This window comes from Streptomyces durocortorensis (assembly GCF_031760065.1).
Taxonomy (GTDB): domain Bacteria; phylum Actinomycetota; class Actinomycetes; order Streptomycetales; family Streptomycetaceae; genus Streptomyces.
In genome coordinates, this window is record NZ_CP134500.1 from 5,787,525 (window position 1) to 6,248,897 (window position 461,373).

The following is a 461,373-nucleotide window of genomic DNA, read 5'->3' on the forward strand; positions in this document are numbered from 1 at the left end:
GGCGGGATCGTACTCGGCCAGTTGCTTCGTGTAGAGCTCGTCGTACTGCTTGTCGCAGATGAAGTTGTCGGTCGCCGCCGACTGCTTCGCCTTGGACGGCAGCGCGGCACAGGTGTGGATCGACAGGACGAAGTCGGGGTCGGGGTTGACGGACCAGCCGTCGAACGCCAGGTCGTATTCCCCCGCGTACCAGGGGTCGGAAACGTTGTCGAGGCAGTCGACCTTCAGTCCGATGCCCTGCTCGCCCCACCACTCCTGGAGGTACTTGCCGATCGCCTTGTCGTTGGGGTCGGTGGCGTGGCACAGGATGCGGAAGTCGAGCGGCCTGCCGTCCTTGCCGACGCGTTTGCCCTGGCCGTTCTTCTCGTACCCGGCCTCGTCGAGGAGGGTGGCCGCCCTCTGCGGGTCGTAGGCGAGCTTCTGGCCGTCCGCGGGCTTCCAGAAGTAGTCGCCGAAGCGCGGCGGGATGTAGCCCTCGCCCTCGACGGCGTGGCCTTGGAAGACCTTGTCGATGATGGTCTTGCGGTCGACCGACATGAACAGCGCGTGCCGCACCTTCTGGTCCAGCAGCGCCGGGTGCCCGTCACCGAATCTCGTACCGTCCTTCGTACGGGCTCCGGGGTTGACGGCGAGCGCGAAGAAGCGGCGGCCCGGGGCGTCGTTCACCTTGATGTCCGGGGCGGTCTCCAGTGAGGCGGACTGGGCGGGAGTGAGGCTGGGGCTGCCCGCGACGAAGGACACCTCGCCCTTGCGCAGGGCGGCCACGGCCGCGTCCTGGTCCTTGTAGTAACGGAAGACCAGCTCGTCGAACTTGGGGGAGCCGCGCCAGAAGTCCTTGTTGGCCTTGAGCTTCACATAGCTGTCGACCTTGTAGTCCGTCAGGATGAACGGACCGTTCCCCACGACGGGGAAGTTCTTGTCGTTGTTGAACTTCGAGAAGTCGCCGACCTTCTCCCAGATGTGCTTCGGGACGATCGGGACGTCGAGCGCGGCCATCGTGGCCTGCGGCTCCTTCAGCTTGATGACCAGCTTGTCCTTGCCGGTCGCGGTCACCTTCTCGAAGTTGCCGACGAAGCTGCCGTTGGAGGTGGCCGCACCCTCGTCGGTCATCATCTTGTTGAACGTCCAGGCCGCGTCCTCGGCGGTGGCCTGCTGCCCGTCGGACCACTTCGAGTCCGAGCGGATCGTGTACGTCCACGTCAGCTTGTCCGCGGAGGGCTCCCACTCGGTGGCCAGGCCCGGGATCGCCTTGTTGTCCTTGGGGTCGTAGTTGGTGAGGTAGTCGTACATGAGCCGGTGGATGCTCGTGCTGACCAGCCGCTGCGCGAGGAACGGGCTGAGCGAGTCGACGCTCTGCGCGACGGCGACGGTGAGTGTCGTCTTCCCGTCGTCGGCACGGGCCTCGGAGGGCGCGGGCGCGAGCGGGTTTCCCGGTACGACGGAGCCGGCGGCGAGCGCCAGGGCGACCGCGCCCGAGCCCGCCAGGAGGCGCAGGTGTCGGCGTGGCCGAAAGGAGCGGGCGGGAACTCTTGTGACCATGGACGGGGACCTCGCGTCATCACTCGCTGGGAGAAGGCGGGCAGATCTCTGGTTCGCCAGTTGGTGAAGCGAGGTCTATCAGCGCTGTCGGGCCTCGTCAACGGTGTGTCAAACCGTGTGTGGGCTGCGGGAATAGCACAAGGGCCCGCACCGCGTGAGCGGTGCGGGCCCTCATTGGTCTCAACCTTTTGGCCCCTACTGCTGAGGTGCCTGCGGCGGCTGCGGCGGCGACTGCTGCCACCCGGCCGGCGGCACTTGACCCTGAAGATCGGGCTGGCCTGCCGGGTTGGCCTGCCCGCCCTGCTGCTCCGGCTGCCCCGGCTGCGGCGCACCGCCCCCGGGCGCACCCGGCAGGTCCGGCGGGGGCGGCGACTGCTGCCACCCGTTCTGCGGTCCGCCCGGTGCGGGCTGCGAGGGGTAGGGCCCCTGCGGCGCGCCCGGCTGACCGGCCGCCTGGTATCCCCCGTACGGGGGCTGTCCGCCGTAGGGCTGCTGGGGGTGGGGCTGCTGTCCCGGCTGGGGCTGCGGCTGCCCGGAGTACTGCTGCGGGTGCGGCCGGCCGGGACCGGGCTGCTGAGGTGCGTACGGCTGCTGACCGGGGGCGAACTGACCGGGCATCGGCTGACCGGGAACCTGGCCGGGGCCATGCTGTCCGGGAGCCTGGCCCGGAGCTTGCTGGCCCGTTCCGGGCTGTGCGGGCAGGCCGTGCTGCGAGGGCTGTGCGGGCTGTCCCGGCTGGGGCTGGCCGGGCATGGGCTGACCCGGTGCCGGGTAGCCCTGCTGGCCGGGCATCGGCGGTGCGTACTGCGGCGGCGGGTTCTGGCCGTCCGCCGTCCACAGCCCCTGCTGCTGCTGGGCCCGCGCGAAGTCCTCGGCCACCAGCGCCGAGAGGTGGAAGTACGCCTCACGGGTCTTGGGCCGCATCATGTCGAGGTCGACCTCGGCGCCCGCCGCCAGGTGCTCGTCGAACGGCACGACGACGACGCCCCGGCAGCGCGTCTCGAAGTGCTGCACGATGTCGTCGACCTTGATCATCTTTCCGGTCTCGCGGACCCCCGAGATGACGGTGAGCGAACGCTGCACCAGGTCCGCGTACCCGTGCGCCGAGAGCCAGTCCAGCGTGGTGGAGGCGCTGGACGCGCCGTCGACCGAGGGGGTCGAGATGATGATCAGCTGGTCGGCGAGGTCCAGCACCCCGCGCATCGCGCTGTAGAGGAGCCCGGTGCCCGAGTCGGTGAGGATGACCGGGTACTGCTTGCCGAGCACCTCGATCGCGCGCCGGTAGTCCTCGTCGTTGAACGTCGTGGAGACCGCCGGGTCCACGTCGTTGGCGATGATCTCCAGACCGGAGGGCGCCTGCGAGGTGAACCGGCGGATGTCCATGTACGAGTTGAGGTACGGGATCGCCTGGACCAGGTCGCGGATGGTCGCCCCGGTCTCGCGGCGCACCCGCCGTCCCAGCGTGCCCGCGTCCGGGTTGGCGTCGATGGCGAGGATCTTGTCCTGCCGCTCGGTGGCCAGCGTCGAGCCCAGCGCGGTGGTCGTGGTGGTCTTGCCGACGCCGCCCTTGAGGCTGATGACGGCGATCCGGTAGCAGGACAGAACCGGGGTACGGATCAGATCCAGCTTGCGCTGCCGCTCGGCCTCCTCCTTCTTCCCGCCCAGCCTGAACCGGGAGGTGGCGGAGGGGTTACGGCTGCTCTTGGCCTTCTGCTTGCCCCGCACCAGCCGGTCGGAGGAGAGCTCGACGGCCGCGGTGTACCCGAGCGGGGCACCCGGCACCGAACGCTCACGCTGGTCGTGCGCGACCGGGGTGGGCCAGGCCCCGCCCGTACGGGGGTCGACGGCCCCGGGCTGCTGCTGGGCCGGGAGGTGGGGCGGCTGGGGCTGCCCCGGGTGCGGCTGCTGATACGGCTCCGGCTGCTGCGGGCCGGTGGGGGCCGCGGGCGGATTCGGTGCGGCCTGGGCGGGGACGGGGGGCTGGGCCTGGGCCGGTCCTTGACCTGGTCCCGGTCCCTGTGCCGGGAAGGGTGCGTGCGGGGGCTGGGGTGCCTGGCCGGGCTGAGACTGAGGCTGCGGTTGGGGGAAGCCGTAGCCGCCCTGGGCTCCCTGGGGCGGGAAGCCGTAACCGCCCGGTCCCTGAGCGGCCTGAGGGTGGGCCTGCGGCGGCAGAGGCTGGGGGGCCTGAGGTGCCTGAGGTGCTTGGGCCGCCTGTGGGAAGCCGTAGCCGCCGGGCACCTCGTTCGTCGGCGCGGGTGCGGGCCACTGCGCCGCGGGCTGCGGGGCGGAGGGCGCCGGGGCGGCGGGCTGGAAGGCGGGCGGCAGCGGCGGCAGCGCGCCGCCCTGCGCGGGCGGTGACCACGGCACCGGCGCGGCGGAGGGCTGCGGGGCGTCCGCGCTGGGAACAGGAGCGTCCTGCGGCACGGAGTCCTGCGGGACAGCGTCCTGGGGGGCGGCGTCCGCCGCGGCGGCGGGTGCGTCGTCGGAATCCGAGGCATCCGGGGCGACAGAGGCGTCCGTCGAGCCCGTCTCCGGGTCCGTACGCGAGAGAGCCGCGGAGCCCGTGTCCGTACCGGAGGCAGAGACATGGGAGTCCGTGCCGGAGACAGAGGCTTCGGAGTCCGTACCGGAGACAGAGGCAGAGTCCCCGGCACCGGCCTTCGCCCCGGTCTCGACTGCGTCGGCGGCATCGGCGTCGGTCTCGGCGTCGGTCTTCGCCTTCGCCCCGGCCCCGCCCTCGGCGGCGGCCTTGGCGTCGCGCTCCGCGATCTCCCGCCTGAGCGCCGCCGACGAGAACCGCATCGTCGCGCCGCTCTCCACGTCACCGCCACCGAACGTACCGGGATCGCCGGGATCGCCGGACTCCTCGGCCGAGGCGGCCGGACCCACGGAGCTCGCCTGCGCGGGGGGCGTCTCCGGTGCTACGGGGGCAGCCGGGGCGGCGGGCTCGACGGGGGCCGGGGGCGCGGCCGCCCAGTTGGGGTCGAAGCCGCCGTGGGGAGGCAGGCCGGGCGCCGACACGGGTGCCCCGTTCGGCGGCGGAGGCGGCGCCAGGTGCGATCCCGCTCCCCCCGACGAGTCCCCCGCCGCGTTCTGCGTGTACCAGGCGGGAGGGGTGTAGTCGATGGTGAACTCACCCGTCATCTCGGCGGGATCCGCGTCGGACGACTCGTCGACGGGCGTGTTCCATCCGCCGCGGATCTCGTCCCGATCGCCGTTCACTTTGCCTCCTGATGTGGTCGAGCACCCTTGTGCCGTGGTGGGTGGGGGCGACCGTTCCCGATGTCCGGTCCGCCCGGCTCTCCCCCTTGCGACGCGCATCACCTGCTCGCAGGTTCTCTGCCGCGCCCCCACCCACCCTAATCGCCATCGGGGGAACTCAGGCAGGGCGTATCGCACGTCAAAGGCCGCCCCGAAGACCAGGTGTCGCTTCTCGGCTGAACCAAGTGCGACAGGAGGAGTGTCGGCGAGGCGGTCAATTCAGTTCATGTGCGGACATCGTCCGTCCGTTGTGTGTCCGTTGTGTGCCCGTATGAAGGGGGGCGCGTTACGGCAGCCCGTTGCGGCGGCCCGTGCGGCGCCCCCTTCGTGGGCGTCGTGCGCCTACGGTGCGCCTACGTGAGGTCGAACTCACCGTCGCGCGCACCCAGGACGAACGCCGTCCACTCCGCCTCCGTGTACCGCAGAACGGTGTCCGGGTCCAGGGAGGAGCGCATGGCGACCGCACCGCCCGGCAGATGCGCGATCTCGACCCGCTCCTCGGCGTCCTCGGTGCCGGGTGCGCTGAGCCACTTCACATCCGAGATGTCGAGAGCGTAGAGCTCGTCCTTTTCCTGCTGAGTGCCCATGACGACGTCCCTTCGGTCGAACGGTTTCCTTGCGTGATCCATGGTCCCTGGCGAGAGGAGCGTCCGTGGCCCGAACGGGCCAGGAATCAGTCCATCCGGCGAGCGTTGCCCAGCAGACCCGTCTCGGCGTCCGTACCGCTCGTCATCACCCAGTGGCGCTCGCGGCCCGCCACCCAGAGCGTGACGCCGTCCGCGAGGGTGGGGAGCGCCTCGTACTCGGCCCGCGCGAGCCCCAGGATCCGGCCGATCTGCTCGGCCTCGGCGGGCGACACCCGCTGGATGCCCACCAAGGCCGACGCACGCATCAACCGCGGTGCGACGGGGCTCAGATAGGGGAGCAGGGTCAGCACGGACTGCCAGGGCGAGGACACCACCCGGCCGCGCGGTGGCCGCATGCCGCAGTCCCGCACCACGACCACCGGGCTGCCCACGGTCGCGCCCGTCGGCGGAACGCGGCCCACGTCGTACAGGGACACGCACTCCAGCCCGGCGCCCGCCGCCTGGGCGAGCGTCGTCCAGGCCTGGACCCGCCCGGTCTCGACCGCCACCCGCGCACCGGTGCCCGCCGCGCGCAACGCCAGCACCTGCGCGGTCCACAGGCCGCCGATCAGCGTGACGTCGTACGGAACGGGGCGGTGGAAGCCGATCAGCTGCGGGCGCCCGTCCGCGTCGTTGCCGATGATCACGCCGTCGTCACCGACCGGCAGGGACAGCGCGCCGAGGTGGTCGGCGGCCACGGTGTGGCCCGCATGGCGGGGGCCGCGCAGCCCGCGCCGGGGCTCGGTCCTTCTGCTCACTGCGCGCCTCCCAGCGGGAGCGTGGCCAGGGCGCCCGGCAGCTGCTCGCGGTCCAGCCGTGCCAGGCCCACCTTGGCGTGCCGGGCGGCCTGCTCCAAAGTCCTTCGCACGCTCACCAGTTCCGTGTCCGAACCACCGGTGACCCGCACATGACCGGCCACGCTCGTCGAGCCCTGCCGCGCCCCGCGCCGCACGGTCAGACTGAACGTCGTCGCGTAGGCGGGCACCGAGGTCAGCAGCGCGACCAGCTGCGGCAGCGGCGTCGCACCACGGCCCAGCTCGGGCCAGCGGTCCACCGCGTACGTGGTGTGCCACCGGTCGTCGCACCGCCAGACCCGAGAGGTCTCCGTCGTACGGCGCTGCGGCGCGGCGTCAGGCCGGCCCGCCCGGCCCGACAGGATGGGGTTGGCGCATGCGGAGGTGGCCACGGCGGAGTTCAGCTCGTCCTGGTCGAGTACCGCGGCCCGGAAGCCGGCGCCCGTGATCCGGCTCGCCACATGGTCCGCGACCCGCACCAGACAGCGCTGCGCGCCGTCCATCCCGCCGCCGCGCGCCTCGATCGCCTCGCGGCACAGCTCCGGATCCAGCTTCACCGCCACCCACGTCAGGCGCAGAGCGGGCGCACCGGTCTGGTCCTGAAGCGGCGCGTACGAGAGCCGGGCCACCGACTGCCGCGGCAGATGCGGGGCCGGTGCGCACCGCACCTGCTGCACCAACTGGGCGGACTCCAGGACGATGTCGTCCACCTGGAGCGCGTCGCCCAGCAGCGACAGCGGGAGCGACCGTGCGCCGAACGCGGGCCGGAGCGACTCGCCGCTCGCCTGCACGCGCACCACGGCGGTCAGGAACGTACCGTCACCGAGCATGCCCACCGTCCGGTGGGCGCGGTCCACATGGACCTGCGGGCCGAATCCGGGAACGTTCTCCGCCACCGGGGCGAGCATCGGCTCCCCGTCCGAGGGCGGCGCGGCGGCGGCCCGCCGCCGGGCCCGGAGCGCGAGAGCGGTCGACAGCCAGTCCTGGAGCGCGCGGCCCCGACGGCGTACCACCGCGAGGGCGAACAGCAGACAGACAAGCACGAGAGCGGGCACCAGCCACGCCCCGCCGAGCGCCGCGCCCACGGCGGCCACCCCGAGAGCCGCCTCGATGATGACCAGCTGCCGCAGCACGGGACGTACCCGGCCGGTCCGCGAGATCGAGCGGAGCGTCGTCGCGGCGGGCGCGTTCTGCGCGGGGGCGGCGGAGGGCGGGGCGGCGGGCGTCGGGGAGGGTTCGTTGCGGCGTTGCCTCCGGGAACTGCCGGAGGCTCTACGGCTGGCTCGCCCGGCACGCTCGCGCGTAGCTGCACCCATTGCCGCGTTGCCCCCCTCGTGTCCGTATTCACCGTTTTCTGCACGGGTGTTGATCGGGTCGTCACCCTACCTGAGCACTGGCGGCGGAGCTCCAGCAGGCATAGTAGGGCCCGGTACGGCATCGGGGGCCGACGGCGCGTGTGGGACCCTGGTCGATCACTGGGGAGAAGAGGCAGCGGACACATGGCATCACGGCGGGATGAGCTCAACGCCTACACCTTCGCGAAGCGGAGGTTGATCGCACAGTTCCTGCAACCCAACCCGACCGGTTCCGAGGAAGGCGCCCCGAAGCCGCTGCGCGCGGTGCTGCCCGGAGCCATCATCGCCGTCGTGATTCTCGCCGCCTTCGGCGCCTGGGGCATGTTCAAGCCGGTGGCCCCCCAGAAGTGGGACACCCCCAAGGAACACGTCATCATCGCCAGCAAGTCCACCACCCGGTATGTGGTGTTGACGACCGACGGCAAGAAGCAGCTGCACCCCGTACTGAACATGGCCTCCGCCAAGCTTCTCCTCGCCCCGGACAAGGGCACGGTCATCAACGTCGACGAGTCGGTCCTGGACAGCGGCGAGATCCCGCACGGTGCGACCCTCGGCATCCCGTACGCCCCCGACCGGCTGCCCGACTCCAAGGTGGCGGGCGCGGCCAAGCGCTGGGCGGTCTGCGAACGGCCCGGTGAGGGCGGCCGGGCCATCCAGAAGGCGGCCTTCATCTTCGCCGAGCGCGAGGAGAACAAGACCGAGGGGAAGAACCGCCTGCGTGGTGGTGAACTGATGTACGTCGAGGGACCGGACCGGACCCGCTACATCGTGGACGCCGAGGGCAAGGCCTACCCCGTCAAGAAGGACGAACTGCTCCTGCGCACCCTGGTCGGCCAGAACGCCAAGCCCCAGCGGGTCTCGGCCTCCTGGCTGGCAACGCTCCACACCGGCGACCCGATCACCTTCCCGACCGTGGACGGACGGCCGGGCGACCCCGCCGACGCCCCCGGGAGCCTGGGCACGCGGACGAACCGGGTCGGCATGGTCCTGGCCGCCACGGCGGGAACCAGGACCCAGCAGTACGTCGTCCTGCCGGGCAGGGTCGCGCCGGTCTCGGACTTCACCGCCAAGCTCCTGCTCAGCAGCCGCCAACTGGTCTCCCTCAAGCAGGCGGGCAACGCGCAGCCGGTGAGCGCCGCCGAGCTCGAACCGGGCGCCCCGTTCGGCCAGGGCAAGGACTGGCCGGTCAGCGAGCCCGAACCCGTCAACTCCCCGAACGTCAAGAAGGGCAGCCGTAACACGGTGTGCAACGTTCTGCGCGGAGTCGACGCGGACAACGGCGCCACCACGCTCAGCACCTGGGTGGGTACGAGCTTCCCCGCGACGCTCCCCACCGGTTCCAGCAGCGCCTACGTCACCCCCGGATCGGGCGAGTTCTTCCGGCAGTTCAAGGGGTCGACGACGGACGCTGGTTTCCTGTTCCTGGTCACCGACACCGGGCTGCGCTACGCGATGCAGTCCAACAGCGACAGCGGCCAGGACGCCTCCGGCATCGGTGAACCCAGCTCGAAGGAGGAGCGGGAGGAGCAGCAGGCGGAGGCTCAGAGGGCCCAGAACCGGCTCGGCTACAAGGACGTCGACCCGACCCCTGTACCGGCGGCCTGGTCCGAACTCCTGCCGACCGGACCCCGCCTCTCCACCGGCGCCGCCAGCCAGCCGCAGGGTTCGTGAGGAGGGGCACGGACATGGAGACGCACCTCGTACACACGGAGACGCCTGCCGTGCTCCAGGAGACGCCTGCCGTGCCCGAGGAGACGCACCCCGCGAGGAGGGAGACGCTTCCCGCGCCAAGGGAGACGTTCCCCGCCCGCCGCATCCTGACAGCCGTGGCGGCCGCAGCGGTCCTCCTCGTCACCCTGCCGGTGGTTCCGGCGGCCGCGGCCGACACGACCCGGTGCACCTTCCCCTCGAAGAAGTACCCGGGCCGCCCCTGGGCGCTGCAACGCGTCCTGCTGGACGAGCTGTGGAAGCAGTCCACCGGCAAGGGCGTTCGCGTCGCGGTCATCGACACCGGCGTCGACGTCAAGAACGAACAGCTCAAGCCCGCCGTGGACATCCGGGCGGGCCGCAACTTCCTACCGAAGAACCTCAAGGACGAGGACGGCAGGAAGATCGAACGCGGCAAGGAGAACGGCACCACGGACAGGGTCGGCCACGGCACCAAGGTCGCCGGCATCATCGCCGCGCGCCAGGTGAAGGGCACGGGCTTCACCGGCCTGGCCCCCGACGCGGTCATCATCCCGCTCCAGCAGAACGACGCCGAGGGCAACGGCACGACCAAGACCCTTGCCGACGCCATCCGCTATGCCACCGGGACGGCGAAGGCGGACATCATCAACATCTCGCAGGACACCGCCGACGCCGTGAAGCCGTCGGAAGACCTGAGGCAGGCGGTGAACGCCGCCCTCGCCCAGGACATCGTGGTCGTCGCCTCGGCGGGCAACGACGGACTCGGCGGCAAGGTGAAGGAGACCTACCCGGCGTCCTTCGACGGTGTTCTCGCCGTGGCCTCCTCGGACCGGAACAACGAACGGGCACCCTTCTCCCAGTCCGGCGAATTCGTGGGCGTCGCCGCGCCCGGCGTGGACATGGTCTCCACGGTCCCCGGCGGCGGACACTGCGCCGACCACGGCACCAGCTTCTCCGCCCCCTACGTCGCCGGAGTCGCCGCGTTGATCAGGGCGAAGCACCCCGACTGGACGCAGAAGCAGATCGTCGCGCAGATCCAGCAGACGGCGGAACGCTCGGTCGCGGGCCACGACCGGCTGGTCGGCTGGGGTGTGGTCGACCCGGTTCGCGCGCTGACCGAGGACGACAAGCCGATCGACCGCCCGGTGGCACACGAGGGCATGAGCAAGGGCAAAGCCCCCACACCCGCCGAACTCCACCTGGGCGAAACGGCCGACGAACGAAACGCGCGTCTGGCGACGTACGTGGTGGTCGGCGGAGGCGTCCTGGTCGCCGCCATCGCGGGGGCGGCTGTGGCGGTACGCGACAGGCGGCGACGCATGATGCGCCTTCCGGCCAACACGTAGTGACGGGACGGGGGGAAGGCGCCGCCATGACACAAGTCACGTGGCCCCCAACTCGATTGGCGCTGTCCTACGCAGTGACTACAGTTGTCGGGATGAGATCAGACCGGATCACGCAAGTGCGATAGCAACGCGGGGCCATCTGAGCAAACGGGGATGCGGAACGGGGAGGACGGCATTGTGACCGATCCAGGTGGCGGTGGCGGAACGGGTGACCTCAGGCGCGGAGTGGGCGCGCTGGAGAAGTTCAAGAAGCGCGTCGACGCCCTGCTGGCGGACTTCGAGGGTTCCGCGGCCAGCAAGTCGAAGGTGGCCGACCAGAAGGTGACACGCGCCTCCCTGAGCGGCCAGAACGCCCGCTTCGCCGAGGCGGACGGCCTCTACACCCAGTACAACCGGGTCCACTCCTCCCTCGTCTCGCTCTCCAAGTCGCTCGGCGACCAGATCGAGTACCTGAGCCTGGGCGTACACGCGGCGGCCGTGGGCTTCGACAACGTCGAGGACGACATCAGGCGGCGCTTCTACGAGATCCAGGCGCGTATGGACCAGGAGCGCGAGAAGGCCGCCAAGCCGGAACCGACACCGACCAACAACGACAAGCAGTCGGACGCCGGGTGGGCAGCGGAATGAGCGACAAGAAGCAGCAGAACCTGACGCCTGCGGAGCAGCAGAAGCAGGACGAGGGACGCGTCCAGGCCCAACTGACCGTCACGGACATGTCCGAGACGGCCGGCCGGATCATGGAGTCCTTCGGCTTCGGCAACCCCCGCAGCGGAGGCCGTACCTCCTTCGAGGGACACGAGCTCAACGCCATGATCGACCTGGTGGAGAACTCCAACCCGGAACACCTGGAGAGCGCGGGCGAGGCCCTCTGGAAGGCCAGGGACGCCATCCGGGGCGCGGCGAAGGAACTGGGCGACCACATCGACGCGGTCGACTGGCAGGGCGAGTCCGGCGACGCCTTCCGCAAATGGGGCAAGGGCCTGGTCGCCCACGCCACCAGGCTGAGCGACTTCGCGGAAGCCGCCGGCACCCAGATCACCGTCGCAGGCACCGGCCTGGCCTCCGTCCGCAGCGCCATGCCCCCGCGCGACGGCCGCCTGGTACGCAAGCGTCCGGACGACATCGAGTTCCCGGCTCGCATCGAGGGCAACCCGGAGTACGAGGCTGCGCTCAAGGTGGAGAAGAACCGCCAGGAGGCGATCAACCAGGTCAACCGGCTGGCGTCGTACTACTCGGTCTCTGAGGAGGTGCTGGCGGGGCAGGAGCCGCCGCGGTTCGAGGAGACGCTCAAGGTCGCCATGCCGAGGCCTGACGCGGGCAGGGGCCCCAGCCCCTCTCCTGAGCCATCGCCCCAGCGCACCGAGATCTCAGGCAGCAGCACGGCACCTACCGCTTCGGGGCGTGCCGTCCCGGGAGAAGCTGAAGCCGTGGCCGCTGGAGATCGCCGCACTCCGGTCGGAGCCGTCGGGTCTGCGTCTGTGCCTGAGAAGAGCATTTCGACAGAGATCAACAGTGTCGTAACCCCGCCAGCCCCGACGACCATTACTAGTGTGGCACCAACGCCCATGCCTACGAGTACGGCAGGGCCGGTCGGAGGGCCAACGCCGCCTCCAATGACAGCCTTCGCGAGTCCTGTTCAGGCGAGCTCGCCACGGCCGACTGGGCCCCCAGGCATACCGCGTTCTGCCAGCCAGCCGGGCCCAGGCAAGGCCCAGGCCATCGGAGGAGTTCCTACCGCGAACGGCCCGGCTGGTAGTGCGGTTGGTCGCCCTGGGCCCATGGGAGGTGCGGCTGGGCACCCGGGGGTGGCCGGTGGCCGACCGACAGGCGGTCCGGGCGGCACGTCCGCGGTTGGCGCTCCTCGCACCGTAAGCGGCAACGGCATCGTGGGCGGAACCCCCCAACGAGCTACGTCTGGGCAGGTGCCCGGAGCTGCTGCGGCTCGAGGAGTGTCGCGCGGAACGGTGATCGGTGCTCCAGGAGCGCCTCAAGGTAGGGCCGGTGTATCCGGTGGGCGAGCCGTTCCTGCCACAGGTGCCAATGGAGTCGTCGGTGCTCCCCGCAACGCTTCAGGGCCCGGCGCGAACGCCAAGGGCTTCACGACCGGTGGCGCAGGGCTCGTCCGTGGTCCGGCGGGCGGGCGGAACTCCAGCCGGGACAACGAGGAGGACAAGGGCTCGTCCCGTCCTGGCTACCTCACAGAAGACGAAGAAACATGGAACGTCGGTCGGCGCGGAGCAGTGCCGCCGGTGGTCGAGCAGTAGTCCCCCAGGGAAGGTTCGGAAGTCGGGATGACAGCAGGAACGGGCCGGGCCCGGTTGCGTGTGCGCGGCGCACTGGCTCTCGCTGCCTCGTTGAGTGTGGTCCTCGTCGGTACGGCACAGCCTGCCGCAGCTGCGGATGTGCAGTCGAAGCAGTGGTACCTCGGTGCGATGCAGGCTGAGGAAATGTGGAAGGTCACGACAGGTGAAGGCATTAAAGTCGCTGTCATTGACACAGGTGTGAACTCGTCCACCCCGTCGCTACAAGGACAAGTTCTCGCGGGGGTCGATGCCACTGGTGCTCCGGGGGACGAGACTGACGACTACAACGGGCACGGCACGACCATGGCTGAGTTGATCGCTGGCACGGGGAAGGGCGGCGGTCTGAAGGGCCTTGCCCCAGGAGCCCGGATCGTTCCCATGAGGGTCTCGGACACCGATTTCAGGAACAAGCACTCGTCCACTGTGTATAGCTCTGCCGATGCCATCCGTGCCGCCGCAGACAGTGACGCGAAGATCATCAGCATGTCGTTCGGCAGTGAGTTCCCCATGGAGCGCGAGCGTGCGGCCGTTGAATACGCTGGCAGCAAGGGGAAGCTGTTCTTTGCTGCTGTGGGCAACGAGGCGAAAAGGGGAAAGAAGGAGGACTACCCTGCTGCATACCCTGAGGTTGTAGGCGTTGCCTCGGCGGACCGCGCAGGCAAGGTTGCTGAGTACTCTCAATATGGTGCCACCGTGGACATCGCCTCCCCCGGCAACGACATCCCGCGCTGGTGCGACAACTCCTTCCAGCGCTACTGCGACGGCGACGGCGGCACCAGCGCAGCCACCGCCATCGCCTCCGCCTCCGCAGCCCTCGTCTGGTCCGCCAACCCCGACTGGACCGCCAACCAAGTGCTCAACGTCCTCTTCGACACCGCCAGCCGGGACTGGAAGAAGGGCGAGCGCAGCAAGTACCTCGGTCACGGTCTGATCCGCCCCTCGATGAACATCCTCAAGGGCAAGGGTGACCCCGGCGCCCCGGACATCAGCCCGCTCACCAAGAAGAAGACGACCGGCCCTGCCGACTCGTCCGCGCCCGGTGATTCGTCCGCGCCCGACGCCTCCGCCACACCGCAGCCCGCCAAGAACGACGGCAAGAGCGATGAGCAGGTCGCAGCGGCGGAGGAGACCAAGTCCTCCGGCTCCTCGGGCGGCGAAAGCCAGTTGGGCCTGATCATCGGCGTGTCAGCAGGGGCGGCCGTGCTCGCAGGTGTTGCCTACGCCGTGATGCGCAGGCGTCGCGCCGCCTGACCGTACGTTCCGCGTGCCCCCGGTCGGCCAACCCCGCCGGGACCGTACAGAACCAACCGAAAAGGAAAGAGAATCATGGCGGATCAGAAGATCTCCGATGCCACACTCCTGAAGCTGGAGGGCGACCTCACCCTGAAGTTCAACTCGGTGAAGGGGCAGCTCAAGCAGCTCCACGGGACCATCGACAGCCTCGAAGGCAAGTGGAAGGGCATCGGGGCCAACCAGTTCAACGCCAAGCAGGAACAGATCAACCAGCGCATGGTCAGCCTGGCCAAGCAGCTTCTCCGGTTCCAGGAGGCCATCAAGGCCGCACGTACGATCTCGGGCAACACCGAGGACGAGATTCGACAGGCCCTCCAGGGCGTGGACGTCGTCGATGGCTACTCCAGCAAGGAGACCGAAAGGGCGTCCAGCCTGAACAGCTTCTGACCCTCACTTCTCAAACGACTACAGCGGAGGACCACATGGCGAACAACAACGACGGTACGACGGTTGTCACTTATGCGAGCCTGGATCTCGCGGCCGGTGAGATCGAGCGGCAGAGCAAGCAGCTCGCCCAGGACCTGGACGAGATCAAGACCATGGTCGCGTCGGTCTCGGAGCTGTGGGAGGGCGAGGCGAAGGAGGCGTACCGCTTGTCCCAGGTGAAGTGGAACGAGGACGCGGGGTTCATCCGGGACAACCTCAAGGACATCGCGCAGAAGGTCCGTGAGGCGGCCCCTCTGTACCGCAGCGGCGACAAGCGCTCCGCAGCGAACTTCTGATCTCTGGCAGAGGTCAACGAACAGCACATACACACGTCAGGGTGGGCACGCGCGGGAGGTGCCCACCCTGACGTGTGTCGTGTAAGCGGATGCGGACGCAGGTACGGAAGCGCAACGGGTACGCAAGCGGATGCGGATGCAGGTACGGAGACGGAAGGGCAAACAGGTACGGAGACGGAAGGGCAAACAGGTACGGAGACGGAAGGGCAAACAGGCACGGAGACGGAGAGGTAAACAGGTACCGAAGCGCAAACAGGTTCGGAAACGGGGAAGCGCACCAACCCCTGCCGCCCTGCCGCTCCGCCGCGCCGCCGCCCTCGCCCTACCTCTCCCCGCCGACAAGCCCCGTCTGCACCAACGGGTTCCCCCGCCGCCGCGTCACGAAGATGCCCCGGCCCGTAGGCATCGGCCGCGCCCGTACGTTGCCGATGATGTCGCCCTCGTTCGGGTCGCCCGACAGCACCACGCCCTGCGCGCCCAGCTCGATCATGCGCTGGAGGAAGGGCTCGTACAGCGCGCGGCTCGCGCCCGCCGTGCTGCGGGCGATGATGAAGCGGACACCCACATCGCGGGCGAACGGCAGCATCTCCGTGATCGGCGCCAGTGGGTTGCCGCTCGACGTGGAGACCAGGTCGAAGTCGTCGATCACGACGTACACCTTGGGGCCCTGCCACCAGCTCTGGTCACGCAGTTCCTGTGCCGTGACATCGGCGGAGGGCGTGCGGCGCTTCATCAGGTCGTGCAGGGCCACCATGTGATGGTCCATGTTGTTGGACATCGGGATGTACTCCGCCAGGTGCGAGGGCGGGGTCACATCCAGCAGCGAACGCCGGTTGTCGATGACGAAGAGCTTGCAGGAGTCCCCGTCGTAGCGCTCGGTCAGCTGCTTGATGATCAACCGCAGCAGGTTGGACTTGCCGGACTCGCTCTCGCCGAACGCCAGGAAGAACGGGTCCTGCTCGAAGTTGAGGAAGACCGGCTCCAGGTTGTTCTCGTCGATGCCGAACGCGATGCCCCGCTCCGGAACCGCGTACCCCGCCGGAAGCTCGCTCGCCGGGAGCGAACGGGGCAGCAGACGCACCGCAGGTGCGGGCGCCGCCGTCCAGTGCCGGGTGACCTCCAGGTTCATCGCCGCGGTGGCCTCGGAGAGGTCGCTGTCGGAGTTGATGCCGTCGATCCGCGGTACCGCCGCCATGAAGTGCAGCTTCTCCGGGGTCAGGCCGCGGCCCGGTACCCCGGCGGGTACGTTCGCCGCCACCTTGCGGTCCAGTTCGGAGTCCATCACATCGCCGAGCCGCAGCTCCAGGCGGTTCATGAGGTGGTCCTTGAGGCTGGCCCGGACCTCCATGGAACGCGACGCCGTGACGATCAGGTGGATGCCGTAGCCGAGTCCGCGGGCCGCGATGTCGGTGGCCGCCGTCTCCAGCCCCTCGTAGTCCGTCCGGAAGCTGCCCCACCCGTCGATGACCAGGAAGACATCACCCCACGGCTGGTCGGTCACCGAGATCTCACCGCGCGCCCGCATCCGGCGGAAGGTGGCGATGGAGTCGATCCCGGCGCTGCGGAAGTACTCCTCGCGTCGCGCCATGATGCCGTACACCTCGGCGACCGTACGGCGCACCCGCTCGGGGTCCAGGCGGGACGCGACGCCGCCGACATGCGGCAGACCCGCGATAGAGGACATACCGCCACCACCGAAGTCGAGTCCGTAGAACTGGACTTCCTCCGGGGTGTGGGTCAGGGCGAAACCGGCGATGAGTGTCCGCAGCAGCGTCGACTTGCCGGACTGCGGCCCTCCGGTGATCTGCATGTGACCGGCGGCGCCGGAGAAGTCCCGGTAGAGGGTGTCGCGCCGCTGCTCGAACGGCTTGTCGATCACCCCCAGGGGGACGACCAGCCGGCCCGAGCCCTCGAAACCGGGCTGCGTCAGCCCCCGGCCCCGCACCGGAGAGAGCCCCGGCAGCAGCTCGTCCAGCGACGGCGGATTGTCCAGCGGCGGCAGCCACACCTGATGGGCCGAGGCACCGCGCCCCTCCAGCCGGCGCACGATCACATCGAGCACCGTGTCCGCCAGCGCGTCGTCCTCCGCCGCACGCTGCTCCGGTACGCCACCGGGCTGCGGCACGGGCTGAACGTACTGAACCGGCACCGGGGCGGCCGTGAACGGAACGGGCCTGCGGTCCACCGGAAGCGGAGCACCCGGCGTAGCGGCCCGGTTGGCGCCCGAGCGGTACACCCCGGAGACGTACGCGGCCTTGAACCGGACCATCTCCTCCGTACCGAACTTCAGCAGCCCGGAGCCGGGAACATTCGGAAGGTGGTACGCGTCGGGCACGCCCAGCGCCGCCCGGGACTCGGCGGCCGAGAAGGTCCGCAGGCCGACCCGGTAGGAGAGATACGTTTCCAGACCGCGCAGCCGCCCCTCTTCCAGGCGCTGCGAGGCCAGCAGCAGATGTACACCCAGGGAACGGCCGATACGGCCGATCTGGACGAACATCTCGATGAAGTCGGGCTTGGCGGTGAGGAGTTCGCTGAACTCGTCGATGACCAGAACGAGCGAGGGGATCGGCTGCAACGGCGCACCCGCCGCGCGTGCCTTCTCGTAGTCGTGGATGTTGGCGTAGTTGCCCGCGTCGCGCAGCATCTCCTGGCGCCGGTTGAGCTCACCGCGGATGGAGTCACCCATACGGTCGACCAGGGTCAGGTCGTCCGCGAGGTTGGTGATCACGGCCGCGACGTGGGGCATCTGCGCCATACCGGCGAAGGTGGCACCACCCTTGAAGTCGGCGAGGACGAAGTTGAGCGTCTCCGACGTATGGGTGACGGCGAGGCCGAGCACGAGCGTGCGCAGCAGCTCGGACTTGCCGGAGCCGGTGGCGCCCACGCAGAGGCCGTGCGGGCCCATGCCTTCCTGCGCCGCCTCCTTCAGGTCCAGCATCACCGGGGCGCCGCCCTCGCCCACGCCGATCGGCACCCGCAGCCGTTCGGCCTGGGAGCGCGGGCGCCAGGTCCGGCCGACGTCGATGGAGGCCGCGTCCCCCAGGTTCAGCAGATCGGTGAACTCCAGGTTGGCCAGCAGGGGCTCGTCGTCGTCCCCGCCCGTCGCCATGTGCAGCGGGGCCAGCTGCCGGGCCAGCGCCTCGGCGGCCTCGTAACTCAGCAGGTCGGGAACCCCGTCGTAGACCAGCCCCTGCCCCGACTCCAGCTGCAACGACTTCGGCTGCACCACGATGGACAGGCCCCCGCGGGCCCCGGTGACCTCGCCCGGTACGACCTCGATGACCGTCACACCCTGAAGGCCCTCGGCCGAGGCGAGCACCGACATGGGCGGCACCGACTCCCCGTCCAGGACCACCACGATGTGCGGCTGGTCCACGAGCGGCTGCCCGCCGGGCTGGAAGCGGGGCCTGCCCTCCAGCCGGCCCGCCAACAGCTCCTCCAGGGCCAGGGAACTCGTCGTGATGAGCCGCCGGCTCCCGGCGCCGTCCCCCGGCCCGGAGGCCTGCGCGTGCGGGAGCCACTTCGCCCACTCCCACTGCGGTGCCGCCTCCGCGCCCGTCGCGACCGCGATCACCAGGTCCTCGGGGGAGTGCAGGGAGGCCAGCCCGCCGACCACGGCACGCGCCGCCGAGCGCGCCGAATCCGCGTGACCGCTGATCGTCAGGTGGTAGAACGCCCGCAACGAGACGGCCATCGGCAGGCCGTCCACCGTGGAGTGTGTCGCCAGGAACTGCTGCATCGCACCGGCGGCCAGCGGTTCCAGCTCGTCGACGGGCGCCGTCTCGGGGGCGATGAGCGGCGTGGCCAGTTCCTGACCGCCCAGACCGATACGCACCTGCGCGAAGTCCGCGTCACCGGCCCGCCGTTCCCACACCCGGCTGCCCTCGGCCACGAGCGCCCACAGCTGCTCGGGAGAGGGGTGGAGGTAGAACTGCGCGTCGCGCTGCTTGCGCGCGGTCTTGAGCACGGTGCGCCTGGTCTGCGTCAGGTACTTCAGATAGTCGCGGCGCAGATCGGCGAGCTGCCCCTGGGTGCCCCGCCTGTACCGTACGAGCATCGCGATGGCCATGGCGACCGTCGAGGCGATCATGATCATGCCCATGATGCGCATGATCGGGTTCGGCGTCATGAAGAAGAAGACGACCGAACCGCCCATGCCCAGCATCGGCAGGAGCTGCATCAGAGCGCCCTCCTGCTGGCCTCGGGGGAGCTCCGGCGGAGGTTGCAACTGCACCTGTTCGACCGGCACTTCGGTGGGCAGGGCCCGCGGTGGGCGCTTGACGACGATCTGGCTCACAGCTCACCAATTCCCTTGCCGGACGGAAGTGTTCCTATCGGCGCCCCCGTGGCGACGGGCCCCATCCGCGGGATGGATCCTACTGGCGTGGCGAGCACCCCATGGCGGTAGGGTGTCGCGGTGCGTGTACGCATCCGCTAACTGTCGCGTGAACACGGTCATTCGGGACCGACGGAAGCGCGCGCGGCAGCAGGCTGGGGCACGCGCGGGCGCGGCAGAAGCCAAGGCAGCAGAAGAAGCGCGGCAGAAGCAGCAGGAACAAGCAGGGGGAGCAGCAGGTGACGATGACGGCCCAAGCGGCAGCCACCGGACCCGGTGGGCAGAGTCACGGGACGCCGTCCGGCGGCGGAACCGGATTCTGCCGGGTCACGGTCGTCGCACCGGACAGCCGTGTCGACGTGGCCCTGCCCGAGGACATCCCCGTAGCCGATCTGTACCCCGAGATCCTCCGGCTGTCCGGACAGAGCCCCGCCCCCGGTGCCCCGGTCGGCTACCACCTGGTGCGCCGCGACGGCACCGTCCTCGACAGCGCCCGTACGCTGGCGGGCCACCGCATCCTCGACGGCGAGCTGCTCTCGATGCGGCCGTTCTCCGAGTCGCTGCCCCCCGCGGTCTTCGACGACGTCTCCGACGCCGTCGCCACCGCCGTGGCCAAGGACCGCACGCTCTGGGGCGACGCGCTCATGCGCGGAGCCGGCCTCTTCGGCGGCTCCGTCCTGCTCGCCCTGCTCGGCTTCGTGCTGTGGACTGCCGACCCGCGCCACGACATGCACGGTCTGCCGGGCATCCTCGCGGCGGTCGTCGCCCTGCTCCTCCTCGCCTTCGCCTGCGTCCGCGCCCGGGTGTACGACGACCGGGGCTCGGCCATCGCGCTGGGCACCGGTGCCCTGGTGAACGCTGCGGTGGCCGGCTCCGGTCTGCTGCCCCTGAGCAGCGGGCAGGGCGTCGGGCGGCTGCAGTTCCTGCTCGGCTGCGCCGCGGTCCTGGTGGTCGCCGTGATCCTGATGATCGTCGCGCCCGGCGGCGACGCTCCGTTCGTCGCGTTCGTCTTCGCGAGCACCATCGGCCTCCTGGTGACGTTCACCGCGATCCTGACCGGCATCGAGCCGATCGAGGCCGCCGCCGTGTGCTCCCCGCTCGCTGTGGGCGTCCTGGCCTTCCTGCCCGGGCTCTCGACCCGCTTCGCCCGCCTCCCCATCGGATTCGAGCCGCCCCGCACCACGGTCGGCGACTACGGGACGTCCGAACCGGCGCCCCAGGGCCCGGTGGACGCCGAGCGCATCGCCGCCCAGGCGCGGCGCGGCCACGAACTGCTCCTCGGCCTGGTCGGCGGATGCGCGCTGGTCGCCGTGGCGGCCGCCGCGGTGCTGGGATTCTCGGACAACGTCTGGGGCCAGCTGCTCGCCCTGGCCACGGGTGTCGCCATGCTGATGCGCGCCCACCTCTTCCGCTACACGGCCCAGGTCGGCTGCGCGCTCGCGGCGGGCCTCGGCGCCCTTGTCCTCCTCGGCCTAGGGCTGTCCCTCAACCCGCCCACCGCCCTGATGCAGGACGCGCTGAAGGGGGACGGTGCCGCCCTGGACATCCGTACGGTGTGGCTCGCCGCCGCCGTCGCGGGCGTCGCCGCCCTGATCACCGCCATCGGCCTGATCGTGCCGCGCAAGGGAGTGACCCCCTTCTGGGGCCGCTTCCTGGAGATCGCCGAGGCGGTCGTTCTGCTGACCCTGCTCCCGCTCTGCCTCGCAGTCTTCGACGTCTACCACTCGATCCGGGCCCTCACCAGCTGATCAGCGGCGGGGCGTGACCCGAACGGCTGGTACTCTGACCAGTGGCCGTTTGTGTACGCGTCCTCGGATCATCCTGGGGACTGCGCTCATCGGACCTTCGCCTCCGAGTCACGGAAGCTCCCCTGAGATCAAGACCAGGGGCACTCGTGGGCGCTTCGAACATCAAGAGGAGTACGCGTGCCGCTCGACGCCGCTACGAAGAAGCAGATCATGTCCGAGTTCGCCCAGAAGGAGGGTGACACCGGATCCCCCGAGGTCCAGGTCGCCATGCTCTCCCGCCGGATCTCGGACCTGACGGAGCACCTCAAGACGCACAAGCACGACCACCACTCCCGTCGTGGTCTGCTGATCCTGGTCGGCCAGCGTCGCCGCCTCCTGCAGTACCTGGCCAAGAAGGACATCCAGCGCTTCCGTGCGCTGGTCGACCGCCTCGGCATCCGCCGCGGTGCGGCCGGCGGCGCCAAGTAAGGACGCTGTGGAGAGGGAGCGGTTCCCGCGGTTCAGGGGACCGCTCCCTTTGCCGTACGTGCACGACCGGTGTCAAGCTCAGTAACCTGGGCGTACGACACCAGAGCAAGTAGGGAGAGGCGCAGCGACGCCGCCGCCGGTCCTCGGTAGTGGCCCCCGGGAAAACGCCCGGGAGCTTCGATCGAAGACCGGCCCGCATCCACGGTGCGCTTCTCCCGCACCGTCCTCCGCCACACGGGCGGCAGGACGAAAGACGACGAGTATGGAGAAATCACTAGTGGAGAACGAGACCCACTACGCCGAGGCCGTTATCGACAACGGAACCTTCGGCACCCGCACCATCCGCTTCGAGACGGGCCGCCTGGCCAAGCAGGCCGCAGGCTCCGCCGTCGCGTACCTGGACGACGACACCATGGTGCTGTCGGCCACCACCGCTTCCAAGCGGCCCAAGGACAACCTCGACTTCTTCCCCCTCACTGTGGACGTCGAGGAGCGGCAGTACGCGGCCGGAAAGATCCCCGGATCCTTCTTCCGCCGCGAGGGCCGCCCCTCCGAGGACGCGATCCTCACCTGCCGTCTGATCGACCGGCCGCTGCGCCCCTCCTTCAAGAAGGGCCTGCGCAACGAGATCCAGATCGTCGAGACGATCATGGCGCTCAACCCCGACCACCTCTACGACGTGGTCGCGATCAACGCCGCCTCCTGCTCCACGCAGCTCGCGGGCCTGCCCTTCTCCGGCCCGATCGGCGCCACCCGCGTCGCCCTGATCAAGGGCCAGTGGGTCGCGTTCCCGACGCACACCGAGCTTGAGGACGCCGTCTTCGACATGGTCGTCGCCGGTCGCGTCCTGGAGGACGGCGACGTCGCGATCATGATGGTCGAGGCCGAGGCCACCGAGAAGACCATCCAGCTCGTCAAGGACGGCGCCGAGGCTCCCACCGAGGAGATCGTCGCCGCCGGTCTGGACGCCGCGAAGCCCTTCATCAAGGCGCTCTGCAAGGCCCAGTCCGACCTGGCCTCCAAGGCCGCCAAGCCGGTCGGCGAGTTCCCGGTCTTCCTGGACTACCAGGACGACGTCTTCGAGGCGCTCGCCACCGCCGTCACCTCCGAGCTGGCCCAGGCGCTCACCATCGCGGGCAAGCAGGAGCGCGAGGCCGAGCTGGACCGCGTCAAGGAGATCGCCGCGGAGAAGCTGCTCCCGGCCTTCGAGGGCCGCGAGAAGGAGATCTCCGCCGCGTACCGCGCGCTGACCAAGAAGCTGGTCCGCGAGCGCGTCATCAAGGACAAGGTCCGCATCGACGGCCGTGGCGTCACGGACATCCGTACGCTCGCCGCCGAGGTCGAGGCCATCCCGCGCGTGCACGGCTCGGCGCTGTTCGAGCGTGGCGAGACCCAGATCCTGGGCGTCACCACCCTCAACATGCTCCGGATGGAGCAGCAGCTGGACACCCTTTCTCCGGTGACCCGCAAGCGCTACATGCACAACTACAACTTCCCGCCGTACTCCGTCGGCGAGACCGGCCGCGTGGGCTCGCCCAAGCGCCGCGAGATCGGCCACGGAGCGCTCGCCGAGCGCGCCATCGTGCCGGTCCTCCCGACGCGCGAGGAGTTCCCCTACGCGATCCGCCAGGTCTCCGAGGCGCTGGGCTCCAACGGCTCGACGTCCATGGGCTCGGTCTGCGCCTCCACCATGTCGCTGCTGAACGCCGGTGTGCCCCTCAAGGCCGCCGTCGCCGGTATCGCCATGGGCCTGATCTCGCAGGAGATCGACGGCAAGACCCACTACGTCGCCCTCACCGACATCCTCGGTGCGGAGGACGCCTTCGGCGACATGGACTTCAAGGTCGCCGGTACGAAGCAGTTCGTGACCGCGCTCCAGCTCGACACCAAGCTCGACGGCATCCCCGCCTCGGTCCTGGCAGCCGCGCTGAAGCAGGCCCGTGACGCGCGTCTGCACATCCTGGACGTCATGAACGAGGCCATCGACGTCCCGGACGAGATGTCCCCGAACGCCCCCCGGATCATCACCGTCAAGATCCCGGTGGACAAGATCGGTGAGGTCATCGGCCCCAAGGGCAAGATGATCAACCAGATCCAGGAGGACACCGGCGCCGACATCACGATCGAGGACGACGGCACCATCTACATCGGTGCCCAGCAGGGTTCGCAGGCCGAGGCCGCCCGCGCCACGATCAACGCGATCGCCAACCCGACCATGCCGGAGGTCGGCGAGCGCTACCTGGGCACGGTCGTCAAGACGACCACCTTCGGTGCGTTCGTCTCGCTCATGCCGGGCAAGGACGGTCTGCTGCACATCTCGCAGATCCGCAAGCTCGCCGGCGGCAAGCGCGTGGAGAACGTCGAGGACGTGCTCGGCGTCGGCGCCAAGGTCCAGGTCGAGATCGCCGAGATCGACTCCCGCGGCAAGCTCTCCCTCATCCCGGTCGTCGAGGGCGAAGAGGCCGACGAGAAGAAGGACGACACCGACAAGTGACGTCCCGTAGTTCCGCGACGACGGCCCGTGCCTCCTTCGAGGCGCGGGCCGTCGCCCGTACCCAAACGCTTCTCAAGGGCAAGGACGGCATCGGCACCGTCCGCCGCACCGTCCTCCCCGGCGGTCTGCGGATCGTCACCGAGACCCTGCCCTCCGTCCGGTCCGCCACCTTCGGCATCTGGGCCAACGTCGGATCACGCGACGAGACGCCCACCCTGAACGGCGCGACCCACTACCTCGAACACCTCCTCTTCAAGGGCACCGCCAAGCGCACCGCCCTCGACATCTCCTCGGCGATCGACGCGGTCGGCGGCGAGATGAACGCCTTCACGGCGAAGGAGTACACCTGTTACTACGCGCGGGTCCTGGACACCGATCTGCCGCTGGCCATCGACGTCGTCTGCGACATGCTGACCGGCTCGCTGATCGCCCCCGAGGACGTCGACGCCGAGCGCGGCGTCATCCTCGAAGAGATCGCGATGACCGAGGACGACCCGGGCGACTGCGTGCACGACCTGTTCGCGCACACCATGCTCGGCGACACCCCCCTCGGCCGCCCGGTCCTCGGCACCGTCGACACGATCAACGCGCTCAGCCGCGGCCAGATCGCCCGCTTCTACAAGAAGCACTACGACCCCACGCACCTGGTCGTCGCCGCCGCCGGCAACGTCGACCACGCCACGGTCGTACGCCAGGTCCGCCGCGCCTTCGAGCGCGCCGGGGCCCTCTCCCGTACCGATGCCGTCCCGATGGCGCCCCGCGAGGGCTCCCGCACCCTGCGCACCGCGGGCAAGGTGGAGCTGCTGAACCGCAAGACCGAGCAGGCCCACGTGGTCCTCGGGATGCCCGGCCTCGCCCGCACCGACGACCGTCGCTGGGCACTCGGCGTCCTCAACACCGCCCTCGGCGGCGGTATGAGCTCGCGACTCTTCCAGGAGGTCCGGGAGAAGCGCGGCCTGGCCTACAGCGTGTACTCGTACACCTCGGGCTTCGCCGACTGCGGCCTCTTCGGCGTCTACGCGGGGTGCCGGCCCAGCCAGGTCCACGACGTCCTGAAGATCTGCCGCGACGAACTGGACCGGGTCGCCACCCACGGCCTGGACGACGACGAGATCGCCCGCGCCATCGGCCAGCTCTCCGGCTCCACCGTCCTCGGCCTGGAGGACACCGGCGCGCTGATGAACCGTATCGGCAAGAGCGAGCTGTGCTGGGGCGAGCAGATGTCCGTCGACGACATGCTCGCGCGCATCGCGGAGGTCACCCCCGACGACGTACGGGAGGTGGCGGGCGAGCTCCTCACCCGGCGCCCCTCGCTCTCGGTCATCGGCCCGCTCAAGGACAAGCAGGCGGACCGCCTCCACGAAGCGGTCTCCTAACCCCTTAAGGAAGACAAGATGAGCAAGCTGCGCGTAGCCGTTCTCGGTGCTCGGGGCCGCATCGGCGCCGAGGCCGTACGGGCCGTCGAGGCCGCCGACGATCTGGAGCTGGTGGCGGCCCTGGGCCGGGGCGACAAGCTGGAGACCCTCACCGACGCGGGCGCCCAGGTCGCCGTCGAGCTGACCACCCCCGCATCGGTGATGGACAACCTCGACTTCTGCGTCCGGCACGGTGTCCACGCCGTCGTCGGCACCACGGGCTGGACCGACGAACGGCTCGCGCAGCTGACCACCTGGCTGGAGAAATCCCCGGGGACGGGCGTCCTGATCGCCCCGAACTTCTCCATCGGCGCGGTCCTGACCATGAAGTTCGCGGAGCAGGCCGCCCGCTACTTCGAGTCCGTCGAGGTCGTCGAACTGCACCACCCGAACAAGGTCGACGCCCCCTCCGGCACCGCCACCCGCACCGCCCAGCTCATCGCGGCGGCCCGCGCCAAGGCGGGCAGCGCCCCCCAGCCGGACGCCACCACGACCGCCCTGGACGGCGCCCGCGGCGCGGACGTCGACGGCGTCCCGGTCCACGCGATCCGACTCCGCGGACTGCTCGCCCACCAGGAAGTGCTCCTCGGCGGCGAGGGCGAGACCCTCACCATCCGCCACGACTCCCTCCACCACAGCAGCTTCATGCCGGGCATCCTGCTCGGCGCCCGCCGCGTGGTGACCACTCCCGGCCTCACGTTCGGCCTGGAACACTTCCTCGACCTGAACTGACTGAGCCCACCATGCGCGCAAAGATCACCTACATCGCCACGGCAGCCGTCCTGGTCTTCTACTTCTTCCTGGTCGGCAGCCGTGGCCTGATGCTCATCCGGCACGGCACGCTGCTCACGATCACGTTCGGCGTCGCCGTCCTGATCCTGCCGGTGATCGGCGTCTGGTTCCTCTGGAAGAACACCCAGTTCGTCCGCCGGGCCAACGCGCTCGCCGCCGAACTGGAAGCGGAGGGCGGCCTCCCGGTCGACGACCTGGCCCGTACCCCGTCCGGCCGCATCGACCGGGACGCCGCAGACGCGGTCTTCACCAAGCGCCGCGAGGAGACCGAGGACGCCCCGGACGACTGGCGCGCCTGGTTCCGGCTGGCGGTCGCCTACCAGGACGCGAGGGACACCCCCAGGGCCCGCAAGGCCATGCAGCGGGCCATCGCGCTCCGCGCCTCCAGCCAGGCCGCCCCCTCAAGCCCGCCCGCGGTCTCCAGCCCGTCCGGCGACTGAGGAGATCTTCCAGCCGTACGCAGGTGAGCCCGGGACCCGCATGGGCCCCGGGCTCACCCGTACAACCGATGGTTCACGCGAGCCGATACTCATCCGCCCAAGCCTCGACCGCGTCGGTCGCCCGCTCGAACGCCTCCTCGCGCCCGAGGAAGTCCGCGTTGTGATCGGTGACCAGCGGCGGCAGCGCCTCACCGTTCTGCCGGACCACGACGAGCGCCTGACCCTGGACCGTACGGGGAAGGCCCATCCACTTCACGGGCTGCTGGACCGTACGCACCGTCGACGTGCCGCTCCACGCCACCGTGGAGGTCCGGAAGAACCCGACGCGCCGGACACCGTGACGGCTGACCCACGCGCCGACACGCAGCAGACGCAGCGCGGCGGCGATCACCGCACCGGCCAGCGCCAGACAGACGGCGGCTCCCGAAAGCGCTCCGGCCGCACCGGTGATCAGGGCCGCGAGCAGCACGAACGAGGCCAGCAGCAGGAGGGTGGCCGCCGCCGCGACCCGCCAGGGGCCGGGGCGGTAGGGCCGACGCCAACTGTCGTGGTCGTCGAACGGCAGCGCAACGTCCTCCGCGCTCGCGTCGAATGCGCGGTCGGCCGTCAGAAAGGGCAGGGGCACGACTCATCCTCACTCACAAGCACGCTCGATTGCTGTGCCCGGTGAGGCTACCGAGGGTGCCACCGGCCCGACCACCCCAGGGGGGCCGTACGAGTCAGCGGCCCTGGGACGCCTCGGACTGCTTGCCGTGGGCCGGGGCCTGGCCGGAGTCGAGCGCCGGGAGCCCCAGCAGCAGTGACCCCACGAGACCGGCGACCACGGTCAGCCCGATGAGGGACCGCCCCAGCAGCTCGGGAACGGTGGCGCGGGGGGCGGGCGGAGGAGTGACATTGCTGCGGAACCGGTCGGCCTCGGCGACGAACGAGAACGGGACGGATTCACGCCGGCGGAACATGAGGAAGCTCTCCTTGCTCTGAGTGACGGGTGCTGCTATTGAGTCAGACGTACGACGGGCCGAATCGGTGCCCGAATCGCCGTACTTGTTGGGGGAACTCCACGAACGGCTGCCCGAGGCGGCCGGATGCATGCCCCGGCGCACCCGGCCCACGGAGCCCCGTAAAGTGGTCGCCGCCCGAGCGACGCCGTCGGGCCTCCCGCACCGCCCCTGGAAGGACCCCTGTCGGTGACCGACACCCCCGAACCCGCAAAGCCCCACTTCCGCAGCGATGTCACCGTCGAGCTGGTGAAGAGCGACGCGCACGACGCGGACGTGCTGTTCGCCGCCCGGGTCTCCACCGCAGGTGAGCAGTCGCTGGAAGAGGTCACCAAGGATCCCGAGCGCTCCAAGGGGCTCATCAACTACCTCATGCGGGACCGGCACGGCAGCCCGTTCGAGCACAACTCGATGACCTTCTTCATCAGCGCCCCGATCTTCGTCTTCCGCGAGTTCATGCGGCACCGCGTCGGCTGGTCCTACAACGAGGAATCGGGCCGCTACAGGGAGCTGGATCCGGTCTTCTACGTCCCCGGAACCTCCCGCAAGCTGGTCCAGCAGGGCCGCCCGGGCAAGTACGAGTTCGTCGAGGGCACCCAGGGGCAGTACGACCTCACCACCCGCACCATGGAGGAGACCTACCGGGCCTCCTACGAGGCGTACCAGAAGATGCTGGCGGAGGGCGTGGCCCGTGAGGTCGCCCGCGCGGTGCTCCCGGTCGGCCTCTTCTCCTCGATGTACGCCACGTGCAACGCGCGCTCGCTGATGCACTTCCTCGGCCTGCGCACCCAGCACGAGCTGGCGAAGGTCCCGTCCTTCCCGCAGCGCGAGATCGAGATGGTCGGCGAACAGATGGAAGCCCACTGGGAGCAGCTCATGCCGCTCACTCATGCGGCCTTCAACAAAAATGGACGCGTCGCCCCATAGGCGGTGTCCGTATTGCGGCGTTTCGAGAAGTTCATCTAGGCTGATCAAACGGACCCGGCACTGCTTGAACCCCCGAGCAGGCAGTGCCGGGCTCCTCTTCCCCGTCCCCCCGAGGGGACCCCGCGCGCTGAGCAGCGAGTAGCGTGTTACCCATGGCTCCGATCTCCACTCCGCAGACCCCCTTCGGGCGGGTCCTCACCGCTATGGTCACGCCCTTCACGGCGGACGGCGCTCTCGATCTCGACGGCGCCCAGCGGCTCGCCGCCCACCTGGTGGACGCAGGCAATGACGGCCTGATCATCAACGGCACCACCGGTGAGTCCCCGACCACCAGTGATGCGGAGAAGGACCAGCTCGTACGGGCGGTGCTCGAAGCCGTCGGCGACCGAGCCCACGTCGTCGCGGGCATCGGGACCAACGACACCCGCCACAGCGTCGAGCTCGCCCGGACGGCCGAGCGCACCGGCGCCCACGGCCTCCTCGCGGTCACGCCGTACTACAACAAGCCCCCGCAGGAGGGCCTGCTGCGGCACTTCACGGCCATCGCCGACTCCACCGGCCTGCCCGTGATGCTGTACGACATCCCCGGTCGCAGCGGCGTTCCGATCGACACGGAGACCCTCGTACGGCTGGCCGAGCACCCCCGGATCGTCGCGAACAAGGACGCCAAGGGCGACCTGGGCCGCGCCAGCTGGGCCATCGCCGAGTCCGGGCTCGCCTGGTACTCGGGCGACGACATGCTCAACCTGCCGCTCCTCTCGGTCGGCGCCGTCGGCTTCGTCTCCGTGGTCGGCCACGTGGTCACCCCGGACCTGCGGGCCCTGATCGAGGCCCACCTGAGCGGCGACGTCCAGAAGGCCACCGAGATCCACCAGAAGCTGCTCCCGGTCTTCACGGGAATGTTCCGCACCCAGGGCGTGATCACCACGAAGGCGGCCCTCACCCTTCAGGGCCTCCCGGCGGGCCCCCTGCGCCTGCCCCTCGTCGAACTCACCGCCCAGGAGACAGCCCAGCTCAAGATCGATCTCGCCGCCGGCGGGGTACAGCTGTAACCAAGGACTTCACAACTGAACAGCCGAACAGGCGAGGCGACTCGCCCGAGCACCACCCAAGACAACAGCAAGTGCACGAATGACATGCGCGCCACGTGCCTCAGCGGTACGTGGCGTGCGTGGTAAGGAGAGTCTTTTGAGTCATCCGCACCCTGAACTCGGTACGCCGCCGAAGCTCCCGAAGGGCGCGCTGCGGGTCACCCCGCTCGGCGGCCTGGGCGAGATCGGCCGCAATATGACGGTCTTCGAGTACGGCGGCCGCCTGCTCATCGTCGACTGCGGCGTGCTCTTCCCCGAGGAGGAGCAGCCGGGCATCGACCTGATCCTCCCGGACTTCACCACGATCCGGGACCGCCTGGACGACATCGAGGGCATCGTCCTCACGCACGGCCACGAGGACCACATCGGCGGCGTCCCCTACCTGCTGCGCCTCAAGCCGGACATCCCCCTCATCGGCTCCAAGCTCACCCTCGCGCTGATCGAGGCGAAGCTCCAGGAGCACCGCATCCGCCCCTACACCCTTGAGGTGCAGGAGGGGCAGCGCGAGCGCATCGGCGCCTTCGACTGCGAGTTCATCGCGGTCAACCACTCCATCCCGGACGCCCTGGCCGTCGCCATCCGCACCCCCGCGGGCCTGGCCGTCGCCACCGGTGACTTCAAGATGGACCAGCTCCCGCTGGACGGCCGCCTCACCGACCTGCACGCGTTCGCACGGCTCAGCGAGGAGGGCATCGACCTCCTCCTCTCCGACTCCACGAACGCCGAGGTCCCCGGCTTCGTGCCGCCGGAGCGGGACATCTCCAATGTCCTGCGCACGGTCTTCGCGAACGCCCAGAAGCGCATCATCGTGGCGAGCTTCGCCAGCCATGTGCACCGCATCCAGCAGATCCTGGACGCCGCCCACGAGTACGGCCGCAGGGTCGCCTTCGTCGGCCGCTCGATGGTCCGCAACATGGGCATCGCCCGCGACCTCGGCTACCTCAAGGTCCCCGGGGGCCTGGTCGTCGACGTCAAGACCCTCGACGACCTTCCGGACGACGAGGTCGTGCTGGTCTGCACGGGCTCGCAGGGCGAGCCGATGGCGGCCCTCTCCCGGATGGCCAACCGGGATCACCAGATCCGGATCGTCCCCGGCGACACGGTGATCCTGGCGTCGTCCCTGATCCCCGGCAACGAGAACGCGGTGTACCGCGTGATCAACGGCCTGACCCGCTGGGGCGCCAACGTCGTCCACAAGGGCAATGCCAAGGTCCACGTCTCGGGCCACGCCTCGGCCGGCGAGCTGCTGTACTTCTACAACATCTGCAAGCCGAAGAACCTGATGCCGGTCCACGGCGAATGGCGCCACCTGCGGGCCAACGCCGAACTGGGTGCCCTCACGGGCGTTCCCAAGGACCACATCGTCATCGCCGAGGACGGCGTGGTCGTCGACCTCATCGACGGCAAGGCCAAGATCGTCGGCAAGGTCCAGGCCGGTTACGTCTACGTCGACGGCCTCTCCGTCGGCGATGTCACCGAGACCTCCCTCAAGGACCGCCGCATCCTCGGCGACGAGGGCATCATCTCGGTCTTCATCGTCGTCGACAGCTCCTCCGGCAAGCTCGTGGGCGGTCCCCACATCCAGGCCCGGGGCTCCGGCATCGACGACGGCGCCTTCGGCGCGGTCACCCCGAAGATCCAGGAAGCCCTGGACAAGTCGGCCCAGGACGGCGTCATGGAGCCCCACCAGCTCCAGCAGATGGTCCGCCGAGTCGTCGGCAAGTGGGTGTCCGACACCTACCGTCGACGCCCGATGATCCTTCCGGTCGTCGTCGAGGTCTGACCCCTTCACGCCGCCCGACCTGGAGCGGGGCCCTCGATTTGCATCGGGGTGCCCCGCTCCAGTACGTTTACGTCTCCGCCTGAACGGGAAACGCCGCGCGCACTTGTGCGCCCGGGACACCCGAACGGGGCGGGAATTTCGACTCAGAATCTCTGATAAAGTCGGATCCGCCGAAAGGCAAAGGCCCTCCACAGGCCACCGGAAATCGAATTCGGACCGGAAACGGAACGAAAAAGAGTCTGGTAAAGTTGGAACCGCCGGAAAGGGAAAACGCGAAAGCGAAGAACCTCGAAAGCACCCCGCTTCGACCGGGAATCGGACACGAAAGAGTCTGATAGAGTCGGAAACGCAAGAACGAAGGGAAGCGCCCGGAGGGCCCCGGTGAAACGGGACCGAAGGAAGCGTCCGTTCCTTGAGAACTCAACAGCGTGCCAAAAGTCAACGCCAGATATGTTGATACCCCGGCCTGCACCTGGTGCAGGTTGGAGGTTCCTTTGAAAGTCCTACGGTCGCCATGTGCGGCGGTAGGCAACAACACAGCGAGGACGCTGTGAACAACGGGTCTTATTCCGACCGGTTGTTCCGCTCTCGTGTGTGTGCACCCGATTACGGGTAAACATTCACGGAGAGTTTGATCCTGGCTCAGGACGAACGCTGGCGGCGTGCTTAACACATGCAAGTCGAACGATGAAGCCTTTCGGGGTGGATTAGTGGCGAACGGGTGAGTAACACGTGGGCAATCTGCCCTTCACTCTGGGACAAGCCCTGGAAACGGGGTCTAATACCGGATAACACTCTGTCCCGCATGGGACGGGGTTAAAAGCTCCGGCGGTGAAGGATGAGCCCGCGGCCTATCAGCTTGTTGGTGGGGTAATGGCCTACCAAGGCGACGACGGGTAGCCGGCCTGAGAGGGCGACCGGCCACACTGGGACTGAGACACGGCCCAGACTCCTACGGGAGGCAGCAGTGGGGAATATTGCACAATGGGCGAAAGCCTGATGCAGCGACGCCGCGTGAGGGATGACGGCCTTCGGGTTGTAAACCTCTTTCAGCAGGGAAGAAGCGAAAGTGACGGTACCTGCAGAAGAAGCGCCGGCTAACTACGTGCCAGCAGCCGCGGTAATACGTAGGGCGCAAGCGTTGTCCGGAATTATTGGGCGTAAAGAGCTCGTAGGCGGCTTGTCACGTCGGATGTGAAAGCCCGGGGCTTAACCCCGGGTCTGCATTCGATACGGGCTAGCTAGAGTGTGGTAGGGGAGATCGGAATTCCTGGTGTAGCGGTGAAATGCGCAGATATCAGGAGGAACACCGGTGGCGAAGGCGGATCTCTGGGCCATTACTGACGCTGAGGAGCGAAAGCGTGGGGAGCGAACAGGATTAGATACCCTGGTAGTCCACGCCGTAAACGTTGGGAACTAGGTGTTGGCGACATTCCACGTCGTCGGTGCCGCAGCTAACGCATTAAGTTCCCCGCCTGGGGAGTACGGCCGCAAGGCTAAAACTCAAAGGAATTGACGGGGGCCCGCACAAGCAGCGGAGCATGTGGCTTAATTCGACGCAACGCGAAGAACCTTACCAAGGCTTGACATATACCGGAAAGCATCAGAGATGGTGCCCCCCTTGTGGTCGGTATACAGGTGGTGCATGGCTGTCGTCAGCTCGTGTCGTGAGATGTTGGGTTAAGTCCCGCAACGAGCGCAACCCTTGTTCTGTGTTGCCAGCATGCCCTTCGGGGTGATGGGGACTCACAGGAGACTGCCGGGGTCAACTCGGAGGAAGGTGGGGACGACGTCAAGTCATCATGCCCCTTATGTCTTGGGCTGCACACGTGCTACAATGGCCGGTACAATGAGCTGCGATGCCGTGAGGCGGAGCGAATCTCAAAAAGCCGGTCTCAGTTCGGATTGGGGTCTGCAACTCGACCCCATGAAGTCGGAGTTGCTAGTAATCGCAGATCAGCATTGCTGCGGTGAATACGTTCCCGGGCCTTGTACACACCGCCCGTCACGTCACGAAAGTCGGTAACACCCGAAGCCGGTGGCCCAACCCCTTGTGGGAGGGAGCTGTCGAAGGTGGGACTGGCGATTGGGACGAAGTCGTAACAAGGTAGCCGTACCGGAAGGTGCGGCTGGATCACCTCCTTTCTAAGGAGCACTTCTTACCAGGCTTCGGTTTGGTCAGAGGCCAGTACACCGGCGAGTGTTCGGTGCTGGTTGCTCATGGGTGGAACGTTGACTATTCGGCACGATTGGTTGGTCACTGTTAGTACTGCTCTTCGGGGCGTGGAACGTGGTGGTGGATCGGTCGGGTCGGGCACGTTGTTGGGTATCTGAGGGTATGGCCGTTTGGCTGTCCTTCGATCCGGCCCCAGTGAACTCGTCCCTTCGGGGGTGGGGTGGTGGGTGGCTGGTCGTTGTTTGAGAACTGCACAGTGGACGCGAGCATCTGTGGCCAAGTTTTTAAGGGCGCACGGTGGATGCCTTGGCACCAGGAACCGATGAAGGACGTGGGAGGCCACGATAGTCCCCGGGGAGCTGTCAACCAAGCTTTGATCCGGGGGTTTCCGAATGGGGAAACCCGGCAGTCGTCATGGGCTGTCACCCGCTGCTGAACACATAGGCAGTGTGGAGGGAACGAGGGAAGTGAAACATCTCAGTACCCTCAGGAAGAGAAAACAACCGTGATTCCGGGAGTAGTGGCGAGCGAAACTGGATGAGGCCAAACCGTATGCGTGTGATACCCGGCAGGGGTTGCGCATGCGGGGTTGTGGGAGTTCTCTTGATCAATCTGCCGGTTGGTCGGCGAGTCAGAAACCGTTGGTGTAGGCGAAGGACATGCGAAAGGTCCGGCGTAGAGGGTAAGACCCCCGTAGCTGAAACATCAACGGCTCGTTTGAGAACCACCCAAGTAGCACGGGGCCCGAGAAATCCCGTGTGAATCTGGCGGGACCACCCGCTAAGCCTAAATATTCCTGGTGACCGATAGCGGATAGTACCGTGAGGGAATGGTGAAAAGTACCGCGGGAGCGGAGTGAAATAGTACCTGAAACCGTGTGCCTACAAGCCGTGGGAGCGTCGCTGGTATGTGCTTGCACATGCAGTCGTGACTGCGTGCCTTTTGAAGAATGAGCCTGCGAGTTAGCGGTGTGTAGCGAGGTTAACCCGTGTGGGGAAGCCGTAGCGAAAGCGAGTCCGAATAGGGCGTTTGAGTTGCACGCTCTAGACCCGAAGCGGAGTGATCTAGCCATGGGCAGGTTGAAGCGGAGGTAAGACTTCGTGGAGGACCGAACCCACCAGGGTTGAAAACCTGGGGGATGACCTGTGGTTAGGGGTGAAAGGCCAATCAAACTCCGTGATAGCTGGTTCTCCCCGAAATGCATTTAGGTGCAGCGTCGTGTGTTTCTTGCCGGAGGTAGAGCACTGGATAGGCGATGGGCCCTACCGGGTTACTGACCTTAGCCAAACTCCGAATGCCGGTAAGTGAGAGCGCGGCAGTGAGACTGTGGGGATAAGCTCCATGGTCGAGAGGAAACAGCCCAGAGCATCGACTAAGGCCCCTAAGCGTACGCTAAGTGGGAAAGGATGTGGAGTCGCAGAGACAACCAGGAGGTTGGCTTAGAAGCAGCCACCCTTGAAAGAGTGCGTAATAGCTCACTGGTCAAGTGATTCCGCGCCGACAATGTAGCGGGGCTCAAGCGTACCGCCGAAGTCGTGTCATTCACACATATAGGGCCAACGCCTGTGTGGATGGGTAGGGGAGCGTCGTGTGCCGGGTGAAGCAGCCGCGGAAGCGAGTTGTGGACGGTTCACGAGTGAGAATGCAGGCATGAGTAGCGATACACACGTGAGAAACGTGTGCGCCGATTGACTAAGGGTTCCTGGGTCAAGCTGATCTGCCCAGGGTAAGTCGGGACCTAAGGCGAGGCCGACAGGCGTAGTCGATGGACAACCGGTTGATATTCCGGTACCCGCTTTGAAACGCCCAGTACTGAATCAGGCGATGCTAAGTCCGTGAAGCCGGCCCGATCTCTTCGGAGTTGAGGGTAGTGGTGGAGCCGATGAACCAGACTTGTAGTAGGTAAGCGATGGGGTGACGCAGGAAGGTAGTCCAGCCCGGGCGGTGGTTGTCCCGGGGTAAGGGTGTAGCCCGTGTGGTAGGTAAATCCGTCACACATTAAGGGTGAGACCTGATGCCGAGCCGATTGTGGTGAAGTGGATGATCCTATGCTGTCGAGAAAAGCCTCTAGCGAGTTTCATGGCGGCCCGTACCCTAAACCGACTCAGGTGGTCAGGTAGAGAATACCGAGGCGTTCGGGTGAACTATGGTTAAGGAACTCGGCAAAATGCCCCCGTAACTTCGGGAGAAGGGGGGCCATCACTGGTGATCCGATTTACTCGGTGAGCTGGGGTGGCCGCAGAGACCAGCGAGAAGCGACTGTTTACTAAAAACACAGGTCCGTGCGAAGCCGTAAGGCGATGTATACGGACTGACGCCTGCCCGGTGCTGGAACGTTAAGGGGACCGGTTAGCTGACTTTCGGGTTGGCGAAGCTGAGAACTTAAGCGCCAGTAAACGGCGGTGGTAACTATAACCATCCTAAGGTAGCGAAATTCCTTGTCGGGTAAGTTCCGACCTGCACGAATGGCGTAACGACTTCTCGACTGTCTCAACCATAGGCCCGGTGAAATTGCACTACGAGTAAAGATGCTCGTTTCGCGCAGCAGGACGGAAAGACCCCGGGACCTTTACTACAGTTTGATATTGGTGTTCGGTTCGGCTTGTGTAGGATAGGTGGGAGACTTTGAAGCGGCCACGCCAGTGGTTGTGGAGTCGTCGTTGAAATACCACTCTGGTCGTGCTGGATGTCTAACCTGGGTCCGTGATCCGGATCAGGGACAGTGTCTGATGGGTAGTTTAACTGGGGCGGTTGCCTCCTAAAGAGTAACGGAGGCGCCCAAAGGTTCCCTCAGCCTGGTTGGCAATCAGGTGTTGAGTGTAAGTGCACAAGGGAGCTTGACTGTGAGACCGACGGGTCGAGCAGGGACGAAAGTCGGGACTAGTGATCCGGCAGTGGCTTGTGGAAGCGCTGTCGCTCAACGGATAAAAGGTACCCCGGGGATAACAGGCTGATCTTCCCCAAGAGTCCATATCGACGGGATGGTTTGGCACCTCGATGTCGGCTCGTCGCATCCTGGGGCTGGAGTCGGTCCCAAGGGTTGGGCTGTTCGCCCATTAAAGCGGTACGCGAGCTGGGTTTAGAACGTCGTGAGACAGTTCGGTCCCTATCCGCTGTGCGCGTAGGAATATTGAGAAGGGCTGTCCCTAGTACGAGAGGACCGGGACGGACGAACCTCTGGTGTGCCAGTTGTCCTGCCAAGGGCATGGCTGGTTGGCTACGTTCGGAAAGGATAACCGCTGAAAGCATCTAAGCGGGAAGCCTGCTTCGAGATGAGTATTCCCACCCTCTTGAGGGGTTAAGGCTCCCAGTAGACGACTGGGTTGATAGGCCAGATGTGGAAGCCCGGTAACGGGTGGAGCTGACTGGTACTAATAGGCCGAGGGCTTGTCCTCAGTTGCTCGCGTCCACTGTGTTAGTTCTGAAATAACGAACGGCCGTGTTGTTGTCCGGTGTTGGTTAATTTCATAGTGTTTCGGTGGTCATTGCGTTAGGGAAACGCCCGGTTACATTCCGAACCCGGAAGCTAAGCCTTTCAGCGCCGATGGTACTGCAGGGGGGACCCTGTGGGAGAGTAGGACGCCGCCGAACAATTTTTCCGGGAAAGCCCCGTACCGCAAGGTACGGGGCTTTCCTGCATTTCGAGGCAAGTTTCCGGGATGCGTTCCAAAACAGTCCTGCAGCCGCTGACGGCCGCAGTCCGTGGGACTCTGGTGGGCCTCTGCCCGGCGCGATTGTGTGAATCCCCGGATCCCGTGTATGGTTTACCTCGTTGCCGCAGCGCAACGAGGCCCCAATAGCTCAGTCGGTAGAGCGTCTCCATGGTAAGGAGAAGGTCTGCGGTTCGATTCCGCATTGGGGCTCAGAGAAGAACGAAAGGCCCCCGCCGTATGGCGGGGGCCTTTCGCGTTGACGGGCAGACGCTGCCGGTCAGATGTGGGGCGGCTCCGGGACGCGCATCGCGAGGATCGCCATGTCGTCCGAGGCGGGTTCGGCCGCGAAGCGTTCCACGGCCCTGAGGATGCGTGCGGCGACCGCGCCGGCCGTCAGGCCCGTACAGGTCGACAGGACGTCCGCGAGGCCGTCGTCGCCCAGCATGCGGGCTCCCTCGCGGCGTTCGGTGACGCCGTCCGTGACGCAGAGGAGGACGTCGCCCGGGTTGAGGGTTACCTCCTGCTCGTACAGGTCGAGGTCCTCGATGACGCCGAGCAGCGGCTGCGGTTCGGCGGCTGCCTCCACGGATCCGTCCTGGCGCAGGCGCAGCGGCAGTGGGTGGCCGGCGCAGACGACCTTCAGGAGGGCGCTGCCGTCCTCCTGGGGCCACAGCTCGCCGTACAGGAGGGTGAGGAAGCGGCTGCGGGCGCCCTCGTCGAGGATCGCCGCGTTGAGGCGCTCCAGGACCGCCGGGCCGCCGAAGCCCTCGCGGGCGAGCAGGCGCAGGGCGTGGCGGGCCAGGCCGGTGACCGCGGCGGCCTCGGGGCCCGTACCGCAGACGTCGCCGACGGCGAAGCCGTACGCGCCGTCACGGATGGGGAAGACGTCGTAGAAGTCTCCGCCGACCTCGTTGCCCTCGCCCGCCGCGCGGTAGATGACCTCGATCTCGACGTTCGGGACGTCGGGGAGTCCCGGGGGCAGCAGGCTGCGCTGGAGGGACTGGCTGATCGCCGTGCGCTCCGAGTACAGGCGGGCGTTGTCCAGGGCCAGGGCGGCCCGTCGGGACAGGTCCTCGGCCAGTTCCAGGATCTCCTGGCGGAAGTGGTCGTCCGAGGGCTTCCCGAGCGTCAGCATGCCGATCACGCGGTTGCGGGCGACCAGCGGGAGCACCACCGTCTCGCCGCCGACGGCCTGGGCCGTGGCGAGCGTGGTGCGGGTGGCCGTGCTCATGCTCAGGGGCGCGTCGTGTCGCAGGCTGCGGGTCGACGTGGACAGCGCCGCGCGGTGGCCCGCCTCCGAGGGGGCGGCCCAGATGCGAGCGCCGGGGGTGGGGACCGGGTCCGGCGGGGCGATCTTGGAGAGGAGGGCCTTGAGGCCGTCGATGAGGTCCTCGTCCTCGTGGAGCACGTACGAGAGGTACGGGTCGGAGGACTGGTCGGCGATCGTGTAGACGGCGCACCAGGTGGCGAGGGTCGGGACCGTCATCTGGGCCATGAGGGCCAGCGTCTGGTCCCGGTCGAGAGTCCCGGCCAGCAGGTCGGAGGCCTCGACGAGGAAGGACAGGGAGCCGCGGCGCAGGCGTTCCAGCTCGCCGAGGCGGGCGGACTCCACGGCGAGCGCGATGCGGTCGGCGGCGAACTGGAGGCGCAGGGCCTCCTCGTTGGAATAGCGGCCCGGGCCCTCCGCCGCGACGCCGAGGGAGCCGGTGAGGCGGCCCTCGACCTTCAGCGGGACCGTGACGACCGAGCGCATCCCGGTGTCGGTGAGGAGCGGGACGGCGCCGGGTACGGCGGTCAGGTCCTCGTGGACGGCCGGCATCCGGGCGGAGCCGTAGCGGCCCGCTCCGGCTTCCACGGGGACGCGGGCGAAGCGCTGGCGGGCCGAGGGGAGACCCGTCGTAGCGCGGACCTCCAGCTCCGTCTCGTCGTCGGTGGCGAGCAGGAGGAAGGCCGCGTCGGCGTCGAGCATGTCGCGGGCCCGCTCGACGGTGCGCTGGAGGAGGCCGTCCAGGTCGTCGGGGGCGGGGGAGCCGATGAAGACCTCGAAGGGGTCCGCGGTGCGGTTCTCGGAGGCGTCGGAGACCGGGGCGCGGGCCGGGGACTGGAGCACGGCGCGCTCGTCGTCGCGGACGAGGAGACAGACCGTGGAGGGTTCGCCGTCGGTGTCGCGGACGCGCAGGTGGGAGGCGTAGACGGCGATGTTCCGGCCATCGGCGCCGCGGATTCCGTAGCTGCCCTCCCAGCGGGAGAGCTGGAGGGCGTCGGCGATGCCGGTGTTGGTGCCGGGGGTGTGTGGCCAGGCCACGAAGTCGGTGAACTGCTTGCCGGTGACCTGCTCCGCGCTGTGTCCGAAGACATACGCCGCGTCGTCGTTCCACGCCGTGATGGAGCCGGTGCTGTCGATCTGGACGACGGCGACCCGGACGCGCTGGTCGGTGACGGGAAGGAGCGAGGTGGGCAGGACCGGTCCCGCGGAGCGGATGCCCACCGGGCGGTCGGGCAGGTCCAGCTGGAACCAGACATGTTTGCGTGTGGGCGAGTACTCGACGCCCCAGCGCGCGGCCAGGGCGGCGCAGAGGAGCAGCCCGCGGCCGTTCTCACGGTCGGGGCTGCCGAAGTCGAGGCCGTTGCTCTGGAGCGGGACCTCGCGTTCCGGATAGTGGTCGGAGACCTCGACCCGTACGCCGTCCTCGGTGCGCAGGCACAGCACGTCGGCCGCTGTCCCCGCGTGCACGACGGCGTTGGTGACGAGCTCGCTGGTGAGGACGACGGCGTCGTCGACGACATCGTTGTAGCCCCACCCCTGGAGGGTGTCCCGGACGAAGGCGCGGGCGGTCGCGACGGAGCGCCCGACCGGTTCGAAGGTGGCGGCCGCGCGCGCGGTGATCACAGCACTCCCCATATGGTGTCTCGTCGCTTCCCCGAGTCCTGTGCCCGTTTCTCGCCGCTTCGATTCGCTTGCCAGGCTAGACGTTCGTTCAGGGTGCCGGGTACACGAGGGCCGAGATCGGGACAGGTCGGTCCGTGGCGGTGCGCGGGCGCACAAGTATGGACTTCCGATGGAAGGGATGCGGGGCGACCGGGGGAGGTTGCTCGCCGACCGGTTCCAGCCTGGTACGTTGCAACGATTTGACGTCTGCCCGGTCACCCGTTGACGGTGTGCTGTGGCGGTGAGCCAAAGTGGAACTGGGCAAGCTATCCGGATAGGCCCGAGCGAAACGGTCAACCCCTGCGGGAGGGACACGGTGGAGTCTGGCGTGGCGGCGCGGGGTTCGAAGACGCGTACTAAAGGCGGACAGTCCGTGAAAAAGCAGCGCAATGGCACCGTCGAGGTCGACGCGGCAGCTCTGAACAGACTGCTCGCGGGACTTGCGGCGATGCGCGACGGAAATTTCCGCAGGCGGCTGACCGTCTCCGGCGACGGTGTGATGACGGAGATCGCGGCGGTCTTCAACGAGGTCGCCGACCGGAATCTGCATCTGACCGGTGAGCTGGCGCGCGTACGGCGGGTGGTCGGGCGTGAGGGGAAGCTCACGGAGCGGCTGGAGACGGGGGCCTGTGAGGGTTCCTGGGCGGCCGCGATCGATGCCTCCAACGAGCTCGTGGACGATCTCGCGCGACCGGTGTCCGAGGTGGGCCGGGTGCTGTCGGCGGTCGCCGACGGTGATCTGGAGCAGCGGATGGAGCTGCGGTCGCACACTACGGACGAGACGGTGCGCCCGCTGCGCGGCGAGTTCCTGAAGGTCGCCCGTACGGTCAACAACCTCGTCGACCAGCTGTCGGTCTTCACCGAGCAGGTGACCCGGGTCGCCGTCGAGGTGGGCACCGAGGGCAAGCTCGGCGGGCAGGCCCAGGTGCGGGGGATGTCCGGGTCGTGGAAGGACCTCACGGACTCCGTCAACACCATGGCGTACCGGCTGACCGCGCAGGTGCGCGACATCGCGCTGGTCACGACCGCGGTGGCCAAGGGTGATCTGTCGCGGAAGGTCACCGTCCATGTGGCCGGTGAGATGCTCCAGCTGAAGAACACCGTCAATACGATGGTCGACCAGCTGTCCTCGTTCTCTTCCGAGGTGACGCGCGTCGCCCGTGAGGTGGGTACGGAGGGCGAGCTCGGCGGTCAGGCGACCGTGCCGGGTGTGGCCGGGGTGTGGAAGGACCTCACCGACTCCGTCAACACGATGGCGGGCAACCTCACCTCCCAGGTGCGCGGTATCGCGGAGGTGACGACGGCGGTCGCCAGTGGTGACCTGACGCAGAAGGTCACGGTGAGCGCGCGGGGCGAGGTCGCCCAGCTCGCCGAGACGATCAACCAGATGACCGAGACGCTGCGCACCTTCGCGGACGAAGTGACGCGTGTGGCGAGCGAGGTCGGTGGTGAGGGGCTGCTCGGCGGTCAGGCGCAGGTGCCGGGCGCCGCGGGGACGTGGAAGGACCTCACCGACTCGGTGAACACGGTCTTCCGGAACCTGACGACGCAGGTGCGTGACATCGCGCAGGTGACGACGGCGGTGGCCAGCGGCGACATGTCGCAGAAGGTCACGGTCGATGTGGCCGGGGAGATGCTGGAGCTGAAGAACACCGTCAACACGATGGTGGACCAGCTCCAGGCCTTCGGCTCCGAGGTGACGCGGGTGGCCCGTGAGGTCGGCGTCGAGGGCCGGCTCGGCGGCCAGGCCGAGGTGCCGGGCGCCGCGGGGACGTGGAAGGACCTCACCGACTCGGTGAACACCGCCTTCCGCAACCTGACCGGTCAGGTCCGGGACATCGCGCAGGTGACGACTGCGGTCGCCAACGGTGACCTGTCGCAGAAGGTCACCGTGGATGTGGCCGGGGAGATGCTGGAGCTGAAGAACACCGTCAATACGATGGTGGCGCAGCTGTCCAACTTCGCCGACCAGGTGACGCGGATGGCCCGGGACGTGGGTACGGAAGGCCGCCTCGGCGGTCAGGCACGTGTGGACGGCGTCTCGGGGACGTGGAAGGAGCTCACGGACTCCGTCAACTTCATGGCCGGGAACCTCACCTCCCAGGTGCGGCAGATCGCCCAGGTGACGACTGCGGTGGCGCGGGGTGACCTGTCGCAGAAGATCGACGTGGACGCCCGGGGCGAGATCCTGGAGCTGAAGAACACGATCAACACGATGGTCGACCAGCTTTCCGCCTTCGCCGACCAGGTGACGCGGGTCGCCCGTGAGGTGGGGACGGACGGGCGGCTGGGCGGTCAGGCGCAGGTACCCGGCGTGGCCGGAGTGTGGCGAGATCTGACCGATTCGGTGAACGGTATGGCGGGGAACCTGACCGCTCAGGTCCGTAACATCGCGCAGGTTGCCACGGCGGTGGCGCGGGGTGACCTGTCGCAGAAGATCGACGTGGACGCCCGGGGCGAGATCCTGGAGCTGAAGAACACCCTCAATACGATGGTGGACCAGCTGTCCAACTTCGCGGAGCAGGTGACGCGGGTCGCCCGCGAGGTGGGTACGGAGGGCATCCTCGGCGGTCAGGCCGAGGTGCAGGGTGTGTCCGGTACGTGGAAGGACCTCACCCAGTCCGTCAACGGCATGGCGAACAACCTGACCCTCCAGGTCCGCAATATCGCCGAGGTCACCACCGCGGTCGCCAAGGGCGATCTCTCCAAGAAGATCACCGTCGACGCCAAGGGCGAGATCCTCGAACTCGTCACGACCGTCAACACGATGGTCGACCAGCTGCTGAACTTCGCGGACGAGGTCTCGCGTGTGGCGCGTGAGGTGGGTACCGAGGGCATTCTCGGCGGTCAGGCGCGGGTCCGCGGCGCGACCGGCATCTGGAAGGACCTCAGCGAGAACGTCAACCTGATGGCCAACAACCTGACCAGCCAGGTACGTAACATCTCGCGGGTCTCCTCCGCGGTCGCCAACGGCGATCTGACGAAGAAGGTCACCGTGGAGGCGCGCGGCGAGGTCGCGGAGCTGGCCGACACGGTCAACACCATGGTGACGACGCTGTCCTCGTTCGCTGACGAGGTCACGCGCGTGGCCCGTGAGGTGGGTACGGAAGGTGAGCTGGGCGGCCAGGCCCGGGTGCCGGGAGTCTCCGGTACGTGGAAGGACCTCACCGAGTCGGTGAACTCGATGGCCTCCAACCTGACCGGGCAGGTGCGGCAGATCGCGACGGTCACGACGGCCATCGCCAAGGGCGATCTGACCAAGAAGATCGACATCGACGCGCGCGGTGAGATCCAGGAGCTGAAGAACACCATCAACACGATGGTCGACCAGTTGTCCTCGTTCGCCGAGCAGGTGACCCGGGTCGCCCGCGAGGTGGGCACCGAGGGGCAGCTGGGCGGCCAGGCGCGGGTGCGGGACGTGGACGGCACCTGGCGCGATCTCACCGAGTCGGTGAACGAGATGGCCGGGAACCTGACCCGACAGGTGCGCGCCATCGCGGCCGTCGCCACCGCGGTGACCCGCGGCGATCTGAATCTGAAGATCGACGTGGACGCGGCGGGCGAGATCCAGGTCCTCCAGGACAACATCAACACGATGATCGCGAACCTCCGCGACACCACCCTCGCCAACAAGGAACAGGACTGGCTGAAGGGCAACCTGGCCCGGATCTCCGGTCTGATGCAGGGCCGCCGCGATCTGGACGACGTGGCCTCGCTGATCATGAGCGAGCTGACGCCGGTCGTCTCCGCCCAGCACGGCGCGTTCTTCCTGGCGATGGCGCCCGACTCCGACGAGGTGGGGCCGGACAACGACGACGACGGTTCGTACGAGCTGCGGATGCGGGGGAGTTACGGCTACTCCGCCGGTTCGATGCCGACCTCGTTCCGGCCCGGTGAGACGCTCATCGGGACGGCGGCCGAGGAGAAGCGGACGATCCAGGTCGACAATGTTCCGCCGGGCTATCTGAAGATCTCCTCCGGTCTCGGCGAGGCACCGCCCGCGCATGTGATCGTGCTGCCGGTGCTCTTCGAGGGCAAGGTGCTCGGGGTGATCGAGCTGGCGTCGTTCCAGCCGTTCACGCACATCCAGCGGGACTTCCTCAACCAGCTCGCCGAGATGATCGCGACGAGCGTCAACACGATCAGCGTCAACACCAAGACCGAGAAGCTGCTGGAGCAGTCGCAGGAGCTGACCGAGCAACTGCGCGACCGTTCGCAGGAGCTGGAGAACCGGCAGAAGGCCCTCCAGGCGTCCAACGCCGAGCTGGAGGAGAAGGCCGAGCTGCTGGCCCAGCAGAACCGCGACATCGAGGTGAAGAACACCGAGATCGAGGAGGCGCGGCAGGTCCTGGAGGAGCGCGCCGAGCAGCTCGCGGTCTCGATGCGCTACAAGTCGGAGTTCCTGGCGAACATGTCGCACGAGCTGCGTACGCCGCTCAACTCGCTGCTGATCCTGGCCAAGCTGCTCGCGGACAACGCCGAGAGCAATCTCTCGCCGAAGCAGGTGGAGTTCGCCGAGACGATCCATGGGGCCGGTTCCGACCTGCTCCAGCTGATCAACGACATCCTGGACCTGTCCAAGGTCGAGGCGGGCAAGATGGACGTCAGCCCGACCCGGATCGCGCTGGTCCAGCTGGTCGACTACGTGGAGGCGACCTTCCGCCCGCTCACCGCGGAGAAGGGGCTCGACTTCTCCGTACGGGTGTCGCCGGAACTTCCCGCGACACTGCACACCGACGAGCAGCGCCTGCTCCAGGTGCTGCGCAACCTGCTGTCCAATGCGGTGAAGTTCACCGACAGCGGGGCGGTGGAGCTGGTGATCCGGCCGGCCGGCGCCGATGTTCCGAACTCCATCCGGGAACATCTGCTGGAGGCGGGTTCGCTGCGGGACGCGGACGCCGATCTGATCGCCTTCTCGGTCACCGACACCGGGATCGGGATCGCGTCCAGCAAGATGCTGGTGATCTTCGAGGCGTTCAAGCAGGCGGACGGTACGACGAGCCGCAAGTACGGCGGTACGGGCCTCGGGCTCTCCATCAGCCGGGAGATCGCGCGGCTGCTCGGCGGCGAGATCCACGCGGCGAGCGAGCCGGGCCGGGGCTCGACCTTCACGCTCTACCTGCCGCTGCACCGCGCCGAACTGCCGCCCCAGGGCTACCCGCAGGTGGGTTCGGGTTCGGCCGAGGTGCTGGGCGGCACGGTCGAGAGCGGACAGTCCTCGGCCCCGCTCGGCGATCCGGCCAACTCCGCGGGACTGTTCCGGCGCCGGCGCAAGGCGCTCGGGGACGCGGCCCGCAGGTCCGCGCTGCCGTCCGGCCGGACGGCAGCCGAGAGCGCACCGGCCCAGGACGAATGGGCGCAGGGGAGCCAGGGGCAGGCCGCTGCGGAGGAGCCGGAGCCCCGGCGGACGTTCCGCTTCCGTGGCGAGAAGGTGCTCATCGTCGACGACGACATTCGTAACGTCTTCGCGCTGACGAGCGTGCTGGAGCAGCACGGACTGGCGGTGCTGTACGCGGAGAACGGGCGCGAGGGCATCGAAGTCCTGGAGCAGCACGACGATGTGACGGTTGTGCTGATGGACATCATGATGCCCGAGATGGACGGTTACGCGACGACGACCGCGATCCGCCGGATGCCGCAGTTCGCCGGACTGCCGATCGTCGCGCTCACGGCGAAGGCGATGAAGGGCGACCGGGAGAAGGCGATCGATTGCGGAGCTTCCGACTATGTGACGAAGCCGGTCGATCCTGATCATCTGCTCGCGGTGATGGAGCAGTGGATGCGCGGAGAGTGATCGAATATTGAACGAGTTGACGTGAGTTGTTGACCGACTGTGCTCGAACGGGTGTGAACGCGCTGGATTCGGGGAACCTTCTGGTCTCCCAACGCGTTTGAGGTATGTGCACAGTGACATCGCGGTGACAGGGTGTGGTGACGGGCGGGGTGCGGCTACCATGACCGGCACAAGGACGGACGGCGCAAGGGAGTCGTCCCCTGGGGCGGCACCCGGTGCATTTCCGGGGCGAGGAGGACGGGCCATGGTGCAGAAGGCCAAGATCCTCCTGGTCGATGACCGGCCGGAGAATCTGCTGGCGCTGGAGGCCATCCTCTCTGCGCTCGATCAGACACTGGTCCGGGCATCGTCAGGGGAGGAGGCGCTGAAGGCGCTGCTCACGGACGACTTCGCGGTCATTCTGCTGGACGTCCAGATGCCGGGCATGGACGGTTTCGAGACCGCCGCGCACATCAAGCGGCGGGAGCGGACCCGGGACATCCCGATCATCTTCCTCACCGCCATCAACCACGGCCCGCACCACACCTTCCGGGGCTACGCGGCCGGTGCGGTGGACTACATCTCCAAGCCGTTCGACCCCTGGGTGCTCCGCGCCAAGGTCTCGGTCTTCGTCGAGCTGTACATGAAGAACTGCAAGCTCCGTGAGCAGGCCGCGCTGCTGCGCCTCCAGTTGGAGGGCGACGGCCACGCGGGCGGCGAGCACGAGAAGGAACCCGCTGGTCTGCTGGCCGAGCTGTCCGCACGGCTCGCGGCGGTCGAGGAGCAGGCCGAAGCGCTCTCCAAGCAGCTCGACGACGAATCCGCGGACGCCGCGGCGGTCGCCACGGCCGCCCATCTCGAACGCAAGCTGACCGGCCTGCGCCGCGCGCTCGACGCGCTGGAGCCGGGCACGGGCGGCAGTACGGGCGTGCTGCCCGCCCAGGGCTGACATCCTCCACCCCTCCGCCATGAGGCGTCGTCAGTTTCCGGCTGCCGGAAGGCGACACAGTCGGGTGAACCAGTAGGCGAACGTGTTCACGGGCGACGACAGCGGTAACCTCGGCATCATGGCCTCACGTACGTCCGGCAAGGGTTCCCAGGGCACGGCGGGCACCGCGAAGCGGGTCGGCCGTACCCCGGGCCCGGCGAAGAAAGCCGCGCCCGCCAAGAAGACCGCGCCGAAGAAGTCGGCGGCCCCCGGGAAGAAGGCCCCCGCGAAGAAGGCGGCGGCCAAGAAGCCCGCGCCCAAGCCCGCACCCTCACCCACCGGTGGCCTCTACCGCCTGGTGCGGGCCGTCTGGCTCGGGGCGGCGCACGGTGTCGGTGCGGTGTTCCGTTCGATAGGGCGCGGGGCGAAGGGACTTGACCCGGCCCACCGCAAGGACGGGCTCGCGCTGCTGCTCCTCGGCCTGGCGCTGATCGTCGCCGCGGGCACCTGGTCCCACCTCCAGGGGCCGGTCGGCGATCTGGTCGAGATGCTCGTCACCGGGGCCTTCGGCCGGCTCGATCTGCTCGCGCCGATACTGCTGGGTGCGATGGCCGTACGGCTGATCCTCTATCCGGAGCGCCCGGAGGCCAACGGTCGCATCGTCATCGGCCTGTCCGCCCTGGTCCTCGGCGTCCTCGGACAGGTCCACATCGCCTGCGGTTCGCCGGGCCGGGACGCGGGCACCGAGGCGATGCAGGACGCGGGCGGCCTGGTGGGCTGGGCCGTGTCCAAACCGCTGATCTTCATGATGGGTGAGGTGCTCGCCGTACCGTTGCTGGTGCTGCTGACCGTCTTCGGGCTGCTCGTCGTCACCGCCACCCCGGTCAACGCCATCCCGCAGCGGCTGCGTCAGCTCGGTGTCCGCCTCGGCATCGTGGAGGCCCCGCCCGAGCCCGGTGACGTGTACGGCGACGACGACGAGCGCTACGACGAGCAGTGGCGCGAGGCGCTGCCCGGGCGGTCGCGGCGGGGTTCCTCGCGCCGCCCGGACGTGGAGCTGGTCCACGACCACGACCAGGCCGAGGCGGAAGCGCTCACCAAGCGCCGCAGGCCCCGGCGGCCCGCGGTGCAGCCCGCGATGAACCGGCCCATGGACGCGGTGGACGTCGCGGCCGCCGCGGCCGCCGCGCTCGACGGAGCCGTCCTGAACGGCATGCCGCCCTCGCCGATCGTCGCCGACCTCACCCAGGGCGTCTCGGTGGACCGGGAGCGCACCGGTACACCCGTGCCCGGGGCCCGGGAGGCCGAGCGGGACGGCGGCGGCGCGGGGAAGGCGGGCGCGGGCTCCGGCCGCGCGGCCGGACGTTCCGGGGGAGAGGCGGCCGACCGTTCCGGCGGTGGAGGCGGCGCCTTCGGAGGCGTACCGGATCTGACGAAGCCCGCCCCGGAGCGCCCCGAGGGACTGCCCGCCCGCGCCGAGCAGCTCCAGCTGTCCGGTGACATCACCTACTCCCTGCCCTCGCTCGACCTGCTGGAGCGCGGCGGCCCCGGCAAGACCCGCAGCGCGGCCAACGACGCAGTTGTGGCCTCGCTGACCAACGTGTTCACGGAGTTCAAGGTCGACGCCGTGGTCACCGGCTTCACCCGGGGCCCGACGGTCACCCGTTACGAGATCGAGCTCGGCCCCGCCGTGAAGGTCGAGAAGATCACGGCGCTGGCCAAGAACATCGCGTACGCCGTGGCGAGCCCGGACGTGCGGATCATCTCGCCGATCCCGGGGAAGTCCGCCGTCGGCATCGAGATCCCGAACTCGGACCGAGAGATGGTCAACCTCGGTGATGTGCTGCGCCTCGCGGACGCGGCCGAGGACGACCACCCGATGCTCGTGGCGCTCGGCAAGAACGTCGAGGGCGGCTACGAGATGGCCAACCTCGCCAAGATGCCGCACGTCCTGGTCGCCGGTGCCACCGGCTCCGGCAAGTCCTCCTGCATCAACTGCCTGATCACCTCGATCATGGTGCGGGCCACCCCGGACGACGTGCGGATGGTCCTCGTCGACCCCAAACGCGTCGAGCTCACCGCGTACGAGGGCATCCCGCACCTGATCACGCCGATCATCACCAACCCGAAGAAGGCCGCCGAAGCGCTCCAGTGGGTCGTACGGGAGATGGACCTGCGCTACGACGACCTCGCCAACTTCGGCTACCGGCACATCGACGACTTCAACCACGCCGTGCGCAACGGCAAGTGCAAGGCGCCCGAGGGCAGCGAGCGGGAGCTGTCGCCGTACCCGTATCTGCTGGTGATCGTCGACGAGCTGGCCGACCTGATGATGGTCGCCCCGCGCGACGTCGAGGACTCCATCGTCCGCATCACCCAGCTCGCCCGCGCCGCCGGAATCCACCTGGTGCTCGCCACTCAGCGACCCTCGGTCGACGTCGTGACCGGCCTGATCAAGGCCAACGTGCCCTCCCGGCTCGCCTTCGCCACCTCCTCGCTCGCCGACAGCCGGGTCATCCTCGATCAGCCCGGCGCCGAGAAGCTCATCGGCAAGGGCGACGGTCTTTTCCTGCCGATGGGAGCCAACAAGCCCACCCGTATGCAGGGCGCCTTCGTGACCGAGCACGAGGTCGCGGCCGTCGTCCAGCACTGCAAGGACCAGATGGCCCCGGTCTTCCGGGACGACGTCGTGGTCGGCACGAAGCAGAAGAAGGAGATCGACGAGGACATCGGCGACGACCTGGACCTGCTCTGCCAGGCCGCCGAGCTGGTCGTCTCCACCCAGTTCGGGTCGACCTCGATGCTCCAGCGCAAGCTGCGGGTCGGCTTCGCGAAGGCGGGCCGGCTGATGGACCTGATGGAGTCCCGCAACATCGTCGGACCCAGCGAGGGATCAAAGGCCCGCGACGTCCTCGTGAAACCCGAGGAACTCGACGGGGTGTTGGCCGTCATTCGGGGGGAATCCGCTCCCTGAAGGGTGAATCCACCCGTAAAGGTTTCGTGGGCAACCGTTTCGTGCGGTCGTACGTCCAGTTGAAGGGAGGGACGGAACCATGCTCCTCCGCTTGGCTCCGCCCGTCTCCGCCCTGTCCGACCTCCCACCCCGTTCGGCCCACTACAGGTTGCCCAGTCCTCGATCGGGGCTGTTGCTCCGTCCCCGCTCCGCCCCGGGAGCCGGAGGCGGGGCCGTCCGGCGAACCCGATGGCTTACAAAGTCGTCCTCCCGGTTGCCCCTCCCTTTCGTACCCCCTCTAGACTGAACATCCAGCAGGTGGCTCACGCTCGAAAGGCGCCCCCGTGTCCATCGGCAACTCCCCCGAAGACGACCGGCCTTCGATCGGTCGTGCCCTCCAGCAGGCTCGTATCACCGCAGGTCTGACGGTCGAGGAAGTCAGCAGCTCCACCCGGGTGCGCATCCCCATCGTGCACGCGATCGAGCAGGACGACTTCTCCCGCTGCGGCGGCGACGTCTACACCCGCGGCCACATCCGCACGCTCGCGCGCGCCGTCGGCCTCGATCCGGAACCGCTGGTCGAGGAGTACGACGCCGATCACGGCGGCCGTCCCGCACCGACCCCGGCGGCACCGCTGTTCGAAGCGGAACGCATCCGTTCCGAACCCCGGCGGCCCAACTGGACCGCCGCCATGGTCGCGGCCATCGTCGCCGTGATCGGGTTCGTCGGCTTCACGCTCTTCAGCGGCGAGGAGAAGCCCTCGAACACCGCCCAGGTCGCGGAGGGCTCGAAGCCCGACAAGACCGCGGCCAAGCCCACCGCCACCAAGCCCTCCGACCCCAAGCCCGTGCCTTCCGAGAGCGCCATCGCCGCAGCCCCCCGGGACAAGGTGACGGTCAAGCTCAGTGCGGACCGGGACAAGAGCTGGATCTCCGCCAAGGACCACAACGGCCGGCTGCTCTTCGACGGGCTACTGCTCCAGGGCGAGTCCAAGACCTTCCAGGACAAGGAGCGCATCGACCTCGTTCTCGGCAACGCCGGGGCGATCGACCTCTTCGTCAACGGCAAGCAGGTCCAGGACCGCTTCGGTCCGGGCACGGTCGAGCGGCTGTCCTACACCAAGGGCGACCCCGAGGCCGGCTGATCCGCTGCCCCTCGACGCGCTACCCCTCCGACGGGCGTCCGGCCTCGCGCCGGGCGTCCGTCGGCGTTCCCGGCCGAAAACCTGTTACTCCCCGTAGCAGGAAGCGCCGGCCGGGAGGGGGGCAGGCAACCCTGCACGGCAGGGGCGCCGCCGGGACAAAGTAGTCTTGAGTCCATGCCCGAACGCCGTACCGTCGCCCTTGTCACTCTTGGCTGCGCCCGTAACGAGGTGGACTCGGAGGAGCTTGCAGGCCGCTTGGCAGCGGACGGCTGGGACCTCGTCGAGGATGCCTCCGACGCGGATGTCGCAGTCGTCAACACCTGTGGGTTCGTCGAAGCCGCCAAGAAGGACTCCGTCGACGCCCTGCTCGAAGCCAACGATCTCAAGGACCATGGCCGCACCCAGGCCGTCGTCGCCGTCGGCTGCATGGCCGAGCGCTACGGCAAGGACCTCGCCGAGGCCCTGCCGGAGGCGGACGGCGTCCTCGGATTTGACGACTACGCCGACATCTCCGACCGGCTCCAGACCATCCTCAACGGCGGCATCCACGCCTCGCACACCCCGCGCGACCGCCGCAAGCTGCTGCCGATCAGCCCCGCCGAGCGGCAGGACGCCGCTGTGGCGCTGCCCGGCCACGCCCAGGAGACGCCCGCCCCCGCCCCCGAGGACCTTCCCGAAGGCGTCGCCCCGGTCTCCGGACCGCGGGCACCGCTGCGCCGCAGACTCGGCACCAGCCCCGTCGCCTCGGTGAAGCTCGCCTCCGGCTGCGACCGCCGCTGCTCCTTCTGCGCCATCCCCTCCTTCCGCGGATCGTTCATCTCGCGGCGCCCCTCGGACGTGCTCCAGGAGACCCGCTGGCTGGCCGAGCAGGGCGTCAAGGAGGTCATGCTCGTCTCCGAGAACAACACCTCCTACGGCAAGGACCTCGGCGACATCCGGCTGCTGGAGACCCTGCTGCCGGAGCTGGCCGACGTGGACGGCATCGAGCGCATCCGGGTCAGCTACCTCCAGCCCGCCGAGATGCGCCCCGGGCTCATCGACGTCCTCACCTCGACGCCGAAGGTCGCCCCGTACTTCGACCTCTCTTTCCAGCACTCCGCCCCGGGTGTGCTGCGCGCGATGCGCCGCTTCGGCGACACCGACCGCTTCCTGGAGCTCCTGGACACCATCCGGAGCAAGGCACCCCAGGCCGGCGCCCGCTCCAACTTCATCGTCGGCTTCCCCGGCGAGACCGAGGCGGACCTCGCCGAGCTGGAACGCTTCCTCACCGGCGCCCGCCTCGACGCGATCGGCGTCTTCGGCTACTCCGACGAGGAGGGCACCGAGGCGGTCGGCTACGAGAACAAGCTCGACGCCGACGTCATCGCGGAGCGCCTCGCCCACATCTCCCAGCTGGCCGAGGAGCTGACCTCGCAGCGGGCGGAGGAGCGCATCGGGGAGACCCTCCAGGTGCTGGTGGAGTCCGTCGAGTCGGAGGAGGACGGCGAGGTCGCCATCGGGCGCGCGGCCCATCAGGCCCCCGAAACGGATGGCCAGGTGGTCTTCACCACACGCGAGGGGCTCGTGCCGGGCCGTATGGTCGAGGCAAAGGCAGTGGGCACCGAGGGAGTCGACCTGGTGGCCGAACACCACGAGCTTGCGGAGGCAGCCAGATGACCGGAGTCCCGGCATCCGCGGCAGGCGGCTCCGGCGCGAGGCCGGTCCGCGGCGGCAAGCTGGGCACTGCGGCCGTCAACCAGGCCAGCCTGTGGAACATCGCCAACATCCTGACCATGGTGCGGCTGCTGCTCGTGCCCGGATTCGTCCTGCTGCTGTTCCACAACGGCGGATACGACCCGGTCTGGCGCTCCTTCGCCTGGGCGGCCTTCGCCATCGCGATGATCACCGACCTGTTCGACGGGCATCTGGCACGGACGTACAACCTTGTCACGGACTTCGGGAAGATCGCCGACCCGATCGCCGACAAAGCGATCATGGGTGCGGCGCTGGTCTCGCTGTCCGTCCTGGGTGATCTGCCCTGGTGGATCACCGGGGTCATCATCGCCCGTGAGCTGGGCATCACGCTGATGCGGTTCTGGGTCATCCGGCATGCGGTGATCCCGGCCAGCAGAGGCGGCAAGCTGAAGACCCTCGCGCAGGGAACGGCGGCCGGGATGTACGTCCTGGTCCTCACGGGACCGCTGGCGACCTTGCGCTTCTGGGTGATGATGGTCGCCGTCGTGCTGACGGTCGTCACCGGACTCGACTACGTACGCCAGGCCGTCGGCCTGCGCCGCAAGGGCCTCGCCGCCGAGCGTGCCGCCGCAGCCGAGCGGGCGCAGCAGACGACGGAGGCGCTGGAAGCGGCCGGGATGGCCGGTGCGGCCTCCGGGGCAAGTGCGACGGATGTGCGGGGAGCACGGGGAGCACGGGGAGCACGGGGAGCACGGGGAGCACACGGAGCCGAGGCGCGGGACGCCGCGGAGGCCGAACGGTGACAGCCGCGGCCCAGGTGCTGCGCCTGCTCGCGGAACACGGACGGACCCTCGCCGTCGCCGAATCGCTGACGGGCGGCCTGGTGGCCGCCGAGCTCACGGCCGTACCCGGTGCTTCGCGGTCTTTCCGGGGATCGGTGACGGCGTACGCCACCGGCCTCAAGCGGGAGGTGCTGGGGGTCGACGGGGGCCTTCTGGCGGAGCGCGGAGCCGTTGACCCCGAGGTCGCACGGCAGATGGCGGCCGGGGTCCGCCGTGTTCTCGGCGCGGACTGGGGGATCTCCACCACGGGCGTCGCGGGTCCGGAACCACAGGACGGACAGCCGGTCGGCACGGTCTACGTTGCCGTGGCGGGACCCTCCGGCATCGAGAAAGTGAGCGCTCTGCGGTTGAATGGTGAGAGGGCGGATATCCGTAGAGAGAGTGTGCGAAGCGTCCTCGAACTGCTCGCGAGCGAACTCGGTGAGAATGCGCGGGCACAGGATACGGAACAGAACGGGGGGAATTGATGTTTGCAGCCCTGAGTGAACACGACATCGCTCCCCGCACGGCCGCAGCACAAGGCGGTACGGTAGGGCGTGAAGGATGCGGCTACGCGGTCCGAGGAGGGAGCCACCGATGATTCTGCTCCGTCGCCTGCTGGGTGACGTGCTGCGTCGGCAGCGCCAGCGCCAAGGCCGTACTCTGCGCGAAGTCTCCTCGTCCGCCCGGGTCTCGCTCGGTTATCTCTCCGAGGTGGAGCGGGGGCAGAAGGAGGCATCCTCCGAGCTGCTCTCCGCGATTTGCGACGCGCTTGACGTACGGATGTCCGAGCTCATGCGTGAGGTGAGCGATGAGCTCTCGCTCGCTGAGCTGGCCGAGTCGGCAGCTGCCAGTGATCCGGTCCCAGTACCGGTTCGTCCCATGCTCAATTCCGTCTCCGTGTCGTCGGTCGCAGGTGTGCCGTCGGGACGGGTGACCATCAAGGCGCCCGCGGAAGCGGTGGACGTCGTCGCCGCCTGATCCACGCGGCACTCGCACGACCGGAGTCCCGGTCGGCCCCTATCGGGGTCGGCCGGGACTTCTGCGTTTCGGGGGTGTGGGGGCGTGTGAGCTCTCCATCAGTGGGCACACGGAGGACAAGGCCCGAATGACCGCTTTGTTTCTTTTGTGCCATCGTGGGTGATGCACCGAGGCGATCGGTCGAGACGGGTCAGTGAAGAGGCTGACGGATGGGAGAAGTGCACATGTCTGTGGTCAAGAGCACGTTGTCCGAGGGTGGTCTCAAGGTCGTGGGCACGGCGCTGCAAGGCGCCTTGGTAGACCTCGTGGACCTCTCCCTGGTGGCCAAACAGGTCCACTGGAACGTGGTCGGTCCGCGTTTCCGCTCTGTCCACCTTCAGCTGGACGACGTCGTCGTCACGGCCAGGCAGCACTCCGACACGGTCGCCGAGCGTGCCTCGGCGGTCGGGGTCAACCCGGACGGGCGCTCGGGCACGGTCGCCAAGGAGACCGCCATCGCGTCCGTGCCCGAGGGCTGGATCAAGGACACCGACGCCGTACGCATCCTGGTGGAGGCGCTGGGTGTGGTCATCGGCAGGATGCGGGAGCGCATCGAAGCGACCGACGAGCCGGACCCGGTCACCCAGGACCTGCTGATCGCGCTGACGGCAGACCTCGAAAAGCACGCGTGGATGTTCCAGGCGGAAAGCGCCTGACGGTGAACGTCCGGCACGAAGACCGAGCCGATCCGGGGGGGCGACCCGGGAGGGAAGGCCGACCCGGCAGGGAAGGTCGATCCGGGGGGAAGGTCGATCCGAGTGGAAAGCCGATCCGAGTGGAAGGGAGCGACATCGTGAGTGGTGACAGCGCCATGGACAAGCTCAAGGGCAAGGGCAAGGAAGTCGTCGGCAAGCTGACCGGCGACCGCCGCAAGGAGGCCGAGGGCAAGACCGATCAGGTCAAGGGCCGGGCCAAGGAAGCGATGGACGAGGCCGGTGACCGGGCGGAGGGTGTCAAGGACTCCCTGCGCCGGGACGACGAAGGCTAGGTCCGGGCGGCGAAGGTGCGCCGGACGGCGAAGGCTGTTCGGGCGGCGGAGGTTGGGTCCGCGAGCGCCTTGTGCTGTGGGCGCTCACGTGACCGGCCTTCTAGGGCTGTCGTACCCCCGCCGTTTCGGCGGGGGTACTCCTGTGTGGGTGGTCCTTCGGTCGGACGTTCTGGATGCACCGGCGCCCGGGCCAGGGGAAACTGCCGGAAAGGACGTCGGCCGCGGGAGGCGCCATGGGACGGCGGTGGGTGCCGGCGGTGGCCCTCGGCGGGCTGTGGTGGTGGGCAATCCTGCGGGTGGTTCTGCGTCCCGAGCAGGCGGGGCTGGTGGAGGGCGCGGTGGCGGCGGGCGGCTGGGGGCTGAGCCTGTTGCCGGTCCATGTGGCGTCGGTCGTCTCCGTGGACCGGGCCGGGGGGCGGGAGGGCGCCGGGCCCGCGGGCGGCCGGGCGCGGTCTGCGCGGCCTGGCGGAGCGCTGACCGGGGTCCTCGCCAGGGCCTTTACCAGGGCATGGCGACGCCGCCGTTCGGGCGGAGGATCTGACCGGTCATGAAGGCCGAGGCGTCCGAAGCCAGGTGAAGCACGGTGTGAGCGACGTCCTCGGGCTCCCCGACCCGGCCCAGCGGGGAGATCCGGGTCATCGCGGCCTCCGCCCGGCGCTGTCCGTCGGCATCGTGCCGGTCGGTCATCGGTGTACGGATCCAGCCGGGCGCGACTGCGTTCACCCGTATGGCGTGTGGGCCCAGCTCGGTGGCAAGGGTCTTGGTCAGCTGCACCACGGCTGCCTTGGCCGCGCTGTAGCAGAGCAGGCCCGGACTCGCGGAATCCACGGCGCCGGACGCCATCGTGATCAGCGAACCGGGGGCGGAGCGGGCCGTCATGGAGTGTGCCACCTCCTGGCAGGCGTACAGCACTCCCTTGAAGTTGACCGCCAGCACCCGGTCCAGGTCCTCGTCCGTCGTCTCCAGCACGCTGCTGGTGTGCATGATCCCGGCCACCGCGACCAGGATGTCGAGGTGCCCTGCCGCTGCGACGGCCGCGCGGACCTGATCGCGGTCGGTGATATCGAGGGGGTGGGTGCGGGCGCTGCCCCCTGCGCCGGTGACCAGGTCGTACGTCCGGCGCAGACCGGTCTCGTCGCGGTCCGCGCAGTGCACCACGGCTCCGGCCTCCGCGAGCAGCAGGGCGCTCGCCCGGCCGATGCCGCTCGCCGCACCGGTGACGAACGCGGAGCGGCCCGTGAGGTCGTACGCGGAGAGAGACAGAGGCATGACGGGACCGTACGGCTGAATCTGACGACCCGTCAATGAGCTGGGTGGCCGTGGTGGCCGTGGTGGCCAGGGAGGCCGGGGTGGCCAGGGCGGTGAGGGCGGTGAGGGTGGTCAGGGCGGTGAGGGTGGTCAGGGGGTTGGGCCCGATTGGCAGGCCGGGCACCAGAAGGTGGGGCGGTCGTCCTGGTCGGCCACGCGGATCGGGGTGCCGCAGCGCAGGCAGGGGCGCTGGGCCCGGCCGTAGACGTACAGCCGCTCCTGTACGCGGACGGGCGGCAGCGGACGCCGCTCGTCCGCGGTGGAGGGCGGGCTCGGTGCAGTGCGGAGCTCGGCGGTGATCGTGGTCGTGCGGGTGGGACGGGCGCGGTTGGCGTGCAGGAGCCGCTCGGCCAGCGTGATCAGCCGGGCCAGGGTGCCGTCCGGGAGGGCGTTCACCGGGAGCCAGGGAGTGACGCGGGCCAGGAAGCACAGCTCGCATTTGTAGACGTTGCCGATGCCCGCGAGATTGCGCTGATCCAGCAGCGCCTCCCCGACGGGGCGATCCGGTGCGGCCAGCAGCCGGTCCAGGGCGGGCCCGGGGTCCCAGTCGGGGCCCAGCAGATCCGGTCCCAGATGGCCCACGGCCCTGCTCTCCTCGCTGGTACGCAGCAGTTCGAGGATGGGGAGCCGATAGCCGACGGCTGTGTGCTCGGTGTTGGCGAGAATCGCACGGATCTGGTGCCCGGGGCCGCCCCGCCAGCGTTCTCCCGGTGCGTACACCCGCCATGCCCCGTCCATCCGGAGGTGGCTGTGCAGGGTGAGCCCGCCCTCGATGCGAGCCAGCAGATGCTTGCCGCGTGCGGTGACGCCCAGCACGCCACGGCCGGTGAGGTCGGCGGTGGCGAACCGGGGGACACGCAGGTCGGACCGGGTCAGTACTCGTCCCGCCAGCGCTGCGTGCAGACGCGCGGCGGTCTGGAGGACGGTGTCTCCTTCGGGCATGCCTCCATGATGGGTGCGCCGGACCGCTCGTGCGCCGGACCGTTCGTGCGCCGGGTCACGCCTGCGCCGGGTCACGCCTGGGCCGGATCGTCCATGCGTCGGACAGCCCATGCGTTGGATCGCTCGCGCGCTGGGCCGGTTGTGCGTTGGGTTGTTCGCGCGCTGCGCCGGTTGTGCGCTCGACCGCTCGCGCGCTGGACTGTTCGTGCGTCGGATCGCTTGTGCGTCGACCCGCGCCCGACCTGCGGCTGAGCACGGTCACGTCCCGGCGGCCGCGGGTCAGGCGCGCAGGCGCAGGCCTCTCGGGGTGGCGAGGAAACCGGCCGCCTCAAGGGTCCGGCCCAGCGGGGAGGTGAGGGAGGAGACGCCGTTAGTGCGCTCCACCGTGACGGTGCCCAGTGCTCCGGCGCGAGCTGAGGCAGCCAGCGCCTCCGCTGCCGCTCGCAGTGCGGGAGCGTCGGGGTCGGAGGGCCAGGCCAGGAGGGTCTTGCCGCCGCGTTCCATGTAGAGCGTGAGCTCGCCGTCGACGAGGACCACCAGCGCCCCCGCCTTGCGGCCCGGCTTGTGCCCCGCGCCATCCGGGGACTCCGGCCACGGCAGGGCTGCGCCATAGGCGTTGGCCGGGTCGGCGGCGGCGAGCACCAGGGCCTGGGGCGTGGCACCTGGGTCCCGGCGGTCGCGGGCCGTGGACGCCGCCCGCAGCCGGTCCACCGCCCCGTCCATCGCGAACTGGGCGGCCCCCAGCCCCTCCACCACATAGCCGCGCCGCGCCTGACCGCTGTCCTCGAAGGCGGCCAGGACGCGGTACGTCGCGGAGAAGCCGCCCTCCACCCCTTCGGCCTGCACCGCGCCCCGGGTCACCACACCGTGCCGGTCGAGGAGCGTGCGGGCCAGGGCGTGGGCGCGGTGGGTCGGTTCCGGTTCGGCCGGGGGCAGCAGGGACCAGCGGCCGGAGACCGTCGGGGGGCCGGTGCGGGAGGCGGGGCGGGCGGCGGCGGTGAGCGAGCCGTAGCGCCCGCGCGGGACGCTGCGCCGGGAGCGGTGGGCGGTGGAGCCCGCCGTCCGGCCGGAGCCCAGGAGCGAGCGCAGCGGGGCGAGGGTGTCGTTGGTGAGCCGCCCGGACCAGGCCAGCTCCCACAGGGCGTCGGCCAGCTGCTGGTCCGTGCAGTCCGGGTGGGTGGTGGCCCGGATCTGGTCGGCGATCTGGCGGAGGAACAGGCCGTACCCACCGGACAGCGTGGTGAGCACGGACTCGTGCAGCGCCGAGAGCTCCAGCGGGTGCGGCGCGGGCAGCAGCAGCGGTGCACTGTCGGCGAGATAGAGGGAGACCCAGCCGTCCTTGCCGGGCAGCGCCCCGGCACCGGCCCAGACGACTTCGCCGGTGGTTGTCAGCTCGTCGAGCATCGCAGGGGTGTAGCCCATGACCCGGCTCGGCAGGATCAGCTTCTCCAGCGCCGACGCGGGCACGGGCGCGCCCTGGAGCTGTTCGATCGCGCGGGCCAGCCCGTCGATGCCCCGCAGGCTGTTGGAGCCGAAGTGCTGCCACTGCGGGAGGAAGGAGGCGAGGGCGGCGGGCGGCACGGGCTCCAGCTCTTGGCGCAGCGCGGCCAACGAACGGCGGCGGAGGCGGCGCAGCACGGTGGCGTCGCACCACTCCTGGCCGATGCCCGCCGGATGGAACTCGCCCTGGACGGTCCTGCCGGACGCCGCGAGCCGTTGCAGCGCGCCGTCCGTGACGGCGGTGCCGAGCCCGAAGCGCTCTGCGGCCCGGGCGGCGGTGAACGGGCCGTGCTTCCGGGCGAAGCGGGCGAGGAGGTCGCCGAGCGGGTCCTTCACCGGTTCGGTGAACGCCTCGGGCACTCCGACGGGCAGCGCGGTGCCCAGGGCGTCGCGCAGCCGCCCCGCGTCCTCGATCGCCGCCCAGTGGTCGGCCCCGGCGATCCGGACCTGGATGGCCCGGCGGGCCGTTGCCAGCTGTGGCGCCCAGGCACGCTCGGCGCCCCGCTCGGCCAGCTCGGCGTCGGTGAGCGGGCCGAGCACCCGCAGCAGGTCCGCGACCCCCTCCACGTCCTTGACCCGCCGGTCGTCGGTGAGCCACTGGAGCTCCCGCTCCAGCTCGGTGAGAACTTCGGGGTCGAGCAGTTCGCGCAGCTCCGCCTGGCCCAGCAGCTCGGCGAGGAGATGGGAGTCCAAGGAGAGCGCGGCCGCCCGCCGCTCGGCGAGCGGTGAGTCGCCCTCGTACAGGAACTGGGCGACGTAACCGAAGAGGAGCGAGCGGGCGAACGGTGAGGGCTCCTGGGTGGTCACCTCGACCAGCCGGACCCGGCGTGCCTCCAGGTCACCCATCAGTTCCGTGAGCCCGGGGACGTCGAACACGTCCTGGAGGCATTCGCGGACGGCTTCCAGGACGATCGGGAACGAGCCGAACTCGGAGGCGACCTGGAGCAGCTGGGAGGCACGTTGGCGCTGTTGCCAGAGCGGGGTGCGCTTGCCGGGGGAGCGCCGGGGCAGCAGCAGGGCGCGCGCCGCACACTCGCGGAACCGGGCGGCGAACAGCGCGGAACCGCCCACCTGGTCGGTCACGATCTGCTGGACCTCGCCCTGATCGAAGACGACGTCTGCGGCCGCGACCGGCGGCTGGTCGCTGTCGTACGCCAGGGCCCCCGGCGGTGGGGCGTCACTTCCCACGTCCGAGGCGGGCGGCGTGTCGAAGTCGAGCAGGTCGAGGCCCATCAGGTCGGCGTCCGGCAGGCGCAGGACGATCCCGTCGTCGGCATGCATGACCTGGGCGTCCATTCCGTACCGCTCACCGAGGCGGGCGGAGAGGGCAAGCGCCCACGGGGCGTGCACCTGGGCGCCGAACGGGGAGTGCACGACGACCCGCCAGTCGCCCAGCTCGTCCCGGAACCGCTCGACCAGGATGGTCCGGTCGTCCGGGACGTGTCCGCAGGCCCGGCGCTGCTCGTCCAGATAGGCCACGATGTTGTCCGCGGCCCAGGCGTCGAGCCCGGCGGCCAGCAGCCGCAGCCGGGCGTCCTCCTCGGACAGACCGCCGATCTCGCGGAGGAAGGCGCCCAGAGCCCGGCCGAGCTCCAGCGGGCGGCCCAGCTGGTCGCCCTTCCAGAACGGCAGCCGCCCCGGAACGCCCGGGGCGGGCGAGACGAGGACCCGGTCCCGGGTGATGTCCTCGATCCGCCAGGACGTCGTGCCCAGGGTGAAGACGTCACCCACCCGGGACTCGTAGACCATCTCCTCGTCCAGCTCGCCCACTCGGCCGCCGCCCTTCTTCGGGTCGGCGCCCGCCAGGAAGACCCCGAAGAGCCCGCGGTCCGGAATGGTGCCGCCGGAGGTGACGGCGAGCCGCTGCGCGCCGGGGCGGCCCGTGACCGTACCGGCGACCCGGTCCCACACCACCCGGGGGCGCAGCTCCGCGAAGGCGTCGGAGGGATAGCGTCCCGCGAGCATGTCGAGCACGGAGGTGAACGCCGATTCGGGGAGCGAGGCGAACGGGGCGGCCCGCCGGACCAGGGCCAGCAGATCGTCGGCCTGCCAGCTGTCCAGGGCCACCATGGCGACCAGCTGCTGGGCCAGGACGTCCAGCGGATTGGACGGGATGCGCAGCGCCTCGATGGCCCCCTCGCGCATCCGCTCGGTGACCACGGCGGCCTGCACCAGGTCGCCTCGGTACTTCGGGAAGACCACACCGGTGGAGACCGCGCCCACCTGGTGCCCCGCCCGGCCCACGCGCTGGAGACCGGAGGCGACGGAGGGCGGGGACTCGACCTGGACCACCAGGTCGACCGCGCCCATGTCGATGCCCAGCTCCAGGCTGGAGGTGGCCACCACGGCGGGCAGTCGGCCCGCCTTCAGGTCCTCCTCGACCTGGGAGCGCTGCTCCTTGGAGACGGAGCCGTGGTGCGCGCGGGCCAGCAGCGCGGGCGCGCCCTTGCCCGCCCCGGACTGGGCCATGATCTCCGCCGGGGCGGGCGCCTCCGGCAGAGAGGGGGCGGGGGCGTCGGGGTCGAAGGCGGTGCCGGTGGCCCGCTCGTACGCGATCTCGTTCAGCCGGTTGCACAGCCGCTCCGCCAGCCGTCGTGAGTTGGCGAAGACGATGGTGGAGCGGTGCGCCTGCACCAGGTCGGCGATGCGCTCCTCGACATGCGGCCAGATCGAGGGCTTCTCCGCCTGCCCCGCGTCGCCGTCGGTGGCGGGGGAGCCGCCCAGCTCGCCCAGATCCTCGACCGGCACGACCACCGACAGATCGAACTCCTTGGTGGACGGAGGCTGGACGATCTCCACCTTGCGCTGCGGCGAGATGAAGCGGGCCACCTCGTCGACCGGCCGGACCGTCGCGGACAGGCCGACGCGCCGGGCGGGGCGGGGCAGCAGCTCGTCCAGGCGCTCCAGGGACAGAGCGAGATGGGCGCCGCGCTTCGTCCCTGCGACCGCGTGCACCTCGTCGAGGATCACCGTCTCGACGCCGGCCAGCGCATCCCGGGCGGAGGACGTCAGCATCAGGAACAGCGACTCGGGCGTGGTGATCAGGATGTCCGGCGGCCTGGTCACCATCGAGCGCCGCTCGGCGGGCGGGGTGTCGCCGGACCGAATCCCCACCCGGACCTCCGGCTCGGGGAGGCCGAGGCGCACCGACTCCTGCCGGATGCCCGTCAGCGGGGAGCGGAGATTGCGTTCGACGTCGACCGCGAGCGCTTTGAGCGGGGACACGTACAGCACACGGCAGCGCTTCTTCGCCTCGGCGGGCGGTGGACCGGAGGCCAGCCGGTCCAGCGAGGCGAGAAACGCGGCCAGCGTCTTGCCGGAACCGGTCGGCGCGACAACCAGCACATCGCTGCCCTCGCCGATGGCCCGCCAAGCGCCCTCCTGCGCGGCGGTGGGCGCGCTGAAGGCCCCGGCGAACCAGCTGCGGGTCGCGGGCGAGAACGAATCGAGAGCGGAGCCGGTCATGTCCCCCATCGTGCACCCCGCCACTGACAACGGGCCGGTGAACCGCTGCCCCGACGCCCGCTCGGCTCCTGCCGCACGCCCGGGACCTGCGAGAATGGCTGACATGGCGGGAGCGGACGGTACGGAGGAATGGGCGAGGCACTGGCAGTACGCCGAGCTGCCCGACCTTGATCTGCTGCGTGCCCGGTACGTCCGCCACACCTTCCCCCGGCACAGTCACGAGGGGTACGTGTTCGGAGCGGTCACGCGCGGGGTGGAGGACGTGGGGTTGCCGGGCGGCACGGTCCACGCGGTGCCCGGCACCGTCGTCATGATCAACCCGGAGGTTCCGCACACCGCCCGTTCCGGATCGCCCGAGGGCTGGGTGTACGCCACGCTCTATCCCTCGGCCCGGGTCGTCAACGACATCGCGGCCGAGGTGACGTCCCTGCGCGGCACAGTCGGTTTCGCCGAGACTCGTGCAACCGACCCCCATGCCTCCCGGCTGATCGGCGAGGTGCACCGGGCCGCCGAGGAGGGCAACGCGCTGGCCGCCGACAGTCTGCTGCGGGTCCTGGTCGTCCGGCTCCTCAGTCGGCACGGCAGCCCGCTGCCCCGTCCGACTGCGCACGCCGGGGGCGCGCGTGACGCCGCGCGTGCCCGTGCCGTGCTGGAAGAACGCATGGCCGCTCCGCCCACGCTGGAGGCGCTCGCGGCCGAGCTGGGCACCGGCACGTTCGCGCTGCTGAGGGCCTTCAAGAAGGAATTCGGGATGCCGCCGCACACCTGGCTCACCGACGCCCGGGTGCGCAGGGCCCGCCGCCTCCTGGACACGGGCGTCGCCCCCGCCGAGGCCGCGACAGCCGTCGGCTTCACCGATCAGCCGCACCTCAACCGGCACTTCACCCGGATCGTGGGGGTGCCGCCCGGCGCGTACCGGCGGGAGCGTGCAAGAACGTACAAGACCGGGCCTCGCCAGTCCCCGTAGCGTGCCGGGCGTGGCAGAACAGACAGCACCCCCAGAGTGCACCGGCGCGACCGGTGCCATAGCCGCCGAACCACCCGGCCCGACGCCCGACGTCCTGGCGGCCGGGTACGGCACGGCTCACCGGCCCGATGAGGCCGACGTCCAGGCCGACAAGCCCGACGCGGCCGTCGTCCGGGACGCGCTCGGCGTCGGTATCGCCGTCGGGCTCTCCGGCTTCGCCTTCGGAGTCACCGCCGCCGGGTCCGGGCTCAGCCTGCTCCAGACCTGCGCGCTGAGCCTCCTCGTCTTCACCGGCGCCTCGCAGTTCGCCCTGGTCGGCGCACTCGCCGCGGGCGGCAACCCCTATACGGCCGCGGCCGGCGCGTTCTTCCTCGGTGTCCGGAACGCCTTCTACGGCCTGCGGCTCTCGCAACTGCTCGCGTTTCCCCGCGCGGTGCGGCCCTTCGCCGCCCACTGGGTGATCGACGAGACGACCGCGGTCACCCTGCCACAGCCCACCCGGCGTGCCGCGCGCATCGGCTTCACGGTCACCGGGCTCACCCTGTACGTCCTGTGGAACCTCACCACGCTGATCGGAGCACTCGGGGCGGGCGCCCTGGGCGACACGGGCGCCTGGGGGCTGGACGCGGCGAGTCCCGCGGTGTTCCTCGCGCTGCTCGCGCCGATGCTCAGGAGCGCCGTCGAACGCGTCACGGCGGGGTTGGCCGTCGTCCTGGCGCTCGGCCTGCTGCCGGTCCTGCCCGCGGGCGTTCCGGTGCTCCTGTCCGCACTCGCCGCTCCCGTCGTCCTCTTCCTCATGGGGCGCGGCAAGTGGCCGACGCCCACGACGAACGGCACCGACGCCACCGGAGAACGCCGATGACCATCTGGATCGCCATCGGACTGACCACCGTCGGCTGCTACGTCGCCAAACTCCTCGGGCTGCTGGTGCCCGCAGGCGCCCTGGAGCGGCCGCTCGTCCAGCGGATGGCCGCACTGCTCCCGGTGGCGCTGCTGGCCGGGCTCACAGCGCAGCAGACCTTCGGGACCGGCGAGGAGCTGGCCCTCGACGCCCGGGCCGCCGGGCTCGCCGCCGCCGCCCTCGCCCTGGTGCTGCGCGCTCACTTCCTGGTCGTCGTCGCCTCCGCCGTGGTCGTGACGGCCGTCGTACGCGCGCTGGGCTGAGGGCTCAGCCGAGCCCGCGGCCGTACGCGCGGAGTGTGTCCAACGCCCTGAGTGTCACCAGGGGGCGTCCTTCCAGCGCGGTTCCCGGCGCCCACTGCCGCCAGTTCACGGGCCAGCCGCCGTCGTCCTGCTGCTGGGCGGACAGATGGTCGAGCGAGCGTCCCAGTTCCGCGTCCGTGAACCAGCGGCGAGCCAGCGATCCGGGCGTACGGGCGTAGTCGTGCGGGAAGTGGAGCTCCCCCGGTGCGTAGCCCGCCGCCACCGGATACTCGGCCCGGCGCCCCGGATCGAGCACCGCGAGCCGCTGTTCGCGCACCAGCCGACCGAGCCGGTCGGCCGCCACCTCGGCGCGGGCCCGGTCCGGGGCGCCGTCCAGAAAGGCGACCGCCGCCTCGATCTCGTAGGGGTGGGACTGTTCCAGGGCATCGACTGCGCTCCAGCAGAAATCCGTCGCCCGGAACAGCCAGGCGTGCCACACCTGATTGCGGTGCAGCAGCCCGACGACCGGACCGGTCGCCAACAGCTCCGCCGGCGGATCGTCGACGATAGGGATGAACGGTGCCGCGGGATACCCCCGCTGTGAAGGGAGCAGCGCGGGTAACGCCCCCTCTTTGGTGGACACCTCGGTCAGATAGCGGCAGATTCGCTCCACCCGCGGTCCATTGCAGCGGTCGATCGAGTCAAGAACGCTCAGGGCGTGGGCGGTGTGCAGGGGCTGGCTGACCGGACCACGCAGGTCGGGCTCCAGCGCGTGACCGTAACCGCCGTCCTCGTTCAGATAGGCGGTCAGGGCCGTTTCGACGGCGTCGGGATCTCCGCCCAGAAAACCATGGGCGAACCTCCGCTGTTCGAGGACGCGCGCCGTCAGCCAGATGAACTGCTCGGCGCGGGCGAGGGGGTCTGATCCGGTTCCAGCCATGGAGCGACCGTAGAACGGAAAGAGGGCCCGGCACATGCCACGCGGACGGGCTGCACTCTCAGGAGCGCGATACTGATGTCATGCGGTTGACGATTTTCTGGGAGCGGATGGCGGACCACTTCGGTGCGGCGTACTCGGACTCCTTCGCCCGTGACCATGTGATGGCCGAGCTCGGCGGCCGTACGGTGCATCAGGCCCTGAACGCCGGCTGGGACGCCAAGGACGTCTGGCGCGGAGTCTGCGCCGCCATGGACGTGCCCGCGGACAAACGCTGACCTCCAAGCGCTGACCTCCGGAATGGGGCGAGGCCGGCGCTGACTCCGGAATCGGGGCAGGGAGTTCCGCTGTCAGTGGCGTAGGCGAGACTTGTCCCGTGTCAGCGACAGACGAGACCGTCCCGACCCAGCAGCCCGCCCCGCCGTCCGTCCCGCCGGCCGCGCCACCCGCGCCGCCGTCCGGCGCGGCCCGCATGCCCGGCTGGCTGCCGCGCGCGATGGTCCTGGCCCTCGCGCTGTACGCCTGTTTCCAGCTCGGCAGCTGGGCGTTCGACCAGCTCATCGGGTTGCTGACGAACGTGCTGATCGCCTTCTTCCTCGCACTCGCCATCGAGCCCGCGGTGGGCCGGATGTCGGCGCGCGGCATACGGCGCGGACTGGCCACGTTCCTGGTCTTCCTCGGCCTGCTGATCTTCGGCATCGGGTTCGTCGTGCTGCTGGGGTCGATGCTCGCGGGCCAGATCCTCGACATGGTCGACGACTTCCCCAAGTACATCGACTCGGTGATCAACTGGGTCAACCAGACCTTCCGCACGGAGCTCTCCCGGGTCGAGGTCCAGGACAGCCTGCTGCACTCCGACTGGCTCCAGAAGTACGTCCAGAACAGCGCCACCGGTGTCCTGGACGTCTCCACCACGGTCCTAGGCGGGCTGTTCCGGCTGCTGACGATCTTCCTGTTCTCCTTCTACTTCGCGGCCGACGGCCCCCGGCTGCGTCGCGCCCTGTGCTCCGTACTGCCGCCCGCCCGGCAGACCGAAGTCCTGCGCGCCTGGGAGATCGCGGTCGACAAGACCGGCGGCTACATCTACTCCCGCGGCCTGATGGCGCTCATCTCCGGCGTCGCGCACTACATCCTGCTGGTGATCCTCGGAGTGCCCTACGCCCCTGCGCTCGCGGTCTGGGTCGGCCTCGTCTCGCAGTTCATCCCCACCATCGGCACCTATCTGGCGGGCGCCCTGCCGATGCTGATCGCCTTCACCGTCGACCCCTGGTACGCGGTGTGGGTGCTCGGGTTCGTCGTCGTGTACCAGCAGTTCGAGAACTATGTCCTCCAGCCGAAGCTGACCGCGAAGACCGTCGACATCCACCCCGCGGTCGCCTTCGGCTCGGTCATCGCCGGGACGGCCCTGCTGGGCGCGATCGGCGCGCTGATCGCCATTCCCGCCGTCGCCACGCTCCAGGCGTTCCTCGGCGCCTATGTGAAGCGGTACGACGTCACCGACGACCCCAGGATGCACGACGGCCCCCGCTCCCGGAGCGGGGCGCCGGTCCTCACCCGGATACGCCGGACGCTCGGAGGCCCCGGGCGGGCGGGCGGCTGAGACCGGCCCGCAGCCACAAGCAGTTCCATCCGGCTCGGGTGCCGTTGACCAGGAAGCCCGAGGCTTCGCCGCGCAGCGCCCCAACGACGTAGCCGTCCATGTCGAAGGTGGTCAGGGCGGCCCCCCGGGCCGCTGAAGGAGCGGGTCGGAGGTTATGCGGCGGGTGGACTCCAGGCCGTCGGCCCCGGGAATACGGATGTCCATCAGGGCGATACGAATCAACGCATGCCCGACTCCGACTCCGAACGACACGGATCAGCGGTATCCCGTCACATCGGCCGGCAGGCCCGGGTCCTGGACCTCGGTCAGATACCGCCAGGCATCGGGGCGGCTGCCGTCCACGTCGGTGAAGCCGTACACCTGGGCGAGATGGCCGCTGGAGAGCGACTTCCCGTTCCAGCGCGCCCTGTCGGCGTGGCGGGCGAGGGCGACCACCGCGCGGCCGACGTACGCGGGGGATTCGGAGATCGCGAAGTGGGGTGAGTGCGCGATCGCGTCGCGCCAGGTGGCCTCGGTCACTCCGTGGGCCTGGAGCATCGCCTCGGACCGGAGCCAGCCCGGGGTGAGCGCCACGGCGGTCGCCCTGTGCGGTGCGAGTTCATGGGCGAGGGCGAAGGCCATCCGGTTCACCGCGGCCTTGGCCAGGTCGTAGAAGAACGAGACGCGGTAGCGGGACGCGTTGTACTCCTGCGTGCCGTCGGTCATCTCGACGACCAGGCCTCCCGGTGTCTCGATCAGCAGCGGCAGCGCGAAGTGACTGGTGATGGCGTGGGTGTCGACGGCCAGCCGCAGGGTGTGCAGCCCGGTGTCGAGCGAGGACTCCCAGACCGTTTTGTTCCACTCGATCTCGGCCCCCCAGATGTCGTTGACCAGGATGTGCAGGGCTCCCTGCTCGCTCGCGATACGAGCCACGAGCGCGCTGACCCGGTCGGGGTCCAGGTGGTCGACCTGGACGGGGATGCCACGGCCGCCCGCCGCGTCGACCAGGGCAGCGGTCTCCTCGATCGTCTCGGGCCGGTCCATCTCGGAGCGCTTGGAACCGCTCGTACGGCCGGTGACGTACGCGGTCGCACCGGCGGCACCGAGCTGGACGGCGATTCCCCGGCCGGCCCCGCGGGTGCCTCCCGCGACGAGTGCCACACGGCCGGACAGGTCGGACAGGTCGGACAGGTCGGATGGGACGGACGAGCCGGGTAGGTCGGATGGGCCGGGCAGGTCGGACTCGGCCACAGGCCCAGGGCCGGGTGTTCCGCGTTCCGCACTCACTCCCATACCGGACGAATATAGGGTGAATCCATCAGGAGCGCAGACTCGGCCGTGGCTGATGGCGTTGTCCACAGGTCCCGCGTGGTGCGCTTGACATGGAAATCGAACATCCATTCTGATGGGATTTCCGGCCGGGTTTCCCGGGCTCGACCGTGGAGTTGTCCACAGGCCGGGAGGACGTCGAGGCCCATTGTCAGTGGCAGGGGTTAGCGTCTTTGACGTGAAGCGATCGACTCAAGCAAATCGGGTGGAACCCATGGCAGGAACCGACCGCGAGAAGGCGTTGGACGCCGCACTCGCACAGATTGAACGACAGTTCGGCAAGGGCGCGGTGATGCGCCTCGGCGAGCGTCCCAACGAGCCCATCGAGGTCATCCCCACGGGATCGACCGCCCTCGACGTCGCCCTCGGCGTCGGCGGCCTGCCACGCGGCCGCGTGGTGGAGGTGTACGGACCGGAGTCCTCCGGTAAGACGACGCTGACGCTGCACGCCGTGGCGAACGCGCAGAAGCTCGGCGGCTCGGTGGCGTTCATCGACGCCGAGCACGCGCTTGACCCGGAGTACGCGAAGAAGCTCGGCGTCGACATCGACAGCCTCATCCTGTCCCAGCCGGACAACGGTGAGCAGGCGCTGGAGATCGTCGACATGCTGGTGCGCTCCGGTGCCCTGGACCTGATCGTCATCGACTCCGTCGCGGCCCTGGTGCCCCGTGCGGAGATCGAGGGCGAGATGGGCGACTCGCACGTGGGTCTCCAGGCCCGGCTGATGAGCCAGGCCCTCCGTAAGATCACCAGCGCGCTCAACCAGTCGAAGACCACCGCGATCTTCATCAACCAGCTCCGCGAGAAGATCGGCGTGATGTTCGGCTCCCCGGAGACCACCACCGGTGGCCGGGCGCTGAAGTTCTACGCCTCGGTGCGCCTCGACATCCGCCGGATCGAGACGCTCAAGGACGGCACCGACGCCGTCGGTAACCGCACCCGCGTCAAGGTGGTCAAGAACAAGGTCGCTCCGCCGTTCAAGCAGGCCGAGTTCGACATCCTCTACGGCCAGGGCATCAGCCGCGAGGGCGGTCTGATCGACATGGGCGTGGAGCACGGCTTCGTCCGCAAGGCCGGCGCCTGGTACACGTACGAGGGCGACCAGCTGGGCCAGGGCAAGGAGAACGCCCGCAACTTCCTCAAGGACAACCCCGACCTCGCCAACGAGATCGAGAAGAAGATCCTGGAGAAGCTGGGTGTCGGCGTCCGCCCGGACGCCGCGTCGGGCGAGTCCGCCGCGGCCACGGCTGCGGCCCCGGCGGCCGAAGGGGCGGCGAAGCCGGCGACCGCTGCGGCGGCCAAGGCCAAGCCCGCCAAGACCGCGGCGGCCAAGAGCTAGGCCGTGACACGTCGTACGGAGTGGCCGGACAGCCCCGCCGAGCCCGGTGCCGGGTCCGGATTCGGCGACGGGGCCACCGATGCGTTCGCCTCCGGGCCGGGGTCCGGTGCCGAGGGGCGCTCCGGGCGCCGCTCGCGCGGTGGTGCGGACGCGGACGGCGGGTTCACTGAAGGGGCGGGCCGCCGTGCCCGCTCCGGCAGAAGCAGCGGCTCCCCTTCCTCGTCGAGGGCCGAGAAGGGGGAGCCGCGTGACCCGGTCGAGCAGGCGCGCAATATCTGCCTGCGGCTGCTGACCGGCACGCCCAGAACGCGCAAGCAGCTCGCGGACGCCCTGCGCAAGCGGGAGATCCCGGACGAGGCCGCTGAAGAAGTCCTCGCGCGCTTCGAGGACGTGGGGCTGATCGACGATGCGGCGTTCGCCGGGGCGTGGGTGGAGTCCCGGCACCACGGCCGGGGGCTCGCCCGCCGCGCCCTCGTCCGCGAGCTGCGGACTAAGGGCGTGGACTCCGCCGTGATCGACGAGGCGGTCGGACAGCTCGACGCGGACCAGGAGGAGGAAACGGCACGCGAGCTCGTGGCCCGCAAGCTCCGCTCCACGCGGGGTCTGGACCGCGACAAGCGGCTGCGCCGACTGGCGGGGATGCTCGCACGCAAGGGATACGGGGAGGGCATGGCCCTGCGCGTGGTGCGTCAGGCGCTGGAGGAGGAGGGCGAGGACACGGAGGGCTTGGACGAGCCCTTCTGAGGCCGACGAGGGGACCCGCCTTACAGGGCGCGAGGGGACGGGGGGAGACGAGCACTACGGGGGAGGGGCGGCAGAGCAGGGGAGTCGTGCTCAACGGGGGCGCCGAGCCCTAAGGGACAGAACGGGGACAGAACGGGGGGCCCGAGCCCTACGGGGAATGGGATCAGGGAAACGGGGAGCCGAGCCTCATGAGGGAGGAACGGGGGAGCCGAGCCATAGGGGGAGCGGGGGAGCAAGGCAGTGAGGGAGTAAGGCGTGGCACGGGGCTTGTTTGTGTCAGTGTCCGGCCAGGGCCGCGCGGCGGATCGTGGTGTCGAGCAGGGCCAGGGCGTCGGCGGCGGTGCGGCCGGGGTGGCGGTTCCAGGGGCCGATCAGGCCGGGCCATCCCTGCGAGCGCAGCTCGGTGATCAGCCAGGCGCCCGCCCGGTTCACCGTGTCTAGGGAGCCATAGCCGAGGCGGTGCGCGGAGACCATGGCACCGCAGACGCAGCGTGCGCCACGGGCGTTCCGCAGCCGGTACGGGGTGTTCTGCCAGCCCCATTCGGCCAGGATCTGCCGGGCGTAGCCCAGGTGGGTCGAGGGGCGCAGGTCACCCTGGCCGACCCGCCGCCAGACGTGGAGGCGGTCGGGCAGCATCGCACCAAGTCGCCCCGGTAGCGGACGCTCGTGCGGGGGCGCAGCTGGCAGCGCCCGCAAGGAGTCGTCGATGAGCCGGTCCACGGGGACGGAGAGCAGGATCCGCCAGTCGGCGGGGCGCGGGGGCGCGGGCCGCGTCGGCCTGGCCGGGGGGAGCGCAGGCTCCGGGGCGGTGTGCTCCCAACCCGTGACGATCCGCTGCCACGCCTGGGAGTCGTGCAGCCGGGCGGCCTGGTCGTCGAGCTGGTCGGGGGTGAGGACAGCGGTCGCCATGAGTGCGTCATCTCCGTACATTTCGGTCCTCTATGTGAGGCGAATGTCGGTCACGCACGGCGATTGCTCTACTGGAACGTGGCGTTCGGGTGTGGGGCACCCGGGGCCGCAGGCCTCGGGGTCCAGGGTCGAGGGAGGAACGGACGCCGCCAGGGCGGTGACCGTCAGGGCAGTGACCGTGCCTCCCTGGGCTCCGTCAGGCCTCGGGCGGTGGTGAGGTGACCGGGAGGCCGGCGGCGCGCCAGGCCTGGAAGCCGCCGATCAGGTCGGTGGCCCGGTGCAGCCCCAGCTGCCGCAGTGAGGCAACCGCGAGGCTCGACGCGTACCCCTCGTTGCAGAGCAGCACGATCTGGAGGTCGTGGCCGACGGCCTCGGCGGCGCGGTGGCTGCCCCGGGGGTCGAGCCGCCACTCCAGCTCGTTGCGTTCGACGACGAGCGCACTCGGGACCAGTCCGTCCCGGTCGCGGAGCGCCGCGTACCGGATGTCCACCAGGAGGGCCCCGGCCTCGGCGGCCGCGGCGGCCTCGTGCGGGCCGATCCGGTCGTACCCGGCCCTGACCCGCTCCAGCAGTTCGTCGATGCCTACGGTGGTCGGTTCGTCGATGCCCACGGTGGCCGAAGCGTTCGTGTCCGGTGTGTTTCCGGTCCGGTTCTCGCTCACTGCCAGTCCTCCGGGCTCTCGGTCTGCTCCAGGCGGAGCACCGCGCCGGTGCGGCTGAACCGGCGAATGCGCGGCAGCGGCGGGTAGTAGGCGTGAACTGAGACGGCGTGCAGGGTGTCGGACTCGTTGAGCACCTCGTGGACGTGGTGCTTCCCGAAGGCCCTGCCTTGGCCGGCCTCCAGTTCCCTCGTCCGGTCCACCCCGTCGGTCAGTTCCAGGGTCTTCCAGCCGTCGGTGGGCAGCCGCACGGCCAGCGAGTGTTCCTTGAGCGCGCCCGCCGCGGTGGTGAACGCGCCGACCGAATCGGCGTGATCGTGCCAGCCCGTGCCGGTTCCCGGGGGCCAGCCGATCAGCCAGGCCTCGCTGCCGCCCGGTCCGTCGAGCCGGATCCAGGTGCGGCCTTCCGGATCGAGCGGGAGTGAGGCGATGAGCGCCGAGTCCTCGGCACTGCGGCGGGCGAAGTCCAGCAGCTCTGCGACCGTGGGACCGGCGGAAGAGCCCGGGCCGAAGTCACTTACAGGGGCTGGGGCAACAGCGGCAGGAGTGGCGGGAGAAGGTACGGAAGCAGCCGTCGGCACGGCGGGGTGAGGGGAAGACACGAGGACCGTCCTGAGAGTTCGCGCGCGAGCCCGGCCGTGCGGAAGCGGCACGGACCGGCAGAGGAAGGCGATTCAGCAGGACGGGCGACACACGCAGCCCGCGTAACGGACGAGGTCCATATGGACCCTCCGCCACAGGCGCACATCGGTGTCGGTCATGATCTGGAGTACACCATGTGCACCCGTGACGGTCAATTGATCCCGGCGGTCCCGTCGGCGTGGACCCGGGCCCGGGCCTGGGACCGCTGCTCGTGTCCCGCAGCATCGTCGTCCAGGCCCCCCTCCGGCTCGTCCGCCTTCTCGACCTTCTCCACCTCGACCTTCTCCGCCTCCGCTTTCTTTGCCTGCTCCGCTCTCTCCGGGCCCTCGGGTCCCTTCGGTTCCGCGCCCCCCTCCGTACCGTGGCCCGCACCGCCCAGCGCGGCCCGGGCCGCGGCGAACAGTTCCGCGGGCCTTACGCCGCCGAAGGCCGCTACCAGGTGCCCGTCCGGCCTGATCAGGAGGACGGTGTGCGCCGAGGCTCCCGGGTAGTTCTCGGTGACCAGCAGCTCCGCCGTGACGGGCAGCGCCGCCACGGCGTCCGTGAGGCGCGGCATGACGCCCGCGGTCTGCCAGTGCCGCCGGTCCCACACCCCCGTCCCGGGAGCGACCAGGACGACCAGCGGATGCCCCTGCCCGAGCCGCTCGCGCAGGCGCACCGTCGTCCCGTCCGGCGCCGTCACCCGTACATCGGCGACCGGTGCACCGGGGGGCGTACCGACGGCTGTGTGCGCCTCGGCGCGTGGAGGTGAAAGGGGGGAGTGTGAGTACGAGGGGGGCGCCCCCAGGGCTCCGCGGCCCAGATGGCCGTCGGCGAGCAGGGTGTCGTGGCCGCGTGCGGCTCCAGGGACCAGGGTCCGCAGGCCGCCCCCGCCGCGCAGTATCGGCAGGGACTGGTCGGCGGCGCGCAGCCGGGCGGCCACCGCTGCCCGGCGCTCGGACTGGTAGCTGTCGAGCAACTGCTCGGCAGGGCCGTGGTGCCAGGCGTGGGCCAGCTTCCAGGCCAGGTTCTCGGCGTCCCGGAGGCCTTCGTCCAGGCCCTGGGTGCCCAGGGCGCCCAGCAGATGTGCCGCGTCCCCCGCAAGGAAGGCGCGCTGTCGCCGCCAGCGGCGGGCGAGCCGGTGGTGAAGGGTGTGGACACCGGTGTCCAGCAGCTCGTACGCCGGGGTCTCGCCGCACCAGCCCGCCAGGGTGTCCCGGATGCGGGTGATCAGGGCTTCGGGGGTGACCAGTTCGCCGCGTGGCGGCAGCAGCCAGTCCAACCGCCAGACGCCGTCCGGCAGCGGCCGGGCGGTGACCTCGGCGCCGCCGGTGCGCCAGGGGGGCTGCCGGTGCAGGACGGCCTCGCCGGGCCAGGGCAGTTCGGCCCGAAGCGCGGCGACGGCGTGCCGCTCCACCGCCGTACGGCCCGGAAACCGGATGTCCAGCAGCTTGCGCACGGTCGACCGGGCGCCGTCGCAGCCGACCACGTAACTCCCGCGCCACCAGGTCGAACCGGGCTCCCTGGTGTGCACCGTGACGCCGTGCGCGTCCTGCTCCAGGGTGTCGATCCGGCTCAGCGGCATCAGCTGGACCAGCGGCGCCGCGCCGACCGCTGCCCGCAGCGCGGTGCCCAGAGCGTGCTGCGGAACATGGAGCGGGGCGGGCAGGAGCGCGGGGCGAGGCAGGCCGTCCTCGCCCTCCGGGCCCTCACCCAGAGGCACTTCCCGGACCAGCTGCTTCCGGCGCATCGAGCGCCACCCGGCCCAGCGCAGCCCGGCCCGGTCCAGATCCCGGCAGCCGAGACGGCCCATCAGATCGGCGGTGTCCTCCCGCAGCACGACCGTGCGGGCGAGCCGGGTCTCCTCGGTGCCGGGGCCCTCGTCGAGGACGACCGAGGGGACCCCCTGGGCGGCGAGGGTCAGCGACAGCGTCAGACCGACCGGTCCGGCGCCGACGACGATCACCGGGTCCACAGCGCGTACCCCCCGGTCCGCACAGGCATGCTGACGGGCCGTACGGTCATGCTGACGTTTCGCACGGCCATGCGGAACGTGGCAGGGGAAGCCGGGTGCGTGATCACAGAACGTATGCAACCCACTGGTGGTGCTTGCGTCAAGTGACCGAGGCAGCGACGCGTGCGCCGCTGCCTCGAATGCTCCCGCCGGGACGGCCCGGTGGGGATCAGCTCTTCGTCACATCGGTCCCGTCGGCACCGTCGGCCCCGGTGCCCGCGCCCCCTGCGCCCCCCGGGTTCGCCGCCGGGATGTCGTCCACCGTGGAGATGCCGTCGGTCTGGACGCCGGGCGCCACCTTGATGCCGGTCTTGGCGCGACGGCCGCGCTTCTCGATCCAGGTCGCCAGTGCCGAGAGCACCAGACACATCGCGATGTAGATGGTGCCGATGACGACGATCGTCGAGACGTACGGGTACTGGCCGTTCACCTGCGTGTTGGAGGCGATCAGACGCGCGGTCTGGAGCAGTTCCGGGTACAGGATGATGAAGCCGAGCGAGGTGTCCTTGAGGGTCACCACGAGCTGGCTGATGATCGTCGGCAGCATGGACCGGATGGCCTGCGGCATCAGGACGGTCACCATGACCTGCGTCTTGCTCATGCCGAGCGCGTACGCGGCCTCGCTCTGGCCCCTGGGCACCGAGTTGATTCCGGCGCGCAGGACCTCGGCCTGGACACAGCCGTTGTAGACGGACAGGCCCGCCGCCAGTGCCCACATCGAGTGGTCGGTGAGGAAGCCGACCCAGATGGCGTAGATGGTGATCAGGAGGGGGAGCGAGCGGAACAGCTCGATGAAGGTCGTCGCCGCCCAGCGGATCGGCTGGTGGTCGGAGAGCCGGCCCACCGCGAGCAGCACACCGAGGACCAGCGAGCCGACCGCGGCCAGCCCGAACGCCTTCAGTGTGGCGAGCACCGCGTCGGCGATGTTCTGCCGGATGCCCGAGTAGTTGAAGATGTCCCACATCTCGGGGGCCAGGTGGCCCTTGTCCGCCAGCCGCAGCACGCTCACGAGGATCAGGGCCGCGATGGCGAGGGTGCCGACGACGGCGTAGATCCGGTTGCGGACGCGGGCCTTGGGGCCCGGGGCGTCGTAGAGAACGCTGGCGCTCATCGGGCGACCTCCATGCGACGCTCCAGCAGCCGGAAGAGGCCGCTGATGGTAAACGTGACGACCAGATAACCGAGGGCCACCCAGATGAAGACGGGGATGATGTCGTATCCCTTGTCACTCATCAGCTTCTGCCAGCCGAACAGCTCGGCGTTGCTGAAGGCCCCGGCGATCGCGGAGTTCTTGGTGAGCGCGATGAAGATGCTGCTCAGCGGCGGGATCACGGTCCGGGTCGCCTGGGGGAGCACCACGATTCGCAGTGTCTGGGCGAACGTCATGCCGATCGAGCGAGCCGCCTCGGCCTGGCCCAGCGGCACGGTGTTGATGCCGGAGCGGACCGCCTCGCAGACGAACGAGGAGGTGTAGAAGCCGAGCGCCAGCGAGCCGAGAACGAACGGGCTCATCCCCGGGAAGAGGATCTCCGGCACGACGAAGAAGAAGATCAGGAAGAGCAGCGTCAGCGGGGTGTTGCGCATCAGCGTGACCCACGCGGTGCCGAAGTACCGCAGCGGCGGGACCGGCGATACGCGGAATCCGGCGATGGCCACACCGAGGACCAGGGCGATAACCGAGCTGACGGCGGTGATCGACACGGTTCCTATGAAGCCGTCGCGGAACGCTGGGAAATTGTCGAGCAGTACGTTCATGAGGTCTCCGCGTCGGCGGTCATCGGCATCGGGGGCAGGGGAAGGGGCGCCCCGCACGCCCGCCGTGCCCGAGGGAGCTCGGGCAGCGGTGGGGTACGGGACGCCTTGGTCACACGCGAGGCGTCGGTGACGAGATGTCAGCCGCCGGGCGGCCGACGGGTGTCAGCGGCCGGGCGGCCGACGGGTGTCAGTAGCGCTCGATGGCCGGCGGGTCGGTGTACTCCGCGCCGGACAGGCCCAGCGTGCCCTCGTAGATCTTCTTGTACGTGCCGTCCTTGACGCGATCCTCCAGCGACTTGCTGATGGCCTCGCGCAGCACCTTGTCGTCCTTGTCCAGGCCGACGCCGTAGGGCTCGTCGGTGAACGGCTCGCCGACGACCTCAAGCTTGCCGGAGTTGGCGGCGGCGTAACCCTTGAGGATCGAGTCGTCCGTGGTGACGGCGTCGACCTGCTTGGTCAGCAGCTGCTGCACGCAGTCGGAGTACTTGGCCAGCTCGACGACGCTCGCGCCGTACTCGGGCTTCTTGATCTCCTGGAGCGGCGTGGAGCCGACGATAGAGCAGACCTTCTTGCCCTTGACCGAATCCTTGCCCTTGATCGAGTCGTCGCCCTTGCGGACCAGGAGGTCCGCGCCGGCCTTGTAGTAGGGACCGGCGAACCCGACCTGCTTCTTGCGCTCGTCGTTGATCGTGTAGGTGCCGACGTAGTAGTCGACCTGGCCCTTGGAGATGGCCGTCTCACGGACGCCGGAGTCGACGGTCTTCCACTCGATCTGCTTCTCCGTGAAGCCGAGGTCCGCCGCGACCATCTTGGCGATCTCGATGTCGAAGCCGGAGCGCTCCTTGGTCGACTGGTCCTCGAAACCGAGGAAGGGCTGGTCGGCCTTGGCGCCGATGATCAGCTTCCCGCGCTGCTTCGCCTTCTTGAAGACCGGCGAGTCCAGGTCGACGTCCTTGGCCGCGGTGTACGTGGGCAGCGCGGGGGCCTCGGAGGAACCGGGCTTCGTGCCGCCCGGTTTGTCACCGGCGGAGCCCTCCTTGCCGCCGCACGCGGTCGCGGTCAGGGCGAGTACGGCGATGGCCGCGACGGCGGCCGACTTGCGGAGCTTCATGTGAACAGTCCTTAGGTCATGGGTCGTTGTCGTCGGGCGTTCAGGCGCCAAGTCGTCAGGCATTCGATCGCCCAGTGCTCGGGCGTCGGGCGTTCGGCCGTCAGTGGTGAAGGATCTTCGACAGGAAGTCCTTGGCCCGGTCGCTGCGAGGATTGCTGAAGAACTGCTCGGGCGTGGCCTCTTCGACGATCTTCCCGTCGGCCATGAACACGACGCGGTTGGCGGCGGAGCGGGCGAATCCCATCTCGTGCGTGACGACGATCATCGTCATGCCGTCCCGGGCCAGCTGCTGCATGACTTCGAGGACCTCGTTGATCATCTCCGGGTCGAGAGCCGAAGTGGGCTCGTCGAAGAGCATGACCTTCGGGTCCATCGCCAACGCCCGCGCGATCGCGACGCGTTGCTGCTGGCCACCGGAGAGCTGCGCCGGGTACTTGTCGGCCTGCACACCGACGCCCACCCGGTCGAGCAGGGTCCGGGCCTTCTCCTCCGCGGCCTTCTTGTCGGCCTTGCGGACCTTGACCTGACCCAGCATCACGTTCTCCAGCACCGTCTTGTGTGCGAAGAGATTGAACGACTGGAAGACCATGCCCACGTCGGCGCGCAGCCGGGCCAGCTCCTTGCCCTCCTGGGGCAGGGGCTTGCCGTCGATCGAGATCGCGCCCGAATCGATCGTCTCCAAGCGGTTGATCGTGCGGCACAGCGTGGACTTGCCGGACCCGGAAGGTCCGATGACGACCACGACCTCGCCACGGGCGATGGTCAGGTCGATGTCCTGGAGCACATGCAGCGCGCCGAAGTGCTTGTTGACGTTGCTCAGTACGACCAGGTCGTTCGCCGCGGGCGCGGCACCCTCGGCGGCCTTGGTCACTGAAACTCCGCTCATCGGCTTCTTGCTCCGTCCTCCTCGGTTGCCAAGGACCCTAGTGACGCAGTGCGACCAGCGTCATTACATCTGAGCGGAAATTGAGCATAACGATCCGGCCGCAACCGGACACTCCGTGTGAACGGGACGTCACGCGCCGCCCCGAGGCGTACCGGGTGCATAACGGAAACCGTGCTGTAACCGACAGGCTCTTGACTGGCGTGCCGGTCATCAGCGTGGATGCCTGGAGCGGGAGATATGCGAGAGATATGTGAAACGCCGCTGAACGGGGAGCCTCGCCGGGGATCTTGTGGATGAAGCACGCGTTAATGTCGGGCTTCATCCGGTGACGCCCTGCAACGGTTGACGCCATGTGACGGTGGAAGCGGTCACGCGAACGACCCCGAGGAGCCGGACGGCCCGGGAGGACGGAGAGGAGGGTCATGAGACTGCTGCTCGTCGAGGACGACGACCACGTCGCGGCGGCCCTGTCCGCCGTGCTCGCGCGGCACGGGTTCAAGGTCGTGCACGCCCGTAACGGCGAGGAGGCCCTGCGCGCGCTACTGCCCGCCGAGAAGGAGCCCTTCGGGGTGATCCTCCTCGACCTCGGCCTGCCCGATCAGGACGGCTACGAGGTGTGCGGGAAGATCCGCAAGCGCACCGCGACCCCCGTGATCATGGTGACCGCCCGCGCTGACGTGCGCTCGCGCATCCACGGACTCAACCTCGGCGCCGACGACTACGTAGTCAAGCCCTACGACACCGGCGAGCTGCTCGCCCGTATCCACGCGGTCGCCCGGCGCACCACCAGTGGCGAGGACACCGCGCCGACCCCCGCGGCCGCCCTGCGCCTCGGTCCGGTCGCCATCGAGCTGTCCACCCGGCGGGTCAGCGTCGACGGTGCCGAAGTCCAGCTCACCCGCAAGGAGTTCGACCTGCTGGCCCTCCTCGCCCAGCGCCCCGGTGTCGTCTTCCGACGCGAGCAGATCATCAGCGAGGTGTGGCGCACCAGCTGGGAGGGGACCGGGCGCACGCTGGAGGTCCACGTCGCCTCCCTGCGCTCCAAGCTGCGGCTGCCCGCCCTGATCGAGACCGTGCGGGGCGTCGGCTACCGGCTCGTCGCCCCGTCCGCGTAACGGGCGGGTACGTCCCCGGTGCGCGCCCGTCTCCTTCCGCTGCTCATCATCCTGATGGCGGCCATCCTGATCACCCTGGGCCTCCCGCTCGCGGTGAGCGTGGCCGCCGCCGAACAGCAGCGCCTCGTGATCGACCGGATCGACGACACCGCGCGCTTCGCCGCCCTGGCACAGTCCATCACCGACACCTCCCCGGACAGCGAGGAGCGCCGCCGAACCCTCCAGACCGACCTGGAGGTCTACACCTCGGTCTACGACATCCGGGCGGGCGTCTTCTTCCGGGACCACCGGCCCCTGGCGAAGGCCCCCAGCTTCTGGACCCTGCCCGTCGCGGGGGAGGGGCGCACGGCCTTCAAAGAAGCGCTCCTCGGGCGCCGCTCGCACGACCCCCCGCAGGTCTGGCCCTGGCACGACGGCCGGGTCGTCGTCGCCTCGCCCGTCGTGCGCGACGGGGACGTGGTCGCCGTCGTCGTGATCGACTCGCCCACCGGCGAGATGCGGTCCAGGATTCTGCGGACCTGGCTGTTCATCGGCCTCGGCGAGGCCCTGGCCCTGCTGGTGGCGATCGGCGCGGCCGTCCGGCTCACCGGCTGGGTGCTGCTGCCGGTACGGACCCTGGACGCGGCCACCCACGACATCGCCGGCGGCCGGATGCGCTCCCGGGTCGCCGCCTCGGCCGGACCGCCGGAGCTCAGGCGCCTGGCGCGCTCGTTCAACGAGATGGCCGACAACGTCGAGGACGTGCTGGAACAGCAGCGCGCCTTCGTCGCCGACGCCTCCCACCAGCTGCGCAACCCGCTCGCCGCCCTGCTCCTGCGCATCGAGCTCCTCGCCCTGGAACTGCCCGAGGGCAACGAGGAGATCGCCGCCGTGCGCACCGAGGGCAAGCGGCTGGCCCGGGTCCTGGACGACCTCCTGGACCTCGCGCTGGCCGAGCACGCCGAGGCGGACCTCCAGCTCATCGACATCGTCCCGCTCACCGCCGAGCGCGTCGCCTCCTGGCGCCCGATGGCGGAGCGGAAGGGCGTGGGCCTCACCCTGGACGGCGCCCCGGCGGCCACCGCGTGGGCCGACCCCATCGCGCTCTCCAGCGCCCTGGACGCGGTGATCGACAACGCCCTGAAGTTCACTCCCGCCGGACAGGTCGTACGGGTCACGGTCGCCGCTACAGCCGCCGCGACGACCGTCGTGGTAGCTGACCGGGGCCCCGGCCTCACCGAGGCGGAGCTGGAGCGCGTCGGGGACCGCTTCTGGCGCAGCACCCGCCACCAGAACGTCAGCGGATCGGGCCTGGGCCTCTCCATCTCCCGGGTGCTGCTCGCGGCGGGCGGCGGCTCGATCGCGTACGAACACCACGAACCGCACGGGCTGCGGGTGCGGGTCTCGGTGCCCCGCAATCCGGCGCAGGGGTGAGGGGCGCCCGCCACGGGAGGGCAAGCCCACCGCTTCACGGCCGTGGAGTTCTGCGCCCCTACGGCTTCACCGACCGGTAGTAGTCCTTGGCCCCCTCGTGCACATCCAGCGGATCCGTGTAGATCGCCGTCCGCAGATCCACCAGCTGCGCCGCGTGGACCTCACGGCCGATCCGGTCCCGGCTGTTGATCACGGTCCGGGTGAAGGCCTCGGTCAGCGCCGAATCCGTGCGGTCGGTCGTGACGAGCAGATTGGAGACGGCGACCGTGGGCACCGCCTGGCCCTGCTGGGCCAGCGGATAGGCGTCGGCGGGCATCATCGCCGACCGGTAGAAGCGGGTGGGACCGTTCGCCGCCTGCAACTTCGCGACCAGGGCTGCCTCCAGCGGCACCAGCCGGATGTCGAAGCGCTGCGACAGCTCCTGCACCGCGGCGGTCGGCAGCCCGCCCGACCAGAAGAAGGCGTCCAACTGCCCTTGGATCAGCCGGATCGGCATGGTGTCGATGCCCACCGGCACCGGGGTGATGTCCTCGGACGGGTCGAGGCCCGCCGCCGTCAGCAGCCGGTCCGCGATCAGCCGGACCCCGGAGCCCTGCTGGCCGACGGCCACCTGCTTGCCCCGCAGATCGGCGACCGTGCGGACGTCGGAGTCACGGGGGACGATCAGCTGGACGTAGTCGTCGTACAGCCGGACGCAGCCGCGCAGCCGCTGGGCCCCGGGCCTGCCGTCCCGCAGATAGGTGGCCACGGCGTCGGCGGTGGCGATGGTGAAGTCGGCCTCGCCCGTCGCGACCCGGGCGAGGTTCTGCTGCGAGCCCTCGCTGGTCCGCAGCCGTATCGACACCTCGGGCATGTCCTTGGCGAGTGCCCCTTCGAGCCGCTCCCCGTACCGCTGGTAGACGCCGCTGGGCACTCCTGTGGAGAAGGTGAGCGACCCGCTCGGGTCCCCCTCCCGCTGGGGCAGCAGCCACCACGCGAGCAGCCCGAGCACGACCGCGAGGACGGCGCTCGTCTGCGTGGTGCGCCGGAGGCCGAATCGGGACCGAGCGTGGGACATGCGCGCGATCCTGCCAGCTCACCCGCCCCGCTGGCCAGGCCTCCCGGCGAGGCCCGGACCACAGCGGCCGGGAAGGGACGGCCCTGTCCGGCGACCGCCTACCCTTGTCCCATGAGCAGCGGCAACCGGAGCGAAGCAGTGGACGTCCAGAAGAGCTACGAGGTGCGCACCTACGGGTGCCAGATGAACGTCCACGACTCCGAACGGCTGTCGGGTCTCCTGGAGGACGCCGGTTACGTCCGGGCCCCCGAGGGCGCCGACGGCGATGCGGATGTCGTCGTCTTCAACACCTGCGCGGTGCGGGAGAACGCCGACAACAAGCTCTACGGCAACCTCGGCCGCCTCGCCCCCATGAAGACCAAGCGCCCCGGGATGCAGATCGCCGTCGGCGGCTGCCTCGCGCAGAAGGACCGCGACACCATCGTCAAGCGGGCCCCCTGGGTGGACGTCGTCTTCGGCACCCACAACATCGGCAAGCTGCCGGTCCTCCTGGAGCGCGCCCGTATCCAGGAGGAGGCGCAGATCGAGATCGCCGAATCCCTGGAGGCCTTCCCCTCCACACTCCCCACCCGTCGCGAGTCCGCCTACGCCGCGTGGGTCTCCATCTCCGTCGGCTGCAACAACACCTGCACCTTCTGTATCGTCCCGGCGCTGCGCGGCAAGGAGAAGGACCGCCGCACCGGCGACATCCTGGCCGAGATCGAGGCCCTGGTCGCCGAGGGCGTCTCCGAGATCACCCTCCTCGGCCAGAACGTCAACGCGTACGGCTCCGACATCGGCGACCGCGAGGCCTTCTCCAAGCTGCTGCGGGCCTGCGGGAGGATCGAGGGCCTGGAGCGCGTCCGCTTCACCTCACCGCACCCGCGCGACTTCACCGACGACGTCATCGCCGCCATGGCCGAGACGCCGAACGTGATGCCGCAGCTGCACATGCCGATGCAGTCCGGCTCCGACCGCGTCCTGAAGGCGATGCGCCGCTCCTACCGTCAGGAGCGCTTCCTCGGGATCATCGAGAAGGTGCGCGCCGCGATGCCGGACGCCGCCATCTCCACCGACATCATCGTGGGCTTCCCCGGTGAGACCGAGGAGGACTTCGAGCAGACGATGCACGCGGTCCGCGAGGCCCGTTTCGCCAACGCGTTCACCTTCCAGTACTCCAAGCGCCCCGGGACGCCCGCCGCCGACATGGACGGCCAGATCCCCAAGGAGGTCGTGCAGGAGCGGTACATGCGCCTGTCCGCCCTCCAGGAGCAGATCTCCTGGGACGAGAACAAGAAGCAGGTCGGCCGCACCCTGGACGTCATGGTCGCCGAGGGCGAGGGCCGCAAGGACGGCGCCACACAGCGCCTCTCCGGCCGTGCCCCCGACAATCGCCTGGTCCACTTCACCCAGCCCGACCAGGATGTGCGCCCCGGCGACGTGGTGACCGTCGAGATCACCTACGCCGCCCCGCACCACCTGCTCGCCGAGGGCACGCCGCTCGCGGTACGGGCCACCCGCGCGGGCGACGCCTGGGAGAAGCGCACCGCGGCCGCCGCGGCCAAGCCCGCCGGCGTCATGCTCGGCCTCCCCGGCATCGGCGCCCCGGCCCCGCTCCCGGCCGCCGAGGCCCCGGCCTGCGGCGTCGGCTGATCCGTACAGAGGCGACGGGGGCGCCCTGAGCCGTCACCCCGGCCAGTACGCTGACCGGCATGCTTGTCGCCGCCGCCGTGTGCCCCTGTCCGCCGCTCCTGGTGCCCGAGGTGGCCGCCGGTGCCGCACCCGAGCTCGACGCCGCGCGTGACGCGTGCCTCGACGCCCTCGGGGTGCTCGCCGCCGCCCGCCCGGATCTGCTCGTCGTCGTCGGGCCGGGCGACGAGCGGGCCGCCGGGGCCTACCCGGCCGGTGCGCGGGGCTCCTTCCGGGGCGTGGGCGTGGACCTCGACGTGACCCTGGGCGACGGGCCGGGGTACGACGCCCCGGCGGGCCGGCCGCTGCCGCAGTCCCTCTCGGTGGGCGCGTGGCTGCTGGGCCGGGCCCACTGGACGGGCGCCCCCGTCGAAGGGCTCGTCGTGGGAACGCGCAGCAGCGCCGGGGAGTGCGCGGAGACCGGAGGCGCACTGGCCCGGCGCGCGGAGCGCGTCGCGCTCCTGGTGATGGGGGACGGCAGCGCCTGCCGCACGCTCAAGGCGCCCGGCTACCTCGACGAGAGGGCCGCCGGGTTCGACGCCCGGGCCACCGAAGCCCTCGGCTCGGCGGACCTCGACGCCCTCGCGGCCCTCGACGCGACGCTCGGTCACGAACTCCAGGTGGCGGGCCGCGCCCCCTGGCAGCTGCTCGGCGGTGCCGCACGGGGTGCCGGGCTCGCCGGACGGCTGCTGTACGAGGACGCCCCGTACGGCGTGGGCTACGCCGTCGCCGCTTGGTCCTGAACGCACCGGTCCTGAACGCACCGGTTCCGAACGCGCCGGTTCCGACCGCACCGGTCCCGAACGCACCGGCGGCGGGCGCGGAGCACTCGGCTCCGCGCCCGCCGCCGGGCCATGACCACCGCGTCAGGAAGCGGGCGGCGGCGGAGGGGGCGTACCGCCGTCCTTCTGACCCAGCTTGTCCACGGCTTCCTTGGCCTTCCGCGTACCCGAATCGATCTTGTCGCTGTACTTGCCCTTGGTCTTCTGGTCGACCGTGCGCGCGGCCTTCTCCAGGCCCTGCTCGATCTTGCCCCCGTGCTGCTGCGCCAGGTCGCCGACCTTTTCCTTGGCCGGTCCCAGCTTGGCCTTCAGGTTGTCCAGGAACCCCATTGGGTCACCTTCCGTGCAGTGAGGACTGTCCGTGGGAGCGTTCTCCCGCCCCCATTGTCCGTCACCTGTCCGTTTCTGCCGACCCCACGCGTTCGGTGGCCCCGGAAATTCACGCCCGCGAAATGCGCGCCCCGGAAATTTGGGACACTGTCCCGGTGATCCTTCCCGCCCCCGCCCCCCGCGTCATCACCGTCGTCGGCCCCACCGCTGCCGGAAAATCGGATCTGGGGGTCTATCTCGCCCAGCGGCTCGACGGCGAGGTGATCAACGCCGACTCCATGCAGCTCTACCGGGGGATGGACATCGGCACCGCGAAGCTGACGCTCCCCGAACGTGACGGCGTGCCGCACCGGCTGCTCGACATCTGGGACGTCACCGAGGCCGCCAGCGTCGCCGAGTACCAGCGGCTGGCCCGGCGGGAGATCGACCGGCTTCTCGCCGAAGGCCGTACGCCCATCCTGGTCGGCGGCTCCGGGCTGTACGTGAAGGGCGCCATCGACGCCCTGGAGTTCCCCGGTACGGACCCCGAGGTGCGCGCCCGCCTGGAAGCGGAACTGGCCGAGCGCGGCTCCGGCGCCCTGCACACCCGGCTCGCCGCGGCCGACCCGGATGCCGCCCGGTCCATCCTGGCGAGCAACGGCCGCCGTATCGTCCGCGCCCTCGAAGTCATCGAGATCACCGGCAAGCCCTTCACCGCCAACCTCCCCGGCGACCGGCCCGTCTACGACGCCGTGCAGATCGGCGTCGACGTGGACCGCCCCGAGCTCGACGAACGCATCGCCGTGCGCGTCGACCGGATGTGGGAGTCGGGGCTCGTGGACGAGGTGCGGGCCCTGGAAGCGGCCGGACTGCGCGAGGGCCTCACCGCCTCACGGGCTCTCGGCTACCAGCAGATCCTGGCGGCGCTCGCGGGGGAGTGCACCGAGGACGAGGCGCGGGCCGAGACCGTGCGCGCAACCAAGCGCTTCGCGCGCCGTCAGGACTCCTGGTTCCGCCGTGACCCGCGCGTCGTGTGGCTCGGCGGTGGACACCGTGACCGGGGGGAACTCCCGCACCGTGCCCTGACGTTGGTCGAACGAGCGGTCACAGCCTGATCACGTGATGGCATCGGGAAGCCCCGCCCGTCAATTCGGCACCCGTGATCGTGCCATCATCGAGCATCGATCCACCAGTGGAGTCCGAGTTGGGAGGGCGCGTGGCGATGGAGGCCGGCCCTCGCGACACGGAACAGCGCGACACAGAGCACGACGCACCGCCGCCGCGGGAGACCGCGGGGCTGAGCCCCGACGGGCCCGACGAGCAGGACGTGACCCCCGAGGTCGAGGTCGAGCTCCGGCCCGCCCGTCGGCTGCGGATCTGGCAGCTCGCGCCCATCGTCATGCTGGCCGCCGTCGGCTCGCTGATGTTCGCCTTCCCCCTCGCCTTCGAGTTCGGCGACGGCGGTGCCGTGGTCGCCATGCTGGGCCTCCTGATCAGCTGCTGCGCCGCGGGCTGGGGCATGATGGCCGCCCGCCGCGTCGGCCACACCTGGCCGGGTCTGCCCTCCCGGAGTTCGGGTGACCGCCCCGACTGGCGGGTGATCGCCCTGTACGTCGTGACGGGCGCCGCACTCGTGGCTCTCGCCGTCTGGCGCGTCGCCCGACTGCGCTGACGGCCGTACGTCCACGTGCGGGCGCTCGCGCGGCGGAGGTCCGGGGCCGGTCGGGCGGACTGTCGGCGCCGCCTCGTACAGTTGACCTGTGAGCACCTCGCAGATCGCCTTTCTCAAGGGTCACGGCACCGAGAACGACTTCGTGATCGTCCCCGACCCGGACAACGCCGTCGCGCTGCCCGCTTCCCTCGTCGCACGGCTCTGCGACCGCCGGGCCGGCATCGGCGGCGACGGCCTGCTGCACGTCGTGCGGTCCGCCGCGCACCCCGAGGCGCGGGACATGGCGGACGCGGCCGAGTGGTTCATGGACTACCGCAACGCGGACGGCTCGGTCGCCGAGATGTGCGGCAACGGGGTGCGCGTCTTCGCCCACTACCTCCAGCGTGCGGGCCTCGTCGAGGAGGGCGACCTCACCGTCGCCACCAGGGGAGGCCCCAAGCGGGTGCACCTCGCGAAGAATGGTGACGTCACGGTCTCCATGGGGCGCGCCCTGCTGCCCGAGGCGGGCGTCACGGTCAGCGTCGGCGGCCGCAGCTGGCCCGCCCGCAACGTCAACATGGGCAACCCGCACGCGGTCGCCTTCGTCGATGACCTGGACCACGCGGGCGACCTGCTCAGCGCCCCGCCCTTCAGCCCCGAGGGGGTCTACCCCGAAGGCGTCAACGTCGAGTTCGTCGTCGACCGGGGCCCGCGCCACGTCGGCATGCGCGTCCACGAGCGGGGCTCGGGCGAGACCCGCTCCTGCGGCACCGGTGCCTGCGCGGTCGCCGTCGCCACCGCCCGCCGGGACGGCACCGACCCCGCCGAGACCGGCCTCCCCGTGACGTACACGGTGGATCTCCCCGGCGGCACCCTGGTCATCACCGAGCACCCCGACGGCGGAATCGACATGACGGGCCCCGCGGTGATCGTCGCCGAAGGCGTCATCGACCCGGCCTGGCTCGACGACGCCGCGCGGTAGCAGCCGGAGTCGCTTCGCTCGAAACGGTGATCGGTCAGAGCTTCGCTCGAATGGGTGATCCGTTTCACGCTGGGCGAGAGCTGGACTGCGCCACGTGGTGGGCTCGATAGCATCAAGCACCGGCCCCGAGGCGCATCCAGCCCTCGCCCCGCCGGTCGACGTCGGAGGTGCCCCCCATGAGTGCAGAGGCCGCCGATCCGGGCGCTCCCCTTCGCAGGCGGAGCCGCCCCCGGATCGACCTGCGCAGACTGGGCCGGGTGGCACTGCGCGGCCCGGTCTCCCGCGACCGGCTGCCCGACGCCATCGGCCATGTCGCCGAGGCGCACCGCGCCCACCACCCCGACGCCGACCTCACCATCCTGCGCCGGGCCTACGTCCTCGCGGAGTCCTCGCACCGCGGCCAGATGCGCAAGAGCGGCGAGCCGTACATCACGCACCCGCTGGCCGTCACCCTGATCCTGGCCGAGCTGGGTGCCGAGACCACCACGCTGACCGCCTCCCTTCTCCACGACACGGTCGAGGACACAGAGGTGACGCTCGATCAGGTAAGGGAGCAGTTCGGCGAAGAGGTCTGCTATCTCGTCGACGGAGTCACCAAGCTGGAGAAGGTCGACTACGGCGCCGCCGCTGAACCCGAGACCTTCCGCAAAATGCTCGTCGCCACCGGCAACGACGTCCGGGTCATGTCGATCAAGCTCGCCGACCGGCTGCACAACATGCGCACCCTCGGCGTGATGCGCCCCGAGAAGCAGGCCCGGATCGCCAAGGTCACCCGGGACGTCCTCATTCCGCTCGCCGAACGGCTCGGCGTGCAGGCGCTCAAGACCGAGCTGGAGGACCTGGTCTTCGCCATCCTGAACCCCGAGGAGTACGAGAGGACCCGCGCCCTCATCGCCACCGCGACGCGCGCCGACGCTCCCCTGGAAACCATCGCCGACAACGTACGGCACACCCTGCGGGACGCGGGCATCAGCGCCGAAGTCCTCATCAGGCCACGCCACTTCGTCTCCGTGCACCGGGTGCGCAGGAAACGCGGCGAACTGCTCGGCACCGACTTCGGCCGACTGCTGGTGCTCGTCACCGAGGACGCCGACTGCTACGCCGTCCTCGGCGAACTGCACACTTGCTTCACTCCGGTGATCTCCGAGTTCAAGGACTTCATCGCCGCCCCCAAGTTCAACCTGTACCAGTCGCTGCACACAGCGGTCGTCGGCCCCGGGGGAGCCGTCGCCGAAGTCCTCATCCGTACGCACCGGATGCACAAGGTGGCCGAGGCAGGCGTCGTCGCCCTCGGCAATCCGTACGTCCAGGACGGCACCGCCCCCGCCCAGCCGGCCGAGCCGTCCGACGAGCGCGCCGACCCGACCAGGCCCGGCTGGCTCTCCCGGCTGCTGGACTGGCAGGAGTCCGCCACCGACCCCGACACCTTCTGGACCACCCTGCGCGACGACCTCGCCCAGGACCGCGAGATCACCGTCTTCCGCACCGACGGCGGCACCCTCGGGCTGCCCGCCGGGGCCAGCTGCGTCGACGCGGCCTACGCACAGCACGGCGACCGGGCCCACGCCTGTATCGGAGCCCGGGTCAACGGCCGCCTCGCCACCCTCAGCACCGTCCTCAGCGACGGCGACACCGTGCAGCTGCTGCTCGCCCAGGACACCGCCTCGGGCCCCTCGCCCGACTGGCTCGACCACGTCCGCACCCCCGCCGCCCGGATCGCGATCACCGGCTGGCTCACCGACCACCCCGACGAGGCGAAGCCCGACCCGGAGACCGTGGACGCGAGTGGCCCCGGCCCGGGCCGCCTCGGGCCCGGCCCCGGCTCGGCAGGCCCAGGCCCCACGCCCGGCGAGCCCGCCGCCCCCGACCGGGAACGCGGCGCTTCCGAAGAACGCGGCGCTCCCGGACGCGCCGCCCCCCAGACCGCCACCGCCCCGGCCCGCACCCGCTCCGGACCGCGCAGCGCCGACGTCGTCGTCGACGGCCCGGACGCCCCCGTGCGCCTGGCCGGATGCTGTACACCGGTGCCCCCCGACGAGCTGACCGGCTTCGTCGTCCGCGGCGGCGCGGTCACCGTGCACCGCCGGGAGTGCTCCGCCGTGGCCGCGATGCAGGAGATCGGCCGCGCCCCGGTCGCGGCCCGCTGGGCGGACGGAGAACACCGAGGGTCCACCGCGGGCTGCCGGGTCACGCTCGTCGCCGAGTCCTTCGGCCGCCCCCGGCTCCTCGCCGACCTCACCGAGGCCATCGCCACCGCTGAGGCGGCGATCGTCTCCGCCACCGTGGAGCCCCCCAGCGAACAGCGCGTCCGCCACACGTACACCCTCCAGCTCCCCGACGCCGCGGGACTCCCCGCCCTGATGCGCGCCATGCGCGAGGTGGCCGGGGTCTACGACGTCAGCCGCGCCCAGCACCCGGCCCCGGCGGGCTGAGCCGCCACGGACGCCGCGTCCTCGTTCGGGTGGTGCGGCGCGCGGCTCCCCGGCCCGGCGGCCGCGCGCTGATAGCGGTAGTCCATGCCGCTCCTCTCCCGCCGTCTGCGGGCCGCCCTGCTGGCGACCGCCTCGGCCACCCTCGTCGCCGCCGCACTGCCCGCCCCCGAGCCCCTGGGCATCGGTGACCGGCTCTTCCCCGAGCTGGGCAACCCCGGCTACGACGTCCTCGCGTACGACATCGCCCTCACGTACCACGGCAGCAACACGAAGCCGCTGGACGCCGTCACCAAGATCAGCGCCCGCACCACCGCCCCGCTGGACCGGATCAACCTCGACTTCGCCCGGGGCACCGTCCTGGGCGTCGAGGTCAACGGGCGGTCCGTCGACTTCGGCAGCAAGAACGAGGACCTCGTCCTCCAGGCGCCCCGCCGCCTCCCCGCGGGCGCCCCGCTGAACATCACCGTCCGCCACACCAGCGACCCGGCCGGAGCCGCGGACGACGGCGGGTGGGTCCGTACCGCAGACGGACTCGCCATGGCCAACCAGGCCGACGCCGCCCACCGGGTCTTCCCGGGCAACGACCACCCCTCGGACAAGGCGTACTTCACCTTCCGGATCACCGCTCCCCGCAAACTGACGGCGGTCGCGGCCGGTCTGCCCACCGGAAGGACCCGGCACGGCTCCACGACCACCTGGACCTACCGCACCGAACACCCCATGGCCACCGAACTGGCCCAGGTCTCCATCGGCAGCTCCGCGGTCCTGCACCGCACCGGACCGCACGGACTGCCGGTGCGCGACGTCGTCCCGGCCGCCGACCGCAAGCGGCTGGAACCCTGGCTCGCGAAGACCCCGGCCCAGCTGGAGTGGATGGAGGAGCAGGTCGGCCGCTACCCCTTCGAGACGTACGGGGTGCTCGTCGCCGACAGCCCCATCGGCTTCGCCCTGGAGACCCAGACGCTGTCCCTGTTCGGGAGGTCCTTCTTCACCGAGCCCGCCTACCCCGAGTGGTACGTCGACTCCGTGATGATCCACGAGCTGGCCCACCAGTGGTTCGGCAACAGCGTCTCGCCCGCGACCTGGTCCGACCTGTGGCTCAACGAGGGACATGCCAGCTGGTACGAGGCCCGGTACGCCGAGGAGCACGGCGGCGGAACCCTGGAGCGGCGGATGCGTGAGGCGTACAAGCTGTCCGACGGCTGGCGGGCGGACGGCGGCCCTCCGGCGCATCCGGACGGCCCGGCCCCGGGCCAGAAGCTCAGCCTGTTCCGCCCGGTCATGTACGACGGCAGCGCCCTGGTGCTCTACGCCCTCCACCAGGAGATCGGCGTGGCCGCCTTCGACCGCCTGGAGCGCACCTGGGTCCGGGTGCACCGGGACTCCACGGCCACCACCGCGGACTTCACCCGGCTCGCCTCCGGCATCGCGGGCCGGGACCTGACCGCCTTCTTCGACGGCTGGCTGTACGGGAAGACGACGCCGCCGATGCCCGGGCACCCCGACTGGACCAGTGCGAAACCCGCGTGACGGGCGCGCCGGGGCCGTGCCACTATCGACGCGTCGGCGCGGCGGACCGCACCGGGATTCCCGGGAGGGAATCATCCGGGGAGATCACACGTTGTGACTGACGTAATGACTTCTATCGACGTAAGGATCCAATGACCTCCTCTTCTTCCCTTCCCCAGGACGCGCGGAACGCGCAGAGCGCCACGGAGAACACCACCGAGAGCCTCACCGAAAGCCTTCGGGCCGACGCCCTGATGGAAGAGGACGTCGCCTGGAGCCAGGAGATCGACGGAGCACGGGACGGCGATCAGCTGGACCGTTCCGAGCGTGCCGCCCTGCGGCGCGTGGCCGGCCTCTCCACCGAGCTTGAGGACGTCACCGAGGTCGAGTACCGCCAGCTGCGCCTGGAGCGTGTCGTGCTGGTCGGTGTCTGGACCTCGGGGACGGTGCACGACGCGGAGATCTCCCTCGCGGAGCTCGCCGCACTCGCCGAGACGGCGGGCGCGCAGGTGCTGGACGCGGTGTACCAGCGGCGCGACAAGCCGGACCCGGCCACCTACATCGGTTCGGGCAAGGCGCTGGAGCTGCGTGACATCGTGCTCGAATCCGGTGCCGACACCGTCGTCTGCGACGGTGAGCTCAGCCCCGGCCAGCTGATCCATCTGGAAGACGTCGTCAAGGTGAAGGTGGTCGACCGGACCGCGCTCATCCTCGACATCTTCGCCCAGCACGCCAAGTCCCGAGAGGGCAAGGCGCAGGTCTCCCTGGCCCAGATGCAGTACATGCTGCCGCGGCTGCGCGGCTGGGGCCAGTCGCTCTCCCGTCAGATGGGTGGCGGCGGTTCCAGCGGCGGTGGCGGCATGGCCACCCGTGGCCCCGGTGAGACCAAGATCGAGACGGACCGGCGGCGGATCCGCGAGAAGATGGCGAAGATGCGCCGGGAGATCGCGGAGATGAAGACGGGCCGCGAGATCAAGCGCCAGGAGCGCAAGCGCAACAAGGTGCCCTCGGTCGCCATCGCCGGATACACCAACGCGGGCAAGTCCTCGCTGCTCAACCGTCTGACCGGGGCCGGTGTCCTGGTGGAGAACGCCCTGTTCGCCACCCTGGACCCGACCGTCCGCCGGGCCGAGACGCCGAGCGGCCGTATCTACACCCTCGCCGACACCGTCGGGTTCGTCCGGCATCTGCCGCACCACCTCGTCGAGGCGTTCCGCTCCACCATGGAGGAGGTCGGCGAGTCCGATCTCATCCTGCATGTGGTGGACGGCTCCCACCCGGTGCCGGAGGAGCAGCTCGCCGCGGTGCGCGAGGTGATCCGGGACGTCGGCGCGGTGGACGTACGCGAGATCGTCGTGATCAACAAGGCGGACGCGGCTGACCCCCTGGTCCTCCAGCGGCTGCTGCGCAACGAGAAGTACGCGATCGCGGTCTCGGCCAGGACCGGCGCCGGGATCGACGAGCTGCTCGCGCTCATCGACGCCGAGCTGCCCCGCCCGTCCGTCGAGATCGAGGTGCTCGTGCCGTACATCCAGGGGGCTCTGGTCTCCCGGGTGCACGCCGAGGGCGAGGTGCTCTTCGAGGAGCACACCGCCGAGGGCACCCTGCTCAAGGCCCAGGTCCACGAGGAGCTGGCCGCCGAGCTCGGGACCTTCGTCCCCGCCGCGCACTGACCCGCGCGGGACCCCGCGAATCCGAAGGCCCGGCCCCCGGACTCTCCAGAGAGTCCGGGGGCCGGGCCTTCGGCGTACGGCAGCGGGCCTACCGCTACCGACCGGCGAACTTGTCGCTCATCATCCCGAAGGTCCGCCGGGCGTCCTCACCGAGGCGCGGTCCGGCCAGCCAGCCCGAAGTGACCGGTCCGATCGAGGTGTTGGAGACCAGCATCGACTTCCCGTCCGGTCCCGCGACGAACCAGCCGCCGCCGGAGGAGCCGCCGGTCATCGTGCAGCCGATCCGGTACATCGTCGGGGTCCCGGCGCCGAGGGAGAGCCGGCCGGGACGGTCGACGCACCGGTGCATCAGCAGACCGTCGTACGGGGCGCCGGCCGGGTAGCCCCAGGCGCCCATTCCGCTGATCTGCTGGATCTCGGGGGCGTCGAAGGAGACCGGCAGCGCGTTGCCGACCGTCTCCTCCAGGGACTTCGTGCCCTTCTCCGGCTTCACGTGCAGGATCGCGTAGTCGTACGGTGCGCCCGCGCCGCCCGTCGGGCCGCCGCCGGAGATCCACTCGCCGGAGGACGCGGCCCAGTCGGCCCAGTAGGTGCCGTAGGGGGCGACCTCGTGCGGCTGCGCGGTGCGCAGCTGGGCCGCCGACTTGCCCTGGTCGTTGTACGAGGGCACGAAGACGATGTTGCGGTACCAGCCGCCGCCGGCACCCGCGTGCACACAGTGTCCGGCCGTCCACACGAGGTTCGACCGGCCGGGGTTCTTCGGGTCCTTCACGACCGTGCCCGAGCACACCATCGAGCCCTTGGGCGAGTCGAAGAAGACCTTGCCGACCGGAGCGGCGTGCCGGTGGTAGGGCAGCTTCTCGGGCTTGGCGGGCACCGGCGCGGGCACCGGGTCGCTGGCGTTCTGGCCCGCGGAGAGGTCACCGGCCGCCATCGTCCTGGCCGGATCCTCGGCCGAGGCCATCCGGTCCGGCTTCCACAGGCCGTCGATGACCGGGTTGACGAAGTCCTCGGCCTTTCGGAGCCAGGTGTCCTTGTCCCAGTTCTTCCACTCCCCGTTCTTCCACTTCTCCGGGTCCACCCCGTGCTTCTCCAGGGCCTCACCCAGGTCTCCGGGAAGACCCCCGGTGGAACCCTGCTCCCCGGACCCCTCGGTGGCCGAGGGCTTGGCCGCTGCGGCCCCGTCCTCGTCCGGGCCGCAGGCTGTCGCCGTCAGCGCGAGTGCCGCGACGAGGCCGGTGGCGGCCAGCAGCGGACGTATCGATCGCATGGAAGAAATCCCCCTGAACGCGTTGTGGGCTCGGAATACGTGATGCGTGGGTAGTCGGGAATGCCCGCGCTTCTGGCATGCCCGCGTCATGATCGTACGTGGCGGCCGGTGCGGAACCGGACACCGGGACGGAGCGGCCCCCGGTCGGCAACTGCCGTGCCGGGGGCCGTCGAACGTGCCCCGCGGAGGGGTCGGGCCGCTACTGGCCCGCGTACTTCTGGCTGACCGCGCGGTAGACGCCCTCGGCCTCCTCGCCGAGCCGCGGTCCGGCCAGCCAGCCCGCGGTGACCGGTCCGATCGAGGTGTTCGAGACCAGGGCGGGCTTGCCGTCCTGGCCCGCAGCGACCCAGCCGCCGCCGGAGGAGCCGCCGGTCATCGTGCAGCCGATGCGGTACATGGTCGGCTGGTCCTTGCGGAGCGCCAGACGGCCCGGCTCGTCCTTGCACTGGAGCAGCTTCTGACCGTCGTACGGGGGCGCGGCCGGGTAGCCGGTCGCCGTCATGTCCGCGATCTCCGGCACGGCGGGAGCGTTGAACTCGACCGGCAGCGCCGAACCGACCGTCTCCTCCAGCGACTTGCCCGAAGCGCCCTTCTCCGGCGTCACGTGCAGCACCGCGAAGTCGTACGGCGCACCCTGCCCGCCGACCGCCGCGCCCTGCGAGATCCACTGCTCGGAGGTCTGGGCCCAGTCGCCCCACCACACGCCGTAAGGAGCGATCTTCTCCTTGGGGGCGGTCTCCAACTCCTTGAGCGACAGGCCGTCGTTGTTGTACGCCGGGACGAAGGCGATGTTGCGGTACCAGCCGCCCTTCTTGCCCGCGTGCACACAGTGCCCGGCGGTCCACACCATGTTGGACTTGCCGGGGTTCGCCGGGTCCTTCACGACCGTCGCGGAACAGACCATCGAGCCCTGCGGGCCGTCGAACAGCAGCTTCCCGGACTCCGGGGCGCTGTCGTGGTACGGCGTGGCGACACCGGCGGCCTGGATCGGGGCGGGCGTCGGGTCCGTCACGCCCTCGTCGCCGGAGATGTCGTTGTCGACCGGGTTCTCCGGGGGCTTGTCGGCCTCCCGCATCCGGTCCGGGTCCCAGAGGCCCTCGATGATCGGGTTGACGAAGTCCTTGGCCTCACGCAGCCACTTGTCCTTGTCCCAGTTCTTCCACTCGCCGTCCCGCCACTTGTCCGGGTCGATCCCGTGCTCCTTGAGCCGGTTCTTCAGATCGTCCGGAAGGGTGACCTTGCCATCGGACGACTGGTCCGCCGAGGCACTGGGCGTGGAGCCCGCGTTGTCCTCCTCCGGACCGCAGGCGGTGGCGGTGAGCGCGAGGACGGCCGCGACGGCCGTCGCGGCGAACACACCGGAAGGCCTGCGCCGTGCGCGCCTCCCGGGGCGTGCGGTTTCGGTCGGGCGAATGGGTCGCATCTGGTGATCCCCCTGGGACTTCGTCACTCGGTACTCGGTGTTGCATTACGGACACTTCGGGCGCCGGAGCAGGTGCTCCGCGCCGCTGTGCGGCCCCCACTATGCCGGTGCCGATGGTGACGGTGCGCGGCAGGTCCACGGTTCCGCCGCCGCGAGGATGTTCCGATTTACCCGTGATCCATCGTGTTCGGCGTCGTTGGTACGTACGGGGGACACCAGGACAGCGTTCACCCGCTCAGTCCGTCCGCGCGAAATCGTACCGACGTGCAACGCAACCGTTACCACAGGAGGATCAAGAGCCGTGTCCGTGACCGAACCCGCTCCGGTGGCACCGCCTCCCGCACACGAGGGCATCCTGCGCCGCCAGTCGCTGCGTGAGTCGGCGGCCCGCACCTACGCGCGGTCCCTGCCGATCGTCCCCGTGCGGGCCCGCGGGCTCACGATCGAGGGCGCGGACGGGCGGCGCTATCTGGACTGCCTCTCCGGCGCGGGCACCCTGGCCCTCGGGCACAACCACCCCGTCGTACTCGAAGCCATCAGGAAGGTCCTCGACTCCGGCGCACCCCTGCACGTCCTCGACCTCGCCACCCCGGTCAAGGACGCCTTCACCACCGAGCTCTTCGCCACCCTGCCCCGGCAGTTCGCCGACAACGCCCGCATCCAGTTCTGCGGCCCCGCCGGTACGGACGCCGTCGAGGCCGCGCTCAAGCTGGTCCGTTCCGCGACCGGGCGCAGCGGCCTGCTGGCCTTCACCGGTGCGTACCACGGCATGACCGCCGGGGCGCTGGAGGCCTCCGGCGGTGCGAGTGACGTCCGGGTGACCCGGCTGCCCTTCCCGCAGGACTACCGCTGCCCCTTCGGCACCGGTGGCGAGGGCGGGGCGGCCCTCGCCGCCCGCTGGACCGAACACCTGCTGGACGACCGCAAGGGCGGTGTGCCCACCCCGGCCGGCATGATCGTGGAGCCGGTCCAGGGCGAGGGCGGCGTCAACCCCGCCCCCGACGCCTGGCTGCGCAGCATGCGCAGGATCACCGCGGACCGGTCCATTCCGCTCGTCGTGGACGAGGTGCAGACGGGCGTCGGCAGGACCGGCGCCTTCTGGGCCGTCGAGCACAGCGGCATCGTCCCGGACGTCATGGTCCTCTCCAAGGCGATCGGCGGCTCCCTCCCGCTCGCCGTGATCGTCTACCGCGCTGAGCTGGACCTTTGGCAGCCGGGCGCGCACGCGGGTACGTTTCGGGGCAACCAGCTCGCCATGGCGGCGGGCGCGGCCACGCTCGCGTACGTCAGGGAGAACCAACTGGCGGACCGCGCAGCGGTTCTGGGGGCCCGGATGCTCGCCCGCCTGACGGAGTTGCGGGCCCACCATCCGGCGATCGGTGACGTACGGGGGCGTGGACTGATGATCGGCCTGGAGCTGGTGGATCCCGAGAGCGCGCCCCTGCCCGCCGAGGCCGGCGACCCCGACCCGGCACCGCCTCCGGACCCGGCCCTCGCCCTCGCCGTCCAGCAGGAATGCCTGCGCCGCGGCCTCATCGTCGAACTGGGCGGCCGGCACGGTGCCGTGGTCCGCCTCCTGCCTCCCCTCACCCTCACCGACGAACAGGCGAGTGCCGTCGTCGACCGTCTCGCCGACGCGCTGGCGGCCGCAGAACGTTTGCCGCACCGTCGGGCCACCGCCGGGTCGATCATCTGATCCCGGAATCCTCACAAGGAAGAGCGCCGTGAACCCCACCCCCGCGCCCGAGGCCGACGGCCCCGGTACCCCCCAGCACCGAGGGCAGGACGGACCGGCCGCCCCCGGCACGGTCGAGGCGACGACCGTGCCCCGACAGAAAGCCGCCCACCACCCGAACCCCCCTTCATGCGGGCCGGGTCCGGGACCGGAGGCGCCGGAGGACCAGGGCCTGGGGCCCGACCCCCTCTATCACCCGGACCCGCGGCGGGCGGCCGACACGGCGGGCACCGAGAGCCTTCTGCGGTGCTGGACCCGGGAGACGGGCCTGCCCCGTCCCGACGGCGGCACCCTGCGTGTGGTTTTCCCGGCCAGCGGCACCGCGCTCCTCGTCCCCGTGCACTACTGGTCCGCCACCGGCGCCCACCGCTTCGGCGCTCCCGCGCTGGAGAACGCCCCCGCCGGAGCCCCGCCCGCCGACGCCGTCACCGTCGCCGCCCTCATCGCCCGCGAGAGCGGCGAGAGCGGGGCGGGCGACCTGGTCGGCCGGGTCGCCGACTCCGTACGCCACACCGCGGGCTTCATCGAGCAGCGGCGGCGCAGCCCGGCCGACCCCGCCGAGGCCGACCTCTTCCTCACCGCCGAACAGTCGCTGCTGCTGGGCCACCCCCTTCACCCGACCCCCAAGAGCCGCGAAGGCCTCTCCGAAACGGAGTCCCGCCGCTATTCACCGGAGCTCCACGGCTCTTTCCCGCTCCACTGGTTCGCCGTCGACCGGTCGCTGACCGCCACCGACTCCGCTTGGGACGAGGGCGGCCCGGCCACCGCCGAGGAGCTGCTCGCCCCGCACGCCGAAGGCCTCCGCCCGCCCCCCGGCACCGTCGCCGTCCCCGTACACCCCTGGCAGGCCGCCGACCTGCTCCACCGGCCCCAGCTCCGGGCCCTCGTGGAGAGCGGCCTGTTGCACGACCTCGGCCCGCACGGCGAGCACTGGCACCCCACCTCCTCCATCCGTACCGTGCACCGGCCCGGCGCGCGGGTGATGCTCAAGCTCTCCCTCGGCGTCCGCATCACCAACTCCCGCCGCGAGAACCTCCGCAAGGAGCTGCACCGGGGCGTCGAGGTCCACCGCCTCCTGTCGACCGGCCTCGCCGAGCGCTGGCAGCGGGAACACCCCGGCTTCGACATCGTCCGCGACCCCGCCTGGCTCGCCGTCGACGACCCCGAGGGAGCCCCCGTCCCCGGGCTCGACGTGATGCTCCGTCACAACCCCTTCGGCCCGGGCGACGACGCTGCCTGCATCGCCGGGCTCACCGCCCAGCGCCCCCGGCCCGGGCAGCCGGGCATGCGCTCCCGGCTCGCCGAGGTCGTCGACCACCTGGCCACCCGCACCGGCCGCGCCACCCACGAGGTCTCGGCCGATTGGTTCGGGCGCTACCTGGACCACGTGGTCCGCCCGGTCCTCTGGCTCGACGCCCACGCGGGCATCGCGCTCGAAGCCCACCAGCAGAACACCCTGGTCCTCCTCGACCCGGACGGCCGGCCCGTCGGCGGACGCTACCGCGACAACCAGGGCTACTACTTCCGCGACTCCCGCCGCGCCGAGCTGGAACAGCGGCTGCCCGGCATCGGCACGGTCAGCGACACGTTCGTCTCCGACCCGGTCACCGACGAGCGCTTCGCCTACTACCTCGGCATCAACAACGTCCTCGGCCTGATCGGGGCGTTCGGAGCCCAGCGGCTGGCCGACGAACAGGAACTCCTCACCGTCCTCCGCCAATTCCTCACCGAGACCGCGGAACTGGGCTCGCCGCTGCCCGCGTATCTCCTGGAGAACCGCCAACTGCGCTGCAAGGCCAATCTGCTGACCCGGCTGCACGGCCTCGACGAGCTGGTCGGACCGGTCGACACCCAGTCCGTCTATGTCACCATCGCCAACCCGCTGTACAGCTGAGCACCCGCACCAGAGAGACTCCGACCGCACCCGCACCGGAGAAACTCACCGACCGCACCCGGTCCAGAGAGGAGAGCGCCACCGTGCCTCCCGCCGACGCGTCCGCGGAACCCGACGCCGTATTACCGGAGCACCAGGGCCCGGCCGAACGGTACGGGAGCGGGAGCGCCGGAGTCGAGGACACCCTCGACCTCAAGCTCACCGAGGAGCTCCTCGCCCTGATCGCCGACGAAGAGGAACCCGGCGAGGGGCAGCGCGAGGGGCGGCGCGAGGACCAGGGCGGGAAGTCGGCCACGGAGGCCCGGGGGGCATGCGCGGCCCGGCCCGGCAGCGTCCGTGAGCTGCTGGGCGACCCCGTGACCTGGCCGCCCGCGACCACGGAGGCGGGCGGGTTCCGCCTTCTGCCCGTCCGGCTGGAGCGCGATCTCACCGTCCTCACCCGGTGGATGAACGACCCCGCCGTGGCCGCCTTCTGGGAGCTGGCCGGGCCCGCATCCGTCACCGCCGGCCACCTGAGGACCCAGCTCGAAGGGGACGGCCGCAGCATCCCCTGCCTCGGCCTGCTCGACGGAACGCCCATGAGCTACTGGGAGATCTACCGCGCCGACCTCGACCCGCTGGCCCGCCACTACCCGGCCCGCCCCCATGACACCGGAGTCCACCTCCTCATCGGGGGCGTGAAGAACCGTGGCCGGGGAATGGGCACCACTCTGCTCCGCGCCGTCGCCGACCTTGTCCTGGACAACCTTCCGCAGTGCGGACGGGTCGTCGCCGAGCCGGACCTGCGCAACACCCCGTCCGTATCCGCGTTCCTCAGCGCCGGCTTCCGCTTCTCCGCCGAAGTGGATCTCCCCGACAAACGCGCCGCCCTGATGATCCGCGACCGTATGCACCGAGCCCAGCTGTGACCAACTCGCCGCACCATCCACACCGCTCGAACCTCATAGGTTCCATCCGGAGGAGTCCCCGTGCCGACATATCCCGCGAGCCATGATTCAGCCGAGACCCCGCAGCTGTTCAGCCCTCCGGAGCTGAACCGGGAGATCTGGGACCGGGCCGCAGCGCGGCTGCTCGCCAAGATGCTCGGCGAGTTCGCCTACGAGAAGATCATCGAGCCCGTCCGCCAGCCCGGCCCCGGCGGACTGCACCGGCTGACCCTCGACGACGGGGGAGTACTCCACTTCACGGCCCGCCGCGGCGTCTACGGCAGCTGGCGCGTCGACCCCGACTCGATCGCGGAGACCCGGCGGCCCGTCGAGGAGACCCGTCGGCCCCCGGACGCCCAGGCGGACTCGCCGGCTCATGCGTCTGCCGACGCCCTCGCCGACGCGCACCCCAACGGCACGCCCACGACCGCCCCCGCCAACGGCGCGCCCGCCCCCGGTGGCCCCGACGCACAGTCCAACGGCCGGCCCACCGCCGGTCACGCGGACACCCACTCCAACGGTTCGTCCGCCGCGACGCGCCCGTTCCGCGACCCGCTGCGCTTCCTCACCCGGGCCCGCGGCCTCCTCGGACTCGACGGCGCGACCCTCGGCCACCTCATCCGCGAGCTGACCCTCACCCTCACCGCCGACGCCCGCCTCGACCACACCGCGCTCACCGCGGACCGGCTCGCGGCCCTGGACTACGCGGATCTGGAAGGCCATCAGACCGGCCACCCCTGGCTGGTGGCCAGCAAGGGGCGGCTCGGCTTCTCGGCCGCCGACGCGGCCCGCTACACCCCCGAGACCCGCGTCCCGCTCCGGCTGCCGTGGATCGCGGTCAGCACCCGCATCGCGCAGTACCGGGGCGTCGGCCGCCTCACCGTCCCCGGCCGCTTGTACGCCGAAGAGCTCGACCCGGCAGTCCGGGAGACCTTCGCCGAGATACTGCGGGCCCGGGGCCTCGACCCCGAGGGCTACTTCTACCTCCCCGTACACCCCTGGCAGTGGGACGAATGGATCGTTCCGCTCTTCGCCCCGGCCATCGCCGACGGCGACATCGTGGCGCTGCGCACCGACGGCGACGAACGGCTCCCGCAGCAGTCGATCCGCACGTTCGCCAACGTGGCACGACCGGAGCGGCACACGGTGAAGCTGCCGCTCTCCATCCTCAACACCCTGGTCTGGCGCGGTCTGCCGACCGAACGCACCGTCGCCGCCCCCGCCGTCACGGACTGGGTGCAGGGCCTGTGCGAGGGCGACCCCTTCCTCCGTGACACCTGCCGGGTGATCCTCCTCGGCGAAGTCGCCTCCGTGACCGTCGAACATCCGCTGTACGACCACCTTCCCGAAGCGCCCTACCAGTACAAGGAAGTCCTCGGCGCGATCTGGCGGGAGCCCCTGCCGCCGCGCCTCGCCCCGGGTGAACGGGCCCGGACGCTCGCCTCTCTCCTGCATACGGACCCGGGGGGCCGCGCGTTCACCGCGGAGCTGGTCGAGCGCTCCGGACTGTCCCCGGACACCTGGCTCAAGCGGCTCTTCGCCGCCCTGCTGCCGCCCCTGCTGCACTTCCTGTACCGCTACGGCACCGTCTTCTCCCCGCACGGCGAGAACGCCATCGTCGTCTTCGACGAGAACGACGTGCCCGTACGCCTCGCGATCAAGGACTTCGTCGACGACGTCAACATCAGCGCCCACCCGCTGCCGGAGCACGCCACGATGCCCGAGGAGGTGCGCGCCGTCCTCCTCACCGAGGAGCCGTCCTTCCTCACCCAGTTCATCCACTCCGGCCTCTTCGTCGGTGTCTTCCGCTATCTCTCCCCCCTGTGCGAGGAGCAGCTCGGCGTCTCCGAGGACGAGTTCTGGTCACTCGTCCGGGCGGAGATCGTGCGCCACCACGCCCGCTTCCCGGAGCTCAAGGAGCGGTTCGAGCTGTTCGACATGCTCACCCCGGAGATCGAGCGCCTCTGTCTGAACCGCAACCGTCTGCATGTGGACGGCTACCGTGACCGGGCCAGCCGCCCGCACGCGGCCATTCACGGCACGGTGCCGAACCCCCTGCACCCCTCCGCACGCGTCCGGGAGTGATCGCCGTTGTCAGTGGTGCGCCGTAGGGTGGTCGGGCTATGACGAAGCCATCCCTCCCCGAACTCCTGCACGCCGCCGTCACCGCCGTCGGCGGTACGGAAAGGCCCGGCCAGGCCACCATGGCCCAGGCCGTCGCCGAGGCCGTGGACGACCAGTCCCACCTCCTCGTCCAGGCCGGCACCGGTACGGGCAAGTCGCTCGGCTATCTGGTGCCGGCCCTGGCGCACGGGGAGCGGGTCGTGGTGGCCACGGCCACCCTCGCCCTCCAGCGGCAGCTCGTGGAGCGGGACCTTCCGCGTACGGTCGACGCGCTGCACCCGCTGCTGCGCAGGCGCCCCCAGTTCGCCATGCTCAAGGGCCGGTCGAACTACCTCTGCCTGCACCGGCTCCACGAAGGGGTCCCGCAGGACGAGGAGGAGGGGCTCTTCGACCAGTTCGAGGCGGCCGCGCCCTCCAGCAAGCTGGGGCAGGACCTGCTGCGACTGCGGGACTGGTCGGACGAGACGGAGACGGGCGACCGGGACGACCTGACCCCCGGAGTCTCGGACCGGGCCTGGGCACAGATCTCGGTCTCCTCGCGCGAGTGCCTGGGCGCGACGAAATGCGCGTACGGAGCGGAGTGCTTCGCCGAGGCTGCCCGCGAGCGCGCCAAGCTCGCGGACGTGGTCGTCACCAACCACGCGCTGCTCGCCATCGACGCCATCGAGGGCGCACCGGTCCTGCCGTCGCACGAGGTGCTGATCGTCGACGAGGCCCATGAGCTGGTCTCCCGGGTCACCGGCGTGGCCACCGGCGAGCTCACCCCCGCCCAGGTCAACCGGGCGGTCCGCCGGGCGGCGAAGCTGGTCAACGAGAAGGCGGCCGACGCCCTCCAGACGGCCGCCGAAGGCTTCGAGCGGGTGATGGAGCTGGCCCTCCCGGGGCGGCTTGAGGAGGTGCCCGAGGACCTCGGTTACGCACTGATGGCGCTGCGGGACGCGGCGCGTACGGTGATCTCCGCGATCGGCGCCACCCGGGACAAGTCGGTCGAGGACGAGAACGCCGTCCGCAAGCAGGCGCTGGCCTCGGTCGAGTCCATCCACGGCGTCGCCGAGCGCATCACCCAGGGATCTGAGTACGACGTCGTCTGGTACGAGCAGCACGACCGGTTCGGGGCCTCCGTGCGGGTGGCTCCGCTCTCCGTCTCCGGACTGCTGCGCGAGAAGCTCTTCGCCGAGCGCTCCGTGGTGCTCACCTCGGCCACGCTGAAGCTCGGGGGTGACTTCAACGGGGTGGGCGCGTCCCTGGGCCTGGCCCCCGAGGGCACGGCGGGCGAGGACGTACCGCAGTGGAAGGGGCTGGACGTCGGCTCCCCGTTCGACTACCCGAAGCAGGGCATCCTGTATGTGGCCCGGCATCTGAACACCCCGGGGCGCGAGGGTTCCCGTACGGACATGCTGGACGAGCTCGCCGAGCTGGTGGAGGCGGCGGGCGGCCGCACCCTCGGGCTCTTCTCCTCGATGCGGGGGGCCAAGGCGGCAGCCGAGGAGCTGCGCGGACGGCTGGACAAGCCGATCCTGCTCCAGGGCGAGGAGACGCTCGGCGAGCTGATCAAGAACTTCGCGGCCGACCCCGAGACCTGCCTCTTCGGCACCCTGTCGCTCTGGCAGGGCGTTGACGTCCCGGGGCCGAGCTGTCAGCTGGTGGTCATGGACCGGATTCCGTTCCCCCGGCCGGACGACCCGCTGATGAGCGCCCGGCAGAAGGCGGTCGAGGAGGCGGGCGGCAACGGCTTCATGGCGGTGGCGGCGACGCACGCGGCCCTGCTGATGGCCCAGGGCGCGGGCCGACTGGTCCGGGCGACGGGCGACAAGGGAGTCGTGGCCGTGCTCGACCCCCGGATCGCCAACGCGCGGTACGGCAGCTATCTGCGCGCCTCACTGCCGGACTTCTGGTACACCACGGACCGTAATCAGGCGCGCCGCTCACTGGCCGCCATCGACGCCAAGGCCAAGGCGGAGGGCGCGTAGCCCCACCTGCCACCGGGCGGGGAGACGGCACGGCAAAGCCCCGGAACCGACGTCATGATCGACGTCCTAAGAAGGAACCCCGGGGCGGATGCCGTGACCGATGCGCTGTACAGGCGCCCGGGCTTCAGACGCGGCGCAGCACCGCCACCACCTTGCCGAGGATGGTCGCCTCGTCGCCGGGGATCGGCTGGTACGCGGCGTTGTGCGGGAGGAGCCAGACATGCCCGTCCTCCCGGCGGAAGCGCTTGACCGTCGCCTCGCCGTCGAGCATCGCGGCGACGATGTCCCCGTTCTCCGCGACGGGCTGGCGGCGCACGGTGACCCAGTCGCCGTCACAGATCGCGGCCTCGATCATCGAGTCACCGACGACCTTCAGGACGAACAGCTCCCCGTCGCCGACGAGCTGGCGGGGGAGCGGGAAGACGTCCTCGACGGACTCCTCCGCGAGGATCGGCCCACCGGCGGCGATCCTGCCCACCAGCGGCACGTAGGAAGCGGCGGGCTTGCCCGTGGTGTCGGTGGGCTGGGTGCTGGGCTGGTCCGAACCGCGCACCTCGTAGGCGCGGGGGCGGTGCGGGTCGCGGCGCAGGAAACCCTTGCGCTCCAGGGCCATCAGCTGATGGGCGACGGACGAGGTGCTGGAGAGGCCCACCGCCTGACCGATCTCCCGCATCGACGGCGGGTAGCCCCGGCGCTGCACGGAGTCGCGGATGACCTCGATGACGCGCCGCTGGCGGTCCGTGAGCCCCGAGCTGTCCGCCCGGATGCCTGGCGGCCTCCCGGGCAAGGAACGTCCGGGGCGCGCGGGCTCGGGCCCGTCCGTGTTCGTGACTGAGTCATTCATGGCATGCACCGGCTCAAGTCGGCTCTGGGAGCGGTGGTCCCGGGCGGTGATGGTGGCACTGTCTGCGGTGGTGGTCACGTCGGCCCCTCTCGAATGTTCTCCCTAGCTGGACAACGGTAGTAGCTTTCGAAAGGTTGCGCCAAACACACGTTCGAGTGAAAAACGAATAAAGGGCTGCCGCAGTGCTCCCCGCAGGTGTATGAGCAACCAGGCAATGGGGTGTGCGGGCCCGCGGCGGGGCGGCGTGCCGCTGTCGCGCCCAGTCTTTCATCCGCGAGCCCGAGCCGGGGGGCCCGGCGGCTCGGGCGGCCCCGCTTTTCCCGTACCCTCTTCCCTGGCCCGCGCTCCCCCCGGTCGCCGATCGGGGCGCGACACGCGATGGGGTCGAAAACGCGACCCAACCCTAGATCTAGTGGTTGGATTGTCTCGGCCGCCCAGAAGTTGTGGTCTTGGTTCATCCGGGCCGTGGTCATCGCCTATGCTGGGGACTGCCTCCAGGAGCCCGTGAGAAGGGCTTCGAAGAGGCTATTCAGTCGTGCTGTGAAGGAGGGTTGGGAGCCATGCACTGCCCCTTCTGCAGGCACCCCGACAGCCGGGTCGTCGACAGTCGCACCACCGATGACGGGACGTCGATCCGTCGCCGCCGGCAGTGCCCCGACTGCTCCCGCCGCTTCACCACGGTGGAGACCTGCTCGCTGATGGTGGTCAAACGCAGCGGCGTGACCGAACCCTTCAGCCGTACCAAGGTCATCTCCGGCGTCCGCAAGGCATGCCAGGGGCGGCCCGTCACGGAGGACGCCCTCGCCAAGCTCGGCCAGCGGGTCGAGGAGGCGGTGCGCGCCACCGGCAGCGCCGAGCTGACCACCCATGACGTGGGTCTGGCCATACTCGGCCCCCTGCAGGAACTCGACCTCGTCGCGTACCTGCGCTTCGCGTCCGTGTACCGGGCGTTCGATTCCCTGGAAGACTTCGAGGCCGCCATCGTGGAGCTGCGCGCGCAGCGGCCTCCCGCGGAGGACTGCGGAAGCGGCGAGACCCTTGAGGTCCCCGCGCCCGCCATCGCCGCCGACTGAGCGGCACCCGCCCGGACCGCCCGTGCCCGCGACATCTCCGCGGACCGGCGGCGGGGCGACATGAGATTTGCATCCGGAGGCCGCGTACGGCGTTCGGAGCATCGGACACACACTGTGCCTGGGAAGATCCGGGCACTTCAGGGCGTTTTTGCCCACATATGGGAGGCGGCATGACAGAGACGGCGAGCGGCCCGGCACGAGGTTCCCGCACCAAGGGCGCCAAGGCGAGCAAGGGTCTGCGTATCGAGCGCATCCACACCACCCCCGGCGTGCACCCGTACGACGAGGTGGCGTGGGAGCGCCGTGACGTCGTCATGACCAACTGGCGCGACGGCTCGATCAACTTCGAGCAGCGTGGCGTCGAGTTCCCCGACTTCTGGTCGGTGAACGCGGTCAACATCGTCACCAGCAAGTACTTCCGCGGGGCCGTCGGCACGGCGCAGCGCGAGACCGGCCTCAAGCAGCTGATCGACCGGATCGTGAAGACGTACCGGAAGGCCGGCGAGGACAACAGCTACTTCGCCTCCCCCGCGGACGCCGAGATCTTCGAGCACGAGCTGGCCTACGCCCTCCTGCACCAGGTCTTCAGCTTCAATTCCCCGGTCTGGTTCAACGTCGGCACGCCCCAGCCGCAGCAGGTCTCCGCCTGCTTCATCCTGGCCGTCGACGACTCCATGGAGTCGATCCTCGACTGGTACAAGGAAGAGGGCATGATCTTCAAGGGCGGCTCCGGCGCCGGCCTGAACCTCTCGCGTATCCGCTCTTCCAAGGAGCTCCTCTCCTCCGGCGGCAACGCCTCGGGACCGGTCTCCTTCATGCGCGGCGCCGACGCGTCCGCCGGAACGATCAAGTCCGGCGGCGCCACGCGCCGTGCGGCCAAGATGGTCATCCTCGACGTCGACCACCCCGACATCGAGGCCTTCATCGAGACCAAGGTGAAGGAGGAGGAGAAGATCCGCGCCCTTCGCGACGCGGGCTTCGACATGGACCTGGGCGGCGACGACATCACGTCCGTCCAGTACCAGAACGCCAACAACTCCGTCCGGGTGAACGACGAGTTCATGAAGGCCGTCGAGACGGGCGGCAAGTTCGGGCTCCGCTCCCGGATGACCGGCGACGTCATCGAAGAGGTCGAGGCCAAGTCGCTCTTCCGCAAGATGGCCGAGGCCGCCTGGGCCTGCGCCGACCCCGGCATCCAGTACGACGACACCATCAACGCCTGGCACACCTGCCCGGAGTCCGGCCGGATCAACGGCTCGAACCCGTGCAGCGAGTACATGCACCTGGACAACACCTCGTGCAACCTCGCCTCGCTGAACCTGATGAAGTTCCTCAAGGACGACGGTCTGGGCAACCAGTCCTTCGAGTCCGAGCGCTTCGCCAAGGTCGTCGAGCTGGTCATCACCGCGATGGACATCTCGATCTGCTTCGCGGACTTCCCGACGCAGAAGATCGGCGAGAACACCCGCGCCTACCGTCAGCTGGGCATCGGCTACGCCAACCTCGGCGCCCTCCTGATGGCGACCGGCCACGCGTACGACAGCGACGGCGGCCGCGCCCTGGCCGGTGCCATCACCTCGCTGATGACCGGCACCTCCTACCGGCGCTCCGCCGAACTCGCCGCGGTCGTCGGCCCGTACGACGGCTACGCCCGCAACGCCGAGCCGCACCAGCGCGTCATGAAGCAGCACGCCGACGCCAACGCCAAGGCCGTCCACGTCGACGACCTGGACTCCCCGGTCTGGGCCGCCGCGACGGAGGCCTGGCAGGACGTGATCCGGCTCGGCGCGAAGAACGGCTTCCGCAACGCGCAGGCCTCGGTCATCGCCCCCACCGGCACCATCGGTCTCGCGATGTCCTGCGACACCACCGGCCTGGAGCCCGACCTCGCCCTGGTCAAGTTCAAGAAGCTGGTCGGCGGCGGGTCGATGCAGATCGTCAACGGCACCGTGCCGCAGGCGCTGCGCCGTCTCGGCTACCAGCCGGAGCAGATCGAGGCGATCGTCGCCCACATCGCCGAGAACGGCAATGTGGTCGACGCCCCCGGCCTGAAGACCGAGCACTACGAGGTCTTCGACTGCGCGATGGGCGAGCGCTCCATCTCCGCGATGGGCCACGTCCGGATGATGGCGGCCATTCAGCCGTGGATCTCCGGCGCCCTCTCCAAGACGGTCAACCTGCCCGAGACGGCCACCGTCGAGGACGTCGAAGAGGTCTACTTCGAGGCGTGGAAGATGGGCGTCAAGGCGCTCGCGATCTACCGCGACAACTGCAAGGTCGGCCAGCCCCTCTCCGCCAAGACCAAGGACAAGGAGAAGGAAGAGGTCACTGCGAAGGCCGAGGAGACCATCCGTACGGCGGTCGAGAAGGTCGTCGAGTACCGCCCGGTCCGCAAGCGCCTCCCCAAGGGCCGCCCCGGCATCACCACCTCCTTCACGGTGGGCGGCGCCGAGGGGTACATGACCGCCAACTCCTACCCGGACGACGGTCTCGGTGAGGTGTTCCTGAAGATGTCCAAGCAGGGATCGACCCTCGCGGGCATGATGGACGCCTTCTCCATCGCCGTCTCGGTCGGCCTGCAGTACGGTGTCCCGCTGGAGACGTACGTCTCGAAGTTCACCAACATGCGCTTCGAGCCGGCCGGCATGACGGACGACCCGGACGTGCGGATGGCGCAGTCGATCGTCGACTACATCTTCCGCCGCCTGGCGCTCGACTTCCTGCCCTTCGAGACCCGCTCGGCCCTCGGCATCCACTCCGCCGAGGAGCGCCAGCGCCACCTGGACACCGGTTCCTACGAGCCGTCCTACGAGGCCGACGGCCTGGACTCCGAGAGCCTGGCCCAGTCGGCCCCGGTGCAGTCCGAACCGCTGAAGGCGGTGGCGGCTCCCCGCGAGTCCGCCGAGAAGCCCGCCCCGGCGACGGCGCACACCTCGGCCGAACTGGTCGAGATGCAGCTCGGCATCAGCGCGGACGCTCCGCTCTGCTTCTCCTGCGGTACGAAGATGCAGCGCGCCGGCTCCTGCTACATCTGCGAGGGCTGCGGCTCGACGAGCGGGTGCAGCTGACACCCGGCGAGTGTTCTCAGTGAGGGAGGGGCGTCGGCCCGGTGCCGACGCCCCTCCCTCATCGCTCTGTCACCCCACCGCCTGCCGCGAGGGATCAGGCTCGTCCGCGGGTGATGTCGGTCAGCGCCTCGGCGTAGTGGCCGAGGCCATGGCGGGCGATGGCGCGGAGGTCCTCGGCACCGACGTCTCCGGTGAGATGGTCGCCGCGGCACAGGAGCTGGGGGACCGCGATCTGCTGGGGGCGCGATACGAGGTCGGTGATGTGGCCGAACTGCGACCCCTCGGGCGGCGCTTCGACGGAGCGGCGGCGGCCCATCATCACGGCCTCCTCACCTCCTCAACTACGCGCAGGACATCCGCGCCATGGAGCGGATGTGCCGCAACGTTCAACCGGAGCCTGAAGCCCGGCGGCGAGTTCTTCGTGCTCGCCATGGCGCCAGTTTTCCGCTTCGACGGACCTTCGCCGCGCCGGTAGGGCTTGCTCGCCGAACGGGCCGGTAGGAGGCCGTGATCCGGACCAGGTGTCCGGATCGCGGCGCTCCTGGACCCGCCGATCAGCTTCGTCAGCACGTGCCCGCGCCGCGAGGTCCACGAGACGTGCCTGCGGGCGGTCAGGATCAGTGAGCTGAGCTGAGCTGAGGTGCCCTGGAGGTGTCGGAAGCCGGCGGGCGTGAGTTCGGCGCGGACTTCTGGGCGGACTTCCACGCCGACCCGCCCCTGGAGATGCTGCGCTGCCGTGTCTGAGGGGGACGCTGGGGGAGGCCGACACGGGGGTCGGCCTCCCTTTGGCGGTCAGGCCTCCGCGGACCGGCTGCCCATCACCGCGGCGAACGCGTCGGGGGCGCCGTCGAATCCGCGTACGGACGGGCGGAACACCCACGGTCCCGAGCCGTCACGGACGAACTCGCCGACGACTGCCGCGGTCGCCCAGAGGACGCCCGAGAAGTCGTTCTCGACAAGCTTTGTGTAGCCCTCAAGGATCTCCACCGCCGTGTTCGCGATGTCGCCGAAGGTCTTGTGTCCATCGCGCTGTTGGATGGCGACCCCGACCACCACCCGTGTATAGGTGTCCGCCAGCCGGTTCAGCTCGATGGTCATGACCTCGTCGAAGCCGAAGCCCTGCCCTGTCCTGCTGTCGCGGTTCAGCGTGATGGTGCCGTCAGGCGAGCGGCTGTCGAAGTGCACCAGGTACGCGGGGCTGCCGTACGGTTCCCGCGCCACGTAGGTCGCGGCGATGATGTCGAGGTCGTTGGCGGCTTCCCCGTGGGCGCTCGGGTCCCACTTGACCCGTACTTCCACCTTCTCGATGTCCTTGTTCGGAGTGCTCAACGGACTTCCCTCCCGGCGGACGGCCTCTGGACCGTTCTTGTCACCGATACGCGCTACCCGAATCACCTGATCATGTACGGAACCGGCCCCGGAGCCAACTACGGCGGTGGCGGACGACTGATTCGGGCCATGTGCGGTCCTCCGCCGCTCTGTGCGGCCCTGCGCTGTTCCGTGCCTCAGTGCGGAATCCGGATCGGCGGCCGCTGCCGGACCTCGTCACGGAAAGCCTCGATCGCACTGCTGACCTGACGCATCAGGTACGTGTGCTCGATCCGGTCCAGATACAGACACCGCTCGGCCAGCCCGTCGAGTTCGAAGGCGAAGTACAGGGCCATCAGCGGATTGACGAAGAGCTCGCTCCCCTTGGTGCGCGAGGTGAACTGCGCATCCCCGAACTCCCCCCGTACGGCTGCCGCTATGGAACCGTTGACGATGCTGGGACGCGCGGACGTGTGGTGCTGGGCGTGGACGACCGCGTCGAGGAAGAGCGCGCCCTCCCGCGTCGTACGGGGAACGGAGAACGCCCCCAGATAGGCGCCCGCGCGCTCAAGAGCGGCGATGTTCTCCAGGACCAGGCCGTGGCTCACACCGTGGTAGGCGTCGACCCCGAAACCGATGGAGACGACGAGACGTTCGGGCCCCTCGATCCCGGCGAGCGCCGCCACGGAGGCGAGATCCTCCTCCGGGGTGCCGAGCCCCGCCTCGTCCCCGCGCATCAGGATGTCCGTGCCACCGTCCACGAGGACCACCGCGTCGATGTCGTACCGCTCGATCAGTGCCCGGTACGCGGCGCGCAGCGGCTGGACCCCGACCTGGGCCAGCGCGTGCACCGTGCTCGGGTAGTCGTGCAGCGCGAGCCACTGGGCGAGGGTGCGCTCGGGGAAATAGGGCTGGTGGGGAGCGGTGCCGGGGGTGATCTCGGCCAGGTCGGGTGCCACCCAGGCGTCCGGCGGGAGGCCTTCGATCGCGCTGAAGGTGAGGTTGGCGAGCTGGACCTCCTTGCCCAGGTGGAGCAGGGAGAGCGCCAACGGCAGCCCGGCGTAGATGTCGAAGCCCCCGCCGGCCCCCGCCACGAGGATGCTCCGGGCGGACTCCAGCCGACTGAACAGGGGGTGGGCGTGCAACATAGTCATGACGATCATTGTGTTCGGGGCGCCTTGCGGAACGACCGGTTCGGGTGCACTCCCCGGGAGCGTGACCCGCGCCACGCTCCGCCCCGTACGATGGCGCGGTGCTGGTGAAGTGGATTCGCTGCTCCGTGGTGGACCGTCATGGTTTCGAGCGGGGGCAGCGGAAGTGGGCGGGGCTGCTCGGCGAGCCGGGGTTCAGGGGGCAGAGCGGCGGCTGGAGCCGAACACGCCCCGATGTCGCCCATGTCTTCGCGTTCTGGGAGAACCGGGTCTTCTACGACTCCTTCATGGCCCGCGGGCACGACCGGCTGGCCGCCGGGCAGTCGGGCATGTTCCGGGACATGCAGGTCACGCTGTTCGAGCGCCGCTTCGATGTGAAGACGGGATTCGAGCCCCACTTCGACGAGGCGGACGTCGCCCGGGTCGCGCACAGCCGGGTGCACGAGGACCGTGCCGAACACTTCGCGCTGATGCAGAAACAGGTATGGAATCCGGCGATGGCCGGATCGCCCGGGATGCTGCGCGGCGTCTTCGGCGAGGCCCCCGGCAACGAGTTCCTGGTGCTGTCCCTGTGGAAGTCGAGCGCCGAGCGCGGGAAGTACCGCGCCGACGGTGCGGAGCGTCTGGCGGCCCGCGCGCAGACCGACACGGACGTGGCCGCCCTGACGGGAGACGTGGTGGAGCTTGAACCGTCCTGGACGGTCTGACCGCTGGGCCCGAATCGCTGAACCTGGTCTTCGAGCCCGACCTGACCGCCTGATCCGCCTGATCCGCCCGATCCGCTTGACCCGACCTGACCCGACCCGCCTGTCCTGGCCACCGGACTTGATCACCGCACCTGATCTAGGGTCGGTGCATGGCACGACCGCAGCGCATTGTCCTCGTCCGGCACGGCGAGTCCGAGGGCAACGCCGACGACACGGTGTACGAGCGGGAGCCCGACCACGCGCTCCGGCTCACCGCCACGGGCCTGCGGCAGGCCCGGGAGGCCGGGGAGCGGCTGCGTGAGCAGTTCGGCGACGAACGGGTCAGCGCCTACATCTCGCCCTACCGGCGCACCCACGAGACGTTCCGGTCCTTCGGCCTCGACCCCGCACGGGTCCGCGTCCGTGAGGAGCCCCGGCTGCGCGAACAGGACTGGGGCAACTGGCAGGACCGCGACGACGTGCGGCTCCAGAAGGCCTACCGGGACGCCTACGGGCACTTCTTCTACCGCTTCGCCCAGGGCGAGTCCGGTGCCGACGTCTACGACCGGGTCGGAGCCTTCCTGGAGAGCCTGCATCGGAGCTTCGAGGAGTCGGACCACCCGGAGAACGTCCTCCTGGTCACCCACGGGCTGACGATGCGGCTGTTCTGTATGCGCTGGTTCCACTGGTCGGTCGCGGAGTTCGAATCGCTGTCCAACCCGGGCAACGGCGAGACGAGGACCCTGCTCCTCGGCGCGAACGGGCGCTACACCCTCGACCGGCCGTTCCAGCGCTGGCGCACCCCTGAGCCGTACGGCATCACCGGTTAGAGTGGCAGGGCGATGACCGCTGATTATGCTTCCGAGCGGCGCTTCGAACGCGCCCTGGCCAGCCTGCGTGGGCTGTCCGTGGGAGACGCCCTGGGCTCCCAGTTCTTCGTCCCGGCCAACTATCCCCTGCTGAAACAGCGGGTGCTGCCGCCCGGGCCCTGGCAGTGGACCGACGACACCGAGATGGCCTGCTCGGTCCTGGCCGTGCTCGCCTCGCACGGCCGTATCGACCAGGACGCCCTCGCCCGCTCCTTCGCCGAGCACCACGACTTCGACCGGGGCTACGGCCCCGCCGTCAACCGGCTGCTCAGGCTCGTCCGGGAGGGCGGGGACTGGCGGGAGCTGTCCTCGGCGCTGTTCAAGGGCCAGGGCTCCTGGGGCAACGGCTCGGCCATGCGCATCGCCCCGCTCGGCGCCTGGTACGCGGACGACCCGGAGCAGGCCACGCACCAGGCCGAGATCTCCTCGTACACCACGCACCAGCACCGCGAGGCCGTCGTCGGCGCGATGGCCGTCGCGGCCGCCGCCTCGCTCGCCGCCGCCCCGGGCGGACCGCCCACCCCCGAGGACCTGCTGGACGGTGTCATCGCGCTCGTCCCCCGCAGCGCTGTCGGCGCGGGGCTGCGCCGGGCCCGCGACATGCTGGACTACCGGGACGCGGGGACGGTCGCCGCGGTCCTCGGCAACGGCCGCCGCACCAGCGCCCACGACACCGTTCCGTTCGCGATCTGGTCGGCCGCCAGGAGCCTGGGGAACTACCAGGAGGCGTTCTGGGTGACGGCCCAGGCGGGCGGGGACGTGGACACGACCTGCGCCATCGTCGGTGGTGTCGTCGCCTCGGGTACGACCGGAGCTCCGCCTGCCGACTGGCTCGCGGAGACGGAGGAACCGCCGGGCTGGCTGCCCCCGTCCCTGCGCTGATCGCCAGCCGATCGCGCACTGATCGCGCGCTGGCCGCCCGTGAACTGTCACGGTCCTGCCACAGCATCACTCTGCGTGTCGGCGAACGTGGGTTCGGGACTACTCTTTCGGCCACGCCGCCCCTGGTTGATCTTGACGGGCGCGCGCCGAATGAGACGCCGGGACGGGCGCAGGGCCTGAGGGCCGTGCCCGAGACCGGTGGGGGAGGGGTTCCATGTCCGATCAGCCGTCCGATCAGCCGTCCGAGGCATCCAATCCGCCGGAGAAGTCCCGGGTGGCCGCTGATCAGCCGGTCGCCGCATCTGGCACGGAGGAGCCCGAGGCGCAGAGCCGACCGTCGGCACAACCGGGCAGGCCTGCCGTTCCGCCCGCCAATCCCTGGGCGCACGGCGCGGGGGCGCCCGGTGCCGGGACCGCCGGGGTGACGGCCCGGCTCCGGCCCGCCGCACCGCCGCCGATCCTCCCCGCGGTTCTCTGGGCGGTCCTGGCCACCGCGGTCCTCAGCGCGCTCCTCCTGGGCGACGGCCTCGGGCTGAACCTCCTGATCGTGGCGGTGCCCGCCGCGCTGGCCGCCTACTTCGCCGCGCGCGCGGCAGGCCGTCGACTGCGGCCCTGGACCGCGACCTGGGCCGTCGGGGGCCTTGCGCTGCTCGCGGTGCCGGCGCTCCGGGACGCCGGCTGGCCGACCTTCCTCGCCGTGGTGTCGGCCTTCGCTCTCGGCTCGCTCGCGCTGCACGGCGGCCGGAGCTGGCCGGGCGTACTGATCGGCTCCCTGGGCCTGGCCGACTCGGTCGTCCCCGGTGCCCGCTGGGGCTGGCGGGGCGTACGGGAACGGGTCGGCGGTTCCCCGGTGCGCTGGGGCACCGTCCTGCGTACCGCGGCGGTGGCACTTGTGCTGCTGATCGTGTTCGGAACCCTCTTCGCGAGCGCGGACGCCGCCTTCGCCGATCTGCTGGGCAGCCTCGTACCCGACGTCTCGCTCGGCGACGGGCCGTGGCGTGGCTTCCTGCTCGTCCTCGGACTGGCCGGCGCGCTGGCGGCCGCCCACACCGCCGCGGCCCCGGTGCGCTGGGACGGGATCACCGTACGGCCCGGAAAGCCCCGGGGGCGGGCGGAGTGGGCCCTTCCGCTGATCGTGCTCAACCTGCTCTTCGCCGCGTTCATCACCCTTCAGCTCGTCGTTCTCTTCGGCGGATACGACGAGGTCCGGGAGGTGACCGGGCTCAGCCACGCGGAGTACGCCCGCCAGGGCTTCTGGCAGCTGCTCTGGGCCACCCTGCTCACGCTCCTCGTGATCGCCCTGGCGCTGCGCTGGGCACCCCGCGGCGGCCGCGGGGACCGCACCCTGGTGCGCGCCGTCCTCGGCAGCCTCTGCGTGCTCACCCTCGTCGTGGTCGCCTCCGCGCTGCGCCGCATGGACCTGTACGTGGCGGAGTACGGCCTGACCCGGCTCCGGATCTCCGTGGCCGCGATGGAACTCTGGCTCGGCGTGGTGCTGCTCCTGATCCTGGCGGCCGGGGTCTTCGGCGCACGATTCCTGCCGCGGGCCATCGCGGTCAGCGCGGCGGCCGGGGTCCTGGCCTTCGGTCTGATCTCGCCGGACGGAGTGATCGCCGAGCAGAACGTCCAGCGCTTCGGCGACCGCGGCACGATCGACATCGACTACGTCAAGGACCTGTCCGCCGACGCCGTACCGGCCCTGGACCGGCTGCCCGAACCGCAGCGCTCCTGCGCGCTGCGGATCATCCAGAGCGACATCCGCTCCGCCGACTCCCCCTGGTACGCCACCAGCTGGGGAGAGAGGCAGGCCGAGGAGATCCTGAAGAAGCGCCCGGCGACCTCGGAGGGCCGCGACTGCTACGTCCTCGGCGGTGACGGCGTCCGCGACGGCTACGACCCGGACGACGACGGCTACGACCCGGACGACGACGGCTACGACCCGTACTGATCCCCCAGGTGAACGAGCCTTCGATGGCTGATTCGCAGTGTGCACGGTGCCCCGGGGTGTTGCTGCCGGGGCACTCGGCGTACGCTGGCTGGCGCCATGCCGTACGAACCACCCACGCACACCGTCGAGCGCTCGCTTCGCGCTACCACCGGTGCCAGGACCGTCGCCGGTGTCGATGAGGTCGGACGCGGTGCGTGGGCCGGACCCGTCACCGTGTGCGCGGCGGTCACCGGCCTGCGTCGACCGCCCGAAGGCCTCACCGATTCCAAGCTGTTGACCCCCCGGCGGCGTGCCGAACTCGCGCCCGTGCTGGAGAGCTGGGCAACCGCCCACGCGCTCGGCGAGGCCTCGCCGCAGGAGATCGACGACCTCGGGATGACCGCCGCGCTCCGGCTCGCCGCCGTGCGGGCCCTGGAGGGACTGCCGGTACGGCCCGACGCGGTGATCCTCGACGGCAAGCACGACTACCTGGGTGCCCCCTGGAAGGTCCGCACCGTGATCAAGGGCGACCAGTCCTGCATCGCCGTCGCGGCCGCCTCGGTGATCGCCAAGGTGCACCGGGACCGGATGATGGCCGAACTGGGCGGCGGTTCCGAGGACTACACCGACTTCGCCTTCGGTGCCAACGCGGGGTATCCCTCGCCGGTGCACCGGGCCGCGCTGGAGGAGCGGGGGCCCACGCCCCATCACCGCCTCTCCTGGTCGTATCTGGACGCGCTGCCCCGGTGGCAGCACTTGAAGAAGGTCCGTTTTTCCGCCGAGGCGGCCGCACTCGAAAGCGGGGGCCAGCTCGGCTTCGAATTCTGATCGCGCGCACGCGCCCCTCTTCCCGACGCCGACGACATCGGCGTCCGACACACAGACCACCGTCATGCCTCTGATCTCCGAGGAGCCTCAGATTCCCGAGAGCGCCCAGGGTCCCCGCGTCACTCCGGCCGCCGGCCGCACCGCGCCGACCCCCCGTCCCGTACCCGGTCCGCGTTCCGCGGCCACACCGCGTCCCGGCCGCCCCGGCCCCGGCCCCGCGCGCCCCGCGCCCCCGGCACAGCGCGCACACCCCGCCCCCGCGGCTCCGGCCGCTCCGGCGCCGAACCACCCGAAGCCGGCGGAGAATCGTTCCGCACCGCAGCTACAGCTGATCCCGGCCCCGGCCGCGGGCGCCCTCGACGCCGCCGAGGAAGCGGTCGACCTGCTGCTGGAGTCCGGCCGGGCACCGGGCGACATCCTGGTGCTCACCACCGGCGAACTCCACCCGTGGGCCGCCCACGAGCTGTCCTTCGGCGAAGCCGCCTACTGGGCCCAGCACGACGCGGGCGACGACGTCTTCTTCGCTGACGCCGCCGCCGTGGGCCGCGCTGCCTCCCGGCCCGTGGTCGTCGTCGCGGTCAACGGCGACGCCGACGAGTCGGTGGCCCGTGCCCTGCCCGTCGCGCGTGACCGGGCCGCCGCCCTGCTGATCGTCTGCGGCGACCCGCAGACGATCAACTCCGCGCTGGGCGCCGGGGTCTGAGCCGTACCGCCCGGTTTCTCCGGCTTCCTCTGCGGGCAGCCGGAGAAACCGGGCGGAGTGCGGTCGGCCGGCTCCCGGTCAGCGAGCGGCGGTGCGCCGCAGCACCTCCACCGCTCCGCCACCCGTCCGCGACGGAGCCTGCCGGGTCTCGGCGACGGCGTCGGCCAGCAAGGACGGCTCGGACAGCGAACTGGGCCGCCGCCCGCCCCTGCCCTCCCCGAGCACCTGCCAGCCCCCACGCGTCAGCGTGATGTAGGCCCCGCACCGGAGCCCGTGCAGGGTGCAGGCGTCCCGGAGGCCCCACATCCACGCGCCGTCCTCCTCCGTCCACCGTTCGTCGCCCTCGCGGCAGTACAGAAGGACGGCCGTACGCACCGGGGTGCGGCGGCGCAGATCGTGCGGGACGACCCGTCGGAGTTGGGCCAGCAGGGCGTTGCGGAACTCCCAGCCGTCCGCGGCCACCGTCGCCCGGCGAGCGAACGAGGCGCTGGCGGTGAGCCGTTCCTCGTGGTCGAGGACCGCGACCACCGCGGTGGCCGGGGTGGGCCGGTGCCGGGAGTGCAGGCCGCTGACGACCTCCCGGGGACTGCGGAGCAGAGGAATGCCCGCCGAGGCCCACTCGGCCGGCTCCAGCATGCGGGCAAGGCGGTTGACGGAGTCCGCGGCAACCGAGGACGCCGCTGTCGAAGTGGCTGCGGACGGGGCGAATCCGAAGGTCACGGTCCTCCCTTCGCTACGCGCCCATGGTGCGGGCAGGGTCGAGTGAGGGCGCGCCGCGACACAGCCCTTCCGGGCCCGATAAGGAACTGTGCGGGGGCGACTCCAATTCTTCCTGGCCTACCGGCAGGCGGCAACGAGCAATTGCTGTGACTGACGGGAATCGGCCGGAATGACACTGATATCCCTGCTATCCCTGCCCAGGCGCGCCCCCGATGACTCCACCTGTCACCCCTGAACCGCGAGGACCAGCGGAAACACCCATCGGTGCGCAGGGCCGCGGATTGTGCCGTTGTCAGTGCCGTGAGGTTGCATGGGGGTATGAGCAACCAGGAGCTGCGTGCCGAGGCCGACGCCATCCTCGCTGAGCTGGTCGGCGACCAGGGAGGTTCGGCGCGCCTGCGCGAGGACCAGTGGCAGGCGGTGGCGGCGCTGGTCGAGGAGCGCCGACGGGCGCTGGTGGTGCAGCGCACCGGCTGGGGCAAGTCCGCGGTGTACTTCGTCGCCACCGCCCTGCTGCGCCGTCGCGGCTCCGGCCCCACGGTGATCATTTCGCCGCTGCTGGCCCTGATGCGCAATCAGGTCGAGTCGGCGGCGCGGGCCGGAATCCGGGCGCGCACCATCAACTCGGCCAATCCGGAGGAGTGGGAGACCATCTACGGGGAGGTCGAGCGCGGCGAGACCGATGTTCTCCTCGTCAGCCCGGAACGCCTCAATTCCGTCGACTTCCGTGACCAGGTGCTTCCCCGGCTCGCGGCCACCACCGGTCTGCTGGTGGTCGACGAGGCGCACTGCATCTCCGACTGGGGCCATGACTTCCGCCCCGACTACCGCCGACTGCGGGCGATGCTGGCCGAGCTGCCCGCGGGCGTCCCGGTGCTGGCCACCACCGCGACCGCCAACGCGCGGGTCACCGCGGACGTGGCCGAGCAGCTGGGGACCGGTGCCGGTGAGGCCCTGGTGCTGCGCGGTGCGCTGGAGCGGGAGAGCCTGCGGCTCGGTGTCGTGCGGCTGCCGGATGCCGCGCACCGCCTGGCCTGGCTCGCCGAGCACCTGGGCGAGCTGCCGGGCTCGGGGATCATCTACACCCTCACCGTCGCCGCGGCCGAGGAGGCCACCGCCTTCCTCCGGCAGCGCGGCTTCCCAGTGGCCTCGTACACCGGGAAGACGGAGAACGCCGACCGGCTCCAGGCCGAGGTCGACCTCCAGGAGAACCGGGTCAAGGCGCTCGTCGCGACCTCGGCCCTGGGCATGGGCTACGACAAGCCCGACCTGGGGTTCGTGGTGCACCTCGGTTCGCCGTCCTCGCCGATCGCCTACTACCAGCAGGTGGGGCGCGCGGGTCGCGGAGTGGCCCACGCCGATGTCCTGCTGCTGCCGGGCAAGGAGGACGAGGCCATCTGGCGCTATTTCGCGGATACCGCCTTCCCGCCCGAGACCCAGGTTCGCCAGACCCTCGCGGCCCTCGCCGACGCGGGCCGGCCGCTGTCCGTACCCGCCCTGGAAGCGGCGGTGGAGCTCCGGCGCACCCGGCTGGAGACCATGCTCAAGGTCCTCGACGTGGACGGGGCGGTCAAAAGGGTCAAGGGCGGCTGGACCGCCACCGGTGAGCCATGGGTCTACGACTCCGAGCGGTACGCCTGGGTGGCGCGCCAGCGGGCGGCCGAGCAGCAGGCCATGCGCGATTACGTGAGCACGTCGCAGTGCCGCATGGAGTTCCTGCGGCAGCAACTGGACGACGAAGGCGCCGCCCCGTGCGGCCGCTGCGACACCTGCGCGGGCGCCTGGGCCGACTCCGCCGTATCGCCCGAGGCGTTGACGGGAGCGGCCAAGGAGCTGGACCGCCCCGGTATCGAGATCGAGCCGCGCCGCATGTGGCCGACGGGAATGTCCGCACTGGGCATCGACCTCAAGGGACGCATTCCGGCCAAGGAGCAGTCTTCCACCGGGCGTGCCCTGGGGCGGCTCTCGGACATCGGCTGGGGCAACCGCCTGCGCCCCCTGCTGGCCGACAACGCCCCCGACAGCCCGGTCCCCGACGATGTCCTCCAGGCCGCGGTGGCCGTCCTCGCCGACTGGGCGCGTTCACCGGGCGGCTGGGCGTCCCAGGCTCCGGAGGCCTCCGCCCGTCCGGTGGGAGTCGTCGCCGTTCCGTCGCTGTCCCGCCCGCAGCTGGTCGGCTCCCTCGCCGAGGGGATCGCGTCCGTCGGGCGTCTCCCCTTCCTGGGCACCCTGGCGTACACGGGGCCGGACGGCGCGCACACGGCCCGCCGCAGCAATTCCGCCCAACGCCTCAGGGCGCTCTCCGGCGCCTTCGCGGTCCCCGAGGAGCTGGCCGCCGCCCTGGCCCGTACGCCCGGCCCCGTCCTGCTCGTGGACGACTGCACCGACTCCGGCTGGACCCTCGCGGTCGCCGCCCGGCTGCTCCGGCGGGCGGGCGGCGACCAGGTGCTTCCCCTGGTTCTCGCCACGGCGGGCTGAGAAGGGCCCGCCCCGGGGCCCGTCGCCGCTCGGACGCCGAGGGCGCGGGCGTACCGGGACAGGCCGACGGGATCGGGCTCGGGCATCGAGCGCATGACGCGTACTGACGGCGCCTGAGTCCGACATGAAGTGCCCTTTCCGAGACGCCGTCGCGCGCGTGTGGGCCACCGCTCCAGCAGCGGTGGAGACCGACTGGACGACCGCAGCCCCGGCCCGTCGGCGGCTCGCCGGGAACCGCTCGCCCGGGGAAAAGCTCCCCGTGGAACAGCTCGCTCGCCGGGGAACAGCTCTCCATGGAACCCGATGGCCCGACAGACCGCGAACGGCCGGGCCAGGCTGTGGATAACGTTATCCACAGGGGTTTTCGGATGTGGCGGAGCGCGGGATCGTCGAGCCATGAACAAGCACCACGAATCCACCGGCCCGGCCGACGAACAGCAGATCACCTTGCGCGGCCCCGCCGAACTCGCCGACGCCCTGCCGTATCTGATGGGCTTCTACCCCAACGACAGCGTTGTGATGGTGGCATTGCACGGCGGCCGCGGCCGGTTCGGCGGCCGTCTGCGGCTCGGCATTCCGCAGACGCCAGGCGAATGGGGGCCGGTCGCCGATCAGCTCGCGGAGTGCCTGATCTCGGGGAGCGAGCGCCGCGAAGGACGGCCCGACGCGATCGTGATCTTCCTCTGCCAGGACTCGCCGGACGGCTCGGGCGGACAACCGACCATGGAGCGCCTCAGGCCGTTCGCGCAGCGCCTGCGCACGGCGTGCGGAGCCCTGGACGTGCCTGTGCTCGAAGCGCTCTGCATCTCCGACGGCCGTTACTGGTCCTACTGCTGCCCCGACCCCCGGTGCTGCCCCGAACAGGGAAAACCCCTGGCCATGCCCGGTACGACGGTGATGGCCGCGGCCGCCACCTACGCGGGAGTCCACGTCCGGGGCACGCTGCGTGACATGGAAGCAAGGCTCCGGCCCTGGCAGGCCCCGGCAGCGGTATCCGCCCAGGAAAGGGCGCTGGACGAGGCAGGGCCGTCGCTGATGATCAGGATGCTCGACGAGCAGGCCAAGCAAGCGGTCGCGGCAGAGACCCTTGAACGGGCCCGCACACTCATGGCCCGCATCGAAGGGGCGCAGCCCGCGCCTCCGGCCCTCTCGGACGCCGGCGACGACCAGCTGATCGCCCCCGACGAGGCCGCCGCCGTCATCCTGGGGCTCCAGGACCGGGAGACCCGGGACAAGGCCGCCGCCTGGATGGAAGGACCAACAGCGCATGCGGCGCTGCGCCTCTGGCGGACACTGGCCCGGCGCTGCGTCGGGTCGTACCGGGAGCACGCCGCCGCCCCACTCACCCTGGCGGGCTGGGTGTCCTGGTCCACGGGCGACGAGCCGGGTGCGCGGGTCGCGCTGGCCATGGCTCTGCGCGCCGACCCCGGCTACACCTTCGCCCATCTGCTCCACCGGGCCTGCAACGAAGGCATCGACCCGGAGGCCATCCGCCGCTGCCTGCGCGAAGCACGCGACGAGGAGGCGGACTCCGGCCCTGGGACAACTGGAACTACCGGGACCACCGGAATGTCGGCCGACACCGCCGCCGGTCAGGCCACCGCCCTCCGTATCCGCCGGGCCCGCACGCTGCCGAACGGGGGACGGCGGCGAGGCGGAGTGCCCAGGCCCCCGGACGCCGGGCGGAGGGCACCGCTCCCCGCCACGACACGGCCCGGGCCGCCTGGGGCCAGGCGGCGCACACGAGAGGCCCGGAGGTACGGCCGACGCGGCACCAGGACACGCCGATGACGAGCATGCCGACGAGCGCGCCGATGACGAGCATGCCGGTGACGGGTACGCAGTTGACGGGCGTGACCCCGGGGCCTGCGGAGCCGTTCACGGTGGTGTCGGAGTCGTACGGCCCGTGGCACCGCGGATGCGGCGGCTGCCCGGAGTGCAGAGAAGGCACGGAAGACCCCCATGGCCCTCACCGTCCCGCCCCGGGACCCCACGCCAGCCCCCACCGAAACGCCCACCCCGCCGAACGTCCCATCGCTCGTACCTCCGCCTGCCCCCGGCGGACCGCCGCCACCCGCCGCCGCCCGTCCCCGCCCCAGCCCCCGCTCCGGCGAACTGCCGCCCGTGCACCAGGCGATCATCTGCGTGGCCCTGCCCTGCATGGCGGTCTCCGCGCACCACGGACAGCTCACCGGCCAGGGCCTGGAAGGCTTCTACCGGTCGGGCCGACGGCTCCTCTCGCAGTGCCGGCTTCGCGTGGGAGGCCGCGAACCGCTGCCGGTGCAGGGTCGGTTGGAGAGTTCGGAGCGTGCCTATTTCCTGGGCGCCGTCCGTACTTCCCAGGACACGGGCCCCGACCCGGAGATCACAGTGGAGCGTCGGCGCCATGCCGAAGGCACCGAAAGGATCACCCTGCGCAGTGCGGCGCTCCGACCGGTCCGCCTCGTCGTGGAGGTCTCCCTGGCGACGGACCTGGCAGACCTCGCCGCCGTCGCGGCGGGACACGGCGGGCCGGAGCGCGCCGCAGGGGTGCACGGTTCGGGACTGCGGTGGACCGCACCGGGCGGAGCCGGATCGGCGGTCACCGCGGACCCGCCGCCCCAGGACGTTCTGGGTCATGCGGGCCTGCTGCGCTGGAACGTGGAGCTCATGCCCGGCGCCACGTACCGGATCGAGCTGACCGTCCGCCCGGAGCACCGCGGGCGGATCATGAGCAGGCCGCTCATGAGGCCCGGGGCCCGGCTCTTTTCCGACGCACGGGCCGAGGCGGACGACCCGAGGGCGGAGCCGCTGGTCCGGGCGGGTCTGGGCGACCTGAGGGCGCTGCTCACGGCAGACGAGCGCGGGGCCGGCGGACCGGTCCTGGCCGCGGGGGTCCCCTGGCGCTGCACCCCGTCACCGGCCGAGTCGCTGTGGGCCGCGCGGATGGCGCTGCCGCTCGGTACGGGGCTCGCGGCATCCACCCTGCGCATGCTGGCGAGCAGGCAACTGAAGGGGCCTGGCCACGACTTCGGGCGCATTCCCGGCCCGCTGCGGGACACCGGGCCCGTGCTGCCGCCCAGTTGCACCGGGACCGAGGCCACGCTCGGATACCCGGCGGTGCTGGCCGAGGCCCGCCGCTGGGGACTGCCGGAGACCGAGGTGGCCGACCTGCTGCCGACGGCTGAGCGGTGCCTCCAGTGGCTGCGGGAGGCCGCGTCAGAGGACGGGTTCGTGCCCGACGGCGGGCCCGCTGGTTATCGCCGGGCGGACACCCAGGCGCATGCGCACCGGGCGGCGCTGCTCGGCGCGGATCTGCTCGACGGATGCGGCCGCGGCGGCGGTGACGCGTGGCGGGAGTGGGCGGCCGGGCTGCGGGCCCGGTTCCGGGACCGGTTCTGGGTCGACGACCGGTCGGGCGGCTGCCCAGCGGCCGCCCGGACCGGAGCCGGACAGCCCGTCCGGTATCTCGGGAGCAGCGCGGCCCACCTGCTCGACACGGGACTGCTGGGCGGGGGACGGCTTGCCCAGGGCTTGCTGGACGGCGGCTCGGCGGACCGGCTGGCCAGACTCCTGTCCGGGCCCGACCTGGATTCGGGCTGGGGCCTGCGCACACTGGGCTCCGGGGAGCGGGGGCACAACCCCTTCGGCCACCGTTCCGGAGCCGTGCGGGTGCACGAGACCGCGGTCGCCTGCGCCGGTCTCGCGGCCACCGGACACGAACAGGCGGCCGCCGCCCTGCTGAAGGGCGTACTCGGGGCCGCGGAGGCCTTCGACTACCGGCTGCCGGAAATGTTCGCGGGGGAGCAACGGCGTACGGGCAGCCTCCCCGCGCCGCATCCGGCGGCCTGCCGCCCGGCCGCGCTCTCGGCCGCCGCCGGCATCCACCTGGTCGCGGCCCTCGCCGGAATCCGCCCCGACGCCCCGTCCGCCACCGTCCGCCTGCACCCCCTGCGCAGCGCCCCGCTCGGCGCGGTCCAGCTCTCCGGACTGAGAGTCGGCGGAGAGCCCTTCTCGGTCCGGATCAGCAGACTGGGTCTCGGCATGATCGAGGAAGCCGGCGCGGGACTCCGGCTGGGGGGATGAGGACGGGCAACTGGGACTTGGGAGGAGGGGGGAGGAGGGGGAGGGGGGAAGGGGAGGCCCCCCCGGCCCGGCCCGGCCCGATCCCTCCAGCCCGGCGGATTTCCTGATCGCGAGGACGCTGAAGGGAGTGTTTATCGTCAGGCAGACGACTATGATCACGGCATGCCGCCCTACGACCCGTCGACCTTCCCGCCCTTCGCTGTCACCGTCGACCTGGTCGTGCTCACGGTGCGCCGTCACGCGCTCTGTGCGCTGGTCGTGCGGCGCGGAGAGGCTCCGTTCCAGGGCCGATGGGCGCTGCCCGGCGGTTTCGTCAGGGCGGACGAGGATCTGGGCTCCGCGGCGGCGCGTGAACTCGTCGAGGAAACCGGCCTTTCCGCGCACGATCCGGCGAAGCCGTCCCTCGGCAACGGCGCTCACCTGGAACAGCTGGCGACCTATGGCGATCCGGCGCGCGACCCCCGGATGAGGGTGGTCAGCGTCGCGCACCTGGCCCTCGCGCCGGATCTGCCCGCGCCCCGGGCGGGCGGCGACGCCAACAGCGCGCGCTGGGCGCCGGTGGAGGATCTGCTGCACCCCGGCGCCGGGCGGGAGGGCGAGCAGGCCGCGCCGCTGGCCTTCGACCACGCGCAGATCCTGGCCGACGGCGTGGAGCGAGCCCGCTCCAAGATCGAATACTCCTCGCTGGCCACGGCGTTCTGCCCGCCGGAGTTCACGGTCGGCGAGCTGCGCCGGGTGTACGAGGCGGTGTGGGGCGTCGTCCTCGATCCCCGTAACTTCCATCGCAAGGTCACCGGCACCCCTGGTTTCCTGGTGCCGTCCGGCGGGACGACCACACGTCAGGGCGGCCGCCCCGCGCAGCTGTTCCGGGCCGGGGCCGCCACGGTGCTCAATCCGCCGATGCTGCGGCCAGAGGTCTGAGCCTCCGTACTCCGGGCGAAGCCGCTGTGATGGCCATGCGGAACGCCCGTCGGCCCATCCCTGCACCAAAAGTCGGAAATGTCGCGTTATGTTGCTGCGGTACCCACCTGCCGCCGAGCGGTCTCACCTTCCGCGAGAGACGCGAGAGAAGCGATGCTCCAGGCCATCGGACTCACCAGCACCCCCCGTCGCGGCGCTCCGCCCGCCGTCAACGATCTGACCTTCGAGGCCCCGCCCGGCCGCGTCACGGCCCTGCTGGGTGCCACGGGTTCAGGCAAGACCGCGGCCCTGCGCCTGATGCTCGAACTCGACGCCGGGCGGGGAGTCGCCTACTTCCGGGGTCGGCCGCTGCACCGCATCGCGCACCCGGCGCGCGAAGTGGGCGTGCTCCTCGGTGACGTACCGGGCCATCCCTCGCGGACGGCACGCGGGCAGCTCCGGATGCTCTGCGCGGCCGCGGGCGTGCCCGCCACCCGGGCCGACGAGGTGCTCGAAGCCGTCGGCCTCGCAGGGCTCGGCGACCAGCGTCTGGGCACCCTCTCGGTCGGCATGGACCGCAGGCTCGGGCTCGCCTGCGCCCTGCTCGGGGACCCGCACACCCTGGTCCTCGACGAACCCGCCGACGGGCTCTCGCCGCGCGAGAACAGTTGGCTGTACGGGCTGCTGCGCGCCCACGCGGCCCAGGGAGGAACGGTTCTGTACGCCAGCGGCGACCCCAAGGAGGCGGCCCGCACCGCCGACCACGTCGTCACCATCGACGCGGGGCGCCTCGTCGCGGACCAAGGCGTCGCCGACTTCGCCCGCACCCGACTCCGCCCCCGGGTCGTCGTCCGCACCCCGCATGCGGCCCGGCTGGCCGCCGTGGTCGGGAGGGAGGCGCGGGCCGCTCAGCGCTCCGTCGAGGTTGTCGAGGAGGCGAGTGGGCGGCTGGCGGTGTACGGCAGCAACTGCGCGGAGATCGGCGACATCGCGTACCGGCACAGTGTTCCGCTACACCAGCTCGCCGATGAGGTCGGCGACGCGGGAACCGCCGCCCCGCCGGAAGTGGAGCGCGTTGCCCAGCCGACTCGCGGCGCCCACGGTGGACGGCCGACTCCCGGCTCCCATGGTGCACAGCTGACTCCCGGCTCCAGCGGAGCGCGGCCGGCTCCCGGCTCCGACGGGGCACAGCAAGCCCCCGCCGCCCCCGCCGCCCACGGTGTGCGCCGGGCCCTCGCCGTCCACGGGCCACGCCGGGCCTCGGACGTAGCCCTGTCCGAGCTGCCGCCCCCGATTCGCGTACGCCCCGCGCGCGGCCCGCTGCGCCCGCTCCGGTACGAACTGCGCCGCTCCCTCGGCGTCAGGACAACCGCCGCGATCATGGTGGCCGTTCTGCTGACGTCCGCCGCCGTGTCCGTCCTGCTCGCCCGCACGGACGGCACCGCGCTGCCGCGCCTGCTCGCCGCCTGGCCCGAACTGCTGCCGCTGCCTCCCGCTGCGCTGGGCGCGGGCCTGCTCGGGGCGCTGTCGTTCGGTGACGAGTTCCGCTACCCCGCGCTCGCCGCCGGTCGCGGCACCGTGCCCCGGAGGCTCGGGCTGCTGCTGGCGAAACTCCTCGTGACCGCGAGCTTCGCGCTCCTGCTCGCGGGCCTCGCTGTGGGGTGCGACGCGCAGGCCCTGCGGCTCGTGTACGGACCGGAGTTGATCAAGATTCCGGAGAACTCCCTCGCGCTCGGTGCGAGTTGGGCCGGTCTTGCCGTCGGCTGTGCCTGGGCTGGGCTGCTGGCCGCCGGGGTCTTCCGGGTGGCCGGGGCTGGAATCGCCGCCGTGCTGGCTGTTCCGGTGCTGGTCGTTCCGCTGGTTCAGAAGGTCTTCGAAGCGCCGTCCGCGAGGTCGGTCGCCGGGCTTCCGGGGCGGCTGCGGGAGCTGGCCTGGTGGCAGCTGCCGCAGGAGGCCGACCGCTGGGTCCTCGCCGTCGCACAGGTCGTGGCTCAGCCCGTGGGGGCCGCGCTCGCCCTGTCGTTGTCCGTCCTGATCTGTGCGTATCTGTTCACCGGCCTTCGAGGAAAGGTGCGTTGGTGATCGCCGCCGTCCCGCGCCGGGAGCGGGGCCGCGAAGCCCCCTGAGAAATGGCCGATTTGTAGGTATATGGCGTCAATTGTGTAGCCAGCGCCGATCACCCTTTCGTGTGCTTTTCAGCAAAGACCTCAAGGGGCGGGCGAGCCGGGCCGACAAAGGATGCGTGAGTACCCTTGCGCACACCATGATGACCGCCGCCCGCTCCGCCGACTCCGGCCTGGCCGGTCCGGGCGAACTCGACCGCTATCCCTATACGGAGGCGCCGGCCGGCGAGCGAGCTGTTTCCCGGCCCTGGGGCGGTTCCGATTCCGAGCTGGGACGGGCGAGCCGACGGGGGGCTGCCAGCCGGGGGCGCGGTCTCCACGGCCAACTCGTCCAGCAGCTGGGCCAGATGATCGTTTCCGGTGACCTCGGCGCGGACCGCCCCCTCGTGCCGGAGGAGATCGGTCAGCGGTTCGAGGTCTCCCGCACCGTCGTACGCGAGTCCCTGCGCGTGCTCGAAGCCAAGGGGCTGGTCAGCGCGCGCCCCAACGTGGGCACGAGGGTCCGCCCGGTCAGCGACTGGAATCTGCTGGACCCCGACATCATCGAATGGCGGGCCTTCGGCCCCCAGCGAGACGATCAGCGCCGCGAGCTGGCCGAGCTCCGCTGGACCATCGAACCGCTCGCCGCCCGCCTCGCGGCCGGGCACGGCCGGGACGACATCCAGCAGCGCCTCGGCGACATGGTGGAGATCATGGGGCACGCGATGGGGCAGGGGGACGCGATCACCTTCTCCCGCGCCGACGCGGAGTTCCACTCCCTGCTCATCCAGGCCGCGGGCAACCGGATGCTCGAACACCTCTCCGGCATCGTCTCGGCCGCCCTGCATGTCTCCGGTGGTCCGGTCACCGGCTGTGACCGCCCCGGTGAGTCCTCCCTCGCCCACCACGCGCGGATCACCGACGCCCTGGCCTCCGGTGACGCCGCGGCCGCCGAGTCGGCCATGAGGCAGCTGCTCGTCGTCCACCCCGACGTCGAGCGTGTGGTGCCCGCGCCGCGCGAGCACTGACCGAAGCACGGCCGGGGCGCCGGGGCCCTGTGTCGCCGGACCGCACGGGTCCGGCGGCACAATTGTGGGGAGATGTCATCCCTGGGTCGGTTGGTCGCGAATGAGGTGTGACTCGGGCCACGCGGATTGGGCGTAACACTCCTCGAAGCAGCGCGATGACTTAAGAGGTGACCGCCGCGGAAGGAATACAGCAGGCCCTGAGGGCGCTGTGCAGTTCTGAGGCCAAACCCGCGCCGTCGGCGACATCCCCAGTCGACGGTCGTCGGTTCCAGCCCTCTCCAGGGCGGGGCCGGAAGCCGTTTCCATCGTTCCGAGAGGTTGTTCGTGTCGGCCAGCACATCCCGTACGCTCCCGCCGGAGATCGCCGAGTCCGAGTCTGTGATGGCGCTCATCGAGCGGGGAAAGGCTGATGGGCAGATCGCCGGCGATGACGTGCGTCGGGCCTTCGAGGCTGACCAGATTCCGCCAACCCAGTGGAAGAACGTTCTGCGCAGCCTCAACCAGATCCTCGAGGAAGAGGGTGTGACGCTGATGGTCAGTGCCGCGGAGTCGCCGAAGCGCGCCCGCAAGAGCGTCGCAGCGAAGAGCCCGGTCAAGCGCACCGCCACCAAGACCGTCGCGGCGAAGACCGCCGTGACCAGGACCGTCGCGGCCACCGCCGCGCCGACGGCCGAGAGCGCGGGCGCGGTGGCCGATGACGCCGTCGCGGCCGCTCCGGCCAAGAAGACCGCCGCCAAGAAGACGGCTGCAAAGAAGACCGCCGCGAAGAAGACGGTGGCCAAGAAGACAGCGGCGAAGAAGTCCGGCAAGCAGGACGACGAGCTCCTCGACGGCGACGAGGCTGTCGAGGAAGTCAAGGCCGGCAAGGGCGAGGAAGAGGAGGGCGAGGGCGAGAACAAGGGCTTCGTCCTCTCCGACGACGACGATGACGACGCACCTGCCCAGCAGGTCGCCGTCGCCGGCGCCACCGCCGACCCGGTCAAGGACTACCTGAAGCAGATCGGCAAGGTTCCCCTCCTCAACGCCGAGCAGGAGGTCGAGCTCGCCAAGCGCATCGAGGCCGGTCTCTTCGCCGAGGACAAGCTGGCGAACGCCGACAAGCTCGCGCCGAAGCTCAAGCGCGAGCTGGAGATCATCGCCGAGGACGGCCGCCGCGCCAAGAACCACCTCCTGGAGGCCAACCTCCGTCTGGTGGTCTCCCTGGCCAAGCGTTACACCGGTCGCGGCATGCTCTTCCTGGACCTGATCCAGGAGGGCAACCTCGGTCTGATCCGCGCGGTGGAGAAGTTCGACTACACCAAGGGCTACAAGTTCTCCACGTACGCCACCTGGTGGATCCGTCAGGCGATCACCCGCGCCATGGCCGACCAGGCCCGCACCATCCGTATCCCGGTGCACATGGTCGAGGTCATCAACAAGCTCGCGCGTGTGCAGCGCCAGATGCTCCAGGACCTGGGCCGTGAGCCCACCCCGGAGGAGCTGGCCAAGGAGCTCGACATGACCCCCGAGAAGGTCATCGAGGTCCAGAAATACGGCCGCGAGCCGATCTCGCTGCACACCCCGCTCGGCGAGGACGGCGACAGCGAGTTCGGTGACCTGATCGAGGACTCCGAGGCCGTCGTCCCGGCGGACGCGGTCAGCTTCACGCTCCTCCAGGAGCAGCTGCACTCGGTGCTCGACACGCTCTCCGAGCGTGAGGCCGGCGTGGTCTCGATGCGCTTCGGACTCACCGACGGTCAGCCCAAGACGCTGGACGAGATCGGCAAGGTCTACGGCGTGACGCGCGAGCGCATCCGTCAGATCGAGTCGAAGACGATGTCGAAGCTTCGACACCCGTCGCGCTCGCAGGTTCTGCGCGACTACCTCGACTAGGAGTCGCGAGTACCTCGGTCGAGCGCGAGGACGGCCGAGCGCGAGAACGACCGGCCGAGGGCCCGGAACCCCCCCCAGGGGATCCGGGCCCTCCGGCGTGTCCTCGGGTGCGGACAGCGGGAGCCTGGATCACGCTGGGTGGATTGTCTTTCACCTCAGCGTCAGGAGCCTCCATGCCCCGTTCCGTAGTCCGTGCCCTGACCGGGGTGCTGGCCCTGGCCGCTGCGACGGCCGTGCTGCCGCTCGCCTCCCCTGCCCCGGCAGTCGCGGACAGCATCATCGTCGGCGGGCAGCCCACACCCGTGGCGGACAGCCCCTGGGTGGTGGCCCTGTCGAGCCGTGACAGGTTCGGGGGAGCGAGGTCCGGCCAGTTCTGCGGCGGGGTCGCCGTGGCGCCCACGAAGATCCTGACGGTCGCCCACTGTCTGGGTGACGAGGCGCTCGGCGGACCGGCGAACCGGGTGAAGGACCTGCTGGTCATCTCGGGGCGCGCGCGGCTGAGCGATTCCGGCGGCCTGGAGACCCCGGTCCGGGACATCTGGGTGAATCCGGCGTACGACCCCGGCTCCAACGCCGGCGACCTCGCGGTGCTGACCCTGGCCCGGGCGCTGCCCAGGAGCAGCGTCATCCCGATGGCGCGGGCCGGGGACGCCGCCTACCGGGCCGGGACGGCCGCGGACGTCTACGGGTGGGGTGACACGACGGGCAGCGGCACCTACTCCTCCGTACTGCGCTCCGCGCGGGTCCATGTCCTGTCTGACCGCGACTGCGCGCGCGCCTACCCGGGCGGCAAGGAGGGTACGTACGACGCCTCGGCGATGCTCTGCGCGGGCGAACGCGTAGGGGGCCGGGACGCGTGCCAGGGGGACAGCGGAGGGCCGCTGGTGGCCCGTGGGCGGCTCATCGGCCTGGTGTCCTGGGGCAGCGGCTGCGGTCGGGCGGGCAGCCCCGGGGTGTACACGCGGGTCTCGGCCGCCCTGGAGTGGGCCGCGGGCCGCATCTGAAGCGGCCCGCCCGGCGCGGAGGCGGCGAGAACTGCGGATACGCGGGGACGGTGAGAGCCGCGGATACGACGAGAACGGGCGGCTCCCCCCGGTGGGGGAGCCGCCCGTCGGCTGGTCCTGGACCAGCCCCTGGCTCGTCGTGGATGCGAGGTGTCAGTGTTGGTCCTCGTCGGCGGCGGCCGTCTGCACGGCGGTGAGCCGATCCGTCTCATCCTGTATTTCCGCGGCGATCTTCTTGAGTTCCGGCTCGAACTTGCGTCCGTGGTGGGCGCAGAAGAGCAGTTCACCGCCGCTGATCAGGACGACGCGCAGATAGGCCTGGGCGCCGCAACGGTCACAGCGGTCTGCTGCGGTCAGCGGGCTCGCGGGGGTCAGAACAGTAGTCACGTCGCCTCTTCTCTAGCTCGACGAGCTGTCGTACCAGGGTCAACATCCAACCAGGCCGAAAACGTTCCCGCTCGTGGCTTTTCTTCGAAACTTCTTCTCGGTGTGGCTGTCTGTTGCCGGTTGGCGGCGAATGTGCCGTATGCGGAGCGCTACGGTTTCGCATTGCTTGTCTTGGGGGTGTGTCCCGCCGGCCGGCTTGCCGGTTTGTTCATGAGGACGTGCCCGGAGCCTAAATGGTTCATGCGTCGAAGGGAACGTGATGTGCACGTCACTCCAACGAATGATCGAACATCCATGCGAGCCTGGATGAGGCTCGACTAGCATGAGGATTCCCCGAGGGTGGCGTTACAACCGCTCTACCAGGCCTCTGTAGGCTCTCAGCGGCAACCGAAGCCCAGCCCGATACCCACCGGGGCCCCAGATGAAATTCAGCGAGGAGCGAACCGCGTGACCGCCGAAACGTCCGTGCCGTCCACCGCGATGCTGGCCGCAGCAGGCGGCGACCGGGACAGCTCCAACTACACCGCGCGGCACCTCCTCGTCCTCGAAGGGCTGGAGGCCGTCCGCAAGCGCCCCGGGATGTACATCGGGTCCACCGACAGCCGCGGCCTCATGCACTGCCTCTGGGAGATCATCGACAACTCCGTCGACGAGGCGCTGGGCGGCTACTGCGACCAGATCGAGGTCATCCTCCACGACGACGCCTCCGTGGAGGTCCGGGACAACGGCCGCGGCATCCCGGTCGACGTCGAGCCCAAGACCGGGCTCTCCGGCATCGAGGTCGTCATGACCAAGCTGCATGCCGGAGGCAAGTTCGGCGGCGGCTCCTACGCGGCCTCCGGGGGCCTCCACGGCGTCGGCGCCTCCGTGGTCAACGCACTCTCCGCCCGTCTGGACGTCGAGGTCGACCGCAACAGCGCGACCCACTCCATCAGCTTCCGGCGCGGCGTCCCCGGCATGTTCACCGAGCAGGGGCCGGACAGCCCGTTCGACCCGGCCAACGGCCTGCGCAAGGGCAAGCGCGTCCCCAAGACCCGCACGGGTACCCGGGTGCGGTATTGGGCGGACCGCCAGATCTTCCTCAAGGACGCCAAGCTCAACCTGGAGACGCTCTACCAGCGGGCCCGCCAGACGGCCTTCCTCGTCCCCGGCCTCACGATCATCGTCCGCGACGAGCGGGGGCTCGACGGCGAGGGCAAGACCGAAGAGACGTTCCGTTTCGACGGCGGCATCAGCGAGTTCTGCGAGTACCTCGCCCAGGACAAGGCCGTCTGCGACGTCCAGCGGCTGACCGGCACGGGCACCTTCAAGGAGACCGTTCCCGTCCTCGACGACCTCGGCCACATGACCGCCACCGAGGTCACCCGCGAGCTCGGCGTCGACATCGCGCTGCGCTGGGGCACCGGCTACGACACCACCGTCCGGTCCTTCGTCAACATCATCGCCACCCCCAAGGGCGGCACCCACGTCAGCGGCTTCGAGCGCTCCCTCACCAAGACGGTGAACGAGGCGCTGCGCTCCGCGAAGATGCTGCGGGTCGCCGAGGACGACGTCGTCAAGGACGACGCCCTCGAAGGGCTCACGGCCGTCGTCACCGTACGGCTGGCGGAGCCGCAGTTCGAGGGGCAGACCAAGGAGGTGCTCGGCACCTCGGCGGCCAACCGGATCGTGGCCAACGTGGTCGCCAAGGAGCTCAAGGCCTTCCTGACCTCCACCAAGCGGGATGCCAAGGCCCAGGCCCGGGCGGTCCTGGAGAAGGCGGTCGCCGCCGCCCGCACCCGGATCGCGGCCCGGCAGCACAAGGACGCCCAGCGCCGCAAGACCGCGCTGGAATCCTCCTCGCTGCCCGCCAAGCTCGCCGACTGCCGCAGCGACGACGTCGAGCGCAGCGAGCTCTTCATCGTCGAGGGCGACTCGGCGCTCGGCACCGCCAAGCTGGCCCGGAACAGCGAGTTCCAGGCGCTGCTGCCGATCCGCGGAAAGATCCTCAACGTACAGAAGTCGTCCGTCTCGGACATGCTCAAGAACGCCGAGTGCGGTGCGATCATCCAGGTCATAGGAGCCGGGTCCGGGCGGACCTTCGACATCGACGCCGCGCGCTACGGGAAGATCGTCCTGCTGGTGGACGCCGACGTCGACGGCGCCCACATCCGCTGCCTGCTGCTGACCCTCTTCCAGCGCTACATGCGCCCGATGGTCGAGGCCGGACGGGTTTTCGCCGCGGTGCCGCCGCTCCACCGGATCGAGCTGGTCCAGCCCAAGAAGGGGCAGGACAAGTACGTCTACACCTACTCCGACAGCGAGCTGCGCCAGACCCTCCTGGAGTTCCAGCGCAAGAACGTCCGGATCAAGGAGTCGATCCAGCGCTACAAGGGCCTGGGCGAGATGGACGCCGACCAGCTGGCCGAGACGACGATGGACCCGCGCCACCGCACCCTGCGGCGCATCAACATCGGGGACCTGGAATCCTCCGAGCAGGTCTTCGACCTGCTGATGGGCAACGAGGTCGCGCCCCGCAAGGAGTTCATCACCAGCTCGGCGGCCACCCTGGACCGCTCGCGCATCGACGCCTGACCCTCGAGGGTCCGCCCGGCCCCCGCTCCCGGACCACCGGGGCGGGGGCCGGGCGCGTTCCCGGGATTCGCGCAGCCGTCCGGGACTTCTGTCACCTGAAGGGGTGAAGCCGGGCGAATGGCTCGCCGGGGATCTTCCCGAACGGCCCATGGTTGGGTATGCGGCCGAAGGGGTCCGTGGACCAGGGGAGTTGCGCGGTGGAGAAGGAAGCAGGGCCGGAGGCCGCAGGAGTGCGGCTCGACGACCCGTGGGACGACGTGCCGGTCTCGGGCTGGGGCGACGAGGACGGCACGGCGGGGCCGGATGCGGCCCCCAGCGCGGCCGACATCTATCTGGAGGTGCACCGCAGCGCCGCCTTCCGCGAGGTGCGCCGCCGCTACCGCCGCTTCGTGGTGCCCGCCGCCCTCGCCTTCCTCCTCTGGTATCTCGCCTACGTCGTCGCCGCGACCAGTGCGCCCGAGCTGATGGCCCGCCCGGTCGTCGGCGCGGTCAATGTGGCGATGGTGGCCGGGCTCGGCCAGTTCCTCACCACCTTCCTGCTGACCTGGGCGTACGCACGGCACGCGCGGCTCCGCAGGGACCGGGCCGCACTCGACCTGCGGTGGGACACCCAGGAGATGACGAGGGGACTCGGACAGAACATGGCCAGAGGCCTGGGCCAGGAGATGACGAGGGGGCCCGTACGTTGAGAGGCGACCACCAGACACTGGCCCTGCTCCTGTTCAGCGCGTTCGTCGCGGTGACGCTCTTCATCACCACCTGGGTCAGCCGCAACCGGCAGGGCTCAGCCGAGGAGTTCTACGCCGGCGGACGGCTGTTCTCGCCCATGGAGAACGGATTCGCCATCGCGGGCGACTACATGTCGGCGGCCTCCTTCCTCGGGATCTCCGGCCTGATCGCACTCTTCGGCTACGACGGCATGCTCTACTCCGTCGGCTTCCTCGTCGCCTGGCTGGTGGTCCTGCTGCTCGTCGCCGAACTGGTCCGCAACTGCGGCCGGTTCACCATCGCCGACGTGGTCGCCGCGCGGATGGCGGAGCGCCCGGTGCGCACCGCGCTCGGCACCTCGTCCGTCACCGTCTCCGTGCTCTACCTCGTCGCCCAGATGGTCGGCGCGGGCTCCCTGGTGGCCCTGCTGCTCGGCGGGACGAGCGGCACCGCCCGGTCCTGGACGGTCGTCGGCGTCGGCGCGCTCATGGTGGTCTACGTGTCGTTCGGCGGCATGCGTGCCACCACCTGGATCCAGATCGTCAAGGCGGTCCTGCTGATGGCCGGGGCCGTAACCCTCACGGTCCTCGTCCTGGTCCACTTCCGCGGTGACATCAACAGCCTGCTGAACACCGCCGCCGAACGCAGCGGCCACGGCAAGGACTTCCTCGCCCCGGGCCTCCGCTACGGCGGCGACTGGACCTCCCGCTTCGACTTCATCAGCCTGGGCGTCGCCCTGGTCCTCGGCACGGCGGGGCTGCCGCACATCCTGTCGCGCTTCTACACCGTGCCGACCGCCCGCGCCGCCCGCCGGTCGGTGGTCTGGTCCATCGGCCTCATCGGCAGCTTCTACCTGATGACGATCGTGCTCGGGTTCGGCGCCGCCGCACTCGTCGGCTCCGCCGAGGTCCGCGCCTCGAACGGGGCCGGCAACACCGCCGTCCCGCTGCTCGCCCTGAACCTGGGCGGAGGCGAGGGTTCCACCGGCGGAACGGTTCTCTTCGCCGTGGTCGCCGCCATCGCCTTCGCCACGATCCTGGCCGTCGTCGCCGGGATCACGCTCGCCTCCTCCGCCTCCGTCGCCCATGACCTCTACGCCTCGCTCCACCGCCCGGGGCGCAAGCAGTACGGCGAGGTGGCCGTGGCACGCGTGGCCGCCGCGGTCATCGGCGTGGTGGCGATCGGCCTCGGCCTGCTCGCCCAGGATCTGAACGTCGCCTTCCTGGTGGGCCTCGCCTTCGCCGTGGCCGCGTCGGCGAACCTCCCGGCCCTGCTCTACTCCCTGTTCTGGCGCGGCTTCACCACCCGGGGCGCGGTCTGGGCGGTGTACGGGGGCCTGATCCCGGCGGTCGTCCTGGTCCTGGTCTCGCCTGTCGTCTCGGGCAGCCCCACGTCCCTGTTCCCCGGAGCCGACTTCCAGCTCTTCCCGCTGGAGAATCCGGGCCTCGTCTCGATCCCGCTCGGCTTTCTGGCGGGGTGGCTCGGTACGGTCACCTCGCGAGAGAAGCCGGACGCGGCCAAGCACGCCGAGACGGAGGTCCGGGCGCTGACGGGGGCGGGTGCGGCGTAGGGCGGGGCCGGGCGGGCCCGGCCCCGCCGCCGGGCAGGGCTCAACCCGAGGACCAGCGAGGGGCTTCAGCCCGCGGACCAGGCGTAGCGGTGTTCCGGGCGGCCGGTCTCGCCGTAACGAAGCGTCAGCCGGACCTTGCCGGTGCGCTCCAGCAGTTTCAGATAGCGCTGGGCCGTCTGCCGGCTCATTCCGGCGCTGTCCGCGATCTCCTGAGCCGAGAGCGGGCCATCGGCGCCGCGCAGGGCCTGCCTCACGAGTCCGGCGGTGGTGGGGGAGTGGCCCTTGGGGAGGTCCGGCTCGCCCGCCGCCCACAGCGCCCCGAACAGCCGGTCGACCTCGGCCTGTTCGGCCTCCCCACCCCCGTCGAGCGCCTGCCGCAGGGCGGCGTACGCCTCCAGCTTGGAGCGCAGGCCCGCGTACGTGAACGGCTTCACCAGGTACTGGAGCGCGCCGTGCCGCATCGCGTCCTGCACGGTGGCCACATCGCGCGCGGCGGTCACCATGATCACGTCGACCTGACGGCCGAGGCGGCGCAGTTCCCGTACGACGGCGAGGCCGTTGCGGTCGGGGAGGTAGTGGTCCAGCAGGATCAGGTCCACCGGGACCTCCTCGACCCCGGCCAGCGCCTCGGCGGCCGAGTGGGCCCGCGCGGTCACCCGGAAGCCGGGGACCTTGGCGACGTACGCCGCGTTGATCTGTGCCACCCGGACGTCGTCGTCCACGATCAGCACCTGGATCACCGGTTCTCTCCCGTCGTGGCTGTGCGGGCCGTCGCGCCCGGAGCCGTCGGCTCGGGTTCCGGTTCGGCCAGTGCCTCCGGGAGTACGACGGTGAACACCGCGCCGCCCTCCTCGGGCCCGGAGACCGTCACACTGCCTCCCTGCCGCTCCGCCAGCCGCCGTACGAGGGCGAGCCCCAGGCCGCGTTTGCCGTGTGCCGGGACGTCCTTGGTGGACCAGCCCTCCGTGAAGATCGACGCATGCCACTCCGGCGGGATGCCGGGCCCGCTGTCGTGCACCCGCAGCACTACCGTACGGCCCTCTACGCGCAGCCCGACCTCGATCCTCGCCCCGTCCGATCCGGCTGCCGCGTCCGTGGCGTTGTCGACGAGGTTGCCGACCACCGTGACCAGGCCCCGGGGGTCGATCACCCGGTCCGGGAGCAGCGTGCCGGGTGCCACCCGCAGCGAGACGCCGCGCTCGGCGGCGACCGTGGTCTTGCCGACGAGCAGGGCCGCCAGCAAAGGGTCCCGGACCTTCTCCGTGACCTGCTCCGCCGTCGCCCGGTGGACACCCACCACCTCCGTGACGAACTCCATCGCGTCCTCGTGCATCTCCAGCTCCAGCAGCCCGAGCAGCGTGTGCAGCCGGTTCGCGTGCTCATGGTCCTGGGCGCGCAGGGCGTCGATCAGCCCGGTGGTGGAGTCGAGTTCCCGGCCGAGGCGCTCCAGCTCGGTCCGGTCGCGCAGGGTGACCACGGCTCCGCCGTCGTCCGTGGACATCCGGTTGGCCAGCAGCACGCGGCTGCCCCGTACCGCCAGCAGATCGTCGCCGGCCACGCGCCCGGCCAGTACGTCCGCGGTCCGGCCGCCGTCCAGCACCTCGTCCAGCGGCCGCCCCGCCGCCTCCGGGCCGAGGCCGAGCAGCCGCTGCGCCTCGTCGTTGAGCAGCCGGATGCGTCCGGTCCCGTCGAGCGCGACGACGCCCTCGCGGATGCCGTGCAGCATGGCCTCGCGTTCGGTCAGCAGCGCGGAGATGTCGGAGAACGCCAGGTCATGGGTCTGCCGTTGCAGACGGCGGGAGATCAGGTACGCGGCGAGGGCGCCGACGGCCAGGGCGGTGCCCGCGTACGCGAGCAGCCCCGGGATCGCCCCGAGGAGGCGGGAGCGGACGCTGTCGTACTCGATGCCGACCGACACCGCGCCGACCACCTCGCCGGAGGGGCCGAACAGCGGCACCTTGCCCCGCGCCGAGCGGCCGAGGGTCCCGCTGTCGATTTCCATCACCTCGCGGCCGCGCAGCGCGTCAGAGGGGTCGGTGGAGACGACCTCCCCGATCCGCCGGGCCTCGGGATGCGACCAGCGCACGCCCCGCCGGTCCATCACGACGACGTACTCCGCGCCGGTGGCCCGCCTGACCCGCTCGGCGGTCCGCTGCACACGCCCCCGCTCCGACGGCTCCGTGGTGCTCAGGCCCTCGATGATCCCCGGCTGGGCGGCCGTGCTCTGGGCGATGGCCAGCGCACGGCGCATCGCCTGGTCGTCCAGCTGCGCGCTCAGCGGGGCCAGGAACAGGCCGGTGACCAGGACGGTGACGCCGGTGATGATGGCCAGCTGCATCAGCAGCACCTGGGAGAAGACCCGCTGCGGCCAGCCGAACCGGAGCGGTCCCCGGCCGGGGGACGGTGGGGCGTTCATCGTACGAACGGTAGAGGCCGAATCGGTGTGGCAGAAATCCGAGGGGCAGGCGGAGGCCGGGCCCGGCATTCGACGGGCGTACCCCCTTGCCCACCGGCGTTCCTCACGGTGAGCCGGCGTCTCCGGCGCCACCAGGCAGGCCGTTCTCTCCGCGCTGGACGTCCTCGGATACGAGCGCCCGACCCAGCTGCGCGGCGAACGGGCCCGGCTTGTCGGCCTGGTCCTGCCCGAGCTGCGGAACCCCGTCTTCCCGGCCTTCGCCGAAGTGGTCGGCGGCGCGCTCGCCCAGCGGGGACTGGCCCCCGTGCTCTGCACCCGGACCAAGGGCGGTGTCTCCGAGGCGGACTACGTCGAGCTGCTTCGCCAGCAGCAGGTCTCCGGTGTGGTCTTCGCGGGCGGCCCGTACCCTCGGACGAGCTGCTCTTCGAACCGGAGCTGGTGGTGCGCGGCTCCACCGCCCAGCCGCGCGAGAGAATTCCCGGTGATCCGTCGCTGATGTGCGGCTGACCGGCCCCCGCGCCCCGGACGACGAAACCGACGAAACCCAGGAAGGCGCTCCCGTTGACCCCGCCCCGTACCCCGCAGATCCCGGTCGTCGTCCTGGCGGGCTTCCTCGGCTCCGGCAAGACCACGCTCCTCAACCACCTCCTCCGCAACCGGGCGGGCACCCGGATCGGTGTGATCGTCAACGACTTCGGGGCCATCGAGATCGACGCCATGACCGTCTCGGGGCAGGTCGGCTCGACGGTCTCGCTGGGCAACGGCTGCCTGTGCTGCGCGGTCGACGCGAGCGAACTCGACACCTTCCTGGAGACGCTCACCCGGCCCTCCGCCCGGCTGGACGTGATCGTCATCGAGGCGAGCGGCCTGGCCGAACCCCAGGAACTCGTCCGCATGCTGCTGGCCAGCGACAACCCGCACATCCTGTACGGAGGTCTCGTCGAGGTCGTCGACGCGGCGGAGTTCGACCGCACCCGGGAGCGCCACCCCGAGCTCGACCGTCATCTCACCGTCGCGGACCTTGTCGTGCTGAACAAGACCGACCGGATCGGCGCGACGGAACACGAGGAGCTGCGCCAACGGGTCGCGGCGCTGAGCGGGCCCGCCGCCGTGATCTCCGCCGAGCACGGCCGGATCGACCCCGAGCTGCTCTTCGACCCCGCGCTGCGGCCCGACGGCGAGGAGAAGACCCGTCAGCTGACCTTCGAGGATCTGCTGCGGGAGGAGGAGTGCGAGGGGCATGAGGACCACGCCGGCCATCTTCACGCGGCGTACGAGAGCGTCGAGTTCACCTCGGACGTCCCCATGGACCCGCGCCGCTTCATCGCGTTCCTGGACTCCCGGCCCGAAGGCCTCTACCGGATCAAGGGGTTCGCGGACTTCGGCGCCGGCGACCGGCACAACAAGTACGCGCTGCACGCGGTCGGCCGGTTCCTCCGGTTCGTGCCGCAGCCGTGGGCGCGGGGCGAACCGCGGCTCACCCAGCTCGTCATGATCGGCGCGGGCATCGACGCCGAGGCGCTCCGGGAGGGGCTGGCCGCCTGCCGGGTCGAGAACCCGGAGCAGGCCCTGGCCGATGGCCTGGACACCCCTGACGCCGAACGCGGGATGTGGGGCGTGCTCCGGTACGTGCACCAGGAACCGGACCCCGTGGACGTACCGGAAGCCGATCCCGTGGACGTGCGAGAAGCGGCCGCGGAGGTGTGAACCCCCGGGCCGCTTCCCACCGTACGGAAGAGGGGCCTACAGCGGGGGACCCGCGATCACGGCCACCGGCTGGAGCAGCGGCGTGCCCGAACCGTCGCGCCTCGGGTCAGGCTCCGGCAGCTTCGCCGGGGAGCCGTTCTTCTGGGCGGCCCTCGCCGGGGTGGCGCCCGCCCAGGCGAAGACCAGGACGTCCTCGCCCTTCAGGAACCGCTGGCAGCGCACCCCGCCGGTCGCCCGGCCCTTGCGCGGATACTGGTCGAACGGGGTGAGCTTGCACGTCAGCACCGAGTCGTCGAGCGTGCCGTGTGAACCGGCCACCGTGAATACCACCGCGTCCGCCGCCGGGTCCACCGCCGTGAAGGACAGCACCTCGGCCCCCGCCCCCAGCTTGACGCCCGCCATGCCTCCGGCGGCCCGCCCCTGCGGCCGCACGGAGCCCGCCGGGTAGCGCAGGAGCTGGGCGTCGGAGGTGATGAAGACCAGGTCCTCCTCGCCCGTACGCAGCTCGGTCGCGCCCACGATACGGTCACCGTCCTTGAGGGTGATGACCTCCAGCTCGTCCTTGTTGGCCGGATAGTCCGGCACGACGCGCTTCACCACACCCTGGAGCGTGCCGATCGCCAAGCCCGGCGAGGCCTCGTCGAGGGTGGTGAGGCAGATCAGCTCCTCGTCCGCCTCCAGCGTCAGGAACTCGGAGATCTGCGCGCCGCCCGAGAGATTCGGCTCCGCGTGGGTGTCCGGCAGCTGCGGCAGGTCGATCACCGAGAGCCGCAGCAGCCGCCCGGTGGAGGTCACCGCCCCGACATCGCCGCGCGCCGTCGCCGCCACCGCCGACACGATCACGTCGTGCTTGGTCCGCCGGGCGTCCTCGGCGATCTCCACCGGCTCCGCGTTCGCCGTGCGGGCCAGCAGGCCCGTCGAGGAGAGCAGCACCCGGCACGGGTCGTCCGCCACCTCCAGCGGCACGGAGGCGATCTGCGAACCGGCCGACTCCAGCAGCACCGTGCGCCGGTCCGTGCCGAACTTCTTCGCCACGGCCGCCAGCTCCGAGGAGACCAGCTTGCGCAGCTCCGCGTCCGACTCCAGGATCGCGGTCAGCGCCTCGATCTCGCCGTTGAGCTTGTCCCGCTCGCTCTCCAGCTCGATCCGGTCGAAGCGGGTGAGCCGGCGCAGCGGGGTGTCCAGGATGTACTGCGTCTGGATCTCGCTCAGCGAGAAGTGCGCCATCAGACGCTCCTTCGCCTGCGCCGAGTTGTCGCTGTCCCGGATGATCCGGATGACCTCGTCGATGTCGAGCAGCGCGACGATGAGACCCTCGACCAGATGCAGCCGGTCGCGGCGCTTGGTGCGGCGGAACTCGCTGCGGCGGCGCACGACCTCGAAGCGGTGGTCGAGATAGACCTCCAGCAGCTCCTTGAGCCCGAGAGTGAGGGGCTGGCCGTCGACCAGCGCCACGTTGTTGATGCCGAAGGACTCCTCCATCGGCGTCAGCTTGTAGAGCTGCTCCAGCACCGCTTCCGGCACGAAGCCGTTCTTCACCTCGATGACCAGGCGCAGTCCGTGCGCCCGGTCGGTGAGGTCCTTCACGTCCGCGATGCCCTGGAGCTTCTTCGCCGAGACGAGGTCCTTGATCTTGGCGATCACCTTCTCCGGGCCGACGGTGAAGGGCAGTTCGGTGACGACGAGACCCTTGCGGCGGGCCGTCACGTTCTCCACGGAGACGGTGGCACGGATCTTGAACGTGCCGCGGCCCGCGGTGTACGCGTCCTTGATGCCGGACAGGCCGACGATCCGGCCGCCGGTGGGCAGGTCGGGGCCGGGGACGAAACGCATCAGCGTCTCGACGTCGGCGCCCGGGTGCTTGATCAGGTGCCGGGCCGCGGCGATGACCTCGCCCAGGTTGTGCGGGGGCATGTTGGTCGCCATGCCCACGGCGATCCCGGACACCCCGTTGACCAGGAGGTTGGGGTAGGCCGCCGGCAGGACGACCGGCTCGCGCTCCTGACCGTCGTAGTTCGACTGGAAATCGACGGTGTTCTCGTCGATCGCCTCGGTCATCAACGACGTGGCGTCGGCCATCCGGCACTCGGTGTACCTCATGGCGGCCGGCGGGTCGTCGTTGCCGAGGGAGCCGAAGTTGCCGTGGCCGTCGACCAGGGGCAGCCGCATCGAGAAGGGCTGCGCCATCCGCACCAGGGCGTCGTAGATCGACGCGTCGCCGTGGGGGTGCAGCTTGCCCATGACCTCGCCGACGACGCGGGCGCACTTCACATAGCCGCGGTCGGGGCGCAGCCCCATCTCGTTCATCTGGGAGACGATGCGCCGGTGCACCGGCTTCATGCCGTCGCGGGCGTCGGGCAGGGCCCTGGAGTAGATCACCGAGTACGCGTACTCAAGGAAGGAGCCCTGCATTTCGTCGACGACGTCGATGTCGAGGATCTTCTCCTCGAAGTCGTCCGGCGGCGGGGTCTTCATGCTACGGCGGGCCATCGCGGCTGCGACTCCTTCTCGGATACACGGATTCTGATCGGACAACCTGGGGTACTGATGCGGACCATTGTGGACCGCCGCACCGACAACGCGGACCTCGACCCGTCCGAAGCGGTCCGAGGCGGCGCGGCCTGAGGCACCATCGACGGAAACTTCCGCGGAACGGGAACTTCGCCAGGTGCCGGTGCGCTTGCTTAGAGTGGCAGGTCTGGCAGGAAGTACCGGTCAGGAAGTCCAGTATCGCGATCGAAGGGACGTACATGCCCATGGGTCACACGGCCACCGCACAGGCCGGCTCCGGCGGCTTGACAGCGACCGAGCACCGCCTGGCCAACGGCCTGCGTGTGGTGCTCTCCGAGGACCATCTGACCCCGGTCGCCGCGGTCTGCCTCTGGTACGACGTCGGCTCACGCCACGAGGTCAAGGGACGCACCGGCCTGGCTCACCTCTTCGAGCACCTGATGTTCCAGGGCTCGGGCCAGGTCAAGGGGAACGGCCACTTCGAGCTCGTCCAGGGGGCCGGCGGCTCGCTCAACGGGACGACCAGCTTCGAGCGGACCAACTACTTCGAGACCATGCCCACCCACCAGGTGGAGCTGGCCCTCTGGCTGGAAGCCGACCGTATGGGCTCCCTCCTCGCCGCGCTCGACGAGGAGTCCATGGAGAACCAGCGCGACGTCGTCAAGAACGAACGGCGCCAGCGTTACGACAACGTGCCCTACGGCACCGCGTTCGAGAAGCTCACCGCCCTCGCCTACCCCGAGGGCCACCCGTACCACCACACCCCGATCGGCTCCATGGCCGACCTGGACGCGGCCACCCTGGAGGACGCCCGCGCGTTCTTCCGTACGTATTACGCGCCCAATAACGCGGTGCTCTCCATCGTCGGGGACATCGACCCCGAGCAGACCCTCGCCTGGGTCGAGAAGTACTTCGGCTCCATCCCGTCCCACGACGGCAAGCAGCCGCCGCGCGACGGCACCCTGCCCGAGATCATCGGCGAGCAGCTGCGCGAAGTGGTCCACGAAGAGGTCCCGGCGCGTGCGCTGATGGCCGCCTACCGCCTCCCGCACGACGGCACCCGCGCCTGTGACGCGGCCGACCTGGCGCTGACCGTGCTCGGCGGCGGCGAGTCCTCCCGCCTGCACAACCGCCTGGTCCGCCGCGACCGTACGGCGGTGGCGGCAGGCTTCGGGCTGCTGCGGCTCGCCGGTGCGCCCTCGCTGGGCTGGCTGGATGTGAAGACCTCCGGCGGGGTCGAGGTGGAGCAGATCGAGGCCGCGGTCGACGAGGAGCTGGCCCGGTTCGCCGCCGAGGGGCCCACCCCGGAGGAAATGGAGCGCGCGCAGGCCCAGTTGGAGCGCGAGTGGCTGGACCGCCTGGGGACGGTTGCGGGCCGCGCCGACGAACTGTGCCGCTACGCGGTCCTGTTCGGCGACCCGCAGCTCGCCCTGAGCGCCGTGGGACGAGTCCTGGACATCACCGCGGAGGAGGTGCGCGAGGCGGCGCGGGCGGCCCTGCGCCCCGACAACCGGGCGGTGCTGGTCTACGAGCCCATCGAGCCGGCCGAGGACGACGGGGCCGTCGAGGACACGGCAGGCACCGAAGCACCCGAGGGGGCGGACAAGTGAGCGACGCCGCCGTGACTGGAGTAGCCATGGACTACCACCCGCAGCCGACCCCGGGCACCGCCCGGCCGTGGGCCTTTCCCGCACCCGAGCGAGGCGCCCTGCCCAACGGGCTGACCGTGCTGCGCTGCCACCGCCCCGGCCAGCAGGTCGTCGCCGTGGAGATCTTCCTGGACGCGCCGCTGGAGGCCGAGCCCGAGGGCCTGGACGGCGTGGCCACGATCATGTCGCGGGCGCTGTCCGAGGGCACCGACAAGCACAGCGCCGAGGAGTTCGCCGCCGAGCTTGAGCGCTGCGGCGCCACCCTGGACGCGCACGCCGACCACCCCGGTGTCCGGGTCTCCCTGGAGGTCCCGGCCTCCCGGCTGGCCAAGGCCCTCGGTCTGGTCGCCGAGGCGCTGCGAGCCCCGGCCTTCGCCGAGAGCGAGATCGAGCGCCTCGTCGGCAACCGCCTCGACGAGATCCCGCACGAGCAGGCCAACCCGTCCCGGCGCGCTGCCAAGCAGCTCTCCAAGGAGCTCTTCCCGGCCACCGCCCGGATGTCCCGCCCGCGTCTGGGCACCGAGGAGACGGTGCGCCGGATCGACGCGGCCGCGGTGCGTGCCTTCTTCGACGCCCACGTCCGCCCGTCGACCGCGACCGCCGTGATCGTCGGTGACCTCACCGGCATCGACCTGGACGAGCTGCTGGCCGACACCCTCGGCGACTGGTCGGGCAACGCGGGCCAGGCCCGCCCGGTCCCGCCGATCACCGCGGACGACACCGGCCGTGTGGTCATCGTGGACCGCCCCGGCGCGGTCCAGACCCAGCTGCTGATCGGCCGGATCGGCGCCGACCGGCACGAGAGCGTGTGGCCCGCACAGGTGCTCGGCACGTACTGCCTGGGCGGGACCCTCACCTCCCGGCTGGACCGGGTCCTGCGCGAGGAGAAGGGCTACACCTACGGTGTGCGCGCCTTCGCCCAGGTGCTGCGCTCCAGCGGCCCCGACTCGGGCGGCGCGGCCATGCTCGCGATCAGCGGCTCGGTGGACACCGAGTCCACCGGACCGGCGCTGGAGGACCTCTGGAAGGTCCTGCGGACGCTGGCCGCCGAGGGGCTGACCGACGCCGAGCGCGAGACGGCCGTGCAGAACCTGGTGGGCGTCGCCCCGCTGAAGTTCGAGACCGCCGCCTCCGTCGCGAGCACCCTGGCCGACCAGGTCGAGCAGCACCTCCCCGACGACTATCAGGCCCACCTCTACGCCCGGCTCGCCGAGACGGGCACGGTGGAGGCGACCGCCGCCGTCGTCAACGCCTTCCCGGTGGACCGGCTGGTCACGGTCCTGGTGGGGGATGCCGCTCAGATCGCGGAGCCCGTAAAGGCGCTCGGCATCGGAGAGGTGTCCGTCGTCACCGGCTGACGCAAGCGCACTGTAACGGGGCAAACAGGACCTCGGCGAACAATAGTTCGTCGGGGTCCTCCCTTTTGCCCGATTAGGGCAGTTCATCAACTTTGGTGGATAAGTTGCCTGTCTGCCCTGTGGGATGTGCGACAAATCCCCTTGTCCGTTTGGTGATGGGAAGGCGGCCCGCTTAGCGTCGGCTCCGCTGTCCGTCACCCGTATGCCGCATCCGCGGCGCCGGGCAGCGATCGCCGAGTCCCCGTCAGGCGCGAGCCTGGGGAGCCGGGGACCCACGCAGTCCCTGGGGTGAATCGGAGATCCGCGCCACACCCGGCGCGGCGATCCGTAGGAGACCTTCCTGCTCCGAACCCGTCAGCTAACCCGGTAGGCGAGAGGGAAGGAAAGGATCAGCCTCTTCATGGCGTTCACCCGTGCCACCGGGAAGCACCGTGCCCCGAGCCGCCTCACGCGCCGGAGCGCCCAGGCCGCCGGAATCGCGGCTCTGACCACCACCGGAGTCCTCGGCTCGCTGGCCTCTCCGGCCCTCGCCGCGGACGCCGAGGCGCCCAAGGTCGTCGACACCGGCCTCACCCAGACCATCGCCCTCGACGCCACCCTCGCCGAGCAGATCGACGCCCAGGCGGAGGCGCAGCAGCAGCAGGCCGAAGCGATCGCCAAGGCGAAGGCCAAGGCCGCCGCCGAAGCCAAGGCCGAGGCCGCCAAGGCCAAGGCGAAGGCGGAGGCCGAGCGCAAGGCCGAGGCCCGCGCCAAGGAGATCCGCGAGGAGAAGGCCCGCGCCGCCCGCGCCGCCGAGCGCGCCCGCCTGAACGCCTTCCACCTCCCGGTCGCCGGATCCCACGTCACCACCGGCTACAAGGCGGGCGGTTCGCTCTGGTCATCCGGCAGCCACTCCGGCGTGGACTTCATGGCCCCCTCCGGCAGCTCCGTCGTCGCGGTCGGCGCCGGCACGGTCGTCGAGGCCGGCTGGGGCGGTGCGTACGGCAACAACATCGTGCTCCGGATGGCGGACGGCACGTACACCCAGTACGGCCACCTCTCCTCGATCGGCGTCTCCGTCGGCCAGAGCGTCGCCTCCGGTCAGCAGATCGGCCTGTCCGGCTCCACCGGCAACTCCACCGGCCCGCACCTGCACTTCGAGGCCCGGACCACCCCCGACTACGGCTCCGACATGGACCCCGTCGGCTACCTGCGCTCCCACGGTCTGAACGTCTGACCCCACCCGCGCACCCCGCTTCCCGAAGGCCCCGGCTCCCCGCCGGGGCCTTCGGCAATTCCGGCGGAATCCCTCGTACCGGGTTGTGCAACAGGCCTTCTTCGGCCAGTGGATATCCATGGATTCCGGCCTGCCGTCGGAAATTCCGGCGGATTGCAATAGAGTCACGGAACAGACGTCGGGCGGCCGCGTTTCGCGGGGATTAAGGCGGAGGTTCGGACATGCGCATTCCCGCGCATTCGGTATGCACGGCAATCCGTGACGACATCGTCTCCGGTGTCTACGAGCGCGGCAGCCGCCTCACCGAGGAGCTGCTGGCCCGGCGGTACGGGGTCTCCCGCGTCCCGGTCCGCGAGGCGCTGCGCACCCTGGAGTCCGAGGGCTTCGTCGTCACCCGCAGACACGCCGGCGCCTGTGTCGCCGAGCCCACCGAGCAGGAGGCGGCAGACCTGCTGGAGGTGCGGATGCTCCTGGAGCCGCTGGGTGCCGCGCGCGCCGCCCAGCGCCGTACGGACGCCCACCTCAAGGTGCTCCGCGGGCTGGTGAGACTCGGTCAGGAGCGGGCCCGCCGGGGCGAGGGCGAGGATCTGCGCTCGCTGGGCGGCTGGTTCCACGAGACCCTCGCCCAGGCCTCCGGCAGCCCAGGCCTGATCGCGCTGCTCACCCAGCTCCGGCACAAGACCGCCTGGATGTACGCGGTCGAACAGCCGGTCCGCCCGGCCGACTCCTGGGCCGAGCACGGCGCCATCGTGGACGCCGTGGCACGGGGCGACGCCGAGCGGGCCAGGGCGCTCACCGCCCAGCATGCGGAACGCGCGGCGGCGGCCCACCGGCTCCGCCGCCCGGACCGGCCCGGGCGCCGCGCCTCCGCCGGGTCCCGGGTGAGCACTTCGCAACCTGGCGTAAACATCGCGAGTGCCCGTCATTAACAATCGCGCCGTATACAAAGGGGAGTAATTACGGAGGGCGGTATTCGTGCTGCCCGAATTCACGGTGCGCGGATATCTCCGGAAAGCGAAAGAGCCGCAGCCCCGGCAAGGGGTCGCGGCTCTCACGTATTTCCGTCCGGTGGGGGCGGACGGATCGCCCGTGGGGCGGGCGGGACGGGTCAGACGGTCTCGGGAAGCTCTTCCAGCCCCTCGGCGACCAGCTTCGCCAGCCGGTCCAGAGCGGCCTCGGCGTCATCCGCGTCGGACGCGAGGACGATCTCCTCGCCGCCCTGCGCACCCAGACCGAGCACGGCGAGCATGGAGGCGGCGTTCACCGGGCTGCTGTCGGCCTTGGCGATCGTCACCGGGACGCCGGACGCCGTGGCGGCACGGACGAAGATGGAAGCGGGGCGGGCGTGCAGGCCCTCGGCCCAACCGACGTTTACGCGGCGCTCAGCCATGGTTCTGCCCTTCACATATCAACGGTTGTCTAGACCAGTCTCTCATGCGGTGCGCAGTGCTGTGCCCGGCCTCCCGTCCGGTCACCGCGCCCCGGCCGCCCTCGGCCGGGCCTCATCAGACTGCCCCGGCACCGATCCCTCCGCGACCGGGATGCCCGCCGTAGGCTTTGTCCATGCAGCCCACGCCGGAGCAGAGTCCGCATCACGCGTACCCCGACCACTGGGAAGCGGACGTGGTGCTCCGCGACGGTGGCACCGCGCGCATCAGGCCGATCACCACGGACGACGCCGAGCGACTTGTCAGCTTCTACGAGCAGGTGTCCGACGAGTCGAAGTACTACCGGTTCTTCGCCCCGTATCCCCGGCTATCCGACCGGGATGTGCACCGCTTCACCCATCACGACTACGTCGACCGGGTGGGACTGGCCGTCACGATCGGCGGCGAGTTCATCGGCACGGTCCGCTTCGACCGCATCGACGACCGGGGCCGCCCCGCCTCCGCCCCCGCCGACGAGGCCGAGGTCGCCTTCCTCGTCCAGGACGCCCACCAGGGCCGCGGCGTCGCCTCCGCCCTGCTCGAACACATCGCCGCGGTCGCCCGCGAACGCGGCATCCGGCGTTTCGCCGCCGAGGTGCTCCCCGCCAACAACAAAATGATCAAGGTGTTCCGGGACGCCGGATACACCCAGCGCCGCAGCTTCGAGGACGGCTCCGTCCACCTCACCCTCGACCTCGAACCCACCGAGAAGTCCCTCGCCGTCCAGCGCGGCCGCGAACAGCGCGCCGAGGCCCGCTCGGTCCAGCGCCTGCTCGACCCCGGGTCCGTCGCGGTCATCGGTACCGGGCGCACCACCGGCGGGGTGGGCCGCACCGTCCTGCGCAACCTCCTCGCCTCCGGCTTCACCGGCCGTACGTACGCGGTGAACCGGGCCTTCGACGAGGGCCTGACCACCCTCGACGGGGTCCCCGCCCGCCGCTCGATCGGCGAGATCGACGAGCAGGTCGACCTCGCGGTCATCGCCGTCCCCGCCCACCGGGTCCCCGAGGCCGTCGCCGACTGCGGGGAGCACGGCGTCCAGGGGCTCGTCGTCCTCTCCGCCGGGTACGCCGAACGCGGCTCCGAGGGCCGTGAGCTCCAGCGCGAACTGGTCCGCCAGGCCCGCTCGTACGGCATGCGGATCATCGGCCCGAACGCCTTCGGCATCATCAACACCGCCGAGACCGTCCGGCTCAACGCCTCCCTCGCCCCCGAGTCGCCCGCCCGCGGCCGGATCGGCCTGTTCACCCAGTCCGGGGCGATCGGCATCGCCCTGCTCTCCGGCCTCCACCGGCGCGGCGCCGGGCTGTCCTCGTTCATCTCGGCGGGCAACCGGGCCGATGTCTCCGGCAACGACTTCCTCCAGTACTTCTTCGAGGACCCGGACACCGACGTAGCCCTGCTCTACCTCGAATCGCTCGGCAACCCCCGCAAGTTCACCCGCCTCGCCCGCCGCACCGCCGCCGTGAAGCCCGTCGTCGTCGTGAAGGGCGCCCGGCACAGCGGCACCAGCCCGCCCGGCCACGCCGTCCCCGTCAGCCGCATCCCCGACACCACGGTCTCCGCCCTGATGCGGCAGGCGGGCGTGATCCGGGTCGACACCGTGACCGAGATGGTGGATGCCGGACTCCTCCTGGCCGACCAGCCGCTCCCGGCGGGCCCCCGGGTCGCGATCCTCGGCAACTCCGAGTCGCTCGGCCTCCTCACGTACGACGCCTGCCTCGCCGAGGGGCTCCGCCCGCGCCCGCCGCGCGACCTCACCACGGCAGCCTCCCCGCAGGACTTCCGGGACGCGCTGGCCGAGGCGCTGGCCGACGGGACGTGCGACGCGGTGATCGTCACCGCCATCCCGTGGGTGGGGGAGAACGGCGAGGCCGAATCCGGCGACGGCGAGGTGCTGGCCGCCGCCCTGCGAGGAGCCGCGGCCGGGGGCCCGGCCAAGCCGGTGGCCGTCGTCCACGTCGAGATCGGCGGCCTCGCCGAGGCCCTGGCCGCCGCGAGCAGCACGGCCGCGCCGCGCCCCGGGCCGCCGACACCTGCCGCAGCCCGGACCACCACCCCGCCCACCACCGCCTCGGGAACAGCCACCGCCTCGGGAACAGCCACCGCCCCGGGAACAGCCACCGGGCCGGGCGCAGTCACGGCCCCGGAGACGACCACCTCCCCGGGAACGCCCGCCACCCCGCCCACCGCCACCGCCCCCGGATCACCGGCCACGGAGCCCCCAGCCGTCCGGGCCGACCGACCCGCAGGGCCCCCCGCGCCGCAGCCGGACGCGGCGGCCGGGGCACGTACCGACGCCGAGCAGCCGCAGCCCGCGCGCGCCGGCCGCATCCCCGCCTACCCCGCCGCCGAACGCGCCGTACGCGCCCTCGCCGAGGCCGTGAAGTACGCCCAGTGGCGACGGCAGGCGGCCGTGCCGGGCAAGGTCCCCGAATTCCTCGACGACACCATCGACGAGGCCGGGGCCGCCGCCTTGATCGAGGCGCAGCTCGCCACCGCCCCCGACCCGCGCGGACGCCCGCTCACCCACGACGAGGCCCGCGAACTGCTCGGCCGCTACGGCATCCCCGTACGCCCCACGCTCCCCGCCCCGGACCCAGAGGCAGCCGTCGCCGCGGCCGCCGTGCTCGGCTACCCGGTAGCGCTGAAGACCACCGCACCCCACCTCCGCCACCGCGCCGACCTCGGCGGGGTCCGCCTCGACCTCGCCGACGAGGAGGCGCTGTGCCGGGCGTACGGAGACCTCACCGACCTCCTGGGCAAGCCCGCCGAACTGCTCCCCGTCGTCCAGGCGATGGTCCCGCGCGGTGTGGACACCGTCGTGCGGGCCTCCATCGACGCGGCCGCCGGGGCCGTGCTCTCCTTCGGCCTGGCGGGTGCACCCTCCGAGCTGCTCGGCGACACCGCGCACCGGCTGGTCCCGGTCACCGACCGGGACGCCGCCGAGCTGATCCGGTCGATCAAGGCGGCCCCGGTGCTGTTCGGCTGGCGCGGCTCCGCCCCGGTGGACACGGCGGCGCTGGAGGAGCTGCTGCTGCGACTGTCCCGGCTGGTCGACGACCACCCCGAGGTGGTCTCCGTGGCGCTGGAACCGGTGGTCGTGGCCCCTCAGGGCATCGCCGTGCTCGGCGCGAGCGTCCGGCTGGCCCCACCGCCCCCGCGCGGTGACCTCGGCCCTCGCCGCCTCCCGAACTACTGAGGGCCCCGGTGACTGCCGGGGCGTCCCCGGCAGTCACCGGCCCGCCGTAGGATGGTGCTCATGGCAAAGACCGGTACGACGACCCAGGGGCTGCGCGCGGCGATCGAGCGCAGCGGCTACTACCCGGCCCTCGTGGCCGAGGCGGTGGAGGCCGCCGTCGGCGGGGAGCCGGTCGCTTCGTACCTGGTGCACCAGGAGACCACCTTCGACTCCAACGAGGTGCGCCGCCATGTGACGGTGCTGGTCCTGACCGAGCACCGGTTCATCGTCAGCCACACCGACGAGCAGGCCGCCGACAGCGGCTCGCCCACGGCGCACGCCACCACCTCCACCGAGTCGGTCAAGCTCGACCGGATCTCCTCCGTCGTGGTCAGCCGGGTGGTGGCCGACCCGGAGAAGTACGTCCCGGGCACCCTGCCGCGCGAGGTCGTCCTCACCATCGGCTGGGGCGCGGTCTCCCGGATCGACCTGGAGCCCGCCGCCTGCGGCGACCCCAACTGCGAGGCCGACCACGGCTATACGGGCAGCTCCACCGCCGACGACCTGAGCCTGCGGGTCAGCGAGGCCGGTGACGGCCCCGACGCGGTCCGTCAGACCCTCGCCTTCGCCCAGTCGCTCTCCGAGGCCACGGCCGCCACCGCGGCGACCGGCCGCTGATGGCCCAGCCCGCCTGGCAGGACCCCGTCCCGCTTGCCCTGGACACCGCGCCCGTCCCCGAGTACGGCAGCGGCTCGCTCGCCGATCTGCTGCCGACGCTCGTCGCCGGACAGGGGGTGCCTGGCTTCGCGGCCGCGATCCCCGAGTTGACCCCGGCCGACCGGAACTGCGTCTTCCTGATCGACGGTCTCGGCTGGGAGCAGATCACCGCCCACCCCGACGAGGCCCCCTTCCTGCACTCGCTCCTCCCCACCTCGCGCGGCGGCACCGGCCGCCCGCTCACCGCGGGCTTCCCCTCCACCACCGCGACCTCGCTCGCCTCGGTGGGTACGGGCCTGCCGCCCGGCGAGCACGGACTGCCCGGCTACACGGCGCGGAACCCGGAGACCGGCGAGCTGATGAACCAGCTCCGCTGGAAGCCGTGGACCGCGCCGAAGGTCTGGCAGCCGTATCCCACCGTCTTCCAGCTCGCGGACGCGGCGGGCGTGCACACCGCACAGGTCTCCGCCCCGGACTTCGAGCAGACACCCCTCACCAAGGTCGCGCTCAGCGGCGGCTCGTTCCTCGGCCGGCTCTCCGGCGAGGACCGGATGGACGTCACCGCCCAGCGCCTCGCCGCGGGTGACCGCTCGCTCGTCTACACGTACTACAGCGAGGTCGACGGCAAGGGCCACCGCTTCGGCGTCGACTCCGACGCCTGGCGCGGCCAGCTGATGTACGTCGACGGGCTCGCCCAGCGCCTCGCCGAGCAGCTCCCGCCGCGCTCCGCGCTCTACATCACCGCCGACCACGGCATGATCGACATCCCCTTCGACGAGCAGTCCCGGATCGACTTCGACGAGGACTGGGAGCTGCGCGCGGGCGTCGCCCTCCTCGGCGGCGAGGGCCGGGCCCGCCACGTCTACGCCGTCCCCGGCGCGCAGGCCGACGTGCTGGCCGTCTGGCGCGAGGTGCTCGGCGAGCAGTTCTGGGTGGCGAGCCGGGACGAGGCGATCGCGGCGGGCTGGTTCGGGCCGACGATCGACGAGCGGGTGTACGGACGGATCGGCGACGTGGTCGCCGCCGCCCACGACGACGTGATCATCACCGCCTCGGTCAACGAGCCGCACGAGTCGGCGATGACGGGCGTGCACGGCTCCCTGACCCCCGTGGAACAGCTCGTCCCCCTCCTCGAAGTACGCTCCTAACCCCTCTCCCACCGTGCCCACCCCCCTCCGAAAGGTGCTCGACCCCTCATGCCCGAGCTGGTGTTCTTCTCCGGAACCATGGACTGCGGAAAGAGCACGCTGGCCCTGCAGATCGGTCACAACCGCTCGGCGCGCGGGCTCCAGGGCGTGATCTTCACCCGGGACGACCGCGCGGGAGAGGGCAAGCTCTCCTCCCGGCTCGGCCTGGTGACGGACGCCGTCGAGGCGGACGAGGGCATGGACGTGTACGCGCACATCGTCGACCGGGTCAGCCGCGGCGGCCGGGTCGACTACGTGATCGTGGACGAGGCGCAGTTCCTCGCCCCGGTCCAGATCGACCAGCTCGCCCGCGTCGTCGACGACCTCGGGCTCGACGTCTTCGCCTTCGGCATCACCACGGACTTCCGCACCAAGCTCTTCCCGGGGTCCCAGCGCCTGATCGAACTGGCCGACCGGATAGAGGCCCTTCAGGTGGAGGCCCTCTGCTGGTGCGGCGCCCGCGCCACGCACAACGCCCGTACGGTGGACGGCGCGATGGTCGTCGAGGGCGCCCAGGTCGTCGTCGGCGACGTCAACCGGCAGGCGGGCGAGGTCGGTTACGAGGTGTTGTGCCGGCGCCACCACCGCCGCCGGATGACCGCGGAGACGGCCCGTGCGGGCGCTCTCTCCCCGGATGTGCTTCCGGTCGCGTCGGACGGCTGAGGGCCCTCCCGTAGCCCCTGGTGGGCGCGGGACGACGAGCCGGCCCTCAGGAGGGGGACTCCGGCGAGGACCGGATGACCGTGAACACGGCCCCTTCCGGATCGGCGACCGTCGCCAGCCTCCCGCTCGACGCCTCGCGCGGCGGCTGCAGAACGCGTCCGCCCAGCTCCACCACCCGGACCACCGCCTCATCGGTGTCGGCCACCTCGAAGTACGTCATCCAGTGCGGACCGCGGTCGCGCGGCAGTGCGTGGCCGACGCCGTGCAGCGAGGCCACCGGTGTGCCGTCCAGGTGCAGGGTCTGGTAGTCGAAGTCGGCGGAGACCACCGCTTCCGTCTCGTAGCCGAAGACCGTCTGGTAGAACTTCGCGACCATCGAGGTCTCCTGGGTCACCAGCTCGTTCCAGACCGGTGTACCCGGGACGCCCGCCGTCATGGTGCCGATGTGGTCCGCGGCCTGCCAGATGCCGAACACGGCCCCGCTCGGGTCCGAGGCGATCGCCATCCGCCCCGCGTCGTCCGCGTCCAGCGGGCCGACCGCGACCGTACCGCCGCACGAGCGGATCGTCTCGGCGGTCGTGTCCGCGTCGTCCGTCGCCAGATAGGTGGTCCAGGCGATCGGGAGGTGCCGGTCGGGCGGCAGCTGACCGATGCCCGCCACCTCCTTCCCGTCCAGCAGCCCGCGGACGTACGGGCCCAGTTGGTCGGGGCCCGGCCGGAACTCCCAGTCGAACAGGGCTCCGTAGAACTCCTGGGTCGTGGTCAGGCCGTGCACGATCAGACTCACCCAGCAAGGTGTTCCGGGCGTGCGCCGGGCGGCAGCCTCGGTCATCGTCGTCTCTCTCCTCGGACCGTTGTGGTGGTCGTACGGGGGATGGGGGCAGGCATGCCGTCCCGGGTCAGGACGGGGCCCGCATGCCCCGTGCAGATGCTCGCACCACCCGGCGGCCGAGGCGCTCCGGCCGCGCCGCGTCCTCCGGGTTCTCCGCCTTCTCCACGGAGGACGGACGCCGTTCCGCCGGGCGTCCGTCCCGTTTCTGTTACGGGGGCCAGGGCCGCTGCGCGAGGATGGCACCCATGAAGCCCATCATCACCGCATCCGAATACGCGAGCGAGTCGGCGGGTCCGCGGCCGCCGGTGGTCCTGGACGTGCGCTGGCAGCTCGGCGGCCCGCCCGGCCGCCCCGACTACGAGGCCGGTCATCTGCCCGGCGCGGTCTTCGTCGACCTCGATACGGAACTGGCGGGGCCGGCGGGCAGCGGCGGCCGCCACCCCCTCCCGGACCCGGAGGCCTTCGGAGCCGTGATGCGTCGCGCGGGGGTCGGCCAGGACACCCCCGTCGTGGTGTACGACGGCGGGCTGGGCTGGGCCGCGGCCCGCGCCTGGTGGCTGCTGCGCTGGACGGGACACGGGGACGTACGGGTGCTGGACGGCGGCCTCGCCGCCTGGACGGGGGACCTCACCACCGAGATCCCGCACCCTTCCGAGGGTGACTTCCGGCCGAAGCCGGGCGCCCTGCCGACGCTGGACGCGGAAAGCGCGGCGGCCTTCGCCCGGTCGGGTCTGCTGCTCGACGCCCGGGCGGCGGAGCGCTACCGGGGCGATGCCGAGCCGATCGACCGCGTCGGCGGCCACATCCCCGGGGCCGTCTCCGCGCCGACCACGGAGAACGTGGCCGAGGACGGGCGCTACCTCCCGGCCGAGCGGCTCGCCGCCCGGTTCGAGGCGCTGGGCGCGGAGGGCGGCACCGAGGGCGTGGGCGTCTACTGCGGCTCCGGGGTCTCCGGCGCCCATCAGGTGCTGGCCCTGGAGATCGCGGGCTTCCGCGGCGTCCTGTACCCGGGCTCCTGGTCCGAGTGGTCCTCGGACCCGTCCCGGCCGGTTGCCACGGGCCCCGGGCCCCAGTAAGGGCGGCTCTGCCGAGCGGGGGGACGGCGACGGAGCGGGGGCCGTACGCAACCGCGTACGGCCCCCGCTCCCGCCGGTCGTCATCTCCCGGTCAGTCCTGCTTCTTGCGGCGGGTACCGAAGACGATCTCGTCCCAGCTCGGCACGGCGGCCCGGCGGCCCGGCCTGACCCCGTCGGCCTCTGCCTGACGGTCCGTCGTCCCGGTGAGCCGGTCGCGGTGACCGGCCACGGCCCGGGGCATCAGCACATCCGCGTACGCCGATCCCGCACCGGCCGACGCGGCGGCCGCGGGCGGCTCGTCCGCCTCGGCCTCCTCCACCGCCGGTTCCAGGGCGGGCGGCTCGGGCTGTGTGGGCCGCTCGGGCACGACCATGTCGCCGCGGAAGCTCGGCACCGCCTCCAGCAGGCTGGTCAGCGAGTCGCGCTCACCGGCCGATGCGCTGCTCACGTACTCCTCGGGCTCGGCGGCCGGGGCGGGCCGCTCGATCTGCCGGTCGAGGGCCCGGTCCAGCGGGCGGTCGCGCGGCAGCCGGGCGATCCGGGGCACGAACGGGAAGCTGGGCTCGGGCGCGGCCATGTCGTCGGTCTCGCCGATCAGCGAGCGCGCCTCGTCGTCCACGGCCTGGACCAGCCGCCGGGGCGGGTCGTACGTCCAGCTCGCCGAGTGCGGTTCGCCCGCGACGCGGTAGACGAGCAGGACCTCCCAGGTGCCGTCGTCGCGGCGCCAGGAGTCCCACTGGACGGTTTCCTTGTCGGCGCCGCGCAGCAGGAGACGCTCCTGCACCGCCTCGCCGAGCTGAGGTCCGGTGTTCTCGCCGGGACGGCGCACAGGAGTCTTCCGGGCCCGCTCGGCCATGAAGGCGCGCTCCGCGAGCACAGGGCCCTCGAAGCGGCGCACACGGTCGACGGGGATGCCCGCGAACTGAGCGACCTCCTCCGCCGAGGCACCGGCCCGTATACGGGCCTGGATGTCGCGGGGCCGGAGGTGGCTCTCCACCTCGATCTCGATCTGGCCGAGCCGGGCGCGGTCGTTGCGCACGGCGGCGCGCAGCCGCTCATCGATCGGAAGCGTGTACTCCGTGCTGTCCGCAGCCTTGAGCACCAGTCGTGTGCCGTCGTTGGAGACGGCCACGACACGCAGTTCGGGCATGGGGACCTCCCGGGTGGTGCCTGCCGACGTCACGTGCGTCGCTGCTTCCGCTAGTCGAGTGTGACCTGCCCGGGTGCAGCCTGCCACAACCTTGCCAAGTTGCCCGGCGTGTCGGGCGCTCGCCCTGGAACGCCACCATGACACGGTTACCCTTTGCGACCCAAAGTGACCGATTTGGCCGCTCTGTGCAGCAAGCACCCGCGCGATGCCTTGGCGCCGCCGGATCGAGTGCCGCCGTCGGCCCCCTTCCGTAGCCACGGATTCCCACGTGGGAGTCCGCCCCAGGGCTCGTCACAGTACTCCATTCGGGCCACCGGGGTGGACCGGCGCGCCGCCGAAGTTCTCGCGAGGCACGGGAGTTGGGTTACCCAGTTCTTGGTGAAACGCCCCTGATGCGTGTCCTGCTTCACACAATCGCCGGAAACGGAACTATCCACTTCGCTCATTTGTCCCTTCTTGTTGCATGGTGGGAGAGATGTCAAGCAGGGGCTGGTAATGGTTCAGAAGCCGGAAAACGACACAGAACCAAAGGAAAGGCGCATAGATCTGAGTCTGCCGCAGGTCGCCGGCAGTGCCGTGGCGGCCGTCGCGGCAGCCGTGCTGGCCTCGCAGCTGGGTGTGTACGGCACGATCGCGGGAGCGGGCGTGATGAGCGTCGTCGCCACCTGCGGCGGTTCGGTCTTCCAGCACTTCTTCCGCCGCACCGGCGAGCAGATCCGTGAGGTGACGGTCCAGGTGACCCACCCGGAGGGCCGCCAAGTGACGGTGCACACCAAGGAGACGACGCCCTCGGGGCGCGGGGACACCGAGCGGCGGACCGGTCCGGAGCCTGCCGGGGACGCCACCACGGTGCTGCCGGCCGTCGGTCCGGAGCCCGAGAGCACGCAGGTGCTGAGGCCCGACCCGGACCGGACCCAGCTGCTGCCGCGAGCGGTGGTCGGCCCGGCCGGCGCCGACGACGCGTTCAGCGACGGCGTCACCCACGGCACGCGGCTGCGCGGCTGGAAGCGCCCCGCGCTCGCGGCCGCCGTCGTCTTCGGCGTCTCGATGGGCGGGATCACCGCGTACGAGATGATCTCGGGCGGCGAGCTCAGCGGCGGCCAGGGCACCACGCTCAGCTCCGTTGTGCGGGGCGGCGGCGACCGGGACCCCGGACCGGCCGGTACCACGCCCTCGGGCGACACCGGTCAGGACGGGGAGAGGGGCGAGCAGCGGGAGACCCCCGGCGACGACGGCACCGGTTCCACCCCGACCCCGGACCAGGGCGACGGCAGCAGCAAGAGCCCCGACCCCGGTACGGGCACGGGCGGCGAGGACCCGAGCGCCGAGCCCACCCCCACGCCGACGCCCTCGCATTCTTCCGGCGGCGAGCCCACGCCCTCCCCGACGCCGACGCCCTCGAACCCCGGCGGCGAGACCGGCGCGCCCCCGCCGACCGGTACGGGCGGCGCCCCCGGCCAGGGGGAGCAGGCCCCGCCCGACGCCGGGTGACGTTCCCGAACGCGGGCCGGTTCAGTCGCCGAGCACGCGCCGCAGATAGTCGTTGCCGAACAGCCGGTCCGGGTCCAGCCGGTCGCGCAGCGCGGTGAACTCGCCGAAGCGCGGGTAGACCTCCGCCAGATAGGCCGCGTCCCGGGTGTGGATCTTGCCCCAGTGCGGGCGGCCGGCGTGCGCGGTCATGATGCGCTCGACCGCGGTGAAGTACGAGCGGTGGGGCGTGCCCCTGTAGAGGTGGACGGCGATGTACGCGCTGTCCCGGCCCGAGGCCGTCGAGAGCGTCATGTCGTCGGCGGGCGCGGTGCGCACCTCGACCGGGAAGCTGATCTTCAGCGGTGACCGCTCGACCATGGCCTTCAGTTCTCGCAGCGCCGCCACCGCCTGCTCGCGCGGAACGGCGTACTCCATCTCCACGAACCGCACCCGGCGCGGGCTCGTGAACACCTTGTAGGGGATGTCGGTGTACGTACGCGCCGACAGCGCCCGGCTGGCGAGCCTGGCGATCGAGGGGATCGTGGCCGGGACCGCGCGGCCCAGCGAACAGGCGACCTGGAAGACCCCGTTGGACAGCAGCTCGTCGTCGATCCAGCCGCTCACCTTCCCGGGCGGGGCGGCAGGGCCCGCGCTGCGGTTGTTGCGCTTGGTGTTGCAGTTGCCGGTGTGCGGGAACCAGTAGAACTCGAAGTGCTCGTTCTCGGTGACCAGGGAATCGAAGTCCGAGGTGACCCGGTCGAAGGTCATCGGCTCCTCACGGGCCGTCAGCAGGAAGATCGGCTCCACGGCGAGGGTGACGGCGGTGATCACCCCGAGGGCGCCGATCCCGATCCGGGCCGCGGCGAACACCTCCGCGTTCTCCTCGGGTGAGCAGCGCAGCACCGTACCGTCGGCGGTGACCAGCTCCAGGGCGCGGATCTGCGCGGATACCGACGCCGAGTCGCGGCCCGTGCCGTGCGTCCCGGTGGAGGTCGCCCCGGCGACCGTCTGCTCCATGATGTCGCCCATGTTCGTGAGCGACAGGCCCTCGCGGGCGAGCGCGGCGTTGAGCCGCTTGAGCGGAGTGCCCGCCTCCACCGTGACGGTCATCGCCGTACGGTCGATGCCCCGGATTCCGGTGAGCAGATCGGGGCGTATCAGCACCCCGTCGGTGGCGGCCGTCGCCGTGAAGGAGTGGCCGGTGCCGACCGGCTTCACCCGCAGGCCCTCCGCGCTCGCCCGGCGCAGCACGTCCGCGAGCTCGTCCACGGACGCGGGGGTCTCGGCGCGGGCCGGCCGGGCGGTGACGTTGCCCGCCCAGTTACGCCACGTGCTCGTCGTCGTCCGTGCGTAGGTGTCGGTCATCTTCCCCGCGCCCTCCCGTCGCAGCCGGCCCGGCCAGCCGGCGATACCCCAGGAACGCCGCCGCCGCCGCGAGAGCTCCCGCCACGGCGGGCACCGCGTACCCCGCCTTCGCCCCGGCGGCGTCGACCACCCAGCCGGCGGCCGAGGAGCCGAGCGCCACTCCGACCGCGAGCCCTGTACTGGTCCAGGTCATGCCCTCGGTCAGCTTGGTGCGCGGTACGTGCGCTTCGACGAGGGCCATGGTGGTGACCATCGTCGGTGCGATGGCGAGGCCCGCGACAAAGAGCGCCACGGCCAGCAACGGAAGGTTCCCGGCCAGTTGGAGGGGGATCATACTCACGGCCATCGCGCAGACACCCACCAGCCACCTGGTCGCGGGCCTCCCCGCGAGATGCAGCAGCCCGAACACGGCCCCCGCGAGGCAGGAGCCGAGCGCGTAGACGGCCAGCACCAGGGAGGCGGCGGCCTTGTGGCCGCGCTCCTCGGCGAAGGCCACGGTCACCACGTCGACGGCCCCGAAGATCGCGCCCGTCGCCACGAAGGTGGCCACCAGGACCTGAAGCCCCGGCGAGCGCAGCGCCGAGCCGCCGGTGTGCTGGGTCTTGGGGTGCGGCACCGGTTCGGTCGCGCGCTGCGAGGTCAGCCAGAAGACGCCGACCAGCAGGAACGCGGCGGCGATCAGCGGACCCGCCTCCGGGAACCAGGCGGTGGACAGACCGATCGAGATGATCGGGCCGAAGATGAAGCACACCTCGTCGACGATCGACTCCCACGAGTACGCGGTGTGCAGATCGCGGCCGGAACCCCGGTAGATCTCCGCCCAGCGGGCCCGGACCATCGACCCCACGCTCGGCACACAGCCCGCGCCCGCCGCGAAGACGAACAGCGTCCAGTCCGGCATCCCCTGCTGGGCACAGACCAGCAGCCCCGCGACCGCCGCCACCGCGACCAGCGTGACCGGGCGCAGCACCCGCCGCTGCCCGTAGCGGTCCACCAGCCGGGAGACCTGGGGGCCGAAGACCGCGGCCGCCATCGCCAGGGTCGCGGAGAGCGCCCCGGCCAGCCCGTAGCGGCCGGTGAGCTGGGAGACCATCGTCACGACGCCGATGCCCATCATGGACAGCGGCATCCGGCCGAAGAAGCCCGCCGCGGAGAACCCCTTGGAACCGGGGGCGGAGAAGATGGCGCGGTAGGGGCTGGGCAAGGGGTACTCCGGTCGTGCCTGTCAGGCGTGTAGCTGGCCGACACAGCTTACGGCCGGGCGGAGGTGCCGGACACCGGATTACGGGGCGGCCGCGGGGGAGCGGAACAGGCCGCGTGAGCTCCGGGTTCCCGCCCTTCCCGACGGGGTGCCGGACGTCGGTGTTCCCGTCTTCCCGACGGGGCGTCGGATGTCGGTTGCCGCCCTGTCAGTGTCGGGTGGCAGGATCGACGGCATGTCCGATCTGCGCGATCCCGCTCCCTACGACGCCCTGCTGCTGCTCTCCTTCGGCGGCCCCGAGGGCCCGGACGACGTGGTTCCGTTCCTGGCGAACGTGACCCGAGGCCGGGGCATCCCCGAGGAACGCCTCAAGGAGGTCGGTCAGCACTACTTCCTGTTCGGCGGGGTCAGCCCGATCAACGCACAGAACCGCGCACTGCTCGACGCGCTGCGCAGGGACTTCGCCGAGCACGGCCTCGACCTGCCCGTCTACTGGGGCAACCGCAACTGGGCGCCGTATCTGACCGACGTCCTGCGCGAGATGGCCACCGCCGGACACCGCCGGATCGCGGTCCTCGCCACCAGCGCCTACGCCTCGTACTCAGGCTGCCGCCAGTACCGCGAGAACCTCGCCGAGTCGCTGGCCGTCCTGGCGGCCGAGGGGCTGCCGGTGCCCCGGGTCGACAAGCTGCGGCACTACTTCAACCACCCCGGCTTCGTGACCCCCATGGCGGACGGGGTCCTCGCCTCGCTCGCCGACCTCCCCGAGGACCTGCGCGCGGGCGCCCACATCGCGTTCACCACCCACTCCATCCCGGCCTCCGCAGCCGACGCCTCCGGCCCCGTCGATTCGCACGGCGAGGGCGGGGCGTACGTCGCCGAGCACCTGGACGTGGCCCGGCTGATCGTCGAGGCGGTGCGCGAGGCGACCGGCGTCGAGCACCCCTGGCAGCTCGTCTACCAGTCCCGCAGCGGCGCCCCGCACATCCCGTGGCTGGAGCCCGACATCTGCGACCACCTGGAGACCCTGGGCGCCGAGGGCGTCCCGGCCGTCGTGATGGCGCCCATCGGTTTCGTCTCCGACCACATGGAGGTCCTGTACGACCTCGACACCGAGGCCACCGCCAAGGCCGCCGAGCTCGGCCTGCCGGTCCGCCGGTCCGCGACGGTGGGCGACGACCCGCGCTTCGCCGCCGCCGTACGGGACCTGCTCCTGGAGCGCGCCGGGGCCGAGCGGGGGCTGCCGGTGCGGCCCTGCGCCCTGGGCTCCCTCGGGCCCTCCCACGACCTCTGTCCGGTCGGCTGCTGTCCCGCCAGGGCCCCGAAACCGGCCGCGGCGGGCGCGGACAGCCCGTACGCGTAGCCCGTACGACCGCCTGCCCGTACGCACCGACCCCTTGGGAGCACCGTGACCGACCCCGCCCTGTCCGAACTGCTCGACTTCGCCCTGGAGGCCGCCCGCCGCGCCGGGGCCCTGCTGCGCGACGGCCGCCCCGCCGACCTGGGGGTGGCCGCCACCAAGTCCAGCCCCATCGACGTGGTCACCGAGATGGACATCGCCGCCGAGAAGCTGATCGTCGGCTACCTCTCCGACCTCCGCCCCGACGACGGCTTCCTCGGCGAGGAGGGCGCCGGCTCCCCGGGCACCACCGGCATCCGCTGGGTCATCGACCCGCTGGACGGCACCGTGAACTATCTGTACGGCCTGCCCACCTGGGCCGTCTCCATCGCCGCCGAGCGCGACGGCGAGCGCGTCGTGGGCGTCGTCGAGGCCCCGATGCGCCGGGAGACGTACCAGGCGGTCCTCGGCGGCGGGGCGTACGCGAACGGCGACGCCCTGCGCTGCCGCCCCGCCCCTCCTCTGGACCAGGCCCTCGTCTCGACCGGCTTCAACTACGTCGCCCACGTCCGCGCCCACCAGGCGGACGTCGCCCAGCGGCTGATCCCCAGGCTCCGGGACATCCGGCGCAGCGGCTCGGCGGCCGTCGACCTCTGCGACGTGGCGGCGGGCCGCCTGGACGGCTACTACGAACGCGGACTGCACCCCTGGGACCTGGCCGCGGGCGACCTCATCGCCCGGGAGGCGGGTGCGCTGACCGGCGGCCGCCCCGGGCTGCCCGCCGACGGCGACCTGACCGTGGCCGCGACCCCGGGCGTCTTCGAGCCGCTCCAGGCCGCGCTGGAGGAGCTGGGCGCCTGGCACGACTGACCCCCGAAGCCCTGGTGAGGGCCGTGAGGGCCGGACGGCACAGCGGAGGGCCCCGGATGCCTGGACAGCATCCGGGGCCCTCTGCCGTACGACTCAGACGCTTGTGGCGCCGATTTCCACGCCGTGCTCGGCGGCCAGGCGGTGCAGATCGTCCAGCTCGCTCTGCTCGACATCCGCCAGGAAGTCGTCGCCGTCCTCGCGAGCCCGCGTGAGGTCGTACTCGGTCGTCTTGATGCGATGCAGCAGACCTGCGGTGAAAGCGTCCATGATGCGCCCCCTCATCGTGGGTCGGTGGCACGGGGGTGTGCCCGGGATCCCTCCGGCGGGGGAGCCGGAGGAGCGGGTGATCTCGCCGCTGCCCCGGGAAAAGGAGCGGGCCGTGGCAAGCCACGGGACGGGCGTGATCGCGGGTGTGAACCCCTCTTCCCCAGGCGCGAGCGCACAGAAACCTCAACTGGCCGGTAAATCCGCCGCATTCCGCCGGGGCCTCCCGTCCCAGCGCCGTCTTACCGCCGGTTTATACGCGTTGCGGGCAGGATGGAAGCACACAGTCGGCCTCCCCCGGGGGCCGTTCGCTGTGTGAACCCGTAGTGAATCCGTAGAAGGACCTAAGGAAGGACTGCGCCGTGCGCGTACTCGTCGTCGAGGACGAGCAGCTGCTCGCCGATGCGGTGGCCACCGGACTGCGCCGGGAGGCCATGGCCGTCGACGTCGTCTACGACGGTGCCGCGGCCCTGGAGCGCATCGGGGTCAACGACTACGACGTCGTCGTGCTGGACCGGGACCTCCCGGTGGTGCACGGCGACGACGTCTGCCGCAGGATCGTCGAGCTCGGCATGCCCACCCGGGTGCTCATGCTCACCGCGTCCGGCGACGTCAGCGACCGGGTCGAGGGCCTGGAGCTGGGCGCCGACGACTATCTCCCCAAGCCCTTCGCCTTCAGCGAGCTGACCGCCCGGGTGCGCGCGCTGGGCCGCCGTACGACGGTCGCGCTGCCGCCCGTCCTGGAGCGGGCGGGCATCAAGCTCGACCCGAACCGCCGCGAGGTCTTCCGCGACGAGGTGGAGATCCAGCTCGCCCCGAAGGAGTTCGCGGTGCTGGAGGTCCTGATGCGCAGCGAGGGCGCGGTCGTCTCGGCCGAGCAGCTGCTGGAGAAGGCCTGGGACGAGAACACCGATCCCTTCACCAACGTGGTGCGGGTCACGGTCATGACGCTCCGCCGCAAGCTCGGCGAACCGCCCGTGATCGTGACCGTGCCGGGTTCCGGATACCGGATCTGAGGACCATGGCCACCACCCCCGAGCCCCCCGCGGCGCCTCCGAAGCCCACCTGGGAGCCCAAGCAGCAGGAGCCCCCGTACCCCTGGCTGCGCCCGACCATCCGGATACGGCTCACCCTGCTCTACGGCGGGATGTTCCTGATCGCGGGCATCCTGCTGCTCTCGATCATCTACATGCTGGCCGCGCAGGGGCTGCACGTGGGCAACGAGCTCCCGTTCAAGCTGCTGCCCGACAGCAAGATCCAGCTCACCAACAACGCCTGCCCCGCCCTCACCCCGGGCCTCTCGGCGGACGAGGCGAACGCCGCGCTCAAGGCGTGCAACGGGGAGCAGCGCCAGCAGGCGCTGGACACCCTGCTCAACCGCTCGCTCCTCGCCCTGGTCGGTCTCAGCGTCATCGCCTTCGCCTTCGGTTACGCCATGGCTGGCCGCGTCCTGTCCCCGCTCGGTCGGATCACCCGGACCGCGCGCCGGGTGGCCGGCACCGACCTCACCCGGCGGATCGAGCTGGACGGCCCGGACGACGAGCTCAAGGAGCTGGCGGACACCTTCGACGACATGCTGGACCGGCTGGAGCGGGCCTTCACCGCGCAGCAGCGGTTCGTCGGCAACGCCTCGCACGAGCTGCGCACCCCGCTGGCGATCAACCGCACGCTGCTGGAGGTCCACCTCTCCGACCCGGAGGCCCCGCCGGAGCTGCACCAGCTCGGCAAGACCCTCCTGGCCACCAACGAGCGCAGCGAGCAGCTGGTCGAGGGGCTGCTGCTGCTGGCCCGCAGCGACAACCAGATCGTCGAGCGCAAGCCGGTCGACCTCGCCGAGGTCGCCGAGCGCGCCATCGACCAGGCGCGGGCGGAGGCGGTGGCGAAGAACGTGGAGATCCGCGGCGAGCGGGCCGGAGCCGTCGTCCAGGGCAACGGGGTCCTGCTGGAGCGGATCGCGCTGAACCTCGTACAGAACGCCGTGCGCTACAACGTGCCCGAGGACGGCTGGGTGGAGGTCACCACCGAGCTCCAGCCGGGGCAGGCCGTGCTCGTCGTCTCCAACACCGGCCCGATGGTCCCGGCGTACGAGATCGACAACCTCTTCGAGCCCTTCACCCGGCTGCGTACGGAGCGCACGGGCAGCGACAAGGGGGTCGGGCTCGGCCTGTCGATCGCGCGATCCGTCGCGCGGGCCCACGGAGGCCGTATCATCGCGGAGCCCCGCGAGGGCGGCGGTCTCGTGATGCGCGTCACCCTTCCGGTCTGAGAAGCTGCATGAAGTGACTCTGCACCGAATCTCCATGTTCGCTTTGGGCGGAATTTTCAGGACCCGTTCCCGGGCGAGCCGTGTGTGATCGATCACAGGGTCGATTTTTGGATCATCTACTCTCCGTGATGACGAATCCTGCGAAAAGCCGGTAAACGTCCGGGTTTTTAGCGGTCGATATCACGGGAAGTAAACGGGGTGGCGCCCGTGAACTGCACAGACGGGACCGTGTACGGTCCCCATCGCCACCCAAGCAGAGCCTCCCCGAGGTGTCCGGTTGGGTGTCGATTGAGTAACAGACCTTGATGTGAGGCAAAATCTCCGCCTCAGGTCGGGCACAAGTCCGGCCTCTCACGCGTTACGTGCGCTGAGACACCCGCAGACACCCAAGAGGGGGAGAGCGACATGGCAACGGATTACGACACCCCACGCAAGACCGACGACGACGTGGACCAGGACAGCCTCGAAGAGCTCAAGGCTCGTCGGAGCGACAAGACGGCCTCCGCCGTCGATGTCGACGAGTTCGACGCGGCCGAGGGCCTCGAACTGCCCGGTGCGGACCTCTCCAACGAGGAGCTGGCCGTCCGGGTGCTGCCCAAGCAGGCCGACGAGTTCACCTGCATGAGCTGCTTCCTGGTGCACCACCGCAGCCAGCTGGCCCGCGAGAAGAACGGTCAGCCCATCTGCCGCGACTGCGACTGAGGCCGGGTCGGCCGTGGCAGGCGACACACCGTTCCGGAAGCGGCGCCCCTGGCGTCGGCACGGCCCGGAGGTCCATCAGGGCGGTACAGGCGGCACAGGCCCGGCAGAAGGCGTTCACGCGTCTGCCGAGCGGTCCGCCGCCCTGCCTGACGCCTCCGGTATCTCCGACGACGGGCGGGGCCGGTCGGCCTCGCTCGAAGTGGCCGGGGCCCCGGCCCTGGTGGACAGGACCGGAGAAACGGATCAGCAGGACCAGGCGGAGCCCGCGACCGGGGCAGGCCGCCTGTACGCAGTGAAACGGGGTGTACGCAAGGGCGGGGAGAGCGCGAAGGCCATGGCCGGCCTGCTGGCCGACCGGATCATCGAGACGGCTCCCCGCGTCCCGGTGCGCGACCTGGCCACCCTGCAGAAGCAGTTCCCCGGGCTGGGGCCCGAGGAGCTCGCCGACAAGCTCGTGGCGGGCGCGAGCCGGGCCACCGCGACCGTCGGCGCAGGCATCGGGGCGGCCGCCATGATGCCCGTACCGCCCGCCATGCTCGCCGAGCTGGCGGCCGAGGTCACCGGCGTCGCCGCGATCGAGATGAAGCTCGTCGCCGAGCTCCACGAGGTCTACGGCCGCCGCCCGCCGGGCCACCTCGTCCAGCGCAGCACCGCGTATCTGACCTCGTGGACGGAGGAGCGCGGCATCGACGTCACCCGTCCCACCACACTCAACGCCGCCCTCGGCGGCCAGATGAAGCGCGAGCTGCGCCAGCAGATCATGAAGCGCATGGCGCGCAATCTGCCCAACCTGATCCCGTTCATGATCGGCGCCGCCGTCGGCGCCACGATGAACCGCCGCGACACCCGCAAGCTCGCCGACCGGGTCAGGGGCGACCTGCGCAAGCAGCAGATCCCCTGGGACCGGCTCGACGCACTGCCCCCGCTGGAGCAGCCCGCGCTGCCTGCCGTGCTGCCCAGGGAGGCCGAGGGCTCCTGAGAGCGGGGCCCCGGTACGTGCTCAGGACGCCGGTACGGCGCTCAGCGCCGCCGCCAGGCCCTGCGGGTCCCGGGTGGAGAGATAGACGTACGGAGTCGGGTCCTCGGGATCCGTGACCTCCACCCGCACCGCCGTCTCCACATAGCTGCGCAGCAGCATGAAGGCGCGCGCGTCCGCCCGGTGCGTACGCCAGGCCCGCGCCTCCTCGGCGTCCAGCACCTCGGGCTCCCCGAGCGCCGACAGCGGAATCCGCGCCTCCCCCGCCACCAGCGCACCGGCGACGACCCGGATCCGGGCGGAGCCGTAACTGCTCACCACGACCGCCGCCGCTGCGGTGCCGCCGACCAGTCCGGCGAGCAGCGGCAGGCTGCCGAGCGGCAGGAGCATCAGCGCGCAGGCGAGACCGACCCCGAAGGCGATGAACCACCAGGACCGGGGAGCGGTGAGACGTTCGTCGAAGGGCGGTGCGGAAGGCTGCATGGAACCAAGCTTGGCACGGCGTCCCCGGCACTCCGCCGCGCGGGTAAGGTCTGCGCCTGTGAGTGGAACATCAGCAGCTCTGACACCCCCGGCCGACGCCGCGGCGCCGGTCCGGCACCCCGACGCGCCCGCCCCCGGCCAGCTCCTCGGGGCGCACTACGAACACTGTTTCGGCTGCGGCGGGGGACAGCCCCACGGACTGCAGCTCATGGCGCGGGCCGGTGAGGGCGTGAGCGTCACCGCCGAGTTCACCGTCAAGCCCGCCCACCAGGGCGCCCCCGGCCTCGCCCACGGCGGCGTGCTCGCCACCGCGCTGGACGAGACGCTCGGCTCCCTGAACTGGCTGCTGCGCACCATCGCGGTGACCGGACGGCTGGAGACCGACTTCGTGCGGCCCGTCCCCGTGGACACCGTGCTGCATCTGGACGCCCGGATCACCGCCGTGCACGGCCGCAAGATCTACTCCACCGCCACCGGCCGGATCGGCGGCCCCGAAGGCCCCGTAGCGGTCCGCGCCGACGCCCTCTTCATCGAGGTGAAGGTCGACCACTTCATCGAGAACGGCCGTCCCGCCGAGATCCAGGCCGCCATGTCCGACCCCGACCAGGTCAGGCGCGCCCGCGCCTTCGAGGTGAACCCCTGATGCGCAACCCCGTCGACGTACTGATCCGCCTGCTCGACCCGGAGGTGCCGATTCCGGCGTACGGACACCCCGGGGACGCCGGGGCCGACCTGGTGACCACCGAGGCCGCCGAGCTCGCGCCCGGCGAGCGCGTGGTGCTGCCCACCGGCGTCTCGATCGCCCTCCCCGACGGGTACGCCGCGTTCGTGCACCCGCGCTCGGGCCTCGCAGCCCGCTGCGGAGTGGCCCTCGTGAATGCCCCAGGGACGGTGGATGCCGGGTACCGTGGGGAGATCAAGGTGATCGTGGTCAACCTCGATCCGCGCGAGAGCGTGCGATTCGAACGGTTCGACCGGATTGCCCAATTGGTTGTCCAGCAGGTCGAGAAGGTGCGCTTCCACGAGGTGGCGGAACTTCCCGGCTCGGCGCGGGCCGAAGGGGGCTTCGGGTCCACCGGCGGCCATGTGTCGGTGGACGTCGCCGAGGGCGGGATCACCCACGGTGGGAACAGCTACGCTTCGGTCGTATCCGACCGGGAAGGACAGTGACGTGTTCGGACGTCGCAAGAAGAGTGGTTCCGCCGAGGACGCGGCGGACGAGGTGCGCGAGACCGAGCAGGTCGCCGACGAGCTCGACGGTACCGACGGGGACGCCCCCCGCCGGATGAACCTCCCGCCGGCCCCCCGGCCGGACGGGCCCTGGGACAGCTCCGAGGTCTCCCAGCCCGGCGAGGGCCGGGTCGACCTGGGCGGCATCTTCGTCCCCGGGGTCGAAGGCATGGAGCTGCGCGTCGAGGTGGCCGGGGACGCGATCGTCGCCGCCACCGTGGTGCTGCGCGACAGCGCCATCCAGTTGCAGGCCTTCGCCGCCCCCAAGAAGGAGGGCATCTGGGGCGAGGTCCGCGAGGAGATCGCCTCGGGCATCACCCAGCAGGGCGGCATCATCGACGAGGTCGACGGCCCGCTGGGCTGGGAGCTGCGCGCCCAGGTCCCGGTGCAGCTCCCCGACGGCACGGGCGGCGTGCAGCTGGTGCGTTTCGTCGGCGTCGACGGTCCGCGCTGGTTCCTGCGCGGTGTGATCTCCGGCCAGGGCGCCGTGCAGCCGGAGGCCGCCGGACTGCTGGAGACGGTCTTCCGGGACACCGTGGTCGTCCGCGGAGACGGGCCGATGGCCCCCCGCGACCCGATCGTCCTCAAGCTCCCCAACGACGCCCAGATGGTGCCCGAGGGCATCCAGCAGGAGGAGCAGGAGGGCTCGAAGTTCTCCGGCGGCATGGGCCAGCTCCAGCGCGGCCCCGAGATCACCGAGGTCCGCTAGCGGCACCCGCGGCACCGCACAGCGACGGCCGGTGGGCCGCGCCCTCCCGGGCGCGGCCCACCGGCCGTCGTACGCACCCGCCCCCGGCCATTGCCCGACCGCGTGCCCCACGCACATACTTGGCGGGCGACGAAGCGGGCCACGTACGTACACGGGGGAGCGGCATGACCGAGAGCACCAGCGGGAAGTCCGGCACGGCCCTGGCCGAGGACCCCACCCGTACGGCCATGGTCCGGGTCGAGGACCTGCACCGCTCGTACGGCAGCGGAGCCGCGGCCGTGCACGCCCTGCGCGGAGTCTCCTTCGAGATACCCCGCGGCGAGCTGGTCGCGCTCAAGGGCCGCTCCGGCTCCGGCAAGACCACGCTGCTCAACCTGGTCGGCGGCCTGGACACCCCCGACGGCGGCCGGATCACCGTGGACGGCACCGAGCTGGCCGGGCTGGGCGAGAAGGGCCTGCTGGAGCTGCGCCGCGACCGGGTCGGCTTCATCTTCCAGTCCTTCGGCCTGATCCCGATCCTGACCGCCGCCGAGAACGTCGGCGTACCCCTGCGGCTGCGCAGGGCCGACCCGGCCGAGCGCGACGAGCGGGTCGCGCTGCTGCTCTCCCTCGTCGGCCTCGCCGACCACGCCGAGCAGCGCCCCGGCGAGCTCTCCGGCGGTCAGCAGCAGCGCGTCGCCATCGCCCGCGCCCTCGCCAACCACCCCGCCCTCCTGATCGCCGACGAGCCCACCGGGCAGCTGGACGCCGAAACCGGGCTCGCCGTGATGGAACTGCTCCGCGCGGTCGTGCGCAGCGAGAACGTCACCGCCCTCGTCGCCACCCACGACCCGCAGCTGCTGGGCCTGGCCGACCGGGTCCTGGAGCTGAGCGACGGCCACATCGTCGAACAGGCGGAGTAGCGCCTGAACAGGCGGAGTAGCGTCTACGGTGGCAGCCGCACCGGCTGCCACCGGCCGTCGTCAGACTCCGCCGGACGGAAGAAGACGATGGGGCCATGGGACGCGGCACACTCCGGATCTACCTGGGCGCGGCACCGGGCGTCGGCAAGACGTACGCGATGCTCAGCGAGGCCCACCGCAGGGTCGAACGCGGCACCGACTGCGTGGTGGCCTTCGTGGAGCACCACGGCAGGCCGCGCACCGAGGCGCTGCTGGACGGTCTGGAACAGGTCCCGCGCAGCGAGGTCGTCCACCGCTCGGCGCTCCGCACCGAGATGGACGTCGACGCGGTCCTGGAGCGTGCCCCGGCCGTGGCCCTGGTCGACGAGCTGGCGCACACCAATGTTCCCGGTTCGCGCAACGCCAAGCGGTGGCAGGACGTCGAGGAGCTGCTCAGGGCCGGGATCGACGTCATATCCACGGTCAACATCCAGCACCTGGAGTCGCTGGGCGACGTCGTGGAGTCGATCACCGGGGTCCGGCAGCGCGAGACGGTCCCCGACGAGGTGGTGCGCCGGGCCGATCAGATCGAGCTGGTCGACATGTCGCCCCAGGCGCTGCGCCGCCGGATGGCGCACGGCAACATCTACCAGCCCGACAGGATGGACGCCGCCCTCTCCAACTACTTCCGCCCCGGCAACCTCACCGCCCTGCGTGAACTGGCGCTCCTGTGGACCGCCGACCGGGTCGACGAGTACCTCCAGCAGTACCGGGGCGAGCACGACATCCGCACCACCTGGCAGGCCCGCGAACGCATCGTCGTCGGCCTCACCGGCGGACCCGAAGGACGCACCCTCATCCGCCGCGCCTCCCGGATCGCGGCCAAGGGCTCCGGCAGCGAGATCCTCGCCGTCTACATCGCCCGCAGCGACGGCCTGACCTCCGTGTCGCCGAAGGAGCTGGCCGTCCAGCGCACCCTGGTCGAGGACCTCGGCGGCACCTTCCACCACGTCATCGGCGACGACATACCCGCGGCCCTGCTGGAGTTCGCGCGCGGCGTCAACGCCACCCAGATCGTGCTGGGCTCCAGCCGCCGCAAGACCTGGCAGTACATCTACGGACCCGGGGTCGGCGCGACCGTCGCCCGCGAGTCAGGCCCCGACCTGGACGTCCACATCGTCACCCACGAGGAGGTCGCCAAGGGCCGCGGTCTGCCCATGGCCCGCGGCGCCCGGCTCGGCCGAGCCCGGCTCGTCTGGGGCTGGCTCGTCGGCGTCGTCGGCCCCGTCCTGCTCGCGGTGGTGCTGCGCGGCATGGAGGACGCGCCCGGCCTCGCCAACGACGTCCTGCTCTTCCTCTTCCTCACCGTGGTCGCCGCCCTGCTCGGCGGAGTGCGGCCCGCGCTCGCCTCGGCGGCCGTCGGCTCCATGCTGCTGAACTACTGGTTCACCCCGCCCACCCACACCCTGACCGTCCAGGACCCGGAGAACCTCGTCGCCATCGTGATCTTCTTCGCGGTGGCGGTGGCGGTCTCCTCCGTCGTCGACCTCGCGGCCCGGCGCACCCACCAGGCCGCCCGGCTGCGCGCCGAGTCGGAGATCCTCTCCTTCCTCGCGGGCAGCGTGCTGCGCGGCGAGACCGCCCTGGACGCACTGCTGGAGCGGGTCCGCGAGACCTTCGCCATGGAGTCCGTCGCCCTGCTGGAGCGCAGCAGCGACGTGGAGCCGTGGACCTGCGCCGGATCGGTCGGACCGGCCCCGGTGGCCCGCCCCGAGGACGCGGACGTGGACATGCCGGTCGGCGACAACATGGCCCTCGCGCTGTCCGGCCGGGTGCTGCCCGCCGAGGACCGCCGGGTGCTCGGCGCGTTCGCCGCCCAGGCGGCCGTCGTCCTGGACCGCCAGCGCCTGGTAGGGGAGGCCGAACAGGCCCGCAGGCTCGCCGAGGGCAACCGGATCAGGACCGCCCTGCTCGCCGCCGTCAGCCACGACCTGCGCACCCCGCTGGCCGGCATCAAGGCGGCCGTCAGCTCCCTGCGCTCCGACGACGTCGCCTGGTCCGAGCAGGACCAGGCGGAGCTCCTCGAAGGCATCGAGGACGGCGCCGACCGGCTCGGCCACCTGGTCGGCAACCTGCTGGACATGTCCCGCCTCCAGACCGGCACCGTGACCCCGCTGATCCGCGAGATCGATCTCGACGAGGTGGTCCCCATGGCCCTCGGCGGGGTCCCCGACGGCAGCGTCGACCTCGACATCCCCGAGACGCTGCCCATGGTCGCCGTCGACCCGGGGCTCCTGGAGCGGGTCGTCGCCAACATCGTGGAGAACGCCGTCAAGTACCACTCCGGCCAGGAGCCCGTCCATGTCGCCGCCAGCGCGCTCGGCGGCCGGGTGGAGCTACGGGTCGTGGACCGTGGCCGGGGCGTCCCCGAAGAAGCCAAGGAGAGCATCTTTGAACCCTTCCAGCGGTACGGGGACGCCCCGCGCGGAGCCGGGGTGGGCCTCGGCCTCGCCGTCTCCCGGGGCTTCGCGGAGGCTATGGGCGGCACGCTGGACGCCGAGGACACCCCGGGCGGCGGGCTGACCATGGTGCTGACCCTCGCCGCGGCGCCGGGCGGCGCCCGCGTCGACGCCGATCTCCCCGCGCAGGTCACCTCGTGACCCACCCCAGGGCGTCTGCCGCCCGCCCCCACGCGTTCGCTTCCCCTTCCCCGTACAGAAAGGCAGGTCCGCGATGACCAGGGTGCTTGTGATCGACGACGAGCCGCAGATCGTCCGCGCCCTCGTGATCAACCTGAAGGCTCGCCAGTACGAGGTCGACGCCGCTCCCGACGGGGCGACCGCCCTCCAGCTCGCCGCCGCCCGCCACCCCGACGTCGTCGTCCTGGACCTCGGGCTGCCCGACATGGACGGGGTCGAGGTGATCAAGGGGCTGCGCGGCTGGACCCGGGTCCCGATCCTCGTCCTCTCCGCGCGCCACACCTCCGACGAGAAGGTGGAGGCCCTGGACGCGGGCGCCGACGACTACGTCACCAAGCCCTTCGGCATGGACGAGCTGCTGGCCCGGCTGCGCGCCTCCGTACGCCGTGCGGAGCCGGTCGGCCAGGAGGGCGGCGCCGAGGACATCGCGATCGTCGAGACGGCCGAATTCACCGTCGACCTGGCCGCGAAGAAGGTGCACCGGGCGGGCCGCGACGTACGGCTCACCCCCACCGAATGGCACCTGCTGGAGGTCCTCGTCCGCAACGGCGGCCGTCTGGTCAGCCAGAAGCAGCTCCTCCAGGAGGTCTGGGGCCCTTCCTACGGCACCGAGACCAACTACCTGCGGGTCTACATGGCCCAGCTCCGCCGCAAGCTGGAGGCGGACCCCTCGCACCCCCGCCACTTCGTCACCGAGCCGGGGATGGGCTACCGCTTCGAACGCGGCTGAGACCCGGCGGGACACCGCGTCGGTCACCCCTCCGGCGCCATCCGTTCGGGTGGTCACCCGGACCCCCGACGGCGGTGGCCGGGACCGGTACCCTTCGGGTATGAGTGCTGTTCCCCGATCCGAGAAAGCCGGGAAGGCCGGGAAGGCGGCGAGGCCTTCCGGGCGCTTCCGCCGTATGCTCGACCGGCTCTCCAGCTCCCAGGAGGACCTGGAGTCCCAGGAGCTGCGGCAGGACGCGCAGGTCACCGGATGCACCCGGATCTCCGAGTGCTCCGACCGGCAGATCGTGAAGGTGGCTGGTACGTTGCGGACCGTCACCCTCCGACCCCGGGCCGGAGTGCCCGCTCTGGAGGCGGAGCTCTTCGACGGCACCGAGCCGCTGGACGTGGTCTGGCTCGGCCGGCGTTCCATAGCCGGCATAGAGCCCGGCCGCAGGATCATCGCATCGGGGCGGGTCGCCATGAGCCACGGCCGCCGGGTGCTGTTCAACCCCACATACGAACTCCGACCGCTCGGCAAGGAGTAGCCGGTGACGTCTCTGGACAAGCCGACGTCCGAAACGGACCAGTCCCACCGCACCGCACAGCAGGACGCAGGGGGCAAGCACGCCGCTCAGCAGGACGCCGAGTCGAAGGCGGTCACCGAGGCCGCCCTCTTCGAGGCCTTCGGCGGCGTACGCGGCATGGTGGAGACAGTCCTCCCCGGGCTGCTCTTCGTCACGATCTTCACCATCAACAAGGACCTGCACATCTCGGCCATCGCGGCCCTGGCCGTGTCCCTGGCCCTGGTGGCCGTCCGGCTGATCCGCAGGGACACCGTCAAGCACGCCTTCAGCGGCGTCTTCGGGGTGGCCTTCGGTGTGGTCTTCGCGATGATGACGGGCAACGCCAAGGACTTCTACCTGCCGGGCATGCTCTACACGCTGGGCCTGGCCATCGCCTATCTCGGCACCGCCGCCGCAGGCGTACCGCTGATCGGGCTGATCCTCGGCCCGGTCTTCAAGGAGAACCTCTCCTGGCGGACCCGCAACCCGGGCCGGAAGAAGGCGTACACCAAGGCCAGCTACGCCTGGGGATTCATCCTGCTCGCCAAGTGCGCGATCCTCTTCCCGCTCTACTGGTGGGCCGACACCACCCAGTTCGGCTGGGTGCTGGTCGCCCTGAAGATCCCGCCGTTCCTGCTCGCGGTCTATCTGACCTGGGTCTTCCTCGCGAAGGCGCCGCCGCCCATCGACGTCTTCGCCGAGATGGAGGCCGAGGAGCAGGCCGAGAAGGAGCGCACGGCACAGGCCGCGGCCGCGCTGCGCAACCCGGAGGCGTGACCCCGTAACGGACGTGAGTGAAGGGGCCTGGAACCCAAGAAGCGGTTCCGGGCCCCTTCACTCACGTACAGATGCCTCTCCGGGTCAGTCGTCCGAGGGGCCGCGGCGGACCGACAACAGGTCCTCCAACTGCTCCTCACGCGCCTGGGCGGCCACGAACAGCAGCTCGTCACCGGCCTCCAGGGACTCCTCCGGGCTCGGCGTGAGCACCCGCGACCCGCGGATGATGGTCACCAGCGAGGTGTCCTCGGGCCACGCGACATCCCCCACGCGGGTACCGGCCAGGGCCGATTCCGGCGGCAGCGTCAGCTCGACCAGGTTGGCGTCGCCGTGGCTGAAGCGCAGCAGCCGGACCAGATCTCCGACGCTCACCGCCTCCTCGACCAGGGCCGACATCAGACGCGGCGTCGAGACGGCGACGTCCACGCCCCAGGACTCGTTGAACAGCCACTCGTTCTTCGGATGGTTCACCCGGGCCACCACACGCGGTACGCCGTACTCGGTCTTGGCGAGCAGGGAGACGACCAGGTTCACCTTGTCGTCCCCGGTCGCGGCGATCACCACGTTGCACCGCTGCAGCGCCGCCTCGTCCAGCGACGTGATCTCGCAGGCGTCCGCGAGCAGCCACTCGGCCATCGGGACCCGCTCCACCGAGATGGCGCTCGGCGCCTTGTCGATCAGCAGCACCTCGTGCCCGTTCTCCAGCAGCTCGGTGGCGATGGAACGGCCCACCGCGCCCGCCCCGGCAATCGACACACGCATCAGTGACCGTCCTCCTCGGGACCCTGGGCGAAGGCCTCTTCGACCTTGGCGATCTCGTCCGTACGCATCATCACGTGCACCAGATCGCCCTCCTGGAGAACCGTCTGCGAGGTCGGCAGAATGGCCTCACCCAGCCGGGTGAGGAAGGCCACGCGGACCCCCGTCTCCTCCTGGAGCGTGCTGATCTTGTGGCCGATCCAGGACGGCGTCGTATGCACCTCGGCGAGCTGCACACCCCCGCTCGGATCGCGCCACAGCGGCTCCGCGCCCGAGGGCAGCAGCCGGCGCAGCATCTGGTCCGCCGTCCAGCGCACCGTCGCCACCGTGGGAATGCCGAGACGCTGGTAGACCTCGGCGCGCTTCGGGTCGTAGATCCGGGCCGCGACGTTCTCGATGGAGAACGTCTCACGTGCCACCCGGGCCGCGATGATGTTGGAGTTGTCGCCACTGCTGACCGCGGCGAAAGCCCCGGCCTCCTCGATGCCCGCCTCGCGGAGGGTGTCCTGATCAAAGCCGACCCCGGTGACCCGGCGCCCGCCGAATCCGGACCCGAGACGGCGGAAGGCCGTAGGGTCCTGGTCGATCACCGCGACCGTGTGCCCCTGCTGTTCGAGGGTCTGCGCGAGAGCGGCTCCGACGCGCCCGCAGCCCATGATGACGATGTGCACTGTGCGCCTACCCCGCCGTCCTGGTCATCCGGCTGACCTGCGAAAACACGCTGCTCACACTTCTCTCTCAGCTTGCCGGGCAAACAACGGGCCCGCACCCGCGGTGCGGCCCGGGGATGAGCTTATGCGCCAGGGATGCCCCGGCCTCATCCGGAGTGTCCCTGTCTCCGGGACACTCCGGCAAAGGAAAAGCAAAATGGTCCGAGCGGGCGCAAGGATTTCGTTAAAGAAGGCCCCGCATTCTCCGCCGAGCGCAGGAGATTGCGGGGCCACGTAAAAAGGGCGTTCGTCCCGGGCCCGGGCTCCGCTTACGATCCTCAGCGTGTCCAAACTGACCGACCTGCCCAAACGGATCCTGATCGGCCGGGCGCTGCGCAGCGACAAGCTGGGAGAAACGCTCCTCCCGAAGCGCATCGCGCTTCCCGTCTTCGCATCCGACCCGTTGTCCTCGGTGGCGTACGCACCCGGAGAAGTCCTCCTCGTGCTGTCCGTCGCGGGAGTGTCGGCGTACCACTTCAGCCCCTGGATCGCGCTCGCCGTCGTCGTCCTCATGTTCACGGTCGTCGCCTCCTACCGGCAGAACGTCCGCGCCTACCCGAGCGGCGGTGGCGACTACGAGGTCGCCAACACCAACCTCGGGCCCAAGGCCGGACTGACCGTCGCCAGCGCCCTGCTCGTCGACTACGTCCTCACCGTCGCCGTGTCGATCTCCTCGGGTGTGGAGAACCTGGGCTCCGCCATTCCGTTCGTCATCGAGCACAAGACGTTCTGTGCCATAGGCGCCATCGTCCTGCTCACCTTGATGAATCTGCGCGGAGTGAAGGAATCGGGGAAGCTGTTCGCCATCCCCACCTACCTCTTCGTGGCCGGTGTCTTCGGGATGATCCTGTGGGGCGCGTTCCGGGGGCTGGTCCTCGGCGACACGATGCACGCCCCCACCTCCGAGTTCGAGATCAAGCCCGAACACGAAGGGCTCGCGGGCTTCGCCCTGGTCTTCCTCCTCCTGCGCGCGTTCTCCTCCGGCTGCGCCGCCCTCACCGGCGTCGAGGCGATCAGCAACGGGGTCCCCGCGTTCCGCAAGCCCAAGAGCAGGAACGCCGCGACCACGCTGGCCGCGATGGGCCTGCTCGCCGTCACCATGTTCTGCGGGATCATCGGGCTCGCCATGGCCACCGACGTCAAGATGGCCGAGAACCCGGCCGTGGACCTGATCCGCGACGGCTCCCCGGTCGGTGAGAACTTCACCCAGGACCCGGTGATCTCCCAGGTCGCCGAGGCGGTCTTCGGCCATGGCTCGTTCCTCTTCATGGTCCTCGCCGCGGCGACCGCACTCGTGCTCTTCCTGGCCGCGAACACCGCGTACAACGGTTTCCCGCTGCTCGGCTCGATCCTCGCCCAGGACCGCTACCTGCCGCGCCAGCTGCACACCCGCGGCGACCGCCTCGCCTTCTCCAACGGCATCGTCCTGCTGGCCGGGGCCGCGATCCTGCTCGTCTGGATCTACGACGCCGACTCCACGCACCTGATCCAGCTCTACATCGTCGGGGTGTTCGTCTCCTTCACCCTCAGCCAGACCGGCATGGTCCGGCACTGGAACCGCCATCTGAGCACCGAGGAGGACCCCGCCCGGCGCCGCCACATGATCCGCTCCCGGGCCATCAACGCCTTCGGCGCCACCTTCACCGGGCTGGTCCTGGTCGTCGTCCTCGCCACCAAGTTCACCCACGGCGCCTGGGTCGCCCTGCTCGGCATGGTGATCTTCTACGGCACGATGACCGCCATCCGGAAGCACTACGACCGGGTCGCCGACGAGATCGCCGCCGACGAGGCCCCCGCGGACGAGGGCCTGCGCCCCTCCCGTGTCCACGCGATCGTGCTGGTCTCCAAGCTCCACCGCCCCACGCTGCGCGCCCTCGCCTACGCGAAACTGATCCGCGCCGACCGCCTGGAGGCCCTCTCCATCAGCGTCGACCCGGACGAGACGAAGGCGCTCCGCGAGGACTGGGAGCGGCGCGGCATCAACGTACCGCTCAAGATCCTCGACTCGCCCTACCGCGAGGTGACCCGCCCGGTCATCGACTACGTCAAGGGGCTGCGCCGCGAGAGCCCGCGCGACGTGGTCAGCGTCTACATCCCCGAGTACGTCGTCGGCCACTGGTACGAGCACCTGCTCCACAACCAGAGCGCCCTGCGTCTGAAGGGCCGCCTGCTGTTCACCCCGGGCGTCATGGTCACGTCCGTCCCCTACCAGCTCCAGTCCTCCGAGGCCGCGAAGAGGCGGGCGAGGAGGCGCGCGGAGTGGAACGCTCCGGGGTCGGTGCGCCGGGGCCCGGTGGAACGCAGGAACAGCAGGAGCAAGGAGCCGAACCCCAAGAAGTGAGAGGCGGCGGCCGGTCGCGCGACGGGCGTCCCCACGACGCGGGCCTCGCTCGTGGTCGGCGCCCCGCCCACGCCCACGTAGACTGGTGGGCTGTTGTCCTGCCCACAAGGCGCGACTGCTCGCCCGCCACCTCACCCCTTCGCCACCACCCCGCCCCTGGAGCCTCCCCTCATGCAGAACGCACCCACGTCGTCACTGGTCGGGGAGGAGTACGAGGTCGAGGTCGGGCCCGTCGCGCACGGCGGCCACTGCATCGCCCGTACCGCCGGCAACCAGGTCCTCTTCGTCCGCCACACGCTCCCGGGCGAGAAGATCATCGCGAAGGTGACCGAGGGCGACACCGACTCCCGCTTCCTGCGCGCCGACGCCGTACGGATCCTCGAACCGTCCAAGGACCGCGTCGAGGCCCCCTGCCCGTACGCGGGCCCCGGCATGTGCGGTGGCTGCGACTGGCAGCACGCCAAGCCGGGCGCGCAGCGCCGCCTCAAGGGCGAGGTCATCGCCGAGCAGCTCCAGCGCCTGGCGGGCCTGACCCCCGAAGAGGCGGGCTGGGACGGCACGGTCATGCCGGCCGAGGGCGACAAGCTTCCGGCGGGCGAGGTCCCCGCCTGGCGCACCCGCGTCCAGTACGCCGTCGACGCCGACGGCAACGCGGGCCTGCGCAAGCACCGCTCGCACGACGTGCAGCCGGTCGATCACTGCCTGATCGCGGCCCCCGGGGTCTCGGAACTGGGCGTCGAGAAGCGCGAGTGGCCTCAGATGGCCGCGGTGGAGGCCATCACCGCCACCGGCTCCAACGACCGCCAGGTCATCCTCACCCCGAAGCCCGGCGGCCGCCTCCCCCTCGTAGAACTCGACAAGCCGGTCTCGGTGCTCCGCGTGGACGAGAAGGACGGCGGCGTCCACCGCGTCCACGGCCGCGCCTTCGTCCGCGAACGCGCCGACGACCGCACCTACCGCGTCGGCTCCGGCGGCTTCTGGCAGGTCCACCCCCAGGCCGCCAACACCCTCGTCCGCGCCGTCATGCAGGGCCTTCTGCCCCGCAAGAACGACACGGCCCTCGACCTCTACTGCGGCGTGGGCCTCTTCGCCGGCGCCATCGGCCAGCGCATCGGCGAAAAGGGCGCGGTCCTCGGCATCGAGTCCGGCAAGCGAGCGGTCGAGGACGCCCGCCACAACCTCAAGGACCTCGACCGTGTCCGCATCGAACACGGCAAGGTCGACCAGGTCCTGCCCCGTACAGGCATCACCGAATGCGACCTGATCGTCCTGGACCCGCCGCGCGCGGGCGCGGGCAAGCAGGTCGTCAAGCACCTCTCGGGCCTGGGCGCGCGTCGTATCGCTTACGTCGCGTGCGACCCGGCGGCGCTGGCACGGGACCTGGCGTACTTCGCGGAGGGCGGATACAGGGTGCGGACGCTGCGGGCGTTCGATCTGTTTCCGATGACGCACCACGTGGAGTGCGTGGCGATCCTGGAGCCGGTGAAGAAGGACGCCTGACCTGGGGTTTTGCGGGTGCGCCGTATGTGCGGTGTGGGCGTTACGGGCGATATCTTGACGCTCATTTGACGCTCGTCCCAAGTGGATCCTGATGGGATCTCAGCGAGGGAAAGCCGCTTCCCGAACCAGGTGGGACCTGCTTCGGGAAGCGGCTGGATTGTGCGCTGGGCGAAGGTCAGCGCGGAGTGGGTGTCGGGCCTGCAACGGCCCAACGTGCGGAGCGGGGTCGTCCACGGGGTGGCCACTAGCGGGTTGTCATGAGCTACGCGCGCTGCGTGCGAGCCAGGGAGTGAGAGTGGTGTCCGCGATCAGTTCCTTGTAGGTCTCGTCGCCGGGGAGGGGGACGATGAGCCACTGGCCCGGGGGGAAGAACCGGCCCTTCGTGTGGGCGAGTCCGCCGTACACGGAGCGGAGGAACGCCGGGACGGAGTCCCGGGGCACGTCGTGGAACTCGACGTGATCCACGGTGATTTTCGCATCGTCCTCGGGAAAGACTCGGACGCTCACGGCGGGGGAGCCGGCCAGTTCGACGAATGCCTCGTGCGGCAATGAGCCGTCGGGGTCGAGGGTCGCGAAGACGCCCGCCGAGGTGCGGCGTGACGTCTGGTCGGCGCCGATGTCGTCGGTGACGGTCATCGCCAGGCGGTAGTCGTCCGCAATCTTGCGTATCGCGGTGACGGCGGCCTCGGTGGTCGGCAGGTGGGGGTGTTCCATGGTCACGATTCTTCCTCACTGAAGGTGGGCCGCGTCATATGGGCGCGTCGTCGCCGGTCTGCCTCAGAACGCGTTGGCGGGTCCGCGCCAGAGCGGCGGGGTGGGCGCGTTCCGCGTGCCAGGGCCGGTGCAGGTGGTCGGACTCGCACCGGGGCACGAGGTGGACGTGGAGGTGGAAGACGTCCTGCCAGCCCGCCGGACGGTTGGCCTGGAACAGTGTCATGCCGTCCGGGGTGAACACGCCGTCGAGGAGCGCGGCCATGCGGTGCGCGGTGCGCATCACAGCCGCCGCGTCGTCCTCGGCAATGGCCCGGATGTCGGTGGCGTGGACCTTGGGGATGACGAGGGTGTGCCCTTCCATCACCGCGGTGTTGTCGAGGAAGGCGACGGTCGACTCGTCCTCGAACAGGATCTCGGCGTGGAGCCGGCCGGTGACGATGGCACAGAACTCGCAGGTTGTCTCAGAGGTCATCGCGGTCAGGCTGTCCCGGGTCGGTCTCGATGAGCTGCCGCCACCGTCGCACGGCGGCCCGGTCGATCGGCGTGTCCCAGCCGCCGTGGCGCACGGACGTGCCGACGTGGAAGGTGTCGAGGCCGTGGGCGCGCAGGATCGGTACGTGGCGTGTCATCAGGCCGCCACCGGCCATGACGTTCACCTCATAGCCGCGCTCGCCCTGCCGGCCGGCTTCCGCGGTCAGGACGTCCAGTCCGCGCTCGACGCCGGGGACGGAGCCCGCCGTCAGTACGGTGTCCAGGCCCGGCAGTCCGTGGAGGGCGCGGCGCAGGGCGTCACGGTCGCTCGCGTGGTCCAGGGCGCGGTGGAACGTCCAGCGACAGCCCGGCACCGACGCGAGGAGGGCGGTGACCGAGGGCAGGTCCAGAGTTCCCTCCTGGGTGAGGAAGCCGAGTACGAAGGCGTCGGCTCCCGCCGCCCGGAGTGCCGAGGCCGCTTCGCCGAGCCGGTCCAGGTCGGTCGGCTGGAATCCGTTGCTGTCCCGCAGCATGATCCGCAGGGGGACGGTGACGGCCTCGCGCACGCGGAGGAAGTCGGGCAATGAGGGGGTCAGGCCGTCGGAGGCCATGTCCGTGGCCAGTTCCAGGCGGTTGGCGCCGCCCGCCACGGCGTCCATGGCCTCCTGCGCGGAGGTGACGACCACTTCCAGGATGGGTTCCGTCATGATCCTCAGCAGCGCCGGAGTGGCGCCGAAGGCGAGATGCTGGAGGTGGAGCACGTCCTGGTCCCCGGGCGGGAAGCGCGTCGTGATCGCGCGGGTGAGCCCGTCGACGTAGGACCAGAACCCCTCGCCGGAGGGGGCGGGCGCCGCGTCCGTACCCAGCATGAACGTGTCGGCGGCCAGGGGGGCCCGCGGCCCCAGGTAGAGGTCCTTGAGCAGCTCGACGCTACCGCCGGGGCTGCCCCAGGGCAGATCGAGCCCGGTCAGTACCTTCGCCGCGCTCACCGAAGCTCTTCGTACAGCCGTGAGATGTCGATCCCGCTCGTCCGCGTGTACTTGTGCCCCAGGTGCTGGTAGCTGGCAGTCGCTCCGGCCGTGGACAAGAAGACGATCTTCCCGAAGGGCATCAGCGGGTAGACCTTGACGGGCTGTGCGACGCGGATCTCCAGGGTCCAGCGGATGGCGTGGCCGACGTGTCCCAGCGGAGCCGAGACGTGCACCCAGATCCCCAGCGCGCCCAGGCTGCGGTCTCCGTTGATCATCTGGGCGTAGCGCTCCGAGTGCGTGCGCTCGTGGGTGACTCCGAGGTAGAGCCGCCCCGGCCGGAGGACCATGCCCTCCGCGGGGATCACGTGTTCGGTGCCCCGGGTGGCGGCTGCCGCGTCCAGCTCGTCGCCCTCGCATACGCGGATCCGGTCGCCCAGGTGCCAGTCGTAGGCGTTCGGGGAGACGCGCTCCGGGGCGAAGGGCTCGATGACGATGTCGCCCCGCTCCACGGCGGTGGTGATGGCTTCACGGGTGAGGATCATGTCGCCGGTACCGCCACGTCCGCGGCTTCCCGCAGGACGCACTTCTGGCGCGCCGCCTCCGATCTTGTCGAGACGTCTGCGGTCGGCGGATTCGCCGCGATCAGGTGGCGAGGGAACCGCCCAGGGCGGGGAGTACGGGGCCTGCGGCGAGTCCGAGGCCCACGGAGATCAGGGTGGCCGTGTAGGCAACGCCCCGAGCCGAGCGGTCGCTATCGGTGAGAGCCGTACCGTTACCCGGTGAGACGGCCGGGGCGATCCAGCGCAGGTAGTAGAAGAGGGAGGCGACGGTGTTGACGGCGGCCAGGATCGTGAGCCAGGTGTAGCCGCCGTCGATGGCGGCGCTGAACGCCTCCAGTTTCCCGACGAACACGGCGGTCGGCGGTGTGCCGACGAGGCCGAGGAGGCAGATGACGAGGCTGGCGGAGAGGAGCGGTCGTCGCCGAGCAAGGCCGCGGTAGTCGGCGAGCCGGGTGGCCCGGGGGAGGGCGCAGACCACGGCGAAGGCGCCCAGGTTCGTGACGGCGTACGCGGCCACGTAGTACAGCAGGGCGGGCTGGGCGAGGTCCGACCGTCCGGTGACGGCGACGGGCAGCAGCAGGTATCCGACCTGACTGATGGTCGAGTACGCGAGGAGCCGTTTGACGTCGTCCTGGAAGAAGGCGGCGAGATTGCCCAGTGTCATCGACGCGGCGGCGATCACCGCGATGACCTCGGGCCACGGCATGCCGCTGTCGGCGAGGACCGCCTCGCCGAGCCGCAGCAGGGCAGCAAGGGCGCCGATCTTCGGGATCGTGGTCAGGAAGGCCGCCACCGGTGCCGTACTGCCCTGCACCGTGTCCGGCACCCAGAAGTGGGCGGGCACGGCACCGGCCTTGAACAGCACGCCGGCCAGGAGCCCGACGGCCCCCGCCGCGACGAGCCCCTCGGGCGCATCGGAGAGCGTGGGCCCGAGCGACGGGTAGCCGGTCGCCCGCCCTGCGGCGTAGAGGACGGTGATGCCGCCAAGCATCAGTACCCCGAGCAGCGCGCCGATCACGTAGTACTTGAGCGCGGCCTCGGTACCCGGGCCGTCCTTCCGGAAGCCGGCGAGCGTGTACGCGGGGATGCTCGTCAGCAGGTACCCGGCGGCGAGCAGCAGCAGGTCCTGGGTGCCGGCCATGACGAGCGCGCCGAGGGCTGAGAGCTGGACGAGGACGTATGTCTCGCTCTCACGTGGGTGCGCGTGGAACTGCCTCGCGAAGAGGGCGAGCACGAGCAGGAGGGCGCCGAGGACGACGATTCGGGACGTGCTGGTCACCGGATCGACGGTGAAAGCCTCGCCGAACGCGGTCACGTCGGGGTGTGCCGCCGCGACGGCCGCCGCCACGATCCCCGCGCCTGCGGCCGCCGCCGCGAGAAGTCCCACCAGCCACTGCCTGCGACGCGGCAGCCAGGCAGCGAGGAGCAGCCCGAACACGGCCGAGGCGGCGAGCAGCACCTCGGGAAGGATGTCGAGCGGGTTCTCGTTCATCTCGCTCATGACGTTCATCGGGCGAGCTGCTCCAGGACCTCGCGGGAGGCCGGTTCGATGACGTCGAGGAGGAAGCGCGGGGCCACACCGAGGACCACGGTCAGGACGAGAAGTGGGACGATGCCCGCGTACTCGTGGGCTCGCAGGTCCGGGAACACGCGTGGCGTACCGGGTGCGTCCGGCAGTCGCAGCGGCCCCATGAGAATTTGCCGCAGCGCGCGCAGGAACAGCCCGGCAGTGAGCAGGATGCCGAGAACGGACAAGGCGGTGGCGAGCGGCCTCGGCCCGAGCGAGCCGGTGAAGATCTGGAACTCCGCGATGAAGCCGGAGAAGCCGGGCAGCCCGAGCGAAGCGAAGGCCGCCGCGCCGGTGAGGGCCGCGAAGACAGGGGCGGTGGCGGCGAGACCGCCGTACGCGCTCATGTCGTACGTCCGCCCCCGCTCGTACATCACACCCGCGAGGAGGAACAGCGCACCGGTGATCAGGCCGTGGCTGACCATTTGGGTGACCGACCCGGTGATCGCGAGGGAGCGGGCCTGAGCGGAGGTGTCGGCGGTCGCGGCGGCCGCGCCGACAGCCAGGATGATGTAGCCCATGTGGTTGACGGAGGTGTACGCCACCATCCGCTTGAAGTCGGTCTGGGCGAGTGCCACCAGGGCGCCGTGGAGGACGGACACGACACCGATGACGACGATCACGATCGCGTACCGGCGCCAGGCGTCCGGCAGCAGGGGCATGGCGATGCGCAGGAACCCGTACGTCCCCATCTTCAGGAGCACCCCGGCGAGGATCGCGGATCCGGCCGCTGGCGCTTCGGTGTGGGCCGGCGGCAGCCAGGTGTGGAAGGGGACCGTCGGCGTCTTCACGGCGAGTCCGATCACCACGGCGAGCAGGACGAGTGCGGCGTAGGCGGACCGGCCGGCGAGAGGGTTCTGCCGGGTCAGATCGACGATGTCGAAGGTGTGCGGGGTGGCGGCCAGGTAGAGGCCGATGAAACCGAGGAGCAGTGCCAGCGAACCGATGAACGTGTAGAGGAAGAACTTCAGCGCTGCCCGCTTCGCGTCGTGGTGGCCCCACCCCGCGATGATGAAGAACATCGCCACGATCGACAGGTCGAAGAAGACGAAGAACAGGATCAGGTCGAGGGACACGAACAGCCCGAGACACGTGGTCTGGAGGAAGAGGAAGAGCGCGGCGAACTCCCGGAAGCGTCGGTTCTCGCGGAGCGAATACAGCGCGCAGGCGAGGAACAGCACGCAGGTGAGCGCGAGTAGCGGTAGTGACAGGCCGTCGACGCCGACGTGGTAGCCGACGCCCGCGCTGGGGATCCAGCGGGCCCGCAGCTCGTACTGGATGCCGCCCGCGGTCCGGTAACCGGCCCAGATGGCGACGACCAGACCGAGTTCGGCGGTCGCCGTCGTGACCCAGACGGTGCGCAGTGCCTGGACGGGCATACGGGAGGGGAGCGCGAGGAGCAGTAGGGCGACCGCGGTCGGGGCGAAGACGAGGGCGGTGAGCAACGGGCTACCTCACGAGGACGAGCACGACGGCGATGACGGAGAAGGCGGCTACGGCCTGGGCGAGGTAATGGTGCAGCTGGCCTGTCTGCGGTCGGCGGGCCCAGGCGCCGAGCCGACGGGATGCGGTCGCGACGCCCTCGACCGCGCCGTCGACGGCGCCTTCGACGAACCGGTTCGTCCACCGGGCCAGCACCAGCGTGCCCCGGGCGGAAGCCAGTAGAGCGCGGTCCAGGACGTGGTCGTCGAGCGCGGCGGCGGCACGGGCGATCCGAAGGGCGGGGGAGACGAGGAGAAGGTGGGCGGCCCGTTCCAGCCCAAGCCAGTTCGCGCTCCCCGCCTTCAGCGGGCCGGGCAGTGGGACGAGGCGGGCGCCCCAGCTCCAGGCGACGGCGGCGGCGGCGAGCGCGAGTGCGCCGGAGAGTGCGAACTCCCAGATCACCGGAGACGGTTGGCCTTGTGCGCCGAGGTATCTGCCGAGCGCGTCACGTACGGGCGGAAACGCCACGGGCGTCAGAGCGATACAGGCGAGGGCCAGAAGCGTGAGCGGCGCGACCGTCCCCCGGGGGACGGTCCGCCCGTCAGTGGTCCGCTGCCCGGTTCGGTCCCGCCCGAAGTCCCACACGAAGCGGAGGACCTTCACGCTGTAGGCGGCGGAGAGAACCGCTGCCGCGAGCCCGGTGGCGTAGAGCCACGGACTGTCTTCAAGGGGCACGGCAAGCAAGACGTCCTTCGCGGCCCAGAGAGAGAGCGGGGGCAGCCCGGCGAGAGAGAGGGCGCCCACGGTGCAGAGCACGCCGACGGTTCGGTGCGCCCGGGCGGCCCCGCGCAGCTCAGGGAGCTGCTGCGTCCCCCATGCCGTCAGCCAGGCGCCGGCGACCAGGAAGAGCAGGCTCTTCGCGGCGGCGTGAGCCATCAGCTGCAGCACACCTCCCGTGGTCGCCCCCACACCGGCCGCCAGCACCATGAACCCGATCTGCGCGCAGGTAGAGGCGGCGAGCAGCTGCTTGAGGTCGGTCTGCGCGACGGCGACGACCCCGAGGACGACGGCGGTCGCCGCACCCACCCACGCGGCCGCGTCTGCGCCCCAGCCGGAGGCGTCGAGGAGTGGTCCGGTCCGTAGCAGCAGGTAGGCGCCGGCGACCACCATCGCCGCGGAGTGCAGAAGCGCCGACACAGGGCTTGGGCCCTGCATGGCCCGTGACAGCCAGAAGCTGAAGGGGAGTTGCGCGGACTTCCCGAACGCCGCGATCAGGAGCCCCGCCGTCACGAAGGACAGCCACGGCTCGTCGCTGTACGCGAGGCCGTCGAGGGTGAGCGGGCCGGGTCCCGCCGCGAGGGCGGCGCCGGCCGCGAGATACAGGCCCAGGTCGGCGGCACGGGTCGTCAGGAAGGCGGTGCCGGCCGCGGCGGTACGCTCCGGCTCGCGCCACCAGTACCCGATCAGCGCCCAGGAGGTCGCGCCCATGACCTCCCAGCTCATGAGCAGCACCGGCAGGGTGGTGGCGGTGACGGTGACGAGCATGCTCCCCGAGAAGAGGAGCATCAGCCCGAAGAAGCGGGCCCGCGCGTCGTGGGCGCCGAACTCCGCCACACTGAAGAGGAGTACGGCGAGGGTGACGGCGGTGACGGTGACGACGAGGACGCCGGAGAGGCCGTCCACCGCGATCCGGAAGGGGAGCCCCTCCATCAGGGGCGCCTCGACGGCCGGGTGCTGGAGAGAAGCCGTGATCGCGAGCCCCAAGGTCGCGACCGAGACGCCGACCGCGAGCAGCGGGGCCGCCCGGTCCGCGGGCCGCCCGGCCAGAGCCAGCAGCGCACCGGCGCTCAGCGGCAGGCCGATCAGCGTCCACAGCGCAGCGCTCATTCCCTCAGCTCCGCCGCCATGTCGGTCATGTCGATCTCACGGGAGCGGAACAGGGCCGTGACGACGGCGAAACCGATCGCCATCTCCACCGCCATGGCGGTGATGGCGACCACGATCAGGACCTGACCGTCGGCCGTGGCGGGCGCGATGTAGTGCCAGGCCGCGCCGGCGGCGAGGATCACCCCGCCCAGCATCAGCTCCAGGCCCATCATCAGCATCACGATCGACTGCTGCGTCAGCGCCCCGAAGAGCCCGACGCAGAACAGCGCGGCGGCCACGATCAGGAACAGCTCCAGGCTCATCGGCCCACCCCGCCCCGTACCGGGTCGTCGGGGCGGGGGTCCTGGAGCCTGTCACCGTACCGGTCGTACCGGCCGCGCTGGGTGGAGAGCACGACGGTCGCGACGATGGTCGCGAACAGCGCCATCCCCAGCGTCATCATGGTGAGCATCTGGGGTCCCATCAGGGACAGGCCCAGGTCCATGGTCGGATCGACGGGAGGCCGTCCGCTCCGGCGGGGCCAGGGGGCGAGCAGGATGCCGACGAGGAGCAGCACGAAGGACAGCGCGCAGACAGCCGCCGCTCCCCGCTTGTTGTGGACCATCGTCATCGGCGTCAGCCCGGCCGGGTTCATCATGAACATGATCATGAAGACGGCCATGATGGCCATCTCGATCGTCATCATCAGCACGGTCACGATGCCCAGATAGTCCAGGCCCAGCACGATCAGCTCCCCGCCCACACACAGCAGCGCGGTGAGCAGCGAAAACGTGGCGCGCGCCATCGAGTCGAAGCGGAACACCATGACGCCGCTCGCCACGGCGAGCACCGCGAGGACCCAGAACGCCGAAGTCGTCATCGCTCCCTCACCGTCCGAGCACCACCACGGCCACCACGAGGGCCTGCGCCACCGCAAGAGGGGTCAGGACGACCCAAGCCAGCTCGACGTACCGTTCCATCCGTACGGTCGGCACCCTGCGGCGCACCCACAGCAGGAAGGCCAGCACGGCCACCGTCTTGACCACGGTCCAGGCCCAGCCCGGAAGCAGGGGGCCGTGTCCGCCGCCCAGGAACAGCGGTACGGCGAAGGCGGCGGCCACGACGATCAGCAGCCACCGTCCGCCGAGGAACAGCAAGCGGTCCACCCCGGACAGCTCGGCCGCCGCGCCGCCCGCCGCGTCCGCGCCCACCGGCTGGTCGAACGGTCCCCAGAAGGCCATGGCGAGCGCGCTGAGAAGGTAGATCCCGAACGCCGCCGGCATCCACACCGCGAACCAGAGCCCGGCCTGGGCGTCCACCACCGAGCCCACCCGCAGGGACTCCGCGCCGAGCGCCGCCGTCGTGATCGCCAGCATGTGCGGCAACTCGTACGCGAGCCCCTGCGCCAGGAAGCGGTAGCCGCCGACCAGCGACAGAGTCGAGTTCGGCCCCCAGCCCGTCAGCCACACGGCCGCCCACGCCAGCGCCTCCATGGCGTTGAACCACACGATTCCGTCCGGCAGATCGGACAACGACCGGAAGCCGAAGGGAAGTACGACGGCGGCGAGGACGGCGGCCACCGGGAGCAGCGCCGTCCCCAGCCGTACGAGAGGGACGTCGGCGGCCCGCGTGATCCGCCGCTGCTTCACCAGCAGCCGCAGGACCTCGCGGCCTGCGCTCGTCGACCCCGCGTCGACGGTCGCCGTGACCCAGGCCGCCAATGCCAGCGCGAGAGGGAGGACGAGGGCGGCCCAGAGGGGAGCGGACTCAACCATGACCATGGGCTCCCGGCACGTGCTGAGGGGCCAGTTCGTCGAGGTCGGGATCCAGGCTCGCCACGATGAGCCGGGCGCAGGCGTACTCGGTGCCTTCGAGCAGTTCGGGCAGCGCCTCCAGCAGTGCCTGGGACGGGGGCACCTGGGTGTCTAGGCGACCCCGAGGGCCGACCGGGTGATGGGCGGAGAGCGGGTCGCGGTCGTCGACGTGGCCGAGGGCCTGATCGAGCCCGTCCAGCCATGCGATCAGCCTCCTGTGCACGTCACCCCCCGGCTGCCCCCCGACTCGTTCGCCAACTCCCGCCGTGAGCCACCGCAGTGTCCACGACCTGCGTACACGCCGAGCCAAAGGGCGGACGAGCGAATGGAGTTCCGCTCCGGGGGCACCGTCGAGCGTGCGATCGCGGGCGACGCGTGCTCTAGTCGCCGACTCCCTCCAGCCGGCGACACCGAGGAGTCTGCCGAGGCTGTCGAGGTGTGCCGCACATCGCCGCCGAGCGGCCTCGCCGACCGTCACCGGATCACCGGTCATGGCCCTGAGCCACGGCTCGTTCCAGAACGCAGGCCTGGACGGGGAAGGCGCGGGCACGGTTTCGACCTCCGCGCGCTGCACGACGTCGCCCTGGAGTTCGAGGTGCAGCACCAGTCCCGCCGGCCAGTCCGGGAGCGCGGGCCCGAGCGGCACGTGGAGCCGGTCAAGCCTCAATCCGTCCCGGTCGTCGGCCCTCTCGGCCAGGGGAAGGCCGGCGATGGTGCCCATGTGGTGGCCGTGGGCGCCATGTCCCATCCGGTCATGCCCCGTGGCGTCATGAGACATGTGGGGGTGATCTGTGCCGCCGCCGTCGGCCATGTGCCCAGGTGCCCGATGCGGGTCATGCCCGGTGTGATCACCGCCCTCGTGATAGCCGCCAGGGCCGTCGTGACCACCATGCTGCTCGTGGTTGTCGTGCCCGGCGCGGTGCTGCGGCGCCGGGGCGTGACCCTGCCGGTGATCGGTGTGCTCCATGTGCCGGGCAGGCTGGGCGACTGCCTCCAGGAGTGCGGCGTGCACGTGGTCAAGCGCATGCGCCGCGTGCCCGGCATCGGTGATGGTGACCAGCGCCTTCGGGCCCGGCACGCCCTGCCACAGCCGCTCCGCCCAGTCACCCTCGCGAACAGGAAGCGGGGCGCCCGCGAAGACCACCAGGTCCGCGGAAGCGGGACCGGCGGCCTGGGGCCACGCCCTGCGGGCGAGCTCCGCCTCGACGGCCAGCCTTTCGCGCGTAGCGCCCCGACCGGGCGCGATCAGTACGGCCGGCCGGGCCAAGGCCATCTTGCCGATGCCCGTCCTCAGGTCCATCGGAAGGCCCCTTCACGCCAGGCGTAGCCGACGCCGGCGAGCAGGATGCCGAGGAACAGGAACATCTCGACGACTGCCGCAGTGCCGATCTCCGGAACGACCTTCGTCCACGGGTACATGAAGAGCATTTCCATATCGAACGCGAGGAAGATCATTGTCACGGGGTACCAGCGCACGTGGAAGCGCGATACCGGATGCTCCCGGGGTTCGAGGCCGCCGCTGAACGGGCCGGTGTGCAGCGGCTCTCGGATGGTGCGGACGACGGCCCCGAAACAATGCAGGAGGAACACGCCGGTCAGGACGACCGCGAGGAGAGAAGCGACGGGCCCCCATCGCGCGGCTTCCACGTGCTCCCCCTTCCCGACGGGCGGACCGCTTCGACCCACCATCGGCAGGCAGCATCTCAGCGACCAATCCGCGAAAGTCGGAGCAACACGTACGAAGGCGAAATTTCGGTCTTGATTGTGAGAGGCGGCGACGGACACGAGCTGACCGCGAAGAGGTCTCCGCGTCCTGAGTGCGAAGGCGGTGAACGGGACGACTCTCCCCAGCGGGACGAGGATCGCCGCGTGTGCAGGGAAGTCCTCGAAGTGCTGGAGCCCGCCGATGAGCATGCCGATGCCGAACGACAACAGGAGAGAGGCGCCGATCACCACGAGCCCGCGGGCGAGCGGCGGCCGTCCCTGGGCCGACAGGAACTCGTCGACGAGCGTGGCGACGAGGAGGACGAGGACGCCGACGACTGCCACCACGGTGTCGTGAGGTGCGGGCCGGCCGGTGAGCAGAGACGCGGGTACGTTCCATGGTGCGGTGGGCGCGTGGCAGCCGGCCCTCCGCCGAGTGGGCGGAAGCGGCGCAGGAACGCGCGAGGGAGCGGGCCCGAAGCGTGGCCGGTCGGCGAGACGGCGCTCCGGACGTGAAGAAGTGACCTGACGGTGAGCCAAGTGGGAGGGGACTGGGCCCGAGGGACGGACTGCCGCCACCTTGGCCTACTACATGCGCAGAACGGCCGATGTGGGGCCGGATCCCACTGCGGGAAGAACCGTCACCGCAGCCTTGCTGGTGCCGGCGAGTACGGCCTCCGCGTCAAGCGGGGACACCGGCGGCGGAAGGATGCCGAACCCCGCGGGCGGCTGCCCGGTCGCACAGTCCTGGACGACGTGCGCCGAGTCCTCATCGGTGCCGTGGTCGTGGAAGGACGCCTGGATCCGATCGTGCACATGACCGACGGGGACGGCGGCGACGCTCCCCGGTGGCGTATGCCCGGCGCTGCTGTCGGCACGGAGGCCGTGGGCGTACAGGAGCCCGAAGACCAGCGCTCCGAGCCACAGCAGTCGCGACCACGGCGGAACCAGAGAGCGCGTGCGGCGCTTGCTCACGCCTCAGGTTCCGTGACCACGGCGCGATCATGGCCAGCCCGGGGGACGCGGCTGGACCGGGTGCGCCGGCCCGTACCGTCAGACGCCGGGCGGGCAGGCCACCAGCAGCGGCAGGAGCGGGATGGCCAGGGTCACGGAGGCCACCGAGCCGCAGAGAGCCGGGTGAGGGGCCCGACGCGGGCCGAGGATGCGCTCGATGCGGAGGAGGACCGTCGAGCCGCCCGCGCCGAACGCGGCCTTCGGAGCCCGGCCGGCGGCCATTTCGTACATCGCGGTCGCCAGAACCACGTGGGAATGGCTTCGCAGGGCGCGGTCGTCCGCGATCATCTCAAGCAGCACAGCCATCTCATCGCGTCCCCGGCGGGCGAGCGGCACCCAGGGAAAGACGGTGGCGAAGGCCTGAGCAGCGGCGATCAGCAGATGATGGCGGCCGGCGATGTGCGCCCGCTCGTGCTCCAGGACGGCGTCGAGCTGATCTTCCGTGAGTAGCCGCACGGCAGCCTCGCTCACGACGATGCGGGAACGGAGACCCGGGAGGCAGTACGCGGCGGGGGTGCCGTGTGGCAGGACCGTGGCGCGCAGGCGGTCGGAGCGTACCCCCACCTTGTCGAGCCGGTCGCGGTGCCGGGCGCGCACGATTCCGGCCCGCGCGACGTGGAAGAGGAAAGCGCCGCCGAAGGCGGTGACAACCGCGAGGGGCGTCGCCAAGGCCAGCCGGTCGGCTGTCGTCGGGTTCGGGTCCGGAGTTCCCGCATCCAGGCCGCAGGCATGCAGCAGCCCTACGAGTCCCGCGTGCAGGTGCTCGGTGGGCATGGCCAACTGGGACGCGGCGAGCGCGGTCGCGAGGGTGAACGACAGCATGAGGGCGAACCACACGGCTGCCGCGAGCGCCGGTGCCCGGTGTGGCCATGCGCTGCGCACCAGCAGACGTGGGGCAGCGACGCCCACGACGGCCGCGTACCCCAGGAGAGCAGGGGCCGCGTTCACTCCTTCGCCCGTCGTCCGACGTCTCGAAGGGCCTTGCGGAGCGCTGTGATCTCGTCGGCGTCGAGGTTCTCCACGAACTGGACGAGGGCCGCGGGCCGGTCCTCACTGGCTTCCAGGCCGTCCTCCATGAGCGCGGCCGAGTACGCCTCACGGGTCGCGACGGCCTTGTACCGCCAGACCCGGCCGTCTCTGGCGCGTGTCAGATGGCCCTTGTTGAAGAGGATGCTGGTGACCGTCGTCACGGTCGTGTAGGCGACATCGCGATGGAGGTTGATGTCGTTGACGACCTCACGCACGGTGGCGGGGCGGTTCCATCTCCAGAAGCGGTCCATGATCTCCGCTTCGAGCTCCCCCAGCCGGCGCATGGCCCGTGTCCTCTCCGCTGATCCCGCGTTCGAATTCATAGTAGACGGGCAGCTCAGGGGACGGTCCCGCGCGGATGGAGCGGCTGTCGTCACGGGGCCGAGGCCCAGTTCAGGCCGTCTGGGTGATGGAGCTGTGGGCACTCGCGGGCACTTTGCGTAACCTCGCTACCAGAAGGGCACCGACAGCTACTCCGCCACCGCTTCGCCGGTCGCGGTGCGAAGGGGTGCTGGATGTCGATGACGAGTCGTCGTGATCTGCTGGCGAGTACTGCAGGAGCGGTGGCGGTCACGCTCTTGCCCAGCTCCTGCACGGTAGGAGCGAGCACACCGCGGGAACGGCCGGTCACTACGCCCGATGGGCGGGTGGACTGGGACGCCTTGCGGGCGCAGTTCCGTCTGGAGCCGGGATGGGCGAACCTCGCGCTGTTCTACCTGGCCTCGCATCCGAAGGCGGTGCGGGAAGCAGTGGATCATCTGAGCGCTCAGGTCGACGCCAATCCTCTGGCGGTGCCCGCGGGGCTGGCGCTGCCCGACGGTCCGACTGGATGGCCCCGGGTACGCCAGGCGCTCGCCGCCTGTCTGGGAGGCCGGGCCGAGGAGATCGCGATGACGGCGAGCACGAGTATCGGGCTGGGTGTCGTCTACAACGGTGTCGTGACCCGTCCGGGGCAGGAGTTTCTGCTGACGGAGCTCGACCACAACTCCCATCGCACCGCCGCCCGACTGGCCGCCGAAAAGCACGGCAACACGGTGCGGCTGGCCTCCTGGTTCGCCGATTCGGCCACCGCGACGGCGCAAGGCATCGCAGCGGCGGTCGGCGAGGCGATCCGGCCGAACACCAGAGTCGTCGGGATCACCTGGGTGCAGTCCAGCACGGGGCTTCGGATGCCGGTGCGGGCGGTGGCCGACGTGGTGCGCCGGGCCAATGAAGGGCGCAGTCCTGCCGACCGGTGCCTGCTGGTCGTCGACGGCGTGCACGGGCTGGCGGCAGTGGACGAGGACGCCGCCGGCCTGGGCGCGGACGTGGTGATCGCCGGAACGCACAAATGGCTGTTCGGCCCCAGGGGGACGGGGCTGATCTGGGTGGCGCCGGACATCCTCGACCAGCTGCGGCCCACGTTCGTGAGCTTCATCGGGAGCGGAGGAACAGCGGCCCTGTCACCCGGAGGGTTCCTGGCGTTCGAGCACGCCTTCGCCCTGCCCGTGGCGGTGGCGTTGCACGAGCAGCTGGGCCGAGCACGCGTCGCCGCCCGCGTCACACGGCTGTCGACCCGGGTGAAACAAGGACTGGGCCGCATCCCCGGTGTCACCGTGCACACTCCTGCCGACCCGGATCTGTCAGCCGGCATCACCTGCTTCAGCGTGGCCGGGTACACCCACCAGCAGGTCGTCGACCACGCCGCATCCCGTCGCGTACGGCTGTCCACCTTGAACTACACCCGCATCGGCACCGCCGTGATCAACACGCCGGCAGAGATCGACACCGCACTGAACAGCCTTGCTGATCTCGCCCGCTGAAAGTCAGCGCCTGCGATGGGGCCGTGAGTTCCGTCAGGAAGGGCGCAGCGCCACCGAAGAGGCCGCGTCTGCATGCGCTGCTCGTCCTGGCCGTGCTCCTCGGGCTGCTGGGCATGCACGCCATGGGGCCCGTTCCTGCGATCGCGCAGGAGCCATACATGAACACGCACCGTAAGCTGATCCGCCGTACCGCCCTCGTCGCAGCCACCGGCGTCTCCGCTCTGGTGCTCGCCGCCTGCGGCGGCAACGGAGGAGACCGGCACGACATGGGCTCCATGGAGTCCACCACCGCCGCCCCCACCACCAGCGCGCCGGCGCCGACCGGTCAAATGATGATCAAGCACCACGAGGGTGCCATCGAGATGGCCGAGAAGGAGAAGGCGGAGGGCGAGTACGGCCCCGCCCGCGAGTCGGCCGATGAGGTGATCAAGGCCCAGACGTCAGAGATCGAGCAGATGAACAAGATGCTCGGCAAGAGCTGACGGAAGCTCGGGACGCGTGCGCGGGGCACGACCGGTACCACCCGGCCGTGCCCGCTGCTGCGTCTACGTGTTCCGTAGGACCCGCATCACGAGTCCGGCGGCGGGTTTCGGTCCGAACGAGGTGGACTTGCGGGGCAGGAGAACGCCCTGCTCGGCGAGTTCTCGTACCCGGTGCTCGGTGGGGGCCGGCAGAAGCACGGCGGTCCCCGTGCCCTGGGATGTCACCGCGGCGACGGCCCGGTCGGCGTCGTGCAGGTGGACGACCGAGCCTGGCAGGTCGGGTATGGACCAGCAGACCGGGATGAGGAGACAGTCGGTCACAGCTGCCGGCTGAGCCCGCCACTCGATCGGCAGTCCGGCCAGCGCGTCCGACAGGGCTGACACATGCGGTTCCGTCACACTCCAGGCCCGCCCGTCGCCGACGAGCACCAGTTCGTCCGGCCGGGGGAGCCGGGGTCCGGAGGGAAGCGGCCGGACGCGCGCGACGCCGGATGCCGCTCGCGCGGCCTTCTCCGCGTCCAGACCGGGTAGGACACGGTGGATCGCCCTGAGCCGCAGCGGAGTAGATGCCGAGTCGACGAGCAACGCCTGGCTGTGCTGCCAGGGGACGCCGTCCCGCGACCGGGTGAGCCGGCGCGCGGCGGCGAGGCGGTGGTGCCCGTCGGCGACCAGCGGAACACGCGGCCCGCCGAGGGCGGAGGTGAGGAGCGCCTGGTCGTCGGGATCGGTGCACCGCCAGAGATGGTGCGTGACGCCGCCCAGTTGGGCGCTGGCGACGCGCGGGTGCTCCGCGACCCACTCCGCCAGACGGAGGCCGGTCCCCTCGGCGGAGCGGTGCGTGAGCAGCAGGGGCTCCAACTGGGCCCCGAGACCGGACATGTGGGCGGCGCGCTGCCGTACGACGTGTTCCTGCACGTCCTCGTGAGGGACAACGGGGCAGGTATGGGGGCCGGCGACGGTGAGCTCGCCGATCAGCCCCCGCTGCAGGAGTCGGGGGCCGAGGCGTTGCTCGTAGACGTACAAGGAGGGGGCGGCGTCGCGGCGCAGGACGCCGCGCTCCAGCCAGCGTTCCATCTGACCGGCGGCGTCCTGCGGATCGGCCGCGAAGAGCAGACGGGCTATGTGGTGGGGGCGTGCGCGCTGGGCACGGGCGTGGGCGGGGCTCATGTCGTCGTACGGGGCGCTGAGGACGGCGGACAGCTGGCCGGCCCGCGCCGGGTCGTAGCGGACGGCGCGAAACGGATGGAGCCGTACGGTGGTATGCGCCTTCCGCGACGGGACGGTCGTCAAGGTTCACTCCCGGATGTGGGCATGGCGGCACGGGGGAGGGCACGTCGTGGGCGCCCGCCCCCTTGTCGCCGGCGTCAGGTCAGGCGGTCACGGGCTGCGGCCGGGCCTCGGCCGGTGGTTCGGTGAGGCGGCCGGTGCGGTGCAGGCCGTACAGGGCGGCGGCGCACGCCAGGCCGAGCGCGGTCAGCGCCAGCCAGGGCAGGGCGGAGAGGCCGGCCTCGCGGGCGGCGTCGAGCGTGGCTCCGGTCAGGAGGTTGCCCAGGGTGATGCCGACTCCGCAGATGGTGTTGTAGAGCCCGTAGTGCGTGGCGACGAGGCGGTTCCCGGAGAGCCGGACGATGGTGTCCATCTCGAAGGGGTACGCGATCATCGTGCCCACGGCCAGGAGCAGCGCCGCGAGCGTCGGTGGTACGGCGGCCAGCAACCACAGCCCGATGCCTCCGCTGGGTACGGGAACCGCAGTGGCGGCGAGGAGAGGTACGAACGCCACGCCCATGGTGAGCAGTCCCCAGGTGAGGGCGCGGCCCGGCTCCACGCGGGCCTTGCACCAGGCGGTCACCTTCGTCTGGAAGAGGATGGTGCTGAGCCCGGAGACCGCGAACAGGACGGCGACGGCCGCCGTGCTGAACCGGCCCTCTCCGCCGAGGCGTCGGACCTCCAGCGGAAGGGCCAGGTAGACCTGGAAGGACATGACGTACGAGCCGATCATGGCCACGGAGAAGAGCAGGAACGGGCGGTTGGCGAGGATGCCACGCCACTCGGCGAGCACGCTCTGCCCCTCCTTCTCCGTGGTTTCCTTGGCCCGGCGGGCCGGGAGAGCGCGGATCTGGACGACGCTCAGTACGGCGAAGACTCCGGCCGCGACGAGGCAGGTGACGCGGAAGTCCACGCCGGTCAGCACCATGCCCACCAGCGGGCCGAGCAGGATGCCCGCCTGGTAGAAGACGTTGAACAGGGCGAACGCCTCGACCCGGCGCTCACCGGCGTCGGCGGCGAGATAGGCGCGGGTGGCGGGATTGAACAGGGCGCCGGCCAGGCCCGTCGCCGCGGAGGCGGCGATCAGCGCGGGTACGGAGTCCACCAGGCCGAGGGTCGCGAAGCCGACGGTCCGCAGGACGAGGCCGGCGATGATCATCGGCTTGTAGCCGAGCCGGTCCGCGAGGGTGCCGCCGACCAGGAACATGCCCTGCTGACTGAAGTTCCGCATGCCGAGGATCAGCCCGACAAGCCAGCCGGCGAGGCCCAGAGGCCCGGCGAGATGCGCCGCCAGATAGGGCATCAGCATGTAGAAGCCGAGGTTGATGGTGAACTGGTTCACCATCAGCAGCTGCACGCTGCGCTCGTACGAACGGACTTGGGTGATCGTGCCCTTCATCAGACCTGCTCCTGCGTGGAGTCTGCGAGGTCCTCGTCGTTCAGGCCTGCGTCTGCGTCTGCGTCTGCGTCTGCGTCCGTGTCGGTGTCGGTGAGCGTGAGGGGGTCGACCACGGTGGCGCAGCGGGTCCAGCGGGTGACCTCCTTCTCGTCGAGGCGGCCGACGACGTCGGGCTCGATCGCGGGGGGCCCGTCGAGCAGACCGTGGGCGGCGCAGTAGTCGTCGTCGTACACGGTGCTGAGGTAGCGCTGCGGGCCGTCGGGGAAGATCGCGGCGATCCGTGCCTCCTTGGGCAGCGAGCGTGCGAGCCAGCCTGCGACCAGGGCGACCGCGCCGACGCTCCAGCCGCCAGTGGCGTAGTGGGAGGTGGCGAGCTGACGGCAGGACCACACCGCCTCGCTCGGCGCCACCCAGTGCACCTCGCTGAACTGCTCGTACGCCACGTTTCGGGGGTAGATGCTCGATCCGAGCCCGCGCATGAGCCGTGTGCGCGCCGGCTGGCCGAAGATCGTCGAGCCGATGGTGTCCACTCCGACCAGGGTCAGGTTCGGATAGAGCTGGCGCAGGACACGGGAGACGCCGGCGGAGTGCCCGCCGGTGCCGACGCTGCACACCAGGACATCGATGTGGCCGAGTTCGGTGGCGAGTTCGAGGGCGAGCGGTGTGTACGCGGTGGTGTTGTCCGGGTTGTTGTACTGGTCCGGGCACCAGGACCCGGGGTGCTGTGCCAGGAGCTGGGTCACGCGGTCGCGGCGGGCCTGCTGCCAGCCGCCGGTCGGGTGCGGTTCGGCGACCACGTTGACCCGGGCGCCGTACGCGGTCAGCAGTCGGCTCATGGACAACTCCAGGCCCGGGTCGGTGACCAGGGTGACGGGGTGGCCGTACACCATGCCGGCGAGGGCGAGGCCGAGCCCGAGGGTGCCGCTGGTGGACTCGATGATCCGGGCGCCGGGGCGCAGATCGCCACGGGCGCGGGCTCGTTCGGCCATGTGCAGGCCGGGGCGGTCCTTGATGCCGCCGGGGTTGAAGCCCTCCAGCTTGGCCCAGAAGCCGCGGCCCGTGGGGGCGAGCGGCTCCGAGATGTGGAGGAGCGGGGTGTTGCCCACCAGCCCGGAAAGGGCGGAGCGGGTGGGGGGCGTGACGTCTGCGGTCGAGGAGTGCATGTTCCGCTCTCATTTCGGTGGTGCGCGTCGAGTACTCGTTCGGGAGGGCGGCCGCGTGGCACGCCGCCGGGGGCCGAACGGTCTAGATGCGCCACCGGCAGACGCGGATCTGCGTCGAGCGACCTGATCCCGCTACGGACGCTGGGGCATAGGGCGGAGCACGTAGCTCGGTGGCCGACGCGGTCGGGGTGTCGCCGAGGGATGAGGCAAGCGCGATGGCATCGGGCACGTGCCGCGTCGCGGCGAGGGTCTCCGGGACGACACCCGCCGAAGAACAGTTGGCGCCGTGGCCGTGGTGGCCGTGCCGTGGTGACCGGGTTTCCGCACGGTCGGCATGGGGACCGAGCGCGGTCGTGGTGACGGTCTCTCTTTCCACCGTGGTGCGCCCGGCCTCGCCCCCAGGCGTGAGGCAGAGGAAGACCGACAGCAGCAGGGCGCCGATCACAGCGGCGATCAAATGGGTGTTGGGATGGCGAGACACAGTTCCTCCGGGCGGGGCCGCACCGTCTCGGCTCCTGGCGACAGGAGGGAGCGGTACCCGTGAGAGATATGGGTCATGGGGGGCAGAACGCGCCGCTCGTCTCGCCGCCGGGCGCACAAGCACGCGGGTGTGTGGGGCGGAACTGAACGACGGCAGGGCGTTCTACACCTGAAGAACCGTCGAGGCTCTCGGGGCGGCGGACGGTGTTGCGTTGGCCTCGACCACGCGGACACGGGCCTGGATGCAGGGCTCGGAAGAGCAAGGCGCATCGGGCTGTCGCGCGGCACACGGCGTAGTGGGCGCCGGTGTTCCCTCCGACGGTCCCGGCGAGCATTCGTGTGCCGGGTGCGCCGGGTCGAGATCGCCGGAGCTTTCCTTGATGCTGTGGGAGACGCTGGTCAGGGAGAGCGACGCGGTAACCGCGGCCCCGTCCCTGTCCATGTGCACTCCATGCCCGGCCAGGAGGCCGAACAGGAGCGCGGCCAGGCCGAGCAGCCTTCGCAGCCTCGCCGAAGGGCGGGGTTGCGACGCACGTGAGCGCGACCGGGCTGTAATCACGCCGTTATCTTAGCCATCTCTTCGGGGCGGTTCGGAATTCCACCAGAAACATGGCGTGAATAAGTCGTGTAGCCGCTCGCTCGATTGTCCGATTTGGAGGAATCGGACAGGTTCTTACTAGGCAACTAAGAAATAAATTTACGGCTCAACAAGGCTCGCGCACCGTCTGGGTTGCGGAAACGCGACCGTCGCGGCAGGGGTGTTGTCCGCCCTCGACGCCGGACTGGTGTACGTCTTCCTGTCCGCGGTCGACGAGATGCCGAAGGACCTCCCGGCCGGGGGCGTCCGGCGGTTCCGTATCTCGCGCGCCCGCGCCCTGGCGCCCCCCTCCGCTGTGCGCGTCAGCCGATGCGTACGCCCCACATGAAGGGCATGCCGCTGCGGGCGATGGACTCGTAGCGGACCTGTGCGCCGGGCTTGGGCGAGTGGAGGATCTGCCCGTTGCCGGCGTAGAAGCCGACGTGGCTGAGGTCGCTGCGCATGATGACCAGGTCACCGGGCTTCAGGGCGCTCAGGGAGTTGATGCGCGTCCCGGCGCCGGCCTGTGCCTGGGAAGTCCGGGGTATCGTCACGCCGACCTGGCGGTATGCCCAGGACGTGAGCCCCGAGCAGTCGAACGACGCCGGGCCGCTCGCGCCCCAGACGTACGGCATGCCGACCCTGCTCTTGGCGGCGGCGAAGGCCGCGGCGGCGCGCTCGGAGGCGCTGGCCTCGTTGCCGAGCTCGACCCGGGCGCTCGCCCGGTCCGCCCGGTCCTCCTCCTGTGCGATCCGGGCCCGCTCCTTCGTCGAGAGGGTGTTGAGGAGGCGCTGGGCCTCGCGCAGTTTGCCCTGGATCTCCGTCTTCCGCTTGCCGAGTTCCTTCTCTGTGGAGTCGAGTTCGCGCAGCTTCTCGGACGCCTCCGCACGCTGCTGTCGGAGGGTCCGCTGCTGGGCGAGGAACTGCTGCAGCGCGGCAGTCTGCCGGTCGCCGGCCCGGTCCAGGGCGGATGCCTTCTCCAGGTAGGTGTCGGGATCCTCGGAGAGGAACAGCTGGAGGGTCGGGTCGAGGCCGCCGGAACGGTACTGGCCTGCGGCGACTGCGCCGATCCTGTCGCGGAGCTCGTTCAGCTCGCCCTGTTTGCGCGCCGTTGAGTCCTGGAGGGACTCCACTTCCTTCTTGAGCGCGTCGGACTTCTCCTTGGCCCCGTTGTACTTCTCGGTCGCCTGCGTCGCCTGCTCGTACAGACGGTCCACCTGCGCCGTGACGCCCTTCTTGTTCGGGTCGGGCAGGGGGTCGGCCGAAGCGGCCTGGGCGGACAGGGCCACGGCCGCCGCTGCGGTGGCGGTGATGACGCCGGTGTAGCGCGGACTGGACTGCTTCGGGCGGCGGTGGGAGGCCACTGTGGAGCTCCTTCTTCCTCGACCGCCGACGGCCTCGGCGTGCGGCGGGCACGGCGGCGTCTCCGTCGCCGCCCCGGGCGGGCGGCCGACTGTGCGAAGACCCCGCGAATACTAAGCTGCTTAGAGGCTTAGTCTCAATGAGGGTTCGTTCAACGCGGTGTGAGAGGCGCCATAAACGGCCCGCGGGTTGGTGTGAAACGCCATGTCGCGAGCGACTCACGATGATCCGGTTCCTGTGCACGACGTAGGGACGGCTCGTGGCCGGTCGGCTCACGTGGTCGTGTGGCCTTGCCGCTGCGGAGCGCGATGTGCGATTCGGCGAGGTGCCGCTGGACGAACGGGCGCTACGGCAGGCCGGGGAGGTGGCTGCTGCCCTGCCGCGAGCCTCACCGCGCCAACTCGGCGCCGTCGCCCTCCGCCGTCAGAGGCTCTCCGGGAAGTGGCAGGCGACCCGGCGGGTCCCGCCCGGGGCGTCGATCCGCAGCAGCGGGGCTTCGGTACGGCAGACCGCCTGCGCCTTCGGGCAGCGCGGGTGGAAGGTGCAGCCGGGCGGGGGAGCGGCCGGGCTCGGCGGGTCGCCGAGCAGGGTGATGCGCTCCCGGGTCCGCTCGGCGACCGGGTCGGGCAGGGGCACGGCGGAGAGCAGGGCCCGTGTGTAGGGGTGCGCGGGGGCCGCGTACACCCGTTCTTTGTCCCCGATCTCGACGATCCGGCCCAGGTACATCACGGCGACCCGGTCGCAGACCCGCTTCACGACGGAGAGGTCGTGGGCGATGAAGAGGTAGGCGAGGCCGAGTTCGCGCTGGAGGCGCTCCATCAGGTTGACGATCTGGGCCTGGACGGAGACGTCGAGGGCGGAGACCGGTTCGTCGGCGACGACGAGCCGGGGGCTGGTGGCCAGGGCGCGGGCGATGCCGATGCGCTGGGCCTGGCCGCCGGAGAACTCGTGCGGGTAGCGGTCGATGTGTTCCGGGATGAGGCCGACCAGTTCCATCAGCTCGGCCGCTCGCCTGCGCGCGTCGGCCGCCGAACTGCCCTGCACCAGCAGCGGATCGGAGATGATCCTGGCTACCGTCTGCCGCGGGTTGAGGGAGGAGTGCGGGTCCTGGAAGACCATCTGGAGGTCCTTCCGGAGCGGCTTCAGCTCGCGCTGCGACAGATGCCCGATGTCACGGCCGTCGTAGCGGACGGAGCCTGCGGACGGCTCCAGGAGGCGGACGATCGTGCGCCCGGTGGTGGACTTGCCGCAGCCCGACTCGCCCACCAGGCCCAGCGTCTCGCCGGCCGCGATGTCGAAGCTGACGCCGTCGACGGCCCGGACCGGGGCGGCGCGCCGCCGCCCGGGATAGGTGGTCGTCAGCTCTCGTACGGAGAGGAGGGGTTCGGCCTTCGTGGGCTTCATGGGGCGACGCCTTCGTACGCGGGGAAGTGGCAGGCGACCGGGTGCCCGGCAGGTCCGCCGAGCGCGGGGCGCTCGGTACGGCAGTGGGAGCGCTCGTCGTCGGGGGCCTCCGCGGCCCGTGGACAGCGAGGGGCGAACGCGCACCCGGGCGCGGGGGCGAGCAGGGACGGCGGGCTGCCGGGGATCGCCCGCAGCGGGGCGTCGTCGCGGTCGTCGAGGCGCGGCAGGGAGTCGAGCAGTCCTCGGGTGTACGGGTGGGCCGGTGTGGCGAACAGGGCTTCCGCCGGGGCGTGTTCGGCGGCCCTGCCGCCGTACATCACCAGGACGTCGTGGGCCACTCGGGCGATGACCCCGAGATCGTGCGTGATCATCACGACGGCGAGAGCGCGCTCCTCCTGGATCTGGGCGATCAGTTCCAGGATCTGGGCCTGGACGGTGACGTCGAGGGCCGTGGTCGGCTCGTCGGCGATGAGGAGTTCCGGTTCGCAGGCGAGCGCCATCGCGATCATCACGCGCTGGCGCATGCCGCCGGAGAACTGGTGCGGGTACTCGCGGGACCGGCGCCGCGGCTCGGGGATGCCGACCTCGGCGAGGGCCTCGACGGCCCGTTCCCGGGCGGCCTTGCGGCCGCTGCCGAAGTGCACCCGGTGGTGCTCGGCGATCTGCTCCCCGACGGTGTAGTACGGGTGCAGGCTGGAGAGCGGGTCCTGGAAGATCATCGCCATCCTCCGGCCCCGTAGCCGGTTCAGCTCGCGCTCGGGCAGGCCGACGAGTTCCTGGCCCGCCAGGGTGATGGAGCCGGTGACCTCGGCGCCGGTGTGCAGACCGAGCACGGCGAGCGAGGTGACGGACTTGCCGGAGCCGGACTCGCCGACGATGCCGAGGGTCCGGCCGTGCCGGACGTCGAAGGAGAGGGTGTCCACGGCCCGGACGGGGCCGCGCGGAGTCGGGAAGGTGACGGAGAGGTCCCGCACCGAGAGCAGCGGTGGGGTGTCGGTCATCAGTACCTCACTCGCGGGTCGACGACGGCGTACAGGAGGTCGACGGCCAGGTTGGCGACGACGATGAAGGTGGCGGCGAGCAGGGTGACGCCGAGGATGACCGGCTGGTCGCCGGTGGACAGCGCGCCGTAGAAGAGCCGCCCGATGCCGGGCAGTCCGAAGATGGACTCGGTGATGACGGCGCCCGCGAGCAGGCCGCCGAGGTCCATGCCGAAGATGGTGAGGATCGGCGTCATCCCGGCCCGCAGACCGTGCTTGACGACCACGGTGCGGCGTGGCAGGCCCTTGGCGCGGGCGGTGCGGATGTACGGCTCCGCCATCGTCTCGATCATCGAACTGCGGCTCTGCCGCGCGTACACGGCCGCGTACAGGATCGCCAGCGCCAGCCAGGGCAGCAGCAGGTTCGACGCCCAGCCGAGAGGGTCGGAGCCGAAGGGCGTGTACTGCGGATAGGGCAGCAGCCCGGCCACCCGGATCAGGCCGTAGATCAGCACGACCGAGGTGAAGTAGACGGGCAGGGAGGCGGCGGCGACCGCCCCGACCATGAGGGCGCGGTCGGTGAGGGTGTCCTTGCGCAGCGCCGCCGCGACGCCCGCGGAGAGTCCGAGGAGCAGCCAGATCGCGGCGGCGCCGAGGGCGAGCGAGGCGGAGACCGGGAGCCGGTCGACGAGGAGGTCCCATACGCCCTGGCTGTTCTCGTACGAGTAGCCGAGGCAGGGGAAGTCGCAGTGCAGGGCGTACTGGCCGCTGCCCATGGTGCGGCCGGTGAAGATACCGGTGGCGAAGTCGGCGAACTGCCGCCACAGCGGCTGGTCCAGGCCCATGTGGGTCCGGATCGCCTCCAGGCGCTCCGCGCTGCACGACTTGCCGCAGGCCGCGGCGGCCGGGTCGGAGGGCAGGACGTAGAAGATGGTGAAGGTGACCGCGGCGATGGCGGCGAGGACGCCGACGACGCCGAGCAGCCGACGGCCGAGATAGAGGATCACTTGCGGCTTCCCCTCGGGTCGAGGATGTCGCGCAGCGCGTCTCCGAGCAGGGTGAAGGCGAGCACGGTGAGGAAGAGGCAGAGGCTCGGGACGATGAAGTACATGGGGTCCGTGTCGTAGTAGGCGACGCTCTCCGCGATCATCTGTCCCCACGACGGTGTGGGGGGACGGACGCCGACGCCGAGGTAGCTGAGGGCGGCCTCGGTGCTGATCATCCCCGGGATGATCAGGGTCGTGTAGGCGATGACCGGCCCGGCGACGCCCGGGAGGATGTCCCGGGTGAGGATGCGCCAGGCGCCCGATCCGCCGACGCGGGCCGCGTCGACGTACTCGCGGTGCTTGAGCGACAGGGTCTGGCCACGGACGACGCGGGCGATGCCGGGCCAGCCGAACAGGCCGATGACCAGGGTCATGAGCACGATCCGGTTGACGTCCCGGGCCACCGACATCATGGCGATCATGAAGATGAGGGACGGGAAGGACATCGTCAGGTCCATCAGGCGGGAGAGCACGGTGTCGGTGCGGCCGCCGAAGTAGCCGGACGCGATCCCGGCCGCCACGCCGGCGACCACGACGATCGCGGTGGCGGCGAAGGCGATGAGCAGGGACACCTGGGCGCCGTGCACGACCCGGGCGAACAGGTCGCGGCCGGTGACGGGTTCGACGCCGAGCCAGTGCTCGGAGCCGACCCCGCCGAGCGGGCCGATCGGGAGGCCGCCGAGGTAGGGGTCGACGGCCGTCTTGTCGAACTCGTGGGGGCCCCAGCCGCCCAGCGCACTGAGCAGCGGGGCGGCCACGGCCATGACCACGAAGAGGGTGATCACGGCGAGGGAGATCTGCACGGCGGGGCGGCGGCGCAGTTCCGCGCGGGCGAGTTGCCAGGGGCCGCTGCCCGCGCGCTGGGGCGGGGAGATGGTGGGCATGAAGGGGGCCCTCAGCTCCCGCTCGCGGAAGGGTTCTTGAGGCCGACCGTCGCGTAGTCGATCTGCCCGCCGAAGGAGGTGTGGCCGAAGGCGCCGGCGATGTTGGTGCCGAGCAGCAGTGGCATGCGCTCGACCACGGCGGGCGCGGTCGGGGCCTTGCCGAGGATCTGCCCGTCCAGCTCCTGCCAGGCCTTGTTGGCCCGCTTGGCGTCCGCCATGGCGGCGATCTCGTCCATGCGCTTCATGGTGGGCTCGTCACGGAAGAGGGAGTGGTTGCCGGAGTTGCCCTTCTCCTTGATGTAGCGGCCGTCGAAGACGAACGGCAGGAAGGTGGAGCCGGACGGGTAGTCGGGGCACCAGCCGGTGTAGACGAGGTCGGTGCGGTTCTTGGTGTCGCCGATCGTGTCGTAGAAGGCGGAGGGGTCGACCGTCTCGATGGTCACCTTGATCCCGGCACGGCCCAGCGACTGCTGGACCGCCTCGGCGACGCCCTTGTCGCCGTTGGACACGGTGATGCTGGTGGAGAAGCCGTCGGGATTGCCCGCCTCCTTCAGGAGCTGCTTGGCCTTGGCGACGTCCCCGGCCGGCGGGATGTCGAGGGTGTCGGGCTGCCGGCCGCCGTCGAAGAGGGAGCCGGGCATGAGGGCGCTGGCCGGGTCGTTGAGCGCCGGGCCGCCGGAGGCGGTCAGGACGGCCTCACGGTCGAGGGCGTACTGCACGGCCTGGCGGACCTTGACGTGGTCGAAGGGGGCCCGGCCGGTGTGCATCTGCACCATCTCGGTGCAGTTGGTCGACTCGGCGAGCAGCCGCGCCTTCACCTCGGGCCGGGTGAGCACCTTCGGGGTGGACTCGGGACGCAGCTTCCCCCAGGACACGGCCGAGGCGTCCGCGCCGGAACTCGCGATGAGCCGGTCGTCGATCTGGTTGCCCTTCAAACCCATGGTCACGACGATCCGGTCCGGGTACGCCTTGCGGACCTGGTCCGTCGCCGGGGCCCAGTGGGTGTTGCGCACGAGGACGAGCTGCTTGTCCCGGGCGTACGACTCGATCTTGTACGGGCCCGAGGAGAACGGGCGGTTGTCGTACTGCGGCCCCTTGTCCCGGGCCTTGGGCACCGGGGCGAAGGTGGGCAGGACCGTGGCGTAGGGGAACTCGGCGAAGGGCTTGCGCAGTTCGAAGACGATCGTGCGGTCGTCGGGGGTCCTGACGGAGTCGAGGTGCTTGCCCTGGGCCGGGCCCTGGTAGCCCTCGGCCCCGGCGAGGTAGCGGGCCGCGTAGTCGGGACCGCCGGGCAGGTCGGGGGAGAAGGAGCGCTCGACGTTGTATTTGACGTCCTGGGCGGTGACGGGGGTGCCGTCCTCGTACTTCAGGCCCTTCTTCAGGCGGAAGGTCCAGGTCTTCGCCCCGTTGGAGGAGGTACCGAGGTCCTCGGCCAGGTCGGGTATCAGCTCGCCGCCCTTGGGCCCCGGTTCGGCCTTGTACGTGACCAGGGTGCGGTAGAGCAGTCGGGTGCCGAAGTCCATGTCGCCCATGACCCAGTTGCGGGCCGGGTCGAGATGGGTGAAGTCCTGGTTGGACAGGACGGTCAGGGTGCCGCCCCGCTGCGGGGTCCCGCCGACCGTCGTGCCGTTGTTGACGGTCACCGGGTTCCCGCCTGCGCGGCCGCCTGCCTCGTCGCCGCCCGCGCAGGCGGTCGTGCCGAGAGCGAGGGCCGTCACCAGGGTGGTGGCGAGGGCGGTGTTGCGTGCGTTTCTGTCCATCAGGAGGTCACTCCGCGAGCCGTCGGAAGCCACAGTGCGGCTGGAATATGACCTGTAACATAGTAATGTGAAATTGCACTGACAAGGTGTCGGGGATGCCGTTACCCATCCGTGTCCGAGGCTTCTCCGGGGTCCGGGTGCCTCCCGGTTCGGCAGTCGCCAAGGGTCTTGGCAGACGCGGTGCAATGTGAAATGTTACTGCCGTGCTCACGAGAAACAGCTCGGATGTCATCGTCATCGGCGCCGGCGTGATCGGCGCGGCCTGCGCCTTCTACGCCGCCCGAGCCGGCCTCGCCGTCACCGTCGTCGACCGCGGCTCCGTCGCGGGCGGTACGACCGGTGCGGGCGAGGGCAATCTCCTGGTCTCCGACAAGGGGCCGGGCCCCGAGCTCGAACTCGCCCTCCTGTCCGCCGGACTGTGGCGCGAACTGGCAGGTCTCCTGCCCGAGGGGATCGAGTACGAGCTCAAGGGCGGCCTCGTCGTCGCCTCCGGCGAGGCCGGGATGCGCGCCCTGCGCGACTTCGCGGCCGGGCAGGCGAAGGCGGGAGTCACCGCCCAGGAGGTGTCGGCGGACCGTGTCCGTGAACTGGAGCCCTGCCTGGCCCGCGGCCTGCCCGGTGGTTTCCTCTATCCCCAGGACGCCCAGGTCATGCCCGCGCTCGCCGCCGCCCACCTGCTGCGCGCGGCCGGAGAGCGGGTACGCGTCCGGCTCGGCGAAGAGGTCGTCGGTCTGCTCACCGGCTCTGCCGGGGAGGTGCGCGGGGTGCGTACGGCGGCCGGGGAGATCCGCGCGCCGCACGTCGTGAACGCCGCCGGGACCTGGGGCGGCCGGCTCGCGCGGATCGCGGGGGTGGAGCTGCCCGTGCTGCCCCGGCGGGGCTTCGTCCTGGTCACCGAGCCGCTGCCGCGTGTGGTGCGCCACAAGGTGTACGCGGCCGACTATGTCGCGGACGTGGCCAGCGGATCGGCGGCGCTGCAGACCTCCCCGGTGGTCGAGGGCACCCCGGCGGGTCCGGTCCTGATCGGAGCGAGCCGGGAGCGGGTCGGCTTCGACCGGACGCTCTCGACCGAGGTCGTGCGTCGCCTCGCCGCCGGGGCCACCGCGCTCTTCCCGGTCCTGGCCACCGTACGGGCGATGAGGGCCTACGCAGGCTTCCGGCCGTACCTGCCGGATCATCTGCCGGCGATCGGGCCCGACCCGCGGGTCCCCGGACTCCTGCACGCCTGCGGGCACGAAGGGGCGGGGATCGGACTGGCGCCGGCGACCGGCCTGATCATCGCGGCCTGCCTGGCAGGCGGGGAACAGCCCTTCGACATAAGGCCGTTCAGACCGGAGCGATTCGATCCGCCGGTGCCGTGAGTCCGTCCCACATCACCAGTCGCACGTACGACCCGAGAGGAGGCCCCGTGGCCCGTACCCCCGCCGACCTGGTCGGGGCACAGCCCGATCCGCCGTTCGAGATCACCTTCGACGGACGTCCTGTCGTCGTCCTGCCCGGTCAGACCGTCGCCGCCGCCCTGTGGGGCGCCGGAATCCTGGCCTGGCGCACCACCCGCGGCGGCGGCCGGCCGCGCGGCGCGTTCTGCGGCATCGGGCAGTGCTTCGACTGCCTCGCCACGGTCAATGGCGTGCCGGGCCGCCGGGCCTGCCTGGTCCCCGCACAGCCCGGCGATGTGATCACGACACAGGAAGGGCACGGCCATGACCGACTCGGTGCCTGAACCGACCGGCTCTTACGACCTCGCGGTCATCGGAGCGGGTTCCGCCGGACTCGCCGGGGCCGTCACCGCCTGTGAGCTCGGCCTCTCCGTCGCCTTGCTGGACTCCTCTCCCCAGCCCGGCGGTCAGTTCTACCGGCATCCCGCACCCGCCCTGGGCGCGGTGCGGCCCGAGGCGCTGCACCACGACTGGTCCGCCTTCTCCGACCTGCGACGCCGCCTGTCGGCCAGCGACATCGCCCACCTCACAGGCCATCACGTGTGGTCCGTCGCGCGGGAGGCCGACGGTTCCTGGTCCGTGCACGCCGTCACCGGCGCCGACGGCACCGCGGAACGGCCCGTCCGGGTACGAGCCCGGGCGCTGTTGCTCGCCACCGGCGCGTACGAGCGTCAGCTGCCCTTCCCCGGCTGGACGCTGCCCGGCGTCGTGGGCGCCGGAGGCGCCCAGGCCATGCTCAAGTCGGGCCTCGTGCTCCCCGGCCGACGCGTCGTGGTGGCGGGCAGCGGCCCCCTCCTGCTCGCCGTCGCCTCGTCGCTGGCCGCGGCCGGCGCGCGGGTGCCGGCCGTGGTGGAGGCGTCCGGATACGCGCGGTACGCCCGCCGCCCCCGGGTACTCCTGACCAACCCGCGGAAGGCCGCCGAGGCCCTGGTCCACAGCGCCGCCCTGCTCCGCCACCGGGTACGCGTACGGCTGCGCAGCGCCGTCACCGAGGTGCACGGCACCGACCGAGTCGAAGCCGTCACCGTCACGCGCCTCGACCGGGACTGGCGGCCCGCGCGGGGGGCGGGCCGCCGGATCGACTGTGACGCGCTCGCCGTCGGGCACGGGCTCGTTCCCCAGATCGAGTTGGCCACCTCGCTCGGCTGCGCCACCCGCGTTCTGCCGGACCGCACGCTGGGCCTCGCTCTGGACGACCTCCAGGAGACCTCCGTCCGCGGCCTGTGGGCGGCGGGGGAGGCCGGAGGCGTGGGCGGAGCCGAACTCGCCCGTACCGAAGGGGAGCTGGCCGGGCGAGCGGTGGCCGCGCGACTGCGCGGCGGGCGGGGTGCCGGTGCGGGGCGGACCGCCGGGCTCCGGCGCCGCCGGGACCGTATGCGCGCCTTCGCCGACGTCATGGCCGCCGCTCACGCTCCCGGCCCCGGCTGGACCGCATGGCTCGACGACACCACGGACGTCTGCCGTTGCGAGGAGGTCACCGCGGGGCGGGTCCGCGAGGCGGTCGCGGACCTCGGGGCGCGGGACGCACGGACGGTCAAGCTGCTCACCCGGGCGGGCATGGGCTGGTGCCAGGGGCGGATGTGCGGGACGGCCGTCGCCTGCCTGGCAGCCCGCGACGGCCGGGGCGAACCACCCGCCGAGCGCCGCCCGTTCGCCGTGCCGGTTTCGCTGGCGACGCTCGCCGCGCTCGACGAGACCACGGCACCGGGGACCGCGCAGAACAATGCCCCGTAAACCGGATGCCCGCAGACCGGAAGCCCGTAGACCCGAAGCTCTTTGGGCCGACAGTCCGGCGAGGGCCGCCGCGGTCCCTCGTGCGACTGAGTAAAATGTCACACGCTATCGAAAGGTCTTGACATGACCACCACCGGCTGGAACAGCGCCCGCCCCTGGCGCGGCATCATGGTCGCCACCACCCTCCCCTTCCGCGAGGACTTGTCCGTCGACTACGACGCCTATGCCGAGCATGTGGCCTGGCTGATCGCCAACGGCTGCGACGGTGTCGTCCCCAACGGCTCGCTCGGCGAGTACCAGACCCTCACCGACGCGGAGCGGGCCCAGGTCGCCCGTACCGCCGTCGAGGCGGCGGGCGACGGCGCGCGGGTCATGCCGGGCGTCGCCGCCTACGGCAGTGCCGAGTCCCGGCGCTGGGCCGAACAGGCCGCCGAGGCCGGCTGCGGCTCGGTCCTGCTCCTGCCGCCGAACGCCTACCGCGCCGACGAGCAGGCGGTGAGCGCGCACTACGCGGAGGTGGCCGGGGCCGGCATCCCGGTCGTCGCGTACAACAACCCCATCGACACCAAGGTCGACCTCACCCCCGGCCTGCTGGCCCGGCTGCACACCGAGGGCAGCATCGTGGCCGTGAAGGAGTTCAGCGGCGACGTCCGCAGGGCCTACGAGATCGCCGAGCTCGCCCCGGAACTCGACCTCCTGATCGGTGCCGACGACGTCCTGCTGGAGCTGGCGCTGGGAGGCGCGGTCGGCTGGATCGCCGGCTACTCCAACGCCTTTCCCGCGAGCTGCGCCGAGCTCTACCACGCCGCGGTCGCCGGTGATCTCGCCACCGCGCTGCCGCTCTACAAGTCCCTGCACACGCTGCTGCGCCGGGACTCGAAGACCGAGTTCGTGCAGTCGATCAAGCTCTCCATGGACATCGCGGGCCGCCGAGGGGGCCCCACGCGCCCGCCCCGGTTCCCGCTCACCGGCGCCACGCGGGCCGGAGTGCGGACCGCCTCCGAGAAGGCCGTCGCCGACGGCCACCGCTGACGGCCGCTGACGCGCCCGACCGACGGACCCGCGCCGGCCTCCACGGTCGGCCTGGGCCCGGTCCTCCGACCCGTTCGCCCAACGCCCGAAAGGAAGTCCATGCGTACCCGTCATGTCTTCCACGCCGTCGACTCGCACACGGAGGGCATGCCCACCCGTGTGATCACCGGGGGTGCCGGGGTGATCCCCGGTGCCACCATGGCCGAGCGCCGCCTGCACTTCATGGAGCACCTGGACCACCTCCGTACGCTCCTGATGTACGAGCCGCGCGGGCACGCCGCGATGAGCGGCGCGATCCTCCAGCCGCCCACCCGGCCCGACGCCGACTACGGCGTGCTCTACATCGAGGTCTCCGGCCTGCTCCCGATGTGCGGCCACGGCACGATCGGCGTGGCCACCGTTCTCGTGGAGACCGGCATGGTGCCGGTGACCGAACCGGTCACCACCGTGCGGCTCGACACCCCGGCCGGGCTGGTCGCCGTCGACGTACAGGTGGAGGACGGCGCGGCGAAGTCCGTCACGCTCACCAACGTCCCGTCCTTCTCCGTCGCCCTGGACCGCAAGGTGACCGTCCCCGGAACCGGCACGGTCACCTACGACCTCGCCTTCGGCGGCAACTTCTACGCCTTCGTCCACCTCGACGATCTCGGCCTGCCGTTCGACCGCGGCCGCAAGGACGACCTCCTCGCGGCCGGACTGGCGATCATGGAGGCGATCAACGCCTCACCCGGGCGGCCTGTCCACCCGGAGAAGCCGGAGATCGCCGGGGTCAAGCACGTCTACCTCGCCGCCCCCGGCTCCGACGCACGCCACTCCCGGCACGCCATGGCCATCCATCCCGGCTGGTTCGACCGCTCCCCGTGCGGCACCGGCACCTCGGCCCGGATGGCCCAGCTCCATGCCCGAGGCGAGCTGCCGCTCGGCACCGACTTCGTCAACGAGTCCTTCATCGGCACCCGCTTCACCGGACGGCTCACCGCCGAGACCGAAGTAGGCGGCCTGCCCGCCGTCGTCCCGACCGTCACCGGCCGCGCCTGGACCACCGGCACCGCCCAGTACTTCCTCGACCCGGACGACCCCTTCCCCGGAGGCTTCCTCCTGTGACCACCGCCTCTTCCACCCTCACCTCCAGCAACCCTGCCGACCCGTCCGACGTGCTCCTGCGGATGCTGACACCCGGCGCCTTCGCGGCGGCCGACGCCGTAGAGGGGGCCCGTGCCGCCCAGCCGGGCTGGCTGCACGCGGGGGCCGCCGCCCGCTCGGCCGCCCTGGGCGCGGTCGCCGCCGCTCTCGACGAGGCGGCCGGTGAACTGGCCGCGCTCGCCGTCCGCGAAGTCGGCAAGCCGCTCACCGAGGCCCGAGCCGAGATCGTGCGCGCCGCCGCGATCTGGCGCTACTACGCCCAGGCCCCCTACGAGGCCGTGGGCGCCGTGCACGAGCCCGGGGCCGGCAGCGGGCTCCTCCTGACGCGCCGCCGCCCGCACGGCGTGGCCGGGCTCATCACGCCCTGGAACTTCCCCTTCGCCATCCCGAGCTGGAAGGCGGCCCCCGCGCTCGCGGCCGGGAACGCCGTCGTCCTCAAGCCCGCCCCCGAGGCCACCGCCTGCGCCCAGCGCCTCGCCGAGATCGTCCACCGGTCCGTTCCCGCAGGCGTGTTCACCGTCCTGCCCGGCGGGGCGACCGAGGGCAACGCGCTGGTCTCCGCCGCGGACGTGGTCTCCTTCACCGGCTCCACCCCCGTCGGGCAGGGCGTCGCGCGAACCGCGACGGCCCGGGGCATCCCGGTCCAGGCCGAGATGGGCGGCCTGAACGCGGCGATCGTCCTGCCGGACGCCGACATCGAGCAGGCGGCAGGCCACATCGCCGCTGCCATCGCCGGTTACGCGGGGCAGAAATGCACCGCCACCGGCCGGGTGATCGCCGTCGGCGCCGCCCTCACGCCCCTGCGGGAGGCGCTCGCCGAGGCGCTGCGTACCCTGCCCGTCGGCGACCCGTCCGACCCGGCGACCGTCTGCGGTCCGCTGATCGGCGAGCAGGCCCGCGACCATGCCGCCCAGGCGTGGCGGGGACTGTCCGTACTCGCCGGAGGCACCGTGCCGCCCGGCCCCGGCTGGTACGCGGCACCCACCCTGGTCGAGAAGGTCTCCCCGGGGCACCGGCTGCTGCGCGAGGAGGTCTTCGGCCCCCTGGCGGCCCTGCTGCCGGCCGACGACCTCGCCCACGCGGTGGGAATCGCCAACTCCGCACCGTACGGCCTGGTCACCTCGGTACACACCGCCGACCTGAGCACGGCCCTGGGCGCTCTCGACGGGCTCGACACCGGGATGATCCGGATCAACGCCCCCACCACGGGCGTCGACTTCCATCTGCCGTTCGGAGGCACCAAGGCGTCCAGTCACGGCCCGCGCGAACAAGGTCGGGCCGCCCTGGAGTTCTACACCTCCAGCCGGACCTACACCCTGTCACCTGCCTGAGCAACGTGACATTGTACGGTGGCGGTCCGGACCGGACGGAAGGATCACCACCGCCATGGGGCACCTGACCCGCCGCGACCTCAACGCCTCCCGGGAGCGGCTGCGCGACCAGGTCGCCCACGCCCTGCGCGCCGCCCTGATCTCGGGCGAGCTCAGGCCCGGAGCGGTGTACTCGGCGCCGACCCTGGCCGAGGACTTCGGCATCTCCGCCACCCCCGTCCGCGAGGCGATGCTCGACCTGGCTCGTGAGGGCCTGGTCGAGCCCGTCCGCAACAAGGGGTTCCGCGTCACCGAGGTCGACGATCGTGACCTCGACCAGTACACCGAGATCCGCGCCCTCATCGAGATCCCGGTCACCGGCCGTGTCACGCGCACCGCGACCCGCGACGAGTTGGAGGCGTTGCGGCCGCTCGCCGAGGAGATCGTGCGTGCCGCCCGCGACCACGACCTCATCGGCTACCTGGAGGCCGACCGGCGCTTCCACCTCGCACTCCTCGGCCTCGCGGGCAACCAACGGCTCGTCGAGACCGTGGGCGACCTGCGCAAGCGGACCCGCCTGTACGGCCTCACGGCACTCGACGAGCGAGGGGAGCTCATCCCGTCGGCCGAGGAGCACCTGGAACTCCTCGACGTCATGCTCACCGGCGACGCCGAGGGTGCGGAGGCGTGCATGGCCCGGCACCTGGGCCATGTCCGCTCCCTGTGGGCCAAGGGCGAGCGACCGGCTGAGGCGTAGCGCGGGGTTATGGGCGGCTGAGGTCTCCCCATGCCCAGGGCGGCGCACACTGCAATGCAATGCAATGTCACACGTCACTGACTCGGCCTCCATCGGCCGCGAAAGGGATACATGAACCCCGCCTACGCCACCGTCGACCACACCTTCACCGTTCCCGTGGACCACCGGGCCCCCGGCGGCCCCACCATCGAAGTCTTCGCCCGCGAGGTCGTCGACCCCGCCCGCGCGGACGAGGAACTGCCCTGGCTGCTGTTTCTCCAGGGCGGCCCGGGCGGCAAGTCGCCCCGCCCGTCCGCCGGTTCGCCCGGCTGGCTGGACCGGGCACTGAAGACCCACCGCGTGCTGCTCCTCGACCAGCGCGGCACCGGTCGCTCCACCCCCGTCACCGCCCGCTCCGCCGCCCGATTCCCCTCCCCGGACCAGCTGGCCGCGTACCTGTCCCACTTCCGCGCCGACGCGATCGTCGCCGACGCGGAACTGATCCGCCGACGACTCTGCGGAGACACTCCCTGGGAAACCCTCGGCCAGAGCTACGGGGGCTTCATCACCCTCACCTACCTCTCGCAGGCCCCCGAGGGCCTGCGGGCCTGCTACGTCACCGGAGGCCTGCCCGGCCTCACGGCCACCGCCGACGACGTCTACGCCCGCACCTACCCCCGCGTCCGCGACCGGGTCCTTGACTTCTACGCCCGCTACCCCGAGGACGCCCCCCGCCTGGGGAAGATCGCAGGCTTCCTCGCGACCGGCGACGCCCGCCTCCCGAACGGGGACCGGCTCACCCCGCACCGCCTCCGTACGCTCGGCCTCATGCTCGGCATGGGCGACGGATTCGAGCGCCTGCACTGGCTGCTCGACGAAGCCCTCGGCCCGGACGACGCACCGACCGACACCTTCCTCCACCAGGTCATGACTCTGACGGGCTTCACCGACAACCCGCTCTTCGCCGTCCTGCAGGAGACCCTGTACGGGCAGGGAGCGGGCCCGACCGACTGGGCGGCCTCCCGGGCCCTCGACGACTTCCCCGAGTTCGCCGCGGACGCCGACCCCCTGCTGCTCACCGGCGAGATGATCTACCCCTGGATGTTCCGCGAGATCACGGGCCTTCGCCCCTTCGCCGACGCCGCCGACCTCCTGGCCGCCCGCACCGACTGGCCGCCCCTCTACGACCCTCACCGCCTCGCCGCCAACGAGATCCCCCTCGCCGCGATCGTCTACCACGACGACATGTACGTCGACGCCGGCCTCTCGCTGCGCACGGCACGCGAGGTCGGAGCCACCCGCGTCTGGGTCACCAACGAGTGGGAGCACGACGGCGTCTCCGCTTCCGGCGGCCGCGTCCTCGCCCGCCTGATGGACCTGGCCGCGGGCCGTGCGTGAGCCCCCGCCCGCCGGCTGCACGCAGCTCGACCTCGCGGCGTTCGAGCCGGGCCGGACTTTCACCGATCCGGACACGGGGGTCCGGATCAGCGTCCGGGCAGGCGGACCGGCGGGGGACGTGGTCACGCTCACCCATACCTGAGGAGGACCTGACCCGCGCTGTTCGGGGGACCGACCGCCCAGGACCGGCGCGGCTGACGAAGCACGCCGTGGCGTCCCGCTCGTCGCCCTGTGCCGCAAGCCGCCGCTGAGGTTCAGGCGAGGATGAGGGGGAGGGCGGTCAGGCCCCGGGTGAGGCGGGTCCGGCGCCAGGTCAGGGCTTCCGCGGGGATGGCCGGGCGTGTGTTCGGGAATCGGGTCACCAGGGTGCGGAGGGCGATTTCCGTCTCGGCCCGGGCCAGGGGGGCGCCCGGGCAGCGGTGGATGCCATGGCCGAAGGAGAGGTGGCCCCCGGCGTCGCGGTCGAGGTCCAGGCGGTGCGGGTGGGGGAACTCCGCCGGGTCGCGGTTCGCGGCCCCGGGGGCGATGAGCACCGGGAAACCCGCCGGGATGTCGACCCCGCCGACGCGCAGGTCCTCCGTGCTGTGACGGAAGGTGGCCACGCTCACCGGGGAGTCGAAGCGGAGCAGTTCGTCCAGGGCGCCGGGGATCAGGTCCGGGTCCCGGCGCAGGCGGTCGAACGCCTCGGGGTGCCGGAGCAGGGCCAGGACGGCGTTGCCGATGAAATGGGTGGTGGTCTCGTGCCCGGCGACCATGAGGAGGGCGGCCAGGGAGACGGTCTCGTCCCGGTCGAGGCCGCCCGCGTCGCAGTCGCGCAGGAGGGAGTGGAGCGGGCCCTCGCCGGGGGTGGCGCGGGCCGTGTCGACGAGGTGGGTGAGGTAGTCGCCGATCCGGTGTGACGCGGCGTCGACACGGTCGGTGTCGGTCGCGTCGAAGAGGTCGTGGGACCAGCCGGCGAGCGTGGCGCGGTCGGATTCCGGCACTCCCAGCAGCTCGCACACGACGGTGACGGGCAGGGGTACCGCCAGGTCCGCCACCAAGTCGACCTCCGCGCCCGGCCGCCACGCGGTCATGAGGTCGTCGACGACCCGGGTGATGTACGGGCGCAGTTCCCGGACGCGTCCGGTGGTGAACAGGGGTGTCGCCACCCGCCGGTGGCGGGTGTGCGCGGGTGGGTCGCTCGCCAGCATGTTGCGGGAGATCGCCGGGTGCAGGTCGCGGTTCGAGGGCCGGTCGGCGAAGAAGCGCGCCGTGTCCTTGGACAGGCGGCGGTCGGTGAACGCCTCGCGGGCCTCGGAGTGGCCGGTGATCAGGTACGCGTGGTGTCCGCCGGAGCCGGTGGGGATGCGTTGCACCGGGCAGCCTTCGCGCAGCCGGTCGTAGGTGGGATAGGGATCGGCGAAGAAGCGCGGGTCACGCAGGGGGTCCCGCCGCGGCGCGGTCACGAGGCCGCTCCCGCGCCCGCGTTCGCGGGTACCGGGCGCCGCGCGTAGGCGTCCGCCACGAGCAGCAGCCACGCGGTCTCCGCCGGGAGGTCGCCCTTGCGCGAGCGGGTGCCGGCAGCGGGCGGGGCCTCGTCGCCGTCGGGGGCGAGTCCGGCGCGCTTCGCGTCGACTGCCGCGGCGATGACCGCCGCCTCCACCTCGGCCTCGCCCTCGGGGGTGTCGGCCGCGCCCCGGCGGGCGACCTCGGCGGCCGCGGCGTCCCGTACCGATGCTTGACGGTACCGGCGCAGGGCCAGCACGCAGTCGTTGATCTCGATGACGCGGCGGTGCAGGTGGAAGTCGAGGTCGTGGGCGTCGGCCCCGGTGTTCCCCGGGTCGAGCACGACCTCGGGGACCGCTGCGGTGACCTCCTGCCACAGCGCTTCCAGCGCGGTGAACGAGTTCCGCTCCCAGCGACGCCGTCGAAGTTGGCTGAGCGGCCACAGCAGGGCGGGGAGGGCGAGTCCGACGGTCATGAGGAGCACGGCGACGGCGGGTGCGGTCACGCTGAAGGCGCAGCGGAAGGGGGTCAGCGGCGTCGAGCACCGGGCGCCGTCGGGAACGAGCCCCAGGCCGAGGCCGATGGAGATCAGGGCGAAGAGCTTGTACGCGGCGTAGACGAGGGCGAAACCACAGCCCACCGAGGTCGTGCGCAGGCCCCAGCGCTGACTGCGTCGGGTCGAGCGTTTGGACTGGGCCCAGGTCTGCAGCAGGAAGTCCTTGGCCGTGTACCCCAGGTAGGAGATGTAGATGAGCACGTAGCACGCGTACAACGCCGGGTTTCGCCCGGTGAGCTGTTCGGCGACGAAGAAGGCGGTCATGCCGGCGACGGAGATCGCGAGGGCGATGACGCGCAGTCGGATCTGGCGGTGGGCGCTTTCACGGTCCAGATTGAGCTGGAAGAGGAAGGCGAGGACCGAGGTGGCCGCCGTCAGGGTGAAGGTGTTGCTGAGGAGTCGGGCGACGTGAGGGATCACGGATTCCACCGCGCGTTCCACGGCGGGGGCGTAGGAGGCGAAGGCGAGGGCGAACGAGGTCAGAAGCGCCGCCATCGCCCAGGTGCCCGTGGGGCGGTGTCCACCGCGTCCTCGCACCCAGTAGGCGGCGAAGCACAGCAGCACGACGGCCGTGCCCGTGAACAGGATGTTGATCATTTCGGGTGGCGCTTCTTCCTGTGCGGCTTGGCGAACAGTGCGTCCCAGCTCTCGGCGCCGCTGGCGGGCCGGCTCGACGGGCCTTCGCGTCCCCGGTACATGAGCTGTCGGATCACGCTGGCCATCACCTCGGCCTCGCGTTCGTCCTCGCTGGAGTAGCTGGTCCGGCCGGACATGCGCTGAACGAGGGCGGGGTCGAACCCGATCGCGCTCAGGGTGTCCTGGTCCAGTTCCAGGCTGCCGGGGTGGTCGCAGACGATGTGGCTGATCTCGTGGGCGAGGATGTGGTTCTGGTGGAGGGGGGAGGTGGCCTCCTCGTAGAACAACAGGTCGGCGTCCGGGGTCTCCAGACGGATGCCGCACGGGGCGTCCAGGGCGCCCAGGGTGCTCAGGGGGCGCAGGATGATGGGGCGTCCGCGCTGTTCGGCCACGGCGTCGCGGAGGTCGCGGGTGCTGAAGCGGTGCGGGAGCCGAAGCGCCTCGACGCGGGCCTCGCACGCGGCGCGAAGCTGCTCAAAGTCCATGTCCTCACTCTGCTGACGCCAGTCGGGGGTGGTCGGCCGGGGCGGATCTCCCCCTGGAAGCCCGGTGCGAGCGCCCCAATGCTGACATGTTCGCGACTCTGCTTCGAGTGCGGGGTGCAGCCCGCGAGGCGCCGTGCGGACCGGGATGCCCGGCTTGTCCCGGGAAACGCCTGATACCCCCCTGGCGATGAGCGCCACAGGGGGGTGTCGTTCCGGGGCGGTGATCGTGCGATCGCCGCCCCGGTGCGCGGTTCAGTCGTCCAGGTTCAGGTCCTGCGAGCTGTCGTCGGTGGTGAGCCCTTCGAGTTTCCGGGCCTGTTCGATCACGGTGGACAGCATCTTCAGGCTGTCGACGCTCAGGCCGTTGGCGCGCAGGGCCACCTTGCGGACGTCCTGGTCGCGCATGGCGGCGAGGAGGCCGATCTCCGCCTTGGTGCGTTCGGCGGCCGCGCTGTCGACGAAGTAGCCCGCCGGTACGCCGAAGAAGTCGGCCAGGGCTTTGATGGTGTGCCGCGTCGGGTTCCGCTTGGCGCCCGTGCGTAGTTGCTGGATGGCGCTCGCCGTCACCCCGCGGCCCTCTCCGGTCGCGGCCTCGCGGATTCCCTCAGCGACCTCCGCGTAGGTGTACGGCCCCCGGGAAGGGGGGTGCACCTCACGGAAGAGGTGGTCCAGGAGCTGGGCGAAGGTGGGCGACTGGTCATCCTCCACGTAAACGACCTCCTTGGCGTGATGCCGAGTCCTTGCCCACCACAGTGTTTCCCGAAGCCCTCAAGGTCGGCCCCGGCGACACTTTGGTTGACGCCTGACAGATACTCTGGTGTACGTTATCAACGCCTCGCCGCCACTGAAGTGTCGAGGGGGCGGTGGTGGTGCAGGCCGGGCCGGGGTTGAGCTTCACGGGGGTGAGCTCGGCCGGTGGTACGGAGCGCCGTGGCCGTCTCGGGCGGATTCGCCCCGGCCTGTGCGTGACGAGGCGGGGGGAGGCGGGGCCCGGCGCCTTCCGGTTCGCCGACCGGCGCAATCGGGCGGAGCCCGGGCCCGTGGCACCGGGCCCGGGTGCGTCGCCGGGTTCGGTCGTTGTGGCGCACGCTTGGCTTCTCCGGCCTCCGGCCTCCGGCCTCTCCGGTGTCTTCGCTGTCCTCGGCGTCTTCCGGGTGGCGCGCCATGTGTGGTCCGGCCGGGCGCAACGGTTGTCGGCCGACTGTGCGAGAGCCTGGTTGGCCCGGCTCGACCCGCAACCGGGGCGGAGCCCATTTCAGGGCGGCGGCGTTGATCCCGGGGCGGCCCGCCTCGACGAGGGGCGCGGTTGAGACGGTCACCGGAAGCGCGGCTTTGCCTGTTCGCCCGTCGCCCGTGACCCGTGACCCGTGACCCGTGCCTGTCGTCCGCCAGTCGTCGGGTCGGGAGTGTTGGTGGCGCCGGGCGGGGGCTGGGAGGGAAGCGCCGGCGGGCGGCCGCGCGGCCCGTGTCCGTCGATGCGAACGAGAAGAGCGCGCACACATCTGTACGCCGGGAAGTTACCTCCAGTAAGTTACCGCTTGGTAAAGGCTGTGTTGCCTCACCGACCAGGCTTGCCGCCTCATTCACTCAGATTCAGATACCGGGGGAGTCATGAACCGGAGTACCGCCGGCCTGCTGGCCGTCGCCGTTGTCACCGCCCTCACCGTCGGCGCGGCGCCGGCGGCCGCGGCCGCGCCTGCCGCAGCCGCGCAACAGACCGACAGCAGGGCGTCCGACCCCTTCTACCGTTACGACGGCAGTGAGCCGCTGTCCTCGTACGAGCCGGGCGACGTGTTGAAGAAGCGCACGCTGGACTACCACGTCCTCGGCATCCCGACGCCGGTCAAGGCCATCCAGCTGCTCTACCGCTCGACCGACGCCCAGGGCCGGCCCTCGGCCAACGTGACCACGGTGGTCCGCAGTCACCGCGGCGACGGCAGCAAGGCCGTTTCGTACCAGTCGTTCTACGATTCCCTCGACCCCGAGGACGGCCCCTCCCGGGCCATCGCGGGCAAAGTCACCCTCGGCGGCATCATCGCCAACGTCGAATCCCTGGTCATGGCACCGCTGTTGCTCAAGGGCTACGACCTCGTCATCCCCGACACCGAGGGCCAGACCGCCGAGTTCGCGGCCGGTCCCGCGTACGGGACGAACACGCTCGACTCGATCCGGGCGAGCACCCGGGCCGCGGGGACGGGTCTGCACACCGGGACCAGGTTCGGACTGCTCGGCTACTCCGGTGGGGCCATCGCCACCAACTGGGCGGCGGCCCTGGCCCCCGCGTACGCGCCCGAGGTCAACAAGCAGCTGGTCGGCTTTGCCGAAGCGGGCGTGCTCGTCGCGCCGGCGCACAATCTGAAGTACGTCGACGGCACCCTCGTGTGGAACGGCGTGATGCCGATGGCGGTCATCGGCGTATCCCGTGCCTACGACATCGACATCAAGCGCTATCTGAGCCCGAAGGGCATCGCGGTCTTCGACGAGCTCGAACACGGCTCGATCATCGATGCGCTGGGGCGCTACCCGGGGATGACCTGGAAGGACCTGGCGAAGCCGGAGTACAAGGACCCGAACTCCATTCCCGCCTTCGTCGACGCGGTCAACAAGGTCAACCTCGGCGAGGCCGCCACCCCGACCGTCCCCGGCTTCATCGGGCAGGGGAACGCGGGTTGGCTGGAGGGAACGTTCAACAAGCCCGCGGGCATCGGCAGCGGCGACGGTGTGATGGTGGCCGGTGACGTGCGGGCGCTGGCCAACCAGTACTGCGCCACCGGCAACACATCCATCAAGTACGAGCAGTACAACCTGCTCAGCCACTTCGGCGCCATGCCCTACTGGACACCGCGCGCGATGGCCTGGCTCGACGACCGGTTCGCGGGCAAGGCCGCCCCCACCAGTTGCGGTCGCATCCCCGCGGGCAACTCGCTGGAGCCGGAGAAGCCGGTCGGCACGAACTGACCGGCCCGTAGGCAGTGGTGCGGTCCGTTTCGGCACGGGGGCCGGGCCGTACGGCGGTGGTGCGGCCCCGGCCTACGAGGGACCGCACCACCGCCGACCGCCGGGCCGCGTGGCTACGACAACAGCACCCGCTGCCGACCACCGCGGCTCGCGGCTACGACAGCACCTTCGTCAGCGCCGCGAGCGCGGACCCGAGTTCCTCCTCGGTGATGGTCAGCGGCGGCGCCAGCCGTACGGTCGAGCCATGGGTGTCCTTGACCAGCACGCCTTCGGCGAGGAGCCGCTCGCTGATCTCCCTGCCCGTGCCGATCGCGGGGTCGATGTCCACGCCTGCCCACAGCCCGCGGGCCCGGTAGCCCGTGACGCCCGAGCCGGCGAGGGCGGCCAGGCCGCGGTCCAGTACCTCGCCCAGCTCGGCGGCGCGCCGCTGGAACTCGCCGGTGGCCAGCAGGTCGAGGACCGCCGAACCGATCGCCGCCGACAGCGGGTTGCCACCGAACGTCGAGCCGTGCTCACCGGGCCCGAGTACGGAGAGCACTTCGCGGCGGGCGACCACGGCGGAGACCGGGACGATACCGCCGCCCAGGGCCTTGCCCAGGAGCAGCATGTCCGGCACCACGCCTTCGTGGTCGACGGCCAGCGTGCGGCCCGTGCGCCCCAGACCCGACTGGATCTCGTCGGCGATGAAGAGGCACCCCGCGCGCCGGGTCAGTTCACGGACCCCGGTGAGATAGCCGTCGTCGGGGATGACGACCCCGGCCTCACCCTGGACGGGCTCGATCAGCACGGCCGCCGTCGTCTCGTCCACGGCGGATTCCAGCGCGGCGAGGTCGTTGTACGGGACGACCCGGAAGCCCGGGGTGAAGGGCCCGAAGCCGGCGCGGGCCGTTTCGTCCGTCGAGAAGCTCACGATCGTCGTGGTGCGGCCGTGGAAGTTGCCGTCGGCGACGACGATCGTCGCCCGGTCCGGCGAGACGCCCTTGACCTCGTACGCCCACTTGCGGGCGACTTTGACCGCGCTCTCCACGGCCTCGGCGCCGGTGTTCATCGGCAGCACCATCTCAAGGCCGGTCAACGCCGCCAGACGCTCGGCGAAACCCGCCAGCCGGTCGTGGTGGAAGGCGCGTGAGGTGAGGGTGAGTTCGTCGAGCTGGCGGTGCGCGGCCTCGATGAGTGCGGGATGGCGGTGGCCGAAGTTGAGAGCGGAGTAGCCCGCCAGCATGTCGAGGTAGCGGCGGCCCTCGACGTCCTCGACCCAGGTGCCTTCCGCGCGGGCGACGACCACGGGCAGCGGGTGGTAGTTGTGCGCGAGCACCGGAGCCTCGGCCCGGATCAGCTGCTCCGAGGAGCGCGTCTCGGACGCGGAGACAGTGGCGGAGGTAGTGGCGGCGGTGTCGGTGCCGGTGTCGGTCATCAGCGGATCTCCAGGGTGCAGCACTTGATGCCCCCGCCGGCCTTGCGGAATTCCGAGAGGTCGACGGGAACGGGGACATGGCCTCGGCGGCTGAGCTCATCGATCAGGCCGTGGGCCTGCGGCGCGACGAAGACGTGACGGCCGTCGGAGACGGAGTTGAGGCCGAACGCCAACGCGTCCTCCTCGGTGGCGATCACCGCGTCCGGGTAGAGCCGCCGCAGGGCCTCGCGGCTGCCCGGCGAGAACGCCGCCGGGTAGTAGGCGACGTTTCCCTCGTGGCTTCCCTCGCCCGTCCTCAGGCCAGTCCTCCGGCCAGTGCTTTCGCCCGTCCCTTCGCCCGTCCCTTCGCCCGTCCCTTCGTCCGCGCCCGGCTCCCCGCCGAGGAAGAACAGTGCGGTGTCCAGGTGGTAGAAGCGCGGATCCACCAGGTCGAGGCCGATCACGGGCCTGCCGAAGAACTCCTGCACCTCGCGGTGCGCGGCGCTGTGCGTACGGAAGCCCGTTCCCGCCAGCACGTACCGCCCGGCCGGGACGAGGTCGCCCTCGCCCTCGCAGACCGACCGGGAGGGATGCACGTCGTACCCGGCCTCCTTGAACCATCTCGCGTACGCCGCCGACTCCGGCCGCCGCTCGGCCGCGTGGAAGGACGAGCCGAAGACCTTTCCGTCCATGACGAGAGCCGCGTTCGCCGCGAACACCATGTCGGGCAGACCGGCGACCGGAGCGATCGTCTCGACCGTGTGGCCACGGCTCCGGTACGCCTCGACCAGAGTCCGCCACTGGTCACGGGCGAGAGGGAGATCGACCGGTGTGCCGGTGTCCATCCACGGGTTGATGGCGTAGCGCACCTCGAAATAGCGGGGCTCGCACATCAGATAGCGCCTGAGGCTCGGGCGATCACCCAGCGGGCCACGTTCCACGGGCACAGAGTTTTCTCCTACGGGCACAGAGCTCCTCCGCTTCTCCGGTGACGATGGGGATGCCTTCACCGTAGGAAGCGGCTGATACGCCCGACAAGAAAGATGAGCTGCGTACATACGCAGGAATGCTGCGCAGATGCACGACTCAGGGCAGGTTCGCTGCGTCACTGCCGCCGCTCGCGCCCGCCCCGGTGTCCGGTGCGGGCTCGCTGGCTCCGGCCTCCGGACTGTCCGGCAGCAGGTGGGACAGCACCATGTAGCTGATCGTCTTGCGGATGAACGGCTCGCTGCGGATCCGCTCCAGCACCTCCTCGAAGTGCTCCACGTCGGTGGCCCGGATGTGGAGCAGGGCGTCGGCGGCCCCGGTCACCGTCATGGCCGCCGCGATCTCCGGGTACTTGCGCGCCACCTCCGCCAGGCGCCTGGGCGGCGCCGCGCCGTCGCAGTACACCTCGATGTACGCCTCGGTGCGCCAGCCGAGTGCGGCCGGGCGGACGGTGGCCCGGAACCCCGTGATCACTCCGGTGGCGCGCAGCCGGTCGACCCGGCGTTTGACGGCGGTGGCCGACAGTCCGATGGCCGTGCCGATCTCGGCGAAGCTCGCCCGGGCGTTCGCGATCAGGGTCGCGACGATCTTCCGGTCGAGCTCGTCGAACGGCGTGGGCTTGGTGGTCATACGGGCGATCATCCCCTCGTGCCGCCCCGGGATGGGGGCTGTCTGCCTCCCCATCCTGCCGGTTCGTGCCCGGTGTGTGCGGTGTGCCCGACGGCGGTGGGCCCCTGCCGTGATGGAAAGGTTCCGGCCTCATCGGGCGACTCCCGGTGCGGAGTGCGCAATTCCCGACGTGGCCGGAGCCCCGCTGCTCTAGCGTGATCGCATGAGCGAAGATTCTTCCTTCTTAGTGTCGTCTCTCCGGGATCTGGTGTCGGACGAGGCGTGGGCGGGGCTGATCGATTACCCGGTGCGGCATCGCCCGGCAGGCGAGACCCTGCTGTGGCAGGGTACCGAGGGAACACAAGTTCTGGCCCTGGTGAGCGGGTTGGTCAAGGTGGTGCGCACCGACCGTGACGGGCGCAAGAGGCTGCTCGCCTTTCGTGGTCCGGGCGAGATCCTGGGGGAGATGGCGCTTCAGCGTGGGGATGTCAGGCTGGCCGACGTGCAGACGATGAGCATATGCAAAGTCACTGTGATTCCCGCTGACGACTTCCGGCGCCTCGTGCGCGAACACCGGCTCGCGGAACCCCTCGCGGAGCTGGCGACACGACGGCTGAAGGAGCAGACCGAGGTCCACGACGGGGACGTACGCGAACGCCTGGTGATGGCGCTGCTCCGCCTGGTCGAGGTCTCCGGCGGGGCGCGCTCCTTCTCCCTGACCAGGGACGAGCTGGCCCAGCACATCGGAGTGGGCCGCAAGCTGGTGAGCAAGGCGCTGGTGCAACTCGGGCCGGAGCTGGTGCAGGCAGGCAAGAGCCGGGTCGGCGTGGTCGACGTAGGAGGTCTGCGGAAGGCGCTCGACGGTCCCGCCGCCGCATGACCGGGGAGTGACGCGCGTCATGTCCCGTCGGTGCCCGCGGAGCGGAACGACCGCGTGGCCGCTGTGAAGCTCGAAAGGCCGGACCACTTCGTGGACGGCGTCGCAGCCCGGCTCGAAACCGCCGGGCTGCCCTTCACAGAGAGCACGGAGGAGCCACATGAGCGAGCACATGAGCCAACTCCCGCAGGCGATCACGGGTTCGTACACCCGCAGCCGGCCGCTACCGCCCTACCGGGGCATCCTGGCCGTCGATGCCAAGGACTTCACCGGGCGCCCGGCCATCGAGCACGAGGCCATCAGCCGTGTCGTCCCCGAACTCCTCAGGACCGCGCTGGTCAGGGCGGAACTCCTGGAGCTCTGGGAGAGCCGTGTCTTCCCCGCCACGACCGGCGACGGGTATGTCTTCGGGTTCGATCCCGCGCTCATGCCCTTCGTGGTCCACCCCCTGCTGCTCACGCTCCAGGAAGTGCTGACCGACTACAACGTCCTGTCCCACGGGGCGGCGCCGATCAGGCTCCGGGCCAGCCTGCACATCGGCCCCCTGCCCGACACCGGCGACGAGTTCGGCGGCAACGGGACGGCCCGCAACGACACGCACCGCCTGCTCGACTCCCGGCCGGTCAAGGCGGTGCTGGCCTCCCACAAGGCCAACATCACGCATGTCGCGGCCATCCTCTCCGCCCGCTGCTACGACGACGCGGTGGCCGGTGGGTACACCGGGCGCCACCTCGACCACTTCGTCGAGGTCGCCGCGACGGTCGAGGGCAAACCGTTCTCCCAGAAGGCCTGGATCTACGTTCCCCAGCCCTCGGGGCCGCTCTACGAAGAGCCCGCGCCCGAGGGGACCGCCCAGGAGCCGGTGGCGGAAGCGCCCAGTCCGCTCGGGGGCGGCGATACGCGGAGCCCCGGCGTGAGGAACAGCGCGCCGCGGGGCAACATCAACACCGGCACCGTTCACGGCGGACAGAGCGTGGACAACTCCCGTACCGCCGGGGACCGCATCGCCGGGGACCACATTGCCGGGGACTACGTGGGCGGCAACAAGGCCGAGCGCGTCCGCGGCTTCCAGGGGGACAAGGTGCGCGGAAACAAGCGCCAGGGGCGGAAGTGACTCCGGACGCGGGCGCGCCGCCGGAGTGGGATTTCGCCGCCTTGATCGACGCCATCGGCGGGGCCGCAGGTGCCGCGGGAGCGTCGAGGCCGTTCGTGTACGCGCCGCACGGAAACATCAACGCAGGTTCCGTCCACGGCGATCAACAGGTGCACAACGCCTCTGCCCGCGAAGGCCGGGGGAGGCGGGCGGCCACGGTGCGCGAGGGGCCCATTCCGGAGGCCGAAGTGCGGGCTGCCGCCTTCGGGTTCGCGGAGCCGGACTGGTTCGGTCCCGCCCTCGGCAAGCTCCGCCCGGGGCCGCTCTTCCTCGTCGGCCGACCCGGCTCCGGACGGCGTACGGCGGCGCTCAACCTGCTGCGGCAGGCCTGCGGCGAGGACGCTCCGCTGCGGGCCTTGGACGGGGTCACCGAGCTGGACCGCTGGGAGCCCACCGACAGCTCGGCGCGCGGATATCTGATGGACGGGCTGTTCCCGAACCGGCCTCTGGGGTCGGGCGTCCTCGGCCATGTGCGCTCGCTGCTGGAGCAGGCCGAGGCACGCATGGTGATCGTGCTGCCCGATGACGCGGCCCTGCTGCACCGCCTCGAACACGACCTCCATATCCGCCCCACCTTCTGCGAACCGCCGCCTCCCGCCCGGGTGTTCGGCAGTCACTTCGAGGCGGCGGTACCGGGACAGCACGAACGCGAACGACTGCTCGCGGCTCTGGGCCACCGCCATGAGCTGGGGGACCTGCTGGTACCCGAGCTGGTGCCGGCGGAGGTGGTGGAGCTGGTGTCGGCCATCGTGGCCGCCGACGGTGATCCGGACGCCCTCGGTGACGTACGGGCCCGGCTGAGCTACCGGGCGGAGCGGGAAGTCCCGCAGCTCATAGCGGAGTTGTTTGGTGATCCGGACGCCCTCGCCTTTCTGCTGGCCGCCTGTGTCTTCGAGGGCCTGGACCACCGGATCGTCAGGGAGGAGGCCGACCGGTTGCTGGAGCTGTCGCAGGGGCGTCTGACGGCCATGCTTCCGGCGACGGATGCCCAGGGGGCCGAGAAGGCCGAGCGTCCGAACCCGGGCTTCGTCTTCCGGCGCCCCCTGACGGAACTGCTGCGCGCCGTCCGTGCCACCCGGCAGACGCGTGAGATCCGGACGGAGGGCGCCTACGCGCACAGCGTGGAAGCGGTGACGTTCGTCCGGCACCGACAGGCCGAAGCGGTGCTCCGGCACGTATGGCGTGAGTACGGGCAGCTCTCCGACCTGCTGGTCGCATGGCTGGGGGAGGTGCACCGCTCCGGTGAACTGACCCGCCCGGTGGGCGAAGTGATGGGCCGGGCCGCGAGTTGGGGAGGCGGTCGGCGGGCGCTGCGGCACATCGGAGCTCTGGCCGGGGCCGAGCGCACGACCGGCCGCCTCATCGCGGCCCACGCGCTGGGTATCGCGGCCGAGGACCCCGTACTGGCCGCGGAGGTGCGCTACCGCCTCCAGCAGTGGAGCGTGGCGGCCGACTTCCGGCTGCGGACCACGGTGGCGTACACGTGCGGCGCGGAGTTCGGCCTGTCCCGCCCGGCCGTAGCGCTGAAACTCCTGCGCACCCTGGTTCTCGGTGGCCCGGTTCGCGACGGGGCGGGCCAGGAGGCGGGCGACCGGGTCCGGATGGCGGTGCGGGCGGCGACCCTGCAACTGTTCCGCGCCGGAAACGAGGAAAGGGTATTCGGCCACCTTCTCGACTGGCTGGATGCGGAGCAGTCCGACACGGAACAACTGCTGGTGACCTTCGGCCAGTTGTTGCAGTATCCCCGGTGGTTCCAGTGGCATCTCGCCGAGGGGAGCCATCGAGGGCGGGCGATCACCGACACGATTCATCTCGCACTGAACACGGACGTCTCGTTCGACACCGTCTGTGCGGCGTTGCTGAACTGGTCCCAATGGGGCCAGTGGGACGGAAAGCTGGGCCGGGCGGTGGAGAACCTGTTCGCCTCCCTGGCCCGTTCCCTGCGACCCGGTGAGTTCCGCCTGTTCGTGGAAATGGAGGAGAAAGGGGTCGACGGCTGGGCAGGGCTGGAAATCGCACGGGACGCGCTCGGCAGATGGCGTTACGGAGAACGCGGAGGGCGCAGGGGGCGCAGGGAACACGGGGGACACGGAGAACCTGGGGAGGCGGCATGAACGACCAGTCCAACGAGCGTCTCTACTATCGAGCGTCCAGGCCGCCCTGGCGGGAAATCCTCAGCCACCGGTGGTCCGCCGCACGGGACTCGTCCCTGGTGCTCCGGAATGCCGACGGAGACTACTTCCTGCTCGGCGCCCCCGGAGAAACCGAGGACACCGGAGCCTATGTTCCGCTGCCCGACGAATCCGCCGCGCCTGGGATCGGCGGCAGTTACACCGATGTCTTCCGGGTCGACGTCACCGAGCACGTCGACATCCAGGCCGTCGGCCTTCCCACGGTGTACGGCAGGGAGTCCGTGGAGCTGTGGGTGGCGTGGTGGGTCCGCGATCCCGTGCGCGTCGTGCGGGCACAGACCCTGCACGGCTGGCACATGGTGCGCGCTCACCTCACCAGCGTCCTGCGCCACTTGACCGAGGCCCAGGAGTCGGCGGGCAGCGGACTCGGAGCCCCTGAGATCATGCAGCACCTCGGCGTGCCGCAACACCTGGAAGAGACCGGTCTGAGCTACCGGGTCCTGGACGTGCGGCTCCGGGAGACCGGCGAGGAACTGCGTCTCGGCCAGGACGAGGGCGACGGCGTGCGCTACTCGTGGACGACCAGCCGGCGCGGCGAGTACGAGTTCTGCCTCCAGGCCCTTCGTGCCGGACCGGCCTCGCTGGCAGCCCTCTGGTTGCTCAGGCACCCCGACCAGGTGCGCCAGGTGCTGGACTGGGCCGTCGACCACGAGCGGCTGCTCGTCCCGCCGCGCACCGACTGGCAGGAGGAACTGGCCGCACTGCTCGGCACGCTGACCGACCAGGAGCGCAAGGAGATCTCCTACCTTCTGCGCGACCGCCTGTCCGCACTGGGACGACCGGTTCCCGGAGTTCCTCTCTGAGGCGGGAAGACATATATTCGATATTCGGATGCATGGGCGGGCGCGCTGTCTTCGGGCAGCGCGCCCGCCCGCTTATGTCCCTCGGCTTATGCCCCTCGCCCCTCAGGATCTCAGGGTGTGACCACGGTCACCGCTTTTGCGGGTTCCGGGAGCGGACCCGCAAGCAGATGTACGGGAATCTCAAGGCGTCCAGAAGGAGACGCCTGAATCGGTTACCGGGGCGTCCGTATCGAAAGGGCGACATGCGATCCGAAGAGACCTGTCGTAAGGGTGAGATCGAGAACGCAGACGAGGGAAAGGGAAAGGGGAAGGGTAACGTCATCGAATTCCCCGGGGCGAGGGAAAGCGCCGAGCCGGCGAACCCGGCCCGCGAGACGCCGGATACGGCCCAGGAGCCGGACATCCCCCCGGCCACGGTCCTGAAAGCCGAGCGCGGGATCATCAACACCGGTACCGTGCACGGCGGTCAGCACATCACCGCCGTCGAGCTCCGCAGCCACGTCGACCCCGGAGCCGACGGTGACTTCTGAGCTCTTCCGGGCCGACGACCTCGACGACCTCGGCGCAGTCGTCGCGGCCCTTCCCGCCCGGCCGGACACGCTGGTCTATGCGCCCCAGGGCGCGTTCAACACCGGCACGGTGCACGGTGACCAGCGCATGAGCATGTCCGCCCCGGCGGACAGCGGCCCTGCTGCGGGACCGATGAGGCAGGGCCCCGTGCGGGCGAAGCGCCTGGCGGCGGTGAGGCGTCGCTTCGCGGCGCCGCCCGGGTTCGACGAAGCGCGCGCCGCACTCGACTCCGGCATTGTCGTGCTCATCGGCGAACCGGGCACCGGGCGGGAGACCCACGCCCTCAACCTGCTGGCCCACGGCAGGGAGGAACCCGTGGTCGTCCAGGTCGACGGGGCCGTCAACCTCTCCCGGTGGACACCGCGGCCCCGGGGCGTGCACGGCTATCTGGTGATGGAGCCTCCGGACCCGTTCGAGCTCCGGGCCTGGGACCTGTCCCGGCTGGAGGCCCTGTTGGCGGAGGCGGAGGCGGGAGCGCGGTTGGTCATCGTCGTCGCCGACGCCCCCGGACTGGGCGGAACCCTGGAGGACCGCATGGGCGTGCCGGTCCTGCGCCACCTCCCGCCGGACCCGGGGAAGGTCTTCGCCGCCCATCTCGCGGACGGCTGCCCCGAGCAGGAGGCGTCCGCCGGGTGGCTGCGTACGCTGGAACCCGGCCAGTTCGCCCAGCTGTTGCCCGACGGGCTGCCGCCCCGCAGTGCCGCGCAGACGGCGGAAGCCGTGATCCGGCTCGGCATCGTCGGCGGGTCCTCCGGCACCGAGGTGGTGCGGGCTCTGGCCCGGGCCGAGGGCCGGGAGATCGTCGCCCGCGCCCAGGCCGAACCGCCTCTCCTCGCCCACCTGGTCTCCGTAAGCGTCTACGGCGGTCTCCACTGGGGTGTCGTGGCGGAACGGGCGGCGGAGCTGCTGAGCGTCACAGGGACCGCCGGGCGGCAGGATCCCGCCCAGTGGGGCTCCGGCCAGAAGCCTGCCGACCCCCCTCCTCGGCGCCCCTGGCCCGACATCCTCCGCGCCCTCGGAGCACACCGGGCCCCGGGCACCGGCCAGGCCGACACGGGCACGGACGCCGTGTCCTTCTTCCGGCCCGCGGTGACCGAGACGGTGTGGGAGGTCCTGTGTCGTGAACACGCGTACCTCCTGCCGAAGTTGCACACCTGGCTCGCGGCGACCGGACACGAGGCCGACCAGATCGAACGCGCCGGCCGGGCGGCCGCCTCGATGGCGGCGGCCACCCTCGGCCGCTCCCTGGAGTACCTGCGCGACCTGGCGCTGGCACCGTACCCGGCGGCTCCGGAGGTGGCCGCCCGGTGCCTGGGTGCGGCGGTCAGGGACCCTGCCGCGGCGCGCACGGCGAGCGATCTGCTTGAACAGTGGAGTACGGAGACCGAAGCGGCCCTGCGCAAGGCTGTCGCGCACGCCTGCCACGCGGACCGGGGAGGGCTCGCCACCGGGCACGCGCTGGACCTGATCCACCGGCTCATGGACACGCCGACCGGCGGACCGGACGACGACACGGCCGTCTTCACCACCGTCGAAACGGCTCTGGTGCAGCTCTTCGCGACGGGCGACTCGCGGGCCAGAGTCACTGTCCTCGGCCGGATGCGGGAGTGGAAGGAGTGCGGCGGCGTCCCCGGTCTGCTGGCGGCCCTGGCCTTCCCCGGCATGGCGAGCGCGGACATCACCTGGTGGAGCGAGCGGATCCCCGGCGACGCCGAGGTGGCGTCGGGCGCCGTCGAGCTGACCGGGCACGCTCTCAACGAATCGATCACCTACGGAGCGATGCGTGACGCCCTGCTCGTCTGGTGCTGCGGCGCGGACGGGCCGGAGCACCAGGGCCGCCGGGCTCCGGAGGAGCTGTTCGACGGTCTGGTGGCCGCCCGGCAGCCCGGATTCCTGCGCTGGCTCCTCTCCGTCGAGAGAGGGCCGGACACGCTGCCCGGCAAGGGTCTGGCGGCCCTGGCGCTCACCGAGTGGCGCAGCAAGTCCCCAGCCCTGAAAGCGGATTAACCACGCGGCTTAACCACGCGGATTGACCACGCAGTTCGACCACGCAGTTCCACTACGCAGATTCACCACGCGGATCAACCACCCAGTTCCACCACGCAGATCGACCATGCGGATCGACCACGCGGACTCTCCCGGAGGAACCATGCCCCTTCCCCCTCACCCCGGACTCTTCTCCACCGTCGAGCGCCACTGCGCCGACAGCGACCCGACACCCCGGCTCCGGCTCTTCGACGGATCGGAACCAGCGGGCATCCCCCTCACCCTGGGGCAGGCCCGCCGCAAGGTCTACGACCGCTCCGTGTGCCCCCAGGGGCGCTCGGCCCTGTGGCACCAGATCGCGGAGCGCAGGCAGGGGGCGCCCGTCGGGTCCGACTGGCCGACGGCCGTTGTGTGGCTGGGACTTCCCGGACTCCGCCGCACCGCTTTCCGGCTCAGCCACGGCTTCCGCGTCGAACGGGGGGACGTCGAGGCCGAACTCGTCACCTGCTACCTCGAAGCGCTGGCGGAGCTCGGACCGGACACCCCCGACCCCGGCGGCCACGTGCTGCGCTCGGCCTGCTCGGGAGCGTGGGCCCTGTGGCGCAGGACCCGTTCCGAATGGGCGGTGGACGACGTGGAGACCACCGGGGGCGCTCCCCTCGACCCGGCGGGGGAGGGCTTCTGGGAGGCGGACTACGACCCGCCCGCTCGCCGGTCCGGACTCTCGGCGAACGTACGGATCACCGTCCCCGCGCACCGTGTGGAAGGTGTACGGCTCGGTGCGCTGGCCCGGGCCTGGGGAGCGGCGGACGCGGCGTCCGGCGTTCGGTACTCCGGCCGGGGCCGACAGGTCGCCAGGATGTCCCTCCGGCACGGCGGGAGGAAGGGATGAGCACCCACGCCGAGTCGCCTCTCAGCTTCCGCGAGATCTTCGACCTCCCGGTCAGTGTCGACCTGCGTACGGCCGCCAGGGCCTTCGGCATGTGCCAGGGCACCGCCTACCGGCTGATCGCGCAGGGCGACTTCCCGTGCCCCACGGTCCGGGTCGGCCGGCGCCACCGGGTGCTGACGGTTGACCTGTTGCGGGCGCTCGGCATCGAGGAGCGTCCGGTCTTCGCCGACGAGGTCGCCGACGGGGTCGCGCTGACGCTCTTCGACTGACCCTCTTCGACCGCCTCACCGTATCCGCCCCACTGCGACCGACCCACTGTGACTGACCTGTTTCGACTGAAGGAGCCTGCCATGCCCACGTGTCTCGCCATCGGCCGGACGGCCGCCGCTGACCCCCCGAGCCTGCCCCAGGACCTGTCCCCAGGCCTGTCCCCAGGCCTCTCCCCCGACGACCAGCGCCATCGGTCCACCACCTTCTACGAGGAGGTCGTTCGCCCCGCATGCGAACAGCTCGGTCTCACCTTCGTACGTGCGGACCGGCTCACGGAGGCCGGTTTACCCGGCGAACAGCTTCAGCGGATGGTGACCGAGGCCGACGTCGTCATCGCCGACCTCGGCGCACCCGACGCGGAGCTGGCCTTCGGCCTCGGTGTGCGGCACGCGCTTGGTCGTTGCACCGTCCATGTCGCCGAGACGGCTGATGGGCCCTCAGGACCCGCGGGAGTGACGCCGCACATCGCGTTTCCCGCACATTCGGCCGACGCCGCCGGGGCCCGGCGGCAACTCATCGGCGTACTGACCGCAACGGTAGGCGGGCTGACCGCAACGGTGGGAGGGCAGACGGTCCCGGCGCTGCCCGCGGCTCCGGCGGAGCCCTGCGTGCAGACCGCGGCCGAGCCCGATGAGGAATCCCCGGGCCTCTTCGACCTGGTCGTCGAGGCGGAGGCACAGATGGAGGCCATCACGGGCGACATGGAGGATGTGGAGTCCGCGCTGGCGGATCTCGCGGCGATGATGGAGCTGATCACGGAGGACATGGCCCGGGTCAGCCACCCCGGAGCCACGATGGGCGCGAAGCTGACGGTGATCCACCGCCTTGCCCAGGCCATCGACGGACCGGCCGACGACCTGGAGGCGGCCGCCGAGCGCTTCGCGGGGCGCATGGAGGCGAGCATGGCCGCGCTGAGGGCGTTCCTGGAATGGGCAGAGGCCACGCCGCGCGGCGAATGGCCCGAGGGCGCCGAGGAGTTGCTGACGGACGTGGCCGGTGCACCGTGGGACATGCGGTCCGCCGCGGTCGCCTTCCAGGAGGTGCTGTCGTTGATCGACCTGTTCGCGGCCTCAAGCCGTCGGCTGCGCGGACCGGCTCGCCGCGTCGGTACCTCCCTGCGGACCATCTTCGGGAGCGTGGCCGTTCTGGAGGAGTTGCAGGCGGCAGCCGCGAAGCTCAAGGGGTCCTGACTGTAAGGCCCGTATGGCCCGTATGAGCCCGTACTGCCTGTATGGCCCGCACGGGCCGTACGACCTGTAAGGCCTGCCGGGCCTGGAGGGCCTCTCGGCCCCCAGGAGGGGCCCGCGCTCCTAAAGCGCCTGGCTGCCCGACACGAGAGGCACGACCGTGCGGTCACCGAAGGCCGTCCACGGCTGCCAGCCACCGCTCGGCCGGGTCTGGACGCGAGTCCGGATCCGGCCCGCGGTGGTGACGGCGAAGACGTGCAGGCGGCCGGTGGCGTCGGGGGCTGCCGTGGGGGTGGCGACGAGACGGATGCCGGGCTCCCCGAACTCCCCGCCGGGGTGTACGTCCCCGCCGGGCGAGGTCTGCCAGCGGTGGTTGAGGCGGGCTCCGGCGGGGGTGAGGGAAAGTGCCTCCAGGCGGCCGTCGGCGTTCACGGCGAGGGCCGGGGCGGAGGCGCTCCAGGCGAACAGCGGTTGCCACGCGTCCCAGCCGCCGCTCGGTACGGACTGGCGTCGGGTGAAGGTTCCCAGGCCCGACGGGCCGATCGCGGTGACGGTGAGCCGGCCGCTGCCGTCGCCGGCCACCCGGGGCGCGGCACCGGCCGCGCTGCCGAACCGGTGCCATGCCGCGGTCCAGGGGCCGCCCGGTGTCTCCTGCCAGCGGTGGTCGATGCCCGCGCCGCCGGGGGAGAGGGCGAACACCTCCAACCGGCCGTCGGCGTTCGACGCGACCACCGGGGGTGCGCCCGCCGCCCCGCCGAAGCCGGGCTGCCACGGGTCCCAGGCGAGGGCCCCGGCCGACCGCTGCCGTCGCCGCGCGAGGGAGGCGCCGCCGGGGCTCAGGGCGAAGACCTCCAGCCTGCCGCGGGCGTCGCGCGCGACGGCGGGGGCGGCACCGGCCGGGCCACCGAACTCCTCCCAGTCGTACCAGCCGCCGTCCGGCCGCTGCACCCGGTGGTGCAGGTTGGCGCCGCCCGGGGCGAGCGAGAACACCTCCAGGCGGCCGTCGGAGGTGCGTCCGAGGGTGGGGACCGCGCCTGCCGGACCGCCGAAGGGCTCCCACGGCGACCAGCTGTCCGTGTGCGGATAGAGCTGGACGCGCCGCAGCATCGCACGGTCGGCGGCGTCGAGGGCGAACACCGTAAGGCGGCCGTTCACATCGAGGCCCGCCACCGGGTTGTCGGGGCTCTGCCACGGCGGCGGGGTGTCCCGCCAGGACAGGGGTGCCACGTACAGCCCGTTGCGGAACCAGCCCGCGGCGCTCGCGTACCAGTTCTCGCCGTCGCGGATCACCTCCACGGCGTGACCCGCCACATGCCCCGTACGGCCGGTCAGCTCGAAACGGAACGCGTCCCGTGACGCGAGGACATCGGTGCCCTCGTATCCGCCCCGGGGACCGATGAACAGGTAGTACCAGCCGTCCCGCTCGACGACGTACGGCGACTCGGTGACCGACACGGTCGTGTCCGTGCTCGCGTCGGTGAACGCGACGCCCGGCTCGCCCCAGTGCAGCAGATCGGCGGAGCGACGGTGGGCCACGACGTGGTGCCCGTCGCCTGTCGTGGAGGCCGCGGAGAGTTCCGTGTAGTACATGACCCACTCGCCACCGACCCGCAGCACCATCGGGTCCCGCGCGGCGCGCCCCCGGAACAGCGGTCCGGACGGTTCGCGGGTCCAGGTGAACAGGTCGGTCGACGTGGCGAGGTTGATCGCCGCGCTGTTCGTGCCGCCCGCCGCGTAGAACATCCAGAATCTGCCGTCCGCCTCGATGACGTGCGGCGCCCAGAGGTGTTCCTCACCGAAGTAGGACGGGTCGACGGTGAGTGCGTCGGGGTGGCTGGTCCAGGGCCCGTACGGGCTCGGCGCGGAGGCGTGGGCGAAGGACGTCTCCGCCGCGCTGTCGGGGGATTCGCCGCGCGGCGCGCTGTTCCCGACGATGCTGAACAGGTGCCAGCGGCCGTGGGCCCTGATCAGCGTGTGGTCGTTGAGATAGCGCGGGCCCGCGGAGGTGGACGGGTCGTAGACGTACGTGAACGGGCCCGCGCCCACCTGGTACGGGCGCGGGGCGCTCCCGGGCGCGGCTGCGGCGACGGCCGGGCCGGCGCCCAGGAGCGGGAGGGCGCCGGCGCCCGCCGTGCCGAGCAACAGGCTCCGTCTGCTGATCGGAGGCATGGGTTCCTTCGCGGGCATGAGGCCCTTCGCAGGTGTGAGGGCCTTCGCAGGTATGAGGCCTTCGTGGGATTGGGTCCTCCGGAGGTCAGTCGACGCCGGGGCCCGCCGAGTTGTTGAGCCAGTGCCACGGGGACCAGGTGGTGAAGCCGGTCTGCCTTTTGTGGAAGGTGCCGTCCTGGTTGGTGCCGAAGACCTCGATGCGGCCGTCCGCGTTGGTGGCGGCGGTGACCTCGGTGCCGCCGGTGCCGAAGGTCGCCCAGTCGCTGTAGGGGGCGTTCACGGCGGTCTGCCAGATGTGCATGGCGGTGGTGTCGTTCACGGCGAAGACCTCGACCCGGCCGTCGGGGGAGCGCTCGCTGGTGAGCTGCGAGTTGGCGGGGCCGCCCGTGGGGTCCCAGTCGGACCAGCTCGTGGGGCCGGTCTGATAGCGGTGGAAGACGCCGGTGGGGCCCGACGCGAAGATCTCCAGGCGGCCGTCGGCATTGTGATCGATCGTCAGATCATGGCCGCCTTCGCCGAATCCCTCCCACTCGGACCAGCCGCCGTTGGGGGCGGTCTGGTACCGGTGCCCAAGGGTGGTGCCGTTGAGAGCGAAGACCTCCAGCCGCCCGTCGGGTGCCTTCCCCATCTCCACCCGGCTGTCGGCGGGGCCGCCGCCCGTGGGCTTCCACCCCGACCAGCCGCCGTTCGGGGCGACTTGGTACTGGTGGAAGAGCCCTACCGGACCGGAGGCGTAGACCTCGATGCGGCCGTCGGCGTTGACACCGGCCGCGATGTCCCGGCCGCCGCCGCCGAAGTCCGCCCAGTCCGACCAGCCGCCCGAGGGCCGCGACTGCCAGCGGTGCTGGAAGGTGTTGCCGTTGATGGCGAACAGTTCCAGGCGGCCGTCGGCGTTCGGCGCGATGGCCAGTTGGGCGTTGCCGGGCCCGCCGAGCGACTCCCATTCCGACCAGTCGCCGTTGGCCTTCTGCTGCCATGCGTGATGGATGGCGTCGGCACCGGCGACGAACAGCTCCAGTCGCCCGTCCGCCGACCGCGCCGACACGACCCGTCCCGACTCCGACGGATACACGGGCGGTTGGGGACGGGGAACGCTGCCCGGGGTGCAGGGGAGCACCACGCCGCGCTCCGCGAGGTGGACCTCGGGGTCGATCCCGCGCGAGGCGGACCGGTCGCTCCAGATCCGCAGATGGAGGTGGGGGCCGGTGGACTGCCCCTCGGAGCCCATCAGGGCGATCTGCTGACCGGCCACGACCCGGTCCCCGACGGCGACGTCCCGTCGGCTCATGTGCCCGTACTCGGAGATCCGCCCGTCGGGGTGCTGGACCCGGATCCACTGGCCGTAGCCGGTGTTGTCGTACCCGGAGATGGTGACCTCGCCGTCGCCCACGGCGTAGATCGGCGTGCCGACGGCGTTGGCGATGTCGACACCGTTGTGGCCGTCGTGGAAGTGCTGGGACACGAAACCGGCGGCCGGGCAGGCCGCTGTGGCGGCGAGGGCGGCGGTAGCGGTAGTGGTGGCGGTGGTGGTCCGGGCGGCGGCCGCGGCCGGAGCCGCGGGCAGCAGCGTCGGCAGCAGCAGGGCGGCTGTCGCCGCGAGAACCCAGGTCAGCGCGCGTCGGGAGAGTCCTGGAAGCACGAGTCCTCCTCCCCTTGGCAGTCTCGGGGTGAGTGGGATGGACGGTCGGGACATGCGAACCAGCGGTACGCAGGGCAGTACGAAGGCAGTGTGAAGTGGTGCGCAAGACAGCACGGAGGCAGTGTGAAGCGGTACGAAGGCAGTGCGAAGGCGGTACGGAAGCTAGCAACAGGGCGGGGCCCAGTAGACCCCGGAACGTTACGGACTGACAGGCGGAACCACGTCGACTACACGGGAACGGTGCCGGAGCCGTCGTCCCGTTCGCCGCTGACGCGGTCCACGGGACGACGGCGTGAAGGGGAGAGGCCGCACCCCCTAGGTCATCGAGGGGCCGGAATCGTTCAGCCAGGCCCACTCCGACCAGGTGGCGAAGCCGGTCTGCCAGCGGTGGTAGACGCCGACATGGCTGGTACCGAACACCTCGATGCGACCGTCGGCGTTGTTGCCCGCACTGACCGACGTACCGCCGCCGCCGAACTCCTCCCACTGCGAGAACTCCGCGTTCGGGCGGGTCTGCCAGGCATGGCCCGCCGCCGTGCCGTTCATGGCGAACACCTCGATCCGTCCGTCGACCGACCGTGCCGTGGCCAGCTCGGCGTCGGGGAGCCCGGCGGTGCCGGTCCACTTCGACCACGAGCTCGGGCCGGTCTGCCAGCGGTGGAACACGCCCTCCGAGTTGGAGGCGAAGACCTCCAGCCTGCCGTCCTGGTTGTAGCTGGCGGCCACCGCGTGCCCGCCCGTGCCGAAGGTCTCCCAGGCGGACCACCCGCCGTTGACGCGTGTTTGGTACAGGTGCTCGAACGTCGAGCCGGACAGCGCGAAGACCTCAAGACGGCCGTCGGGCGCGGTTTCCATGGCGAGCCGCGCGTTGGCCGGGCCGCCGTGGGTGCCCCCCCAGCCGGACCAGCCGCCGCTGGGCGCGGTCTGCCAGCGGTGGAACACCCCTTCGGCGTTGGAGGCGAACACCTCGATCCGACCGTCGGCGTTGTTGCCCGCGGCCAGTTCGTGCCCGCCGGTGCCGAAGGTCTCCCAGTCGGACCATCCGGCACTGGGCCGGGTCTGCCACATGTGATCGAACGTGCTGTCCGACAGTGCGAACAGCTCCAGCCGCCCGTCGGCGTTGGACGCCACCGCCAGCTGCGCGTTGCGCGGACCACCCGCGAACCGCCATGGCGACCACGCGCCGTTCACCTCGGTCTGCCATGCGTGATAGACCCCGTCGGCCCCGGCGGCGAAGGCCTCCAGCCGCCCGTCCGCGGATTGCCCGGACACGATCCGGCCGGAGGCGTACGGGTGCTTGGGGCCGCCGCTCGTGCCGGACCACAACGCGTTGGCGATCAGCGTGGCGTCGCCCGCCTCGATCCCGTACAGGTGGCGCAGGTCCTCGCGCGGTTGCTGCACCTTCCAGCACACCTCGCCGATCGGCGCGTTGTTCCAGGAGCCGTCCGGGTAGCGCCGCTCCATGTCGTCGAGGAAGGCGTTGGTGGCGTAGGCCGGGTCCAGCCGCTGCTCCTTGCTGCCCCACCAGTCCTGCTGCTGGAACAGCCCGATGCTGGTGTGGTCGACCGCCTGGGAGTAGTTGTTCATGCTGGCTTCCACGATGATCGTGGCGATGGCGATCGCCGCGGCTCTCGGGTTGAGCCCCCGGTCCTTCACCGCCTGCGTGACCATCCGGGCACAGGACATCTTGTAGGCGTCCAGATATCCGGCCATCTTCGCCTTGAGCTGCGGGTTGAGCTGGGTGGCCATGACGCCGTCGGTGGCCGAGGGACCGGCCGGGTCGCACGGCGCGGTCGGAATGGCCAGGCCCTGAGGGCCGCTGAAGTACCGCGAGACACCGGACCGGTCGTCACCCGGCCCGGGAGCGGGCAGGGGCCGGGCCACGGCGACCGAGGCGGTCAGCCCGATGATCAACGCCCAGATACCGGCCACCAGGGCCAGCCCGGTGAATGCGCGGTGCGAGCCGCTTCCTGCCATGGTGTGCCTCTCCGTCGGGAACTCCGCTCGTTGGCGGCCGACAGTAGAAAGCACCGATGAAAAACCGATGGAATCGGCTCCCCCTGGCCCCCTGCCCCCCCCTGGCCCCCCTGCCCCCCCTGGCCCTCCCCATCCCGCCGCCCCGGGCGTTGTCAGTGCCTCCCCATAGAGTCGGAATCACCAGTCGGGGAGCCTCGGAGAGGGAGCACAGACATGTCCGCCAACAGGATTCAGCACAAGGTCAATCACGTCGCGCTGGTCGTGGACTGCTCGGGTTCCATGCGGCAGCACGAGAGTCAGCTCATCCGGGTCGTCGACGAGTTCGTGGCGGGGCTGAAGGCCGAGTCGGACAGCCTCGGTCATGAGACCCGGATCAGCCTCTACTCCTTCGACCACAGGGTGGAGAACCTGGTCTGGGACATGGACGTGAAGCACCTGCCGTCCATGCGGGGGCTGTACAAGGTCAACAACGGTGCCACGGCGCTCATCGAGGCCTCTCTCAAGTCCCTGGACGACCTGGGGCACATCTGGGAGGAGTACGGCGAGCACAGCTTCCTCCAGATCGTGGTGACGGACGGCGAGGAGAACGCCTCCGGTGGCGATCGGCGGCACGACGGGGACATGGCGATCCTCGGCCCCTGGCTCGACAGGATCGCGGCGAAGATGGGCCGGCTGCCGGGGCACTGGACGTCCGCGATCCTCGTTCCGAACTCGCTGGCGAAGCGCACCGCCCAGAACTACGGCTTCCCGGCGGGGAACATCGCCATCTGGGACGCGGATTCCCAGGAAGGTGTGGAGGAGGCGATCGGCACCGTGCGCGCCGCCGCCACCAGCTTCCTGCGCGGACGGGAACAGGGCGTGCGCGGTACGAAGAATCTGTTCGCCGTCGGCCAGGACATATCGGTGGACGATGTACGGGCGGTCCTCGAACCGATCCCGGCCGACAAGTACCGCCTCCTGAAGGTCGACAAGGAGATGGAGATCCGGCCGTTCGTCGAATCACACCCCGGTGTGGCGTATGAACGCGGCTCCTGCTACTACCAGTTGGGCGCCCGGGTGCAGGTTCAGCCGGGCAAGGAGGTCATCGTGGTCGAGAAGGACACCGACCGGGCGTATACGGGCGACGCGGCGCGCAGCCTCCTGTTCGGAACGGGCGTCCACGGGACCGTATCCGTGAAGGCCGGAAACAACCCCAAGCTGGAGGTGTACGTGCAGAGTCGTTCGGTGAACAGGAAGCTCAAGGCGAACACGCGTCTGCTCATCATGCTCTGACGCCTGACGCCTGACGCCTGACGCCTGACGCCTGCCCTATGCCTTCCGGCGTTCTGCCCTCTGCCCTCTGCCCTCTGCCCTCCGACTCTGTCTCCCTGGCCTCTGCTTGATGCCCGTGCTCAGGTCCCGGGGATCAGCTCGCACCGGCCGGAGCCGATGTGTCCAGGGCCACCGAGACGGCCAGCAGGCCGAGTGCCGTTCCCATCAGGTAGCGCTGGGCCCGGAGCCAGGAGGGGCGGCGGGCGAGGAAGAGCGCGATGGTACCGGCGGCCAGGACGACGCTCAGGTTGACGGTGAGGGCCACGGCGATCTGGACGGAGCCGAGAACGATGCCCTGAAGGAGGACGTTCCCCGCTTCCAGGCTGATGAACTGAGGGATGAGGGAGAGGTACATGATGGCGATCTTCGGGTTGAGCAGATTCGTCATCAGGCCCATGGTGAACAGCCTGCGCGGGGAGTCGTGGGGCATCTCCTGGGGGGGGCGAAGACGGAGACGCCCCCGGGCTTCAGGGCGCTCCACGCCAGGTAGGCCAAGTAGAGCGCACCGGCCATTTTCACAGCGACATACAGCGGGGGCACGGCGAGGAACACCATCGACAGGCCGAGGTTCGTGGCCAGCAGATAGACCAGGAAGCCCACGGCGACACCGCCGAGGGACACGACACCGGCGCGTCGGCCCTGGGTGATGCTCCGGGAGACGAGGTAGATCATGTTCGGGCCGGGGGTGAGCACCATGCCCAGAGCCACCATCGCGACACCCAGCACTCCACCCAGCTCAACCATGGCCACCCGCCGCTCTGTTCACGTCCCGAACACGTCCCGAACACGTCCCGACGTGCGCTGTCGCACCGGGGCAGCACCGGGATTGCTCCTGGTGTGGCTCGGGGCAATGCGAGTCTAGAGTCGCGCTTTAGCTCGGTTCAATACTGGACATTGCACTCGGTGCAATGATGTGTTTCGATGCCACTCACTGCGGTTCGGTGCCGTTCACTACGGGGGGTGAGGTCCGTGAAGGACTTCCGGAGCGTTGCCGACACGGTGGCGCGGGAGATCGCCGCCGGTCGGCTGAAGCCCGGGGAACGGCTCCCTCCGCAACGGGAGTTCGCTCGGCGGTACGGCATAGCCAACTCCACGGCGACCCGGGTCTACCAGGAACTCGCCCGCCGGGGCCTCACCGTCGGCCAGGTGGGACGCGGCACGTTCGTGCGCGATGCCCCCGGTGCGCCCGCGCCGGCCCCCGCCCTGTCCGAACCCGCCGTCGGCCGGGTGGACCTGGAGCTCAATCATCCCGTAGTACCCGAGCAGGCCGGGCTGCTCGCCGCCGGGCTCGGCAGGCTGGTGCGCCCCGAGCGGCTGGAGTCGGTGCTCCGGCCGGTCGGCCCCGACGGCACTCCCGCGGCTCGCGAGGCGGCGGCGGACCTGCTCGCGCGGGGCGGCTGGCGCCCCCTCCCGGAGCGGGTCCTGTTCGCCGGGAACGGCCGTCAGGCGATCTCCGCCGCCATCGCCGCGCTGACCCGGCCGGGCGCGCGGCTGGGCGTCGAGGAGCTGACGTATCCGGTGCTCAAGGCCATCGCCGCCAGGCTCGGCGTCACCCTCGTGCCCCTGGCCATGGACGCGGAGGGGCTGATCCCCGAAGCGGTGGAGGAAGCGCACCGCGCCGAACCGCTGCACGCCGTCTACGTACAGCCTGTTCTGCACAACCCGCTGTCCCTCACCATGCCCCCGAGCCGGCTGGACCGCCTGGCCGATGTGCTGCTCTCCTTGGGTATCCACGCCATCGAGGACGCGGTCTGGGCCTTCCTCCGGGGCGACCTGCCGCCCCTCGCGTCGCGGGCCGCCGAGCGGACGGTGCTCGTCGACAGCGTGTCCAAGCGGTTGTCCCCGGGGCTGTCCCTCGGGTTCGCCGTGGCTCCCGCCGCGCTGGTGGGGAGGGTGGCCGCGTCCGTGCGCTCCGGGGGCTGGGTGCCGATGCGGTTTCCGCTGGAGGCGACGTGCCAGTGGCAGGCGGACGGTGCTGTCGACCTGCTCGTACGGGCCAAGCGGCGGGAGGTCATGGCGCGCCAGGAGATCGCGCGGGCCCACCTCGGTGACTTCCGCACCCGAAGTGATCCCCTCTCCTGCTACCTCTGGTGGGAGCTGCCGAGCCCCTGGCGAGCCGACACCTTCGTCGCGGCCGCCGCGCGGCACGGCATCGCGGTAACCCCGGCGGCGGCGTTCGCCGTCGGCCGCCACCGTGGCCCTCAGGCGATCCGCCTCGGCCTGGCCTCGCCCACCGTGGCGACCCTCTCCCGCGCCCTGTCGACCCTCGGCGATCTCGCCCGGTCCGCTCCGGAGGACCTCGTTCAGGACTGACCGGAGGGCCTCGTTCAGGGCTGAGGTGGGACGGGGCGGAGCTGAAGCCCTTCCGGGACTTCTTCGGTAGTTCTGCGGTACTTCCGTGGCGCATCCGGCCGTACGCCTTCTCAAAAGTAGTGCTGTGTGAAATTGTACTGTCGCATAGCACCCTGCGTGCCCATGTCAAAAGCGGTTTCCGGGGTGCTGTAGCGCCGTCCATCCCATCCCCATCCCCCCGCACCCGTTTCGGGTGTCCTCCCGAGGAGGCAGCTGGTGAGACCAGCCCGGACGCGATGTCAACGCGCCCTCAGGCAAGCAGCCCTGACGCTCTGCATGTGCATGGGCCTGACCCTGCTCGGCGGCCCTGCGTACGCATCCGCCGCGCCGTCCCCGTCCCGGACCGCACCGTCCCTGTCCGTGGCCACTTCTCCGTCTGCCGCCGACAGGGCGGAGATCCCGCCCGTCGACGCGCTCAGCCGGAGTGGATCGGCCGAGCCCGAGCATGTCCGTGCCTCGGCGCTCCCGGTCGACGAGCGCGGGCCGGTTCCGGCCTCCGGTGAGGAGCGCAGACGGGACTACGACGAGCCTGACCAGGGGGCGGCCGCGGCCGAGGCCCCCTGCGATCCGGCCGACTTCACCTCCCGCACCGGCGCCGCCCTGGTTCGGCGGATCAAGGAGTCGACCGTCGGCTGCGTCAACACCCTGTTCGGCCTGACCGGGGAGAACGCCCGACTCGCCTTCCGCGAGGCGCAGATGGTGACCGTCGCGAACGCGCTGCGCGGCGCCTCCGACTACTACCCGGGTGACGATTCCACCGGCGTGCCGCAGCTGGTGCTGTATCTGCGCGCCGGGTACTACGTGCAGTGGTACAACGAGGCGGCCGTCGGCTCCTACGGGCCCGCGCTCACGGCCGCGATACGGCGCGGGCTCGACGCCTTCTTCGCCTCCCCGCGCTCTCGCGACGTCACCGACGCCAACGGCGAAACCCTCTCCGAAGCCGTCGTACTCATCGACAGTGCCCGGGAGAACGCCCGCTATCTCGGCGTGGTCGAGTGGCTGCTCACCGACTACGACAGCTCGTACAACGCCCTCTGGCACATGCGCAACGCCGTGAACAGCACCTTCACCGTGCTCTTCCGCGGGCACCAGCTCCCGGCGTTCGTCACCGCCGTCACGGAGGACAGCAGCACCGCCGACACGGTGCACTCCTTCGCCTCACGCACCCTCGGCCTGCTGGGCACCGATCACGCGTTCCTCACCATCAACGCGGGCCGCGAACTCGCCCGCTTCCTTCAGTACGACGCGCTGCGGCCCGCCGTCCGCCCGCAGGTGAGGGGGCTCCTCGGCCGGACGTCCATCACCGGCCCCACCGCCCCGCTGTGGGTGGGCCTCGCCGAGATGGCCAATCACTACGACGACGCCAACTGCGCGTACTTCGGTACCTGCGACCTCCCCGGCCGCCTGGACGACGCGGCGCTGCCCGTCCGGCACGAGTGCAGCGACAGTCTGCGCATCCGCGCCCAGGAGATGTCCGCCGCGCAGCTCGCCGCCACCTGCGAGAACCTTGCGGACCAGGACGCGTTCTTCCACGACATCGCCCGGGACGACGGGCCCGTCGCCGGGGACCTGAACACCCGCCTCGAAGTGGTCGTGTACGACTCCAGCGACGACTACGGCACGTACGCGGGCGCCATGTTCGGCATTGATACCGACAACGGCGGCATGTATCTGGAGGGCGACCCGACCGCCGCCGGGAACCAGCCGCGCTTCATCGCGTACGAGGCCGAATGGCTGCGGCCCGACTTCCAGATCTGGAACCTCAACCACGAGTACACCCACTACCTCGACGGCCGCTTCACCATGGCCGGCGACTTCGCCGACGGGATGACCACCCCGACCGTCTGGTGGGTCGAGGGCTTCGCGGAGTACGTCTCGTACTCCTATCGCCAACTCACCTACGAGAAGGCCCTGTCCGAGGCGGGCAAGCGCACCTACCCGCTGAGCACCCTCTTCGACACCACCTACGACAACAGCGACAGTGCCCGGGTGTACCGCTGGGGCTATCTCGCGGTCCGCTACATGCTCCAGTCGCACCGCGCCGACCTGGACATCGTCCTCGGCCACTACCGCGCCGGTGACTGGAACGCCGCCCGCACGCACCTGAAGTCCACGATCGGCACCCGGTACGACAGCGACTGGTACGACTGGCTCACCGCCTGCACGGCGGGCGACTGCGGCGGGATCACCGACCCGCCCAGCCTCCCCGAGTGCACCCTTCCCGACACGGCCCGGCTCGACCGCGACTGCGCACGCTCCGGGATCTCGGTCCGAGCCGGGGACTACGCCTACCTGTATCTCTATGTCCCCGCCGGAACACCGCGGTTGCGCATCACCACGGCCGGGGGAACGGGCAACGCCGACCTCTACCACCGGGCGGGCAGCTGGCCGAGCAAGACCTCGTACACCCACCGGTCCGCCGGGCCCGGGAACGCCGAGACGGTGACCGTGAACGCGCCCGAACCAGGCTGGCACTACGTCTCGGTCGCCGGTGAGCAGGCGGTCTCGGGGCTCGTGGTCTCCGCAGAGTACTGAGGGCGCCCTGCCCGCTGTCTGTCGTCGGGCAGCGGTCGCGGCATGCGGCATGTCACTTCGTCGTGTGGCACGTTGCTGCCGTGCTCAAGGGAGAGCACGCGCCATACGGCGCTCTTCTGTGTCGGCGCCGCGTGTGCCTACGGCGCCGCTCGTCTCGGTGTCCGTAGTCGACCGGGGGTCGGTCGCGGGCGGGACCAGTGGGTCAGGGGAGGGCGGCCTCTCCGTCTCGGGCAAGGGGCAGTCCCGGAAACGGAGTTGGTCGGCTTCTCACTCCGCCTCTGGGGGAGGGGGACTCGCCCAAGAGCTGCCTCCGGATACCGAGTTCGAGTGCAAGAGCGGACTCGTGGTCGCGGAAGGCCCCGAACCACGGAGTCTGTTGCGGGAGCGGGAGCGGGAGCGGGAGCTGACGCTGATGCCGGCTCCCGCTCCCGTCCGTCCCCGCCCTCGTTCAGCCGCCACCACGTCCACAAGTCGCGAAGGTGAGCAGCGCTGTGCGCAGCCGTCGTACCGTCCACGCCGTCGACTCCCGCACCGAGGGCATGCCGACCCGTGTCGTCACCGGCGGCATCGGGACCGTATCCGGGGGTCCAGCAAGGCCGACCGGCTCACCTACTTCCAGGAGTACCTCGACGACCTGTGCACCTGGCTGATGTACGAACCGCGCGGCCACGCCGCGATGAGCGGGGCGATCCGTTCCCGGCGGGGTTTCTGCTGTGACCGGCAGGATTCCGCTGGGACCGGGCGGCCGCGGGCGAAGCCCGCTGGGGTAACGTGATATTGCACTGATCGCTCGTCGCGAAGTTCGCGTCCCGCGCCCCGGAGGATGCCGTGGTCACCTTGCAGTCGCGCAAGCTGGTGTCGCCCACCGAGAACCTCCGCGACCAGGTGGCCCACGCCCTGCGCGCCGCGCTGATCGCCGGGGAGATCAAGCCGGGCGGCGTCTATTCGGCACCGGCCCTCGCGGCGGAGTTCGGCGTGTCGCCCACCCCGGTCCGCGAGGCGATGCTCGACCTCGCCCGCGAGGGCCTGGTCGAAGCCGTACGGAACAAAGGCTTCCGGGTGACGGAGATGACCGAGCAGGACCTCGACGAGTACACGGAGATCCGTACGCTCATCGAGGTGCCCACCGTCGGAAAGGTGGTCCGCGCCGCCACGCGGGAGCAGCTCGAAGCCCTGCGCCCGGGCGCCGAGGCCATCGTCGCGGCGGCCCGGGGCCACGACCTCATCGGCTACCTTGACGCCGACCGCCGCTTCCACCTCGACCTGCTGGCCCTCGGCGGAAACCGCCACCTCGTCTCGGTCGTCAGCGATCTGCGCAAGCGGTCCCGGCTCTACGGCCTCACCGAACTCGACGAGGCCGGGGTGCTCGTCGACTCCGCCGAGGAGCACGTGACGCTGCTTGATCTCATGATCGCGAAGGACGCGGGGGCGGCCGAGGCCTTGATGCGCCACCATCTGGAGCATGTACGGACCCTGTGGGCCAGCCGCCCGCAGCCGGAGAAGCGCAGCGCGCTCACCCTGCGTCGCTCCTGAGGGGCCTGAGTGGGCCCCGCTCCGTCAGGCCCGGGCGGCGGCCGTCATCCGCCGCAGCCCGGTGTACTGGAGTGCGGTGCAGACCGCCACGATCAGTGCGCCGATCAGCATGAAGACGACCCCGAACCCGGTCAGCGGTACGAAGTCCGCGAAGGCCGTCACGACGCAGCCGACGGCGCACAGACCGTTCACGGCGACGACGGTCAGGGCCAGGGCGGGCGGGATCACCGCGTAGCCCGCGATCAGCGCGAGCGAGGCCGCCCCGCCCATCTGGAAGATGCCGAACGCCACGGCGAAGGCCACCGGCATCCCGGTCGCGGAGCCCAACGGCGCAGCGGCGGCGATCAACACCACACCCATCACGGCGGTGCTCACACTGTCGACACGCAGCACCAGGCGCAGAAACCGTGCGGAGTCCCGTAGGGCCCCCGCGGAGGCGGAGGCGGGTGTCGATGCGGGTGCGGGCGCGGATGAGGGTGCGGCGGAAGGCGAAGGGGTGTGGGTCATCACGGATCTCCTTCGTTCGGTGGGGTGATGACACCGTGTCATGGGCCTTGCCCCGTATCCATGACCTCCCAGGTCATGGATACGGTGGGGGCCATGGACACCGACGAGGGGCCGCGCGTAGGCCTGTTGCTCCGCGAGTGGCGGCGACGCAGGGGGCTCAGTCAGCTCGATCTCGCCCTGAGGGCAGGCTCCTCGACCCGGCACCTCTCCTACGTGGAGAACGGCCGGGCCCGCCCCGGCCGGGAGATGGTCCTGCGGCTTGCCGAGCATCTCGACATCCCCCTGCGTGACCGCAACGGCCTTCTACTGGCGGCTGGTTACGCCCCCGCCTACCGGGAGTCGCCGCTCGACAGCGAGCGCATGGCGATGGTCCGGTCCGCAGTGAAGGTGATGCTGACGGGGCACGAGCCCTTCCCGGCCGTCGCGATCGACCGGATCTGGAACATCGTCGCGAGCAACGACGCGATGAACCTCCTGCTCGGTGTCGTGCCACCGCATCTGACGGAGTCCGGGGGCAACGTGATGCGCCTGATCCTCCACCCTGAGGGACTGGCCTCCCGGTGCCTGAACTTCGCCCAGGTCCGCGCCCACGCCCTCGGCAGGCTGAAGCACCAGGTCAACACCACTGGCCACCGCGACCTGCGGGAGCTCTACGAGGAGGTGTCCGGCTACCCGGACCCGCCGGACCTCGACCCTGACCTCGGCCCGGTCGACCCGACGGGCATCGTCGTCCCGCTGCGCATCCGTACACCGCTCGGCGACATGGCGTTCCTCAGCACGATCGCCACCTTCGGAGCCCCCGCCGATGTGACCCTCTCGGAGCTCGCGGTGGAGTCGTTCTTCCCGATGGACGATCAGACGGACACCCTGCTGCGCGCGCTGGCGGGACGCCGGTAGCGACGTACGCCAGTGACGACGTACGCCGGTAACGACGTGGGCCATTGACCACGCGCGACCGTAGCGACGCACGCCAGTACACGCCAGCAACGGCGTACCTCGGTAGCGGCGTCAGTAGCGGCGCGGCGCGGCCGGAGGTCGGGGTCCGGCGGGCGGCGGCGGGCGGCGGCGGGCGGCGGTGTCAGGCGCGGCCCGTGCAGTCGCAGCCCGCCTCGTCGACGATCCGGGCGATCAGGCCGTCATCCGGCGCGCCCCCGGTGGCGCCTGTGCCTGGGCCCGTACCGATCTCGACCTCGACCACGAGGGCGGACTCGATCCCGTCGGCGCAATGGGCCGTCGGCAAAGCTCGACCCCGTTTGACTCCATACCCCCAGGGGGTATTGTCGAAGGTGTGGTCGCGACCCGGCGGCCTCGACGAGGGAGTGGGTCATGAATACCGGGCTCAAGATCACGGCCTTCGCGGCGGCGCTCGCGGCGACCTTCGGGACGGCGTACGCGGTGGGCAGCGCGCTGGACCCCGCGATCGCCGAGAAGGGGCAGTCCCCGCACGGCGAGGCCCACGGCGTGAAGGAGTATCCGAAGGGTGAAGGGGTTCAGGAGGAGAAGCGGGAGGCGGCCGAGCTCCCGGGCGGGTTGCGGATCTCCGAGGGCGGCTTCGCCCTCGATCTCAGGACGCCGAGGGTCGAGGCGGGCAAGGAGGCCGAGCTGCGCTTCGCCGTCGTGGACGAGGCCACCTCCCGGAACGTGACCGCGTTCCGCCGTGAGCACGGCAAGGAGCTGCGCCTGGTCGTCGCGTCGAACGACCTGACGACCTACCGGCGCCTGCACCCGGTCCGGGCCGCCGACGGCACCTGGTTCGCGCCCGTCGAGCTGCCGGAGGCCGGCGGCTACCGCGTCTTCGCCGACTTCACCCCGGACGTGAAGAAGGCCGAGAGCCTCACCCTCGGCGCGGACCTCTCCGTCGCGGGCGACGCGCGGCCCGAACCGCTGCCGCGTGCCGAGAAGGCGGTGACCGTCGACGAGTACGAGGTCACCCTCGACGGCGTCCTGCGCCCGGGGGCGGGCAGCGAGCTGAAGCTCAACGTCGAGAAGGGCGGCAAGCCTGTCACCGACCTCCAGCCCCACCTCGGTGCGTACGGGCACCTCGTGGCCCTGCGCTCCGGCGACCTCGCCCATCTGCACCTCCTCCCGAACGGAGGGCCGGGCGACGGCAGGACGAAGCCGGGTCCGGAGATCTCCTTCACCGCGACAGCCCCGAGCAAGGGCGCCTACCGCCTCTTCCTCGACTTCCAGCACGAGGGCGAGGTCCGTACGGCCGCCTTCACCGTCCACGCCGGAGAGGCCGCCGCCGGGAATCCGGCCCCGGAGGGCGGCGAGTCCGCCCCGCACGAGCACTGACGGGCGGACTGCGGGAGGGGGCTGGAGAGGGTTTGGAGGGGGGTCTGTTGGAAGTGGCGAATCCTTTAGCTTAGGCTTGCCTAACTTTCACTCGTTCGGTCAACCTGAGGACCCTCCATGCTCGGCTCCACCCGCGTGCGTCGCCACACCCTCGCCGCTTCGGCCACCGCCGTCGCTCTCGCCGTCGCCCTGACCGGCTGCTCATCGGACAGCGGCAGCGACAAGGACAAGGACGGGGCCAAGGGCACGGCGAAGAGCGGCGGCGCCTTCCCCGTCTCGATCAAGAGCTCGCTCGGCACCGCGAAGATCGAGGAGAAGCCCGAACGCATCGTCACCCTCGGCCAGGGCTCCGCCGAGACCGCGATAGCCCTCGGCCAGACCCCGGTCGGCATCGAGAGCTACCCGTGGGGCAGCGACGAGTCCGGCTACCTCCCCTGGATCAACGAAGCCGTGAAGAAGTCCGGCGACAAGCTGCCCAAGCAGTTCGCCGGCGGCGAGGAGATCGACTTCGAAGCGATCACCGAGCTTGAGCCGGACGTCATCCTCGCCCCCTGGTCGGGCCTCACGCAGAAGCAGTACGACGTCCTCAAGGACATCGCCCCCACGGTCGCCTACCCGGACCAGGCGTGGAGCACCGACTGGGACCAGCAGATCGACATCATCGGCAAGGCGCTGGGCCGGACGGAGGACACCGACGGCCTCAAGACGAAGATCGAGAAGCAGCTCGCCGACGCCGCGGCCACCCGGCCGAACTACAAGGACGTCACCTTCTCGTACATCTACAACTCCGGCCCCGGCACCCTCGGCGTCTTCAAGCCCGAGGAGCAGCGCGTCAAGATGGTCTCGTCGCTCGGCCTGAAGGTCGACCCGGTCGTCAACAGCTTCAAGGAGACCCCCGGCACCGACTCGGCCCTCATCGGCCTGGAGAACGCCGAGAAGCTGAAGGACAGTGACCTGATCTTCACGTTCTACACGGACGAGAAGAACCGCAAGGAGATCGAGGGCCAGAAGCTGTACGGCGCGATCCCCGCGATCAAGAAGGGCGCCGTCGTCGCGAGCAATGACAACTCCTTCGTCACCGCCTCCTCGATCATCAACCCGCTGACCGTGCCGTGGACGATCGACCGTTACCTGCCGCTGATCGACGAGGCCGTCAAGAAGGCCGGCAAGTAACCCCGTCCGGGTATCCGATCCGCCGAGGCCACAAGGCACACTTCACTCTCATGCCTACCACCACGGTCGCACCGCCGAGCGGCGCCGGTACTTCCCGTACCGGCGCCGCTCGACTGGCGTTCCTCCTGCTCGCAGCGGTCGCCGCGCTGGCACTCGCGCTCTGCGCAAGTGTCATGTTCGGCAGCCGCAGCACCTCGTTCGGCGAAGTCCTCGACGTCCTGCGGGGCACCGCCGACCCGAACGTCACCGTCATCATCGAGAGCCGGTACCCCAGAACCGTCCTCGGCATCCTCGCCGGACTGAGCCTCGCGGTCGCGGGCACCCTCATGCAGGGCGTCTCGCGCAACCCGCTGGCCGAACCCGGACTCCTCGGCATCAACGCCGGTGCCTCCGCGAGCATCGTCGCCGCGACGGCCTGGCTCGGGGCCTCCGGTGCCACCGACACCATGTGGTGGGCGCTGCCCGGAGCCCTGCTGGCCGGGGTGCTCGTCCATGTGATCGGCTCCGCCGGTACGGGGACGAGCGTGGTGCGCCTGGTGCTCGCCGGAGCGGTGCTCACCGCCGTACTGATGGCGTTCATCCAGGCGGTGACCCTCAGCAAGCCGCAGGTGTTCGACAGCTACCGCTACTGGGTCGTCGGGGCGCTCGGCGGCCGGGACTTCGAGGTCTTCTGGTCCGTCCTCCCCTTCGCCGCCGTCGGCTTCCTGCTTGCCCTGGCCCTCGGCCCCGGCCTCAACGCCCTGGCCCTCGGCGACGCGAGCGCCGTCGCCCTCGGCTCGCACCCGGGACGCACCAGGGGCGGCGGACTGCTCGCCGCCACCCTGCTCAGCGCGGCGGCGACCGCCGCCGTCGGTCCGATCGCCTTCGTCGGCCTCGCCGTCCCGCACGTCGTACGGGCCCTGGTCGGCGTCGAATTCCGCGTCCAGATCCTCTTCTCCGCCCTGCTGGGCCCCACCCTCCTGCTCCTGGCAGACGTGGTGGGCCGGGTCGTGATGCGCCCCACCGAGCTCATGGTCGGCGTCGTCACCGCGTTCATCGGCGCACCCGCGCTGCTCATTGCCGTACGCAGGATGAGGAGCACGACATGATCGTCACCGACCGGACCGCGCCCCTCGGCAAGGCCCGCCCGACCCCTCGCGGCTACCTGGTCGTCGGCCGCACCGTCGCGATACCCGTGCGCCGCGCCTCGGTCCTCGCGGCCGCCGGACTCTTCGTCCTCCTTCTCGCGGCCGCCGTCACCACCCTGACCTGGGGTCGCCTCGGCGTCGACCTCGCGGACCTGCCCGCCGCCCTGCTCGGCAACGCCGAGGGCAAGGACCGCTTCGTCTTCAACCGGCTGCGCGGCCCCCGCCTCACCGTCGCCATCGGGGTCGGCGCGGCCCTCGGCCTCTCCGGCGCGCTCTTCCAGTCCGTCACCCGCAACCCGCTCGGCAGCCCCGACGTCATCGGGCTTTCCGCCGGAGCCGGCGCGGGCGCCGCGACCTGCGCGCTGATGTTCCCCGACACGGTCCCGGTCGCCGTCGGCGCGCTCATCGGCGCGGTCCTCGCGATGACCCTCGTGTACGTCTCCACCGGCACCGGCTTCCGCAACCCCGCCCGGCTCGTCATCGCCGGGATCGGCGTCGCGGCGATGGGCTCGGCCATCACCCAGTACGTCGTCTACTCCCTGGAGCGCGACAAGGCCTCCGTCCTCACCGCCTACGTCAACGGCAGCTTGACCGCCCGCTCCTGGACCGACGCCGGCACGATCTGGCTGGTCCTGCTGGCGTCCGCTCCGCTGGCCGCGCTGATCTCCCGGCGGCTCGACATCGGCGAGATGGGCGACGACATCGCCGAAGGCCTCGGCTCCGAGCCGAAGAAGGCCAAGACACTGGCCGTGGTCCTCGCCGTCGCGCTCTCCGCCGCGGCCGTCAGCGTCTCCGGCCCCATTGCCTTCATCGCCCTGACCGCGCCTCAGATCGCCAGACGACTCACCCGCGCCTCCGGGCCGCACCTGCTGCTCTCGGCCCTGACCGGCGGTCTGCTGCTGGTGCTGGCCGACCTCTGCTCCCAGCAGCTGTCGCTCTTCGACGACCTGCCGGTCGGGATCTACACCATGGCGATCGGCGGCGCGTATCTCGGCTATCTGCTGATCCGGGAGTGGCGCAGGGGCGTGCTCTGATGGTCCGGTCCGCCGGGGACGGCCCCGACTGGTCACGTACAGGTTCGTCGACCATACTGCCCGCCGTGGAGCAGAGCATAGATTCGAACGAGAAGCCCGAGTTCGCCGCAGGCACCGACCCGGCGTTCATCCCCCTTCCCGGCCTGGCCGCACCCGCCGCCATCCGGAAGCCAGAGGTGGAAGCGGCCCCTGACGGCGTGTCCGACGCGGTGGAAGCTCCGGAGGCCGGTACGGCCGAGGAAGCGGAATCCGAAGCGGAAGCAGAACGGGAAGCGACGGCCAAGGAAGCGGCGGCAAAGGGAGAAGAAGCGGCAGAGGGAGAAGGAGAGGACGGGGCCGAGGAGGGCCCGGTCTTCGAGGTCAGCGACCGCCGGGGCTCGATCCGGGTGGCCCGGGAGGGCATCCGGTTCCGGCTGGACGACCAGGAGGCCGAGTTCGACTGGGACGAGATCGGCGCGGTGGCGACCACCCCGGCCCGCTTCGGCCGCCGGTTCACCGTGACCGTCCACCTGTCGAGCCGTCGCTGGTTCAACGCCGAGGTCGAGGCGGCGAGCCGGGCGGAGCTCAAGACCTGGCCGGCTGAACTGGACACCGTCCTGGACGCCTACTTCGAGGAGTCCTGAGCTTGGAGGAGTCCTGAGCTTCGAGGTGGGCGTCAGCTTGGAGGTGCGCCGTCCCGGCCTGACCCGGTGCGGGCCGCTGCATCGGCCGTGGGGCGGCACCGCCGTGCGTCATCCGCGGCGGTGCCGCCCGCCGCTGCCGCGGTTCCGGACGCGCACCGCGATGTAGAAGGCCAGGGCGACCGCGGCCAGCCCCAGCACGACCTTGCTCACGACACCGACGTACGCGCCGACCGTGTCCCACTGGTCCCCGAGCAGGTAACCGGCCATCACCAGCACGGTGTTCCACACCAGACTGCCCGCCGTCGTCAGTGCGGCGAAGGTCGGCAGCGGCATGCGCTCCACGCCAGCCGGCACGGAGATCAGGCTCCGGAAGACCGGCACCATACGGCCCAGGAGGACCGCCTTGGTGCCGTGCCGGGCGAACCACTCCTCCGTCCGCACCAGGTCGGAGGCCTTGACCAGTGGCAGCTTCGCCCAGAGGGCATGCATCCGCTCCCGGCCGAAGGCGGCCCCGATCCCGTACAGCGCCACCGCTCCGACGACCGAGCCGAGCGTCGTCCAGAACAGGGCGGAGGCCAGACTCAGCACGCCCTGCGACACGGCGAACCCGGTCAGCGGCAGGATGACCTCGCTGGGCAGCGGCGGGAACAGGTTCTCCAGGGCGATGGCCAGACCGGCACCGGGGCCGCCGAACGCCTCGACCAGCCCTGCGGCCCAGCCCGCGATGCCCCCCTGCGGCTCCTCGGCGGCGACTGACAGTGCGAGGTGCATAGGGGGGCTCTCCGGAGTGGCGGGCGGGGAGCGCGGAGGTCGACCGCGTCCTACCCGTCCATGATCCCTCAGGCCCCGTCGAGGACCACCGAGCGGGTCAGGTGGCGCGGCAGATCCGGGTCGAGCCCCCCTGCCGCCGCCCGGGCGAGGGCCAGCCGCTGTACGCGGACGAGCTCGGCCAGCGGGTCGAGGCCACCGCTCTCCACCCACCGGGCACCCGTCGCCCGTACCTGCTCCGGCAGGCCCTCGGGGGCTTCGCCGAACATCCAGGTCGCGGTGGTCGCGGTGGCGATGCTGATCGGGCCGTGGCGGTACTCCATCGCCGGGTAGGACTCCGTCCAGGACAACGACGCCTCCTTCATCTTCAGCGCCGCCTCATGGGCCAGGCCGACCGTCCACCCGCGGCCGAGGAAGGAGAACTGGGTGCTCTCCAGCAGCCCTTCGGGCAGCGGCTCGGCGAGCGCCCTCGCGGCGTCGCGGACCACATCGTCGGAGTGCAGGCCGAGGTGGGCCCGCAGCAGGGTGAGCGCCGAGGTGGCGAACCGGGTCTGCACGACGGACCGTTCGTCGGCGAAGTCGAGGACCACGAGCTCGTCGGCAGCCGCCTCGACCGGTGTTCGCGGATCGGCGGTGACGGCCACCGTGCGGGACGTGCCGCGCAGCCGCTTCAGCAGCGCCAGGACCTCGGTCGTGGTCCCCGACCGGGTCAGCGCGACGACCCGGTCGTAGGTGCGGCCGGGCGGGAACTCCGAGGCGGCGAAGGCGTCCGACTCGCCCTGGCCCGCGCTCTCGCGGAGCGCGGCGTAGGACTGCGCCATGTAGAAGGAGGTCCCGCAGCCGACGACGGCGATCCGCTCGCCAGGGGCGGGCAGGGCGGCCGCCGCGGGGCCGTCCGCCAGTGCGGCGGCACGCTGCCAGCAGGCGGGCTGACTGGCTGTCTCGATCTCGGCATACGACACGTCTGCACCCCACGGGAAGGAGATGAATGAAGTCCTCATGTTGAATCCTGCACGTTACATCCAGTAATCGAGCAAGAACAAGCAAACTGTGCGCGGGTAAGGACCTTGAAGAACCTGGAAGGACCAGGGAGGGGGCGGTGGAGGTCCCGGGAGGGGAGGGGGGAGGGCGGGCCGGAGACGGACCCCCGCCCAGCCTGTGCGACGCTTGCCGCTGTCCGGCCACCGGCGACCGCGTTCCCGCGAAACGCGGTGCCCACGCCGGACGGTGAGGAGAGACTCTTGTCCAGAGACGCCCGGTGGGACGCGCTGCTGGAACTGGTCGGCAAACACGGCAGGGTGGATGTCGAGGAGGCGGCGGCTGCGCTCGCCGTCTCGGCCGCGACCATCCGCCGTGACCTGGACCAGCTTGCCGAACAGCACCTGCTCACCCGCACCAGGGGTGGTGCGGTCGCGCACGGGGTCTCCTACGAACTGGCGCTGCGCTACAAAACGGGCCGCCACGCCCCGGAGAAGCAGGCCATCGGCCGAGCGGTCTCCGGGTTGGTCGCCGTCGGCGAAGTGGTCGGTCTGACCGGCGGTACGACGGTGACCGAGGTGGCCAGGGCGCTGGCCGTGCGTCCGGACATCGTGGGCGAGCCGGCACCGGCGGGCGGCCAGCCGACGCTGACCGTGGTGACGAACGCGCTCAACATCGCGAGTGAGCTGGCCATCCGGCCGCAGATCAAGATGGTCGTCACGGGCGGAGTGGCGCGGCCGCAGTCGTACGAACTGACGGGGCCGCTGGCCGTCGGCGTGATGAACGAGATCACGCTCGACATCGCGGTCCTCGGGGTGAACGCCATCGACATCGAACGCGGCGCGTACGTCCACCACGAGGGCGAGGCCAGCGTCAACCGGCTCCTCGCGGAGCGGGCCCAGCGGGTGGTGGTCGCGGCCGACTCCTCGAAGATCGGCAAGAGGGCCTTCGCCCGGGTCTGCGACCTGGGTCTGGTCGATGTGCTGGTCACCGACTCCAACATCTCGGCGGAGGCACGGGAGCGGTTCGGCGAGGCGGGGGTCCAGGTCGTTACGGTCTGACGACCGAGGGCGGATGGAGACGGTCGGACGGTCGCGGGACGGGCGGAGACGGCCGGAGGTGGACCGGGAGCGGCCGGAGGTGGACCGGGCGCGGCCGGAGGTGGGTTCAACGCCGGAGGTGGACCGAGAACAGCCGGAGGCGGCCGGAGACGGCCCGGGACGGCCCGAGGCAGGCGTGGATCGACGCGGATGGCCGCTTCGCCGTGTCGTTGGTACGCCGAACGGGTGAGGGACGAGAGGATTGCCCGATGAACAGTGAGCGCAGCCGGCGCGAACCCAACCGGCGTACGGACGGGGTGGCCCTGTGAGCAGGTACGACAGGTATGACAGATACGACGCCACCGACGAACAGTGGGAAGGGCTCGCCCAGGTCGTCCCGTTGCGCGGTCGCGACGAGTGGCCGTCCCGGATCGACCACCGCACCGTCCCGGGCGAGCGGGCCGTCGAACAGCGACGCCTCGTCGTCCTGCGGGTGCAGGTCTTCGCGGACGCCCGCGAGGTCGCCGAGTATCTGGTGGCCCAGGTCCCGGTGCTGCTCGATCTGACAGCGGCGGAATCGGACGTGGCGAAGCGGATTCTCGACTTCAGCAGCGGTGTGGTCTTCGGCCTCGGCAGCGGCATGCACCGCGTCGACCGCAATGTCTTCCTGCTCGCGCCGGTCGGCATGGAGGTCGAGGGGGTCACGCCCGCGGGGCTCGCCCAGTCGTAGGCGGCAGCCGGGGCGGCCTCCGGTACTGACCGGAACGCCGCCCCCGGCCGCACGTTCCTTCGCTGTCGGTGGCCGGTGATAGACCTGGGGCCGTGACAGAAACCGATGTGGCAGAACTCCAGCGGCGGCTGGCCGCGTTCGCGGCGGCGCGGGACTGGGAGCAGTACCACACCCCGAAGAACCTGGCGGCCGCGCTGAGTGTCGAGGCCTCCGAACTGCTGGAGATCTTCCAGTGGCTGACGCCCGAACAGTCGGCCGGGATCATGGGAGACCCCGAAGCGGCCCACCGGGTCACCGATGAGGTCGCCGATGTGCTCGCCTATCTCCTCCAGTTCTGCGAGGTGTTGGGCATCGATGTGACAGCGGCCCTGGCGGCCAAGATCGAGCGGAACGAGAATCGTTTCCCCGTCCCTGGACGTACCGGCGCTACTGGACCTACCAGTCCTACCAGGCCTACCGGTCTTACTGGCCATACCGGCCCTGGTGGCCCTGCCGGTCCTACCGGCCCTACTGACCCCCGCGATTGTCACTCTTCGGAGTGATCGAGTTATCCACAATCGACTTCGTGTCCACAGATTTCCGAATTCCTCTGGTCTTACGGTGCCATCTACCTCACTGTGGGTAATGGATGAGGTGAGCGGGTTTTCGTACGGACGGGGGAAAGTCATGGAAGCGGTACGACTCATCGAGACGGGGCGGCGGGCTCTGGCGGACAGCCGGGGTGCGCTGGAGGTGATGGCGGAGGCCTGGCAGGCGCAGGCCCTGGCCCGGGCGGTCGGCAGTCGTCTGGCGCTGGGCGGGCCGATGGAGTTACGGGGCGAGGCGCGTGCCCTCGGCGAGATCGGCAGCGGCTGCTCGGCACTGGACCACCCGAGGGTGTTCTCCGGCGGAGCCAGGGCCGTGCAGTTGTCCGGGATCGCCGATGTGCGGGAGGCCCTGGCCGGGCTCGCGCTTCTGCTCGGCGAGGCCGGGATCGCCCTCGTGGGGGTGGCGTGCGACACGGGGGAGGACGGCCTCTACTGGCAGTGCATCGAGGCCATGGACGCGGCCGATGAATCACTGGACCGCGTCCACGGGATGCTGAGACGGCTGGCGGAGCGGGAGAGGGAGCGCGATGGCCCGTATGGCGGCATACGCGGCCCCGCGCCCTCGGCCGCGGGGCCCTGAGAGGGGGAGGAAGCGTGGAGGCCCGGCCGGGCTGGTGAGGGGGAGCGGCCGCCGGAGGGGCAGGATGGAGGCATGGATCTTCGCATCTTCACCGAGCCCCAGCAAGGGGCCGACTACGACACGCTGCTGACCGTCGCCAAGGCCACCGAAGACCTGGGCTTCGACGCTTTCTACCGCTCGGACCACTACCTCCGCATGGGCTCCGGCGACGGGTTGCCCGGGCCGACCGACGCCTGGATCACCCTGGCCGGACTGGCGCGCGAGACCCGGCGGATCCGGCTCGGCACGCTGATGACCGCCGGCACGTTCCGGCTGCCGGGAGTGCTGGCCATCCAGGTGGCGCAGGTCGATCAGATGTCCGGCGGCCGAGTCGAACTGGGCCTGGGTGCAGGCTGGTTCGAGGAGGAGCACAAGGCCTACGGCATCCCCTTCCCCAAGGAGAAGTTCGGCCGCCTGGAGGAGCAGTTGGCGATCATCACCGGCCTGTGGGCGACGGAGACCGGCAGGACCTTCACCTACGACGGTACGTATTACCAGCTCACCGACTCGCCCGCACTGCCGAAGCCCGCGCAGGCCAAGGTGCCCGTCCTGATCGGCGGCCACGGCGCGACCCGTACCCCGCGCCTCGCCGCGCAGTACGCGGACGAGTTCAACATCCCGTTCGCCTCCCTGGAGGACAGCGAGAAGCAGTTCGGCCGGGTCCGGGCCGCGGCGCAGGCGTTCGGGCGTGCGCCGGACGACCTGGTGTATTCCAACGCGCTGGTCGTCTGCACGGGCAAGGACGACGCCGAGGTCGCCCGGCGTGCGGCGGCCATCGGCCGTGATGTGGAGGAGCTCAAGGCGAACGGGCTGGCCGGCTCGCCCGCCGAGGTCGTGGACAAGATCGGCCGGTACGGCGCGATCGGCTCGTCCCGGATCTACCTCCAGGTTCTCGACCTGGCCGACCTGGACCATCTGGAACTGATCTCCTCGCAGATCCAGTCCCAACTGACCTGACTCACCGCCTCATCTCACTTCAGGTCACCTCACCTCAAGTCACCTTGTCCCGCCTCACGTCACTGTGTCCCGCCCTCCCCTCCCCTCACCTCGACCGGAAGGAGCGTTGCCATGAGCACCGGCCGTACGCACACGCTGGCCGACGCGCTGGCCGCCGGGCCCGTCCTGCTGGACGGCGGGCTCTCCAACCAGCTGGAGGCGCAGGGCTGCGATCTGTCCGATGCACTGTGGTCGGCCCGGCTGCTGGCCGACGCACCGGAGCAGATCGAGGCCGCCCACCTCGCCTACCTCCGGGCCGGGGCGCAGGTGCTCATCACCGCCAGCTACCAGGCCACCTTCGAAGGGTTCGGGCGGTACGGCATCGACCGGGCCGGGGCCGGGGCCCTGCTCGCCCGAAGCGTGGAGCTGGCCCGGCGCGCCACCGACGCGGCGCGCCGGGCCGACCCCGGGCGGCGGATGTGGGTCGCCGCGTCGGTCGGGCCGTACGGGGCGATGCTCGCCGACGGCAGCGAGTACCGGGGGCGTTACGGGCTGAGCGTGCGAGAGCTGGAGCGCTTCCACCGCCCCCGGGTGGCGGCGCTGGCGGAGGCGGGGCCCGACGCGCTGGCGCTGGAGACGGTGCCGGACGCGGACGAGGCCGAGGCGCTCGTCCGGGTGGCGGAGGAGACCGGCCTGCCGTTCTGGCTGTCCTACAGCGTGGCGGGCGGGCGGACCCGGGCCGGGCAGCCGCTGGAGGAGGCGTTCGCGGTGGCCGCCGGACGGGACCGGGTGCTGGCGGTCGGGGTCAACTGCTGTGAGCCGGAGGAGGCGCAGGCGGCCGTGGAGCAGGCGGTCGCGGTCACGGGCAGGCCCGCCGTGGTCTACCCGAACAGCGGGGAGGGCTGGGACGCGGCAGGGCGGGGATGGACCGGGCGCAGTACCTTCGACCCCGGGCGGGTGCGGGCCTGGACCAGGGCCGGGGCCCGGCTCGTCGGAGGCTGCTGCCGGGTGGGGCCGGACCGGATCGCGGAGCTGGCAGGACGCTTGGCAGCATTGCCGGAGCGCTGAAAATGCCTGGTGGGGGGCAGGGGATGGCGACCATACTCGGACAGGTGTTCCTGACAATCGGTACGACCGGCACCCCTGAACGTCCCGCCACCGACCTGGGCTACCTGCTGCACAAGCATCCCGGCAAGGCGCAGACGTTCTCCACCTCGCACGGGCCCGCGCACGTCTTCTACCCCGAGGCGTCCGCCGAGCGCTGCACGGCCGCACTCCTGCTGGAGGTGGACCCGGTGGCGTTGGTGCGGCGCGGCAAGGGCAAGGGGCGGGGCGGCGCGCCCGACGCGGCGCTCGCACAGTATGTCAATGACCGCCCCTATGCGGCGTCCTCGCTGCTGTCGGTCGCCCTCGCCGCCGTCTTCAAGTCCGCGCTGGGCGGGGTCTGCCGGGCGATGCCCGAGCGGGCCGAGCAGCCCCTGCCGCTGCGGATCGAGGTGCCCGCCCTGCCCGCCCGGGGTGGCGTCGAGCTGGTGCACAAGCTGTTCGCGCCGGTCGGCTGGACGCGGGTCGAGACCGTGGCCGTGCCGCTGGACGAGCAGTTCCCCGAGTGGGGCGACTCGCGCTACGTACGGTTGGTGCTGGAGGGCGAGCTGCGGCTCGCCGACGCGCTGCGCCAGCTGTACGTCCTGCTGCCCGTGCTGGACGACGCCAAGCACTACTGGGTCGCGCCCGACGAGGTGGACAAGCTGCTGCGGGCCGGAGAGGGCTGGCTGGCGGACCACCCCGAGCGGCCGCTGATCACCCGGCGCTATCTCTCCCACCGCTGGGGGCTCACCCGCCAGGCCGACCAGGCCCTGGAGCTGGTCCGGCTTGCCGAGTCGGACGACCTCGAAGTGGAGAGCATCGACAACGCGGTGGACGAGGGCACCGACACCGAGGAGAAGCCGGTCCCGCTCGCCGAACAGCGGCGCACCGCGATCCTCGACGCGCTGCGTGCCGCCGGGGCGAGCCGGGTCCTGGATCTCGGCTGCGGCCAGGGCCAGTTGGTGCAGGCTCTCCTGAAGGATGTGCGCTTCACCGAGATCGTGGGCGTCGATGTCTCGATGCGCGCCCTCACGATCGCCTCGCGCCGGCTGAAGCTGGACCGGATGGGGGAGCGCCAGGCGGACCGGGTCATCCTGAGGCAGGGCTCCCTCACCTACACGGACAAGCGGCTGGGTGGTTATGACGCGGCCGTGCTCAGCGAGGTCGTCGAGCACCTGGACCTGCCCCGGCTGCCCGCCCTGGAGTACGCGGTCTTCGGCGCGGCCCGCCCGGGGACGGTGCTCGTGACCACGCCGAACGTCGAGTACAACGTCCGCTGGGAGACCCTCCCGGCGGGGCACGCACGGCACGGTGACCACCGCTTCGAATGGACCCGGGCGGAGTTTCGCGACTGGGCCGAGCAGGTCGCCGGACGGCACGGCTACACCGTCCGGTACGTGCCCGTCGGCCCCGACGACCCCGAGGTGGGGCCGCCGACCCAGATGGCTGTGTTCACCCGGACCACGGCGACCGAGAAGACGAAGGAGGGGAAGGCCGCATGAACAGCGACACCACTGACAACAGCAGCACCGACGGCAACAGCAGCAGCACCACCGACAACAACAGCACCGACACCATCCGCACGACCGGCGGCAGCGCCCCGCGCACCCTGCCGGTGACCGACCTCTCCCTCGTCGTCCTCATCGGCGCCAGCGGATCGGGCAAGTCCACGTTCGCCCGCAAGCACTTCAAGCCGACCGAGGTCATCTCCTCCGACTTCTGCCGGGGCCTTGTCGCCGACGACGAGAACGACCAGAGCGCCAGCCGCGACGCCTTCGACGTGCTGCACTACATCGCGGGCAAGCGCCTGGAGGCCGGGCGGCTCACCGTCATCGACGCCACCAGCGTCCAGTCCGAGAGCCGAAAGCAGCTCGTCCAGCTGGCCAGGAAGCACGACGTCCTGCCCATCGCCATCGTCCTCGACCTCCCCGAAGAGGTCTGCATCGCCCGCAACGCGACCCGTCCCGACCGCGCCGGAATGCCGCGCCACGTCATCCAGCGGCACCGCCGCGAGCTGCGGCGCTCCCTGCGCGGCCTGGAGCGCGAGGGCTTCCGCAAGGTGCACGTCCTGCGCAGCGAGGAGGAGGCTTCGAGCGCCGAAGTGGTCCTGGAGCGCCGCTACAACGACCTCCGCCACCTCACCGGTCCGTTCGACATCATCGGCGACGTCCACGGCTGCCGATCCGAGCTGGACACCCTCCTCGGCAAGCTCGGTTACGTGGACGGCGCCCACCCCGAGGGCCGCACCGCCGTCTTCGTCGGTGACCTCGTCGACCGGGGCCCCGACAGCCCGGGCGTGCTGCGCCGCGTCATGTCCATGGTCTCGGCGGGCAACGCCCTGTGCGTCCCGGGCAACCACGAGAACAAGCTCGGCCGATATCTCGCGGGCCGCAAGGTCCAGCTCACGTACGGGCTGGCCGAGACCGTCGAGCAGCTGGAGCGCGAGGACGCCGAGCACCCCGAGTTCCGGGGACAGGTGCGCGAGTTCATCGACGGGCTGGTCAGCCACTACGTCCTGGACGAGGGCAAGCTGGTGGTCTGCCACGCGGGCCTGCCCGAGAAGTACCACGGCCGCACCTCCGGCCGGGTCCGCTCGCACGCGCTGTACGGGGACACCACCGGGGAGACCGACGAGTTCGGGCTGCCCGTGCGCTATCCGTGGGCCGAGGACTACCGGGGCCGCGCCGCCGTGGTCTACGGCCACACCCCGGTGCCCGCAACCTCCTGGATCAACAACACCATCTGCCTGGACACCGGTGTGGTCTTCGGCGGGAAGATGACCGCGCTGCGCTGGCCGGAACGTGAACTGGTCGACGTACCGGCCGAGAAGGTCTGGTACGAGCCCGTCAAGCCACTGGCGACCGAGGCGCCCGGGGGCCGGGATGGCAGGCCGCTGGATCTCGGCGACGTACAGGGCCGCCGGATCGTGGAGACCCGGCACATGGGCCGCGTCGCCGTGCGCGAGGAGAACGCGGCCGCCGCGCTCGAAGTCATGAGCCGGTTCGCCGTCGACCCGCAGCTGCTCCCCTACCTCCCGCCCACCATGGCCCCCACCGCCACCTCACGGGAGGACGGCTTCCTGGAGCACCCGGCCGAGGCGTTCGCGCAGTACGCCAAGGACGGCGTCGGCCGGGTCGTGTGCGAGGAGAAGCACATGGGGTCCCGGGCCGTGGCCCTGGTCTGCAAGGACGCGGCGGCCGCGACCGCACGGTTCGGGACGGAAGGCCCCACCGGGGCGCTCTACACCCGCACCGGCCGGCCGTTCCTCGACGACACCGCGCTCACCGAAAGCGTCCTGGGACGTTTGCGCACAGCGCTCACCGCCGCCGGGCTCTGGGAGGAGTGGGACACCGACTGGGCGCTCCTGGACGCCGAGCTGCTGCCGTGGTCGCTGAAGGCCCAGGGCCTTCTGCGCTCGCAGTACGCCGCCGTCGGCGCCGCGTCCGGTGCGGTCCTCCCGCCCGCGGTCGCCGCCCTGGAGCAGGCGGCCGCCCGGGGCGTCGAGGTGGCGGGCCTCGCCGGACAGCAGCGCGCCCGCGCCCGGGACGCGGCCGCGTTCACCGAGGCGTACCGGCGCTACTGCTGGCCCACCGAGGGCCTGGACGGGGTGCGTCTCGCCCCGTTCCAGATCCTCGCCGTCCAGGGCCGCTCCCTGGCCGCCGTGCCGCACGACGAGCAGCTCGCCTGGCTGGACCGGCTGGTCGAGCACGACCCGACCGGGCTGCTCCAGGTCACCCGGCGGCTCGTCGTCGACACGGGGGACGAGGCCTCCGTGCGCGCGGGCGTCGACTGGTGGCTGGAGATGACCGGGCGCGGCGGCGAGGGCATGGTCGTCAAGCCGCTCGCCGCGCTCGTCCGCGACGGCAAGGGCCGTCTCGTCCAGCCGGGCATCAAGGTGCGCGGCCGGGAGTATCTCCGCATCATCTACGGCCCCGAGTACACCCGCCCGGAGAATCTGGAGCGGCTGCGCTCCAGGTTCCTCGGCCACAAGCGTTCGCTGGCGCTGCGGGAGTACGCCCTCGGCCTGGAGGCGCTGGACCGGCTGGCGGACGGCGAGCCGCTGTGGCGGGTCCACGAGGCGGTGTTCGCCGTCCTGGCCCTCGAATCGGAGCCGGTGGACCCCCGGCTCTGACCTCCGGTTGCCGGTCCCGGCCAACCCGTGGGCGATTCGCGGGGTGAACGGTGCTCCGCCCGGTGAGGATGAAGGCATGGGATTCCATGTCGACTCCGAAGCCGGGCGGCTGCGCCGCGTCATACTGCACCGCCCCGATCTGGAGCTGAAACGGCTCACGCCCAGGAACAAGGACGCGCTCCTGTTCGACGACGTCCTGTGGGTGCGCCGCGCGCGGGAGGAGCACGACGGGTTCGCGGACGTCCTGCGCGACCGGGGTGTCGCGGTGCACTTCTTCGGCGATCTGCTGCGCGAGTCGCTCGACATCCCGGTCGCCCGGCGGCTCGTGCTGGACCGGGTCTTCGACGAGAAGGAGTACGGCCCGCTCGCCACCGAGCATCTGCGGGCGGCCTTCGAGGAGTTGTCCTCGGCTGAGCTCGCGGAGGCGCTGGTCGGCGGGATGACCAAGCGGGAGTATCTGGAGCGGCACAGTGAACCGACCTCGGTCCGCTTCCATGTCATGGACCTGGACGACTTCCTGCTGGGCCCGCTGCCCAACCACCTCTTCACCCGCGACACCTCCGCCTGGATCTACGACGGGGTCTCCATCAACGCGATGCGCTGGCCCGCCCGGCAGCGCGAGACCGTCCACTTCGAGGCGATCTACCGTCACCACCCGCTGTTCACCGGCCCGGAGGCCGGGGTCTTCCACCACTGGTCGGAAGGGCAGGACGACTACCCCTCCACCATCGAGGGCGGTGACGTCCTGGTCATCGGGCAGGGGGCGGTGCTGATCGGGATGAGCGAGCGCACCACCCCGCAGGCGGTGGAGATGCTGGCCCGGGGGCTGTTCGACGCCGGTTCCGCGCGCACGATCGTGGCGCTCGACATGCCGAAGACCCGGGCGTTCATGCACCTGGACACGGTGATGACGATGGTCGACGGCGATACGTTCACCCAGTACGCCGGTCTCGGGATGCTCCGCTCGTACACCATCGAGCCCGGCAGCGGACCCCGCGAGCTGAAGGTCACCGACCATCCGCCCGAGCACATGCACCGGGCCATCGCCGCCGCCCTCGGGCTCGACTCCATCCGGGTGCTCACCGCCACCCAGGACGTGCACGCGGCGGAGCGCGAGCAGTGGGACGACGGCTGCAACGTCCTCGCGGTCGAGCCGGGCGTCGTGGTCGCGTACGAGCGCAACGCCACCACCAACACCTATCTGCGCAAGCAGGGCATCGAGGTCATCGAGATCCGGGGGAGCGAGCTGGGCCGGGGCAGGGGCGGGCCGCGCTGTATGAGCTGCCCGGTGGTGCGGGACCCCGTCGGGGGGCCCGCTCAGGGGACTGTGTAGGCGCCCGCACAGGGGACTGGGCGCAGCCGCTCGCACAAGGGGCTGAATAGAGATGCGGGTGATCGTATAGACTTCCAGTGTTGTCTCGTTTCAGCTGTAGCCGTCAGCCGCCCGACCAGGAGCAGTCATCATGGCCATAGACCTCACCGGCCGCCACTTCCTCAAGGAGCTGGACTTCACCTCCGAGGAGTTCCTCGGCCTGGTCTCGCTGGCCGCCGAGCTCAAGGCCGCCAAGAAGGCCGGGGCCGAGGTCCAGCGGCTGCGCGGGAAGAACATCGCGCTGATCTTCGAGAAGACGTCGACCCGTACACGCTGCGCGTTCGAGGTGGCCGCTGCCGACCAGGGCGCCTCCACCACCTGCCTCGACCCCTCCGGCTCGCAGATGGGCCACAAGGAGTCCGTGAAGGACACCGCCCGGGTGCTCGGCCGGATGTTCGACGGGATCGAGTACCGGGGTGACAGTCAGCGGGTCGTCGAGGAGCTGGCCGAGTACGGCGGGGTCCCGGTCTTCAACGGGCTCACCGACGACTGGCACCCCACCCAGATGCTCGGCGACGTCCTCACGATGACCGAGCACAGTGACCGGCCCGTCGCGGAGATGACCCTCGCCTACCTCGGCGACGCCCGCTTCAACATGGGCAACTCCTACCTGGTCACCGGTGCCCTGCTCGGCCTGGACCTGCGGATCGTGGCCCCCGAGGAGTACTGGCCGGACGCGTCCGTCGTGGCGCGGGCCCGCGAGCTCGCCGAGGCCAGTGGCGCGACGATCACCCTCACCGACGATGTCGCCCAGGGCGTGCGGGGCGCCGACTTCGTCGCCACCGACGTCTGGGTCTCGATGGGGGAGCCCAAGGAGGCGTGGGCCGAGCGCATCGCCGCGCTCGCGCCGTACGCCGTGACGATGGACGTCCTGCGCGCCACCGGCAACCCCGACGTGAAGTTCCTGCACTGCCTGCCCGCCTTCCACGATCTCGGCACCCAGATCGGCCGGGACATCCACGCCGCGTACGGGCTGACCGAGCTGGAGGTCAGCGACGAGGTCTTCGAGTCCGCGCACTCGGTCGTCTTCGACGAGGCGGAGAACCGGATGCACACGATCAAGGCGGTCCTGGTGGCGACGCTGGCCGGGAAGTAGCCCGCACGGGCGCGGATACGGGTACGGGGTAGGCGTTCGCATGCTCATACACCCGATTGGGTGAACATGCGCGGCGGTGGTTACGATGTCGCCTCTGGTGGGGTTCGGGCTCGCACGCCCGGACCCCCTTCCCATGTGCGGACCGGGCCCAGGGCTCTCGTACGCGCACGGGAAACGTCCCCCCACCTCGCACCACCCCGTGCACCACCAGAGATGAGAACGTCCGTATGAGCCCCGGTCTGCGCCGCAAGAGTCCCGAACAGCTCATCGCCGAGTCCGGCGGCGATCTGGAGGGCCACGGCCTCAAGCGGACGATGGGCCTCTTCCAGCTCGTCTGCTTCGGGGTCGGCGCCATCGTCGGCACCGGGATCTTCGTCGGGCTGTCCGACAGCGTCGCCGAGGCCGGGCCCGCCGTCGTGATCTCGTTCGTCCTCGCCGCGATCACCTGCATCTTCACCGCCCTCTCCTTCGCGGAGCTGGGCAGCGCGATCCCGGTCTCCGGAAGCTCGTACTCCTTCGCCTACGCGGCGCTCGGCGAGCGCACCGCCTTCCTTGTCGGCTGGTGCCTCCTGCTGGAGTACGGCGTCTCGGTCTCGGCCGTGGCGGTGGGCTGGAGCCAGTACGTCAACGAGCTGCTGAACAGCATCATCGGCTGGGAACTGCCCGCGGCCCTGTCCTCCGGGCCCGGCGACGGCGGCGCGATCAACCTCCCGGCGATCATCGTCATCGCCATGGCCGCCACCCTGCTGGTGCGCGGCATCCGGGAGAGCGCGACCGCGACCGCCGCCATGGCAGTCCTCAAGATCGGCATCCTGCTGGCGTTCTGCGCCGTGGCCTTCAGCGCGTTCAAGGACGGCAACCTCGTGCCGTTCGCGGGCCACGGGCTCGGCGGGATCACCGCGGGCGCCTCGCTGGCGTTCTTCTCGTACATCGGCTTCGACGCCATCACCACCGCGGGCGAAGAGGTGAAGAACCCGCGGCGGAACATCCCGATAGCCATCCTGATCTGCATCGGCGTCGTCACCCTGCTCTACTGCGCGGTGGCGCTCTCCGCCATCGGCGCGATCGGCTCGGACGCCGTCGCCGACAAGCCCGCGGCGCTCTCGATCGTGGTCAACCAGGTCACCGGCTCCGCGATCGGCGGCGGCATCATCGCCTTCGGCGCGGTCGTCGCCATCGCCTCGGTGGTGCTTGCCGTGATGTACGGGCAGACCCGCATCCTGATGTCGATGTCCCGCGACGGGCTGATCCCGCGCGTCTTCGAGAAGGTCTCGCCCAAGACTCACACCCCGGTCGCCAACACCTGGATCGTGGCCTGCGTCTTCGCGGTCCCCGCCGCCTTCTCCTCGCTCGACGTCGTCGTGAACCTGACGACGATCGGCACGCTCGCCACGATGGTCGCCGTCAATGTCGCGGTCGTGGTGCTGCGGCGCCGCCACCCCGAGCTGAAGCGGACCTTCCGGGTGCCGCTCTACCCGGTGAGCCCGCTGCTGGGCGTCGTGTTCTGCCTGTATCTGATGTACGGGACCGGCTGGACGACCTGGGTCCAGTTCGCGGTCTTCCTGGCCGCCGGATCGCTGCTGTACACCGTGTACGGCCGCAAGCGCTCCCGGCTGGTCAGCTCCCCGGCGAAGGACCCGGCTGCGCCGGTATCGCCGGAAGCGTGAACCACACGGCCTTGCCGTGCTCCGTGGTGCGGTGACCGCAGGCGGAGCTGAGGGTCCGGATCAGCAGCAGGCCGCGGCCGTGCTCCTGCCAGGGATCGACCTCGTACCCGGGTCCAGGGCGGGAGAGATCACCCGGCGGAGCGGGGTCGCGGTCGTGCACCTCGACCTGGCAGCCGGTGGGCAGCAGCTCCACGACCAGCTCGATCGGTTCGCCGCCCCGCGTGTGCTCGACCGCGTTGGCCACCAGCTCGGCGGTCAGCAGTTCGGCGGTGTCGCAGTCGGCCGGGGCGTCGATGTCGGACAGCGCCGTGCGGACGAGAGCACGGGCGATCGGCACGGCTGCCGTGGAGTGCGGCAGGGCGATACGCCAGGAGGCGGGGACGGGGACATCGGGCGGCACGGCAGGGTTCCGTTCGGGGCGACTTCTCGGGTTCACGTAGTTCTCGTGTCGAGACTTCCTGGTTTCAACCTTACGAACCGCTCCGGCGCAGCCATAGGGGCGGTCGGCCGGAGCAAAGGGGGACTTTCGCCACAACGGTCTCACGGATGCTGTATTGCGACCTCGTGACGGAGGTCACGAACGAGTGATAACTTCGGAGGCGGAACGCGACCCGTGCACGACCGGCAGCCGCTCGATTGCTGAAGGGGACCCCTCCATGAGCCCGTTTCCCAGCTCGGCCCCGAACGCCGAGGAGTGGCGTCACCTCCGGCTGACCCGGGACGACGGTGTGGCCACCGTCACATTCGCCCGCCCCGAGAAACTCAACGCGCTCACCTTCGGCGCGTACGCGGACCTGCGCGACCTCCTCGCCGAACTCTCCCGGGAACGCTCGGTGCGCGCCCTCGTCCTCGCGGGCGAGGGGCGTGGCTTCTGCTCCGGCGGGGACGTCGACGAGATCATCGGCGCCACCCTGACGATGGACGCGGCGCAGCTCCTGGACTTCAACCGGATGACCGGGCAGGTCGTCCGGGCCCTGCGGGAGTGCCCCTTCCCGGTCATCGCCGCCGTCCACGGGGTCGCGGCGGGCGCCGGAGCCGTGCTGGCGCTCGCCGCCGACTTCCGGGTGGCCGACCCGTCGGCCCGGTTCGCCTTCCTGTTCACCCGGGTCGGCCTCTCCGGCGGCGACATGGGCGCGGCCTATCTGCTGCCCCGGGTCGTCGGCCTCGGCCACGCGACCCGGCTGCTGATGCTCGGCGACACCGTCCGCGCCCCGGAGGCGGAGCGGATCGGGCTGATCAGCGAACTGGCGGAGGAGGGGAAGGCCGACGAGCGCGCCGCCGAGCTGGCCCGCCGCCTCGCCGACGGCCCCGCCCTCGCCCTCGCCCAGACCAAGGCGCTGCTCACCGCGGAACTGGACATGCCGCTGGCCGCCTCCGTCGAGCTGGACGCCAACACCCAGGCGCTGCTGATGCACGGCGAGGACTACGCGGAATTCCACGCGGCCTTCACCGAGAAGCGGCCCCCGAAGTGGCAGGGGAAGTAGCCGTGGCGGACGCCCCCGAAGGCGCCCGGCGCCCGGTCGCGACGGCCTCCGGCCATGGCTCGCCCCTGCGGCGGATCGCGGTCATCGGCGGCGGCCCCGGCGGACTCTACGCCGCGGCCCTCCTCAAGCGGCTCGGCCCGGCCCGTGAGATCACCGTGTACGAGCGCAACGCCCCCGACGACACCTTCGGCTTCGGCGTCGTGCTCTCCGACGAGACGCTCGGCGGCATCGAGCACGCCGACCCCGAAGCCTACCGGGCGCTGAGCCGCGAGTTCGTCCGCTGGGACACCATCGACATCGTCCACCGCGGCCGCACCCACACCTCCGGCGGCCACGGCTTCGCCGCCCTCGGCCGCCGCCGGCTCCTGGAGATCCTGCACGAGCGCTGCGCCGCCCTGGGCGTCGAACTCCGCTTCCGTACCGAGGCCCCGCCCGCCGCCGAACTGGCCGTCCACCACGACCTGGTGATCGCCGCCGACGGGGTGCACAGCACCACCCGCGAGGCGCACCCCGAAGCCTACGGCCCGTCCCTCACCGAGCACGGCAACCGCTACATCTGGCTCGCCGCCGACTTCGCGCTCGACGCCTTCCGCTTCGAGATCGCCGAAACCCCTTACGGGGTCATGCAGTTGCACGGATACCCGTACGCCGCAGACGCCTCCACCGTCATCGTCGAGATGCGCGAGGACGTGTGGCGCGCCGCCGGACTCGACACCTGCGACCCGGACGAATCCACCACCCGCTGCGCCAAGTTCTTCACCGATGCACTGGACGGCAGGCCCCTGCGCGGCAACAGGTCCAGCTGGCTCACCTTCCGTACGGTCGCCAACTCGCGCTGGTCGCAAGGGAACACGGTGCTCATCGGGGACGCCGCCCACACCGCGCACTTCTCCATCGGCTCCGGAACCAAACTCGCCGTCGAGGACGCCCTCGCGCTGGTCGCCTGCATCGAGGAACAGCCTGACCTGCCCTCCGCGCTGACGGCGTACGAGACCGAGCGCCGCCCGGTCGTCGCCTCCACCCAGCGGGCCGCCGCGGCCAGCCTGCGCTGGTTCGAGGAGCTGGCCACCTACGTCGACCAGCCGCCCCGCCGCTTCGCGTTCAACCTCCTCACCCGCAGCCGCCGGGTCACCCACGACAACCTGCGCCTGCGCGACGCCTCCTTCACCGCCGTCGTCGAGGAGGAGTTCGGCTGCCCGCCCGGCACCCCGCCGATGTTCACCCCGCTCAGGCTGCGCGGCCTCGAACTGCGCAACCGCGTCGTCGTCTCGCCGATGGACATGTACTCGGCCACCGACGGGCTCCCCGGTGATTTCCACCTCGTCCACCTCGGCGCCCGAACGCTCGGCGGGGCCGGACTCACCATGACCGAGATGGTCTGCGTCAGCCCCGAGGGGCGGATCACCCCCGGCTGTGCGGGCCTGTGGACCGACGAACAGGCCACCGCCTGGCGGCGGATCGCCGACTTCGTCCACACCTCCGCCCCCGGCGCGGCCATCGGCGTCCAGCTCGGCCACTCCGGCCGCAAGGGCTCCACGAAGCTGATGTGGGAGGGCATCGACCAGCCGCTGGAGCACGGCAACTGGCCCCTGTCGGCGGCCTCCCCGCTCCCGTACCGACCGGGCGTCAACCAGGTTCCGCGGGAGCTGGACAGCGCCGGACTGGCCTCCGTACGCGAGCAGTTCACGCAGGCGGCCCGCCGCGCGGCCACCGCCGGTTTCGACCTCCTCGAACTCCACTGCGCGCACGGCTACCTGCTCTCCGGCTTCCTCTCCCCGCTCACCAACCACCGCGCCGACGCCTACGGCGGCCCGTTGGAGAACCGCCTCCGCTACCCCCTGGAAGTCTTCGACGCGATCCGCGAAGTCTGGCCGGAGGACCGGCCGATGACCGTCCGGATCTCCGCCACCGACTGGGCCGAGGGCGGCACGGAAGCGGAGGACGCCGTGGAGATCGCCCGCGCCTTCGCCGCCCACGGGGCCGACGCCATCGACGTCTCCACCGGCCAGGTCGTCCCCGACGAGCGCCCCGAATTCGGCCGCTCGTACCAGACCCCGTACGCCGACCGCATCCGCAACACCGTCGGCATCCCGGTCATCGCGGTCGGCGCCATCTCCTCCTGGGACGACGTCAACTCCCTGCTCCTGGCGGGCCGCGCCGACCTCTGCGCCCTGGCCCGCCCCCACCTCTACGACCCGCACTGGACTCTCCACGCGGCGGCCGAACAGGGCTACACCGGACCGGGCGCGCCCTGGCCCCTCCCGTACGGCGCGGGCAGCCGCACCCCGCCCACCGGCCGCACGGACGCCCCGAAACCCCGGCTCACCCTGGGATGACCAGGCACTCGTGGCAGCGGCACGGGACGGGGTGGGGCACACCGCCCCAGTGCTCCTGCCGGTACCGCACGGACAGAGCGCCGAGCAGGGCGGCCCGCTCCTCCGCGTACTCCCGGGTGGTCCACGCCTCATCCTGCCCGCCGGGCCGGGACCGGAGCACCCGGATTCCGGCCGGCAGGCCTCACCCCCGGACGAAGTGCTCCCCGGCGTCCCGCAAGCGGTCGTGCAGGCGGCCGAACACCTCTGCCGAGCGCGCGCCCGGCCAGTGGTCCGGGAGGAGTTCCGGGGGGAGGCCCGGGTCGGCGTAGGGGAGTTGGCGCCAGGAGTCCAGGGCCAGGATGTAGTCCCGGTAGGCGGCCTGGGGGCGGGGCGCGGTGTCGGGGGGTGCGGTCGACTCCCAGTCCCGCAGGACCGGTTCGTGCAGTTCCAGGAAGTCGTGGTGGAGGCGGGCCACCGCATCCAGGTCCCACCAGCGGGCCACCGACTCGCGGGTCGGCGTGAAGCCGAGGTGGTGGCCGCGGAACAGGTCGACGTACGGGGCCAGTTCGAGGCGCTCCAGTGTGTGGCGCGTCTCCTCGTAGAGGCCGGCGGGGGCGATCCACACGCCGGGCGCCGCCGTGCCGAAGCCCAGCCGCGCCAGCCGCGAGCGCAGCACATGCCGCTTGCTGCGTTCCGCCTCGGGCACCGAGAACACCGCGAGGACCCAGCCGTCGGCGAGCCGGGGCGCGGGGCGCCGGTAGATACGGCGGTCGCCGTCGTCCAGCAGCTGGCGGGCGTCCGGTGACAGGGCGTAGCCCGCCGAGCCGTCCGCCGCGCGGGCCGCGACCAGCAGCCCGCGCCGCTTCAGCCGAGAGACGCAGGAACGTACGGAGGGGGCGTCGACGCCCACGGCGTGCAGCAGACGGATCAGCTCGGCCACCGCGAACGGGGCGTCGTCGGAGGGACGACCGTAGGCGCCGTACAGCGTGACGATCAGGGAACGGGGGGTGCGCAGCTCGGCCACGTGATCACTCTAGGGCCTGTCGTTCGGGTCGGCCCGCGGGCCCGGGATGCTCCGAACGAAAGGCCCTATGCCGTGTCTTCCCGGAGCAGGAACCGCTGGAGCTTGCCGGTCGCGGTGCGCGGGAGGGCGGTGTGGAAGACGAAGGCGCGCGGGCATTTGTGCGGGGCCAGGTTGGCCTTCATATGGGCGCGCAGCGAGTCCGCCGTCTGTTCCGAGCCCTCCGCCAGCACCACGTGCGCCACCACGATCTCGCCGCGCAGTTCGTCCGCCCGGCCCACCACGGCGGCCTCAGCGACCGCCGGATGGCGCAGCAGGGCGTCCTCCACCTCGGGGCCCGCGATGTTGTACCCGGAGGAGATGATCATGTCGTCGGCGCGGGCCACGTAACGGAAGTAGCCGTCCGGTTCGCGGACGAACGTGTCACCGGTCAGGTTCCAGCCGTGCCGGACGTACTCCGCCTGGCGCGGGTCGGCGAGGTAGCGGCAGCCGACCGGGCCGCGCACGGCTAGCAGCCCCGCCTCGCCGTCGGGCAGCTCCTCGCCGTGCTCGTCCACCACCCGGGCCTGCCAGCCCGGCACGGGGACGCCGACGGTGCCGGGGCGGATGGCGTCGTCGGCGGCCGAGATGAAGATGTGCAGCAGCTCGGTGGCCCCGATGCCGTTGATGATGCGCAGCCCGGTCGCCTCGTACCAGGCCTGCCAGGTCGCCGCGGGCAGGTTCTCCCCGGCCGAGACGCAGCGCCGCAGCGCCGAGAGGTCGTGGCCGTCCAGCTGGCCGAGCATCGTGCGGTAGGCGGTCGGCGCGGTGAACAGGACCGACACCCGGTGCCGCGCCAGCGCGGGCAGCAGTTGCCGCGGCCCCGCCTGCTCCAGGAGCAGTGTGGACGCCCCGGCCCGCAGCGGGAAGACCAGCAGCCCGCCCAGGCCGAAGGTGAAGCCCAGCGGCGGGCTGCCCGCGAACACGTCGTCGGGCCGCGGGCACAGCACCTCGCGGGAGAAGGTGTCGGCGATGGCCAGCACGTCCCGGTGCAGATGCATACAGCCCTTGGGGCGGCCGGTCGTCCCCGAGGTGAACGCGATCAGTGCCACCTCGTCGGCCGCCGTGTCCACCGCCCGGTACGGGCCGGAGCCGGAGTGCGCGGCCGCCAGCCGGGTCAGGTCGTCGGGCGCGTCCCCGCCGAACAGGGTGATCCGCAGCCCGTCGACGCCCGCCTCGATCAGCTCCTTCTCCGCCCGGGCGTCGCACAGCGCGTGACCGGTACGGGCCAGGGAGCAGACGGTTGCCAGCTCCGTTGCGCGGGCCTGCGCCAGTACGGTGACGGCGACGGCGCCCGCCTTCATGACGGCGAGCCAGCAGGCGGCCAGCCAGGGTGTGGTGGGCCCGCGCAGCAGCACCCGGTTGCCCGGCGCGATCCCCAGGTCCTCGGTCAGCACATGCGCGATGCGGTCCACCGTCTCCCGCAGCTCGCCGTAGCTCCAGACGCTCCCGTCACCTGAACGCAGCGCGGGGCGGTTCGCTCCCCGTTCCGCCACAGTGCGGTCCAGCAGCTCGTTCCCGCAGTTCAGCCGTTCGGGGTAACGCAGCCGGGGGTCGTCCAGGAGCAGCTTCGGCCACTGCTCGGGCGGCGGCAGATGGTCGCGTGTGAACGTGTCGGTATGCGCACCGGCGACGCGTACGGACGCGCCTTCGGCGGCTGTGGGCGTGTTCGGCGAGGAATTCGGCTCCATGAAGGATCGCCCCCTTGTCGCCTCTGGAGCGTATCGTTTGGGTGACGGTAGTCAACGGTCCGCGATAGGGCGCGACGCGGCAAGGTGTGACGCGACAAGGCAGTGACGCGAGAAGTGCAGGGACGAGACAAGGCAGACGCGACAAGAGAGGCGCCGCCATGACGGCATTCTCCCTCGAACCCGAACAAACCGCATGGTGCGAAGAGCTGCGCACCCTCGCCGAACAGGAGTTGCGCCCGCTGGCGGAGAAGGGCGAGCCCGGGCGCGTCAACCGGCCGCTGCTGGCCGCGCTCGGCGAGCTGGGGCTGCTCGGCCGGATGTTCGGATCCGGGGCGCTCGACCTGTGCCTGCTGCGCGAGTCCCTGGCCCGGGGCTGCACCGAGGCCGAGACCGCCCTCGCCCTCCAGGGGCTCGGCACCACCCCGATCGTCCAGGCGGGCACTGCCGCCCACCGCGAGGCCTGGCTCCCCGAGGTCCGGGCCGGACGCGCCGTCGCCGCGTTCGCGCTGAGCGAGCCGGGCGCCGGGTCCGACGCGGCGGCGCTGAGCCTGGCCGCCGAGCCCGCCCCCGGCGGCTGGCGGCTCACCGGCGAGAAGTGCTGGATCTCCAACGCCCCGGAGGCCGACTTCGCCGTGGTCTTCGCCCGGACTACCCCCGGCGCGGGCTCCCGGGGCATCACGGCGTTCCTGGTCCCCTCCGACCGCCCAGGACTCACCGGCTCCGCCCTCGACATGCTCTCCCCGCACCCCATCGGCACCCTGGAGTTCGACGGCGTACCGGTCACCGCCGACGACGTCCTCGGCGAACCCGACCGGGGCTTCCGGGTCGCCATGAACACCCTCAACCTCTTCCGCCCCAGCGTCGGCGCCTTCGCCGTGGGCATGGCCCGCGCCGCCCTCGACGCGACCCTGGAGCACACCGCCCACCGCACCGCGTTCGGCGGCCCCCTGAGCGACCTCCAGGCCGTCTCGCACCAGGTCGCCGAGATGGCCACCCGCACCGAGGCCGCCCGCCTCCTTGTGTACGCGGCGGCGGCCGCCTACGACGCGGGGGAGAGCGGGGTCCCACGCCGCGCCGCCATGGCCAAGCTGTACGCCACGGAGACCGCGCAGTACGTCGTCGACACCGCCGTCCAGCTGCACGGCGCCCGCGCCCTGCGCCGGGGTCATCTGCTCGAACACCTCTACCGCGAGGTCCGGGCGCCCCGGATCTACGAGGGCGCCAGCGAGGTGCAGCGCGCCATCATCGCCAAGGAGCTGTACGCGACCGCGGCACAGCAAGCCGTCTCCCCGAACCAGGAGCCGTCCGTATGAGTCCGTCCCACCGGATCAACCCGGCCGAACTCTCCCCGCCCACCGGCTTCTCGCACGCCGTCGTCGCCACCGGCGGCCAACTGGTCTTCCTCGCGGGGCAGACCGCGCTCGACCCGGACGGCAAGGTCGTCGGAGCCACCTTGCCGGACCAGTTCGCCACCGCCCTGGGCAATCTGCTCACCGCCCTCCACGCGGCCGGCGGCGCCCCCGCCGATCTGGCCCGGGTCACCGTCTACGCCACCGACATCGCCGACTACCGGTCCCACGCCCCCGAGCTGGGCCGGATCTGGCGCCGGCTCGCGGGGCGCGACTACCCGGCGATGGCCGTCATCGGCGTGGCCCGGCTCTGGGACGAGCAGGCGATGGTCGAGATCGACGGGGTCGCGGTCCTGCCGTGAGCTCCCTCGCGCGCCGAGCGCCGATCCTCTCGTGCGCCGGGTGCCCCCGAGTCGCGGCCCGGGGGCACCGGCGCGAGGCTTGGGGGGTCAGGATGCCGAGCCGCCCAGGAGAGTCAGCGGTGCCCAGTCGGTCGACCCCGCCCCCGCGCCCCGCCGCCCGGTCCTACGACGGCGAGGGCATCGTCGTCGGCTTCGACGCGCGCCGCTGCCTGCACGCCGCAGAGTGCGTGCGCGGGCTGCCCGCCGTCTTCGAGGTCGGCCGCCGGCCCTGGATCCTCCCCGACAACGCCCCCGCCGACGAGGTCGCCGACGTCATCCAGCGCTGCCCGAGCGGGGCCCTCCAGTACCACCGCACCGACGGCATGCCCGACGAGGTCCCCGACGTCCCCACCCACGTATCGCTCCACGCCGACGGAGTGCTGCACCTGCGCGGAGACCTCGAAGTCGCCACCCCGTACGGTCCGCACCACGAGACCCGGGTGATGCTCTACGGCTGCGGCGCCACCGGGAACACCCCGTACTGCGACCACAGCGGGCCCTGCGCCGGACACGGCTGAGACGACTCCCGCGTGTGCGGCGCGCCGGTCGGGTGAATCGGTCTTCGGGATATATCTGTATTTAGTGCCCTTTATTCCGGATGTTCCGCCGCCCGATCCGGACACCCCGTTGTGATCGCGCTCATCGTCGCCCACTTCGCGCTGGCGGCCTGCGCGGGCCCGCTGGTGCACCGGATCGGCCGGTGGGCCTTCGTCGTGCTCGCCCTGCCTCCGGCGGCCGCCACCGTGTGGGCCTTCACCCGCTGGAGCACCGCCGCCTCCGGGGACGCGGTCACCTGGTCCTGGCAGTGGATCCCGGACTACGGCGTCTCCCTCGCGCTGCGCCTGGACGCGCTGGCCGAGCTGATGGTGCTGCTCGCCGCCGGGATCGGCGCGCTCGTCCTGCTCTACTGCGCCTCCTACTTCACCGACGACACCCCCCGACTGGGCCGCTTCGCAGGGAACCTGCTCGCCTTCGCGGGCGCGATGCTCGCCCTCGTCCTCGCCGACGACCTGATCACGCTGTACGTGTTCTGGGAGCTGACCACGGTCTTCTCCTATCTGCTGATCGGGCACGGCAGCGAACACCGGCACAGCCGCCGCTCCGCCCTCCAGGCGCTCGTGGTCACCACGTTCGGCGGGCTCGCCATGCTCGTCGGCTTCCTGATCCTCGGACAGGCCGCCGGTACGTACCGCATCTCCGAGATCGTCTCCGATCCGCCCGAGACGACGCTCGCCGTGTCCATCGCCATCGTCCTGGTGCTGTGCGGGGCCCTGTCCAAGTCCGCGATCTGGCCGTTCTCCATGTGGCTGCCGAACGCCATGGCCGCCCCGACCCCGGTCAGTGCCTATCTGCACGCCGCGGCGATGGTCAAGGCCGGGGTCTACCTGGTCGCCCGGCTCGCCCCCGCCTTCGCCGACGTCCCCGTCTGGAAACCCGTCGTCATCGTGCTCGGCGGCGCGACCATGCTGCTCGGCGGCTGGCGGGCGCTGCGCCTGAACGACCTCAAACTGGTCCTCGCCTACGGAACCGTCAGCCAGCTCGGCTTCCTCACCCTGCTGGCCGGGACCGGCAACCGCAACGCCGCGCTCGCCGCCGTCGCGATGATCCTCGGACACGCCCTCTTCAAGGCCCCGCTGTTCCTCGTCACCGGCATCATCGACCACGCCGCCGGCACCCGTGACCTGCGTAAACTCTCCGGAGTCGGGCGCTCCCTGCCGTACGTCGCCGGGGTCGCGGTGCTGTCCGCCGCCTCCATGGCCGCCCTGCCGCCGCTCCTCGGCTTCGCCGCGAAGGAGGCCGCGTTCGAGGCGCTGCTGCACGGTTCCACCGCCGACCGGTGGGCGCTGGCCGTCGTCGTCGCGGGCTCCGCGCTGACCACCGCGTACACCCTGCGGTTCGTCTGGGGAGCCTTTGCCCGCAAGCCCGGGGTTCCCGACACCCCCGTGCACGGCGTGGGCCCGGCCTTCCTCGCCCCGCCCGCCCTGCTCGCCGTCCTCGGCCTGGTCCTCGGCCCCGGCGTCGGCTGGACCGACCGGCTGCTGGGCGCGTACGCCGATACGTTGCCGGCCGACCCGGAGCCGTACCACCTCGCCCTCTGGCACGGGTTCGGCCTCGCCCTGCTGCTGTCGGCCGCCGCCTTGGCCGCGGGCACCCTGTTCTTCCTCGGCCGCACCACCGTCACCCGGCTCTCCCGGCGGATCGCCTGGCCCACCGCCGACAGCGTCTTCGGCCATCTGCTGCTCGGGCAGGAACGTCTCGCCCTCCAGGTCACCGGCTTCATCCAGCGCGGCTCGCTCTCCGTGTACCTCGCCACCACCCTGCTGGTCATGCTCGCCGGACAGCTCGCCGTCCTCATCGTCGACACCCCTTGGCAGGGCGCCGTGCGCCCCCGGGTCTGGGACTCCCCGATCCAGGGCGCCGTCGCCGCCCTGACCTGCGCCGCCGCCCTGCTCTGCCTGACCGTGCGGCGCCGCATGAAGGCCGTGGTCCTGGCGGGCCTGACCGGCTACGGCACCGCTCTGCTCTTCGTCGTCCAGGGGGCGCCCGACCTGGCGCTGACCCAGTTCTGCGTCGAGACGGTCGCGATGATCGTCTTCGTGCTGGTGCTGCGCCGGATGCCGGTCCACTTCCAGGAGTCCGTGAGCACCTGGCGGCGGGCCTCCCGCATCCCGGTGGCCCTCGCCGCGGCCGCCACCGTCGGCGTCGGGATGTGGGTCGCCGCCGCCGCCCGCACCGCCGAACCGGCCGGCTCCGCCATGGTCCAGGAGGTCGCCGACCACGGGCTCAAGGACGTCGTCGCCACCATCCTCGTCGACCTGCGGGCCTGGGACACCATGGGGGAGTCCGCCGTGCTCGCCGCCGCCGCGATCGGTGTCACCAGCCTCATCTACCTGCACCGCCGCAGCGAGGGCACCATGGCCCAGGAGGAGTTGCGGGGCCGCACCGCCTGGTCCCTGTCCGCCCACCACTCCTCCCGGCTGCCGCGGGGCGACGACGCGGCCCCCGAGCGCAGCTGGCTCGCCGCCGGGTCCACCCTCGCCCCCGAACACCGCTCGATCGTCTTCGAAGTGGTGGCCCGGCTGCTGTTCCACCCGATCCTGGTGCTCTCCGTCTACCTGCTGTTCTGCGCCGAGAGCCTGCCCGGCGGTGGCTTCGTCGCCGGACTCGTCGCCGGGGTCGGCCTGATCACCCGCTATCTGGCGGGTGGCCGCTTCGAACTCGCCGAGGCGGCCCCCCTGCAACCCGGCCTCTTCACCGGCCTCGGTCTCTTCATCTCCACCGGGGTGGCTCTCCTCGGACTCTCGGAAGGCACCGTCCTGCACGCCTTCACCTACTACGGGCACCTGCCGGTCTTCGGCGACTACCACCTGAGTACCTCGGTCCTCTTCGACTTCGGCGTCTACCTGCTGGTCCTCGGTGTGGTCCTGGACATCGTGCGGGCCCTCGGCGCCAAGGTCGACCGGCAGATCGAACGCGCGGCAGGCGTCCTCACCCCCGAGAGCGCCCCCGAGGGAGGCCCCACGCGATGATCGTCAGCGCCTCGCTCCTCGCCACCGCCGTCGTACTCTGCGCCGTCGGCGGCATCCTCATGCTCACCCGCCCGCTGACCCGCATCCTGCTCGGCGCCGTCGTCGTGAGCAACGGCATCAACCTGCTCGTGCTCTCCTCGACCGGTCGGGCGGGCGCCGCTCCCCTGCTGTACGGGGTCGCCTTCAACCGGATCACCGACCCACTGCCCCAGGCCATCGCCCTCACCGCCATCGTCATCACTCTGGCCACCACCGCGTTCCTGCTGGCCATGGCCTACCGCAGCCATCAGCTCACCGGGACCGACGAGGTCCACGACGACCTGGAGGACCGGCGTATCGTGCTGCGCGCCGAGGTGATGGGGGAGCGCAACCAGCTGCGCGAGCAGTTCCGTTCGGGGGCCGAGCCCACCGCGGAGGAACGCGAACGCTACCGCGAGGAGCGCCGCAGACTCCGCGACCGGCTGCGCGCCGACCGCGCCCGCCAGGCGCGCGGCCGCGACGCCTCCGGCGACCTCTGGAACGACGTGCTGGGCACCGACCCCGAGGACGACGAACGCGGCGGGGACGCCAAGGCCGACGACCGCTACCCCCGCGACCGAGGAGCCACCGGATGAACGCGCTCGTCCCGCTGCCGGTGCTACTGCCGCTGTGCGCCACCGGCCTCAGCCTGGCCTTCGGTACCCGCCTCAAACGCTTCCAGCGCTTCATCAGCGTCGCCGTGCTCAGCGCCGTCACGGCGCTCTCGGCGATCCTGATGATCGCCGCCGACAACCGGGGCCCGCTCTCCGTCCACCTCGGCGACTTCGCCCCGCCGCTCGGCATCACCCTGGTCGCCGACCGGCTCTCCGGACTGATGCTCACCGTCTCCTCGGCCGTCACGCTCTGCGTGCTGATCTACTCCCTCGGCCAGGGCATGACCGACCGGGACAAGGAGACCCCGCTCGCCGTCTTCCACCCCGCGTATCTGATCCTCGTGGCCGGGGTCTCCTGCACCTTCCTCGCGGGCGACCTCGTCAACCTCTACGTCGGCTTCGAGATCATGCTCGTCGCCAGCTTCGTCCTGCTCACCCTCGGCGGCACCGGACCCCGGATGCGGGCGGGCTCCACGTACGTGATCATCTCCCTGTTCTCCTCGATGCTCTTCCTCACCGCCATCGCCATGACGTACGCGGCCGCCGGAACCGTGAACTTCGCGCAGCTCGCGGTGCGGCTGTCCGAACTCCCCACCGGGGTACAGACCCTGATCCAGGCGATGCTGCTGACCGTCTTCGCGATCAAGGCGGCCGTCTTCCCGCTCGCCGCGTGGCTCCCCGACTCCTATCCGACCGCCCCCGCCCCCGTCACCGCCGTCTTCGCCGGTCTGCTCACCAAGGTCGGCGTCTACTGCATGATGCGCACCGAGACGCTGCTCTTCCCCGGCAGCCGCCTCGGCGACCTCCTGATGGCCGTCGCGCTGGCCTCCATGGTGATCGGCATCCTCGGCGCGGTCGCCCAGACCGACCTGAAACGACTCCTCTCCTTCACCCTGATCAGCCACATCGGCTACATGGTGTTCGGGATCGGCCTCGCCACCCGGGAGACGTACGGCGGAGCCATCGTGTACGTCGCCCACCACATCACCGTCCAGACGACCCTGTTCCTGGTCGCCGGGCTCATCGAACGCCGCGGCGGCACCACCGAGCTGACCCGGCTCGGCGGACTGGCCAGGGCCGCCCCGATGCTCGCGCTGCTGTTCTTCGTACCCGCGATGAACCTCGCGGGCATCCCCCCGCTGTCCGGCTTCATCGGCAAGCTCGGCCTGATGCGCGCCGGCGTGGCCGACGGCGGCGGCTGGGCCTGGGTCCTGGTCGTCGCCTCCGCGGTCACCAGCCTCCTGACGCTGTACGTGGTCGCCAAGGTGTGGAACCTGGCCTTCTGGCGGGCCGCCCCACCCGACCTGGCCGTCGCCGGTACGGTCCTGGAGTCCGGCGACGACAGCGACGAGGACACCGACGAGGGCCCCGACCACATCCCCGGCACCGGCGACGAGGGCGTCACCCCCGCGCACCGCCCGGCGGGCCAGGCCGTCGCCGCGACGCTGCACGGCCGGGCCGTGACCACCACCAGCCGGCTGCCCCGCCCGATGACCGCGGCCACCGCGGCGACCATCGCGCTCGGCCTCTCCTTCACGGTCCTGGCCGCCCCGCTGACCGCCTACACCGACCGCACGGCCGCCGAACTCCTCCAGCGGACCCCCTATGTCCAGGAGGTGCTGAGCCGGTGAGACGCATCCTGCGGTTCTCGTTCCGCAACGCCGATCTGCCGCCGCTGAGCTGCGAGTTCGGGGACCGCCGCAAGCGGGTCCTGGACCTGCCGCTGATCGCCTGGCTCACCGTGATCTGGGTGCTGCTCTGGTCCACCCTCACCTGGGCCAACGTGCTGACCGGCCTGGTCGTCGCGGTCGCCGTCTGCCTCGCCTTCCCGCTGCCCCGGGTCGACCTCGGGCTGCGGCTCCACCTCTGGGGGATCGTGTGCCTGGCCGGATATCTCTTCCAGGACATGTACACCTCCGGCGTGAAGGTCACCCGGCAGGTCTTCGTCGGCCTCCCGCACCGGGCCGCCGTGATCGGCGTGCCCCTGCGCTGCCGCAGCGACCTGATGCTCGCTGCCACCGCCGTCGCCGTCTCCAACGTCCCCGGCGGCTCCATCATCGAAGTGCGCCGGGCGACCGCCACCGTCTTCCTGCACGTCCTGGACGCCGACCTGCCCGAAGAGCTCGAAGCGGCGCGGCGCAAGGTGTGGCGCCTGGAGGAACTGACCGTACGGGCCTTCGGCACCCCCGACGAGATCGCCCGGGTCGCCGAACCCCCGCCACCGCCCCAGCCCACCCCCGGGAGGCCCGGACCATGAGCGCACCCGAACAGATCGACCGGATCCTGCTGACCACCGCCGTCGTGCTGATCGTCGTCGCCGGGGCCCTGCTGCTGGCCCGGATCTGGCGCGGCCCCTCCATGCTCGACCGGGCGATCTCGCTGGACGTCTGCGCAGCCCTGATCATCGCCGGGCTGGGCGCCAAGTCCGCCTTCGCCCGGGACCATTTCTACTTCCCGATCATGCTGGTGCTGGCGTTCCTCGGGTTCACCGGATCGGTGGGCATCGCCCGCTTCATCGCCGTACGCGACCGGCCCGGGAACGCGCCCCGCCCGCCGCACCCCGACGGCACCCAGGAGGGCCCGCAGTGAGCGCCTGGCTTCAGATCGCCGACACGGCAGGCGCCGTGGTGCTCCTCATCGGCGCCGCGATCTGCCTGCTCGGGGTGATCGGCATGATCCGGCTCCCCGACGTCCTCTCCCGCAGCCACGCGGCGACCAAACCCCAGACCCTCGGCATGATCCTGGTGCTGGTCGGGGTCGCCCTGCGGCTGCGCGGCGGCATGGACCTCGCCACCCTCGCCCTGATCGCCTTCTTCCAGATGCTCACCGGCCCGGTCGCCTCGCACCTGGTGGCCCGATCCGCGTACCGCACCGGCCAGATCGAACACAGTGAGCTGCTCTTCGACGAACTGGACGAACAGCTCACCGACGGGAAATGACCGGGCCCGCATGCAATGATGCGGGCACATGCCGGACGCTGGGGGGCGTATGGGAAGCACGGGCACGGTGCTGCGCGAATTGCGCGGCGCACAGAAGAGCGCCAAGGGCGTTTCGCTGTACTCGCGGTACGTGAACCGCCCGGCCGGGCGGGTGCTGGCGGCCGGGGCGTATCGCATGGGGCTGACACCCAATCAAGTTACGCTGGTCAGCGCCTTGTTCACCTATTCCGCCCTCGCCGCGGTCGCGCTCGCCGAGCCGTCGTGGACGCTCGCGGTCACCGTCTACGCGGCCCTGGCGGTCGGCTTCGCCTTCGACTCCGCCGACGGGCAGCTCGCCCGGCTCACCGGCAAGGGCGGGCCCGACGGGGAGTGGCTGGACCATGTCGTGGACTGCGGGAAGCTGCTCCTCGTCCACACCGCGGTCCTGATCTCGTTCTACCGCTTCGGTGAACTACCCTCTGATGCCTGGCTGTTGCTGCCACTGGGCTTCCAGCTGGCCGCCGTGCTCACCTTCTGCGCCGGGCTGCTGCGCGAACAGCTCGGCAAGGCGGCGGCGAGCGCCCGCGGGCCGGCCTGGGCGGCACCGGCGGCGGCGCCGGTCTCCCGGGGGCGGGCCGTGGCGCTGCTGCCCGCCGACTACGGGGTGTTCTGCCTGGTGTTCCTCCTGCTCGGCGCACCCGGAGCCTTCCGCGCCGGGTACGCCGTGCTGGCGGTGGTGCACACCCTGTTCCTCGCGGCCTTCCTGGCCAAGTGGTTCAGGGAGCTGAAAGCGCTCCGGGCGGGCTGACGAGCACGTCCAGCGCCCGCCGCAGCTGGGTGCTGGACGTGTGCACGGTGTACGGGAAGTAGACGACCTCCACGCCCACTTCGGCGAAGTCGCGCTCCAGCTTCAGGCCCTTGTCCGTGCCCCGCCAGTCGTCGCCCTTGAAGATCACGTCGAACCGGACCTGCTGCCAGGTCTCGACCTTGTCCGGCACGGTCTCCACGAACGCGGCGTCCACGAACCGCACGCTGCGGACGATCTCCAGTCGTTCGCGCAACGGGATCACGGGCCGGTGGCCCTTGGCGAGGGCGGCCATCTCGTCCGAGACGACCCCCGCGACCAGGTAGTCGCACTGACTGCGGGCATGCCGCAGGATGTTCAGGTGACCGACATGGAACAGGTCGTACACCCCGGGCGCGTAACCCACCCTGTGCTGCACCATCCGTATCTCTCCCCCCACGGTGAACGTGATCCGGTGATGTTCCAACGACCTTACTGTGAAGAACACTTGAGCAAGCCGTGAACGGATAAGCTCGACAGGGGCTGTTCCTCGGTGGGGACAGCGGCTGTCATGGGGGGAAGGCGATCGTCCGATGAGTGATGGAGCCAGGCGCGGGCCGTTCCGGGACCGCCGCCTTCTGGTGGTGTCGACCAACTATGCCCCGGAGGTCACGGGCATCGGCCCGTACGCTACCCAACTGGCCGAGCACTGGGCCGCGTCGGGTGCCCGGGTCAGGGCGCTGACCGGTATGCCGCACTACCCCGCCTGGCAGCTAGAGGAGGGCTACCGGGGCGTGTGGCGGACCGTGGAGATACGCGGTGGCGTCGGCGTGCACCGGCGCAGGCACTATGTGCCGTCCCGTCAGACCGCCCTGCGCCGAGCCGCGTTCGAGGCGAGCATCCTCGCCACCGGGCTCACCGCCCCGCCGCCGGGACGCCCCGACGCCGTGATCGCCCAGATGCCCAGCCTCGCGGGCGGCGTCATCGGGGCCCGCCTCGCCCGTCGCCACCGCGTGCCCTACCTCCCCGTTGTCCAGGACCTGATGGGCGCCGCCGCCGCGCAGAGCGGCATCCGGGGCGGGGGCCGGGCGGCCGCCGTCGCCGCGGCCGCCGAGCGGTACGCGTTGCGCGGGGCCGCCCTCGTCGGCGTCATCCACGAGAGCTTCGTCCCCGGGGTCACCGCCCTCGGCGTGGACCCCGGCCGCATCCGCCTCGTCCCCAACTGGACCCATGTGCAAGGCCCCACCGCCGACCGGGCCGCCACCCGGGCCCGGTTCGGCTGGGCCGCCACCACCCCCGTCCTGCTGCACTCCGGCAACATGGGCCTCAAGCAGGGCCTGGAGGTGCTCATCGACACCGCCCGGCTGGCCCCGGACATCCGTGTCGTCCTGATGGGCGACGGCAACCAGCGCGACGCCCTGCGCGCCCGCGCCGAGGGACTGCCCAACGTGGAGTTCCTGGAGCCCGCGAGCGCCGAGGAGTTCCCCGACGTCCTCGCCGCCGCCGATGTCCTCGCGGTCACCCAGCGGGCCTCGGTCCTCGACATGAGCGTCCCCTCCAAGCTCACCTCCTACTTCGTCTCCGGACGCCCCGTGCTCGCCTCCGTCGCCGACGAGGGCGGCACCGCCGACGAGGTCCGCCGCTCCGGGGCCGGGGTCCTCGTCGCCCCTGAGGACCCCGCCGCCCTCCTGGAAGCCGTACGCAAGTTCGCCGCCGACCCGGCCCGCGCCGACGCCCTCGGAGCCGAGGGGCCGCGGTACGTGGCACGCCACCTGAGCCGGGAGGCGGGCCTCGCCCGCTTCGACGAACTGCTCGCCGAGGTCCTGCGGGACGGACAAGGGGGCCCTCGCCGATGACAGCCGTGAACCGGGTCCCGGACGACCAGGACGAGCCGGCGCTCCTGCGCGACCAGTTCCGCCAACTCCTCCGCTACCGAAGCCTGCTGGCCGCCGGCGTCGCCGTCGGACTGCTCGGCGGAGGCTATCTCGCGCTCGGCGGCGAGGAGACCTACACCGCCACCGGCGAAGTACTCGTCCGTTCCGCGATCTCCGACCCCTTCGCCGCCGGAGCCTCCGCCGACAAGGGCATCAACATCGGCTCCGAGCGCCAGACCGCCGTCAGCGACACCGTCGGCACCCTGGCCGCGGGCACCCTCCTCAAGGCGGGCGACGACGTCGCCGCCCGTAAGCTGCTGGACGGACTCCAGGTCACCAACCCCCCCAACACCCTCACCCTCCGCTTCTCCTACACCGGTGCCACCCCCGAGCAGTCCCGCGCCCGCGCCGAAGCCCTGGCAGGCGCGTATCTCGCCCATCGCAAGGCACGCACCGAGGACAGCATCAAGAACATGTCCGACGGCTACCGGGCCCAGCTCGGCCCGCTGGAGGAGAAGCGCGACATGCTGGAGAAGCAGATCGGCGCGGGCGCCGCCGACGACGTCACCAGTGCCCGCGCCAACATCATCGTCTCCATCTCCGAACTGAGCCGGAAGATCTCCGAGCTCAAGGCCCTGGACACCACCCCCGGCTATCTCAACAAGAAGCCCGTCGCCCCCACCTCGCCCACCGGGGCCGGCCTGCCCCTGCTGCTCGGGCTCGGCGGTGTCGTCGGTCTGGCGCTGGGGCTGCTGCTGTCCTGGGTGCGCCTCGTCTTCGACCCCGCCGTACGCTCCACCCGCGAGCTGGTCCACTCGCTCGGCGCCCCGCTGCTCGGCACCCTGCCCCGGGAGCGCGCCGCCACGGGCGGACTGCTCGCCATCGGCCGCAGCGGCTCCCGGCTCGCCGAGGAGTACCGCGCGGTCGCCTTCCGGCTCGCCTACGACCCGTCGTTCGCCGAGAGCCGCCGCCTGCTCGTCACCGCTCCGCGCGACGACAACGCGGCCGCCGCCGCGGCCGCGGCCAACCTCGCCGCCGCCTTCGCCGAGATGGGCCGTGACGTCCTGCTGGTCGAGGCCGATCTGCGCACCCCCTCCCTCGCCCGGGACCTGGGCTCCGCCGCCCACAAGGTGCGCCCGCCGCGCTGGGCCGCCGAGGAGGGCGACGGCAGCTGGCCCACCGGCGGCCGCTCGGGCGTGGACGTCCCCGGCTCCGGGGCCTTCACCCTGATCCCCGGCACCACCGTCGACAACGTCCCGCGCGTCCTCACCTCCCCGCCCGTCGGCCGCGTCGTCGCCGAGGCCGACCGCCCCGGCACCGTCGTCATCGTGCTCGCCCCGCCCGTCCTCTCCTACGCGGACGCGGTCGCCCTCGTCGACCGGGTGGCGGGCGTCATGATCGTGTGCGACCCGCGCGAGGTGCACCGCAGCGACCTGGAACGCATCCGCGAGATCATCGTCGCCTCCGGGGGCTCCGTCCTCGGTTCCCTGCTCCACCCGCCCCGGGGGCGGCTGCGCCGCGCGGAGCGGCGAGCGAAGTCCACCCGGCGCAGGGGAAGCGGCGGTGGCGGCGGACCCACTCCCACCGCAGAGCCGGACGCCCCCGAGCTCACCGGCGATCCGACCGAGACCCTCGGACTGCGCTCCTTGACGCTCCCGGCGGCGCGACGGTGAGAGCCCGCACGGCCGTCCTCTGCTCGGTCGCGGACCAGGGCGTGGCGGCGCTCACCAACATCCTCGTGCTGGTGGCCGCCGCCCGGCTCTCCACCGTCGCCGACTTCGCCCGCTTCTCCGCGGTCTACCTGGCCTTCACCGTGCTGCTCGGCGTCTCGGGGGCGTACACCGGGCAGCCCCTCGTCCTCAAGCGCGGCGCGGGCGAGGAGACCCGGGGCGCCTGCCGCTCGGCCGTGACCTTCACCGTGCTCGCCGCCGCCGTGCTCGGCATGCTCCTGGCCGCCGTCTGCGCCCTCGTCCCCGGAGACACGGCCCGCGCCCTGCTGATGCTCGGCCTGGTCCTGCCCGTGGTGCTGGGCCAGGACGCCGTCCGCTACGCCTTCTCCACGCTCCAGCAGCCCCACCACGCCCTGATCTCGGACCTGTTGCGGCTGGTCTGCGTACTCGCGGCCCTCTCCGTACAGGACTACGGGGCGGCCCCGGCCCGGCTGATCGCGGTCTGGGGCCTGTCCGCCCTGCCCGCCCTGCTGCTCTCCGCCGTCCTGCTCCGCCGTGCCACCGACGGGGCCCCGACGGCACTGCGCCCGATGCTGCGGCGCGGCCACCTCGGGCAGCGCTTCACCGTCGAGTTCGGCGTGGGCAACGCCACCAGCCAGCTGTCCGTCCTCGGCCTCGGCGCGGTCGGCAACCCCCTCCTGGTCGGGGCGCTGCGCGGGGCGACCACCCTCTTCGGGCCGCTGAACGTGCTGTTCACCTCCGCCACCTCCTTCGGCCCTCCGATCCTCGGCCGCGTCGGCGACGAACGCCGCCGGGTCCGGGCCACCGCCGCGCTCGCCGCCGCTCTCGCCACCACGGCCGCGCTCTGGGCCACGGTCCTCGCCCTGCTGCCCGACAGCGCAGGACGCCAACTCCTCGGCGACACCTGGCCCGTTGCCGCCGCACTGCTCCCCGCGACCGGCAGCCAGTACGCGGCGATGGCCGTCGGCACCTGCGGCCTGCTCGCCCTGCGCATGCTCGACCCGCGCACCACGCTCCCCATCCAGATCGTCTTCTCACTCACCGCCGTGGCGTTCCTCGCGGGCGGTTACGTCATCGGGGGCGTCCCGGGCGCCGCCTGGGGCCTCTTCCTGGGCTCGCTCTGCAAGGCCACCGCTACCTGGATCAGGGTGGCCCGGCTGCGCCGACGGAAGGCCGCGCCCCAGGAGCCCGTCAGCGCCGACGCGCTGCCCGCTGCTCCCTGAACGTGGTGATCAGCGCCAGACAGAGCACCGCGATGGCGAGCTTGCCCACTGCCTGGAGCAGTGGGCCGCGCAGCAGGATGAAGGTGTACCCGGCGATCAGCGGGGCCGCGATGGCCAGCACACTGCCGGAGCCCGGGCCCGCCCGGGTGACCGCGAGGGCGTAGCGGCGGTCCGTGCGGGCCGCCGCGTAGCCGATCAGCGCCAGGCCGCCGGCCATTCCGGCCGGGCCGAGGTCCACCCAGAGCTCGGTCCACAGCGGGGCCGAGAGGTTGGTCATCCGCATCCCCATCCACTGCCCGACCCGGACCCCGGTGTCCTCCGGCTTTCCGCTCCACACCGACCGGGGCACGAAGAACAGCGCGGAGCCCGCCAGTTGACGGCCATAGGTGTGGCCCCGGGTGTCCACCCAGGAGATGGTGTTGGCGAACATCACCGTCTGGTCGTAGTCCTTGGTGGCCAGCGGCTCGAAAGCCGAGGCGGACTGCACGGTCCGCTGCCCCTCCTCGTCGTAGCGGAACTTGTCCGCGTACGGGAACAGCACCAGCGCCCCCACCACGCCCGCCGCGAGCACCGAGCGGTACATCGCCGCACTGCGCGGGAACGCCGTGAACAGCAACGACACCAGCACCGTCAGGAACCAGTAACGCGCGTTGGAGATCGGGTTGTTCACCACCAGATTGAGCGCCGCCAGCGCCACCCACGCCAGCACCGTCGACGGGGTCCTCCGGGCCCGCCGGGAGGTCACCAGGCGGCGGGTGCAGAAGAGCAGTGCCAGCAGCGCGGGGACCGTGCCGAAGCCCTTCAGGAACGCCGAGCCGACGTTCGACTCGCCCGAGGCGACCCCGCTCGCCGCCACCGTCTCGCTGATCTCCTGCCTGCTGGAGAAGAAGACCGCGGGCCCGCCCAGCTTCAGCACGTAGTACCCGCTGGCCGCGAACGCGAGCAGCACCAGCAGCCGCAGCCGCACCGGATGCGCCACGGCGGGCCCGCCCGTCCCGCGCGCGGTCGGCGTACGGCGGCGCAGCGGCCGCCGCGAGGCCAGCAGCGCCCCCAGGTCGAAGGCCGCACATCCCACCAGGATCATCGCGATCGCCGTCACCAGGTCCGAGCGCGGCCCCACCATCGGCGTCGGCGTCTGGCCGATGACCACCTGCGCGAACGGCGCCACGCCCATCGCGATGTAGACGAACATCCAGAAGACGCCCTGGAGCAGCCGCCGCCGGGTGGAGAGGATCATCGTCGCCAGCCGGGCCCCCGCGTAGCAGGTCAGCACCAACTGGAGCCAGTACGCCGTGTCCCGCACCCCGCTGCCGGGCTGCGCGGCGATCACCGCGGGCAGGAAGCAGACCAGACCCAGGATCAGCGGGACCGCCAGCGCCCGCGAGAGCATGGCCCAGGCGATCGGCCGGGCGGGCGGTTCGAGGGCCGTCGGCCGCGTCGGCGAAGGCTTCGGCGTGCGCGTCGGCGTGTGCACGGACGTCATCCGCCCCCCGTTCCGTGGACCGCTGAACACTCTAACGAATCAACCCACTTGGAGGGACGCAATGGCTACGCTGTGAACAGTCGGCCGAGGTTGAGGGGAACCCTGGTGAAAATCCTGCACGTTGTCACGCTCCACACCCCGGACCACGCGTTCGGCGGTCCGACCCGGGTGGCGCTCAACCTGTCCAAGGTCCAGCGGTCCGCCGGTGACGACGCCCGCATCATGGCCCTGGGCGACGGCTTCCCGGACGGTGAACTGCCCAGCAGTGTGGAGGGAGTTCCGGTCCACCTCTTCCAGGCCCGGCATCTGCTCCCGATGTTCGAGGTCAGCGGCATCACCTCCGCCGCCCTGCTGAGCACCGCCCGCCGCATGATGCGCGGCGCCGACCTCGTCCACGTCCACCTCATGCGGGACCTGGTGACCCTGCCCGCCGCGCTGATCGCCCTCGCGACCCGTACCCCCCTGGTCGTGCAGACCCACGGCATGGTCGACCCGACCGAGAAGCGCGTCGCCCAGCTCACCGATCTGCTCGGAGTCCGCAAGGTGCTGCGGGAGGCGGACGCCGTCCTGCATCTGACCGAGATGGAACGGCTCGATGTGAACGCCGTCGCCGCACCCGTCCCGCTCAGCCGTACCGTACGGCTGGTCAACGGGGTGCGCCCGCAGGAGCGCAAGCCCGCCCGCGACCCCGGCCGCCCGCCCACCGTGCTCTTCCTTGCCCGCATCCAGGAGCGCAAGCGGCCCGAGGACTTCGTCGCCGCGATGCCGCACGTCCTCGCCCGCCACCCGGACGCCCGCTTCGTGCTGGCCGGGCCCGACACCGGGGCCCTTCCCGAAACCCTCGCGCTGGCGGCCAGGTTGGGCGTTGCCGACTCCCTGGACCATGTCGGGCCGCTGGACCACGACGAGGTGCTCGCCGCCGGACGCGAGGCCGACGTGTACGTCCTCCCCTCCATCGAGGAGCCGCTCGGGGTCTCCGTCCTGGAGGCGATGTCGGTCGGCACCCCGGTCGTCATCACCCGCACCTGCGGCCTGGGGCCCGATGTGGCCGAGACGGGCGCGGGACGGGTCATCGACAGCCGGGTCGGCGCGGACGCCGCCAACGCGCGCAAGGTCGCCGACGCCGTCCTGGAGCTGCTGGAGCCGGAGGCCGCCGAGCAGGCGGGCAAGGCCGCCTGGGAGCTGGTCAACGAGCGCTTCACCATCGAGGTGGTCACCACCACCCTCCGGCGGACCTACGAGGACGTGGTCCGCCGGAGGCGAGGGTGACCGGCTGACTCGTCAACGTACGGGCTTCTCACGGGATTTGAGAGCGATCTGCCAGCGGTAGAAGCTCATCGCCAGCGCGAAGTCGAACCCCGCCCGGCCGTCCAGGAAGCCCCGCCGGTAGAGGTACATGTACGCGAACGACACCACCGGCTTGAACGGCGCCTTGTGGAACAACTGCCCCTGCCGCGACTTGACCTGACGCACCTGCTCCTTCACCTCGGGGTGGTGCTCCAGCCACGCCTCCCAGTCCGAGTAGCGGTTGTGCCGCTCGAACCAGGCGGTGACCGGGTCGAGGTCCTGGTGCTCGATCGGGTGCCTCAGCGTCCCCACGCTTGCCGCGACCGGCTGGTAGTGGCCCTCCACCTCCCCGATCCCCGGCGCGTCCAGATCCCCGCCCTCCGGGTAGTGGCAGCGGGTCCGGTCGGTCAACGACCGCTTGCGGATGGTGTATCCGTGGCGCAGCCGCTTCCCCGAGAACCAGTAGCCGAGGGGGATGTCGTACGCGGCGGGCTTCGGCGCCGCCGGGTTCCGGAAGGTCTGCCGCAGTTCGGCCAGCAGCCGCGGGCTGAGCCGCTCGTCCCCGTCGAGCAGCAGAATCCAGTCCAGGTCGGTGCGGACGTTCTCCAGGCACCACTGCTTCTTCCGGGGATGGCCCCCGTCCCAGGTGTACGTGACCACCTCGGCCCCGCACTCCTCGGCGATCTTCACGGTGTCGTCGGTGCTGTGCGAGTCCACCACCACGACCGCCTCGAAGTGGCCGAGCACCGACTTCACCGCCTCGGCGATGTTCAGTCCCTCGTTCTTGGTGGGGATCGCCACCGCTATCGGGAGCTTCGTCTTACCTGCGGTCATCCCTTGGCTCCTTCGAGCAGCCAGGCGTAGCAGCCTGTGGAGGTGAACGTACGGGCGGACTCCGGGATCGTGATCTTGCGGGAGGTGCCGGTGTCGGAGGTGCCCGAGGACAGTTCCCTGCCCCCGGCCCCGGCGATCTGCCAGGAGCAGTTCGTGGTGGGGGAGGCCGAGCGGTAGACGCCCGGACGGAGCTTCTTCCCGGTGTGTGTGCCGTCCGGGTAGCCGACCGCCGCCTCGTCCACCAGGTCCCGGTGCTGGGAGCAGAGCCCGGCGACCGCGTCCGCCGCGCCCGGGATCTCGTCGGTCACGATCGTGCCGATGGCGGTGTCCCGGTCGACCTTGACCAGGTAGCGCAGCTTGTCGCAGGTCTCCTGCCCGGTCTGGAGCACGGCGGCCGGGTCCATGCCCTTGGGCACCCGGTCCTCCAGATACTCCTTCTGCTTCTTGGTGAACGTCCCGGTGGCCGGGGTGAGCTCGTCGGCGGGTGTCTTGGGGCCCTCGGCCGTGGCGGCCGGAGCGGACGGCACGGCGGTTGCCGGCTCCTCGGCCAAGGGCGTGGCGGGTGTGGTGGCGGAGGGGCCGGGGACGGCGGGCCCGGAGGCCACGGGGCGCTCGGCGCCCGCGGCCTCCGGGTCGTTCCCGTCCGCTGACGAGCCGCAGGCCGCCAGCGCCGCCGCCGTCATGACGACGGCGGCACCGGCCAGGAACGGATTCCTCATCAGCCGTTCCTCAGGGCGTAGTGCGCGCTGATCTGGGAAGCGCTCAGCGCGGTCGGATAGATGGCGGTCTCGTCGATCTGGCCGGCGAAGAAGTTGCTGCTGGGCCGGCTGGGCCAGCCCGACAGGTTGTCCCCGCCGACCCGCCAGTAGCCGGGGTAGTCCTCGTTGGCGGTGTACAGGAAGTTCGACGTGCGCCGCTGTCCGTCGACGTACAGCGCCATGCCGCCGGGGCCCTGGGTGGCGACGACGTGGTGCCACTGGCCGTCGTTGTACGTTCCCGGGGTGGTGATGGTCCGGGTGCCGCCCCTGTACACGCCGAACGTGAGCCGCCCGTCGTTGCGCATGTAGACGTGCTTGTCGTGACGGGTGCTGTTCTGCTGGGTCAGATTGCCGAAGCCGATGATCTTTCCACCCCGGTTGGTGGTGGTCTTGATCCAGGTCTCGATGGTGAACCGGGTCGGCTGCGGGTGCTGCCGGTTGCTGTACAGGTACTCGTCGGTGCCGTTGAGCCCGATCGCTGTCGAGGGCCCGGCCACTGCGGCCGGGGTCTGCCGGTAGGCGGGGGCGTTGCGCATGAACCCGTTGTTCAGGTTGCGGCTGCTGTCGTGCGCGAAGGTGGAGATGCCCTCGTCGTAGCGCCAGTAGAGGCTCGCCCCGTCCGCCCGGACCCGGTCGGCATAGGCCTCCGTGGTGCTCGCCACGGTGGCGGAGTGGGGCGGGGACTTGGCGCTGGTGTTGATGCCGTCGCTGGCGGTGATCCGGTACGAGTGGGTCTCGCCCGGGGCGACGTCGGTGTCCGTCCAGGTCAGCTGCGGCCGGTCCCAGAAGACGGAGTAGCCGGTCGTGGTGTGGACCGGGGTGTCGGAGCCGTTCTTGTAGATCCGGTAGGTCAGCTCACCGTCGTCGGTGTCGAAGCTGGTCTGCCAGTTCACGTCGATCTGCCCCGGAGTCAGCGTCGACAGGCTGACGTTGGGCACCCAGGGCGCCCCGGTGTCCGGTCCGTCCGCGAACCGGGTCAGGCCCTGCTGGGGCTTTCGGTTGACCGTGGTGAACTCGCCGCCCACCCACAGGTAGTGGCGGTCGCCGCTGCTCGTCTGCGCCATCACGCGGGGGCCGACCGGCTCCCCGATGCCGTCGTTGGTGTCCGGGAACCACGGCAGCAGCTTCGGGTCGTCGACCGACTGGGCCAGCAGGTGCTTGCGCGGCTGGTCGGGGAACGCGCCCATGCTGGCGCAGTCGTGGGCGTGGCTGCCGCTGTAGAGCACCCCGGAGTGCACCAGCACCGACTGGGTCGCGCCGAGGCAGGTGTCCCGCCAGCGCTGCTGGAAGTCGCTCAGGTTCAGGGCGATGCGGCCGTCGAACACCCCTCCGCCGCTGCCCTCGTTGGCGGTGTAGAAGCCGGTGGCGTCGGTGGTGATGTCCTGGACGGTGGACCGGTCGTGGATGAACCCCGGGTAGGACTTGGTGAGTTGCCCGGTGGTGGCGTCCACCACGGCCAGGGCGTGCGTGCTGGTGCCGTTGATCCGGAAGAAGTCCCCGCCGAGCAGCACGTTCTGCCCGTCCGGGGTCACCTCGATGGCCCGGGCCACCTCGTCCGCGTTCGCCGTGAAGGGCAGCAGTGAGGCCCCGGCCGTGGTCACTGCGGCGAACTTGTTCCTGGTCTGACCGCCGACGCTGTTGAAGTCGCCGCCGAGATAGACCGTGTCGCCGGTGGCGGCGAGCGCTCGCACGGTCGCCGTCACGGCGATCTTGAAGTCGTCGCGGACGGTGCAGGTCTCGGTGTCGATCGCCGCGATGTTACTCACCCCGACCCCGTTCACCGCCCCGAACTGACCGCCCGCGTAGAGGGTTTCGCCGTCCGGGGACAGGGCCAGGGACCGGACGGTAGCGGTCCCGGAGGAGACCGTGAACGACAGCGAGCAGTCGGTGGGGGCCCCGGTCGCCGCATCGAACGCCGCGAAGTTCACCGCGGGCTCTTCGCCGGTGCCGGGCGCGGCCGTGGGGGGTCGCAGGGTGGAGAAGGTGCCGCCCGCGTACACGACGCCGTCGCCGGCGGCCATCGCCCAGACGATGCCGTTGGTCTGCCAGGTGGTGAGGTCGTCCGCGGTGATCGCGACCGGTGGTGTCAGTGCCGCCGCCGGGGATGCCCCGACCGCGGTCGCGGACAGGGCTCCGGCCAGCAGGCCGAGAGCGGCGGTGGCGGCCCGCACACGGCCGCGCCCCCCGGTTCTCTGCCCCGTACTTCCGTTCATCATTCAGCTCCGAAGGTGAGAACGAGCTGCGGCCGGGAGGCCGCGGATCCTGCCTCGCTCGACCAGATGCGCAGACTGTCCGTCCCGCTGCTGGTCAGGGCGAGTGAGTAGGAGGAGCCCAGGGCCCCGCCCAGTGCCGGCGCGGTGAGCTCCACCGCGTAGTCGGTGGAGACGGCGGTTGCGCCGGTGATGGTCCCCAGCGCGGTCGCGGCGAGCGCCGGCCGGGAGTTGTAGGTGACCGCCGACTCGGTCCAGGCGCCGGTGACCGGCACCACGCTGTGGCTGTCGGTGGAGCCCGCCGTCGGGTCCGAGGACGTACGGAACTGGAGGCGGGCCGCTTTGAGGACCTGCTCGGCCGGGGCGTCGGGCAGGGTGAAGCGCAGATAGCTCAGATAGGCCGTCGTCCCCCGCGAGGCCAACTGCTGGTGGTCGTAGTTGGTGTTGGCCGCCACGCTGTTGATGTAGGCGTCCTCGTCGGGCAGGACGCTCACCGTGGTGTCGACGGGCGGGGCGGGGGCTTGGGCCAGCTCGTGGTGGGCGGCCACCTGGGCCGGGGTCAGCGCCGAGCGGTAGATCGCCGTCTCGTCGACCTGACCGGCGAAGTAGGTGCTGGAAGGGCGGTTCGGCCAGGCGTTGCTCATCGCGTCCCCGCCGACCCGCCAGTACCCGTTGTACGAGCGGTTGCCCGCGGTCGTGTTGGAGGCGACCCGCACCCCGTCGACGTACAGCGTCATCCCGCCGGGTCCCTGGGTGGCGACGGCGTGGTGCCACTGGCCGTCGTGGTAACTGGCCGAACTGGTGAGGGTGGGGCGGCTGTTGGTGCTGCCCACCTGGACGCCGAAGGCTAGCCGGCCGTTGTCCGTGAGGTAGAGAAGCTTGTCGGAGATCGAGCTCGTCCGGCCTTGTGCCGTACCGATGTTGTTGCCGAAGCCGACGAGCCGCCCGCCGCTCGTCGACGTCGTACGGAACCACGTCTCGATGGAGTACGGGGTGGGGGAGGTGTAGTGGTGCAGCCGGTCGCTGTACACGTACTCGTCGCTGCCGTTCAGCGCGAGCGCCGCCGAGCCCGCGACGGCCGAGGGAGTACTGCGGTAGGTCGGGGCGTTCACGTACACGCCGCCGTTGTCGCTGTCCGAGGCGTCCGCGGCGAATGCTCCGCCGGGCTCGTCGTAGCGCCAGTACAGATCGGCACCGTCGGCCAGCACCCGTTCCTGGTACGGGGAGGCCCAGGAGGCGGCGGTCACGGAGGCGGCGGGGGAGAGTGCGCTGGTGTTGCCCGCGCCGTCGGTCGCCGTGATCCGGTAGGAGTACGTCTGTCCGGCCGCCACGCTCCGGTCGGTGAAGCTGAGCTGGGGACGGCTGAAGAAGAGCGACGAGCCGGTCGTGGTGTGCACCGGGGACGAGCCCCCGTTGCGGTACACCCGGTACGTCAGCAGGCTGTCGTCCAGGTCCAGCGAGGTCCGCCAGCTCACCCGCACCTCACCGGCCCGGGGCGCGGACACACTGGCCGCGGGCACGCTCGGAGCACCGGTGTCCGGGGTGTTCGCGAACCGGGTGAGCGCCTGCTGCGGACCCCCGTTGACCGTGGTGAACTCCCCGCCCACCCAGAGGAAGTCGCGGCCGTCGCGCGAGGCGATCGTCAGCGCGCGCGGCCCGACCGGCTCCCCGATCCCGTCGTTCGTGTCCGGCAGCCAGCCCAGCAGCGCCGGGTCGTCGACGCTCTGCGCGGTGAGGTGCTTGCGAGTCTGGTTGGGGAAGCCGCCCATCGTCGAGCAGTCGTGGACGTGGCTGGCGGCGTAGAGCACCGACTTGTAGACCCGCAGTGCCTGGGTCGCCCCCTGGCAGGTGTCCCGCCAGCGCTGGTCGAAGCCGTCCAGCTCCATCGCGAGGCGGCCGTCGAAGGAGCGGCCGCCGCGGCCCTCACCGGCGGCGTACCAGCCGCCCGATGCGGAGTCCGTGACGATGTCCTTGATGACGGCGGTGGAGGGGATGAAGCCGTCGGGATACGCGCGGGTGAGCGCTCCGGTGGTGGCGCTGGTCACCGCGATCGCATGGGAGTCGGCGCCGCCCACGGTGAAGAAGTCGCCGCCGAGCAGCACCGAGGCCCCGTCCGGCGTCACCTTCAGCGTCCGGCCCGGGTCGTCCGCGTCCGGATTCCACCCGGTCACCGCACCCGCCGGGGTCACCGCGCCGAAGAACCGCCGCGTCTGCCCGTTGACGGACTGGAAGTCCCCGCCCGCGTAGACCGTGCCGTCGGCCGCGACGTCCAGCGCGCGGACCGTCGCCGAGAAGTTCGGCGAGAACCCGGCCCGTCGGGTGCAGGTGGCGGTGTCGACGGCGACCAGGCCGTTGGCGCCCGACCCGTTGACCGCGTTGAAGTAACCACCCACGTACAGCGTCGACTTGTCCGGGGAGACGGCGAGCGCCCGTACGGTCGCGGTGCCGCTGGTCCGGGTGAAGGAGAGCGCGCAGCCGGTCGGTGCCCCGGTCGCCGCGTCGAACGCCGCGAAGTTGACGGCGGGTGCGGAGCCGCCGCCCGACGGGGTTCCCGCCGGGCGGACGGAGGAGAACGTGCCGCCGGCGTAGACGACCCCGTGCGCCTCCGCCAGCGACCACACGATGCCGTTGGTCTGGTACGTGGGCAGATGGTCGGCGGTGAAGCCGACCGGTGCGGTCAGGGCGGCCGCCGGGGGAGCGGCGGCCACCGGGGCGAGCACCCCGGCGGCCAGCGCGAGGGCGACGACGGGCGCCGTGCGCCCGCGACCGCCCGGCGCCTTCATCTGTCCACCCGAACGGCGGCCCCGGTCAGCTGGTCGTCCAGCCGGCGGATGTCCGCGTCGACCATGATCCGGGCCAGCTCACGCGACTTCACCTCGGGCTTCCAGCCCAGCAGCTCCTCGGCCTTGGACGCGTCGCCGATCAACGCGTCGACCTCGCTGGGCCGTTCGTACTTCGGGTCGTAGCGGACGTGCTCGCGCCAGTCCAGGCCGGCGTGCTCGAAGGCGAACTCCAGGAACTGCCGGACGCTGACCCCCTCGCCGGTGGCGACCACGTAGTCGTCGGGGGTGTCGCACTGGAGCATCCGCCACATGGCGTCCACGTACTCCGGGGCGTACCCCCAGTCCCGGACCGCGTCCAGGTTGCCCAGGTGCAGCCGGTCCTGGAGCCCAGCCTTGATCCGGGCGACGCCACGGGTGATCTTGCGGGTCACGAAGGTCTCGCCCCGGCGCGGCGACTCGTGGTTGAACAGAATCCCGTTCACCGCGAACATGCCGTACGCCTCGCGGTAGTTGACCGTCGCCCAGTACGAGTAGACCTTTGCCACGCTGTACGGGCTGCGCGGGTGGAACGCGGTCTTCTCGTTCTGCGGCGGCGGGCTGGCGCCGAACATCTCGGAGGACGAGGCCTGGTAGATCCGGGTCTGGATGCCGCTGGCCCGGACCGCCTCAAGGAGCCGGATGGTACCGAGCCCGGTGACGTCACCGGTGTACAGCGGGGCGTCGAAGGACACCCGCACATGCGACTGCGCGCCCAGGTTGTAGACCTCGTCGGGCTGGATGTCGCGCAACAGGTTCACCAGCGCGACCCCGTCGGACAGGTCGGCGTGGTGCAGGACGAAGGAGCGCTCCGGCTCCTCGGGACCCTGGTAGATGTGGTCGATCCGCTCGGTGTTGAAGCTTGAGGAACGACGTATGAGCCCGTGCACCGTGTAGCCCTTGTCGAGCAGCAGCTCGGCCAGATACGAGCCGTCCTGCCCGGTCACTCCGGTGATGAGCGCGGTCTTCGCCACGATTCCCCCTTCTCTGCGATCGCCTGAGCGGCGAACGGTTCACCGACATATCGGAATTGGGACGTTCTGCGGCAAAGCATCACCGCCGTCCCCTTCTGCTGGCACAATCCGAGCCATGACGACCGAACTCCCCGTCCCACCGCAGGAATCCGCCCGCCCCCTACTGCGCCCCGGCTCCCGCATATTCGTCGCGGGACACCGCGGCCTGGTCGGCTCGGCGGTGGCCCGCCGCCTGGCCGAGGACGGCCACGAGGTGCTCACCCGTGGCCGGGGCCACCTCGATCTGCGCGATGCCGCGCGGACCGAGACGTATCTGAAGGAGGTCCGCCCGGACGCCGTGGTGCTGGCCGCCGCCAAGGTCGGCGGGATCATGGCCAACAGCACCTATCCGGTGCAGTTCCTGGAGGACAACCTGCGCATCCAGCTCAGCGTGATCGCCGGTGCGCACGCGGCCGGGACGAAGCGGCTGCTCTTCCTCGGCTCGTCGTGCATCTATCCCCGGCTCGCCCCCCAGCCGATCCGCGAGGAGTCGCTGCTCACCGGCGAGCTGGAGCCCACCAACGAGGCGTACGCCCTCGCCAAGATCGCCGGGATCGTCCAGGTCCAGTCCTATCGGCGGCAGTACGGCGCCTCCTACATCAGCGCCATGCCCACCAATCTCTACGGGCCCGGCGACAACTTCGACCTGGAGACCTCGCACGTCCTGCCCGCGCTGATCCGCCGCTTCCACGAGGCGCAGCGGGACGGGGCGAGCGAGGTGACCCTGTGGGGCTCCGGCTCCCCGCGCCGCGAGTTCCTCCATGTCGACGACCTCGCCGCCGCCTGCGTACGCCTCCTGGAGGCCTACGACGGCGACGAACCCGTCAACATCGGCTGCGGCGAAGACCTCACCATCCGTGAACTCGCCGAGACCGTCGCCGAGGTGACGGACTACCGGGGGAAGATCGGCTGGGACATCTCGAAGCCCGACGGGACGCCCCGCAAGCTGCTCGACGTGACCCGTCTGACCTCCCTCGGCTTCACGCCGCGGATTCCGCTGCGTGACGGCATCGCCCGTACCTACGCCTGGTGGCTCGGGCAACTCCCGCCCACTATCTGACCGTTCACCGCCGCGGGCGCGGCGGTGAACCGGGGCTCCTCGCATCCGCACACCGTCCTCAGTAGGCCCCGCGGCCGTCGGTGACGGCGCGCACCGTACGGGCGAGGAGCCCCATGTCCGTGGCCACCGACCAGTTGTCCACGTACCAGAGGTCCAGCGAGACGGTCTCCTGCCAGGACAGGTCCGAGCGCCCGCTCACCTGCCACAGCCCGGTGAGCCCCGGTTTCACGGCCAGCCGGCGGCACTCCCGCTCGTCGTAGCGCGAGGCCTCCTCGGGCAGCGGCGGGCGCGGGCCCACCAGTGACATATGACCCATCAACACATTGACCAACTGCGGTAGTTCATCGACCGACGTCCGGCGCAGCGCCCGGCCGATCCGGGTCACCCGAGGGTCGCTGCGCATCTTGAAGAGCGGGCCGTCGACCTCGTTGGCCGCGGCGAGCCGGGCCTTGCGGTGCTCCGCGTCCGCCACCATCGTCCGGAACTTCCACATGGTGAACGGCCGGTTGTGCTGCCCCTGCCGGACCTGCCGGTGGAAGACCGGACCCCGCGAGGACAGCCGTACGCTCAGAGCCACGGCCAGTAACAGCGGAGCCAGGAACGCGAGCCCGAACAGTGCCCCCGTGCGGTCCAGCACGGCCTTGGCCACCACCTGCGGACCACCGCGCAACGGCGGTGCCACGTGCAGCAGGGTGAGACCGGCCAGGGTGTCGGGACGCACCCGCTCCGGCGCGACCCCGGAGAGCTCGGAGAGCACGCACAGGGCGACGCCCCCGTCGTGGAGCCCCCAGCCGAGCCGCCGCAGCCGGTCACCGGTCAGCTGGGGCCCAGGAGCCACCAGCACCAGGTCAGCGGCGTGCGCGTAGGCCCCGCCGAGCACCGTCATCACGTCGTCGTCGGCCGGGCGGGACGCGAGATGCCCCGGTACGTGCACACCGTCGTGCCGCGGCGCGTCCGCGCCCACCGGAATCGCCGCGACCAGTTGATAGTCGTGGTCCGTACGGGAGTTGAGCAGCTCTGCCGCCCGGTCCAGGCCCGACGCCTCGCCGACCAGCAGCACCCTGCGGACCCTTCGGCCGCGCCGTGCGGAGCGCGGCCAGTGCCGCAGTCCCGCCGCCGCGGTGGCGACGAGCAGCCCCGGCGCGACGGCCACGACGGCCGTCGCCGGGTCCACCGGGCTGCCCGCCGCCGTGTGCAGCACGGCCAGCACCCCGATGAGCAGCAGCCAGTCGCCGATCGTGCCCAGGGCACCTCCCGGAGTGGTCCGCGGCGGTTCGGCGTACCGTCCGCGCGCGCCGCGCAGTCCCGCCCACACCAGCCCGGCCACGGCGGCGGCCGCCAGCGGACGGGGCTGGTCGCCCGCCCGCAGCAGCAGCAGCCAGGCCGGCCCGGCCAGCCCCAGCAGATCCGTCAGCGCGGCGAGCGTCGGGCCGCGCCCCGGCCACCGCCGGGCCGGAGCCCGGTCGGCCGGGTCGCGCTGTGCTGTCGGGGCCCTCCACAGCTGTTCCAGGGCCGCCGTGCGGTTCCGGGAGGCGGCGGTGCGGGGACGCGGCGCGCCCCGGAGCCCCACCGGCCCGGATATGTCGGTCTCCGGTATTTCGACATGCCCCATGAACCCCCCAGTCACAGTCGGGCACCCCCACAAACGGGACGCATCCGTCGATCCCATGGACTGACGGATGCGGCCTCGCCCGGTGCACGATATCCACACACGTGCCATTTCGCTGGAGTTCTCGTGAAGTTCAGACGGCTCGGTTTCCAGGCCTCCGATTCACCGTGACCATCCGATGTCGCTTGACGCATACGGATGTTGAGGGGGCGACAGATGGGCAAGCGCTTGTGCCGTACGACCGGGAACGCGCGAACCCCCTGGCGGGAGGCGTGCCCGGGCAGGGGGTTCGGTGTCGCCGCGGCGTACCGGGCGGGGAGGAGGAACAGCTGCGAGATCAGAACGCGCCGGTCGTGCGCCTCCTTGTGCGCCGGTGGACCAACAGACCTGCCCCAACGAGGCCGACTGCTGCGAGAGTTGCCGACGTCACAGTGAGCCCGGTGGCGGCCAGGCTGCCGCCGCCGGATGCGGCCGCCGTGCCGGTGTCGCCGCCGAGGCCTCCGCCGACCGTGCCACCGGAGCCGGAGCCGGAGCCGGAGCCGGAGCCGGTTCCGGACCCGCCGACATCTCCGCCGCCGGACGGCGTACCACTGCCTCCGCCGGTCGTGCTGCCACCCGACGCACCGTCACCACTCGTACTGTCGGCGCCGTTCGAGGCGTCGCCGGTGGTACCTCTGTCGCCCCCGGACGCGCCTTCGGCGTCGCCGCCGCCGGTGGCCGGCGTGACGGTGAGCGTCGCGGGAGCGGTACGTGTGGTGCCCACGTCGTTGCGGAACTCGGCGCGGTAGCGGTAGCCGTCCTGGGCGGTCCTGGCGGTGAACGCGAGAACCGGCTCGGCAGCGCCCTCGACGTCCTGCCAGGTCTGCGAGCCGTCGGTGCTGACCTGCCAGCGGACCGTGGGCTCCGGCGTGCCCTCCGCGCGCGCGGTGAGGGACACCTCGCCCCCGTCCTGCGCCGACCGGTCGGCGGGTGTCTGGGTCACCAGGGGGGAGACCTGCCGGACCAGCTTGGTGATCTTCCCCTCGGCGGGACTGGTCACGAAGACCGTCGCGCCGCCGGGTGCGACGGCGAGCGAGGCCGCGCCGAGCTGGGAGTGGTTGCCCGGCAGCGACACGTCCTCGGCGGCGGCGGTGTGGTCCGCGGTGTCGTACACGGTCAGCGTGCCGTTGTTGTCGTTGGCCGGGTCGGAGAGGTCCCCGCCGTCCTGCCAGACGACGAAGGCCCGCCCGCTCTCCGCGTCGAAGGCCGCGTCCCGGGCCAGGTCCTTGCCGACGATCGTCTTCACCAGCGTGCCCGAGGCGTCGAAGACCAGCACGGACCGGCCGACCCCGACCCACACCGCACCGCTCGCCGGGTCCGTCTCGGTGAATCCGGCGAAGCCGTTCGCGCCGGGCAGATCGAAGGAGCCGGTCACCGCGAACGACGCGAGGTCGACCCGGTGCAGCTTTCCGGCCGCGAAGTCGCTGTACCACAGCACACCCCGGTCGGTGTCGGCGGCGAACCGGGTGCCGCCCGGCAGGGTGAGGCTCCGGGCGGCCGTGCCGGTCGCCGTCTCGATCTCGGAGAGCTTCGCCCTCTGGGCGACCAGCACCGTACCCGGAGCCGTACCGGGGGCGATGTCCGTGATCGTGGACCCGGCGAGCCAGACGCCCGAGGCGGCGGAGTCGCCGGCCTTGGCGCTCCCGACGCCCCGCAGCGGGTAGTTGTAGACGACGCCGTCGCCCGGCAGGGGTCCGGAGATCCGGGCCGCCGCCGAGGCGCGCAGCCCCCCGGTCGGGCCGGGGGCCTGGCCGATCCAGCTCTCCGCCTTCCCGTCCTCGGGGTTCAGCACGTACAGCCCGCGCTCGTCGGCGTCCGCCGTGTCGGGCAGGTTGTCCGCACCGACGTACAGCTTCCTGGAGTCGGGGTGCAGCAGCAGGTCCAGCGGCTTGCCCGCCGAGGTGAAGTCGGCGGCGGCCCGGTACGAGACGGTGCCCGGCGGCACGTCCACGCCCTCGCCCCCTTCGCCGGGCTCCTGGCCCGCGAAGGTCACGGGTATGCGTACGTCCTGCGTACGATCGCCGCTGGCGCGGTGGTCGGCGCGGGTGACCACGGAGCAGGGCACCTCGGCGCAGTCGAGGCCGTCGCCCGTCGCCGTGATCTCGATCTCCACGTCGAAGGTGCCGCCGGGTCCGAAGGCCCGGGCGAGCTCACCCTCGTAGGGATCGCCCGGGGGCACGATCCACTGCGAGGTCCTGGAGCCGCCGCTCATGTCCGCGCCGCCGAGGCAGGGGGAGGGGGCCCGGTCGTCGCCGTTGTCCTTGCACAGGGCGACGTAGATGCCGGCGGTGAGGCCGTACCCCTCGCCGGTGACCCGGACCTTCTGCCCGGCCGGGTCGAGACCGGTGGTGGCCGAGACGGTGAGCTTCTGCCCCTGCGGGCCGGTGGCGCTCCCGGGGGTGCCGACGTCGGAGCCTACCGCCGCGCCCGCGGGGATCGCCGCCAGCAGCAGGGCGGCGACGGCGGCCGTGCCGGCCGGACGCCGCACCGGTCTGCGGCGGACGTTCGGCGGGGTGCCCGGAGCGGTGCCCGGAGTGGATGTCATGTGATTCCTCGTCACAACGCGGGGAGCCCGGCCCCGGAGCGAACCTCCGGGGCCGGGCGTATGGCCGGGGGTGTTACACGAAGTCGATCGGGGTGTGGACGTCGTACTTGCGGTCGTTGGTGTCGGTGTGGTCGGCGCGGGTCACGATGGCGCACTCGACGGTGTCGCCGCAGACGTTGCCGCCGCCGAGATCGGCCTTGACGTGTATCTGGACGCTGAAGGTGCCGCCCGCGCCGAAGGTCGAGCTGTTGGGCAGGATGCCGCCGCCCAGGTTGGACACCCAGTGCGAGGCGCCGGTGGTGCCGGACTCGTCCTGGCCGCCGAGGCACGGCGAGGGCTTGCTGGAGCCCTGTGTCCCGTCCACCACGCACAGGCTGACGTAGACGCCCTGGCCGGTGTTGTAACCGCTGCCGGAGACGGTGACGTTGGCACCCGAGGCGGCCGCGGTGTCCGGGGCCGTGAGCGACAGGTCGTAGGTCGTGCCCCCGTCGGTGATCGTGCGGGTACCGGTCGCGGCGGCGGCCGGGGAGGCGAGGGTCAGCGCCAGCGCGGCTGCGGCGAAGGCGGCGAGGCCCGCGCGGGCGACGGTACGGGTGGAGGGGACAGCACTCATTCGATGAGCACCTTTCTCAACATTGTTGACCAGAACCACGGACACCCAGTCGACTTAGGTAAGGCATACCTAAGTCGATGTCTGTTGGGATGTCAACAACGTCGGGATGTCAACAACGTCGGGACGTCTCCGGCGTTGGGAGGTCAACAGGGTTGGAAGGTCACCGGAGTTGGGAGGTCGGCAGAGTGGGAAGTCACGGGAGCCGGGGAGGCCGACAGGGTTGGAAGGTCACCGGAGTGGAGAGGTCACCGCAGGGGAAGGGCCTGCTCCGTCCAGATGGTCTTTCCGGTCCGGGTGTACCGCGTGCCCCATCGCTGGACGAGCTGCGCGACGATGAACAGGCCGCGTCCGCCCTCGTCGTCCTCCGCACTGTGCCGCAGGTGCGGCGAGGTGTGACCGGTGTCCGCGACCTCGCACAGCAGGGTGCTGTCACGGATGAGGCGCAGCCGCAGCGGCCCGCCCGCGTACCGGACCGCGTTGGTGACCAGTTCGCTGACGACCAGTTCGGTCGAGAACGACAGCTCCGCCAGGCCCCAGGCCTCCAGCTGCCCGGTGGCCAGTTCGCGGGCCCGGCCCACCGACACCGGCTCCGCCGACAGCTCCCACTCGGCCACCCGCCCCTCGGCGAGTTCGCGGGTACGGACCAGGAGCAGGGCCGTGTCGTCGGCGCTCGTGCCGCCGGGCACCAGCTCGGCGACCGCCCGGTCGCACAGCTCGTCCAGCGTGGCCGAGGGGTCGGCCAGTACCCGGCCCAGCGCGTCGAGGCCCCGGCTGATGTCGTGGTCCCGGGCCTCGACCAGCCCGTCGGTGAACAGCGCCAGGAGGCTGCCCACCGGCAGGTCGATCTCCATCGACTCGAACGGCAGGCCGCCCAGGCCCAGCGGCGGACCGGCGGGCAGGTCCGGGAACGACACCCGGCCCCCGGGTTCCACGATCGCCGGAGGCAGGTGCCCGGCCCGGGCCATGACACAGTGTCGGGAGACCGGGTCGTAGACCGCGTACAGGCAGGTCGCCCCGGTCGTCACGTCGTCGTACGCGTGGGAAGCCGCCCCGCCGCCGTCGCCGGTGGCGTCCGTGGCCGTCCCGTACGCGTCGTACTGCTCCTCGGCGGGCTGCCCCACGAGGTCGTCCAGCCGGGTCAGCAGCTCGTCGGGGGCCATGTCCAGCTGGGCGAAGGCCCGTACGGAGGTGCGCAGTCGGCCCATGGTGGCGGCGGCCTGGAGGCCGTGCCCGACCACGTCGCCGACCACCAGACCGACCCGGGTCCCGGACAGCGGGATCACGTCGAACCAGTCCCCGCCGACCCCGGTCACATCGTCGGCGGGCAGATAGCGGTAGGCGGTCTCCACAGCGGACCGCGGCGGCAGATGGTGGGGGAGCAGCTGCCGCTGGAGGGCGAGCGAGGCGGTGCGCTCGCGGGTGTAGCGGCGGGCGTTGTCGATGCAGACGGCCGTCCGGGCCGCCAGCTCGTCGGCCAGCGCGACCTCGCCGCCGTCGAAGGTGGTCACCGGGGCGGGCGCGCGGCCCGGGGCGTCGGTGTGCACGGTCCGGTCGAAGGTGACGAGCCCCAGGATGCCGCCGCCGGCCCGGAGCGGGACGACCAGGGTGCTCTCGTCGAGGACGAGCCCGCCGGAGGACAGGCTGCGGTTCTGGGGCGATCCGGGCGGATAGGCGACGGGCGGGTACCGGCGCCGGGGGTCGGCGGGGTCCGTGACGTCCGCGCTCCCGTTCGCCGTGGCCGAACGGCCCGGGTCCGGGGCCGCCGGGCCCGTGGCCGACCGCTCGGCGACCCGCAGCAGGGTCATGTCCGCCGTGCTCCCGGCGGCCGCCGTCTCGCCGGTCACCGCGGCGCTCGTCACGTCGACCCGTACCGCCCGGGCGAAGTCCGGCACCGCGACCTCCGCGACCTCCTCGGCGGTGGTCACCACGTCCAGGACGGTGCCGATACTGCGTCCGGCCTCGACGAGGAGGGTCAGCCGCTCCTGCGCCCGGTAGCGGTCGGAGATGTCGAACGCGTCCTCGCACACACCGAAGACATGCCCGTGGGCGTCCTCCAGCCGGTAGTAGGAGCAGGACCACAGATGGTCCCTGCCCGGGTCGCTGGGCGGCTGCCCCCGGAAGTGCAGATCGAGGATCGGCTCTCCGGTGGCCAGGACGTGGTGCATGACGGCGTCGAGGGTCTGCGGGTAGCCCTGGGTCACGAAGGAGCCCCCGGAGTACAGTTCGTCGGCCCGTTTGCCCCGGTAGGTGTCGAGCGGCTGCCCGATCTCCCGCTCGTACGCGGTGTTGCTCCAGGTCAGCCGTAGATCGGTGTCGTAGATGGCCAGGCCCACGGGCGACTGCGTGGCCAGCCCCTGGAGCAGGGCCAGCCGCGATTCCCAGTGCCGCAGCTCCCCGACCTCCGCGGCCACCAGGACCCGGTCCGGGGTGCCGGGGCCGCCGGGGGCGCCCGGCAGGGGGCAGGTCGCGGTGGCCACCAGCAGCTCACGGCCGTCCCGGGTGCGCGCCACATGGAAGTCGTTCCCCGCGAGGGGCGGTGGGCCCGGTACGTCGGGCACCGGGGGCCCCTCGACCGGCCGCGCCGACAGGAAGGCGCTGAGCGGCCGCCCCAGGGCGTCGGACGGCCGGTGCCCGAGCAGCTCGACCGCCGCGGGGCTCCAGCCGATGACGGTGTCTTCGGCGTCCAGAACCACCGTGGCCGCCCTGGTGATGTCCAGGGGGCCACGGAAATCGGCGCTCTCCGCCGTGTTCGCTGCGCTCACCGCACCACACCGGCCTGGTTCATTACCTTCAGAATCCGCCCTGCCCGGGACCGGCACAACCGCGCCCGGCGGGAGGACGCCCTACGATTCGAGTACGTGTGCGAATCTGTGCCCGGTGTGCCGCTCACCCCTTCCCGGCGGCGTCGGCCTTGATCAGGTCGGCGCACTTCTCGCCGATCATCATCGTGGTGATGCACGGATTGACCGTCGAGAGGACCGGCATGACGGACGCGTCGGCCACCCGCAGCCCCGTGACCCCCTTGACCCGCAGCCGAGGGTCGAGGGGTGACTCCCGGTCGTCCGCCGGGCCCATCCGTACGGTCCCGGCCGGGTGGTAGACGGTGTTGTGGGTCTCACGGATGTAGTCGAGCAGCTCGGCGTCCGTGGCCGCACCCGGGCCCGGGGCCAGCTCGGCGCCCGCCCAGTCCGCCATCGGCGGCTGCCCGACGATCTCCCGCGCCAGCCGCAGCCCGTAGGTCATGACCCGTACGTCGTGCTCGTCGGTGAAGTAGCGGGGATCGACCCGGGGCTTGTCGCGGAAGTCCCGGCTCCGCAGCCGGACCGTGCCCCTGGACCGGGCGCGGGTGACGTTGGGGGTCAGACAGAACGCGTTGTCCGAGGTCGGGTAGCCGCGCCGGTAGGTGTTCATGTCGAAGGGCACCGAGCCGTAGTGGAACATCAGGTCCGGCCGGTCCAGCCCCTCCTCGGTATCCGCGAAGATGCCGATCTCCCACCACTGGGTCGAGGTGGTGGCCATGGGGCGCTTCGCCTCCCACATGATCACGCCCTCCGGGTGGTCCTGGAGGTGTGAGCCGACACCGGGGGAGTCCACCCGCACGTCCACCCCGGTGTCCCGCAGATGCCCGGCCGGGCCGATGCCGGACAGCATCAGCAGCTTCGGGGAGTCGATCGCGCCGCAGGCGACGACCACCTCGCGCCGGGCGTGCACCGCCCCGCTGTGCACGGTGTCGGGCTCCAGGTACTCCACGCCGGCGCACCGGTCGCCCTCGAACAGCAGCCGCTTCGCCTGGAGCCCCGTGCGTACGTCCAGGTTGGGCCGCTTCCCCAGCACCGGATGCAGATACGAGACCGAGGCGGAGGAGCGGGTGCCGTCCTCCCGGGCGTTGATCTGGAACCAGTGCGCACCCCGGATCACCGTGCTGCCCGTGTTGAAGGGGACGGTGGGGATGCCCGCCGCCGCACAGGCCTCCAGCAGGGCCGCCCCGCACGGGTCGCGGGGCGGCACGGTGCGGATGGTGACGGGGCCGGAGCGCCCGTGGTGGTCGCCGGGCGCGTCGTTCGTCTCCAGCCGTTGGTAGAGGGGGAAGCAGTCCGCCGCGCTCCACCCCGTACAGCCCAGCGCGCCCCACTCGTCGAGGTCCTCGGCCGGGGCCCAGAAGGCGATGCACGAGTTGTGCGAGGAACAGCCGCCGAGCACCTTGGCACGGGCGTGCCGCATGAAGCTGTTGCCGTTCTCCTGCGGCTCGACCGGGTAGTCCCAGTCGTAACCCGACTCCAGCAGCGCCATCCACCGCTCCAGCCGCAGGACGCTGTCGTCCCCGACGTCGGATGGCCCCGCCTCCAGGACGCAGACGGTGACGGCGGGGTCCTCGGTGAGCCGGGCCGCGACGACGGCTCCGGCCGTACCGCCGCCGACCACGACGTAGTCGTACGTGGGCACAGACTTCTCTTCGGGCATCGCGTCTCCAGGATTCAGAGGGTCGGCGGGGGAGCGGCGGGCGGCTCCGCCTCGAAGCGGTGCTCGGCGAGCACCCGTGCGGTGCCGCTGGGCGGACCAGCGGTGGGCGAAGCCGCCGAACGCGACGACCCCGTTGAACAGAAACACCGCACCGCGGCTATCCGTACCGCGGACCCGGCGCGCTTCGGACCTCGGCGCGCGGCCAGGCCCGGTTGAGGGACATCGCCGTGCCCCACAGCACCGCGAGCCGGTCCACCGGCGGCCCCCACCGCCCCGGCGGGAACGCGGGCGGACCGCCGTCCCGCGCCATGGCGGACACCGGCCGGATTCCGGCGGCCCGCACAGCCAGGACGCAGCCCGGTGACCTCGGTGCCGTTCACTCGAACCATCGCTGGGGAACCGCCGCGACATTGCGCCAGATGTGCTTGGCCTCCTGGTACTCGGCGAGCCCGGCGGGCCCCAGTTCCCGGCCGAAACCGGACTGCTTCATGCCGCCCCACTCCGCCTGCGGTACGTAGGGGTGGAAGTCGTTGATCCACACGGTGCCCGCCCGCAGCCGGGACGCCACCCGGTGGGCGCGCTCGCCGTCCCGCGTCCAAACAGCCCCCGCCAGCCCGTACACGGTGTCGTTGGCCAGCCGCAGAGCCTCGTCCTCGTCCCGGAACCGCTCCACGGTGAGCACCGGCCCGAACGACTCGTCCCGCACCACGGACATCCCGGCCGTGCACTCGTCCAGCACGGTCGGCGGGTAGTAGAAGCCGTTCGCCAACGCCGGATCGTCGGGCCGCGCACCCCCGCAGCGCAGCACCGCGCCCTCGGCCACACCTTCCGCCACATACGCCTCGACCTTGTCGCGGTGCTCGGCGGAGATCAGCGGACCGCTGCGGGCCTCTTCGTCGAAGGGCCCGCCGAGCCTGATCCGCCCGGCCCGCGCCACCAGCTCGTCCACGAACCGGTCGTGCAGCTCGTCCTGCACCAGGAGCCGGGCCCCGGCGGAACAGACCTGGCCGGAGTGCAGGAACACCGCCATCAGCGCGTAGTCGACGGCGGTGTCGAAGTCGGCGTCGGCGAAGACGATGTTGGGGTTCTTGCCGCCCAGCTCCAGGGCCACCTTCTTCACGGTGGGCGCGGCGGCCGCCATGATGCTCCGCCCGGTCGCGAGCCCCCCGGTGAACGACACCATGTCCACCCGGGGGTCCTCGGTGAGCGGCGCGCCCACCACGCCCCCCGCCCCGAGCAACAGATTCGCGACCCCGTCCGGCAGCCCGGCCTCGGCCAGCAGCCCCATGAGCAGAACGGCGGTGTGCGGGGTCAGCTCGCTCGGTTTCAGCACGAACGTGTTACCGGCCCCGAGCGCCGGAGCGACCTTCCAGGCGGTCTGGAGCAGCGGATAGTTCCACGGGGTGATGAGCGCGCACACCCCGACGGGTTCGTGCACGATCCGGCTGTCGACGTCCGCGACCCCGGTCTCCACGACCCGGCCCCCGTCCCCGGCCGCGACGAGGTTGCCGAAGTACCGGAAGCAGTTCGCGATGTCGTCCATGTCGTACGCGCTTTCGGCCAGCCGCTTCCCGGTGTCCAGCGACTCGGCCCGCGCGAAGACGTCCTTGTCCCGCTCCAGCAGCTCCGCGACCCGCAGCAGCAGCCGCCCCCGCTCGCCGGCCGGCGTCCCCGGCCAGGGCCCGTCGTCGAACGCCCGCCGGGCCGCGCGAACGGCCGCGTCGGCGTCCCGCGCCCCGCCCTCGTCCACGACGGCCACCAGACTCCCGTCGGCGGGACAGCGGATCTCCCGCGTCCGCCCGTCGAGGGCAGCGGTCCACTGCCCTTCGATGAACAGCTCCGGCATGGGCTCCTCCAAGTGCGGCTGGACCGGTCGCCCGGCCGTACGCCGTCCCTGCGGCATCCCGGTGGCGATCCATGACCGACGGTAAGCGCGGCGGCCCGGGCGCGCAGCACGAGCGCGGCCGAACCGAGGAACCCGCCCCGGCACCCAGCCCCCCCCCCGGGCGGGACTCAGGGCTCCTTCGCGTACGTCACGATCGAGCCGACCGTGACGTACGAGGCGGGGACACCGGTCGGACTACGGAGGTGGCGTCGGCGGTCCGGGGCGTTGTGGCCCCCACCCCTCCGGACCCGGCCTCGCTGCTCAGCAGGCCCTGCGCCAGGTTCCCAGTTCCCACTTCTTCCGCATGGAGGAGAGGCCCAGCCTGCGGGACTCGGGGCAGAAGCGGTCGGTCGGCTCGGTGTACTCGACATGGAAGACAGCCTTGCCCGCCTCGATGAACGGTGTGAGCCTCGCGCACTCGCCGTACTGCGCGCACTGTTCGTTGACCGCGAAGTCGAAGGCGTCCACCAGCTGCGGGATCTGGGAGAGGTCATTCTTCAGGCCCACAGCCAGGCCGCGTTCGTGGGCGATGCGAGCGATCATGCGGTTGTAGCGCAGCTGGTCCTGCGCGGTGAGCGGGAAGCCCGTGTCCTCGGCGTACCCCTCCACGAGGTCGGGCTCCACCGCGTCGAATCCCTTCTTCCGGCACATGTCGAACCGCCGCTCCATGATCGGCCGAAGCAGGGAGATCCGCCGGATGTCGAGCCAGCGCTCACCGTGCCAGCCGTTCGGCCCGCCCAGCACCGAGCGGGGGAACGCGTCCTTGTCGGGCCGGTAGTCCTCCCAGGCGCCCACGTTGATGTAGCAGATCACCTTGCGGCCGGCGCGGTGGAGCCGGGCGACGTCCTCGGCGTCGTTCTCGAAGCCGTCGATGTCATAGACCGGCACGTCGGCAGCCGAGGCGTCGACCTTGCCGTCGAGCTGCCACTGCCAGGCCAGCCCCGGACGAGGCTGCCACCGGCTCTTGCCCGGCCCGCCCGACGCAGTGTCCCGGCTGCCGCCCGTACCGGAACAACCGGACAGCAGGGTGGTCACCGCGACCGTCAGCACAGCCAGCAGGGTGGCCCACGGCCGGGCTCCGGGTTTCACCGCCCCGCTCCGGACAGTACCGGTGTCAGCCGGGCCCACGGGTTGGGCGGCTTCCCGGTCACCGGGCCCGACACCGCGGCGCCACGCTCGTGGGCGGTGCGCACGGCCAGCGGGGCCAGCGCCTCGGGCACGCCGTACACCAGGTGACAGAAGCGGTCGGGCGGACAGCGCGTCGTCCAGTCGGGTCTGCTGAACGCCGACACATAGGTGGACCAGGGACCCTCGAACGTGACGAGGAGATCGGCGATCCTGGCGTAGCCGGGAGCAGGGTGCACGCCCGGGTTGAGGACCACGGGCGACGCGCCCTGCCGACGCAGCGCGCGTACCAGCTTCCGGTAGGCGGACAGCGCGTCCCCGGCGGCGCTCACCCGGTCCAGGAAACAGCCGTCGGTGGCGTACCACTCCCGGTGCCGGGCGGCATCGGCGGTGACATCGACGGCAGGCCGGGTGCCGTAGTCGGTGTCCACATAGCCGAGCACGCGGGCGCCCGCTCCGCGCAGCGCGCCCGCCGCGGAGACGAAGGCGGGATCGGCCGCGCCGCCCGGCCCGTCCGCGGGATTGAGCACGACCGCGTAGGTACGGTCTGCCGCTTCGATGAGCCGGTGCCAGGCGGCTGGGTCCACAGCCGGGTGGACGTACAGCGGGATCAGAAGGCTCACGATGACGGTTCGCCTTCCTCGTGCGGGGCCGGGGGGTGGGCACCGGCGGACCACATTGCGGTCAGGGACTCCCGGAGCACATACGAGGGACGCCAGCCAAGGACTGTCCCGGCGGCAGAGATGTCGGAACACTGCCAGGACACCTGATCCGAACGGGCGGAGCCGGCGCCCTGTTCCTCGATGCGTCCGCCGAAGCCCGCGATCTCCGCGAGGGTACGCACCAGGTCGCGCACCGGTACGGCGTCGCCGCCGCCGATGTTGAGCACGCGCGGCAAGGGCCCAGGCGCGGTCACCGCCTGCTCCACCGCCCGCGCCACGTCTCGTGCGTCGACGAAGTCGCGGTACGCCGACAGGTCCCCGAGGCGGAGCACCGCGTCCGTGTCCGAACCCGCCTCGCGCAGGAGCCGGGTGACCCGGCCGGGCAGTCCGCCGGGTGGCGCCCCGGGCCCCACCGGGTTACCGACCCGGAGGACGAGTGCGTCCAGAGCAGAGGTCGAGACGGTGGCCGTGCCGGCCAGTTTCGTGGCCCCGTAGGCGCTGAGCGGGCGGGTGGCCGCAGACTCCGCCGTCGGGACCCTGCCGGTGCCCGGGCCGTACTCGGCGGCCGAACCGAGGTGGACCAGCCGGGCCGAGGGGCAGGCCAGAACCATTGCCTCGCACAGGACGGCGGGCCCCCGGGCATTGGCCTCCGCCAGCGTCACCGGGTTCCCGCCGGTCGCCCCGGCGCAGTTGACCACGGCGTCCGGCGCCGCCGACGCCAGGGTCTTCGCGAGCCGGTCGGGGGAGTCGGTGGCGAGGTCGATGGGAACGTCGGCGGCGGGGGACCGCCCGCCGGCGAGGACCCGCGCGCCCTTGAGAGCACCGAGCCGCTCGGCGACGTGGGCCCCCAGGTAACCGGTGGAGCCGAGGACGAGAACGCGCATACTGCTCAGGCCCCCTTGAGCAGCAGGGACTTGCGGCTGGTGAACTCAGCGTTGGCCCGGTCGTAGTCGTCGGGACGGCCGATGTCCAGCCAGTAGCCGTCGAAGTCGTAGGCGAGCGGCGGGTTGCCGGAACCCAGCAGGTCCAGCACCAACTCGTCGAAGCCCAGCGGCAGCCCGGCGGTGTACCCGTCGAGCGTGGCCCGGGTCAACCCGTACACCCCCATGGAAACGCGGTAGTCCAGGCTCGGCTTCTCCGTGAAGCCGACGACCTTGCTCGCGTCGGTGGTCAGCACACCGAAGTCGATGCGCACCTGGCGCGCGTACGTGGCAATGGTCAGAGGCGCTCCGGAGCTCTGGTGGCTGTGGAGGACGTCGGCGTAGTCGAGGTCGGTGAGGATGTCCCCGTTCATCACCAGGAAGTGCTCCGGAAGCCGTTCACGCATCGTCAGGAGCGGCCCCATGGTCCCCAGCGGGGATTCCTCGGTGGAGTAGTCGACTCGCAGGCCCCACTGGGAGCCGTCGCCGACGTAGGCCCGGATGATCTCGCCGAGATGGCCGATGGCGATGGTGCAGCCGGTGAAGCCGGCCGAGGCGAGCTGGCGCAGGACGATTTCGAGGATGGCGTGCTGGTCTCCGATGGGCACCAGCGGCTTGGGCAGGGTCGTGGTGTAGGGCCGCAGCCGGACACCCTTGCCACCGGCCATGATCACTGCGTACATGGTCTTCCCTTTGCTCGAAGTGCCGGGTGCGGTCAGATGTTGTAGATGCCGGTCTTGTAGCGGGCGAGGTTGCCCGGCTCGCGGAAGAACTCCACCGTCTGCGCGAGGCCCTCCTCCAGGCTGTGCGCCGGGCTCCAGCCGGTCGCCGCGCGCAGTCGCCCGGCATCCGCGACCAGTCGCATGACCTCGGAGTTCGCGGGCCGCAGCCGCTGCGTGTCCTCGCGGACGTCGAGCGCGGTGTCCATCACCTTGCCGATGAGGGCGACCAGGTCGCCGACGGAGATCTCGCCGCCCGTACCGGCGTTGAAAGTGCGGCCCACGACCCGCTCGGCGGGCGCGGAGCCCACCGCCAGGAACGCCTGCGCGGTGTCCTTGACGAAGGTGAAGTCCCGGGTGGGGCGCAGGTCGCCGAGGGTGATGGTCCGCTCCCCGGCCGCTACCTGGCCGATGACGGTAGGGATCACGGCCCGCATGGACTGCCGCGGCCCGAAGGTGTTGAACGGCCGCAGCGTCACCACCGGGGTGTCGAAGCTGGCGTGATAGCTGTCGGCCAGCCGGTCCCCGCCCGCCTTCGAAGCCGCATAGGGGGACTGGGTGTTGACGGGGTGGTCCTCGGTGATCGGCACGGTCTGCGCGGTGCCGTAGGTCTCGCTTGTAGAGGTGTGCACCAGCCGCGGTGTGCCCGCGGCCCGTACCGCCTCCAGCACGTTCAGTGTGCCGGTGACGTTGGTGTCCACGTAGCTGTGGGGTGCCCGGTAGGAGTAGGGGATGGCGATGAGCGCGGCCAGGTGGTAGACGCTGTCGGCCCCTTCGACGAGATGGCGGACCGAACCCGGGTCCCGGACGTCACCGAGGACGATCTCGACCTGGTCCAGGACGGCGGGGGGGAGGGTTTCGAGCCAGCCGTACGAGGAGAAGGAGTTGTACTGCGCCATGGCCCTCACCCGGTGCCCGGCGGCGACGAGCGCCTCGGTGAGGTGGGAACCGATGAAGCCCTCGGCTCCGGTGACGGCGGCGAGCGATGGGGCGTTCAAGGTGGTTTCCTTCCGGTGGTCGGTGGTCGGTGGTCGGTGGTCGGCTGGTAGTCGGTCGGTGGAGTCCCGTCAGCCGTGTGCGGTGGGTCGGCCCAGCCGCCGTAGGGTCACGGCTGTGAGACAGAGCACGGCAGCAGCGCAGCTCAGCGGCAGCGCCGCGGTGCCCGGCGGGGCGCCGGTCAGCATCCCCGTGCCGGAGAACGCCGCCGCGGTCAGACCCACGGCGGCCGGCGGCCAGGCGGTGCCGAACGCCTGAAGCAGCAGGGAGATCCACAGAGTTGCGGCGAGCAGCAGCAGGGTGGCGGGCTCGGCGTCCACGAGCAGCGCCGCCGGTAGGAGAGGGCCGAGGTACACCAGCAGGCAGCCGGCGAGAACGGCTGCGGAGCGGGCCCGGAACCCGCCGAGCGTCCTCGTGGACCGCAGTGCCGCAACGGACAGTCCGCGGTAGCGGTAGAGCAGCCACTCGGCCGGCCCCATGCTCAGAGTCAGCACGATCACGGCCCAGGGATGGTCCCGGCCCGCCAGGAACACGAGTGATCCGGCGGCCAGCCCGAACAGGCCGTACGGCAGGGACGGCCACAGCCCCGGACGCGCGGTGCCGGGCGCGGTCGGGACCGCGCGGGTGGCGCGCAACGCCCAGACGGCCGCGGCGACAGCACCGAGGAGTGACAGCAGCGGCAGCCCGGCGCGGAGCACGTTCCCGGGTTCCCACCACAGCAGCGACGTCCCGCAGGCGGTGACCGGCACGAGGACCGCCAGCAGTAGCCGTTCGCGGCCCAGCACGAGCAGCACACCGGCCGCCGCGAGGTATGCCGACTGGGCCGTGACGGCCAGGGCCGTCACGGCCGACCCCGAGAGAGCGGCACCGGCGGTGACGGCCGTGGCAGCCCCCAGCGGTGCCCCCTTCGCCAGGGTGCGGCCCGCCTCCGGCCGCCCGGCCGCCAGGCGCAGGTAGGCCCGGTGGCCCAGTGCCTGGTTCCAGGCCCAGGAGATGAGCCCGGCCACCACCAGTGCCCGCACCGCGCCGTCAGGAGGCAACAGCCGCCCGGCGAGTGCGTACGCGAGGCCGGGGAGCGCGAACAGCAGCCCTCGCAAGGCGCAGCGCAGATGGTCAGGTCGCCAAGGGTCGGTGGGGCGGGGCGGCTCGGGGAACGTCCGCGGTACGCGCCGGTACAACGCCGTCGCCAGCGAGAACAGGTCGGTGTGCCCGTACTTCTCCCGGATCACGTCACCGGTGAGGCCCTCGGATTCCAGTAGCGCGGCGACCTCATAGGGGTGGACCGCGGGCGCGATACGTTCGGCCAGTGCGGCGGCCAGTCCGTCCACCGCGTCGGCTCGTGCCCCGTGGCCGGGAAGGACCGGGCCAGGCGGGCAGGGGCCGGCGAGGCGCAGGGCGAGGGTGCGGTCGTCGGCGAGGCGCAGTGCCAGCGTGTCCTGCTCCGCGCCGCCCGGTTCCAGCGACATGGGTCCACTCATCCGGCCGCGCTCCTCACCGGTGACCTGCCCACCGTCGTCGGCACGTGTTCCTCGACGGCCGAGGGCGCTCTGCGGCCGCCGGACCCGGACAGCTCCTGGTAGATGGAACGGAAGGTGTCGATGGTCTGCCGGAGGGTGAACTGCTCGATCACCCTGAGCCGGGCCCCCTCGCCCATCCTCCGGCGCCGCTCGGCGTCGGCCAGCAACTCCAGTGCCGCGGCGGCCATCGCGGCCGGATCGCGGGGCGGCACGACGAGACCGGTGTCTCCTACTGCCTCCCGGACGCCGCCCACGTCCGTGGAGACGGTCGCCCGCCCGCACGACATGGCTTCGATCAGAGTGAAGGGGAAGCCCTCGCTGATACTGGAGAGCATCACGACGTTCCCCGCCGCGTAGGCGTCCCTGATGTCCTCGACCCGGCCCTCGAAGGTGACCGCGGCGGCATGGCCCAGCTCCGCGGCCAGTGCCTCGCACCGGTCCCGGTAGGCCTCCCCGCCGCGCGGCGTGCCGCCGAACAGGCGCAGCCGCGCGGTCGGCATCCGCGCCCGTACGAGGGCGAACGCGCGGATCAGGGTCTCCAGGTCCTTGATCGGGTCGACACGGCCGGCCCAGCTGAGCACGGGGTCGGCAGGTTCCGGGCCGGCGGGCGGAAACGCGGCGGGGTCCACGCCGTTGTAGACCGTCCGGATCGAATCGGGCGCGGCACCTCCGTGCTCCTCCCAGAGCCGGTTGTAGCGGTTGCCCGGGGTGATCAGGGCGGCCCGCCGGTACGTCTCCTCCGCCAGCAGCCGGAAGAAGCCCAGTACGAGCGCCTTCACCGGCCACCGGTAGGGAGCGGTGCGGTATCCGAGGTAGCGCTCGCGCAGATACACGCCGTGCTCGGTGAGCAGCAGCGGCACACCGTGCCGTTCCAGCGCGGCGAGGCCCGGCAGGACCGCCACGCCTCCGCTGACCGCGTGCGCCACTCCCGCCTCCGGGTACGGCGCGGCCAGCGGCCGCAGGGCGTGCTCCAGCAGCGCGGTCGCGGTCACCGCGTCCTGCAGGGTCGGCCGGGCCTCGCGCACCGCGAGCCCGGACCGGTTCCAGAGGGCCGTCAGGATGCCGATGGCCTGGTCCCCGCGCAGGAACGGACCGAGTCTGCCGTCCTCGGCGGCCCGCGCCAGCGCGTACAGAGCCGGGCCGAAGCCGTCCTCCGCGCGCGGGTCGAGCAGCGCGGTCACGAACCGCTCGTAGGACTCGGCGAGCCGCCGGCGGTGGTGCCCGCGCGGCGCCCGTCCCTCGGGGGCGGGGCCCCACATGGGGACGGAGACGATGCGGCCGACGTGGTCGGGAACGTCCCAGACGACCGGCTCGCGACCGGTTCCGGTGACGGCGATCACGTCGAACGCGATGTCCGGCATGCCGGTGACGAGTTGGTCGCACCAGACGCTCACGCCACCATGACCGTGCGGGTAGGTGCCTTCGGTGAGCAGGGTGACGCGCGACGCGCCGGAGTGTCGCGCGCCGTGGGGAAAGTACATCGATCTGCTCCACGGCCGGGAAGTGAGGTTGTCGGGCCAGGGGGGGGGCGGGCCCGCCCCGGCCGCCGCACCGGCGACCGGGACAGGGGGGCGTACGCCTGTCAGCGTTCCGCGCCGTGGGGGACCCGCTCCACCACGCCGGAGGGCACCTCGGTCCGGGGTGCGGAGCCCGTCGGCGCACCGGTCACGGCGGGTGCTTCGTACGGCGTGTCCGTCGCGGCCGCCGCACCCGCGGACATGGGCAGGTCCAGGGTGTAGGGCCGGCCTTCGGCCGAGCCCCAGCCGGAGACCTTGCCCGCGTAGGGAGCCCCGAAGCCGGTGCCGCCGTGCCGGGTACCGGCGGGCATGGTGGCCGCGATCGCCACACCCCCGGGCGCATGCACGGTCACACTGTCGCCGATCCGGTAGGCGGTGACCTGGCCCGCGTCGATGGCGGCCCGCCAGGCTGCCCGGCGCCGCATCTCGACGCCGATGTCCTTCATGCGGAGATTCACCACGGGGGTGTCGGCGGTGAACAGGTCGTCGTAGGAGCCGAGCACACCGTCGAGCACCGGATAGGCGATGCGGTCCTCGGCGAGGTTCGACTGGTGGATGAAGTGGGGCTTGGGGTCGTTGGAGAGGACGTGCCCCAGTGCGATCCGGGTCTCCAGCGGGACGATGTGCTCGGTGTAGCCGGTGGCGATGTCCAGCGGAGCGGCCAGGCAGGTGGAGGTGGCGGGGTTGTCCTCGCAGATTCCGCTGCCGCCCTGGGCGCGGCCGGTGTAGATCCAGTTGTACTCGTCGACCTGTTCGGCTTCCCGCCCGGCGTTGTAGAAGACGTTCATCGGGTAGCGGGAGATGGTCGTGGCGCTGCCGACCCGGCGCTGCACGGGGTCCCGGGAGTTGTCCGAGCCCAGCCACTCGATGCCCGTGTCGGTGAGGGCGAGCCCCAGGTTGGGGTTGTCCTCCGGCTGCTGAGGGGTGACCTTCAGACCGGAGTGCTCGCCGGTCACCAACTCCTCGCGCCTGAGAGGGAGTCCGGCCGCCACCCCCCACGCCTCGTTGGTCGCGATCTCGTCGGCGATCGCGTTCCGGCCGACCCACCGGGTGGATCCGTCCGCGTTCGTCGCGCACTTCCACGGCACCACGCCTGTGTCCTGCACACAGCCCAGGAAGGCGTGGGTGTAGGTGTGGTTGATCCAGCGGAACCGGTCGCGATCGGCCAGGAGCTTGTCGGCGAGGGCGTCCTGACCGCCGTTGTCCTCGCGGTGGTCGACGGTGCCGGAGGCGTTGTAGGCGAAGTCGAGTGTGAAGTCCCGGACGTTCTGCCAGGCGGTGGCGTGATCGACGTCGGCCGGGACCATGCGTATCGGGTTCGGAGTGCCCTCGCCCGGCTGGCAGTCCACGTCTCCGGGCGTGCAGTTGAGCACGGTGTCCCAGCGGTCGTCAGCGGCGAAGACGTCGTCGACGTGGACCGCGAAGTAGTTGCGGTCGGCGCCGAGGTGCACCCCGCCGGTCATCCACTCCACGATGCCCCTGGCCAGCAGCCGGTACTGCTGCTGGTACCGGTTGTAGACGAAGGTGACGACAAGCTGACGTCGCCCGTTGTGCCGGTACTCGCCCACCAGGGAGCCCATCGTCGGTCTGCCCGGGATGGCGGCCTGGACGTAAGGGGTGAAGTCGGCGCCCGCTGCCGGTGTCGAGAGGTAGGCGTAGGACTCGCTCACGGTGGGGGAGTTGTCCTCGAAGGGGACAGTGCCCTCCAGGTAGCCGAAGGGCCCGGCCTTGCCGGCCTGCGTCACCTCGGCGCGCACCCCGTCGATGCTGCCGGCGTAGCCCGTGCCGACCGCCGCGTTGAGCCCCACCTGTGGACGCGCGTAGGTGTAGGCGTCGACCTGTGGAATCGAGTACGCCCGCTCGTAGGCCACGATGGCCGCCATCTCGGCGGAGCCCGTCGGGAACGGGTTGTCGTTGGGCAGGACGACGGCCTGGTACTTCGCGCGCGGTCGGCCGTCGACGGTGTCGGCGAGGAAGCCCGCGTCGATCACGGGCCGGTCGGCGTCCTCCAGTTCGACCTCGGTGTACGGCGTTCCGGCGTTCTCCAGTTCGGCGGCGATGGCGTCGGTGGACGGTCCCCCGTCGCTCACGACGAGCACGCGCAGATCGACGCGCGGTGCCGGATCGCCCGCCTGGGCGGTGGCAGCCGGTAACCCGATCGCTGCCATCAGTGTGCCCACTATGAGCGCGGTGGTGCGAATGGTCCGCTTCATGCGGTGGAAATCCCTCCCCAGGGCGGGGGAGGTCGGGCTCCTGTCAGAGCCTGTCCCACCCCAAGACCACGCCGCTGCCTCTCTGAGGCGCCGGTCGTCGACGCATCCGTCGAGTCACATGGTGAGGTCTGTGTGAAGTTTTTATGTGGCCGCTGGGGAACTTGACGGAAAAGCATATGTGACGATCAATCCGACAAGGTGGTCGTCTTCGGTGGCTGCGGCGCCTGCGGTCCTGGCCGTGGGAGTCACTCGCAGGCCTGTGTGCTGCTGCGGAAGGCGGGCTGCGGGCTGCGGGCCACGGGACATCGAGGGCGAGAAGCATCGGTGGACCAGACCAAGATTCCGGTCGCTGTGGAGCTGGATCAAGTCACTCCTGGGGTGGCATGCCGACGGCGGCCGGTGTGAAGCAGGGGCCGGCCGCCGCCTTCGTCCATGAGGTCCCGCTCAGCGGGGATGCGTGCCCCTCGGGGGGAGTGGGGGTGCGGTCACGCGCACAGCACGCGGGTCTCGGGCGTGTAGGCCGGGCCGCCACTGTGGCTGCTGCTGTCGCTGAACTCCGCGTAGAAGTAGGAGTAGAAGCCGATGTTGCCGTTGCAGCCGGAGTCGGCGGCGACCTGCAAGGTCAGGGTGACGGTACGACTCTGGCCGGGCGGGATGGTGGTGCCGTAGTTGCCGCCGAGGTTCGCCGGCCCGGTGCCGGAACACGGGACGGCCCCGGCGTCCGTCGCCAGGCTGCAGCCGACGAAGCTGTACTTGAGGTCGGGGCGCTGGGTGGTCAGCCAGGTCGGGTCGATGGACTGGTGGATGAACCAGATGTCGTACGTCTGATTGTTCTTGATCGTCATCGACAGGTTCACCGCACCGCCGGGCGTGGTGGTGGCGGCGTCGGTCGTGAACGACAGTTCGGCCGGGGCCGGGTCGGCGGCGCTCGCGGAGGGCGCCAGGCCGAAGAGCGCGAGGGCGATGACCGTGGCGAGACCGAGGCGTCTCGTGCGAGTGGATCTCATGGCCGGGGAGAGTAGGCGCGGTCCACGCGCACCGTCTGCACCCGGAGCCGCACCGTGGGCACGGTGCGGCTGAAAGCGATTGGACGGTGAAGGTCTTGTGCGGCCGTCTTCGCGCGGTGGTGCGGAGGGCTGTTCCCGCACGACAACGCCATGATGTTGTGCGGATACGGAGAGTCGCCACGCGCTGCCCTGCCGGATGACACGGGTCGCGAGGTCAATGGCGAATTCCGAGGGCTCGCGATCCGTGCGGGGGTGTGGACCGGCACCCGCCGCACCCGCCTTCGGGCACCACATCCGGGGCCTTCCCGGGCGGGCCTTGACCCTGGCCGCGTTCATCGGCGCGTCGCTCGTCATCCGGGTGCCCGCTGCACTCTCCTGGCGGATTCGTTCCTGGGGATCTGCGCCATCGGCCTGAACGTTCTGATCGGCATCATCGCCTCCCTCCCCGCGAGTGCGGTGCGTACCGGGGCGAGACCTGTGCACGGGAGGCGTCAGCCCGGCGTTGCTCATGTTGGCGGTGGGCCTCGTCCTCGACGCGGTCGGCGTGAGTGAGCGCTTCGGTGTCCGACATGGCGGTGCTCCTGCCAGGTTGACGAAGGCCCAGGCCGCGACCGCAGTAGACGAGTGCCTTGTAGCGGTCGGGAAGTTCGGCACGGACCTTCTCGGTGTCTTCCCATGCCAGGGTTGAGCTCGACCACCTCGGCTCAGCACCCCCGCGTCACCGCAGACGCGCCCGAGACTGGGGACCGGCCGTCGGTCACAGGCCGCAGTAGTTGACTCCTCCCCTTGCAACTACCACTGCATGACAGCGACTTCACGTCGCACTGAAAGCGCGAGGCCAGGAGCGTGGGTCAGTAACGGAAGACGGGCTGTGTCGCCTGAAACGCGGGTAGCCGTAGTGTCCGGCCCAGGGGGCTGGTGTTCACCTGACCGGAGTCTGCGTCTCGTCAACCAGACCGAGGTGGTCCTTGAGCGCGCGCTTGCCGGTGTCGGTGAGAGCGACGGCGCGGCTTGTGCCGATCCGAGTGATCCAGCCAGCGTCGAAGGTGTGACGGCATAGGGCGGCGCCGACGGCGCCAGCCAGGTGGGGGCGGCGTTCTGTCCAGTCCAGGCACGAGCGAACCGGCGGGCGTCGCGTGGCGGGCGGTTGTGCGATGCCGAGTTCAGCAAGCCAGGTGGTCCCGTCGCTCGTGAGAGTCAGTCCCTGCTCCCAGTCCAGCAGCCCCCGATCGGTCATCGCCTCGGTGATCGCGACCCCGAGAGCGCCGGCGAGATGGTCGTAGCACGTGCGGGCGCGGGCCAGCGCCCGGCTGCGGTTGACAGCGGGCAGCGAGCGGGGCGGATCGGCGCGTCGAGGCGCCATCGAGGCAAGCTTCTCGATCAGTTCGGCCGTGTCGGGGTCGGCCAGGCGAACGTAGCGATGGCGGCCTTGGCGCTCCTGTGTGAGCAGTCCTCCGCTGACCAGGAGGTTCAAGTGCCCGGTCGCCGTCGAGGCGGCCACTCCGGCATAGCGCGCCAACTCGATCGCGGTCCATGCACGGCCGTCCAGAAGGGCCAGGCAGAAGTTGGCCCGGGTGCCGTCGGCCAGCAGTGCGGCCAGGGCGGCCAGGTCGGGGCCCTCGACGTGAGCGTCATGGCTGTTCATCGCTGTCCATTGTCTACCTGCGATCCTTCGGCGGCCGCCGAAGGATCGCAGGTCTACGGTCGGCCCCATGAACACCGCTACGCCCAGCAGCGTGCCCACCGACCTGTCCTCCGAACACGTGACCGTCACGCCGAGCATCCTGTACTTCGGAACGCCGGTCGTGCTGCTCTCCACAGAGAACGAGAACGGCTCCTTCAACCTTGCGCCGATGTCCTCGGCCTGGGCTCTGGGCCACGTGATCGTCCTCGGTCTTGGCGCTGATGGACAGACCGCACATAATCTCCGCAGCCGCCGTGATCTGGTGGTTAACCTCCCCGCGCCCACACAGTGGCCGGCGGTAGAACGATTGGCGCCGCTGACCGGGCGCACCCCGGTACCCGTGGGCAAACGTGGTTCCTTCCGTTTCGAGCCGGACAAGTTCGCCGCCGCCGGCTTGCGGCCTCAGCCCTCCGAGCTGGTTCGGCCGCCTCGCGTCGCCGAATGCCCGATGCAGTTGGAAGCCCGCGTTGCCCGGGCCCAACCCGATGTCTCTGGAGAGTTCCTCATCGTCGAAGCCCGTGTGCTCAAGGTGCACGCTGATCCCCGGATCGTCGTTTCCGGTTCCCAGCACATCGACCCAGCCGCGTGGAGCCCGCTGATCTACAACTTTCGCCACTACTACGGACTCGGCCCCGAACTGGGCCACAGCTTCCGCTCCCAGACAGTCTGACTAAGTCAGTGGTCCACCGCGAAGAGCCATGGGACAAGCGAGGAGATTGAGCGCGGACCATCACCCGGCGGCTCACCCTCGGTTCGCGGGCATTCATACTGAATAATGCCGGTATGCGTGGTGGGGATGGGCTGTTCGAGGTCGAGCCGGTCGAGAAGCAGCAGCCGCGGGGTGGTCCGGCGGCGGTGGACAAGCGGTTCCGGGCGTTCGACCCGCATCAGGCGCTGCTGCTGCCGCCGTCGCTGGACGACTGGCTGCCCGAGGGGCACCTGGCCCGGTTCGTCGCCGACCTGGTCGATGACGTGCTCGATCTGGGGCCGATCCTGGCCGGCTACACCGAGAAGCGCGGCTTCCCGCCCCACGATCCGCGCCTGATGGTGCGCCTGCTGATCTACGGCTACACCACCGGCGTCCGACCCTCCCGGGCGATCGAGCGCAAGTGCGCCGACGACGTCGCGTTCCGGTTCCTGGCCGTCGGCCAAGCCCCGGACTTCCGCTCCGTCTCCCGCTTCCGCCGCCGCCACCTGGACGCACTCGCCGACCTGTTCACCCGGTCCCTGCACCTGGCCCAGAAGCTGGGCATGGACAAGATGGGCCGCGTCGCCCTGGACGGCACGAAGCTCCAGGCAAGCGCCTCCAGGCACAAGGCGATGAGCTACGGCCGACTGGTCGACAAGGAGGAACGCGTCGAGGCCGAGATCGCCGAACTGGAATCGATGGCAGCCGCGTTGCTGGCCGACGCCGAATCGAGCGACGCGGCCGAGGACCGGCTCTTCGGCATCGACGGCAAGGAGACCGACCTGCCCGCCGAGCTGGACCGCCGCGAGAAGCGCCTCGCGCGGATGCAGGCCGCCCGCGCCCAGATCGAGGCCGAGGCCGCCGATAAAGCACGCGCGCACGCCGAGGAGAAGGAACGCCGCCGTCAAGAACGCGGCGGCGGCGCCGACGACGAGCCGGCCGTCACCGAGGCCGGGCACAAGGCCGCAGCGAAGGCCCGTCCCAAACCGAAGGCACAGGCCAACTTCACCGACCCCGACTCCCGGATCATGAAGAACGGCGCCGGCGCCTACAGCCAGGCCTACAACGCCCAGGCCGTCGTCGGCGAGGCCCACCAGGTCATCACCACCGCCAACGTGACCACGAACGCCTCGGACGCCCTGAACTACACCACGATGCTCGACCAGTGCGCGGCGAACACCGGTATCCACCCGAGGCAGGCACTGGTCGACGCCGGATACTGCTCCGAGACGAATCTCGAAGCCGCAAAAGAGCGCCAACTCACCTGCGGTATCGACACGTTCATGGCAAACGGCAGACTCGCCCACGACGAGCAGGTCCCGCCCGCACCACGCGGACGCATCCCCAAGAACGCCACCCTGAAGGAACGCATGGCCCGCAAGCTGCGGACCAAACCCGGCCGCAACGCATACAGCCGCCGCAAGGCCATCGTCGAACCCGTCTTCGGACAGATCATGACCTGCGAGAACGGCCGCCGGCTCATGCTCCGCGGCGAAGACGGCGCCCGAGGAGAGTGGCGACTACTGGCCGCCTGCCACAACCTCCTCAAGATCTTCCGACACACCGCAACCACCGGACTCGCCGCAGCGACCGGGTGACCGGCCCGCCCAGGCCCCCTCTGAACCATCCAGGGGCCCAGGAGGCCCCGGGCTCAGGTCAGCAGGCCGCCGGGCGGGCAACCGTGACCGATCCCGCCGACCCTGACCACCCGGCCATTTGCCCGTTACTGACCCAGGCTCCTAGCCCGCGACGCGGGCCATCCAGGATTCGACCTCGGCCGAGGAGCGGGGGAGGCCCGCCGACAGGTTCTCGTGGCCGTCCTCCGTGACGACCAGGTCGTCCTCGATCCGGACGCCAATGCCTCGCCACTCCTGCGGCACGGTCAGGTCGTCGGGCTGGAAGTACAGTCCCGGCTCGACCGTGAGCACCATGCCCGGCGCGAGGATGCCGTCGACGTACTCCCCCGAGCGGGCCTGCGCGCAGTCGTGGACGTCCAGGCCGAGCATGTGCCCGGTGCCGGCCATCGTGAAGCGACGCTGCAGACCCAGGGCGTACGCACGGTCGACGGGGCCCTTGATGAAGCCCCACTCGACGAGTCGCGCCGTCAGGTGACGCTGGGCCGCCTCGTGGAAGTCGCGGTACGGTGCACCCGGCGTGACCGTGGCCATGCCGGCCTCCTGCGCCTCGTACACCGCGTCGTACACCTGGCGCTGGACCGGGGCGAACGTGCCGCCGATCGGGAGTGTGCGGGCGACGTCGGCGGTGTAGAGGGAGCGGGTCTCCACGCCGGCGTCGAGCAGCAGCAGCTCGCCGGGCCGGACCGGGCCGTCGTTCTCCGTCCAGTGCATGATCGTGGCATGGTCACCGGCGGCGCAGATGGAGCCGTATCCGACAGCATTGCCCTCCAGGCGCGCCCGGCGGAAGAAGGTGCCCTCGATCCACCGCTCGGAGGACGCGACGGCCCGCGACAGCTCGCCGACGCAGTCGGTGAACCCGCGGACGGTCGAGTCGACAGCCTTGCGCATCTCGCCGATCTCCCACGCGTCCTTGATGAGCCGGAGTTCGGAGAGCGCCTCCTCCAGCTCGTCGTCGCGCTCCTGGTCCGTGGTGACCGCGGCCTCGAAGGCCGGGTCGATGCCACGGACGATCCGGGTGGGGACGCCGGTGGTGGCAGCCAGGTCGTCGACCGCCGTGCGTACGTCGCGACAGGGCAGCCCGAGGACGACCTCGGCCTCCGCGAGCGAGCGGCGCCGGCCCATCCAGAGCTCGGCCGTGTAGCCGATCCAGAACTCGTCGTTGGCGCGGCTGTCGCGCGGCAGCCGGTAGCAGTAGGCGTCGTGGCCGCCGCCCGCGCGGGGTTCGAGCACGAGGGCGCCGTCGCGTGCCTGGTCGCCGGTCATGTGCACGTATCCCGTGTACGGGCGGAAGGGGTACGTGTCGTCGTTGGAGCGGGTCTTGAGGTAGCCGGAGGGGATCACGAGGCGCTCGCCGGGGAAGCGCGCGGAGAGCACGGCGCGGCGGCGGGCTGCGTACGGGGCCTGCTCGTCGGGCTGCAGCCCGTGCCGCTCGGTGTCCGCCCACCCCGACCTCATCAGGGTGGAGAGCTCCTCGGAGACGTCTTGGTAGAGGCTGTTCTTGCGACCCTTCGCCACGTCCTGCACCTTCTTCCGGATGAGTTCCACGACCGCCGCGGGCCGGCGACCACCGGAAGGTACTCCGCGACGTGGGCGCCGGTTGCCGAAGTCCGCCAGTGGCACGGATCGGCCACTCCGGTATCTGGCGTGGCGGCCAGGCGGAGTTCGGCCCTCAGGCCCGTCACGGCACACGAGCGGGCGGGACCGGCGGCCCCCGAATCGAAGACGTCGATAATCGGTGTATGGCGAATGAGAAACTCGGCGAGGCACTCCGGTATCTGGGCATAAGTCGGGAGGGCGCCCGGACCTACCGGACGCTCCTGGAGTGCGGGCCAGCGCCGCTGAGTTCGATCGGTGCCGCGGCCGGGCTCGGGGACGAGGCGCTGGCGGAGGCGTACCGCGAGCTGGTCGACTGCGGTCTGGCGAGCACCGCGGAGGAGGGTTCCGCCGTCGTGGCGCCGGTGCCACCGGCCGTGGGCCTGGAGATCCTCGGGCGGCGCCGGGCGGCCGAACTCGACGAGTCCCGGATCACAGTCGGGGGCGCGTTCGAGTCGTTCCGGCGGCAGCGGCTCGCCGGGTATCACGATCCTCTGGTGGAGGTCGTGACCGGTGACGCCATCGGGCTCCGGATGCGTCAGGCGTGGATGAGCGCCCGGGAGCAGATCCGGCAGTTCGACTCACCGCCGTACTTTCCGGTCGTGGGCGCCATGGACGACGCACTGGCCACGCTCGCGCGCAGAGTGACCCAGCGGGTTGTGTACTCGCGGGAGTCCCTGGAGCATCCAGGGCAGCTGGAGAATTCGATCGAGCCGTGCATCGAGGCCGGCGAGCAGGCGCGGGTCCTTCCGTCGGTGCCGGTCAAGCTCGTGATCATCGACGACGCGTACGCCCTGGTCGCCCTGTCGATCAAGGAGACGGATGTGTACAACACGATGCTGGTCGTGCAGCCGTGCGGCCTGCTCTCCGCGCTCGTGGCGCTGTTCGAGCAGTCCTGGCAGAACGCGCTGCCGTTCCACGGCCGTTCGGCCCGGCCTGCGGGGCTGCTGCCCGCCGACCGACGTCTGCTCCGGCTGCTCGCGGCCGGCGCGAGCGACGATGTGATCGCCCGGGAGATCGGCGTCAGCCGTCGTACGCTCTTCCGTAGGGTGCAGGTCCTGATGGCCCAGCTCGGGGCTACGAGCCGGTTCCAGCTGGCGCTGCAGGCGCAGCGGTCGGGGTGGCTGTGAGTCCGAGGAGTGGTCGACGCCTCCGCTCCCGTGAGCCGCTGCCACAGATAGGTGTGCGCGAGCGCGCTGTTGTGGGCGACCTGCTCGTTGTCGCCCCCGCGCCCGCCGCCGGTGTTTTCGTGGAAGGGGTGTAGTTCCTGCCCCCTCTGGCCCTGTTTCCCGCGCTGGGCTACGCGCGGGCGTGGGACAAACTGACGGCGGGACCGGGGCCGCGGCGCGGGTGAGGTTGTAGGCGGTGGCGCCAGTGTGAGCCGGGCGGCGTTCGCGGTGAACGTGCCCGAGGCCAGGTGGGCCAGGGCGGAGCCCTCCAGGTCGGCGAAGTGGTCGGCTGGGGTTGTGTCTCAGTGTGGTGGGGCTGAGCAGTGGTCGGGGGCGGTGAGGAGGCGGCGTCGGGGTCGGAAATGGGGTGAGATGCCGCCTGCTGCGCCACAACACGCAGTCCTCTTGGGATCTTGTGGGTGTGTACAACTATTCGGGTGGGGTGTGTGTCATATCTCTCGAGAGTGCAGGGTTCCGAAGGACTACGAGGGAGATGCATGCGTTTCATTCGTTCTGTTCTGGCCGGTACCGCGGTGGTGGCTCTGGCTGCTGGGGGTGTGACTGCTCTGGCGGTCCCAGCCTCGGCCGCGCCGAACACCACACCGCAGGAGGTCTGCGGGAGCGGCTACCGGACCGTCAACTCGGCTCCTGTCGGCTCGTACGGCACGGTCTACCTGACGTACAACCCGACCAGCGGCAAGAACTGCGTCACGACGATCCGCTCCAACCCGGGCACCGCGCTGGAGACGGGCGCATGGATCTACGTCGACGACACCACCGAGTACGCCGAGGACGAAGGACTGTTCACGTCGTACGCCGGCCCGGTCTCCGTCTACGGCAAGGGCCACTGCGTCGACTGGGGCGGCCGCATCGCCAACGTGCATGTGCGGGTGACCGGCTCCAACTGCGCCTCCCTGAAGGAGCACAAGGTCACCACCATCCGCTGACCAGCCTGTCCCGGTCGTGAGGGGCGGGGTGCCTGCAACCCCACGCACTGCAATCCCGCAGCGTGTCTGCCTGCCCTGCCAGGACCCGGCTGGATCCTGGCAGGGCGAGACGGAGGACACGGCGATGGTGCTTCAAAGTCTCTCCGGTGCCATGGAGCAACACGTTCCCACGCGGGGCACTGCCGCGAAGGCACGCTGCAGTCGAGCGGATCACGAACAACCGAGGAAGCTCGGACCTGGCGCCCACTGACCACCCTCGGCATCACATGCGATCAACGACGACCAGGCGCGATCGAAGGGGAAGACAGATGCGGCGTATCGGAGCGACTGTGGCGGTGCTCGTACTGGCGGGTGCCACGCTGGGAATGACGGCGGGCACCGCGAGCGCGGCCCCGTCGGAGGGAGCGCGCGCGGTTGCGGCTTGTCCGACGGGCTGGGGCAGCGGGGCCAAGGGCGGTTCGGCCATGGGGGTCGATCACCTGGAGAACATCAGGACCGGACAGCATGAGTGCTATGACCGCATCGTGTTCGACGTGCCCGGCGGCGGCGATCAGATCGACTACCAGGTCCAGTACGTAGACCGGCTCTACGCGCGCCCCTCAGGGGAGTACATACCGGTCGACGGCGGAGCGATCCTCGATATCCGTGTCGGCGGGTGGAGCTACGACGTGGAGGCCGGCGTGTGGACCTACCCGGGCAAGGCCGGTGAGCCCCTGCCCGGTGTGAACGTCAGTGGGTACAGCACCTTCCGGGACACACGGTTCGGCAGCACCTTCGAAGGCGAGACACAGGTCGGTGTCGGCGTGCGTGCCCGACTGCCTTTCCGCGTGATCCAGTTGGAGGACCGCGTTGTGGTCGACGTGGCCCACAGCTGGACGAGATAGCTACTGAGGCTGAACTCGTGGTGTCGTAGGGGTGACGGCTGGCAGGTGGCTGCGGTATCACCGGAGTCATGCGGTATCCACAAGGGGGCGGGCTGACCGCCGAACGGCAGCTGTTCCGCGAAGGGTTACGGCTCCAGGCGGCCGAGCGGTTCGCCCGGGGCGAGGGCAGTACCGCGATCGCCAGAGATCTGCTGGTCAGTGTCCGCTCGGTCCAGCGATGGCGTCACGCGTGAGCCGAGGGCGGCCCGCGATCCCTGCGGTCGCAGGGGTCGGCGTCCCTGCCAAGGCTGAGCGATCAGCAGTTCACGCAGCTGGAGGCGGAGCCGGCCAAGGGGCCGACCGCGCATGGTTGGGAGGACCAGCGCTGGACGCCGGCCCGGGTCAAGACGGTGATCGGCCGGCGCTTCCACCTCACGTACACGGTCCAGGGTGTGCGCAAGCTGTTGGTGCGCAACGGCTGGTCCTGCCAGGTCCCGGCCCGTCGTGCCATGGAGCGGAACGATGGTGAAGTCGCGGGGTGGGTCAAGGAGGTGTGGCCCCGCGCGGAAGGCTCGCGGCGGCCCGTGGAGCCTGGCTCGTCTTCGAGGACGAGGCCGGATTCTCCATGACGCCGCCGCAGGCGAAGACCTGGTCGCAGCGCGGCCGGACCCCGGTGGTGCGGGTCCGTGGCCGTTCCCGTAGACGGATACCCATCGCCGCGCTGACCTGCTACAAACCTGGCCACCGGTCCCGGCTGATCTACCGGCCGCGCCGGGACGACGGCCAACGTGACGGGCGCAAGAGCTTCTCCTGGCGCGACTACCGGGACCTGCTGATCGCCGCCCACCAACAGCTCGACGGCCCCATCGTGCTCGTCTGGGGCAACCTCAACGTCCACAAGGCCGCCGGTCTGCGGGAGTTCACCGAAACCCGGGACTGGCTCACCACCTACTACCTGCCGCCCTACGCACCCGACCTCAACCCAGTCGAAGGAATCTGGTCCCTCCTGCGACGCGGCTGGCTCTCCAACGTCGCCTTCAGCACCCCCGAACACCTCGTCCAGCGCATCCGGCGCGGCCTGCGGCACATCCAGTACCACAGCACTTCTCAATGCCCTTGGCGCCTGGGAGGTGTGGACACATGTGCGCCCTTACGAGGACCCGGAATCAGGCCCGGTTCGATGGTGGGCGTGGGTCGTTACCTGGACGTCCTGATCTCGACGAGCATGTGCTCGCGACCCTGTTCGTCGGCGCTCTCGCCCACCGGGGTCCACTGCCCCTTGGCCACATCGAAGGACTTCTCCTCGGCGTCGACCGTCATGTCGACCTGCGCCTCGTGCTCGGCGCTGCCCTTGATCAAGTAGACGGAGGGGATCTCCAGGGTCAGCCAGCCGGAGTTGCCGGTGACCCGGAAGCAGACCTTCCCCTTGTCTCGCGCGAGGATCTCCAGGAGGCCGGTCTCGCTCGCGCAGTCGGCGTAGATGATGTGGCCGTCGCCGCGCTTCAGGACGATGCCCTTCTCGGCCAGGATCTTGTCGGCCCCGGGGTAGTTGAAGTCCTCCACGGCAACCGGCGGAGCTTCGCTCGCAACAAGTGCGGACGCGACCTCCTGGTGTGCGCCGACCGCCCAGATGGTGGCGCCGGTCGCGGCGGCACAGGCCGTCGCAACGAGTCGAGTAATGAACTTCACAGGTGTTCTCCTCCACGTGACCTAATGCCGGACGGCATGACTGAAAGTGTGCCCGAGGGAGCTCCGCACGCGCTCCGGGAGCCTCCTCGGCGTCGCAATCAAAGCCTGCTAGTTGATCTTTGTCCACCCCTCCTCGCAAATCCCCCTGGAATAAATGAAGTTGCAAGTTGGGCAGCCTGGTGCAGGTCAGGCCCGGCCTGACGATCCCGCCATGAACGACCGAGGTCATTCCCTGAGAAATCGGAATGGCGACAACGGGTGAAACCGGAGTGAAGCGCCCCGTATTGTTCGCCAATTGACGTGTGAGCAAATGGATGTTGGAATCATGCCGCCTCAACGCCACTGCAGTGCAGACGAGGTATTTGTGGATCTGTCTGGGCGACACGGCAGGTGCGCGGCACTGTGTCGCACCATCGGGGCGAGCGCAGGCCGGATGGAAACAGTCAGAGTGGAAAGGAGTCGTGATGCCGCAGCATTCACGGCGAGTGTTCAGCAGGCGTCAGACGCTAGCCATCTTCACAGGGGTGGCGGCCGGCAGCGTGCTGTCCGCTGGTGTGTTCGGCACGCGCAAGGCGTACGCGGCAAGCGGTTCCGGTGTCACGGCGGCGGTGCCTGAGGGGGCCGGTCTTCCGGATACCGACCGGGGCAAGGTGGTCTGGGCGTACAGATCGGGACGCCGGGCCGTCCGCACCGCGGCGGTCGCTGCGCTGACGGGCTCCGGCGCGGACATAACCGAGTTCCTCGACCAGAAGGCACCTGTGGCCTGGGCCGAGGACAACAGGTTCGCGCTCGCGGAGTCCCTGGTCACAGCGGGCCCGGCGACGCGCAACGCCATTGGTGCGGCGTTGTCCAGCGGGGACGCAGCGGTCGAGGCCCTCCTCCAGGGCGGTTTTCAGACCGCAGTGGACGAGGATCTCAGGGTGGCCGTAGGTACGGTCCAGGCCCATGGTTCCAAGGCTGTGAAGCGTGCGGGATCCGCCGCACTGGACACCGATTCCTCCTTCGCGTTGCGCGCCTTCCTCAGTGACGGGCGGTACACCGCACAGGAGGAGGACGATCGTGTGCAGGTGGCGACCATTCTCGCCTCAGCGTCACCACAGGTGAGTGAGTACGCGAGTCGGGCCCTGGACGACGGATCGGCCAGGGCCATCCGGTGGTTCCTGGAGACGGGTCAGTACATCGCCCGGGCACGCGACGAGGAAGCGGCCACGATCCAGCAGCTGGTCGACGTCGTGGAGAAGGAAGGGCGCCGCGCCGGTCTGATGACCGACGAGGCTGTCGAGCTGTCCCATCAGGCAGTCAATGCTTCCGAGAAGGCGAAAGCCTCGGCATTGGAGGCCAAGGCCGAGGCCTTGGCCGCCGAGCAGGATGTCGCACGCTCGGCCAAGGCGGCAGGGAAGGCCGCGCAGGCGGCCAAGGGCGCGGCCGCGGCCGCGTCGACCGCGGTGTCGGCCTCACGGACGGCACAGTCCGCCGCACAGCGTGCGGTGTCTGCCGCCAATGCCGCTGCCGCGGCAGCGGCACTGGCGGGACGCGCTGCGGCGAACGCGTATCGTGCGGCGATCGCCGCTTCCAAGGACAGGGCGATGGCGGGCGTGGCCAGCGCGGCGGCGGACGTCGCGCTGAAGCTGGTGAAATTCGTACGCACGGTGGCCGCCAAGGCAGACCTCGCGGCCTTGGCCGGCGACGCGGCGGTGCGGGCGGGCGACGCCGCCCGCAGCGCGGCGGTCAACGCGGCCGCGGCCGCCGGCGCGGCGGCCGACGCAGCCGTGGCCTCTGGAGCAGCCCAGTCCGAGGCCAATGCCGCGAAGCGGGCCGCCGCCGAGGCGGATGCCGCCGCGGCCAGGGCGACCCAGGCGGCGGGCAGGGCGCGGAACCTGGCCGGGCAGGCGGCCGCCGCTGCCCGCACGGCGCGTGACGCGGCCAACAGCGCCGCCGATCACGCCGAGAAGGCCGCGGCCGCGGCCAAGGAAGCGGCCGCCCACGCCGGTGAGGCGGTCGACTACGCCAACCGGTCCACGCTGGCCGCCAACGCCGCTGTCGAGGCGGCGAATGCCGCCGCCGCCGCGGTCGTCAAGGCGCGGGATGTCGAAGCGGCGGCCCGCCAGGCCGAAGCCGAGAGTCTGGCCGAGGAGACCAGCGAGGCGATCGAGCAGGCACGACTCGCGGCGCAAGCGGAGTCGAACGAGCTCGAACGGTTCAACCGGGAGCGGACCCAGGAAGCACGCCTCTCCGAAGAGCTCCGGGCAGTCATCAGCTCTGCGGAATCAGCACTGCAGAACGGAACCATCGAGCAGGCCGCGGCGGCCGGGCGCAAGGCGGCGGTCCGCCTCTTGGACGGCCCGGGGACCTGGACCCGTCAGGCGGCGGAGTACGCGCTGTCCGGTTCGGACCAGGACGTCGTCAACTGGATCTCGACCGACCGCGTCCTCGCGGAGCAGCAGGACAACGTCGAAAACGTCGCGGCGCTCGCCGCAATGTCGACGCAGGCCGTGGCCACGGCGGCCGCGGAGGTTCTGAAGACCGAAGACCACGCCAAGATCAAGGCATTCCTGGAGACCGGAGCGGTCGAGGCAGCCGCTGATGACAACCGGGTCGAGGTGGCCAGGATCCTGGCCGATCCCAGCAGCGGCACGAGGGTGCGAAGCGAGGCATCGGCCGCACTGGACGCGGGGACCGCCGAGGCCGTGCACACCTTCCTGTGGGTCGGCCGCGAGGCGGCCGTACGCGAGGACGACCAGGTGGCCGCGTCGACGCTCCTCGCAACCGGAGGCCCTTACACCAAGGCGGCGGCGCAGATCGCGCTCGAGGGCGACACCTTCATGCTCCGCCAGTTCATCGCCACCACTCAGTACGACTTCGCGCGGATCGACCACGATCGCGCCACGCACATCAGCGCGGTACGTGCGTCGATCGCACGCGCGGCCAAGATCGCGGCGAATGCGCAGGAGGACGCGGCCCGCGCCTCCGAGGCTGCCGCCATCGCACGCCAGGCCGCTGAGAAAGCGACTGAGTGGGCCAACCTCGCCAAGGGGTATGCCAAGGATGCGGCGAAGTCTGCACAGGAAGCACGTGACAACGCCGATGCCGCCGAGCGGTCCGCGGCCGAAGCGGCGAAGTCCGCCCAGATCGCGAGCAACGCAGCCGCCGCGGCACTCAAGGCAAGCCGCGTGGCACGCCAGGCCGCGACTCGAGCCGTGCGGTCCGCCGAGACCGCCGCGCGCTACGCCACGGACGCCGCGATCTCGGCAACGACAGCCCGCAAGCAGGCAATCGAAGCCGGCAAGGACGCAGTCTCCGCCGCGCAGGCCGCAACCCAGGCCTACGTTCTTGTGATCCAGGCCGCGGTGCGCCAGGCGATCCAGAACGCCATCGACAATGCGAGCGTTCCCATCGGCGACGACGACGGCGAACTTCCGCCCGGAGCCGAGAGCTGTCTGACGCCGTTCGGCAAGCCCATCCCGTCCGGAAACGGCGCTACACCGTGGGAGCTGGGGTGGAGCTGGCTCACGGGAGGCGGCGATCGGTCCCAGTGTTTCGGCCCGAACGACGAGTTCACCAGCCTCTACCGCGCACACCCGCACACGCAGGAGACGCTCGAGTTCTTCCTCACGGACTGGGTGCGCACCGGGAAGTACGAGCTGGGCCACACGTACATGTACGACTACAGTCTCGGCGGCGTCCAGGGCCTGAAGTGGCTCAGGGACATGGGGGTCACGCAACCAGGAGACGAATGGCTGACCGGGTACACCGGAAACCACGCGTACGCGTTCATGGGCTCACAGAAGATCCGGATGACCCCCATCCGGGAGAACGCGGACGGCAGCGTGGTGTGGCGGTACACGGCGTACAGCGAGCAGAGCGCGGAGTCCGCAACCCGCCCGCCGATCATCGGGTACCAGGACTGGTACAAAGAGTCCGCCGGCAAGGCCATCAATGGTCTGATCGACTGGGTCAGCGGCGATTCAGGACCAGGGTCAACCATGACCGTGCTGGTCGAGTTCAACGTCACGCTGGGGCCGTAGTGCGCAAGCTGACAGGAGGACGTTGGTTCGCCGCCGCGCTGGCCGCTTCCGCAGTACTCACCGCGGGCTGCACGGCTCGGGTCGACGCCGAAGACCTGCCCGGTCTGTACCGCAACGATGAGACCGGCGGTGAGATCCGGCTTGAATCCGACGGCACGTTCACCGCCACTGATCTGTCGACGGCCCCGCACGGCGACCCCGCCGATTTCCACGGCGATTGGAACTTCGTGGACAGAGGCGACTTCCTCAGCGAGGACTTCGTCTACCTGAACATCGCTGAGCGCGGCATCGGTGAGGTCTCCGGTGTTCAGCTCTACGCGCGCGGCGGGGGGAAGGTAGCGTTCAGCGAGCCGGATGGGTCGTGGTCCCTGGTGCTCACCAAGAGCACCTAGCCTCGGGCTTTCGTGACGGCCCGTCGGATTCTCCGGCGGGCCGTTTCGGTCGTCCGGGCTGATCACGGGGAGGTCGGTGGCCCGGCTGTCGCGAAGGCGCCGGGTTCCACAGTTCCGGTCGGGGCCAGTGCTGCTCGTAGGGACGGGACCCTGCTGGGCAGCCGGGGCTCGGCAGGGCCGCGAGCCGTTGCAGGGCGCCTGTGATCGCATCGGTCCAGGGCCAGTGCCCGGCGAGGCGGAGGATTCGGGTCCGTTCCCAAAGGATCTGGATCGAGGAGGTGTCTCTGAGCTGGGCCTTGTCAGTTCTGCTGACCGCAGCGGAACGGGAGTGGATCACACAGCTGACCGCGCGGATCGAGGAACTCGGCCGACCCGTCAAAGAAGAGGTGCCTGTCAAGATCTGTGTGCCGCGACGCAACCGACAGGGGGCGCTACGAGGCCGCTTCGGCGACAACGCTCCGTGGAGGCTGATGGCTGCTCAGGTCTTCTGACGCACCGTCAATCATTCAGATCATCTTGCACGTGCGTTGTACAACGTACTGAAAACCAACAGTGATCAGTGAAGAGCCTTGAAGGTGAGTATTGTCAGGTCAGGTGGCTTGCTGCGGTGTTGTGCTCCCTGGGCTCAAGGGGGCACAACACCCTGCCCGTCAGATGTCCCGGAAGATCTCGATCTGCGCGCCCACCGAGTTGAGCCGCTCCGCCAGCTCCTCGTAACCGCGGTTGATGACATAGACGTTGCGGAGTACGGAGGTGCCTTCCGCCGCCATCATCGCCAGCAGCACCACCACGGCGGGCCGCAGGGCGGGCGGGCACATCATCTCGGCGGCGCGCCAGCGGGTCGGGCCCTCGACCAGGACCCGGTGGGGGTCGAGCAGCTGGAGACGGCCGCCGAGGCGGTTGAGGTCGGTGAGGTAGATCGCGCGGTTGTCGTAGACCCAGTCGTGGATCAGGGTCTGGCCGTGCGCGGCGGCCGCGATGGCCGCGAAGAACGGGACGTTGTCGATGTTGAGGCCCGGGAACGGCATCGGGTGGATCTTGTCGATCGGCGCCTCCAGCTTGGAGGGCCGGACGGTCAGGTCCACCAGCCGGGTGCGGGCGTTGTCGGCCGCGTACTCCGGGGTGCGGTCGCAGTCGACGCCCATCTCCTCCAGGACCGCGAGCTCGATCTCCAGGAACTCGATCGGCACCCGGCGGATGGTGAGTTCGGACTCGGTCACCACGGCGGCGGCCAGCAGGCTCATCGCCTCGACCGGGTCCTCGGAGGGGGAGTAGTCCACGTCCACGTCGATCTGCGGGACCCCGTGCACGGTGAGCGTCGTCGTGCCGACCCCGTCGACCCGCACGCCCAGCGCCTCCAGGAAGAAGCACAGGTCCTGGACCATGTAGTTGGAGGAGGCGTTGCGGATGACGGTCGTCCCGTCGTGGCGGGCGGCGGCCAGCAGCGCGTTCTCGGTCACGGTGTCGCCGCGCTCGGTCAGCACGATGGGGCGGCCCGGGGCGACGGTGCGGTCGACCTGCGCGTGGTAGAGCCCTTCCGTGGCGGCGATCTCCAGGCCGAACCGGCGCAGCGCGATCATGTGCGGCTCGATCGTGCGGGTGCCGAGATCGCAGCCGCCCGCGTACGGCAGGGTGAACTGCTCCATCCGGTGCAGCAGCGGGCCCAGGAACATGATGATCGAGCGGGTGCGGCGCGCGGCGTCGGCGTCGATCGCCGCCATGTCCAGCTCCGCGGGCGGCACGATCTCCAGGTCCACACCGTCGTTGACCCAGCGGGTGCGCACCCCGATGGAGTTGAGCACCTCCAGGAGCCGGAACACCTCCTCGATCCTGGCAACCCGGCGCAGGACCGTGCGGCCCTTGTTGAGGAGCGAGGCGCACAGCAGCGCGACACAGGCGTTCTTGCTGGTCTTGACGTCGATGGCACCGGAGAGCCGGCGGCCGCCGACGACCCGCAGATGCATGGGCCCGGCGTAACCGAGCGACACGATCTCGCTGTCGAGGGCTTCACCGATGCGGGCGATCATCTCAAGGCTGATGTTCTGGTTGCCGCGCTCGATGCGGTTGACGGCGCTCTGGCTCGTGCCGAGCGCCTCGGCCAGCTGCGTCTGTGTCCAGCCCCGGTGCTGCCGGGCGTCACGGATGAGCTTGCCGATGCGTACGAGGTAGTCGTCTGACATGGCGGCAGGTTATCTCAGATATGAGATGAGGCTACTGTGGGGGTGTGCTGTTCGAGTGACGGCCGTGCACCGGTCCCGCGAGCGCCCTCGTACTCGCGGCCCATGCTCTCCCGGGGGCGCGCACGTGGCGCGGGCTGTGCATCCGTACGGGGCTGGAGTGCCCGTACGGCCGTGGTGGCCCCGTTCGGTTGTGGAGGCGGAGCTCTGCGCCGTCCCGCCGGTTCGCGGCGACCTCAGGGCAGCACGCGGTAGGTCACATGGGTGACCGCGTTCCCGGCCCGCGTCTCCACCTGCTCAAGGTCCAGCGACGGCACGCCGTCGAACAGTCGTGTGCCGGCACCGAGGGTGACGGCAGGATGTGGAGCCGCAACTCGTCGATCAGGCCGGCGGCGAGGTACTGGTTGATGGTGGTAGCACCGCCGTGGATCGACACATCACGCTCCCCGGCCGCCTCGCGAGCCCGCCGCAGAGCGGATTCGATGCCCTCGGTGACGAAGTGGAACGTGGTACCGCCTCCATCGGCTGCGGATCGCGCGGGTGGTGGCTCAGGACGAAGACCGGTGCGTGGTACGGCGGGTTGTCGCCCCACCAGCCCTTCCACGGCCGGTCCCACGCGCCGCGTACCGGGCCGAACATATTGCGCCGCGTCACGAAGGCGCCGACCGTCGTCAGCAGGTCGAGCCCGGCCCGCCGCTGCTCCGGGGTCTCGAACATCCAGGAGTCCAGCCGGTCGCCCCAGCCGTCGCCGGCGTCGTCGCCGAACGGGCGCTCCTGGCTCTGGCCGAGCCCGGCCGAGTAGCCGTCGAGGGAGATCGAGAGCTCGCAGGTCGCCCTGCCCGAACGTCCGGCCACTGTGCCGCCCTCCTGGTGGCGACCTGCCGTGGCGCCTCAGGAGTGAACCGCCCGACGCGTTCACCGCGGGGTAGTCGCTCCGAGTCCCCGAACTCATCGCGCCTTCGTGAGCCGCGCTGCTGTGAGTCGTCGCACCGAACCCCCGGCGCGGACACTCAGGGTCTCAGGGGGTCGGGGCCGCAGGGTCTCAGGCCCCGTGCGCGGGCCTCGGTGCGCGGCGCAGTCGTTCCTCCAGTGCTTCGAGCAGGCCGGGCAGGTCGGGGGCGACGGCGAGGTCCTCCAGGGTGGAGGCGGCGAGGAAGCCCGCGTCGGTGAGGCTGTGCAGGGCACCGATCAGGGGTGTCCAGAAGCCCCCGGCGTCGAGGAAGCCGACGGGCTTGGCGTGCAGGCCGAGCTGACGCCAGGACCACACCTCGAAGATCTCCTCCAGGGTCCCCAGTCCGCCGGGCAGCGCGACGAAGGCGTCGGCGCGGTCGGCCATGACGGCCTTGCGTTCGTGCATCGAGTCGCAGATCACCAGCTCCGTGACCTCCTCGCGCGCCCACTCCCGCTCGATCATGCCGCGGGGCATGACGCCGATGACCTCGCCGCCCGCCTTCATCGCGGAGTCCGCGAGGATGCCCATGAGTCCGGTGCTGCCGCCGCCGTAGACGAGCCCGATCCCGCGGCGCGCCAGGTCGCCGCCCACGTGCGCGGCCAGCTCGGCATGGGCGGGGTCGTGCCCGTCGGACGAGGCGAGGAAGACGGCGAGGCGGCGCATACGGACTCCCGGGTACGGCTGCGGTGGACGGTCCGGTCTACCACGGTCGTGTCCACGACGGCCGGGCCCGAACCATCGACCAGGGGCGACCGGGCTCACGTAAGGCTGTGAGCGGGGCTTTCTCCCTGCTGGCCACTCCCATGGGCGAGCGAGGGGGTGCCCGCCATCACCGAACTCGGCCGCGTCGGCCGCGCCGTCAACCCGTCTCCCGTACGAACTGGGAGGGCGTCGGTGTGCAGCCGGACGTGCCTTGCGCCGCTGCTGACTCCCTCGACCGCGACCTGGCCCTGGCCCGGCTTGCAGGCTGGCCCGGTCCAGCTCCTCGACAGCACTGCGCGCGGCGCCTCCTCCCGCCCACGCCGGTGACTGATCTCGCCGACGGAGGCCCCCGTCCCGGCGAACCCAGCCGTTTCGGCTTCCATGGCGGTGCATCTGGTCGTGAGTGGGCAGTCGGTGGCCTTGAGTCCCTACGCAGTCGAGGCCACCTGCTCTAAATTGGTCATCTCATCGACTCGGGTGACGCCAGGGGGATCGGGTGCACGAGGGCATGGCCGTCGGGAGCCGCTACCGCGTGGAACGCCTCCTGGGCAGGGGCGGCTTGGGCGAGGTCTGGGAAGCGACGGACCGTGCCCTCGGCCGACGGGTCGCCATCAAGTTCGTCACCGGCGCCATGCAGTATCCAGAGGCGGCTCAGCGGTTCGCGCGTGAGGCCCGCACCCTCGCCTCGCTCCGCCACGGCAGCGTCGTGACCGTTCACGACGCCGGAACGGCCGACCATGACGGTCAGACTCTGCCCTACCTCGTGATGGAGTTACTGGACGGCGCCACCTGGGAGTTCTCGCATGTGGACTCGATCGTGGAGACCGGGGCGCGCTTGGCGGACGTTCTCGCGCACGTCCACGCGGCGAAGGTTGTGCACCGGGACATCAAGCCCGCCAACATCATGATCTGTGCCGACGGGCGCACCGTGCTGATGGACTTCGGTATAGCCCGGGACGACTCCTCGCTCACCCGCACAGCCACCACCACCGGAAAATACTTCGGAACCCCCGGCTACATGGCCCCCGAACAGCTCCAAGGCCGTGCCGCTACACCTGCTTCGGACGTCTACGCGCTGGGGATCGTCCTGGTCGAGAAGCTCACCGGCCACCGGCTGCCCGTCACGCAGCTCATGCCCCAGGTCCGATCCTCCATCCGCGAGCCCGTACTGTCCCTGCTTACCCGGATGACCGCTGCACGTCCCGAGCAGCGGCCTTCCGCCGCCGAGTGCGCTTCGCTGCTGCGCGCCTCCGAGACGCCCACGGCATCGCGGCACGTGCCGTCCACGAGATAAGGAGTGGCGGCAACGGCTGGTTGCGCCGACGGTACTGCTGGCGCTGCACGCGATCGTCCTGTTCCTGCCCGCTTACAGGTTGCCTGCTTACAAGAGACGCTGGAACGACAGCGTCGTCATGTCGTTCGGCAAACGGCTCGTCTACGCGCAGGAAGAGGACTTCTTCGAGTGGAACTCACGAGCCTGGGGAGCCGTGACTACCGTCGGAGCCGGCGTCGGGGTGGCGACGCTGCTGGTGGTGGTCATTTTGCTCGTCCTGAACTCTCGGTTGCCGACGAGGCTGGCGGGCTATGGCGCGGCGGTGCTCGTCGTGGTGTGCCTCGGCTGGCAGGCCACGTCCAACCCGCCCTATTACTACAGCAGCGGCCGGGGCCTCCAGCCCGTCTATGGCCTGTGGCTCTTCTATCTGGTGACGGCGGTGACCATCGCTATGTACGTCTACCACGACGTCCGTGCCCGCCGGGTGGGCATGCAGCCATAGGTCATGGCCGTGCAGAGTCGGCCAGCGATGGACTCCGGGCAGCGGCCGCACCGGAACCGTGACCTCGAAACGCCTCGATTGGATGAGAGCGGTCACAAGGGCACCTGCGCATGACCGCGCGGCGGCTATGTACTAGAGTTATCTCGACATCGAGATATCTGCCGAGGCGCACCACAGCCGCCGCCCGGTAAGGGTTACCTAACTAAGCCTTACCTTAGCGGATGGTCGGGGCCGTAGACGGCAAAACGCGGCGCCGACTGCCAATGAGGCGCGGCGCGGAGATACGCGCACATTGAAGAAGGAGACTGTCGTGTCGGCGAACAGCTTCGACGCCCGCAGCACGCTGCGCGTGGGCGACGAGTCGTACGAGATCTTCAAGCTGGACAAGGTAGAGGGCTCCGCGCGCCTCCCGTACAGCCTGAAGGTCCTGCTGGAGAACCTGCTCCGCACCGAGGACGGCGCGAACATCACCGCCGACCACATCCGGGCCATCGGCGGCTGGGACTCCCAGGCTCAGCCCAGCCAGGAGATCCAGTTCACGCCGGCCCGCGTGATCATGCAGGACTTCACCGGCGTGCCGTGTGTCGTGGACCTCGCCACCATGCGTGAGGCCGTGAAGGCGCTGGGCGGCGACCCGGCCAAGATCAACCCGCTGGCCCCGGCCGAGCTGGTCATCGACCACTCCGTCATCGCCGACAAGTTCGGCACCAAGGAAGCCTTCGGCCAGAACGTCGAGCTGGAGTACGGCCGGAACAAGGAGCGGTACCAGTTCCTGCGCTGGGGCCAGACCGCCTTCGACGAGTTCAAGGTCGTCCCCCCGGGCACCGGCATCGTCCACCAGGTGAACATCGAGCACCTGGCCCGCACCGTCATGGTCCGTAACGGCCAGGCCTACCCCGACACCCTCGTCGGCACCGACTCGCACACCACCATGGTCAACGGCCTCGGTGTGCTCGGCTGGGGCGTCGGCGGCATCGAGGCCGAGGCCGCGATGCTCGGCCAGCCGGTCTCCATGCTCATCCCGCGCGTCGTCGGCTTCAAGCTGACCGGTGAGCTGAAGCCCGGCACCACCGCCACCGACCTCGTGCTGACCATCACCGAGATGCTCCGCAAGCACGGCGTCGTCGGCAAGTTCGTCGAGTTCTACGGTGAGGGCGTCGCCGCCACCTCGCTCGCCAACCGCGCCACCATCGGCAACATGTCGCCGGAGTTCGGCTCCACCGCCGCGATCTTCCCGATCGACGACGAGACGCTGAAGTACCTGCGCCTGACCGGCCGCGACGCGCAGCAGGTCGCCCTCGTCGAGGCGTACGCCAAGGAGCAGGGCCTCTGGCTCGACCCGGCCGCCGAGCCCGACTTCTCCGAGAAGCTGGAGCTCGACCTCGCCACGGTCGTCCCCTCCATCGCCGGCCCGAAGCGCCCGCAGGACCGCATCGTCCTCGCGAACGCCAAGGAGCAGTTCGCCCGCGACGTCCGCAACTACGTCTCCGACGACGAGGAGGCGGGCAAGGAGTCCTTCCCGGCCTCCGACTCCCCGGCCGCCTCCAACGGCGTACCGTCGCGGCCGACCACCGTCACGGCCCCCGACGGCTCGACGTACGAGATCGACCACGGAGCCGTCACGGTCGCCGCGATCACCTCCTGCACCAACACCTCGAACCCGTACGTCATGGTCGCCGCCGCGCTCGTGGCGAAGAAGGCGGTCGAGAAGGGCCTGACCCGCAAGCCGTGGGTCAAGACCACCCTCGCCCCGGGCTCGAAGGTCGTCACCGACTACTTCGACAAGGCGGGCCTGACCCCGTACCTCGACAAGGTCGGTTTCAACCTCGTCGGCTACGGCTGCACCACCTGCATCGGCAACTCCGGCCCGCTGCCGGAGGAGGTCTCCAAGGCGGTCAACGAACACGACCTCGCCGTCACCTCGGTGCTCTCCGGCAACCGCAACTTCGAGGGCCGGATCAACCCCGACGTCAAGATGAACTACCTGGCGTCCCCGCCGCTGGTCGTCGCGTACGCCATCGCCGGTTCGATGAAGGTCGACATCACCAAGGACGCCCTCGGCGTCGACCAGGACGGCAAGCCCGTCTACCTGACCGACATCTGGCCCACCGAGGCCGAGGTCAACGACGTCGTGGCGAACGCCATCGGCGAGGACATGTTCAACAAGTCCTACCAGGACGTCTTCGCGGGCGACGCCCAGTGGCAGGCCCTGTCGATCCCGACCGGCGACACCTTCGAGTGGGACTCCGAGTCCACCTACGTGCGCAAGCCCCCGTACTTCGAGGGCATGACGATGGACACGACTCCGGTCGAGGACATCACCGGCGCCCGGGTGCTCGCCAAGCTCGGCGACTCGGTCACCACCGACCACATCTCCCCGGCCGGTGCGATCAAGGCCGACACCCCGGCGGGCAAGTACCTCACGGAGCACGGCATCGAGCGTCGTGACTTCAACTCCTACGGCTCGCGCCGTGGTAACCACGAGGTCATGATCCGCGGCACGTTCGCCAACATCCGCCTGCGCAACCAGATCGCGCCGGGCACCGAGGGCGGCTACACCCGCGACTTCACCAAGGATGACGGCCCGGTGTCGTTCATCTACGACGCCTCGCAGAACTACCAGGCCGCCGGCACCCCCCTCGCGATCCTCGCGGGCAAGGAGTACGGCTCCGGCTCGTCCCGTGACTGGGCCGCCAAGGGCACCGCGCTCCTGGGCGTCAAGGCCGTCATCGCCGAGTCCTACGAGCGCATCCACCGCTCGAACCTCATCGGCATGGGCGTCCTCCCGCTCCAGTTCCCCGAGGGCCAGAACGCCGAGACCCTCGGTCTCACCGGCGAGGAGGCCTTCTCCTTCACCGGCGTCACCGAGCTGAACAACGGCACCACCCCCCGTACGGTGAAGGTCACCACCGACACCGGTGTGGAGTTCGACGCGGTCGTCCGCATCGACACCCCCGGCGAGGCGGACTACTACCGCAACGGCGGCATCCTGCACTACGTGCTGCGTCAGCTTGCCGGTTCCTGACCTGAGGTGAACGAGCGCCCTGCCCCTGCGTCTCCCGCGGGTGCAGGGCGCTCGCGCGCGACGGGGCGGAAGGCGCGCCTGCGAGCATGATCGGACGCGAGCTGCTCCCGGAGCGGAACTGCGCGTCCTGCGACGACGAAGAACCCCGTACCTGGTACCAGGTACGGGGTTCTTCCGTCCTGGCGATCGTGCGGCAGACGAGCTCCGCCACAGGGGAAGACGTCAGTCGGTCGCAGGGTCCTCCAGCAGCTGTGGCCCATCGCCCCGACCTTTCCTCCTCGACGGCACGGATGAACTCCTCGTGGGCCGGTCCGTGCCTGGGCGGGCTGCGCACCGGTCAGCGGTCATGCTGGGCGGCCAGGGCCGTCACGCCGCGTCGCAGGCGGCGGAAGTACGTGGCGCGGCTGAGGTGCAGGCTGTGGGCGACCTGCCAGTGGGTGCCCGACCGGTCGACGTAGTACGCCCGCAGGATTCTCCCGGCATCGGCGTCGGCCGCTACGGGGCTTGCCGCCAGGCTGTCCACGGCTTCGACGAGCCAGGCGCGCAGTGCCCGGGCCGTCGGTGTGTGCGCGGCGGTCAGGAGCGGACTGCCGGCCAGCCCCTTGGGGGTGTGCAGGTCGCCCAGTGCCTCGGCCATGTGGGCCGCGGCGGGTTCGTCGGCGGTGTCCGGAGCGGTGGCGGTGACGCCCAGGCGGCGGAGCCAGGCGGGGAGTGCCGCGCCGGTGAAGTCGTTGCTGTAGACCTGCGGGGCGCGTCCGCAGCGGTAGATGTCCTCGCGGATTCCCCCGTGGCGGCGGAAGGCGAGACTGTCGAGAAGCTGGTGGTAGCCGGGGTCGGCGGTGGACACCAGGAGCCTTCCGCTCGTGACCGCCTGCCGCAGGATGTGGCGCAGCACCTGGGCGTGGACGGCCGGTTCGGGGCAGAACGCCGCCCCCAGGAACAGCCCGCCGCGGTCGCCCGCCGCGAGGCCCTCGGTGTGTTGCTGGAGCAGTGGCTCCATGCCCGCCAGGGTCTGCTCCCGGACGCCGATCAGGCTGATCAGCCCGATCGGCTGTCCGTCGATGTCACGGGCCAGGCGGAAGCCGGTGATGTCGTCGTCCAGCCACTGGGTGACCAGCCGTTCCGTCCTGCGCTGGTCGAACCCCTTGAGTGATGCCCAGCCGTGCATCAGGCGGCCGATGTCGTCGGCGTCGGAGCCTTGGGCTGTCACGATCGGGACCGGTGGGCGGCCGGGCGGGAAGAGTACCTCCCGTACGACCCGGTCACCGGCCAGGAGCATGGACTGCTCGGCCAGTTCGGCCCGCCGCTCGGGTGGGGCCGACCCGGTGAGCATCGCACCGCGGTAGCGCGCCGCGCGGGCGAGCAGCGCGCCGTGCTGGTCCGGGCGCCGCCACTGGTAGGTCATGTCGAGCAGGGCGCGGTACGGTTCGGCGACGGTCAGCCCCAGGGCGGTCCGGTGGACCAGACTGAGCCCGGCCAGGTCCGTAAACAAGTCCGGGCCCCTGGCCAGCAGCTTCTCGTCCGCCGCGCCGACGGCGGCGAGCAGCCGGAGCGCCTGGGCCCTGCGGCGGCCCGGCAGTTCGCGCTCCAGGCGCTGGAGGATCTCGGCGCTGACCTCGTCGGCCACCGCTGCGGGGGCGGTGGGCGCGGCCCCGGCGTGCACCGCCCGGCAGGCGGCGAGCGCCACCAGGGGAATCCCGCCGGCCAGTCGGACGACGAGGTCCCGCGCGCCGGGGTCCGCGAGGCCGGCCCGGCTCGCGAGCGCCGCGATCTCGTCGTCGGGCAGAGGAGGAACGGCGAGGGTGACCGGGTCGCCCCCGGCCCAGCCCCGAGCCGCCCGTAACGGCCTGCGGCTGAGCACGAGTACGGGGCGGTGGCCGGCGGGGGCGTCGTCGAGTGCCCCGGCGGCGGACTCCATCGCCGTACGCCCATCGACGCCGTCCAGCACCAGTGGCCTGCGGTCATCACCGGTCACGGCCCGCCGCAGGTCACCGGGGGCGTGCGGGCGGGACAGATCGACGTGCTGGGCGTCGAGCGAGCGGGCCAGCCAGGTCTTCCCCACGCCGAGCGGACCGGTCAGATTCACCAGCGGACGGGTCGCGACCGCCGCGCCCAGTTCGGCGGCCAGAGCCGCCCGTGTACCGCTGTCACCGTCGTTCGCCCCCATCGCGCCCCCCATCGGATGGTCCCCTGATGCCGCCCGAGGTCCCGGTACGGGTTGAGACACATATGAGACTCCCGGCGAGGCGGGAGCTTATACGTTCGTTCACGTGTTCTGACCAACTAGCAACGGAGGAGCCGTGAAGAAGTCCATCGGGGCGGCCGGAGCCGTGTTCAGCGCCCTCGCCCTCGCCGTGGGAATGGCGACCCCAGCCGCGGCCGACAGCCCGTCCAACGGCCGTTGGAACAACATGCGGGCCCTGCACACCGGAATGTGCGCTGCCGTGGGCAACAACTCGACCAAAGTCGGTGCCGGGCTGATCCAGTACCGGTGTGACTACAAGTCCAACAAGGAGTTCTACGCCCAGGGGGCGGGCACGAACGCGTACTTCCTGCGGATCAGGTCCACCAACATGTGCGTGACCCCGCAGACCGGCGCCGACCACGCCCTCCTCGTCCAGTCCCCGTGCGCCAACGTGGACTCGCAGGTGTGGGTGGCCGAGTACGCCGGCAACGACAGCTGGAAGATGCGGAACCGGGCTACGGGCTTCTGCATGGGCGTCGCGTGGGGCACCACCAACAGCGGCCAGCCGTTGGACCAGTCCTCCTGCGGCGCGTTCGACGGCCAGACCTGGCGGTTCACCGCGGTGTAGTACCCCCGGTCGGTCGGCCGGACAGGTGGCAGCGCGGCCACGGGATCGTCGACGCTCTCGCCGCCGCCGGCCTCAAGTGCTGGGCGGGCGAGGCATACCCGCGACGGCGACGGTCCGCCCCGGATCACTCCGGGGCGGCCCTTCCGCCGTTACGGGGCCTTCCGGTCAGCCGGACATCGCTTCCCGCTCGACCCGGTCGATCCGGCACTTCGTGCCCGCCGGTACCTCGCCGAGGCCCTGGGCCTTGATCTTGGCGGTCGCGCCGGGGGCGACTTCGTCTTCCGTGACCGCGAGGCCCTCGCTCACCACGTCACCGTCTCGGTCCACGAACGTGACGTAGACGACGTAGGACGCCGGGCTCCCGCTCCCGTTCACGACCTTTATCTCGGCGGACATCCAGTTGATCAGGGAGTCCCGCGTGCACTTCGTGATCGTGGCGTCCTTCTCGGCGGCCGGTTCGTCGGCCTCCGGCTCCTCGAAGTCCTCCAGCTCCTCCCAGCCCTCAAGGCCGTCCGGCCCCACCGTGTCGCCGTACCGCGAAACCGCCCGCTCCTCGGCGAGCGCGATGGACTCCGAGGCCTTCTGCATCAACGCGTAGCCCAGCGCCACCGTCGCGCCGATGACGACGAGCCCGCCGACCACGGACAACGTCACGATCAGCCCCGTACGCCGCTGCTTGCGCGGCGGGGCGGCAGGGGGCGCCCACGGCGACTGCGGCTGTGCGAACGCGGGCTGCCGCGGTGGCTGCGGCTCCGGTTCGGGCGGCGGAGGCAAGAAGGCGTCGGACATGAGGTCCCCCCACGGGAAATCGATCAGGCAGGGGCCCTACGGTACGTGCCTCCGCCTCCCCACGCCGCACGCATTCCGGCTGGTCCGCCGCCCGCCGGGCCCGACGCACCGCCCCACGCGCGGAATCCGGGGCCTCGCCGCCCCCAGGTGCGATCGTGGGCCGGGGGCCGAGACTGCGGCCCCACCCGCAGGGCCAGGGGCTCCGCGCCCGCGGTCCCCACCCGCACCACCCCGGCACCGAGAGCGAACGGACCACCATGGGCGAGCTGATCCTGATCCGCCACGGCGAGACCGAGTGGTCCCGCTCCGGGCAGCACACGAGCTGGACCGACCTCCCCCTCACCGACGCCGGGGAGCGGCAGGCCCGCGCCCTCGTCCCGCTGCTGGCCGACCGGCACATCGCCCTCACCCTGGTCAGCCCGTCCGTCCGGGCCCGCCGCACCGCCGAGCTGGCCGGGCTCACCGCGGCCCGGGTCACCCCCGAGCTGCGGGAGTGGGACTACGGCGGCTACGAGGGCATCACCACCCGGGAGATCCACCGCACCCGCCCCTTCTGGAACCTGTGGACCGACGGCGTCGACCCCGGCACCCCCGAACACCCCGGCGAGAGCCCGGCGGACGTCGGGGCGCGGGCGGACACGGTGCTGGCGGGGGTGCGGTCGGCCGCCGAGCGGGTCGGGGACGGGGACATCGCGCTCGTCGCCCACTCCCACCTCCTGCGCGTCCTCACCGCCCGCTACCTGGGGCTGACCCCGGCCGAGGGCCGCCTCTTCCAGCTGGCCACCGGCGCGGTCTCCCGGCTCGGTACGGAACACGGCCAGCCGGTCGTCACCGCGCTCAACGTCGCCGTGCCCGAAAGCCTACGAGGGGTGAACCAGGAGGGCTGAACGCCGACGGCCGGCACCCCGCCCTCGGGGTACCGGCCGTCGGCGTACGGCACAGACGTCAGGAGAGCAGCTCCACCTCCGCCAGCGTCGCCGAACCCGTCAGCACCAGCCGGTACTTCGCGTAGTCACCGGGCCGGTCCACCGAGAACACCCTGGTCTGCCTGTCCCAGGCGAACGACTGGCCGGAGCGGCGGTCGATGTCCGTCCACTTCTCGCCGTCGGACGAGCCCTGGAGCGTCCACCCCTTCGGGGCCCGGTCCGCCGCCGACGACGTCAGCGTGTACTGGAGCGCCTCGGCGGACCCGGGGACAGGCAGCGCCACCGAGGTGACCTCCGCCGAGGTGGCCGAGGTGTTGTCGAAGAGCGCGCCGTCGCCCTTGAGCACATCGCCCTTCGGCGACGGGACTCTGTCGTCCTGCTGGATGGAGACGGGTGCCGCGTTCCTCCCCGTGCCCCACTTGGACGGCTCGGGCCCCATGTCGAACGCCAGCGTGCCGCCCTTGGCCAGCACATCGTGGGGGAGCGCGGTGGAGGTCCACTTCTTGCCGTTGACCTTCAGGCCCTGCACGTAGATGTTCTTCGCGCTGTTCTTCGGGGCCTTCACGACCAGCTTGCGGCCGTTGTCCATGCGGACGGTCACCTTCTTGAAGAGCGGCGAGCCGATCGCGTACTCCCCGCTGCCCATCACCAGCGGGTAGAAGCCGAGCGCGGAGAAGAGATACCAGGCCGACTGCTCGCCGTTGTCCTCGTCACCGTGGATGCCCTGGCCGATCTCGCTGCCGACGTACAGGCGGCCCAGCACCTCGCGGACCTTCTCCTGCGTCCTGTACGGCTGTGAGGCCGCGTTGTACATGTACGTGGCGTGGTGGGCGACCTGGTTGCTGTGCCCGTACTGGCCCATCCGCACGTCACGCGCCTCGGTCATCTCGTGGATGACCCCGCCGTAGCTGCCGGCGAACTCGGGGCCCGCCGTCTCCGGGGTGGAGAAGTAGGTGTCCAGCTTCTTGCCCAGGCCCGCGCGGCCCCCGTACAGGTTGGCCAGGCCCCGGCTGTCCTGCGGGGCGGTGAAGGCGTAGCCCCAGCCGTTGGTCTCGGTGTAGTCGTAGCCCCACACGCGCGGGTCGTACGCGTCGGAGGGCAGGCGCCAGTCGCCGCCCGGCTTCCTGCCCTGGAAGAAGCCCGCCTCGCCGTCGAAGAGCGTGACGTACTTCTGCGCCCGGTTGAGGAAGTACTCCGACTCCTCCTTGTACCGCGCCTTCTTCGTCTTCTTGTAGAGCTCCTGGCCCATCCGTGCGATGCCGTAGTCGTTGAGGTAGCCCTCCAGCGACCAGGACAGGCCCTCGTGGGTCGCGGTGTCCGCGTATCCGGTGAAGACGGAGGTCTCCATGCCCTTGCGGCCGACGCCCGGGGACGGCGGAGCCACCGTGGCGTTCTTGACCGCCGCCTCGTACGCCGCCTCCGCGTCGAACTTCACGCCCTTGACGTACGCGTCGGCGAACGCCACGTCCGAACTGGTGCCGGTCATCAGGTCCGCGTAACCGGGGGAGGACCAGCGCGAGGTCCAGCCGCCGTCCTTGTAGTGCTGCACGAAGCCGTCCACCAGCTCACCCGCCTTCTTCGGGGAGAAGAAGGAGTAGGCGGGCCAGGTCGTGCGGTAGGTGTCCCAGAAGCCGTTGTTGACGAACACCTTGCCGTCGACGATCTTCGCCCCGGTCCTCGTCGGGGTGTCCTCGCCGACCGGCTCGACGAAGGGGCTGGCGTACCTGTTCTTCCCGCCCACCTTCTCGTGGCCGGAGTTCGGGTAGAGGTAGAGCCGGTAGAGGCTGGAGTAGAGGGTCGTGAGCTGGTCCTCGTCGGCGCCCTCGACCTCGATCGTCTTCAGGACGTCGTCCCAGGCCGCCTGTGCCTTGCGCCGCACCTTCTCGAAGGAGGCGGACTCAGGGATCTCCATGGCCAGGTTCTTCTTCGCCTGGTCCACGCCGATCAGCGAGGTGGCCAGGCGCAGGTTGACCGTACGGTCCTTGCCCGCGTCGAAGCGGAAGAAGCCCGTGACGTCGTCACCCCCGCCGCCCTTCAGCCTTCCGCTGTCCGTCACCGGCGCGTCGAAGACGCCGTACACGAACATCCGGGTCGCCCCCGTGGACAGGCCGCTCTTCACGTCCGTGTAGCCGGAGAAGGAGCGGGTCTTCGGATTCAGGGTCAGACCGCCCGCGTTCGTCACGTTGTCGAAGACCAGGCTTGCGTCCTTGCCGGGGTAGGTGAACCGCATCCGTGCCGCGTGGTCGGTCGGCGCCATCTCGGCCTTGAGGCCGTTCTCGAACGTGACGCCGTAGTAGTGCGGCTTCGCGACCTCGTTCTCGTGCCGGAACGGCAGCCCCCGGGCGGTGCGAGCCGCGTCCAGGGTGCCGCTCGCGGCCGAGGGCATCAGCTGGAAGGTCTGCCGGTCGCCCATCCAGGGGCTCGGCTCATGGCTGGCGCTGAAGGCCTGGAGCGTGGGGAGGTTGTCCTTGTTGTTGCCCCGGGAGTAGTCGTACAGCCAGCTCAGCGAACCGGCGTTGGTCACCGGCGTCCAGAAGTTGAAGCCGTGCGGGACCGCGGTGGCCGGAATGTTGTTGCCGCGCGAGAAGCCGCCGGAGGAGTTGGTGCCCCGGGTGGTCAGCGCGTAGTCCGACAGATGCGCCCTGCGCTTCTCCGGCTTCCTCGGGGCGATCGTGATGTCGTCGATCCAGCCCTGGAACTTCGCCTTCCCCTTCGGGGAGTCGTACGCCACCAGAATCCGGTCGACCGTCTTGCCCGCGGCCACCGTGCCGAGGCGGGCGGCGACCTTGTTCCACTGGTTCACGTAGAGCCGCTTGGCATCGGCCTGGCCCTGCGGGGTGAGCAGCCCGCCGTGGCTGTCGGTGGCGCCCAGCTCGCTCAGGTACGTGCCGTCGGTGAAGGCGAGGTCCACCGAGACGTGGGTCGCCGGGTAGTCGAGGTCCGTCTCGCCCATCTGCGGATAGACCAGATAGGACAGCTCGGTGTGCTTGGTGACGGCCGTGTTCACGTCGAAGATCTTGTTGTACGAGTACGCCCGGCCGTCCGGTTTGTGCGTACCCGCGTAACGCAGTGCCTTCTTTCCGGTGAACCCCGCGCCCGACTTCGCGGTGGGGGAGCCCGAGGGGCCGCGGTCGGGCCGGCTGCGCATCTCGTCGGGCACCGGCGCGGAGGTGTCACCGTTCGAGAACTGAACGTCGGCGAGCTGGAGCTCGGCCCCACCGCCGTTCGCCGTGATCTCCAGCCGGAAGTGGCGGTAGGCGGTGTCGGCGGTGAAGTCGTACGTCTTCGTCTCGTGCCGCTTCGCGAAGCTCTCGCCCTCGCGGGTGTCGAGGTCCCTCCACTCCTCGCCGTCCGCCGAGCCCTTCAGCGTCCAGTCCTTCGGGTCGCGCTCGGCGTGGTCGTTGGCGGAGGTGAGGGCGTACGTCACCACCTTCACCGGCTCCTCCAGATCGAACTCGACCCAGCCGGTCTTCGCGAACGCCAGCCATTTGGAGCCCGGCTCGACATCGACCAGGTTCTCCTTGACCTCGCCGCCCGCGGTGTTCTCGGCGCTCGCGCGGACCTCGGTGACCCGGTCGGTGACGTTGCCCGGTATGCCGGAGGAGAACCCGCCGTCGACCCCGGAGGCGCGCTCCTTGCCGTCGGGGCCCACTTCGACGGTATCGCGCCAGTCGGGCTGCTTCTCATCCGTCTCGAACGAGCTGCTGAACGTCCGCTCGCCGGGCGGCTTCCGGTCCGGCGGGGCCGGCTGGGCGGAGGCGACCGCGGGGGCGATCACGACCAGGGCCAGGGAGGCCGCCAGGGCTGCCGCTGTGGGGGTCCGTCTCCGGCGAGGGGCCGGGCGGGGGACCGTACCGGGCGCCTCTTCGGAGCCGTGTTGAAGACCGCGTGGTGGCTGCATACCGAGCCATTCCTCCCCGGAAAAGTGCATGGACAACGTTGTCATTGCGGGGTGCAGGGTCCAGTAGGGAGCCAAGTGGCAGGACGTGTCAAGGGTGTTGGCGCGGGCCCGTTCGACGAATCCGCAGTAATGGGGAAATAGCCGCCCCAGGAAGCGGGCAAGGGGTGCCGAGCCGCCCCCGAGGTCTCAACTCGGGAAAGACTGCAGCCCAAACCTGCTTTCGATCTTGCTCAGTTGGCGGCAAGTGGACTATACCTGTCGGCGTCTGCACAGCCGTTTCAGGCGGGTGTGCACGGGGGGAAACAGGGACGGTCGCAAGGACGCCGGGGGCGTTCGCGCTGTACGGTCTCCCGAAACCTCCACGGCGCCGGCCCGGCCGGTACATCAGCACATCTGCATATCCGCACCACCCAAGCGCAACTGACCGCGGTGGCGGGGCCCTTCGCCTGAGGCGAATTTTCGACGGGTGACCGGCACACCGCCTGAGTCCTGGAGAAGGCGAGGACTTGAGCATGGGATCCACCTCCGCCCACAACAATGAGGGCCTTGGCCGTCGCGATCTGATCAAGCGTTCTGCCGCACTCGGCCTGATCGCTGTTCCGACGATGAGCTTCCTGTCCGCCTGCGCGAGCGGTGGCGGTGACAGTGACGACAAGGTCGAAAAGGGCGAGAAGACCGACAAGAACCCGCTGGCCGTCAACGGCAGCGCGCCGCTGGAGATCGTCATCTTCGACGGTGGCTTCGGCACCAAGTACGCCGAGGACGCCAAGGCCGTCTACGAGAAGACGTACCCCGAGGCGGAGGTCAAGTTCTCCGCGACGCAGAAGATCCAGTCGGTTCTTCAGCCGCGTTTCAACGGTGGCACCCCGCCCGACCTGATCGACAACTCCGGTGCCCAGCAGATGGACATGGGCGTCCTGGTCGGCAAGAAGCAGCTCACCGACCTGACCCCGCTGCTCGACGCCCCCTCCATCGACGACCCCGCCAAGAAGGTCCGCGACACCCTGCGGCCCGGCATCGTCGAGATGGGCCAGTTCGACGGCGACCCGGTCTGGATCATGTACTACGCGTACACGGTCTACGGCGTCTGGTACTCGCAGACCGCGCTGGAGAAGCTCGACGCCACGTACCCGGAGACCTGGGACGAGATGCTCGCGCTCTGCGCGAAGGCGAAGAAGCAGGGCATCGCCGGCTGGACCTACCCCGGCAAGCACCCGTACTACATCCCGTTCTCGCTCTACCCGTTCATCGGGAAGATCGGCGGCGTCGAGGTCCTCGACGCGATCGACAACCTGGAGCCGAAGGCCTGGGAGCACCCCGCGGTCAAGGCGGCCTTCGAGGCGTACTACGAGCTGTACGCCAAGGGCTACATCCTCAAGGGCACCCCCGGCCTGGACCACCGCGGCTCGCAGGGCGCCTGGGCCCGCGGCAAGGCGCTGTTCATCCCGAACGGCTCCTGGGTGGAGAACGAGGAAGCGGCGATCATCCCCAAGGACTTCAAGCTGTCCGTGGGCGCCCCCTCCAGCCTCGACTCCTCGGACAAGCTGCCCTTCGGCACGATCTGGGCGTCCGGCGGCGAGCCCTTCATCGTCCCGAGCAAGGCGAAGAACCCCGAGGGCGGCATGGAGCAGCTGCGCATCATGCTCAGCGAGGCCTCCTCCAAGTCCTTCACCAGCAGCACCAAGTCGCTGTCCGCCTTCAACGGAGGCACCGACGGCCTGGAGCTGTCGGACGGCCTGAAGTCCGGTGTCGCCGCGCTGGACAAGGCGGGCACCAACGTGGTCAACCCGCGCCTCCAGGACTGGTACGTGAAGCTCCAGAAGGAGCAGATCGGTGTCGCCGCGCTCGGCGAGATGATGGCGGGCCGCGCCACCCCGGCCGAGACCATCAAGAAGATCCAGGCCTTCGCCGACGCGACCGCCAAGGACCAGTCCATCAAGCACTTCAGGCACCAGTGACCACGCGTCACCAGCGGCGGGCAGCACGGGAAGGTCGGAGTCGGTAACGATGCAACACGGTAAATACCGGTTCATAGTCGGGTTCTTGGTGGTCCCGATGGCGTTGTACGTCATCTTCGTCATCTGGCCCTTCATCCAGTCCATCTACTACTCGTTCACGGACTGGACGGGGCTGAGTCCCGACTTCAAGATGGTCGGGTTCGACAACTACACCAAGATGCTCGACGACGACATCTTCTGGAAATCGCTACAGCACAGTGTGCTGCTGGCTGTTCTGCTGCCGCTGGTGACGCTGGGCCTCGCCCTCTTCTTCGCCTTCATGCTCAACGTGGGCGGGCGGCGCCGGAAGGGCGCCGCCGTCACCGGCGTACGGGGCTCGGGCTTCTACAAGATCGCGTACTTCTTCCCGCAGGTGCTCTCGATCGCGATCGTGGCCATCCTGTTCCAGTTCGCCTTCGACCCGGCCCAGGGCATGATCAACGGCACGCTCAAGGCCGTCGGCTTCAACGACGTACCGGACTGGCTGGGCGATCCGCAGCTGGCCCTGTGGGTCATCATGGCGGTCCTCGTCTGGGGCACGACCGGCTTCTTCGTGGTGCTGTTCTCCGCGGGCATGGCCTCCATCCCCAAGGACTTCTACGAGGCCGCCCTGCTGGACGGCGCGAGCCGCTTCACGACCTTCTTCCGGATCACGCTGCCCCTGCTGTGGGACACGGTCCAGTCCGGCTGGGTCTACATGGGCATCCTGGCCCTCGGCGCCGAGGGCTTCGCCATCGTGCACATCATGAGCGTCGGACCCGGCGGGCCCGACTACTCGACCACCGTCCTGCCGCTGTACGTCTACCAGTCGGCGTTCCGTGACGGACAGGCGGGCTACGCGACCACGATCGGTGTCGCCCTGCTCATCGTGACGCTGGCGTTCGCCGCCATCGTGATGCGGCTGGGCCGGCGCGAGCGGCTGGAGTACTGATGAAGACCACTGACACCCCTCCCGCCGGGACCGACGCGTCCAAGCTCCCCGCGCAGCGCACCGGGGCCGCCGGCAAGAGCCCGTCGGGCCCCGCGAGGAGCAGCGAGGGCCAGGTCCTCAACGTCTTCTCGCACGGTGTGCTGATCCTCTGGGCGATCATGGTCGTCCTGCCGCTGTTCTGGGCGGTGATGTCCTCGTTCAAGACCGACTCGGACATCTTCAACTCGCCGTGGTCGCTGCCCGGCTCGCTCAACTTCGACAGCTGGGGCCGGGCCTGGAGCCAGGCCCATATGAGCGAGTACTTCCTGAACACCATCCTGGTGGTGGGCGGTTCGCTCGTCGGCACCCTGGTCCTCGGCTCGATGGCCGCCTATGTGCTCGCCCGCTTCGAGTTCCCGGGCAACCGCTTCATCTACTTCCTGTTCGTCGGCGGCATGAGTTTCCCGATCATGCTGGCCCTGGTCCCGCTGTTCTACGTCATGGACAACCTGGGGCTGCTGAACACGATCCACGGCCTGATCCTGGTGTACATCGCCTACTCGCTGCCGTTCACCGTGTTCTTCCTGACCTCGTTCTTCCGTACGCTGCCGACCTCGGTGGCGGAGGCGTCGATCATCGACGGGGCCTCGCACACCCGGACGTTCTTCCAGGTCATGCTGCCGATGGCCAAGCCCGGCCTGATCAGCGTCGGCATCTTCAACTTCCTGGGGCAGTGGAACCAGTACATGCTGCCGACGGTGCTGAACACCGACCCGGAGAAGCGGGTGCTGGCCCAGGGGCTGGTGGAGCTGGCCGCCAGCCAGGGGTACAAGGGCGACTACTCCGGCCTCTTCGCCGGCCTGGTGATCGCGATGCTGCCGGTGCTGGCGGCGTACATCATCTTCCAGCGCCAGGTGGTATCCGGCCTGACGGCGGGCGCGCTGAAGTAGGTCACGTATCCACAACGGTCCGGCGCCCCGGCGGAGAACTCTTCCGCCGGGGCGCCGGACCGTTGTGGCGTCGGTGAGGCCCTGCCCGCTCAGGTCTTGACGGGAGGCACCCCCGAACGGTCAGCTTAGAGTTCACATGTTGGAGGAAGCCGGGGTCTCGTCGCTGCGGCCCCGGCCGGGGCGGTCCTCTTCGGACCGCCCGCCAAGGGCAGGAGTGGATGGGTCGATGGAGACTCCCGGGTCGCAGACATCGCTGCACAGGGCCAATCTGGAGCGGGTCGTACGCGCCGTACGGATGGCGGGATCGCTCACCCAGGCGGAGATCGCCCGGAGCACCGGGCTCTCCGCAGCCACGGTCTCCAATATCGTCCGGGAACTGAAGGACGGCGGAACGGTCGAGGTCACCCCCACCTCGGCGGGCGGCCGCCGCGCCCGCAGCGTCTCGCTCAGCGGCGACGCGGGCATCGTCATCGGCGTCGACTTCGGCCATACGCACCTGCGCGTCGCCGTCGGCAACCTGGCCCACCAGGTGCTGGCCGAGGAGGCCGAGCCGCTGGACGTCGACGCGTCGTCCGCCGAGGGCTTCGACCGGGCGGAAGCGCTGGTCAAGCGCCTCATCGAGGCCACCGGCATCGGCCCGGACAAGGTCGTCGGCGTGGGTCTCGGCGTGCCGGGTCCGATCGACGTCGAGTCGGGCACGCTGGGCTCCACCTCGATCCTGCCGGGCTGGACGGGCATCAACCCCAGCGAGGAGCTCTCCGGCCGCCTCGGAGTCCCGGTGTACGTCGACAACGACGCCAACCTCGGGGCGCTCGGCGAGCTGGTCTGGGGCAGCGGCCGGGGCGTCAAGGACCTCGCGTACATCAAGGTCGCCAGCGGTGTCGGCGCCGGTCTGGTGATCGACGGGACCATCTACCGGGGCCCCGGCGGCACGGCCGGCGAGATCGGGCACATCACGCTCGACGAGTCGGGCCCGGTCTGCCGCTGCGGCAACCGGGGCTGCCTGGAGACCTTCACCGCCGCCCGCTATGTCCTGCCGCTGCTCCAGCCCAGCCACGGGCCCGGGCTCACCATGGAGCGGGTCGTCCAGCTGGCCCGGGAGGGCGATCCGGGGTGCCGCCGGGTGATCGGCGATGTGGGCCGCCACATAGGCAGCGGGGTGGCCAACCTGTGCAATCTGCTCAACCCGAGCCGCGTGGTGCTCGGCGGCTCGCTGGCGGAGGCCGGGGAGCTGGTTCTGGGGCCCATACGGGACTCCGTGTCGCGTTACGCGATCCCCAGCGCGGCCCGGCAGCTCTCGGTGCTTCCCGGGGCGCTCGGCGGCCGTGCCGAGGTGCTGGGCGCACTCGCCCTGGTGCTCAGCGAGATGGGGGATTCAACCCTTTTGGAGAGCACCCTCCCCGCAGCGACTCCTGCCTTCACTTAGATAACGAATGGCACCGTTGTCATCTCGTTAAGGATTTACTCCTTGACGCTGGTGCTGCGGCCGAGTTGACTTCCAGCCACCTCGGCCGCAACGTCGCGGCCTCGTCAGGGAGGTTCGAGAATGAACACGCGTATGCGTCGTGCCGCCGTTGCCGTTGCCGCCACCACGATGGCGATCTCGCTGGCCGCTTGCGGGAGCGCCAAGGAGTCGGGCGACAAGGCCGAGAAGAGCTCGGAGAAGAAGGGCGACGACCTGAAGATAGGTCTGCTCCTTCCCGAGAACCAGACGGCCCGTTACGAGAAGTTCGACCGGCCGATCATCGAGAAGAAGATCAGCGAGCTCACCGGCGGCAAGGCGGAGGTCGTCTACGCCAACGCCAAGCAGGACGCGACCACTCAGTCGCAGCAGGTCGACACCATGATCACCAACAAGGTCGACGCGCTCATCCTCGGCGCGGTGGACGCGAAGGCGATCGCGAACAGCGTCAAGAAGGCCAAGGCCGAGGGCATTCCGGTCGTCGCCTTCGACCGTCTCGCCGAGGGCCCGATCGACGCGTACACCTCCTTCGACAACGAAGAGGTCGGCCGCGCCCAGGGCACCGCCCTGCTGGAGGCCCTGGGCGACAAGGCCGACGGCGGAACGATCGTGATGATGAACGGCGCGATCACCGACCCGAACGCCGCCCTCTTCAAGAAGGGCGCCAAGTCCGTCCTCGACGGCAAGGTGAAGTACGGCAAGGAGTACGACACCAAGGAGTGGAAGCCGGAGAACGCCAACGCCAACATGGAAGCGGCGATCACCGCGCTCGGCAAGGACAAGATCGACGGCGTCTACTCCGCCAACGACGGCATGGCGGGCGGCATCATCACCGCCCTGAAGGCCGCCGGTCTGCCGAAGCTCCCCCCGGTCACCGGCCAGGACGCGGAGCTGGCGGGCGTGCAGCGCATCGTCACCGGCGAGCAGTTCATGAGCGTCTACAAGTCCTACCCGGCCGAGGGCGTCGTCGCCGCCGAGATGGCCGTCGCCCTCGCCAAGGGCGAGGCGCTCGACTCGATCGCCACCTCCAAGGTCGACAACGCCAGCCAGAAGGGCATCCCGACGGTCCTCGTCCCGGTCATCTCGCTGACCAAGGACAACATCAAGGACACCGTCATCAAGGACGGCATCTACACGATCGACGAGATCTGCACCGGCAAGTACAAGGCCGCCTGCGACAAGATCGGTCTCAAGTAGCCCTCCGGGACCCGGCCGCGCCGCGCGGCCCGGTCCCGCCCCGCCGTAGGCCCGCCGCACCCGAGCGGGGGCCGCACGGCAGCAACGCCCGCGTACGCGGCCGCCGTACCCCGGCCCGCACGCGCCACGAAGCCTGTCCGGTGTCCCGCCCACCAACCGTCCCGCTACCGGGCGGGGCGCCGGACGGAACAGCTTCCCCTTTCTTCTGTTCTCTTCTGCTCGACCGCCGCGCCTTTCCCCGGGCGCGGCATCCCCGCCGGTCAGGCGGCGAAGGAGATGGTTCACGTGTCCGCTACGCCCGTGTTGGCGTTGCGAGGGGTCTCCAAGCGATTCGGTGCCGTACAGGTACTCACCGATGTAGAGCTTGAGGTCCACGCCGGCGAGGTGGTCGCCCTGGTCGGCGACAACGGCGCCGGCAAATCAACGCTGGTCAAGACGATCGCCGGAGTCCACCCCATCGATGAGGGAGTCATCGAGTGGGAGGGCAGCGCCGTGCGGATCGACAAGCCGCACGACGCCCAGAACCTCGGCGTCGCGACCGTCTATCAGGACCTCGCGCTGTGCGACAACATCGACGTCGTCGGCAACCTCTACCTGGGCCGCGAGCTGCGCAGGTTCGGCATCCTGGACGAGGTGGAGATGGAGCGCCGCTCCCGCGAGCTGCTGTCCACGCTCTCCATCCGCATCCCGAGCGTCCGCATCCCGATCGCCTCGCTCTCCGGCGGCCAGCGCCAGACCGTGGCCATCGCCCGGTCGATGCTCGGCGAGCCCAAGCTCGTCATCCTCGACGAGCCGACCGCCGCCCTCGGCGTCGAGCAGACCGCGCAGGTCCTCGACCTCGTCGAGCGGCTGCGCGAGCGCGGTCACGCGGTCATCCTCATCAGCCACAACATGGCCGATGTGAAGGCCGTCGCCGACAAGGTCGCGGTGCTCCGGCTGGGCCGGAACAACGGTGTCTTCGATGTGAAGACCACCTCCCAGGAAGAGATCATCTCCGCCATCACGGGCGCCACGGACAACGCCGTGACCCGACGTGCGGCGCGCAACGCGGAGGTTTCCAAGTGACCACCGACAACTCCGCGACCTCGCTGGACAAGGCCGCAGCCCCGGCCGACGCGCCGGTCGGCAACCAGGACGCGCCCCAGGGCGCCGCCACGGTCGTGGACCCCCGCCTGCTCATCCGCCAGCAGGGCTTCACCGGCTACCTGACCGAGTTCAAGCGCAAGATCAGCGGCGGTGACCTGGGCTCCATCCCGGTGATCGTCGGCCTCGCGGTCATCGCCATCGTCTTCCAGAGCATGAACTCCGAGTTCCTCTCCGCGAAGAACATCAGCGACATCGCGACCACGATGGTCGCCACCGGCATGATGGCCGTCGGCATCATCTTCGTCCTGCTGCTCGGCGAGATCGACCTCTCGGTCGGCTCGGTCAGCGGTGTCTCCGGCGCCCTCGTCGCGGTGCTCAGCGTCACCCAGGGCATGAACGAGTGGCTGGCGATCCTCGTCGCCATCGTCAGCGGGGCGGTGATGGGCGCGATCCACGGCTTCTTCTTCGCCCGGATCGGGGCCCCGGCCTTCGCCGTCACCCTGGCCGGTCTGCTGTTCTGGCTCGGCTTCATGCTCCAGCTGCTGGGCGACTCCGGCACCATCAACCTGGACGGCGACGGGGTGGTCGGCCAGCTGACCACGTACTACTTCACCGATGTCGCCGCCGCCTACGGGCTCGCCGCCGTCGCGGTCGCCGGCTACTTCCTCGCCGCCTTCCTGGACACCCGCCGCCGCGAGGCCGCGGGCATCCCGGCCCGGCCGATCGTCGACATCACCGTGCGCACCGCCGTCCTCGCGGTGTTCGCGTTCGCCGCCGCGTACATGTTCAACCAGTACCGCGGCCTGCCGCTCGCCCTGGTCCTCTTCCTGATCGTCCTGGTCGGGACGGACTTCCTGCTGCGCCGCACGGCCTACGGGCGGAAGATCTTCGCGCTCGGCGGCAGCGTCGAGGCCTCCCGGCGCGCCGGTATCAACGTCACCGCGATCCGGATCTCCGTCTTCTCCATCGCGGGGACCTTCGCGGCGATCGGCGGCCTGTTCTGGGCCTCCAAGATCGCGGCGGCCAACCAGGGCTCCGGCACCGGCGACCTGCTGATGAACGTCATCGCGGCGGCCGTCATCGGCGGCACGAGCCTCTTCGGCGGCCGCGGCCGCACCTGGAACGCGCTGCTCGGTGTCATGGTGATCGTCTCCATCCAGTACGGACTGTCACTGGAAGGCATCGCCACCCCGATCCAGTACATGATCACCGGCGGTGTGCTTCTCGCCACGGTCGTGATCGACTCCGTCACCCGAAAGACCCAGAAGACCGCGGGCCGCGCCTGACCGCACCACGCGCAGGTGCCCGGTACTCCTCCCATGGGGGCGCCGGGCACCTGCGCGTGTCCGCGTATGGCTACGAACCGGGCCGCCCGCTGCCCACGGCCGCGGACGGAACATTAGACTCATCGGATCGGCACGCACGCTCGATCAGCTCAAACGCAAGGAGGCACGGGTGGATCTGCTGACCCGCATCAAGGGACCGCGCGACCTGGACCGGCTCAGCCTCGGTGAGCTGGAGCAGCTCGCGGAGGAGATCCGTACCTTCCTCGTGGACGCGGTGTCCAAGACCGGCGGTCACCTCGGGCCCAACCTGGGCGTCGTCGAGCTCACCATCGCCCTGCACCGGGTCTTCGAGTCGCCCAAGGACAAGGTGCTCTGGGACACCGGCCACCAGAGCTACGTGCACAAGCTGCTCACCGGCCGCCAGGACTTCTCCCGGCTCAAGAGCAAGGGCGGCCTCTCCGGCTACCCCTCCCGTGCCGAGTCCGAGCACGACATCATCGAGAACAGCCACGCCTCCGGGGTCCTCGGCTGGGCCGACGGCCTCGCCAAGGCGAACGAGGTCCTCGACAAGGACGACCACGTCGTCGCGGTCATCGGCGACGGCGCGCTCACCGGAGGCATGGCCTGGGAGGCGCTGAACAACATCGCCGCCGCCAAGGACCGCCCCCTCGTCATCGTCGTCAACGACAACGAGCGCTCCTACGCCCCCACCATCGGCGGACTCGCCAACCACCTCGCCACGCTCCGTACGACCGACGGTTACGAACGGTTCCTGGCCCGCGGCAAGGACATCCTGGAGCGCACGCCCGTCGTCGGCCGCCCGCTGTACGAGACCCTGCACGGCGCCAAGAAGGGCCTCAAGGACTTCATCGCCCCGCAGGGCATGTTCGAGGACCTCGGCCTGAAGTACGTCGGCCCGATCGACGGCCACGACATCGAGGCCCTGGAGTCCGCGCTCCAGCGCGCCAAGCGCTTCGGCGGCCCGGTCATCGTGCACTGCCTCACCGAGAAGGGCCGCGGCTACACCCCGGCCCTGGAGGACGAGGCCGACCGCTTCCACGCGGTGGGCAAGATCCACCCGGACACCGGGCTGCCGATTTCCAGCTCCGGCCTCGACTGGACCTCCGTCTTCGGCGAGGAGATGCTCAAGCTCGGCCAGGAGCGCGAGGACATCGTCGCCATCACCGCGGCCATGCTCCAGCCCGTCGGCCTCGGCAGGTTCGAGGCCGCCTTCCCGGACCGGATCTACGACGTCGGCATCGCCGAGCAGCACGGCGCGGTCTCCGCGGCGGGCCTCGCCACCGGCGGCCTCCACCCGGTCTTCGCGGTCTACGCCACCTTCCTCAACCGCGCCTTCGACCAGGTCCTGATGGACGTCGCCCTGCACAAGTGCGGCGTCACCTTCGTCCTGGACCGGGCCGGCATCACCGGCACGGACGGCGCCTCGCACAACGGCATGTGGGACATGTCGATCCTCCAGTGCGTGCCCACGCTCCGGATCGCCGCCCCGCGCGACGCCGACCAGGTCCGCGCCCAGCTGCGCGAGGCCGTCGACGTCGACGACGCGCCCACCGTGGTCCGCTTCTCCAAGGGCGCGGTCGGCCCGGCGGTCAAGGCCGTCGGCAAGGCGGGCGGCATGGACATCCTGCGCGAGCCGAAGGCGGCCCGCCCCGACGTTCTGATCGTCTCCGTCGGCGCGCTCGCCCCGATGTGTCTGGAGATCGCCGACCTGCTGGACGCCCAGGGCATCTCCAGCACCGTCGTCGACCCGCGCTGGGTCAAACCGGTCGACGAGGCGCTCGCCCCGCTCGCCGAGCGCCACCGTGTCGTCGTCACGGTCGAGGACAACTGCCGCGCCGGAGGCGTCGGTTCCGCCGTTGCCCAGGCGCTGCGCGACGCCGGCGTCGACGTACCGCTGCGCGACTTCGGCATCCCGCCGGTCTTCCTCGACCACGCGTCGCGCGGCGAGGTCATGGCCGAGATCGGACTGACCGCACCGGACATCGCCCGCCAGGTCACCGGCCTGGTCGCCAAGCTCGACGGCCGCTTCGAGAGCCGCGCGGTGGAGCCCGCCCGCGACTGACGCCCAACCCTCCATACGGCCGACGGGCCGGGAGAACCGCCCCTGTACGGGTGGCTCTCCCGGCCCGTTCGCGTGAAACGGGCCGGATGGCGTGATCATGCGGTGTCCGGTGCCCATCATGGCGCTCACAACGAGTGCGTGGAGGTACGCAGGTGAGCGCGCAGGCCACACCACCCCGCGGAAGAGGCGTGTTCCGCACCAAGTCCGTCGAACAGTCGATCCTTGACACCGAGGAGCCGGAACACGCGCTCAAGAAGTCCCTCTCCGCCCTGGACCTGACGGTCTTCGGCGTCGGTGTCATCATCGGCACCGGCATCTTCGTCCTCACCGGCAAGGTCGCCAAGGAGACGGCGGGACCCGCGACCGCCCTCGCGTTCGTCGCGGCGGCCGTCGTGTGCGCGCTGGCCGCGCTCTGCTACGCCGAGTTCGCCTCCACCGTCCCGGTGGCGGGCTCCGCCTACACCTTCTCGTACACGTCACTGGGCGAGCTGGTGGCCTGGATCATCGGCTGGGACCTGGTGCTGGAGTTCGCGCTGGGCACCGCGGTGGTCGCGGTCGGCTGGTCCGGCTACGTCCGCTCACTGATGGACAACGTCGACTGGACGATGCCCCAGGCGCTCTCGGGGCCGGATGCGGCGGAAGGGTTCGGCTTCGACCTCCTGGCCTTCGCCCTGGTGCTGGTGCTGACCGTCATCCTGGTCGTCGGCATGAAGCTCTCCGCCCGGGTCACCTCGGTCGTCGTGGCGATCAAGGTCGGCGTGGTCCTCATGGTGATCGTCGCGGGCCTGTTCTTCATCAGGGCCGAGAACTACAAGCCCTTCATCCCCCCAGCCGAGCCGCAGCCCGCCGGTTCGGGCTGGGACGCCCCGCTCGTACAGCTGATCTTCGGCTACGAACCCACCAACTTCGGCGTCATGGGCATCTTCACGGCTGCCTCCATCGTCTTCTTCGCGTTCCTCGGCTTCGACGTGGTGGCCACCGCCGCCGAGGAGACCAAGCTGCCCCAGCGCGACATGCCGCGCGGCATCCTCGGCTCGCTCATCATCTGCACGGTGCTCTACGTGGCGGTCTCGATCGTGGTCACCGGCATGCAGCACTACAGCGAACTCTCCGTCAGCGCCCCGCTCGCCGACGCCTTCAAGGCCACCGGGCACCCCTTCTACGCCGGTCTGATCAGCTTCGGCGCGGCGGTCGGCCTCACCACGGTCTGCATGATCCTGCTGCTCGGCCAGACCCGCGTCTTCTTCGCGATGAGCCGCGACGGCCTGCTCCCGCGCTTCTTCTCCAGGACGCACCCGCGCTTCAGGACCCCGTACCGCCCGACGATCCTGCTCGGCGTGCTGATCGCGGTCATCGCCGGGTTCACGAGCATCGACGAGCTGGCCACCCTGGTGAACATCGGCACGCTCTTCGCCTTCGTCGTCGTCGCGCTCGGCGTCCTGGTCCTGCGCCGCACCCGCCCCGACCTGCACCGCGCCTTCCGCACCCCGTGGGTACCGGTCCTGCCGGCCGCCTCGGTGGCGGCCTCGGTCTGGCTGATGCTCAATCTGCCCGCGGAGACCTGGCTGCGGTTCGGCGCCTGGATGGCGCTGGGCGTGGTCATCTACTTCGTGTACGGGCGCTCGCACAGCCGGATGGCCAGGGAGGGGCGCTGAGGAGTGTCCGGCAATCCCGCGCGGGCGGGCGGCGCCCGGCACGCGCGCTCGGGAGTCTCGCGCGTCCAGCATGCCGCCCCCGCCATTAATATGATCCTATGACTTGGCTGATCACGGGTGGTGCGGGTTTCATCGGGGCGCATGTCGTCAAGGCGATGCTCGACGCCGGCGAGCGCGTAGTGGTGTACGACGATCTATCGACCGGGGACCCGGCCCGCGTGCCCGCGGACGTGCCCTTCGTCAAGGGCTCGACCCTCGACCGGGGGCAGCTCGACCGGACGTTGTCGGAGTTCGCTGTCGACGGGGTCGTCCACCTCGCCGCCAAGAAGCAGGTGGCCGAGTCCGTCGCGCTTCCGCTCCACTACTACCGGGAGAACGTGCACGGTCTCCAGACTCTTCTTGAGGCCGTCACGGAGGCGGGAACCCGACGGTTCCTCTTCTCCTCGTCCGCGGCTGTCTACGGCCTTCCCGACGTGGACCTCGTCACCGAGGGGACGCCGTGCGCGCCGATCAATCCGTACGGCGAGACCAAGCTCGCCGGTGAGTGGATGGTGCGCGCGGCGGGCGCCGCACACGGCATGGCGACAGCCTCGCTGCGCTACTTCAACGTCGCGGGGGCGGGGAGCCCGGCCCTCGCCGACACGGGCGTCTTCAACCTGATTCCCATGGTCTTCGAGAAGCTCACGGAGGGCGCGGCCCCGATGATCTTCGGGGACGACTACGCCACCCCGGACGGCACCTGCGTCCGCGACTTCATCCACGTCGAGGACCTGGCTTCCGCGCATCTCGCGGTGGCGGGCGCCCTCGGGGAGCGCGGCGACGGCTCCGACCTCACGGTCAACATCGGCCGGGGCGCGGGCGTTTCGGTACGCGAGATGATCGCCCTGATCGGCGAAGTCACGGGATACGGCCCGGACGCCGAGCCCGCCGTGATGGCCCGTCGAGCCGGGGACCCGGCCCGGGTGGTGGCCTCGGCGGACCGGATGCGTACGGAGCTGGGCTGGACGGCTCGGCACGACGTACGCGACATGGTCGCCTCGGCGTGGGAGGGCTGGTGCTTCTCCCACCCGGAGGCCCGTCGCTGACCGCGCCCGCACAGGGCTGACGCGGCGAGGCCCCGGGGACGCACCCCCGGGGCCTCGCCGCGTCGGTCGTTCCGGTCCGGTGTCAGCCGCCCGTGGCCGGGGACTTCTTGGCCGATTCCGGGATCGTGGCGTCCGTGCGGATCGCCTCCCACAGTTCGCCGGCCTGCGGCTCGGCGGCGACCACCCGGTTGCGGTCCTGCTTGTCGTACGCCACCGGAAGCATGATCGTCTCCATCGAGCCCGGGTCGACCCCGTTCATCGAGCGGCCGAACTCCGCGAGCGAGGTCAGGGAGGCGAGCCCGGAGTCGGTCGTCAGCGCCTTGGTGGCCGAGTTGGCGATCTTGTACGAACTCGCCGGGCTGCCCAGCAGGTCCTGCGACTTGATCTCGCTCAGCAGCGCCAGCAGGAACTGCTGCTGGAGGCCGATACGGCCGAGGTCACTGCCGTCGCCGATGCCGTGCCGGGTCCGGACGTAGGCGAGGGACTCGGTGCCGTTGAGCTTGTGCGGTCCGGCGGTGAGGTTGAGGCCGGAGGCCTTGTCGTTGATGTCCTGGGGCACATCGACGGTGACTCCGCCGATGGCGTCGACCAGGTCCTTGAACCCGGCGAAGTTGATTTCCAGATAGTGGTCGATCCGGACCCCGGACATCTTCTCGACCGTCTTGACGACGCAGGCCGGGCCGGCCAGCGAGTACACCGAGTTGAACATCACCCGGTTCGCCTCGGGGAGGTCCGAGCCGTCGGACTTGGAGCAGACGGGCCGGGTCACGAGCGTGTCGCGGGGGATGGACACCGCGACCGCCTTCGTGCGGCCCTCGGGTATGTGCACGACCATCGCCGTGTCGGAACGGGCACCGCTCACCGCCCCGCCGCCGCCCAGCTCCTTGTTCTCGGCGCCCGCCCGGGAGTCGGAGCCGAGCACCAGCAGGTTCTGCCCGGCGGTCGGGAGCTTCTCCGGACGTTCGTCGCCGAGCGCCTTGTCGATGTCGACGCTCTTGATGTTGCCGTCGAGCTGGCTGTAGAGCCAGTAGACGGTCCCTCCGGCGGCCAGCACCAGCGCGAGCAGGGTGAAGAGGATTCCTCGCCGTACGCGCTGCCCGCGTGTACGAGCCTTCGGGGCCCGGCGGCTCTTGGGCTTGCGGCGGGAGGGCAGGTCGGAGTCGTCAGACATACACACAGCTCGTCATCGTCTGGGCCCCGGGGTCAGTGGGGTAACCACTGAGGCGTGTCGGACCCTCCTTGGGGATCGGCTGCCGAAGCCACAGGAGGGGATCGTGCGGATGCTCGCCGCGGTTCGGATGTTGGGACAGCAGGACCGCAGGAGAACACCTGTTGATCGAACATGGTCGGATCAAACAGATGCTGGAGAACTATAGACAGATTTCTGGACCGGAAGGGAGAGCGCATATCTTCTTGGGAGCCGGGATGCATCGGAACGCCCGGTTCCGCTCCAGAGGGGATCGTCGGGCTCATGGCACGCAGAGGGGGACGCCGAGGCGGGCGTGAGGACAGGGCGCCGCACGGGTCGGGGACATCCCCGACCGCCCGCTCCGAGGCGGTGGCGATCGTCGTGGCCACACCGGCGGACGCGCTTGCTCTGCTGGCCGGGGAGGAGCCCGGGGCCGCCGTGCACATCGTCTGTGCCCAGCCCGGCACGGCCGACGAGCGCGCCGCCCTCGACCGGGCCGTCGAGGACGCCGCACGGAGGGGCGTCCGGGTGGCGGGGGACGCCTGGGTCATCGACGCCGAGGTGGGAAAGATCACAGCCCTGGTCCTCGACGCCCTGCACGAGCTGCGGCCGTTGCGCGTGCGGACGCTGGACCCCGACCCGGCGCACGTGGCCTTCGACGCCGAGGCCAAGCGCCCGGTCATCGCCGAGCCGCCGCTGCGGGGCAGTGTGGCGCGGGCCACGATCGCGGCGGCGCGCAGGTATCAGCGCACCTGCGGTGCGCCGGTCTTCGTCGACTGCCGGCGGGCCGGGGTGGATCCACGGCTGGGGGCGCAGGCAGCTGCCCGCCACCCCCGGTCCACCCGGTGGCTCGTCCGGGGTGCGGACGGCCGGCTCTCCGCGTATCTGCCGTCCGCCGCGGGCGTGCTGCGCTGGACCGAGCGGACGGCGGGGCGGGACGACTGGTCGGGCCCCGAACTGCTGGAGAGCCCCGACCTCCTGCCGGGGCTGACCGTGCTCCAGGACGGCGACGGCTATGCGCACCTGATCGGTCTGCGGCGCCGGAAGCGCGCCGACGGCAAGGAGCATGTCGACATCGTCCACACGACGCAGTACCAGAGCGGACGCCCCATCGGCCCGTGGCATTCGGTGGGCAACCCGAACGCCAACGACCGGGCCAAGGCGCGGGAGGTGGGCTTCCCGGCGGCGGTCTTCGACACCGCGGGAAACCTGCATGTCTTCGTGCGGAACTTCGGACACGGCGTCAGCACCCGCCGCCAGACACCTGACGGGAAGTGGAGTGCGTGGCAGCACCTGCGGGGCGTGGCCGTCGCCGATGAGCTGATCGCACTGCCCGGCCGGCTCGGCGGCGCCGAGATCTGGGCCCGGACGAGGGACACGGCTTCGGCGGTCCGCTGGCACCAGGAGGCGCCCCAAGGTGCGTGGACCCTGGACGCGGAGCCCATGGTGAGCCCCTATCCGGGGAGCCTTTCGGCGGCGCCCGAGGCGGGTACGGTCCGCTTCCGCTACGCGGCCACCAACGAGGTCTGTGCCGGGGTGCCGGGAGGCGGTCCGGTGGGGCTGGGGGGCGCGGACGGGGCCGGGCCGATCGCCGCTGTCGCCGGAGTGGACATCCAGGGCTGGGGCTGCACCGTGCTGGCGAGGTGGGGCCACGCGGGGTCGTGTGCGGTGGGAGCCCACGAGGACGGCCGGCCGGAAGGCGGCGTCTGGTGGTTCGACGCGGGGGAGACCTCGCTGGTGCCGCCCGCGGTGGCCGTCGACGGGTACGGCCGGGCCGTCATCACCCTGCTGGGGGCCGACGGCCGGCTGAGGGTCGCGCGCCAGGAGCCCGGCGCGAGCGGGCTGGCCTTCGGCTCGTGGATCACGGTTCGGTGACATAGCGGCCATAAAGGATCAATGATCGACCTGGTTCGCATGCGTACAACCATTGACAGTTTTGGTTTGTCTTTGAACTTGCTATGGTCTTGATCTGAAACTTACGTGGACAACAGGTGAAGCAACTGTGTCCATGATGTGAATGCCCCCTTGATCGCGTGTGCAAGCCGCTGGGGCGTGCTCGCAGGTACGCAAGGTCTGAGGGGTTATGGGGAAGCTGTCGCTGAGGGCTGTTCAGAAGCTGACGTGCAAGAAGCGCGACGCCTGGTGGACGGTTCTCCTGGTCGACCCGGTCGCCACCCGCATGCTGATCGGGATGGCGAAGTTCAAGTTCATCACCCCGAACCGGGTCACCTGGGCGGCTCTCTTCGTGGGCCTCGGGTCCGCGTACTTCTTCCTCAAGGGCGACGCGTGGTCGCTGGCGATCGGGGCGGGCCTCTACCACCTGAGCTTCATCCTCGACTGCATCGACGGCAAGCTCGCCCGGCTCAAGGGCAACGGCACCGTCTTCGGCGGCTGGCTCGACTACGTCTTCGACCGCATCAGGGTCCTGTTCTGCGCGCTCGCCCTGATGGGCGGGCAGTACCTGCGCACGCACAACGAGCTCTACCTGCTGGCAGCCCTGGTCGTGGTCTTCCTCGACATGCTCCGGTACGTCGACGCCCTGCAGATCTACAAGATGCGCATGTCCATGCGCATGAAGATCGAGAAGGTCACGCTGGAACGCCAGCGGCTGGACGAGGAAGAGGCCGAGCGGGAAGCCCGCGCGGCCGCCCACCGCCCGGCCGAGCCCGAGCAGCCCAAGGTCGTCTTCATCGAGGACCTGCTCCGGGAGAACCCGGGCGTGGAGGCCGAGGTCCTCAAGCAGCAGACGGGCGAGGTCGTCGACCTGCACGCGCAGTTCCGGCACCGCTTCCCCTGGTACACCCGGTTCCGCCAGGCCCTGCTGCGCAGCCGCATCCGGCCGCATCTGATCAGCGGTATCGAATTCCAGATGTTCATCTTCATCGTCGCGCCGCTGATCAACCAGATCCTGTGGACGACGGCGATATCGGCGCTGGCCCTCGGAGCCTTCGAGCTCGTCATCATGTACAAGTTCTGGCTCTCCACGCGTGACTTCACCCGCCTCATGGAGGAGCTCGCCCCGACGCCGCCCACCGCGGGCACCATTGCCGAGCACCTGCACCGCGGCCGCCACCGCCGCGCCGCCGCCCTCGACGAGCCCGCGCGTCAGGAGACCCTGGCCCGGCAGTTCCCCCTGCCCGAGCAGGACGACGACCTGGGGTTCCAGCCCTACCCCCAGCCGTACCCGCAGCACGCGCAGGACATCGAGACCCAGCAGCTCAGGGCCCTGCCCTACTGGGTGGAAAACGAAGGATCCGTACGATGAGTTCCCCGGTTGACCCGTCCGCGTACACGGTCTCCGTGGTGGTCCCGGCCTACAACGCGAGCGCCACCCTCGGCCGGGCCCTGCGGTCCGCTCTCGCCCAGACGCATCGCAACGTCCAAGTGATCGTCGTCGACGACGCCTCGGCCGATGGAACGCTCACGGTGGCGAGGGAGTTCGCCGCCCAGGACCATCGTGTACAGATCATCGAGCGCCCGGAGAACAGCGGCGGGGTCGGCGCTCCCCGGAACGACGGCATCATGGCCGCCACCGGACAGTACGTCATGTTCCTCGACGCGGACGACGAGCTTCCGCTCAAGGGCTGCGAGGAACTGCTCGCCTCGGCGGTGGTCACCGGGTCGGACATCACCGCCGGCCGGACGCTGCGCGTCAACCTCAACACTGATGAGACCTCCGTCTGGCAGCCGCAGCTGTACGCCGCGCCACGCACCGTCGCCGGGCTGCGCGCCCTGCCCCAGCTCTTCGACGACCCGATCGCGGCGGGCAAGCTGTACCGGCTCGACTTCCTGCACAACAACGGCGTCCGCTTCCCCGAAGGCGTGTACTACGAGGACACCTACTTCTCGACGCTCGCCAACTACCGTGCCTCCTCGATCACCTTCATCACCGCGCCGGTCTACCGCTGGATGTGGGAACGGGACTCCTCGGCCCCCTCCATCACCAACCGGCGGGGCGAGCTGCGCAGCATCCGGGACCGGGTCGCCGTCCACCAGTTCACGGACGGGTTCCTGCGCCAGGTCGGTGAGCAGGAACTCCTGGCCCACAAGGTGGTGAAGTTCCTCTCCCACGACCTCCATCTGTACGCCCGGGAGCTCCGCTCCGGCGACGAGCGCTACCGCAAGGCCTTCGCGGGCATCGTGGCGCCCTATCTGCGCTCCCTCGAACCCTCCGTCTACGAACTGTGCGGCGTGATGGAGCGGGTGCGGGCCTTCTGCCTCATCCACGAGCGGGTGGACCTCGCGCTGTCCGTCTCGGACTACAGCCAGCGGCGCAGCGTGCTCAGCTCGGACCTGGTCGAGCGGGACGGTCGCGTCTACTGGTCGGAATCGCTCCTCCGCTTCCCCCAGGCGGAGCACTTCCTCGACGTCACCGACCTCGAACTCACCGGCAAACCCCTGGGCGACGCCCGGCTCTTCAACCAGGCGACGGAACTGGAGATCAGGGACGGTGAGCTCCACCTCTCCGGATTCATCCTGAACCAGTTCGGAAGGTTCTCCGCCGACGGAAAGGTCGAGCTCAAGGCCGTCCTGCGGCTGCGCAGCACCAAACGCGACCACGTCTTCCCCGTCAACGCGATCGAGATCGACGACCACCGGGTCCACTACCAGTCCGTGCTCGACCTCGCATCCAGCATCGGAGCGGCCGCCGACGACGGAGTATGGAACCTCTTCGTCCAGGTGCGCCACGCCGGAGAACGCGCCACCACGACCGTCGCCGTCCACGGCATCGACATCACCCGCGACCGCTACCAGGCGCCCTCGGGCCCGGTCGAGATGTACGAGACCGTCAGCGGCAACGTCGCCCTGCGGCCGGAGACCCGGGAGCGCACCCAGCAGGACACCCGCCGGGGCACCCCCTGGCACTGGTGGCAGGGGAACGAGGAGCCCCCGCCCCTGCCCGCCCTGCACTCCTACCGGGCGGCGGTCGTCGTCCACTGCCACAACGACGAGCACCACCTGTACGAGTTCCTGCACTCGCTGGCCGCCCAGTCCCTGTTCGCCGAGACCCAGGTCATCTTCGCGGACGACGGTTCCACCGACCGCACGGCCGAACTGCTGGACAACTTCGCGGCCTACTACCGCAACGCGAGCGTGCTGCGGCTCCCGGCCCGGGGCGCCGCCCTCGCGTACGACCAGGGGCTGGCCCAGGTCACCGCGCCCTACGTGCTGTTCGCGCGGGGCCGGGACATCCTGGGGGCCGACTGTCTGAGGCAGCTCACCGAATCGGCCGACAAACACGACATCGACGTGGTGATCGGCAACTACGACACCTTCCCCGGGCCCCGGCGCAACGCCGACGAGCCGTGGAAGAGGTACTTCGGCAAGGGCGCGCGCGGGGTGACCGACCTGGTCAGGAAGGCCCCCCACATGGTCTTCTCGACCGACCTCGGCAACAAGCTCTTCCGTGTCTCGCTGCTGCGCGGCCAGGGGCTCAGAGCGGCGGACGGCGGCCCCTTCGCCGACGTCTGGCTGAGCCTGGTGGCCGTGCTGGCCGCCCGTTCCTTCAGCCTGGTGGACCGCTACGTCTACTTCGACCGCGACCCCGCCCGTAACGACTCGCTCTTCGACGTCGACTGGAACGACCCGGCCAAGGTCCGCCGGCGGCTGCGGCTGAACCGCTTCCTGCTGGACTTCGGCGACCTGATCGAGGCGCCCTCGGCCCGGCTGATCCACCGGTTCGTGGTGCGCTCGTACCAGCCCTATCTGCGCAACTTCCACCGGATCATGAACCGATCCGAGATCGCGGAGGTCTTCGACGAACTCTGCGCCGTCTATGCCCGCCTGCCCGAGGACCTGCTGCTCCAGTACGTCGTCCACCCGGTGTCCCGGGTGCAGCACCATGCCGTTCGGACCAGGAACTTCGAGCTCTTCTGCGATCCGCTGGGCGGCGCGGACTACGAGCCCAGGGTCCGGCTGGACGAACAGGGCATGTACCGGCAGCTGGCCGCCGACCCGGTGGCCTCCCGGCTGCTGCGGGTGGAACGGCAGCGCGGCGTGCTCGAAAGCATCCGGTACCGCGACGGCGAGCTGCAGTTCGAGGGCGTGATGACGCTGACCGGCGTGGACATCGCCCAGCTCCTCACGAACCGTTTCGAGCTGGTCTGCACGGACGGGAACCGGTCCGTGGCCATCGAGGCGGAGCAGGTCTACCGCCGGGACCGCTGGCGCGTCCGCAAGGAGCGCGACTGGTACGGCGGCTGGCGCGCCTCCGCCGATCCCTCGGTCCTCGCCCCGCTCTCCGGACGCGACCTGACGGTCTCACTCCGCTTCCACGACGGTGAGCGCCACACGGACGCTCCCGTCGCCGCCCGGCTGATGCTCCACCGTTTCAAGGGCATGCGCCGCATCGGCAGCGACCGGCTGTGGCTCGGTGTCCGTGCGGACGACTCCGTGGTGTTCCGGTACTTCACCGGTGCCGGGCAGAAGCTGCGCGGCCGGATCTGGCACCTGCTGCGCCAGACCCGCGCCGCGCTGCCCGGCCGCCCCGGCTGGCGGACCCGGCTGGCGTACCTGCTGAGCTATCCCCGGCTGCACCGCAAGGACATCTGGATCATCGGCGAGCGGGCCGACACGGCCCAGGACAACGCCTACCACCTGTTCCGCTGGATCAGGGAGAACCACCCGCGCCGCAAGGTCTACTACGCGATCAACGGCGACGCCAAGGACCGCGCCAAGGTCGCTCCGTACGGGCGCGTGCTGGACCGGACGTCCCGCAAGTACCGCGTCTATCTGCTGCACGCCAAACGGCTCATCAACCCCTATGACCTGGAGGCCTACCTCGGCTTCCCCGAGCTCAGCAAGAGCTCCTTCCTGCGCGGCTACGGCGACCTGCTCAACTACCGCAGGGTCTTCCTCCAGCACGGGGTCACCTACAACGACGTGGCGCCCTCCGTCCATCACCAGGTCACCAGCGTGGACCTGCTGCTGACGGTCGGTCAGGCCGAGCGGTCGTACTTCGCCGAGCACTGCGGATACGGCTACGCGCGCGTCGCGGCGGCCGGATTCCCCCGGTTCGACGCGCTGAAGCCGGTGCGCTCCGAGCGCCCGAGAATCCTGCTGATGCCCACCTGGCGGCGGGACATCGTGGCGCCCTCGTACGACAAGGCGGCCAAGGCGAAGATCCCGTTCGCCGCCTCGGAGTACTTCCGGTTCTTCTCCACCCTGCTGCGCGACGAACGCCTGCTGTCCGTGCTGGAACAGTGCGGTGTGGACCTGGAGTTCATGCCGCACTACGAGATCCGCCCCTATCTGCACCACTTCCGCATCGACCACCCCTCCGTCACGGTCACCGGCGACGGGCGGGACGTCCAACTGGCCATGCGCGAATGCTCGTTGCTGGTAACCGACTACTCCTCGGTCTTCTTCGACGTCGCGTACATGGGCACGCCCATCGTGTACACGCCGTTCGACGAGGAGGACTTCTACGGCAACCACTACAAGCGCGGCTACTACGAGTTCGAGCGGGACGGATTCGGCCCCGTCTGCCGTGACGTCGACTCCACCGTCCGGGAGATCATCGACACGGTGCGCCGCAACTTCACCGTCGAGCCCCAGTACCGGGCCAGGGTGGACGCGTTCTTCGGGCGTCGGGACACCAGCAACTCGGAGCGGGTCTTCCGTGCCATCGAGGGACTCGAATCGGCCGTGGAGAGCAGCCGGGCGACCGACGCACCGGCGACGTCACGGTCGATGCCCGGCATCGGGCCGGACGGCGGGACGGGGTTCCGTGAGCCGGACCGGCACCGGGAGTGGGCGTAGTGCCGCGTCGTCCGCGCACCCTGTTCCTCGCCGGTGATTCCAGCGTCACGAGCCGGCCGCGCAGCCTTGCGCCCATGGCCGGCTGGGGCCAGGCGCTCCCGCTCTTCCTCAGCGGCGTCAGCGTGATCAACTGCGCTCGGGCCGGGGCCAGTTCGCGGAGCTTCGTCGAGCGGGGCAGGCTGGCGTGGATTCTGCGGGAGGCTCGCCCGGGCGATCTGCTGCTGGTCTCGTTCGGTCTCATCGACATGAAGCGCTGCGCCGGGCGCTTCACGGAGCCGTTCACCGACTTCCAGCACTACCTCCGACGCTGCGTCGACGGCGCACGGGACCGCGGGGCACATCCCGTGCTGGTCACCAGCCAGGAGCGCGGGGTCTTCGACGCGCAGGGCAATCTGCGGCGGCTGCTCGGCCTGTACCCGCTGGCGATGAAGGAGATCGCGGAGACGGACTCCGTACCGCTGATCGACCTCAACGAGTGGAGCGTCCGACGGTGGCGGCGGGCGGGGCCGCACGGTACCCGGCGGATCTTCCTGCACCTGGAGCCGGGGGAGCATCCCAATTTTCCCGAGGGCGTGGCCGACCACACCCACCTCCGGGCGTCCGGAGCGATCGAGTGCGCCCGGTTCGTGGCCGGTGAACTCCAGGACCGCGCCATGCTGGAACCCGACCACTTCACCGGCGTGGAACGCCCTGACGTCCTTGAGGACAGCGTCGCCTGGCTGGAGGACCACGACTTCGACGAGCTCACCCGCACCCGGACCCTGGAGGTGGTCATATGAACGACTGGCATCCGCTGGCACGCATTGAGGTCGCTCACCCCGAACGCACGGCGGTGTCGGCCGTACTGGAACTGCACGCCGATGCGGACCCCGCGCTCGCGGTCGTCCCCGGCCAGGAGATCTGCCTGCACCTTCAGGTGACCCCGGCGGGCGGGCCCTACCGGGCGTACGGCTACCTCTTCGACGACATCGTGGCGGAGCACGCCACGATGACGAACCTCCAGGGCCTCGGCCATCTCCCCAACGGGCGGTTCGCGACCTACGCCCGGGGCAACGAGCCCCGCGCCGTGACCGCTGTCCTCAAGGTCTCCGACGACGCTCCCGAAGGTGCTGTCCTGCTGCCCAAGGTGTGCGTCGGGGTGATGTCGTACGCCGGTGAGAAGCTGGTGTCCTCCGCGCAGATCACCGACGCCGGATTCCGGGTGCGGCGCGCGTGGCTCCCGGGCCGCAACATCACGATTCCGCCCGGGGGCCGGGCGGTCATCGGCGTCGACCGGGAGGTGGCCGAGGCGGGCCTTCGGGTGGTGGGTGTGGGGCTTCCCCAGTACGGCGGCGTCAGCGCGCTGCCCGACGGCAGCATCACGTACACCGGTGTGCCCGGAGCCACCGGCTACGACCGGTTCTCCGTCTGCTACGAAAACGCCGCCGGGACGCGCAACTGGTCCGAGGTGACCGTGTACGCCGGGGACGACGTGGGCCTGACTCCCGGTCTGTTCCCCGGAGCCCACACGGGATGAACCGGCGACGGCTACTGGCGGCCGGGGCGGCGGCCTGGGTGTTGAGCGGGTGCCGCTCCCCGGACGGCCCGGCGGCCGACGACGCCCGGGGGCCGTCCGCCGGAGCCTCCCGCCCGCCGGAACCGCCGCGGAGGCCGACCGTCCCGCTGCCCCCGGGGGTGACCTATGCGGAGCGCACCGTGCGGATGTCCGGGGGCCCGGTGCGCCACCAGGTCCTGACGATCGCCCGCTCGGCGCCGGTGCGGGTGAGCCCGGTACACGGCGACCGGCTCGACTCCGCGCGGACCGTACGGTCCATGGCCCGCGACGCCGGGGCGGTCGCGGCCGTCAACGGGTCCTTCTTCGACATCCGTACGAGCGCGGTCTTCAGCGGCTACGACGGAGACCCGCTTGGGCTCCTGATGGAGAACGGAACCCTGCTCAGCGAGGCGGCGAACGGGCGTACCGCCCTGGTGCTCGGTGTGCGGGGCGCGGGCCCGCGCATCGTCGAAGCGCGGTCCGTGACCCGGGTGACGGCCGCGGACGGCACGAGCCGACCGGTCGACGGCGTCAACCGGGTGCCGGGGCGGATCGTCGGGTGCGGCGGCACCGGAGGAGACGTCCTGCGGCGTACGGGGCGCGCCATGACCCGTCCCGTGCACAACCAGCTGTGCACGGACAGCGGGGAGCTGGTCCTTTTCACGCCCCACTGGGGCCCCGCCACCGCCGCGGGCGGGGACGAGGTGGTGGAAGCCGTCCTGGCCGCCGACGGCCGGGTCCTCGACCTGCGTCGCTCCGCCGGACCGGTGCCCGCCCACGGCCGCGTCCTGCAAGGTATCGGGGAGGGTGCGGCATGGCTGCGTCGGCACGCCGCCGGCTCCGCCGTCCTGACCCTCGCCTCGGAGGTCTTCGACGAGACGGGGCGCCGCATCCCGGGGGAGGGGGCGGGAATGCTCGGGGCAGGCCCCCGGCTGCTGCGGGGCGGCGCGACCGACATCAACATCGAGGCCAACGGAGTCGCGGCGACGGCCCTGCGGCAGCGCCACCCCCGCACCCTGGCGGGGGTCGCCGAGGACGGCACACTGCTGCTGGTCACCGTCGACGGCCGCGAGCCCGGCGGCAGCGTCGGGGCGACCTTCGACGAGGCGGCGGAGCTGATGCGCTCGCTGGGCGCCCACGACGCGATGAACCTCGACGGCGGGGGCTCCACCACCATGATCGTGAACGGTCGTCTCCGGAACCGCCCCCGGTCGGGCGAAGGCGCGGAGGTAGGGGAGCGCGCGGTCGCCGATGCCCTCGTCGTCGTACCCCTGTGAACTCCGGAACGGCCCGGCGGCACACGCACGGGAACGGCCCGGCACACCACATGGGTGCCGGGCCGTTCACCTGCCGTGCGTACTACGCGGGCACGCTCGCCACACCCTGCTCAAGGAACGGCTTGCCGTTCACCCGCTGGGAGACGCCCTCGCGGTCCAGGTACGGCGTGATGCCGCCCAGGTGGAAGGGCCAGCCGGCGCCGGTGATCAGACACAGGTCGATGTCCTGGGCCTCGGCGACGACGCCCTCGTCCAGCATCAGGCCGATCTCCTGCGCCACCGCGTCGAGCACGCGGTCGCGGGTCTGCTCCTCGGTGAGGACGGTGTCGCCCTGCTTGAGGAGGGCGGCGACCTCGGGGTCGAGGACCGGCGCGCCGGAATCGTAGACGTAGAAGCCGCGCTTGCCTGCCTTCACGACCGCCGCGAGGTTCTGCGAGACGGTGAAGCGCTCCGGGAAGGCGCGGTTCAGGGTCTCGGAGACGTGCAGGCCGATGGCCGGGCCGACCAGCTCCAGGAGCACCAGCGGGGACATCGGCAGGCCGAGCGGCTCGACGGCCTTCTCCGCGACCTCGACCGGGGTGCCCTCGTCGATGACGTTCTGGATCTCGCCCATGAAGCGGGTGAGGATGCGGTTGACGACGAACGCCGGGGCGTCCTTCACCAGGACCGCGGTCTTCTTCAGCTTGCGGGCCACGCCGAACGCCGTCGCCAGTGAGGCGTCGTCGGTCTGCTCACCGCGCACGATCTCCAGCAGCGGGAGGATCGCGACCGGGTTGAAGAAGTGGAAGCCGACGACCCGCTCGGGGTTCTTCAGCTTCGACGCCATCTCCGTCACCGAGAGCGAGGAGGTGTTGGTGGCGAGGATCGCGTGCGCCGGGGCGACCGCCTCGACCTCCGCGAACACCTGCTGCTTGACGCCGATCTCCTCGAAGACGGCCTCGATGATGAAGTCCGCGTCCGCGAAGCCCTCGGCCTTGTCGAGGACACCGGAGACCAGGCCCTTGAGGCGGTTGGCCTTGTCCTGGTTGATGCGGCCCTTGCCGAGCAGCTTCTCGATCTCGGCGTGGACGTAGCCCACACCCTTGTCGACGCGCTCCTGGTCGATGTCCGTGAGGACGACCGGGACCTCCAGGCGGCGCAGGAACAGCAGCGCCAGCTGGCTGGCCATCAGACCGGCGCCGACGACGCCGACCTTGGTGACCGGGCGGGCCAGGTTCTTGTCCGGGGCGCCGGCCGGGCGCTTGGCGCGCTTCTGGACCAGGTTGAAGGCGTAGATGCCGCTGCGCAGCTCACCGCCCATGATCAGGTCCGCCAGCGCCTGGTCCTCGGCGTCGAAGCCGGCGCTCAGGTCGCCGTCCTTGGCCGCCGCGATGATGTCCAGCGCCCGGTACGCCGCCGGGGCCGCGCCGTGCACCTTGGAGTCCGCGATGGCCCGGCCGCGGGCGACGGCCTGGTCCCAGGCCTCACCGCGGTCGATCTCCCCGCGCTCGACCGTGACCGAGCCCTTGAGCACGTTCGCGGTCCACACGAGCGACTGCTCCAGGAAGTCCGCACCCTCGAACAGCGCGTCCGCGATGCCGAGTTCGAAGACCTGCTTGCCCTTGAGCTGACGGTTCTGGTTCAGCGAGTTCTCGATGATCACCGAGACCGCGCGGTCGGCGCCGATCAGGTTCGGGAGCAGCGCGCAGCCACCCCAGCCGGGGACCAGACCGAGGAAGACCTCGGGCAGCGAGAACGCCGGGAGCGCCTTGGAAACGGTGCGGTAGGTGCAGTGCAGACCGACCTCGACACCGCCGCCCATGGCCGCGCCGTTGTAGTACGCGAAGGTGGGGACAGCGAGGCCGGAGAGGCGGCGGAAGACGTCGTGGCCGCCCTTGCCGATGGCCAGCGCGTCCTCGTGACGGCTCAGCAGCTCGACGCCCTTGAGGTCGGCGCCGACGGCGAAGATGAACGGCTTGCCGGTGATGCCGACACCGGTGATGGTGCCCTCGGACGCCTCCTTCTCGACCTGGTCGATCGCGGCGTTCAGGTTCGCCAGCGACTGCGGTCCGAAGGTGGTCGGCTTGGTGTGGTCCAGGCCGTTGTCCAGCGTGATGAGCGCGAACCGCCCGGCGCCGTACGGCAGATCCAGGTGGCGTACGTGCGCCTGGGTGACGACCTCGCCGGGGAACAGCTCGGACGCACCCTTCAGAAGCTCAGTGGTGGAGCTCACTTGTTGCCTCCGTCAGCGTTGAAGTGCGGGTTCTCCCAGACGACCGTGGCGCCCATGCCGAAGCCGACGCACATCGTCGTCAGGCCGTAGCGGACCTCGGGCTGCTCCTCGAACTGCCGGGCCAGCTGCGTCATGAGCCGGACACCGGAGGAGGCCAGCGGGTGGCCGTACGCGATGGCACCGCCGTACTGGTTGACGCGGGCGTCGTCGTCGGCGATGCCGTAGTGCTCCAGGAAGGCGAGCACCTGCACGGCGAAGGCCTCGTTGATCTCGAAGAGACCGATGTCGTCGATGGTCAGGCCCGCCTGGGCCAGCGCCTTCTCCGTGGCCGGGATCGGACCGTAGCCCATGACCTCCGGCTCGACGCCCGCGAAGGCGTAGGAGACCAGGCGCATCTTGACCGGGAGGCCCAGCTCGACTGCGACGTCCTCGGCGGCGAGCAGCGAGGCGGTGGCGCCGTCGTTGAGCCCCGCGGCGTTACCGGCCGTCACGCGACCGTGGGCGCGGAAGGGGGTCTTCAGGCCCGCGAGGGACTCCATCGTGGTGCCCGGGCGCATCGGCTCGTCGGCGGTGACCAGGCCCCAGCCCGTCTCGCCCGCCTCGGCGTTGGTGCGGCGCACCGACACGGGCACCAGGTCCTGCTGGATCTTGCCGTTGGCGTACGCCTTGGCGGCCTTCTCCTGCGAGCGCACCGCGTAGGCGTCGGCGCGCTCCTTGGTGATCGTGGGGTAGCGGTCGTGCAGGTTCTCCGCCGTCATGCCCATGAACAGGGCGGACTCGTCGACCAGCTTCTCCGACACGAAGCGCGGGTTCGGGTCTACGCCCTCGCCCATCGGGTGGCGGCCCATGTGCTCGACGCCACCGGCCACGACGACGTCGTACGCGCCGAAGGCGATGGAACCGGCCGTCGAGGTGACGGCGGTCAGCGCGCCCGCGCACATGCGGTCGATCGAGTAGCCCGGGACGGACTGCGGCAGACCGGCCAGAATTCCGGCGGTACGGCCCAGCGTGAGGCCCTGGTCGCCGATCTGCGTGGTCGCGGCGATGGCGACCTCGTCGATCTTCTTGGGGTCCAGGTCCGGGTTGCGGCGCAGCAGCTCCCGGATGGCCTTCACGACGAGGTCGTCGGCGCGGGTCTCGTGGTAGATGCCCTTGGGGCCCGCTTTGCCGAACGGGGTGCGGACGCCGTCGACGAAGACGACGTCCCGGATGGTACGAGGCACGGTGGCTCTCCTCCAGGGTGCGGGATGGCACTGCTGCGGGGCACGCCACGGGGCGCGCCGCCTGCCCATCATGCTACTTGCGGGTAACCAGACTGCCCACCCCCCACGGCCGGAGCGTCGAAGGTCACACCGGGGCGGCGGCCGGTGCGGTGCCTCACGGGCACCTCCGCGACCATCAGGACCAGCAGTTCGAGGCGGAGGCCCAGCGCGCGCCGCAGCACCAGGAAGATTCGGTCGCTCCCGTGCGAGTCGATCACCGGAGCGCCTCCGGCCGCCGGCAGGAGCGCCGGCAACCTGGCGTGATTTCGCTCCTCCGCGACGAACATCCGCACCGCCGACGCATACGCTGCGTCGCCGTCCGCCTCCGTATTGTCGACCAGTCCGGCTCCGTCGCCTCCTCGCCGACCTGGAACCGCTGCACGCTGCGCCGGATCGCGAGGTGCGGCAGCGCTCCGGTCTCCCGGTCCGGGTCGCCCGGCTCCGTACGATCCCGCCGCGCGGCCTCGAACACGCGTATCCAGCCGCCGTACGCCGGGGTGTCCACGCCCGCCCCCGCGACCGCCGTGGTTCAACCCCTGTGGTTCCTGCCGCGTTCCGGCCGGAGAAGTGAAACACCCCCCGGCCGACGGCCGGGGGGTGTACGGGAGCGCGTGTGTACGGGATCAGGCGCCGGCGTCCAGAGCCCGGAGCAGCAGGGGTGCGACCTGCTGGATCTGCCAGTTCCGTGCCCCGTATCCGGCGAGGGTGTCCTCGACGGCGCTCGGGGTGGGGTTCGCCGGGGGCTCCCAGCAGACCCGGCGCACGGTGTCCGGGGTGATCAGGTTCTCCTGGGGCATGCGGAGGCGCTCGGCCAGCTCCGAGACGGCGGTGCGGGCGGCCGAGAGCCGGGCGGCGGCGGCCGGGTCCTTGTCGGCCCAGGAGCGCGGGGGCGGCGGCCCCGCGGGCTGCTGGCCGGGCTGCGGGAGCTCCGACTCCGGCAGCGCCCTGGCCCGGTCCACGGCGGCCTGCCACTGCTCCAGCTGGCGGCGGCCCATGCGGTGGCCGAATCCCGGCAGCGCGGTCAGGGCCTGCACATTGACCGGCAGCGCGAGCGCGGCCTCGACGATCGCCGCGTCGCCGAGGACCTTGCCCGGCGAGACGTCGCGGCGCTGGGCGACCTGGTCACGGGTGGTCCACAGCTCGCGGACGACCGCCATCTGGCGGCGGCGGCGCACCTTGTGCATGCCCGAGGTCCGGCGCCAGGGGTCCTTGCGGGGCGGGGCCGGCGGCGCGGATGCGATGGCGTCGAACTCCTCCCGGGCCCACTCCAGCTTGCCCTGTCGCTCCAGCTCCTTCTCCAGCGCGTCGCGCAGGTCGATCAGGAGCTCCACGTCGAGCGCGGCGTAGCGCAGCCAGGGCTCGGGCAGCGGGCGGGTGGACCAGTCGACCGCGGAGTGGCCCTTCTCCAGGGCGTAACCGAGGACGTTCTCCACCATCGCCCCGAGGCCGACGCGCGGGAAGCCCGCGAGCCGTCCGGCAAGCTCGGTGTCGAACAGCGAGGTGGGGGTCATGCCTATGTCCCGCAGGCACGGCAGGTCCTGGGTGGCCGCGTGCAGGATCCACTCGGTGTCGCTCAGTGCGGAACCGAGGCCCGAGAGGTCGGGGCAGCCGACCGGGTCGACCAGTGCGCTGCCCGCGCCCTCGCGGCGCAGCTGTACGAGATAGGCGCGCTGGCCGTAGCGGTACCCCGAAGCGCGTTCGGCGTCGACGGCCACCGGGCCGGTGCCCGCGGCGAAGGCGGCGATCACCTGGGCGAGGGCGTCGTCGGACGTCACCACCGGGGGAATGCCCTCGCGCGGTTCGAGCAAGGGGATCGGCGCCGGGGCGACGTCGTCCGGGGGAGCGCCCCCGGTGGTTCGCAGTGAAGTGTCTGCTGCGGTCTCTTGGGCGTCGGTCACGCCTCAAGGGTATAGGTGTATACGCGCCACCCGTCGACGGAACGTTCCGTCGACGGGTGGCCATGCGCATATTCCAGCCGGGGGCGCATCGGTGCACGTCCCGGCGGGGTGGGGTCAGTGGATGATGCCCGTGCGCAGGGCCACGGCGACCATGCCGGCGCGGTCTCCGGTGCCCAGCTTGCGGGCGATCCGGGCGAGGTGGGACTTGACGGTCAGGGCGGAGAGGCCCATCGAGACGCCGATGGCCTTGTTGGACTGGCCCTCGGCGACCAGGCGGAGCACCTCCACTTCGCGGCCGGACAGTTCGCGGTAGCCGCCCGGGTGGCTCGGGGAACCGGGGGGCCGGCGGTGCATCCGGGCCGCGTTGGCGCCGATGGGGGCGACGCCGGGGCGGGTGGGGTGGCCGATGTTGGTGCGGGTGCCGGTGACGACGTAGCCCTTCACGCCACCCGCGAGGGCGTTGCGAACGGCGCCGATGTCGTCGGCGGCGGAGAGGGCGAGACCGTTCGGCCAGCCTGCGGCTCGGGTCTCGGAAAGCAGGGTCAGCCCGGAACCGTCGGGCAGGTGGACGTCGGCAATGCAGATGTCGCGCGGGTTGCCGACGCGGGGGCGTGCCTCCGCGATGGACGACGCCTCGATGACGTCACGTACTCCGAGGGCCCACAGATGGCGGGTGACGGTGGAACGGACGCGCGGGTCGGCCACGACGACCATGGCCGTCGGCTTGTTCGGGCGGTAGGCGACCAGGCTTGCGGGCTGCTCAAGGAGAACGGACACCAGGCCTCCTGGGGGGAGTGGCGGGACGGGCCGGCTCAGGGGATGAAGCCGGGGGCGAAACCGTGCTTGAAGGGTCATTGACCTCTTCGGCAGCGGACCCGTCCTCCTTTAGGGGAAGATCACGATTTGGTGAGTAACAATTCGGGCAAATAGGACGCGCGATCGATTGTACGAAAAGAGAGCCGGTGCTGTGCGATACGAGTAACAAAGCGTTACGAACACCAGGGCGAAGCGGGTGGCGGGGATGACGAAACGCTACGAAACCTGTGGCCCGCGCCGCTGCGGCAGCGTCACCACCGCCGCGTCCGCCGGGTCGGACGGCGGCAGGCCCGCGATCTGACACAGCAGATCACCCCAGGCCATCAGGTGCGACGCCGCGTCCGGCACCCCGCCGCGCCCCTCCCGGGGCGTCCACGAGGCCCGGATCTCGATCTGCGTCGCCGGACGGCGCGCGGACAGCGCACCGAAGTAGTGCGATCCGGCGCGCGTCACCGTCCCGCCGGCCTCCCCGTAGGACAGCCCCCGCGCGTCCAGCGCACCCGTGAGCCAGGTCCAGCACACCTCCGGAAGCAGCGGGTCCGCCGCCATCTCCGGCTCCAGCTCCGCCCGCACCAGCGTCACCAGCCGGAAGGCCCCCTGCCAGGCGTCATGCCCCGCCGGATCGTGCAGCAGCACCAGCCTGCCGTCCGCGAGATCGTCCTCCCCGTCCACCACCGCCGCCTCCAGGGCATACGCGTGCGGCGCGAGGCGCTGGGGCGGCCTGGTCGGCTCCACCTCCAGCTCCGGGCGCAGCCGGGCGGAGCGCAGTGCGTCGACCGCCGCGCGGAACGCGGGCGGCACGGAAGGCCCCTCCGCGCGCTCCTTGCCGTCAACGCCATCGGAATGATCGGAAAATTGTCCCTGAGCCGGAGCCATGCCGGGAAGAGTAAAGGGAAGGCGGGCCTCGTGCAGGGAGAGACACCCGTGCGGGGCCGGGCTCCTTCGCCGTGCGTGCGAAGATTCTGTGCGTGAGTGCCAACGACAGCCCTTCGGGCCAGCAGACGACGACCTCCGCCAGCCACGACGCGGGCCGCGCGGCCACCCACGACTCCGCGTTCCTCAAGGCCTGCCGACGCGAACCCGTGCCCCACACGCCGGTCTGGTTCATGCGCCAGGCGGGGCGCTCGCTGCCCGAGTACCTGAAGGTCCGCGAGGGCATCGCGATGCTCGACTCCTGCATGATGCCGGAGCTGGTCACCGAGATCACGCTCCAGCCCGTACGCCGCCACAAGGTCGACGCCGCGATCTACTTCAGCGACATCGTCGTGCCGCTGAAGGCCATCGGCATCGACCTCGACATCAAGCCCGGAGTCGGCCCCGTCATCGCCGAGCCGATCCGCACCCGCGCCGACCTCGCCCGGCTGCGCGACCTCACCCCCGAGGACGTCCCGTACGTCACCGAGGCCATCGGGATGCTCACCGCCGAACTGGGCGCCACCCCGCTCATCGGCTTCGCCGGGGCCCCCTTCACCCTCGCCAGCTACCTCGTCGAGGGCGGCCCCTCGCGCAGCCACGAGCGCACCAAGGCCATGATGTACGGCGACCCGCAGCTCTGGGCCGACCTCGTCGACCGGCTCGCCGAGATCACCGGTGCCTTCCTCAAGGTCCAGATCGAGGCGGGCGCCTCGGCCGTCCAGCTCTTCGACTCCTGGGTCGGGGCCCTGGCCCCCGCCGACTACCGCCGCTCGGTGCTCCCCGCCTCCGCGAAGGTCTTCGACGCCGTCGCCTCCTACGGCGTCCCCCGCATCCACTTCGGCGTCGGCACCGGCGAACTCCTCGGCCTGATGGGCGAGGCCGGGGCGGACGTCGTCGGCGTCGACTGGCGGGTCCCGCTGGACGAGGCCGCGCGCCGCGTCGGTCCCGGCAAGGCGCTCCAGGGCAACCTCGACCCGGCGGTGCTCTTCGCGCCCACCCCGGCGGTCGAGGCCAAGACCCGCGAGGTGCTGGACCGGGCCGCCGGGCTTGAGGGGCACATCTTCAACCTGGGCCACGGCGTCATGCCGTCCATGGACCCGGACGCGCTCACCCGGCTCGTGCAGTACGTGCACGAGCAGACCGCACGCTGACACCGAGGTGCCCGGGGCGCGGGGGCCTCGTCAGCTCCCCGCGCCCCGCACCGCCGCCACCGTCTTGCGGGCCGCCACCAGCACCGGGTCCCACACCGGTGAGAACGGCGGGGCGTAGCCCAGGTCGAGCGCGGTCATCTGCTCCACCGTCATCCCGGCCGTCAGCGCCACCGCCGCCACGTCCACGCGCTTCGCCGACCCCTCGCGCCCGACGATCTGCACCCCGAGCAGCCGTCCCGTACGGTGCTCCGCGATCATCTTCACCGTCATCGGCTTCGCCCCCGGGTAGTAACCCGCCCGCTGCGTCGACTCGATGGTCGCCGTGACATAGCGCAGCCCGACCGCGCGGGCGTCCTTCTCGCGCAGCCCGGTCCGGGCGATCTCCAGATCGCAGACCTTGCTCACCGCCGTACCGACCACGCCCGGGAACGTGCCGTAGCCGCCCCCGGCGTTGGAACCGATCACCTGGCCGTGCTTGTTGGCGTGGGTGCCCAGCGCGATGTGGCGGGTGCGGCCCGCCACCAGGTCCAGGACCTCCACGCAGTCGCCACCCGCCCAGATGTTCTCGTGGCCCACGACCCGCATCGACAGATCGGTGAGCAGTCCGCCGTGCGGTCCGACGGGGAGACCCGCCTCCTGCGCGAGCGCCGTCTCCGGTTCGACGCCGATGCCGAGGACCACCACGTCCGCCGGATACGTCCGCGCGTCCGTCGCCACCTCGCTCACCCGGCCGTCGGGACCCGTGAGAATGCCGGTGACCGCCGCCCCGTTGACCGTGGTGATGCCCAGGCCGTCCATCGCCTCGTGGACGAGCCGCCCCATGTCCGGGTCGAGCGTGGCCATCGGCTGCTCGCCCCGGTTGAGGACGGTCACCTCGAAGCCCCGCTTGAGCATCGCCTCGGCCATCTCGACGCCGATGTACCCGGCGCCCACCACGACCGCCCGCCGTCCCGTGCCGGAACCCAGGGCGTCCAGCGAGTCCAGGAGCGCCTGCCCGTCGTCCAGGGTCTGCAGCCCGTGCACCCCGGGCGCGTCCATACCGGGCAGCTCCGGGCGCACCGGACGGGCCCCGGTGGCGATCACCAGCTTGTCGAAGCCCGTCCAGTACGTCGTCCCGCTCTCCCGGTCCAGCGCCCTCACCCGGCGCCCCGCCACGTCGAGCTCCGTCACCTCGGTCCGCATCCGCAGATCGATGTCCCGCCCCCGGTGCTCCTCGGGGGTACGGGCGATCAGGTCCTCGCGCCGCTCCACGTCACCGCTCACCCAGTACGGGATGCCGCAGGCGGAGTACGAGGTGAAGTGGCCGCGCTCGAAGGCGACGATCTCCAGCGCGTCCGGCCCCTTCAGCCTGCGGGCCTGCGACGCGGCGGACATGCCCGCCGCGTCACCCCCGATGACCACCAGTCGCTCCGCTGTCATACCGGGTCCCTTTCGCCGAGTTCCGCCGCGTCAGGGGCCACGCTACGGCGATCAGGGCGCCGGGGTGCCCTCCGCCTCCGGTCGGGGCGCTGCCGGGACCCCGCGGGCCGCCCGCCGGGCGCGCAGCACCCGCCAGACCACCAGCGCCAGGGCTGCGGTGATCAGGAACGGGAACGCGGCCCCGAACGCCACCGCGATCCACCGGAGCATCGTCACGAACGCGTCCCAGCCGCCGCCCAGCGCGTCCAGGAAGCCCGGGTCCCCCTTCTCCCCGTCGTCGCCCGGGGCGTCCGGCGGCGTCAGGTCCAGGGTGATCGTCGCCAGCGAGGTGCGGTCCTTCAGGCTCGCCTGCTGGGCGAGCAGCGACTCCAGGTCGGACTGACGGCTGCTCAGCTCACCCTCCAGGGCCACCACATCGCTGATCCTCTCCGCCTTGTCCATCAGCTCCCGCACCCGGGCCACGCTCGCCCGCTGCGTGGCGATCCGGCTCTCCACGTCGACCACCTGGTCGGTGACGTCCTTCGCGTCCGAGGTGCGCGACAGCAGCTTCCCGGAGCCGGCGAGGGTGCGCAGCACCTCCTGGAACCGGTCCTGCGGCACCCGCAGCACCAGATGCGAGGTCTCGTACGTGTCGTCCATCCGCTCGGTGTTCTCCGTCGCCACCAGGCCACCGGCGCCCTCCGCCGCGCTGCGGGCGGCGGCGACGGCCTTCGGCACGCTCCTCACCTCGACGGAGAGCGTGGCCGTACGGATCACGTGGGTGGCCGCGGCCCCGGGCTTCGGGGCCTTCTTCCCGGCCGCCTTGCCGTCCGCCGGTGCTTCCGACGCCATGGCCCCGTCCTCGGCGCCCGACCCCGCCTGCTCGTCGGACAGGTTCTCCCTCCCCTTCTCCCGCCCCGCGTACTCGCTGTCCGCCGTCTTCGCGCCGCTGTCCGAGGCGTCGCCCGCCCCGCAGCCGCCGACGGCGAGCAGCGCGCCGAGCACCCCGGCCAGGAGCGCCGCCCGGCCCCGGCCGTACGGCCGCCGGGCGCGCGGCGCGGCAGGCTGCCGGGCCACGGATCGATCGGTCTTCCTCGTCATAACTGGTCCCCCCAGGACGGTGGTTGATCGTGCCGGTTCGACGCGGCGCCCCCGGAGCCGGTTGCCGGTCGGCGGTTTCGAAGCGGTCACGGTCGGGACTCGGAACGGGTTTGAGAGAGTGGACCCATGCAGCGTTCTCAGCGTTCCGATCAGCGGGCGGACACCACCGCGGGCCACGTCGTCGTCATCGGCGGCGGCATCGCCGGCCTGGCCGCCGCCCACCGCCTGGTCACCACCGGTCTGCGCGTCACCCTCCTGGAGGCGACGGACCGGCTCGGCGGCAAGCTCATGACCGGCCGGATCGCGGGCGTCCAGGTCGACCTGGGGGCCGAGTCGATGCTCGCCCGCCGCCCCGAAGCGGTCGCCCTGGCCGAGGCGGTGGGCCTCGCCGACCGCCTCCAGCCGCCCGCCACCGCCGCCGCGTCCCTCTGGACGCGCGACGCGCTGCGCCCGATGCCCAGGGGTCACGTCATGGGCGTCCCCGCCGACCCGGCCGCCCTCGGCGACGTGCTCTCGCCCGAAGGGCTCGCCCGGATCGCCGAGGAGCGCGACCTCACCCCGACCCCCGTCGGCGACGACGTCGCGGTCGGCGCGTACGTCGCCGACCGGCTCGGCCGCGAGGTCGTCGACCGGCTGGTGGAACCCCTCCTCGGCGGGGTCTACGCGGGTGACGCCTACCGGATCTCGATGCGCGCCGCCGTACCCCAGCTCTTCGAGGCGGTGCAGGAGGGCGGCCCGCTGCTGGGGGCCGTACGCCGTGTCCAGGAGCGGGCCGCCGCCCTCCAGCGGAGCGGAGCGGTCTTCCAGGGCATCGAGGGCGGCATCGGCACTCTGCCGGGCGCCGTCGGCGACGCCGTACGGGCCGGGGGCGGCGAGATCCTCACCCAGACCCCCGTCCTCGGCCTCACCCGCAGGGAAGAGGGCTGGGCCGTCCGCACCGACACCCGGGTGATCCCCGCCGACGGCATCGTCCTGGCCACCCCCGCCTGGTCCGCCGGGACCCTGCTGGCCGCCGAGTCCCCGGCTGCCGCCGCCGAGCTGTCCGGTGTCGAGTACGCCTCGATGGCCCTGGTCACCCTGGCCTTCCGGCGCGCCGACGTCGAGGCCTACGAGGCCCTGCGCGGCCGCTCCGGCTTTCTGGTGCCGCCGGTCGACGGCCGCACCATCAAGGCGTCCACCTTCTCCAGCAACAAGTGGCAGTGGGTCGCCGACGCCGCCCCGGACCTCTTCGTGCTCCGCACCTCCGTCGGCCGCTACGGCGAGGAGGACCACATCCACCGCGACGACGAAGAACTCGTCGCCCTCTCCCTGCGCGACCTCGCCGAGGCCACCGGGCTCACCGCCCGGCCCGTCGACACCGAGGTCACCCGCTGGATCGGCGGCCTGCCGCAGTATCCGGTCGGCCACCTCGCCCGGGTCGCCCGCATCCGCGACGAGGTCGCGGTCCTCCCCGCACTGCGCGTCTGCGGCGCCGTCTACGACGGGGTCGGCATCCCTGCCTGCATCGCGAGCGCCCAGCGCGCGGCCGACGAGATCACGAGAGAGATCATCGCCACGCCGACCCTGGTTCGGGGCACGGGGAGCGAGGCGGGACAATAGCCGTATGAGTGCCCCTGAGACTGTGACATCAAGCAAGAGTCCGAACGCCGGAAAGAAGGCCAAGGACCTCAACGAGGTCATCCGCTACACCCTGTGGTCGGTCTTCAAGCTGCGCGACGTGCTGCCGCTGGACCGCGCGGGGTACGCCGACGAGGTCCAGGAGCTGTTCGACCAGCTCGCGGCCAAGGACGTCACCGTCCGCGGCACCTACGACCTCTCCGGTCTCCGCGCCGACGCCGACCTCATGATCTGGTGGCACGCCGAGACCTCGGACCAGCTCCAGGACGCGTACAACCTCTTCAGGCGCACGAAGCTCGGCCGCGCGCTCGACCCGGTCTGGTCGAACATGGCGCTGCACCGCCCGGCCGAGTTCAACAAGTCGCACATCCCGGCGTTCCTCGCCGACGAGACGCCCCGCGACTACATCAGCGTCTACCCCTTCGTCCGGTCCTACGACTGGTATCTGCTCCCCGACGAGGACCGCCGCCGCATGCTGGCGGACCACGGCAAGATGGCCCGGGGCTACCCTGACGTCCGCGCCAACACCGTCGCCTCGTTCTCGCTCGGCGACTACGAGTGGATCCTCGCCTTCGAGGCGGACGAGCTCTACCGCATCGTCGACCTGATGCGCCACCTGCGCGCCTCCGAGGCACGGCTCCACGTGCGCGAGGAGGTCCCGTTCTACACGGGTCGCAGGAAGAGCGTCCACGACCTGGTGGCCGGGCTCGCATAGCCAGCGAGTCCCGCACCACCCCAACCCGGAAGATCAGAAGACGGGCACCGGGCACCGACCGTGCCGCCCGCCGTTCCAGCGACACCGGGTTCGGCTCAGGGGGCCGTCGCACCGATCACGGTGCGACGGCCCCGCTCCGTACCCGCCCGCCGGATCAGTCCAGCGACACCGGGTTCGGCTCCGCACGCGCGGCGCAGTCCGCACCCCGCCCCGGCACGTGGCCGGTCAGCAGATACGTGCGCAGATGGTCGTCGACACAGGGGTTACCGGCCCCGCCGACACCGTGCGTACCCGCGTTCCGCTCGGTCACCAGCGACGAACCGGGCAGCCGCTTCCGCAGCTCCAGCGCCCCCTGGTACGGGGTCGCCGCGTCCCGCTCCGCCGCCAGGATCAGCACCGGCGGCAGCTCGCCCCACCCCGTGCCGACCTCCAGCGGCCGCTGCCGGGGCGCGGACCAGAAGGCGCACGGCAGGTTGGTGAAGGCGTTGTCCCACGTCTCGAAGGGCGCGATGCGCGCCAGGGCCGTGTGGTCGCGGTCCCACACCTCGAAGTCCTCGGGCCACGGCGCGTCGTTGCACTCGACGGCCGTGTACACCGCCTGCGCGTTCTCGTTGTCCTCGGCCGCCACCGCGCGCGGGGAGGCCTGCGCGATCAACGGCTCGGGGTTGCCCCGGACGTACTCCGACAGCGCCGTCGCCCGCATCGCCCAGTAGTCGTCGTAGTAACCGGCCCCCAGGAACGCCGAGTGCAGCTGCCCCGGCCCGACCTTGCCGCCCGCGGGCTCCACGGCGAGCTCGGCGCGCACCTCGTCGTAGTGCCGCTGCACCGACTCCGGTGTGGCCCCGAGGTGATACACGTCGTCGTGTTCGGCGACCCAGCGGCGGAAGTCCTCCCAGCGCGACTCAAAGGCCAGCGACTGGTTCATGTTGGAGCGGTACCAGATCTGCTCCGGGTCCGGATCCACCACCGAGTCGAAGACCATGCGCCGTACGTGGGAGGGGAAGAGCGTCGCGTACAGCGCGCCGAAGTACGTCCCGTAGGACGCCCCCATGAACGTCAGCCCCGGCTCGCCGAGCGCGGCCCGCAGGACGTCCAGGTCACGGGCGTTGTTCAGCGAGGTGTAGTGCCGCAGTGCCTCACCCGCGTGCTGTGCGCAGCCCTGCGCGTACGCCTTCGCACGGGCGATGCGCTGCTCTTTGTACTCCTGCGTGGGGTGGGTCGGCGCCTGAGTCGGGCCCTTCGTGTACGCGGCGGGGTCCTGGCAGGTCAGCGGGGCCGAGGAGCCGTTCACCCCGCGCGGCGCGTAACCGACCAGGTCGTAGGCCTCGGCGATCTCCTTCCAGTCGGGCAGCTCCCCGGCCAGCGGGAAGGTGATGCTGGACGCGCCGGGACCGCCCGGGTTGTAGACGAGCGCGCCCTGCCGGTCCTTCGCCGGGCCGGTGGCCAGGGTGCGGCTGACGGTCAGTTCGAGCTGCCGCCCGTCCGGCTCCGCGTAGTCCAGGGGCACCTTCACCGTGCCGCACTTCAGGGTGTCCGGCAGCATCTCCTCCTCCGGGCAGGGGACGAAGTCGATCCCGGCGGCGGTGGCGCGGGAGGCGGCGATCGCGGTGCCCCGGGCCTCGGCGTCGACCGGGCCCTCCCAGGCGGCCGCCGGAGCGACGGTCAGGGCGGACAGGACCAGGGAGCCGATCGATGTGTACAGCGCAGCTGTTCTCACGCGCGGGGCCTCTCTGCGGATGCGGAGAGGGATGGTCGGGCGTGTGGGCCGTGATGTCCAGCACAGCCCCGGCGTGTCCGGAGGAATGACCCTGACAGCCGGTCAGAATCCATGCTCAGGAACCGGGTTCAGGAGCCGCCGCGGCCCGCCCCCGAGCCGCTGCCCGCGCGGACGGTCCGGCCGTGCCGCCGTGATCAGCCGGCGCTGGAGCACCGGGGAGGTGCGGCGGCCGGCTCGTCGAGGACCGGGTTGTCCTACTTCCCCACGAGGGCGGCACGTGCTGCCCGGACCAGGCGGGTGGTGCGGCGGGGCGGCCGGGCGGCGGACCGGTCCTGCCACCAGTACGTCAGCCTGCGCCGCTCGGCGGGATCGGCGGGGGCGCCCGCGGTCAGCAGGTGCTCCGCGAAGTCCAGGGCGTCGCGCCGGTAGCTGCCGGACATCGGGCGGCGCCGGGCGTACGCGAGGAACGCGGCACGGTAGCCGTCGCCGAGGATCTCCGGCAGCTCGGGCGCCACCTTGGCGACGACATCGGCCCGCTTGGCGGCCAGTGCCCGGCTCTGCACCCGCAGCCGCCGGTGATCGAACCCCTCGGGCGCCGGGGTCCCCGCCACGAGCGCGGACAGCAACGCGGTCTGGGAGACGGCGAGACGGTCGCGCACGCTGGGACGGGGGGCGGCGGCGGCCGTGTCACGGGTCGCCCCGGAGAGCGGCGCGGACCGCGCACCGGCAGCCGTCGTCGTGTTCAGCGTGGCCCGGATCGCGTCCAGTTCAGCCGCCAGCTCGGCCCCCGGCGGGAAGGCGTCGTCGCGCTCCAGCAGGACGCCCGGCGGGTCGACCCGGGAACGCAGCTCGGCCAGGACGTCCAGGACCGGGCCGGTCACCGGGTGGGCGTGCGTGTCGTGCCAGATGCCGTCCCTCTCGACGCCGCCCGCCACATGCACGTACGCGATGGCCTCCACCGGCAGTTCGTCCAGCGCCTTCGCCGGGTCCTGGCCGAGGTTGACGTGGTTGGTGTGCAGGTTGGCCACGTCGATCAGCAGCCGCACCCCGGTCCGCTCGACCAGCTCCGCCAGGAACTGCCCCTCGGTCAGCTCCTCGTCGGGCCAGGTGATCAGCGCCGCGATGTTCTCCAGGGCCAGCGGCACCGGCAGCGAGTCCTGCGCGATGCGCACGTTCTCGCACAGGACGTCCAGCGCGTCCCAGGTGCGCGGCACCGGCAGCAGGTGCCCCGCCTCCAGCCGCGGCGACGCGGTCAGCGGCCCCCCGGCCCGTACGAACGCGATGTGCTCGGTCACCAGCGGCGCCCCCAGCAGCTCGGCCCGCGCCGCGAGGCCTGCGAGGCGCGCAGGTTCCGGGCGGTCCGCACCGCCCAGGCCGAGACCCACCCCGTGCGGAACGATCCTCACCCCGCGCTGCCGGAGCCGTACGAGGGAGTCAGGGAGGTGGTCGGCGCAGAGGTTCTCCGCGACCGCCTCGACCCAGTCGATCCCCTCCAGCGCCTCCACCTCTGCGGCGATCTCCGGCCGCCAGCCGATCCCGATGCCCAGCTTCATGGTGTCCCCCCTGCTCACCTCGTTCTGTCCAGGGGTCATGGCCCCGTCGAGCGGCGATGAACCCGACCAGGGGGACGTTCAGAGCTGGATTTGAGGTTCCGGGACCGTTGCCCTCGTTATGGCATCGACATCATCGTGGGCGGCACCGGGCGAGAGGTGAAGGACTGGTCGCCGGTCGGCGTCGCCGGTACGGGGGCCAGGGGGGCCTGTCCGTCCCGGGGCATCGACGGGCCCGAGGGGCTGGCGGTCGACCCGCTCACCGCCTCGCGCGCCAGGGCGTCGAAGTCGACGAAGCCGGTGCCCTCCAGCATGGTGATGTGGTCCAGCACCGTCTGGTTCGCATCGCTCGCGAGCTGCCGGATCAGGGTGTTGCGGGTCGTGTGCCGGACCTGGGCGATCAGCCCGAAGACCTTGCCGTGGGCGGCCCGCAGGATATTGGCGAACTTCCGCTCGTACTCGTCGCCGCTCGCCGCCGTCAGCTCCCGCAGCCACGCCTGCTGCTGCTCGGTCGCCTGGTTGGGCAGCTCCACCCCGAGCTTGGCCGCCACGTCCCGGGCCCGCCGGTCCAGGTCCGCGTGTCCGACGACCAGGTGGTCCCCGGCGGCCTTCGTCGCCTCACTGGGCGCCCGCTCGATCGCCTGCTGCCCCGCGGGCAGCTCCCACAGTCCGGCGAGCCGCACCTTCACCAGGAAGTCCCGGTCGGTCGCGGAGAGCGGCCCCCACTGGGTGGCGACGCTGGAGGCGTTGAGGTTCGCCTCGCCGGTGCCCGAACGGTCCGCGTAGGACCAGACGGGGAACGCGATCGCGACCAGTGTGGCGACCAGCGCAGCGATGATGAGGGCCGTTCCGTTGATGCGTCGCAACAAGGTGTCTCCCGGGCCGAAGCGTGACAGCGTCCATCAGGCGTCAATCAACCGTCAACCGACTCGCCGCGCAGGCTAATTGGCGGTAATGCCGGTGCGGCAGTACCGGGAGGTACGTAAGTGGTCGCAGAAATGCTCAGCCCCGGGCGGCCCGTCCGGGCCGGGGGCCCTCGCCGTGTCCGGAAAGTCGTGCTTGGTCCCCGCCTTCCGGGCGAACGGCGGGACTTCCGGGCAGCCCTCAGAGTGCGGAACGTGAGTAGTTGTCCGTTTCGGGGTTGGGTTTGAGTGAGGGCTGCTGGTCACCGCTGCCCTGTTGGACCCCTATGACCTGCCAGGCGTCACTGCTCTTCCGAACTAGTGCCGTATCAGGCAACGTTTGCCCTGTCGACGACGGCGCGTATGCGTTGGTCGTCGGCGTGGCGGTTTCGCCAGATGATGTAGCGGCGGATCATGCTGCCCTGTTCCTTGTGGTCAGCGTGGTCGGTGCCGTCGAGGGTGAAGTAGCGCAGGGCGGTGAACTGGGCTTCGATCCGGTTGAGCCAGGAGGGGGGTGGGGACTGTAAAACGATCGGTGTAACTCCTGATCAAGGAAGATGCATCGATGACCAGCGACAACGTGACCGAGGCCGAGTCCGTCAAGGCCGCTGAGCCGCAGCCGGCGAAGAAGGTGGACGACCAGCTCATCGATGAGTTGGTCGGCCGCGCTCAGGCCGAGGGCCTGCAGCTGACCGGCGAGGGTGGGCTGCTCCAGCAGCTGACCAAGCGGCTCCGGAGTCCGCCCTGGAGGGCGAGATCACCGACCACCTCGGCTATGACAAGCACGACCCGGCGGGGAAGAACGGCGGCAACAGCCGCAACGGAACCCGTGGCAAGACCGTGCTGACCGATGTCGGCCCGGTGGAGATACTCGTGCCCCGTGACCGCGAGGGCTCCTTCGAACCGAAGATCGTCAGGAAGCGGCAGAGGCGTCTGTCGGGCGTCGACGAGATGGTCATTTCTCTCGCCGCGAAGGGGCTGACGACCGGCGAGGTCCAGGCTCACCTGTCCGAGGTCTATGGCGCCGAGGTGTCGCGGCAGACGATCTCCACGATCACCGACAAGGTCCTCGAGGGCATGGCCGAGTGGCAGAACAGGCCCCTGGACTCGGTCTATCCAGTGATCTTCATCGACGCGCTCCACGTGAAGATCCGCGATGGCGCGGTGGCGAACCGGCCCATCTACGTGGCCCTGGCCGTCGTCGTCGAGGGCCGACGGGACATTCTGGGGCTGTGGGCCGGCGACGGCGGCAAGGGCGCCAAGCACTGGATGCACATCCTGACCGAGATCAAGAACCGCGGAGTGAACGACGTCCTCATGCTGGTCTGCGACGGGCTCAAGGGCCTGCCCGGGGCAGTCGAGGCCGTCTGGCCCCGCACCACCGTCCAGACCTGCGTGGTCCACCTGCTGCGGAACTCCTTCCGCTATGCCGCCCGCCAGGACTGGGACAAGATCGCCAAGCTCCTCAAGCCCGTCTATACCGCGGCGACCGAGGAAGCCGCACTCGAGCGGTTCGCGGAGTTCGCCGACGCGTGGGGCAAGAAGTATCCGGCGATCGTCCGGCTCTGGGAGAACGCCTGGGAGGAGTTCACTCCGTTCCTCCGGTTCGACACCGAGATCCGCCGCATCGTCTGCACGACGAACGCCATCGAGTCGGTGAACGCCCGGATCCGGCGGGCAGTCAGGGCTCGCGGGCACTTCCCGAACGAGCAGGCCGCCTTGAAGTGCGTCTACATGGCGATCATGTCGCTGGACCCGACCGGCAAGGGCCAGGCCCGCTGGACCATGCGCTGGAAGTCCGCCCTGAACGCCTTCGACATCACCTTCGACGGCCGCCTCTCCGCAGCACGCCGGTAACCCTCAACCACCCCAGATACACCGCTCGATTGACAGACCCTCGTCGTGACCTACTTCGACGGGTAGAAGCCCGCCGTGAAGCCGTTGGTCCACGAATGCTCGCCGTACTCGGGGGTGTATGCGGCGACTCCCTCGGCCACCCAGGCGGGGGGCAAGACTTCCGGGCTGAGCGCGGTGACCTTGTCACCGGTGAGATCCACCTCGACCGGGAGATCGGGCCCGGAGCCGGCGGCCGGGACGGTTCCGTAGGCGATACCGCGCTCGGCGTCGACCGCCGTGAATGTGACTCTCTTGCGGGCGTCGGTGTCCTCGAAGCAATAGCCCTTGTTCCCACGCAGGTCCAGCACGGCGGGACCCGCCGATACGTATCGGCCGCCGGACAATGTGGGCACGGGTGGCCCGCTATCCGAGTCCGGGCGCTTCCCTTCGCAGCGCACTGCGACCCGTACCTCGCCGCTGCCGGGGTCGCGGATCTCGTAACGCCGGATCGCTCCATTCCCGCCGGCCGACCAGTCGGCGACGATCACGCCACCGAGGTAGTAAGGCCGCACCAATCCGGAGCTGGCGGTCCACTGAGCGTCGGGCGGCTCGCTGTTCCCGCTGTGCCAGCTGCCGCCGCCAAGCCAGAAGGATGCATTATGCGCGAACGCCAACGGTCCCTGGGGCGAGACGCCGAAGATCACGGCTCTCTCGTCGCAGTCGGGCCGTCCGATGATCCGCCCCTCGGTACAGCGTTTGACTCCCGTCGGCGCCGCGAGCTGCCGCTGCGTGTACGTGGTCTGCTCGCCCGTGGCGACGTCCACCGCCAGCGGTTGTGCGTTCTTATCTCTCAACGAGGCGTACGTATGAACTACGCCTTCGCTGTCCTGAGCGGCGAATATCTCCCTCTCGTAAGGGAACTCGAACGTACGGCTAGCCTCCACACTGCCTGAACCGCCGGCCGGGAAGACCGTGAGCTGCGTCGTCTCCGTGGACTTGGACGCCCCGTCGCCGCCCTTCTCGCCCGAGAACTTCACCACCGCGTAGTCGGTCTCGCCCTTGGCGGACACGAGCAAGGACACCTTGCCGTTCACCGTGCGGCCCTGGCCCGACTCCGGGAGTGCCACCGGCGCACCGGTCCAGCGCACGGCACCGGTCCGCAGGTCACGCGCCACCACTTGCGTGGACTTTCCGTCCGGGGCCTTCTTGAGGAAGAGGACCTCTCTGGCATGCGGCGCGTATACGGGACTGCTGAGCCCTTCCGAAGTCTTCACGGCCCAGCCCTTAGTAGCGTCGAAGGCGGCGGGCACCGCCACCTCGGGCGCCCGCTCCTCCCTGGGCGCCGCGCTCTCCGTGGCCTTGCGGTCCTTGCCGTCAGACTTCTGCCCGCCGTCGCCGTCGCCGCAGCCCGCCAGCAGCAACACCGCGGCGATCACTCCGGCGGCACCTCTCGCCACACGACTCTCTGTCCTCAAGACTTCTCCCCCCAGGCGACTCGTCCAACTCTCTTCTTCCGTAAACCAGTTGTAACACTACAGCGCGCCCTCCCGGACGGCTCGGGGGCCGTGACACCGGAGTCAGGAGCCGGCAGGATGGTCCGGGGCCCGCTCGACGAGACGGATCTGGTTACGATCGGCCAACAGGTCGAGGCGGGAGCAGCGGACGCAATTGCAAAGTTCGTTGATCGTGCCTTGGTGCAGGTCAGTTGAGTCTGAGAGTGCGGGATGTGGCCTTCCGTCTGGCTTGTCGTCGCTCGATGGTGTGACGCTGGGGCATCGCTGCCGGTCGGACGTTCGAGGTTCGATTGGGTCGCGGCATGGATATGCGCAAGCCGTACCCGAGCGATCTCACCGATGAGCAGTGGGAGCTCATCGAACCCGTGATCACGGCATGGAAGGCCCAGCACCCCTCGGTCAGCGGTCACCAGAGCAAATACGCGATGCGGGAGATCGTGAACGCGATCCTGTACCAGAACCGCACTGGCTGCCAGTGGGATTTCCTGCGCCACGACATGCCTCCGGCCGGTGCGGTGAAGTACTACTTCTACCTCTGGCGCGACGACGGCACGGACCAGACCGTGCACGACTTGCTGCGGTGGCATCTGCGGGAGAAGAAGAAGCGATTAGCCGACCCGAGCCTGATCGTGATGGACACCCAGAGCATCCACGTCTCCGTCGGGGTGCCGGCCACCACGACCGGCAAGGACGCCTCGAAACGGGTGCCGGGCAGGAAGAGATGCCTGGCCATGGACATTTTGGGCCTGGTCGTCGAGGCCGTCGTGCTACCGGCGTCCGCGCACGACAACGCCGCGGGCACCGCCCTGCTGGACGGTGTGGCCGCACAGACCGACAGGGTCGAGAAACCCCTGGTCGACCAGGGGTTCAAGAAGACGGTGGTCGATCACGGCAAGAGCCTGGGCATCGACGTGGAGATCGTCGAGCGCAACCCGGCCGACACCGGCTTCGTCCCGCAGGCCAAGCGGTGGATCATCGAGCAGATCAACGGGATCCTGATGTTCTACCGGCGTCTCGTGCGCGACTACGAGCACCGGCCCGCCAGCTCCCGCTCCCGGGTGTTCTGGGCGATGACCTCCGTCATGGCCCGCCGCCTCACCGGATCCACCATCGCCTCCTGGAGGACAGGGTGAGCCACAACCCGCAGATCAGGGCCGTCCTGGAGTACGTCGAGGCCCGTGAGGCCGAACTCGGCGAACAGGCTGGCCAGATCCGCTCCCGCATTGAGGACCTCACCGCCCGGCTGGGGGAACTCGACGCGGAGAGCGAGAACCTGCGCATCACCCGCAAGACCCTCCTCGACATCCCCGCACCGGCCCCCCGCCGATGAACCGGTCCGACCCGATGTCCCGGACCACCCGGCGTACCAGCAGATCCTCACCGCCTTCGCCGACACCGGAAAGCCGCTGCGAGCCCGCGACCTCTGCCAGGCCCTCGACCTGCCCATCGTCCCGAAGAACACCGGAGACATCCGGTCCAAGCTGAAACGCCTGGTCACCAGAGGCATCCTCATCGAACCCGAGCCCGGCCTGTTCGCTCAGCCCCGTGCCTGACCGTCCACTCGCCCCGCCGACCAGGGCCCCTCACCCAGACCCACCCCCGAAACGGACATCAACTCACATCCCGCACTCTCAGGCGGTGCGGCGCAGCGCCGGGTGGTCGGCCACCACCGTGCAGGAACCCGGGGCGATCTCGGTGAACCCGGCGTCGCGCACCACCGGCAGCCCGCTCACCGTCAGCTCCCGCCAGCGCTCCGGGCCGGGCGTCGCCACGGAGAGCGGGAAGCCTGCCTCGCGCCACGCCTTGCGCTCGGTCTCCGACAGCTCCCACCAGGCGAGCTGCGCCCCGTGCCCGGCCTGGGCCATCGTCTTGCCCGCCGACATGTCCAGGTCGGGGTTGAGCCACAGCACCGGGCCCGAGGGGTCGGGGGCGGCGGGCGGCCCGGGGTCGTCCAGCTCGGTGCCCGACACCTGGAGCTTGGCCAGCTCCTTGGGCCAGCCGTCCAGCGGGACCGGCGGGAACACCCGTACCTCCGCGCCTTCCTCGCCCGTGACCGTGATGCCCTCCAGCGCCGCGGCCTTGCGCCACTCCGCGCCGCGCGCCCGGCGCACGACCTTGCGGATGCGCGCGTCCTGCCAGTCCCGCATCGCCCCGGCCCACTCTCCGTCGCCGAGGGACCGCTCGTCGGAGAGGATCGTGAGCACCGCGCGGGCGGCGGTCCGCAGCGCGTCCGTGCGGGCGGGCGGGTCCGTCTTCTCCAGGTGGAGCACCAGCGGCAGCACGAACTGCCGAGCCTGGTCACGGTCGGCCGGACCGTCGTCGAACGGGCTCTCGGGCGCTGGGACGTCGTTGCTGATCACCGTCCCAGTCTGCCAGGCCCGGGATGTCACCTGCTTGGCGGAGCGGGCAGGTCCGGGTGAGGATGTTCCTCATGAAGAGCGATCTCTTTTCCAGCGAGCACATGGCCCAGCCGGCCACCGCCCCCGGCATGACTCTGCAGAACAGCAAGTCGATCAAGTACGCCGTCAACGGGGAGATGCATGCCCGGCAGGGGGCGATGATCGCCTTCCGCGGCAACCTCCAGTTCGAGCGCAAGGGCCAGGGCCTCGGCGGTCTGCTCAAGCGCGCGGTCACCGGCGAGGGACTCGCGCTCATGGCGGTCCGGGGCCAGGGCGAGGCGTGGTTCGCGCACGAGGCCGCCAACTGTTTCATCGTGGAGATGGACCAGGGCGACTCGCTCACCATCAACGGCCGCAACGTCCTCTGCTTCGACGCCACACTCTCCTACGAGATCAAGACGGTGAAGGGCGCCGGAATGGTCGGCGGCGGCCTCTTCAACAGTGTCTTCACGGGCTACGGCAAGCTCGGCCTGGTGTGTGAGGGCACCCCCATCGTGATCCCCGTGACGGCGGCCCAGCCGGTGTACGTGGACACGGACGCGGTCGTCGGCTGGAGCCAGCAGCTCACGACCAGCCTGCACCGTTCCCAGAGCGTCGGCTCGATGGTGCGCGGCGGCTCCGGCGAGGCCGTCCAGCTGATGCTCCAGGGCGAGGGCTTCGTCATCGTGCGCCCCAGCGAGGCCAGGCCCGAGAAGACCTCCAACTGACCCGTGAGGCTACGCGACGTGGGCCATCGCTACGGCGGCCGCTGGGTCCTGCGCGGGGTCGATCTCACCCTGCCCGCGCGGGCTCTCGTCCGGGTCGAGGGGGCCAACGGCACCGGGAAGTCGACCCTGTTGCGCCTCCTCGCCGGGATCGACACCCCCGCGGAGGGCCGGATCACCGGCCGCCGCGCCCGTACGGCCTACGTCCCCGAGCGCTGCCCCGCCGCGCTGCCCCTGGCCGCCGCCGGGTACCTCGTCCACCTCGGACGTGTCCACGGGCTGCGCACCGCGGAGGCGAAGGAGCGCGCGGGGGAGTGGCTGACCCGGTTCGGGGCGGGTGACCACGCTCGTACCCCGCTCGCCGCGCTGTCCAAGGGCACCAGCCAGAAGACCGCCGTCGCCCAGGCGCTGATGGCCGCACCGGACATGCTGGTCCTGGACGAGGCGTGGACCGGGCTCGACACCGCCGCCCGCGCCGAACTGGACCGCGCCGTCGCTGAACGTGCCGCGGCCGGGGCGACCGTCGTCTTCGTCGACCACGACCCGCGGCGCCTGGCCGGGGCGGCAGCTCACGCTGCGGACGGAGGGCGGCGGGTGCGTCGGTATACGCCCCGGCGGCCCCGCCCGGCGGACCGCGCGTCCTGGCCGAGGCGGCGGGCCCGCCGGGCGCCCCGCTCCCCAGGGGCCTCCCGGGCGACCCGGTTGAGGACCGGGTCCCGGCACGGCCCCCGGCACCGTACGGCTCACCGTTCCCGCCCCGTACTCCGACGCGTTCCTGGCGGCCCTGCTCGCGGCACGCCCGCCCTGGCACATCCGTCAGGTCACCGCCGAAGTCGGCGCAACCGAGCGACCACCGTATGCGGAGGCACGCGGTGAGGAACTCTCCGAGGCATACGAGGAACGATGACCGCACTCCTCCGCTACCACGCCGCCCTGCTCCTCCGCTCGCAACGCTGGCTCGCTCCGCTCCTGCTGTACGCGGCCGTCCTGGCCGTCGGCGTGCAGAGCGGGCAGCCCGTGCTCGACTCCCTCGGTTTCGCCTCGGCCGCCCTGCTGCCCGTCACCGCCTGGGCGGTGCAGCTCTGCGTCACCCAGAGCCGCCCGCCGACCGGGCCGTCGCCTCGGCCGCCGCAGGGCCCCGGCGGGTCCACCTTGCCGCGCTGCTCACGGCGACGGGGTGCGCGGCGGCGCTCGCGGCGGTGACCACGGCAGCCGTCCTGCTCGTCAGCAGCCCGCTCACCAACGACCGCACCGTCGCCGTCTCCCGGCCGTCCACCGCGATCGCCGGACTGCTCACCGCTTTGTGCTGCGTCCTGCTCGGCGCGGCCGTGGGGGCGCTGAGCACCCGGCCGGTCCTGAGCCGCCGGGGCTGGTCCGTCGCGGCGGCCGTGCTCGGGTCGGTCATGGCGCTCGTGACCGTCGGCTCCCCGGCGAGGTACGCGGTCGGCACCCTGGTCACCGGTTCGCGGGCCGGGACGTTCCAGCCGCCTGCGCTGCCGTTGCTCGGGGCGGCGGTCCTCGCCGTGGCCGTCGCCGTCCTCGTCTGCCGGATCGCCGCCCGGCCTGCGTCGGACAGCGCTTGGAGCACCAGTAGGTAGGTACGGGTGTCCTGTAGTGGCTGACCTTGCATTGGTCAGATCGACCTTGCATCTGTGGCTGCACAGGTCAGATGGATCTTGCACGGGGCTTCCTGGCCCTGTCTCGACCCTGCAGATGTCCTCAGAGTGGTGGGCCGCAGTGACCGGCCAATGGCTGGGTTGCTTGCGGAGGCCGTAGGTTGGCGCCGTGTGAGGTTCGGGCATCCTCGGAACCATGACGTTGCCTTCCGCGCCTTCGCCTGCTCCTCCGCCGTGGTCGCACTGCGCCGAGGGCACCAACTTCCCGGTGGACCCCGTTGGGTGCCGGGGTGTCCACGTTCCCGGACACACACGCTGCCTGGCTCACCTCGACCCGTCCGAACGGGTCACATACCTGGCCAGCCTGTCCCCGGGCGCTGAGATCGACCACCGCGGCACGGGCTTCTCCGCCGCTCTGCTCGCTGAGTTGCTGGCCGCACTGCGTGACCCCGCAACAGGCAAGGCGCGGTTGGGCAGCGCATGGTTCCGCGAGGCTACTTTCAGCAGCGACGCAAGGTTCGACGGTGTGAGGTTCACGGACGCCGCCCGGTTCGGTGATGCGGCGTTCACGGGGGCCGCCCGGTTCGACGGTGCAACGTTCGCCGGGTCTGCCTGGTTCGACGGCGCGACCTTCGCAGGCGCTGCCAGGTTCGACGAAGTGCTCTTCGCCGACTCTGTTCTGTTCGACGGTACGACCTTCACCAGCTCTGCCCTGTTCAACAGTGCCACGTTCGCAGGCGCCTCCCGGTTCGACGGTGCGACCTTTGCCAGCACAGCCGGGTTCGGTGGTGCGACCTTCCGCGCCGCTGTCGCGCTGGGGCCAATGGTGTGCGGGGGCCACGTCGACGTGTCGGGTGTGGTGTTCGAAGCACCGACGACCATCGAGGTCGCGGGGGTGTCCATGGAGTGCCTGCGCACGCGATGGGAATCGACCGCCACCCTGCGGCTGCGGTACGTGGGACTGGACCTGTCGGACGCGGTGGTCACCCACCCCCTCTCGGTCACCGCTCACCCAGCCCCGTTCACCGTGCCGCGTGGCACCCTGTCCGAGTCCTCGCTCACCGGGCGCGACCCGGGCGTGCGGCTGCAGTCGTTACGCGGGGCGGATGCGGCACATCTCGTCCTCACCGACACCGACCTGTCCGGATGCACGTTCGCCGGGACGTTCCATCTGGACCAGATTCGGCTGCGTGGCCGTACCCGCTTCGCCCGCACCCCCCGAGGCATCCGGTGGCGTATGGGGCTGCCGATGCGCTGGACCCCGCGCAGGACATTGGCCGAAGAGCACCACTGGCGCGCGGTACGCACTCCACCCGCTGACCCGGCCCACCCGACCGACCGTGACTGGATACCCGGGCCGCACCATCCCGACCCTACCCACACCCCCGGTCCCGACGACCTCGCACCGCTGTACCGGGACCTGCGCAAAGCATTCGAGGACGGCAAGAACGAGCCCGACGCCGCCGACTTCTACTACGGGGAAATGGACGCCCGCCGCCTCGACCCCGAGCGGCCTACCGGGGAACGTGCCCTGCTGGCCGCCTACTGGGCCCTGTCCGGGTACGGGCTGCGCGCCTCCCGCGCGGTGGGCTGGCTGCTGGGGGCGATGGCCGCCACCGTGCTAGCGCTGATGCTGTGGGGCCTACCCACCACTGAGCCCGTGCCGCACACCACCGGGATCCAGGCACCGCACGGACAACGCATCGACCTGGTCACCAAGGCTCCCGACCCCGAACTGGCGGGCGCTTTCCATCAGCGACTGACCAGCCAGCGAGCCGAAAAGGCCACCCGTGTCGTCCTCAACTCCGTCGTCTTCCGCGCCAGCGGACAGAACCTCACCGCGGTCGGCACCTACACCGAGATGGCCTCCCGCTTCCTCGAACCCATGCTCCTCACACTTGCGCTCCTCGCCACCCGCGGGCGCGTCAAACGCTGACCTCCAGCCGAACTCACATGTTCGAACCCATCGATGTCCAAGCGCCCTCGGCCTCCGAAAGTGCGAGTTCGGACTGACCATCAATGACGCTTGTCGCACGCAGAGATCCTTCATCTGCCTGGTCAGGATCGTTGAGTTCGGCAGACTCCAACCGGACCGGACGACGGGAGTCAGTTGCCTACCCAGGGTCGTTCGATCACCTGACGCAGTCAGGCCGTGCGGGCGCGGAGGCGGCGCAGCATGCGTGGGTCCTCGAAACCGACTGAGCGGGCGGCGGCGTCCATCGTCGCGCCGTGGCTGATGAGGTGTTCGGCGCGTTCGAGGCGGAGGGTCTGCTGGTAGCGCAGTGGGGTGAGCCCGGTGGCGCGGCTGAAGAGGCGGGTGAGGGTGCGTTCGCTCACGCCGACGGCCGAGGCCAGGGTGGGTAGCGGGAGCGTCTGATCGAAGCGGGCGTCGATGAGGTCCTGGGCGCGGTGCACGGTGTCGTCGAGGTGGGACCGGTGCCGGAGCATCTCGCTGGACTGCGGTTCATGGCCGTTGCGGCGAGCGTAGACGACCATTTCCCGGGCCACCTGGGCGGCGACGGCCGGGCCGTGCCGGGTCGCGACCAGGTGCAGGGCCAGATCGATGCCGCTGGCGATGCCGGCCGAGGTGATCACCCGGTCGTCGGCGGTGAACAGGACGTCGCGGACGACCACCGCCCTGGGGTGGCGCAGGGCCAGCTCGTCCTGCACGTCGTGGTGGGTGGTGCAGTGGCGGCCGTCGAGCAGGCCGGCCTGGCCGAGCGCCTCGGCTCCGGCGCAGACGCTTGCCACCGTCCCGCCCCCGGCGTGGTGGTCCCGGAGGACCTGCAGGGAGGCGGCGCCGATGGCAGGGGCTTCGGCCGGGGTGGCTGTCCGCCAGCCGGGCACCACGATCAGGTCCTCGGGCCCGAGACCGGGCCAGTTCACCCCGGCCACCAGCGGCAGCCCCTGGGCGGTGGAGACCTGTGGCTGCTCGGCCACGTAGGCGAGCGTGTAGGGGTGCCCGAAGTCGGCGGCCGTGGAGAAAACCTGCGCGGGTCCGGCCAGGTCCAGCAAATGGACTCCGGGCACCAGGAAGAAGACGATGTGGCTCACGATTCGGTCATTGTGTCTGAAGTCCTGCCGCGGCCTCCAGCTGGTCGACCGTCGCGATGGTGGCAAAGCGTCCGGCGAGGGCGTACTCGGTGCGCCTGATGACCTCTTCGGCAGGCAACGTGCGGGGGTCGGCCAGCAGCTCGGCGACGCTCTGGTCGGCGGGAGCGTCGCGGTGCGGGATGGGATTGGTCGCGGTCGCGTCGACGGCGAAGGTGACCTGGTAGCCGAGGTCGCTTGCGACGCGAGTGGTGGTCTCCACGCACTGCTCGGTGCGGATGCCGCAGACGGTGAGTTCGCGGATGCCGCGCTCGGTGAGGAGTTGTTGCAGGTTGGTGGTGGTGAACGCGTTGTGTGAGGTCTTGTGGATCAGCGGTTCCCCATCCGCTCGCTCCAGCTCCTCCATCAGCCGGACATGGCCGAGTGCCGGGTCGAAGACATCGCCGGTGCCGGGCTCGGAGTGCAGTACCCACACCACCAGGTCCCCGGCCTGGCGGGAGAGCCGGACCAGTCGGTTCACCTGGTCGGCGATCTTCAGGTCGGAGGTGGTTTCCCACAGCGGACGGGCGCGGAAGGACTCCTGGACATCGATGACGATCAGTGCTCGGGTCATGTCCCCAAGCCTGCGCCGCGCGGGCGGGTCGGCAACAGGCTGCATCGGGTCCGACAGCGGACCGATCCGGTCAGCAGTAGGTCAGGCAGTTCGAGCGACCACAGCAGGGGCCGCGGGGAACTGCGCGAGATCGGTGGGCAGATGCCTGTGTCCCCGCCTCGCGCACGTAATTGGTCCAACAGAGCCTCGCGCCTGTGGACAGTGCACATCAGTGGCATCCGCCAGCAGGTCATCGAATGCGAGGGTTTCGTGGGCGGGGGCCCCAGCGTTGGAGGGGCCGGTCATCGCGGCTGCGGCGCAGGGTAGTGGCGGAGGCGGACGCTCCAGAGCCTGTCGTACCGCTCCACCCCCTCCGGCTATCCCTCCATCAACTCCGACACCTTCACGAAGCGGTAGCCGCGCTCCCGCAGCTCCGGCACGATCCGGCGTACCGCCGCCTCCGTGGCCGGGGCCGCGCTGCGGGTGCAGTGCATCACGACGAGCGAGCCCGGACGCACTCCGGCCAGCACCTGATCGGCCACCGCGTCCGCGTCCGTGGCGAACGCGTCGCCGCTGACCACGTCCCACTGCACGGCCGTCACCTTCGCCGGGGCCAGCGCGCGCAGGGTGGCGTCGTCGTAGCAGCCGCCGGGGAAGCGGAAGTAGGGCACGACGTTCCGGGCCCCCGCCTTCCGGAACGCCGCGAAGGCGCGCTCCACGTCACGGGTCATCGCGGCCTTCTCGACCACCGGCAGTCCGTAGCAGGGGGTGCTGAAGGCGTAGTGGCTGTAGGAGTGGTTGGCGATCTCGAACAGCGGGTCCGTGCCGATGGCCTTCGCCTGGGCCGGGTACTCCTCGGCCCAGCGCCCGGTCATGAACACGGTCGACGGCACCTTCAGCCGCCGCAGCAGCGCGATCAGCTCGGGGTTGTCGAAGCGCTCGCCCGACGCCGCCCGGGAGCCCTGATCGGCCGTCATGTCGGCGTCGAACGTGAGCGCCACGACCCTCTCCGCCGAGCGGCCGGCCCCGTCGCCCGACGGCCGTCGTTCGAAGACCGGGGTACGGCCAGCCGGGCCCGGAGCCATGGTGGGCGGCTTCTTCGGGGCGGCCGGGGGTGAGGCGGTGGCAGCCGTAGGGGAGTCGGTGGCTTCGGTACGCGAGTCGGCAGGGCTCGCGCACCCGGCCAGGACGGCGCCGCCGAGCACCGCCCCCGCAACCACCATGGCAGCCATTTTCCGTGATGATCTGATCATCCACGGAAAATATCGGACATAAGTGGATCGATCTCGGCTATCAGTGCTTCGACGCGTGTCCTGATCACGTCGCGGACCGGGTGTATCGGGTGTATCGGGTGAATGGTGTGACACCTCTGCCCTGCGGGGTCTCCGAGGGGCCAGCCGCAGTAGGTCCTGCCGGGGAAGGCCGGGCTCAGTCAGGTAGGGGCCCCGGGCGCGCGCCGGGGGCCCCTACCGGGGGACCATGGAAGGACAGCGGAGTTCCGACCGGACCGCGAAGGGCAACGCCATGGCAGCCGCACACCCCTCCACCCCGTCGAGCGAACCGGCCGGACCGGTCGGTCGGCCCGGACCGACCGGACCTGCCGTGACCATGGCGGTCTCCGCCGCCGACGGCCGGCACGCCGAACTGGTCCTGGCCGGGGAGATCGGGGCCGAATCCCTGCGCGGGCTGGAAGAACTCCTCGACGACCTCCGGCTCGGCCGCGCCGCCGTCTGGACCCTGGACATGAGCGGCGTCACGCACTTCGACCTCGCCTGCGCCTACGCCCTGCTTCGGGCCGTCACCCTGCGCGAGGAGCCCGCCGAGCTCACGATCCACGGGGCCCGGCGCGCCGTCCGGCGGACGCTGCGGAGCTCCGGGCTCGACGCGGTGGCCGTGATCGGGGAGCGGTGAGGGCCCTCAGGCCGCGGGTGGCAGGGTCAGCAGAGTGCCCATCGCCGCGAGTGCCGAGGGTTCGACCCGGTGGATCGCGGCAGGGGCCGTGCCCTGATCAGCACCACGGCCCCGTCACCGCGAACGTCGTCCCCGGCGTGTAGCAGTTCACGTACATCGTCGAGCCGTCCGGCGAGAAGGCGACCCCCGCGAACTCGCCCCACGCCGGCTCCTCGGGCGTCCCGATGTTCTGCCGCCCGCGCGCCATCGGGTACACCTCGCCCCGCCGGGTCACTCCCAGCACGTGCTGGGCGCCGCCGCCGTCCTCGCAGACCATCAGCCCGCCGTCGGCGGCCAGGCAGATGTTGTCGGGGGACTCCCCGGGGAGCTGGATGTCGGTGTCCGGGCCGAAGATCACGACCAGCGTGAGCCGCCGCTTCCTCGGCTCGTAGCGCCAGACCTGGCCGTAGTGGTCGGCCGCCGACCCCTCGTCTCGGTGCGCGAAGCTGGACACGAAGTAGACGGAGGAGCCTCCCCAGTAGCAGCCCTCCAGCTTCTGCGCGTGCGTGATGCCCTTCGGCCCGAAGTCCTGGAAACGGATCGCGGTCCCGGCCGCCAGCGGATCCGGTACGGGCGCCCACTCGATCCGGTCGAAGCTCGTCCCCGTCTCCTGGACGGCCGACAGGTCCGGCACGCCGGGCACCCGCATCGCCTCCAGCGCCCCGCCCGCCCGCAGCGAACCGGTGCCGCCGAGCGGCTTCTCGGGGAGGAAGCGGTAGAAGAGCCCGAACGGCTTGTCGAACGCGTCCTCCGTCTCGTACACGATCCCCGTCCTCGGGTCGACGGCGATCGCCTCGTGCTGGAAGCGGCCCATCGCGGTCAGGGGGATCGCCCCGGTGCGGCGCGGGCAGGCGCCGTCCACTTCGAAGATGAAGCCGTGGTCCTTGGTGTACCCGTTGGTCCCGGCCTTGTCCTCGGTCTCCTCGCAGGTCAGCCAGGTACGCCAAGGAGTGGGGCCGCCCGCGCAGTTGACCGCCGTACCGGCGATGGCGACGCGCTCGCCGAGTACCCTGTTCCGGCCGTCCAGCTCCAGGGCCGTACAGCCGCCCTTGGCCGCGGGGTCGTACGTCAGCCCCTCGGCGGTCGGCACGCCGATCGCGGCGGTGGGCCGGTTCTCGTGGTTGCGAACGAGGTGGACCCGCCCGTTCCGGCCCGCGAGGGCGGCCATCCCGTCGTGATTGCTGGGCACCCGCCCCTCGCCGGAGCGCAGCGGCTCGCCCTCCCGGGACAGCACCCGGTAGCGGAACCCTTTCGGCAGATCGAGGAGGCCGTCCGGATCGGGGACCAGGGGGCCGTAGCCGCCGTGCCCGCGGGCGGCGGCGGTGCCCGCGAAGAGTTCGCCGAAGGCCCCGGTGAAGGCGACCGCGGCGGCCGCGCCGCCGCCTGCCAGGACCTGTCGTCGTGTTGCGAGGTGTCGAGGTGCGGATGTCATGAGGCAACTCCCTGTTGGCGGACAGGTGAAGTGACCCGCACGTGTGTAGCACGCACAAAGGCGCGGGGGAACCATGCGCGCCCCCGCGCCTCGTGTTGCTGCTGGGACGGCCCTGTTGACTGCGGCCGCCTCGCGCGGATCAGGCCAGGGAGGCCGACAGCGTGATCGTCGTGCCCGTCAGCGCCTGGCTGACCGGGCAGTTCGCCTTGGCGTCCTCGGCCGCCTTCAGGAAGTCCGCCTCGTCGAGCCCGGGGACCTCGCCCTGGACCGTGAGGTGGATGCCGGTGATGCCGGTGCCGGGCTGGAAGGTCACCTCGGCCTTCGTCTCCAGCTTGGTGGCCGGGGTGCCCGCCCCGGCGAGACCGTGGGACAGCGCCATCGAGAAGCAGCTGGAGTGAGCGGCCGCGATGAGCTCCTCGGGGCTCGTCTTGCCGTTCGCCTGCTCCGAGCGGGACGGCCAGGAGACGTCGTACTCACCGATGCCGGAGGAGTCGAAAGTGACGACACCCTTGCCCTCGATCAGGTTGCCTTCCCAGACCGTGTGCGCCTGACGCGTGGTAGCCATGCTTGATCCCTTCGAACGGTGTGCGCGGTTGTACGGGACAACGCGGGGCGGACCTGTCGTGCGCCGTGCCCCGCTGAGTTACGCCCCCGAACCTACTGCGCCACCAGCCCCTTCGCGTCCCGCGCCAGCGCCGTCAGCCGGGAGATCGCGCGGAAGTACTTCTTCCGGTACCCGCCGTTCAGCATCTCGTCGCTGAAGAGCCGGTCGAAGGGCTGCCCGGAGGCGAGCACCGGGACCTCCCGGTCGTAGAGCCGGTCGGCCAGCACCACCAGGCGCAGCGCGGTCGACTGGTCGGGCACCGCCGTCACCCCGGTCAGACAGACCGCGCCGATGTCGTCGGTCAGCGCGCCGTACCGGCTCGGGTGCACCCGGGCCAGGTGATCCAGCAGCCCGGGGAAGTCGTCGAGGGAAGCCCCCGGCGTGGCGTACGCGGCCCGGGTGACCTGGTCGTCGGTGTACGGCGGCGGGGCCTCGGGCAGTCCGCGGTGCCGGTAGTCCTCGCCGTCGATGCGCAGCGGACGGAAGTGCGCGGACAGGCCCTGGATCTCACGCAGGAAGTCGGCGGCGGCGAACCGGCCCTCGCCGAGCTTGCCGGGCAGGGTGTTGGAGGTCGCGGCGAGCGCCACCCCGTTCTCCACCAGCCGGCTGAGCAACGAGGACACCAGCACGGTGTCGCCGGGATCGTCGAGCTCGAACTCGTCGATGCACAGCAGCCGGTGCCCGCTGAGGGTCCGCACGGTCTGCTGGAAGCCCAGCGCGCCGACGAGGTTCGTCAGCTCGACGAACGTGCCGAAGGCCTTCAGCGAGGGCTCGGCGGGCGTGGCGTGCCAGAGGGAGGCGAGGAGGTGGGTCTTGCCGACGCCGTAGCCGCCGTCCAGATACACCCCGCGCGGCCCGGTCGGCGCCGCGGGCTTCCTGCTCCCGAACCACTTCCGGCGCCCGGCACCGGTCGCGTGCGACCCGCCGAGCCCGGCGGCGAAGCCCGCGAGGACCGTGACCGCCTCGCTCTGGCTGGGCTGGTTCGGGTCGGGTACGTACGTGTCGAAGCGCACCGAGTCGAAGCGCGGCGGCGGCACCATCTCGGCGACCAGACGGTCTGCGGGGACGTGCGGCTCGCGGGCGCACAGGGACAGCGGGGCCGCTTCGGCAAGGGGGCTCTGCCCCGGAACGGCGGTGGATGACGACACAACCGTCCACCCTAAGGCCCGTGCCAGACTGCAACCCATGCGAAGCCTGTTCCCTGTGACGGACCTGACAACAAGCAGCTCCACGGGCGAGGGCCCGTCCGGACCGCTCGCCGACCGCGAGTGGAGCCTCGACGAGCTGGCGGACGCCTACGCCTACCCGGCGGACCTCCCCGCCAAGACTCCCTGGCTGCGCGCCAACATGGTCTCCACCCTCGACGGGGCCGCCCAGCACGACGGCCGCTCGCAGCCCATCTCCTGCGCCGCCGACATGCGGATCTTCGGCACGCTGCGGGCCCTGGCCGACGTGGTGATCGCCGGAGCCGAGACCGTACGCCTGGAGGGGTACCGCCCGGCCCGGGCCCGGGAGGCGTTCGCGGCACGGCGGGCGGCGGCGGGACAGGGCCCCGCTCCGGCCGTGGCGGTGGTGACCGGCTCGATGGACCTGGACTTCTCGCTGCCCCTGTTCACCGAGCCGCTGGTCCCGACGCTCGTGGTGACCGGTGCTGGGGCGTCGGCGGACCGTATCGCGGCGGCCCGGAAGGCGGGCGCCGAGGTCGTGATCGCGGGGGACGGCACCCGGGTGGACCCGGCGCGGGCGGTGCGCGAGCTGGCCGACCGGGGGCTGACCCGGCAGCTGACCGAGGGCGGGCCCCGGCTGCTGGGCCAGTTCGTGGCGGGCGGCGTGCTGGACGAGCTGTGCCTGACGGTCTCCCCGATGCTCACAGCCGGTGATGCTCAGCGGATCGCCGGAGGGCCCGGGGTCGCCGTGCCGGAACGTTTTTTCCTGACATCGTTGCTGGAAGAGGCCGGGTTCCTCTTCACTCGGTACCGTCGGACTGACGGTTAGCGGAATTTCCCGTTCCGCTTAGCTCGGGCTGGGCACACTTACCCCTGTCCCCCGTGGAAGCACGGGGAAGGATGGTTTCAGCAAACGACCGTCGACGGCCGATGCCGCGGTCGACGAGACGAAGAAGCGGAAGGGCGCCTGTCGTGTTCACAAGCGTTTTGATGATCGAGAAGCCGCTGACTCCCGAGGACGTGGACTTTGTCACCACCCTTCACGGCGAGGAGCGGATCTCGTTCGTCGTTCTGTTGCAGCCGCGCGGTGACCAGGCCGACGTCCTGCTGCGCGCGATCGACGACGTGGCGATGGGGGAGCTCAGGGAAGCGGTCCGCGAAGGTGAGGAGCCGGAGGGCAAGGAGGCCCGGGAACCGGCCGAGATCGGGCTGGAGTACTCGCTACGGGCCCTGCGCGAGGCGGGTTCCGACGCGGTCGGACAGGTGGTCGAGGATCACCCCCTGGACAAACTCAAGACCGTGGTCGAGGAGGCGGGCGCCGACGAGGTCATCGTCCTGACCGCCCCGCACTACGTGGAGGAGTTCTTCCACCGAGACTGGGCCTCCCGCGCCCGGCACAAGGTCGGCGTCCCGGTGCTCAAGCTCTTCGCGCACAGCGAATAGGCTGAAGGGCGCGCGGGCGCCGGAGGGCAACCCGGAACCGCGTGGGACTCTCACCAGAACCTCGGAGGACTCAACGATGGCACCCGGTATTCCCGCCGCCATGGAACGACCGCACTTCATCGGCATCGGCGGCGCCGGGATGTCGGGCATCGCGAAGATCCTCGCCCAGCGGGGTGCGAAGGTGGCGGGCAGCGACTCCAAGGAGTCCGCCACCGCCGAATCGCTGCGGGCGCTGGGGGCGACCGTGCACATCGGGCACGCGGCGGACCATCTGGCCGACGACGCGTCCTGCGTGGTCGTCTCCAGCGCCATCCGCGCGGACAACCCCGAGCTGCTGCGCGCCAACGAGCTGTCCGTCCCCGTGGTGCACCGCTCGGACGCGCTGGCCTCCCTGATGAACGGCCTGCGCGCCATCGCGGTGGCGGGCACCCACGGCAAGACCACGACGACGTCGATGCTGGCCGTCGCCCTCTCCTCGCTGAGCCTGGCCCCCTCGTACGCCATCGGCGGCGACCTGGAGGGCCCCGGAACCAACGCCACCCACGGAGAGGGGGACATCTTCGTCGCGGAGGCGGACGAGAGCGACCGCAGCTTCCAGAAGTACGACCCCGAGGTCGCGATCGTCCTCAACGTCGAGCTGGACCACCACGCGAACTACGCCTCGATGGACGAGATCTACGACTCCTTCGAGACGTTCGTCGGCAAGGTCGTCCCCGGCGGCACCCTGGTCGTCTCCGCCGACCAGCCCGGCGCGGTCGAGCTGACCCGCCGGGTCCGCGACCTCTCCGACCTCAAGGTCGTCACCTACGGCTCCGCCGAGGACGCCGACGTCCGCGTCCACAAGGTCACCCCGCGCGGCCTGACCAGCGAGGTCACGGTCCTGCTCAACGGGAAGTTCCTCACCTTCACCGTCTCCGTCCCCGGCAGCCACTACGCCCACAACGCGGTCGCCGCCCTCGCCGCAGGCGTCGCCCTCGGCATCCCGGCACACAACCTGGCCTCGGCCCTCGGCACGTACACCGGGGTCAAGCGCCGCCTCCAGCTCAAGGGCGAGGCGGCGGGCGTGCAGGTCATCGACTCCTACGCACACCACCCCACCGAGATGACCGCCGACCTGGAGGCCATGCGCGGCGCGGCCGCCGACTCCCGCATCCTGGTCGTCTTCCAGCCCCACCTGTTCTCCCGTACTCAGGAGCTGGGCACCGAGATGGGCCAGGCCCTCGCCCTGGCCGACGCCTCCGTGGTCCTGGACATCTACCCGGCCCGCGAGGACCCGATCCCCGGCATCACCAGTGCCCTGATCATCGACGCGGCGAAGGCGGCGGGCGCCGAGGTCACCGCCGTCCACGACCAGGCCGACGTCCCGGCCGCCGTCGCGGGAATGGCGAAGCCCGGCGATCTCGTTCTCACCATGGGAGCGGGCGACGTCACCGACCTCGGCCCGCGCATCCTGGACCACCTGTCCAGCGATCACCTGTCGAGCTGAGGAGCGGGACGTGTCGTACGACGTCGAGAAGCCGGACGAGCAGTGGCGGGCGGAGCTGACTCCCGCCGAATACGCGGTACTGCGCCAGGCCGGCACCGAACCCGCGTTCAAGGGCGAGTACACCGACACCAGGACGGCGGGCGTCTACTCCTGCCGGGCCTGCGGGGCGGAGCTGTTCCGCTCCGACACCAAGTTCGAGTCACACTGCGGCTGGCCGTCCTTCTACGACCCGAAGGACACGGACGCGGTCGAGCTGATCGACGACCGCAGTCACGGCATGGTCCGCACCGAGGTCCGCTGCGCCCGCTGCGGCTCGCACCTGGGCCACGTCTTCGAGGGCGAGGGCTACCCGACCCCCACGGACCAGCGGTACTGCATCAACTCGATCTCGCTGCGGCTGGCGCCGGACGAGAGCTGAGGCCCGAGGCCGCACGGAAGCGCCCCGGCCCGGACGTGACACGCCACGTCCGGGCCCGTGTCACCCCTCGTCGCGCAACAGCGGATGGATGACCCCGGGGAAGACGGTCGCCTGCACGACCTCCTCGGCCGACCCGCCCTGCACGACCGTCTCCGCGACCCCCCAGGGCCGTCCGGCCAGGTGGACGGTCAGGGTGTACGAGGACGAGCAGCCGGTGCACTCGTAGCGGTCGGCCCAGGTCTCGACCTCGGTGGTGGAGCCCGGGTAGCGCTTCACATGACGGTGGCGGGCGTGGCAGCGGTCGCAGGTCTCGCCGGGCTCACACGTCCCACCGCACGGACACGGCACGTCGAAGCTGTCGGCGGGTGTCCACCGCTGCACGAGGACGGCGTCGCGGGTCGCCGCCATGTCCTTCATGGCCTTGAGGTTGCGGGCGGCGACGTTGTACGACTCCCCGGTGGCGGCCATCCGGTCGCGGATGACGTCCTTGCGTCCACGGTTGGTCGTCATGTCGGCTCCTCCTGGGGTTCACGCAGCCCGCCAGGAGGCCCACGAGTCGTATCAGTACCCCTTTACGGTACCTGTCCGGCACGTACGGAGCCTCCGGGCGTACTCCTCGGAGGAACGGGGCGGCTCAGCCCTGGGCGGCGTAGGCGAGGAAACGCGTCCAGGCGGCCGGGCCGAGGGCGAGCTGCGGGCTCTCCTCGATCTTGGAGTCGCGGACGTGGACGGTGGAGGGACAGGCGGCGACCTCGACGCAGTCGTCGCCCGAGCCGCTGCTGTAGCTCGACTTGTGCCACTCCAGGGCGACCTCGACGCAGGAGTCTCCGGAGCCGCTGCTGTAACTGCTCTTGAACCAGGCCAGGGGTGTGGTGCTCATCTCGCTCCTCGCATCCGCCGCATCAGGCTCTTGGAGTCGTCCAACGAGAGAGCCTGTGAACGCATACTGGCACACCGCATCTGGAGTGCGCTGATCACTTTGGGGTCGGAGACGAACTGCCCGTGCTCCTGCCCTTCCAGGTAGCCGAACCACTGGTGTTCCGACGTTTCCAGCAGTCGCATCGGCCCGTGCAGCCCCGCGTGGTGATGCCGCACCAACGGCATGATCTGGATGTCCACATTGCGCAGCTCGGACAGGTCGAGGATGTGGTCGATCAGCTCCATCGTTACCTCCTCGCCGCCCAAGTCCCTCAGGAACAGGTGCTCTTCGAGGATGAAGCTGAACGCGGTGTTCGGCCGGTTGCGCAGGAGCTGCTGACGCTCCAGTCGAGCCGCGAGCTGCGCCTCGATCTGCTCGTCGGCGAGCGGCGGCAACTGGTCGGTGAACAGCGTCCGAGCGTACGCAGGCGCCTGCAACAGCCCCGGAATCAACCGGCACTCGTACGTGTACAGGCTCAGCGCCGTCAGTTCCAGGTTCGCCCACTGCCGGAACCAACGCGCCAGCCCCTTCCGTCGCGTCAGATGCTTCGCCGCGCCCAGGATCACCCCGAACGCGTCGAGTGCCCGGTCCGCGCGCTCCGCGAAATCCGGGGGCGGGAGTCGACTGCCCTGCTCGATGGAGGCGATGGTCTCGGTCGAGTACCCGACGAGCGGGGCGAACTGCTCCTGCGTCAGCCCCGCACGCTTGCGGAAGTTCTTGACTACTTCTCCGAACATCTTGAGGGTGTACTGCGGTTCGGGTTCGGTGCGGCTCCCGCCGCCGTTGCCGAAGGTTCCGTACGTGTCGATCGTGCTGTCGATGCCATCCGTGCCGTGCGTCATGTACGGCCACCTCCCCGTGCGCCCGCCCTGGTTCGCCAACCCGCCCATGCTTACGGAACGTGACCCGTACCGTCCACCCTTCGCGCCCGTACGCTGACTCAGCGTACGAGTTGGTGACCTGGTGCGTAGCGGGTGCGGGCCGGGAATCTGGGGCCATGGAAGCTCCGATGAAGACCCAACCCGACGTAACCGTACGTGTGTTCAGGCGTCGATTCAGCTCGAACCCACGCGGTGCCCGACTCGCCCGCCGCGTCGGTCTCTACCAGCTGCACACCTGGGGCATCCCGTACCTCAGTGACGCCTCGGAGTCGGCGGCGCTGATCATCGGGGAGCTGACGGCCAACGCGGTGACCCACGGGCGGGTTCCCGGCCGCGACTTCGAGCTGTGCCTGACGCACACGCCCGGCGACCGGGAGGCCCTCGGCGTCCTGCGGATCGAGGTGTCCGACACCCGGGGAGAGTGCCGCCCGCCGGGGCCCGGCGAGATCACCGCACCGGCTGACGGTGACGACAGCGGGCGCGGGATGCTGATCGTGGACGCGCTGGCGGACCGCTGGGCCGTCGTCGACCGCGAACCGCCGGGCAAGACGGTCCGGGCGGAACTGGACCTGCTGTACTGACTGCCGGAGTATGCCCGTTGTCAGCCCCGGCTGAGTACGCAGAATTCGTTGCCCTCCGGGTCGGCCAGGACGACCCAGGGGGCGTCACCCTGACCCACGTCGGCCCGTGTCGCGCCGAGGCCTTCGAGTCGGGCGACCTCCCTCGCCTGGTCCCCACCGGGGCCGGGCCTCACGTCGAGATGGATGCGGCTCCGCAGGGCTTCGTCGTCCGGACTGCGGCGGAACTCCAGGTATGGTCCGACGCCCTTGGCGGAGCGCAGCAGGGCGCGGTCGTCGGTCAGCTCATGGACGGTCCAGTCGATCACCTCGCCCCAGAACCGGACCATGGCCCGCGGGTCGGCGCAGCCGACGACCACGGCGGCTATGGGCCCGGTGTCCCGGTAGAGCTCCCGGGGCTCCAGGACGCTGAACACGTTGCCTTCCGGGTCGGCCAGCATCGTCCACGGCGTGTCGCCCCGGCCCGCGTCGGCGGCCGTCGCCCCGAGGCCCTTCAGGCGTGCGACCAACTCCGCCTGATGGACGTCGGAGGTGGTGGCCAGCTCGATGTGCACGCGGTACTTCACCGTCTCCGGGTCCGGGACGCGGACGAGATCGACGCAGACGGCGGACGGGTCCGGCCAGTCGAAGCCCACGGGTTCCAGGTTGGTGACTCCGGGGCCCTCGCTGGAGACACCCCAGCCGAGGACCTCCGCCCAGAACCGGCCGAGCGCCGAGTCGTCCCGGGCCTTGAAGTTCACCTGAACAAGTTGCAGCGTCATGCCGCGTACCCTAACGGGCCGCCCCGCGATCGATCTTGGGGCGTGCTGGTCACGGGGGTCGGCCGACCCCGTGTTCCCACGCGGCCCGGCCCGCTACTCGTACCGGTACTTCAGCGAGTCCGCCTCCGCCTGCTCGATGTCGGCGATCGTCAGCTCCGGCATCCGCAGTTGGGCCAGCGTCACCTCGGCCGAGGTCGGCTGGGCGTCCGTCGGAAGCCACTGCTCCGGCTTCCACGCCCCGCTGCGCAGCAGCGACTTCGGGCAGTGCGGGTAGACCTCCTCGATTCCCAGCACCAGCGCACTGGCCGGCGGCTTTCCCACGGCGGTCAGCTGCGACAGCAGCTCCGGGCGGGTGGACACGACCGCCCGGCCGTTCACCCGCAGGGTGGTGGTCCGCCCGGGGATGACGAACAGCAGCCCGGCCCTTCCGGTGGCGATGACGTTCTGCAGGGTGTCCAGCCGCTTGTTGCCGGTCGCGTCCGGTATCGCCACCGTCCGTGAGTCAAGGACGGCGACGAAGCCGGCGGGGCCGCCGCGCGGGGAGACGTCGCAGTTGCCATCGGCGTCCGCGCTGGCGATCAGGACCAGCGAGGAGCAGCCGATCAACCGCCGCGTCTGTTCGGTGAGTTCGGTCATCTGCTTGCGCACGGCCGCGTCGCCGGGCAGTGCGTAGGCTCGTCGCAGCGCCTCCTGGTCGCGTACGGCGTCGAGGCTGAGCGAGTCGAAAGCGCTGTTGGCAAGGGGTGTCGTCATGCCTCCGACCCTATGGGGCCGTCCTGCGGCCGGCCTTGGCCGGTGGGGGTTCGGAGGGCGTCAGCCCCGCCGTACCCGCCCCGCTATCCGGCGCCCCAGACGTCCCAGCGTGCTCGACCGGTTCCAGTCGCGGAAGGCGTTCGCCCGGCCGCTGCTGCCCGTCCGGCTCACTGTCTCCTCGACCTCCGCGACGGCCTCCGCCGCCATTCCGCGTACCGCTGGGCGCAGCACCTCGTCGAGGAGGGCGTTCGCCGTGGTGGTCCAGGCTCTGCCCGCGTGCGGGTGGGACGTCCAGACGGTGAAGCAGTCGGCCGCGTAGGCAGGTTGGGTGCGCAGGCGGGTGGCGACCGGGGGTGTGCGGGCCGCGTGGTCGTAGGCGGCGATCAGTTCGGCGTCGTCGCCGTGGACGAAGGCGTACAGCTCCGCGCCGGGGCGGTCCGGGGCCAGCAGGCGTTCGGCCAGGGCGGTGAACACCCGTTCCCGCAGGGCCGGTTCGAGTGGCTCCGCCCGGGTGCACAGGGTGCGGACGCGCTCCGCCCAGCCGGGCTCGGGCGCCCCCGTGCGCAGGTCGCGGCAGAGGTCCAGGAGGTGGAGTGCGGCCCGCTCGCGGCCGCCGATCTCCTGCGGGAAGGCGCGCAGCAGGTCGTGGGCGAGTGCGGCGGCCTCGTCCGTACCGGCGGCCGAGGCGCCGAGGGCCGCGTCGACCGGGCGGGACCAGGTTCCCGCCGCCCGGTGCGCGTCCGACGTGGCCGCCTCCAGCAGCAGCCGGGCCTCCTCGACGGTCGGGGGCCGGTCCTCCCATACCAGGCCGACCGCGGTGCGCAGGACCTGTGGCTCGGTGAAGGGGGACAGGCCCGCCGCCCGCAGCACCCGGTGCCACACCGCCGTCCGGTCGCCGCCCAGGGTCGCCATCGCCCCCGGGGCCTCGGCGCACATCCGCAGATGCGGCAGCGCCTGCGTGCCGGTGAACGGCAGCGGGACGGTCGTCAGGAACCGGGCCACCGCCCCGGGGGCGTCCGGTGTGATCCGGTCCAGCGCGCCGAGCAACGCCGTCCGGACGTCGAACTGCTCGTCCAGCAGCTCCAGGAGGGCCGGTGCGGACGCCGGTGTCTCCGGCGATCCGTCGGCCTCGGCCAGCAGTTCCCGGGCCAGCCGGTCCACGGTGTCCGGCAGCAGTTCCGTGATCTCGACGCCCAACAAACGTGCCACTCGCAGTAGTTGCAGGGTTCGTGCCACCGGGACGGGCCCGCCCGTACCGCTCTCCAGTTCGGTGAGGATCTCCGGGGCGAGCGCCTCGGCGAGCGCCTGCCCGTCCGGGCCCGTGAACGCCTCCCTGCGCGGCAGCTCCAGCGAACCGTTGCCGCCCCGCACCGCCTCCGTCACCAGCATCGCGGCGAGCGGTGCGGTGACCGACGCCGGGCACCGGCCGTCCAGAGCGCCGAACAGCCGTCCCGCCGCGTCGAATTCGGAGCCTGTACGGTCATCCACGCCTGGCCCGGTCAGCGCCTCCACCAACTGCCCGATCCGCTTCGCGTCCAGTGCGTAGGGCCGCTCGGCCGTCCACGCGGCGGCCGCCGCACGTTCCTCCGGCCCGAGCGCGATCCCGGCGCACAGGGCCGTCACGGCCAACGGTCCGGCGGCGAAGGGCCCCCCGGGCAGTTCGCGGGCCTCCTGGAACAACTCCGACGCCCGGCCCCGCCACACCCGGGCCGCCGTCCGGGCCCAGGTGTCCCGGGTGCCGTCCACCGGGGGCCGGTCTGCGCACACACGGACCCGCAGTCCCGCCTCCCGCGCCGCCGCCGCGTCCTCGGGCAGCACCCCCACGACCCGCAACGCCGAACTTCCCGGCCGCCGCGTGTACGTGGTGAATGTCAGTCGCTCCACGCTCTCCCTCGGCAGCGCCACCGTCGCGAGCCCCAGCCAGCGCGCCACATCCGCACTGCGCTTCTCCACCAGCACCACCGGGCCGTCACCCGGCGGCTCCGGTTCGCTCGCCCGGCGCAGATCGGCGAGGACCGCCGCCAGCCACGGGCCGCGCGAGACGGCGAAGTCGTCGAGCCCCTCCCGTACGGGGGCGGGACCCGGCGGCAGCGCGGTGATCGGGTCGGGCGGCGTCACACTGGCCGGGGTCGTGGTGACCCAGTGCGGCGAGCGCCACGCCTCCACGGGCAGCCGGCCGCCGGGCAGCGGCACCCCCGCGGGTATGTGCACCGCGTGCGTGTGGAACCGTACGCGCCCCGGCCCCTCGCCGCGCGCCGGAGCCGTACGGCCGATCAGACGGCTGCCGTCGGAGAGCACGGCATAGGTGAACGCCTGTGGCAGCGCGTGCAGTTCGGTGGGGGAGTGTGCGGGCCCCTCGGGCAGTTCGTACGCGACCAGCGGCTCGATCTCCGTGCGCAGCGCGCCCGACACCCCGGGCCCAACAGCCGCGAAACGGCCCGCCGTTCCCTCGTCCCCCGGCGCGTCGGAGGTGTAGTGCACCTGTGCAAGGCTCATCTGTCGGCCCTCTTCGTCCTGCCGCGCCCGGTCCCCTTCCGCCCACCCGCGCGACCGGGTCGGGGGGAGAAGTCCACAGCCGCGGGGGCGACGTTATCAAGAACCGCGCGACCGGCCGGGGTCAGCAGCGTCTCCGCCGACGCCTTGCGGTGGTCCGGAAAGCCGCCCGCGTCGCACAGCGTCCGCTGGACCCGCTCCACCAGAGCGTCCGCCTCCGGCGCGGGGCCTGGCCCGCACGTGCATACGCTCCCCCTGCCGCCCGAACAGGCTGAGCACCTCCACCGGACCTTCCCCCGTGGTGCCGAACCAGTGCGGCAGCCGGGTGTCGAACTCGGCGGCCTCGCCCGGCCCCAGCACGAGATCGTGGTCGGCCAGCAGTAGCCGCAGGCGGCCGGAGAGGACGTACAGCCACTCGTACCCCTCGTGGGTGCACAGGTCGGGGGAGTCCCGGTTCGCGGGCAGCACCATCTTGAACGCCTGGAGCGGGCCGGGCTGGCGGGTCAGCGGCAGCACCGTGTTGCCGTTGACGCTCCGGGGTGCGGGCCTGATCCGGGGATCGCCGACCTCAGGCGCGCCGACCAGTTCGTCCAGCGGGACCTGGTGGGCCTGGGCGATCGGCAGCAGCAGCTCCAGGCTGGGGCGGCGCTGCCCGGACTCCAACCGGGACAGGGTGCTCTTGGAGATGCCGGTCGCCTCGGCGATCGCGGTGAGCGACAGCCCCCGCTGCGTACGCAGCCGGCGCAGCCGGGGACCCACCTCGTCGAGGACCTGGGAGAGCGCGGGCGATTGTTTCATGTCGCCCATTCCACCCGCCCGTTGCGGAATCGGCAACAAACGTTGTCCGGTGCCGGAGGCGGATCGCACCCTGTGGGCGGTGCCGGTCGAGGGGGCGGGCACGGGGCAGCACGAGTGGAACGAGAGGGACGGACATGACGGGTTCACGGAACGGTTCACGGAGCGGTTCACTGGCCGGGGCCGAGCGCGGCAGCGACGCCGATGTCGTCGTCATCGGGGCCGGGGCCGGGGGCCTCAACGCGGCGCTGGTCCTGGCAAGGGCCCGCCGCCGGGTCGTCGTCGTCGACGCGGGGGCCCCACGCAACGCGCCCTCCGCGCACCTCCAGGGCTTCCTGTCCCGCGACGGAATGGCGCCGAGCGCGCTCCTGGAGACCGGCCGGGCCGAAGTGGCCGGATACGACGCCGAGTTCATACAGGGGAAGGTCGACGATGTGGAGCGAGAGGACGGGGGCGGGGTGCCGCGCTTCGCCGTACGGCTGGCCGGCGGGGTCGTGCTCACCGCCCGCCGGGTCGTGGTGGCCACCGGCCTGCGCGACGAACTGCCCGACATCCCCGGGGTCCGGGAGCGATGGGGGAAGGACCTGCTGCACTGCCCGTACTGCCACGGCTACGAGGTGCGCGACCAGCCCCTCGGTGTGCTCGGCACGCACCCGGGCGCTGTCCGCCACGCGCTGCTGCTGCGCCAGTGGTCCGACGACGTCGTGCTGTTCCGGCACGGTCTCGACCTCGCCGACGACGAGCTAGCTGCCCTGGCCGCACGGGAGGTGCCCGTGGTCGAGGGGACCGTCAAGCGGCTCGTGGTGGAGGACGACCGGCTGCGCGGGGTCGAACTCGTCGAGGACGGCGGGGTGGCCCGCGCCACGGTCTTCGTCGTGCCGCGCATGGTGCCCCGCGACGGACTGCTGACGGCGCTCGGCTGCGAGCGGGGCGAGGACGGCTGGATCGCCACCGACCGCTCCGGCCGCACCAGTGTGCCCGGTGTGTGGGCGGTGGGCAATGTCGTCGACCCCCGGGCACTCGTGGTCAGTTCGGCAGGCATGGGGTCCGCCGCCGCCTTCGCGCTGAATCACGGACTGGTCGATGAGGACGTCGAGCTGGCGCTCCGGGGCGCCGCCCGGGCCGGGGTCTGACCCGCGGGGCAGTCCGGCGGCGCTCCCCAGGGGCTCGCCGCCGTCCCAACCGACCCACTCATGCCCCCCCGGGGCCGCAAGGAAAGACCGGCGATGGATCCCGCCCAGCCACTGACCGAACCCACCCCGCCCCCTCCACCCCCTTCCTCCCCTCTGCCCCCTTCCTCCACTCCGCCCTCTCCGGCCTCCCCCGCCTCCCCGGCCGGCCTCGCGTTCGCGATGCTCGCCGTCGTCCAGGCCACGCTGATCTTCACGATCACGCTGATCGCCGTGCCGCTGCCCAGGATCGGCCAGGAGTTCGACCTGAGTGCGGCGGACCTGGTCCTGGTCAACGCCGCGTACGGGCTGCCCTACAGCGGGCTGCTGCTGTTCGGCGGTCGGCTCGCGGACCGGTACGGCGGCCGGCCGGTGTTCGTCCTCGGCCTGGTGCTGTTCGGCCTGGCGTCCGTGACGGCCGCGCTGGCCCCCACGTTCGAGGCACTGGTCGCCGTACGGTTCAGCCAGGGCGTGGGTGCCGCGCTCACCGCCCCGGCGGCCCTGGCGGTGCTGCGCGCGGTCCTCCGCGAACCCGCGGTCTTCGGCCGGGCCATGGCGACCTGGGGCGGGGTGTCCGTGCTCGGCGCCGCGATCGGCACCCTGGCCTCGGGCGCCGTCACCACCTGGATCTCCTGGCGCTGGATGTTCGCGGTGCCCGTGCTGGTCGCCGTCCTGGCCCTCGCGGCCACCCGGCTGCTGCTGCCCGCCGGTCCGGCCGACCCGTCGGCGAGTCGGCCGGGACTCGACCCGGTGGGCGCCCTGCTCGCCACCCTGGGCGTCTCGATCGGCAGCTACGGCCTCATCCTCAGCGGCGACCACTCCTGGGGGTCGGCCCGCGTACTCGGCCCGATCGCCGTAGGCGTCGTCCTGCTCGCCCTGTTCCTGCTGGCCGAGCGGCGCGTACGGGACCCGCTGCTGCCGCCGGGCTTCACGGTGGAGCCCCGCCGTCTGGTGGGCCTCGTGGGAATCCTGCTGGCGGCGGCGGGCACCGGCCTGGTGACCTTCCTGCTCTCGCTGTACCTCCAGCAGCAGCAGGACTGGTCGACCCTGGCCACGACCGGTGCCTTCGTTCCGTTCACCCTCGCCCTGATCGTGGTCAACCGGCTCGCCGGGCCGGCGGTGGGCCGGTACGGGGCGGGTGTGGTCACCATCGCCGGGCTCGTGGGCGGCGCCGTCGGACTGGCGCTCCTCGCGGGGATCGGCTCCGACACCTCGTACGTCACGGGGCTGCTGCCCGGCGCGGTCCTGCTGGCCGCCGGAACGTCCTTCGTCTTCTCCGGCTCGACCGTGCTGACCACCTCCAACGTGCCCGCGCACCAGGCCGGACTGGCGGGCGGCGTGATGAACACCGCGATGGAGCTGGGGCCCACGGTGGGTCTGGCCGCGCTGATGGCGGTGGCCGCGTCGCAGGGCGACCTCGTCGTCGGGTATGCCTGGGCGTTCGGCGCGGGAGCCGTCGTCTACCTGGCCGCCGCACTCGCGGCGGCCACGGTGGTGCGCCGCCGCGGCAGCGCGTAGGGGCGCGGCCCCGGCGACGGGCGTGCCGTCCTCGTGAGGGGGTGGCACCCCCGTCCTTCCGGCGGGCTTCCGGGCGGAGCCGTCGGGCCACGCCGGAGGAGTTCGTTCGTGCGTACCCGTCGGTGGAGTTCCTCGGTCAGCCGGTCCAGCGTTTCCGCGCCGAGCGGGTGTTGGCCATCGGCCCTCCCGAACTGGGCTGACGGGGACCCGCCCTTACGTACCGATGGCGCAACAGTCCCCGAACAGCACCCCCCGACCGGCCGGACGAACCTATGATCGACGCGGCGTCGAGGAGAAACGGGGAGAGCGCTGTGAACTGTCGGGTGCCGTTACGAAGAGTCCGGTCCGTTCTCCCCCTGTTGCTTCTGCCTCTCCTGCTCACCGGTTGCACGGCGGACACGGACACCCCCGGGGCCGAGCGCTCCAACGCCCCGGAGGAGTCGGGCCGGAGCACCGAGGCCGGGACCGGGCCGTCCGCCGAAGCCCCGTACGCGATCCAACCCGACCCCGCCCGGCTCCCGAAGACCCGGGCGGCCGCGCTCGACCTCATCGGCCGCGTCATCGCCGACCCCGGCAGCTTCGGACCCGGGGTGGTGAAGCGGAACCCGTACGAGAGCGGACCGGCGACCTGGGCCGTGCTCGGGACGGACTGCGTCTGGCAGCAGCGCAAGCCCGCCGCCCACGTCCTGGCCACGCTCACCCGGTCCTTCGAGGTGCCCGCCGAAGCGGGCAAGGGGCCGCTGCGCCTCGCCGCCGTCGTCACCGTCCACCGCACTCGCGAGGACGCGGCCTGGGAGATGGCGGAGTCGATCGAGGAGTCCATGCGCTGCCCCACCCAGCACCTGCGCGCGGGCGAACGGATCGCCTCCCTGGTCGCGGGCGCGCTCCTCGGCGGCGAGGCGAACCAGAACAACTCCGAGGACTTCCTGAACGAGTCGGGGGAGTACCGGAGTGCCGAGCTGGGCGGGCCGCACCCCTACGCGTGGCAGCAGGCGCAGGTCCTCCAGTTCACCGTCGCCGTGACCGGCAAGGGGGCGAAGGGCCGCACCGCGCGGGAGGTCGACACCCTGGTCACCCAGGCGCAGGCCGCCATGCTGGTCCGGCTCGAATCCGCCGTCGAGAAGCAGAGCTGAGGCCGGCCGATGGACGATCTGCGACCCACCGACCCCGCCCGGATCGGCGGACACCGGCTCCTGGGCCGCCTCGGAGCGGGCGGTATGGGCGTCGTCTACCTCGGACGCACCGACGCCGGGACGCTCGCCGCCATCAAGGTGATCCTTCCCGAGTACGCCGGGGACGAGGACTTCCGGACCCGCTTCCGCCGCGAGGCCGAGGCCGCGCGGCGGGTGGACAGCCCCTGGGCCGTGCGCGTCACCGGAGCGGACACCGAGGCCGAACGGCCCTGGCTGGCAACGGAGTTCGCTCCCGGGCCGACCCTCTCGGACGTCGTCGTCCAGCGCGGGCCACTGCCCGCGCGCAGCGTCACCGTCCTCGGCGCACTGCTCGCCCGCGCACTGGGCGCGGTGCACGCGGCCGGACTCGTCCACCGCGACGTCAAGCCGGGCAACGTCCTGCTCACGGCCGACGGGCCCCGGCTGATCGACTTCGGGATCGCCCGCACCGCCGACGCCACCGCGCTGACCGCCACCGGACTCATCGTCGGCACCCCCGGCTTCCTCCCGCCCGAGCAGGCGTCCGGCGACGGCGCCGGGCCCGCCGGGGACGTCTTCTCGCTCGGCTGCCTCCTCGCCTACGCGGCCACCGGGCAGCCGCCCTTCGGCAGCGGCGCGGTCGACGCCCTCCTCTACCGCACCGTGCACGACGCCCCCGACCTGGACGGCATCGACGACCCGGCACTGCGCCGCCTGCTGGAGCGGTGCCTCGACAAGGACCCGGCGGCGCGCCCGACCGCCGCCGGCCTCGGCACGCTGGTACCGGGGGACGCAACGGGCGGGGCGAGCGCCGACTGGCTGCCCGAGGACATCGTCCGGATCATCGCGGACCGGTCCGCCGCCCTGCTGGCCCTGCCCGGCATCGACGCCACCGTCTTCGACGAACCCGCCCCGCCGCCTCCCGCCCCTGACCGGCGGAGGTTCCTGCTGTACGCGGCGGGCGGCGCGGCGGCCCTCGGCGCGGGAGCCTTCGCCGCCGTACGGCTGACCGGGAGCGGCGCCGGGGGCGGCGGGACGGGCGGCGCGTCCGGTGGACGCCGCGTGATCATCGGCGTGCACGCCGACCTGACGGGCCCTCAGGAAGCGGCCGGGCGGGCCCAGGAGCGCGGTGTGCGCCTCGCCGTCGACCGCTTCAACTCGCTGGACGGCCAGCCCTTCAGGCTCGCCGTGAAGGTCCTCGACGACCGGGGGGACCCGGGCCGCTCCGCCCGGGTCGCCGAGGAGTTCGCCCGCGACCCGGAAGTCCTCGCGGTCATCGGCCCCACCGGCGACGCCGCGACAGGGGCGGCACTCGCCGCGTACGACGAAGCGGCGCTGCCGGTCCTGACGGTGTCGGCCCTCCAGATCACCTTCCCGGCCAGGGTCAACGGCTCCTTCTTCCAAGCCGCCCCCTCCTACGCGGTCCTCTCGTTCCCCATCGTCCGCCGCCTCCTCCTGCGCCCCGACGTCGAGCGGCTGGGCGTGCTGATCGACCGGTCCGGCGGGCAGGCCGCGTACCAGGCCGGCTACGCCACGAACCTGATAACGCCAAGCCTCACCACCGGCACCACCCACCCGCGCGTGGTGCCCGCCGGGTCCACCGAACTCGCTCCGGTCATCGCCGACTTCCTCGACCACCGCAGCGACGCCATCTTCTACGCCGGGGACGCGGCCGGGGCGGCCCGTACCGCCCGCGCCCTTGCCGCCACCCCCTTCAAGGGCCCGCGTCTGGCCCAGCACACCGCCATGGCACCGGAGTTCCTGGAGCGGGCGGGCAAGTCCGCCGACGGGTGGGAGTTCATCACGCCGTTCACCGACGCGAGCGCACCCGCGGCGACCGCGTTCACCGCCGCCCACCGCAAGCGCTTCGGCTCGCCGCCCGCACCCTGGGCCGCCGAGGCGTACGACGTCACAGGCCTCGTCGCCCGGGAACTGGCCGCCCTGGCCGACAGCGCCACGAAGAGAGCGACTCCGAGCGGCGGGCCGAGCGCGTCCCCCTCCGGGGACGGCCGCCCCACCCGCCCGGAGCTCACGGCGGCGATCGCCGCCGCCCGGTACGAAGGCATCTCCCGCACCTACGCGTTCGACAAGGAGGACCAGCAACTGGTCGGCCAGGACGCCCACCTGTACCGGGTGGAGGACGGCCGCCACCGCTACCTCGGCCCGGCCCCGAAGCCGAAGAGCTGACGTGCGGCCCCTCACCTCCGAGGACCCCCGCACCATCGGCCCCTACCGGGCCCTGGCCCGGCTCGGCGCGGGCGGCATGGGCGTGGTCCACCTGGCGCGCTCGGCGGGCGGGGCGCTCGCCGCCGTCAAGGTGATCCGGGCCGAGCACGCCGCCGACCCCGCGTTCCGGGCCCGCTTCCGCCGCGAGGCCGAGGCCGCCGCCCGGGTCTCCGGCCCCTGGACCGTCCCGGTGCTCGGCGCGGACACGGAGGCCCGCGAACCGTGGCTGGCGACCGCGTACGTCCCGGGCCCCTCGCTGGGCGAGGTGGTCGGCGCCGGGGGTGCGCTGCCGCCCGACACCGTGGCGGCGCTGGGCCGCCGACTGGCGGAGGCGCTCGCCGCGGTGCACACGGCCGGGCTGATCCACCGCGACGTGAAACCCGGCAACGTGCTCCTCGCCCTCGACGGCCCCCGCCTCATCGACTTCGGGATCGCCCGCCACGAGGGCGCGACCGCGCTGACCGCCACCGACGCGGTGATCGGCACCCCCGGCTACCTCGCCCCCGAACAGGCGACGGCCGGACCGCTCGGACCGGCGTGCGACGTGTTCTCGCTCGGCTGCGTCCTCGCGTACGCGGCGACCGGCCGCCGCCCTTTCGGCGAGGGCGGCGCGGCGGGCGTCCTGTTCCGCACGATCCACGAGGACCCGGACCTGACGGGTGTGCCCCCCGTCCTGCTCCCCGTGATCACCGCCTGCCTGGCCAAGGACCCGTCGGACCGCCCGCCCGCACGGCGGATCGCGGCGGATCCGGGGGCAGGGGCGTCTCCCGACCTCCGTGACCCCCGCGAGGCATGGGGGCAGCCAGGGACGAGACCGGACAGTTCGACCCCCTGGGTCATCCCCGCCGGGCTCACCGCGCTGATCGCCGAGCGGTCCGCCGCCGCCCTCACGCTGCCCGACCCCGAGCCGCTGCCGACCACGCTCACCCCGGCCGGGGACGGCACCGGGGACGTTGGCGAGGACGGCGCGGAGTCCCGCCGCTCCCGCCGCTCGCGGCTCGCCCGGCGGAGGCTCCTGACCGCCGGGGCGGCCGGAGCCGTCCTCCTCACCGGCGGCTCCACCGCCGCGTGGCTCGCCGGGCGGCAGCGTCGAGCGGGGAGCGGCGGCCCCTCCGCGGGCTCCGGGGAGCCGCCCACGTACACGATCGGGCTCCACGCCGATCTCAGCGGACCCGGGCGGGCCACGGGCCTGGCCCACCGGCGCGGCGTCGAACTCGCGGTCGCCGACCACAACTCCCGCAAGGAACAGGCGCTCCGGCTCGCCCTGCGGACCGAGGACGACGCCGGGGACCCCCGGCAGGCGCTCCGGACGGCGGACCGGCTGGGCGCGGACCCCGAGGTCATCGCGGTCGTCGGGCCGACCGGTGACGTGCTGCGGGAGGAGATCGTCGAGCGGTACGCCAAGGCGCGGCTCGCCCCGGTCGTCGTCGCGGCGGGGGCCACCACCGTCGAGACCGGCTCCGGTGCCGACCTCCACCTCTGCCTCACCCGCACCCTCGACCGTGCGCTCGCCACCGGCCTCATCGGCTACCTCGTCAACACCCGCCCCGCCAAGCGCATCCTCCTCGTCCAGGACGCGGCCGATCCCGTGCTCGGCGGCGAGATCGGCGGCACGTTCCGCAACGCCACCCCGACCGGCTCCACCCTCATCGAGCACCCGCTTCCCCGGGGCGCCGCGGGTTACGGCGGGGCGGCCCGCAAAGCCGTGACCGCCCGGGCGGACGCCGTCGTGCACGCGGGCGGCGACGCGTCCCGGGCCGCCCGGCTGGCCACCGCCCTGGCGGACGCGGGCTTCACCGGCACCCGGCTCGCCGCCGGACCCGCCCTCGGGCCCGCCTTCCTCACCGGAGCGGGCAGGGCCGCCGAGGGCTGGGTCTTCGCCGAGGCGTACTCCGACCCCGCGGCCCTCCCCGCGGCCCGGGCGTTCACCGCCGCCCACCGCAAGCGCTTCGGCGCACCCCCTGCCACCTGGGCCGCCGAGGCGTACGACGCGGTCCATCTGATCGCCCGCGCCGCCGGGGCCACCAGTGCCTCGGGCGAGCTCCGCAGCGGCATGGCCCGCCGACTCGTCCGGACCGAGCACCGGGGGATCGTGCGGACCCTCGCCTTCCACGCCTCGACCCGCCAGGCGCGGCACGAGAACGGGATCTTCCTCTACCGGATCGAGAACGGCCGCCCGCGCTTCCTGGGCCCGTACGACGAGCTCTGAACCGGCCCGGGACCGGGCAGCCGGCGGCAGCGGTCGGTGAAGCCACGGCCAGGCATGAAGATCTCCTGCGGGCGCGCTTAAGAAATCCTCGATGGACCCTGGCCCCGTCGTACGGCAGATTGCTCCGTGACGGCCGAGGATGGCGCGTGGAGCCGTGCGACGTATGACGTACGACGTGCTCCGTCCCGTCCCGCCGTGCCCCTTCCCAAGGGGTCACCCCGAAAAGACCACCCCGGGCCGCAGGGTTCCTCCGACATGCCCCCAGGCCCGGGGTGTCCACCACCCGCGCACCACGTCAGGGAGCCGCAGCCGTGAAGGCACTCGTCAAGCAGAAGGCCGAACCGGGACTGTGGCTGATGGACGTGCCGGAGCCGGAGTACGGCCCCACCGACGTCCTGATCAAGGTCCTGCGCACCGGAATCTGCGGCACCGACCTGCACATCCGGGCCTATGACGGCTGGGCGCAGCAGGCGGTCACCACCCCGCTCGTCCTCGGCCACGAGTTCGTCGGCGAGGTCGCCGCGACCGGTTCCGACGTCGTCGACATCGCGGTCGGCGACCTGGTCAGCGGCGAGGGCCACCTCGTGTGCGGCAAGTGCCGCAACTGTCTCGCGGGCCGCCGCCACCTCTGCCGCTCCACGATCGGCCTCGGCGTCGGCCGGGACGGCGCGTTCGCCGAGTACGTCGTGCTGCCCGCCTCCAACGTGTGGGTGCACCGGGTCGCCGTCGACCTCGATATCGCCGCGATCTTCGACCCGTTCGGCAACGCGGTGCACACCGCGCTGTCCTTCCCGCTGGTCGGCGAGGACGTCCTGATCACCGGCGCCGGACCGATCGGCATCATGGCCGCCGCCGTCGCCAAGCACGCCGGTGCCCGCAATGTGGTCATCACCGACGTCAGCGAGGCCCGCCTCGCGCTCGCCCGCAAGGTCGGCGTCAGCCTCGCCCTCAACGTCGCGGACCGGACCATCGCGGACGGACAGCGCGAGCTGGGCCTGCGCGAGGGCTTCGACATCGGCCTGGAGATGTCCGGCCGCCCCGAGGCGATGCGCGACATGGTCGCGAACATGACGCACGGCGGCCGGATCGCGATGCTCGGACTGCCCGCCGAGGAGTTCGCCGTGGACTGGTCCCGGATCGTCACCTCGATGATCACCGTCAAGGGGATCTACGGCCGCGAGATGTACGAGACCTGGTACGCCATGTCCGTCCTGCTGGAGGGCGGCCTCGACCTCGCCCCCGTGATCACCGGCCGGTACGGCTACCGCGACTTCGAGGCGGCCTTCGACGACGCCGCGAGCGGCCTCGGCGGCAAGGTCATCCTCGACTGGACCGTCTGACCAGTCTGACCAGTCTGACCCGTCTGACCTTCGAACTTCTCCTCGAACCCTTAAAGGAACCCGGCATGTTCGACTCCGTACGCGACGATCTGCGCACCACCCTCGACGAGATCCGCGCCGCCGGGCTGCACAAGCCCGAGCGCGTCATCGGCACCCCGCAGTCCGCGACCGTGGCCGTCACCTCCGGCGGCCGCCCCGGCGAGGTCCTCAACTTCTGCGCCAACAACTACCTGGGCCTGGCCGACCACCCCGAGGTCATCGCCGCCGCCCACGAGGCGCTGGACCGCTGGGGCTACGGGATGGCCTCCGTCCGCTTCATCTGCGGCACCCAGGAGGTCCACAAGGAGCTGGAGCAGCGGCTCTCGGCCTTCCTCGGCCAGGAGGACACGATCCTCTACTCCTCCTGCTTCGACGCCAACGGCGGTGTCTTCGAGACCCTGCTCGGCGCGGAGGACGCGGTGATCTCCGACGCCCTCAACCACGCCTCGATCATCGACGGCATCAGGCTCTCCAAGGCCCAGCGCCACCGCTACGTCAACCGGGACATGGCCGACCTGGAGAAGCAGCTCAAGGAGGCGTCCGGGGCCCGCCGCCGTCTGATCGTCACCGACGGCGTCTTCTCGATGGACGGTTACGTCGCCCCGCTCCAGGAGATCTGCGACCTGGCAGACCGCTACGACGCGATGGTCATGGTCGACGACTCGCACGCCGTCGGCTTCGTGGGTCCCGGCGGCCGCGGCACGCCCGAGCTCCACGGTGTCATGGACCGGGTCGACATCATCACCGGCACTCTCGGCAAGGCGCTCGGCGGGGCCTCCGGCGGCTACGTCGCGGCCCGCGCCGAGATCGTCGCCCTGCTGCGCCAGCGCTCGCGCCCGTACCTCTTCTCCAACACCCTCGCCCCGGTCATCGCCGCCGCGTCCCTCAAGGTCATCGACCTGCTGGAGTCGGCCGGGGACCTGCGCGAGCAGCTCAACGCCAACACCGAGCTGTTCCGTACCCGGATGACCGCGGAGGGCTTCGACGTCCTGCCCGGCGACCACGCCATCGCCCCCGTCATGATCGGGGATGCCGCGAAGGCGGGCCGGATGGCGGAACTGCTCCTGGAGCGCGGTGTGTACGTGATCGGGTTCTCGTACCCCGTCGTCCCGCAGGGCGCGGCCCGTATCCGGGTCCAGCTCTCGGCCGCGCACTCCACCGCCGACGTGAACCGCGCGGTGGACGCGTTCGTCGACGCGCGGGCGGCGCTGGACGCGGAGGCGTAACCGCCCACCGGGTGGGCGGGCCTCCGCCACCTGGGACAATGGGCACATGATCGATGCGCGGCGGCTGCGAATCCTCCGTGCGGTGGCCGACCACCGCACGGTGACCGCGGCCGCCGCCGCGTTGTATCTGACGCCCTCCGCGGTGTCCCAGCAGCTCGCCGCCCTGGAGCAGGAGACCGGTCACCGTCTCGTCGAACGCGGGGCGCGCGGGGCCCGGCTCACCTCCGCGGGCGAGATCCTCCTCAGCCACGCGAACGTGGTCCTGGCCCAGCTGGAGCGGGCCGAGGCGGAGCTCGCCGACTACAGCGCGGGCGTCGCCGGTACGGTCACGGTCGCCGCGTTCGCCACCGGTATCGGCCTCGTCCTCGCCCCCGCCCTCAGGGAGCTCGCCCGCACCGCGCCCGGCATCCGGGTCAGGGTCCAGGACGCGGAGGGCGACGCGAGCGTGCCGATGGTGCTGGACCGGCAGGTCGACGTGGCGGTGGCCGTGGAGTACCGGGGCGCCCCCGCCGAGGACGACCGCCGTCTCACCCGCGTCCCCCTGTACTCGGAGCCCTTCGACGCGGTGCTCCCGGTGGACCACCGCCTCGCGGACCAGGCCCAGGTGGCGGTCGCGGACCTCGCGAAGGACCCGTGGATCGGCCCCTACCCGGGGAACCCCTGCCACGACGTGGTGGTCCTGGCCTGCGAATTCGCCGGGTTCGCCCCGCGCCTGGAGCACTCGTCGGACGACTTCCGGGCGGTGGTCGCGCTGGCCGGGGCGGACGCGGGGGTGGCGCTGGTACCGCGCTCGGCCCTAAGCGGGATGGAGCTGACCGGGGTGGTCGTCCGCCCGGTCGAGGGCAGCGCCCCCACCCGCCGGGTCTTCGCGGCCGTACGGCAGGGGGCCGAGGGCCATCCGCTGATCCGGCCGGTGCTGGCGGCGATGGAGGCGGTGGCGGTACGGGAGGCGGGACTCGCACGGGCGTGAGCACCGCCCCTCCCGGCCGGTGAGGCGGACCGAGCGTCCGATCCCGCGGCCCTTGGACCCCCCCGTGATCCGGCCGCCCCGCGCGGCAGCGCCGCGATGCCCCCCTTCGCCCAGCACGATGACCGAGTACAGCCCGAGCCGATCCCCAGGTGCGCGCTATCGGCGGACTGGCCCGCGCTCCGGGTCAGTCCGCGGGCTGCAACAGGTCCCACCGGTTGCCGTAGAGGTCCTCGAAGACCGCGACCGAGCCGTACGTCTCGTGGCGCGGCTCTTCCAGGAAGCGCACCCCGGCCGCGGTCATCCGGGCGTGGTCGGCCGCGAAGTCCTCGGTGTGCAGGAAGAAGCCGACCCGCCCGCCGGTCTGCGCCCCGACCCGTGCGGCCTGGTCCTCGTCCTTGGCACGGGCCAGCAGCAGCCCCGTACCGGACGCCGCCCCGCGCGGGCGCACCACCACCCAGCGGGTGCCGTCGCCCCGGTCGGTGTCCTCCACCGGTTCAAACCCGAGCGCGTCACGGTAGAAGGCGACGGCCTCGTCGTAGTCGCGGACGACGAGGGTGACCAGGGCGATGTGGGACACGGGGGGTCCTTCCACAGGCTTGAGGCAGGCGCAAGGCGTGAGGCCGAAGTAGTTATACGTAACACTAACGCTTTCGGTCCCCGCCCCCGCACAATGCCCCGCATGGACTTCCTGGACGGTACGACCACCGGCGGCCGGGCCGCGCTGACGGACCGGGCCCGCGCGCTCGCGGAGGGCGGGCAGCGGCGGGTCCTCGGTATCGCGGGCCCGCCCGGGGCCGGGAAGTCCACGCTCGCCGAGCGCCTGGTGGCCACTCTGGACGGACGCGCCGTCCTCGTCCCCATGGACGGCTTCCACCTCGCCGCCGCCGAGCTGGACCGCCTCGGCCGCGCCGACCGCAAGGGCGCCCCCGACACCTTCGACGCGGCCGGGTACGCGGCGCTCCTGCGGCGGCTGCGCGACCCGGACCCGGTCCACCCGGTGTACGCACCCGCCTTCGACCGGGCTTTGGAGGAGCCGGTCGCCGGGGCCCTGGCCGTAGAGCCGGACGTGCCGCTCGTCATCACCGAGGGCAACTACCTGCTGCTGGAGGACGGGCCGTGGGCGCCGGTGCGCGGGCTGCTCGACGAGGTGTGGTTCCTGGACCTCGACCCGGAGATCCGGGTGCACCGGCTCGTCGAGCGCCATGTGCGGTACGGCAAGCCCCGGCCGTACGCACGCGAGTGGGTCGCACGGTCCGACGAGGCGAACGCCCGGCTGGTGCTCAGCGGCCGCGACCGGGCCGACCTGATCGTGCGGCAGCCGACGCGCGAGCGATAGGCCGTGTCCGGCCCGAGCCGGTCGCGGTCGCCCCGCCGAACGGGCAGGATGCTGTGTGCCGAGCCGAGCAGTGTCGCCAGGAGGTCAGTCAGGATGCCCAGCACCAGCCCGTCCGCCCAGCGGTCCGCCCCGCCCGCACCCTTCACCGCCGACGACTACCGGGCCCGGATGGCGCGGGCCGCCGAGTCCGCCGCCGGGGCCGGGCTCGCCGGGGTGATCGTCGCGCCGGGGCCCGACCTCGTCCACCTCACCGGCTACCGGCCCGTGAGCACCGAACGCCTCACGCTCCTCGTGCTGCGGGCCGGGCAGGACCCGGTCCTCGTGGTCCCGACCCTGGAGGCGCCCGACGCGGCCGCCGCCACCGGGGCGCCCGCGCTCACCCTGCGGGACTGGACCGACGGCAAGGACCCGTACGCGGTGACCGCCCCGCTGCTGGACGCCGAGGGCCGCTTCGGCGTCAGCGACAACGCCTGGGCGATGCATCTCCTCGGCCTTCAGCGGGCGTTGCCCGGCACCTCCTACACCGCGCTCACCGAGGCGCTCCCGATGCTCCGCGCGGTGAAGGACGTTGCCGAGCTGGAGCGTCTCACGGCCGCCGGCGCCGCCGCCGATGCCGCGTACGAGGAGATTCTGAAGGTCAGGTTCTCCGGCCGCCGGGAGGTCGACGTGGCGACCGATCTCGCCGCCCTGCTCCGGGAGTTCGGGCACTCCCAGGTCGACTTCACCGTCGTCGGCTCCGGCCCCAACGGGGCCAACCCGCACCACGAGGCGGGCACACGCACCATCGAGCGGGGCGACATGGTCGTCCTCGACTTCGGCGGCCTGAAGCACGGCTACGGCTCCGACACCTCCCGTACGGTCCATGTCGGCGAGCCCACCGCCGAGGAGCAGCGGGTCCACGACATCGTCCGCGAGGCCCAGCGGGCGGGCTGCGCCGCCGTCCGGCCCGGAGCCGCCTGCCAGGAGATCGACCGGGCCGCCCGCGCGGTGATCACCGAGTTCGGCTACGGCGACCGGTTCATCCACCGCACCGGCCACGGCATCGGCGTCACCACCCACGAGCCGCCCTACATGATCGAGGGCGAGGAGCAGCCGCTAGTCCCCGGCATGTGCTTCTCCGTGGAGCCGGGCATCTACCTCCCGGGCCGGTTCGGCGTCCGGATCGAGGACATCGTGGCCGTCACCGAGGACGGCGGACGGCGGTTGAACACCACCGCCCGTGAACTGGCCGTCGTGGAGTAGCGCGCCCCGGCCCGGGGTCCGGCGTGGCTCAGGCGTCGGCCCCGGCCCCCGGGTCCGGGGCGCGGCTCAGTCGTCCGCCAGCACCACGCACGACTCGGGCGGCAGATGCAGCACCCCGTCCGCCCCCGGCGCCTCCACCGGCTCCCAGGCCGCCAGCACCCGCCCCCCGGCCCGCCGGTGGCGGCCCCAGCCCAGCGGGATCGCGGCGGACTCGTCCGCCAGGTTCACCGCGATCCGCAGATCGCCCCTGCGGTACGCCAGCCAGCGGGCGTCCTCGTCGAACGCGGTCTTCACCGAGGCCAGGTCGGGATCGTGCAGATCGGGCAACGTCCGCCGCAGCGCGATCAGTTCGCGGTACCAGGCGAGCAGTCGTGCGTGCGGTTCGCGCTCCGGCTCGGCCCAGTCCAGGCAGGAGCGGTCCCGGGTGGCCGGGTCCTGCGGGTCGGGGATCTCCTCCTCCGCCCAGCCGTGCGCGCCGAACTCCCGCCGCCTGCCGTTGCGTACGGCCTCCGCCAGCTGCGGGTCCGTGTGGTCGGTGAAGAACTGCCAGGGTGTGCGCGCACCCCACTCCTCACCCATGAACAGCATCGGCGTGAAGGGCCCGGTCAGCACGAGCGCCGCCGCGCATGCCTGGAGGCCGGAGGAGAGCGAGGCGGCCAGCCGGTCGCCGAGCGCCCGGTTGCCGATCTGGTCATGGGTCTGCGCGTACCCGACGAAGCGGTGCGCCGGGGAGCGGCTCACGTCGACCGGGCGGCCGTGCGTGCGGCCCCGGAAGCTGGAGTAGGTCCCGTTGTGGAAGAACGCCGAGGTCACCGTCTTGGCCAGGGCGGCGAGCGGGGCACGGGCGAAGTCCGCGTAGTAGCCCTGGGACTCGCCGGTGAGCGCGGTGTGCAGCGCGTGGTGGAAGTCGTCGTTCCACTGGGCGTGCAGTCCGAGGCCGCCCGCCGTGCGGGGGGTGGTGGTGCGCGGGTCGCAGAGGTCGGACTCGGCGATGAGGCCGAGCGGCCTGCCCAGCTCCAGGGCAAGCGCGTCGACGGCCGTGGACAGCTCCTCCAGGAAGGTGAGCGCCCGGGTGTCGGCGAGTGCGTGCACCGCGTCGAGCCGCAGCCCGTCGAGCCGGTAGTCGCGCAGCCAGGCCAGCGCGCTGCCCAGCAGGAACGCCCGCACCTCGTCCGAGCCCGGCGCGTCCAGATTGACCGCCGCGCCCCACGGGGTGTGGTGGGTGTCGGTGAAGTACGGGCCGAAGGCGGGCAGATGGTTGCCGGACGGGCCCAGGTGGTTGTGGACGACGTCCAGGACCACGCCGAGCCCCAGCCCGTGCGCCGTGTCGACAAAGCGCTTGAGGCCCTCCGGCCCGCCGTACGGTTCGTGGACCGCCCACAGCGAGACACCCTCGTACCCCCAGCCGTTGGTGCCGGGGAACGGGCAGACCGGCATCAGCGACACATGGGTGACGCCCAGCTCCGCCAGATGGCCCAGCCGGGCCGCCGCCGCGTCGAACGTGCCCTCCCGGGTGTACGTCCCCACATGGAGCTCGTACAGGACCGCGCGGTTCAGCCGACGCCCCGCCCACCCGTTGCGCCAGGCGTACGCCTCCTGGTCGACGACCGCGCTCGGCCCGTCGGGCCCGTCCGGCTGGCGCCGCGAGCGCGGATCGGGCAGCAGCGGCCCGTCGTCCACCCGGAACCCGTAGCGGTCCCCGTCCGCCGCCTCCGCCTCGACGCCCCACCACCCCTCCCGCAGCGGATCGCGCTCCATCGGGGAGCGGACGTCCGCCGCCTCCAGCACGACCGCGTCCGCCTCGGGGGCCCACACCTCGAACTGCATCCACCACTCCTCGTCCCTGGACAGGCCCTGCACGGCTCCGGCCCTCTGGAACGAGCCCGTCACCGGCCGTTAAGGTCTGGTCCTGATCATTGCCCGCCGAGGTTCCCGCTCATACAGGTTCTGCTCGTACGTACGGGCTCTGCACGTACGTACGGCTGCTGGAGGCCGCTATGACCGTACCGCTGTTCCCGCCGGGCTTCCTCTGGGGAGCCTCCGCCTCCGCCTTCCAGACCGAAGGGGCGGTCGACGCGGACGGCAAGGGTCCCTCCGGCTGGGACGCCTTCGCCGCGCTGCCGGGCCGGATCAAGGACGGCACCGACACCACCCGGGCCACCGGCTTCCACGCCCGCTACCGCGAGGACGTCGCCCTCCTCGCGGGCCTCGGGGCCGACGCCTTCCGGTTCTCCGTCAGCTGGCCCCGCGTGGTGCCCGGCGGCAGCGGAGCCGTCAACGCCGACGGGCTCGACTTCTACGACCGGCTCGTCGACGAGCTCTGCGCCCACGGCATCACCCCCGCCCCGACCCTCTACCACTGGGACACCCCGCTCCAGCTGGAGGAGGCGGGCGGCTGGCTCGACCGGGACACCGCCCACCGCTTCGCCGAGTACGCGGGGATCGTCGCCGAACGCCTCGCCGACCGCGTCCCGATGTGGATCACCATCAACGAGCCCGCCGAGGTCACGCTGCTGGGCTACGCGCTCGGCGAGCACGCCCCCGGCCGCACCCTGCTCTTCGACGCCCTGCCCGCCGCCCACCACCAGCTCCTCGCCCACGGCCTCGCCGTCCGGGCCCTGCGCGCGGCGGGCGCGGACAACATCGGCGCCGCCCTCTCGCACGCCCCGGTCTGGACGGCAGGGGACACCGACGAGGACCGCTTCGGCGCGGAGCTGTACGACACGCTCACCAACTGGCTGTTCGCCGAGCCGATCCTCACCGGCCGCTACCCCGACGAGAGCCTCGCCGCGCTGATGCCGGGACCGGTCGCCGACGACCTGAAGGTCATCTCCACGCCGCTCGACTGGTACGGCGTCAACTACTACAACCCCACCCTGGTCGGCGCTCCCCGCCCGGAGGCGCTGGAGACCTTCTCCGGCTTCACGATCCCCGACGAACTCCCTTTCGGCATAAGGGAGATCGAGGGGTACGAGAAGACCGGATTCGGCTGGCCCGTCGTCCCCGAGGGGCTGACCGAGATCCTCACCCGGCTGCACACCCGCTACGGTGACCGGCTCCCCCCGCTCCTCATCACCGAGAACGGCTGCGCCCTGGACGAACCGCACGCCGACGACCGCCGTATCGCCTATCTGGAGAGCCACCTCACCGCCCTGCGAGCGGCGATGGACGCAGGGGTGGACGTACGCGGCTACTTCACCTGGTCGCTCACCGACAACGTCGAGTGGACGGAGGGGGCCTCCCAGCGGTTCGGCCTGGTCCACATCGACTACGAGACGCTGACCCGTACGCCGAAGGCCTCGTACGCCTGGTACCGCGACCTGATCCGCACACAGAAGCAGAAACAGAGGCAGGGCCAGGAGCAGCAGCAGAACCGGAACCGGAACCCGGCGGTCGAGGGGGCTTACGCCACGCCCCCCGAGTGATCAATACTCCCGCCATGGTCGCTTCATGGTGGTCCCGGGCCCGGCTGGGGATCTTCGTTCACTGGACACCCGCCTCCGTCCCCGGCTGGGCCCCGCCCTACGTCCCCGCCGTCGAACTCCCGGCGGCGGGCCGGCGTGCGCCGCTCGGCTGGACCTCGTACGCGGAGTGGTACGAGAACGCGCTCCGCTTCCCCGGCTCCCCGGTCGCCGCCCACCACCGCGCCACCTACGGCACCCGCCCCTACACGGACTTCGGCCGCGACTTCGAGGACGGGCTCGCCACCTGGGACCCGGCCGCCTGGGCCCGTTCCTTCCGGAAGGCGGGCGCGGGGTACGCGGTCCTGGTCGCCAAGCACCACGACGGGTACTGCCTCTGGCCCTCGAAGACGGAGAACCCCCACCGCACCGGCTGGCACACCACCCGGGACGTGGTCGGCGAGTTCGCCGAAGCCGTACGGGCCGAGGGCCTTCGCTTCGGCGTCTACTACTCCGGAGGGCTCGACTGGACCTTCGACGACCGGCCCATCGGCACCGCCGCCGACATGTTCTCCGCCGTCCCGCGCGGAAGGTACCCCGCCTACGCGGACGCGCAGCTGCGGGAGCTGATCCGCCGCTACCGCCCCGACATCCTCTGGAACGACATCGCCTGGCCCGCCTCCGCCACCGAGATCCGCTCTCTGGTCGACTTCTACCGCTTCACCGTCCCGCACGGCGTCGTGAACGACCGCCTGCTGCCCTACGCACCGCACTGGCGGGGCCTGCGCCTCCCGGGTGCGAAGGCGCTGTACAACTGGTGGGACCGCCGGACGGTGGCACAGGGCGAGGGCTTCGTCCCGCGCACACCGCCCGTCTTCGACTTCCGCACCCCGGAGTACGCCCGCTGCACCGGCTCAGGCCCGTACGAGATCACCCGGGGCGTCGACCACAGCTTCGGCTACAACCGCGACTCAGCCCCGGACGCCTTCATCGACCGTCCCACGCTGTCCTCCCTGCTCCGCGACACGGCGGCCGACGGCGGAAACGTGCTGCTCAACGTGGGGCCGCGCGGCGAGGACGCGACGATCCCCGCCGAGCAGCAACTCCGCCTGGAGTGGCTGGCCGAGGAGGCCGGGGCCCTCACACCAGATGGACCCATTCCTGGGTGATCGGGTACCCGGCGCGGGCGAACGCGGCGGCCATCGGCACGTTGCCCCGGTCCGTCGCGCCCGCGACGAACTCGGCGCCCTGCTCGACGAGGAAGCGCGTGCACTCCACCAGCAGGTCGTAGCCGTAGCCGTGCCCGCGCGCCTCGGGCACGACCCCGATGAAGCCGACGCAGGGCCCCGACGGATTGTGCGCGGGCACCTGGATGCCCGCCACCTCGCCGTCCGGCGTGTACGCGAGCCGCCACCACTCCCGCGGCGAGGGGCACCAGTGGAAGAAGTCCAACTCCTCCTGGGCCGCCGCATCCAGGCCGCCGGGGCCCTCGATGGCCTTGCGGGCGTGGGCGTCCAGGGTCGCCGAGTGCACGCGGCGCAGCACATCGAGGATGACCGCGTCGTCCGGCTCGGGGCGGAAGGTGAGCCGCCCGGTCCGCTCCGGCAGCGGGCAGTCGGGGGTCCACCGGTAGCGGTAGCGCTCGACCAGCGGCTTCATGCCGGCCGCCGTCGCGGCGGCGACCCGCGCCTCGACGGCGGCCCGCACCGCCGGATCGTCCCGCCACTTGGCGGGCGCGATCAGCTCGTACTCCTTGTCGAACGGGGCGCGGCGCAGGAGTTCGGCGCCCGCCTCCGCCTCCCCGTCCGCGAAGTCGAACCAGTTGAGCACGACGGGCTCGGTGTCGTCGGGCCCGCCCCACCAGGCTGCCCTGGCGACCACGGTGTTCTCGCGCAGGGCGACCCAGGACCAGTCGGGGCGGTACTCGCCGCCGTCCGCCACGGTGGCGTAACGATGGCCGAACGCTCCGCGGCCGACGAGAGCGGCGTCCTGGAAAGAGTGGAAGAGATCGGCGTCGCTCGGGGTGAGCGCGCGAATGACCAGATCGGTCATGAAGGAGTCCTCCGGGGACGAAATGCCGCGCTCCCGGTCAGACGGAGTCCGACACCGCCCGGTGGACGGGGCGGGAACGCGGGGGTGAGAAGCTGCGGATACCGGTGATGCCGGTGGTGTGCTCTCGCACGGTCCCACCTCCTTTCACGACCTGGGCCGGATTCCGGTGCCGACCGTAGCCGCCGCCCGCGCCTGCTGTCCACCGGATTCAACGGGGCAGATCCCCGCCCCCTGTTGAACACCGGGCAAGTGGCCCCGCGTAGGAGCCACGCAGGTCAGCGCGGGAGGAAACACGGCCCTGCCTGGACACCCCGGGCCCCTCGGCCCGACAATCGACAGCGTGACATCCTCCTTCGAGTTCCACGCGTCTCCCGCTCGGCTGTCGGACGCCCAGCGCGACCGTGTCCTCGGCGTGCTCAGAGAGGGTGCCGCACAGGGCAAGCTGTCGCACGACACGTTCATGCGCCGCATGGAGCTCGCCCTCGTCGCCCGTCGCCCCGAGGAACTGGCGGCCCTCACCTCCGACCTGGAGACCGGCGGCAGCCGCTGGTCGCAGGGGCTCGTCCGAGCGGTCGGCGGGATCTCCGCCTTCCCCGGCAGGCTGCGCCGGGCCTGGCAGACCGAGCGGCTCCCCAAGCTGCTGCTCCCCGCCCCGAGCCCCTACCCGCTGCTCGTCGGCCGCGACCCGGCGAACGGGTTGCGCCTCAACCACGAGACGGTGTCCCGGCTGCATGCCGAACTGACCGTGCAGAACGGCCGCTGGGTGCTGCGCGACCTCGGCTCGACCAACGGCACCTGGGTCAACGGACAGCGGCTCGTCGGCTCGATCCCGGTGCGCGACGGGGACCAGGTCAGCTTCGGCCGGATGAGCTTCCGCCTCACCGACCCGGCCCACAGCCCGCCGGCCTGACGTCGGGTGTTCCTGCCCCGGGTCAGTGCTGCTGGTGCAGCCCCCGCCCCGCCAGCGTGAGGAAGGCCTCACCGACGGCCTCTACGAGCGTCGGATGCGGGTGGATGTGATGGGCCACATCGGCGGGCTCCGCGTCCCAGCCGACCACGAGCTGGCTCTCCGCGATCATCTCCGAGACGTGCGGGCCGACGAGATGGACACCCAGAACCCGGCCCGCCCGCTCGGCCACCACCTTCACCAGCCCGCCCCTGCCGTGCACCATGCCCTTGGCGACGGCGGTCAGCGGCAGGGTGTTGACCACCACGTCGTGTCCCGCCTCCCGGGCCTGCGCCTCGGTCAGGCCCACCGCGGCGGTCTGCGGCGATGAGTACGTGACCCGGGGGACGGTCGCGTAGTCGACCGGGGAGGTACGCAGCCCGGCCAGCGTCTCAGCGACCAACAGCCCCTCCGCGAACGAGGCGTGGGCCAGCCCGAGCGAGGGAGGCGGCAGCAGGTCGCCCACCACGTGGACGCCCGGCACCGCCGTCTCCAGCCGCGACCAGTCGGCGGGCACGACATGGCCCCGGCCGTCAGTGGCCAGCCCCGCCGCCGCGAGCCCCAGTCCGCCCGTCACCGGCTCCCGGCCGACCGCGACCAGCAGCCGTTCGGCCGCCACCGTACGGGTCTCGCCCCGGGCGGTCCGGACGACGGCCCGCACCCCGTCGTCCACCGCCTCCGTCTCCAGCAGCCGCGCACCGGTCTCCACCTGGATGCCCCGTTTCCTCAGCCCCCGGGCCAGATGCCGCGACACGTCCGCGTCCTCCAGCGGCACCAGCCGGTCGGCGGCCTCCAGCAGCGTGACGGCGGCCCCCAACGACCGGTGGAGCGAGGCGTACTCGACACCGATCGCACCACCGCCCACCACCAGCACCGACCCGGGCAGCCCCGGCGCGTACAGCGCGTCGTCGCTCGTCACCACCCGCTGCCCGTCCGCCGCCGGGCCCGGCGGCATCCGGGGCCGCGACCCGGTCGCCAGCACCACCCCGCGCCGGGCGGCGACCTCCCCGTACCCGCCGATCCGGGCGGAGCGCGGGCCCGTCAGCTCGGCGCTGCCGCGCACGACCCGCACCCCGGCCTGCGCGAGATGTCCCTCCACCCCGCGGTGGTTGCGCGCCACGATGTCGTCCCGGGTCGCGACCAGGGCGGGCCAGTCCACCGCGTCGAGCGTCGCCTTCACCCCCCACCGCTCCCTGGCCTCCGCGATGCCGTCGACGAGTTCGGCGGCGTGCAGCATCGCCTTGCTGGGGATGCAGCCCCGGTGCAGACAGGTGCCGCCGACCAGGTCCCGTTCGGCGAGCACCACGTCCAGCCCCAGGGCGGCGGCCCGCAGTGCCGTCGAGTAGCCGCCGGTACCGCCGCCGATGACCAGTACATCGGTGGCGCTCTCTGTGTACGTCCGTGTCATGGGTCCACCATCGTCCTGGCCCCGGTCATGCGTCCAAGGCAGAGTATGCGTGGAGCCGATGCACAGAATTTATGGCACGGTGCGCGGAGTCCTTTGGGAGGAGCGAGATATGAGTTTGCGTCAGATGGAGTACTTCGTCGCGGTCGTCGAGGAGTCCTCCTTCACCCGGGCCGCCGAACGCCTCCATGTCACCCAGCCCGCCCTCTCCCACCAGGTCAAGGCCCTCGAACGGGCCGTCGGCGGCGAGCTGTTGGAACGGCTGCCGCGCGGCGTCCTGCTCACCCCGATGGGCCGAGCCTTCCTGCCGCACGCCGAACGCTCCGTCCGCAGTGCCGCCCAGGCCCGGCGCGCCGCCCGCGCCGCCGCCGGTGCGGAGGGCGGCGAACTGCACATCGCCACGGTGCACTCGGTGGCCGTCGGCATTCTCCCCGAGGTGTTCGCGCACTGGCGGCGCGCCCACCCGGGCGTCGGCCTCGTCCTCCACGAGTACGCGAGCACGGAGGCCCTGGAGGAACAGGTGGAACGCGGCACCGCAGACCTGGCCGTCGGCCCGTTGCCGGGGCGCTGGACCGGGCCCGTCGTCCCGGTGGGGGAGGAGGAGATCGTCCTCGTCGTCCCGTTCGACGACCCGCTGGCCGGACGTTCGTCCGTCGCCCTCCACGAGCTGGCCGACCGGTCCTGGGTGCGGTGCGCCATGGAACCCGTCGTCCAGGGCCGCCCCTTCCTGGAAGGAGTCTGCGAGGCAGCGGGCTTTGCACCCCCTACGGCGGTGTGGACCGAGCACACCTCGACGGCGGTCCGGATGGCGGCGGCCGGGGTCGGCGTGTCCACCGCGCCCGCCCACATCGTGCGGGGCGCGATCGGCGAGGACTGCGCGGTCCTCAGCGTCGACCCGCCCTGGCTGCGCGCCCTCGGTGTCTTCTCCCGGGTGCCCCTGACCGGAGCGGCGCACGCCTTCACCGAGCTGCTCCGCTCCCTGCCCACCGCCGGCCTCCGCGCCTTCCCGCCCGGCCGCCCCGACACCCCCTCACCCGAACGGCCGTACGCCGACTGCGGTGCGCCGTCGCCGGTGGTCCGCTGAGAGGACGCGCGCCGACCGTCGGCGCACCGATTCCAGGGGGCGCGGGATGCCGGCCGACCGCCCCGAAGCCCTGCCCGCCGCCCGCCGCCGGCACCGGCTCGCGGGCGGCCATCCGGGCCTGCTGGCACCGGGGGCCGCTACGGACCCGTACCGGCTGCGCCTCTACCGCGTGCTGCGCACCGACTACCCGCTGGGCTACGACCCGGGCCTCGGCGCCTGGCTGCTGAGCCGGTACGCGGACGTGGCCCTGGCCCTCACCGACCGCCGGTTCACGGGCTACCCGCACGACGGGTCCCCGCGAGGCCGGGCCCCCATGCCGCTCGGGCTCTGCCGGGGCAGCGTGGTCTGCACCCCGCTGCCCGGTGGCGGGGTACCGGGCCCGGGCACCGCCTCCTTCGTCGAGCGCACCGCCTACGTCCTGGCCCGCCGCATAGCCGGGCGCGGCGGGGCGGACCTGGTCGGCGAGTTCTGCCGGTGGCTCCCCGCCGGGGCGGCCGGGCTCTCCTACCCGGACGTGAACGCACCGCCGCGCCGCGGGGCCGGTGGCTGCGCCGGACCCACCGCGCTCCGCGAGAAGGCCCTCGCCTCGTTCCTCGCGAACATGCTGGACGCCCCCGACCTGCTGGCCGCCGCACGGAGCGGTCCGGGAGCCGGGGCGCTCCTGGGACGCTCCTGGGCCGAGACCCTGCGCCGTGACCCGCCCGTCCAGATAGTGCTGCGCCGCACCCGCGCCGAGGTGGCGGTGAGCGGCGGCACGCTGCCCGCCGGGGCGCCCGTCGCCTGCCTCGTGGGCGCGGCGGGGCGCGACCCGGCCCGGTTCGGCGCGCCCGACCGGTTCGATCCGCTGCGCGCCGACGCGGACGCGCTGATCACCGGCCCTGCGGGCTGCCCCGCCGCCCTGCTCGGCCGACTGGAGGCCGAACAAGGACTGCGGGCCCTGCTCACGGCGATGCCCGGCATCCGCTGGGCCGACGGCTTCCGACCGGTGGCAGGCGGCTTCCTCACCCGAGGCCCGCGCGCCCTGCTGGTACGGGCGTCCTGACCGCCGCAGCCCGCGCGGCGCGGGGGAGGGCCCGTATGTGCTCCGCCCCGTGCCACGCCGGGGGAGGGCCTTCCGCGTGCCCCGCCCGCCCCCGGAGTCGTGAGTCCCTGCACGCCCCGCCCCACCCACCGCAGGCGCGAGCCCCTACGCATCCCGCCCCACCCGCCGCAGCAGCGCCACCGGCCGCTCCGCGAACAGCTCGCGCGCCGCCACCGTGCCGCCCGCGAACTCCCGGCCCGGCGAGGCCGACAGCACATCCCGCCAGGGCCCCGGGCACGGGAGGTCCACCACCGTGTCGCGCCAGCCGCCCTCCTCCGCCAGCCGCAGCGACAGCCGGGTCACCGCCGTGACCACCTCGCCCGACCGGCAGAACGCCACCGCGTGGGGCGCCGCCGGGCCCCGGGTCTCCAGCGGTGCGTACGTCCCCGACTCCCCGAACGCCTCGGGCAGCTCCCGCCGCAGCCCCAGCGCGGCCGCCGTCAGCGCCTGCTTCTCGTCCGGGACCTCGGGCCGCCGGAACGGGCGCCGGTTGTCGGGGTCGACGAGGGCCAGGTACTCGCTCTCCGTGCCCTGGTAGAGGTCCGGCACCCCCGGCATCGTCAGCTGCACCAGCGCCGCCCCCAGGACCTGGGCGCGGACATGCGGGGCGAGGGCGTCCGCGAACTCCGTGACCAACTGCCGGGCCGGCCCCGACGCGCTGCCCGGCCCGGCGGCGACGAAGTCCGATACCGCCCGCTCGTACGCCGGGTCCGGCTCCGTCCAACTGGTGAACAGGCCCGCCTCGCGTACCGCCTTCAGCAGGGCCGGTTCCAGCCGTCCGGCCAGCTCGTCGGCGGGCAGCTCCGCGCAGCCGTACGCCGACTGCCAGGCCGCCCAGGCCAGCTGCGGGTCCGGGGCCCCGACAGGCGTGGCCGCCGTCAGTTCGGTCATCAGCGCCGCCCACCGCTGCGGGCACTGGGACAGCACCGCGATCCTGGCCCGCACGTCCGCGCTGCGCTTGGTGTCGTGGGTGGTCAGGACCGTGCCGGTGGCGGGCCAGTCGCGGGCGATCCGGGCGGCGAAGGCGTGGAACTCCTCCGGTGACACGGCGGGCCGGCCCGGGTCCCCGCCCACCTCGGTGGCCGAGATCAGCGGGACGTACCGGTAGAACGCGGTGTCCTCCACCGACTTGGCGTGCAGCGCGGACGCCGTCTGCGCGAACCGGGCGCAGAACGCCGTCTGTTCCTCCCCGTCCCCGAGCCGCCCGAGCGCCAGATCCCGTACGACGTCGACGGCCGCTGCCTCCTCCGGCACGGAGAACACCGACTTCGCTTCCCGAACCGCCTCGTCGGTCAGGGTCGCCTCCGCGATCCGGGTCGGCGGCTCGCCCGCCGTGACATACGGGCGGTAGACCGGAATCCGTACCAGCAGTTCCCGCACCGCCGTCCGCAGCGCCCAGGGGGCGTGATCGCGCAGCGCCGGGTCGCGGCCGCAGATCCCGGCCGCCAGCCGGGTCAGCCAGGCCGTCTCGGCGGCCAGTTCGTGGGTCGCCACCCGGTACGCGGCCCGTCGCACCGTCGCCTTCCAGTAGCCGCCCCGGTCGCCGGGCGGGCCCGCGAATTCCCGGTAGCGGCCGAGCAGCTCCGCCGCGCCGGACGGATCGGTGAACAGCCCGTCGATCCGGTGCAGCGCGTCGTAACCGGTCGTGCCCGCCACCGCCCACTCCACGGGCAGGCTCTCATCGCCGGTCAGGATCTTCTCCACCACCGTCCAGCGGCCGCCGGTCGCCTCGTTCAGGCGCTCCAGATAGGCGGCGGGGGCGGCGAGGCCGTCCGGGTGATCGATCCGCAGCCCGTCCAGCACCCCGTCGCTCAAAAGTTCGAGGACCTTGCCGTGGGTGGCGTCGAAGACCTCGGGGTGCTCGACGCGGACCCCGATCAGCTCGGAGACGGTGAAGAAGCGGCGGTAGTTCAGCTCGGTGCGCGCCAGCCGCCACCAGCCGAGCCGGTAGTGCTGGGCGTCCAGCAGCCTCGGCAGCGGAAGCTCGGCCGTGCCCGCCCGCAGCGGGAACTCCAGGTCCTTGTAGCGCAGCACATCGCCGTCCACCGCCAGGGCGTCCAGCTCCTGGCCGAGCGGGCCCGCGAGCACCGGCAGCAGCACCTTGTCGCCGCCCGCCGCCCAGTCGATGTCGAACCAGCGGGCGTACGGGGACGACGGGCCCTCGCGCAGCACCTCCCACAGCTGACGGTTGTGCCGGGGCGCGGCCGCCATGTGGTTGGGCACGATGTCCAGGACCAGGCCGAGCCCGTGCTCCCGGGCCGCCGAGGCGAGCGACCGCAGTCCGTCCTCCCCGCCCAGCTCCGCCCGGACCCGGCTGTGGTCGACCACGTCGTAACCGTGCCGGGAGCCGGGGACCGCCTCCAGGACGGGCGACAGGTGCAGATGCGAGACGCCGAGCGCGGCGAGGTACGGCACGGCCTTCTCGGCTGCGGCGAACGGGAAGTCGGGCTGGAGCTGAAGCCGGTACGTGGCGGAGGGCGTCATGGACTCCTACGTACCCCGCCCGGGGCGGTCTGTGTCACCCCGGGCGGGACGCTCACCCCCGCCGCTCCTCCTCGCCGCCGCTCAGGCCGGGCGTTTCAGCACCGTCAGGCTGCGTCCGATCAGCGTGACCCGCTCGCCCTCGGCCACCTTCGGCCCCGTCCCCGGAGGCACCCCCTCCGGCCGTGCGGTGTCGACGACGACCTGCCACTGCTCCCCGTGGTCGACCGGGACGGCGAACTCCAGCGTCTCGGCGCTCGCGTTGAACATCAGCAGGAACGAGTCGTCGGAGATCCGCTCCCCGCGCGGCCCCGGCTCGGAGATCGCATGGCCGTTCAGGAACACGGTCATCGCCTTGGCGTGGGCCGCCTGCCAGTCCTGCTGCGTCATCTCCTCGCCCTCGGGAGTGAACCAGGCGATGTCGGACAGCTCGTCGTGGGTGCCCTCCACCGGCCGCCCGTGGAAGAAGCGGCGACGCCGGAACACCGGGTGGTCGCGGCGCAGCCACACCATGGTCCGGGTGAACTCCAGGAGGGCGCGGCGGGGGTCGTCCTCGGGGGCCGTCGGGTCGGGCCAGTCGATCCAGGACAGCTCGTTGTCCTGGCAGTAGGCGTTGTTGTTGCCCTGCTGCGTACGGGCGAACTCGTCGCCGTGGCTCAGCATCGGCACGCCCTGCGACAGCATCAGCGTGGCGATGAAGTTCCGCATCTGCCGCCCCCGCAGCGCCAGGATCTCCGGATCGTCCGTCTCACCCTCGGCGCCGCAGTTCCAGGACCGGTTGTGGCTCTCGCCGTCCCGGTTGTCCTCCCCGTTGGCGTCGTTGCGCTTCTCGTTGTACGAGACGAGGTCGTTGAGGGTGAAACCGTCGTGGCAGGTGGTGAAGTTGATCGAGGCCAGCGGGCGGCGCCCGTCGTCCTGGTAGAGGTCGGACGATCCTGTCAGCCGTCCGGCGAACTCCGCCAGGGTGCGCGGCTCGCCCCGCCACAGATCGCGGACCGTGTCGCGGTACTTGCCGTTCCACTCGGTCCACAGCGGCGGGAAGTTGCCCACCTGGTAGCCGCCCTCGCCCACGTCCCACGGCTCGGCGATCAGCTTGACCTGGCTGACCACCGGGTCCTGCTGGACCAGGTCGAAGAACGAGGAGAGCCGGTCGACCTCGTGGAACTGGCGGGCGAGCGTGGCCGCCAGGTCGAAACGGAAGCCGTCCACATGCATCTCGGTCACCCAGTACCGCAGCGAGTCCATGATCATCTGAAGGACGTGCGGGGACCGCATGAGCAGGGAGTTCCCGGTACCCGTGGTGTCCATGTAGTACCGCTGATCATTGGTCAGACGGTAGTAGGAGGCGTTGTCGAGGCCCCGGAAGGAGAGCGTCGGCCCGAGGTGATTGCCCTCGGCCGTGTGGTTGTAGACGACGTCGAGGATGACCTCGATGCCCGCCTGGTGCAGGGCCTTCACCGCCTGCTTGAACTCCAGCACCTGTTCGCCGCGCTCGCCCCAGGAGGCGTAGGCGTTGTGCGGGGCGAAGAAGCCGATGGTGTTGTAGCCCCAGTAGTTGGCGAGCCCCATGTCCGCCAGCCGGTGGTCCTGGACGAACTGGTGAACGGGCATCAGTTCGATCGCGGTGACGCCCAGTTCGGTGAGGTGGGCGATCACCTCGGGGTGGGCCAGGCCCGCGTACGTACCACGCAGCTCGGGCGGCAGCCCCGGATGGAGCATGGTCAGGCCCTTCACGTGGGCCTCGTAGATGACGGTGCGGTGGTAGTCCGTCCGGGGGCGGCGGTCGTCGCCCCAGTCGAAGTACGGGTTGACCACCACGGAGCTCATGGTGTGCGGCGCCGAGTCGAGGTCGTTGCGGGCGTCCGGCCTGCCGAACGGATAGCCGTACACCTCCTCGCCCCACTCGATCTTTCCGGCCACCGCGCGGGCGTACGGATCGAGCAGCAGCTTCGCGGAGTTGCACCGCTGCCCGCGCTGGGGCTCGTAGGGTCCGTGCACCCTGAAGCCGTACCGCTGACCCGGCATCATCCCGGGCAGATAGGCGTGGCGCACGAAGGCGTCCGTCTCGCGGAGCTCCACCGCCGTCTCTGAACCGTCGTCGTGCAACAGGCACAACTCGATCCGGTGGGCGGCCTCCGAGAAGACCGCAAAGTTGGTACCGGCGCCGTCGTACGTGGCGCCGAGGGGATACGCGTGTCCCGGCCAGACCTGCATGATGAAGACTCTTCCACTTCTGATCCGGGTGCGGTGGCTTTCCTCGGCCCGATACTCACCGAATACTCCCCGAAAACGGTGCGCTCACCTAGGACGTCGCCCGGTGCGGCCGAGTCCCGTCGCCCGGCCCCGCCGCACCGGTCAACTTCGGACACTCCGGTGCCGCCCCGGACGCGCTTACGGACACCGTGGCGCGCCCGGCGTCCGGTTCCCGGCCCGGAACAGGGTGCCCAATCACTATGAATCCGCTCACTCCACCCGATCTCGCCGCAAGGAATTGGCCGCGCCCGCAGGGGAGTTGAGAAAGTCGCCTGCGCATCGGGCTGCATCGGATCACGCTCCCGGAGTACCCTTCCTTGATCGTTGGGTGGGGGAGTGGAAGGCGGTACGCGGGTGAGCTCGGGAGGATTCGAGCTGCCCCCAGGTGACGCAGGTCACGAGGGGGAATCGACCGATGCCCCGCCCGGGGCGGTGTCCCTTGCGCAGCCCCTGGAGATAGGCGCCGAGCTGGACTGGGGAGCGGAGGCCTGGGGCGAGGTGCGCACGCGCGCCCAGCGGGCGGGGCGCGCCTATATCTGGCTGAATCTGGTCGAACAGCGTCTGCGGGCGGTGGTCGCCGCGGTGCTCCGGCCGATCTACGAGCCGGTGCACGGCGAGGAGTGGGTGGTGGCAGCGGCCGGACCCGCCGGACAGGAGTGGGTGCAGCGCGCCGTCGCCGTACGCGAGGTCTCGCGCCGCAAGGGCTATCTGCTGGACCCGGCCGACGACAACGTCCTCAGCTTCCTGACGCTGCCCCAGCTGCGCGAGCTGATGGTCCAGCACTGGCCGTGCTTCGAGCCGTACTTCGATGACCGGCGCGATGTCGAGCTGGCCCTCGACGAGCTGGAGGTCGCGCGCAACGTCGTCTCCCGCAACCGCGCCCTGAACGAGGCGGTCCTCGCCCAGGCCGAACGCGCCTCCGCCCGCCTCCTGGACATCCTCGGCAGCGGGGCCGGAGTCCCCTCCGCCGACCGGCTGCCGGTGGACGCCGTGGAGGAGCTGGTCGGCGACCGGTACGCGGACGTGGTCTCCGTCCATCCGGACCGGGTCAGGCTCCAGCGCCAGCTGCCCGCCGAGGACCTGTTCGGCGGAGCGCGCCGGCTCGACGCCATCGGGATAGGCCTCAACCTGCTCGTGCAGAACTTCTCCGGCCGCCGCCTGGTCCGGCTCGCCGAGTCGGGCTGCCGGGTCCGGCTGCTGTTCATCAACCCGGCCAGCAGCGCGGTCCGCCGCCGGGAGCGGGAACTGGGCCTCAAGAAGGGCGAGCTGAGCCGCTCGGTGGAGATGAACATCCTCCATATGCGTCGCGTCCGCTCCAAGCTCCGCGACCCCGGCGCCTTCGAGATCCAGGTCTTCGACGAGACCCCGCGCTTCACCGCGTACCTGGTGGACGGCGACGGCCCGGACGCCGTGGGCGTCGTCCAGCCCTATCTGCGCCGCGCCCGGGGCATGGAGGCCCCCGTCCTGGTGCTGCGCGGCGGCGGGCGGCGCACGGTGGTGCGAGCCGGGCAGGACAACGAGCACGGCCTCTTCGAGATCTACCGCGAGGAGTTCGAGTCGGTCTGGACGGATTCGCGCCCGGTCTCCTGACAGGCCGTGGTCCGCGGGGGTGCCGCAGGGCGCTGTCAGTGGCCCGTGGCAGGGTGGTCATCAGTCGGGGGAGCGCACCACGAAGGAGGTATCCGGATGAGCTGGCACCGGGGAACACTGGTCGGCTTCGACCTGGAGACGACGGGGACCGACGTCGAGACCGACCGGATCGTCACCGCCGCACTCGTCCGGCTGGAGCCGGACGGCACGGTCGCCGAGCAGCGGACCTGGCTGCTCGATCCGGGGGTGGCGATACCGGAGCAGGCCTCCGCGATCCACGGGATCGGCACGGACCACGCCCGCAAGCACGGCGCCCGGGCGGCCTCGGCTGTCGAGGAGATCGCCCGGGCGGTATCCGAGGTGCTGCGTTCGGACGTCCCGCTGGTGGTGATGAACGCCCGCTACGACCTCTCGCTCCTGGACCGAGAATGCCGCAGGTACGGACTGCCGTCGGTCGAGGACCGGGTGGGCGGGGCGCCGTCGCCCGTCATCGATCCGCTGGTCATCGATAAGCACGTCGACAAGTACCGCAAGGGCAAGCGCGCCCTCCAGGCGCTCTGCGACCACTACGGGGTGACGCTCGACGGGGCCCACGACGCGACGGCGGACGCGGTGGCCGCCGTGCGCGTGGTGCGCCGGATGGGCGAGCGGCACCGCCCCGTCGGCACCCTGCCCCCCGCCGAGCTGCACGCCCTCCAGATCCGGGCGGCCGCCGAGCAGTCGGCCTCCCTGCAGGCCTATCTGCGCCGCAGCGCCGACCCGGCGGCCGTGGTCGAGCCGTCCTGGCCGGTGATCCCGCGCGGGCGGTGAGCCGGCGCCCGCGGTGTCGTACGGGCTCCGTTCAGGGGGATGGCAGGACACGAACTGGCCGGAAGCGCACTGAGGGGCCCACGCTCCTCGTACGCCCCAGCCATCGCGGACCCTCCGGGGTGAGCCGGCGTGTACAAGCCTAGAAGGGATACCACCGCACTTCCGGATCGCCGTCCCGCAGCGAGGCCACGCGGCGGCGGAATTCCGCCAGCGCCTTCGGGTTGGCCGGGGCGTGCTGGGCGACCCAGGCGCAACTGGCCGTCTCGCGGGCGCCCCGCAGGACCGCGCAGCCGTCCCACTCCCGTACGTCCCAGCCGTACGCGGAGGTGAAGGCGTCGTAGGCCGCGGGGTCGAGGGCGTAGCGGTCGCGGGACAGGGCCAGGACCACCAGATCGTGTTCTCGCAGGTCGGCGGAGAACGTCTCCAGGTCGACCAGGACCGGGCCGTCGGGGCCGACGTGGACGTTGCGCGGGAGCGCGTCGCCGTGGATCGGGCCCGGCGGCAGATGGGGGACCAGGGCGACGGCCGCGGCCGCGAAGCCGTCGCGGCGCTCGCGGAGGTAGTCGGCGTCGGCCGGGTCGATCGCGTCGCCCGCCAGGGTCAGCCACC

The 461,373-nt window shown here is 71.1% G+C and carries 364 protein-coding genes, 1 tRNA gene, 3 rRNA genes, 9 pseudogenes and 1 riboswitch (2 of these 378 running past the window's edge); of the genes and pseudogenes, 223 read left to right on the plus strand and 154 right to left on the minus strand.

Annotation, left to right across the window (positions count from 1 at the left end):
* The 5 genes from RI138_RS25680 to eccE all read right to left on the minus strand — a co-directional run.
* Positions 1–1,539: the 5' portion of an ABC transporter substrate-binding protein gene (locus RI138_RS25680; RefSeq protein WP_311121792.1), read on the minus strand. Its footprint begins 336 nt before the window's first position; the window shows 1,539 of its 1,875 coding nt (coding positions 1–1,539); the start codon lies at positions 1,537–1,539; its stop codon lies off the left edge, out of view.
* A 195-nt stretch (positions 1,540–1,734) separates the two neighbouring features.
* The gene (locus RI138_RS25685) at positions 1,735–4,761 is read right to left on the minus strand and encodes an SCO5717 family growth-regulating ATPase (protein ID WP_311121793.1); all 3,027 of its coding nucleotides are present in this window, start codon (positions 4,759–4,761) and stop codon (positions 1,735–1,737) included.
* Positions 4,762–5,153: 392 nt separating this feature from the next.
* The gene (locus RI138_RS25690) at positions 5,154–5,387 is read right to left on the minus strand and encodes a DUF397 domain-containing protein (RefSeq protein ID WP_096632122.1); all 234 of its coding nucleotides are present in this window, start codon (positions 5,385–5,387) and stop codon (positions 5,154–5,156) included.
* Between the two features lie 86 nt (positions 5,388–5,473).
* Entirely contained in the window at positions 5,474–6,184 is a 711-nt protein-coding gene (locus tag RI138_RS25695; RefSeq protein WP_311121794.1) for a hypothetical protein, read from the minus strand.
* Positions 6,181–7,536: a type VII secretion protein EccE gene (gene eccE / locus RI138_RS25700; RefSeq protein WP_096632126.1), complete on the minus strand. Its 1,356-nt coding sequence runs from the start codon at positions 7,534–7,536 to the stop codon at positions 6,181–6,183. Before eccE ends, RI138_RS25695 begins: the two co-directional genes overlap by 4 nt.
* A gap of 183 nt (positions 7,537–7,719) precedes the next feature.
* Between eccE and eccB the strand changes: the two genes are divergently transcribed.
* The 7 genes from eccB (at position 7,720) to RI138_RS25735 (ending at position 14,928) form a co-directional block, all read left to right on the plus strand.
* Entirely contained in the window at positions 7,720–9,246 is a 1,527-nt protein-coding gene (gene eccB / locus RI138_RS25705; RefSeq protein WP_311121795.1) for a type VII secretion protein EccB, read from the plus strand.
* Between the two features lie 14 nt (positions 9,247–9,260).
* Positions 9,261–10,610, plus strand: a complete 1,350-nt coding sequence (gene mycP, locus RI138_RS25710) for a type VII secretion-associated serine protease mycosin (protein ID WP_311121796.1) — start codon at positions 9,261–9,263, stop codon at positions 10,608–10,610.
* Between the two features lie 153 nt (positions 10,611–10,763).
* Positions 10,764–11,237: a hypothetical protein gene (locus tag RI138_RS25715; RefSeq protein WP_311121797.1), complete on the plus strand. Its 474-nt coding sequence runs from the start codon at positions 10,764–10,766 to the stop codon at positions 11,235–11,237.
* Entirely contained in the window at positions 11,234–12,874 is a 1,641-nt protein-coding gene (locus RI138_RS25720) for a hypothetical protein (RefSeq protein WP_311121798.1), read from the plus strand. Before RI138_RS25715 ends, RI138_RS25720 begins: the two co-directional genes overlap by 4 nt.
* A 27-nt stretch (positions 12,875–12,901) precedes the next feature.
* The gene (locus RI138_RS25725) at positions 12,902–14,164 is read left to right on the plus strand and encodes a S8 family serine peptidase (protein ID WP_311121799.1); all 1,263 of its coding nucleotides are present in this window, start codon (positions 12,902–12,904) and stop codon (positions 14,162–14,164) included.
* Positions 14,165–14,239: 75 nt separating this feature from the next.
* Positions 14,240–14,593, plus strand: coding sequence for a WXG100 family type VII secretion target (locus tag RI138_RS25730; RefSeq protein ID WP_096632133.1), 354 nt, complete (start codon positions 14,240–14,242; stop codon positions 14,591–14,593).
* Between the two features lie 35 nt (positions 14,594–14,628).
* Entirely contained in the window at positions 14,629–14,928 is a 300-nt protein-coding gene (locus RI138_RS25735) for a WXG100 family type VII secretion target (protein WP_096632135.1), read from the plus strand.
* 322 nt (positions 14,929–15,250) lie between these two features.
* On the opposite strand, the gene eccCa is transcribed toward RI138_RS25735, so the two are convergent.
* Positions 15,251–19,225, minus strand: coding sequence for a type VII secretion protein EccCa (gene eccCa, locus RI138_RS25740; RefSeq protein WP_311121800.1), 3,975 nt, complete (start codon positions 19,223–19,225; stop codon positions 15,251–15,253).
* Between the two features lie 284 nt (positions 19,226–19,509).
* On the opposite strand from eccCa, the gene eccD reads away from it, so the two are divergent.
* The 6 genes from eccD to RI138_RS25770 all read left to right on the plus strand — a co-directional run bounded on the left by eccD (position 19,510) and on the right by RI138_RS25770 (position 26,621).
* On the plus strand, positions 19,510–21,012 hold the full coding sequence (gene eccD, locus RI138_RS25745; RefSeq protein ID WP_311123007.1) for a type VII secretion integral membrane protein EccD: 1,503 nt from the start codon (positions 19,510–19,512) through the stop codon (positions 21,010–21,012).
* Positions 21,013–21,189: 177 nt separating this feature from the next.
* A complete protein-coding gene (gene rpsO, locus RI138_RS25750; RefSeq protein ID WP_003965855.1) occupies positions 21,190–21,480 on the plus strand; it encodes a 30S ribosomal protein S15 in 291 nt (96 codons plus the stop codon).
* 277 nt (positions 21,481–21,757) lie between these two features.
* Complete coding sequence (locus RI138_RS25755) at positions 21,758–23,974, plus strand: polyribonucleotide nucleotidyltransferase (RefSeq protein WP_311123008.1); 2,217 nt, start codon at positions 21,758–21,760, stop codon at positions 23,972–23,974.
* Positions 23,971–25,350, plus strand: a complete 1,380-nt coding sequence (locus RI138_RS25760; protein WP_311121801.1) for a M16 family metallopeptidase — start codon at positions 23,971–23,973, stop codon at positions 25,348–25,350. Before RI138_RS25755 ends, RI138_RS25760 begins: the two co-directional genes overlap by 4 nt.
* A gap of 18 nt (positions 25,351–25,368) precedes the next feature.
* Positions 25,369–26,121 (plus strand): 4-hydroxy-tetrahydrodipicolinate reductase, encoded by a 753-nt coding sequence (gene dapB, locus RI138_RS25765; protein ID WP_096632141.1) that lies wholly within the window; start codon positions 25,369–25,371, stop codon positions 26,119–26,121.
* An 11-nt stretch (positions 26,122–26,132) separates the two neighbouring features.
* Entirely contained in the window at positions 26,133–26,621 is a 489-nt protein-coding gene (locus RI138_RS25770; RefSeq protein WP_311121802.1) for a tetratricopeptide repeat protein, read from the plus strand.
* 73 nt (positions 26,622–26,694) lie between these two features.
* Here RI138_RS25770 and RI138_RS25775 read toward each other — a convergent pair whose 3' ends face one another.
* Positions 26,695–27,246: a hypothetical protein gene (locus RI138_RS25775; RefSeq protein WP_311121803.1), complete on the minus strand. Its 552-nt coding sequence runs from the start codon at positions 27,244–27,246 to the stop codon at positions 26,695–26,697.
* 94 nt (positions 27,247–27,340) lie between these two features.
* Positions 27,341–27,580 (minus strand): hypothetical protein, encoded by a 240-nt coding sequence (locus RI138_RS25780; RefSeq protein ID WP_096632145.1) that lies wholly within the window; start codon positions 27,578–27,580, stop codon positions 27,341–27,343.
* Between the two features lie 228 nt (positions 27,581–27,808).
* On the opposite strand from RI138_RS25780, the gene thyX reads away from it, so the two are divergent.
* From thyX to RI138_RS25815, 7 genes are all read left to right on the plus strand, one after another.
* Positions 27,809–28,546 (plus strand): FAD-dependent thymidylate synthase, encoded by a 738-nt coding sequence (gene thyX, locus RI138_RS25785; RefSeq protein WP_096632147.1) that lies wholly within the window; start codon positions 27,809–27,811, stop codon positions 28,544–28,546.
* A 152-nt stretch (positions 28,547–28,698) separates the two neighbouring features.
* On the plus strand, positions 28,699–29,598 hold the full coding sequence (dapA, locus tag RI138_RS25790; protein ID WP_311121804.1) for a 4-hydroxy-tetrahydrodipicolinate synthase: 900 nt from the start codon (positions 28,699–28,701) through the stop codon (positions 29,596–29,598).
* Positions 29,599–29,734: 136 nt separating this feature from the next.
* On the plus strand, positions 29,735–31,420 hold the full coding sequence (locus RI138_RS25795) for a ribonuclease J (RefSeq protein ID WP_096632150.1): 1,686 nt from the start codon (positions 29,735–29,737) through the stop codon (positions 31,418–31,420).
* A 619-nt stretch (positions 31,421–32,039) separates the two neighbouring features.
* A 16S ribosomal RNA gene (locus RI138_RS25800) occupies positions 32,040–33,565 on the plus strand.
* Positions 33,566–33,870: 305 nt separating this feature from the next.
* Positions 33,871–36,991, plus strand: a 23S ribosomal RNA gene (locus RI138_RS25805).
* A gap of 79 nt (positions 36,992–37,070) precedes the next feature.
* Positions 37,071–37,187: ribosomal RNA gene (rrf, locus tag RI138_RS25810) — 5S ribosomal RNA — on the plus strand.
* The 16S, 23S and 5S rRNA genes sit together here with 1 tRNA gene alongside, the layout of an rRNA operon.
* A gap of 199 nt (positions 37,188–37,386) precedes the next feature.
* Positions 37,387–37,459, plus strand: a tRNA-Thr gene (locus tag RI138_RS25815).
* 67 nt (positions 37,460–37,526) lie between these two features.
* On the opposite strand, the gene RI138_RS25820 is transcribed toward RI138_RS25815, so the two are convergent.
* Positions 37,527–40,151, minus strand: a complete 2,625-nt coding sequence (locus RI138_RS25820) for a SpoIIE family protein phosphatase (RefSeq protein ID WP_311121805.1) — start codon at positions 40,149–40,151, stop codon at positions 37,527–37,529.
* A 400-nt stretch (positions 40,152–40,551) separates the two neighbouring features.
* Here RI138_RS25820 and RI138_RS25825 point away from each other — a divergent pair, with 400 nt between their 5' ends.
* From RI138_RS25825 to RI138_RS25875, 11 genes are all read left to right on the plus strand, one after another.
* Positions 40,552–45,972, plus strand: coding sequence for a HAMP domain-containing protein (locus RI138_RS25825; RefSeq protein ID WP_311121806.1), 5,421 nt, complete (start codon positions 40,552–40,554; stop codon positions 45,970–45,972).
* Between the two features lie 244 nt (positions 45,973–46,216).
* Positions 46,217–46,900, plus strand: coding sequence for a response regulator (locus RI138_RS25830; RefSeq protein WP_311121807.1), 684 nt, complete (start codon positions 46,217–46,219; stop codon positions 46,898–46,900).
* Between the two features lie 118 nt (positions 46,901–47,018).
* Entirely contained in the window at positions 47,019–49,853 is a 2,835-nt protein-coding gene (locus RI138_RS25835) for a DNA translocase FtsK (RefSeq protein ID WP_311121808.1), read from the plus strand.
* A gap of 323 nt (positions 49,854–50,176) precedes the next feature.
* Positions 50,177–50,977 (plus strand): helix-turn-helix domain-containing protein, encoded by an 801-nt coding sequence (locus RI138_RS25840; RefSeq protein ID WP_311121809.1) that lies wholly within the window; start codon positions 50,177–50,179, stop codon positions 50,975–50,977.
* 174 nt (positions 50,978–51,151) lie between these two features.
* Positions 51,152–52,633 (plus strand): 30S ribosomal protein S12 methylthiotransferase RimO, encoded by a 1,482-nt coding sequence (rimO, locus tag RI138_RS25845; protein ID WP_311121810.1) that lies wholly within the window; start codon positions 51,152–51,154, stop codon positions 52,631–52,633.
* Positions 52,630–53,454, plus strand: a complete 825-nt coding sequence (pgsA, locus tag RI138_RS25850; RefSeq protein WP_311121811.1) for a CDP-diacylglycerol--glycerol-3-phosphate 3-phosphatidyltransferase — start codon at positions 52,630–52,632, stop codon at positions 53,452–53,454. The genes rimO and pgsA overlap by 4 nt, the downstream gene beginning before the upstream one ends.
* Positions 53,451–53,960, plus strand: coding sequence for a CinA family protein (locus tag RI138_RS25855; RefSeq protein ID WP_096628481.1), 510 nt, complete (start codon positions 53,451–53,453; stop codon positions 53,958–53,960). The genes pgsA and RI138_RS25855 overlap by 4 nt, the downstream gene beginning before the upstream one ends.
* Positions 53,961–54,069: 109 nt before the next feature.
* Positions 54,070–54,453 (plus strand): helix-turn-helix domain-containing protein, encoded by a 384-nt coding sequence (locus RI138_RS25860; RefSeq protein WP_003965837.1) that lies wholly within the window; start codon positions 54,070–54,072, stop codon positions 54,451–54,453.
* Positions 54,454–54,677: 224 nt separating this feature from the next.
* The gene (locus RI138_RS25865; protein ID WP_096628482.1) at positions 54,678–55,148 is read left to right on the plus strand and encodes a Dps family protein; all 471 of its coding nucleotides are present in this window, start codon (positions 54,678–54,680) and stop codon (positions 55,146–55,148) included.
* Between the two features lie 155 nt (positions 55,149–55,303).
* Positions 55,304–55,480: a CsbD family protein gene (locus RI138_RS25870; RefSeq protein WP_311123009.1), complete on the plus strand. Its 177-nt coding sequence runs from the start codon at positions 55,304–55,306 to the stop codon at positions 55,478–55,480.
* A 233-nt stretch (positions 55,481–55,713) separates the two neighbouring features.
* Entirely contained in the window at positions 55,714–56,031 is a 318-nt protein-coding gene (locus RI138_RS25875) for a hypothetical protein (RefSeq protein ID WP_311121812.1), read from the plus strand.
* Here the strand turns inward: RI138_RS25875 and RI138_RS25880 are convergent.
* From RI138_RS25880 to RI138_RS25890, 3 genes are all read right to left on the minus strand, one after another.
* Positions 55,979–56,743, minus strand: coding sequence for an SDR family NAD(P)-dependent oxidoreductase (locus RI138_RS25880; RefSeq protein ID WP_311123010.1), 765 nt, complete (start codon positions 56,741–56,743; stop codon positions 55,979–55,981). The two genes, RI138_RS25875 and RI138_RS25880, sit on opposite strands and share 53 nt — an antisense overlap.
* Positions 56,744–56,878: 135 nt before the next feature.
* The gene (locus RI138_RS25885; RefSeq protein WP_311121813.1) at positions 56,879–57,730 is read right to left on the minus strand and encodes an Fpg/Nei family DNA glycosylase; all 852 of its coding nucleotides are present in this window, start codon (positions 57,728–57,730) and stop codon (positions 56,879–56,881) included.
* Between the two features lie 279 nt (positions 57,731–58,009).
* A complete protein-coding gene (locus RI138_RS25890) occupies positions 58,010–62,695 on the minus strand; it encodes an Lhr family ATP-dependent helicase (RefSeq protein WP_311121814.1) in 4,686 nt (1,561 codons plus the stop codon).
* A gap of 103 nt (positions 62,696–62,798) precedes the next feature.
* On the opposite strand from RI138_RS25890, the gene RI138_RS25895 reads away from it, so the two are divergent.
* From RI138_RS25895 to RI138_RS25905, 3 genes are read left to right on the plus strand one after another with little or no spacing between them, the layout of a single operon-like run.
* Positions 62,799–63,662 carry an AraC family transcriptional regulator gene (locus tag RI138_RS25895; RefSeq protein WP_311121815.1) on the plus strand — a complete coding sequence of 288 codons (864 nt, stop codon included), beginning with the start codon at positions 62,799–62,801 and terminating at the stop codon, positions 63,660–63,662.
* Positions 63,663–63,672: 10 nt separating this feature from the next.
* Positions 63,673–64,524: an AzlC family ABC transporter permease gene (locus RI138_RS25900; protein ID WP_311121816.1), complete on the plus strand. Its 852-nt coding sequence runs from the start codon at positions 63,673–63,675 to the stop codon at positions 64,522–64,524.
* Entirely contained in the window at positions 64,521–64,826 is a 306-nt protein-coding gene (locus tag RI138_RS25905; RefSeq protein WP_311121817.1) for an AzlD domain-containing protein, read from the plus strand. Before RI138_RS25900 ends, RI138_RS25905 begins: the two co-directional genes overlap by 4 nt.
* Before the next feature lie 4 nt (positions 64,827–64,830).
* On the opposite strand, the gene RI138_RS25910 is transcribed toward RI138_RS25905, so the two are convergent.
* A complete protein-coding gene (locus tag RI138_RS25910; RefSeq protein WP_311121818.1) occupies positions 64,831–65,745 on the minus strand; it encodes a hypothetical protein in 915 nt (304 codons plus the stop codon).
* Positions 65,746–65,825: 80 nt separating this feature from the next.
* Here RI138_RS25910 and RI138_RS25915 point away from each other — a divergent pair, with 80 nt between their 5' ends.
* Positions 65,826–66,020: a DUF3046 domain-containing protein gene (locus RI138_RS25915; RefSeq protein ID WP_311121819.1), complete on the plus strand. Its 195-nt coding sequence runs from the start codon at positions 65,826–65,828 to the stop codon at positions 66,018–66,020.
* Between the two features lie 194 nt (positions 66,021–66,214).
* A complete protein-coding gene (locus RI138_RS25920) occupies positions 66,215–67,342 on the plus strand; it encodes an AI-2E family transporter (RefSeq protein ID WP_311123011.1) in 1,128 nt (375 codons plus the stop codon).
* A 255-nt stretch (positions 67,343–67,597) separates the two neighbouring features.
* On the opposite strand, the gene RI138_RS25930 is transcribed toward RI138_RS25920, so the two are convergent.
* On the minus strand, positions 67,598–68,503 hold the full coding sequence (locus RI138_RS25930) for an SDR family oxidoreductase (RefSeq protein ID WP_311123012.1): 906 nt from the start codon (positions 68,501–68,503) through the stop codon (positions 67,598–67,600).
* Positions 68,504–68,864: 361 nt separating this feature from the next.
* Here RI138_RS25930 and recA point away from each other — a divergent pair, with 361 nt between their 5' ends.
* Positions 68,865–69,989, plus strand: a complete 1,125-nt coding sequence (gene recA / locus RI138_RS25935) for a recombinase RecA (RefSeq protein ID WP_311121820.1) — start codon at positions 68,865–68,867, stop codon at positions 69,987–69,989.
* A 3-nt stretch (positions 69,990–69,992) separates the two neighbouring features.
* Positions 69,993–70,733, plus strand: coding sequence for a recombination regulator RecX (gene recX / locus RI138_RS25940; protein ID WP_311121821.1), 741 nt, complete (start codon positions 69,993–69,995; stop codon positions 70,731–70,733).
* A 276-nt stretch (positions 70,734–71,009) separates the two neighbouring features.
* Here the strand turns inward: recX and RI138_RS25945 are convergent, their stop codons facing one another.
* The 9 genes from RI138_RS25945 to RI138_RS25980 form a co-directional block, all read right to left on the minus strand.
* A complete protein-coding gene (locus RI138_RS25945; RefSeq protein ID WP_311121822.1) occupies positions 71,010–71,642 on the minus strand; it encodes a DUF6197 family protein in 633 nt (210 codons plus the stop codon).
* Positions 71,643–71,838: 196 nt separating this feature from the next.
* Complete coding sequence (locus RI138_RS25950) at positions 71,839–72,252, minus strand: rhodanese-like domain-containing protein (RefSeq protein WP_311123013.1); 414 nt, start codon at positions 72,250–72,252, stop codon at positions 71,839–71,841.
* A gap of 47 nt (positions 72,253–72,299) precedes the next feature.
* Positions 72,300–72,902: a cupin domain-containing protein gene (locus tag RI138_RS25955; RefSeq protein WP_311121823.1), complete on the minus strand. Its 603-nt coding sequence runs from the start codon at positions 72,900–72,902 to the stop codon at positions 72,300–72,302.
* Between the two features lie 72 nt (positions 72,903–72,974).
* Positions 72,975–73,061 (minus strand): putative leader peptide, encoded by an 87-nt coding sequence (locus RI138_RS32425; RefSeq protein ID WP_311605579.1) that lies wholly within the window; start codon positions 73,059–73,061, stop codon positions 72,975–72,977.
* 32 nt (positions 73,062–73,093) lie between these two features.
* Positions 73,094–74,896: an FAD-dependent monooxygenase gene (locus tag RI138_RS25960; protein ID WP_311121824.1), complete on the minus strand. Its 1,803-nt coding sequence runs from the start codon at positions 74,894–74,896 to the stop codon at positions 73,094–73,096.
* A 208-nt stretch (positions 74,897–75,104) separates the two neighbouring features.
* Positions 75,105–76,046 (minus strand): amino acid ABC transporter permease, encoded by a 942-nt coding sequence (locus RI138_RS25965; protein ID WP_311121825.1) that lies wholly within the window; start codon positions 76,044–76,046, stop codon positions 75,105–75,107.
* On the minus strand, positions 76,043–76,690 hold the full coding sequence (locus RI138_RS25970; RefSeq protein ID WP_311121826.1) for an amino acid ABC transporter permease: 648 nt from the start codon (positions 76,688–76,690) through the stop codon (positions 76,043–76,045). Before RI138_RS25970 ends, RI138_RS25965 begins: the two co-directional genes overlap by 4 nt.
* Positions 76,691–76,877: 187 nt before the next feature.
* The gene (locus RI138_RS25975; RefSeq protein WP_311121827.1) at positions 76,878–77,801 is read right to left on the minus strand and encodes a glutamate ABC transporter substrate-binding protein; all 924 of its coding nucleotides are present in this window, start codon (positions 77,799–77,801) and stop codon (positions 76,878–76,880) included.
* A 100-nt stretch (positions 77,802–77,901) separates the two neighbouring features.
* The gene (locus tag RI138_RS25980; protein ID WP_311121828.1) at positions 77,902–78,687 is read right to left on the minus strand and encodes an amino acid ABC transporter ATP-binding protein; all 786 of its coding nucleotides are present in this window, start codon (positions 78,685–78,687) and stop codon (positions 77,902–77,904) included.
* A gap of 422 nt (positions 78,688–79,109) precedes the next feature.
* Between RI138_RS25980 and RI138_RS25985 the strand changes: the two genes are divergently transcribed.
* Both RI138_RS25985 and RI138_RS25990 read left to right on the plus strand, forming a co-directional pair.
* Complete coding sequence (locus RI138_RS25985; RefSeq protein WP_311121829.1) at positions 79,110–79,802, plus strand: response regulator transcription factor; 693 nt, start codon at positions 79,110–79,112, stop codon at positions 79,800–79,802.
* 18 nt (positions 79,803–79,820) lie between these two features.
* Positions 79,821–81,215: a sensor histidine kinase gene (locus RI138_RS25990; protein WP_311121830.1), complete on the plus strand. Its 1,395-nt coding sequence runs from the start codon at positions 79,821–79,823 to the stop codon at positions 81,213–81,215.
* A 58-nt stretch (positions 81,216–81,273) separates the two neighbouring features.
* On the opposite strand, the gene RI138_RS25995 is transcribed toward RI138_RS25990, so the two are convergent.
* Positions 81,274–82,272 carry a TAXI family TRAP transporter solute-binding subunit gene (locus RI138_RS25995; RefSeq protein WP_096628512.1) on the minus strand — a complete coding sequence of 333 codons (999 nt, stop codon included), beginning with the start codon at positions 82,270–82,272 and terminating at the stop codon, positions 81,274–81,276.
* 111 nt (positions 82,273–82,383) lie between these two features.
* On the opposite strand from RI138_RS25995, the gene miaB reads away from it, so the two are divergent.
* Both miaB and RI138_RS26005 read left to right on the plus strand, forming a co-directional pair.
* Positions 82,384–83,904 (plus strand): tRNA (N6-isopentenyl adenosine(37)-C2)-methylthiotransferase MiaB, encoded by a 1,521-nt coding sequence (gene miaB / locus RI138_RS26000; protein ID WP_311121831.1) that lies wholly within the window; start codon positions 82,384–82,386, stop codon positions 83,902–83,904.
* Positions 83,905–83,963: 59 nt separating this feature from the next.
* A complete protein-coding gene (locus RI138_RS26005; RefSeq protein ID WP_311121832.1) occupies positions 83,964–84,683 on the plus strand; it encodes a class III extradiol dioxygenase subunit B-like domain-containing protein in 720 nt (239 codons plus the stop codon).
* Positions 84,684–84,806: 123 nt separating this feature from the next.
* On the opposite strand, the gene RI138_RS26010 is transcribed toward RI138_RS26005, so the two are convergent.
* Positions 84,807–85,052: an antitoxin gene (locus RI138_RS26010; RefSeq protein WP_096628518.1), complete on the minus strand. Its 246-nt coding sequence runs from the start codon at positions 85,050–85,052 to the stop codon at positions 84,807–84,809.
* Between the two features lie 122 nt (positions 85,053–85,174).
* On the opposite strand from RI138_RS26010, the gene miaA reads away from it, so the two are divergent.
* The 6 genes from miaA to hflX all read left to right on the plus strand — a co-directional run bounded on the left by miaA (position 85,175) and on the right by hflX (position 93,278).
* Positions 85,175–86,146: a tRNA (adenosine(37)-N6)-dimethylallyltransferase MiaA gene (gene miaA, locus RI138_RS26015; RefSeq protein ID WP_373558773.1), complete on the plus strand. Its 972-nt coding sequence runs from the start codon at positions 85,175–85,177 to the stop codon at positions 86,144–86,146.
* Positions 86,147–86,253: 107 nt separating this feature from the next.
* Positions 86,254–86,703, plus strand: a complete 450-nt coding sequence (locus tag RI138_RS26020; RefSeq protein WP_096628521.1) for a hypothetical protein — start codon at positions 86,254–86,256, stop codon at positions 86,701–86,703.
* Between the two features lie 88 nt (positions 86,704–86,791).
* Positions 86,792–87,664, plus strand: coding sequence for a diaminopimelate epimerase (gene dapF, locus RI138_RS26025; protein ID WP_311121833.1), 873 nt, complete (start codon positions 86,792–86,794; stop codon positions 87,662–87,664).
* Between the two features lie 176 nt (positions 87,665–87,840).
* Positions 87,841–90,096, plus strand: a complete 2,256-nt coding sequence (locus RI138_RS26030) for a RelA/SpoT family protein (RefSeq protein ID WP_311121834.1) — start codon at positions 87,841–87,843, stop codon at positions 90,094–90,096.
* Positions 90,097–90,180: 84 nt separating this feature from the next.
* Entirely contained in the window at positions 90,181–91,626 is a 1,446-nt protein-coding gene (locus RI138_RS26035; protein WP_311121835.1) for a M1 family metallopeptidase, read from the plus strand.
* Positions 91,627–91,757: 131 nt separating this feature from the next.
* Positions 91,758–93,278, plus strand: coding sequence for a GTPase HflX (gene hflX, locus RI138_RS26040; protein ID WP_311121836.1), 1,521 nt, complete (start codon positions 91,758–91,760; stop codon positions 93,276–93,278).
* 94 nt (positions 93,279–93,372) lie between these two features.
* Here hflX and RI138_RS26045 read toward each other — a convergent pair whose 3' ends face one another.
* Positions 93,373–94,548, minus strand: coding sequence for a trypsin-like serine peptidase (locus RI138_RS26045; protein WP_311121837.1), 1,176 nt, complete (start codon positions 94,546–94,548; stop codon positions 93,373–93,375).
* A 199-nt stretch (positions 94,549–94,747) separates the two neighbouring features.
* On the minus strand, positions 94,748–95,971 hold the full coding sequence (locus RI138_RS26050; protein WP_311121838.1) for a trypsin-like serine peptidase: 1,224 nt from the start codon (positions 95,969–95,971) through the stop codon (positions 94,748–94,750).
* A gap of 301 nt (positions 95,972–96,272) precedes the next feature.
* Here RI138_RS26050 and RI138_RS26055 point away from each other — a divergent pair, with 301 nt between their 5' ends.
* From RI138_RS26055 to RI138_RS26075, 5 genes are all read left to right on the plus strand, one after another.
* A complete protein-coding gene (locus tag RI138_RS26055; protein WP_311121839.1) occupies positions 96,273–97,667 on the plus strand; it encodes a diaminobutyrate--2-oxoglutarate transaminase family protein in 1,395 nt (464 codons plus the stop codon).
* 28 nt (positions 97,668–97,695) lie between these two features.
* A complete protein-coding gene (locus RI138_RS26060) occupies positions 97,696–99,600 on the plus strand; it encodes an IucA/IucC family protein (protein WP_311121840.1) in 1,905 nt (634 codons plus the stop codon).
* Positions 99,601–99,683: 83 nt separating this feature from the next.
* Positions 99,684–100,508, plus strand: a complete 825-nt coding sequence (locus RI138_RS26065) for a GNAT family N-acetyltransferase (RefSeq protein ID WP_311121841.1) — start codon at positions 99,684–99,686, stop codon at positions 100,506–100,508.
* A gap of 60 nt (positions 100,509–100,568) precedes the next feature.
* Complete coding sequence (locus RI138_RS26070; RefSeq protein WP_311121842.1) at positions 100,569–102,611, plus strand: IucA/IucC family protein; 2,043 nt, start codon at positions 100,569–100,571, stop codon at positions 102,609–102,611.
* Between the two features lie 38 nt (positions 102,612–102,649).
* Positions 102,650–104,620 (plus strand): ATP-dependent DNA helicase, encoded by a 1,971-nt coding sequence (locus RI138_RS26075; protein ID WP_096628539.1) that lies wholly within the window; start codon positions 102,650–102,652, stop codon positions 104,618–104,620.
* 124 nt (positions 104,621–104,744) lie between these two features.
* Here RI138_RS26075 and lexA read toward each other — a convergent pair whose 3' ends face one another.
* Complete coding sequence (lexA, locus tag RI138_RS26080) at positions 104,745–105,542, minus strand: transcriptional repressor LexA (RefSeq protein WP_026242273.1); 798 nt, start codon at positions 105,540–105,542, stop codon at positions 104,745–104,747.
* 482 nt (positions 105,543–106,024) lie between these two features.
* Here lexA and nrdR point away from each other — a divergent pair, with 482 nt between their 5' ends.
* The 3 genes from nrdR (at position 106,025) to RI138_RS32430 (ending at position 110,080) form a co-directional block, all read left to right on the plus strand.
* Positions 106,025–106,537: a transcriptional regulator NrdR gene (gene nrdR, locus RI138_RS26085; RefSeq protein ID WP_096628540.1), complete on the plus strand. Its 513-nt coding sequence runs from the start codon at positions 106,025–106,027 to the stop codon at positions 106,535–106,537.
* 170 nt (positions 106,538–106,707) lie between these two features.
* Complete coding sequence (locus RI138_RS26090; RefSeq protein ID WP_096628542.1) at positions 106,708–109,605, plus strand: vitamin B12-dependent ribonucleotide reductase; 2,898 nt, start codon at positions 106,708–106,710, stop codon at positions 109,603–109,605.
* Positions 109,606–109,753: 148 nt separating this feature from the next.
* On the plus strand, positions 109,754–110,080 hold the full coding sequence (locus RI138_RS32430; protein ID WP_398864360.1) for a methyltransferase domain-containing protein: 327 nt from the start codon (positions 109,754–109,756) through the stop codon (positions 110,078–110,080).
* Positions 110,081–110,397: 317 nt separating this feature from the next.
* Here the strand turns inward: RI138_RS32430 and RI138_RS26100 are convergent, their stop codons facing one another.
* A complete protein-coding gene (locus RI138_RS26100) occupies positions 110,398–110,934 on the minus strand; it encodes a TerD family protein (protein ID WP_096628543.1) in 537 nt (178 codons plus the stop codon).
* Between the two features lie 176 nt (positions 110,935–111,110).
* Entirely contained in the window at positions 111,111–112,067 is a 957-nt protein-coding gene (locus tag RI138_RS26105) for a DUF1152 domain-containing protein (protein WP_311121844.1), read from the minus strand.
* A 98-nt stretch (positions 112,068–112,165) separates the two neighbouring features.
* Between RI138_RS26105 and RI138_RS26110 the strand changes: the two genes are divergently transcribed.
* The 6 genes from RI138_RS26110 to RI138_RS26135 all read left to right on the plus strand — a co-directional run bounded on the left by RI138_RS26110 (position 112,166) and on the right by RI138_RS26135 (position 117,959).
* Positions 112,166–112,771, plus strand: coding sequence for a YdbC family protein (locus tag RI138_RS26110; protein ID WP_311121845.1), 606 nt, complete (start codon positions 112,166–112,168; stop codon positions 112,769–112,771).
* A gap of 149 nt (positions 112,772–112,920) precedes the next feature.
* Entirely contained in the window at positions 112,921–113,580 is a 660-nt protein-coding gene (locus tag RI138_RS26115) for a histidine phosphatase family protein (RefSeq protein WP_311121846.1), read from the plus strand.
* 12 nt (positions 113,581–113,592) lie between these two features.
* The gene (locus tag RI138_RS26120) at positions 113,593–114,501 is read left to right on the plus strand and encodes an ADP-ribosylglycohydrolase family protein (protein WP_311121847.1); all 909 of its coding nucleotides are present in this window, start codon (positions 113,593–113,595) and stop codon (positions 114,499–114,501) included.
* 214 nt (positions 114,502–114,715) lie between these two features.
* Positions 114,716–116,449, plus strand: coding sequence for a DUF4153 domain-containing protein (locus tag RI138_RS26125; protein WP_311121848.1), 1,734 nt, complete (start codon positions 114,716–114,718; stop codon positions 116,447–116,449).
* Between the two features lie 96 nt (positions 116,450–116,545).
* Positions 116,546–117,256, plus strand: coding sequence for a ribonuclease HII (locus RI138_RS26130; protein WP_311121849.1), 711 nt, complete (start codon positions 116,546–116,548; stop codon positions 117,254–117,256).
* Between the two features lie 64 nt (positions 117,257–117,320).
* Positions 117,321–117,959 (plus strand): hypothetical protein, encoded by a 639-nt coding sequence (locus RI138_RS26135; protein ID WP_311121850.1) that lies wholly within the window; start codon positions 117,321–117,323, stop codon positions 117,957–117,959.
* Positions 117,960–118,037: 78 nt separating this feature from the next.
* On the opposite strand, the gene RI138_RS26140 is transcribed toward RI138_RS26135, so the two are convergent.
* Entirely contained in the window at positions 118,038–118,679 is a 642-nt protein-coding gene (locus tag RI138_RS26140) for a hypothetical protein (RefSeq protein ID WP_096632971.1), read from the minus strand.
* A gap of 318 nt (positions 118,680–118,997) precedes the next feature.
* On the opposite strand from RI138_RS26140, the gene RI138_RS26145 reads away from it, so the two are divergent.
* From RI138_RS26145 to RI138_RS26180, 8 genes are all read left to right on the plus strand, one after another.
* Complete coding sequence (locus RI138_RS26145; RefSeq protein ID WP_311121851.1) at positions 118,998–121,157, plus strand: RecQ family ATP-dependent DNA helicase; 2,160 nt, start codon at positions 118,998–119,000, stop codon at positions 121,155–121,157.
* Positions 121,158–121,553: 396 nt separating this feature from the next.
* Positions 121,554–122,948 carry a DUF4192 domain-containing protein gene (locus RI138_RS26150; protein WP_311121852.1) on the plus strand — a complete coding sequence of 465 codons (1,395 nt, stop codon included), beginning with the start codon at positions 121,554–121,556 and terminating at the stop codon, positions 122,946–122,948.
* 171 nt (positions 122,949–123,119) lie between these two features.
* Positions 123,120–125,222: a glycogen debranching N-terminal domain-containing protein gene (locus tag RI138_RS26155; protein WP_311121853.1), complete on the plus strand. Its 2,103-nt coding sequence runs from the start codon at positions 123,120–123,122 to the stop codon at positions 125,220–125,222.
* Positions 125,223–125,384: 162 nt separating this feature from the next.
* Positions 125,385–126,143 (plus strand): NUDIX hydrolase, encoded by a 759-nt coding sequence (locus tag RI138_RS26160; RefSeq protein WP_096630690.1) that lies wholly within the window; start codon positions 125,385–125,387, stop codon positions 126,141–126,143.
* Positions 126,144–126,296: 153 nt separating this feature from the next.
* Positions 126,297–128,204 carry an ABC transporter ATP-binding protein gene (locus RI138_RS26165; RefSeq protein ID WP_311121854.1) on the plus strand — a complete coding sequence of 636 codons (1,908 nt, stop codon included), beginning with the start codon at positions 126,297–126,299 and terminating at the stop codon, positions 128,202–128,204.
* Positions 128,205–128,364: 160 nt separating this feature from the next.
* Entirely contained in the window at positions 128,365–129,252 is an 888-nt protein-coding gene (locus RI138_RS26170; protein ID WP_179500268.1) for a FadR/GntR family transcriptional regulator, read from the plus strand.
* A gap of 324 nt (positions 129,253–129,576) precedes the next feature.
* Positions 129,577–131,124: an RNA polymerase sigma factor gene (locus RI138_RS26175; RefSeq protein ID WP_311121855.1), complete on the plus strand. Its 1,548-nt coding sequence runs from the start codon at positions 129,577–129,579 to the stop codon at positions 131,122–131,124.
* Positions 131,125–131,297: 173 nt separating this feature from the next.
* Positions 131,298–132,128 carry a S1 family peptidase gene (locus RI138_RS26180; protein ID WP_311121856.1) on the plus strand — a complete coding sequence of 277 codons (831 nt, stop codon included), beginning with the start codon at positions 131,298–131,300 and terminating at the stop codon, positions 132,126–132,128.
* Between the two features lie 153 nt (positions 132,129–132,281).
* Here the strand turns inward: RI138_RS26180 and RI138_RS26185 are convergent, their stop codons facing one another.
* Entirely contained in the window at positions 132,282–132,515 is a 234-nt protein-coding gene (locus tag RI138_RS26185) for a DUF7455 domain-containing protein (RefSeq protein ID WP_006128079.1), read from the minus strand.
* Positions 132,516–132,962: 447 nt separating this feature from the next.
* On the opposite strand from RI138_RS26185, the gene RI138_RS26190 reads away from it, so the two are divergent.
* The 3 genes from RI138_RS26190 to RI138_RS26200 all read left to right on the plus strand — a co-directional run bounded on the left by RI138_RS26190 (position 132,963) and on the right by RI138_RS26200 (position 137,367).
* Positions 132,963–135,089: a DNA gyrase/topoisomerase IV subunit B gene (locus tag RI138_RS26190; protein ID WP_096630695.1), complete on the plus strand. Its 2,127-nt coding sequence runs from the start codon at positions 132,963–132,965 to the stop codon at positions 135,087–135,089.
* Positions 135,090–135,319: 230 nt separating this feature from the next.
* Positions 135,320–135,778 carry a DUF485 domain-containing protein gene (locus RI138_RS26195; RefSeq protein WP_311123014.1) on the plus strand — a complete coding sequence of 153 codons (459 nt, stop codon included), beginning with the start codon at positions 135,320–135,322 and terminating at the stop codon, positions 135,776–135,778.
* Positions 135,775–137,367 (plus strand): solute symporter family protein, encoded by a 1,593-nt coding sequence (locus RI138_RS26200; protein ID WP_311121857.1) that lies wholly within the window; start codon positions 135,775–135,777, stop codon positions 137,365–137,367. Before RI138_RS26195 ends, RI138_RS26200 begins: the two co-directional genes overlap by 4 nt.
* A gap of 65 nt (positions 137,368–137,432) precedes the next feature.
* On the opposite strand, the gene RI138_RS26205 is transcribed toward RI138_RS26200, so the two are convergent.
* The gene (locus RI138_RS26205) at positions 137,433–138,107 is read right to left on the minus strand and encodes a response regulator (protein ID WP_096630701.1); all 675 of its coding nucleotides are present in this window, start codon (positions 138,105–138,107) and stop codon (positions 137,433–137,435) included.
* Positions 138,104–139,783 (minus strand): sensor histidine kinase, encoded by a 1,680-nt coding sequence (locus RI138_RS26210; RefSeq protein WP_311121858.1) that lies wholly within the window; start codon positions 139,781–139,783, stop codon positions 138,104–138,106. Before RI138_RS26210 ends, RI138_RS26205 begins: the two co-directional genes overlap by 4 nt.
* Before the next feature lie 115 nt (positions 139,784–139,898).
* Between RI138_RS26210 and RI138_RS26215 the strand changes: the two are divergent.
* Positions 139,899–140,189 (plus strand): annotated as a pseudogene (locus RI138_RS26215) (LacI family transcriptional regulator); the annotation flags it as partial.
* 155 nt (positions 140,190–140,344) lie between these two features.
* A complete protein-coding gene (locus RI138_RS26220; protein ID WP_311121859.1) occupies positions 140,345–141,490 on the plus strand; it encodes a CobW family GTP-binding protein in 1,146 nt (381 codons plus the stop codon).
* Positions 141,491–141,526: 36 nt separating this feature from the next.
* On the opposite strand, the gene RI138_RS26225 is transcribed toward RI138_RS26220, so the two are convergent.
* Complete coding sequence (locus tag RI138_RS26225) at positions 141,527–143,980, minus strand: DNA gyrase/topoisomerase IV subunit A (protein WP_311121860.1); 2,454 nt, start codon at positions 143,978–143,980, stop codon at positions 141,527–141,529.
* A gap of 266 nt (positions 143,981–144,246) precedes the next feature.
* On the opposite strand from RI138_RS26225, the gene RI138_RS26230 reads away from it, so the two are divergent.
* The 4 genes from RI138_RS26230 (at position 144,247) to RI138_RS26245 (ending at position 149,153) form a co-directional block, all read left to right on the plus strand.
* Positions 144,247–145,611 (plus strand): M16 family metallopeptidase, encoded by a 1,365-nt coding sequence (locus RI138_RS26230; RefSeq protein WP_179500270.1) that lies wholly within the window; start codon positions 144,247–144,249, stop codon positions 145,609–145,611.
* Between the two features lie 26 nt (positions 145,612–145,637).
* Positions 145,638–147,008, plus strand: coding sequence for a M16 family metallopeptidase (locus tag RI138_RS26235; RefSeq protein WP_311121861.1), 1,371 nt, complete (start codon positions 145,638–145,640; stop codon positions 147,006–147,008).
* 221 nt (positions 147,009–147,229) lie between these two features.
* Positions 147,230–147,396, plus strand: a riboswitch (cyclic di-AMP (ydaO/yuaA leader).
* Between the two features lie 12 nt (positions 147,397–147,408).
* Complete coding sequence (locus RI138_RS26240) at positions 147,409–148,224, plus strand: M23 family metallopeptidase (RefSeq protein ID WP_311121862.1); 816 nt, start codon at positions 147,409–147,411, stop codon at positions 148,222–148,224.
* A gap of 221 nt (positions 148,225–148,445) precedes the next feature.
* Complete coding sequence (locus RI138_RS26245) at positions 148,446–149,153, plus strand: GntR family transcriptional regulator (RefSeq protein WP_311121863.1); 708 nt, start codon at positions 148,446–148,448, stop codon at positions 149,151–149,153.
* Between the two features lie 179 nt (positions 149,154–149,332).
* On the opposite strand, the gene RI138_RS26250 is transcribed toward RI138_RS26245, so the two are convergent.
* On the minus strand, positions 149,333–149,614 hold the full coding sequence (locus RI138_RS26250) for an HPr family phosphocarrier protein (RefSeq protein ID WP_096630713.1): 282 nt from the start codon (positions 149,612–149,614) through the stop codon (positions 149,333–149,335).
* A 173-nt stretch (positions 149,615–149,787) separates the two neighbouring features.
* On the opposite strand from RI138_RS26250, the gene RI138_RS26255 reads away from it, so the two are divergent.
* Genes RI138_RS26255 through RI138_RS26270 form a run of 4 tightly spaced genes read left to right on the plus strand, consistent with a single transcriptional unit; the run spans position 149,788 to position 155,399 of the window.
* Positions 149,788–152,853, plus strand: coding sequence for a bifunctional acetate--CoA ligase family protein/GNAT family N-acetyltransferase (locus tag RI138_RS26255; protein WP_311121864.1), 3,066 nt, complete (start codon positions 149,788–149,790; stop codon positions 152,851–152,853).
* A 60-nt stretch (positions 152,854–152,913) separates the two neighbouring features.
* The gene (locus RI138_RS26260; protein WP_096630716.1) at positions 152,914–153,510 is read left to right on the plus strand and encodes a DUF5998 family protein; all 597 of its coding nucleotides are present in this window, start codon (positions 152,914–152,916) and stop codon (positions 153,508–153,510) included.
* Positions 153,510–154,697: an alkaline phosphatase family protein gene (locus tag RI138_RS26265; RefSeq protein ID WP_311121865.1), complete on the plus strand. Its 1,188-nt coding sequence runs from the start codon at positions 153,510–153,512 to the stop codon at positions 154,695–154,697. Before RI138_RS26260 ends, RI138_RS26265 begins: the two co-directional genes overlap by 1 nt.
* A gap of 48 nt (positions 154,698–154,745) precedes the next feature.
* A complete protein-coding gene (locus tag RI138_RS26270; RefSeq protein ID WP_096630719.1) occupies positions 154,746–155,399 on the plus strand; it encodes a thymidine kinase in 654 nt (217 codons plus the stop codon).
* 46 nt (positions 155,400–155,445) lie between these two features.
* On the opposite strand, the gene RI138_RS26275 is transcribed toward RI138_RS26270, so the two are convergent.
* Complete coding sequence (locus tag RI138_RS26275; protein ID WP_311121866.1) at positions 155,446–156,231, minus strand: VOC family protein; 786 nt, start codon at positions 156,229–156,231, stop codon at positions 155,446–155,448.
* 245 nt (positions 156,232–156,476) lie between these two features.
* Here RI138_RS26275 and RI138_RS26280 point away from each other — a divergent pair, with 245 nt between their 5' ends.
* Positions 156,477–157,307 (plus strand): sulfurtransferase, encoded by an 831-nt coding sequence (locus RI138_RS26280; RefSeq protein ID WP_311121867.1) that lies wholly within the window; start codon positions 156,477–156,479, stop codon positions 157,305–157,307.
* A gap of 91 nt (positions 157,308–157,398) precedes the next feature.
* Here the strand turns inward: RI138_RS26280 and sepH are convergent, their stop codons facing one another.
* Positions 157,399–158,457 carry a septation protein SepH gene (gene sepH, locus RI138_RS26285; protein ID WP_096630724.1) on the minus strand — a complete coding sequence of 353 codons (1,059 nt, stop codon included), beginning with the start codon at positions 158,455–158,457 and terminating at the stop codon, positions 157,399–157,401.
* 495 nt (positions 158,458–158,952) lie between these two features.
* Here sepH and RI138_RS26290 point away from each other — a divergent pair, with 495 nt between their 5' ends.
* Entirely contained in the window at positions 158,953–159,948 is a 996-nt protein-coding gene (locus RI138_RS26290; protein WP_311121868.1) for a hypothetical protein, read from the plus strand.
* Positions 159,949–159,969: 21 nt separating this feature from the next.
* Here RI138_RS26290 and RI138_RS26295 read toward each other — a convergent pair whose 3' ends face one another.
* Positions 159,970–161,292 (minus strand): D-arabinono-1,4-lactone oxidase, encoded by a 1,323-nt coding sequence (locus RI138_RS26295; protein ID WP_311121869.1) that lies wholly within the window; start codon positions 161,290–161,292, stop codon positions 159,970–159,972.
* Positions 161,249–162,496 carry an MFS transporter gene (locus RI138_RS26300; RefSeq protein WP_311121870.1) on the minus strand — a complete coding sequence of 416 codons (1,248 nt, stop codon included), beginning with the start codon at positions 162,494–162,496 and terminating at the stop codon, positions 161,249–161,251. Before RI138_RS26300 ends, RI138_RS26295 begins: the two co-directional genes overlap by 44 nt.
* A gap of 232 nt (positions 162,497–162,728) precedes the next feature.
* Between RI138_RS26300 and RI138_RS26305 the strand changes: the two genes are divergently transcribed.
* Positions 162,729–163,856 (plus strand): ferrochelatase, encoded by a 1,128-nt coding sequence (locus RI138_RS26305; protein ID WP_311121871.1) that lies wholly within the window; start codon positions 162,729–162,731, stop codon positions 163,854–163,856.
* A 45-nt stretch (positions 163,857–163,901) separates the two neighbouring features.
* Positions 163,902–164,702 carry an inositol monophosphatase family protein gene (locus tag RI138_RS26310; protein WP_311121872.1) on the plus strand — a complete coding sequence of 267 codons (801 nt, stop codon included), beginning with the start codon at positions 163,902–163,904 and terminating at the stop codon, positions 164,700–164,702.
* A gap of 93 nt (positions 164,703–164,795) precedes the next feature.
* Here RI138_RS26310 and RI138_RS26315 read toward each other — a convergent pair whose 3' ends face one another.
* On the minus strand, positions 164,796–164,969 hold the full coding sequence (locus tag RI138_RS26315) for a hypothetical protein (protein WP_179500269.1): 174 nt from the start codon (positions 164,967–164,969) through the stop codon (positions 164,796–164,798).
* A gap of 359 nt (positions 164,970–165,328) precedes the next feature.
* On the opposite strand from RI138_RS26315, the gene RI138_RS26320 reads away from it, so the two are divergent.
* From RI138_RS26320 to RI138_RS26335, 4 genes are all read left to right on the plus strand, one after another.
* The gene (locus tag RI138_RS26320) at positions 165,329–165,982 is read left to right on the plus strand and encodes a response regulator transcription factor (protein ID WP_003965735.1); all 654 of its coding nucleotides are present in this window, start codon (positions 165,329–165,331) and stop codon (positions 165,980–165,982) included.
* 5 nt (positions 165,983–165,987) lie between these two features.
* Positions 165,988–167,232: a sensor histidine kinase gene (locus RI138_RS26325; protein WP_096630734.1), complete on the plus strand. Its 1,245-nt coding sequence runs from the start codon at positions 165,988–165,990 to the stop codon at positions 167,230–167,232.
* A 405-nt stretch (positions 167,233–167,637) separates the two neighbouring features.
* Positions 167,638–167,934, plus strand: a complete 297-nt coding sequence (locus RI138_RS26330) for a DUF4193 domain-containing protein (RefSeq protein ID WP_003965732.1) — start codon at positions 167,638–167,640, stop codon at positions 167,932–167,934.
* 13 nt (positions 167,935–167,947) lie between these two features.
* The gene (locus RI138_RS26335; protein ID WP_311121873.1) at positions 167,948–168,913 is read left to right on the plus strand and encodes a hypothetical protein; all 966 of its coding nucleotides are present in this window, start codon (positions 167,948–167,950) and stop codon (positions 168,911–168,913) included.
* A gap of 21 nt (positions 168,914–168,934) precedes the next feature.
* On the opposite strand, the gene RI138_RS26340 is transcribed toward RI138_RS26335, so the two are convergent.
* The gene (locus RI138_RS26340; protein ID WP_096630737.1) at positions 168,935–169,393 is read right to left on the minus strand and encodes a DUF3093 domain-containing protein; all 459 of its coding nucleotides are present in this window, start codon (positions 169,391–169,393) and stop codon (positions 168,935–168,937) included.
* 58 nt (positions 169,394–169,451) lie between these two features.
* Here RI138_RS26340 and RI138_RS26345 point away from each other — a divergent pair, with 58 nt between their 5' ends.
* From RI138_RS26345 to RI138_RS26380, 8 genes are all read left to right on the plus strand, one after another.
* Entirely contained in the window at positions 169,452–170,036 is a 585-nt protein-coding gene (locus RI138_RS26345) for a PaaI family thioesterase (protein ID WP_311121874.1), read from the plus strand.
* Positions 170,036–170,563, plus strand: a complete 528-nt coding sequence (gene dut, locus RI138_RS26350) for a dUTP diphosphatase (RefSeq protein WP_096630740.1) — start codon at positions 170,036–170,038, stop codon at positions 170,561–170,563. The genes RI138_RS26345 and dut overlap by 1 nt, the downstream gene beginning before the upstream one ends.
* Before the next feature lies 1 nt (position 170,564).
* Positions 170,565–171,332, plus strand: coding sequence for a DUF3710 domain-containing protein (locus RI138_RS26355; protein ID WP_311121875.1), 768 nt, complete (start codon positions 170,565–170,567; stop codon positions 171,330–171,332).
* A 164-nt stretch (positions 171,333–171,496) separates the two neighbouring features.
* Positions 171,497–172,234: an ABC transporter ATP-binding protein gene (locus RI138_RS26360; RefSeq protein ID WP_311121876.1), complete on the plus strand. Its 738-nt coding sequence runs from the start codon at positions 171,497–171,499 to the stop codon at positions 172,232–172,234.
* A 95-nt stretch (positions 172,235–172,329) separates the two neighbouring features.
* Positions 172,330–174,873: a sensor histidine kinase KdpD gene (locus RI138_RS26365; RefSeq protein ID WP_311121877.1), complete on the plus strand. Its 2,544-nt coding sequence runs from the start codon at positions 172,330–172,332 to the stop codon at positions 174,871–174,873.
* Positions 174,874–174,946: 73 nt separating this feature from the next.
* Positions 174,947–175,642: a response regulator gene (locus RI138_RS26370; RefSeq protein ID WP_311121878.1), complete on the plus strand. Its 696-nt coding sequence runs from the start codon at positions 174,947–174,949 to the stop codon at positions 175,640–175,642.
* 100 nt (positions 175,643–175,742) lie between these two features.
* Positions 175,743–176,168 carry an OB-fold nucleic acid binding domain-containing protein gene (locus tag RI138_RS26375; protein WP_311121879.1) on the plus strand — a complete coding sequence of 142 codons (426 nt, stop codon included), beginning with the start codon at positions 175,743–175,745 and terminating at the stop codon, positions 176,166–176,168.
* Positions 176,169–176,171: 3 nt separating this feature from the next.
* On the plus strand, positions 176,172–176,963 hold the full coding sequence (locus tag RI138_RS26380; protein ID WP_311121880.1) for a DUF3159 domain-containing protein: 792 nt from the start codon (positions 176,172–176,174) through the stop codon (positions 176,961–176,963).
* A gap of 84 nt (positions 176,964–177,047) precedes the next feature.
* On the opposite strand, the gene RI138_RS26385 is transcribed toward RI138_RS26380, so the two are convergent.
* Positions 177,048–177,725, minus strand: a complete 678-nt coding sequence (locus RI138_RS26385) for a potassium channel family protein (protein ID WP_096630324.1) — start codon at positions 177,723–177,725, stop codon at positions 177,048–177,050.
* Complete coding sequence (locus tag RI138_RS26390; protein ID WP_311121881.1) at positions 177,725–178,393, minus strand: potassium channel family protein; 669 nt, start codon at positions 178,391–178,393, stop codon at positions 177,725–177,727. Before RI138_RS26390 ends, RI138_RS26385 begins: the two co-directional genes overlap by 1 nt.
* Before the next feature lie 322 nt (positions 178,394–178,715).
* Here RI138_RS26390 and RI138_RS26395 point away from each other — a divergent pair, with 322 nt between their 5' ends.
* Together RI138_RS26395 and RI138_RS26400 are read left to right on the plus strand one after the other, a co-directional pair.
* Positions 178,716–180,773, plus strand: a complete 2,058-nt coding sequence (locus tag RI138_RS26395) for an APC family permease (RefSeq protein WP_311121882.1) — start codon at positions 178,716–178,718, stop codon at positions 180,771–180,773.
* A gap of 171 nt (positions 180,774–180,944) precedes the next feature.
* The gene (locus RI138_RS26400; RefSeq protein WP_311121883.1) at positions 180,945–182,273 is read left to right on the plus strand and encodes a class I SAM-dependent RNA methyltransferase; all 1,329 of its coding nucleotides are present in this window, start codon (positions 180,945–180,947) and stop codon (positions 182,271–182,273) included.
* Between the two features lie 255 nt (positions 182,274–182,528).
* Here RI138_RS26400 and RI138_RS26405 read toward each other — a convergent pair whose 3' ends face one another.
* The 12 genes from RI138_RS26405 to RI138_RS26460 all read right to left on the minus strand — a co-directional run bounded on the left by RI138_RS26405 (position 182,529) and on the right by RI138_RS26460 (position 193,305).
* Positions 182,529–182,987: a hypothetical protein gene (locus RI138_RS26405; RefSeq protein WP_311121884.1), complete on the minus strand. Its 459-nt coding sequence runs from the start codon at positions 182,985–182,987 to the stop codon at positions 182,529–182,531.
* A 34-nt stretch (positions 182,988–183,021) separates the two neighbouring features.
* Positions 183,022–183,459: an HIT family protein gene (locus tag RI138_RS26410; RefSeq protein ID WP_311121885.1), complete on the minus strand. Its 438-nt coding sequence runs from the start codon at positions 183,457–183,459 to the stop codon at positions 183,022–183,024.
* Positions 183,449–184,168, minus strand: a complete 720-nt coding sequence (locus RI138_RS26415; RefSeq protein WP_398864363.1) for a copper homeostasis protein CutC — start codon at positions 184,166–184,168, stop codon at positions 183,449–183,451. Before RI138_RS26415 ends, RI138_RS26410 begins: the two co-directional genes overlap by 11 nt.
* Positions 184,169–184,443: 275 nt before the next feature.
* Positions 184,444–184,971, minus strand: coding sequence for a dCTP deaminase (locus RI138_RS26420; RefSeq protein ID WP_311121886.1), 528 nt, complete (start codon positions 184,969–184,971; stop codon positions 184,444–184,446).
* Between the two features lie 100 nt (positions 184,972–185,071).
* Positions 185,072–186,490, minus strand: a complete 1,419-nt coding sequence (locus RI138_RS26425; RefSeq protein ID WP_311121887.1) for an NADH-quinone oxidoreductase subunit N — start codon at positions 186,488–186,490, stop codon at positions 185,072–185,074.
* A 5-nt stretch (positions 186,491–186,495) separates the two neighbouring features.
* A complete protein-coding gene (locus tag RI138_RS26430) occupies positions 186,496–188,001 on the minus strand; it encodes a complex I subunit 4 family protein (RefSeq protein ID WP_311121888.1) in 1,506 nt (501 codons plus the stop codon).
* 4 nt (positions 188,002–188,005) lie between these two features.
* Positions 188,006–189,865, minus strand: coding sequence for an NADH-quinone oxidoreductase subunit 5 family protein (locus tag RI138_RS26435; RefSeq protein WP_311121889.1), 1,860 nt, complete (start codon positions 189,863–189,865; stop codon positions 188,006–188,008).
* Positions 189,862–190,167, minus strand: coding sequence for an NADH-quinone oxidoreductase subunit NuoK (locus tag RI138_RS26440; RefSeq protein ID WP_096630298.1), 306 nt, complete (start codon positions 190,165–190,167; stop codon positions 189,862–189,864). Before RI138_RS26440 ends, RI138_RS26435 begins: the two co-directional genes overlap by 4 nt.
* Positions 190,164–190,724 carry an NADH-quinone oxidoreductase subunit J gene (locus RI138_RS26445; RefSeq protein ID WP_311121890.1) on the minus strand — a complete coding sequence of 187 codons (561 nt, stop codon included), beginning with the start codon at positions 190,722–190,724 and terminating at the stop codon, positions 190,164–190,166. The genes RI138_RS26440 and RI138_RS26445 overlap by 4 nt, the downstream gene beginning before the upstream one ends.
* A 7-nt stretch (positions 190,725–190,731) precedes the next feature.
* A complete protein-coding gene (locus tag RI138_RS26450) occupies positions 190,732–191,619 on the minus strand; it encodes an NADH-quinone oxidoreductase subunit H (protein WP_311121891.1) in 888 nt (295 codons plus the stop codon).
* Positions 191,612–192,958, minus strand: coding sequence for a hypothetical protein (locus tag RI138_RS26455; protein WP_311121892.1), 1,347 nt, complete (start codon positions 192,956–192,958; stop codon positions 191,612–191,614). The genes RI138_RS26450 and RI138_RS26455 overlap by 8 nt, the downstream gene beginning before the upstream one ends.
* The gene (locus tag RI138_RS26460) at positions 192,949–193,305 is read right to left on the minus strand and encodes an NADH-quinone oxidoreductase subunit A (RefSeq protein ID WP_398863770.1); all 357 of its coding nucleotides are present in this window, start codon (positions 193,303–193,305) and stop codon (positions 192,949–192,951) included. The genes RI138_RS26455 and RI138_RS26460 overlap by 10 nt, the downstream gene beginning before the upstream one ends.
* Before the next feature lie 111 nt (positions 193,306–193,416).
* On the opposite strand from RI138_RS26460, the gene RI138_RS26465 reads away from it, so the two are divergent.
* Positions 193,417–193,878 (plus strand): hypothetical protein, encoded by a 462-nt coding sequence (locus RI138_RS26465; RefSeq protein WP_311123080.1) that lies wholly within the window; start codon positions 193,417–193,419, stop codon positions 193,876–193,878.
* 72 nt (positions 193,879–193,950) lie between these two features.
* Here RI138_RS26465 and RI138_RS26470 read toward each other — a convergent pair whose 3' ends face one another.
* The 3 genes from RI138_RS26470 to RI138_RS26480 form a co-directional block, all read right to left on the minus strand.
* Positions 193,951–194,337, minus strand: a complete 387-nt coding sequence (locus RI138_RS26470) for a hypothetical protein (RefSeq protein WP_311121893.1) — start codon at positions 194,335–194,337, stop codon at positions 193,951–193,953.
* A 78-nt stretch (positions 194,338–194,415) separates the two neighbouring features.
* Positions 194,416–195,324 carry a M56 family metallopeptidase gene (locus RI138_RS26475; RefSeq protein ID WP_311121894.1) on the minus strand — a complete coding sequence of 303 codons (909 nt, stop codon included), beginning with the start codon at positions 195,322–195,324 and terminating at the stop codon, positions 194,416–194,418.
* Entirely contained in the window at positions 195,321–195,689 is a 369-nt protein-coding gene (locus RI138_RS26480) for a BlaI/MecI/CopY family transcriptional regulator (protein WP_096630288.1), read from the minus strand. Before RI138_RS26480 ends, RI138_RS26475 begins: the two co-directional genes overlap by 4 nt.
* Before the next feature lie 363 nt (positions 195,690–196,052).
* On the opposite strand from RI138_RS26480, the gene RI138_RS26485 reads away from it, so the two are divergent.
* Together RI138_RS26485 and RI138_RS26490 are read left to right on the plus strand one after the other, a co-directional pair.
* Positions 196,053–197,207 (plus strand): aminotransferase class V-fold PLP-dependent enzyme, encoded by a 1,155-nt coding sequence (locus RI138_RS26485; RefSeq protein ID WP_311121895.1) that lies wholly within the window; start codon positions 196,053–196,055, stop codon positions 197,205–197,207.
* Positions 197,208–197,365: 158 nt separating this feature from the next.
* On the plus strand, positions 197,366–197,689 hold the full coding sequence (locus RI138_RS26490; protein WP_398863773.1) for a DUF305 domain-containing protein: 324 nt from the start codon (positions 197,366–197,368) through the stop codon (positions 197,687–197,689).
* 63 nt (positions 197,690–197,752) lie between these two features.
* Here RI138_RS26490 and RI138_RS26495 read toward each other — a convergent pair whose 3' ends face one another.
* The 10 genes from RI138_RS26495 to RI138_RS26540 form a co-directional block, all read right to left on the minus strand.
* Complete coding sequence (locus RI138_RS26495; protein WP_311121896.1) at positions 197,753–198,979, minus strand: DUF1015 domain-containing protein; 1,227 nt, start codon at positions 198,977–198,979, stop codon at positions 197,753–197,755.
* 79 nt (positions 198,980–199,058) lie between these two features.
* Positions 199,059–200,354, minus strand: a complete 1,296-nt coding sequence (locus tag RI138_RS26500) for an MDR family MFS transporter (RefSeq protein WP_311121897.1) — start codon at positions 200,352–200,354, stop codon at positions 199,059–199,061.
* A complete protein-coding gene (locus RI138_RS26505) occupies positions 200,354–201,517 on the minus strand; it encodes a PLP-dependent cysteine synthase family protein (protein ID WP_311121898.1) in 1,164 nt (387 codons plus the stop codon). Before RI138_RS26505 ends, RI138_RS26500 begins: the two co-directional genes overlap by 1 nt.
* An 82-nt stretch (positions 201,518–201,599) precedes the next feature.
* Positions 201,600–201,998: a hypothetical protein gene (locus RI138_RS26510; protein ID WP_311121899.1), complete on the minus strand. Its 399-nt coding sequence runs from the start codon at positions 201,996–201,998 to the stop codon at positions 201,600–201,602.
* A gap of 899 nt (positions 201,999–202,897) precedes the next feature.
* The gene (locus tag RI138_RS26515) at positions 202,898–203,938 is read right to left on the minus strand and encodes a C40 family peptidase (protein ID WP_311121900.1); all 1,041 of its coding nucleotides are present in this window, start codon (positions 203,936–203,938) and stop codon (positions 202,898–202,900) included.
* Positions 203,939–204,359: 421 nt separating this feature from the next.
* Positions 204,360–205,340 (minus strand): ABC transporter ATP-binding protein, encoded by a 981-nt coding sequence (locus RI138_RS26520; RefSeq protein ID WP_311121901.1) that lies wholly within the window; start codon positions 205,338–205,340, stop codon positions 204,360–204,362.
* Positions 205,337–206,341, minus strand: a complete 1,005-nt coding sequence (locus tag RI138_RS26525; protein WP_311121902.1) for an ABC transporter ATP-binding protein — start codon at positions 206,339–206,341, stop codon at positions 205,337–205,339. The genes RI138_RS26520 and RI138_RS26525 overlap by 4 nt, the downstream gene beginning before the upstream one ends.
* On the minus strand, positions 206,341–207,327 hold the full coding sequence (locus tag RI138_RS26530) for an ABC transporter permease (protein WP_311121903.1): 987 nt from the start codon (positions 207,325–207,327) through the stop codon (positions 206,341–206,343). The genes RI138_RS26525 and RI138_RS26530 overlap by 1 nt, the downstream gene beginning before the upstream one ends.
* Complete coding sequence (locus RI138_RS26535; RefSeq protein WP_311121904.1) at positions 207,324–208,250, minus strand: ABC transporter permease; 927 nt, start codon at positions 208,248–208,250, stop codon at positions 207,324–207,326. Before RI138_RS26535 ends, RI138_RS26530 begins: the two co-directional genes overlap by 4 nt.
* Positions 208,251–208,261: 11 nt before the next feature.
* The gene (locus tag RI138_RS26540; RefSeq protein WP_311121905.1) at positions 208,262–210,010 is read right to left on the minus strand and encodes an ABC transporter substrate-binding protein; all 1,749 of its coding nucleotides are present in this window, start codon (positions 210,008–210,010) and stop codon (positions 208,262–208,264) included.
* A 203-nt stretch (positions 210,011–210,213) separates the two neighbouring features.
* Between RI138_RS26540 and RI138_RS26545 the strand changes: the two genes are divergently transcribed.
* The 8 genes from RI138_RS26545 to RI138_RS26580 all read left to right on the plus strand — a co-directional run bounded on the left by RI138_RS26545 (position 210,214) and on the right by RI138_RS26580 (position 218,802).
* The gene (locus RI138_RS26545) at positions 210,214–211,371 is read left to right on the plus strand and encodes an NAD(P)/FAD-dependent oxidoreductase (RefSeq protein WP_311121906.1); all 1,158 of its coding nucleotides are present in this window, start codon (positions 210,214–210,216) and stop codon (positions 211,369–211,371) included.
* Positions 211,372–211,418: 47 nt separating this feature from the next.
* Positions 211,419–211,733, plus strand: coding sequence for a (2Fe-2S)-binding protein (locus RI138_RS26550; protein ID WP_311121907.1), 315 nt, complete (start codon positions 211,419–211,421; stop codon positions 211,731–211,733).
* Entirely contained in the window at positions 211,714–213,183 is a 1,470-nt protein-coding gene (locus RI138_RS26555) for an NAD(P)/FAD-dependent oxidoreductase (RefSeq protein WP_311121908.1), read from the plus strand. The genes RI138_RS26550 and RI138_RS26555 overlap by 20 nt, the downstream gene beginning before the upstream one ends.
* Before the next feature lie 123 nt (positions 213,184–213,306).
* A complete protein-coding gene (locus RI138_RS26560; protein ID WP_096630270.1) occupies positions 213,307–214,215 on the plus strand; it encodes a dihydrodipicolinate synthase family protein in 909 nt (302 codons plus the stop codon).
* Positions 214,216–214,314: 99 nt separating this feature from the next.
* Positions 214,315–215,319 carry a proline racemase family protein gene (locus RI138_RS26565; RefSeq protein ID WP_311121909.1) on the plus strand — a complete coding sequence of 335 codons (1,005 nt, stop codon included), beginning with the start codon at positions 214,315–214,317 and terminating at the stop codon, positions 215,317–215,319.
* Positions 215,316–216,689, plus strand: coding sequence for an aldehyde dehydrogenase family protein (locus RI138_RS26570; RefSeq protein ID WP_311121910.1), 1,374 nt, complete (start codon positions 215,316–215,318; stop codon positions 216,687–216,689). Before RI138_RS26565 ends, RI138_RS26570 begins: the two co-directional genes overlap by 4 nt.
* Positions 216,690–216,744: 55 nt before the next feature.
* Positions 216,745–217,425 (plus strand): GntR family transcriptional regulator, encoded by a 681-nt coding sequence (locus RI138_RS26575; protein ID WP_311121911.1) that lies wholly within the window; start codon positions 216,745–216,747, stop codon positions 217,423–217,425.
* 111 nt (positions 217,426–217,536) lie between these two features.
* Complete coding sequence (locus tag RI138_RS26580) at positions 217,537–218,802, plus strand: alpha/beta fold hydrolase (RefSeq protein ID WP_311121912.1); 1,266 nt, start codon at positions 217,537–217,539, stop codon at positions 218,800–218,802.
* 254 nt (positions 218,803–219,056) lie between these two features.
* Here RI138_RS26580 and RI138_RS26585 read toward each other — a convergent pair whose 3' ends face one another.
* The 4 genes from RI138_RS26585 to RI138_RS26600 all read right to left on the minus strand — a co-directional run bounded on the left by RI138_RS26585 (position 219,057) and on the right by RI138_RS26600 (position 222,672).
* Positions 219,057–220,247 (minus strand): cytochrome P450 family protein, encoded by a 1,191-nt coding sequence (locus tag RI138_RS26585; protein ID WP_311121913.1) that lies wholly within the window; start codon positions 220,245–220,247, stop codon positions 219,057–219,059.
* Positions 220,244–221,440 (minus strand): MAB_1171c family putative transporter, encoded by a 1,197-nt coding sequence (locus tag RI138_RS26590; RefSeq protein ID WP_311121914.1) that lies wholly within the window; start codon positions 221,438–221,440, stop codon positions 220,244–220,246. The genes RI138_RS26585 and RI138_RS26590 overlap by 4 nt, the downstream gene beginning before the upstream one ends.
* Positions 221,437–221,964: a M48 family metalloprotease gene (locus RI138_RS26595; RefSeq protein ID WP_311121915.1), complete on the minus strand. Its 528-nt coding sequence runs from the start codon at positions 221,962–221,964 to the stop codon at positions 221,437–221,439. The genes RI138_RS26590 and RI138_RS26595 overlap by 4 nt, the downstream gene beginning before the upstream one ends.
* 252 nt (positions 221,965–222,216) lie before the next feature.
* Complete coding sequence (locus RI138_RS26600; protein WP_096630257.1) at positions 222,217–222,672, minus strand: helix-turn-helix domain-containing protein; 456 nt, start codon at positions 222,670–222,672, stop codon at positions 222,217–222,219.
* 903 nt (positions 222,673–223,575) lie between these two features.
* Here RI138_RS26600 and RI138_RS26605 point away from each other — a divergent pair.
* The gene (locus RI138_RS26605) at positions 223,576–224,922 is read left to right on the plus strand and encodes a lipase family protein (protein ID WP_311121916.1); all 1,347 of its coding nucleotides are present in this window, start codon (positions 223,576–223,578) and stop codon (positions 224,920–224,922) included.
* Positions 224,923–225,076: 154 nt separating this feature from the next.
* On the opposite strand, the gene rocD is transcribed toward RI138_RS26605, so the two are convergent.
* From rocD to RI138_RS26620, 3 genes are all read right to left on the minus strand, one after another.
* Complete coding sequence (gene rocD / locus RI138_RS26610) at positions 225,077–226,336, minus strand: ornithine--oxo-acid transaminase (RefSeq protein WP_311121917.1); 1,260 nt, start codon at positions 226,334–226,336, stop codon at positions 225,077–225,079.
* Positions 226,336–227,208, minus strand: a complete 873-nt coding sequence (locus RI138_RS26615) for a dimethylarginine dimethylaminohydrolase family protein (RefSeq protein ID WP_311123018.1) — start codon at positions 227,206–227,208, stop codon at positions 226,336–226,338. The genes rocD and RI138_RS26615 overlap by 1 nt, the downstream gene beginning before the upstream one ends.
* A gap of 193 nt (positions 227,209–227,401) precedes the next feature.
* Entirely contained in the window at positions 227,402–227,932 is a 531-nt protein-coding gene (locus RI138_RS26620) for an Lrp/AsnC family transcriptional regulator (protein ID WP_096630308.1), read from the minus strand.
* Positions 227,933–228,134: 202 nt separating this feature from the next.
* Here RI138_RS26620 and RI138_RS26625 point away from each other — a divergent pair, with 202 nt between their 5' ends.
* The 9 genes from RI138_RS26625 to RI138_RS26665 all read left to right on the plus strand — a co-directional run bounded on the left by RI138_RS26625 (position 228,135) and on the right by RI138_RS26665 (position 237,844).
* A complete protein-coding gene (locus RI138_RS26625; RefSeq protein WP_311121918.1) occupies positions 228,135–228,791 on the plus strand; it encodes a Crp/Fnr family transcriptional regulator in 657 nt (218 codons plus the stop codon).
* A 157-nt stretch (positions 228,792–228,948) separates the two neighbouring features.
* On the plus strand, positions 228,949–229,902 hold the full coding sequence (locus RI138_RS26630) for a hypothetical protein (protein ID WP_311121919.1): 954 nt from the start codon (positions 228,949–228,951) through the stop codon (positions 229,900–229,902).
* On the plus strand, positions 229,899–232,055 hold the full coding sequence (locus RI138_RS26635) for a hypothetical protein (protein ID WP_311121920.1): 2,157 nt from the start codon (positions 229,899–229,901) through the stop codon (positions 232,053–232,055). The genes RI138_RS26630 and RI138_RS26635 overlap by 4 nt, the downstream gene beginning before the upstream one ends.
* Positions 232,052–232,936, plus strand: coding sequence for a hypothetical protein (locus RI138_RS26640; RefSeq protein ID WP_096630242.1), 885 nt, complete (start codon positions 232,052–232,054; stop codon positions 232,934–232,936). Before RI138_RS26635 ends, RI138_RS26640 begins: the two co-directional genes overlap by 4 nt.
* Positions 232,937–233,178: 242 nt before the next feature.
* Complete coding sequence (locus tag RI138_RS26645; protein WP_311121921.1) at positions 233,179–233,466, plus strand: S-type pyocin domain-containing protein; 288 nt, start codon at positions 233,179–233,181, stop codon at positions 233,464–233,466.
* Entirely contained in the window at positions 233,456–235,513 is a 2,058-nt protein-coding gene (locus RI138_RS26650; RefSeq protein WP_311121922.1) for a hypothetical protein, read from the plus strand. Before RI138_RS26645 ends, RI138_RS26650 begins: the two co-directional genes overlap by 11 nt.
* A gap of 142 nt (positions 235,514–235,655) precedes the next feature.
* Positions 235,656–236,384, plus strand: a complete 729-nt coding sequence (locus RI138_RS26655) for a hypothetical protein (protein WP_311121923.1) — start codon at positions 235,656–235,658, stop codon at positions 236,382–236,384.
* Complete coding sequence (locus tag RI138_RS26660) at positions 236,381–236,653, plus strand: helix-turn-helix domain-containing protein (RefSeq protein ID WP_311121924.1); 273 nt, start codon at positions 236,381–236,383, stop codon at positions 236,651–236,653. The genes RI138_RS26655 and RI138_RS26660 overlap by 4 nt, the downstream gene beginning before the upstream one ends.
* A gap of 81 nt (positions 236,654–236,734) precedes the next feature.
* The gene (locus RI138_RS26665; RefSeq protein ID WP_311121925.1) at positions 236,735–237,844 is read left to right on the plus strand and encodes a hypothetical protein; all 1,110 of its coding nucleotides are present in this window, start codon (positions 236,735–236,737) and stop codon (positions 237,842–237,844) included.
* A 120-nt stretch (positions 237,845–237,964) separates the two neighbouring features.
* Here RI138_RS26665 and RI138_RS26670 read toward each other — a convergent pair whose 3' ends face one another.
* The 3 genes from RI138_RS26670 to RI138_RS26680 form a co-directional block, all read right to left on the minus strand.
* The gene (locus RI138_RS26670; RefSeq protein ID WP_311121926.1) at positions 237,965–240,010 is read right to left on the minus strand and encodes a family 43 glycosylhydrolase; all 2,046 of its coding nucleotides are present in this window, start codon (positions 240,008–240,010) and stop codon (positions 237,965–237,967) included.
* Positions 240,011–240,095: 85 nt separating this feature from the next.
* Complete coding sequence (locus RI138_RS26675) at positions 240,096–241,649, minus strand: peptidoglycan DD-metalloendopeptidase family protein (RefSeq protein ID WP_311121927.1); 1,554 nt, start codon at positions 241,647–241,649, stop codon at positions 240,096–240,098.
* Between the two features lie 315 nt (positions 241,650–241,964).
* Entirely contained in the window at positions 241,965–243,626 is a 1,662-nt protein-coding gene (locus tag RI138_RS26680; RefSeq protein WP_311121928.1) for a peptidase M23, read from the minus strand.
* Positions 243,627–243,839: 213 nt separating this feature from the next.
* Between RI138_RS26680 and RI138_RS26685 the strand changes: the two genes are divergently transcribed.
* Positions 243,840–244,898 carry a vWA domain-containing protein gene (locus RI138_RS26685; protein WP_311121929.1) on the plus strand — a complete coding sequence of 353 codons (1,059 nt, stop codon included), beginning with the start codon at positions 243,840–243,842 and terminating at the stop codon, positions 244,896–244,898.
* A 133-nt stretch (positions 244,899–245,031) separates the two neighbouring features.
* Here RI138_RS26685 and RI138_RS26690 read toward each other — a convergent pair.
* Positions 245,032–245,681 (minus strand): annotated as a pseudogene (locus tag RI138_RS26690) (LysE family translocator).
* 225 nt (positions 245,682–245,906) lie between these two features.
* Between RI138_RS26690 and RI138_RS26695 the strand changes: the two are divergent.
* The 4 genes and pseudogenes from RI138_RS26695 (at position 245,907) to RI138_RS26710 (ending at position 251,357) form a co-directional block, all read left to right on the plus strand.
* Positions 245,907–247,250: an aminotransferase-like domain-containing protein gene (locus RI138_RS26695; RefSeq protein WP_311123019.1), complete on the plus strand. Its 1,344-nt coding sequence runs from the start codon at positions 245,907–245,909 to the stop codon at positions 247,248–247,250.
* Positions 247,251–247,565: 315 nt separating this feature from the next.
* On the plus strand, positions 247,566–249,824 hold the full coding sequence (locus RI138_RS26700) for a M9 family metallopeptidase (RefSeq protein WP_311121930.1): 2,259 nt from the start codon (positions 247,566–247,568) through the stop codon (positions 249,822–249,824).
* Positions 249,825–250,315: 491 nt separating this feature from the next.
* Positions 250,316–250,515: pseudogene (locus RI138_RS26705) on the plus strand (proline racemase family protein); the annotation flags it as partial.
* A gap of 137 nt (positions 250,516–250,652) precedes the next feature.
* Positions 250,653–251,357, plus strand: coding sequence for a GntR family transcriptional regulator (locus tag RI138_RS26710; protein WP_096631943.1), 705 nt, complete (start codon positions 250,653–250,655; stop codon positions 251,355–251,357).
* A gap of 24 nt (positions 251,358–251,381) precedes the next feature.
* On the opposite strand, the gene RI138_RS26715 is transcribed toward RI138_RS26710, so the two are convergent.
* Positions 251,382–251,864, minus strand: coding sequence for a hypothetical protein (locus RI138_RS26715; RefSeq protein ID WP_311121931.1), 483 nt, complete (start codon positions 251,862–251,864; stop codon positions 251,382–251,384).
* Positions 251,865–251,957: 93 nt separating this feature from the next.
* On the opposite strand from RI138_RS26715, the gene RI138_RS26720 reads away from it, so the two are divergent.
* Positions 251,958–252,761, plus strand: coding sequence for a helix-turn-helix transcriptional regulator (locus RI138_RS26720; protein WP_311121932.1), 804 nt, complete (start codon positions 251,958–251,960; stop codon positions 252,759–252,761).
* A 181-nt stretch (positions 252,762–252,942) separates the two neighbouring features.
* Here RI138_RS26720 and RI138_RS26725 read toward each other — a convergent pair whose 3' ends face one another.
* Positions 252,943–253,104, minus strand: coding sequence for a hypothetical protein (locus tag RI138_RS26725; RefSeq protein ID WP_311121933.1), 162 nt, complete (start codon positions 253,102–253,104; stop codon positions 252,943–252,945).
* A gap of 86 nt (positions 253,105–253,190) precedes the next feature.
* Here RI138_RS26725 and RI138_RS26730 point away from each other — a divergent pair, with 86 nt between their 5' ends.
* The 5 genes from RI138_RS26730 (at position 253,191) to RI138_RS26750 (ending at position 258,116) form a co-directional block, all read left to right on the plus strand.
* Entirely contained in the window at positions 253,191–254,159 is a 969-nt protein-coding gene (locus tag RI138_RS26730; RefSeq protein WP_311121934.1) for a hypothetical protein, read from the plus strand.
* Between the two features lie 117 nt (positions 254,160–254,276).
* Entirely contained in the window at positions 254,277–255,332 is a 1,056-nt protein-coding gene (locus tag RI138_RS26735) for an iron-siderophore ABC transporter substrate-binding protein (RefSeq protein WP_311121935.1), read from the plus strand.
* A 50-nt stretch (positions 255,333–255,382) separates the two neighbouring features.
* On the plus strand, positions 255,383–256,420 hold the full coding sequence (locus tag RI138_RS26740; protein WP_311121936.1) for a FecCD family ABC transporter permease: 1,038 nt from the start codon (positions 255,383–255,385) through the stop codon (positions 256,418–256,420).
* Positions 256,417–257,493 (plus strand): FecCD family ABC transporter permease, encoded by a 1,077-nt coding sequence (locus RI138_RS26745; protein ID WP_311121937.1) that lies wholly within the window; start codon positions 256,417–256,419, stop codon positions 257,491–257,493. The genes RI138_RS26740 and RI138_RS26745 overlap by 4 nt, the downstream gene beginning before the upstream one ends.
* 65 nt (positions 257,494–257,558) lie before the next feature.
* The gene (locus RI138_RS26750) at positions 257,559–258,116 is read left to right on the plus strand and encodes a hypothetical protein (RefSeq protein ID WP_311121938.1); all 558 of its coding nucleotides are present in this window, start codon (positions 257,559–257,561) and stop codon (positions 258,114–258,116) included.
* Between the two features lie 108 nt (positions 258,117–258,224).
* On the opposite strand, the gene RI138_RS26755 is transcribed toward RI138_RS26750, so the two are convergent.
* Positions 258,225–258,887 carry a DedA family protein gene (locus RI138_RS26755; protein ID WP_311121939.1) on the minus strand — a complete coding sequence of 221 codons (663 nt, stop codon included), beginning with the start codon at positions 258,885–258,887 and terminating at the stop codon, positions 258,225–258,227.
* A gap of 68 nt (positions 258,888–258,955) precedes the next feature.
* A complete protein-coding gene (locus tag RI138_RS26760; RefSeq protein WP_311123020.1) occupies positions 258,956–259,846 on the minus strand; it encodes an SIS domain-containing protein in 891 nt (296 codons plus the stop codon).
* A gap of 279 nt (positions 259,847–260,125) precedes the next feature.
* Between RI138_RS26760 and RI138_RS26765 the strand changes: the two genes are divergently transcribed.
* The 11 genes from RI138_RS26765 (at position 260,126) to RI138_RS26815 (ending at position 273,127) form a co-directional block, all read left to right on the plus strand.
* Positions 260,126–260,923, plus strand: coding sequence for a DeoR/GlpR family DNA-binding transcription regulator (locus RI138_RS26765; protein WP_311121940.1), 798 nt, complete (start codon positions 260,126–260,128; stop codon positions 260,921–260,923).
* Between the two features lie 304 nt (positions 260,924–261,227).
* Positions 261,228–261,632: a cell division protein SepF gene (locus RI138_RS26770; protein WP_096631933.1), complete on the plus strand. Its 405-nt coding sequence runs from the start codon at positions 261,228–261,230 to the stop codon at positions 261,630–261,632.
* Between the two features lie 92 nt (positions 261,633–261,724).
* A complete protein-coding gene (locus tag RI138_RS26775; protein ID WP_311121941.1) occupies positions 261,725–262,174 on the plus strand; it encodes a nucleotide pyrophosphohydrolase in 450 nt (149 codons plus the stop codon).
* 124 nt (positions 262,175–262,298) lie between these two features.
* Positions 262,299–262,799, plus strand: a complete 501-nt coding sequence (locus RI138_RS26780; protein WP_311121942.1) for a DUF6099 family protein — start codon at positions 262,299–262,301, stop codon at positions 262,797–262,799.
* A gap of 72 nt (positions 262,800–262,871) precedes the next feature.
* Positions 262,872–263,795, plus strand: coding sequence for an LLM class F420-dependent oxidoreductase (locus RI138_RS26785; protein WP_096631930.1), 924 nt, complete (start codon positions 262,872–262,874; stop codon positions 263,793–263,795).
* Positions 263,796–263,906: 111 nt separating this feature from the next.
* Positions 263,907–264,842 carry a homocysteine S-methyltransferase gene (gene mmuM, locus RI138_RS26790; protein ID WP_311121943.1) on the plus strand — a complete coding sequence of 312 codons (936 nt, stop codon included), beginning with the start codon at positions 263,907–263,909 and terminating at the stop codon, positions 264,840–264,842.
* 44 nt (positions 264,843–264,886) lie between these two features.
* The gene (locus tag RI138_RS26795) at positions 264,887–266,362 is read left to right on the plus strand and encodes a 3' terminal RNA ribose 2'-O-methyltransferase Hen1 (protein ID WP_311123021.1); all 1,476 of its coding nucleotides are present in this window, start codon (positions 264,887–264,889) and stop codon (positions 266,360–266,362) included.
* Positions 266,359–268,992 (plus strand): polynucleotide kinase-phosphatase, encoded by a 2,634-nt coding sequence (locus tag RI138_RS26800; protein WP_311121944.1) that lies wholly within the window; start codon positions 266,359–266,361, stop codon positions 268,990–268,992. The genes RI138_RS26795 and RI138_RS26800 overlap by 4 nt, the downstream gene beginning before the upstream one ends.
* Positions 268,993–269,068: 76 nt before the next feature.
* Entirely contained in the window at positions 269,069–270,325 is a 1,257-nt protein-coding gene (locus tag RI138_RS26805) for an arginine deiminase (protein WP_311121945.1), read from the plus strand.
* Positions 270,326–270,455: 130 nt separating this feature from the next.
* Positions 270,456–271,460, plus strand: coding sequence for an ornithine carbamoyltransferase (argF, locus tag RI138_RS26810; RefSeq protein WP_311121946.1), 1,005 nt, complete (start codon positions 270,456–270,458; stop codon positions 271,458–271,460).
* A gap of 227 nt (positions 271,461–271,687) precedes the next feature.
* Positions 271,688–273,127: an amino acid permease gene (locus tag RI138_RS26815; protein WP_311121947.1), complete on the plus strand. Its 1,440-nt coding sequence runs from the start codon at positions 271,688–271,690 to the stop codon at positions 273,125–273,127.
* Here RI138_RS26815 and RI138_RS26820 read toward each other — a convergent pair.
* A complete protein-coding gene (locus RI138_RS26820) occupies positions 273,078–273,527 on the minus strand; it encodes an ATP-binding protein (protein WP_096629464.1) in 450 nt (149 codons plus the stop codon). The genes RI138_RS26815 and RI138_RS26820 overlap by 50 nt on opposite strands.
* A 256-nt stretch (positions 273,528–273,783) precedes the next feature.
* Here RI138_RS26820 and RI138_RS26825 point away from each other — a divergent pair, with 256 nt between their 5' ends.
* Positions 273,784–274,611, plus strand: a complete 828-nt coding sequence (locus RI138_RS26825; RefSeq protein ID WP_096629466.1) for an enoyl-CoA hydratase family protein — start codon at positions 273,784–273,786, stop codon at positions 274,609–274,611.
* A 65-nt stretch (positions 274,612–274,676) separates the two neighbouring features.
* A complete protein-coding gene (locus tag RI138_RS26830; protein WP_311123022.1) occupies positions 274,677–276,947 on the plus strand; it encodes a bifunctional salicylyl-CoA 5-hydroxylase/oxidoreductase in 2,271 nt (756 codons plus the stop codon).
* Positions 276,948–277,128: 181 nt separating this feature from the next.
* Here RI138_RS26830 and RI138_RS26835 read toward each other — a convergent pair whose 3' ends face one another.
* Positions 277,129–277,950, minus strand: coding sequence for a PaaX family transcriptional regulator (locus RI138_RS26835; protein ID WP_311121948.1), 822 nt, complete (start codon positions 277,948–277,950; stop codon positions 277,129–277,131).
* 65 nt (positions 277,951–278,015) lie between these two features.
* Positions 278,016–279,677, minus strand: coding sequence for an AMP-binding protein (locus RI138_RS26840; RefSeq protein WP_311121949.1), 1,662 nt, complete (start codon positions 279,675–279,677; stop codon positions 278,016–278,018).
* A 158-nt stretch (positions 279,678–279,835) separates the two neighbouring features.
* On the opposite strand from RI138_RS26840, the gene RI138_RS26845 reads away from it, so the two are divergent.
* From RI138_RS26845 to RI138_RS26890, 10 genes are all read left to right on the plus strand, one after another.
* Positions 279,836–280,990 (plus strand): acyl-CoA dehydrogenase family protein, encoded by a 1,155-nt coding sequence (locus RI138_RS26845; RefSeq protein ID WP_311121950.1) that lies wholly within the window; start codon positions 279,836–279,838, stop codon positions 280,988–280,990.
* The gene (locus RI138_RS26850) at positions 280,987–281,388 is read left to right on the plus strand and encodes a RidA family protein (RefSeq protein ID WP_096629472.1); all 402 of its coding nucleotides are present in this window, start codon (positions 280,987–280,989) and stop codon (positions 281,386–281,388) included. Before RI138_RS26845 ends, RI138_RS26850 begins: the two co-directional genes overlap by 4 nt.
* A 92-nt stretch (positions 281,389–281,480) precedes the next feature.
* On the plus strand, positions 281,481–281,945 hold the full coding sequence (locus tag RI138_RS26855) for a (4Fe-4S)-binding protein (protein ID WP_311121951.1): 465 nt from the start codon (positions 281,481–281,483) through the stop codon (positions 281,943–281,945).
* A 111-nt stretch (positions 281,946–282,056) separates the two neighbouring features.
* Positions 282,057–284,957 carry a Na+/H+ antiporter subunit A gene (locus tag RI138_RS26860; protein ID WP_311121952.1) on the plus strand — a complete coding sequence of 967 codons (2,901 nt, stop codon included), beginning with the start codon at positions 282,057–282,059 and terminating at the stop codon, positions 284,955–284,957.
* Positions 284,954–285,571 (plus strand): Na(+)/H(+) antiporter subunit C, encoded by a 618-nt coding sequence (locus RI138_RS26865; protein ID WP_096629476.1) that lies wholly within the window; start codon positions 284,954–284,956, stop codon positions 285,569–285,571. The genes RI138_RS26860 and RI138_RS26865 overlap by 4 nt, the downstream gene beginning before the upstream one ends.
* Positions 285,568–287,220 (plus strand): Na+/H+ antiporter subunit D, encoded by a 1,653-nt coding sequence (locus RI138_RS26870; RefSeq protein WP_311121953.1) that lies wholly within the window; start codon positions 285,568–285,570, stop codon positions 287,218–287,220. The genes RI138_RS26865 and RI138_RS26870 overlap by 4 nt, the downstream gene beginning before the upstream one ends.
* Positions 287,217–287,846: a Na+/H+ antiporter subunit E gene (locus tag RI138_RS26875; protein ID WP_311121954.1), complete on the plus strand. Its 630-nt coding sequence runs from the start codon at positions 287,217–287,219 to the stop codon at positions 287,844–287,846. The genes RI138_RS26870 and RI138_RS26875 overlap by 4 nt, the downstream gene beginning before the upstream one ends.
* Entirely contained in the window at positions 287,843–288,178 is a 336-nt protein-coding gene (locus RI138_RS26880; protein ID WP_096629481.1) for a monovalent cation/H+ antiporter complex subunit F, read from the plus strand. Before RI138_RS26875 ends, RI138_RS26880 begins: the two co-directional genes overlap by 4 nt.
* Complete coding sequence (gene mnhG / locus RI138_RS26885; RefSeq protein ID WP_096629482.1) at positions 288,175–288,528, plus strand: monovalent cation/H(+) antiporter subunit G; 354 nt, start codon at positions 288,175–288,177, stop codon at positions 288,526–288,528. Before RI138_RS26880 ends, mnhG begins: the two co-directional genes overlap by 4 nt.
* A 49-nt stretch (positions 288,529–288,577) precedes the next feature.
* Positions 288,578–289,315 carry a CDP-alcohol phosphatidyltransferase family protein gene (locus RI138_RS26890; protein WP_311121955.1) on the plus strand — a complete coding sequence of 246 codons (738 nt, stop codon included), beginning with the start codon at positions 288,578–288,580 and terminating at the stop codon, positions 289,313–289,315.
* Here the strand turns inward: RI138_RS26890 and RI138_RS26895 are convergent.
* A complete protein-coding gene (locus RI138_RS26895) occupies positions 289,284–289,733 on the minus strand; it encodes an adenylyltransferase/cytidyltransferase family protein (protein WP_096629485.1) in 450 nt (149 codons plus the stop codon). The two genes, RI138_RS26890 and RI138_RS26895, sit on opposite strands and share 32 nt — an antisense overlap.
* Before the next feature lie 151 nt (positions 289,734–289,884).
* Here RI138_RS26895 and RI138_RS26900 point away from each other — a divergent pair, with 151 nt between their 5' ends.
* Genes RI138_RS26900 through RI138_RS26910 form a run of 3 tightly spaced genes read left to right on the plus strand, consistent with a single transcriptional unit; the run spans position 289,885 to position 294,079 of the window.
* Positions 289,885–291,147: a glycosyltransferase gene (locus RI138_RS26900; RefSeq protein ID WP_311121956.1), complete on the plus strand. Its 1,263-nt coding sequence runs from the start codon at positions 289,885–289,887 to the stop codon at positions 291,145–291,147.
* A complete protein-coding gene (locus RI138_RS26905; protein ID WP_311121957.1) occupies positions 291,144–292,838 on the plus strand; it encodes a lipopolysaccharide biosynthesis protein in 1,695 nt (564 codons plus the stop codon). Before RI138_RS26900 ends, RI138_RS26905 begins: the two co-directional genes overlap by 4 nt.
* Positions 292,835–294,079, plus strand: a complete 1,245-nt coding sequence (locus RI138_RS26910; RefSeq protein WP_311121958.1) for an MATE family efflux transporter — start codon at positions 292,835–292,837, stop codon at positions 294,077–294,079. The genes RI138_RS26905 and RI138_RS26910 overlap by 4 nt, the downstream gene beginning before the upstream one ends.
* On the opposite strand, the gene RI138_RS26915 is transcribed toward RI138_RS26910, so the two are convergent.
* On the minus strand, positions 294,048–295,562 hold the full coding sequence (locus tag RI138_RS26915) for a hypothetical protein (RefSeq protein WP_398863803.1): 1,515 nt from the start codon (positions 295,560–295,562) through the stop codon (positions 294,048–294,050). The two genes, RI138_RS26910 and RI138_RS26915, sit on opposite strands and share 32 nt — an antisense overlap.
* A gap of 105 nt (positions 295,563–295,667) precedes the next feature.
* Between RI138_RS26915 and RI138_RS26920 the strand changes: the two genes are divergently transcribed.
* Positions 295,668–296,831 (plus strand): glycosyltransferase, encoded by a 1,164-nt coding sequence (locus RI138_RS26920; protein WP_311121959.1) that lies wholly within the window; start codon positions 295,668–295,670, stop codon positions 296,829–296,831.
* A 12-nt stretch (positions 296,832–296,843) separates the two neighbouring features.
* Here RI138_RS26920 and RI138_RS26925 read toward each other — a convergent pair whose 3' ends face one another.
* From RI138_RS26925 to gmd, 5 genes are read right to left on the minus strand one after another with little or no spacing between them, the layout of a single operon-like run.
* Complete coding sequence (locus RI138_RS26925; protein ID WP_311121960.1) at positions 296,844–297,683, minus strand: glycosyltransferase family 2 protein; 840 nt, start codon at positions 297,681–297,683, stop codon at positions 296,844–296,846.
* On the minus strand, positions 297,680–298,402 hold the full coding sequence (locus tag RI138_RS26930; RefSeq protein WP_311121961.1) for a hypothetical protein: 723 nt from the start codon (positions 298,400–298,402) through the stop codon (positions 297,680–297,682). Before RI138_RS26930 ends, RI138_RS26925 begins: the two co-directional genes overlap by 4 nt.
* Positions 298,402–300,657, minus strand: coding sequence for a LamG domain-containing protein (locus RI138_RS26935; protein ID WP_311121962.1), 2,256 nt, complete (start codon positions 300,655–300,657; stop codon positions 298,402–298,404). The genes RI138_RS26930 and RI138_RS26935 overlap by 1 nt, the downstream gene beginning before the upstream one ends.
* Positions 300,654–303,434: a LamG-like jellyroll fold domain-containing protein gene (locus RI138_RS26940; protein WP_311121963.1), complete on the minus strand. Its 2,781-nt coding sequence runs from the start codon at positions 303,432–303,434 to the stop codon at positions 300,654–300,656. The genes RI138_RS26935 and RI138_RS26940 overlap by 4 nt, the downstream gene beginning before the upstream one ends.
* Positions 303,431–304,444 (minus strand): GDP-mannose 4,6-dehydratase, encoded by a 1,014-nt coding sequence (gene gmd / locus RI138_RS26945; RefSeq protein WP_096629499.1) that lies wholly within the window; start codon positions 304,442–304,444, stop codon positions 303,431–303,433. Before gmd ends, RI138_RS26940 begins: the two co-directional genes overlap by 4 nt.
* Before the next feature lie 115 nt (positions 304,445–304,559).
* Between gmd and RI138_RS26950 the strand changes: the two genes are divergently transcribed.
* On the plus strand, positions 304,560–305,543 hold the full coding sequence (locus tag RI138_RS26950; RefSeq protein ID WP_311121964.1) for a GDP-L-fucose synthase family protein: 984 nt from the start codon (positions 304,560–304,562) through the stop codon (positions 305,541–305,543).
* Positions 305,544–305,601: 58 nt separating this feature from the next.
* On the opposite strand, the gene RI138_RS26955 is transcribed toward RI138_RS26950, so the two are convergent.
* The 17 genes and pseudogenes from RI138_RS26955 to RI138_RS27035 form a co-directional block, all read right to left on the minus strand.
* Positions 305,602–307,155, minus strand: coding sequence for an exopolysaccharide biosynthesis polyprenyl glycosylphosphotransferase (locus tag RI138_RS26955; protein ID WP_311121965.1), 1,554 nt, complete (start codon positions 307,153–307,155; stop codon positions 305,602–305,604).
* A 334-nt stretch (positions 307,156–307,489) separates the two neighbouring features.
* Positions 307,490–309,736, minus strand: coding sequence for a hypothetical protein (locus RI138_RS26960; RefSeq protein ID WP_311121966.1), 2,247 nt, complete (start codon positions 309,734–309,736; stop codon positions 307,490–307,492).
* 73 nt (positions 309,737–309,809) lie between these two features.
* On the minus strand, positions 309,810–310,349 hold the full coding sequence (locus RI138_RS26965; RefSeq protein WP_311121967.1) for a hypothetical protein: 540 nt from the start codon (positions 310,347–310,349) through the stop codon (positions 309,810–309,812).
* A gap of 245 nt (positions 310,350–310,594) precedes the next feature.
* Positions 310,595–313,111 carry an ATP-binding SpoIIE family protein phosphatase gene (locus tag RI138_RS26970; protein WP_311121968.1) on the minus strand — a complete coding sequence of 839 codons (2,517 nt, stop codon included), beginning with the start codon at positions 313,109–313,111 and terminating at the stop codon, positions 310,595–310,597.
* Positions 313,112–313,235: 124 nt separating this feature from the next.
* Positions 313,236–314,810 (minus strand): GMC family oxidoreductase, encoded by a 1,575-nt coding sequence (locus RI138_RS26975; protein ID WP_311121969.1) that lies wholly within the window; start codon positions 314,808–314,810, stop codon positions 313,236–313,238.
* Positions 314,811–314,824: 14 nt separating this feature from the next.
* A pseudogene (locus RI138_RS26980) lies at positions 314,825–315,096 on the minus strand (amino acid permease); the annotation flags it as partial.
* A gap of 90 nt (positions 315,097–315,186) precedes the next feature.
* Positions 315,187–316,656 carry an aldehyde dehydrogenase family protein gene (locus RI138_RS26985; protein ID WP_311121970.1) on the minus strand — a complete coding sequence of 490 codons (1,470 nt, stop codon included), beginning with the start codon at positions 316,654–316,656 and terminating at the stop codon, positions 315,187–315,189.
* Between the two features lie 300 nt (positions 316,657–316,956).
* Positions 316,957–317,784, minus strand: a complete 828-nt coding sequence (locus tag RI138_RS26990) for an endo alpha-1,4 polygalactosaminidase (RefSeq protein WP_398863810.1) — start codon at positions 317,782–317,784, stop codon at positions 316,957–316,959.
* The gene (locus RI138_RS26995; protein WP_311121971.1) at positions 317,781–318,443 is read right to left on the minus strand and encodes a spherulation-specific family 4 protein; all 663 of its coding nucleotides are present in this window, start codon (positions 318,441–318,443) and stop codon (positions 317,781–317,783) included. Before RI138_RS26995 ends, RI138_RS26990 begins: the two co-directional genes overlap by 4 nt.
* Positions 318,440–319,366 (minus strand): NAD-dependent epimerase/dehydratase family protein, encoded by a 927-nt coding sequence (locus tag RI138_RS27000; protein WP_311121972.1) that lies wholly within the window; start codon positions 319,364–319,366, stop codon positions 318,440–318,442. Before RI138_RS27000 ends, RI138_RS26995 begins: the two co-directional genes overlap by 4 nt.
* A 5-nt stretch (positions 319,367–319,371) precedes the next feature.
* Positions 319,372–320,085, minus strand: coding sequence for a nucleotidyltransferase family protein (locus RI138_RS27005; RefSeq protein WP_096629515.1), 714 nt, complete (start codon positions 320,083–320,085; stop codon positions 319,372–319,374).
* Between the two features lie 32 nt (positions 320,086–320,117).
* Positions 320,118–321,119 carry an SDR family NAD(P)-dependent oxidoreductase gene (locus RI138_RS27010; protein WP_311121973.1) on the minus strand — a complete coding sequence of 334 codons (1,002 nt, stop codon included), beginning with the start codon at positions 321,117–321,119 and terminating at the stop codon, positions 320,118–320,120.
* Between the two features lie 69 nt (positions 321,120–321,188).
* Positions 321,189–322,595 (minus strand): hypothetical protein, encoded by a 1,407-nt coding sequence (locus RI138_RS27015; protein ID WP_311121974.1) that lies wholly within the window; start codon positions 322,593–322,595, stop codon positions 321,189–321,191.
* Positions 322,592–324,115, minus strand: a complete 1,524-nt coding sequence (gene pelF, locus RI138_RS27020) for a GT4 family glycosyltransferase PelF (protein WP_311121975.1) — start codon at positions 324,113–324,115, stop codon at positions 322,592–322,594. Before pelF ends, RI138_RS27015 begins: the two co-directional genes overlap by 4 nt.
* A gap of 101 nt (positions 324,116–324,216) precedes the next feature.
* The gene (locus RI138_RS27025; RefSeq protein ID WP_311121976.1) at positions 324,217–326,364 is read right to left on the minus strand and encodes a hypothetical protein; all 2,148 of its coding nucleotides are present in this window, start codon (positions 326,362–326,364) and stop codon (positions 324,217–324,219) included.
* A 485-nt stretch (positions 326,365–326,849) separates the two neighbouring features.
* Positions 326,850–327,371 carry a COG1361 family protein gene (locus RI138_RS27030; RefSeq protein ID WP_311121977.1) on the minus strand — a complete coding sequence of 174 codons (522 nt, stop codon included), beginning with the start codon at positions 327,369–327,371 and terminating at the stop codon, positions 326,850–326,852.
* Positions 327,372–328,293: 922 nt separating this feature from the next.
* A complete protein-coding gene (locus RI138_RS27035; RefSeq protein ID WP_311121978.1) occupies positions 328,294–329,016 on the minus strand; it encodes a helix-turn-helix domain-containing protein in 723 nt (240 codons plus the stop codon).
* Between the two features lie 67 nt (positions 329,017–329,083).
* Between RI138_RS27035 and RI138_RS27040 the strand changes: the two genes are divergently transcribed.
* Positions 329,084–329,725 (plus strand): flavin reductase family protein, encoded by a 642-nt coding sequence (locus RI138_RS27040; protein WP_311121979.1) that lies wholly within the window; start codon positions 329,084–329,086, stop codon positions 329,723–329,725.
* Positions 329,726–329,910: 185 nt separating this feature from the next.
* A complete protein-coding gene (locus RI138_RS27045; protein WP_449343303.1) occupies positions 329,911–331,341 on the plus strand; it encodes an IS1182 family transposase in 1,431 nt (476 codons plus the stop codon).
* 141 nt (positions 331,342–331,482) lie between these two features.
* Here the strand turns inward: RI138_RS27045 and RI138_RS27050 are convergent, their stop codons facing one another.
* A complete protein-coding gene (locus RI138_RS27050; protein WP_311121980.1) occupies positions 331,483–332,895 on the minus strand; it encodes an aminopeptidase P family protein in 1,413 nt (470 codons plus the stop codon).
* A 224-nt stretch (positions 332,896–333,119) separates the two neighbouring features.
* Between RI138_RS27050 and RI138_RS27055 the strand changes: the two genes are divergently transcribed.
* The 4 genes and pseudogenes from RI138_RS27055 to RI138_RS32550 all read left to right on the plus strand — a co-directional run.
* Positions 333,120–334,103 (plus strand): LuxR family transcriptional regulator, encoded by a 984-nt coding sequence (locus tag RI138_RS27055; RefSeq protein WP_311121981.1) that lies wholly within the window; start codon positions 333,120–333,122, stop codon positions 334,101–334,103.
* 536 nt (positions 334,104–334,639) lie between these two features.
* Positions 334,640–335,089 (plus strand): spore-associated protein, encoded by a 450-nt coding sequence (locus RI138_RS27060; protein WP_311121982.1) that lies wholly within the window; start codon positions 334,640–334,642, stop codon positions 335,087–335,089.
* Positions 335,090–335,397: 308 nt separating this feature from the next.
* Positions 335,398–335,973, plus strand: coding sequence for an AMIN-like domain-containing (lipo)protein (locus RI138_RS27065; protein ID WP_311121983.1), 576 nt, complete (start codon positions 335,398–335,400; stop codon positions 335,971–335,973).
* Positions 335,974–336,041: 68 nt separating this feature from the next.
* A pseudogene (locus RI138_RS32550) lies at positions 336,042–337,054 on the plus strand (IS630 family transposase); the annotation flags it as partial.
* A 95-nt stretch (positions 337,055–337,149) separates the two neighbouring features.
* Here RI138_RS32550 and RI138_RS27080 read toward each other — a convergent pair.
* Positions 337,150–337,641, minus strand: coding sequence for a hypothetical protein (locus tag RI138_RS27080; RefSeq protein WP_398863819.1), 492 nt, complete (start codon positions 337,639–337,641; stop codon positions 337,150–337,152).
* 464 nt (positions 337,642–338,105) lie between these two features.
* On the opposite strand from RI138_RS27080, the gene RI138_RS27085 reads away from it, so the two are divergent.
* A complete protein-coding gene (locus RI138_RS27085; RefSeq protein WP_311121984.1) occupies positions 338,106–341,666 on the plus strand; it encodes an ALF repeat-containing protein in 3,561 nt (1,186 codons plus the stop codon).
* Complete coding sequence (locus RI138_RS27090) at positions 341,666–342,058, plus strand: hypothetical protein (protein WP_311121985.1); 393 nt, start codon at positions 341,666–341,668, stop codon at positions 342,056–342,058. The genes RI138_RS27085 and RI138_RS27090 overlap by 1 nt, the downstream gene beginning before the upstream one ends.
* A 650-nt stretch (positions 342,059–342,708) precedes the next feature.
* On the opposite strand, the gene RI138_RS27095 is transcribed toward RI138_RS27090, so the two are convergent.
* From RI138_RS27095 to RI138_RS27105, 3 genes and pseudogenes are all read right to left on the minus strand, one after another.
* Positions 342,709–344,238, minus strand: coding sequence for a helix-turn-helix domain-containing protein (locus RI138_RS27095; RefSeq protein ID WP_096627456.1), 1,530 nt, complete (start codon positions 344,236–344,238; stop codon positions 342,709–342,711).
* Between the two features lie 233 nt (positions 344,239–344,471).
* A pseudogene (locus RI138_RS27100) lies at positions 344,472–345,090 on the minus strand (dihydrofolate reductase family protein).
* Positions 345,091–345,277: 187 nt separating this feature from the next.
* Positions 345,278–345,850, minus strand: a complete 573-nt coding sequence (locus RI138_RS27105; RefSeq protein ID WP_311121986.1) for an LOG family protein — start codon at positions 345,848–345,850, stop codon at positions 345,278–345,280.
* A gap of 547 nt (positions 345,851–346,397) precedes the next feature.
* On the opposite strand from RI138_RS27105, the gene RI138_RS27110 reads away from it, so the two are divergent.
* The 3 genes from RI138_RS27110 to acnA all read left to right on the plus strand — a co-directional run bounded on the left by RI138_RS27110 (position 346,398) and on the right by acnA (position 350,689).
* Positions 346,398–347,183 carry a serine/threonine-protein kinase gene (locus RI138_RS27110; RefSeq protein WP_311121987.1) on the plus strand — a complete coding sequence of 262 codons (786 nt, stop codon included), beginning with the start codon at positions 346,398–346,400 and terminating at the stop codon, positions 347,181–347,183.
* Between the two features lie 118 nt (positions 347,184–347,301).
* Positions 347,302–347,664 (plus strand): hypothetical protein, encoded by a 363-nt coding sequence (locus RI138_RS27115; RefSeq protein WP_311121988.1) that lies wholly within the window; start codon positions 347,302–347,304, stop codon positions 347,662–347,664.
* Between the two features lie 310 nt (positions 347,665–347,974).
* The gene (gene acnA / locus RI138_RS27120) at positions 347,975–350,689 is read left to right on the plus strand and encodes an aconitate hydratase AcnA (protein ID WP_311121989.1); all 2,715 of its coding nucleotides are present in this window, start codon (positions 347,975–347,977) and stop codon (positions 350,687–350,689) included.
* Between the two features lie 337 nt (positions 350,690–351,026).
* Here acnA and RI138_RS27125 read toward each other — a convergent pair whose 3' ends face one another.
* The gene (locus RI138_RS27125) at positions 351,027–352,856 is read right to left on the minus strand and encodes a DUF1492 domain-containing protein (protein WP_311121990.1); all 1,830 of its coding nucleotides are present in this window, start codon (positions 352,854–352,856) and stop codon (positions 351,027–351,029) included.
* A gap of 133 nt (positions 352,857–352,989) precedes the next feature.
* Between RI138_RS27125 and RI138_RS27130 the strand changes: the two genes are divergently transcribed.
* Complete coding sequence (locus RI138_RS27130) at positions 352,990–353,502, plus strand: RICIN domain-containing protein (protein WP_311121991.1); 513 nt, start codon at positions 352,990–352,992, stop codon at positions 353,500–353,502.
* Positions 353,503–353,667: 165 nt separating this feature from the next.
* Here the strand turns inward: RI138_RS27130 and RI138_RS27135 are convergent, their stop codons facing one another.
* Positions 353,668–354,291 carry a hypothetical protein gene (locus tag RI138_RS27135; protein ID WP_311121992.1) on the minus strand — a complete coding sequence of 208 codons (624 nt, stop codon included), beginning with the start codon at positions 354,289–354,291 and terminating at the stop codon, positions 353,668–353,670.
* Between the two features lie 257 nt (positions 354,292–354,548).
* Here RI138_RS27135 and RI138_RS27140 point away from each other — a divergent pair, with 257 nt between their 5' ends.
* Positions 354,549–355,178, plus strand: a complete 630-nt coding sequence (locus RI138_RS27140; protein WP_311123027.1) for a histidine phosphatase family protein — start codon at positions 354,549–354,551, stop codon at positions 355,176–355,178.
* Positions 355,179–355,236: 58 nt separating this feature from the next.
* Here RI138_RS27140 and RI138_RS27145 read toward each other — a convergent pair whose 3' ends face one another.
* On the minus strand, positions 355,237–359,118 hold the full coding sequence (locus RI138_RS27145) for a GH92 family glycosyl hydrolase (protein WP_311121993.1): 3,882 nt from the start codon (positions 359,116–359,118) through the stop codon (positions 355,237–355,239).
* A 512-nt stretch (positions 359,119–359,630) separates the two neighbouring features.
* On the opposite strand from RI138_RS27145, the gene ngcE reads away from it, so the two are divergent.
* From ngcE to galE, 10 genes are all read left to right on the plus strand, one after another.
* On the plus strand, positions 359,631–361,076 hold the full coding sequence (gene ngcE, locus RI138_RS27150; protein WP_096627446.1) for an N-acetylglucosamine/diacetylchitobiose ABC transporter substrate-binding protein: 1,446 nt from the start codon (positions 359,631–359,633) through the stop codon (positions 361,074–361,076).
* A 49-nt stretch (positions 361,077–361,125) separates the two neighbouring features.
* Positions 361,126–362,046: a carbohydrate ABC transporter permease gene (locus RI138_RS27155; protein WP_096627445.1), complete on the plus strand. Its 921-nt coding sequence runs from the start codon at positions 361,126–361,128 to the stop codon at positions 362,044–362,046.
* A complete protein-coding gene (locus RI138_RS27160) occupies positions 362,046–362,975 on the plus strand; it encodes a carbohydrate ABC transporter permease (protein ID WP_311121994.1) in 930 nt (309 codons plus the stop codon). Before RI138_RS27155 ends, RI138_RS27160 begins: the two co-directional genes overlap by 1 nt.
* A gap of 226 nt (positions 362,976–363,201) precedes the next feature.
* Positions 363,202–364,401, plus strand: coding sequence for an ROK family transcriptional regulator (locus RI138_RS27165; RefSeq protein WP_096627443.1), 1,200 nt, complete (start codon positions 363,202–363,204; stop codon positions 364,399–364,401).
* Positions 364,402–364,521: 120 nt separating this feature from the next.
* Complete coding sequence (locus RI138_RS27170) at positions 364,522–365,634, plus strand: sugar ABC transporter substrate-binding protein (RefSeq protein WP_311121995.1); 1,113 nt, start codon at positions 364,522–364,524, stop codon at positions 365,632–365,634.
* A gap of 276 nt (positions 365,635–365,910) precedes the next feature.
* Positions 365,911–366,699: an ATP-binding cassette domain-containing protein gene (locus RI138_RS27175; protein WP_096627441.1), complete on the plus strand. Its 789-nt coding sequence runs from the start codon at positions 365,911–365,913 to the stop codon at positions 366,697–366,699.
* A complete protein-coding gene (locus tag RI138_RS27180) occupies positions 366,696–368,006 on the plus strand; it encodes a sugar ABC transporter permease (RefSeq protein ID WP_311121996.1) in 1,311 nt (436 codons plus the stop codon). Before RI138_RS27175 ends, RI138_RS27180 begins: the two co-directional genes overlap by 4 nt.
* A 169-nt stretch (positions 368,007–368,175) precedes the next feature.
* Positions 368,176–370,089 (plus strand): 1-deoxy-D-xylulose-5-phosphate synthase, encoded by a 1,914-nt coding sequence (gene dxs, locus RI138_RS27185; protein ID WP_096627440.1) that lies wholly within the window; start codon positions 368,176–368,178, stop codon positions 370,087–370,089.
* 188 nt (positions 370,090–370,277) lie between these two features.
* Entirely contained in the window at positions 370,278–371,744 is a 1,467-nt protein-coding gene (locus RI138_RS27190) for an amino acid permease (RefSeq protein ID WP_311121997.1), read from the plus strand.
* A 98-nt stretch (positions 371,745–371,842) separates the two neighbouring features.
* On the plus strand, positions 371,843–372,829 hold the full coding sequence (galE, locus tag RI138_RS27195; protein WP_311121998.1) for a UDP-glucose 4-epimerase GalE: 987 nt from the start codon (positions 371,843–371,845) through the stop codon (positions 372,827–372,829).
* Between the two features lie 82 nt (positions 372,830–372,911).
* Here the strand turns inward: galE and RI138_RS27200 are convergent, their stop codons facing one another.
* Positions 372,912–374,000: an LCP family protein gene (locus RI138_RS27200; protein ID WP_096627437.1), complete on the minus strand. Its 1,089-nt coding sequence runs from the start codon at positions 373,998–374,000 to the stop codon at positions 372,912–372,914.
* Positions 374,001–374,300: 300 nt separating this feature from the next.
* On the opposite strand from RI138_RS27200, the gene RI138_RS27205 reads away from it, so the two are divergent.
* The 6 genes from RI138_RS27205 to RI138_RS27230 all read left to right on the plus strand — a co-directional run bounded on the left by RI138_RS27205 (position 374,301) and on the right by RI138_RS27230 (position 384,590).
* On the plus strand, positions 374,301–375,893 hold the full coding sequence (locus RI138_RS27205; protein WP_311121999.1) for a hypothetical protein: 1,593 nt from the start codon (positions 374,301–374,303) through the stop codon (positions 375,891–375,893).
* A gap of 208 nt (positions 375,894–376,101) precedes the next feature.
* A complete protein-coding gene (locus RI138_RS27210) occupies positions 376,102–377,283 on the plus strand; it encodes a CDP-alcohol phosphatidyltransferase family protein (RefSeq protein WP_096627435.1) in 1,182 nt (393 codons plus the stop codon).
* Positions 377,280–381,779 carry a bifunctional glycosyltransferase/CDP-glycerol:glycerophosphate glycerophosphotransferase gene (locus RI138_RS27215; protein ID WP_311122000.1) on the plus strand — a complete coding sequence of 1,500 codons (4,500 nt, stop codon included), beginning with the start codon at positions 377,280–377,282 and terminating at the stop codon, positions 381,777–381,779. Before RI138_RS27210 ends, RI138_RS27215 begins: the two co-directional genes overlap by 4 nt.
* Positions 381,779–382,558 carry a rhamnogalacturonan acetylesterase gene (locus RI138_RS27220; protein WP_311122001.1) on the plus strand — a complete coding sequence of 260 codons (780 nt, stop codon included), beginning with the start codon at positions 381,779–381,781 and terminating at the stop codon, positions 382,556–382,558. The genes RI138_RS27215 and RI138_RS27220 overlap by 1 nt, the downstream gene beginning before the upstream one ends.
* The gene (locus RI138_RS27225; protein ID WP_311122002.1) at positions 382,555–383,295 is read left to right on the plus strand and encodes an Ig-like domain-containing protein; all 741 of its coding nucleotides are present in this window, start codon (positions 382,555–382,557) and stop codon (positions 383,293–383,295) included. The genes RI138_RS27220 and RI138_RS27225 overlap by 4 nt, the downstream gene beginning before the upstream one ends.
* On the plus strand, positions 383,292–384,590 hold the full coding sequence (locus tag RI138_RS27230) for a phosphodiester glycosidase family protein (protein ID WP_311122003.1): 1,299 nt from the start codon (positions 383,292–383,294) through the stop codon (positions 384,588–384,590). The genes RI138_RS27225 and RI138_RS27230 overlap by 4 nt, the downstream gene beginning before the upstream one ends.
* 82 nt (positions 384,591–384,672) lie before the next feature.
* Here the strand turns inward: RI138_RS27230 and RI138_RS27235 are convergent, their stop codons facing one another.
* The 6 genes from RI138_RS27235 to RI138_RS27260 form a co-directional block, all read right to left on the minus strand.
* Complete coding sequence (locus RI138_RS27235) at positions 384,673–386,802, minus strand: 3-hydroxyacyl-CoA dehydrogenase NAD-binding domain-containing protein (RefSeq protein WP_311122004.1); 2,130 nt, start codon at positions 386,800–386,802, stop codon at positions 384,673–384,675.
* Complete coding sequence (locus RI138_RS27240; protein WP_311122005.1) at positions 386,799–388,025, minus strand: thiolase family protein; 1,227 nt, start codon at positions 388,023–388,025, stop codon at positions 386,799–386,801. Before RI138_RS27240 ends, RI138_RS27235 begins: the two co-directional genes overlap by 4 nt.
* Positions 388,026–388,093: 68 nt before the next feature.
* Positions 388,094–388,282 (minus strand): hypothetical protein, encoded by a 189-nt coding sequence (locus RI138_RS32435; RefSeq protein ID WP_398863831.1) that lies wholly within the window; start codon positions 388,280–388,282, stop codon positions 388,094–388,096.
* A 405-nt stretch (positions 388,283–388,687) separates the two neighbouring features.
* Positions 388,688–389,962 carry a ribonuclease D gene (locus RI138_RS27250; protein ID WP_311122006.1) on the minus strand — a complete coding sequence of 425 codons (1,275 nt, stop codon included), beginning with the start codon at positions 389,960–389,962 and terminating at the stop codon, positions 388,688–388,690.
* A 114-nt stretch (positions 389,963–390,076) separates the two neighbouring features.
* A complete protein-coding gene (locus RI138_RS27255; RefSeq protein ID WP_003965521.1) occupies positions 390,077–390,739 on the minus strand; it encodes a response regulator transcription factor in 663 nt (220 codons plus the stop codon).
* A 255-nt stretch (positions 390,740–390,994) separates the two neighbouring features.
* The gene (locus RI138_RS27260; protein ID WP_311122007.1) at positions 390,995–391,654 is read right to left on the minus strand and encodes a DUF3000 domain-containing protein; all 660 of its coding nucleotides are present in this window, start codon (positions 391,652–391,654) and stop codon (positions 390,995–390,997) included.
* Between the two features lie 92 nt (positions 391,655–391,746).
* On the opposite strand from RI138_RS27260, the gene hemE reads away from it, so the two are divergent.
* Entirely contained in the window at positions 391,747–392,844 is a 1,098-nt protein-coding gene (gene hemE / locus RI138_RS27265; protein ID WP_096627490.1) for a uroporphyrinogen decarboxylase, read from the plus strand.
* 30 nt (positions 392,845–392,874) lie between these two features.
* Here the strand turns inward: hemE and RI138_RS27270 are convergent, their stop codons facing one another.
* Together RI138_RS27270 and RI138_RS27275 are read right to left on the minus strand one after the other, a co-directional pair.
* The gene (locus RI138_RS27270; protein ID WP_311122008.1) at positions 392,875–394,263 is read right to left on the minus strand and encodes an FAD-dependent oxidoreductase; all 1,389 of its coding nucleotides are present in this window, start codon (positions 394,261–394,263) and stop codon (positions 392,875–392,877) included.
* A 51-nt stretch (positions 394,264–394,314) separates the two neighbouring features.
* Complete coding sequence (locus tag RI138_RS27275; RefSeq protein WP_311122009.1) at positions 394,315–395,343, minus strand: DUF4349 domain-containing protein; 1,029 nt, start codon at positions 395,341–395,343, stop codon at positions 394,315–394,317.
* A 126-nt stretch (positions 395,344–395,469) separates the two neighbouring features.
* Here RI138_RS27275 and hemG point away from each other — a divergent pair, with 126 nt between their 5' ends.
* Positions 395,470–396,942, plus strand: coding sequence for a protoporphyrinogen oxidase (gene hemG, locus RI138_RS27280; protein WP_311122010.1), 1,473 nt, complete (start codon positions 395,470–395,472; stop codon positions 396,940–396,942).
* 4 nt (positions 396,943–396,946) lie between these two features.
* Complete coding sequence (gene hemQ / locus RI138_RS27285) at positions 396,947–397,675, plus strand: hydrogen peroxide-dependent heme synthase (RefSeq protein WP_311122011.1); 729 nt, start codon at positions 396,947–396,949, stop codon at positions 397,673–397,675.
* Positions 397,676–397,829: 154 nt separating this feature from the next.
* Here the strand turns inward: hemQ and RI138_RS27290 are convergent, their stop codons facing one another.
* The 4 genes and pseudogenes from RI138_RS27290 to RI138_RS27305 form a co-directional block, all read right to left on the minus strand.
* Positions 397,830–399,392, minus strand: coding sequence for an alpha/beta hydrolase (locus RI138_RS27290; RefSeq protein WP_311122012.1), 1,563 nt, complete (start codon positions 399,390–399,392; stop codon positions 397,830–397,832).
* 254 nt (positions 399,393–399,646) lie between these two features.
* Positions 399,647–400,945, minus strand: a complete 1,299-nt coding sequence (locus tag RI138_RS27295) for a multinuclear nonheme iron-dependent oxidase (protein ID WP_311122013.1) — start codon at positions 400,943–400,945, stop codon at positions 399,647–399,649.
* A 116-nt stretch (positions 400,946–401,061) separates the two neighbouring features.
* Positions 401,062–401,808, minus strand: a complete 747-nt coding sequence (locus tag RI138_RS27300; protein WP_311123028.1) for a DUF4142 domain-containing protein — start codon at positions 401,806–401,808, stop codon at positions 401,062–401,064.
* A gap of 365 nt (positions 401,809–402,173) precedes the next feature.
* Positions 402,174–402,353 (minus strand): annotated as a pseudogene (locus tag RI138_RS27305) (IS630 family transposase); the annotation flags it as partial.
* A gap of 56 nt (positions 402,354–402,409) precedes the next feature.
* Between RI138_RS27305 and RI138_RS27310 the strand changes: the two are divergent.
* Positions 402,410–403,701, plus strand: a pseudogene (locus RI138_RS27310) (IS256 family transposase).
* A gap of 50 nt (positions 403,702–403,751) precedes the next feature.
* On the opposite strand, the gene RI138_RS27315 reads toward RI138_RS27310, so the two are convergent.
* The gene (locus RI138_RS27315) at positions 403,752–405,137 is read right to left on the minus strand and encodes a hypothetical protein (RefSeq protein ID WP_311122014.1); all 1,386 of its coding nucleotides are present in this window, start codon (positions 405,135–405,137) and stop codon (positions 403,752–403,754) included.
* 359 nt (positions 405,138–405,496) lie between these two features.
* Between RI138_RS27315 and RI138_RS27320 the strand changes: the two genes are divergently transcribed.
* Together RI138_RS27320 and RI138_RS27325 are read left to right on the plus strand one after the other, a co-directional pair.
* Positions 405,497–406,327, plus strand: a complete 831-nt coding sequence (locus RI138_RS27320) for an IS5 family transposase (protein WP_311122015.1) — start codon at positions 405,497–405,499, stop codon at positions 406,325–406,327.
* Positions 406,324–406,524 (plus strand): hypothetical protein, encoded by a 201-nt coding sequence (locus tag RI138_RS27325; protein ID WP_311122016.1) that lies wholly within the window; start codon positions 406,324–406,326, stop codon positions 406,522–406,524. The genes RI138_RS27320 and RI138_RS27325 overlap by 4 nt, the downstream gene beginning before the upstream one ends.
* A 301-nt stretch (positions 406,525–406,825) precedes the next feature.
* Here RI138_RS27325 and RI138_RS27330 read toward each other — a convergent pair whose 3' ends face one another.
* Positions 406,826–407,584: a peptidyl-tRNA hydrolase gene (locus tag RI138_RS27330; RefSeq protein ID WP_373558727.1), complete on the minus strand. Its 759-nt coding sequence runs from the start codon at positions 407,582–407,584 to the stop codon at positions 406,826–406,828.
* Positions 407,585–407,625: 41 nt separating this feature from the next.
* Between RI138_RS27330 and RI138_RS27335 the strand changes: the two genes are divergently transcribed.
* From RI138_RS27335 to RI138_RS27350, 4 genes and pseudogenes are all read left to right on the plus strand, one after another.
* Positions 407,626–408,300: an AIM24 family protein gene (locus RI138_RS27335; protein WP_311122017.1), complete on the plus strand. Its 675-nt coding sequence runs from the start codon at positions 407,626–407,628 to the stop codon at positions 408,298–408,300.
* 18 nt (positions 408,301–408,318) lie between these two features.
* Positions 408,319–409,173, plus strand: coding sequence for an ATP-binding cassette domain-containing protein (locus tag RI138_RS27340; RefSeq protein WP_311122018.1), 855 nt, complete (start codon positions 408,319–408,321; stop codon positions 409,171–409,173).
* Positions 409,174–409,200: 27 nt separating this feature from the next.
* Positions 409,201–409,895: pseudogene (locus RI138_RS27345) on the plus strand (ABC transporter).
* A gap of 544 nt (positions 409,896–410,439) precedes the next feature.
* On the plus strand, positions 410,440–411,849 hold the full coding sequence (locus RI138_RS27350) for a pentapeptide repeat-containing protein (RefSeq protein WP_311122019.1): 1,410 nt from the start codon (positions 410,440–410,442) through the stop codon (positions 411,847–411,849).
* Between the two features lie 209 nt (positions 411,850–412,058).
* On the opposite strand, the gene RI138_RS27355 is transcribed toward RI138_RS27350, so the two are convergent.
* The 3 genes from RI138_RS27355 to RI138_RS27365 all read right to left on the minus strand — a co-directional run bounded on the left by RI138_RS27355 (position 412,059) and on the right by RI138_RS27365 (position 414,788).
* Complete coding sequence (locus RI138_RS27355; protein ID WP_311122020.1) at positions 412,059–412,967, minus strand: GlxA family transcriptional regulator; 909 nt, start codon at positions 412,965–412,967, stop codon at positions 412,059–412,061.
* A gap of 7 nt (positions 412,968–412,974) precedes the next feature.
* Positions 412,975–413,577, minus strand: a complete 603-nt coding sequence (locus tag RI138_RS27360) for an isochorismatase family protein (protein ID WP_311122021.1) — start codon at positions 413,575–413,577, stop codon at positions 412,975–412,977.
* Between the two features lie 356 nt (positions 413,578–413,933).
* The gene (locus RI138_RS27365; protein ID WP_311122022.1) at positions 413,934–414,788 is read right to left on the minus strand and encodes a polysaccharide deacetylase family protein; all 855 of its coding nucleotides are present in this window, start codon (positions 414,786–414,788) and stop codon (positions 413,934–413,936) included.
* A gap of 292 nt (positions 414,789–415,080) precedes the next feature.
* On the opposite strand from RI138_RS27365, the gene RI138_RS27370 reads away from it, so the two are divergent.
* A complete protein-coding gene (locus RI138_RS27370; RefSeq protein ID WP_311122023.1) occupies positions 415,081–415,467 on the plus strand; it encodes an STAS domain-containing protein in 387 nt (128 codons plus the stop codon).
* A gap of 97 nt (positions 415,468–415,564) precedes the next feature.
* Here RI138_RS27370 and RI138_RS27375 read toward each other — a convergent pair whose 3' ends face one another.
* The 3 genes from RI138_RS27375 to zapE form a co-directional block, all read right to left on the minus strand.
* Positions 415,565–416,938: an alkaline phosphatase PhoX gene (locus RI138_RS27375; RefSeq protein WP_311122024.1), complete on the minus strand. Its 1,374-nt coding sequence runs from the start codon at positions 416,936–416,938 to the stop codon at positions 415,565–415,567.
* Between the two features lie 139 nt (positions 416,939–417,077).
* Positions 417,078–417,503: an OsmC family protein gene (locus RI138_RS27380; protein WP_311122025.1), complete on the minus strand. Its 426-nt coding sequence runs from the start codon at positions 417,501–417,503 to the stop codon at positions 417,078–417,080.
* A 92-nt stretch (positions 417,504–417,595) separates the two neighbouring features.
* Positions 417,596–418,690: a cell division protein ZapE gene (gene zapE / locus RI138_RS27385; protein WP_311122026.1), complete on the minus strand. Its 1,095-nt coding sequence runs from the start codon at positions 418,688–418,690 to the stop codon at positions 417,596–417,598.
* A 37-nt stretch (positions 418,691–418,727) separates the two neighbouring features.
* On the opposite strand from zapE, the gene RI138_RS27390 reads away from it, so the two are divergent.
* The 4 genes from RI138_RS27390 to msrB all read left to right on the plus strand — a co-directional run bounded on the left by RI138_RS27390 (position 418,728) and on the right by msrB (position 422,055).
* Positions 418,728–419,537, plus strand: coding sequence for a pyrimidine reductase family protein (locus RI138_RS27390; RefSeq protein ID WP_311122027.1), 810 nt, complete (start codon positions 418,728–418,730; stop codon positions 419,535–419,537).
* Between the two features lie 161 nt (positions 419,538–419,698).
* Positions 419,699–420,151, plus strand: a complete 453-nt coding sequence (locus RI138_RS27395) for an indole-3-glycerol phosphate synthase (RefSeq protein WP_311123029.1) — start codon at positions 419,699–419,701, stop codon at positions 420,149–420,151.
* Positions 420,152–420,227: 76 nt separating this feature from the next.
* Entirely contained in the window at positions 420,228–421,637 is a 1,410-nt protein-coding gene (murC, locus tag RI138_RS27400; protein ID WP_311122028.1) for a UDP-N-acetylmuramate--L-alanine ligase, read from the plus strand.
* A gap of 10 nt (positions 421,638–421,647) precedes the next feature.
* A complete protein-coding gene (msrB, locus tag RI138_RS27405; protein ID WP_096626082.1) occupies positions 421,648–422,055 on the plus strand; it encodes a peptide-methionine (R)-S-oxide reductase MsrB in 408 nt (135 codons plus the stop codon).
* 60 nt (positions 422,056–422,115) lie between these two features.
* Here msrB and RI138_RS27410 read toward each other — a convergent pair whose 3' ends face one another.
* The 3 genes from RI138_RS27410 to RI138_RS27420 form a co-directional block, all read right to left on the minus strand.
* Positions 422,116–422,565 (minus strand): hypothetical protein, encoded by a 450-nt coding sequence (locus RI138_RS27410; protein WP_096626106.1) that lies wholly within the window; start codon positions 422,563–422,565, stop codon positions 422,116–422,118.
* Between the two features lie 124 nt (positions 422,566–422,689).
* Entirely contained in the window at positions 422,690–422,935 is a 246-nt protein-coding gene (locus RI138_RS27415) for a DUF397 domain-containing protein (RefSeq protein ID WP_311122029.1), read from the minus strand.
* Positions 422,932–423,816 carry a helix-turn-helix domain-containing protein gene (locus RI138_RS27420; RefSeq protein ID WP_311122030.1) on the minus strand — a complete coding sequence of 295 codons (885 nt, stop codon included), beginning with the start codon at positions 423,814–423,816 and terminating at the stop codon, positions 422,932–422,934. Before RI138_RS27420 ends, RI138_RS27415 begins: the two co-directional genes overlap by 4 nt.
* Before the next feature lie 155 nt (positions 423,817–423,971).
* Between RI138_RS27420 and RI138_RS27425 the strand changes: the two genes are divergently transcribed.
* Positions 423,972–424,436 (plus strand): ATP-binding protein, encoded by a 465-nt coding sequence (locus RI138_RS27425; protein WP_311122031.1) that lies wholly within the window; start codon positions 423,972–423,974, stop codon positions 424,434–424,436.
* A 20-nt stretch (positions 424,437–424,456) separates the two neighbouring features.
* Here the strand turns inward: RI138_RS27425 and RI138_RS27430 are convergent, their stop codons facing one another.
* From RI138_RS27430 to RI138_RS27445, 4 genes are all read right to left on the minus strand, one after another.
* Positions 424,457–425,194 (minus strand): VOC family protein, encoded by a 738-nt coding sequence (locus RI138_RS27430; protein WP_311122032.1) that lies wholly within the window; start codon positions 425,192–425,194, stop codon positions 424,457–424,459.
* Between the two features lie 93 nt (positions 425,195–425,287).
* Entirely contained in the window at positions 425,288–425,947 is a 660-nt protein-coding gene (locus RI138_RS27435; protein ID WP_311122033.1) for an MSMEG_1061 family FMN-dependent PPOX-type flavoprotein, read from the minus strand.
* 60 nt (positions 425,948–426,007) lie between these two features.
* Positions 426,008–428,443: a GTPase-associated protein 1-related protein gene (locus RI138_RS27440; protein WP_311122034.1), complete on the minus strand. Its 2,436-nt coding sequence runs from the start codon at positions 428,441–428,443 to the stop codon at positions 426,008–426,010.
* Positions 428,444–428,539: 96 nt separating this feature from the next.
* Entirely contained in the window at positions 428,540–429,238 is a 699-nt protein-coding gene (locus tag RI138_RS27445) for a helix-turn-helix domain-containing protein (RefSeq protein WP_311122035.1), read from the minus strand.
* A gap of 134 nt (positions 429,239–429,372) precedes the next feature.
* On the opposite strand from RI138_RS27445, the gene RI138_RS27450 reads away from it, so the two are divergent.
* From RI138_RS27450 to RI138_RS27485, 8 genes are all read left to right on the plus strand, one after another.
* Positions 429,373–430,368, plus strand: a complete 996-nt coding sequence (locus tag RI138_RS27450; protein WP_311122036.1) for an NAD(P)/FAD-dependent oxidoreductase — start codon at positions 429,373–429,375, stop codon at positions 430,366–430,368.
* Positions 430,369–430,587: 219 nt separating this feature from the next.
* Positions 430,588–431,922 (plus strand): MFS transporter, encoded by a 1,335-nt coding sequence (locus tag RI138_RS27455; protein WP_449343304.1) that lies wholly within the window; start codon positions 430,588–430,590, stop codon positions 431,920–431,922.
* 365 nt (positions 431,923–432,287) lie between these two features.
* Positions 432,288–433,055, plus strand: coding sequence for a hypothetical protein (locus tag RI138_RS27460; RefSeq protein ID WP_311123030.1), 768 nt, complete (start codon positions 432,288–432,290; stop codon positions 433,053–433,055).
* A gap of 9 nt (positions 433,056–433,064) precedes the next feature.
* Entirely contained in the window at positions 433,065–435,260 is a 2,196-nt protein-coding gene (locus RI138_RS27465) for a bifunctional serine/threonine-protein kinase/ABC transporter substrate-binding protein (RefSeq protein ID WP_311122038.1), read from the plus strand.
* Position 435,261: 1 nt separating this feature from the next.
* On the plus strand, positions 435,262–437,508 hold the full coding sequence (locus RI138_RS27470) for a bifunctional serine/threonine-protein kinase/ABC transporter substrate-binding protein (RefSeq protein ID WP_311122039.1): 2,247 nt from the start codon (positions 435,262–435,264) through the stop codon (positions 437,506–437,508).
* Positions 437,509–437,819: 311 nt separating this feature from the next.
* On the plus strand, positions 437,820–438,848 hold the full coding sequence (tdh, locus tag RI138_RS27475; RefSeq protein ID WP_311122040.1) for an L-threonine 3-dehydrogenase: 1,029 nt from the start codon (positions 437,820–437,822) through the stop codon (positions 438,846–438,848).
* 65 nt (positions 438,849–438,913) lie between these two features.
* Positions 438,914–440,113 (plus strand): glycine C-acetyltransferase, encoded by a 1,200-nt coding sequence (locus RI138_RS27480; RefSeq protein ID WP_096626128.1) that lies wholly within the window; start codon positions 438,914–438,916, stop codon positions 440,111–440,113.
* Positions 440,114–440,159: 46 nt separating this feature from the next.
* Positions 440,160–441,083 (plus strand): LysR family transcriptional regulator, encoded by a 924-nt coding sequence (locus RI138_RS27485; RefSeq protein WP_096626130.1) that lies wholly within the window; start codon positions 440,160–440,162, stop codon positions 441,081–441,083.
* Between the two features lie 184 nt (positions 441,084–441,267).
* On the opposite strand, the gene RI138_RS27490 is transcribed toward RI138_RS27485, so the two are convergent.
* Positions 441,268–441,660: a VOC family protein gene (locus tag RI138_RS27490; protein ID WP_311122041.1), complete on the minus strand. Its 393-nt coding sequence runs from the start codon at positions 441,658–441,660 to the stop codon at positions 441,268–441,270.
* A gap of 102 nt (positions 441,661–441,762) precedes the next feature.
* On the opposite strand from RI138_RS27490, the gene RI138_RS27495 reads away from it, so the two are divergent.
* Both RI138_RS27495 and RI138_RS27500 read left to right on the plus strand, forming a co-directional pair.
* Positions 441,763–442,419, plus strand: a complete 657-nt coding sequence (locus tag RI138_RS27495) for a nucleoside/nucleotide kinase family protein (protein WP_311122042.1) — start codon at positions 441,763–441,765, stop codon at positions 442,417–442,419.
* Between the two features lie 93 nt (positions 442,420–442,512).
* Positions 442,513–443,661 carry an aminopeptidase P family protein gene (locus RI138_RS27500; protein WP_311122043.1) on the plus strand — a complete coding sequence of 383 codons (1,149 nt, stop codon included), beginning with the start codon at positions 442,513–442,515 and terminating at the stop codon, positions 443,659–443,661.
* A 66-nt stretch (positions 443,662–443,727) separates the two neighbouring features.
* On the opposite strand, the gene treZ is transcribed toward RI138_RS27500, so the two are convergent.
* A complete protein-coding gene (treZ, locus tag RI138_RS27505; protein ID WP_311123031.1) occupies positions 443,728–445,488 on the minus strand; it encodes a malto-oligosyltrehalose trehalohydrolase in 1,761 nt (586 codons plus the stop codon).
* Between the two features lie 170 nt (positions 445,489–445,658).
* On the opposite strand from treZ, the gene RI138_RS27510 reads away from it, so the two are divergent.
* Together RI138_RS27510 and RI138_RS27515 are read left to right on the plus strand one after the other, a co-directional pair.
* Positions 445,659–447,086 carry a GH1 family beta-glucosidase gene (locus RI138_RS27510; protein ID WP_311122044.1) on the plus strand — a complete coding sequence of 476 codons (1,428 nt, stop codon included), beginning with the start codon at positions 445,659–445,661 and terminating at the stop codon, positions 447,084–447,086.
* Between the two features lie 14 nt (positions 447,087–447,100).
* On the plus strand, positions 447,101–448,231 hold the full coding sequence (locus RI138_RS27515) for an alpha-L-fucosidase (protein WP_311122045.1): 1,131 nt from the start codon (positions 447,101–447,103) through the stop codon (positions 448,229–448,231).
* Here RI138_RS27515 and RI138_RS27520 read toward each other — a convergent pair.
* Positions 448,203–449,114, minus strand: a complete 912-nt coding sequence (locus tag RI138_RS27520; protein ID WP_311122046.1) for a GNAT family N-acetyltransferase — start codon at positions 449,112–449,114, stop codon at positions 448,203–448,205. The genes RI138_RS27515 and RI138_RS27520 overlap by 29 nt on opposite strands.
* Before the next feature lie 340 nt (positions 449,115–449,454).
* Between RI138_RS27520 and RI138_RS27525 the strand changes: the two genes are divergently transcribed.
* Positions 449,455–450,024, plus strand: coding sequence for a DUF1707 and FHA domain-containing protein (locus RI138_RS27525; protein WP_311122047.1), 570 nt, complete (start codon positions 449,455–449,457; stop codon positions 450,022–450,024).
* Between the two features lie 22 nt (positions 450,025–450,046).
* On the opposite strand, the gene lpdA is transcribed toward RI138_RS27525, so the two are convergent.
* Positions 450,047–451,468, minus strand: a complete 1,422-nt coding sequence (gene lpdA / locus RI138_RS27530; RefSeq protein WP_311122048.1) for a dihydrolipoyl dehydrogenase — start codon at positions 451,466–451,468, stop codon at positions 450,047–450,049.
* Between the two features lie 109 nt (positions 451,469–451,577).
* Here lpdA and RI138_RS27535 point away from each other — a divergent pair, with 109 nt between their 5' ends.
* Both RI138_RS27535 and RI138_RS27540 read left to right on the plus strand, forming a co-directional pair.
* Positions 451,578–452,549, plus strand: coding sequence for a LysR family transcriptional regulator (locus tag RI138_RS27535; protein ID WP_311122049.1), 972 nt, complete (start codon positions 451,578–451,580; stop codon positions 452,547–452,549).
* Between the two features lie 46 nt (positions 452,550–452,595).
* Positions 452,596–453,591 (plus strand): cytochrome P450, encoded by a 996-nt coding sequence (locus RI138_RS27540; protein ID WP_311122050.1) that lies wholly within the window; start codon positions 452,596–452,598, stop codon positions 453,589–453,591.
* Positions 453,592–453,735: 144 nt separating this feature from the next.
* Here RI138_RS27540 and treY read toward each other — a convergent pair whose 3' ends face one another.
* Together treY and glgX are read right to left on the minus strand one after the other, a co-directional pair.
* Positions 453,736–456,114, minus strand: coding sequence for a malto-oligosyltrehalose synthase (gene treY / locus RI138_RS27545; RefSeq protein WP_311122051.1), 2,379 nt, complete (start codon positions 456,112–456,114; stop codon positions 453,736–453,738).
* A gap of 81 nt (positions 456,115–456,195) precedes the next feature.
* On the minus strand, positions 456,196–458,325 hold the full coding sequence (gene glgX, locus RI138_RS27550; RefSeq protein ID WP_311122052.1) for a glycogen debranching protein GlgX: 2,130 nt from the start codon (positions 458,323–458,325) through the stop codon (positions 456,196–456,198).
* 393 nt (positions 458,326–458,718) lie between these two features.
* On the opposite strand from glgX, the gene RI138_RS27555 reads away from it, so the two are divergent.
* Positions 458,719–459,954 (plus strand): SAV2148 family HEPN domain-containing protein, encoded by a 1,236-nt coding sequence (locus RI138_RS27555; protein ID WP_311122053.1) that lies wholly within the window; start codon positions 458,719–458,721, stop codon positions 459,952–459,954.
* A 96-nt stretch (positions 459,955–460,050) separates the two neighbouring features.
* Positions 460,051–460,764, plus strand: a complete 714-nt coding sequence (locus RI138_RS27560) for a 3'-5' exonuclease (RefSeq protein ID WP_311122054.1) — start codon at positions 460,051–460,053, stop codon at positions 460,762–460,764.
* Between the two features lie 139 nt (positions 460,765–460,903).
* On the opposite strand, the gene RI138_RS27565 is transcribed toward RI138_RS27560, so the two are convergent.
* Positions 460,904–461,373, minus strand: partial view of a phosphotransferase enzyme family protein gene (locus tag RI138_RS27565; RefSeq protein ID WP_311122055.1) — the 3' portion only. Its footprint extends 397 nt past the window's final position; only the last 470 of its 867 coding nucleotides appear in the window; the start codon falls outside the window, past its right edge; its stop codon occupies positions 460,904–460,906.

Excerpts from the sequence above, each read along its gene's own strand:
- RI138_RS26360 (WP_311121876.1), top strand. The coding sequence starts at position 171,497 with ATGACCGAGAGCACCAGCGGGAAGTCCGGCACGGCCCTGGCCGAGGAC.
- RI138_RS27560 (WP_311122054.1), top strand. The coding sequence starts at position 460,051 with ATGAGCTGGCACCGGGGAACACTGGTCGGCTTCGACCTGGAGACGACG.
- RI138_RS27135 (WP_311121992.1), bottom strand. The coding sequence starts at position 354,291 with ATGTCCGACGCCTTCTTGCCTCCGCCGCCCGAACCGGAGCCGCAGCCA.
- RI138_RS26075 (WP_096628539.1), top strand. The coding sequence starts at position 102,650 with ATGACGAAGCCATCCCTCCCCGAACTCCTGCACGCCGCCGTCACCGCC.
- RI138_RS26420 (WP_311121886.1), bottom strand. The coding sequence starts at position 184,971 with ATGATCCTCACCCGTGAAGCCATCACCACCGCCGTGGAGCGGGGCGAC.
- RI138_RS26670 (WP_311121926.1), bottom strand. The coding sequence starts at position 240,010 with ATGCCTCCGATCAGCAGACGGAGCCTGTTGCTCGGCACGGCGGGCGCC.
- RI138_RS26235 (WP_311121861.1), top strand. The coding sequence starts at position 145,638 with ATGGACTACCACCCGCAGCCGACCCCGGGCACCGCCCGGCCGTGGGCC.
- RI138_RS26230 (WP_179500270.1), top strand. The coding sequence starts at position 144,247 with ATGGGTCACACGGCCACCGCACAGGCCGGCTCCGGCGGCTTGACAGCG.
- hemQ (WP_311122011.1), top strand. The coding sequence starts at position 396,947 with ATGAGTGCCCCTGAGACTGTGACATCAAGCAAGAGTCCGAACGCCGGA.
- RI138_RS27160 (WP_311121994.1), top strand. The coding sequence starts at position 362,046 with ATGAAGACCACTGACACCCCTCCCGCCGGGACCGACGCGTCCAAGCTC.
- RI138_RS26410 (WP_311121885.1), bottom strand. The coding sequence starts at position 183,459 with ATGACCTCTGAGACAACCTGCGAGTTCTGTGCCATCGTCACCGGCCGG.
- RI138_RS26965 (WP_311121967.1), bottom strand. The coding sequence starts at position 310,349 with ATGAGTGCTGTCCCCTCCACCCGTACCGTCGCCCGCGCGGGCCTCGCC.
- RI138_RS25725 (WP_311121799.1), top strand. The coding sequence starts at position 12,902 with ATGACAGCAGGAACGGGCCGGGCCCGGTTGCGTGTGCGCGGCGCACTG.
- RI138_RS26985 (WP_311121970.1), bottom strand. The coding sequence starts at position 316,656 with ATGCCGGAGCTGTTCATCGAAGGGCAGTGGACCGCTGCCCTCGACGGG.
- mmuM (WP_311121943.1), top strand. The coding sequence starts at position 263,907 with ATGAGCACCGGCCGTACGCACACGCTGGCCGACGCGCTGGCCGCCGGG.
- RI138_RS26520 (WP_311121901.1), bottom strand. The coding sequence starts at position 205,340 with ATGAAGCCCACGAAGGCCGAACCCCTCCTCTCCGTACGAGAGCTGACG.
- RI138_RS26455 (WP_311121892.1), bottom strand. The coding sequence starts at position 192,958 with ATGGACCTGAGGACGGGCATCGGCAAGATGGCCTTGGCCCGGCCGGCC.
- RI138_RS26625 (WP_311121918.1), top strand. The coding sequence starts at position 228,135 with ATGAGCGAAGATTCTTCCTTCTTAGTGTCGTCTCTCCGGGATCTGGTG.
- RI138_RS25835 (WP_311121808.1), top strand. The coding sequence starts at position 47,019 with ATGGCCTCACGTACGTCCGGCAAGGGTTCCCAGGGCACGGCGGGCACC.
- RI138_RS25860 (WP_003965837.1), top strand. The coding sequence starts at position 54,070 with ATGATTCTGCTCCGTCGCCTGCTGGGTGACGTGCTGCGTCGGCAGCGC.
- RI138_RS26905 (WP_311121957.1), top strand. The coding sequence starts at position 291,144 with ATGACAGCCGTGAACCGGGTCCCGGACGACCAGGACGAGCCGGCGCTC.
- RI138_RS27125 (WP_311121990.1), bottom strand. The coding sequence starts at position 352,856 with ATGGGGGCGAACGACGGTGACAGCGGTACACGGGCGGCTCTGGCCGCC.
- eccD (WP_311123007.1), top strand. The coding sequence starts at position 19,510 with ATGACGGCCCAAGCGGCAGCCACCGGACCCGGTGGGCAGAGTCACGGG.
- RI138_RS27450 (WP_311122036.1), top strand. The coding sequence starts at position 429,373 with ATGACGGGTTCACGGAACGGTTCACGGAGCGGTTCACTGGCCGGGGCC.
- RI138_RS26845 (WP_311121950.1), top strand. The coding sequence starts at position 279,836 with ATGACGGCATTCTCCCTCGAACCCGAACAAACCGCATGGTGCGAAGAG.
- RI138_RS26660 (WP_311121924.1), top strand. The coding sequence starts at position 236,381 with ATGAGCACCCACGCCGAGTCGCCTCTCAGCTTCCGCGAGATCTTCGAC.
- RI138_RS26440 (WP_096630298.1), bottom strand. The coding sequence starts at position 190,167 with ATGAGCCTGGAGCTGTTCCTGATCGTGGCCGCCGCGCTGTTCTGCGTC.
- RI138_RS26105 (WP_311121844.1), bottom strand. The coding sequence starts at position 112,067 with ATGACTATGTTGCACGCCCACCCCCTGTTCAGTCGGCTGGAGTCCGCC.
- RI138_RS25970 (WP_311121826.1), bottom strand. The coding sequence starts at position 76,690 with ATGAACGTACTGCTCGACAATTTCCCAGCGTTCCGCGACGGCTTCATA.
- RI138_RS27420 (WP_311122030.1), bottom strand. The coding sequence starts at position 423,816 with ATGACGCACGGCACGGATGGCATCGACAGCACGATCGACACGTACGGA.
- RI138_RS25770 (WP_311121802.1), top strand. The coding sequence starts at position 26,133 with ATGCGCGCAAAGATCACCTACATCGCCACGGCAGCCGTCCTGGTCTTC.
- RI138_RS26450 (WP_311121891.1), bottom strand. The coding sequence starts at position 191,619 with ATGGTTGAGTCCGCTCCCCTCTGGGCCGCCCTCGTCCTCCCTCTCGCG.
- RI138_RS26365 (WP_311121877.1), top strand. The coding sequence starts at position 172,330 with ATGGGACGCGGCACACTCCGGATCTACCTGGGCGCGGCACCGGGCGTC.
- RI138_RS26680 (WP_311121928.1), bottom strand. The coding sequence starts at position 243,626 with ATGGCAGGAAGCGGCTCGCACCGCGCATTCACCGGGCTGGCCCTGGTG.
- RI138_RS27435 (WP_311122033.1), bottom strand. The coding sequence starts at position 425,947 with ATGACGACACCCCTTGCCAACAGCGCTTTCGACTCGCTCAGCCTCGAC.
- RI138_RS26260 (WP_096630716.1), top strand. The coding sequence starts at position 152,914 with ATGGCAAAGACCGGTACGACGACCCAGGGGCTGCGCGCGGCGATCGAG.
- RI138_RS27225 (WP_311122002.1), top strand. The coding sequence starts at position 382,555 with ATGAACGACTGGCATCCGCTGGCACGCATTGAGGTCGCTCACCCCGAA.
- RI138_RS26280 (WP_311121867.1), top strand. The coding sequence starts at position 156,477 with ATGAAGCCCATCATCACCGCATCCGAATACGCGAGCGAGTCGGCGGGT.
- RI138_RS25715 (WP_311121797.1), top strand. The coding sequence starts at position 10,764 with ATGCGGAACGGGGAGGACGGCATTGTGACCGATCCAGGTGGCGGTGGC.
- RI138_RS26540 (WP_311121905.1), bottom strand. The coding sequence starts at position 210,010 with ATGGACAGAAACGCACGCAACACCGCCCTCGCCACCACCCTGGTGACG.
- RI138_RS26120 (WP_311121847.1), top strand. The coding sequence starts at position 113,593 with ATGACCGCTGATTATGCTTCCGAGCGGCGCTTCGAACGCGCCCTGGCC.
- RI138_RS26950 (WP_311121964.1), top strand. The coding sequence starts at position 304,560 with ATGACGACCGAACTCCCCGTCCCACCGCAGGAATCCGCCCGCCCCCTA.
- RI138_RS27095 (WP_096627456.1), bottom strand. The coding sequence starts at position 344,238 with ATGTCAGACGACTACCTCGTACGCATCGGCAAGCTCATCCGTGACGCC.
- RI138_RS26090 (WP_096628542.1), top strand. The coding sequence starts at position 106,708 with ATGACAGAGACGGCGAGCGGCCCGGCACGAGGTTCCCGCACCAAGGGC.
- dapA (WP_311121804.1), top strand. The coding sequence starts at position 28,699 with ATGGCTCCGATCTCCACTCCGCAGACCCCCTTCGGGCGGGTCCTCACC.
- RI138_RS26745 (WP_311121937.1), top strand. The coding sequence starts at position 256,417 with ATGATCGTCACCGACCGGACCGCGCCCCTCGGCAAGGCCCGCCCGACC.
- RI138_RS26050 (WP_311121838.1), bottom strand. The coding sequence starts at position 95,971 with ATGCGACCCATTCGCCCGACCGAAACCGCACGCCCCGGGAGGCGCGCA.
- RI138_RS27370 (WP_311122023.1), top strand. The coding sequence starts at position 415,081 with ATGGCAGCCGCACACCCCTCCACCCCGTCGAGCGAACCGGCCGGACCG.
- RI138_RS27040 (WP_311121979.1), top strand. The coding sequence starts at position 329,084 with ATGAACACCGCTACGCCCAGCAGCGTGCCCACCGACCTGTCCTCCGAA.
- RI138_RS27270 (WP_311122008.1), bottom strand. The coding sequence starts at position 394,263 with ATGACAGCGGAGCGACTGGTGGTCATCGGGGGTGACGCGGCGGGCATG.
- RI138_RS26330 (WP_003965732.1), top strand. The coding sequence starts at position 167,638 with ATGGCAACGGATTACGACACCCCACGCAAGACCGACGACGACGTGGAC.
- RI138_RS27510 (WP_311122044.1), top strand. The coding sequence starts at position 445,659 with ATGACCGTACCGCTGTTCCCGCCGGGCTTCCTCTGGGGAGCCTCCGCC.
- RI138_RS26340 (WP_096630737.1), bottom strand. The coding sequence starts at position 169,393 with ATGCAGCCTTCCGCACCGCCCTTCGACGAACGTCTCACCGCTCCCCGG.
- RI138_RS27275 (WP_311122009.1), bottom strand. The coding sequence starts at position 395,343 with ATGACGAGGAAGACCGATCGATCCGTGGCCCGGCAGCCTGCCGCGCCG.
- RI138_RS26730 (WP_311121934.1), top strand. The coding sequence starts at position 253,191 with ATGAATACCGGGCTCAAGATCACGGCCTTCGCGGCGGCGCTCGCGGCG.
- RI138_RS26490 (WP_398863773.1), top strand. The coding sequence starts at position 197,366 with ATGAACACGCACCGTAAGCTGATCCGCCGTACCGCCCTCGTCGCAGCC.
- RI138_RS27230 (WP_311122003.1), top strand. The coding sequence starts at position 383,292 with ATGAACCGGCGACGGCTACTGGCGGCCGGGGCGGCGGCCTGGGTGTTG.
- RI138_RS25820 (WP_311121805.1), bottom strand. The coding sequence starts at position 40,151 with ATGGGGAGTGCTGTGATCACCGCGCGCGCGGCCGCCACCTTCGAACCG.
- RI138_RS26180 (WP_311121856.1), top strand. The coding sequence starts at position 131,298 with ATGCCCCGTTCCGTAGTCCGTGCCCTGACCGGGGTGCTGGCCCTGGCC.
- RI138_RS25730 (WP_096632133.1), top strand. The coding sequence starts at position 14,240 with ATGGCGGATCAGAAGATCTCCGATGCCACACTCCTGAAGCTGGAGGGC.
- RI138_RS26925 (WP_311121960.1), bottom strand. The coding sequence starts at position 297,683 with ATGACCGCAGGTAAGACGAAGCTCCCGATAGCGGTGGCGATCCCCACC.
- RI138_RS26780 (WP_311121942.1), top strand. The coding sequence starts at position 262,299 with ATGGAAGCGGTACGACTCATCGAGACGGGGCGGCGGGCTCTGGCGGAC.
- RI138_RS26305 (WP_311121871.1), top strand. The coding sequence starts at position 162,729 with ATGTCCGATCTGCGCGATCCCGCTCCCTACGACGCCCTGCTGCTGCTC.
- RI138_RS26045 (WP_311121837.1), bottom strand. The coding sequence starts at position 94,548 with ATGCGATCGATACGTCCGCTGCTGGCCGCCACCGGCCTCGTCGCGGCA.
- RI138_RS27155 (WP_096627445.1), top strand. The coding sequence starts at position 361,126 with ATGCAACACGGTAAATACCGGTTCATAGTCGGGTTCTTGGTGGTCCCG.
- RI138_RS27085 (WP_311121984.1), top strand. The coding sequence starts at position 338,106 with ATGCCGCAGCATTCACGGCGAGTGTTCAGCAGGCGTCAGACGCTAGCC.
- RI138_RS26915 (WP_398863803.1), bottom strand. The coding sequence starts at position 295,562 with ATGACGTCCGTGCACACGCCGACGCGCACGCCGAAGCCTTCGCCGACG.
- hflX (WP_311121836.1), top strand. The coding sequence starts at position 91,758 with ATGACCTCCTCTTCTTCCCTTCCCCAGGACGCGCGGAACGCGCAGAGC.
- RI138_RS27480 (WP_096626128.1), top strand. The coding sequence starts at position 438,914 with ATGTTCGACTCCGTACGCGACGATCTGCGCACCACCCTCGACGAGATC.
- RI138_RS27410 (WP_096626106.1), bottom strand. The coding sequence starts at position 422,565 with ATGACGACCAACCGTGGACGCAAGGACGTCATCCGCGACCGGATGGCC.
- RI138_RS27445 (WP_311122035.1), bottom strand. The coding sequence starts at position 429,238 with ATGAAACAATCGCCCGCGCTCTCCCAGGTCCTCGACGAGGTGGGTCCC.
- RI138_RS26535 (WP_311121904.1), bottom strand. The coding sequence starts at position 208,250 with ATGCCCACCATCTCCCCGCCCCAGCGCGCGGGCAGCGGCCCCTGGCAA.
- RI138_RS27260 (WP_311122007.1), bottom strand. The coding sequence starts at position 391,654 with ATGGCTCCGGCTCAGGGACAATTTTCCGATCATTCCGATGGCGTTGAC.
- RI138_RS25945 (WP_311121822.1), bottom strand. The coding sequence starts at position 71,642 with ATGGCGACCGCTGTCCTCACCCCCGACCAGCTCGACGACCAGGCCGCC.
- RI138_RS26160 (WP_096630690.1), top strand. The coding sequence starts at position 125,385 with ATGCCGCCCTACGACCCGTCGACCTTCCCGCCCTTCGCTGTCACCGTC.
- RI138_RS25965 (WP_311121825.1), bottom strand. The coding sequence starts at position 76,046 with ATGAGCGCCAGCGTTCTCTACGACGCCCCGGGCCCCAAGGCCCGCGTC.
- RI138_RS26370 (WP_311121878.1), top strand. The coding sequence starts at position 174,947 with ATGACCAGGGTGCTTGTGATCGACGACGAGCCGCAGATCGTCCGCGCC.
- RI138_RS26955 (WP_311121965.1), bottom strand. The coding sequence starts at position 307,155 with ATGGGGCATGTCGAAATACCGGAGACCGACATATCCGGGCCGGTGGGG.
- RI138_RS26700 (WP_311121930.1), top strand. The coding sequence starts at position 247,566 with ATGTGCATGGGCCTGACCCTGCTCGGCGGCCCTGCGTACGCATCCGCC.
- RI138_RS25875 (WP_311121812.1), top strand. The coding sequence starts at position 55,714 with ATGGGACGGCGGTGGGTGCCGGCGGTGGCCCTCGGCGGGCTGTGGTGG.
- treZ (WP_311123031.1), bottom strand. The coding sequence starts at position 445,488 with ATGCAGTTCGAGGTGTGGGCCCCCGAGGCGGACGCGGTCGTGCTGGAG.
- galE (WP_311121998.1), top strand. The coding sequence starts at position 371,843 with ATGACTTGGCTGATCACGGGTGGTGCGGGTTTCATCGGGGCGCATGTC.
- RI138_RS26620 (WP_096630308.1), bottom strand. The coding sequence starts at position 227,932 with ATGACCACCAAGCCCACGCCGTTCGACGAGCTCGACCGGAAGATCGTC.
- RI138_RS26720 (WP_311121932.1), top strand. The coding sequence starts at position 251,958 with ATGGACACCGACGAGGGGCCGCGCGTAGGCCTGTTGCTCCGCGAGTGG.
- RI138_RS27200 (WP_096627437.1), bottom strand. The coding sequence starts at position 374,000 with ATGTCTGACGACTCCGACCTGCCCTCCCGCCGCAAGCCCAAGAGCCGC.
- RI138_RS26165 (WP_311121854.1), top strand. The coding sequence starts at position 126,297 with ATGCTCCAGGCCATCGGACTCACCAGCACCCCCCGTCGCGGCGCTCCG.
- RI138_RS27365 (WP_311122022.1), bottom strand. The coding sequence starts at position 414,788 with ATGGCTGCCATGGTGGTTGCGGGGGCGGTGCTCGGCGGCGCCGTCCTG.
- RI138_RS27105 (WP_311121986.1), bottom strand. The coding sequence starts at position 345,850 with ATGCGCCGCCTCGCCGTCTTCCTCGCCTCGTCCGACGGGCACGACCCC.
- RI138_RS27375 (WP_311122024.1), bottom strand. The coding sequence starts at position 416,938 with ATGACATCCGCACCTCGACACCTCGCAACACGACGACAGGTCCTGGCA.
- RI138_RS26850 (WP_096629472.1), top strand. The coding sequence starts at position 280,987 with ATGAGTCCGTCCCACCGGATCAACCCGGCCGAACTCTCCCCGCCCACC.
- RI138_RS25830 (WP_311121807.1), top strand. The coding sequence starts at position 46,217 with ATGGTGCAGAAGGCCAAGATCCTCCTGGTCGATGACCGGCCGGAGAAT.
- RI138_RS26805 (WP_311121945.1), top strand. The coding sequence starts at position 269,069 with ATGGGATTCCATGTCGACTCCGAAGCCGGGCGGCTGCGCCGCGTCATA.
- dapB (WP_096632141.1), top strand. The coding sequence starts at position 25,369 with ATGAGCAAGCTGCGCGTAGCCGTTCTCGGTGCTCGGGGCCGCATCGGC.
- RI138_RS27035 (WP_311121978.1), bottom strand. The coding sequence starts at position 329,016 with ATGAACAGCCATGACGCTCACGTCGAGGGCCCCGACCTGGCCGCCCTG.
- RI138_RS25870 (WP_311123009.1), top strand. The coding sequence starts at position 55,304 with ATGGACAAGCTCAAGGGCAAGGGCAAGGAAGTCGTCGGCAAGCTGACC.
- argF (WP_311121946.1), top strand. The coding sequence starts at position 270,456 with ATGGCCATAGACCTCACCGGCCGCCACTTCCTCAAGGAGCTGGACTTC.
- rimO (WP_311121810.1), top strand. The coding sequence starts at position 51,152 with ATGCCCGAACGCCGTACCGTCGCCCTTGTCACTCTTGGCTGCGCCCGT.
- RI138_RS26115 (WP_311121846.1), top strand. The coding sequence starts at position 112,921 with ATGGCACGACCGCAGCGCATTGTCCTCGTCCGGCACGGCGAGTCCGAG.
- RI138_RS25985 (WP_311121829.1), top strand. The coding sequence starts at position 79,110 with ATGAGACTGCTGCTCGTCGAGGACGACGACCACGTCGCGGCGGCCCTG.
- murC (WP_311122028.1), top strand. The coding sequence starts at position 420,228 with ATGGCACCCGGTATTCCCGCCGCCATGGAACGACCGCACTTCATCGGC.
- RI138_RS25885 (WP_311121813.1), bottom strand. The coding sequence starts at position 57,730 with ATGCCCGAAGGAGACACCGTCCTCCAGACCGCCGCGCGTCTGCACGCA.
- RI138_RS26135 (WP_311121850.1), top strand. The coding sequence starts at position 117,321 with ATGCCTCTGATCTCCGAGGAGCCTCAGATTCCCGAGAGCGCCCAGGGT.
- RI138_RS26005 (WP_311121832.1), top strand. The coding sequence starts at position 83,964 with ATGCTTGTCGCCGCCGCCGTGTGCCCCTGTCCGCCGCTCCTGGTGCCC.
- RI138_RS27060 (WP_311121982.1), top strand. The coding sequence starts at position 334,640 with ATGCGTTTCATTCGTTCTGTTCTGGCCGGTACCGCGGTGGTGGCTCTG.
- RI138_RS26145 (WP_311121851.1), top strand. The coding sequence starts at position 118,998 with ATGAGCAACCAGGAGCTGCGTGCCGAGGCCGACGCCATCCTCGCTGAG.
- RI138_RS32425 (WP_311605579.1), bottom strand. The coding sequence starts at position 73,061 with ATGACCGACACCGATGTGCGCCTGTGGCGGAGGGTCCATATGGACCTC.
- RI138_RS26940 (WP_311121963.1), bottom strand. The coding sequence starts at position 303,434 with ATGAAGGCGCCGGGCGGTCGCGGGCGCACGGCGCCCGTCGTCGCCCTC.
- RI138_RS26245 (WP_311121863.1), top strand. The coding sequence starts at position 148,446 with ATGCGCATTCCCGCGCATTCGGTATGCACGGCAATCCGTGACGACATC.
- RI138_RS25915 (WP_311121819.1), top strand. The coding sequence starts at position 65,826 with ATGCGGTTGACGATTTTCTGGGAGCGGATGGCGGACCACTTCGGTGCG.
- RI138_RS26525 (WP_311121902.1), bottom strand. The coding sequence starts at position 206,341 with ATGACCGACACCCCACCGCTGCTCTCGGTGCGGGACCTCTCCGTCACC.
- miaB (WP_311121831.1), top strand. The coding sequence starts at position 82,384 with ATGAGCAGCGGCAACCGGAGCGAAGCAGTGGACGTCCAGAAGAGCTAC.
- RI138_RS26500 (WP_311121897.1), bottom strand. The coding sequence starts at position 200,354 with ATGAAGGGCACGATCACCCAAGTCCGTTCGTACGAGCGCAGCGTGCAG.
- RI138_RS27170 (WP_311121995.1), top strand. The coding sequence starts at position 364,522 with ATGAACACGCGTATGCGTCGTGCCGCCGTTGCCGTTGCCGCCACCACG.
- RI138_RS27165 (WP_096627443.1), top strand. The coding sequence starts at position 363,202 with ATGGAGACTCCCGGGTCGCAGACATCGCTGCACAGGGCCAATCTGGAG.
- eccB (WP_311121795.1), top strand. The coding sequence starts at position 7,720 with ATGGCATCACGGCGGGATGAGCTCAACGCCTACACCTTCGCGAAGCGG.
- RI138_RS26130 (WP_311121849.1), top strand. The coding sequence starts at position 116,546 with ATGCCGTACGAACCACCCACGCACACCGTCGAGCGCTCGCTTCGCGCT.
- RI138_RS26930 (WP_311121961.1), bottom strand. The coding sequence starts at position 298,402 with ATGAGGAATCCGTTCCTGGCCGGTGCCGCCGTCGTCATGACGGCGGCG.
- RI138_RS26480 (WP_096630288.1), bottom strand. The coding sequence starts at position 195,689 with ATGCGCCGGCTGGGGGAGCTCGAAGCGGAGATCATGGACCGCTTCTGG.
- RI138_RS26590 (WP_311121914.1), bottom strand. The coding sequence starts at position 221,440 with ATGATCAACATCCTGTTCACGGGCACGGCCGTCGTGCTGCTGTGCTTC.
- RI138_RS27500 (WP_311122043.1), top strand. The coding sequence starts at position 442,513 with ATGCCCAGCACCAGCCCGTCCGCCCAGCGGTCCGCCCCGCCCGCACCC.
- RI138_RS26030 (WP_311121834.1), top strand. The coding sequence starts at position 87,841 with ATGAGTGCAGAGGCCGCCGATCCGGGCGCTCCCCTTCGCAGGCGGAGC.
- RI138_RS27140 (WP_311123027.1), top strand. The coding sequence starts at position 354,549 with ATGGGCGAGCTGATCCTGATCCGCCACGGCGAGACCGAGTGGTCCCGC.
- RI138_RS26740 (WP_311121936.1), top strand. The coding sequence starts at position 255,383 with ATGCCTACCACCACGGTCGCACCGCCGAGCGGCGCCGGTACTTCCCGT.
- RI138_RS25735 (WP_096632135.1), top strand. The coding sequence starts at position 14,629 with ATGGCGAACAACAACGACGGTACGACGGTTGTCACTTATGCGAGCCTG.
- RI138_RS27520 (WP_311122046.1), bottom strand. The coding sequence starts at position 449,114 with ATGACCGATCTGGTCATTCGCGCGCTCACCCCGAGCGACGCCGATCTC.
- RI138_RS27395 (WP_311123029.1), top strand. The coding sequence starts at position 419,699 with ATGATCGAGAAGCCGCTGACTCCCGAGGACGTGGACTTTGTCACCACC.
- RI138_RS26275 (WP_311121866.1), bottom strand. The coding sequence starts at position 156,231 with ATGACCGAGGCTGCCGCCCGGCGCACGCCCGGAACACCTTGCTGGGTG.
- RI138_RS25890 (WP_311121814.1), bottom strand. The coding sequence starts at position 62,695 with ATGACCGGCTCCGCTCTCGATTCGTTCTCGCCCGCGACCCGCAGCTGG.
- RI138_RS26265 (WP_311121865.1), top strand. The coding sequence starts at position 153,510 with ATGGCCCAGCCCGCCTGGCAGGACCCCGTCCCGCTTGCCCTGGACACC.
- RI138_RS27335 (WP_311122017.1), top strand. The coding sequence starts at position 407,626 with ATGAAGAGCGATCTCTTTTCCAGCGAGCACATGGCCCAGCCGGCCACC.
- RI138_RS26020 (WP_096628521.1), top strand. The coding sequence starts at position 86,254 with ATGGAGGCCGGCCCTCGCGACACGGAACAGCGCGACACAGAGCACGAC.
- RI138_RS27115 (WP_311121988.1), top strand. The coding sequence starts at position 347,302 with ATGTCGTTCGGCAAACGGCTCGTCTACGCGCAGGAAGAGGACTTCTTC.
- RI138_RS26655 (WP_311121923.1), top strand. The coding sequence starts at position 235,656 with ATGCCCCTTCCCCCTCACCCCGGACTCTTCTCCACCGTCGAGCGCCAC.
- RI138_RS26385 (WP_096630324.1), bottom strand. The coding sequence starts at position 177,725 with ATGCGTGTGTCGATTGCCGGGGCGGGCGCGGTGGGCCGTTCCATCGCC.
- RI138_RS26640 (WP_096630242.1), top strand. The coding sequence starts at position 232,052 with ATGAACGACCAGTCCAACGAGCGTCTCTACTATCGAGCGTCCAGGCCG.
- RI138_RS26255 (WP_311121864.1), top strand. The coding sequence starts at position 149,788 with ATGCAGCCCACGCCGGAGCAGAGTCCGCATCACGCGTACCCCGACCAC.
- RI138_RS26865 (WP_096629476.1), top strand. The coding sequence starts at position 284,954 with ATGATCGTCAGCGCCTCGCTCCTCGCCACCGCCGTCGTACTCTGCGCC.
- RI138_RS27000 (WP_311121972.1), bottom strand. The coding sequence starts at position 319,366 with ATGCGCGTTCTCGTCCTCGGCTCCACCGGTTACCTGGGGGCCCACGTC.
- RI138_RS26960 (WP_311121966.1), bottom strand. The coding sequence starts at position 309,736 with ATGACATCCACTCCGGGCACCGCTCCGGGCACCCCGCCGAACGTCCGC.
- RI138_RS26880 (WP_096629481.1), top strand. The coding sequence starts at position 287,843 with ATGAGCGCACCCGAACAGATCGACCGGATCCTGCTGACCACCGCCGTC.
- RI138_RS25910 (WP_311121818.1), bottom strand. The coding sequence starts at position 65,745 with ATGGCTGGAACCGGATCAGACCCCCTCGCCCGCGCCGAGCAGTTCATC.
- RI138_RS25720 (WP_311121798.1), top strand. The coding sequence starts at position 11,234 with ATGAGCGACAAGAAGCAGCAGAACCTGACGCCTGCGGAGCAGCAGAAG.
- RI138_RS26840 (WP_311121949.1), bottom strand. The coding sequence starts at position 279,677 with ATGGAGCCGAATTCCTCGCCGAACACGCCCACAGCCGCCGAAGGCGCG.
- RI138_RS25865 (WP_096628482.1), top strand. The coding sequence starts at position 54,678 with ATGTCTGTGGTCAAGAGCACGTTGTCCGAGGGTGGTCTCAAGGTCGTG.
- RI138_RS25905 (WP_311121817.1), top strand. The coding sequence starts at position 64,521 with ATGACCATCTGGATCGCCATCGGACTGACCACCGTCGGCTGCTACGTC.
- RI138_RS26565 (WP_311121909.1), top strand. The coding sequence starts at position 214,315 with ATGCGTACCCGTCATGTCTTCCACGCCGTCGACTCGCACACGGAGGGC.
- RI138_RS27485 (WP_096626130.1), top strand. The coding sequence starts at position 440,160 with ATGATCGATGCGCGGCGGCTGCGAATCCTCCGTGCGGTGGCCGACCAC.
- RI138_RS26630 (WP_311121919.1), top strand. The coding sequence starts at position 228,949 with ATGAGCGAGCACATGAGCCAACTCCCGCAGGCGATCACGGGTTCGTAC.
- RI138_RS26315 (WP_179500269.1), bottom strand. The coding sequence starts at position 164,969 with ATGGACGCTTTCACCGCAGGTCTGCTGCATCGCATCAAGACGACCGAG.
- nrdR (WP_096628540.1), top strand. The coding sequence starts at position 106,025 with ATGCACTGCCCCTTCTGCAGGCACCCCGACAGCCGGGTCGTCGACAGT.
- RI138_RS26400 (WP_311121883.1), top strand. The coding sequence starts at position 180,945 with ATGCAGAACGCACCCACGTCGTCACTGGTCGGGGAGGAGTACGAGGTC.
- RI138_RS26375 (WP_311121879.1), top strand. The coding sequence starts at position 175,743 with ATGAGTGCTGTTCCCCGATCCGAGAAAGCCGGGAAGGCCGGGAAGGCG.
- RI138_RS25995 (WP_096628512.1), bottom strand. The coding sequence starts at position 82,272 with ATGTCCCACGCTCGGTCCCGATTCGGCCTCCGGCGCACCACGCAGACG.
- RI138_RS26685 (WP_311121929.1), top strand. The coding sequence starts at position 243,840 with ATGTCCGCCAACAGGATTCAGCACAAGGTCAATCACGTCGCGCTGGTC.
- glgX (WP_311122052.1), bottom strand. The coding sequence starts at position 458,325 with ATGCAGGTCTGGCCGGGACACGCGTATCCCCTCGGCGCCACGTACGAC.
- ngcE (WP_096627446.1), top strand. The coding sequence starts at position 359,631 with ATGGGATCCACCTCCGCCCACAACAATGAGGGCCTTGGCCGTCGCGAT.
- RI138_RS25895 (WP_311121815.1), top strand. The coding sequence starts at position 62,799 with ATGGCGGGAGCGGACGGTACGGAGGAATGGGCGAGGCACTGGCAGTAC.
- RI138_RS27055 (WP_311121981.1), top strand. The coding sequence starts at position 333,120 with ATGGCGAATGAGAAACTCGGCGAGGCACTCCGGTATCTGGGCATAAGT.
- RI138_RS27455 (WP_449343304.1), top strand. The coding sequence starts at position 430,588 with ATGCTCGCCGTCGTCCAGGCCACGCTGATCTTCACGATCACGCTGATC.
- pelF (WP_311121975.1), bottom strand. The coding sequence starts at position 324,115 with ATGTACTTTCCCCACGGCGCGCGACACTCCGGCGCGTCGCGCGTCACC.
- RI138_RS26155 (WP_311121853.1), top strand. The coding sequence starts at position 123,120 with ATGGCCCTCACCGTCCCGCCCCGGGACCCCACGCCAGCCCCCACCGAA.
- RI138_RS27015 (WP_311121974.1), bottom strand. The coding sequence starts at position 322,595 with ATGAGTGGACCCATGTCGCTGGAACCGGGCGGCGCGGAGCAGGACACG.
- RI138_RS26890 (WP_311121955.1), top strand. The coding sequence starts at position 288,578 with ATGGGAAGCACGGGCACGGTGCTGCGCGAATTGCGCGGCGCACAGAAG.
- RI138_RS26125 (WP_311121848.1), top strand. The coding sequence starts at position 114,716 with ATGTCCGATCAGCCGTCCGATCAGCCGTCCGAGGCATCCAATCCGCCG.
- hemG (WP_311122010.1), top strand. The coding sequence starts at position 395,470 with ATGCAGCGTTCTCAGCGTTCCGATCAGCGGGCGGACACCACCGCGGGC.
- RI138_RS27380 (WP_311122025.1), bottom strand. The coding sequence starts at position 417,503 with ATGGCTACCACGCGTCAGGCGCACACGGTCTGGGAAGGCAACCTGATC.
- RI138_RS27210 (WP_096627435.1), top strand. The coding sequence starts at position 376,102 with ATGGGGAAGCTGTCGCTGAGGGCTGTTCAGAAGCTGACGTGCAAGAAG.
- sepH (WP_096630724.1), bottom strand. The coding sequence starts at position 158,457 with ATGCCCGAACTGCGTGTCGTGGCCGTCTCCAACGACGGCACACGACTG.
- RI138_RS26250 (WP_096630713.1), bottom strand. The coding sequence starts at position 149,614 with ATGGCTGAGCGCCGCGTAAACGTCGGTTGGGCCGAGGGCCTGCACGCC.
- RI138_RS27495 (WP_311122042.1), top strand. The coding sequence starts at position 441,763 with ATGGACTTCCTGGACGGTACGACCACCGGCGGCCGGGCCGCGCTGACG.
- RI138_RS26035 (WP_311121835.1), top strand. The coding sequence starts at position 90,181 with ATGCCGCTCCTCTCCCGCCGTCTGCGGGCCGCCCTGCTGGCGACCGCC.
- RI138_RS26210 (WP_311121858.1), bottom strand. The coding sequence starts at position 139,783 with ATGAACGCCCCACCGTCCCCCGGCCGGGGACCGCTCCGGTTCGGCTGG.
- RI138_RS26445 (WP_311121890.1), bottom strand. The coding sequence starts at position 190,724 with ATGACGACTTCGGCGTTCTGGGTCCTCGCGGTGCTCGCCGTGGCGAGC.
- RI138_RS32430 (WP_398864360.1), top strand. The coding sequence starts at position 109,754 with ATGGCGGGCGATGGCGCGGAGGTCCTCGGCACCGACGTCTCCGGTGAG.
- RI138_RS27465 (WP_311122038.1), top strand. The coding sequence starts at position 433,065 with ATGGACGATCTGCGACCCACCGACCCCGCCCGGATCGGCGGACACCGG.
- RI138_RS26715 (WP_311121931.1), bottom strand. The coding sequence starts at position 251,864 with ATGACCCACACCCCTTCGCCTTCCGCCGCACCCTCATCCGCGCCCGCA.
- RI138_RS26560 (WP_096630270.1), top strand. The coding sequence starts at position 213,307 with ATGACCACCACCGGCTGGAACAGCGCCCGCCCCTGGCGCGGCATCATG.
- RI138_RS26870 (WP_311121953.1), top strand. The coding sequence starts at position 285,568 with ATGAACGCGCTCGTCCCGCTGCCGGTGCTACTGCCGCTGTGCGCCACC.
- RI138_RS27430 (WP_311122032.1), bottom strand. The coding sequence starts at position 425,194 with ATGACGCTGCAACTTGTTCAGGTGAACTTCAAGGCCCGGGACGACTCG.
- RI138_RS27440 (WP_311122034.1), bottom strand. The coding sequence starts at position 428,443 with ATGAGCCTTGCACAGGTGCACTACACCTCCGACGCGCCGGGGGACGAG.
- RI138_RS26935 (WP_311121962.1), bottom strand. The coding sequence starts at position 300,657 with ATGATGAACGGAAGTACGGGGCAGAGAACCGGGGGGCGCGGCCGTGTG.
- RI138_RS26325 (WP_096630734.1), top strand. The coding sequence starts at position 165,988 with ATGGCCACCACCCCCGAGCCCCCCGCGGCGCCTCCGAAGCCCACCTGG.
- RI138_RS25920 (WP_311123011.1), top strand. The coding sequence starts at position 66,215 with ATGCCCGGCTGGCTGCCGCGCGCGATGGTCCTGGCCCTCGCGCTGTAC.
- RI138_RS26895 (WP_096629485.1), bottom strand. The coding sequence starts at position 289,733 with ATGGTGCAGCACAGGGTGGGTTACGCGCCCGGGGTGTACGACCTGTTC.
- RI138_RS27110 (WP_311121987.1), top strand. The coding sequence starts at position 346,398 with ATGGCCGTCGGGAGCCGCTACCGCGTGGAACGCCTCCTGGGCAGGGGC.
- RI138_RS26665 (WP_311121925.1), top strand. The coding sequence starts at position 236,735 with ATGCCCACGTGTCTCGCCATCGGCCGGACGGCCGCCGCTGACCCCCCG.
- RI138_RS27425 (WP_311122031.1), top strand. The coding sequence starts at position 423,972 with ATGGAAGCTCCGATGAAGACCCAACCCGACGTAACCGTACGTGTGTTC.
- RI138_RS25780 (WP_096632145.1), bottom strand. The coding sequence starts at position 27,580 with ATGTTCCGCCGGCGTGAATCCGTCCCGTTCTCGTTCGTCGCCGAGGCC.
- RI138_RS26295 (WP_311121869.1), bottom strand. The coding sequence starts at position 161,292 with ATGACCGACACCTACGCACGGACGACGACGAGCACGTGGCGTAACTGG.
- RI138_RS25975 (WP_311121827.1), bottom strand. The coding sequence starts at position 77,801 with ATGAAGCTCCGCAAGTCGGCCGCCGTCGCGGCCATCGCCGTACTCGCC.
- lpdA (WP_311122048.1), bottom strand. The coding sequence starts at position 451,468 with ATGACACGGACGTACACAGAGAGCGCCACCGATGTACTGGTCATCGGC.
- RI138_RS27005 (WP_096629515.1), bottom strand. The coding sequence starts at position 320,085 with ATGTACGCAGTGATCATGGCCGGTGGCAAGGGTGTCCGGCTGCGGCCC.
- RI138_RS26240 (WP_311121862.1), top strand. The coding sequence starts at position 147,409 with ATGGCGTTCACCCGTGCCACCGGGAAGCACCGTGCCCCGAGCCGCCTC.
- RI138_RS27320 (WP_311122015.1), top strand. The coding sequence starts at position 405,497 with ATGGATATGCGCAAGCCGTACCCGAGCGATCTCACCGATGAGCAGTGG.
- RI138_RS26815 (WP_311121947.1), top strand. The coding sequence starts at position 271,688 with ATGAGCCCCGGTCTGCGCCGCAAGAGTCCCGAACAGCTCATCGCCGAG.
- RI138_RS27540 (WP_311122050.1), top strand. The coding sequence starts at position 452,596 with ATGCCGGCCGACCGCCCCGAAGCCCTGCCCGCCGCCCGCCGCCGGCAC.
- eccE (WP_096632126.1), bottom strand. The coding sequence starts at position 7,536 with ATGGGTGCAGCTACGCGCGAGCGTGCCGGGCGAGCCAGCCGTAGAGCC.
- RI138_RS26580 (WP_311121912.1), top strand. The coding sequence starts at position 217,537 with ATGAACCCCGCCTACGCCACCGTCGACCACACCTTCACCGTTCCCGTG.
- RI138_RS26825 (WP_096629466.1), top strand. The coding sequence starts at position 273,784 with ATGAGCCCGTTTCCCAGCTCGGCCCCGAACGCCGAGGAGTGGCGTCAC.
- RI138_RS26755 (WP_311121939.1), bottom strand. The coding sequence starts at position 258,887 with ATGCACCTCGCACTGTCAGTCGCCGCCGAGGAGCCGCAGGGGGGCATC.
- RI138_RS26800 (WP_311121944.1), top strand. The coding sequence starts at position 266,359 with ATGAACAGCGACACCACTGACAACAGCAGCACCGACGGCAACAGCAGC.
- dut (WP_096630740.1), top strand. The coding sequence starts at position 170,036 with ATGCGCAACCCCGTCGACGTACTGATCCGCCTGCTCGACCCGGAGGTG.
- RI138_RS26150 (WP_311121852.1), top strand. The coding sequence starts at position 121,554 with ATGAACAAGCACCACGAATCCACCGGCCCGGCCGACGAACAGCAGATC.
- treY (WP_311122051.1), bottom strand. The coding sequence starts at position 456,114 with ATGACGCCCTCCGCCACGTACCGGCTTCAGCTCCAGCCCGACTTCCCG.
- pgsA (WP_311121811.1), top strand. The coding sequence starts at position 52,630 with ATGACCGGAGTCCCGGCATCCGCGGCAGGCGGCTCCGGCGCGAGGCCG.
- RI138_RS26975 (WP_311121969.1), bottom strand. The coding sequence starts at position 314,810 with ATGCCCGAAGAGAAGTCTGTGCCCACGTACGACTACGTCGTGGTCGGC.
- RI138_RS26505 (WP_311121898.1), bottom strand. The coding sequence starts at position 201,517 with ATGCACTCCTCGACCGCAGACGTCACGCCCCCCACCCGCTCCGCCCTT.
- RI138_RS26435 (WP_311121889.1), bottom strand. The coding sequence starts at position 189,865 with ATGAGCGCTGCGCTGTGGACGCTGATCGGCCTGCCGCTGAGCGCCGGT.
- recA (WP_311121820.1), top strand. The coding sequence starts at position 68,865 with ATGGCAGGAACCGACCGCGAGAAGGCGTTGGACGCCGCACTCGCACAG.
- RI138_RS26735 (WP_311121935.1), top strand. The coding sequence starts at position 254,277 with ATGCTCGGCTCCACCCGCGTGCGTCGCCACACCCTCGCCGCTTCGGCC.
- RI138_RS27145 (WP_311121993.1), bottom strand. The coding sequence starts at position 359,118 with ATGCAGCCACCACGCGGTCTTCAACACGGCTCCGAAGAGGCGCCCGGT.
- RI138_RS27215 (WP_311122000.1), top strand. The coding sequence starts at position 377,280 with ATGAGTTCCCCGGTTGACCCGTCCGCGTACACGGTCTCCGTGGTGGTC.
- RI138_RS26010 (WP_096628518.1), bottom strand. The coding sequence starts at position 85,052 with ATGGGGTTCCTGGACAACCTGAAGGCCAAGCTGGGACCGGCCAAGGAA.
- RI138_RS26900 (WP_311121956.1), top strand. The coding sequence starts at position 289,885 with ATGAGTGATGGAGCCAGGCGCGGGCCGTTCCGGGACCGCCGCCTTCTG.
- RI138_RS26605 (WP_311121916.1), top strand. The coding sequence starts at position 223,576 with ATGAACCGGAGTACCGCCGGCCTGCTGGCCGTCGCCGTTGTCACCGCC.
- RI138_RS26645 (WP_311121921.1), top strand. The coding sequence starts at position 233,179 with ATGCGATCCGAAGAGACCTGTCGTAAGGGTGAGATCGAGAACGCAGAC.
- RI138_RS25690 (WP_096632122.1), bottom strand. The coding sequence starts at position 5,387 with ATGGGCACTCAGCAGGAAAAGGACGAGCTCTACGCTCTCGACATCTCG.
- miaA (WP_373558773.1), top strand. The coding sequence starts at position 85,175 with ATGCGCGCCCCGGAAATTTGGGACACTGTCCCGGTGATCCTTCCCGCC.
- RI138_RS27415 (WP_311122029.1), bottom strand. The coding sequence starts at position 422,935 with ATGAGCACCACACCCCTGGCCTGGTTCAAGAGCAGTTACAGCAGCGGC.
- RI138_RS26595 (WP_311121915.1), bottom strand. The coding sequence starts at position 221,964 with ATGGACTTTGAGCAGCTTCGCGCCGCGTGCGAGGCCCGCGTCGAGGCG.
- RI138_RS27205 (WP_311121999.1), top strand. The coding sequence starts at position 374,301 with ATGGCACGCAGAGGGGGACGCCGAGGCGGGCGTGAGGACAGGGCGCCG.
- RI138_RS26555 (WP_311121908.1), top strand. The coding sequence starts at position 211,714 with ATGACCGACTCGGTGCCTGAACCGACCGGCTCTTACGACCTCGCGGTC.
- RI138_RS26290 (WP_311121868.1), top strand. The coding sequence starts at position 158,953 with ATGGTTCAGAAGCCGGAAAACGACACAGAACCAAAGGAAAGGCGCATA.
- RI138_RS27295 (WP_311122013.1), bottom strand. The coding sequence starts at position 400,945 with ATGAAGCTGGGCATCGGGATCGGCTGGCGGCCGGAGATCGCCGCAGAG.
- mycP (WP_311121796.1), top strand. The coding sequence starts at position 9,261 with ATGGAGACGCACCTCGTACACACGGAGACGCCTGCCGTGCTCCAGGAG.
- RI138_RS26270 (WP_096630719.1), top strand. The coding sequence starts at position 154,746 with ATGCCCGAGCTGGTGTTCTTCTCCGGAACCATGGACTGCGGAAAGAGC.
- rocD (WP_311121917.1), bottom strand. The coding sequence starts at position 226,336 with ATGACCGACACCGGCACCGACACCGCCGCCACTACCTCCGCCACTGTC.
- RI138_RS27360 (WP_311122021.1), bottom strand. The coding sequence starts at position 413,577 with ATGACCCGAGCACTGATCGTCATCGATGTCCAGGAGTCCTTCCGCGCC.
- RI138_RS27030 (WP_311121977.1), bottom strand. The coding sequence starts at position 327,371 with ATGAGATCCACTCGCACGAGACGCCTCGGTCTCGCCACGGTCATCGCC.
- RI138_RS26225 (WP_311121860.1), bottom strand. The coding sequence starts at position 143,980 with ATGGCCCGCCGTAGCATGAAGACCCCGCCGCCGGACGACTTCGAGGAG.
- RI138_RS26855 (WP_311121951.1), top strand. The coding sequence starts at position 281,481 with ATGCCGAGCCGCCCAGGAGAGTCAGCGGTGCCCAGTCGGTCGACCCCG.
- RI138_RS26405 (WP_311121884.1), bottom strand. The coding sequence starts at position 182,987 with ATGGAACACCCCCACCTGCCGACCACCGAGGCCGCCGTCACCGCGATA.
- RI138_RS26425 (WP_311121887.1), bottom strand. The coding sequence starts at position 186,490 with ATGAGCGAGATGAACGAGAACCCGCTCGACATCCTTCCCGAGGTGCTG.
- RI138_RS27175 (WP_096627441.1), top strand. The coding sequence starts at position 365,911 with ATGGTTCACGTGTCCGCTACGCCCGTGTTGGCGTTGCGAGGGGTCTCC.
- RI138_RS26575 (WP_311121911.1), top strand. The coding sequence starts at position 216,745 with ATGGGGCACCTGACCCGCCGCGACCTCAACGCCTCCCGGGAGCGGCTG.
- RI138_RS27535 (WP_311122049.1), top strand. The coding sequence starts at position 451,578 with ATGAGTTTGCGTCAGATGGAGTACTTCGTCGCGGTCGTCGAGGAGTCC.
- RI138_RS27390 (WP_311122027.1), top strand. The coding sequence starts at position 418,728 with ATGCGAAGCCTGTTCCCTGTGACGGACCTGACAACAAGCAGCTCCACG.
- RI138_RS27025 (WP_311121976.1), bottom strand. The coding sequence starts at position 326,364 with ATGAAGCGGACCATTCGCACCACCGCGCTCATAGTGGGCACACTGATG.
- RI138_RS27515 (WP_311122045.1), top strand. The coding sequence starts at position 447,101 with ATGGTCGCTTCATGGTGGTCCCGGGCCCGGCTGGGGATCTTCGTTCAC.
- RI138_RS25980 (WP_311121828.1), bottom strand. The coding sequence starts at position 78,687 with ATGAGCGGAGTTTCAGTGACCAAGGCCGCCGAGGGTGCCGCGCCCGCG.
- RI138_RS26785 (WP_096631930.1), top strand. The coding sequence starts at position 262,872 with ATGGATCTTCGCATCTTCACCGAGCCCCAGCAAGGGGCCGACTACGAC.
- RI138_RS26615 (WP_311123018.1), bottom strand. The coding sequence starts at position 227,208 with ATGTGCGAGCCCCGCTATTTCGAGGTGCGCTACGCCATCAACCCGTGG.
- RI138_RS27065 (WP_311121983.1), top strand. The coding sequence starts at position 335,398 with ATGCGGCGTATCGGAGCGACTGTGGCGGTGCTCGTACTGGCGGGTGCC.